This window comes from Stenotrophomonas sp. STEN225 (assembly GCF_056756445.1).
Genome location: NZ_JBRRBV010000001.1, coordinates 1 through 455934 on the forward strand (window position 1 = coordinate 1; position 455934 = coordinate 455934).

Annotated in this window: 405 protein-coding genes, 10 tRNA genes, 1 other RNA gene and 2 riboswitches (1 of these 418 only partly in view); of the genes, 260 read left to right on the top strand and 156 right to left on the bottom strand. The window is 67.5% G+C overall.

Features of this window, described 5'->3' with window-relative positions; genetic code table 11:
• Positions 1-524: 524 nt before the first annotated feature.
• Entirely contained in the window at positions 525-2588 is a 2064-nt protein-coding gene (locus ACVOJ1_RS00005; protein WP_065181805.1) for a 3-hydroxyacyl-CoA dehydrogenase NAD-binding domain-containing protein, read from the bottom strand.
• A 235-nt stretch (positions 2589-2823) separates the two neighbouring features.
• On the opposite strand from ACVOJ1_RS00005, the gene rpoE reads away from it, so the two are divergent.
• The 9 genes from rpoE (at position 2824) to recO (ending at position 11474) form a co-directional block, all read left to right on the top strand.
• A complete protein-coding gene (gene rpoE, locus ACVOJ1_RS00010) occupies positions 2824-3444 on the top strand; it encodes an RNA polymerase sigma factor RpoE (RefSeq protein WP_065174837.1) in 621 nt (206 codons plus the stop codon).
• Positions 3441-4328: a sigma-E factor negative regulatory protein gene (locus tag ACVOJ1_RS00015; protein WP_053520401.1), complete on the top strand. Its 888-nt coding sequence runs from the start codon at positions 3441-3443 to the stop codon at positions 4326-4328. The genes rpoE and ACVOJ1_RS00015 overlap by 4 nt, the downstream gene beginning before the upstream one ends.
• A gap of 74 nt (positions 4329-4402) precedes the next feature.
• Positions 4403-5935: a DegQ family serine endoprotease gene (locus ACVOJ1_RS00020; protein WP_263175256.1), complete on the top strand. Its 1533-nt coding sequence runs from the start codon at positions 4403-4405 to the stop codon at positions 5933-5935.
• A gap of 174 nt (positions 5936-6109) precedes the next feature.
• Positions 6110-7903 carry a translation elongation factor 4 gene (gene lepA / locus ACVOJ1_RS00025; protein WP_053520238.1) on the top strand — a complete coding sequence of 598 codons (1794 nt, stop codon included), beginning with the start codon at positions 6110-6112 and terminating at the stop codon, positions 7901-7903.
• A gap of 54 nt (positions 7904-7957) precedes the next feature.
• Entirely contained in the window at positions 7958-8752 is a 795-nt protein-coding gene (lepB, locus tag ACVOJ1_RS00030) for a signal peptidase I (RefSeq protein ID WP_053520237.1), read from the top strand.
• A gap of 37 nt (positions 8753-8789) precedes the next feature.
• The gene (locus ACVOJ1_RS00035; RefSeq protein ID WP_053520236.1) at positions 8790-9173 is read left to right on the top strand and encodes a DUF4845 domain-containing protein; all 384 of its coding nucleotides are present in this window, start codon (positions 8790-8792) and stop codon (positions 9171-9173) included.
• On the top strand, positions 9163-9843 hold the full coding sequence (gene rnc / locus ACVOJ1_RS00040) for a ribonuclease III (protein WP_053520235.1): 681 nt from the start codon (positions 9163-9165) through the stop codon (positions 9841-9843). Before ACVOJ1_RS00035 ends, rnc begins: the two co-directional genes overlap by 11 nt.
• Positions 9840-10736, top strand: coding sequence for a GTPase Era (gene era / locus ACVOJ1_RS00045; RefSeq protein WP_053520234.1), 897 nt, complete (start codon positions 9840-9842; stop codon positions 10734-10736). The genes rnc and era overlap by 4 nt, the downstream gene beginning before the upstream one ends.
• 18 nt (positions 10737-10754) lie before the next feature.
• Positions 10755-11474, top strand: coding sequence for a DNA repair protein RecO (gene recO, locus ACVOJ1_RS00050; RefSeq protein ID WP_346479870.1), 720 nt, complete (start codon positions 10755-10757; stop codon positions 11472-11474).
• A 99-nt stretch (positions 11475-11573) separates the two neighbouring features.
• Here recO and ACVOJ1_RS00055 read toward each other — a convergent pair whose 3' ends face one another.
• Positions 11574-12302, bottom strand: a complete 729-nt coding sequence (locus tag ACVOJ1_RS00055) for a response regulator (RefSeq protein ID WP_346479871.1) — start codon at positions 12300-12302, stop codon at positions 11574-11576.
• A gap of 129 nt (positions 12303-12431) precedes the next feature.
• On the opposite strand from ACVOJ1_RS00055, the gene rlmD reads away from it, so the two are divergent.
• The 9 genes from rlmD (at position 12432) to ACVOJ1_RS00100 (ending at position 19667) form a co-directional block, all read left to right on the top strand.
• Positions 12432-13766, top strand: coding sequence for a 23S rRNA (uracil(1939)-C(5))-methyltransferase RlmD (gene rlmD, locus ACVOJ1_RS00060; RefSeq protein ID WP_197571810.1), 1335 nt, complete (start codon positions 12432-12434; stop codon positions 13764-13766).
• 33 nt (positions 13767-13799) lie between these two features.
• Positions 13800-14285, top strand: a complete 486-nt coding sequence (locus ACVOJ1_RS00065; protein WP_197571814.1) for a CYTH domain-containing protein — start codon at positions 13800-13802, stop codon at positions 14283-14285.
• A gap of 49 nt (positions 14286-14334) precedes the next feature.
• A complete protein-coding gene (locus tag ACVOJ1_RS00070; RefSeq protein WP_346479872.1) occupies positions 14335-15027 on the top strand; it encodes a DsbA family oxidoreductase in 693 nt (230 codons plus the stop codon).
• Positions 15028-15130: 103 nt separating this feature from the next.
• Positions 15131-16138, top strand: a complete 1008-nt coding sequence (nagZ, locus tag ACVOJ1_RS00075; RefSeq protein ID WP_065181809.1) for a beta-N-acetylhexosaminidase — start codon at positions 15131-15133, stop codon at positions 16136-16138.
• Positions 16138-16692: a hypoxanthine-guanine phosphoribosyltransferase gene (locus ACVOJ1_RS00080; RefSeq protein WP_053520227.1), complete on the top strand. Its 555-nt coding sequence runs from the start codon at positions 16138-16140 to the stop codon at positions 16690-16692. The genes nagZ and ACVOJ1_RS00080 overlap by 1 nt, the downstream gene beginning before the upstream one ends.
• A gap of 82 nt (positions 16693-16774) precedes the next feature.
• A complete protein-coding gene (locus ACVOJ1_RS00085; RefSeq protein ID WP_053520226.1) occupies positions 16775-17521 on the top strand; it encodes an S-methyl-5'-thioinosine phosphorylase in 747 nt (248 codons plus the stop codon).
• Positions 17522-17609: 88 nt separating this feature from the next.
• Complete coding sequence (locus tag ACVOJ1_RS00090) at positions 17610-17816, top strand: cold-shock protein (RefSeq protein WP_005410590.1); 207 nt, start codon at positions 17610-17612, stop codon at positions 17814-17816.
• 131 nt (positions 17817-17947) lie between these two features.
• Positions 17948-19216 carry an FAD-dependent oxidoreductase gene (locus tag ACVOJ1_RS00095; protein ID WP_346479873.1) on the top strand — a complete coding sequence of 423 codons (1269 nt, stop codon included), beginning with the start codon at positions 17948-17950 and terminating at the stop codon, positions 19214-19216.
• 178 nt (positions 19217-19394) lie between these two features.
• Entirely contained in the window at positions 19395-19667 is a 273-nt protein-coding gene (locus ACVOJ1_RS00100; protein ID WP_053519542.1) for a hypothetical protein, read from the top strand.
• Between the two features lie 18 nt (positions 19668-19685).
• Here ACVOJ1_RS00100 and pdeM read toward each other — a convergent pair whose 3' ends face one another.
• From pdeM to ACVOJ1_RS00120, 4 genes are read right to left on the bottom strand one after another with little or no spacing between them, the layout of a single operon-like run.
• Positions 19686-20327 (bottom strand): ligase-associated DNA damage response endonuclease PdeM, encoded by a 642-nt coding sequence (gene pdeM / locus ACVOJ1_RS00105; RefSeq protein ID WP_263175233.1) that lies wholly within the window; start codon positions 20325-20327, stop codon positions 19686-19688.
• Positions 20317-22776: a ligase-associated DNA damage response DEXH box helicase gene (locus ACVOJ1_RS00110; RefSeq protein ID WP_346479874.1), complete on the bottom strand. Its 2460-nt coding sequence runs from the start codon at positions 22774-22776 to the stop codon at positions 20317-20319. The genes pdeM and ACVOJ1_RS00110 overlap by 11 nt, the downstream gene beginning before the upstream one ends.
• Positions 22773-24380 carry an ATP-dependent DNA ligase gene (locus tag ACVOJ1_RS00115; protein ID WP_053519545.1) on the bottom strand — a complete coding sequence of 536 codons (1608 nt, stop codon included), beginning with the start codon at positions 24378-24380 and terminating at the stop codon, positions 22773-22775. Before ACVOJ1_RS00115 ends, ACVOJ1_RS00110 begins: the two co-directional genes overlap by 4 nt.
• Positions 24377-25375 (bottom strand): ligase-associated DNA damage response exonuclease, encoded by a 999-nt coding sequence (locus ACVOJ1_RS00120; RefSeq protein WP_346479875.1) that lies wholly within the window; start codon positions 25373-25375, stop codon positions 24377-24379. The genes ACVOJ1_RS00115 and ACVOJ1_RS00120 overlap by 4 nt, the downstream gene beginning before the upstream one ends.
• A gap of 112 nt (positions 25376-25487) precedes the next feature.
• Between ACVOJ1_RS00120 and ACVOJ1_RS00125 the strand changes: the two genes are divergently transcribed.
• The gene (locus ACVOJ1_RS00125; RefSeq protein WP_346479876.1) at positions 25488-27125 is read left to right on the top strand and encodes an acyl-CoA dehydrogenase family protein; all 1638 of its coding nucleotides are present in this window, start codon (positions 25488-25490) and stop codon (positions 27123-27125) included.
• A 59-nt stretch (positions 27126-27184) separates the two neighbouring features.
• Here ACVOJ1_RS00125 and ACVOJ1_RS00130 read toward each other — a convergent pair whose 3' ends face one another.
• The 3 genes from ACVOJ1_RS00130 to ACVOJ1_RS00140 all read right to left on the bottom strand — a co-directional run bounded on the left by ACVOJ1_RS00130 (position 27185) and on the right by ACVOJ1_RS00140 (position 29381).
• Positions 27185-27595, bottom strand: a complete 411-nt coding sequence (locus tag ACVOJ1_RS00130) for a hypothetical protein (RefSeq protein ID WP_053519548.1) — start codon at positions 27593-27595, stop codon at positions 27185-27187.
• 146 nt (positions 27596-27741) lie between these two features.
• On the bottom strand, positions 27742-28083 hold the full coding sequence (locus tag ACVOJ1_RS00135; protein ID WP_053519549.1) for a hypothetical protein: 342 nt from the start codon (positions 28081-28083) through the stop codon (positions 27742-27744).
• A 122-nt stretch (positions 28084-28205) separates the two neighbouring features.
• Positions 28206-29381, bottom strand: a complete 1176-nt coding sequence (locus tag ACVOJ1_RS00140) for a thiolase family protein (RefSeq protein WP_180876121.1) — start codon at positions 29379-29381, stop codon at positions 28206-28208.
• Between the two features lie 183 nt (positions 29382-29564).
• Here ACVOJ1_RS00140 and ACVOJ1_RS00145 point away from each other — a divergent pair, with 183 nt between their 5' ends.
• Entirely contained in the window at positions 29565-32393 is a 2829-nt protein-coding gene (locus tag ACVOJ1_RS00145; RefSeq protein ID WP_346479877.1) for a S8 family serine peptidase, read from the top strand.
• A 58-nt stretch (positions 32394-32451) separates the two neighbouring features.
• Here the strand turns inward: ACVOJ1_RS00145 and ACVOJ1_RS00150 are convergent, their stop codons facing one another.
• The gene (locus tag ACVOJ1_RS00150; protein WP_053519551.1) at positions 32452-33549 is read right to left on the bottom strand and encodes a Glu/Leu/Phe/Val dehydrogenase dimerization domain-containing protein; all 1098 of its coding nucleotides are present in this window, start codon (positions 33547-33549) and stop codon (positions 32452-32454) included.
• 280 nt (positions 33550-33829) lie between these two features.
• On the opposite strand from ACVOJ1_RS00150, the gene ACVOJ1_RS00155 reads away from it, so the two are divergent.
• Positions 33830-34912: an HDOD domain-containing protein gene (locus tag ACVOJ1_RS00155; RefSeq protein ID WP_065181815.1), complete on the top strand. Its 1083-nt coding sequence runs from the start codon at positions 33830-33832 to the stop codon at positions 34910-34912.
• 3 nt (positions 34913-34915) lie between these two features.
• Here ACVOJ1_RS00155 and ACVOJ1_RS00160 read toward each other — a convergent pair whose 3' ends face one another.
• From ACVOJ1_RS00160 to ACVOJ1_RS00170, 3 genes are read right to left on the bottom strand one after another with little or no spacing between them, the layout of a single operon-like run.
• A complete protein-coding gene (locus ACVOJ1_RS00160) occupies positions 34916-36484 on the bottom strand; it encodes a phospholipase D family protein (RefSeq protein WP_164151983.1) in 1569 nt (522 codons plus the stop codon).
• A gap of 42 nt (positions 36485-36526) precedes the next feature.
• A complete protein-coding gene (locus tag ACVOJ1_RS00165; RefSeq protein WP_065181817.1) occupies positions 36527-37225 on the bottom strand; it encodes an RNA pseudouridine synthase in 699 nt (232 codons plus the stop codon).
• A 48-nt stretch (positions 37226-37273) separates the two neighbouring features.
• Positions 37274-37774, bottom strand: coding sequence for a M48 metallopeptidase family protein (locus tag ACVOJ1_RS00170; protein WP_346479878.1), 501 nt, complete (start codon positions 37772-37774; stop codon positions 37274-37276).
• A 63-nt stretch (positions 37775-37837) separates the two neighbouring features.
• On the opposite strand from ACVOJ1_RS00170, the gene ACVOJ1_RS00175 reads away from it, so the two are divergent.
• Together ACVOJ1_RS00175 and ACVOJ1_RS00180 are read left to right on the top strand one after the other, a co-directional pair.
• Positions 37838-38395 carry a DUF2058 domain-containing protein gene (locus ACVOJ1_RS00175; RefSeq protein WP_053519556.1) on the top strand — a complete coding sequence of 186 codons (558 nt, stop codon included), beginning with the start codon at positions 37838-37840 and terminating at the stop codon, positions 38393-38395.
• A gap of 125 nt (positions 38396-38520) precedes the next feature.
• Positions 38521-38787, top strand: coding sequence for a DksA/TraR family C4-type zinc finger protein (locus ACVOJ1_RS00180; protein WP_053519557.1), 267 nt, complete (start codon positions 38521-38523; stop codon positions 38785-38787).
• Between the two features lie 10 nt (positions 38788-38797).
• Here ACVOJ1_RS00180 and ACVOJ1_RS00185 read toward each other — a convergent pair whose 3' ends face one another.
• Both ACVOJ1_RS00185 and ACVOJ1_RS00190 read right to left on the bottom strand, forming a co-directional pair.
• The gene (locus ACVOJ1_RS00185) at positions 38798-39391 is read right to left on the bottom strand and encodes a mechanosensitive ion channel family protein (RefSeq protein WP_080375333.1); all 594 of its coding nucleotides are present in this window, start codon (positions 39389-39391) and stop codon (positions 38798-38800) included.
• A 35-nt stretch (positions 39392-39426) separates the two neighbouring features.
• Positions 39427-39606, bottom strand: coding sequence for a hypothetical protein (locus tag ACVOJ1_RS00190; RefSeq protein WP_053519558.1), 180 nt, complete (start codon positions 39604-39606; stop codon positions 39427-39429).
• Between the two features lie 124 nt (positions 39607-39730).
• Here ACVOJ1_RS00190 and ACVOJ1_RS00195 point away from each other — a divergent pair, with 124 nt between their 5' ends.
• Genes ACVOJ1_RS00195 through ACVOJ1_RS00205 form a run of 3 tightly spaced genes read left to right on the top strand, consistent with a single transcriptional unit; the run spans position 39731 to position 41729 of the window.
• The gene (locus ACVOJ1_RS00195; protein ID WP_065174854.1) at positions 39731-40309 is read left to right on the top strand and encodes an RNA polymerase sigma factor; all 579 of its coding nucleotides are present in this window, start codon (positions 39731-39733) and stop codon (positions 40307-40309) included.
• Entirely contained in the window at positions 40306-40839 is a 534-nt protein-coding gene (locus tag ACVOJ1_RS00200) for a hypothetical protein (RefSeq protein WP_053519560.1), read from the top strand. Before ACVOJ1_RS00195 ends, ACVOJ1_RS00200 begins: the two co-directional genes overlap by 4 nt.
• A gap of 8 nt (positions 40840-40847) precedes the next feature.
• Positions 40848-41729 (top strand): DUF4097 family beta strand repeat-containing protein, encoded by an 882-nt coding sequence (locus tag ACVOJ1_RS00205; RefSeq protein ID WP_053519561.1) that lies wholly within the window; start codon positions 40848-40850, stop codon positions 41727-41729.
• 48 nt (positions 41730-41777) lie between these two features.
• Here the strand turns inward: ACVOJ1_RS00205 and ACVOJ1_RS00210 are convergent, their stop codons facing one another.
• The 3 genes from ACVOJ1_RS00210 to ACVOJ1_RS00220 all read right to left on the bottom strand — a co-directional run bounded on the left by ACVOJ1_RS00210 (position 41778) and on the right by ACVOJ1_RS00220 (position 43856).
• Positions 41778-41960, bottom strand: coding sequence for a hypothetical protein (locus tag ACVOJ1_RS00210; RefSeq protein ID WP_053519936.1), 183 nt, complete (start codon positions 41958-41960; stop codon positions 41778-41780).
• Positions 41961-41971: 11 nt separating this feature from the next.
• Entirely contained in the window at positions 41972-42265 is a 294-nt protein-coding gene (locus ACVOJ1_RS00215) for a YkgJ family cysteine cluster protein (RefSeq protein WP_346479934.1), read from the bottom strand.
• A gap of 229 nt (positions 42266-42494) precedes the next feature.
• Positions 42495-43856 carry an Hsp70 family protein gene (locus ACVOJ1_RS00220; protein ID WP_164151987.1) on the bottom strand — a complete coding sequence of 454 codons (1362 nt, stop codon included), beginning with the start codon at positions 43854-43856 and terminating at the stop codon, positions 42495-42497.
• A 166-nt stretch (positions 43857-44022) separates the two neighbouring features.
• Between ACVOJ1_RS00220 and ACVOJ1_RS00225 the strand changes: the two genes are divergently transcribed.
• Complete coding sequence (locus ACVOJ1_RS00225; RefSeq protein ID WP_053519938.1) at positions 44023-44358, top strand: zinc ribbon domain-containing protein YjdM; 336 nt, start codon at positions 44023-44025, stop codon at positions 44356-44358.
• Positions 44359-44365: 7 nt separating this feature from the next.
• On the opposite strand, the gene ACVOJ1_RS00230 is transcribed toward ACVOJ1_RS00225, so the two are convergent.
• Positions 44366-45514 carry a tetratricopeptide repeat protein gene (locus tag ACVOJ1_RS00230; RefSeq protein WP_262218620.1) on the bottom strand — a complete coding sequence of 383 codons (1149 nt, stop codon included), beginning with the start codon at positions 45512-45514 and terminating at the stop codon, positions 44366-44368.
• A gap of 229 nt (positions 45515-45743) precedes the next feature.
• On the opposite strand from ACVOJ1_RS00230, the gene ACVOJ1_RS00235 reads away from it, so the two are divergent.
• The 4 genes from ACVOJ1_RS00235 (at position 45744) to ACVOJ1_RS00250 (ending at position 48621) form a co-directional block, all read left to right on the top strand.
• The gene (locus ACVOJ1_RS00235; protein WP_053519939.1) at positions 45744-46346 is read left to right on the top strand and encodes an HD domain-containing protein; all 603 of its coding nucleotides are present in this window, start codon (positions 45744-45746) and stop codon (positions 46344-46346) included.
• Between the two features lie 50 nt (positions 46347-46396).
• Entirely contained in the window at positions 46397-46570 is a 174-nt protein-coding gene (locus ACVOJ1_RS00240) for an oxidoreductase-like domain-containing protein (RefSeq protein ID WP_262218621.1), read from the top strand.
• On the top strand, positions 46567-47184 hold the full coding sequence (locus tag ACVOJ1_RS00245; protein WP_262218622.1) for a DUF998 domain-containing protein: 618 nt from the start codon (positions 46567-46569) through the stop codon (positions 47182-47184). The genes ACVOJ1_RS00240 and ACVOJ1_RS00245 overlap by 4 nt, the downstream gene beginning before the upstream one ends.
• Before the next feature lie 93 nt (positions 47185-47277).
• Positions 47278-48621 carry a virulence factor family protein gene (locus tag ACVOJ1_RS00250; RefSeq protein WP_253118657.1) on the top strand — a complete coding sequence of 448 codons (1344 nt, stop codon included), beginning with the start codon at positions 47278-47280 and terminating at the stop codon, positions 48619-48621.
• A gap of 52 nt (positions 48622-48673) precedes the next feature.
• Here the strand turns inward: ACVOJ1_RS00250 and mprF are convergent, their stop codons facing one another.
• Entirely contained in the window at positions 48674-51238 is a 2565-nt protein-coding gene (gene mprF, locus ACVOJ1_RS00255; RefSeq protein WP_164151994.1) for a bifunctional lysylphosphatidylglycerol flippase/synthetase MprF, read from the bottom strand.
• Between the two features lie 158 nt (positions 51239-51396).
• Between mprF and ACVOJ1_RS00260 the strand changes: the two genes are divergently transcribed.
• On the top strand, positions 51397-51744 hold the full coding sequence (locus ACVOJ1_RS00260) for a RidA family protein (protein WP_049426796.1): 348 nt from the start codon (positions 51397-51399) through the stop codon (positions 51742-51744).
• Positions 51745-51793: 49 nt separating this feature from the next.
• Here the strand turns inward: ACVOJ1_RS00260 and rnfB are convergent, their stop codons facing one another.
• From rnfB to trxA, 13 genes are all read right to left on the bottom strand, one after another.
• Entirely contained in the window at positions 51794-52207 is a 414-nt protein-coding gene (rnfB, locus tag ACVOJ1_RS00265; RefSeq protein WP_080375344.1) for an Rnf electron transport complex subunit RnfB, read from the bottom strand.
• Between the two features lie 25 nt (positions 52208-52232).
• Positions 52233-52823, bottom strand: coding sequence for an HAD family hydrolase (locus ACVOJ1_RS00270; RefSeq protein WP_065174860.1), 591 nt, complete (start codon positions 52821-52823; stop codon positions 52233-52235).
• A gap of 75 nt (positions 52824-52898) precedes the next feature.
• Positions 52899-54977, bottom strand: coding sequence for a methionine--tRNA ligase (metG, locus tag ACVOJ1_RS00275; protein ID WP_065174861.1), 2079 nt, complete (start codon positions 54975-54977; stop codon positions 52899-52901).
• 102 nt (positions 54978-55079) lie between these two features.
• Positions 55080-55523 carry a DUF2147 domain-containing protein gene (locus tag ACVOJ1_RS00280; RefSeq protein ID WP_053519945.1) on the bottom strand — a complete coding sequence of 148 codons (444 nt, stop codon included), beginning with the start codon at positions 55521-55523 and terminating at the stop codon, positions 55080-55082.
• Positions 55524-55671: 148 nt separating this feature from the next.
• Positions 55672-56076, bottom strand: a complete 405-nt coding sequence (gene gloA2, locus ACVOJ1_RS00285) for an SMU1112c/YaeR family gloxylase I-like metalloprotein (RefSeq protein ID WP_053519946.1) — start codon at positions 56074-56076, stop codon at positions 55672-55674.
• A complete protein-coding gene (locus ACVOJ1_RS00290; protein WP_065174862.1) occupies positions 56073-57143 on the bottom strand; it encodes a serine hydrolase domain-containing protein in 1071 nt (356 codons plus the stop codon). The genes gloA2 and ACVOJ1_RS00290 overlap by 4 nt, the downstream gene beginning before the upstream one ends.
• Positions 57144-57159: 16 nt before the next feature.
• The gene (locus ACVOJ1_RS00295) at positions 57160-59091 is read right to left on the bottom strand and encodes a DUF885 domain-containing protein (RefSeq protein ID WP_346479879.1); all 1932 of its coding nucleotides are present in this window, start codon (positions 59089-59091) and stop codon (positions 57160-57162) included.
• A 94-nt stretch (positions 59092-59185) separates the two neighbouring features.
• Positions 59186-59971 (bottom strand): queuosine precursor transporter, encoded by a 786-nt coding sequence (locus ACVOJ1_RS00300; protein WP_053520127.1) that lies wholly within the window; start codon positions 59969-59971, stop codon positions 59186-59188.
• Positions 59968-60651, bottom strand: coding sequence for a DUF502 domain-containing protein (locus ACVOJ1_RS00305; RefSeq protein WP_053520126.1), 684 nt, complete (start codon positions 60649-60651; stop codon positions 59968-59970). Before ACVOJ1_RS00305 ends, ACVOJ1_RS00300 begins: the two co-directional genes overlap by 4 nt.
• A gap of 54 nt (positions 60652-60705) precedes the next feature.
• Positions 60706-61158: a DUF4442 domain-containing protein gene (locus ACVOJ1_RS00310; RefSeq protein WP_065174907.1), complete on the bottom strand. Its 453-nt coding sequence runs from the start codon at positions 61156-61158 to the stop codon at positions 60706-60708.
• Between the two features lie 82 nt (positions 61159-61240).
• On the bottom strand, positions 61241-62866 hold the full coding sequence (locus tag ACVOJ1_RS00315) for a CHASE2 domain-containing protein (RefSeq protein ID WP_193396083.1): 1626 nt from the start codon (positions 62864-62866) through the stop codon (positions 61241-61243).
• Positions 62863-64527: a FecR family protein gene (locus ACVOJ1_RS00320; protein WP_253118664.1), complete on the bottom strand. Its 1665-nt coding sequence runs from the start codon at positions 64525-64527 to the stop codon at positions 62863-62865. Before ACVOJ1_RS00320 ends, ACVOJ1_RS00315 begins: the two co-directional genes overlap by 4 nt.
• Positions 64528-64680: 153 nt before the next feature.
• Positions 64681-65538 (bottom strand): thioredoxin, encoded by an 858-nt coding sequence (gene trxA, locus ACVOJ1_RS00325; RefSeq protein WP_053520124.1) that lies wholly within the window; start codon positions 65536-65538, stop codon positions 64681-64683.
• A gap of 123 nt (positions 65539-65661) precedes the next feature.
• Between trxA and ACVOJ1_RS00330 the strand changes: the two genes are divergently transcribed.
• The 8 genes from ACVOJ1_RS00330 (at position 65662) to ACVOJ1_RS00365 (ending at position 72555) form a co-directional block, all read left to right on the top strand.
• The gene (locus tag ACVOJ1_RS00330; protein WP_346479880.1) at positions 65662-66264 is read left to right on the top strand and encodes a DUF998 domain-containing protein; all 603 of its coding nucleotides are present in this window, start codon (positions 65662-65664) and stop codon (positions 66262-66264) included.
• A gap of 105 nt (positions 66265-66369) precedes the next feature.
• Entirely contained in the window at positions 66370-69012 is a 2643-nt protein-coding gene (leuS, locus tag ACVOJ1_RS00335; protein ID WP_346479881.1) for a leucine--tRNA ligase, read from the top strand.
• Positions 69013-69149: 137 nt separating this feature from the next.
• Positions 69150-69734: an LPS-assembly lipoprotein LptE gene (locus tag ACVOJ1_RS00340; protein ID WP_053520122.1), complete on the top strand. Its 585-nt coding sequence runs from the start codon at positions 69150-69152 to the stop codon at positions 69732-69734.
• A gap of 11 nt (positions 69735-69745) precedes the next feature.
• Positions 69746-70783, top strand: a complete 1038-nt coding sequence (holA, locus tag ACVOJ1_RS00345; protein ID WP_053520121.1) for a DNA polymerase III subunit delta — start codon at positions 69746-69748, stop codon at positions 70781-70783.
• Between the two features lie 3 nt (positions 70784-70786).
• Positions 70787-71452, top strand: a complete 666-nt coding sequence (gene nadD / locus ACVOJ1_RS00350; RefSeq protein WP_180876096.1) for a nicotinate-nucleotide adenylyltransferase — start codon at positions 70787-70789, stop codon at positions 71450-71452.
• 58 nt (positions 71453-71510) lie between these two features.
• The gene (gene rsfS, locus ACVOJ1_RS00355; protein ID WP_053520119.1) at positions 71511-71921 is read left to right on the top strand and encodes a ribosome silencing factor; all 411 of its coding nucleotides are present in this window, start codon (positions 71511-71513) and stop codon (positions 71919-71921) included.
• 64 nt (positions 71922-71985) lie between these two features.
• Complete coding sequence (gene rlmH, locus ACVOJ1_RS00360; protein WP_019662111.1) at positions 71986-72456, top strand: 23S rRNA (pseudouridine(1915)-N(3))-methyltransferase RlmH; 471 nt, start codon at positions 71986-71988, stop codon at positions 72454-72456.
• Between the two features lie 22 nt (positions 72457-72478).
• Positions 72479-72555: transfer RNA gene (locus tag ACVOJ1_RS00365), tRNA-Asn, on the top strand.
• A 42-nt stretch (positions 72556-72597) separates the two neighbouring features.
• Here the strand turns inward: ACVOJ1_RS00365 and ACVOJ1_RS00370 are convergent.
• From ACVOJ1_RS00370 to ACVOJ1_RS00385, 4 genes are all read right to left on the bottom strand, one after another.
• Positions 72598-74022: a basic amino acid/polyamine antiporter gene (locus ACVOJ1_RS00370; protein WP_065174868.1), complete on the bottom strand. Its 1425-nt coding sequence runs from the start codon at positions 74020-74022 to the stop codon at positions 72598-72600.
• A gap of 129 nt (positions 74023-74151) precedes the next feature.
• Positions 74152-76959: a TonB-dependent receptor gene (locus ACVOJ1_RS00375; protein WP_065174869.1), complete on the bottom strand. Its 2808-nt coding sequence runs from the start codon at positions 76957-76959 to the stop codon at positions 74152-74154.
• Positions 76960-77154: 195 nt separating this feature from the next.
• Positions 77155-77805: an energy transducer TonB gene (locus ACVOJ1_RS00380; protein WP_065174870.1), complete on the bottom strand. Its 651-nt coding sequence runs from the start codon at positions 77803-77805 to the stop codon at positions 77155-77157.
• Positions 77806-78059: 254 nt separating this feature from the next.
• Positions 78060-78794 (bottom strand): SIMPL domain-containing protein, encoded by a 735-nt coding sequence (locus ACVOJ1_RS00385; RefSeq protein WP_053516775.1) that lies wholly within the window; start codon positions 78792-78794, stop codon positions 78060-78062.
• Positions 78795-78923: 129 nt separating this feature from the next.
• On the opposite strand from ACVOJ1_RS00385, the gene ACVOJ1_RS00390 reads away from it, so the two are divergent.
• From ACVOJ1_RS00390 to tldD, 4 genes are read left to right on the top strand one after another with little or no spacing between them, the layout of a single operon-like run.
• Complete coding sequence (locus ACVOJ1_RS00390; RefSeq protein ID WP_065174871.1) at positions 78924-79532, top strand: Maf family nucleotide pyrophosphatase; 609 nt, start codon at positions 78924-78926, stop codon at positions 79530-79532.
• Complete coding sequence (gene rng, locus ACVOJ1_RS00395; protein ID WP_053516779.1) at positions 79525-81012, top strand: ribonuclease G; 1488 nt, start codon at positions 79525-79527, stop codon at positions 81010-81012. Before ACVOJ1_RS00390 ends, rng begins: the two co-directional genes overlap by 8 nt.
• A gap of 30 nt (positions 81013-81042) precedes the next feature.
• A complete protein-coding gene (locus ACVOJ1_RS00400) occupies positions 81043-84897 on the top strand; it encodes a YhdP family protein (RefSeq protein WP_053516782.1) in 3855 nt (1284 codons plus the stop codon).
• 60 nt (positions 84898-84957) lie between these two features.
• A complete protein-coding gene (gene tldD, locus ACVOJ1_RS00405) occupies positions 84958-86403 on the top strand; it encodes a metalloprotease TldD (protein ID WP_065174873.1) in 1446 nt (481 codons plus the stop codon).
• A gap of 41 nt (positions 86404-86444) precedes the next feature.
• Here the strand turns inward: tldD and yjgA are convergent, their stop codons facing one another.
• Positions 86445-87035, bottom strand: a complete 591-nt coding sequence (gene yjgA, locus ACVOJ1_RS00410; RefSeq protein ID WP_346479882.1) for a ribosome biogenesis factor YjgA — start codon at positions 87033-87035, stop codon at positions 86445-86447.
• A gap of 67 nt (positions 87036-87102) precedes the next feature.
• On the opposite strand from yjgA, the gene pmbA reads away from it, so the two are divergent.
• Together pmbA and ACVOJ1_RS00420 are read left to right on the top strand one after the other, a co-directional pair.
• Complete coding sequence (pmbA, locus tag ACVOJ1_RS00415) at positions 87103-88470, top strand: metalloprotease PmbA (RefSeq protein ID WP_065174875.1); 1368 nt, start codon at positions 87103-87105, stop codon at positions 88468-88470.
• Positions 88471-88557: 87 nt separating this feature from the next.
• A complete protein-coding gene (locus tag ACVOJ1_RS00420; RefSeq protein ID WP_053516791.1) occupies positions 88558-88932 on the top strand; it encodes a DUF4870 domain-containing protein in 375 nt (124 codons plus the stop codon).
• Positions 88933-88994: 62 nt separating this feature from the next.
• Here the strand turns inward: ACVOJ1_RS00420 and ACVOJ1_RS00425 are convergent, their stop codons facing one another.
• The 4 genes from ACVOJ1_RS00425 to ACVOJ1_RS00440 form a co-directional block, all read right to left on the bottom strand.
• Positions 88995-89873: a polyprenyl synthetase family protein gene (locus ACVOJ1_RS00425; RefSeq protein WP_111186398.1), complete on the bottom strand. Its 879-nt coding sequence runs from the start codon at positions 89871-89873 to the stop codon at positions 88995-88997.
• Positions 89863-90123: an exodeoxyribonuclease VII small subunit gene (locus ACVOJ1_RS00430; RefSeq protein ID WP_065174877.1), complete on the bottom strand. Its 261-nt coding sequence runs from the start codon at positions 90121-90123 to the stop codon at positions 89863-89865. The genes ACVOJ1_RS00425 and ACVOJ1_RS00430 overlap by 11 nt, the downstream gene beginning before the upstream one ends.
• A gap of 36 nt (positions 90124-90159) precedes the next feature.
• Positions 90160-91446: a tRNA lysidine(34) synthetase TilS gene (gene tilS / locus ACVOJ1_RS00435; protein WP_053516798.1), complete on the bottom strand. Its 1287-nt coding sequence runs from the start codon at positions 91444-91446 to the stop codon at positions 90160-90162.
• Between the two features lie 101 nt (positions 91447-91547).
• On the bottom strand, positions 91548-93254 hold the full coding sequence (locus tag ACVOJ1_RS00440; RefSeq protein ID WP_346479883.1) for an alkaline phosphatase: 1707 nt from the start codon (positions 93252-93254) through the stop codon (positions 91548-91550).
• Positions 93255-93408: 154 nt separating this feature from the next.
• On the opposite strand from ACVOJ1_RS00440, the gene ACVOJ1_RS00445 reads away from it, so the two are divergent.
• A complete protein-coding gene (locus ACVOJ1_RS00445) occupies positions 93409-94743 on the top strand; it encodes a dicarboxylate/amino acid:cation symporter (protein ID WP_065181834.1) in 1335 nt (444 codons plus the stop codon).
• A 182-nt stretch (positions 94744-94925) separates the two neighbouring features.
• On the opposite strand, the gene ACVOJ1_RS00450 is transcribed toward ACVOJ1_RS00445, so the two are convergent.
• On the bottom strand, positions 94926-95699 hold the full coding sequence (locus tag ACVOJ1_RS00450; RefSeq protein ID WP_053516803.1) for a C40 family peptidase: 774 nt from the start codon (positions 95697-95699) through the stop codon (positions 94926-94928).
• A gap of 130 nt (positions 95700-95829) precedes the next feature.
• On the bottom strand, positions 95830-96369 hold the full coding sequence (locus tag ACVOJ1_RS00455) for a C40 family peptidase (RefSeq protein WP_053516860.1): 540 nt from the start codon (positions 96367-96369) through the stop codon (positions 95830-95832).
• 111 nt (positions 96370-96480) lie between these two features.
• Here ACVOJ1_RS00455 and ACVOJ1_RS00460 point away from each other — a divergent pair, with 111 nt between their 5' ends.
• The 7 genes from ACVOJ1_RS00460 to ACVOJ1_RS00490 all read left to right on the top strand — a co-directional run bounded on the left by ACVOJ1_RS00460 (position 96481) and on the right by ACVOJ1_RS00490 (position 103024).
• A complete protein-coding gene (locus ACVOJ1_RS00460; protein WP_053516805.1) occupies positions 96481-96963 on the top strand; it encodes an FKBP-type peptidyl-prolyl cis-trans isomerase in 483 nt (160 codons plus the stop codon).
• 99 nt (positions 96964-97062) lie between these two features.
• Positions 97063-98307 carry a DUF418 domain-containing protein gene (locus ACVOJ1_RS00465; protein ID WP_346475679.1) on the top strand — a complete coding sequence of 415 codons (1245 nt, stop codon included), beginning with the start codon at positions 97063-97065 and terminating at the stop codon, positions 98305-98307.
• A gap of 3 nt (positions 98308-98310) precedes the next feature.
• Positions 98311-99561 carry an NAD(P)/FAD-dependent oxidoreductase gene (locus ACVOJ1_RS00470; RefSeq protein WP_263175210.1) on the top strand — a complete coding sequence of 417 codons (1251 nt, stop codon included), beginning with the start codon at positions 98311-98313 and terminating at the stop codon, positions 99559-99561.
• Complete coding sequence (gene gorA / locus ACVOJ1_RS00475) at positions 99558-100916, top strand: glutathione-disulfide reductase (RefSeq protein ID WP_065181838.1); 1359 nt, start codon at positions 99558-99560, stop codon at positions 100914-100916. The genes ACVOJ1_RS00470 and gorA overlap by 4 nt, the downstream gene beginning before the upstream one ends.
• Before the next feature lie 84 nt (positions 100917-101000).
• Positions 101001-101921, top strand: a complete 921-nt coding sequence (locus ACVOJ1_RS00480; protein WP_065181839.1) for a DMT family transporter — start codon at positions 101001-101003, stop codon at positions 101919-101921.
• The gene (locus tag ACVOJ1_RS00485; protein ID WP_229765798.1) at positions 101828-102256 is read left to right on the top strand and encodes an MGMT family protein; all 429 of its coding nucleotides are present in this window, start codon (positions 101828-101830) and stop codon (positions 102254-102256) included. The genes ACVOJ1_RS00480 and ACVOJ1_RS00485 overlap by 94 nt, the downstream gene beginning before the upstream one ends.
• A gap of 93 nt (positions 102257-102349) precedes the next feature.
• A complete protein-coding gene (locus ACVOJ1_RS00490; RefSeq protein WP_053516819.1) occupies positions 102350-103024 on the top strand; it encodes a rhomboid family intramembrane serine protease in 675 nt (224 codons plus the stop codon).
• Positions 103025-103073: 49 nt separating this feature from the next.
• Here ACVOJ1_RS00490 and ACVOJ1_RS00495 read toward each other — a convergent pair whose 3' ends face one another.
• The 6 genes from ACVOJ1_RS00495 to ACVOJ1_RS00520 all read right to left on the bottom strand — a co-directional run bounded on the left by ACVOJ1_RS00495 (position 103074) and on the right by ACVOJ1_RS00520 (position 114815).
• Positions 103074-104660 carry a phytoene desaturase family protein gene (locus ACVOJ1_RS00495; RefSeq protein ID WP_346479884.1) on the bottom strand — a complete coding sequence of 529 codons (1587 nt, stop codon included), beginning with the start codon at positions 104658-104660 and terminating at the stop codon, positions 103074-103076.
• On the bottom strand, positions 104657-105139 hold the full coding sequence (locus ACVOJ1_RS00500) for a VOC family protein (RefSeq protein WP_053516822.1): 483 nt from the start codon (positions 105137-105139) through the stop codon (positions 104657-104659). The genes ACVOJ1_RS00495 and ACVOJ1_RS00500 overlap by 4 nt, the downstream gene beginning before the upstream one ends.
• Before the next feature lie 121 nt (positions 105140-105260).
• Positions 105261-107267, bottom strand: a complete 2007-nt coding sequence (locus tag ACVOJ1_RS00505) for a M13 family metallopeptidase (protein WP_346479885.1) — start codon at positions 107265-107267, stop codon at positions 105261-105263.
• 166 nt (positions 107268-107433) lie between these two features.
• Entirely contained in the window at positions 107434-109536 is a 2103-nt protein-coding gene (locus tag ACVOJ1_RS00510; protein ID WP_180876129.1) for a M13 family metallopeptidase, read from the bottom strand.
• A 194-nt stretch (positions 109537-109730) separates the two neighbouring features.
• Positions 109731-112592, bottom strand: a complete 2862-nt coding sequence (locus ACVOJ1_RS00515) for a TonB-dependent receptor plug domain-containing protein (RefSeq protein WP_346479886.1) — start codon at positions 112590-112592, stop codon at positions 109731-109733.
• Between the two features lie 186 nt (positions 112593-112778).
• The gene (locus ACVOJ1_RS00520; protein ID WP_128988869.1) at positions 112779-114815 is read right to left on the bottom strand and encodes an alpha/beta hydrolase family protein; all 2037 of its coding nucleotides are present in this window, start codon (positions 114813-114815) and stop codon (positions 112779-112781) included.
• Positions 114816-115059: 244 nt separating this feature from the next.
• Between ACVOJ1_RS00520 and apbC the strand changes: the two genes are divergently transcribed.
• Complete coding sequence (gene apbC, locus ACVOJ1_RS00525; protein WP_053516830.1) at positions 115060-115914, top strand: iron-sulfur cluster carrier protein ApbC; 855 nt, start codon at positions 115060-115062, stop codon at positions 115912-115914.
• A 74-nt stretch (positions 115915-115988) separates the two neighbouring features.
• Positions 115989-116561, top strand: a complete 573-nt coding sequence (gene dcd / locus ACVOJ1_RS00530) for a dCTP deaminase (RefSeq protein ID WP_065174891.1) — start codon at positions 115989-115991, stop codon at positions 116559-116561.
• Between the two features lie 66 nt (positions 116562-116627).
• Here the strand turns inward: dcd and ACVOJ1_RS00535 are convergent, their stop codons facing one another.
• From ACVOJ1_RS00535 to ACVOJ1_RS00545, 3 genes are read right to left on the bottom strand one after another with little or no spacing between them, the layout of a single operon-like run.
• Positions 116628-116795 (bottom strand): LiaI-LiaF-like domain-containing protein, encoded by a 168-nt coding sequence (locus ACVOJ1_RS00535; RefSeq protein ID WP_005410498.1) that lies wholly within the window; start codon positions 116793-116795, stop codon positions 116628-116630.
• A gap of 15 nt (positions 116796-116810) precedes the next feature.
• On the bottom strand, positions 116811-117233 hold the full coding sequence (locus ACVOJ1_RS00540; protein ID WP_346479887.1) for an HIT domain-containing protein: 423 nt from the start codon (positions 117231-117233) through the stop codon (positions 116811-116813).
• Positions 117230-117901: a dienelactone hydrolase family protein gene (locus ACVOJ1_RS00545; protein ID WP_065174892.1), complete on the bottom strand. Its 672-nt coding sequence runs from the start codon at positions 117899-117901 to the stop codon at positions 117230-117232. The genes ACVOJ1_RS00540 and ACVOJ1_RS00545 overlap by 4 nt, the downstream gene beginning before the upstream one ends.
• A 345-nt stretch (positions 117902-118246) precedes the next feature.
• Here ACVOJ1_RS00545 and ACVOJ1_RS00550 point away from each other — a divergent pair, with 345 nt between their 5' ends.
• The 3 genes from ACVOJ1_RS00550 (at position 118247) to ACVOJ1_RS00560 (ending at position 121465) form a co-directional block, all read left to right on the top strand.
• Positions 118247-118948, top strand: coding sequence for a hypothetical protein (locus tag ACVOJ1_RS00550; RefSeq protein WP_346479888.1), 702 nt, complete (start codon positions 118247-118249; stop codon positions 118946-118948).
• A gap of 325 nt (positions 118949-119273) precedes the next feature.
• Positions 119274-120635 (top strand): 30S ribosomal protein S12 methylthiotransferase RimO, encoded by a 1362-nt coding sequence (rimO, locus tag ACVOJ1_RS00555; RefSeq protein WP_053516842.1) that lies wholly within the window; start codon positions 119274-119276, stop codon positions 120633-120635.
• Positions 120632-121465: a DUF3025 domain-containing protein gene (locus ACVOJ1_RS00560; RefSeq protein WP_429000963.1), complete on the top strand. Its 834-nt coding sequence runs from the start codon at positions 120632-120634 to the stop codon at positions 121463-121465. Before rimO ends, ACVOJ1_RS00560 begins: the two co-directional genes overlap by 4 nt.
• Before the next feature lie 52 nt (positions 121466-121517).
• Here the strand turns inward: ACVOJ1_RS00560 and greB are convergent, their stop codons facing one another.
• Together greB and ACVOJ1_RS00570 are read right to left on the bottom strand one after the other, a co-directional pair.
• On the bottom strand, positions 121518-122024 hold the full coding sequence (gene greB, locus ACVOJ1_RS00565) for a transcription elongation factor GreB (protein ID WP_053516845.1): 507 nt from the start codon (positions 122022-122024) through the stop codon (positions 121518-121520).
• Between the two features lie 35 nt (positions 122025-122059).
• Positions 122060-123565 (bottom strand): helicase HerA-like domain-containing protein, encoded by a 1506-nt coding sequence (locus ACVOJ1_RS00570; RefSeq protein WP_346479889.1) that lies wholly within the window; start codon positions 123563-123565, stop codon positions 122060-122062.
• A gap of 123 nt (positions 123566-123688) precedes the next feature.
• Between ACVOJ1_RS00570 and ACVOJ1_RS00575 the strand changes: the two genes are divergently transcribed.
• Both ACVOJ1_RS00575 and ACVOJ1_RS00580 read left to right on the top strand, forming a co-directional pair.
• Positions 123689-125299, top strand: coding sequence for a transglycosylase SLT domain-containing protein (locus tag ACVOJ1_RS00575; protein ID WP_065174896.1), 1611 nt, complete (start codon positions 123689-123691; stop codon positions 125297-125299).
• A 23-nt stretch (positions 125300-125322) separates the two neighbouring features.
• Positions 125323-125670, top strand: coding sequence for a ribonuclease E inhibitor RraB (locus tag ACVOJ1_RS00580; protein WP_053516848.1), 348 nt, complete (start codon positions 125323-125325; stop codon positions 125668-125670).
• 61 nt (positions 125671-125731) lie between these two features.
• Here the strand turns inward: ACVOJ1_RS00580 and asd are convergent, their stop codons facing one another.
• Complete coding sequence (asd, locus tag ACVOJ1_RS00585; RefSeq protein ID WP_053516850.1) at positions 125732-126574, bottom strand: archaetidylserine decarboxylase; 843 nt, start codon at positions 126572-126574, stop codon at positions 125732-125734.
• Complete coding sequence (locus tag ACVOJ1_RS00590; RefSeq protein ID WP_065174897.1) at positions 126571-127221, bottom strand: SCO family protein; 651 nt, start codon at positions 127219-127221, stop codon at positions 126571-126573. Before ACVOJ1_RS00590 ends, asd begins: the two co-directional genes overlap by 4 nt.
• 122 nt (positions 127222-127343) lie before the next feature.
• On the opposite strand from ACVOJ1_RS00590, the gene prmB reads away from it, so the two are divergent.
• From prmB to ACVOJ1_RS00630, 8 genes are all read left to right on the top strand, one after another.
• The gene (prmB, locus tag ACVOJ1_RS00595) at positions 127344-128273 is read left to right on the top strand and encodes a 50S ribosomal protein L3 N(5)-glutamine methyltransferase (protein ID WP_053516852.1); all 930 of its coding nucleotides are present in this window, start codon (positions 127344-127346) and stop codon (positions 128271-128273) included.
• Complete coding sequence (gene aroC, locus ACVOJ1_RS00600; RefSeq protein WP_053516854.1) at positions 128270-129373, top strand: chorismate synthase; 1104 nt, start codon at positions 128270-128272, stop codon at positions 129371-129373. The genes prmB and aroC overlap by 4 nt, the downstream gene beginning before the upstream one ends.
• Positions 129366-130403: a 2-hydroxyacid dehydrogenase gene (locus ACVOJ1_RS00605; protein WP_111186390.1), complete on the top strand. Its 1038-nt coding sequence runs from the start codon at positions 129366-129368 to the stop codon at positions 130401-130403. Before aroC ends, ACVOJ1_RS00605 begins: the two co-directional genes overlap by 8 nt.
• A gap of 89 nt (positions 130404-130492) precedes the next feature.
• Complete coding sequence (locus ACVOJ1_RS00610; protein WP_346479890.1) at positions 130493-131521, top strand: aspartate-semialdehyde dehydrogenase; 1029 nt, start codon at positions 130493-130495, stop codon at positions 131519-131521.
• 70 nt (positions 131522-131591) lie between these two features.
• Positions 131592-133508, top strand: a complete 1917-nt coding sequence (locus ACVOJ1_RS00615) for a motility hub landmark protein FimV (RefSeq protein WP_111186389.1) — start codon at positions 131592-131594, stop codon at positions 133506-133508.
• Between the two features lie 26 nt (positions 133509-133534).
• On the top strand, positions 133535-133894 hold the full coding sequence (locus ACVOJ1_RS00620) for a VOC family protein (RefSeq protein ID WP_074900255.1): 360 nt from the start codon (positions 133535-133537) through the stop codon (positions 133892-133894).
• Between the two features lie 32 nt (positions 133895-133926).
• Positions 133927-134697, top strand: coding sequence for a tRNA pseudouridine(38-40) synthase TruA (gene truA, locus ACVOJ1_RS00625; protein ID WP_053520070.1), 771 nt, complete (start codon positions 133927-133929; stop codon positions 134695-134697).
• Complete coding sequence (locus ACVOJ1_RS00630; RefSeq protein WP_053520071.1) at positions 134694-135350, top strand: phosphoribosylanthranilate isomerase; 657 nt, start codon at positions 134694-134696, stop codon at positions 135348-135350. Before truA ends, ACVOJ1_RS00630 begins: the two co-directional genes overlap by 4 nt.
• 23 nt (positions 135351-135373) lie before the next feature.
• Here ACVOJ1_RS00630 and ACVOJ1_RS00635 read toward each other — a convergent pair whose 3' ends face one another.
• Positions 135374-136261: a LysR family transcriptional regulator gene (locus ACVOJ1_RS00635; RefSeq protein ID WP_053520072.1), complete on the bottom strand. Its 888-nt coding sequence runs from the start codon at positions 136259-136261 to the stop codon at positions 135374-135376.
• Positions 136262-136357: 96 nt separating this feature from the next.
• Here ACVOJ1_RS00635 and trpB point away from each other — a divergent pair, with 96 nt between their 5' ends.
• The 5 genes from trpB to glmM all read left to right on the top strand — a co-directional run bounded on the left by trpB (position 136358) and on the right by glmM (position 141517).
• A complete protein-coding gene (gene trpB, locus ACVOJ1_RS00640) occupies positions 136358-137575 on the top strand; it encodes a tryptophan synthase subunit beta (RefSeq protein WP_053520073.1) in 1218 nt (405 codons plus the stop codon).
• Entirely contained in the window at positions 137572-138261 is a 690-nt protein-coding gene (locus tag ACVOJ1_RS00645) for a hypothetical protein (protein WP_346479891.1), read from the top strand. Before trpB ends, ACVOJ1_RS00645 begins: the two co-directional genes overlap by 4 nt.
• Position 138262: 1 nt before the next feature.
• Positions 138263-139072: a tryptophan synthase subunit alpha gene (gene trpA, locus ACVOJ1_RS00650; RefSeq protein ID WP_065174902.1), complete on the top strand. Its 810-nt coding sequence runs from the start codon at positions 138263-138265 to the stop codon at positions 139070-139072.
• A gap of 205 nt (positions 139073-139277) precedes the next feature.
• Positions 139278-140153, top strand: a complete 876-nt coding sequence (gene accD, locus ACVOJ1_RS00655; protein ID WP_197572496.1) for an acetyl-CoA carboxylase, carboxyltransferase subunit beta — start codon at positions 139278-139280, stop codon at positions 140151-140153.
• The gene (gene glmM / locus ACVOJ1_RS00660; RefSeq protein WP_053520077.1) at positions 140153-141517 is read left to right on the top strand and encodes a phosphoglucosamine mutase; all 1365 of its coding nucleotides are present in this window, start codon (positions 140153-140155) and stop codon (positions 141515-141517) included. The genes accD and glmM overlap by 1 nt, the downstream gene beginning before the upstream one ends.
• A gap of 85 nt (positions 141518-141602) precedes the next feature.
• Here the strand turns inward: glmM and ACVOJ1_RS00665 are convergent, their stop codons facing one another.
• The 3 genes from ACVOJ1_RS00665 to ACVOJ1_RS00675 are packed head-to-tail and all read right to left on the bottom strand — an operon-like array spanning position 141603 to position 145501.
• Positions 141603-142460 (bottom strand): polysaccharide deacetylase family protein, encoded by an 858-nt coding sequence (locus ACVOJ1_RS00665; protein WP_065181850.1) that lies wholly within the window; start codon positions 142458-142460, stop codon positions 141603-141605.
• Positions 142453-143598, bottom strand: coding sequence for a glycosyltransferase family 4 protein (locus ACVOJ1_RS00670; RefSeq protein ID WP_053520079.1), 1146 nt, complete (start codon positions 143596-143598; stop codon positions 142453-142455). Before ACVOJ1_RS00670 ends, ACVOJ1_RS00665 begins: the two co-directional genes overlap by 8 nt.
• Positions 143599-143617: 19 nt before the next feature.
• Positions 143618-145501, bottom strand: a complete 1884-nt coding sequence (locus tag ACVOJ1_RS00675; protein WP_111186386.1) for a DUF3413 domain-containing protein — start codon at positions 145499-145501, stop codon at positions 143618-143620.
• A gap of 149 nt (positions 145502-145650) precedes the next feature.
• On the opposite strand from ACVOJ1_RS00675, the gene ACVOJ1_RS00680 reads away from it, so the two are divergent.
• The 28 genes from ACVOJ1_RS00680 to ACVOJ1_RS00815 all read left to right on the top strand — a co-directional run bounded on the left by ACVOJ1_RS00680 (position 145651) and on the right by ACVOJ1_RS00815 (position 175135).
• On the top strand, positions 145651-146628 hold the full coding sequence (locus ACVOJ1_RS00680; RefSeq protein ID WP_111186385.1) for an isopenicillin N synthase family dioxygenase: 978 nt from the start codon (positions 145651-145653) through the stop codon (positions 146626-146628).
• A gap of 623 nt (positions 146629-147251) precedes the next feature.
• Positions 147252-148007, top strand: a complete 756-nt coding sequence (tpiA, locus tag ACVOJ1_RS00685) for a triose-phosphate isomerase (RefSeq protein WP_065175542.1) — start codon at positions 147252-147254, stop codon at positions 148005-148007.
• 33 nt (positions 148008-148040) lie between these two features.
• Positions 148041-148478, top strand: coding sequence for a preprotein translocase subunit SecG (gene secG, locus ACVOJ1_RS00690; protein ID WP_065175541.1), 438 nt, complete (start codon positions 148041-148043; stop codon positions 148476-148478).
• 51 nt (positions 148479-148529) lie between these two features.
• Positions 148530-148614 (top strand) — tRNA-Leu (locus tag ACVOJ1_RS00695).
• A gap of 111 nt (positions 148615-148725) precedes the next feature.
• Positions 148726-149082, top strand: a complete 357-nt coding sequence (locus ACVOJ1_RS00700; protein ID WP_053519909.1) for an NADH-quinone oxidoreductase subunit A — start codon at positions 148726-148728, stop codon at positions 149080-149082.
• Positions 149073-149627 (top strand): NuoB/complex I 20 kDa subunit family protein, encoded by a 555-nt coding sequence (locus tag ACVOJ1_RS00705; RefSeq protein WP_005410463.1) that lies wholly within the window; start codon positions 149073-149075, stop codon positions 149625-149627. Before ACVOJ1_RS00700 ends, ACVOJ1_RS00705 begins: the two co-directional genes overlap by 10 nt.
• 33 nt (positions 149628-149660) lie before the next feature.
• The gene (locus tag ACVOJ1_RS00710; protein ID WP_065181852.1) at positions 149661-150407 is read left to right on the top strand and encodes an NADH-quinone oxidoreductase subunit C; all 747 of its coding nucleotides are present in this window, start codon (positions 149661-149663) and stop codon (positions 150405-150407) included.
• A complete protein-coding gene (locus tag ACVOJ1_RS00715) occupies positions 150404-151711 on the top strand; it encodes an NADH-quinone oxidoreductase subunit D (protein ID WP_053519911.1) in 1308 nt (435 codons plus the stop codon). Before ACVOJ1_RS00710 ends, ACVOJ1_RS00715 begins: the two co-directional genes overlap by 4 nt.
• A 97-nt stretch (positions 151712-151808) precedes the next feature.
• Positions 151809-152336, top strand: coding sequence for an NADH-quinone oxidoreductase subunit NuoE (gene nuoE / locus ACVOJ1_RS00720; protein WP_006381132.1), 528 nt, complete (start codon positions 151809-151811; stop codon positions 152334-152336).
• 4 nt (positions 152337-152340) lie between these two features.
• Complete coding sequence (gene nuoF, locus ACVOJ1_RS00725) at positions 152341-153681, top strand: NADH-quinone oxidoreductase subunit NuoF (protein ID WP_065175540.1); 1341 nt, start codon at positions 152341-152343, stop codon at positions 153679-153681.
• Positions 153678-155912 carry an NADH-quinone oxidoreductase subunit NuoG gene (gene nuoG, locus ACVOJ1_RS00730; RefSeq protein ID WP_053519913.1) on the top strand — a complete coding sequence of 745 codons (2235 nt, stop codon included), beginning with the start codon at positions 153678-153680 and terminating at the stop codon, positions 155910-155912. Before nuoF ends, nuoG begins: the two co-directional genes overlap by 4 nt.
• On the top strand, positions 155909-157003 hold the full coding sequence (gene nuoH, locus ACVOJ1_RS00735) for an NADH-quinone oxidoreductase subunit NuoH (RefSeq protein ID WP_053519914.1): 1095 nt from the start codon (positions 155909-155911) through the stop codon (positions 157001-157003). Before nuoG ends, nuoH begins: the two co-directional genes overlap by 4 nt.
• 4 nt (positions 157004-157007) lie before the next feature.
• Complete coding sequence (gene nuoI, locus ACVOJ1_RS00740) at positions 157008-157496, top strand: NADH-quinone oxidoreductase subunit NuoI (RefSeq protein ID WP_053519915.1); 489 nt, start codon at positions 157008-157010, stop codon at positions 157494-157496.
• Between the two features lie 9 nt (positions 157497-157505).
• On the top strand, positions 157506-158165 hold the full coding sequence (locus ACVOJ1_RS00745) for an NADH-quinone oxidoreductase subunit J (protein WP_053519916.1): 660 nt from the start codon (positions 157506-157508) through the stop codon (positions 158163-158165).
• Entirely contained in the window at positions 158162-158467 is a 306-nt protein-coding gene (gene nuoK, locus ACVOJ1_RS00750) for an NADH-quinone oxidoreductase subunit NuoK (RefSeq protein ID WP_053519917.1), read from the top strand. Before ACVOJ1_RS00745 ends, nuoK begins: the two co-directional genes overlap by 4 nt.
• Before the next feature lie 7 nt (positions 158468-158474).
• Entirely contained in the window at positions 158475-160637 is a 2163-nt protein-coding gene (gene nuoL / locus ACVOJ1_RS00755; protein ID WP_346479892.1) for an NADH-quinone oxidoreductase subunit L, read from the top strand.
• Positions 160638-160660: 23 nt separating this feature from the next.
• Complete coding sequence (locus tag ACVOJ1_RS00760; RefSeq protein ID WP_053519919.1) at positions 160661-162169, top strand: NADH-quinone oxidoreductase subunit M; 1509 nt, start codon at positions 160661-160663, stop codon at positions 162167-162169.
• A 15-nt stretch (positions 162170-162184) separates the two neighbouring features.
• Positions 162185-163645, top strand: a complete 1461-nt coding sequence (gene nuoN / locus ACVOJ1_RS00765) for an NADH-quinone oxidoreductase subunit NuoN (RefSeq protein WP_053519920.1) — start codon at positions 162185-162187, stop codon at positions 163643-163645.
• Positions 163646-163771: 126 nt separating this feature from the next.
• Positions 163772-163848 (top strand) — tRNA-Met (locus ACVOJ1_RS00770).
• Positions 163849-163930: 82 nt separating this feature from the next.
• Positions 163931-164007, top strand: a tRNA-Met gene (locus ACVOJ1_RS00775).
• 367 nt (positions 164008-164374) lie between these two features.
• A complete protein-coding gene (rimP, locus tag ACVOJ1_RS00780; RefSeq protein ID WP_053518672.1) occupies positions 164375-164965 on the top strand; it encodes a ribosome maturation factor RimP in 591 nt (196 codons plus the stop codon).
• Positions 164966-164969: 4 nt separating this feature from the next.
• On the top strand, positions 164970-166481 hold the full coding sequence (gene nusA, locus ACVOJ1_RS00785) for a transcription termination factor NusA (protein WP_053518673.1): 1512 nt from the start codon (positions 164970-164972) through the stop codon (positions 166479-166481).
• A gap of 92 nt (positions 166482-166573) precedes the next feature.
• Positions 166574-169216, top strand: coding sequence for a translation initiation factor IF-2 (infB, locus tag ACVOJ1_RS00790; protein ID WP_053518674.1), 2643 nt, complete (start codon positions 166574-166576; stop codon positions 169214-169216).
• Between the two features lie 123 nt (positions 169217-169339).
• A complete protein-coding gene (gene rbfA, locus ACVOJ1_RS00795; protein ID WP_053518676.1) occupies positions 169340-169723 on the top strand; it encodes a 30S ribosome-binding factor RbfA in 384 nt (127 codons plus the stop codon).
• Positions 169724-169834: 111 nt separating this feature from the next.
• Positions 169835-170743: a tRNA pseudouridine(55) synthase TruB gene (truB, locus tag ACVOJ1_RS00800; RefSeq protein ID WP_065181858.1), complete on the top strand. Its 909-nt coding sequence runs from the start codon at positions 169835-169837 to the stop codon at positions 170741-170743.
• Between the two features lie 172 nt (positions 170744-170915).
• Positions 170916-171176, top strand: coding sequence for a 30S ribosomal protein S15 (gene rpsO / locus ACVOJ1_RS00805; protein ID WP_005417886.1), 261 nt, complete (start codon positions 170916-170918; stop codon positions 171174-171176).
• Positions 171177-171327: 151 nt separating this feature from the next.
• A complete protein-coding gene (gene pnp, locus ACVOJ1_RS00810) occupies positions 171328-173436 on the top strand; it encodes a polyribonucleotide nucleotidyltransferase (RefSeq protein WP_053518678.1) in 2109 nt (702 codons plus the stop codon).
• 136 nt (positions 173437-173572) lie between these two features.
• Positions 173573-175135 (top strand): winged helix-turn-helix domain-containing protein, encoded by a 1563-nt coding sequence (locus tag ACVOJ1_RS00815; RefSeq protein WP_346479893.1) that lies wholly within the window; start codon positions 173573-173575, stop codon positions 175133-175135.
• Here ACVOJ1_RS00815 and ACVOJ1_RS00820 read toward each other — a convergent pair.
• Positions 175104-176150, bottom strand: coding sequence for a serine hydrolase domain-containing protein (locus ACVOJ1_RS00820; RefSeq protein ID WP_263175194.1), 1047 nt, complete (start codon positions 176148-176150; stop codon positions 175104-175106). The two genes, ACVOJ1_RS00815 and ACVOJ1_RS00820, sit on opposite strands and share 32 nt — an antisense overlap.
• Before the next feature lie 260 nt (positions 176151-176410).
• On the opposite strand from ACVOJ1_RS00820, the gene ACVOJ1_RS00825 reads away from it, so the two are divergent.
• A complete protein-coding gene (locus tag ACVOJ1_RS00825; protein ID WP_346479894.1) occupies positions 176411-177610 on the top strand; it encodes a glycoside hydrolase family 18 protein in 1200 nt (399 codons plus the stop codon).
• Positions 177611-177647: 37 nt separating this feature from the next.
• Here the strand turns inward: ACVOJ1_RS00825 and ACVOJ1_RS00830 are convergent, their stop codons facing one another.
• Genes ACVOJ1_RS00830 through ACVOJ1_RS00840 form a run of 3 tightly spaced genes read right to left on the bottom strand, consistent with a single transcriptional unit; the run spans position 177648 to position 179777 of the window.
• Positions 177648-179207 (bottom strand): PepSY-associated TM helix domain-containing protein, encoded by a 1560-nt coding sequence (locus ACVOJ1_RS00830; RefSeq protein WP_346479895.1) that lies wholly within the window; start codon positions 179205-179207, stop codon positions 177648-177650.
• A 10-nt stretch (positions 179208-179217) separates the two neighbouring features.
• Positions 179218-179481 carry a hypothetical protein gene (locus tag ACVOJ1_RS00835; RefSeq protein WP_197571972.1) on the bottom strand — a complete coding sequence of 88 codons (264 nt, stop codon included), beginning with the start codon at positions 179479-179481 and terminating at the stop codon, positions 179218-179220.
• Positions 179481-179777 carry a hypothetical protein gene (locus tag ACVOJ1_RS00840; protein WP_197571971.1) on the bottom strand — a complete coding sequence of 99 codons (297 nt, stop codon included), beginning with the start codon at positions 179775-179777 and terminating at the stop codon, positions 179481-179483. The genes ACVOJ1_RS00835 and ACVOJ1_RS00840 overlap by 1 nt, the downstream gene beginning before the upstream one ends.
• A gap of 431 nt (positions 179778-180208) precedes the next feature.
• Between ACVOJ1_RS00840 and thrS the strand changes: the two genes are divergently transcribed.
• From thrS to ACVOJ1_RS00890, 10 genes are all read left to right on the top strand, one after another.
• The gene (gene thrS, locus ACVOJ1_RS00845) at positions 180209-182110 is read left to right on the top strand and encodes a threonine--tRNA ligase (protein ID WP_065175534.1); all 1902 of its coding nucleotides are present in this window, start codon (positions 180209-180211) and stop codon (positions 182108-182110) included.
• Between the two features lie 48 nt (positions 182111-182158).
• Positions 182159-182701 carry a translation initiation factor IF-3 gene (gene infC, locus ACVOJ1_RS00850; RefSeq protein WP_079222586.1) on the top strand — a complete coding sequence of 181 codons (543 nt, stop codon included), beginning with the start codon at positions 182159-182161 and terminating at the stop codon, positions 182699-182701.
• Positions 182702-182967: 266 nt separating this feature from the next.
• Positions 182968-183165 (top strand): 50S ribosomal protein L35, encoded by a 198-nt coding sequence (gene rpmI, locus ACVOJ1_RS00855; RefSeq protein WP_005410436.1) that lies wholly within the window; start codon positions 182968-182970, stop codon positions 183163-183165.
• 11 nt (positions 183166-183176) lie between these two features.
• Positions 183177-183536, top strand: coding sequence for a 50S ribosomal protein L20 (gene rplT, locus ACVOJ1_RS00860; protein WP_005410435.1), 360 nt, complete (start codon positions 183177-183179; stop codon positions 183534-183536).
• Between the two features lie 190 nt (positions 183537-183726).
• Complete coding sequence (locus ACVOJ1_RS00865) at positions 183727-184722, top strand: phenylalanine--tRNA ligase subunit alpha (RefSeq protein ID WP_065181862.1); 996 nt, start codon at positions 183727-183729, stop codon at positions 184720-184722.
• An 85-nt stretch (positions 184723-184807) separates the two neighbouring features.
• Positions 184808-187189: a phenylalanine--tRNA ligase subunit beta gene (gene pheT / locus ACVOJ1_RS00870; protein ID WP_193396118.1), complete on the top strand. Its 2382-nt coding sequence runs from the start codon at positions 184808-184810 to the stop codon at positions 187187-187189.
• 27 nt (positions 187190-187216) lie between these two features.
• Positions 187217-187516, top strand: a complete 300-nt coding sequence (locus ACVOJ1_RS00875; protein WP_005410432.1) for an integration host factor subunit alpha — start codon at positions 187217-187219, stop codon at positions 187514-187516.
• On the top strand, positions 187497-187853 hold the full coding sequence (locus ACVOJ1_RS00880; protein ID WP_053518690.1) for a MerR family transcriptional regulator: 357 nt from the start codon (positions 187497-187499) through the stop codon (positions 187851-187853). The genes ACVOJ1_RS00875 and ACVOJ1_RS00880 overlap by 20 nt, the downstream gene beginning before the upstream one ends.
• A 67-nt stretch (positions 187854-187920) precedes the next feature.
• Positions 187921-187997: transfer RNA gene (locus tag ACVOJ1_RS00885), tRNA-Pro, on the top strand.
• Positions 187998-188213: 216 nt separating this feature from the next.
• Complete coding sequence (locus ACVOJ1_RS00890) at positions 188214-188609, top strand: hypothetical protein (RefSeq protein ID WP_065181907.1); 396 nt, start codon at positions 188214-188216, stop codon at positions 188607-188609.
• 19 nt (positions 188610-188628) lie between these two features.
• On the opposite strand, the gene ACVOJ1_RS00895 is transcribed toward ACVOJ1_RS00890, so the two are convergent.
• Complete coding sequence (locus ACVOJ1_RS00895) at positions 188629-189324, bottom strand: aspartate/glutamate racemase family protein (protein ID WP_053518692.1); 696 nt, start codon at positions 189322-189324, stop codon at positions 188629-188631.
• A 107-nt stretch (positions 189325-189431) separates the two neighbouring features.
• Here ACVOJ1_RS00895 and ACVOJ1_RS00900 point away from each other — a divergent pair, with 107 nt between their 5' ends.
• The 3 genes from ACVOJ1_RS00900 (at position 189432) to ACVOJ1_RS00910 (ending at position 191083) form a co-directional block, all read left to right on the top strand.
• Entirely contained in the window at positions 189432-190064 is a 633-nt protein-coding gene (locus tag ACVOJ1_RS00900; RefSeq protein WP_080375309.1) for a cation efflux transmembrane domain-containing protein, read from the top strand.
• 97 nt (positions 190065-190161) lie between these two features.
• Positions 190162-190803: a LysE family translocator gene (locus tag ACVOJ1_RS00905; RefSeq protein WP_346479896.1), complete on the top strand. Its 642-nt coding sequence runs from the start codon at positions 190162-190164 to the stop codon at positions 190801-190803.
• 106 nt (positions 190804-190909) lie between these two features.
• Positions 190910-191083, top strand: coding sequence for a DUF1328 domain-containing protein (locus ACVOJ1_RS00910; protein WP_006380555.1), 174 nt, complete (start codon positions 190910-190912; stop codon positions 191081-191083).
• Positions 191084-191140: 57 nt separating this feature from the next.
• Here ACVOJ1_RS00910 and ACVOJ1_RS00915 read toward each other — a convergent pair whose 3' ends face one another.
• Positions 191141-191374 (bottom strand): DUF1653 domain-containing protein, encoded by a 234-nt coding sequence (locus ACVOJ1_RS00915; protein WP_322523006.1) that lies wholly within the window; start codon positions 191372-191374, stop codon positions 191141-191143.
• 10 nt (positions 191375-191384) lie between these two features.
• The gene (locus ACVOJ1_RS00920) at positions 191385-191660 is read right to left on the bottom strand and encodes a hypothetical protein (RefSeq protein ID WP_053518696.1); all 276 of its coding nucleotides are present in this window, start codon (positions 191658-191660) and stop codon (positions 191385-191387) included.
• Positions 191661-192065: 405 nt separating this feature from the next.
• On the opposite strand from ACVOJ1_RS00920, the gene ACVOJ1_RS00925 reads away from it, so the two are divergent.
• The 3 genes from ACVOJ1_RS00925 (at position 192066) to ACVOJ1_RS00935 (ending at position 193318) form a co-directional block, all read left to right on the top strand.
• Positions 192066-192272 carry a hypothetical protein gene (locus tag ACVOJ1_RS00925; protein WP_279942246.1) on the top strand — a complete coding sequence of 69 codons (207 nt, stop codon included), beginning with the start codon at positions 192066-192068 and terminating at the stop codon, positions 192270-192272.
• Between the two features lie 132 nt (positions 192273-192404).
• Positions 192405-192944 carry a DUF3011 domain-containing protein gene (locus ACVOJ1_RS00930; RefSeq protein ID WP_111186452.1) on the top strand — a complete coding sequence of 180 codons (540 nt, stop codon included), beginning with the start codon at positions 192405-192407 and terminating at the stop codon, positions 192942-192944.
• 170 nt (positions 192945-193114) lie between these two features.
• Positions 193115-193318, top strand: a complete 204-nt coding sequence (locus tag ACVOJ1_RS00935) for a hypothetical protein (RefSeq protein WP_053518700.1) — start codon at positions 193115-193117, stop codon at positions 193316-193318.
• Positions 193319-193387: 69 nt separating this feature from the next.
• Here ACVOJ1_RS00935 and dxs read toward each other — a convergent pair whose 3' ends face one another.
• The 7 genes from dxs to ACVOJ1_RS00970 form a co-directional block, all read right to left on the bottom strand.
• Complete coding sequence (gene dxs, locus ACVOJ1_RS00940) at positions 193388-195295, bottom strand: 1-deoxy-D-xylulose-5-phosphate synthase (protein WP_065175547.1); 1908 nt, start codon at positions 195293-195295, stop codon at positions 193388-193390.
• A gap of 105 nt (positions 195296-195400) precedes the next feature.
• Entirely contained in the window at positions 195401-196066 is a 666-nt protein-coding gene (locus ACVOJ1_RS00945) for an HNH endonuclease (RefSeq protein WP_053518701.1), read from the bottom strand.
• 246 nt (positions 196067-196312) lie between these two features.
• The gene (locus ACVOJ1_RS00950; RefSeq protein ID WP_193396123.1) at positions 196313-198103 is read right to left on the bottom strand and encodes an acyl-CoA dehydrogenase C-terminal domain-containing protein; all 1791 of its coding nucleotides are present in this window, start codon (positions 198101-198103) and stop codon (positions 196313-196315) included.
• Positions 198104-198164: 61 nt separating this feature from the next.
• Complete coding sequence (locus tag ACVOJ1_RS00955) at positions 198165-198641, bottom strand: LEA/WHy family protein (protein ID WP_065181910.1); 477 nt, start codon at positions 198639-198641, stop codon at positions 198165-198167.
• A 163-nt stretch (positions 198642-198804) separates the two neighbouring features.
• Positions 198805-199356, bottom strand: coding sequence for a lipocalin family protein (locus ACVOJ1_RS00960; protein ID WP_053518705.1), 552 nt, complete (start codon positions 199354-199356; stop codon positions 198805-198807).
• A gap of 127 nt (positions 199357-199483) precedes the next feature.
• Positions 199484-199559, bottom strand: a tRNA-Phe gene (locus ACVOJ1_RS00965).
• A 74-nt stretch (positions 199560-199633) separates the two neighbouring features.
• A tRNA-Phe gene (locus tag ACVOJ1_RS00970) sits at positions 199634-199709 on the bottom strand.
• 371 nt (positions 199710-200080) lie between these two features.
• Here ACVOJ1_RS00970 and ACVOJ1_RS00975 point away from each other — a divergent pair.
• A complete protein-coding gene (locus ACVOJ1_RS00975; protein WP_180875534.1) occupies positions 200081-201106 on the top strand; it encodes an NADP-dependent oxidoreductase in 1026 nt (341 codons plus the stop codon).
• A gap of 89 nt (positions 201107-201195) precedes the next feature.
• On the opposite strand, the gene ACVOJ1_RS00980 is transcribed toward ACVOJ1_RS00975, so the two are convergent.
• The gene (locus ACVOJ1_RS00980) at positions 201196-202035 is read right to left on the bottom strand and encodes a bifunctional transcriptional activator/DNA repair enzyme AdaA (RefSeq protein WP_180875535.1); all 840 of its coding nucleotides are present in this window, start codon (positions 202033-202035) and stop codon (positions 201196-201198) included.
• A gap of 132 nt (positions 202036-202167) precedes the next feature.
• On the opposite strand from ACVOJ1_RS00980, the gene ACVOJ1_RS00985 reads away from it, so the two are divergent.
• Complete coding sequence (locus ACVOJ1_RS00985; protein WP_346479897.1) at positions 202168-202929, top strand: SDR family oxidoreductase; 762 nt, start codon at positions 202168-202170, stop codon at positions 202927-202929.
• A gap of 109 nt (positions 202930-203038) precedes the next feature.
• Positions 203039-203212, top strand: coding sequence for a hypothetical protein (locus ACVOJ1_RS00990; RefSeq protein ID WP_164972374.1), 174 nt, complete (start codon positions 203039-203041; stop codon positions 203210-203212).
• Between the two features lie 188 nt (positions 203213-203400).
• Here ACVOJ1_RS00990 and ACVOJ1_RS00995 read toward each other — a convergent pair.
• Positions 203401-203476, bottom strand: a tRNA-Ala gene (locus ACVOJ1_RS00995).
• A gap of 252 nt (positions 203477-203728) precedes the next feature.
• On the opposite strand from ACVOJ1_RS00995, the gene ACVOJ1_RS01000 reads away from it, so the two are divergent.
• Entirely contained in the window at positions 203729-206023 is a 2295-nt protein-coding gene (locus ACVOJ1_RS01000) for a TonB-dependent receptor (RefSeq protein ID WP_346479935.1), read from the top strand.
• Between the two features lie 67 nt (positions 206024-206090).
• Here the strand turns inward: ACVOJ1_RS01000 and rnd are convergent, their stop codons facing one another.
• On the bottom strand, positions 206091-207170 hold the full coding sequence (gene rnd / locus ACVOJ1_RS01005; RefSeq protein ID WP_053520336.1) for a ribonuclease D: 1080 nt from the start codon (positions 207168-207170) through the stop codon (positions 206091-206093).
• A gap of 84 nt (positions 207171-207254) precedes the next feature.
• Here rnd and ACVOJ1_RS01010 point away from each other — a divergent pair, with 84 nt between their 5' ends.
• Together ACVOJ1_RS01010 and ACVOJ1_RS01015 are read left to right on the top strand one after the other, a co-directional pair.
• Entirely contained in the window at positions 207255-209138 is a 1884-nt protein-coding gene (locus ACVOJ1_RS01010) for a formylglycine-generating enzyme family protein (RefSeq protein WP_279942241.1), read from the top strand.
• Positions 209139-209224: 86 nt separating this feature from the next.
• Positions 209225-210121: a M48 family metallopeptidase gene (locus tag ACVOJ1_RS01015; protein WP_053520218.1), complete on the top strand. Its 897-nt coding sequence runs from the start codon at positions 209225-209227 to the stop codon at positions 210119-210121.
• Between the two features lie 34 nt (positions 210122-210155).
• Here the strand turns inward: ACVOJ1_RS01015 and xseA are convergent, their stop codons facing one another.
• Both xseA and queG read right to left on the bottom strand, forming a co-directional pair.
• Positions 210156-211496 (bottom strand): exodeoxyribonuclease VII large subunit, encoded by a 1341-nt coding sequence (gene xseA / locus ACVOJ1_RS01020; RefSeq protein WP_346479898.1) that lies wholly within the window; start codon positions 211494-211496, stop codon positions 210156-210158.
• 69 nt (positions 211497-211565) lie between these two features.
• Entirely contained in the window at positions 211566-212642 is a 1077-nt protein-coding gene (gene queG / locus ACVOJ1_RS01025; RefSeq protein ID WP_262218718.1) for a tRNA epoxyqueuosine(34) reductase QueG, read from the bottom strand.
• A gap of 23 nt (positions 212643-212665) precedes the next feature.
• Between queG and ACVOJ1_RS01030 the strand changes: the two genes are divergently transcribed.
• From ACVOJ1_RS01030 to ACVOJ1_RS01055, 6 genes are all read left to right on the top strand, one after another.
• Positions 212666-214150, top strand: a complete 1485-nt coding sequence (locus tag ACVOJ1_RS01030) for an NAD(P)H-hydrate dehydratase (RefSeq protein WP_262218719.1) — start codon at positions 212666-212668, stop codon at positions 214148-214150.
• Positions 214147-214629: a tRNA (adenosine(37)-N6)-threonylcarbamoyltransferase complex ATPase subunit type 1 TsaE gene (gene tsaE, locus ACVOJ1_RS01035; RefSeq protein WP_111186443.1), complete on the top strand. Its 483-nt coding sequence runs from the start codon at positions 214147-214149 to the stop codon at positions 214627-214629. Before ACVOJ1_RS01030 ends, tsaE begins: the two co-directional genes overlap by 4 nt.
• Before the next feature lie 82 nt (positions 214630-214711).
• Positions 214712-216256 (top strand): N-acetylmuramoyl-L-alanine amidase, encoded by a 1545-nt coding sequence (locus tag ACVOJ1_RS01040; RefSeq protein WP_111186442.1) that lies wholly within the window; start codon positions 214712-214714, stop codon positions 216254-216256.
• Positions 216257-216387: 131 nt separating this feature from the next.
• Entirely contained in the window at positions 216388-218283 is a 1896-nt protein-coding gene (gene mutL / locus ACVOJ1_RS01045; protein WP_193396132.1) for a DNA mismatch repair endonuclease MutL, read from the top strand.
• A gap of 11 nt (positions 218284-218294) precedes the next feature.
• Positions 218295-219224: a DUF1684 domain-containing protein gene (locus ACVOJ1_RS01050; RefSeq protein ID WP_193396133.1), complete on the top strand. Its 930-nt coding sequence runs from the start codon at positions 218295-218297 to the stop codon at positions 219222-219224.
• 1 nt (position 219225) lies between these two features.
• Positions 219226-220173, top strand: a complete 948-nt coding sequence (locus tag ACVOJ1_RS01055) for a TraB/GumN family protein (RefSeq protein WP_193396134.1) — start codon at positions 219226-219228, stop codon at positions 220171-220173.
• A gap of 77 nt (positions 220174-220250) precedes the next feature.
• On the opposite strand, the gene phaR is transcribed toward ACVOJ1_RS01055, so the two are convergent.
• From phaR to gluQRS, 3 genes are all read right to left on the bottom strand, one after another.
• Positions 220251-220784 (bottom strand): polyhydroxyalkanoate synthesis repressor PhaR, encoded by a 534-nt coding sequence (phaR, locus tag ACVOJ1_RS01060; RefSeq protein WP_065175511.1) that lies wholly within the window; start codon positions 220782-220784, stop codon positions 220251-220253.
• 183 nt (positions 220785-220967) lie between these two features.
• Positions 220968-221708 carry an acetoacetyl-CoA reductase gene (gene phbB, locus ACVOJ1_RS01065; RefSeq protein ID WP_180875542.1) on the bottom strand — a complete coding sequence of 247 codons (741 nt, stop codon included), beginning with the start codon at positions 221706-221708 and terminating at the stop codon, positions 220968-220970.
• A 17-nt stretch (positions 221709-221725) separates the two neighbouring features.
• Positions 221726-222646, bottom strand: a complete 921-nt coding sequence (gene gluQRS / locus ACVOJ1_RS01070; RefSeq protein WP_065181923.1) for a tRNA glutamyl-Q(34) synthetase GluQRS — start codon at positions 222644-222646, stop codon at positions 221726-221728.
• A 93-nt stretch (positions 222647-222739) separates the two neighbouring features.
• On the opposite strand from gluQRS, the gene htpX reads away from it, so the two are divergent.
• Positions 222740-223606, top strand: a complete 867-nt coding sequence (gene htpX, locus ACVOJ1_RS01075) for a protease HtpX (RefSeq protein ID WP_053520093.1) — start codon at positions 222740-222742, stop codon at positions 223604-223606.
• 470 nt (positions 223607-224076) lie between these two features.
• Here the strand turns inward: htpX and ACVOJ1_RS01080 are convergent, their stop codons facing one another.
• Positions 224077-224904: an inositol monophosphatase family protein gene (locus ACVOJ1_RS01080; RefSeq protein ID WP_346479899.1), complete on the bottom strand. Its 828-nt coding sequence runs from the start codon at positions 224902-224904 to the stop codon at positions 224077-224079.
• Between the two features lie 120 nt (positions 224905-225024).
• Here ACVOJ1_RS01080 and ACVOJ1_RS01085 point away from each other — a divergent pair, with 120 nt between their 5' ends.
• From ACVOJ1_RS01085 to ACVOJ1_RS01095, 3 genes are read left to right on the top strand one after another with little or no spacing between them, the layout of a single operon-like run.
• The gene (locus tag ACVOJ1_RS01085) at positions 225025-225795 is read left to right on the top strand and encodes an RNA methyltransferase (RefSeq protein WP_053520091.1); all 771 of its coding nucleotides are present in this window, start codon (positions 225025-225027) and stop codon (positions 225793-225795) included.
• Positions 225796-225842: 47 nt separating this feature from the next.
• Positions 225843-226775: a phosphate/phosphite/phosphonate ABC transporter substrate-binding protein gene (locus ACVOJ1_RS01090; protein ID WP_053520090.1), complete on the top strand. Its 933-nt coding sequence runs from the start codon at positions 225843-225845 to the stop codon at positions 226773-226775.
• Complete coding sequence (locus tag ACVOJ1_RS01095; protein WP_053520089.1) at positions 226772-228898, top strand: putative bifunctional diguanylate cyclase/phosphodiesterase; 2127 nt, start codon at positions 226772-226774, stop codon at positions 228896-228898. The genes ACVOJ1_RS01090 and ACVOJ1_RS01095 overlap by 4 nt, the downstream gene beginning before the upstream one ends.
• A 60-nt stretch (positions 228899-228958) precedes the next feature.
• Here ACVOJ1_RS01095 and epmB read toward each other — a convergent pair whose 3' ends face one another.
• Positions 228959-229975 (bottom strand): EF-P beta-lysylation protein EpmB, encoded by a 1017-nt coding sequence (gene epmB, locus ACVOJ1_RS01100; protein WP_065175508.1) that lies wholly within the window; start codon positions 229973-229975, stop codon positions 228959-228961.
• 121 nt (positions 229976-230096) lie between these two features.
• On the opposite strand from epmB, the gene efp reads away from it, so the two are divergent.
• The 5 genes from efp (at position 230097) to ACVOJ1_RS01125 (ending at position 234318) form a co-directional block, all read left to right on the top strand.
• Positions 230097-230663 carry an elongation factor P gene (efp, locus tag ACVOJ1_RS01105; RefSeq protein ID WP_053520087.1) on the top strand — a complete coding sequence of 189 codons (567 nt, stop codon included), beginning with the start codon at positions 230097-230099 and terminating at the stop codon, positions 230661-230663.
• A 162-nt stretch (positions 230664-230825) separates the two neighbouring features.
• Positions 230826-232169, top strand: coding sequence for a TRZ/ATZ family hydrolase (locus ACVOJ1_RS01110; RefSeq protein WP_053520086.1), 1344 nt, complete (start codon positions 230826-230828; stop codon positions 232167-232169).
• Between the two features lie 24 nt (positions 232170-232193).
• A complete protein-coding gene (gene ubiG, locus ACVOJ1_RS01115) occupies positions 232194-232910 on the top strand; it encodes a bifunctional 2-polyprenyl-6-hydroxyphenol methylase/3-demethylubiquinol 3-O-methyltransferase UbiG (RefSeq protein WP_346479900.1) in 717 nt (238 codons plus the stop codon).
• Positions 232907-233602: a phosphoglycolate phosphatase gene (locus ACVOJ1_RS01120; RefSeq protein WP_346479901.1), complete on the top strand. Its 696-nt coding sequence runs from the start codon at positions 232907-232909 to the stop codon at positions 233600-233602. The genes ubiG and ACVOJ1_RS01120 overlap by 4 nt, the downstream gene beginning before the upstream one ends.
• 11 nt (positions 233603-233613) lie before the next feature.
• Positions 233614-234318: a squalene/phytoene synthase family protein gene (locus tag ACVOJ1_RS01125; RefSeq protein ID WP_111186434.1), complete on the top strand. Its 705-nt coding sequence runs from the start codon at positions 233614-233616 to the stop codon at positions 234316-234318.
• Between the two features lie 211 nt (positions 234319-234529).
• On the opposite strand, the gene ACVOJ1_RS01130 is transcribed toward ACVOJ1_RS01125, so the two are convergent.
• Genes ACVOJ1_RS01130 through yidD form a run of 3 tightly spaced genes read right to left on the bottom strand, consistent with a single transcriptional unit; the run spans position 234530 to position 236977 of the window.
• Entirely contained in the window at positions 234530-235375 is an 846-nt protein-coding gene (locus ACVOJ1_RS01130) for a peptidoglycan DD-metalloendopeptidase family protein (RefSeq protein WP_197600318.1), read from the bottom strand.
• On the bottom strand, positions 235375-236721 hold the full coding sequence (locus tag ACVOJ1_RS01135) for a dihydroorotase (RefSeq protein ID WP_197600317.1): 1347 nt from the start codon (positions 236719-236721) through the stop codon (positions 235375-235377). The genes ACVOJ1_RS01130 and ACVOJ1_RS01135 overlap by 1 nt, the downstream gene beginning before the upstream one ends.
• A gap of 1 nt (position 236722) precedes the next feature.
• Positions 236723-236977 carry a membrane protein insertion efficiency factor YidD gene (gene yidD, locus ACVOJ1_RS01140; RefSeq protein ID WP_053519683.1) on the bottom strand — a complete coding sequence of 85 codons (255 nt, stop codon included), beginning with the start codon at positions 236975-236977 and terminating at the stop codon, positions 236723-236725.
• Between the two features lie 272 nt (positions 236978-237249).
• Here yidD and dksA point away from each other — a divergent pair, with 272 nt between their 5' ends.
• Positions 237250-238467, top strand: coding sequence for an RNA polymerase-binding protein DksA (dksA, locus tag ACVOJ1_RS01145; protein WP_346479902.1), 1218 nt, complete (start codon positions 237250-237252; stop codon positions 238465-238467).
• Between the two features lie 534 nt (positions 238468-239001).
• Here dksA and ACVOJ1_RS01150 read toward each other — a convergent pair.
• Genes ACVOJ1_RS01150 through cysS form a run of 3 tightly spaced genes read right to left on the bottom strand, consistent with a single transcriptional unit; the run spans position 239002 to position 242110 of the window.
• A complete protein-coding gene (locus tag ACVOJ1_RS01150; protein WP_180875549.1) occupies positions 239002-240249 on the bottom strand; it encodes an MFS transporter in 1248 nt (415 codons plus the stop codon).
• On the bottom strand, positions 240246-240698 hold the full coding sequence (locus tag ACVOJ1_RS01155) for a SufE family protein (protein WP_053519686.1): 453 nt from the start codon (positions 240696-240698) through the stop codon (positions 240246-240248). The genes ACVOJ1_RS01150 and ACVOJ1_RS01155 overlap by 4 nt, the downstream gene beginning before the upstream one ends.
• Before the next feature lie 35 nt (positions 240699-240733).
• A complete protein-coding gene (gene cysS / locus ACVOJ1_RS01160) occupies positions 240734-242110 on the bottom strand; it encodes a cysteine--tRNA ligase (RefSeq protein WP_065181932.1) in 1377 nt (458 codons plus the stop codon).
• A gap of 187 nt (positions 242111-242297) precedes the next feature.
• Here cysS and ACVOJ1_RS01165 point away from each other — a divergent pair, with 187 nt between their 5' ends.
• The 11 genes from ACVOJ1_RS01165 to ACVOJ1_RS01215 all read left to right on the top strand — a co-directional run bounded on the left by ACVOJ1_RS01165 (position 242298) and on the right by ACVOJ1_RS01215 (position 253602).
• Positions 242298-242867 carry a glycine zipper 2TM domain-containing protein gene (locus tag ACVOJ1_RS01165; protein ID WP_053519688.1) on the top strand — a complete coding sequence of 190 codons (570 nt, stop codon included), beginning with the start codon at positions 242298-242300 and terminating at the stop codon, positions 242865-242867.
• A gap of 319 nt (positions 242868-243186) precedes the next feature.
• The gene (locus ACVOJ1_RS01170) at positions 243187-244197 is read left to right on the top strand and encodes an N-acetylornithine carbamoyltransferase (RefSeq protein ID WP_053519689.1); all 1011 of its coding nucleotides are present in this window, start codon (positions 243187-243189) and stop codon (positions 244195-244197) included.
• A 60-nt stretch (positions 244198-244257) separates the two neighbouring features.
• A complete protein-coding gene (locus ACVOJ1_RS01175) occupies positions 244258-245454 on the top strand; it encodes an argininosuccinate synthase (protein WP_053519690.1) in 1197 nt (398 codons plus the stop codon).
• A gap of 85 nt (positions 245455-245539) precedes the next feature.
• Positions 245540-246628, top strand: coding sequence for an acetylornithine deacetylase (locus ACVOJ1_RS01180; protein ID WP_053519691.1), 1089 nt, complete (start codon positions 245540-245542; stop codon positions 246626-246628).
• 75 nt (positions 246629-246703) lie between these two features.
• Positions 246704-248032 carry an acetylglutamate kinase gene (locus ACVOJ1_RS01185; RefSeq protein ID WP_053519692.1) on the top strand — a complete coding sequence of 443 codons (1329 nt, stop codon included), beginning with the start codon at positions 246704-246706 and terminating at the stop codon, positions 248030-248032.
• A gap of 3 nt (positions 248033-248035) precedes the next feature.
• Positions 248036-248638 (top strand): GNAT family N-acetyltransferase, encoded by a 603-nt coding sequence (locus tag ACVOJ1_RS01190; protein WP_346479903.1) that lies wholly within the window; start codon positions 248036-248038, stop codon positions 248636-248638.
• Complete coding sequence (gene argC / locus ACVOJ1_RS01195) at positions 248635-249588, top strand: N-acetyl-gamma-glutamyl-phosphate reductase (protein ID WP_053519694.1); 954 nt, start codon at positions 248635-248637, stop codon at positions 249586-249588. The genes ACVOJ1_RS01190 and argC overlap by 4 nt, the downstream gene beginning before the upstream one ends.
• 19 nt (positions 249589-249607) lie before the next feature.
• Positions 249608-250903, top strand: a complete 1296-nt coding sequence (argH, locus tag ACVOJ1_RS01200) for an argininosuccinate lyase (RefSeq protein ID WP_065181935.1) — start codon at positions 249608-249610, stop codon at positions 250901-250903.
• The gene (locus tag ACVOJ1_RS01205) at positions 250903-251166 is read left to right on the top strand and encodes a YciI family protein (RefSeq protein WP_065181936.1); all 264 of its coding nucleotides are present in this window, start codon (positions 250903-250905) and stop codon (positions 251164-251166) included. Before argH ends, ACVOJ1_RS01205 begins: the two co-directional genes overlap by 1 nt.
• 10 nt (positions 251167-251176) lie before the next feature.
• Complete coding sequence (proB, locus tag ACVOJ1_RS01210) at positions 251177-252334, top strand: glutamate 5-kinase (protein WP_065175498.1); 1158 nt, start codon at positions 251177-251179, stop codon at positions 252332-252334.
• A complete protein-coding gene (locus ACVOJ1_RS01215; protein WP_346479904.1) occupies positions 252331-253602 on the top strand; it encodes a glutamate-5-semialdehyde dehydrogenase in 1272 nt (423 codons plus the stop codon). The genes proB and ACVOJ1_RS01215 overlap by 4 nt, the downstream gene beginning before the upstream one ends.
• Before the next feature lie 37 nt (positions 253603-253639).
• Here the strand turns inward: ACVOJ1_RS01215 and ACVOJ1_RS01220 are convergent, their stop codons facing one another.
• From ACVOJ1_RS01220 to ACVOJ1_RS01245, 6 genes are all read right to left on the bottom strand, one after another.
• Positions 253640-254845 (bottom strand): CynX/NimT family MFS transporter, encoded by a 1206-nt coding sequence (locus ACVOJ1_RS01220; RefSeq protein WP_053519699.1) that lies wholly within the window; start codon positions 254843-254845, stop codon positions 253640-253642.
• Between the two features lie 263 nt (positions 254846-255108).
• A tRNA-Pro gene (locus ACVOJ1_RS01225) sits at positions 255109-255185 on the bottom strand.
• 141 nt (positions 255186-255326) lie between these two features.
• Positions 255327-255403: transfer RNA gene (locus ACVOJ1_RS01230), tRNA-Pro, on the bottom strand.
• Between the two features lie 55 nt (positions 255404-255458).
• On the bottom strand, positions 255459-255575 hold the full coding sequence (gene cydX / locus ACVOJ1_RS01235; protein ID WP_053520342.1) for a cytochrome bd-I oxidase subunit CydX: 117 nt from the start codon (positions 255573-255575) through the stop codon (positions 255459-255461).
• Positions 255576-255602: 27 nt separating this feature from the next.
• Positions 255603-256754: a cytochrome d ubiquinol oxidase subunit II gene (cydB, locus tag ACVOJ1_RS01240; protein WP_053520343.1), complete on the bottom strand. Its 1152-nt coding sequence runs from the start codon at positions 256752-256754 to the stop codon at positions 255603-255605.
• A 17-nt stretch (positions 256755-256771) separates the two neighbouring features.
• Positions 256772-258361: a cytochrome ubiquinol oxidase subunit I gene (locus ACVOJ1_RS01245; protein ID WP_263175104.1), complete on the bottom strand. Its 1590-nt coding sequence runs from the start codon at positions 258359-258361 to the stop codon at positions 256772-256774.
• A gap of 228 nt (positions 258362-258589) precedes the next feature.
• Here ACVOJ1_RS01245 and cydD point away from each other — a divergent pair, with 228 nt between their 5' ends.
• Entirely contained in the window at positions 258590-260329 is a 1740-nt protein-coding gene (gene cydD / locus ACVOJ1_RS01250) for a thiol reductant ABC exporter subunit CydD (protein ID WP_263175102.1), read from the top strand.
• Positions 260326-261999 carry a thiol reductant ABC exporter subunit CydC gene (cydC, locus tag ACVOJ1_RS01255; protein ID WP_263175101.1) on the top strand — a complete coding sequence of 558 codons (1674 nt, stop codon included), beginning with the start codon at positions 260326-260328 and terminating at the stop codon, positions 261997-261999. The genes cydD and cydC overlap by 4 nt, the downstream gene beginning before the upstream one ends.
• Positions 262000-262012: 13 nt before the next feature.
• Here cydC and ACVOJ1_RS01260 read toward each other — a convergent pair whose 3' ends face one another.
• The 11 genes from ACVOJ1_RS01260 to ccmA form a co-directional block, all read right to left on the bottom strand.
• A complete protein-coding gene (locus ACVOJ1_RS01260) occupies positions 262013-262354 on the bottom strand; it encodes a DUF1294 domain-containing protein (protein WP_053520347.1) in 342 nt (113 codons plus the stop codon).
• Positions 262354-263466: a homoserine O-acetyltransferase MetX gene (metX, locus tag ACVOJ1_RS01265; protein WP_111186426.1), complete on the bottom strand. Its 1113-nt coding sequence runs from the start codon at positions 263464-263466 to the stop codon at positions 262354-262356. The genes ACVOJ1_RS01260 and metX overlap by 1 nt, the downstream gene beginning before the upstream one ends.
• A 161-nt stretch (positions 263467-263627) precedes the next feature.
• A complete protein-coding gene (locus ACVOJ1_RS01270) occupies positions 263628-264620 on the bottom strand; it encodes a tetratricopeptide repeat protein (RefSeq protein WP_414488331.1) in 993 nt (330 codons plus the stop codon).
• Positions 264614-265060 (bottom strand): cytochrome c-type biogenesis protein, encoded by a 447-nt coding sequence (locus ACVOJ1_RS01275; protein ID WP_430542986.1) that lies wholly within the window; start codon positions 265058-265060, stop codon positions 264614-264616. The genes ACVOJ1_RS01270 and ACVOJ1_RS01275 overlap by 7 nt, the downstream gene beginning before the upstream one ends.
• 4 nt (positions 265061-265064) lie before the next feature.
• A complete protein-coding gene (locus ACVOJ1_RS01280; protein ID WP_053516864.1) occupies positions 265065-265682 on the bottom strand; it encodes a DsbE family thiol:disulfide interchange protein in 618 nt (205 codons plus the stop codon).
• An 8-nt stretch (positions 265683-265690) separates the two neighbouring features.
• A complete protein-coding gene (locus ACVOJ1_RS01285; protein ID WP_262218734.1) occupies positions 265691-267610 on the bottom strand; it encodes a heme lyase CcmF/NrfE family subunit in 1920 nt (639 codons plus the stop codon).
• On the bottom strand, positions 267611-268087 hold the full coding sequence (gene ccmE / locus ACVOJ1_RS01290) for a cytochrome c maturation protein CcmE (protein ID WP_262218736.1): 477 nt from the start codon (positions 268085-268087) through the stop codon (positions 267611-267613). It abuts the gene before it with no gap.
• Entirely contained in the window at positions 268084-268272 is a 189-nt protein-coding gene (gene ccmD / locus ACVOJ1_RS01295; RefSeq protein WP_053516869.1) for a heme exporter protein CcmD, read from the bottom strand. The genes ccmE and ccmD overlap by 4 nt, the downstream gene beginning before the upstream one ends.
• On the bottom strand, positions 268269-269039 hold the full coding sequence (gene ccmC / locus ACVOJ1_RS01300; protein WP_193396145.1) for a heme ABC transporter permease CcmC: 771 nt from the start codon (positions 269037-269039) through the stop codon (positions 268269-268271). The genes ccmD and ccmC overlap by 4 nt, the downstream gene beginning before the upstream one ends.
• Positions 269040-269082: 43 nt before the next feature.
• Complete coding sequence (ccmB, locus tag ACVOJ1_RS01305) at positions 269083-269778, bottom strand: heme exporter protein CcmB (protein WP_053516872.1); 696 nt, start codon at positions 269776-269778, stop codon at positions 269083-269085.
• On the bottom strand, positions 269775-270476 hold the full coding sequence (ccmA, locus tag ACVOJ1_RS01310; protein ID WP_428992327.1) for a heme ABC exporter ATP-binding protein CcmA: 702 nt from the start codon (positions 270474-270476) through the stop codon (positions 269775-269777). The genes ccmB and ccmA overlap by 4 nt, the downstream gene beginning before the upstream one ends.
• Positions 270477-270619: 143 nt before the next feature.
• Between ccmA and ACVOJ1_RS01315 the strand changes: the two genes are divergently transcribed.
• From ACVOJ1_RS01315 to ACVOJ1_RS01325, 3 genes are all read left to right on the top strand, one after another.
• Positions 270620-271768 carry a pyridoxal phosphate-dependent aminotransferase gene (locus ACVOJ1_RS01315; protein ID WP_263175089.1) on the top strand — a complete coding sequence of 383 codons (1149 nt, stop codon included), beginning with the start codon at positions 270620-270622 and terminating at the stop codon, positions 271766-271768.
• Between the two features lie 14 nt (positions 271769-271782).
• The gene (locus ACVOJ1_RS01320) at positions 271783-272589 is read left to right on the top strand and encodes an amidohydrolase (protein WP_263175088.1); all 807 of its coding nucleotides are present in this window, start codon (positions 271783-271785) and stop codon (positions 272587-272589) included.
• Positions 272590-272694: 105 nt separating this feature from the next.
• A complete protein-coding gene (locus ACVOJ1_RS01325; protein WP_053516878.1) occupies positions 272695-273129 on the top strand; it encodes a hypothetical protein in 435 nt (144 codons plus the stop codon).
• A gap of 79 nt (positions 273130-273208) precedes the next feature.
• Here ACVOJ1_RS01325 and ACVOJ1_RS01330 read toward each other — a convergent pair whose 3' ends face one another.
• From ACVOJ1_RS01330 to ACVOJ1_RS01340, 3 genes are read right to left on the bottom strand one after another with little or no spacing between them, the layout of a single operon-like run.
• Positions 273209-274816 (bottom strand): pseudouridine synthase, encoded by a 1608-nt coding sequence (locus ACVOJ1_RS01330; protein ID WP_346479905.1) that lies wholly within the window; start codon positions 274814-274816, stop codon positions 273209-273211.
• On the bottom strand, positions 274809-275681 hold the full coding sequence (gene scpB / locus ACVOJ1_RS01335; protein WP_180875560.1) for an SMC-Scp complex subunit ScpB: 873 nt from the start codon (positions 275679-275681) through the stop codon (positions 274809-274811). Before scpB ends, ACVOJ1_RS01330 begins: the two co-directional genes overlap by 8 nt.
• Before the next feature lie 13 nt (positions 275682-275694).
• Entirely contained in the window at positions 275695-276600 is a 906-nt protein-coding gene (locus tag ACVOJ1_RS01340) for a segregation and condensation protein A (RefSeq protein ID WP_053516881.1), read from the bottom strand.
• Between the two features lie 359 nt (positions 276601-276959).
• Here ACVOJ1_RS01340 and ACVOJ1_RS01345 point away from each other — a divergent pair, with 359 nt between their 5' ends.
• From ACVOJ1_RS01345 to ACVOJ1_RS01390, 10 genes are all read left to right on the top strand, one after another.
• Positions 276960-277259 carry a YciI family protein gene (locus ACVOJ1_RS01345; RefSeq protein WP_065175545.1) on the top strand — a complete coding sequence of 100 codons (300 nt, stop codon included), beginning with the start codon at positions 276960-276962 and terminating at the stop codon, positions 277257-277259.
• A gap of 11 nt (positions 277260-277270) precedes the next feature.
• Complete coding sequence (locus ACVOJ1_RS01350) at positions 277271-277531, top strand: BolA family protein (RefSeq protein ID WP_430542985.1); 261 nt, start codon at positions 277271-277273, stop codon at positions 277529-277531.
• Positions 277532-277679: 148 nt separating this feature from the next.
• Positions 277680-278717 (top strand): LacI family DNA-binding transcriptional regulator, encoded by a 1038-nt coding sequence (locus ACVOJ1_RS01355; protein ID WP_053516884.1) that lies wholly within the window; start codon positions 277680-277682, stop codon positions 278715-278717.
• A 77-nt stretch (positions 278718-278794) separates the two neighbouring features.
• The gene (locus ACVOJ1_RS01360) at positions 278795-281851 is read left to right on the top strand and encodes a TonB-dependent receptor (RefSeq protein WP_053516885.1); all 3057 of its coding nucleotides are present in this window, start codon (positions 278795-278797) and stop codon (positions 281849-281851) included.
• A gap of 177 nt (positions 281852-282028) precedes the next feature.
• Positions 282029-283633, top strand: a complete 1605-nt coding sequence (locus tag ACVOJ1_RS01365; protein WP_053516886.1) for a glucoamylase family protein — start codon at positions 282029-282031, stop codon at positions 283631-283633.
• Positions 283634-283658: 25 nt separating this feature from the next.
• On the top strand, positions 283659-284981 hold the full coding sequence (locus ACVOJ1_RS01370; protein ID WP_481558692.1) for a sugar ABC transporter substrate-binding protein: 1323 nt from the start codon (positions 283659-283661) through the stop codon (positions 284979-284981).
• Complete coding sequence (locus ACVOJ1_RS01375) at positions 284978-285859, top strand: carbohydrate ABC transporter permease (protein ID WP_065175483.1); 882 nt, start codon at positions 284978-284980, stop codon at positions 285857-285859. Before ACVOJ1_RS01370 ends, ACVOJ1_RS01375 begins: the two co-directional genes overlap by 4 nt.
• Positions 285856-286692 carry a carbohydrate ABC transporter permease gene (locus ACVOJ1_RS01380; protein ID WP_053516890.1) on the top strand — a complete coding sequence of 279 codons (837 nt, stop codon included), beginning with the start codon at positions 285856-285858 and terminating at the stop codon, positions 286690-286692. Before ACVOJ1_RS01375 ends, ACVOJ1_RS01380 begins: the two co-directional genes overlap by 4 nt.
• Entirely contained in the window at positions 286689-289856 is a 3168-nt protein-coding gene (locus ACVOJ1_RS01385) for a discoidin domain-containing protein (protein WP_346479906.1), read from the top strand. Before ACVOJ1_RS01380 ends, ACVOJ1_RS01385 begins: the two co-directional genes overlap by 4 nt.
• Positions 289857-289858: 2 nt before the next feature.
• Complete coding sequence (locus tag ACVOJ1_RS01390) at positions 289859-290743, top strand: endonuclease/exonuclease/phosphatase family protein (RefSeq protein WP_346475864.1); 885 nt, start codon at positions 289859-289861, stop codon at positions 290741-290743.
• Between the two features lie 111 nt (positions 290744-290854).
• On the opposite strand, the gene rne is transcribed toward ACVOJ1_RS01390, so the two are convergent.
• Positions 290855-294085, bottom strand: a complete 3231-nt coding sequence (gene rne / locus ACVOJ1_RS01395) for a ribonuclease E (protein WP_346479907.1) — start codon at positions 294083-294085, stop codon at positions 290855-290857.
• Positions 294086-294493: 408 nt separating this feature from the next.
• On the opposite strand from rne, the gene ACVOJ1_RS01400 reads away from it, so the two are divergent.
• Positions 294494-295468: an RluA family pseudouridine synthase gene (locus ACVOJ1_RS01400; protein ID WP_253119536.1), complete on the top strand. Its 975-nt coding sequence runs from the start codon at positions 294494-294496 to the stop codon at positions 295466-295468.
• Between the two features lie 373 nt (positions 295469-295841).
• Here ACVOJ1_RS01400 and zupT read toward each other — a convergent pair whose 3' ends face one another.
• From zupT to ACVOJ1_RS01415, 3 genes are all read right to left on the bottom strand, one after another.
• On the bottom strand, positions 295842-296651 hold the full coding sequence (gene zupT / locus ACVOJ1_RS01405) for a zinc transporter ZupT (protein WP_074899329.1): 810 nt from the start codon (positions 296649-296651) through the stop codon (positions 295842-295844).
• Positions 296652-296747: 96 nt separating this feature from the next.
• Positions 296748-297161, bottom strand: coding sequence for an energy transducer TonB (locus ACVOJ1_RS01410; protein ID WP_053516898.1), 414 nt, complete (start codon positions 297159-297161; stop codon positions 296748-296750).
• Entirely contained in the window at positions 297158-297508 is a 351-nt protein-coding gene (locus ACVOJ1_RS01415) for a 4a-hydroxytetrahydrobiopterin dehydratase (RefSeq protein ID WP_053516899.1), read from the bottom strand. Before ACVOJ1_RS01415 ends, ACVOJ1_RS01410 begins: the two co-directional genes overlap by 4 nt.
• A 90-nt stretch (positions 297509-297598) precedes the next feature.
• On the opposite strand from ACVOJ1_RS01415, the gene ACVOJ1_RS01420 reads away from it, so the two are divergent.
• Positions 297599-298198 carry an NfuA family Fe-S biogenesis protein gene (locus ACVOJ1_RS01420; protein ID WP_065175480.1) on the top strand — a complete coding sequence of 200 codons (600 nt, stop codon included), beginning with the start codon at positions 297599-297601 and terminating at the stop codon, positions 298196-298198.
• 10 nt (positions 298199-298208) lie between these two features.
• Entirely contained in the window at positions 298209-299969 is a 1761-nt protein-coding gene (locus ACVOJ1_RS01425; protein ID WP_065175479.1) for a hypothetical protein, read from the top strand.
• Positions 299970-300090: 121 nt separating this feature from the next.
• Here the strand turns inward: ACVOJ1_RS01425 and ACVOJ1_RS01430 are convergent, their stop codons facing one another.
• Together ACVOJ1_RS01430 and ACVOJ1_RS01435 are read right to left on the bottom strand one after the other, a co-directional pair.
• Positions 300091-300504, bottom strand: coding sequence for a barstar family protein (locus tag ACVOJ1_RS01430; RefSeq protein WP_346479908.1), 414 nt, complete (start codon positions 300502-300504; stop codon positions 300091-300093).
• Complete coding sequence (locus ACVOJ1_RS01435; RefSeq protein WP_065175477.1) at positions 300501-300959, bottom strand: guanyl-specific ribonuclease; 459 nt, start codon at positions 300957-300959, stop codon at positions 300501-300503. The genes ACVOJ1_RS01430 and ACVOJ1_RS01435 overlap by 4 nt, the downstream gene beginning before the upstream one ends.
• 218 nt (positions 300960-301177) lie before the next feature.
• Between ACVOJ1_RS01435 and ACVOJ1_RS01440 the strand changes: the two genes are divergently transcribed.
• The gene (locus ACVOJ1_RS01440) at positions 301178-301789 is read left to right on the top strand and encodes a superoxide dismutase (RefSeq protein WP_049458515.1); all 612 of its coding nucleotides are present in this window, start codon (positions 301178-301180) and stop codon (positions 301787-301789) included.
• 102 nt (positions 301790-301891) lie between these two features.
• On the opposite strand, the gene ACVOJ1_RS01445 is transcribed toward ACVOJ1_RS01440, so the two are convergent.
• Entirely contained in the window at positions 301892-302740 is an 849-nt protein-coding gene (locus tag ACVOJ1_RS01445; RefSeq protein WP_053516904.1) for an endonuclease/exonuclease/phosphatase family protein, read from the bottom strand.
• Positions 302741-302904: 164 nt separating this feature from the next.
• On the opposite strand from ACVOJ1_RS01445, the gene ACVOJ1_RS01450 reads away from it, so the two are divergent.
• On the top strand, positions 302905-304470 hold the full coding sequence (locus ACVOJ1_RS01450) for a POT-type proton-dependent oligopeptide transporter (RefSeq protein ID WP_346479909.1): 1566 nt from the start codon (positions 302905-302907) through the stop codon (positions 304468-304470).
• A gap of 7 nt (positions 304471-304477) precedes the next feature.
• Complete coding sequence (locus tag ACVOJ1_RS01455; RefSeq protein WP_053516907.1) at positions 304478-305104, top strand: rhomboid family intramembrane serine protease; 627 nt, start codon at positions 304478-304480, stop codon at positions 305102-305104.
• Positions 305105-305159: 55 nt separating this feature from the next.
• Here the strand turns inward: ACVOJ1_RS01455 and ACVOJ1_RS01460 are convergent, their stop codons facing one another.
• Positions 305160-305321 carry a hypothetical protein gene (locus tag ACVOJ1_RS01460; RefSeq protein ID WP_164972342.1) on the bottom strand — a complete coding sequence of 54 codons (162 nt, stop codon included), beginning with the start codon at positions 305319-305321 and terminating at the stop codon, positions 305160-305162.
• Positions 305322-305530: 209 nt separating this feature from the next.
• Here ACVOJ1_RS01460 and ACVOJ1_RS01465 point away from each other — a divergent pair, with 209 nt between their 5' ends.
• From ACVOJ1_RS01465 to cfa, 3 genes are read left to right on the top strand one after another with little or no spacing between them, the layout of a single operon-like run.
• Positions 305531-305833 carry a GNAT family N-acetyltransferase gene (locus ACVOJ1_RS01465; protein ID WP_053516908.1) on the top strand — a complete coding sequence of 101 codons (303 nt, stop codon included), beginning with the start codon at positions 305531-305533 and terminating at the stop codon, positions 305831-305833.
• Between the two features lie 36 nt (positions 305834-305869).
• On the top strand, positions 305870-306754 hold the full coding sequence (locus tag ACVOJ1_RS01470; RefSeq protein WP_481558691.1) for a DUF3298 and DUF4163 domain-containing protein: 885 nt from the start codon (positions 305870-305872) through the stop codon (positions 306752-306754).
• Positions 306755-306773: 19 nt separating this feature from the next.
• Positions 306774-307889, top strand: coding sequence for a cyclopropane fatty acyl phospholipid synthase (gene cfa, locus ACVOJ1_RS01475; protein ID WP_346479911.1), 1116 nt, complete (start codon positions 306774-306776; stop codon positions 307887-307889).
• Between the two features lie 111 nt (positions 307890-308000).
• Here the strand turns inward: cfa and ACVOJ1_RS01480 are convergent, their stop codons facing one another.
• A complete protein-coding gene (locus ACVOJ1_RS01480; protein WP_053516910.1) occupies positions 308001-310169 on the bottom strand; it encodes a M3 family metallopeptidase in 2169 nt (722 codons plus the stop codon).
• Positions 310170-310287: 118 nt separating this feature from the next.
• Between ACVOJ1_RS01480 and ACVOJ1_RS01485 the strand changes: the two genes are divergently transcribed.
• The gene (locus tag ACVOJ1_RS01485) at positions 310288-310779 is read left to right on the top strand and encodes a glutathione peroxidase (protein WP_065181959.1); all 492 of its coding nucleotides are present in this window, start codon (positions 310288-310290) and stop codon (positions 310777-310779) included.
• A gap of 49 nt (positions 310780-310828) precedes the next feature.
• Here the strand turns inward: ACVOJ1_RS01485 and ACVOJ1_RS01490 are convergent, their stop codons facing one another.
• The 4 genes from ACVOJ1_RS01490 to ACVOJ1_RS01505 form a co-directional block, all read right to left on the bottom strand.
• A complete protein-coding gene (locus ACVOJ1_RS01490) occupies positions 310829-311608 on the bottom strand; it encodes a ferredoxin--NADP reductase (RefSeq protein WP_053516913.1) in 780 nt (259 codons plus the stop codon).
• A gap of 79 nt (positions 311609-311687) precedes the next feature.
• A complete protein-coding gene (locus ACVOJ1_RS01495) occupies positions 311688-313538 on the bottom strand; it encodes an ABC transporter ATP-binding protein (RefSeq protein ID WP_346479912.1) in 1851 nt (616 codons plus the stop codon).
• A gap of 118 nt (positions 313539-313656) precedes the next feature.
• Entirely contained in the window at positions 313657-314106 is a 450-nt protein-coding gene (locus ACVOJ1_RS01500) for a carboxymuconolactone decarboxylase family protein (protein ID WP_065181961.1), read from the bottom strand.
• Between the two features lie 36 nt (positions 314107-314142).
• On the bottom strand, positions 314143-315039 hold the full coding sequence (locus ACVOJ1_RS01505; RefSeq protein ID WP_053516916.1) for an RNA polymerase sigma-70 factor: 897 nt from the start codon (positions 315037-315039) through the stop codon (positions 314143-314145).
• A gap of 158 nt (positions 315040-315197) precedes the next feature.
• On the opposite strand from ACVOJ1_RS01505, the gene ACVOJ1_RS01510 reads away from it, so the two are divergent.
• The 3 genes from ACVOJ1_RS01510 (at position 315198) to ACVOJ1_RS01520 (ending at position 317858) form a co-directional block, all read left to right on the top strand.
• Complete coding sequence (locus tag ACVOJ1_RS01510) at positions 315198-316715, top strand: fumarate hydratase (RefSeq protein WP_065181962.1); 1518 nt, start codon at positions 315198-315200, stop codon at positions 316713-316715.
• Positions 316716-316823: 108 nt separating this feature from the next.
• On the top strand, positions 316824-317165 hold the full coding sequence (locus tag ACVOJ1_RS01515; RefSeq protein WP_065181994.1) for a hypothetical protein: 342 nt from the start codon (positions 316824-316826) through the stop codon (positions 317163-317165).
• Between the two features lie 57 nt (positions 317166-317222).
• Positions 317223-317858, top strand: coding sequence for a glutathione S-transferase family protein (locus ACVOJ1_RS01520; RefSeq protein WP_065181963.1), 636 nt, complete (start codon positions 317223-317225; stop codon positions 317856-317858).
• Between the two features lie 66 nt (positions 317859-317924).
• Here ACVOJ1_RS01520 and arsC read toward each other — a convergent pair whose 3' ends face one another.
• The 3 genes from arsC to ACVOJ1_RS01535 form a co-directional block, all read right to left on the bottom strand.
• A complete protein-coding gene (gene arsC / locus ACVOJ1_RS01525; protein WP_111187118.1) occupies positions 317925-318266 on the bottom strand; it encodes an arsenate reductase (glutaredoxin) in 342 nt (113 codons plus the stop codon).
• Positions 318266-319420, bottom strand: coding sequence for a phospholipase A (locus ACVOJ1_RS01530; protein WP_164152661.1), 1155 nt, complete (start codon positions 319418-319420; stop codon positions 318266-318268). Before ACVOJ1_RS01530 ends, arsC begins: the two co-directional genes overlap by 1 nt.
• Before the next feature lie 120 nt (positions 319421-319540).
• Positions 319541-320026 carry a DUF456 domain-containing protein gene (locus tag ACVOJ1_RS01535; RefSeq protein ID WP_065181965.1) on the bottom strand — a complete coding sequence of 162 codons (486 nt, stop codon included), beginning with the start codon at positions 320024-320026 and terminating at the stop codon, positions 319541-319543.
• 236 nt (positions 320027-320262) lie between these two features.
• Between ACVOJ1_RS01535 and ACVOJ1_RS01540 the strand changes: the two genes are divergently transcribed.
• A complete protein-coding gene (locus ACVOJ1_RS01540) occupies positions 320263-320472 on the top strand; it encodes a cold-shock protein (RefSeq protein ID WP_053516923.1) in 210 nt (69 codons plus the stop codon).
• 72 nt (positions 320473-320544) lie between these two features.
• On the opposite strand, the gene ACVOJ1_RS01545 is transcribed toward ACVOJ1_RS01540, so the two are convergent.
• Positions 320545-321039 carry a glycine zipper 2TM domain-containing protein gene (locus ACVOJ1_RS01545; RefSeq protein ID WP_053516924.1) on the bottom strand — a complete coding sequence of 165 codons (495 nt, stop codon included), beginning with the start codon at positions 321037-321039 and terminating at the stop codon, positions 320545-320547.
• 136 nt (positions 321040-321175) lie between these two features.
• On the bottom strand, positions 321176-321610 hold the full coding sequence (locus tag ACVOJ1_RS01550; RefSeq protein ID WP_065175471.1) for a hypothetical protein: 435 nt from the start codon (positions 321608-321610) through the stop codon (positions 321176-321178).
• Between the two features lie 79 nt (positions 321611-321689).
• Here ACVOJ1_RS01550 and ACVOJ1_RS01555 point away from each other — a divergent pair, with 79 nt between their 5' ends.
• Positions 321690-322505, top strand: coding sequence for a tRNA threonylcarbamoyladenosine dehydratase (locus ACVOJ1_RS01555; protein WP_053515341.1), 816 nt, complete (start codon positions 321690-321692; stop codon positions 322503-322505).
• A gap of 35 nt (positions 322506-322540) precedes the next feature.
• Here ACVOJ1_RS01555 and ACVOJ1_RS01560 read toward each other — a convergent pair whose 3' ends face one another.
• Complete coding sequence (locus ACVOJ1_RS01560; protein ID WP_065175469.1) at positions 322541-323314, bottom strand: TatD family hydrolase; 774 nt, start codon at positions 323312-323314, stop codon at positions 322541-322543.
• The gene (locus ACVOJ1_RS01565; RefSeq protein ID WP_053515346.1) at positions 323311-323526 is read right to left on the bottom strand and encodes a DUF6116 family protein; all 216 of its coding nucleotides are present in this window, start codon (positions 323524-323526) and stop codon (positions 323311-323313) included. The genes ACVOJ1_RS01560 and ACVOJ1_RS01565 overlap by 4 nt, the downstream gene beginning before the upstream one ends.
• 162 nt (positions 323527-323688) lie before the next feature.
• Between ACVOJ1_RS01565 and ACVOJ1_RS01570 the strand changes: the two genes are divergently transcribed.
• From ACVOJ1_RS01570 to ACVOJ1_RS01620, 11 genes are all read left to right on the top strand, one after another.
• Positions 323689-324531, top strand: coding sequence for a glycine zipper 2TM domain-containing protein (locus ACVOJ1_RS01570; RefSeq protein WP_053515348.1), 843 nt, complete (start codon positions 323689-323691; stop codon positions 324529-324531).
• Between the two features lie 109 nt (positions 324532-324640).
• The gene (locus ACVOJ1_RS01575) at positions 324641-325183 is read left to right on the top strand and encodes a GNAT family N-acetyltransferase (RefSeq protein ID WP_053515349.1); all 543 of its coding nucleotides are present in this window, start codon (positions 324641-324643) and stop codon (positions 325181-325183) included.
• 127 nt (positions 325184-325310) lie between these two features.
• Complete coding sequence (locus tag ACVOJ1_RS01580; RefSeq protein ID WP_053515351.1) at positions 325311-325970, top strand: glutathione S-transferase family protein; 660 nt, start codon at positions 325311-325313, stop codon at positions 325968-325970.
• A gap of 88 nt (positions 325971-326058) precedes the next feature.
• Positions 326059-328338, top strand: coding sequence for a thiamine pyrophosphate-dependent enzyme (locus tag ACVOJ1_RS01585; RefSeq protein WP_197600296.1), 2280 nt, complete (start codon positions 326059-326061; stop codon positions 328336-328338).
• Between the two features lie 3 nt (positions 328339-328341).
• Positions 328342-330282: an asparagine synthase (glutamine-hydrolyzing) gene (gene asnB, locus ACVOJ1_RS01590; protein ID WP_193396162.1), complete on the top strand. Its 1941-nt coding sequence runs from the start codon at positions 328342-328344 to the stop codon at positions 330280-330282.
• A 65-nt stretch (positions 330283-330347) separates the two neighbouring features.
• Complete coding sequence (locus ACVOJ1_RS01595) at positions 330348-330908, top strand: NADPH-dependent FMN reductase (protein WP_053515357.1); 561 nt, start codon at positions 330348-330350, stop codon at positions 330906-330908.
• Between the two features lie 348 nt (positions 330909-331256).
• Complete coding sequence (locus ACVOJ1_RS01600; RefSeq protein WP_053515359.1) at positions 331257-332681, top strand: replicative DNA helicase; 1425 nt, start codon at positions 331257-331259, stop codon at positions 332679-332681.
• A gap of 219 nt (positions 332682-332900) precedes the next feature.
• Positions 332901-335144 (top strand): TonB-dependent receptor family protein, encoded by a 2244-nt coding sequence (locus ACVOJ1_RS01605; protein WP_253119556.1) that lies wholly within the window; start codon positions 332901-332903, stop codon positions 335142-335144.
• A complete protein-coding gene (locus ACVOJ1_RS01610; RefSeq protein ID WP_346479913.1) occupies positions 335144-336733 on the top strand; it encodes an alkaline phosphatase D family protein in 1590 nt (529 codons plus the stop codon). Before ACVOJ1_RS01605 ends, ACVOJ1_RS01610 begins: the two co-directional genes overlap by 1 nt.
• A gap of 118 nt (positions 336734-336851) precedes the next feature.
• Complete coding sequence (locus ACVOJ1_RS01615) at positions 336852-337070, top strand: hypothetical protein (RefSeq protein ID WP_053515365.1); 219 nt, start codon at positions 336852-336854, stop codon at positions 337068-337070.
• A complete protein-coding gene (locus ACVOJ1_RS01620; protein WP_065175461.1) occupies positions 337070-337327 on the top strand; it encodes a hypothetical protein in 258 nt (85 codons plus the stop codon). The genes ACVOJ1_RS01615 and ACVOJ1_RS01620 overlap by 1 nt, the downstream gene beginning before the upstream one ends.
• Positions 337328-337414: 87 nt before the next feature.
• On the opposite strand, the gene lpdA is transcribed toward ACVOJ1_RS01620, so the two are convergent.
• The 5 genes from lpdA to ACVOJ1_RS01645 all read right to left on the bottom strand — a co-directional run bounded on the left by lpdA (position 337415) and on the right by ACVOJ1_RS01645 (position 345499).
• Positions 337415-338851 carry a dihydrolipoyl dehydrogenase gene (gene lpdA, locus ACVOJ1_RS01625; RefSeq protein ID WP_053515369.1) on the bottom strand — a complete coding sequence of 479 codons (1437 nt, stop codon included), beginning with the start codon at positions 338849-338851 and terminating at the stop codon, positions 337415-337417.
• A gap of 65 nt (positions 338852-338916) precedes the next feature.
• Positions 338917-340122 carry a dihydrolipoyllysine-residue succinyltransferase gene (gene sucB / locus ACVOJ1_RS01630; protein ID WP_065175459.1) on the bottom strand — a complete coding sequence of 402 codons (1206 nt, stop codon included), beginning with the start codon at positions 340120-340122 and terminating at the stop codon, positions 338917-338919.
• Positions 340123-340165: 43 nt separating this feature from the next.
• Positions 340166-342997 (bottom strand): 2-oxoglutarate dehydrogenase E1 component, encoded by a 2832-nt coding sequence (locus ACVOJ1_RS01635; RefSeq protein WP_053515372.1) that lies wholly within the window; start codon positions 342995-342997, stop codon positions 340166-340168.
• Positions 342998-343183: 186 nt separating this feature from the next.
• The gene (locus tag ACVOJ1_RS01640; RefSeq protein ID WP_346479914.1) at positions 343184-344086 is read right to left on the bottom strand and encodes a GNAT family N-acetyltransferase; all 903 of its coding nucleotides are present in this window, start codon (positions 344084-344086) and stop codon (positions 343184-343186) included.
• Between the two features lie 3 nt (positions 344087-344089).
• Positions 344090-345499 (bottom strand): ribosomal protein uL16 3-hydroxylase, encoded by a 1410-nt coding sequence (locus tag ACVOJ1_RS01645; RefSeq protein ID WP_253119561.1) that lies wholly within the window; start codon positions 345497-345499, stop codon positions 344090-344092.
• Positions 345500-346209: 710 nt separating this feature from the next.
• Here ACVOJ1_RS01645 and purL point away from each other — a divergent pair.
• The 17 genes from purL to pncB all read left to right on the top strand — a co-directional run bounded on the left by purL (position 346210) and on the right by pncB (position 373997).
• Positions 346210-350094: a phosphoribosylformylglycinamidine synthase gene (purL, locus tag ACVOJ1_RS01650; RefSeq protein WP_346479915.1), complete on the top strand. Its 3885-nt coding sequence runs from the start codon at positions 346210-346212 to the stop codon at positions 350092-350094.
• 441 nt (positions 350095-350535) lie between these two features.
• Positions 350536-358068 (top strand): ESPR-type extended signal peptide-containing protein, encoded by a 7533-nt coding sequence (locus ACVOJ1_RS01655; protein WP_346479916.1) that lies wholly within the window; start codon positions 350536-350538, stop codon positions 358066-358068.
• Between the two features lie 158 nt (positions 358069-358226).
• Positions 358227-360080: a S8 family peptidase gene (locus ACVOJ1_RS01660; protein ID WP_065182835.1), complete on the top strand. Its 1854-nt coding sequence runs from the start codon at positions 358227-358229 to the stop codon at positions 360078-360080.
• Positions 360081-360220: 140 nt separating this feature from the next.
• On the top strand, positions 360221-361942 hold the full coding sequence (gspE, locus tag ACVOJ1_RS01665) for a type II secretion system ATPase GspE (protein WP_346479917.1): 1722 nt from the start codon (positions 360221-360223) through the stop codon (positions 361940-361942).
• Between the two features lie 24 nt (positions 361943-361966).
• A complete protein-coding gene (gene xpsF, locus ACVOJ1_RS01670) occupies positions 361967-363187 on the top strand; it encodes a type II secretion system protein XpsF (protein ID WP_065175845.1) in 1221 nt (406 codons plus the stop codon).
• A gap of 48 nt (positions 363188-363235) precedes the next feature.
• Positions 363236-363679, top strand: a complete 444-nt coding sequence (gene gspG, locus ACVOJ1_RS01675) for a type II secretion system major pseudopilin GspG (protein WP_053520019.1) — start codon at positions 363236-363238, stop codon at positions 363677-363679.
• Positions 363680-363685: 6 nt separating this feature from the next.
• Positions 363686-364180, top strand: a complete 495-nt coding sequence (xpsH, locus tag ACVOJ1_RS01680; RefSeq protein ID WP_053520018.1) for a type II secretion system protein XpsH — start codon at positions 363686-363688, stop codon at positions 364178-364180.
• The gene (gene xpsI, locus ACVOJ1_RS01685; protein WP_053520017.1) at positions 364180-364596 is read left to right on the top strand and encodes a type II secretion system protein XpsI; all 417 of its coding nucleotides are present in this window, start codon (positions 364180-364182) and stop codon (positions 364594-364596) included. The genes xpsH and xpsI overlap by 1 nt, the downstream gene beginning before the upstream one ends.
• Positions 364593-365225: a type II secretion system protein J gene (locus tag ACVOJ1_RS01690; protein ID WP_346479918.1), complete on the top strand. Its 633-nt coding sequence runs from the start codon at positions 364593-364595 to the stop codon at positions 365223-365225. Before xpsI ends, ACVOJ1_RS01690 begins: the two co-directional genes overlap by 4 nt.
• The gene (locus tag ACVOJ1_RS01695) at positions 365222-366085 is read left to right on the top strand and encodes a type II secretion system minor pseudopilin (RefSeq protein ID WP_164151717.1); all 864 of its coding nucleotides are present in this window, start codon (positions 365222-365224) and stop codon (positions 366083-366085) included. The genes ACVOJ1_RS01690 and ACVOJ1_RS01695 overlap by 4 nt, the downstream gene beginning before the upstream one ends.
• Positions 366082-367239 (top strand): PilN domain-containing protein, encoded by a 1158-nt coding sequence (locus tag ACVOJ1_RS01700; RefSeq protein ID WP_253119436.1) that lies wholly within the window; start codon positions 366082-366084, stop codon positions 367237-367239. The genes ACVOJ1_RS01695 and ACVOJ1_RS01700 overlap by 4 nt, the downstream gene beginning before the upstream one ends.
• Complete coding sequence (gspM, locus tag ACVOJ1_RS01705) at positions 367220-367918, top strand: type II secretion system protein GspM (RefSeq protein WP_111186332.1); 699 nt, start codon at positions 367220-367222, stop codon at positions 367916-367918. Before ACVOJ1_RS01700 ends, gspM begins: the two co-directional genes overlap by 20 nt.
• Positions 367908-368708 carry a general secretion pathway protein GspN gene (locus ACVOJ1_RS01710; protein ID WP_164151711.1) on the top strand — a complete coding sequence of 267 codons (801 nt, stop codon included), beginning with the start codon at positions 367908-367910 and terminating at the stop codon, positions 368706-368708. Before gspM ends, ACVOJ1_RS01710 begins: the two co-directional genes overlap by 11 nt.
• A 9-nt stretch (positions 368709-368717) precedes the next feature.
• Entirely contained in the window at positions 368718-370922 is a 2205-nt protein-coding gene (gspD, locus tag ACVOJ1_RS01715) for a type II secretion system secretin GspD (protein ID WP_277381382.1), read from the top strand.
• 132 nt (positions 370923-371054) lie between these two features.
• Entirely contained in the window at positions 371055-371906 is an 852-nt protein-coding gene (locus ACVOJ1_RS01720; protein ID WP_111186329.1) for a glycosyltransferase family 2 protein, read from the top strand.
• Positions 371903-372742, top strand: coding sequence for a glycosyltransferase family 2 protein (locus ACVOJ1_RS01725; protein WP_111186328.1), 840 nt, complete (start codon positions 371903-371905; stop codon positions 372740-372742). Before ACVOJ1_RS01720 ends, ACVOJ1_RS01725 begins: the two co-directional genes overlap by 4 nt.
• Before the next feature lie 73 nt (positions 372743-372815).
• Entirely contained in the window at positions 372816-373997 is a 1182-nt protein-coding gene (gene pncB / locus ACVOJ1_RS01730; RefSeq protein WP_053518866.1) for a nicotinate phosphoribosyltransferase, read from the top strand.
• Here pncB and ACVOJ1_RS01735 read toward each other — a convergent pair.
• Positions 373994-374359, bottom strand: coding sequence for a hypothetical protein (locus ACVOJ1_RS01735; protein WP_053518868.1), 366 nt, complete (start codon positions 374357-374359; stop codon positions 373994-373996). The two genes, pncB and ACVOJ1_RS01735, sit on opposite strands and share 4 nt — an antisense overlap.
• Positions 374360-374813: 454 nt before the next feature.
• On the opposite strand from ACVOJ1_RS01735, the gene ACVOJ1_RS01740 reads away from it, so the two are divergent.
• The 13 genes from ACVOJ1_RS01740 (at position 374814) to bcsZ (ending at position 394034) form a co-directional block, all read left to right on the top strand.
• Positions 374814-375353: a fimbrial protein gene (locus ACVOJ1_RS01740; protein ID WP_053518870.1), complete on the top strand. Its 540-nt coding sequence runs from the start codon at positions 374814-374816 to the stop codon at positions 375351-375353.
• Between the two features lie 85 nt (positions 375354-375438).
• Complete coding sequence (locus ACVOJ1_RS01745; RefSeq protein ID WP_053518872.1) at positions 375439-376167, top strand: fimbrial biogenesis chaperone; 729 nt, start codon at positions 375439-375441, stop codon at positions 376165-376167.
• 91 nt (positions 376168-376258) lie between these two features.
• A complete protein-coding gene (locus ACVOJ1_RS01750) occupies positions 376259-378823 on the top strand; it encodes a fimbria/pilus outer membrane usher protein (RefSeq protein ID WP_065175834.1) in 2565 nt (854 codons plus the stop codon).
• A complete protein-coding gene (locus tag ACVOJ1_RS01755; RefSeq protein ID WP_053518876.1) occupies positions 378814-379848 on the top strand; it encodes a fimbrial protein in 1035 nt (344 codons plus the stop codon). Before ACVOJ1_RS01750 ends, ACVOJ1_RS01755 begins: the two co-directional genes overlap by 10 nt.
• 215 nt (positions 379849-380063) lie before the next feature.
• The gene (locus ACVOJ1_RS01760) at positions 380064-381602 is read left to right on the top strand and encodes a BcsE family c-di-GMP-binding protein (RefSeq protein ID WP_065175833.1); all 1539 of its coding nucleotides are present in this window, start codon (positions 380064-380066) and stop codon (positions 381600-381602) included.
• Positions 381599-381778, top strand: coding sequence for a cellulose biosynthesis protein BcsF (gene bcsF / locus ACVOJ1_RS01765; RefSeq protein ID WP_065175832.1), 180 nt, complete (start codon positions 381599-381601; stop codon positions 381776-381778). The genes ACVOJ1_RS01760 and bcsF overlap by 4 nt, the downstream gene beginning before the upstream one ends.
• Positions 381775-383412, top strand: a complete 1638-nt coding sequence (gene bcsG, locus ACVOJ1_RS01770) for a cellulose biosynthesis protein BcsG (protein WP_346479919.1) — start codon at positions 381775-381777, stop codon at positions 383410-383412. The genes bcsF and bcsG overlap by 4 nt, the downstream gene beginning before the upstream one ends.
• On the top strand, positions 383412-383588 hold the full coding sequence (gene bcsR, locus ACVOJ1_RS01775) for a cellulose biosynthesis protein BcsR (protein WP_080375313.1): 177 nt from the start codon (positions 383412-383414) through the stop codon (positions 383586-383588). Before bcsG ends, bcsR begins: the two co-directional genes overlap by 1 nt.
• Positions 383585-384340: a cellulose biosynthesis protein BcsQ gene (gene bcsQ, locus ACVOJ1_RS01780; RefSeq protein ID WP_053518884.1), complete on the top strand. Its 756-nt coding sequence runs from the start codon at positions 383585-383587 to the stop codon at positions 384338-384340. The genes bcsR and bcsQ overlap by 4 nt, the downstream gene beginning before the upstream one ends.
• Entirely contained in the window at positions 384337-386964 is a 2628-nt protein-coding gene (gene bcsA, locus ACVOJ1_RS01785; RefSeq protein ID WP_262217913.1) for a UDP-forming cellulose synthase catalytic subunit, read from the top strand. The genes bcsQ and bcsA overlap by 4 nt, the downstream gene beginning before the upstream one ends.
• Positions 386961-389336, top strand: a complete 2376-nt coding sequence (bcsB, locus tag ACVOJ1_RS01790) for a cellulose biosynthesis cyclic di-GMP-binding regulatory protein BcsB (protein ID WP_080375314.1) — start codon at positions 386961-386963, stop codon at positions 389334-389336. The genes bcsA and bcsB overlap by 4 nt, the downstream gene beginning before the upstream one ends.
• Entirely contained in the window at positions 389333-392914 is a 3582-nt protein-coding gene (gene bcsC / locus ACVOJ1_RS01795) for a cellulose synthase complex outer membrane protein BcsC (RefSeq protein WP_346479920.1), read from the top strand. Before bcsB ends, bcsC begins: the two co-directional genes overlap by 4 nt.
• A complete protein-coding gene (gene bcsZ / locus ACVOJ1_RS01800) occupies positions 392898-394034 on the top strand; it encodes a cellulose synthase complex periplasmic endoglucanase BcsZ (protein ID WP_346479921.1) in 1137 nt (378 codons plus the stop codon). The genes bcsC and bcsZ overlap by 17 nt, the downstream gene beginning before the upstream one ends.
• A gap of 41 nt (positions 394035-394075) precedes the next feature.
• Here the strand turns inward: bcsZ and ACVOJ1_RS01805 are convergent, their stop codons facing one another.
• Entirely contained in the window at positions 394076-395392 is a 1317-nt protein-coding gene (locus ACVOJ1_RS01805; protein WP_053518892.1) for an NCS2 family permease, read from the bottom strand.
• An 84-nt stretch (positions 395393-395476) separates the two neighbouring features.
• Positions 395477-397141, bottom strand: coding sequence for an energy-dependent translational throttle protein EttA (ettA, locus tag ACVOJ1_RS01810; protein WP_005415249.1), 1665 nt, complete (start codon positions 397139-397141; stop codon positions 395477-395479).
• Positions 397142-397392: 251 nt separating this feature from the next.
• Between ettA and ACVOJ1_RS01815 the strand changes: the two genes are divergently transcribed.
• The 5 genes from ACVOJ1_RS01815 (at position 397393) to ribD (ending at position 401730) form a co-directional block, all read left to right on the top strand.
• On the top strand, positions 397393-397872 hold the full coding sequence (locus tag ACVOJ1_RS01815) for an RcnB family protein (protein ID WP_065175826.1): 480 nt from the start codon (positions 397393-397395) through the stop codon (positions 397870-397872).
• 146 nt (positions 397873-398018) lie between these two features.
• A complete protein-coding gene (gene glyA, locus ACVOJ1_RS01820; RefSeq protein ID WP_053518895.1) occupies positions 398019-399272 on the top strand; it encodes a serine hydroxymethyltransferase in 1254 nt (417 codons plus the stop codon).
• 81 nt (positions 399273-399353) lie between these two features.
• A complete protein-coding gene (locus ACVOJ1_RS01825; RefSeq protein ID WP_346479922.1) occupies positions 399354-399788 on the top strand; it encodes a hypothetical protein in 435 nt (144 codons plus the stop codon).
• A gap of 215 nt (positions 399789-400003) precedes the next feature.
• Positions 400004-400525 carry a transcriptional regulator NrdR gene (gene nrdR / locus ACVOJ1_RS01830; protein WP_053518899.1) on the top strand — a complete coding sequence of 174 codons (522 nt, stop codon included), beginning with the start codon at positions 400004-400006 and terminating at the stop codon, positions 400523-400525.
• A gap of 119 nt (positions 400526-400644) precedes the next feature.
• Positions 400645-401730: a bifunctional diaminohydroxyphosphoribosylaminopyrimidine deaminase/5-amino-6-(5-phosphoribosylamino)uracil reductase RibD gene (ribD, locus tag ACVOJ1_RS01835; RefSeq protein ID WP_346479923.1), complete on the top strand. Its 1086-nt coding sequence runs from the start codon at positions 400645-400647 to the stop codon at positions 401728-401730.
• A gap of 116 nt (positions 401731-401846) precedes the next feature.
• Here ribD and ACVOJ1_RS01840 read toward each other — a convergent pair whose 3' ends face one another.
• The 3 genes from ACVOJ1_RS01840 to ACVOJ1_RS01850 form a co-directional block, all read right to left on the bottom strand.
• A complete protein-coding gene (locus ACVOJ1_RS01840; RefSeq protein ID WP_346479924.1) occupies positions 401847-402425 on the bottom strand; it encodes a hypothetical protein in 579 nt (192 codons plus the stop codon).
• A gap of 167 nt (positions 402426-402592) precedes the next feature.
• A complete protein-coding gene (locus ACVOJ1_RS01845; protein WP_263177322.1) occupies positions 402593-403477 on the bottom strand; it encodes a hypothetical protein in 885 nt (294 codons plus the stop codon).
• Between the two features lie 146 nt (positions 403478-403623).
• The gene (locus tag ACVOJ1_RS01850) at positions 403624-404247 is read right to left on the bottom strand and encodes a hypothetical protein (protein ID WP_053518907.1); all 624 of its coding nucleotides are present in this window, start codon (positions 404245-404247) and stop codon (positions 403624-403626) included.
• Positions 404248-404484: 237 nt separating this feature from the next.
• A riboswitch (FMN riboswitch) is annotated at positions 404485-404630 on the top strand.
• Positions 404631-404704: 74 nt separating this feature from the next.
• Between ACVOJ1_RS01850 and ACVOJ1_RS01855 the strand changes: the two genes are divergently transcribed.
• The 5 genes from ACVOJ1_RS01855 to thiL all read left to right on the top strand — a co-directional run bounded on the left by ACVOJ1_RS01855 (position 404705) and on the right by thiL (position 408592).
• Positions 404705-405316, top strand: coding sequence for a riboflavin synthase (locus tag ACVOJ1_RS01855; RefSeq protein ID WP_111186317.1), 612 nt, complete (start codon positions 404705-404707; stop codon positions 405314-405316).
• Complete coding sequence (ribB, locus tag ACVOJ1_RS01860) at positions 405313-406413, top strand: 3,4-dihydroxy-2-butanone-4-phosphate synthase (RefSeq protein WP_053516472.1); 1101 nt, start codon at positions 405313-405315, stop codon at positions 406411-406413. The genes ACVOJ1_RS01855 and ribB overlap by 4 nt, the downstream gene beginning before the upstream one ends.
• 146 nt (positions 406414-406559) lie before the next feature.
• Entirely contained in the window at positions 406560-407027 is a 468-nt protein-coding gene (ribH, locus tag ACVOJ1_RS01865; protein ID WP_010481977.1) for a 6,7-dimethyl-8-ribityllumazine synthase, read from the top strand.
• Entirely contained in the window at positions 407024-407503 is a 480-nt protein-coding gene (nusB, locus tag ACVOJ1_RS01870; protein WP_128989124.1) for a transcription antitermination factor NusB, read from the top strand. The genes ribH and nusB overlap by 4 nt, the downstream gene beginning before the upstream one ends.
• Positions 407504-407629: 126 nt before the next feature.
• Positions 407630-408592, top strand: coding sequence for a thiamine-phosphate kinase (gene thiL, locus ACVOJ1_RS01875; protein ID WP_111186316.1), 963 nt, complete (start codon positions 407630-407632; stop codon positions 408590-408592).
• Between the two features lie 72 nt (positions 408593-408664).
• Here the strand turns inward: thiL and ACVOJ1_RS01880 are convergent, their stop codons facing one another.
• The 3 genes from ACVOJ1_RS01880 to ACVOJ1_RS01890 form a co-directional block, all read right to left on the bottom strand.
• Positions 408665-410050 carry an FAD-binding oxidoreductase gene (locus ACVOJ1_RS01880; RefSeq protein ID WP_065182807.1) on the bottom strand — a complete coding sequence of 462 codons (1386 nt, stop codon included), beginning with the start codon at positions 410048-410050 and terminating at the stop codon, positions 408665-408667.
• A 97-nt stretch (positions 410051-410147) separates the two neighbouring features.
• Positions 410148-410516, bottom strand: a complete 369-nt coding sequence (locus ACVOJ1_RS01885) for a YraN family protein (protein ID WP_065182806.1) — start codon at positions 410514-410516, stop codon at positions 410148-410150.
• Complete coding sequence (locus ACVOJ1_RS01890; RefSeq protein ID WP_197600897.1) at positions 410506-412227, bottom strand: penicillin-binding protein activator; 1722 nt, start codon at positions 412225-412227, stop codon at positions 410506-410508. Before ACVOJ1_RS01890 ends, ACVOJ1_RS01885 begins: the two co-directional genes overlap by 11 nt.
• Positions 412228-412308: 81 nt before the next feature.
• On the opposite strand from ACVOJ1_RS01890, the gene rsmI reads away from it, so the two are divergent.
• Positions 412309-413127 (top strand): 16S rRNA (cytidine(1402)-2'-O)-methyltransferase, encoded by an 819-nt coding sequence (rsmI, locus tag ACVOJ1_RS01895; protein ID WP_053516466.1) that lies wholly within the window; start codon positions 412309-412311, stop codon positions 413125-413127.
• Between the two features lie 87 nt (positions 413128-413214).
• An RNA gene (gene rnpB, locus ACVOJ1_RS01900) (RNase P RNA component class A) lies at positions 413215-413566 on the top strand.
• A gap of 51 nt (positions 413567-413617) precedes the next feature.
• On the opposite strand, the gene ACVOJ1_RS01905 is transcribed toward rnpB, so the two are convergent.
• Complete coding sequence (locus ACVOJ1_RS01905) at positions 413618-414406, bottom strand: NRDE family protein (RefSeq protein WP_197571638.1); 789 nt, start codon at positions 414404-414406, stop codon at positions 413618-413620.
• A 324-nt stretch (positions 414407-414730) separates the two neighbouring features.
• On the opposite strand from ACVOJ1_RS01905, the gene mraZ reads away from it, so the two are divergent.
• The 15 genes from mraZ (at position 414731) to lpxC (ending at position 431538) form a co-directional block, all read left to right on the top strand.
• Positions 414731-415177: a division/cell wall cluster transcriptional repressor MraZ gene (gene mraZ, locus ACVOJ1_RS01910; RefSeq protein WP_004143635.1), complete on the top strand. Its 447-nt coding sequence runs from the start codon at positions 414731-414733 to the stop codon at positions 415175-415177.
• A gap of 14 nt (positions 415178-415191) precedes the next feature.
• Entirely contained in the window at positions 415192-416160 is a 969-nt protein-coding gene (rsmH, locus tag ACVOJ1_RS01915; protein WP_346479925.1) for a 16S rRNA (cytosine(1402)-N(4))-methyltransferase RsmH, read from the top strand.
• Entirely contained in the window at positions 416157-416420 is a 264-nt protein-coding gene (gene ftsL / locus ACVOJ1_RS01920) for a cell division protein FtsL (protein ID WP_053516463.1), read from the top strand. The genes rsmH and ftsL overlap by 4 nt, the downstream gene beginning before the upstream one ends.
• Positions 416417-418261, top strand: a complete 1845-nt coding sequence (locus ACVOJ1_RS01925) for a peptidoglycan D,D-transpeptidase FtsI family protein (RefSeq protein WP_065182805.1) — start codon at positions 416417-416419, stop codon at positions 418259-418261. Before ftsL ends, ACVOJ1_RS01925 begins: the two co-directional genes overlap by 4 nt.
• Positions 418258-419757: a UDP-N-acetylmuramoyl-L-alanyl-D-glutamate--2,6-diaminopimelate ligase gene (locus tag ACVOJ1_RS01930; RefSeq protein WP_346479926.1), complete on the top strand. Its 1500-nt coding sequence runs from the start codon at positions 418258-418260 to the stop codon at positions 419755-419757. Before ACVOJ1_RS01925 ends, ACVOJ1_RS01930 begins: the two co-directional genes overlap by 4 nt.
• A complete protein-coding gene (locus ACVOJ1_RS01935) occupies positions 419754-421148 on the top strand; it encodes a UDP-N-acetylmuramoyl-tripeptide--D-alanyl-D-alanine ligase (protein ID WP_193396214.1) in 1395 nt (464 codons plus the stop codon). The genes ACVOJ1_RS01930 and ACVOJ1_RS01935 overlap by 4 nt, the downstream gene beginning before the upstream one ends.
• On the top strand, positions 421138-422223 hold the full coding sequence (gene mraY / locus ACVOJ1_RS01940) for a phospho-N-acetylmuramoyl-pentapeptide-transferase (protein ID WP_053516457.1): 1086 nt from the start codon (positions 421138-421140) through the stop codon (positions 422221-422223). Before ACVOJ1_RS01935 ends, mraY begins: the two co-directional genes overlap by 11 nt.
• A 2-nt stretch (positions 422224-422225) precedes the next feature.
• Positions 422226-423542, top strand: a complete 1317-nt coding sequence (gene ftsW, locus ACVOJ1_RS01945) for a putative lipid II flippase FtsW (RefSeq protein ID WP_340045049.1) — start codon at positions 422226-422228, stop codon at positions 423540-423542.
• Positions 423539-424627, top strand: coding sequence for an undecaprenyldiphospho-muramoylpentapeptide beta-N-acetylglucosaminyltransferase (murG, locus tag ACVOJ1_RS01950; protein WP_065175811.1), 1089 nt, complete (start codon positions 423539-423541; stop codon positions 424625-424627). The genes ftsW and murG overlap by 4 nt, the downstream gene beginning before the upstream one ends.
• A 40-nt stretch (positions 424628-424667) precedes the next feature.
• Entirely contained in the window at positions 424668-426104 is a 1437-nt protein-coding gene (murC, locus tag ACVOJ1_RS01955; protein ID WP_053516454.1) for a UDP-N-acetylmuramate--L-alanine ligase, read from the top strand.
• Complete coding sequence (locus ACVOJ1_RS01960; RefSeq protein ID WP_253119405.1) at positions 426101-427063, top strand: D-alanine--D-alanine ligase; 963 nt, start codon at positions 426101-426103, stop codon at positions 427061-427063. Before murC ends, ACVOJ1_RS01960 begins: the two co-directional genes overlap by 4 nt.
• Positions 427060-427809, top strand: a complete 750-nt coding sequence (locus ACVOJ1_RS01965; protein WP_053516451.1) for a cell division protein FtsQ/DivIB — start codon at positions 427060-427062, stop codon at positions 427807-427809. Before ACVOJ1_RS01960 ends, ACVOJ1_RS01965 begins: the two co-directional genes overlap by 4 nt.
• Positions 427806-429041, top strand: coding sequence for a cell division protein FtsA (ftsA, locus tag ACVOJ1_RS01970; protein WP_005408083.1), 1236 nt, complete (start codon positions 427806-427808; stop codon positions 429039-429041). Before ACVOJ1_RS01965 ends, ftsA begins: the two co-directional genes overlap by 4 nt.
• 161 nt (positions 429042-429202) lie before the next feature.
• Entirely contained in the window at positions 429203-430438 is a 1236-nt protein-coding gene (ftsZ, locus tag ACVOJ1_RS01975) for a cell division protein FtsZ (RefSeq protein WP_053516450.1), read from the top strand.
• A 188-nt stretch (positions 430439-430626) separates the two neighbouring features.
• Entirely contained in the window at positions 430627-431538 is a 912-nt protein-coding gene (gene lpxC, locus ACVOJ1_RS01980) for a UDP-3-O-acyl-N-acetylglucosamine deacetylase (protein ID WP_053516449.1), read from the top strand.
• 281 nt (positions 431539-431819) lie between these two features.
• Here lpxC and ACVOJ1_RS01985 read toward each other — a convergent pair whose 3' ends face one another.
• Positions 431820-432269: a DciA family protein gene (locus tag ACVOJ1_RS01985; RefSeq protein WP_053516447.1), complete on the bottom strand. Its 450-nt coding sequence runs from the start codon at positions 432267-432269 to the stop codon at positions 431820-431822.
• Between the two features lie 12 nt (positions 432270-432281).
• Between ACVOJ1_RS01985 and ACVOJ1_RS01990 the strand changes: the two genes are divergently transcribed.
• The 3 genes from ACVOJ1_RS01990 (at position 432282) to ACVOJ1_RS02000 (ending at position 437288) form a co-directional block, all read left to right on the top strand.
• On the top strand, positions 432282-433235 hold the full coding sequence (locus ACVOJ1_RS01990) for a M23 family metallopeptidase (RefSeq protein WP_053516446.1): 954 nt from the start codon (positions 432282-432284) through the stop codon (positions 433233-433235).
• 264 nt (positions 433236-433499) lie between these two features.
• On the top strand, positions 433500-436232 hold the full coding sequence (gene secA, locus ACVOJ1_RS01995; RefSeq protein WP_053516445.1) for a preprotein translocase subunit SecA: 2733 nt from the start codon (positions 433500-433502) through the stop codon (positions 436230-436232).
• A 102-nt stretch (positions 436233-436334) separates the two neighbouring features.
• A complete protein-coding gene (locus ACVOJ1_RS02000) occupies positions 436335-437288 on the top strand; it encodes a Nudix family hydrolase (RefSeq protein ID WP_053516444.1) in 954 nt (317 codons plus the stop codon).
• Positions 437289-437359: 71 nt separating this feature from the next.
• On the opposite strand, the gene ACVOJ1_RS02005 is transcribed toward ACVOJ1_RS02000, so the two are convergent.
• Together ACVOJ1_RS02005 and metF are read right to left on the bottom strand one after the other, a co-directional pair.
• A complete protein-coding gene (locus ACVOJ1_RS02005) occupies positions 437360-437938 on the bottom strand; it encodes a DUF4124 domain-containing protein (protein WP_111186308.1) in 579 nt (192 codons plus the stop codon).
• Between the two features lie 40 nt (positions 437939-437978).
• Positions 437979-438806, bottom strand: a complete 828-nt coding sequence (metF, locus tag ACVOJ1_RS02010; protein ID WP_053516480.1) for a methylenetetrahydrofolate reductase [NAD(P)H] — start codon at positions 438804-438806, stop codon at positions 437979-437981.
• A 138-nt stretch (positions 438807-438944) separates the two neighbouring features.
• Here metF and ACVOJ1_RS02015 point away from each other — a divergent pair, with 138 nt between their 5' ends.
• The gene (locus tag ACVOJ1_RS02015) at positions 438945-439502 is read left to right on the top strand and encodes a DUF3228 family protein (protein ID WP_197572340.1); all 558 of its coding nucleotides are present in this window, start codon (positions 438945-438947) and stop codon (positions 439500-439502) included.
• A 26-nt stretch (positions 439503-439528) separates the two neighbouring features.
• On the opposite strand, the gene ACVOJ1_RS02020 is transcribed toward ACVOJ1_RS02015, so the two are convergent.
• A complete protein-coding gene (locus ACVOJ1_RS02020) occupies positions 439529-440014 on the bottom strand; it encodes a hypothetical protein (protein ID WP_065175807.1) in 486 nt (161 codons plus the stop codon).
• The gene (ybaK, locus tag ACVOJ1_RS02025) at positions 440014-440493 is read right to left on the bottom strand and encodes a Cys-tRNA(Pro) deacylase (protein ID WP_346479927.1); all 480 of its coding nucleotides are present in this window, start codon (positions 440491-440493) and stop codon (positions 440014-440016) included. The genes ACVOJ1_RS02020 and ybaK (ACVOJ1_RS02025) overlap by 1 nt, the downstream gene beginning before the upstream one ends.
• Before the next feature lie 95 nt (positions 440494-440588).
• Between ybaK (ACVOJ1_RS02025) and ACVOJ1_RS02030 the strand changes: the two genes are divergently transcribed.
• A complete protein-coding gene (locus ACVOJ1_RS02030) occupies positions 440589-441431 on the top strand; it encodes a hypothetical protein (RefSeq protein ID WP_346479928.1) in 843 nt (280 codons plus the stop codon).
• Positions 441432-441492: 61 nt separating this feature from the next.
• On the opposite strand, the gene ACVOJ1_RS02035 is transcribed toward ACVOJ1_RS02030, so the two are convergent.
• From ACVOJ1_RS02035 to ahcY, 3 genes are all read right to left on the bottom strand, one after another.
• A complete protein-coding gene (locus ACVOJ1_RS02035; protein ID WP_346479936.1) occupies positions 441493-442410 on the bottom strand; it encodes a peptidoglycan-binding protein in 918 nt (305 codons plus the stop codon).
• A gap of 510 nt (positions 442411-442920) precedes the next feature.
• Positions 442921-443394: a Cys-tRNA(Pro) deacylase gene (gene ybaK / locus ACVOJ1_RS02040; RefSeq protein ID WP_053516440.1), complete on the bottom strand. Its 474-nt coding sequence runs from the start codon at positions 443392-443394 to the stop codon at positions 442921-442923.
• Positions 443395-443680: 286 nt separating this feature from the next.
• Positions 443681-445126 carry an adenosylhomocysteinase gene (ahcY, locus tag ACVOJ1_RS02045; RefSeq protein WP_065182797.1) on the bottom strand — a complete coding sequence of 482 codons (1446 nt, stop codon included), beginning with the start codon at positions 445124-445126 and terminating at the stop codon, positions 443681-443683.
• 36 nt (positions 445127-445162) lie between these two features.
• A riboswitch (S-adenosyl-L-homocysteine riboswitch) is annotated at positions 445163-445246 on the bottom strand.
• A 118-nt stretch (positions 445247-445364) separates the two neighbouring features.
• On the opposite strand from ahcY, the gene ACVOJ1_RS02050 reads away from it, so the two are divergent.
• Both ACVOJ1_RS02050 and ppc read left to right on the top strand, forming a co-directional pair.
• Positions 445365-447881, top strand: coding sequence for a S9 family peptidase (locus tag ACVOJ1_RS02050; RefSeq protein WP_346479929.1), 2517 nt, complete (start codon positions 445365-445367; stop codon positions 447879-447881).
• Positions 447882-448050: 169 nt separating this feature from the next.
• Positions 448051-450762 carry a phosphoenolpyruvate carboxylase gene (ppc, locus tag ACVOJ1_RS02055; RefSeq protein ID WP_346479937.1) on the top strand — a complete coding sequence of 904 codons (2712 nt, stop codon included), beginning with the start codon at positions 448051-448053 and terminating at the stop codon, positions 450760-450762.
• A 67-nt stretch (positions 450763-450829) separates the two neighbouring features.
• Here ppc and ACVOJ1_RS02060 read toward each other — a convergent pair whose 3' ends face one another.
• Complete coding sequence (locus ACVOJ1_RS02060; protein WP_053516435.1) at positions 450830-451336, bottom strand: acyl-CoA thioesterase; 507 nt, start codon at positions 451334-451336, stop codon at positions 450830-450832.
• A 140-nt stretch (positions 451337-451476) separates the two neighbouring features.
• A complete protein-coding gene (gene metK, locus ACVOJ1_RS02065) occupies positions 451477-452688 on the bottom strand; it encodes a methionine adenosyltransferase (protein WP_053516433.1) in 1212 nt (403 codons plus the stop codon).
• 336 nt (positions 452689-453024) lie between these two features.
• Here metK and olsF point away from each other — a divergent pair, with 336 nt between their 5' ends.
• From olsF to ACVOJ1_RS02080, 3 genes are all read left to right on the top strand, one after another.
• A complete protein-coding gene (gene olsF / locus ACVOJ1_RS02070) occupies positions 453025-454734 on the top strand; it encodes a bifunctional ornithine lipid synthase OlsF (RefSeq protein ID WP_053516432.1) in 1710 nt (569 codons plus the stop codon).
• The gene (locus tag ACVOJ1_RS02075) at positions 454731-455534 is read left to right on the top strand and encodes a UDP-2,3-diacylglucosamine diphosphatase (RefSeq protein ID WP_074901785.1); all 804 of its coding nucleotides are present in this window, start codon (positions 454731-454733) and stop codon (positions 455532-455534) included. The genes olsF and ACVOJ1_RS02075 overlap by 4 nt, the downstream gene beginning before the upstream one ends.
• A gap of 64 nt (positions 455535-455598) precedes the next feature.
• Positions 455599-455934: the start of a metal-dependent hydrolase gene (locus tag ACVOJ1_RS02080; protein ID WP_111186304.1), read on the top strand. 741 nt of this gene lie beyond the right edge of the window; the window shows 336 of its 1077 coding nt (coding positions 1-336); its start codon is at positions 455599-455601; its stop codon lies beyond the right edge, outside the window.

Below are 455934 nucleotides of genomic sequence, written 5' to 3' on the forward strand. Positions count from 1 at the left end.
GCCCCGCCCGGGGGGGGGGGGTGGGGGGGTGGGGGGCTTGTGGTGCGTTTTGTTTGGGGGGGGGGGGGGGGGCCTGCGCAGGACGCGCCGTGAACCCATCCATGGGGGCTCGATGGCGCCATCCATGGCGCCAACGGTCCCGCGCAACCCACCCCCCCCGCCCCAGACAGTTTCCCTGTGCGTACACCCACCGAGAAGAAAAAAGAAAATCAACATCAAACGCCGGTCGCTTCGCTCCTGGTGGCGACCAAGGTCGACACCCACCAGTTCGTAATGATCCACACCGGAATCGAGATTCACCACCGTCACCGGGAAACTGTCGGGGGTGGGGCGGTGTCGGGTTGCGGGGTGTCCGCGGCATGGATGCCGCGCCCAAGCCCCCAGGGACGGGTTTACGGCGTCCCCGCAACCCGACACCGCCCCGCCCGACAAACAGAAAAGCCAGAGCCGCTTTGGCTCTGGCTTCTGCTGTGGAACTTGACGTTGCCTCTGCGGGTGCCGGGCCGCAGGCCCGGCCGATCACATCACACCACCGGTTCGCGCAGGGCAGGGTTGTCCCAGCCCGGGCGCGGGGCAAAGCGGTCACCGTGACGCTGCTGCAGCGCCTTCAGGCGCTCGACGATCACATCGGCACCCACCGCGCGGATGTGCTGGATCGGACCCCCGCGGAACGGCGCGAATCCGGTGCCGAAAATCACACCCGCATCCAGCAGGTCCGCATCGGCCACCACGCCTTCGTGCAGGCAGGCCACCGCCTCGTTGAGCAGCGGCAGGATCAGGCGATCTTCCAGGTCCGCAGGGGCCTGGTAGTCGCTGGCGACATCCGGCTTCTTCGGCTTGCCGTTCTCCCAGGTGTAGATGCCCTGGCCATCCTTCTTGCCGCGCTTGTCGGCTTCCACCGTCTGCAGTGCCGCCGGAATCTGCAGGCCGAGGAACGGCGCCAGCTCGCGGCCCACGCCGGCGGCGACATCCAGGCCGACCGTGTCGATCAACTCGATGGGGCCCATCGGCATGCCGAACTTCACCGCTGCCTTGTCGATCACCGGGCCCGGGATACCTTCGGCATAGGCGGTGGCCGCCTCCAGCATGTACGGGAACAGCACGCGGTTGACCAGGAAGCCCGGGCTGCCCGCCACCGGTACCGGGAACTTGCCCAGCGCCTTGCAGAACGCTGCCAGACGGCGCTCGGTCTCCGGCGCCATGCCGTCGTGATGGATGATTTCCACCAGCGGCATCTGTGCCACCGGATTGAAGTAGTGCAGGCCGGCGAACTGCGCCGGGCGCTGGATGTGGTCGCGCAGTTCCACCAGCGGAATCGACGAGGTATTGGTGGTCAGCAGCGCATCGGCCTTCATGCCTGGCTCCAGCGTCTGGTACAGCGCGCGCTTGGCCTCCGGGTTCTCGATGATCGCCTCGATCACCAGATCGGCGTCGGCCACGCCTTTGCCCTCCAGGTCCGCCCGCAGCCGCGCCGCCACCGCTGGACGCTTGCTCTCGTCCTTCACCTTCCTGGCGAACAGTGCCTGCGCGCGTTCCATCGCCGGATCGATGAAGCGCTGCTCGCGATCCTGCAGGGTGACCTCGAAGCCCTTGTAGGCCGCCCACGCGGCGATGTCACCGCCCATCACGCCGGCGCCGACCACGTGCACGTGGCGAATGCCGGAATCGCCGCCGCCCAGACCCTTCAGGCGCTCGGTCAGGAAGAAGATGCGGATCAGATTGCGCGCGGTCGGCGTGCTGGCCAGTTTGACCACCGCGCGGCGTTCGGCATCCAGGCGGGCCTGCACCGGCTTGCCGGCGCTGCGCTGCCAGGTGCTGATCAGTGCATAGGGCGCCGGGTACTGGTCCTTCTTCGCCTTGCGCGCGACCTGCTTGATCATCTGCGGTGCCAGTACCTTGCGCGCCAGCCAGGTGTTGCTGGCCCATGCCAGCGCACGCTGCTTGAACGGCCGCGTGGTGCCGGCCAGCGCCAGTGCGACGGCGGTGTCGAGCACCACCGCCGGTGCCACCACCTTGTCGACCAGGCCGATGCCACGCGCGGCCGAGGCCGAGAGGGTGCGGCCGGTCAGCATCATGTCCATCGCCGCCGGGGCGCCGACCAGCTGCGGCAGGCGCGCGCTGCCACCCCAGCCGGGGAAGATGCCCAACTGGGTTTCCGGCAGCCCGATGCGGGTGCTGCTGTCGTTGGAGGCCACGCGGTAACGGCAGGCCAGGGCCAGCTCGGTGCCGCCACCCAGGCAGTGGCCATGGATGGCTGCAACGGTCGGGCAGGGCAGCTCTGCCAGCTTCTGGTAGGTGGATTGGCCGCGACGGATGGCATCGTTGACGGTGCCGCGCCGGTCGAACTCCTGGAATTCCTTCAGATCGGCGCCGGCGATGAAGCCGGCCTTCTTCAGGGACTGGATCACCACGCCCTTCGGCGGATCCAGCGCGATGCGTTCGAGCAGATCGCCCAGCTCCAGCAGCACGTCCTGCGACATCGCGTTGACACTGCTGTCCTGACGATCCAGGGACAGGACCACCACGCCGTCGTCGCGGATCTCGGGGTGCCAGTGGCTGAAGCGGAGACCATCGAAGCCTGAGAGCATGGACGTTCCATCCGGTTGTGTATGGAGAAGCGGCTATGATCCAGAGGTTGTTTCCCCCGCGTCAAATCCCTATAGCAGGGGAGTGGCGGTTCCGGATCCATGGCCGTGGAACAGAACGCTAACGGAACAGTGGTTAAAAGCTGGTGCGGCGCCGGGTGATCGGCGACTGAACTTTTCCCGGGATTGGCAGTCTCATTGCCCGACGTCGGTTGGGCTGACAGGAGTGCGGCCCCCCATGGCCGAGGTTGAAACACCACAGGAGCTGGATCTGGAACTGGTCCGGCGCGTGCAGCGCGGCGAGAGCGCGGCTTTCGATGTACTGGTGCGCAAGTACCAGCATCGGGTCGTGGCCCTGGTCGGTCGCTACATCGCCGACTGGAGTGAATGTCAGGACGTCGCCCAGGACACTTTCATACGCGCCTACCGCGCGATCGGAAGCTTCCGCGGCGATGCCCAGTTCTCAACCTGGTTGCATCGGATCGCCGTGAACACCGCCAAAAACTACCTGGCTTCACACAATCGACGCCCGCCGACCGATGACATCGACATCGGCGATGCCGAACAGTTCGACAGCGGCACGCGCCTGCGCGACACCGACACGCCCGAACGCGAGTTGATGCGCCAGGAGCTGGAACAGACAGTGATGAAGGCCGTCAACGCGCTGCCGGAAGAACTCCGGTCGGCGATCACCCTGCGCGAGGTGGAAGGCCTGAGCTACGAGGAAATCGCGCAGAAGATGGGGTGCCCGATCGGCACCGTGCGTTCACGGATCTTCCGGGCGCGCGAGGCGATCGACACCGAACTCCGGCCGCTGCTGGACATCGGCAGCGCCACCCGCGAGAAGAGCCGCGTATGACCAGTCATCCATTCAACGAATCGCAGAATCATCAATCGCCGGCCGGGCTGCGGCTTGACCAGCGCCATCGGGAACAGCTGTCGGCCCTGGTCGATGGCGAGCTGGGGGCCGACGAGGCCCGCTTCCTGCTGCGCCGCATGGAGCATGACCCGGAACTGGCCGGCTGCCAGGAACGCTGGCAGCTGCTGGGCGACGTGATGCGCGGGCAGGCCTCGGTGCTTGCGCCCGCCGGCTTCAGCGCCGCGGTTGCCTCTGCCATCGCCGCCGAACCCACGCCCCGGTCCGGGCCTCAGGACCGGCAGGTGCGCCGCAGTGGCTGGCGTACCTGGGGGGGCGGTGCCGCATTGGCTGCCTCGGTCGCTGCGGTGGCCCTGTTGATCGGCGGCGAGAAGCTGAAGGAGACCCCTCCCGGAGAGCCGCTGGCCCCCCAGGTGGTCGCCAGCCAGGCCGAGCTGCCGCCGGCACCGGTATCGCCCGCGACGGTGACCGAAGCCTCGGTCGATCCGGCGGTGGTGGCGGTGGCCAGTGTTCCGGCGGCCGCATTGGCCGCCAGCCGTCGCCAGGACGCACGCCGCGCCAGCGCCAGTGCCACCCGCGGCCAGCAGGCTGCGCGGGTGGCACAGCGTGACGACGGGGCGCAGCGGGCTGTGGCCGCCGCCCAGGCGCCCTTGGTGCCGACCGTGCCGGCCGGTGCCAGCCGCAACCTGCCGTTCGGCGAGGTGGCCGGCCTGCAGGCCCGGCCGTGGCCGCGCTCCAGCCTTGCTCCGGCCGCGGGGGGCGCGCTCAACGCCAGCTTCCCGGCGCATGCCGACAGCGCCACGTTCTACCCCTTCGAGCCGCGCCTGCAGGACGACCTGCCGCCGCCGCCCCGCCCGCGCGACTGAGCCGGGTGCCGCCACGCCCCGCCGATCGCGGGGCCCTTCTTCTCCCTTCCATCCGATCCGGAGGTTGCCGTCCGATGACTCCCCGATTCCGCACGCAGGCCATCGGCCTGCTGGCCCTGACCCTGCCGCTGGTGGCCTGTGCCCAGGCGCCGTCCCCGGCTGCCCAGACCGCGCCGGCCGCGGCCGCTGCCGCGCCGCGCGCTCCTGCGCAGCCGCTGGTCACCGGCCTGCCCGATTTCACCAACCTCGTCGAGCAGGTCGGCCCGGGCGTGGTCAACGTCGACACCACCATCGTCCGCAGCAACCGCCAGGCGCGTGGGCCGATGGGGGACGACGACATGCCGGAGTTCTTCCGTCGCTTCTTCGGCCCGGACTTCCCGATGCCGGGGCAGGGGCCGGGCGGCCCCGACGGCGGTCCCAGCATCAAGGGCCGCGGCATGGGGTCGGGCTTCATCATTTCGCCCGACGGCTACGTGCTGACCAACTACCACGTGGTAGCCGACGCCAGCGAGGTGAAGGTCAAGCTGGGCGATCGCCGTGAGTTCACCGCCAAGGTGGTGGGTAGCGACCAGCAGTACGACGTCGCCCTGCTGAAGATCGAAGGCAGGAACCTGCCGACCGTCCGTGTCGGCGATTCCAACAGCCTGAAGCCGGGCCAGTGGGTTGTCGCGATCGGCTCGCCGTTCGGCCTCGACCACTCGGTCACCGCCGGCGTGGTCAGCGCCCTCGGCCGCAGCACCGGCGGCCCGGACCAGCGCTACGTGCCGTTCATCCAGACCGACGTGGCGATCAACCAGGGCAACTCCGGCGGTCCGCTGCTGAACACCCGGGGCGAAGTGGTCGGCATCAACTCGCAGATCTTCTCTGCGTCCGGTGGCTACATGGGCATCAGCTTCGCGATTCCGATCGACCTGGCGATGAGCGCGGTCGAACAGATCAAGAAGACCGGCCGGGTCACCCGCGGCCAGCTGGGCGCGGTGGTGCAGGAGATCGACGGCCTGAAGGCGCAGGCCATGGGCCTGCCGGACAGCCGGGGTGCGCTGGTCAACCAGATCGTGCCGGATTCGGCGGCCGCCCGCGCCGGTGTGAAGGTGGGGGATGTGATCCGCACCGTGAACGGCGCACCGGTCAACAGCTGGTCCGATCTGCCGCCGCTGATCGGCGCCATGGCCCCGGGCAGCCGGGTCACCCTGGGCGTGATCCGTGACGGCAAGCCGCGCGACCTGAGCGCCACCCTGACCGCGCTGGCCGAGGATGACCAGGCCAGCGCCCGCAGCCCCGCCGCCGCCAGGGCCGATGCCGCTCCGCAGAGTGGTGCCAATGCCCTGCTGGGCCTGGACGTCAGCGATCTGACCGCGCCGCAGCGCAAGCAGCTGGGCCTGGAATCGGGCGAGGGCGTGCGCATCACCGGCGTCAAGGGGCAGGGCGCCCGGGATGCCGGCCTGTCCCCGGGCATGGTGATCCTGCAGGTGGCCAGCACCCAGGTGAGCGGCGTGGAGTCGCTGAACCGCGCGCTGTCCAGCTACAAGAAGGGCGATGTGGTGATGCTGCTGGTCCGCACCGGCAACGGCAACAGCGCCTTCGTGGCGGTCAAGGCCGGCGAGTAAGGACCGGGGCTGCTCCGGCAGCCGCTGCCCCCCCGAAGCCCCGCTCAGGCGGGGCTTCGGTCGTTCCGGCCCTGGCCCGGCGAGGCGCCTTTCGCGGGCGGGCCCCGGGCGTGCGATAATCCACCGTTACCCTGACGACGCCGCGCGCCGCCGCCACCTATGTCATCTGATTCGATGCGGAACATCCGCAACTTCTCCATCATCGCCCACGTCGACCACGGCAAGTCCACGCTGGCCGACCGCATCATCCAGCTTTGTGGTGGCCTGCAGGCCCGCGAGATGGAAGCGCAGGTCCTCGACTCCAACCCGATCGAGCGCGAGCGTGGCATCACCATCAAGGCGCAGTCGGTATCGCTGCCGTACCTGGCCAAGGACGGGCAGACCTATCATCTGAACTTCATCGACACCCCGGGCCACGTCGATTTCTCGTATGAAGTCAGCCGCTCGCTGGCCGCCTGTGAAGGTGCGCTGCTGGTGGTCGATGCTGCCCAGGGCGTGGAAGCGCAGTCGGTGGCGAACTGCTACACCGCGGTGGAGCAGGGTCTGGAAGTGGTGCCGGTGATCAACAAGATCGACCTGCCTACGGCCGACATCGAGCGCGCCAAGGCCGAGATCGAGGCCGTGATCGGCATCGACGCCACCGACGCCGTGCCGGTCAGCGCCAAGACCGGCCTGAACGTGCAGGACGTGCTGGAGGCCATCGTCCACCGCATTCCGCCGCCGCAGCCGCGCGATACCGACAAGCTGCAGGCGCTGATCATCGATTCCTGGTTCGACAACTACCTCGGCGTGGTCTCGCTGGTGCGCGTCATGCAGGGCGAGATCAAGGCCGGCGACAAGCTGCAGGTGATGTCCACCGGCCGCAACCACCAGGTCGACAACGTCGGCGTGTTCACCCCCAAGCGCAAGGTGTTGCCGGCGCTGCGCGCGGGTGAGGTGGGTTGGGTCACGGCCAGCATCAAGGACGTGCATGGTGCGCCGGTGGGCGACACCCTGACCCTGGCCGGTGATCCGGCACCGAAGCCGCTGCCGGGCTTCCAGGAAATGCAGCCGCGCGTGTTCGCCGGCCTGTTCCCGGTCGACGCCGAGGACTATCCGGACCTGCGCGAGGCGCTGGACAAGCTGCGCCTGAACGATGCCGCGCTGCGCTTCGAGCCGGAAAGCTCGGAGGCGATGGGCTTCGGTTTCCGCTGCGGCTTCCTCGGCATGCTGCACATGGAGATCGTGCAGGAACGGCTGGAGCGCGAATACAACCTGGACCTGATCAGCACCGCGCCGACGGTGGTGTACGAGGTCCTGAAGACCGATGGCTCGATCATCAACATGGACAACCCGGCCAAGCTGCCGGCGGTGAACCAGGTCCAGGAGATCCGCGAGCCGATCATCCGTGCCAACGTACTCACCCCCGAGGAGTACATCGGCAACATCATCAAGCTGTGCGAGGAAAAGCGCGGCAGCCAGATCGGCATCAACTACCTGGGCAGCCAGGTGCAGATCAGCTACGAGCTGCCGATGGCCGAAGTGGTGCTGGACTTCTTCGACAAGCTGAAGTCGGTCAGCCGCGGCTACGCGTCGCTGGACTATCACTTCGTGCGCTTTGATGCCGGCCCGTTCGTGCGCGTGGACGTGCTGATCAATGGCGACAAGGTCGATGCGCTGTCGCTGATCGTCCACCGCAGCCATGCCGACCGCCGCGGCCGCGAGCTGTGCGAGAAGATGAAGGACCTGATCCCGCGGCAGATGTTCGACGTGGCGATCCAGGCGGCTGTCGGCTCGCAGATCATCGCCCGTACCACGGTCAAGGCCATGCGCAAGAACGTGCTGGCCAAGTGCTATGGTGGCGACGTTTCGCGCAAGAAGAAGCTTCTGGAAAAGCAGAAGGAAGGCAAGAAGCGCATGAAGCAGGTCGGCCGCGTGGAAATCCCGCAGGAAGCGTTCCTGGCCGTGCTGCAGATGGACAACAAGTAAGCGCGCACCGGCCCTCCGGGGCCGGTCGTCCGGTGACGTTGCAAAGGACCCTGAATGAAACTGTTTGAGATCCTCCTGGTCGTGCTGACCCTGGCCTCGGGCCTGATCCTGCTTGCGGACAAGCTGTACTTCGCCAGGCGCCGCGCCCAGCGTGCAGGCCTGCTCGACACCGAGCCGGTGCTGGTGGATTACTCGCGTGCATTCTTCCCGGTGCTGGCGATCGTGCTGGTCGTGCGCAGCTTCATCGCCGAGCCGTACAAGATCCCGTCCAGCTCGATGATGCCGAACCTGCTGATCGGTGATTTCATCCTGGTCAACAAGTTCGCCTATGGCCTGCGCCTGCCGATCACCAATACCCGCTTCGTGCCGGTGGGTGATCCCGCGCGCGGCGATGTGGTGGTGTTCCACTTCCCGGGCCACGGCGACAACGACCCGGCCAAGGGCGAGAACTTCATCAAGCGCGTGATCGGCGTGCCGGGTGACACCGTGGTGTTCGAGGGCGACAGCTTGGTGCTGAACGGCGAGCCGGTGAAGTACGACAACAAGGGCATCTACGCCGGCCACAAGGGCCAGGGCGAGGGCGCCAACCTGCTGGTCGAGCATCTCCCGGGCCGCACCCATACCGTGCTGGAGACCGACTATCCGCGTGGCCAGGGCCAGTGGACGGTGCCGGCCGGCAAGTACCTGGTGATGGGCGACAACCGTGACAACAGCGATGATGGACGCTTCTGGGGGCTGCTGCCGGAAGAGAACCTGCGGGGCAAGGCATTCCTGATCTGGCTGAACTGCCAGGGCTGGTTCTGCAAGGACGGTTTCGAGCCGTCGCGGATCGGCTCGGGCATCAACTGAGTATTTTCACATCCAACGCGTATCTGGGGAGAACGCAATGAAGACGATGAACACGCAGCGCGGCATCACCCTGACCTCGTTTCTGGTGGTCCTGGTCGTGGTTGGCTTCTTCATCTACATCGGCATGAAGCTGTTCCCGATGTACCAGGAGTATTACGCGGTACGCTCGGCGATGAAGAGCCTGGCCAGCCAGCCGGGCGTGGCTAGCATGGAGCCGGCGCGGATCCAGGATCTGTTCTTCAAGCGGCTGTACATCAACTACTCGGACAACGTGAAGCCGGGCAACGTCAAGTTCGATCGCCGCGACAATGGCTGGACCCTCAAGGTCAACTACGAAGTGCGTCGCCCGTTGATCGGCAACCTCGATGTGGTTGGCAAATTCGATTCTTCCCAGGACCTGACCCGAAGCGGTGCCCAGTAAATTCATCCAACGTGGCGACCTGATCGGCCATGCCTTCCGCGACCCGGCGCTGCTCAAGCAGGCGCTGACCCATCGCAGTGCCGGCGTGCCGCATAACGAGCGCCTGGAATTCCTCGGCGACAGCATCGTCAACATGATGGTCGCCGAGGCGCTGTACCAGCGCTGGCCCAAGGCCGACGAGGGCGCACTGACCCGCGCCCGCGCCGAGCTGGTGCGTGAAGGGGCGCTGGCAGTGATCGCCCGTACCCTGCAGCTGGGCGAACGGCTGATCCTGGGCGCGGGCGAGATGAAGTCGGGCGGGCACCGCCGCGACTCGATCCTGGCCGATGCACTGGAGGCGGTGGTGGCCGCGATCTACCTGGACGCCGGTTTTGACGCGTGCCGGGAGACCGTGCTGCCCTGGTTCACGGCCTCGATGGAGGCGCTGCCGGCCACCGGCCGCCCCGAGAAGGATCCCAAGACCCGCCTGCAGGAATGGCTGCAGGCCCGGCAGAAGGCGTTGCCCCAGTACGAACTGGTGTCAGAATCCGGTGACGACCACGCCAAACATTTCCGGGTACGCTGCAACGTGGCCGACCCGGCCGCCAGCACCGAGGGCGAAGGCGCCTCGCGGCGGCTTGCCGAACAACAGGCGGCTGCAGCCGTCCTAGAACAACTGGATTCCAAGTGAGCGAACAAACTTCCCATCATTGCGGCAGCGTGGCCGTCATCGGCCGCCCGAACGTCGGCAAGTCGACCCTGACCAATGCCCTGGTCGGGGCCAAGGTCAGCATCGTCTCCAACCGGCCGCAGACCACCCGCCACCGCCTGCTCGGCATCGCCACCTATCCGGAAGGCCAGCTGGTGCTGGTCGATACCCCGGGCCTGCACAAGGTGCAGAAGCGGGCGATGAACCGGGTGATGAACCGCGCCGCGCGCGGCTCGCTGGAAGGCGTGGATGCAGGCCTGCTGGTGATCGAGGCCGGGCGCTGGGATGACGAAGACAGCCTGGCCTTCAACGTGCTGCGCGATGCCGGCATCCCGGTGGTGCTGGTGGTCAACAAGATCGATCGCCTGAAGGACAAGGGCGCGCTGCTGCCGTTCCTGCAGGAGGTGACCGCCGGCCGTGATTTCGCCGCCGTGCATCCGATCTCGGCGCAGAAGCGCAACGGCCTGGACGCCCTGGTGCGTGACGTGCTGGAGCTGCTGCCGGAAGCCCCGCCGATGTTCGGCGAGGACGAGATCACCGACCGCAGCCAACGTTTCCTTGCCGGTGAACTGGTACGTGAGCAGCTGATGCGCCAGCTTGGCGAGGAGCTGCCCTATGCCACCACCGTGGAGATCGAGCGCTTCACCGAGGATGGCAATCTTCTGCGCATCGGCGCGGTGATCTGGGTCGAGCGGGAAGGCCAGAAGGCCATCGTGATCGGCAAGGGGGGCGCGCGCCTGAAGGAGATCGGGGCCAAGTCGCGCCTGCAGATGGAGCGTCTGTTCGGTGCCAAGGTGTTCCTGGAAACCTGGGTGCGCGTACGTGAAGGCTGGTCCGACGACGAGGCCGCGCTGAAGGCCTTCGGTTACGAGTAAGCCACGGCGATCGCTTCGGTGATCATCGAGGGCGACACGGGGTTCGTGCTGCATGCACGGGCCTATCGCGAAACCAGCCTGCTGGTGGAGGTGCTGAGCGCGGAGCATGGCCGGATCGGCCTGCTTGCGCGCGGCGTGTCCACGGCCAAGGGCCAGGTGTTGCGCGCGGCCCTGCAGCCGCTGCAGTGGATCCGCTTCAGCGCACAGCAGCGCGGCGAACTGGCGCAGCTGCGTGCCGCCGAAGCGCTGGACGCGGCGCCGCGGCTGGTCGGCCAGGCCATGCTGGCCGGCTTCTACCTGAGTGAACTGACGCTGCGGCTGGCGCCACGCCAGGATCCGTTGCCGGAGGTGTACCTGGCGTACGGCGAGGCACGCGCGCGGCTGGCAGTGGGCGCCGGACTGGCCTGGACGCTGCGCCGCTTCGAGCGCGAGCTGCTTGCCGCACTGGGGCTCGGTTTCGATCTGGAAAGCGCCAGCGATGGTCAGCCGATCGATCCGGCAGCGCGTTATGCGCTGGATCCGCAGGAAGGGCCGCAACGGCTGCTCAGCGAGCGCGGTGGAGAGCGCAGTGCGGCGGCCACCGGTTCGGCGCTGTTGGCGCTGGCGGCCGACGAGGAGCCGGGGCCTGCCGATCTGGCGAGCCTGCGGCTGCCCATGCGGCGGGTGCTGGCGCACCACCTGGGGCCACGGGGTCTGAAGTCCTGGGAGCTGCTGGAGCAGTTGGCCCCCCGGCGGTAGGCGGGCGGGGGGCAGATCCGTCTTCCGCAGGGAAAGGGATCTGACCCCGGATTGATTTCGATATCCGACGGGGCAGGGCGCACCCGTGCCGGGTAACCCTCAGTGCAGCAGTGCCGCTACCGCGGCGCGGAAGCCCGCTTGTGCCAGGTCCGACTCCGGCATGTGGTGCAGCTGGCGCACCGCGCGGCCCAGCCGTGCGGCACCGACGAAGCCGCAGCTTGCCTGCAGCCGGTGCAGCTGGCTGCGCAGCTGGCGTTCATCATGCTGGTCCACGGCCTGCTCCACCGCATCGCGGACGCCCGGCAGTTCCGCAAGGAACAGCTCGCGCAGGGCGATCAGGTGGTTGCGCTGGCCATTGAGAGCGGCCAGAGCGGCGGTCTCGTCCCAGTCCTGCCCGTTCAGCTCGACCGCAGCGGGGGCCGGAGCGACGGCGATGCCGGCCGGCGAGTTGACCAGGGCGCGGCGGACCGCCTTCAGCAACTGGTCGCGGCCGAGCGGTTTGACCAGGGTGTCGCTGAAACCGGCCTCACGCAGGCGCGCATGGATGGACGTGTCGCCGTCGGCGGTATGCGCCAGGGCAGGAGTGTCCGGATGCGAACGGCGCAGTTCGCGCAGCAGCTGCGCGCCATTGCCGTCAGGCAGGTTGACGTCGATCAGCCACAGGTCGTGGGCCCCGGGCTCGGCGCTTGCCAGGGCACTGGCAAGGGAGTCCGCGGTATCGACGTCCGCCGGCAGGGTTTCCAACGCCGCCTTGAAAAACCCGCGGCTGATGATGTCGTCCTCGACAAGCAGGAAGCGGGGCCGACTGGCCCGCGGGGTCATCTGCATCAGGGGCTGCCTCCATGTCAGCTGGTTGACATCATCAAGCACGGCGGCGGCTGGCGCAAGCGGCGGCAGGCCCCGCCGGTCAGGATCTGCGACAATACGCGCCCATTTTCGCCCGCAGCCTGTTGCCACGTGGCCCGATCCCGCTCCCGCATCGACCGTACCCCGTTCCAGACCGAGATCCTCGACCTCAGCCATGATGGTCGCGGCGTCGCCCGCCGTGAAGGCGAAGGTGGCAAGGTCACCTTCATCAGCGGCGCTCTGCCGGGCGAAGTGGTCAGGGCTGAACAGACCGCCCGCAGCCGCCATTTCGACGAAGCACGCACCGTGGAAGTGCTGCAGGCCTCGCCACAGCGGGTGACGCCGAAGTGCCCGCATTTCGGCACCTGCGCCGGCTGCGTGCTGCAGCACCTGGATGAAGACCAGCAGATCGTTGCCAAGCAGCGCGTGCTGATGGACAACCTGGAACGCATCGGTCACGTGAAGCCGGGCCGCGTGCTGCCACCGCTGGTCGGCGACAGCTGGGGTTACCGCCGCAAGGGGCGCTTCTCGGTGCGCCGCGTCGAGAAGAAGGACAAGACCCTGGTCGGCTTCCGTGAACAGGACCCGCGCTTCGTCGCCGATCTCAGCCAGTGCCTGACCGTGATCCCCGAAGTGGGCACCAAGGTGCAGGCGCTGTCGACCTTCATCGAGTCGCTCGACGGCAAGCGCGACATCCCGCAGATCGAGTTCATCGGCGGTGACCAGGCCGTCGCGCTGACCGTGCGACATCTGCAGCCGCTCAGTGATGCCGACCGGGCCGCATGGGCCAGCTTCGGCCAGCAGCACGGATTCGCCATCTACCTGCAACCCGGTGGCGTGGACACCGTCCATCCGCTGGACGGGCAGGGCGTGCCGCTGTCGTTCCGGCTGGCGCCGTGGGATGTCGAACTGGCATTCCGGCCACTGGATTTCATCCAGGTCAATGCCAAGCTCAACGAGAAGATGATCGCTCACACCCTGGATCTGCTGGAGCCGGGTGAGGACGAGCGCGTGCTGGACCTGTTCTGCGGGCTGGGCAACTTCACCCTGCCGCTGGCGCGCCGCGTGCGCGAGGTGGTGGGCGTGGAAGGCGACGCGGGCCTCGTTGCCCGCGCACGTGAGAACGCCGAGCGCAACGGGCTGGGCAACGCCCAGTTCTACAGCGCCGACCTGACCCAGGACCAGCGCGCCACGCCGTGGATGCGCCAGGGCTTCGACAAGCTGTTGCTGGACCCGCCGCGCTCGGGCGCGATCGAGGTGCTGCAGCAGCTGCCGTTGAAGCAGTTCAAGCGCATCGTGTACGTCAGCTGCCATCCGGGATCGCTGGCCCGGGACGCGGGCTACCTGGTGAACGAGCAGGGCTTCAGCCTGGTCAGTGCCGGCGCCATGGACATGTTCCCGCACACCGCGCACGTGGAAAGCATCGCGGTGTTCGAAAAGCGCTGACCCGCTGTCATGCCCATCGCGCATAATGGCGCGATGGGCATCGAGATCGAACGCAAATTCCTCGTCAGCAGCGACGGCTGGCGTGCGGCCGCACACCGGGTGATTCCGATGGCGCAGGGCTACATCAACGATCTGGGCGCGCTCGACAGCGGCCGCCAGAACGCGTCCGTGCGGGTGCGCATCGAAGGTGAGCACGCCGCGCTGAACCTGAAGTCGCGCACGATCGGCCATACCCGCCAGGAGTTTGATTACCCGATTCCGGTGGAGGATGCGCGCGCGCTGCTGGCGCTGTGCGTGGGGGGCCTGATCGACAAGCGTCGCCACCTGGTCGAGCATGCCGGCCTGACCTGGGAAGTGGATGAGTTCCTGGGTGACAACGCCGGCCTGGTGGTGGCCGAAGTCGAGCTGGAAAGCGCCGGGCAGGCCATCGCCCTGCCGGACTGGGCCGGCGCGGAGGTCACCGACGACCCGCGCTACTACAACGTCGCACTGGCCAGTCATCCCTATTCACGCTGGTGAAAGGGGCGTTCCCCCTTTTTTCGGGGCGCCCGGACCCCATGTCGGTGGGATGAGAATCGACATCTACTCCGACGTGGTCTGTCCCTGGTGCTGGATCGGCAAGCACCGTTTCCAGCAGGGGGTGCAGTTGCTGGGGGCCGATGCCCCAGTACTCGACATCCACTGGCAGCCGTTCCAGCTGGACCCGGATGCGGGCACCACGCCGGTGCCGCTGCGCGAGGCGTATGCGCGCAAATTCGGCGGTGTCGAGCGCACAGAGCAGATTCTCGGCCAGACCCAGGCCACCGCCCGTGGCGAAGGCCTGCCCATGGACTTCAGCCAGGGCCAGGTGCGGGTGACCACCCTGCCAGCGCACCGGCTGCTGTGGCTGGCCGGCCAGCACGGTGTGCAGGACGCGGTCGGAGAGGCGCTGTTCCGCGCTCATTTCGAGCACGGCCAGAATCTGGCGGACACAGAGGTGCTGACCCGGGCCGGTGTGGCAGGCGGACTGGATGCGGCAGAGATCGCCCAGATGCTGGCCTCCTCACGCGGCCTGGCCGAGGTCGAAGCGGGACTGGACCAGGCCCGTGCGCTGGGTGTTTCCTCGGTGCCGACCTTCGTCATCGACGGCCGCTGGGCGATCTCCGGCGCCCAGCCTCCGGAAGCCTTCGCCCAGGCGCTGCGGCAGATCGCGGCGGAGCAGGTCACGGCAACGGGGCGCAGTGGCGACGACGCCTGTGGCGCGGACGGCTGCAGGGTCTGATCCTTCGAGGGGGCGCGCGATGGACGCCCCCACCTGCGTCCAACGGCCGGTTCTGCGACAATGCGGCACTGCGCCATGCGGGCGCCCGTTGTGGAGAACGACCATGCTGCTGATCGGCGTTGCCGGCACTGAACTGACCCCCCAGGAACGCGACTGGCTGCAGCACGATGCCGTTGCCGGGGTGGTGCTGTTCACGCGCAACTTCGCCTCCCGCCAGCAGGTGAGCGAGCTCAGCGCCGCGATCCGCGAGGCCGCGCCGCGCCCGCAGCTGATCTGCGTCGACCAGGAAGGCGGTCGCGTGCAGCGTTTCCGCAAGGGCTACAGCGATCTGCCGCCGCTGCAGGAGATCGGTGCCGGCTATGCGAAGGATCCCGGCGCCGCGTTGGCGCTGGCCGAGCAGCACGCCTGGCTGATGGCCAGCGAAGTGCGCGCCAGTGGCGTGGACCTGAGCTTTGCCCCGGTGGTCGACCTGGGCCGTGGCAACCTTGCGATCGGCAACCGCGCTTTCAGTGAAGACCCGCAGGTCGTGGCTGCGTTCACCGAGGCCTACGTACGCGGCATGCACGCGGCCGGCATGGCGGCCACCCTCAAGCATTTTCCCGGCCATGGCACCGTGCTGGAAGACACCCATGTCGATACCGCGGTCGATCCGCGGACGCTGGACGAACTGCGCGCGCAGGACCTGGTGCCGTTCCGGGCCGGTGTTGCCGCCGGTGCCGACGCCGTGATGATGGCGCACGTGATCTACCCGCAGGTGGCGCCGGAACCGGCCGGCTATTCGCCGCGCTGGATCCAGGAGGTGCTGCGTGGCGAGCTGGCCTTCCGCGGCGTGGTGTTCTCCGACGACATCGGCATGGCCGCTTCGCACCATGCCGGTGGCGTTGCGGCACGCGTGCACGCGCACCTGGATGCGGGCTGCGACGTCGTGCTGGTCTGCCATCCGGAGCTGGTCGATGAAGCCCTGCACGCGGTGCAGGGACGCTCCCTCAATACCGCTGCGCTGCTTGGCCTGCTCGGCCGCGGCGCGCTTGGCTGGGATGGCCTGCTGGCCGATGCCCGCCATGGCGACACTCAATCCCGTCTGCTTGAAACCCTTGGAAGAACCGTCTGATGCCGAACCTCACCATTTCCCAGGCCCTGGCCCAGGCCGACCTGCTGGTTGACCGCCCCACCATCGACAAGGCCATCGCCGGTATCGCCGACGCCATCGCGCGCGATTACAAGGGCGAGGTGCCACTGTTCCTGTCGATCATGCACGGTGCGCTGCCGTTCGCCGGCCAGCTGGCGCTGGAGCTGGGTGCGCGCGGCCAGGACGTGCAGTTCGATTACCTGCACGCCACCCGCTATCGCGGTGAAACCACCGGCGGCGACCTGGTGTGGAAGCACAAGCCGGCCACCGCGCTGTTCGGCCGCCGTGTGCTGCTGGTCGATGACATCCTCGATGAGGGCTACACCCTGCAGGGCGTGCGCACCTGGTGCCTGGAACAGGGCGCGACCGACGTGCGCATCGCAGCGATGACGGTGAAGAAGCACGATCGCGGGCTGCCGGATGTGACGGCTGACTACGCCGGCATCGAACTGCCCGACCGCTACGTGTTCGGTTTCGGCATGGACGTCAACGAGACCCTGCGCTGCGTGCCGGCCATCTACGCGATGAAGGAATAACAGGCACGGCCGTCCGCGGCCGTCCTTTGCCGCCGCCGGCATCCTCGGGTGCCGGCGTTCGTCTTTCTCTGGAGTGCTTTCGATGCAACAGATCGCCCTGGCCGTGATCGGCGGTACCGGTGTCTACAACCTGGCCAAGCTCGACGATGTGCAGACCCACGAGGTCGAGACCCGCTTCGGCCGTCCCTCCGGTCCGGTGCGCGTGGGCACGCTGCTGGGCAACCGCGTGGCCTTCCTTGCGCGCCATGGCGAGGGCCACTCGCTGCCGCCGCACAAGATCAACTACCGCGCCAATCTGGCTGCGCTGCAGCAGATCGGCGCCCAGCGCGTGCTGGCGCTGAACACCGTCGGGGGCATCACCGAGCAGGTCGGGCCGCGCGTGCTGGCCTGCCCGGACCAGATCATCGACTACACCTGGGGCCGGATCAGCACGATCTGTGAAGAAGAGGGTACCGAAGTGCTGCATGTGGACTTCGGCCACCCGTACACGCCGATGCTGCGGAGCAAGATTCTGGCCGCGGCCAAAGTGACGGGTGTCACGGTCCATGACGGTGGCTGCTACGGTGCGACGCAGGGGCCGAGGCTGGAAACCATCGCGGAAATCGCCCGCATGCGGCGCGATGGCTGCGATCTGGTGGGCATGACCGGAATGCCCGAAGCCGCGCTGGCGCGGGAGTTGGGACTGGATTACGCGTGCCTGGCGATCGTGGCGAACTGGGCCGCGGGCTGTGGTGATGGCGAGGAGATCACGATGGCCGAAGTGCTGGCCAATGTGCAGGCGGCGAGCAATGGACTTCCGGAACTGATCGGCGAATTGGCACGGGGGTGATTGTCTTCGCCGAGCAAGCTTTGCATACTCAGCCGGTACGCGGGTTCAGCGTACACCACCCATTCATTGCATAAGGTCTCGCATCACCATGCCGAACGGTACCGTCAAGTGGTTCAACGACGCCAAGGGATTTGGCTTCATCTCGCCGGAGGATGGCAGCGCCGACGTGTTCGCGCACTTCTCCGCCATCAACTCCAAGGGCTTCCGCAGCCTGCAGGAAGGCCAGCGTGTCACCTATGACGTGACCCAGGGCCCGAAGGGTGCCCAGGCTTCGAACATCACGCCGGCCGAGTGATCCACTCGACAGTGCGTTGAGAACCCCGCTCCGGCGGGGTTTTTTTTTGCGCCCATCGCATGGGACCGAACCCAAGCCGCGCGCGGGCGGCCTGGAGAACGATCCGGATCCGGCTGGGGCACAATGTGCGGATGACGGAACGACTTCGCATTGCCGTGATTGGATACGGCACCGCTGGCCAGGCGATGGCCATCCTGCTGACCCGCGACGGGCACGACGTTGAGATCTTCGAGCGCGTGCCGACCCCTGGGCCGGTCGGCGCCGGTTTCCTGTTGCAGCCCAGCGGCCTGCAGGTTTTGTGGCAGATGGGACTGCTGGAGGCCGTGCGCGCGCATGCCGCGCCGGTGCATCGGCTTTATGGCGACACGCCGTGCGGACGTGCGGTGATGGACATGGGCTATGGCGGCCTCGATGTCCGCCTGCACGGTCTGGGCATGCAGCGCGGCGCCCTGTTCTCGCTGCTGGACCAGGCCCGCGATGGCGCCGGCCAACTGCATGCGGAGACCACCATCGACGCGGTCGATACCGCGCGGGGGCAACTGCGCGACAACGAAGGCCGCACGCATGGCCCGTTTGACCTGGTGGTGGCGGCCGACGGCGCAGCGTCGTCCCTGCGCGCGACCATTGCCGGCGGCGCTGGCCTCGACCGCGTCTATCCGTGGGGTGCATTGTGGTGCCTGCTGCCGGCAGGAGAGTGGCCGCACGTGCAGCAGCTGCGCCAACGCTACGTCGCCGCGCGCAAGATGATCGGCCTGTTGCCGGTGGGCACGTGTCCGGGTGATGACACGCCGCGCCTGAGTTTTTTCTGGAGCCTGCCACGCGCCGACTTCGCGCGTTGGGAAGATGAAGGCATGCAACCGTGGCTGCAGGAACTGCATGCGCTCTGGCCCGAGGCCAGCGCACGCTTCGATCACCTGCACGATGCCGGACAGCTGTCCCGGGCGGTTTACCGCGATGCGGTGATGACCCGCTGGCATCAGGGGCGCATGGTCCTGGTCGGCGATGCAGCGCACGCGATGAGCCCGCAGCTGGGGCAGGGGGTGAACATGGCGCTGCTCGATGCGCTGGCGCTGCGAGACGCGCTGCGTGTGCATGGCGCTGGTGAGACGGCACTGCAGGCCTACCAGGCGCAGCGACGTGCGCATGTGGCGGTGTACCAGCGCTGGAGCCGCTGGCTGACGCCGCTGTTCCAGTCCGATCGCGATGCGTGGGCCAAGGCGCGCGACGCGCTGCTTGGCCCGATGGGGCGGCTGCCGGGGGGACGCGGCCACATGCTGCGGGTGCTCAGTGGAACCCAGCACGGCTGGTTCGGTTCGCTTGCTCTGGATCCAGCCTTCCTCGAAGCCCTGGCCCGGCCGCCCGTTGCGCTTGCCACGCAGGCTGCCACGGCGGCTGCGTGAATCGCATCATCACGTGAATTAACGGTTACCTCACCGCGTCTGTGCGACAAGAGTGAAGCACGCCACAGCTGCGTCGCCCGTTTTCCTCTCCGTGATTCGAACATCGCGTGGCCCGGGTGGCGCCGCCGTCGCGGCCTGCTGCGGCCCGGATGTGCTGCGAGTTCACGAGGAGGACGCCATGTTGTTCGCGGTCGAAGAGCTGGAATCGGAAATCTGCAAGCTGCGGGGATTGCTGCAGATGCTGCACGAGGACCAGCCCGACGTTCTGGAGGATGTGTTCGAGTTCCATGTGGGCAGCCTGATCAGTCATGCGCTGCCGGAACACCACACGCACATCCGCGCCTGTGCGCAGGAAATGCTCTCGGCCGTCCAGGCACTGCCGCGCCGGCAAAGCAACGACACGCCCGATTTCCATCTGATGCCGGCGCTGGCGGGCGTCCGGCCGGCCTGACTGTCGCGCCCGCTGGCCTTACCGGCCAGGCATCGCCACCAGACCCTGTTCGACACAGGCGATGCGCCGTTCACCCTGCGCCGGTGCGATGACCCAGCCGCCGGTGAAGGCGGAGAATGCCGGCAGCACCGTCAATCCTTCGCGCAGCCAGAACGCCGGAAAGCGGCGGCGCAGCGCCGGCAGTGCGATCTGCGGATGGATATGGCCGGCAATGACGTGCGCTGCGGGCACGTGCCGTGGTTCATGGCACAGCAGGAACGCGCCCAGCTGCACCTCGTCATGCAGCTCCACCTGCAGCGCCGCGTGCGGCAGGTGCCGATCATGATTGCCGCGTATCACATGCACCGCCAGCGCGGAGTGCTGCTCTCGCCATCCCAGCCATTGCCGGTACCACGCCGCACGATGCGCCGGCCCATGCAGCACATCGCCCAGTATCCACAGCTCGCGGCAAGCCCTTGCCTGCACCAGCCTCTGCAGGCGCTGCAGGTCGTCGCGGGTGCCGCCGGACGGCAGCGCGATGCCGGCGCGGCGGAACAGGTCGGCCTTGCCCAGGTGCAGGTCGGCGATCAGCAAGGCCTGCCGGGCCGGCCACCACAGTGCGCGCGCACCGAGCAGCAGCATGGGTTCACCGCCCAGCGTCACGGCCAGCTCATCGGCCATGGCGTCTCTCCAGCTGCTGTGCGGCACGCAGCACGCGGGTGCGCCAGTCTTCGTTGCTGAACTGTCCGCGCAGGCGCTCGGCCCACAGCGGGAAGCCCAGCGGTGTCAGCGAGGCGGGATGCTGCAATGACAGTGACTGCGTGCCGATGCGTTCGAGCACCTGCTGCAGGCCCGGCAGATCCAGGCTGTCCTGCAGCACTTCATGCTCGGCCAATGCCAGCAGCAGATGATCGGGGTCGTGCTCGCGCAGCACGTCGTACAGCAGTCCGGCCGAGGCCTGCAGCTGGCGCAGCGAGCGCGGCGCGCCACCGGGCAGGCTGGGTACCAGCAGGCCAGCGACGCGTGCGATTCCGCGGAACTGGCGTCGCGCGAGCTCGCCCAGATTGACGGCGGCACGCAGGTCCTCAAGCAGCTGATCGGCCGCGAACAGTTCCTTCCATTGCTCCGCCTGCAGCTCGATCGGCTGCGTCGGTGCCAGCACCAGCCCGTGGTCATTGACGGCATAGCCGATGCTGTTGCGCTGCCGGCGCGTGCAGCGCAGCGCCAGCAACGCCGCCAGTGCCTCGTGGATGTGGCGTCCGGCAAAGGGATAGACGAACACGAACTGGCCTTCGCGGCGCCGGACGTCCTCCAGCAGCAGGTGCGCGGGCGATGGCCGGGCAGACAGGCGTGACTGCAGTGCCATCAGGGGGGCCAGCCAGCGCGACTCGGCGCTGTCGTCCGCACCGGACAGCACCGCTTCCAGCTCGCGCCCGAGCGGCATCGACAGGGGCAGCTGGCCGCCCTGCCAGCGCGGGACGGTGCCTTCACCGCCCTTGCGGGCCAGGCGCACATAGGCGGTCATGTCGCGCAGCTGCACCAGCTCCAGCATGCGCCCGGCGAACTGGAATCGATCGCCTCTGCGCAGGCGGCTGGCGAACTGTTCTTCCACCGAGCCGAGGCCACCGCCGCGCAGGAACTGCACACGCACGGCGCCATCGCTGCTGATGGTGCCGATCGACAAGCGATGGCGCAGGGCCTGGCGGCGGTCGTGCACGCGATGGTAGCCGTCCGCGTCGAGCACCACCTTGTGGAAGTCCGGGTACTGCGCCAGTGCCCGTCCGCCCTGCACGATGAAGTCCAGGACAGCCTGCCATTGCGCGTCGCCCAGCTGCGCGAATGCGTGCGTGCGCCTCACCTGCGCCAGCAGCGAGCGGCTGGTGAATCCCCCCGCCAACGCGCGGCTGACCGCGTGCTGGGCGAGCACGTCCAGCGACAGGGTTGGCGGTCGCCTGGCTTCAACCACGCCGTCGCGCAGCGCGCGGCGCACGGCGGCGTACTCGGCCAGTTCCAGCGCATGGCTGGGCACGCACAGGATTCTGCCGCTGGCGCCGGGGCGATGCCTGGCACGGCCGGCGCGCTGGCGCAGCCGCGCCACGCCCTTCGGACTGCCAAGCTGCAGTACCTGGTCCACTTCGGGAAAATCGACGCCCAGATCCAGGCTGGAGGTGGCAACCACGCAGCGCATCGCACCGGCGCGCAGGCCGTCTTCCACCTGCTGACGCAGTGCGGGGTCCAGCGAACCGTGGTGCAACGCCAGCGTGGCGGCATCCTCCGGCCACACCGCCGCCAGCGCCTGGTGCCACAGTTCGGCCTGCGCCCGCGTGTTGGTGAACAGCAGGCTGCTGCGCGCGGCCATCAGCGCTTCCAGCACGCGCGGAAGCTGCGCCAGGCCAAGATGTCCGGCCCAGGGAAAGCGCTCGCCCGGTGCCGGCAGCAGGCTGCTGACGGTGACCGGACGCTGGCGCGCGCCTTCGACGATGGGTGCATCCGGTCTGTCCGGCAGCAGCACGTCGCGCGCCTGCGGCAGATTGCCCAGCGTGGCCGACAATCCCCACAGCTGCAACGCAGGCGTGGTGTCGCGCAGCAGTGCAAGATTCAGCTGCAGCAGCACGCCGCGCTTGTTGCCCAGCAGTTCATGCCATTCGTCGACCACCACGCAGCGCAGCTGATGCATGCGTGGCAGGGTATCGGGGTAGGTGAGCAGCAGTGCCAGTGATTCGGGCGTGGTCACCAGCACGTCGATGCGCCCTTCGCGCGCCAGGCGCCGCTCGCGCTGGCTGGCGTCGCCGCTGCGCAGGCCCACGCGCCACCCCAGGCCCAGGCCATTGACGACCGATTGCAGTGCGCGTGCGGTGTCGCTGGCCAGGGCACGCAGCGGGGTCACCCACAGCACCTGCAATGGGCGCACCGCGCTGGGGCGGGCGGGTGCGGGTGCGGGCGCGATCATCGCCTGCAGCAGCGGTCCGCCGAACATCGCCAGCGTCTTGCCGCTGCCGGTGGGGGTATGCAGCAGGCCCGATTCGCCTGCCAGGTAGTGACGCCACATGGCGCGCTGGAAGGGCAGGGGTTTCCAGCCGCGGCTGGCAAACCAGCCGTTCAGCCGCTGCAGGGCCTCGCTCCGCGTCATCGTGCCAGGGCCTGCAGCGTCGCCAGCTGATCGGCCTCGCTGGCCGGCTTGTCGTGGCGCCAGCGCAGGATGCGCGGAAAACGCACGGCGATTCCTGATTTGTGCCGTGCACTGCGGTTGACCGCCTCGAAGCCGAGTTCGAACACCTGCTCGGCGCGGACGCTGCGTACCGGCCCGAAGCGCTCGCGGGTGTTGGCGCGGATCCAGCGATCGAGGGCGAGGATTTCCTGATCGTCCAGGCCCGAGTAGGCCTTGGCCACCGGAACCAGCGCATCGCCGTCCCATACGCCGAAGGTGTAATCGGTGTACAGCGTGCTGCGCCGGCCATGGCCGGCCTGTGCGTACAGCAGCACGGCATCGATGGTGAGTGGATCGACCTTCCACTTCCACCAGTCGCCACGGCGCCGGCCGGACTGATACGCCGAGTTGCGGCGCTTCAGCATCAGGCCCTCCACGCCGCGCTCGCGCGCCGCGTCGCGGAGCGCGGCCGCCCGTGCCCAGTCCCCGGCGGGCACCTCCGGCGACAGCTGGATGCGCGCATCGCCGAGCGTGCCGAGCAGTTCCGCCAGCTGCACGCGCCGCTGCTGAAGCGGCAATGCGCGCAGGTCGTTGCCGTCGCGTTCGAGCAGGTCGTAGGCCAGCATCCGCACCGGTGTCGTACGCAGCGTGGTGGCGCCCGGCTTGCGGCGCTGGATGCGGGTCTGCAGGGCGGTGAAGGCTTTCGGAAGATCGGCCGGCTCATCCCAGGCCAGCAGTTCGCCATCCAGCACCGATCCCTCCGGCAGCAGTGCGGCGGCCTGCTCGATCTCGGGGAACCGGCCGTCCAGGCGCTCTTCGCCACGCGACCACAGCGCCACCTCGCCGCGACGACGCAGCAGCTGCAGGCGGATGCCGTCCCATTTCCATTCCAGCAGCCAGTCGTCGATGCTGCCCAGGCGATCACCGGGCTCACCTTCCAGCGGCGAAGCGAGGAAGAACGGATATGGCTGCTGGCGGTCCAGCGGCAGTTCTTCCGGCGACAGCAACTGTGCGAGCAGGGTGGGCGAGGGCACCCAGGTGCCCAGCATGCGCTGCGCGATGCGCGCGATGTCCAGCCCGGACAGTTCGGCCAGTGCCTGCTGGACCAGCCGCTGCGACACGCCGACGCGCAGTGCACCGGTCAGCAGCTTGTTGAACACCAGGCGCTCGTTCGCGGGCAGCTGGCGCCAGCCCTCGACCACGGCTGCACGTCGCTCGGGCTCGGGCTGATTGGCCACGGCCAGCAGATGCTGTTCGATCCAGTCGGCCAGAGGGCGGTCCGGCGCCATTGCCGTTGGGTCGTCCAGCAGCAGGGTCAGTGTCTCCGCCAGATCGCCGACCTGCGCATAGCTGTCCTCGACCAGCCACGCAGGCAGTCCGGCTTCCTCGCCGATCCAGCGGCGCAGCTCGCCGCTGGCAGCGATCTTCCGGCGCGCCCCCCCGACCTTGCCACCACTGAGCAGGAACAGGGCCCAGGCCGCATCGTGCGGTCGCGCGTGACGGAAGTAATCGACCAGCGCCGCGCGCTTGTCCAGCGTGGCGGTGCTGCGATCGAGGCGTTGGTACAGCGCGGCGAAGGCCTTCATTCCTCGCTCCCGAAATCGGTGCGGAAAGCCTCCGCGGCGACACCGCGCTCGCGCAGGAACGGAATCAGCGCATCGGTGTTGCCATGGGTCGCGATGACGCGGCGTGCGCCGGTCTGCTCGATGGTACGCAGCAACGCGGGCCAGTCGGCGTGGTCGGAGATCACGAAGCCACGATCGACGTTGCGGCGCCGGCGGTTTCCGCGCAGCTGCATCCAACCGGAGGCGAAACCCAGCTGGTGGCGCCCGAAGCGGCGCAGCCAGGGCGTGCCGGCGGCCGAGGGCGGGGCGAGGATCAGCCGTCCGGCCGCATCGGCCTGGCGCCCCTGTTCGGCGACGGCGATCGTGTCCAGCATCGGGATGCCCGCAGCGCGATAGACGGCCACGCCATTGGCGATGGCACCGTGCAGCCATGCCGGCGGTTCGCCCCGTGCCAGCAGCTCGGCCAGCACGCGCTGGGCCTTGCCCAATGCGTAGCAGAGCAGGACGGCGGCTTCGCCGCGCTGCGCGCATTCCTGGCGCCAGGACGCGATCTCGGCAGCCACGGCTGCGGTGTCCGGCCAGCGGTAGATGGGCAGGGCGAAGGTCGCCTCGGTGATGAAGGTATCGCAGGGCACCACTTCGAACGGCGTACAGGTGGGGTCGGGCTGGCGCTTGTAGTCACCGGAGGCGACCCACACCTGCCGGCCATCATCGATGCGCACCTGCGAGGAGCCGAGCACATGACCGGCCGGATGCAGTGACACCTGCACCCGACCCAGCGTAAAGGATGCGCCCTCGGCATGCGCGTGCAGCGGTACGTCGCCCAGCCGCCAGCGCAGGATCGGCGCGCTGCCCGTGCTGCAGTGGTATTCGCCCATGCCCGGGCGCGCGTGGTCACCATGGCCATGGGTGATGACCGCGCGCGGCACCGGCCGCCAGGGATCGATGTGGAAATCGCCAGCAGCGCAGTACAGCCCTTCCGGGCGCAGCACCACAAGATCGTCGTTGCCTGCCATGGCTGCACTGTGGCGCGCGGCTCGTGCACGGGGTGAGAACCGGCCTGAACGCGGGCTTGGCGCAGCATGCGGCACAATCGGATCGCATACCTCTTGCCGCCGGATGGATCGCATGAGTGGACCGGGTTTCAGCAGCACTGCCCCCTTCGAGACCCATGTGGTGCTCAATCAGCCGCCACCGTTCGCCGGGCGCCAGCTGTGGACCGATGACGCAGCGTTGATGGAGGCGGTGCATCGCGAAGGCGCCGCAGCCTTCGTCCCGCGCCTGGCGCAGTACGGTGCGCTGGCCGGTGACGAGCTGTACCGGCTCGGATTCGATGCCAACCGCGACCGCCCGCGCCTGCGCACCCACGACGCGCAGGGGCATCGCATCGATACGGTGGAGTTCCATCCGGCCTACCACCAGCTGATGACCGCCGCGAAGGCGCATGGCGTGGCCGGCCTGTCCTGGCATGAGCCGCAGCCGGGTGCGCATGTTGCACGCGCGGCGCTGAGCTATCTGCACCACCAGGCCGAGGCCGGTACCAGTTGCCCGTTGACGATGACCCATGCGGCGGTAGCGGTGCTGCGGTCGCAGCCGAACCTGGCCGAATGGGCGCGCAAGGCCGCCGCACCGGTGTACGACCCGCGCGACGTACCGGTGGCCGACAAGGCCGGCATCACCCTGGGCATGGGCATGACCGAGAAGCAGGGGGGCTCGGATGTGCGCGCCAACACCACGCGAGCAGAGCCCATCGACGGCGAGCGCTATCGGCTGGTCGGCCACAAGTGGTTCTTCTCGGCACCCATGTGCGATGGCTTCCTCGTGCTGGCGCAGGCACCGGGCGGACTGACCTGTCTGCTGATGCCGCGCCGGCTTGCCGATGGCGACCGCAATGCATTCCGCCTGGTGCGGCTGAAGGACAAACTGGGCGATTGGGCCAACGCGTCCAGCGAGGTCGAGTTCTGCGGCGCGCAGGCGTGGCGGGTGGGCGAAGAGGGGCGTGGCGTGGCCACCATCATCGGCATGGTGATGATGACCCGCCTGGACTGCATGCTGGGTGCGGCAGCGGAAATGCGCATGGCGCTGGCGCAGGCGCTGCACCATGCCCGCTACCGCCGCACCTTCGGCCGGTTGCTGGTGGAGCATCCGTTGATGGCCAACGTGCTGGCCGACCTCGCACTGGAATCAGAAGCGGCGACGGTGCTGTCGATGCGCATCGCGCGTGCGGTGGAACGTGCGTCCTTCGATGCCGGCGAGGCGGCGCTGGCCAGGCTGGGCACGGCGCTGGGCAAATACTGGGTGTGCAAGCGGGCGGCGGCCTTCGTCAACGAGGCGCAGGAATGCCTGGGCGGCGCGGGCTATGTGGAGGAATCAATGCTGCCGCGCCTGTACCGGCAGGCGCCGCTGAACTCGATCTGGGAAGGCAGCGGCAACATCCAGTGCCTGGATGTGCTGCGGGCACTGGCCCGCGAACCGGAGACGCTGGCCGCACTGCAGGGCGAGCTGTCGGCGGTGGCTGATCGCGATGCGCGCTATGCCGCTGCGCTGCAGCGCTGGGTAACGGCCCCGGCACCGGAAGAGTCGCAGGCGCGGATGTTCTGCGAGCGCACCGCATTGCTGCTGCAGGCGGCACTGCTGCTACGTGCACGCAGTCCGGTGGCGGATGCGTTCATCCGCAGCCGGCTCGGCGGTGAACATGGATGGGTGTTCGGCACCCTGCCGGCCGGGTTGGACCTGTCGGAAATCCTGGCGCGCGCGCTGCCGTAGCGTGGAATTCTGTAGAGCGCCGCAGCGTGGCTGCGGCGCTCTGCAGTACCGGACGCGGCTCAGTGCTTGGCTTCTTCCTTGGCCGCGTTCGCCTTCGCGTCATTTGCGACATCACGCGCCTTGTCGGCGACCTTCTGTGCGGCGTCCGCGGTCGCATCGCTGGCGTGTGCAGCGGCGTCGGTGGCGGCGACCTTGGCCTGGTCAGCAGCATTGGCGGTAGCGTCGGCCGCCTTGTCCAGCGCCTGCTGGGTATCGGCCGCCGCCTGCTCGGATGCAGCTGCCGTCTTGTCGGCGGCCTCGCGGGTAGCTGCGGCGGCCTGGTCGACTGCGTCACGGGCGGCGGCGCCTGCGCTGTCGGCAGCCTGCCGCGCATCCTGGCGGGCCTGTTCGGCTTCCGGGCCCTTGCAGGCGGCCAGGCCGATCAGCAGCGAAGCGGCCAGCAGGGACAGGGTCAGCGAGCGGATCTTCATGGCGGTCTCCGGTAGTGCACTGCGGCAATGGATGGGGACGCCAGCCTATTCACGCCCTTGTGAAGGCGGGGTCGCGGAACGCGATGCAAAGAAAAAGCCGCTGGCGAACCAGCGGCTTTTCCAGAACAGCGTGAAGAAAGAAGTTATTACTTCTTGGCTTCTTCAGCAGCGTCCTTGGCCTGCTCGGCGGTGCCTTCGGCAGCCTTGGCAGCGTCCTTGGCCTGTTCAGCAGCAGCGTCGGTAGCGGCGCCAGCAGCCTGGGCAGCGGCGTCAGCCGAAGCGTCAGCAGCGGTGGCGGCGGTGTCGGCGGCCTGCTGGGCAGCGTCGGCGGTCTGGGCGCCAGCAGCGGCGGCCTGATCGGCAGCAGCCTGGGCTTCGGTGGCGGCTTCGTTGGCCGAAGCAGCGGCGTCCTGGGCAGCTTCCTGCTTCGAGCAGGCGGCCAGGGCCAGAGCCAGGGACATCGCGACCAGCAGCTTGTTGATGCTCATTGTGTGAATCCTCGTCGTTAGATTAGGCAACGCGCAACTGCGCGCCGACAACATGATGACAAGCCACGTTTGGCTGTCAAGCGATCCCGCATTCATTTTTGCGAAATCGCAGTTAAACCTTTTTAAATCAATTCGATGGCAATTGCGGTCGCCTCGCCACCACCGATGCACAGGGTGGCAATGCCGCGCTTGCCACCGCGCGTGCGCAGGGCGTTGACCAGGGTCACCACCAGGCGTGCCCCGGATGCGCCGATCGGATGGCCCAATGCGCAGGCCCCACCATTCACGTTGAGCTTGTCATGGGGAATGCCCAGTTCGCGCATCGGGGCCATCGCCACCACGGCGAAGGCTTCGTTGATTTCGAACAGATCCACCTGGTCCAGCGACCAGCCGGTCTTCTGCAGCAATGCGTGGATGGCGCCGATCGGTGCGGTGGTGAACCACTCCGGCTCCTGCGAATGCGTGGCGTGGCCGACGATGCGTGCCAGCGGGGTGATGCCGCGGGCCTTGGCGTCTTCCTCGGTCAGCAGCACCACGGCGGCGGCGCCGTCGGAAATGCTGGACGAGCTGGCAGCGGTCACGCTGCCGTCCTTCTTGAATGCCGGGCGCAGGGTCGGAATCTTGGCGATGTCCGAGCGGCCGGGCTGTTCATCGGTGTCGACCTCGACCTCACCCTTGCGGGTGGCCACCTTCACCGCGACGATCTCGTCGGCGAACGCACCGTTGGTCTGCGCCGCCTGCGCGCGCTTGACCGATTCGATGGCGTAGGCGTCCTGCTCCTCGCGGCTGAACTGATACTTGTCCACGGCGCATTCGGCGAATTCACCCATGGCCTTGCCGTCGTAGGCGTTGACCAGGCCATCGTGGGCCATGTGGTCCACCGCCTGGAAGTTGCCGAAACGGTTGCCGGTGCGCGAGTTGGGCAGCAGGTGCGGCGCGTTGGACATCGACTCCATGCCGCCGGCAACCACGACCTTGGCCGAACCGGCCTTGATCAGGTCATGCCCGAGCATGATGGTCTTCATGCCCGAGCCGCACACCTTGTTGAGGGTGCTGGCACCGACGGACAGCGGGATGCCGGCGGCGATCGCGGCCTGGCGGGCGGGCGCCTGGCCGAGGTTGGCCGGCAGCACGCAGCCCATCAGGACTTCGGAAACGTCGCTGGCCGGGACACCGGACTGCTCCAGCGCTGCGGCGATGGCGGCCGCGCCGAGGGTCGGGGTCGGCACACCGTTGAACTGGCCGAGGAAGGAGCCGATGGCGGTGCGTTTGGCGGCGGCGATGACGATGTTGGACATGGCAATCTCGTTGATGCGTAAGCAATGTTCGGAAAGGAGACCGGGGGGCGTTGGATGCGCTCCGGTTTCCCGGCAGACTGCGTGGGGGTCGGCCCAAGTATAGAGGGTCGGGGATGGCTGCCGCTGGATGGCGCCGCATGCCCGCCGGGATGAAGGCGGGCCAACGTTCATGGGATGGAATCGATGGAACGCACGACGATGGCACGGTCGGTCCTGGCAGCGGCGCTGGCGATGGCGCTGACGGCGTGTGGGGGCGGAGGTGGCGGTGGCAACGTGCGCGTTGACCCGCCGCCCACCACGCCGCCGCCTGCACCGCCGCCGCCGACCACGCCGCCCCCGCCCAAACCGCTGGAGCCGGCCTTCGATGCGCACCTGTCGGTCACCCATGCGGGTGCCGCGCAGGCCACCGGTGCCACCGGCAGGGGCGTGCGCATCGGCATCGTCGATTCGGGCGTGCAGCGCGCGGCCGCCGCGTTGAACGGGCGGGTAGTGGCCAACCTCACCTACATCGACCCTGCCCGCAACAATCTGGGCGTGGACGATGTGGTCGGCCATGGCACTGCCGTCGCCAGCCTGGCCGCGGGCGCAGCGGTCGGGCGCTGGCCCGGCGGCATCGCGCCCGGTGCGCAAATCGTGTCGGCGCGGATCATCTCCGACAAGCCGCCGGCAGACGACGGCAGCGGCCAGGGCAATTCGTTCAGCGGCACCCTCGGAGTGGCCCAGGTGCACCGCGACCTGATCAGCTACAACGTCAAGGTGATGAACAATTCCTGGGGCGGTCTGTACTGGACCGACCTGCCCACCACCGCCCAGGTCGCCGGCGAGTACCGGCCTTTCGTCATCAATCACGGCGGGCTGGTGGTGTTCGCCGCGGGCAACGACGCGCGCAGCGAGCCCAGCAGCCTGGCGGCGTTGCCGGGCCAGGCGGGCGTGGCAGGCTCGCGACCGGCTGCGGATCTGGAGCGCGGCTGGCTGGTGGCCACGGCCGTCGATCCCTACGCGCCGGACACGCTGGCCGGTTACGCCAATGCCTGCGGCCAGGCGGCGCGCTACTGTCTGGCGGCGCCGGGCAGCGCGGTCTATCCGGATGACGCGGGCACCAGCTACTTCTGGAACTACGGCACGTCCTTCGCCGCACCTCTGGTGTCGGGCGCGGCCGCGCTGGTGTGGGAGCGGTATCCGTACTTCGACAACAACCTGGTACGGCAGACCCTGCTCGGCACGGCCAAGGACATCGGCGCCGCCGGCGTGGACCCGGTGTTCGGCTACGGCCTGCTCGACATCGGCAGGGCCATCAACGGGCCGGGACGTTTCGACTGGGGCGACGTGATTGCCAATGTCGACGCAGCATCCACCGGTTCGGTCTGGAGCAACGACATCGTCGGCAGTGGCGGCCTGGTCAAGCAGGGCGCCGGCGTGCTGGCGTTGACCGGCAACAGCAGCTACAGCGGTGCCACCCGCATCGAAGGCGGTGTGCTGTCGCTGCGCGACGGCGGCGTGATCCGTTCCAGCGTGAGCATCCTGCCGCAGGCCGATCCATCATCCAGCGGCCTGCAGTTCAATGGCGGCACGCCCCGCGTGGTCGGCAATGTGACCAACGGCAGCAGCGTGTTCCTGACCACTGCCAACACCACGGCGACCATCGAAGGCAACTACGTGCAGCAGGCCGGCGCACAGCTGATGATCGCGCTGGGGGCCAACGCGCTGCAGGTCACCGGCAGCGCCCGTCTGGACGGTGGCGTGCACGTCCACGGATTCGTCGATGGCTACGTGCCGCAGGACGGTACCCGGCAGGATCTGATCCATGCCGCCGCCGGCGTGACCGGCACCTTCAGCACCGCAGCCACATCCAGTGGCCTGCAGGGGCTGGCCCTGCTGCAGACCAGCTATGGCTATGACAGCAACAACGCATGGTTGAACCTGACCCGGATCACTGTCACCGCCGCTGCGCGTGGGCTCGATGCCGGTGTGCAGACAACTGCGGCGCGGCTGGAAGGCGCGTTCGTCGAACTGGACGGCAACCACGCGTTGCAGGATTCGCCATTCGGTGGCGCAGCGGCCGGCCTGCAGCGCAGCACGGGCCTGGCGGCCACGCTGGAGAGCCTGTCCGGCAAGGCCCACACGCGTGCCGAGGCGGCGACCTTCGACAGCATCGACATGTCGCGACGCGCGGTGGCCGCCCGTTTCGATCGCGTGCAGGCGCTGCCTGCGCTGCGCGGTGCCTGGCAGAGCACGTTGGGTGAGGCAGGGCAGGGCAGTTTCGCCGGCAGCGCCACCGACAGCCGGGGCTGGATGGCCGGTCAGGACGTGCCGCTGGGCAGCCATGGCCTGCTGGGCATGGCGTTCGGTGAAACACGCAGCAACGGTGGCAGTGCCTTCAACGGTGACCGCGGGCAGGACCGCCAGGCGCAGGCGCAGCTGTATGCCGGCTGGAGCGTTGGGCACGGTTATGCATTGGCACAGCTCGGCACAGGGCGGTTCACCCGCGAACTGGACCGGCAGCTGCTGCTGGGTGCAGGTGCCTACGGCGTTTCCGCGCGCTACGGCGGTCGATTCAGCAGCGCCAGTGTCGAAAGCGGCTATCGCTTCGGCACCGTCGGCGCGTCGTTGACACCATATGTCGGTGCCAGTGCCACGCGGGTGGATACCGCGGCGTTCAACGAGCGCGGCGGCTTCGGTTTCGGCCTGCGGGGTGAAGCCAATCGTGCGCAGCGCAGCCAACTGCTGGCGGGGCTGCGCGGCGAGCGCGGCTGGGGACGCTGGACGCTGCGCGGGCACGCCGAATGGCAGCAGCGCCTTCAGGGCGGCGCCGGGGAGTGGCAGGCCAGCTTCGTCGGTGTCGACGCGTGGGCACCGTTGCCAGGTGCCGACTCACCGCGTGGCAGCGCCCTGCTCGGGCTTGCGCTGGAGTCGTGGTGGGGGCGGAGTGGCCGTCTGAGCCTGGGCATCGATCAGCGTGTCGGCGGTGATGACGCACGGCAAGCGGCGCTGCGTTACAGCGCCGGGTTCTGATCCATCATGGGGTTGCCGGCGCCCGGAGGGGCGCCGTGCCGAGGCCCGGCAGGGGCGGTCAACCGCCGCGCAGATTGCCCAGGCGCGGGGTGCTGCGGCCCAGCGGCATCTTCAGCTTGCCGATCGACAGGATGCGGCTCTCGGCGATTCGGTCGGCCGCACGTTGCGGCGCGATGTTCTCGCGCTGCGACAGTTCAAAGATGCGTGTCAGGTTGTGGTAGATGCTGCGGATCAGGCGCATCGCGCGCTCGCGGTTGTAGCCATCGATCTCCAGCGACACGTTCATCACGCCACCGGCATTGACCGCGTAATCGGGTGCGTACAGGATGCCGCGCGCGTGCAGTTCATCGCCGATTTCCAGGCTGGACAGCTGGTTGTTGGCGGTGCCACAGATGATCTTGGCCTTGATCCGCGGCAGGGTGTCGGCATTGATCGAGCCTTCCAGCGCGCACGGCGCGAAGACGTCGGCATTCACTTCGTGGATCTCGTCCGGCTTCACTGCTTCGGCGCCGAAATCGCTGACTGCGCGATCGACCAGAGCCGCGTCCAGGTCGGTGACATACAGCTTCGCGCCGCGGTCGCGCAGCAGCTTGACCAGTTCCATGCCGATGTGGCCCAGGCCCTGCACTGCGATGCTGGTCTTGCCCACTTCCTCGTGGCCGAACTTGAAACGCATCGACGCCATCAACGCCTGCAGCGCGCCGTAGGCGGTGAACGGTGCGGGATCTCCGGAGCCGCCATGCACCTGGTGGACGCCGGTCACGAACTGGCTTTCCAGGTAGATGTTCTCCATGTCGTTGACGTCGGTACCGACGTCTTCGGCGGTGATGTAGCGGCCACCCAGCGAATCGACATAGCGACCGAAGGCGCGGAACAGGACTTCGGTCTTGTCCGCTTTCGGATCGCCGATGATCACCGCCTTGCCGCCACCGACATTGAGGCCGGCCAGCGCATTCTTGTAGGTCATCGTCCGGCTCAGCCGCAGCACGTCGGCCAGCGCTTCGTCGGTGCTGGCATAGGGACGCATGCGCACGCCGCCCAGGGCCGGGCCCAGGGTGGTGTTGTGGATGGCGATGATCGCCTTCAGGCCGGCGTCATGGCTGTGGCAGAACACCACCTGTTCGTGGCCGGTGGTGGCGAGGGTTTCGAATAGCATGGCGTCTCCGATGGTGCGAACGGCGGCGAACTGCAGCGAACGACCAGTGAACGGTAGGGTCCCAAAACAAAAAAAGCGACGTCGTCGGTGCAGGGGGACGGGTCGCGCGGCGCCATTCTAGTCCATTCCCCGAGTGTCTGCCGTCGACGTCGATGGGCACTGCGGGTTAAAGAAGATGAAAGCGCGGCCGATGCTGCGTCGATGGCCAGTGGCCGGATCGTGTGAAGAGACAGAGACGGGCCATGGCGAGCGCAGTACGACATCGACAGGATCACGGCCGGTGACGCTGGCCTGGGCACGCAGGGTACGCGGCTGGCTTGCGTCGCTGACCGGCGCGGCGCCGTCGCGTCTGTCGGCGGGGCCGCGTCAGGCGGTGGCCGCTGCGGCTGCCCGCCTGCAGGGAGACCCAGTGCCCCCGGGAGAGATTGCCGCGCAGCTGCAGCGTGGCCTGCACGCGCTGGCGCTGTACCCGCGACTGGCGGGCGAGCCCGGCCCTGTCGATGCCGCCAGCGCCGGACTGGCACAGGCGGTGGCGGACGCGCTGCAGGATCGCGACTGGGCGACGCGGCAGCTGCCGCGCCGGCCGCAGCTGCTGCCGCAGCTGATCCAGACCGTCAACGATGATGCCGCCTCGGCACGGGTGATGGCGGCGATCATCGGCCAGGATCCGGTACTCACGGGCAACCTGCTGCGTATCGCCAACAGTCCCGCATACAAGGTGCACGAACGCCCGGTCGAGAGCCTGCAGCGGGCGGTGACCCTGGTCGGCACGGAAGGCGTGCGGCAGATCATCAGTGCGGTGCTGGTGCAGCCGGTGATGCAGGTTCAGTGCGAGCGGTTCCCGCAGTTCAGCACGATCACCTGGGAGCACGCCCTGCTGGCATCGCGTGCTGCTGCCGACCACGCACGCAGCGTGAACTCCGGCGATGCCTTCGCTGCGCAGTGGCTGGGCCTGGTGCAGGGACTCGGTGCGGCGCTGGTGATGCGCCAGCTGCTGCAGGAAGCCCAGGCGCGCGGCGAGGACGTGCAGCCGGCCCTGGCCCTGCAGCTGCTGCAGCAGTGGTCGTTGCCGCTGGCACAGCGGGTGGCCGCCGCCTGGGAGCTGCCCGACCCGGTACACCAGACCCTGGCGGCCGACGCCTCGGGCCCTCTTTCCGACAGCCTGCGGCTGGGCAGCGCAGCGGCGGCGGCGAGCCTGCTGTGCCGGCATGGCCACGCCACCCAGGGCCGCATGCTGGCCCTGCTGGAGCAGCTGCCGTCGGCTCCGCCCCATGCGCTTCGCTGGATCTGGCGGCGCCTGCATGGTCGCAGCGTGGAAACACTGGACGACGCCCCGCATGAAGGCGAGGCCAGGGCACACTGAGCGCTACAGCTGCGATTCCACCGGCAGCCAGCTGATGATCCGCGACAGCCAGCGCTGGCGCCGCGTAGCACCTGGCTCGTCCTCCACCCAGCGCGGCGGAGGCTCACGCTCCAGCCAGCGCAGCCGATCGCGGTTGTCCACTGCCAGCCACCAGCTGTGCCTGGCGTCGGCCAGGCGCAGGTATTCGTCGCGCAGCTGCGCGCCCAGCACGGGGTCGTCGAACAGCACCCCCATTTCGGTGTTGAGATAGGCCGAGCGCGGGTCGAGGTTGAAGGAACCGACAAAGCCACGGTGGTCGTCCACCAGGAAGGCCTTGGTGTGCAGGCTGGCCCCGCTGCTGCCGAACAGGCCTGCATCGCCCGCCTGGCCCTGAGCCTTCAGCTCATACAGGTGCACGCCGGCGTTCAGCAGGGGCACGCGGTAGCCCATGTAGCCGCCGTGCACGGCCGCAACGTCGTTGGCGGCAAGGGAGTTGGTCACTATGCCCACGTGCACGCCGCGCGACGCCATTGCCGAGAGCCCGTCCAGGCCCTCGTTGCCCGGCACGAAGTAGGGCGAAATCAACAAGGCCTTGCTGCGCGCGGACTCCAGTTCACCGATCAGCCCGGTAACGAGCCAGCTGCCGCGGTCGTCGTTGCGGTGTTTCATCGGCGGATCCGAGACGATGCGCACGGTGCTGCTCCAGTGCAGCGGCTCGGGGCTGGGGCGCTGCCTGTGGCGTGATTCGGCCACGCGCGCAAGATAGGGCCGGGCAGCATCGCGCTGCGCTTCATGGTCGGACTCACGCACCAGAAGGCGAAGCTGCGCGTCGGTATGGAAGGCTAGCGCGGAGACCGGAATCGCCGCCGGGCTGTTCCAGTAGTCGTCGAATATCCGGTTCGCCTGTGCAACGGCAGGGCCGGCGACCAGCAGGTCCAGGTCCTGGAAGTTCACATCCGTGCGCGCGCTGAAATACTCCTCGCCGATGTTGCGGCCACCGACGATGGCGACACGGCCATCGGCGATCCAGCTCTTGTTGTGCATGCGGTGGTTCACGCTGAAGAAGCGCTGCACCATCTCCACCATGCGCAGGATGCCGCTGCGGTTGCGGAACGGATTGTAGAGCCGGATCTCGATGTTCGGATGCCGGTCCAGCGCCATCATCAGCGCGTCCTTGTCCTTGGCATTCATGTCGTCGAGCAGGATGCGCACGCGCACCCCGCGCTCGGCGGCGTCATGCAGCGCTCTGGCCATCAGGTGACCGATCAGGTCGTCGTGCCAGATGTAGTACTGCAGGTCCAGACTGCGCCCGGCCTGCGCGGTGATCATCGCGCGCGCCGCGAATGCATCCATGCCATCGCCGAGGAAGGCCACGCCGGATTGCCCGGGGTGCGCCTCCTGCAGCGGCACGACCTGCTGGTCGATGCGGGTCTGCGCCGGTTGCAGCGGCAGTACGTGCGACGGCTCACCGTGCGCCTGTGGCGTCAGGTGGTCGGCCAGCAGCAGTCCGGACAGGACCAGCAGCAGGAGGATGGCGAAGATGATCGCAACGACGCGCAACAGGCGTCGCCACACAGGCGCAGGCGGGCTCATGGCCCCATGCTAGTGGATCGGCGTGCCGCGCGGCGGCGCGCGTCAGAACCGTTCGTCGCTGCCCACGTAGCGCCACTGTCCCGGCGGCAGCGGGCCCAGTGCCACCCGGCCGATGCGCAGGCGGCGCAGGGCGGTGACCTGCAGGCCAGCGGCAGCCACCGCGGTCTTCAGGCCCTTGGCCGTCAGCCCCTTGCCGGCGAAGCGCAGCCGCTGCTCGCTCTGCCAGCTCACCTTGGCCCCGCCCGACTCCTGCTGCAGCCGGGCCAGCAGCCAGGGGCCCCGTTCCGGCCCGCCTTCTGCCACTTCGACCAGATACTCCTGTTCGGTGCGGCCGAGATTGCGCTGCAGGTGGGCCAGCGTGGCCGGGTCCTGGCTGACCACGACCAGGCCGCTGTCTGCCGCGGGCAGGGACGCAGCCAGCTGCAACCCGTGGAAATGGCGCTGCAGTGGCCGGATGCCGCTGGCGTCCAGAGCGCTGTGGCTGTTGCTGCTGACCAGCGCACACAGGGTTTCGGCGGCAGCACCAGCCGGCTTGTGCAGCAGCATGCCCACGCGCTCGGCCTTGCTGTCATTGGCCTGTTCATCGACCACGATCACCGCAGTGTCATCGACCGGGCGCTGTGGCTGTTCGACCACCTCGCCATCGACCGTGACCCAGCCACCTTCAATGTAGCGCCGCGCTTCGCCGCGCGGGATGCCGAGCAGGGCGGACAAGCGTTTGTCGAGGCGTATCGGTTCCATGGGCGGGCAGGTCGGGCGGGGGCCGCGCAGTGTAGCCCCTGCGCGCGGTCAGCGCTGGCTGCGGTTGGCCAGCTCGGTCAGGTACAGGCGGGTGTCGAATTCCAGCTGCAGGTAATCGGGCTCCATGTGCTGGCAGAGCTGGTAGAAGGCCTTGTTGTGGTCGGCTTCCTTCAGGTGCGCCAGCTCGTGCACCACGATCATGCGCAGGAGGGCGGCCGGCGCCTGCCGGAACACCGTGGCGATGCGGATCTCACGGCTGGCCTTGAGGCGGCTGCCATGCACGCGGGAAATGGCGGTATGCGTGCCCAATGCATGCTTGATCACTTCCAGCGTGCTGTCGTAGCAGACCTTGTTGAGCGGTACCGACTTGCGCAGGTAGCGGTCTTTCAGCTCCTGGGTGTAGTCGTAGAGCTGGCGGTCGCTGCGCACCTCATGGGGCTCGGGATAGCGCTGCTGCAGCCACGGGCCGAGCCGGCCCTGCGCCAGCAGTTCGCTGACCTGGGCGACCAGGGGTTCGGGATAACCGGTGAGGTACTTCAGGACTGCCATGCAGGGGCGGCGGGGCGTCGGTAGAATGGGGGCATCCAAGATTACACGCGGTACGCACCGACCATGGCAAAGCCCAACGCGCTGCAGGAACAATTGCTCAAGGCCGGCCTGGCCAAGAAGTCGCAGGCCAGCGCCGCCGCACGCGAACAGGCCAAGGCGCGCCAGGGCAAGGCTGAATCGACGTCGGCCGAGGTCCAGCGTGAGGCTGAACGCGCCCGCGCCGAGAAGATCGAGCGTGATCGTGCCCTGGCCGCCGAGCGCAACGCACAGGCCAGGCTGGCCGAGCAGAAGGCGCAGGCAAAGCAGATCATCGCTGCCCATGCCGTGCCGCATAAGGGCGAGGACGAGTATCGCTTCAGCGATGGCAGCACGATCCGCACCCTGCTGATCGACCCCAAGCTGCGCAAGGCGCTGTCGGTGGGCGTGCTGGTCATCGTCGCCCAGGGCGAGGGTTACGCGTTGCTGCCCCGTGCTGCGGCGGAAAAGGTGCGCGAGCGCGCGCCGGAAGCCATCGTGGTCGACCACGGGCAGCCGGGCTCGACGGAGGAGATCTCCACCGGCAACGCCGAAGATGATGCCTACTACGCGCAGTTCCAGATTCCTGACGATCTGGTCTGGTAAGCCGCTGCCGCAGGCGTCCCCACGGGCAGACAGGTAGCTGAAGCACGGGCCGGGCGGGGCACTGCCCGGCCTTTTCCGTGGGTGTATCGTCCCCATATCAGGCCACACACCTGCGGAGGACGGACATGGCTACCGGTTGGGCGGGAGATGGCGCGGTCCAGGACCAGATCGACGCGACGGTAGACGATGCGATTGCCCGCGCGCGGCGCCAGCTGCGCCAGGGCCCGGGTCTGGAGCACTGCGAGGAATGCGACGCACCGATTCCGTTGGCGCGGCGCAACGCCGTGCCCGGCGTACGGCTGTGCGTGGCCTGCCAGCAGGCGCACGATGAGGAAGAGCAGGCGCACAGCAGCTACAACCGTCGCGGCAGCAAAGACAGCCAGCTGCGTTGATGTGGGCGGCTCAACCGTCGCCCTGGATGCCGCCCGGCGCCTGTGCCGGATCGCGCCAGCGGCGTACGGTGCGCTGGAAGAACAGGTTGTTCGGCAGCTGCAGCACCGTGCCTTCGTGGCCTTCGCCGGTCTCCTGCAACGTGGTGTAGATCAGGTTCACATCGATCACCCGGCCCTTCAGTCCGGGCTTCTCGCCGTTCTCCAGCACCTCGATGTAGTCATGCAGGCGGAACGGGCGGGTAGTGAAGATCAGCAGCGTGCAGAAGATGTTGGAGAGCACGCTCCAGGCCGCGAAGAAGGCCACCGCACCGACGGCTGCAAAGCCCGTGAATGCCGTCCACAGCACTGCCGGTGAGGCCCCCAGCAGGCTCAGGATGTACAGCAGTGCACTGAAATAGACCACGAAACTGGTGATGCGGCGCGCGCCCATCACCATTTCCGGCGGCAGGGTGTAGTGGTCGGCGAAGCGGCGGATCAGGCGGCGCGCCAGCAGCCGCAGCAGCCAGGCGGCCAGCAGGACGAGCGCGATCTGCAGGGCGATGCCCATGTTGTGCAGCCAGGGATGGGTCCAGGCCGGCAGGTGATCCTTCAGCGACAACATCATGGGGCGACAGCAGGTAGCGGTGGTGGTCGCCGATGTTACCCGGCACGTGCCGGCGATTCGACCATCGGCCTCCACGCCAGGCACACCAGCTCCTGGCGCTGCTGCTGCAGGCAGGCCCGGCCGCGCTCGGGGTGGAGCTGCAGCGACAGGCCAAGCACCTGCAGCGCGACGCAGGCAGCGACGGCCAGCAGGGCGGCACACGATGGGCTGGACATGGCGGGCTCCCGGACGGTATTTCACGAAGGACCCTCCATGGATGCAGCGGCCGCCGAAAAGGTTGCATCGTGCCTGGCAGGAATCCGATCTAAACCTTCTGCGGGACTGGCGCATCCAAGGACTATGCTCGACACCACCATGCCCGCACCGCCTGCTGCCTCCGACGCCGTCGACGAACCCGCCCTGGTACGGGCGGCAGCCGGTGGCGATACAGCGGCCTACGAACTGCTGTATCGACGCCATGCGCCACGGGTGTTCGCCGTGCTGTGGAGGCTGTGTGGCGGCCAGCAGGCACGTGCGGAGGATGCGCTGCAGGAAGCGTTCCTGCAGGCGTGGAAGGCACTGCCCGGGTTCCGTTTCGAAAGCAGCCTGTCGACCTGGCTGCATCGTCTCGGGGTCAATGCCGCGCTGATGGAACTGCGCGGCCGGGCGGGAGGACACGATCACGACAGCCTGGATGACGTGGACGGTGGTGTACCGGAGCTGGCCGTGCATGACCGCTGCGCCGGCACGGAGCGCGACCTGGAACGTGCGCTGGCGACGCTGCCCCCGCGGGCGCGGGCGGTGCTGGTGCTGCACGACATCGAAGGCTGGAAACACCAGGAAATCGCCGAGCAGCTGCAGATGGCTGTCGGCAGTTCCAAGGCACAGTTGCATCGTGCGCGTGGCTTGCTGCGTGCACGGCTGGGAGACATGACATGACGATGAACGACCCCGACTACGACCACGATCTGCTCGCGCGCCTGCGCGCCTTGCCCCGCGAGCGCAGCGTTCCGGAGGACGGCTGGGCGCGGCTGTCGGCCAGCCTGCCACCGCGCGGGTCCGCCCCCGGACCGCTCCCGGCAGCAGGCAAGGTGGTGGCGATGACGCCGCGTCCGCGACGGCGCTGGTGGCTGCCGGTGGGCGCGGCGCTGGCCGCCAGCCTGGCGGTCTACGCGGTGGCACCGTGGTGGCAGCCGCCGCAGGCCACGCCGGCGCCTTCCGGGCTGCAGCTGCAGGCCGCAGCGATGACCGAGCAGTACCAGCAGGCGGTGGCCTCCCTGCCGCAGGGCGGGGCAGCGGAGTGGCAACCGGCCCTGCACGAACTCGACCGCAGCGCGGAGCAGATCCGCGCGGCGATGGCGCAGGATCCACGTGCGCCGCACCTGCTTGGACAGCTCAAGCGCACCTATGCGCTGCGGCTGGAACTGACCCGGCAGGCGGCGCAGGCCGCCGCCGGACTGACAACCTGAGGAGACCCATGATGCGACCCCTTCTTTTCTGCTGCGCCGCGCTGCTGCTGGTACCGGCTGTGGCACTGGCCGACACGCGCGTCGACGAACGCCATGCACTCGCCACCGGTGGCCGGATTGAACTGAGCAACGTGGCCGGCAAGGTCACCGTGCGCGGCTGGGACCGCAACGAGGTCCAGCTCACCGGCAGCCTCAGCGACGGCCTGCAGCTGCGTCAGGAGAAGAGTGCCAACCGCGTGCGGTGGGAGGTGGAATATCCACGCCGCAGCAACAATGGCGGGGCCACCCTGGTGTTGAACGTGCCACGCTCGGCGGAACTGCTGCTCAGCACCGTCAGTGCGAGCCAGGACATCAGTGGCATCGATGTGCGTCGGCTGCAGGCCGATACGGTCAGCGGCAGCCTGTCCGCGGCAGGCCGCAGCGGCGACACCAAGCTCAACACGGTCAGCGGCAGCGTCACTGCCCGCCTGCAGACGCCGCGGCTGGACGTGAACACCGTCAGCGGCCGCATTGACGCGGGGGGAGGCGTGTCCGGCGACATCGGTGCGCAGACCGTGTCCGGACGCGTGGATGTCGATGCGGGGCGCATCCAGCGCCTGGCGGTGGAGACGGTGTCAGGCAGCATCGAACTGGCCGCTGCCGGTCTGGCGCCGGGGGGGCGCATCAACGTCGAATCGGTGAGCGCATCGGTCAATCTGCGGTTGCCGCGGACCGTATCGGCGCAGCTGTCGGTGAACAGCTTCAGCGGCTCGATCAACAGTGATGCCGGCACGGTGGAGCGGCCGCGTTATGGGCCGGGCAGCAATCTCGACACGCGGCTGGGGGGCGGTGACGGCGATATCCGCATCCAGTCGCATTCGGGCAGCGTGCGGGTCCGACTGGACCGCTGAGCATCGACCGGCAGGCCGCGGCGGCAGCGCCGCCGCGGTCAGGGAGGGTCAGCTGGCTTTCTTCAGCGCCCAGGTCGTACCTAGCACTTCGATCTTGCCACCGGCCTTGCGGAACGCGGCCAGGTCAGACGCGATCGAGTCGCTGCTGACCACAGTACTGGCGGCTGCACCCTTGCGTTCGCTACGGATGCTGTTGTTAGCCTTCGCGGGGGTCTTTGCCTTGCGGGGCATGGTTGCTCCTGTCAGGTGGAAGGGGAGGAAAGCGCACAGGCATCGGCCTGGCGCAGGTAACCCTGCCGCTCGCGGCGGCAGTCATCGCCGCCCATCGAAAACTGGCGGCAGATCGCCGGGCGCTGCGAATAGATCGTGCAGCGCAGGTGATAGGGATCGATCGCCGCGCACCAGCCTTCCTCGTTGCGCGCCATCACGGCCCGGCCGTGGGCGTCGCGCGCGAGGAACTGGCCGGGCACGTGGTCGCCGGGCTGCAGCAGTACCGGCAGCCGGCAACAGACCGCGTCACAACGGCGGCAGTCGATGGGTGCAGGTGCGGCGTCAGGTTGTAAGGCCACAGGGGCCTGGCGGGTGCCCAAAGCGGGTCTCGATGGCGGCTCGGGTGATGCGCGGCCATGAACGAGCCAGGAAGGCACGGCCGCAAGACCCGCGTGGCGGGCCGCGCTGCACCCGGAACACACACCGGCAGGGCCGATGGAAGGTACAGCTGTGGATCAAGCCTACCGAGGGTAGCAAACCCTGCGTAACGTTTTGTTAATCCCGGCTGGCTGCGGCCAGCGCCAGGCCTTGTACCACCCCGAGTGAAGGCTCCCCGTAGACCATCCGGGCACCCGGAAACGCCTCCGCCACGGCCTGGCGCAGGTAACCCGCACGGGACATGCCACCGGTCAGGAACACCGCGTCCGGGTCGCCGCCGATGTCGCTGCGCACCTGGGCGAGCAGCGTGCGGATCTGTTCCAGGTAGCCATTGGCCGCACTGGCCAGGCCCTCGGCACTGCTGTCGGCGTGCAGGTCGCGGCCGATGTAGTCCAGCGTGCTGCGGTGCGTGGCAGAACTGCTCAGGGCGATCTTGGCGCGCTCGACATCACGGTACAGGCGGGCGGTGTTGCCGGTGTCCTGCAGTGCCTGCAGGCGCGGGCCCCAGGGTGCGTCGACCGCATCGTAGTTGTGCTGGCGGAAGTCGCGCTGGCGGGTCATGTCCTGCACGGTGGCGGCTTCCACGTAGTGGTGGGCGGGCACGCGGGTGATGCCACGACCGAACAGCGGCATGTAGCTGGACAGGCTCAGGGCCAGGTCGATGTCGGTGCCGCCACGGGCGATGCCCCAGGCACGGTGGATATGCGGGGGCACTGGTCCCCCCACTTCGGCATGGGCGATGTCGGTCGTGCCACCGCCGATGTCGACGATCACGGCCTGGTGCCGTGTCGCGCTTCCGGCGTGATAGTGCATCGCCGCTGCGGCAGGTTCTTCCAGGAAATCGATGCGGTCGAAGCCGGCCTGCGCCGCCGCCTCGCGCAGGATGTCCAGTGCCTGCGCGTTGCCGGCCTCGCCGATCGAGCTGCGGAACTGCACGGGGCGGCCGAGCAGGGCGGTGCGCAGCGGCTGGCCAAGCTGCGCGCTGGCGGTCAGGCGGATGTGCTCAAGGATATGCGCGGCAATGCCGGTGATGGTCTGCTTCGCGCGCGGGTGCAGGTTGTAGCCGAGCATCGACTTGGGGCTCTGCACGAGGTTGCCTTCATGCTCCTCGAAATAGGCTTCCAGCGCGTCATCGCCGTAGATCGCGTTCTGCAGCAGGTCGCTGGCGCTGCGCGCTTCGCGGGCACGGGCTTCCATCCATTCGCGGCGCAGTGCGCGCAGTGCTTCGCGGCGCAGTGCCTGCGGCGGGCGCTCCTGGCCGGCAGCGCGGGCGGCACGCGCCGCGCTGTCGATCATCTGCTCCAGCGCATGCTGTTGGCTGGCATCGGGCTGGAAGTCGTCCGGATCGGGTACCACGCCTGGGAAGTAGACGCTGGTGCGGAACTGTTCGGCATCGCCGAAGCGGATCGGCAACAGGCGGCCCTCGTGCACGATGGCGGCGGCAGAATTGCTGGTACCGAAGTCGATGCCGAGGCGCATGCGGAATTCCAGGGACGGACAAGGGCCGCGCACTCTGCTGCAGTTTGCGGCCGCTGCAAGCGCCCGCCGGCCATCTCGGGCGGGCAGGGGGAGCGGCCGCGGGAGAACGGGTGAAAAGAGCGGGCGGTTACAATGGCGGCCGTTGATTCATTTTGAGGTACTTGCAATGTCGTCCGTTCCCGCTTGTCCGCAGTGCACCCTGGAAAACACCTATGCCGATGGCGCGCTGTGGATCTGCGCCGATTGCGGCTTCGAATGGACCGCCGAGGAGGGCGCGGGGCAGGCGCTGGTCGTGCGTGACAGCAACGGCAACACCCTGCAGGCCGGCGACACCGTGACCGTGATCAAGGACCTGAAGGTCAAGGGCTCCTCGATTCCGCTCAAGCAGGGCACGGTGATCCGCAACATCCGGCTGGTCGAGGACGATGCGGAGCACATCGAAGGCAACTCGGACAAGATCAAGGGGCTGGTGCTGAAAACCTGCTTCCTCAAGAAGGCCTGACGGGCCCTCAGCGCCTGGCCTGCTGCTGCGCCCGCCAGCGGGCCAGGCTGTCCAGCTTGGCCTGGTAGCGGGCCTGCTGCGGCGCCCCGCCGAGTTCCTGGGCCCGTGTCAGTTCCTTGTCGGCGCGGGCCAGCTGGCCGGCGAGGAAGTACACCCTCGCCAGGCCGAAATGGAACTGGTGTGCGGCATCGTACAGGCGCACCGCCCGGCGGTAGCAGCGGATGGCCTCCGCCAGGTCGCCTGCGCGTTCGGCGCGGGCCCCGAGCATGTACTGGGCAAACGGATCCTCGCGCTGTACGGCGCGCAGGCGGCGCTCCAGCTGCTGCGCTGCTGCCACCAGGCCCAACCGCCGGTAGAGCGCACTGGCGTTGTTCAGTGCCGCATCCTGACGGCCGTCCAGGCGCAGTGCCATTTCCAGCGCACGACGTGCGCCGGCGGTGTCTCCCTTCCGGTTGTCCAGCACGCCCAGGTTGTTCCAGGCCGGTGCGAATCGCGCGTCCTGCGCCACCGCTGCATCGAAGAACACCCGGGCACCATCCAGATCGTCGCTGGCCATGCGTTCGGCGCCACGATTGTTGTAGAAGTGCGCCAACGCACGGGCACGGTCGATCGGCTGGGGGCCGTGGCGGTCGTACAGCACGTTGCGGTCCAGATCGACCGTGCCGAAGCGGCCGCCGACGTCGACCCCGGCATTGACGTGGCCGACGCTGTAGACCACGCCCTGGTCCTGCTCCTGATACCAGGACACCACGCTGCCGACTTCCTGCACCCGGGCCTGGATGCCGGCCTCGCGTGCCAGCGACACGAACAGCAGCGTGAATGCCAGGCAGTTGGCGCGGCGGTACTGCCAGACTTCGCCGACGGTATAGGTCGCGTCGGCGTCGTACTGCAGATCCAGTCCCTGCCGATCGAAGATCATCTCCACCAGGGCCTGCAGGCGCTGGTCGCGCGAGTGGCTGCGCGCGATCACCTGTCGGGTCAGCATCGCGCGCAGCGCCGGCGGAATCGCCAGCACTTCGTCTGCGGTCGGCACGCTCGCTGGGGCGGGGCGGTACTGAACGGCCGGTGCGGCGGCAGGACCGTCCAGGGCGACGGCGGCCGGCGCTGCCAGCGCGAGCAGGGCGAGCAGCAGGAATCGGGTGGCAGGACGTTGCATGGCAATTCCCGGCAGCGGCGGGCGCATCCGCCTGCCGCCGAGTGTAGTCCTGCCCGTGCGCCGGTGCATCGACCGCCGGTCGGCGGCGCGGTCATCCACAGGCGATGTGGACCAGCGCTCGGCAAAGCTGTGGACAACTGTGCTCCGCCCTTGCCGGACGGCGGCTGTGAGTGCGTGGTGAATTATTGTCCAGCTTGCTGGCCGGGGCGTCTGGCAGGATCATGCCGGCATGGACTTCGCCCCGATCCCGCTCGATCCGGCGCAGTGGCAGGCGTTGCAGGACCGATATGCCACGCCGCCACGCGCGTACCATCACTTCGGCCACGTGCGCGCGGTGCTGCAGCACTGCCAGGACGTCGCCGATGGACCGGGTTGGCGGCAGCCCGCCGAGGTCTTTCTGGCCGCGCTTTACCACGATGCGGTCTACGAGGCGGGACGCAAGGACAACGAGGCACGCTCGGCGGCACTGGCCGTGCAGGCCATCGCGCAGGAGCCTGCGCTGGCGGGCATCGACGCCGCCCGCGTCGAGCAGCTGATCCTGCTGACTGCCCGTCATGGCGAACTCGGTCCTGCGGATGTCGACGCCGAAGCGGCGCTGTTCCTGGATTGCGACATGGCGATCCTGGGTGCGCCTGCACCGGTGTTCGATGCCTACGATCGTGGTGTGGCCGAGGAGTACCAGGGGGTGGTCCCGGGTTTCCTGTACCGCGCCGGCCGCCGCCGCTTCCTGCAGGGGCTGCTGCGCGCACCGCGGATCTTCCTCAGCGACTTCTTCCACCAGCGCCTGGATGCCGCGGCACGCGCGAACCTGCGCCGCCGGCTGGACACCTGAGCGGGGCAGTTACACTGGCGGCCTGCATCTGCAAGGTAGCGCCGCCCACCGTGTCCGTTCCCGATCCTGATCCCCGGCCGACCGCACCGGAAGAACCTGGTCCCAACGAGTGCTGCGGCAGCGGCTGCCCGCTGTGCGTACTCGATCTGTATGCCGAAGAGCTGCAGCGTTACCGCAAGGCATTGTCCGAATGGAAGGCGCGGCACCCGGAGGCCACGCCATGACCGGAGCGCGTCCGGCTGCGCTGCTGGCCCTGGTGGCGCTCCTGTTGTTCGTGGCGGCGGCCCTGTGGACGCAGTTCGCGCGCGCTGATCTGGATTGGATGCGCGCGACCCTGAGCCTGTACCTGCACGGTCCCTGGGGTCTGGCGCTGCGCGCCGCCTACTGCCTGCTGGCGGTGGCGATCGCCGCGCTCGGCATCGCGCTCTATCGTCACAGCGTGGGGCCCCGCCGCAGCGCGGCCGCGCCGCTGCTGTTCACCGTGTCCGCCGTGGGCCTGGCGACGGTCGCCATCGGCGACAGCTGGCTGCCGCAGGCGACGCCGCTGCTGGCGCCGCTGGTGCATGGCGTGGCTGCCAACACGGCCTTCCTGTGTGCCAGCGTCGGCATGCTGCTGCAGGCGTGGTACCTGCGTCGCGAGCCGGGCTGGCAGCGCAGTGCTGCCCTGCTGTGGGGCTGGGCCTGGCTGGCCTTCGCGTTGCTGTGGCTGCATGTGCTCTGGCGTGACGGGCCGCCGCGCGGGCTGGGGCAGAAGCTGGTGATCGCCGTGATCGTCGGCTGGCTGCTCTGGCTGGCCGTCACCCTGTACCGGCGCGGTCTGGCGCGCACGCGCGCCTGAACCCTGGCCGCGGGCCCGGCGAACGGCCGTGACCGGTACGTGTCGTGCACGCGGTGGCGGCGTATCGTGTGCGCATTCCACTGGGGTTGCGACATGACGCGTGCAGGGTTGGGCAGGGCGATGGGACTGGTGATGGCACTGGCGGCGTTGCCGGCGGTGGCCGCGGCATCCGTGCAGCAGGTCAGCCATGGCCGATTCGAGCAGGTGCCGGTGCATCTGCCGGCGGGAGTGCCGCAGCGGGTGGTGATCTGGTTCCACGAAGGTCCCTATGGCGCTGCCAGCCTGGCGCCGATCGAAGCACTGCGTGCCGACGGTGCGCTGGTGGCGGCGGTGGATGTGGCGCACCTGCGGGGCGTGCTTGAACGCGAAGGCGACAGCACCTGTTCGTTCGGTGCTGGCGACGTCGAGAATTTCTCGCGCTGGGTGCAGGCGTTCCTGCACCTGCCGGGTTATCACCTGCCGCTGGTCGGCGGCGATGGTGAGGGTGCCGAGCTGGCCTACAGCCTGGCCGCACAGGCCGACACCCAGGTGTTCGCCGGCCTGCTGACCTCCGGCTTCTGTCCCGACCATGCCCACGAACGCATGGTCTGCGGAGACGGCGTCAAGGAGGGGCGGCTGCAACCGGCCGAACTGAACTTTCCCTGGTTGAATGCCATCGGCGATATGGGCTGCAGGGGCCAGGGAGCGGGTCCGTTCGTGCAGCAGGTCGCGATGGCGCGCGGATTCAAGCGCAGCGCCCGCGGCGATGCCACGCCGGGACTGGTGGCTGCCGCGCGGGTGATCGGTGCGCAGGCCGGCATCAGCCTGGCACCGCCGCCGGCGGCGTTGAAGGGCCTGCCCGTGGTGGAAGTCCCCGCGCACGGTGACGGCGATACGCTGGCGATCTTCGTCTCCGGTGATGGCGGCTGGGCGGGACTGGACAAGGACGTGGCCTCGTCGCTGGCCGAACACGGCGTGGCCGTGGTGGGCATCGATTCGCTGCGTTATTTCTGGAGCGAACGCACGCCGGAGGGGTTTGCCGCTGACCTGCAGAAGATCATCGACCACTACCGCCAGCAATGGCGGCGCGACAAGGTGATGCTGATCGGCTTCTCGCAGGGCGCCGACGTGCTGCCGGCCACCATCAACCGGCTCGATGCCGGCAGCCGCGAAGCACTCGAGCGCATCGTGCTGCTCTCCGTGGGGCGGAAGGCCGATTTCGAGTTCCATGTCAGCAACTGGCTGGGCGGTGGCGGCGATGGCCTGCCGATCGCGCCGGAAGTGGCCAGGCTGCCGGCGGCCAAGACCCTGTGCGTCTATGGCGACAAGGATGAGGACGCGCTGTGTCCGGACCTGCCTGCGAACGAGGGCGTGCGCAGGATCCGGTTGCCTGGCGACCACCATTTCGGTGGCGACTACGATCGTCTGGCCGAGGTCATCCTCAAGGGCGGCACGTAATCAGCACACGCCTGCAGGAGCAGCGCCGGGCCATGCCCGGCGGTCGGGTGGCTCAGCCGCGGCGTGGATCCAGCGAAATCAGGCGGGTGGCGTCCAGCAGGGCTGCCGGCAGGTGCATGCCACCGGGCGCCGCCAGGTAGCGCGGGCGCCACTGCGGATCGAACTTCGACTTGAAGCGGCGCAGGCCACTGAAGCCATAGAAGCGCTCACCATGCCGTGCCAGCAGGCCGGCAAGACGATTCCAGCGGCCCGCCAGGCGATGCTGGGCCAGCCCAGACAGCGGCGCCATGCCCAGCGAGAAACGCGCATGGCCCTGCGCCCGGCCCCACAGGAACAGTTCGATGAACAGGAAATCCATCGTGCCTTTCGGCGCGTCGTTGACGTGCCGCATCAGGTCCACCGACAGCTCGGCACCGGCTGGCGCCTGCCACAGGTTGGCGAAGGCGACGATCCGACCTTCGGCCTCGACCAGCGCGACCGGGAAACGCACCAGGTAATCGGGATCGAAGCTGCCCAGCGAGAATCCTTTCTCGTCACCGGACTTGTCTTCCAGCCAGGCATTGGAGATCGCATGCAGGCGCGGCAGCAGGCTGGGGACCTCTTCCACCGGCGCCACCCGGAACGACAGGCCACTGCGCTTGCCGCGGTTCCATGCCTGGCGCAGGTCGGCGCGTTCGCGGCCTTCCAGACCGAAGTCGTGCAGCGGCACGATCGCCTCCTCGCCCAGCTTGACCAGGCCCAGGCCGAGATCCAGATAGGTCTGCCAGTAGGCTTCGCCCACCTGGTAGAACACCGGGCGCAGGCCGAGGCGGTCGGCTTCCTCACGGAAACGCCAGATCAACGCACGTGCGACCTCCGGCGGGCCGACCGGATCACCCATCGCGATCAACGAGCCGCCGTAGCGCTGCATCATCACGAAGCCCTGCCGGGCATCGTCGCGCAGCACTGCCTTGTCGGCGGTCAGCACCAGGCAGGCCTGGGTGTCGGTGGCGCTGGCCAGCACCGGTGCCAACGCCTGCAGCGTGGCTTCGTCAGCGGCCGGCAGCGGGCTGCGCGTGCTGTGCAGCAGACGGGCGAGGCCGAACATCACCAGGGCGATGGCCACCACCAGCAGCGCACGCAGCGCACGCGGCGCGTTGCCGGACAGTGCGAACTGCCACCAGAGTTCGTTCTGGTACTCGACATGGCTGTACGTGAAGAACAGCAGCCAGGTGACCGCGACCAGCACCAGCCCCAGGTTGCGCAACCATGGCCACGACCACGCCTCATCCAGCAGCGCACCCTGGCGGTAGAACTCACGGCGTGCGGCCCACAGTGCCATCGCGACCAGTACGGCCGATACCGCGATCAACGGTTGGCCGCCGCGCAGCCACAGCGGCAGCGGCGTGATCACGCAGACCGCCATCGCCAGCATCCAAGCGGCGTGGCTGCGCCGGGCCAGGCCCTGGCCGATCAGCAGCAGGGCGACACCGCCAAGACTGCCGATCAGGTGCGATGTTTCCAGGATCGGCAGCGATGCATTGAGCAGATGGCGACGCGGGGTCGGCAAGGTGCCATCGATGACCAGGGCGGCGCCGATGCTGAAAGCCGCCAGCGCGATGATCTGCGGCAGCCAGGGGCGCAGCGCGTTCCAGCCGGCGCGGGTGGCGCCGGCGCTGGCCCGCAGCGGTCGCCGCAGTGCAGGCGCAAGCGCGAGCACGGTGGCCAGCAGCAGCGGCAGGACGTAGTAGGTGACGCGGTAGATCAGCGCGGCCGCCAGCACCGCCGCCGGTGCCACCTGCGGCAGCAGCTTGAGCAGGCTCCACTCGAACACGCCCAGGCCGGCCGGAACGGTCGAGACCAGGCCTGCCAGCACCGCCACCAGGTACAGGCCGACGAAGCCGGGAAGCCCGGTGGGCGTGGAGTCCGGAAGCAGCACGTAAAACGCTGCGCTGGCCAGCACCAGTTCGATCACGCTGAGCGCGGTGACGCCGAGCATGGTCAGCCGGTCGGGCAGCCACAGGGCGTGGCCGAACACACGGAACTGGCGTCCGCTGCGGCCGACCAGCAGCACCGTGGCCAGATAGGCGAGCAGGGCGGCAATGCCGACCGCGCGCACGGCGCCGGAATCCAACGGCAGCGCCAGCGCCGCCGCTGAGGGTTCCAGGCATAACGCCAGGCCGATCAACAGCCATGCACCGAACATGAAACCGAGCGTGCTCATCAGCACGACCTGGCCGATCTGGGCCAGATCCAGCCCGGCACCGCGATAGCCCCGCAGGCGCACCGCGCCGCCGGTCAAGGCCGCAAAGCCGACGGTCTGGCCCAGGGTGTGGGCGAGAAACGCGGTGATGCCGATGCGCGCGGGATGCACGCGGATGCCGCTGCGTCGCAGGCCGATGGCATCGAAGCCGATCAGGCAGGCATAACTGGCCAGGCCCAGCGTCACGGTCAGTGCGATCTGCGTTGCGCTGAGTGCATGGAACGCCTGGCGGATGGCGCGGTAGCCATGTTCGTCGAACTCGCCGGCCAGGCCATGCAGGGCCAGGGCCAGGATCAGCAGGGGAACGAAGATGGTAAGCAGCCGCTTCCAGACCGGGATGGACGGAGCGGTTGCGGGATCGGAAGGGACGGTCATCGGCGCAAGGGTGCGGCAGGGAGGGCGAGGGCGGTGTCAACGCGGGCGTGGCGCATCGTGCGCCTCTCGAAGGCATTTGAACAGCGGTGGTGCAGGAGCCCCACCCGCCGCCGGTTTGGAGGACAATGCAGGCCTGATCACCCGCAGGAGCCACGCCCATGATGGAGCGTTACGACGTCGGACCGCGCATGTCCGAAATGACCGTGTACAACAAGGTTGCCTACCTCTCCGGCCAGATTCCGGAGGACACCAGCCAGGACATCACCGGACAGACCCGGCAGGTGCTGGCCGAGATCGACAAGCTGCTGGCACTGGTGGCCAGTGATCGCCAGCATGTGCTGCGCGCGGAAGTGTTCCTGGCCGACATGGCCGACTTCGACGGCATGAACAAGGCATGGGACGAATGGGTGGTCGAGGGTGCGACCCCGGCCCGTGCCACGGTCGAAGCCAAGCTGGCACACGCCGAGTGGAAGGTCGAGATCGTGGTGACGGCGGCCGTGCCGTAACGGCGGGCGGGTGTCAGCTCCCTTTCCTGCCGGAAGGGAGCTGGCACCGCTACCGTTCCCGCAGCACGATGCAGTCCACCGGACACGGTGGAATGCACAACTCGCAGCCCGTGCACAGGTCGGCGATCACGGTATGCATGTACTTCGCGCCGCCGACGATCGCGTCCACCGGGCAGGCCTGGATGCACTTGGTGCAGCCGATGCAGTCGGCCTCGACGATCACCGCAACCTGCGGCGCCTTGTGTTCGCCGCGCGTACGATCAAACGGCAGTGCCGGCACACCCAGTACCTGGGCCAGTGCACGCGCGCCCGCATCGCCGCCCGGCGGGCAGCGGTCCACGCCCGCCTCGCCGCGCGCCATCGCCTGCGCATAGGGGCGGCAACCGTCATAGCCGCATTGTCCGCATTGCGTCTGCGGCAACAGTCGGTCCAGGCGTTCGGTCAGCGGCGGAATCAGGCTCATGCGTGGCGAAGGCTGCGCGTATGGATCATTTCAGGGGTTTGCCACGGAACCAGCGTTCGTGGGCGAGGGCCAGCATCGGCCGGTCCTCTGCGCTGTCGCCATAAGCGTGGATGCGCGTGTAACGCGACAGATCGAAACGGCGGCGGATCTGCTCGACCTTGCGAGGACCGCAATCGCCGCCGTGGTAACGGCCGGTCAGGCGTCCGTCCCGGCTCTCAAGGCGGTTGCAGATCAGTTCAAGACCCAACGTTTCGCACCAGGGACGCAGGTACAGATCCAGCGAACCGGACACGACCACCACGGTGTGCTGCTGTTCCTTGTGCCAGCGGATCTGTTCCAGCATTTCCGGGCGCACCACCTCGGGCAGGAACTCGCGCGAGAAGCCGGTGGCCAGCGCTGCGATGTCGTCGGCGTGGCGCTCGCTGAAGGTGAGGCGGGTGACGCGGGCGCGGATGCGTTCGGCCGAGATCAGTTTCAGCCGGTACGCCGCCAGCCACGGACCCACCTTCCACCACGCCTGCGCAAGCTGCTCGGCGGTGGCCACGCGGCGCAGGAAGCGGCCATAGGTATCGCAGGTGGTGACGGTATGGTCGAAGTCGAACAGCGCCAGTTCCATTCCGATGCCTCCCGTGGTGCGTCCCGTCGTTGCCGTGACCGGCGGGAGCGGCCGTGGCCGCACCCGCGCAGTGCATCAGCGGACCGGCATGCCCGGCTGCGCGCCGCTGTCGGCGTCCAGCAGCGCCAGCGCGCCACCATCGAAACCTGCCGACAGGATCATGCCTTCACTCAGGCCGAAGCGCATCTTGCGCGGGGCCAGGTTGGCGATGAACACGACGCTGCGGCCGACCAGCGCTTCCGGCTCGCCGTAGCTGGCACGGATGCCGGAGAAGATCTGCCGTTTGCCCAGTTCGCCGGCATCCAGCTCGAAGCGCAGCAGCTTGTCCGAACCCTCCACGAACTCGCACACCAGCACCTTGCCGATGCGCAGGTCGAGCTTGGCGAAGTCGTCGATGCCGATGTAGGCCGGTGCCTCGGCGCTGGCCGTTGCGGCACTGGCCGGCACCGCAGCCGCCGGCTTGGCAGCGTCGGCCTTGGCGGCGGGGGCAGCGGCGGTCGGCTGCAGGGTGTCCTTGGAGGCGTCGATCATGGCGTCAATCTTCTTCGGGTCGATACGGGTGAACAGTGGGGTGTAGTCGGCGATTCGATGGGCCAGCAGCGGCTGCGCCAGGTCGGTCCAGTCGGCCACTGGCGCGGCCAGGAACGCCTCGGCCTGGGCGGCGGTGGAAGGCAGTACCGGCTTCAGTGCGGTGACCAGTACACGGAACAGGTTCAGGCCCTGGCTGCACACGGCCTGCAGCTGCGCGTCGGCGCCTTCCTGCTTGGCGATCACCCACGGCTTGACGTCGTCGATGTAGCGGTTGGCTTCGTCGGCCAGGGTCATGGTCAGGCGGATCGCCGCCGCCGGATCGTTGCGCTCGTAGGCTTCGCGGATCGGCGCCAGGCTGTCGATGAAGCGCTGGTACTGGGCGGCATCGGGCAGCTGCGCGGCGAGCAGGCCGTCGAAACGCTTGCTGATGAAGCCCGCGCAGCGGCTGGCCAGGTTGACGAACTTGCCGACCAGATCAGCGTTGACGCGGGCGACGAAGTCACCCAGGTTCAGGTCGAGGTCGTCGACGCCACCGCCGGACTTGGCCGCGTAGTAGTAGCGCAGCGCTTCCGGTTCCAGTCCTGCATCGAGGAAGGTGCGCGCCATCACGAAGGTGCCGCGCGACTTGCTCATCTTGGCGCCGTCAACGGTCAGATAGCCGTTGACGTGCAGGCGGGTCGGTGCGCGGTGGCCGGTGCCGTGCAGCACCGCCGGCCAGAACAGGCCATGGAAATTGACGATGTCCTTGCCGATGAAGTGGTGCAGCTCGGTGGCGGTGCCGGCGCGCAGGTGGGCCTGGAAATCCTCGCCGAGCGTGCCGCACAGGGTCTGGAAGCTGGACAGGTAGCCGATCGGCGCGTCCAGCCAGACGTAGAAGTACTTGCCCGGATGGCCCGGGATCTGGAAGCCGAAGTACGGCGCGTCACGCGAGATGTCCCACGCGCGCAGGCCGCCCTCCGCGTCCAGCCACTCCATCAGCTTGGCTTTCACCCCGGGCAGCGCGACGTCGCCGGCCAGCCATTCGCGCAGGAAGCCCTCGAAGCGGCCGACCTCGAAGAAGAAGTGCTCCGAATCCCGGATCTCGGGCGTAGCGCCGGAGATCACCGATTTCGGCTCCTTCAGATCGGTGGGGCTGTAGGTCGCGCCACAGACTTCGCAGTTGTCGCCGTACTGGTCGGCGCTGCCGCAGTTCGGGCAGATGCCCTTGATGTAGCGGTCCGGCAGGAACATGCCCTTGGCCGGGTCGTAGAACTGGGCCACCGAACGGCGGCTGATGTGGCCGGCCGCTTCCAGCTTCAGGTAGAACGCCTCGGTCAGCGCCTGGTTGGCTGCCGAATTGGTCGAATCGTAGTGGTCGAAGGCCACGCCGAATTCGGCGAAATCACGTTCATGGCTGGCCTGGATGCTGGCGATGAAGGCCTCCGGGGTTACCCCGGCCTTCTCGGCTGCGAGCATGATCGGCGTGCCATGGGTGTCATCGGCGCAGACGAACCAGGTCCTGCCGCCGCTCATTCGCCGTGCACGTACCCAGATGTCGGCCTGGATGTAGCCGACCAGATGGCCCAGATGCAGCGGGCCGTTGGCGTAGGGCAGGGCGGTGGTGACGAGCGCGGTACGGGTCATGGTCGCGGGGTGAAGCCGAGGGGAACCGCAGATTATCGCATGCCCGCAACGAGGTGACCCGGCCGGGGCCGGGTCACGGGAATGCACGGACGGGCCGGTGGCTTACTCGCGTACCCAGGTCTGCGCCCGGCAGATGAAGGCGATGCAGCCGGAGACGTCCAGCTTGTTGCCACCCGGCTGCAGTTCCATCTTCGACTTGTAGGTCTTGCCGTTGGCGGGGTCGAGGATGGTGCCGCCGGACCACTTGCTGGCGCCGTCGGCCTTCAGGTTCCAGAGGATGGTCATGCCCTTCACCGGTTTGTTCCTGTTGGCACCCTCACAGCCATCGCAGACCGGGTTCGGACCCTTGTCCGAGTGCAGGATGTCCACCACCTTGCCGGACAGCGTGCCGTTGGCGGCCTGGCTGATCTCGACGATGGACTTCACCTGGCCGGTCTTGTCGTCGATGGTCTTCCAGCGGCCGGCCGCGCCATCGGCGGCCTGCGCCGAGAGCGCCGCCAGGCACAGCGGCAGCGCCAGCAGCAGGGTCTTGAAGGTCTTGCGCATGGTCCCCTCCCAGGGTTCATTCCGGCACGGTGCCGGTACACGCCGACTGTATACCCATTCGGCGGGGTATGGGGAAGGGGGTGCCGGGTCGAGCAGGTGAGTGGGGCCAGATCCTTTCCCGATGGAAAAGGGATCTGACCCCGAGCCATCAGCCGACTTCGTAGAGTTCCAGCGGCAGGCCGTCCGGGTCGGCGAAGAAGGTGAAGCGGCGGCCGGTGTATTCGTCCACGCGGACCGGTTCGCAGTCCACGCCGCAGCTGGCCAGGCGCTGGATGAATGGCTCCAGCGCGGCCACGCGGAAGGCCAGGTGACGCAGGCCCTGTGCCTCCGGGCGGCTGGGCCGCGGCGGTGGTGACGGGAACGAGAACAGTTCCAGCTGGCCGCCATCGGGCAGTGCCAGGTCCAGCTTCCACGAATCGCGCGCGGCACGGTGGTTCTCGGCCAGTACGCGCAGGCCGAGGATGCGCACGTAGAAATCCTTCGAGCGCGCATAGTCGCTGCAGATCAGCGCGGCATGATGGATGCCCAGCAGGGCGGTCGGATCGTCGGTCATTGCAGGATGTCCAGCCAGCGCTGGGCGATCTTCAGCGCCAGCGGATAGGGTTCGGGGTCGTTGCGGTTGCTCAGCACGATCACTGTCAGATGCCGGTCCGGATAGCGCAGGATGACATTGCGGAAGCCGATGCTTTCGCCGCTGTGCCACTGCATGGGGCCGTTGAGGCGCCAGCCGAAGCCGTAATGCGGTACGTCCGGTTCGGTGGTTGCGGTGGCCGGGCTGAACATCGCCCGCCGTGATGCGGCTGACAGCAGGCGGTCGTCGTACAGTGCGGCATCCCAGCGGGCGAGGTCGTCCAGCGAGGAATAGATGCCGCCATCACCCAGCACGGCACTGGTGGTGCTCTGGTCGGTGCGCTGCCAGCGACCGTCGAGCCAGCTGTAGCCGTAGGCCCGCGCAGTGACCGTATCGACGCCGTCCTGGTGGGCGACGGTGTGGCTCATGTGCAGCGGGCCGAAGATCCGCTGCTGCAGGAAGGTGGCGAAATCCTGGCCCGACGCGCGCCCGACGATCAGCGCCAGCAGCGCATATCCGCTGTTGCTGTAGCGGTACGCAGTGCCCGGTGTGAAATCCAGCCGGTCCTCGCGTGCGAGCAGCGCCAGCACGTCCGCATCGTGCACCTGGCGGCTGTCGGCGGGGTCCATCAGGCCCTCATAGTCGGGCAGACCGCTGGTATGCGACAGCAGGTGACGGAGGGTGACGGAGGACGCCGCGGTGGGAAGTTCCGGCAGCCAGCGTCGCACTGGCTGGTCCAGGCCCAGGCGGCCCTCTTCCACCAGCAGCAGCACGGCGGCGGCGGTGAACTGCTTGCTCACCGAGGCCAGCCGGAAATTGCTGGCCGCGGTCACCGCAGTGCCATCTTCCACCACCGCCAGGCCGTACCCGCGGCGGAACACCGCCTGCCCGTCGTGCAGCACCAGTACCGCTGCTCCCGGCACCTGGCCATCGTAGGCCTGCATCAGGCCATCGATGCCCGCATCCGGCGGCATCACCGCCGGTGCGGCAGGCGCGGCCTGCGGCAGCAGGGCCAGTACGGCAGCGAACACGACGGTGGCGGGACGCATGAGGGCTCCGTGGCGATCAGGGGGTGGGCGCGGACCCCGGCGGTTGTGACAGCCATCGTTCCATCTTCCGCTCCAGCACGTCCAGCGGCATCGAGCCATCCTTCAGCAGTTCGGCATGGAAACGGCGCAGGTCGAATGCCGCACCCTGGCGTGCCTTGGCCTTGTCGCGCAGTGCCAGCAGGGTCGTCAGGCCGGCCACGTTGGACAGCGCCTGCGCGGGCTGGGCCATGATCCGCTCCACTTCGGCATTGGCATCATCGCTGCTCATGTCCACGGTCTTCTGCAGGTAGGCGACGGCCTGCTGCTTGCTCCAGCCCTGGGCATGCACGCCGGTGTCGGCGACCACGCGCGCTGCGCGCAGCAGGCGCGAGGAGAGATAGCCGATGCGGTCGTAGGGATCGGTGTAGACGCCCAGCGTTTCCCCCAGCGTTTCCGAGTACAGGCCCCAGCCTTCGATGAAGGCCAGGTCGCCGCCGGCACGCCGGAAGCGCGGCTGCTTGGCCAGCTCCTGCTGCAGGCCCAGCTGCACGTGGTGGCCGGGAATGCCTTCATGCAGGTACTGCACCGGCACGTTCCAGCGCTTGCGGCTGGGCAGGTCGCGGGTGTTCACATACAGCACCCCGGCCTCGCCGGGCTGTGTCGGCTGGTAGGAGGCCGCGGCCGCGGTGAGCGCACGCTCGGGCTCCACTGCACGGATGTCCAGGGCAGCCTTCGGCAGCGTGTCGAGCACCTGCGGCAGGCGCGTGGCGACCTGCTGCTGCACCTGGCGGTAGCGGCCGAGCAGCGCGTTGGCGTCGCCATACTGGAACTGGCGATCACTGCGCATGCTGCGCAGAAGCTTGGTCGGCGTGCCGCGCAGCTTCGCATCCTTCATCACTGCGGCGATCTGCGCCTGCAGCTCCTGCACGCGCTGTTCGCCGAGCGCATGCCATTGCGCGGGTGTCTGTTCGCTGGCCGTGGTCTGCACGATCAGGTTGGCGTACCACGCCTGGCCATTGGGCAGGGCGCCCAGACCGCTGCTGGTCCGCGTGGCCGGCAGGTACTCGGTGGCGATGAAGCCGCGCAGGGCGCGGTAGGACGGCATGATGCGCAGTTCGATCATGCGCTTGTACTCGGCACTGATGCGCGCCTTGTCCTCGGCGGAAATCGACTCCGGCATGGTCCGGATCGGCGACCAGAAGATGCTTTCCTCGGCGGTCGGCTTGATCACCGCATCCAGCTGCGGCAGCACTTTTTCCATCAGGTCGCGCGGCTGCACCACACCGGCCTTCATGCCCTGGCGCATGTTGTCGATGGCCTGGTCGAACAGCGCCGGAATGCCCAGCGAGCGGCGCGACCAGGTGTCGTAGTCCTGCACGGTATTGAACGGCTGCGCACCCGCGCCGGCACCGAGAATGGCCATGATGCTGCCGACGTTGTAGTACTGGCTGATCGGCATCATCCAGCTGGGATACGGCTCGGCGGCCAAGGTCGCGCGCGCGTCGCGCACGAAGATCTCGTAGCTCAGCAGGTCCTGGCCCTGCAGGCCGTCGCTGCCGATCTTCTCGACCTTGCCCAGCCACTCCACGGTGAAGTCATGCGACTGCTGGCGCCACGCCGCGGACAGGATGTTCGGCAGCTGGTCGTTGTAGCGGGTTTCGCCCTGGAAGGTCGCCTGCAGCGGGTTCAACCGCATCGACGCATCCCAGTATTCGTCATAGAGGCGCTCCAGCTGGACCGTTTTGGGCACAGTGCGGGCGGCGGCGACCGGGCGCGCGGGGGAGCGGGTGGCGCTGCGTGCCGGTGCGGTGGCGCGCGTGCTGGGCCGCGCGTTGGGCTTGGCCGCCGGACGGCTCTGCGTCGCAGCGGGCCGGCTGGCCTTCTTCTTCGCAGCTTCGGCCGACGGAACGGCGCTGAACAGGAACAACGCGGCAATGGCGGCGGCCAGGGCGCGGGTGGAATACGGCATCAGGAGCTTCCGTGGAACACAGACCGTGGAGCTTGCACGATCCGGCCGCGTACGGCCAGCGCGGGGGCGCAGTCAGCTGGCGCCCGCTGGGCCTTCAGTCAGCCGCGGCCGCAGCGCGAAGCGCGGCCGCGCGCTCGACACCCAGGTATCGGGTGATCGCACGGCGCATCAGGTACAGCAGGGGAATCAGGGCGATCGCAAAGCCCATCTTGTAGACGTAGTTGACGCTGCTCACCGCAAGGAACAGCGATGTCGGCCACTGCTGCGGGCCGAGCACGAAAGCGATCCAGATCACCACGAAGCTGTCCACCAGCTGCGAGACCGCGGTGGAACCGGTAGCGCGCAACCAGACGTGGCGCTCGCCGGTGGCCTGCCGGATCCTGTGGAACACGGCCACGTCGATCAGCTGGCCGAGCAGGAAGGCCACCAGCGAACCAGCAATGGTCCACATACCCTGGCCGAACACCGCGGCGAACGCGGCCTGGTAGTCGGGCACGCCATGGGCGTTCATCGAGGTGACCCACCAGCTGGCCGGCGCCAGCGAGATCGCCGCGAAAGCGAACAGGAAGCCGTAGGCGATCAGCACCACCGCCAACCACGAGATGAAACGCACCCCGCGCTTGCCGAAGAACTCGTTGATGGTGTCGGTCATGATGAACACCACCGGCCACAGCAGTGTGCCGGCGGTGAAGCTCAACGATCCGGTCTGGCCGAACAGATTCCAGTTCAGCGGGTCGATGCCGAGCGTGTCTTCCAGCGCGAAGATCTTCACTCCGATCAGCTCGGCCAGCACGGCATTGCCGCAGAAGAACGCGGCCAGCACGATGAACAGCAGGACCGCGCGGTCCTGCAGCGGGCGCTCGACCGGCGTCGTGCTCATTCGGTGCGTTCGCCCGCGCGGGTGAACGGCACGCTGGCTGGCGCCACAGCACCACCGGAAATGATGAAGCTCATCGCCTGGTCCACGGTCCAGTCGGTGGGTGTGAGCAGTTCCACCGGCACGATTTCAAGATAGCCGGAGGTCGGGTTCGGCGTGGTCGGCACGTACACCGCTGCCAGTTCGCGGTCGGTACCGTGTTCCTTGATCACCCGCGTGACCAGGCCGACCGACTTCATGTCGCGGTGCGGGAAGTCGATCAGCACGACGCGCTGCGTGCTGCCGGGTTCGGTCTGCAGCATGTCCAGCAGCTTCTTGGCGCTGTCGTAGATGATGCTGGCCAGCGGGATCCGCTTGATCACCGCGCCGATCCAGCGCAGCAGGCGCTGGCCGAGCACGCGGCGGCTGGCCACGCCCACGGCCAGGATCACCAGCAGCGTCGCCAGCAGCGCGATGGTGTTCTGGATCCACTCCGCGCGCACCCAGCCCAGGTAATGCGGGAAGCTGGTCGCGATCTGCTCCGACAGGGGCACCACCAGCGGGCTGGAGATGCCCGACAGCAGCACGAACACGAATTTGACCACGACCCAGGTGAGCCAGATCGGCAGCAGGGTCAGCAGGCCGGTCAGGAACAGGCGCTGCAGGGAGGGGCGGGGGACCAGGGAGGGGGCTTCGAGCGACATGGGCGCATTGTAGCGGCCAGCGCTTGCCGATGATGCGGGGGAATGCGGCCGGGATCAGCGTGCGTGCGGCTTCAGCCGCAGGTAGACCTGCTTGCGTACCTGGGCGACCACCTCGCCGCTTTCATCGACCACATCGTTGCTGAACCAGCGCAGCACTTTGCCGCCGCCGGCAGCGTCGGCGCGCAGTTCGTCCAGCAGCGCATCGTCGATGCGGAACGACGTGCGTACGGTGCCGCGCCCAGGCTTGAGGAAGTCGATCGCGCCGGCGCGGTCCCACACGTAGTAGTCGCGGCCGAGAATATGCAGCAGGCCCAGCATCCAGAACGGGTCGGTCATCGCAAACAGGCTGCCACCGAAGTGGGTGCCCACGTAGTTGCGGTTCCAGGGGCGCTGGCGCAGCTCGACGTCGATCTGCCGGTAGTCCGGGCTGACCCGGGTGACGTGGATGCCGGTGAACAGGAAGGGCGGCCACAGGTTGATGCCGAAACGGAACAGGCGGGCGTTCATGTGCATCGCGAGGGCGGAGGGGCGGGCCCCAAGTCTAACCATTCGCATGCGTATGTTGTAGCTGTGCGCGGCGCGGCGCGTGTCACCCTGCGGCGTCGATCACGTAGCCGTCGCGACCATTGGCCTTGGCCTGGTACAGCGCCGCGTCGGCACCTTCCACGAAATGGTGGGGTTGCAGCTCGCCATTGGGGATGCGGGTATAGACGCCGATGGTCAGGGTGATGCCGCCGCCATGGCCTTCACCCGGTGCGGGCAGGGCGCGGATGCTCTGGATGAGGCCTTCGATCACCTGCCGCGCGCCCTCGGCCGGCGTATCCGGCAGCACCAGCGCGAACTCATCGCCGCCGTAGCGTGCCGCTTTGTCGCGCGGGCGGCGCGCGTGCGCGGCGATCTGCTGCGCCACTTCGCGCAGTACGCGATCGCCGACCTGGTGACCGTGACGGTCGTTGTGGTGCTTGAAGTGATCGACGTCGATCAGCGCGAGCGTGAGCGGCTTGCCGCTGCGCCGTGCGGCATCGCATTCCTGCTGCAGCGACTGTTCGAAACGCAGCCGGTTGCCCAGGCCGGTCAGCGCATCACGGTTGGCCAGCCGGTGCCAGGCCGCGATCCGCCATATCGCCCAGGCCAGCAGCACCAGCACGATGCCCAGCATCGCGCTGGCCGGTGCCCACCACAGGTTGCCGGCGCGCAGCAGCGCCCAGCTCAGCAGCGGGGCCAGCGGCAGCGAACAGAGCGCCGTCAGCCAGGGCAGGCGCAGGCCGAGGAGGATCACGCACAGCGCCACCAGCAGGCCACCGATGGCGTCCTGGCAGAGCCGTGGCAGGACGTGGATCTGCCTGCCCTGCAGCAGCATCGAGGCGATGTTGGCCTGGTACTCGCTGCCGCTCATCCAGTACTCGCGCGTGGTCGGCGTGAGCAGGCGCGGGGCGATGCCGCTGGCGGTCATGCCGACCACGATGCGGCGCCCATGCAGCATCGCCATGTCCACGTGGCCCTCGAGCACGTCGGCATAGGACACCTGCGGCAATCGTTCCGGCGGGCCGGCGTAGCGCACCCGCACGTAATCGTCGCGGCGCCACTGATAAGGGGAATCGACCTCCGGCTCGGGATCCGGCAGGCCGTCGATCGCGCTGGCGGGCAGTCCGGCCAGGGCCAGGCCCAGCGCAGGCCAATGCGGCTGGCCGATGCCGGCGCGCAGGTACACCCCACGGGCGACGCCATCGCCATCCACTTCGACATCGCTGTGGCCGATCGCCGCAGCGCTGGCCGCGATCAGTGGAATGGGCAGCAGTTCCTCGGCCATGCGGTCGCCGGCTGCCGGCGCCGCCAGTACGGGCAGTACGACGTGGCCATTGCGCCGGATCGCGGCGGCCAGGATTTCGTCCTGGCGGCTGTCGCGGCGGTCGGGTTCTGACAGCATCAGGTCCAGTGCGATGCGTTCGGCGCCGGCGTCGGTAAGGCGATCAAGCAGGCGCGCATGGACCGAGCGCGGCCATGGCCATTGGCCGATGCGCTGCAGGCTGCCTTCGTCGATGGCGATGATCAGCACGCTGGGGTCGGGTCGATAGTCCCAGCCGCCGACCATCGCGTCGTAGGCCGCTTCATCCTGGCGCCACAGCCACTGGCCATGGCTGGCCACGGCGGTCAGCACACCGGCCAGCACGGCCAGTGCGATCCGTCGGGACCATGGAAGCGGCGAACGCCTCATAACAACAGCCAGAGCAGCAGCGCACCGCCGCCGCCGGCGCCGTAGCACAGGCGGCAGGGCAGCTTGACCTGCTGCGCGGGCGAGAAATCGCCTGCGTGCCCGTCGTCGTCGATGTACTGCACGCGCACGTGCAGGGTGCCGCTCCATGGCCGCTTGAAGCTGACCTGGGGCTGCTCGACGGTTTCATCGAGCATCGGGCTGGCGAAGTCGCCACGACGATCCACCTGCACGCGGTAGCGCTGGCCTTCGCTGCCGGCCTGCCAGCGCAGGGTCAGTTGGCCATGCGCCGCCTCGGGCGGCTGCAGGGCAGGGTCCACCGGTTCGTTGGTCAGCTGCAGTGGCAGCGCTTGTCCATAGCGCCCCTGGTGGCCGTTGTCATCGCGCGAGGCAACGCGCCAGTAGTACTGGCCCGGCGGCAGGGGCTGCGCCAGGCGCAGGTCGGTACCGGTGCTGGCCTGCTCCTGCAGCGGCTGCATGAAGGTCGGTTCTGCGGCGACCTGCAGCACGCTGCTGCTCGCGCCCGGGGCCTGCGTCCAGCGGAACCGGGGGCGATCGCTGTTGACGGTCTGGCCGTGCAGCGGAGAGACGGTCAACGGCGGCGGCGGTTGGTCGCTGAGTTCGAAGTCGGCACTGGCGTCCAGGCCCTCCACGCCCTGTGCGTCGACCGCACGCAGCAGCACACGCAGCTCGCCGGGCGGCAGATCGCCGATCGCCAGTCGCGTGTCGGCGGTGGTGGCGGCGAACAGCAGGATTTCCGGGGTGGCCGCCTGCACCACCTCCACCCGGTAGTGGTCGGCCCCGGCGACCGGGTCCCAGGCCAGCAGGCTCGGCAGCGGTGCCAGTTTCAGCTCATCCTGACGCAGCGTCGGCGCCGGCAGCAGCGCGGCCACGGCGGCGGGCGCCTTGTCGGCGCTGGCGTTGCGGCTGGCCTGACCCGGACGGACAAGGCGCTGGCCGTGGGTGTTGGCGACCTGCACCCGTCCTTCCAGCACTTCGGTGGCACCGATCCGGCCGGCCTCGCCATCGCCGGCGCTGACGCGGAAGACCGTGCCGCGCACGCTGCTGGTCGCCGTCGGTGCATCGATGATGTAGCGCGATGCCGGGCCACGTGCCGGGGTGACCCGGTTGCTGGCGCGGCCCTGCTGCAGGCGCAGGCGGGTATCGACCATGCCGGTGCGGCCGTAGCGGCTGAGCTGGTCCAGGCGCAGGCGCGAATACTCGCGCAGCTGCAACCGCGAGGCATCGGCGAATTCGAGGGTGATGCTGGAGTCGCCTTCGGTTTCCACGGTGTCGCCGATGCGCAGCTGCTCTCCGGCCCGCACCGCGCGGGTGGCGCTGCCATCGCCGCCCACCAGCCCGACCTTCCCGCGCACGGACAGGACCCGTGCCGGCGCAGGCTCGGTGCGCAGCCAGCTGATCGGGAAGCGCAGCAGCTGGCCCGGCGGCAGCTGGTAGGGATTGGCGATGCGGTTGTGCTGCTGCAGCTGCTGCCAGGGCACGGAAGGCTTCAGGTACAGGCCACCCAGGTCCCAGAGGGTGTCACCGGGACGGACCCGGTAGTTCCAGTCCTGTGCGGCGGCGATGGCCGGCAGCAGCAGGAGGGCACACAGCAGGACACGTTGGAGGCGCGTAATGAAAGGCGAAGTGCGGACGAAGGTCACAGTTTGCAGTCCCGGCAATGCGGAGGCGCAGCAGCAAGACCCAATGGCCCCGACCCTCATCCCCCCGAATGGATCGCGGCGGCCGAACGGCCGCCATCGATCACATTATCGCCCGCGTTCAGTGCAGGGATTCTGAACGGGACAGGCTTCCGTTCAGAACAGCAGCGAGGCCATCTTCCTGCGGTACTGCCCGACCAGGTCCTCGTCGGAGATCACATTGAAGGCGTCGATCAGGGTCCTGCGCGGCAATCCGTCCTCGAAACCGCGGTCGATCCGCAGCATTTCCAGGAACTGGGCCAGGGCCGCCTCGTCCTGGCCCTCCAGCAGCAGCTGCACGCCCCGCAGATGGCGCGCCTTGAGGTCGCTGCCATCGGCGGCGATGCGTGATTCGAGCACCTCGGCGGCCGGGGCGTCCTTGAGTGCGGACGCGAAGGCCAGGCGTGCACGGGCGCGCACGGCGCGGTCGTCGGTGGCCAGGTTGGCCGGCAGGCGGTCGATCAGCGTACCGGCTTCATCCACGCCGCCGATCTGCAGCAGGGCCAGGGCCAGGTCGAGCTTCAGCTCGTCCTTGTCCGGTTCGGCGGCGATCTGCGCGCGCAGCACGTCCACCTGTGCCTGTGGGTCCAGCGGTGCTTCCTCCTCGCTGACCGTATCGCCGACATCAGCGGGGACGATGCCGTGCTGGGCCAGGAACTCGCGCAGCTGGCCCTCCGGGATGGCGCCGGGGAAGCCGTCCACCAACTGCCCGTCCTTGACCAGGAACACGGTCGGCACCGAGCGGATCTGGAAGGCGGCAGCGATCTGCTGTTCCTTGTCGACATCGACCTTGGCCAGCTCAAAGGCGCCGTTGTACTCGCCGGCCAGCTTTTCCAGCATCGGTCCCAGGGTCTTGCACGGACCGCACCAGGTGGCCCAGAAATCGACCAGCACCGGCGTCTGCAGCGACTTCTGCAGGACTTCGGCCTCGAAGGTCGCAGTGGTGGCGTCGAATACGTAGGTCGTCTCGGTCATGGAGGAGGCATCGCTTGGCATCTGGAGAGGGATTCTATGGTGGCGGAACCTGTCCGTCTCAACCCGGGCCGCTGCAAATGGCCGACAATGCGGACTTCCTGTTGCCGCTGTCGTGGAGCCTGCATGTCGTCGCCGTCCCCCTTGCTGCGCCTGTCGGGCGTGATCGCCGCACTCGTCTTCGTGGCTGCGGTCATCGGCTTCGGTGCCGGCCTCGACGGCTATGCGCAGGCCCGCCATCCGGTGGCGTTGCTGGGCGCGCAGGGGATGCCGCATGCCCTGGGCTTCAATCTGCTGGGCTTCATGCTGCCGGGCCTGCTGGCGGTGGTGGTGGCCGAATGCCTGCGCCGGCAGCTGCCGGCCACCGCGGGCTGGGCCCCGCGTGTGGGCAGCCAGATGCTGCTGCTGGCCGGCCTGGCGTTCGCCGCCATGGGCGTGCTGCCGCTGGATGTGGATGACCTGCACGGGCTGGCCAGCCAGCTGCATGCCAGCGCCTGGATGGTATGGGTGCTGGGCTTCGTTGCCGGCGCCCTGCTGCTGGGCACGGCGCGCCTGCGCGACACACAGGGCCGGGCATTGGGCGGGGTGGCGCCGGCCTGTGGTGTGGTTGCCGCGTTGGCAGCCTTCGCCCTGCAGGGCGTGCTGCCGGCGCCTCTGTCGCAGCGGCTGGCCTTCGCCTGCTGGGCGGTCTGGCTGGCGTTGGCGCTGCCGCTGTCGCGGGCCCGTTGAGACGGTCGCGGGGCCGCCACCGGGCCCACAGCCGTCGGACAGGATTGGAGACGTTTGCCGCACTGCGGTACGCTGTACCGCTTTGCCGCCGCATCCGCGTGTTCCATGACCAGCGCTGAACCCAACGCCTACGACCCGCAGCAGGTTGAATCCGCCGCCCAGCAGTACTGGGACGCCACCCGCGCGTTCGAGGTCGACGAGACTTCCGACAAGCCGAAGTACTACTGCCTGTCGATGCTTCCGTACCCGTCCGGTGCGCTGCACATGGGGCACGTGCGCAATTACACGATCGGTGACGTGATCAGCCGCTACAAGCGCATGACCGGCCACAACGTGCTGCAGCCGATGGGCTGGGACGCGTTCGGCCTGCCGGCAGAAAACGCGGCGATCAAGAACAGAACCGCGCCGGCGGCGTGGACCTACAAGAACATCGACCACATGCGCAGCCAGCTGAAGTCGCTGGGCTATGCCATCGACTGGTCGCGCGAGTTCGCCACCTGCCGCCCGGACTATTACGTCCACGAGCAGCGCATGTTCACCCGTCTGATGCGCAAGGGCCTGGCCTACCGCCGCAACGCGGTGGTGAACTGGGACCCGGTCGACCAGACCGTGCTGGCCAACGAGCAGGTCATCGACGGCCGTGGCTGGCGTTCCGGTGCGCTGGTCGAGAAGCGTGAGATTCCGCAGTGGTTCCTGCGCATCACCGATTACGCCCAGGAGCTGCTGGACGGCCTGGACGAGCTGGACGGCTGGCCGGAATCGGTCAAGACCATGCAGCGCAACTGGATCGGTCGTTCCGAGGGCCTGGAGATCCAGTTCGACGTGCGCGACGTCGATGGCGGCGTGCTGGATCCGCTGCGGGTGTTCACCACCCGCCCGGACACCGTGATGGGCGTGACCTTCGTCTCGATCGCCGCCGAGCACCCGCTGGCGCTGCACGCAGCGAAGAACAATCCGGAACTGGCCGCGCTGCTGTCGGAAATGAAGCAGGGCGGCGTGTCCGAGGCCGAGCTGGAAACCCAGGAAAAGCGCGGCATGGATACCGGCCTGCGCGCCATCCATCCGGTCACCGGCGAGAAGGTGCCGGTGTGGGTCGCCAACTTCGTGCTGATGGGCTACGGCACCGGTGCGGTGATGGCCGTGCCCGGCCATGACCAGCGCGACAACGAAGTGGCCAACAAGTATGGCCTGCCGATCGTGCAGGTCATCGCGCTGAAGGATCCGCGCAATGACGACGAGCGCAATTGGGATGGCGCGCGCTGGCAGGACTGGTACAGCGACAAGAACCGTGCCTTCGAACTGATCAATTCGGCTGAGTTCGACGGGCTGGATTTCCAGGGCGCCTTTGAAGCCCTGGCCGAGCGTTTCGAGCGCAAGGCGCAGGGGCAGCGCCGCGTCAACTACCGCCTGCGCGACTGGGGCGTGAGCCGCCAGCGCTACTGGGGCTGCCCGATTCCGGTGATCTACTGCGCCAAGTGCGGCGCGGTACCGGTGCCGGAAGAGCAGCTGCCGGTGGTGCTGCCGGAGGACGTCGCGTTCTCCGGCACCGGTTCGCCGATCAAGACCGACCCGGAGTGGCGCAAGACCACCTGCCCGGAGTGCGGCGGTGCAGCCGAGCGCGAGACCGATACCTTCGACACCTTCATGGAGTCGAGCTGGTACTACGCGCGCTACACCTCGCCGGGCGCGCGTGATGCCGTGGACAAGCGCGGCAACTACTGGCTGCCGGTGGACCAGTACATCGGTGGCATCGAGCACGCGATCCTGCATCTGATGTACTTCCGCTTCTACCACAAGCTGCTGCGTGACGCGCGGATGGTGGACAGCAACGAACCGGCCCGCAATCTGCTGTGCCAGGGCATGGTGATCGCCGAGACCTATTACCGTCCGAACCCGGACGGTTCCAAGGACTGGATCAATCCCGCCGACGTGGAAGTGCAGCGTGACGAGCGCGGCCGCATCACCGGCGCGACCCTGATCGCCGACGGTCAGCCGGTGGTGGTCGGTGGCACCGAGAAGATGTCCAAGTCGAAGAACAACGGCGTGGACCCGCAGGCGATGGTCGGCAAGTATGGCGCCGACACCGTGCGCCTGTTCTCGATGTTCGCCGCACCGCCGGAACAGTCGCTGGAGTGGAACGAGGCCGGCGTGGACGGCATGGCCCGCTTCCTGCGCCGCCTGTGGGCCCAGGTGCAGAAGCATGCCGCCGAGGGTGCCGCCCCCGCGCTGGACGTGGCCGCGCTGGACGGTGGCCAGAAGGCGCTGCGCCGCAAGACCCACGAGACCATCGGCAAGGTCGGCGACGACTATGGCCGCCGCCACAGCTTCAACACCGCGATCGCTGCGGTGATGGAACTGATGAACGCGCTGGCCAAGTTCGAGGACGGCAGCGAACAGGGCCGCGCGGTGCGTCAGGAAGCACTGCAGGCCATCGTGCTGCTGCTGAATCCGATCACCCCGCATGCCAGCCACGCCCTGTGGCAGGTGCTTGGCCATGGCGAGACGCTGCTGGAGGACCAGCCGTTCCCGCAGGCCGATGCCAGCGCGCTGGTGCGCGACGCGCTGACCCTGGCCGTGCAGGTCAACGGCAAGCTGCGCGGCACCATCGAAGTGGCCGCCGATGCCGCTCGCGAGCAGGTCGAGGCGCTGGCCCTGGCCGAGCCGAATGCAGCGAAGTTCATGGAAGGCCTGACGGTGCGCAAGATCATCATCGTCCCGGGCAAGATCGTGAACATCGTCGCCGCCTGATGTACCCCGCACCGGCCGCCTCCCGGCGGCCGGTGTTCCAGCAACGCGGGGGGCATGCGGTTGATGGCCCTGCGTTCACGCGGTCTCGGGCACGCTGTCTGTTGCCGTGATCGCCCGGCTCCGCCACACTGTTCTCCATGACCCGACTCCTGCTTGCCCTCGTTCTTGTCCTCGGCCTTGCCGGCTGTGGCTTCCATCTGCGCAACAAGCTGATGTTGCCGACCGACACCGCGCCGGTGAAGGTGGTCTCCACGGCCCCGTACAGTGAACTGGTCAAGCTGCTCAACCGCAGTCTGCAGGCGTCCGGCGCCAAGCTGGCGAGCGAGGATGGCAACGAACCCAGCACCCAGCTGCAGGTGTTGTCCGAACGCTGGGGCGACCTGCCGATCGCGATCGACTCGCAGGGCCGTGCGCAGGAATACAGCCTGCGCTACGCGGTGATCTTCATCTTCCGTCGCGAGGATGGCAGCGAACTGGTGCCGCAGCAGGTGATCGAACTGTCGCGCGACTACGTGTCGCCGCCCACCGACGCGACCGGTACCACCACCGAGCGCGAGATCCTGGCCGATGAACTGCGCCGGGAAATGTCGGCCTCGATCATCCGCCGCATCGACAGCGTGGTCCGTGCCGAAGTCGCGAAGGGGGGCAGCCTGTCCGCGCCGAAGCCGGTCGATCCTGCGGTTCCGGCCGAGCCGACACCGGCACCGGCCATCAAGCCCTGACCGGGACCGGCATGGAACTGCGTCCGGAGCAGCTGGCCAGCCAGGGCGCTGATACCCCGCTGTCGCCGGTGTACCTGATCGCCGGTCCTGAGACGCTGCGCGTGCTGGAAGCCGCCGACGCGGTCCGTGCGCGGGCGCGCGCCGCCGGCATCGGTGAGCGCGAGGTGTTCGACGCCGATGGTCGCGACTTCGACTGGGGCCAGCTCGACGCCAGCTTCAACGCGCCGAGCCTGTTCAGTGCCCGTCGCCTGGTGGAAGTGCGGTTGCCCAGTGGCAAGCCGGGCAAGGACGGCGCCGAGGTGATCAGCCGGTTCTGCGCCGATCCGGCACCGGACGTCGTGCTGATGATCACCGCCAACGAATGGAGCAAGGCGCACCAGGGCAAATGGGCTGAAGCGGTGGGCCGGGTCGGCGTGCTGTCGGTGGCCTGGGCGATCAAGCCGCATGAACTGCCCGACTGGATCGAGCGTCGCCTGCGCAGCAAAGGCCTGCGCGCGGATCCGGCCGCAGTGCAGCGCCTGGCCGAGCGCGTGGAAGGCAATCTGCTTGCCGCGGCGCAGGAGATCGACAAGCTGGCGCTGCTGGCCGATGGGCACGCGCTGGACGTGGAACGGATGGAATCGCTGGTGGCCGATGCCGCCCGCTATGACGTATTCCGGCTGGTGGAAGCCACGTTCTCCGGGCAACCGGCGGCGGTGCTGCGCATGCTTGCCGGCCTGCGCGGCGAAGGCGAGGCGGTGGCCGCGCTGATGCCGATCGTGATCCGGGAACTGCTGGCAGGTGCCGGGCTGGCGCGGGTGCAGGCACGCGGTGGCAACCTTGCCGCCGAGATGAAATCGCGCGGCATCTGGGAGTCGCGGCAGGCACCGTACAAGCGTGCGCTGCAGCGGCATCCGGAAGGCAAGCGCTGGGAACGTTTCGTGGCCGAGGCCGGGCTGGTCGACCGCATCGCCAAGGGGCGCGCCGACGGCGACGCCTGGCTGGCGCTGGAGCGCCTGCTGGTGGCCGTGGCCGAGCCGCGCGCCGTGCGGCTGCTGGCCCGGGCCTGATCGATGAGCCTGCGGGTCTATTACGGGGGCACCTTCGATCCGGTGCACCTGGGGCACCTGGCGATCGCGCGCGCCGCGCGCGATGAGCTGCAGGTCGCGGTGCGGATGCTGCCGGCGGCCGATCCACCGCACCGCCCGGTTCCCGGCGCGACCGCCGAACAGCGCTGCACGATGCTGTCGCTGGCCATCGGCGACGAGCCGGGGCTGCTGCTGGACCGGCACGAACTGGATCGGGCCGCGCGCTTTCCCGGTCGCCCGTCCTACACCGTCGATACCCTGCGCGAACTGCGCGGCGAGCTCGGTCCCAGCCGGCCCCTGGCCTGGCTGGTCGGCGCCGACAGCCTGCTGGGCCTGCCCGGCTGGCATGAGTGGGAGGCGCTGTTCGGCCTGGCCCACTTCGTGGTGGCGGAGCGGCCGGGCAGTCCACTGCAGGCCTCGGTCGACGGCGAGCTCGGCCGTGTCCTGGAAGGGCGGTGGGCCAACAGCGAACAGGACCTGTTTGCCAGTCCGGCCGGCCGCATCCTGCGCCTGCACCATCCGCTGCGCGGGGAATCGGCCAGCGCCGTGCGCGCGCAGATCGCCGCGGCAGGGCCCTGGCGTGCCCTGCTGCCGCCGGCGGTGGCCGACTACGTGGCCGCGCAGCGGCTGTACCATCCGGCAACACCGTGAATGCCGCGACCGCGCCATCCCCGTATAATCGCCCCCACGTTTATCGAGTCGATCCACTTTGAGCAACCAGACCCAGCCCCAGACCATCAAGGTCGATCTGCCCAGCCCGCCGCCGTCCGTGCCGGAACTGCTGGCCAGTGTCCGTCAAGCCACCGAAGACCTGAAGGCCAAGGACCTGGTCGAGATCGACGTGCGCGGCCGGTCGAGCGTTGCCGATTACCTGGTGATCGTCTCGGGTACTTCGACCCGCCACGTCAAGTCGATCGCCGACGAGGTCGTGCGCTTCGCCAAGAAGATCGACGTGATGCCGCTCGGGGTTGAGGGCGAGCGCGAAGCCGAGTGGGTACTGGTCGATCTGGGCGACGTCATCGTCCACGTGATGCTGCCGCGCGTGCGTGAGTTCTACGCCCTCGAGCGCCTGTGGACGGTCGGTGACCAGCCGCCGTCCAGCGACGACGAAGTGGCCTGAGCCGCACGTTGATGCATCCCTTCGACGGCGCCGATGGCGCCGTCGACGTTTTCGAGGAGCGCTGATGAAAGCCCGCCTGATCGCCACCGGTGAACGCGCACCCAGTTGGGTCGCGCAGGGGTTCGCCGAGTACCAGAAGCGGCTCTCGCACTGGCTGCCGTTCGAGCTGGTCGAGATCGAGCCCGGCCTGCGCGGCAAAGGCCGCGATCCACGCCGTGCCACCGAGGACGAGGGCCGGCGGGTGATCGCCGCGCTGCCGAAGAATGCCTACGTCGTGGCGCTGGATGTGCCCGGCCGCCAGCTCAGTTCCGAACAGCTGGCGCAGCGCCTGGAGCATTGGCGGGGACAGGGCAGGGACCTGGCGTTCCTGATCGGCGGTCCCGAGGGGCATTCGCCCGAAGTTTCGGCATTGGCCGACGAGAAGTGGTCGATTGGTCCGCTCACGCTGCCGCACATGCTGGTGCGGCTGGTCGTGGCGGAACAGCTGTACCGGGCCGCCGCAATGATTGCAAATCACCCCTACCATCGCGCGTGAAGAGCCGTTATACTGTTCGTCTGCCCGAATAGCTCAGCCGGTTAGAGCACTTGACTGTTAATCAGGGGGTCGTTGGTTCGAGTCCAACTTCGGGCGCCACTTTCAGAAACCTGCATCGCGAGATGCAGGTTTTTTTTTGCTCTACAGAGTCAGCGCTCCTCGCCAGAACGCCACCAGTGTGGCGATCGCAACGGCCAGGATGGCGCCGAACAGCACCCACTCCCAAGGCGTGAACACCTGTTCGCCACGCTGGCGACGGGTCAGCGCGAACAGCGCTACGCCCGGCACATACAACAGCACCGACAGCAGCAGGTTGTGCAGGCCACCGGCATACACAAGCCACAGCGCGTACGCGCTCGCCAGCAGCGCGACGCTGAAGTCGCGCCAGCGGATTCCTGCTTCGCCGCCCGCATAGGCCTGACCACGCCAGGCCAGCTGCACGCCGAATGCCGTGGACAGGAAATAGGGCACCAGGCTCATCGATGCAGCCAGCAGTACCAGGCCGGTATAGCTGCCGGAATTCACCAGCACCAGCAGCAGGAACAACTGGATCAGGCCGTTGCTCAGCCAGAGCGCATTGGCCGGCACGCCGCGCGCATTCTCGCGGCCAAGGAACGCGGGCATGGTGCCGTCGCCGGCAGCCGCATACAGCACCTCGGCGCACAGCAGTACCCAGGCCAGCAGGGCGCCAAGCACCGAGATGATCGAACCGATGATGATCACGGTCGCGCCCCATTCGCCGACGATGGCGCGCAGCACGTAGGCCATCGATGGATTGGGCAGGGCGGCCAGCTCGGCCTGCGACAGCACGCCCATCGACAACAGGCTCACCAGGACCAGCAGCAGCCATACGCCGAGAAAGCCGATCACGGTCGCGCGCCCTACATCGGCACGACGCGCAGCGCGCCGGGAATAGATGCTGGCGCCTTCGATGCCGATGAACACCCATACGGTCACCAGCATCATGCCGCGCAGCTGCTGGCCGAGATCGCCAAGTGCGGGGGTACCCAGGAAATCGGCGCCGAACACGTCCATGCGGAACGCGCCGGCGGCCAGGATGAGGAACAACGCAATGGGCAGCAGCTTGGCCACCGTGACCAGGCCGTTGACGATGGCGGCAGTGCGCAGGCCGCGCAGCACCAGCAGGTGCACGGTCCATAGCAACAGCGACGAGGCGGCCACCGCTGCCGGCGTATTGCCTTCACCGAACACCGGCATGAAGTGGCCGAGGCCACTGAAGATCAGCACGAAGAAGCTGGCGTTGCCGAGTACCGAGGCAACCCAGTAGCCCCATGCCGCGGAGAAGCCGATGTAGTTGCCGAAGCCTTCCCGCGCATACGCGTAGATGCCGGTATCGAGGTCCGGCCGGCGGTTGGCCAGGGCCTGGAACACGAAGGCGAGCATCAGCATGCCGGCGCCACTCACCGCCCAGCCGATGATCGCGGCGGCCGGACCGGCGCTGCGCGCCACGTTCTGTGGCAGGGAAAAGATGCCGGCGCCGACCATCGAGCCGACCACCAGAGCGGTCAGTGCAGCCAGGCCCAGCCGTTGTGAGGTCGCAGCCATGAATCTCCCCTGCGGCAGCGCGGCCGCAGGGGCACAGTAGCGGCAGTGCCGTGAAGCCGCATGCAACATCTGCAACGACGGAGGCCCGGGCATGTGCCCGGGCCTCCGAAGGTGATGCTGCAGCGACGATCAGTTGAAGGTGTACTTGGCACCGACCGTGAAGTAGCGGCCGATGGCTCCGCTGAAGTGCAGCGGGTTGTAGTTCACGCCGCCATAGGTGGTCGGATCGAGCGGTGCGATGCGATCAAACACGTTCTGCACCGATGCGTTCAGTTCAAAGGCTTCGGTGATGTTCCAACGACCGGACAGGTCGAAGGTGGTGAACGAGGAGATCTTCTCGACCGGCGAGCCATCCTCGTAGAACGCCAGGTAGTCGCCGCCACGGCGGTCCTTGTTCTCCAGCTTGCTGATGTAGTTGGCGACGCCGCTGACACTCCACGGGCCCTGCCTCCAGGTGGTGCCGAAGTTGATGCGGTCCTTCGGCGTGCCGATGCAGTTGGTGACGTCGCAGTTGCCGTGGGTGCCGGCGTAGTCGACCGTCACATCGGCATCGGTGCGCTCGAACTTCAGCACATGGCTCCACTGCAGATCCATTTCCAGCTGGCCCGGACCGATATCGAAGGTCTGGCGGATATCGGTGTCGATACCGCGCACGCGGGTGGAAGCGGCGTTGATGTACTGCGTGTTGACCGCCAGGATGCTGCCGGTGCCGGCAATGCCGTTGAGCAGGTTGGTGTCGCGCAGGACGTTGCCGGCGGCAATGGCGTCGGCGGTGCTGCCCTGGGCGATTTCGTTGGTGCGCTTGATCTGCCACGCATCCACCGTCATCGAGGTGGAGGAGGTCGGCTGCAGCACGATACCCACCGAATAGCTCTTGGATTCCTCCGGCTTCAGGTCGCTGTTGGGGCGGGTGATGATCGCCACCGAGCGTGCGGTGCATTCGGCTTCACTGATGGCGCAGCGCACCGGGTCGCGGGCGTTGGAGAAGGCGGCCAGGCCACCGTCGCCGTTCTCGGCCGGGTTCGGCGCGCGGAAACCTTCGGCGTAGCTGGCGCGCAGCGCGATCCAGTCGGCCGGGGTCCACTTCACGCCCAGCTTCGGCGTCGCCTTGCCTTCACCGCTCTCGTACTTGTCGTAGCGCAGTGCACCGGACAGCTCCAGCTGTTCCAGCACCGGCGCGGACAGTTCGACGTATCCGGCATACACGTTCTGGGTACCGTCATAGGCCGAGTAGCCCAGGCCGATGATGTCGCCGGTGTCGGTGAACGTCTGCGGGGTCAGGCTGTTGCTGGTCTTGCGCCACTCGGTGCCCATCGCCAGGCCGAGCGGGCCACCCTTGAGGTCCATCAGGCTGCGCGACACGGTGAAGTCGAACATGTCCAGGCTGGACTTGGCGCGTGCACTGATCTCCGGCGAGATGAAATCGTACAGCGCCTGCGAGTTGAGGTTGGCGTTGTCGCCGATGCGCCATACGCCACCGGCACAGTTCGGGTTGGCCAGTGCACAGCGGACGTTGTCGTAGTGCAGGAAGCCGGTACGACGGTTGATCAGGTCGGTGCCGGAGTGCAGGTAGGCGGTGTCATAGTTCCAGTCGCCCCAGTTGCCCTTGACGCCCACCAGGAAGCGGTTGAACTCGTTGGTGTTGTTGGTCACGCGCGGACCAACGTCCCAGGCCGAATAGCGCAGGCGCGAGGCCTGGCCGGGAATCGGGTTGTCCGGATGATCCGGGCCGAGCACGGTGGCACCGGAACCGCTGTTGGCGTTGACCGGTCCTTCCGGGTAGCCCCAGCCGCCGGACACGCCCGAGGGCGTGTTGCTGAAGGTGGTTTCCTTCTTCGAGTAGCCGATCTCGGTGTAGATCTCGCCGCCTTCGCCGAAGGCGAAGCTGGCACGTCCGAACACGTTGATGTACTTCTCTTCCGGGCTCAGGTCACGGAACTTCTGCGCCGGATCCCACAGGCAGCCCTGCTGCTGTGCGGTCGCATCGGTCTGGCCGGGAATGCTGGTCAGATTGGCACAGCCCGGCAGAGCCACCAGGAACGCGGGATTGTCGTCGTCGACATTGCGGTCGTCGAACACCGAGCCGTTCGGGCCCACGCCACCGGCAGTACCACCGGACAGGTAGGCACCGCCCAGGAACTGCGCGTCGGCGGCGGAATAGCCCCAGCGACGGATGTCACCGGTGCCGATCCACTTGCGGTTCTTGCGATCGCCGATCTTGATCGCGTCGGTCTTGCCGACGTCCAGGCTGAAGAATGCGTTCCAGCCATCGGTGGCCAGGTCGCCGGTGCCTGCGGTCAGCGTCGCCTTCTTGGCATCGCCGTCGCCGTCGCCGGAGACGCCGTAGGAACCGCGCAGGATCGCGCCCTGGAAATCGCTGCGCAGGATGATGTTGACCACGCCGGCGATGGCGTCGGAGCCATAGATCGCCGATGCGCCGTCCTTCAGAACTTCCACGCGCTCCACCGCATCCAGCGGAATGGTGCTCAGATCGGTGAAGACCTTCTGGCCGTCGTCAGCCAGGCCGTAGGTGGCCATGCGGCGGCCATTCAACAGCACCAGCGTCGAGCCGGCGCCGAGGCCACGCAGGGAGATGCCGGCGCCGCCGCCGGCAAAGCCGTTGCCGAAGGTCTTGGGAATCGAGCCGGAACCGTCGGCGGTCAGGGTCTGCAGGTATTCGGCGACCGTGGTCTTGCCGGTGCGGTCGATCTCCTGGCGGGTCACCACCTGCACCGGGGACGGTGTCTCGGTATTGGTGCGCGGGATGTTCGAGCCGGTGACCGTGATGCGGTCGAGATTGGTGGCCTGCTCCTGGGCGAAGGCGGAGGAGGAAACCACGGCGCCGGCCAGCAGCAGGGTGCTGCCGGTAAGGATGTGAGTGATGGACGATGCCAGGGTGTCACGGCGGCTGGCGGGCCGATGGATCGGGTGTTTCACAGCTTCTCTCCTAACTGGAAAACCTTGCGTTGAGGGCTGTCGCCGGATCAGGTCCGGGACGGGCCAATCTAGGTTTCCGGCAGGTGACGGAGTCGTGAAATTTTGCTTAATCGGCAGCGCGCGGACGGGCGGTGTGCGGATTCGCAAACCCGGTCGCGGATTCCGGCCCGGCCTGAGGCCGGGCCGGTGCAGCGGTCAGTCGGGCAGCGAGAACTGCACCGGCACCATGCCGATGGCAGGCACCGCCACGCCGTCATGCTGGGCGGGCTCAAACCGCCAGTGGCGCAGCACCTGTTGGCGTGCGGCCTGGTCCAGGCTGCGCGAACCGCTGCTGCGTTCGATGCTGACCGCAACAGGCTGGCCGTTGCTGTCCACTTCCACGCGCAGCAGGACCGTGCCCTGTTCGCGGTTGCGCAGCGCGGGGATGGGATAGGCCGGGGGCGGCGCACTGCGGTACTGCAGCTGGGCTCCCGCCAGCGGCGTAGCTGCCGTCGGCGTCGGCGGCGCCATCACGGCGGTCGGTTCGGCGGCCGGCAGGACGATGCCCGGCGCGTCTTCGACCGTTGCGGTGGGGGCTGGCAGCGCCGGTGCGGTCGGCACCGCCTGGGAGCGGGGGGCGACCTTCACCTGTTCGGGTTCGGTGGGCAGGATCGGCGGAGGTTCCGGTGTCTCGACCTTTTCGATCCAGCGGACCGTGGTCGTGTCACGCGGGGCCTGTACCGCCTGGTAGGTGGCGGGGATGAGCAGCAGCAGCAACGCCAGCAGATGCAGTGCGATGGCCGCGCTCCAGGCGGCGATGCGGGCGGGGTCGAAGTGCGCGGATGCAACGGGATACGTACGAACCATGGTCCATCTCCGTGCCAGTGTCGAAAGACGTCAACGCACCAGGGCCGCCATCGGGGTTTGCCGCACGCGGCTGGCAGCCAAGCATTAGCGCGTCGTGGCCGCCATTGCCTAGAGGCATGTCAGGCGATGTTGAACTGGCCTTCATCTACGCAACGGGGCCGGAGACCTTTCCGCTGGAAAGGCATCCGGCCCCGTGGGCAGCAGATCAGGGCAGGGCGCTGTCCGGCGGACAGTGCCCCCGCCGTGCCGGGTCGTCAGCGACCCAGCTCGAACACCACGTCCAGGTTGACCGAAACGGTGGATTCGCCCGGCGCGACCGGCGTAGCCTTGTCCATGGCGGCCGAGGCCATCTGTGCCCGCATCATCGGCACCGGGCGGAAGCCGCCGTTGCTGTTTTCAGAGATGCTGACGATGCGGCGCACCTGCAGGCCCAGCGACTTGGCATAGGTCTGGGCGCGCGCCTGTGCCTTCTTCAGCGCGGCCAGGCGGGCTTCGTCATAGACCGGCTCCGGCTGGTCGATCTCGAAGCTGGGGCCGTTGATCTGGTTGGCGCCCTGGGCGGCCAGCGCATCGAGCACCCGGCCCAGCTTGGCGATGTCGCGGACCTTCAGGCTGACGGTGTTGCTGGCCTGGTAGCCGGTGATCTTCGGCGCTTCGTTGTCGGCATAGCGGTACTGCGGGTTGAGGCTGACGCCGCTGGTCTGCACATCGCGCTCGGCGATGCCGGCCGCCTTGATCGCGGCCAGCACCTTGTCCATCTGCTGCGCATTCTGGCGCATGGCGCTGTTGCCGTCGGCGGCCTGGGTGACCACGCCGGCCGACAGGGTGGCCACATCCGGCACACGGGTCGCTTCGGCGTTGGCCGAAATGTTCAGCAGGGTGCCCTCGGCCGGGGCGGCGATCGGCGGCGGCGGGGCGGCATGGGCGGACATCGAGGCTCCAAGGGCGAGGGACAGGGCAAGCAGCAGCGGGGAGGCGGTCAGGCGCATGGGATCTCCTTGTTGTGGCGTGAGGGTGGTGTCGTAGCGATGAACGCGCTGTGAGTCCGTTCGGGGTTGAAGGCACGCGGGAGCAGGTTGCCGACGATTCAGGCGGCGGCCTCAGGTTATGCTGTGCCGATGCTCTATCTTGCTTCCCGCTCCCCCCGACGCAACCAGCTGCTGGCCCGACTCGGACGCCCCTTCCAGGCGCTTGACCTGGAGGTTGTCGAGCAGCGCGCGCCCAGTGAAAGCGCCGAACAGTACGTCTGCCGGGTTGCGGCCGACAAGGCGCGCGCCGGGTTGGCCCGGGTGCTGGCCGATGACCCGGACGCACGGGTGCTGGGCTCGGATACCGAGGTCGTGCTTGATGGCGAGGTGTTCGGCAAGCCGGTCGATGCCGCCGATGCCCGGGCAATGCTGACGCGCCTGGCCGGACGCACGCACCAGGTGATGACGGCCGTGGTGGTGGTCGGCGCGGCCGGGCTGGACAGCGAACTGGTGGTGTCCGAGGTCACGTTCGCTGCGATCGGCGCCGCCGACATCGCCGCTTATGTGGCCACCGGTGAGCCGCTGGACAAGGCCGGGGCCTACGCCATCCAGGGTGGGGCCGAGCGCTGGATCGAACACCTGTCCGGCAGCTACTCCGGTGTGATGGGGCTGCCGCTGCTGCACACCGATCGTCTGCTGGCGCGCTGCGGCGTGCCGGCTCCCATTGCCAACGCCGCCAGGGAGGCTGCAGATGTCTGAGGAAATCCTGGTCAATGTGACCCCACGCGAGACCCGGGTCGCGGTGATCGAGAATGGCATGCTGCAGGAACTGCACATCGAGCGCGGCTGGCGCCGGGGTGTGGTCGGCAACATCTACAAGGGCAAGGTGCAGCGGGTGATGCCGGGCATGCAGGCCGCCTTCGTCGAGGTCGGCCTTGAGCGCGCTGCGTTCCTGCATGCCAACGACGTGGTGCGGCCAGCGCCGGTGGCCAGTGCCGACACCGAGAACACCACCCTGCCACCACCGGCCAGCGTGCCGATCGTCGAGCTGCTGCGCGACGGCCAGGACATCGTGGTGCAGGTGGTGAAGGATCCCATCGGTACCAAGGGCGCGCGGCTGACCACGCAGATCAGCATCCCGTCGCGCTACATGGTGCTGCTGCCGCAATCGAAAGTGGTGGGCGTGTCCGCGCGCATCGAGGACGAGGCCGAGCGCGCGCGCCTGAAGGCGCTGGTGACCGAGTTGTCGGCACAGCACGGCGGCTACGGCTACATCGTGCGCACCAACGCCGAAGGGCAGCCGGCCGAAGCCATCGCCGAGGACATCGCCTATCTGTCGCGGGTCTGGAACGTGGTGGAGCGCCGCGGCCGCGACGCCACCCCCTGCAGCGTGATCTACGAAGACCTGAGCCTGCCGCTGCGGTCGGTGCGCGACCTGATCCGCAAGGACGTGGACAAGGTGAAGGTCGATTCCAAGGAAACGTTCGCGCAGCTGCAGGCTTTCGTGGCCAAGTACATGCCGGTGCTGGCCGAGAAGCTGGAGCTGTACTCCGGCGATCGCCCGATCTTCGACATGTTCGGCGTGGAGGACGAGATCGGCCGCGCGCTGGACAAGCAGGTGCCGCTGAAGTCCGGTGGCTACCTGGTGATCGACCAGACCGAAGCGATGACCACCATCGACGTCAACACCGGGTCGTTCCTCGGCCAGCGCAACCTGGAGGAGACGGTGTTCCGCACCAACCTGGAGGCGGCGCAGGCCGTGGCCAGGCAGCTGCGCCTGCGCAATCTCGGCGGCATCATCATCATCGACTTCATCGACATGGACGATGCCGAGCACCGCCGCCAGGTGCTGCGGACCCTGGAAAAGGCGCTGGCGCGGGACCATGCCAAGACCACGGTCTACGACTTCTCGCCGCTGGGCCTGGTGGAGATGACCCGCAAGCGCACGGTCGAAAGCCTGGAGCGCCAGCTGTCGGAGACCTGCCCGCAGTGCAGCGGTCGCGGCACCATCAAGACCACCGAAACGGTCACCTACGAGATCTTCCGCGAGATCACCCGCGCGGTGCGCCAGTTCGATGCCGCGCGCCTGCTGGTGATCGCGTCGACCAAGGTGGTGGCGCGCATCACCGATGAGGAATCCGCGGCGGTGGCCGAGCTGGAAGAGTTCCTCGGCAAGAGCATCCGCTTCCAGGCGGATGAGCAGTACCTGCAGGAGCAGTTCGATGTTGTGCTGCTCTGATCCACGCCGGCCGAAGGTCGGCGGCGGCCGATGAGCGCGCCGCCGCGCCTGCGACTGCGAAGGATCCGCCGTCATCTCATTGCTGCCTGTGCGGTGGCCCTGGTCGGGCTGGCGCTGCTGGTGGGCACCTTCAGCCAGCTGCTGCCGCTGGCCGAGCGACACCCCGACAGGATCGCCGCCTGGTTGAGCGAGCGCGCAGGCCAGCCGGTCCGTTTCGACCAACTGGACACGGCGTGGACCCGTCGTGGCCCGCTGCTGCAGCTGAAGGGCCTGCGCATCGGCGCCGGGCAGGGCCTGGCGGTCGGCGAGGCTGAAATCCTGGTGTCGATGTACAGCGGCCTGCTGCCGGGCCGTTCGTTGACCGAGCTGCGTCTGCGCGGCCTGGCCCTGGATCTGCAGCAGAGCGAGGACGGTCGCTGGTCGGTGCGTGGCCTGCCGCAGCCCAGCAGCGGTGGTGACCCGCTGGAGGCGCTGCGCCGGCTGGGCGAGCTGCAGGTGATCGGCGGCCGGCTGGGCGTGCAGGCCCCGGCACTCGGCATCGACACCGTATTGCCGCGCGTCGATCTGCGCCTGCGCGTCAATGGCGACCGCCTGCGGGTAGGCGTGCGGGCCTGGGCCCAGACCGACGCACTGCCGCTGACCGCCGTGCTGGATGTGGACCGTGTGCGTGGCGACGGCGAGGCATGGCTGGGCGCCGATCCCATCGATTTCCGCGCCTGGTCGCCGTTGCTGGCGGCCGGCGGCGTGCGCCTGCGTGAAGGACGCGGCGAACTCAATGTGTGGCTGACCCTGCGCGATTTCGTCCCCGTGGCGCTGACCACCGATTCGGATCTGCGGGATCTGCGCATCGACGGCGCACCGATGCCGGGGCTGGCAGTGCCGCGGCTGCAGTTGCAGCGCATGCAGGCGCTGCTGCGCTGGCAGCGGCAGGCGGACGGATGGGCGATGCAGGTACCGCGCCTGCGGCTGGTGGACGACACCGGCGCGCAGCAGCTTGATGGACTGCAACTGCAGGTCGGCACGCAACTGGGCATCCGCAGCGGGGCGGTGCAGGCCGGCACCGCGCTGCGTGCGCTGGCGCTGAGTGACCGCCTGGACCCTGGCCTGCGGCGCTGGCTGTTCCTGTCAAAGCCGCAGCTGGATCTGCGGGAACTGCAGCTGGCCGGCAAGCGCAACGGTCCGCTGTGGGCCCAGGGCGAGCTGCAGTCGCTGGGTTTCGCCAGCGTCGGTGACGCACCCGGCCTGCGAGGGCTGGGCGGCCATTTCGAAGGCGACGCCGATGGCTTCCGCCTGCAGCTGCAGCCGCAGCGCGAGCTCCAGTTCGATTGGCCGACCGGCTTCGGCGTGCGCCATGACCTGCACCTGGCAGGCCAGGTGGTGGGGTGGCGCGACGAAGGCGGCGGCTGGCGCATCGGCACGGCCGCCCTGCGTGTGGAAGGCACGGATTACGCAGCCGATCTGCGCGGTGGTGTCTGGTTCCAGGGCAATGGCACGCGTCCGTGGCTGCAGCTGGCGGCCAAGCTGGACGATGTACCGATGACGGCCGCCAAGCGCTTCTGGATCCATTCCAGGATGAGCAAGGGAGCCACCGACTGGCTGGACATGGCGCTGGCCGGCGGCCAGGTGCGTGATGGTATCGGCCTGGTCACCGGTGACCTCGACGACTGGCCCTTCGACAACAACGACGGGCGGTTCGAGGCCACCGGCCATATCACCCGCGGCGACATCCGCTTCCAGCGCGACTGGCCGCTGATGAGCCAGGTTGACGCCGACATCGCCTTCATCGGTCCTGGCTTCCACATGCAGGGGCGCGGTGACCTGGCAGGCGTGCCGGTGCAGCACTTCGAGGCCGGCATCAAGGATTTCGGCCAGCAGCCGCTGTACGTGCGTGCCGATACCCGCAGCGAAGCCGGAAAGCTGCTGGCGCTGCTGCGGCAGAGCCCGTTGCACCAGGAATACGGCGAGACGCTGGACAACCTGACCGCCACCGGGCCGGCGCAGGTGACCTTCGACCTGCTGCAGCCGCTGCATGCCGACGAAGGGGGAGGTCACCTGCAGGGCACGGTCGATCTGGCCGGCGTGAAGCTGGTGGAGAAGCGCTTCGCGCTGGAATTCGACAACATGCGTGGGTTGGCCCGCTACGGCAACGGTGGTTTTGCCGCCGAGCAACTGGCGGTGCGCCATCTGGGCCAGGACGGCCAACTGAGCCTGCGCGCGGGTGGGTTCGTGCGTGACCCGAAGCTGGCCTTCGAGTCGGAGCTTTCGGCGCGCCTTGATGCAGGCGTGCTGATTGACCGCGCGCCGGAAATGGCCTGGCTCAAGCCCTACATCACCGGTACCTCGCCCTGGACCATCGCCGTCAACCTGCCGAAGGTCGCGCCAGGTGCGCCTGCTCCTCCCAGCGAACTGCGCCTGCGCTCGGATCTGGCAGGCACGCGCCTGGATCTTCCCGCCCCGCTGGACAAGCCCGCCGACGAGCCACTGGCCACCACCGTGACTGCGCAGCTGCCGATGGGGGATGGCCGCATCGACGTGGCGTTTGGCCAGCGCCTGGCCCTGGCCGCGCGCAGCCATAACAATCAGACCGGCGTGCAGGTGACCCTGGGCAGCGGCCAGGTCGACCGCGAGCCGCCTTCCAGCGGGCTGGCGGTCAACGGTCACAGCCCGACCCTGGACGCGTTGGAGTGGATCGGCCTGGCCCGCGGCGGAGACGGCGACGGCGATCCGATGCCGTTGCGGGCGATCGACGTGCAGGTCGGCCGCTTGATGCTGATCGGAGGGGTGTTCGAGCAGACCCGCCTGCAACTGCGCCCGGGCGCGCAGGCGCTGGATGTGCGCCTGGACGGCCCTTCGCTGGCTGGCCGCCTGAGCGTGCCCAATGCCGAGGGCGGCACCATCAGCGGCCAGCTCGACCGGGTGTACTGGCAGTCACCGCCGGCCGCGTCCGGTGCGCCAGCGGCACCGGCCCGGGTGCAGGCCGGCGCCAACGACATGGATCCGGCCAGACTGCCGTCGTTCGCGCTGGACATCGCCGACCTGAAGTTCGGCAAGGTGGCGCTCGGCCAGGCCGTGCTGCGCACCCGCCCGCGGGGCAACGGCCTGGAGGTGCAGACCCTGCGCTTCCGCGCGCCCGACCAGGAGATCGACATCACCGGCCGCTGGCTGGGCAGCAGCAGCGGCGCCCGCACCGAGCTGAACGCGCAGGTGCGCAGCGAGGATCTCGGCGCGCTGATGCAGAATCTCGACTACGGTGGCCAGCTGCGTGGCGGCGCCGGCCAGGCGCAGCTGCAGGCGTCGTGGAATGGCGGGCCGTCGGACTTCCAGCTGGGCAATCTGCAGGGCCAGCTGGATATCCATGCGCGCAACGGTCAGCTGCTGGAACTGGACCCCGGTGCCGGTCGCGTGCTGGGTCTGCTCAGCGTGGCCCAGCTGCCGCGGCGGCTGATGTTCGACTTCCGTGATTTCTTCTCCAAGGGCTTCGCGTTCAATCAGATCGAGGGCAGCCTGCAGTTCGGCCAGGGCGTGGCCCGCACCGACAAGGTGCTGATCGAAGGGCCTGCGGCGAACATCACCATCCGCGGTCAGGCCGACCTGCGCCAGCAGCAGTTCGACCAGACCATCGACGTCAATCCGCGTGCCGGCAATCTGCTGACCGTGGTCGGCGCAGTGGCCGGTGGCCCGGTCGGGGCTGCGCTGGGGGCGGCGACCAATGCGGTGCTGTCCAAGCCGCTGGGTGAGATCGGCGCCCGTACCTACAAGGTGACCGGTCCCTGGAAGGAGCCGAAGGTGGAGGTGATCGAACGCAGCCGCGAACGGACCCCGCCGGCTCCCGCACCTGCGCCGACCCTTCCACCGGCCGTGACGGACCTGCCGCGGTCGCGCTGAGCGCGGCCTCCCATTCCCCGGGGCTTGCCTGAGTGCCCCTGCATCCCCAGATCGAGAGCCATGACTGATATCGCCCTGACGCTTGCCCAAGACCGCCTGCTGCGCCCCGGCGGCCTGGATACCGCTGGACTGGAGCGCACCTTCGGCCAGCTGCTCGGCCCCGGTGTGGATTTCGGCGACCTCTATTTCCAGCACGCCCGGCGTGAGAGCTGGAGCGTGGAAGACGGCATCGTCAAGGACGGTGCCCACTCCATCGAGCAGGGGGTCGGTGTGCGTGCCATTGCCGGCGAGAAAACCGGCTTCGCCTATTCCGATGACATCCATGCCGATGCGCTGCTGGCGGCGGCGCAGTCGGCACGCGCGATTTCGCGCGAGGGCGGTGCCCAGGCGGGCCGCTCGCTGCTGCGCGGCAATGCACGCGCGCTGTATCCGGCGCTGGATCCGATCGATGGGCTCGGCAACGAGGCCAAGGTTGAAGTGCTCAAGCGCCTGGATGGCTATCTGCGTGCCGCCGATCCGCGGGTGAAGCAGGTGATGGTCAGCCTGTCCGGTGGCGTTGACACCGTGCTCATCGCGCGCAGCGACGGCGTTCTGGGTGCCGACGTCCGCCCCCTGGTGCGCTTGAACGTGCAGGTGATCGTCGAGCAGAACGGTCGCCGCGAGTCCGGCTATGCCGGCGGTGGTGGCCGTTATGGCTACGAAGAACTGTTCGCCGATGGCCGGCCGGAAGCGTTCGCCCGCGAGGCGCTGCGCCAGGCGCTGGTGAACCTGGACGCGGTGCCGGCGCCGGCCGGTGTGATGCCGGTGGTGCTCGGCCCGGGCTGGCCTGGCGTGCTGCTGCATGAAGCGGTCGGCCATGGGCTGGAGGGCGACTTCAACCGCAAGGGCACCAGCGTCTATGCCGGTCGCATCGGCGAGCGCGTGGCGGCCCCGGGGGTGACCATCGTCGATGACGGCACCCTGGACGGTCGTCGTGGCTCGCTGAACGTCGATGATGAAGGCCATCCGACCCAGTGCACGACCTTGATCGAGGACGGCATCCTGGTCGGCTACATGCAGGACAGCCTCAATGCACGGCTGATGGGCATGGCACCGACCGGCAATGCGCGCCGCGAGTCGTTCGCGCACCTGACCATGCCGCGGATGACCAATACCTACATGCGCGCCGGCCAGCACGATCCGCAGGAGATGATCCGCTCGGTGAAGAAGGGGCTGTACGCGGTCAACTTCGGCGGTGGCCAGGTCGACATCACCAGTGGCAAGTATGTGTTCTCGGCCACCGAGGCCTATCTGATCGAGGATGGCCGCATCACCACGCCGGTGAAGGGCGCGACCCTGATCGGCAACGGCCCGGAAACCATGCAGAAGGTGCGCATGGTCGGCAACGACCTGGCCCTGGACGAGGGCGTGGGCATCTGCGGCAAGGACGGGCAGAGCGTGCCGGTGGGTGTCGGCCAGCCCTCGCTGCTGATCGAGGGCCTGACCGTCGGCGGCACCCAGGCCTGAACATGGCAAGGGCCCCGGCCAGCGCCCCGGCCGGCGGGGACTCAGTCCTCGTCGGTCGCGTCGTCCAGATCGGCGCCGGTGTCGTCGTCGGTGGCGACCTTCAGGCCAAGCGCGGCCGGCAGCATCAGCCCGCGCAGCACCTGGTAGATCTCGCGGTAGGCGCGCGGCGGCTTGTTCTTCGCCTTCTCGGCCTGGGCGTTGCGCACCAGCGTGCGCAGCTGCTGGCGATCCGCCTGCGGATACTCGTCCAGCAGCGCGGCCAGCGCCTTGTCGCCGTCGTCCAGCAGGCGCTCGCGCCAGTCTTCCACGCGGTGCATCATCGCCACTTCGCGGCGCGAGGTTTCGCTGTTGGCGTCCAGCGCATTGCGGATCGCCTCCAGGGTTTCGTCTTCCTCGCGGCGCATGTGCTTGGCCAGGAACGCCAGCTGCCGCTTGTGGGCGATGTGGGCCGTGATGCGCTTGCACTCGGCGATATGCGGCAGCAGATCCTCCGGAATCGGCAGGCGCGCCAGCTGGGCCGGGGTCAGCGACACCAGCTTCTCACCCAGGGCCAGGACTTCCAGGGCTTCGCCGCGCTTCTGCTTGCGGCTCTTGTCAAGGAATTCACCGGTTTCTTCGTCGCGTCCGCGCATCGTCCACACCTGCTTTCAAAAAAGTCGCCCGGCGTGATGCCGGGCCCAACCTGTACAGGATAAAGCATTGAACGTGATCGCCCCTGAAGTGGTTGTCGGCGACGACAGCCCGGCCCGCCTGGAACGGCTGGCCGACCTTTCCCAGCAGCTGCTCGAGCGTGCCCGTGCGCTGGGGGCCAGCCAAGCCGAGGTCAGCTGCAGCGAGGACCGCGGCCTGGAGGTCAATGTGCGCCTGGGCGAAGTGGAAACCGTACAGTCCACCCGCGACCGCGGCATTGCCGTGACCGTGTACTTCGGCCAGCGCAAGGGCAGCGCCAGCACCGGCGACCTGAACGAGGCCAGCCTGTCGGCCACCGTGGAGCAGGCCTGCGCGATCGCCCGCCACACCGAGGATGATCCGGCCGCCGGACTGGCCGATGCCGGCCTGATGGCCAAGGACTTTCCCGACCTGGACGGCTGGCATCCCTGGGCCCTGCAGGCCGACGAGGCGGTGGACCTGGCGCTGGCCTGCGAGGCCGCCGGGCGCGAGGCCGACGCGCAGATCCGCAACTCCGATGGCGCGGCGGTGTCCACCTCGCAGAGCCTGTCGGTGTACGCCAATTCGCACGGTTTCATTGGCCGTGAGCGCGGCACCCACCATTCGATCGGTTGTGCGCTGATCGCCGGCCAGGGCGATGGCATGCAGCGCGACGGCTGGTACACCAGTGCGCTGGCCAGGCAGGACCTGGAAGATCCGGCCCAGGTCGGCCGCCAGGCCGCCGCGCGTACCGTCGCCCGCCTGCAACCGCGCTCGCTGGCTACGGGCAGCATGCCGGTGCTGTTCGCCCCGGAAGTGGCGCGCAGTCTGGTGGGCCATCTGCTGTCGGCCGTGTCCGGTGGCGCGCTTTACCGCCAGGCCAGCTTCCTGCTGGACAGCGCCGGGCAGCGACTGTTCCCGGACTGGATGCAGATCGACGAGCTGCCGCACCTGCGCCGCGGCCTGCGCTCGGCCGCCTTCGACGGCGATGGCGTGGCGACCCGCGCGTCGGCACTGGTCCGCGATGGCGTGCTGCAGCGCTACGTACTGGGCAGTTACTCGGCCCGCAAGCTGGGCCTGCAGACCACGGCCAATGCCGGCGGCGTGCACAACCTGCAGCTGGCGGCCAACGCCGGGCCGCTGGAAGACATCGCCCGGCAGATGGGCAGCGGCCTGCTGGTGACCGAGCTGATGGGGCAGGGGGTCAATGGTGTGACCGGTGACTACTCGCGGGGGGCCGGTGGCTTCCGTGTCGAGAACGGGGAGATCCAGTACCCGGTGGACGGCATCACCATTGCCGGCAACCTGCGCGAGATGTTCATGGCGATCGAAGCGGTGGGCAGCGATGTCGATCCGCGCTCGCACATCCGGACCGGTTCGATCCTGGTGGGGCGGATGACCATCGCCGGTAATGATTGATGGCGTCGATGGCGTAAGCTATGGCCGCCTGACGCAACCGGCCTGATGCCGGTGGGTCAAGACCACCCAATGAAAAGGAGTTTTGTCGTGAGTGAATTCGATAACGTCCCGCCGCCGCCGCCGGTCACCGCCGATGTCCCGGCAGACCAGCGCACCATGGCCCTGGCCGCGCACCTGCTGGGCATCTTCACCGGCTTCATCGGCGCGCTGATCATCTGGCTGATCAACAAGGACGACGCCGGCAAGTCCTTCGTCACCGACCAGGCCAAGGAAGCGCTGAACTTCCAGATCACCGTGGCCATCGCGATGGTGGTCTGCATCATCCTGACCATCGTGGTCATCGGCGCGATCCTGATGCCGATCGTCGGACTGGTCAGCCTGGTGTTCTGCATCATTGCCGCGGTCAAGGCCAACAACGGCGAAGCCTATCGCTACCCGTTCGCATTGCGCCTGATCAAGTAAGACCGGCTGCATGCGGACATGAAAACGCCCGGCATTGCCGGGCGTTTTCGTTGCGCACCACGTCAGTGATCGCGCTCCACCGCAAGCCTGGCCAGCGCGCGCAGCGCATCGGCCTCTTCGTGGTAGCCCGCCAGAGCAGCCTGCATGCGGGCCGCCAGCTCGCGCAGCTGCGCCTTCGCTCCCTCCATGCCGAGCAGGGCGGGGAAGGTACTCTTGTCCTGCGCCTGGTCCTTGCCTGCCGTCTTGCCCAGCTGCTCGGAGCTGGCTTCGACATCGAGGATGTCATCGCGGACCTGGAACGCCAGGCCGAGTGCATCGGCGAATGCGTCCAGCTGCACCCGCTGCGGCTCCGGCGCATCGCCGCACAATGCGCCCATACGTACCGCGGCACGGATCAGCGCGCCGGTCTTGAGCGCATGCATCCGGGTCAGCGCGGCCAGCGACTGCCGCTGTCCGGTGGCATCGATATCCAGCGCCTGGCCGCCGCACATGCCGGCGGCACCGGAGGCGTGTGCCAGCGCCTGCAGGCAGTCCACGCGCAGTGTTGCCGGCAGTGGTGCCTCGGCCAGCAGGCTGAAGGCGCGGGTCTGCAGGGCGTCGCCGGCCAGGATCGCGGTGGCTTCGTCGAAGGCGATGTGGGTGGTGGGTTTGCCACGGCGCAGTGCATCGTCGTCCATCGCCGGCAGGTCGTCGTGCACCAGCGAATAGGCATGGATCAGTTCCACCGCCATCGCGGCCGCGTCGAGCCTTTCCGGTTGAGCGCCGAACAACTGGCCAGTGGCATAGACCAGCAGCGGACGCATGCGCTTGCCACCGCCGAGGACGGAATGGCGCATGGCCTGGTGCAGCCGCTGCGGTGCATCGGCCGGCGAGGGCAGGGCGGCATCGAGCAGGCTTTCGATCCGGTCGCGCCAGCGCGCGAACGCCGCCTCAGCCGTCATGGCTGGGCGGATCGAAGGGTTCTGCCGTATCGGGCTGTGCCGGATCGCTGAGCAGCCGGACGCGCAGTTCGGCCTGCTCCAGCGCCTGCTGGCACTGGCGGTACAGGCCCACGCCACGTTCGTAAGCACTGAGCGACGCTTCCAGGCTCAGCTCGCCGGTTTCCATCTGCTCCACCAGCTGCTCCAGCGATTCGAGCGACTGCTCGAACTGGGCAACAGGGGAGGCGTTTTCGGGGGACTTCTTGGCCATGCGGCAAGTGTGGACGGCACGCGCGCAGGGGTCAATTCACCAGCCACCCGGCTGCCACCGCAGCTGGGCGTCGTGAGCGTGCAGCCAGGCCTGCAGCGGTGCGGCGATCACCACATCGGCGGCGGCCAGCAGGTTGCCGTCAGCAAACAGCAGCGGCAGCTGCGCGCGCCGCCAGGGGGCCAGATGTTCACGCTGCAGGCAGTCCTTCAAGGCATGTGCGTGGCTGCGTCCCGGCAGCACGATGCGCTCGCCGCCACGCCGTGCACGCACCTGCATCGGCTGCTGGAACATCGCGGCGCCCAGCAGGCGCAGCTGGCCGCCATCTGGCAAGGCCAGAGGCACCCGGCCGTCCCACTCCTCCTGCCAGTCCAGGGGCAGGGCAGGCAGCTCGGCCGGCAGCAGATAGGCATGCTCGCGCCATTGCTGGATGACGTGATCCTGCCAGCGCACCTGCGCCTGCCGGTCGCAGGCGGAGGGCAGCATTTCCTCGAGCATCTGCTGCAGCACGCGCCCCGGCAGCGGTGCCGCGCCATGGCTGGCCACCCAGGTGCGCAGGACGCGTGCGGCGCGTTCCGGCGAGACCTGCCGCAGCAGCTGCAAGGACAGCACGCGCGGGGCTGCTTCCAGGTGCGCGAGCAGCTCGGTGTCCTCTTCCTGCAGAAGGCCACGGGTGCGCGCGCAATGATCGGCACTGCCGGCCAGGGCCGCTGCGGCGTGCGGCCAGCGCTGGCGCAGCAGCGGCAGCACCTGCAGGCGCAGGAAATTGCGGTCGGCATACGCGTCGTCGTTGCTGGGGTCTTCGATCCAGTGCAGATCGTGGGCCCGCGCATAGTCATGCAGAGCGTCGCGCGGGACCTGCAGCAGCGGCCGCCACAGCCGGTGGCCGGCGAGCATGCTGTCCCCGCTCATTGCCGCCAGGCCATCAACACCGGAACCGCGCAACGCGCGCAGCAGGAAAGTTTCAGCCTGATCGTCCTGATGCTGGGCCAGGGCCAGCGTCTCTCCGTCGCGCAGAGAGGCGACGAAAGCAGCGCGACGCGCCTGCCGGGCTGCACCCTCCAGGCCCAGACCGGTGCCGGTCTCGACCTGCACGCGGTGTACGACCAGTTCGATTCCCAGGGCCGCGCACTGCTGCTGGCAATGCTGGACCCAGGCATCGGCGTCGGGCTGCAGCCCGTGATGTACGTGTACAGCGCGCAGTCCCACGCCGGCCGCCTGCGTGCAGCGCCGTAGCCAGTGCAGCAGGACGGTCGAATCCAGGCCGCCGCTGTAGCCGACCAGCAGCGGTGCATCGAGGGAAACCAGGGCGGGGAAGGCAGTCACGGGTGAAGTGTAGGGTGATCGGCGGGGTCGCGCCGCGCCTTCGACTCACGGGCGGGATGCAGCCGGGCATGGCCCGGCTGCACACTGCGTCCGCCGTGCCGTTACTTTCCGTCGGCGCTGCGTTCGAAGGCCTTGGGCGCCGGCAGCTGCACCGGCACGCCCTTGTCATCGCAGGTGCCCGCCTGACACAGGCGATCGCGCAGCGCCGGCGTTGCCTGCACGATCATGTGATAGATCGTGTTCTGCTCCAGCGTGCCGCGGATCGCCTTGCTGCCGGGACCGCGCGCCCAGATGCCGACGTCCTCGCCACCATGCGATTCGGACTTCATCGGCACCAGCGCTTCCTGCATGTAGTCCGGATGCTCGGTGTCGACATCATGCAGGTCCGGACGCCCCTTGGCCGGCTCGAAGCTGCTCGGGTTGTGCGGGTAGCGCTTGCTGCCCGCCGGCTGCTGGTTGGTGCTGCCGGTGTGGCCCGGTCCATTGGCGTAGCTCAAGGTGGTGTAAGGCTGGCCGTTGCCGTCCAGCGCGTAGTCCAGCTTGCCGGCGCCGTCCTCACCGCCCTTGTCCTTCACCTTGCCCAGGATCGGGTTGCCGCGTGCGGGGTAGCCGACGAAGTTCAGGGTGTGCGAGTGGTCGGCGGTGACGATGATCAGCGTGTCGTCGGCCGACGTCATTTCCGACGCCACCCGCACCGCATCGGACATCGCCACGGTTTCGGTCAGTGCGCGATAGGCATTGCCGCTGTGGTTGGCATGGTCGATGCGAGCGCCTTCGATCATCAGCACGTAACCTTCCTGATGGCGCGACAGATTGGTGATCGCAGCAGCGGTCAGCTCGGCCAGGCTCGGCTCACCGGCCGGATCCTGTGGGCGCTCGTACTCGTAGCGCATGTGGTCCGGCTCGAACAGGCCGAGGATGGCCGGCGCATTTGCGGCGGCGGCCAGCTGCCTGCTGTTCCACACGTAGGCACCCTGCGGATGCGCCTGCTGCCATTCCTGTACCAGGCTGCGGCCATCCAGGCGCTGGCCGACCTTGTCGTCGTATTCCGGATCGCGCTCTTCCACGGTGGTGAATTCACCGCGACCACCGCCGAGCGCGACCAGCGGGCCGCGGCCATAGCGCGACGTGGACAGCAGCTGCTGGGCGATGTCCTTGCAGCCGGCGGCCTTGGCCGCTTCGGTCAGATCGGTGTCATTCTCCCAGTTGCGCTCCGGCGAGTGCGCGTAGGTGGCCGCCGGGGTGGCGTGGGTCAGGCGCGCGGTGGACACGATGCCGGTCGCCAGGCCGGCGCTGTCGGCCAGCTGCAGCCAGGTGAGCAGGCCCTTGGACAGGCTGTCGGCACAATCGGTGCGGGCGCCTGCGCTGACACCGATCGCGCCCATGTGGGTCTTCACGCCGGTGGTGATGGCGGTCATGGTGCCCGCCGAATCAGGGGTCTGCGAGTCGGTGTTGTAGGTCTTGCTGAACGCGGTGGCGGGGAAGCGTTCCCAGGACAGCAGGTTCTCTTCACCCGATCCGCCCTTCTTCTGGCCTTCGTAGATGCGCGCAGCGGCCACGGTGGTCAGGCTCATGCCGTCGCCGAGGAACAGGATGACATTCCGGGCCTTGCCGGCCATCGCGCCATTGGCGGCGGCCTGGGCGGCGCCGCTGCGGTACCACCATTGCGGCGTCTCGCCGGCCGGGTGTGCAACCGGCTCGACGGCGACCTTCAGGCCTGCCGGCGCGGAAGCGGGGGGGGTGCTGGCGCAGGCGCCGAGCAGCAGGGTGGTGGCACACGTGGCCAACAGGGAGACGGAACGGCGCATGGACGCTGGGATCTCACAAACTGTAACGGGACGTTCATTATGCCCGCCCTCGCAAGGCACGCCGATGACACACTGATTTGCCGGGCGGACGGTCGTTCTGCGGGCCGCCTTGGGCTATCGTGCCAGCATCCCTTCCTTCCCCTCTGGATTGCCTATGACGCTGGTCTCTGCCTGGCTGCGGATTCCATTCTGGCAGCGCGTGGTCGGCGGCTTCGTGCTTGGTGCGCTGGCCGGCTGGGCGCTCGGCCCCGCTGCGGAAACGTGGTTCGGTCCGCTCGGTGAGCTGTATGTCACCCTGATCAAGATGATCGCGGTGCCGCTGGTGTTCTTCGCGGTCATCAACGCGATCTCGTCACTGCATGGCCAGAAGTCGGTTGCAGCGCTCAGTGGCCGCACCTTCCTGTGGTTCGTGATTACCGCGGCGTTGGCGGTGTGCGTGGGCCTGGGCGTGGGCACCGTGCTGCAGCCCGGTGCCGGTGGCCTGCAGCTGTCCATGGCCAGCAACTATGTACCGCGCGAGGTTCCCAGCGTGGTACAGGTGCTGCTGGATGTGGTGCCGGCCAACGTCTTCTATGCACTGTCCGGCATCGGCACCCGGGTCAATGCCGCCGGCGAGACCGTGCTGGCCGCTGGCAGGGGCTCGATCCTGCCGGTGATCTTCTTCGCCGGCCTGGTGGGCTTTGCCATCGTCAAGCTGGGCGAGAAGGTGACCGAGGCGCGGAAGCTGGTCGGCCAGATGAGCGACATCATGATCCAGGTGACCCGCTTCGTGCTGGAAGTCACCCCGATCGGTACCTTCGGCCTGATTGCCGGCCTGGTGGGCAGTTACGGTTTCGAAAAGCTGCTGCCGCTGGGGCATTTCGTGCTGGCCCTGTACGTGGCCTGTGCGTTGCACATCGTGGTCGTCTACAGCGCGCTGCTGCTGGCGCACGGCCTGAACCCGCTGAAGTTCTTCCGCGGCGCGGCGCCAGGCATGCAGGTCGCCTTCGTCAGCTCCTCCAGCTTTGCCGCGATGCCGGTGGCGCTGCGTTCGATCACCCACAACCTGGGCGTCAACAAGGACTACGGTGCATTCGCGGTGCCACTGGGTGCGAGCATCAAGATGGACGGCTGCGGCGCGATCTACCCCGCGTTGTGCGCGGTCTTCATCGCCCAGTACAGCGGCGTGCCTTTGACGCCGGAGCAGTACGTGGTGGTGCTGATCGCCTCGGTGCTGGGCAGCTTCGGTACTGCCGGTGTGCCGGGTACGGCCGTGATCATGGCCACCGTGGTGCTCAGTGCCGCCAATCTGCCGCTGGAGACCATCGGTTACCTGTATGCCATCGACCGTATCCTGGACATGATGCGCACCATGACCAACGTGACCGGTCAGATGCTGGTGCCGGTGCTGGTGGCCAAGGAGACCGGCCTGCTCGACCAGTCGGTGTACGACAATCCCTCCAGCAACGTGGGCGTGGATGACCCGGACCCTACGCCGCCACGCAGCTGAGACGCCGCGCAGCGGCCTGTCATGCGAGAGATGAAGGCCCGCCGGACTGGCGGGCCTTTTCGTTGGGGGCGTGCCCGCCGGGCCAGGGAAGGGAAGACGCATCCCAGGCATTCCGCGGGCAACGAAAAAGCCGCTGCAGGGCAGCGGCTTTCAGCTATCAGGCGGTGCCTGGAAAGGCGGCGTCAGAGCTCGACGCGGCGCGCCTGCATGAACTTGTTGCCCCAGTAGCCGCTGAGCAGGGTGTCCACCCGGACATCCTTGCCTGCGCTCGGGGCATGCAGGAAGCGGCCGTCACCCACATAGATGCCGACGTGGTCGACCCGGCCCTTGCGACCGAAGAACACCAGGTCACCCGCGGCCAGGGCGGCACGGTCGTTGATCAGCTCGGCGTTGTTGTCGTGTGCCATCTCGCGGGAGACGCGCGGCAGTTCGATGCCCAGCGCCGAACGGAAGACGTAGCCGACCAGGCCGCTGCAGTCGAAGCCGCTGTCCGGATTGCTGCCACCCCAGCGATAGGGGGTGCCGAGCAGGGTCATCGCCCGCCGCAGCAGCGACTGCACCTTGCCATTGTCGGCGGCGCTGCCGACAACGCTGCCATTGGCAGCGCTGCTGGTGTCGTAGTTGGCGAGCAGGCGGCTCAGATCGCCGGCGACCATGGCCGAGCGGTCCATCAGCGGAATGGTGTCGTTGGCGGCCAGGTGCGGCAGCAGGGCGGCCAGCGTGGCACTGGCGGCTGCATCGGTGCGGCTGCGCTGGGGGGCCGCGGCGTCGGTCTTGCCCGTCACACGTACGCCATTGTCGGTCGCCGGGACCGGAGCAGCGTCGGCGCGTGAGGGAACGGTCTGCGACCAGGCGGGGAGGCTGGTCAGGCACAGTGCCAAGCCGAGAAGAACAGGGCGGACACTACGCGGGGAAGCGGCGGTCTGGCCTTTGCACGTCAGGTCGTCAGTCGTCACGCGTCGGTCACAGAAAAAAACGATGGGGCATCATGCCCTGTAAAAGCACTGATAAGTTAAAAATTCCGTTATAAAACCGTTATTTCCACTGTGACGTATTTCTCAATTTTGAACATGTCGCCTGTTCATTTTAGCGAAGGACGCGTTTGGCCCCTGTGTAGTGGTCCTTCCAGTAGGGCCCGCTGAGCGAGTCCAGGCGCACCGTGCCGCCGGTGCTGGGGGCGTGCACGAAGCGCCCCTCGCCGACATAGATGCCGACATGGGTGACGTTGCCGCGGCTGCCGAAGAACACCAGGTCACCCGTGGCCAGACGCTTCGGATCGATCCTCGGGCCCTGTACGGCGGCCAGGTCGCGCGAGGTGCGCGGCAGCTTCAGATCCAGCATCTCGCGGTAGACATAGGCGACCAGGCCGCTGCAGTCGAAGCCCGATTCGGGGGTGTTGCCGCCGTAACGGTAGGGCGTGCCGACCAGGCTGATGGCACGCATCAGTACTGAATTGGCGGCCTCGGGATTGTCCGGGGTGGTCGCCGGCCAGTGCGCCGACGGCGGGGGCGCCGCCGTCCGGGTGGCCTTGCCGCCGCCGCAGGCGGTCAGCAGCAGGGGCAGGACCAGCAGCAGGGCGGGCACGGACAGCCGGCGCGGGCCGGACGAAACTGGCGTGATGTGCATGTTCTCCGGATAATGCGCCACCTTGGATTGGCCGTCATGATGGCGGCGTCCCCGCCGGGCGACAACCCGCCCCAACCCGTCTGCCTCCGGCAGAACCAGACAGAGTCGCGCATGAAGATCGAAAAAGACCGCGTTGTCCGCTTCCACTACACCGTTTCCGAAGTCGGCCAGGAGCCGATCGAATCGTCCAAGGACCGCGGCGAGCCGCTGGCGATCCTGATCGGTCACGGCAACATCATCCCGGGCCTGGAAAACGCCATGATGGACAAGGAAGCCGGCGCCACCTTCAGTGTCGACGTCACGGCGGCCGACGCCTACGGCGAGCGCCGCGAAGGCCTGTCCCAGCGCGTGCCGAAGAAGCACTTCGGCAATACCAAGCTGGCGCCGGGCCAGCAGGTCGTGCTGCAGACCAACTTCGGCCCGCGTGCGGTGACCGTGCAGAAGGTCGGCATGAGCGTGGTCGACGTCGATCTCAACCATCCGATGGCCGGCAAGGACCTGCACTTCGACGTGGAAATCGTCGACGTCCGCGAAGCCGGCAAGGAAGAGATCGAGCACGGCCACGTTCACGGCGACGGCGGTCACGCGCACTGATCGCCCTGCGATCGTGACGGTAGCAACGGCCCGCTTCGGCGGGCCGTTGCATGTCTGGAACACCGCGCGCTCGTCCACGGCGCGCAGGCGGGCTGCATAATGAAGGACCTGCCCGCCGGATGTCCTGTGAACAGCGCTTCGTCTTCCCTGCAGCCGGTCGCCTCCGGCGACCGCATCGCCGTGCTGGACATACTGCGCGGGGCCGCGTTGCTGGGCATCCTGCTGATGAACATGGAGGCCTTCAGCGGACCGCTGGACCTGGCATTCACCGGTATCGACGTGCGTTGGCAGGGGATCGATTACTGGGCCGACGCCTTCGTCTATGTGTTCGTGCAGGGCAAGTTCTTCACCCTGTTCTCGCTGCTGTTCGGCGCCGGATTCGCAGTGATGGCACAGCGCGCCGAGACCGCCGGCCGCGAGTTCACTCCGTTCTATCTGCGCCGCAGCGCCGGGCTCATGCTGATCGGCCTGTGCCACGCGCTGCTGGTCTGGTCCGGCGACATCCTGGTGCTCTACGCGCTGGCGTCGCTGCCCCTGCTGGCGTGCCGCGAGGCACCGCGCAGCTGGCTGCCGTGGATGGGCGTCATCGTCTACCTCGGTGGCGCGGCGATGATGATGCTGCTCGGTGCCATGGTTTCACTGGCGACGCCGCAGGACGCGCAGCAGATGCTGGTCGACGCGCAGCAGAGCATCGCCCGGGAGCGCATGGTCTACGGACACGGCAACTGGATCCAGGCCTGCATCCAGCGCCTGCATGAGTTTGGTTCGTCGATGGGGGCGCTGCTGATCACCGGCCCGGCGGTACTGGGCATGTTCCTGATCGGCAGTGGACTGGCCGGCAGTGGCGCGCTGGCCGCGCCGGAACGCCATCCGCGCCTGTTCGCGGCGCTGCGCTGGGTCGCCTTGCCGCTGGGCCTGCTGGTCACCGTGCTGGGTGTGGCCTGGAAACCCTACCTGGCACCCGGTGCCTACGACCTTGGTGTGACCTCGGCGATGGCGCTGGTGATGATCGGCGCGCTGCCGATGTGCCTGGGCTACCTCGCCTGGATCGTGCAGTGGCGCGCGCGGCTGGGCTGGCTGGCGCCGGTCGGCCGGATGGCGCTGACCCACTACCTGGGGCAGTCGCTGTTGTGCACCTGGGTGTTCTACCACCATGGCCTGGGCTATTTCGACGTGATGCCGCGCAGCGTGCAGCTGCTCTTCGCTGTGCTGCTGTTCGCCGCGCAAGTCGCGCTTTCCCATGCCTGGCTGCGCCGCTTCCGCTTCGGACCGATGGAGTGGCTGTGGCGGGCGATGACCTATCGCCAGTGGCCGCCGATGCGCCGCGAGGCTGGAAGGGGCTGACCGATGCAGGGGGCGCGCGATGACGTGATCGTGATCGGTGCCGGTGCCATCGGCCTGGCGACTGCGCTGGCGTTGTGCGGACAGGGACGGCAGGTACGGGTGATCGATCGTGGCCGCGTGGGCGCAGCGACGTCGTACGGCAACTGCGGCACCGTCACGCCCAGTCATGCACCGCCCCTGGCCGCGCCGGGTGTGCCGCTGCGTGCGTTGCGCTGGATGCTCGACCCACGCGCGCCACTGTATGTGCGCAGCCGCCTCGATCCCGCGCTGTGGCGCTGGCTGCTGCAGTTCAGCGCGCGCTGCAATGCGCGGCATTGGCTGCAGGCCACGCGCGCGCGCGCTGCGCTGTTGAATGATTCCCGTGTGCGCCTGGCCGAATGGGTGGGAACCCATGGGCTGGACTGTGAATTCGAGACGCGCGGCCTGGATTACGTGTTCGGTGATGCACGCAGCTTCGATCAGCATATCGCCCAGTGCGAGGCGCTGGATGCGCACGGCATTGCGACCCGCTGCATCGATGGCGGCCACTACGCACGCGACAATCCGGCGTTCCATGATCGGCTTGCCGGTGCGATCCATTTCCCCGGCGACGCCCAGCTGCGCCCGGACCGTTTCACTGCGGAGCTGGCGCGGGTACTGCGTGCGCAGGGCGTCGAGATCGACGAGCAGGTCGAGATGCAGGGTTTCAGCGGCGACGTACACGGGGTCCGGGTACAGGCCGGCGGACGCACGCTGCGCGCGCGCGAACTGGTGCTGGCCACCGGCCCGTGGTCGCCGCGATGGGCACGGCTGCTCGACCTGCGGGTGCCGATCCAGCCCGGCAAGGGGTACTCGCTGACCTGGTCACGCCCGCCGCTGGTGCCGGCCCGTCCGGTGGTGCTGAAAGATCACTCCGTGTTCGTGATCGCCTGGCGCGACGCGCTGCGACTGGGGGGCACGATGGAATTCGCCGGTGCCGACCCGCAGCTGCGTGCGCAGCGCCTGCAGACGTTGCAGCTGGCCGCTGATCGCCACCTGCGCATGCCTCGTGGCGCGCAGCTGCAGGAGCAGTGGTGCGGCTGGCGTCCGATGAGCGTGGACGATGTACCGTTGATCGGCCGCGCGCCTGCGCATCCTCACGTCTGGCTTGCGGCAGGGCATGGCATGCTCGGCATCAGCATGAGTGCCGGCACCGGCCAGCTGATCGCCGATCTCGTCTGTGGCCGCACGCCAGCGATCGATCCTGCCCCTTACCGACCCGAGCGATTCCGATGAACACGGCTTCACATGATTACGACCTGATCGTCCTTGGCGGCGGCTCTGCCGGCCTGGCCGGCGCCATCCGTGCCGCGCAGTACGGCAAGCGCGTAGCGCTGCTGGAACCCGGTGAACTGGGCGGGACCTGCGTCAATGTTGGCTGCGTACCGAAGAAGGCGATGTGGCTGGCCGCCGATCTGCACGAGCGTATCGGCCTGGCAAGCGCGATGGGCTTCGATGTGCCGCCACGACCGGCACTGTCGTGGAAGGAACTGGTGATCCATCGCCAGGCCTATATCAGCAACATCCATACCAGCTACCACAAGCGTCTGGATGAAACCGGCGTCGTCCGCATCCCGGCGCGCGGCCACCTGCTCGACGCGCACACGGTGGCCTGCAGCGACGGGGTGCGCTACACCGCCGACCACATCCTGATCGCCACCGGAGCGCACCCGCAGCGTCCGGACATCCCCGGCGCGGAGCTGGGCCTGGTATCCGACGACTTCTTCGAGTTGCGTGCGGCCCCGGCCGAGGTCGCGATCATCGGCGGCGGCTACATCGCGGTGGAGCTGGCCGGGCTGCTGCAGGCGCTGGGCAGCCGGGTGAGCCTGCTGGTACGCGGCAAGCGCCTGCTGGAACGCTTCGACTACGAGCTGACCGATCAGCTGGCAGAAAACCTCCGCCAGCAGGGCGTGCGCATCTACTTTGATTACCGCCTGCGCGAACTGCAGCGCGACGGTGAGCGCGTCCGCGCCTTCGGCCATGATGGCCCCATGGACAGCGTGTTCGACGCGGTGTTCTTCGCCACCGGCCGCCGTGGCAACAGCCGGGGCCTGGGCCTGGAGGCGCTGGGCATCGACATCGGCGAGCACGAGCAGGTGCAGGTGGATGAATGGCAGACCACGGCGGTACCCAGCATCCATGCCGTGGGGGATATCGCGGGCAAGGTGGGCCTGACCCCGGTGGCGGTGGCTGCATCGCGTCGGCTGATGGACCGTCTGTTCGGTGGCCGCCCACAGTCGAAGATGGACTATGAGAATGTGGCCAGCGTGGTGTTTTCGCATCCGCCGCTGGGGGCGGTTGGCATGGGTGAGGAGGAGGCGCGTGCCTGCTTCAAGCAGGTGACGGTCTATCACAGCCGTTTCCGGCCGATGCTGCAGGCACTGGCCAACGGTACCCAGCGCAGCCTGTTCAAGATGGTCTGCGCCGGGCCGGAAGAGCGCGTGGTGGGGGTGCACCTGCTGGGCGAGGCCGCGGACGAGATCCTGCAGGGCTTCGCGGTGGCGGTGAAGATGGGAGCGACCAAGGCCCAGTTCGATGACACGGTGGCGATCCACCCGACCTCCGCAGAGGAAGTGGTGCTGATGCGCTGACGCTGCGGTTGCCGCGTCGGGCCATGCGACAATGGGCGTCCACACGCACCCCCGGGCCGCCCTGCGCGGCCCGCCGCTGTTCCCATGTCAAGCTCCTCCCCGCGCATCGCCACCGCATCCCCACGCATCGCCCTGGGGGGAATCGGCCTGGCGGCGATCGGCGCCGTTGCCGCATCCGGCAAGGCGGTGATCGTCAAGCTCGGCCTGCGCCACGGTGTCGATGCGACCACGCTGCTGGCGCTGCGCATGCTGATGGCACTGCCCCTGTTCGCACTGATGGCGGTGTGGGCTTCGCGCCGTGTCGAGCCGCTGTCGTGGGCAGACCGGGCGCGCGTGCTGTGGCTGGGGTTCACCGGCTACTACCTGTCCAGCCTGCTGGATTTCCAGGGTCTGCAGTACATCAGCGTCACGCTGGAACGATTGATCCTCTACCTCAACCCGACGCTGGTGCTGCTGATCAACGTGCTGCTGGCGCGACAGCGGCCAGGGCGCTGGCAGGTCGCCGCGCTGGTGCTGAGCTACCTGGGGGTGCTGCTGGCGTTCGGCCACGATCTGCAGCGGGAGGGAGGGCAGATCATCGTCGGCAGCCTGCTGGTGCTGGGCAGCGCGCTCAGCTATGCGCTGTACCTGTTCGGCAGCGGCCAGGTGGTGGCACGGATCGGCGCGGTGCGCCTGACCGCCTATGCCAGCTGCGTGGCCAGCGGTCTGGTGCTGCTGCATTTCGCCATCACCCATCCGCTGCCACTGCTGTGGCAGGCACCTGCACCGGTGCAGTGGCTGTCGCTGGTCAACGCCACGGTCTGCACCGTGCTGCCGGTGCTGGCGATCATGCTGGCGGTGCAGCGCGTGGGTTCCTCGCTGGCAGCGCAGGTCGGTATGCTGGGGCCTGTTTCCACCATCGTGATGAGCCTATGGCTGCTCGACGAACCGATGGGGCCGGCGCAGATCGCCGGCACCGTGCTGGTCCTGCTCGGCGTGCTGCTGGTGACGCGTCTGCGCCGCTGACGCCGGACCAGGCGCGCGCGCGCATCCTGGCGGTGATCCACGCGATCCCGCCGGGACAGGTGATGGGCTATGGACAGGTAGCGATGCGCGCGGGCCTGCCGGGGCGGGCACGCCTGACGGCACGCATTCTCGGCCAGAACGATGACCCGACACTGCCCTGGCACCGCGTGCTGCGCTCTGACGGGCGCATCGCCATGGCGGAGGGGTCGGCGGGCTGGCGGGAACAGTCGCAGCGGCTGCGCGCGGAAGGCGTGGTGGTGGAGAACGGCCGGGTGCGGATGCCGGCGTCCGACCCGGCGGCGGCGCTGGATGCCGCCGTGTGGGGACCGGGCTGAGCGCGACCGGGGTCTGAACGGGCCGCACGCGGCAGTCGCCGACACGACACGACGGTGCGGCTATGATGGAGACCGTTCCATGCCGGTGTCCCCATGTTCCCGCGACTGCCAACCGTCACCAAGGCCCTGCTGATCGCCAACGCGATCCTGTTCCTGTTGCAGCAGCCGTTCCTGCTCGGCAACCAGACCTTCGAGCCGTTCATGCTGCAGCCGCTGCAGCAGGGCTTCGATGCGTTCTCCCCGGGTGGCAACTTCCAGCCGTGGCAGCTGCTGACCTACGGCTTCCTGCACGGCAGCTTCGGCCACCTGTTCTTCAACATGCTGGCCGTTTTCATGTTCGGTGCGCCGCTGGAACAGACCTGGGGCGAGAAGCGCTTCCTGCTCTACTACCTGGTATGCGTGGCCGGCGCCGGCGTCTGCCAGCTGCTGGTGGGGACGCTGCTGGAGAATCCGGCCACGGTGCTGGGCGCGTCCGGTGGTGTGTTCGGCCTGCTGCTGGCGTACGGCATGTTGTTCCCGAACCAGCGGGTGATGCTGCTGTTCCCACCGATTCCGATGAAGGCGCGCACGTTCGTGATCCTGTTCGGTGTCGGTGAACTGGTGCTGGGCATGACCGGCTGGCAGCCGGGCGTGGCGCACTTCGCGCACCTGGGTGGCATGTTGTTCGGCTGGCTGCTGATCCGCTACTGGCGCGGCCAGCCACCGTTCAACAAGCGCCGTCCCCCCGGCCCGCCGAACCGTCCGAATCATCTGCGCAGCGTCAAATGATCCGCAGGGTCATTTGATGCAGCAGGTGCCAACCGTGGTTGGCACACCCCTACAGATCCTGCAGGATCACCTGCGCGGCATTGTGGCCCGGCGCGCCGGTCACGCCGCCGCCGGGATGCGTGCCTGAACCACACAGGTAAAGCCCGGGCAGGGCACCGCGGTAGCCGGCCTGGCCGATCATCGGCCGCGCCGAGAACAGCTGGTTGGGACTGAGCGCACCGTGGAAGATGTCGCCGCCCACCAGGCCGAACGTCCGCTCCAGATCCAGCGGTGACAGCACTTGCCGACCGAGCACGCTGTCGGCGAAGCCGGGCGCATACCGATCGACGGTGGCGATCATCAGGTCGGCGACGGTATCGCGATGCGTGTCCCAATGCCTACCCCCGGGCAGGACCGGTGCCACATGCTGGCAGAACAGGCTGGCGACGTGCTGGCCCGGTGGCGCCAGCGAATCGTCGAGGGTGCTGGGAATCAGCATCTCCACGATCGGCTCGCGCGACCAGCCGTCGCGCCGCGCATCCAGCCACGCGCGGTCCATGTAGTCGAGGCTGGGCGCCATGATGATGCCGGCACTGAGGTGCTCACCGGCGCCGGGCAGGGCGTGGAAGTCCGGCAGCCGCGACAGCGCCACGTTCATCCGGAAGGTGCCCGAACCGCAGCGCCACTGCGCCATGCGTTCGCGCGTCGCCGCGGGCACCTGCTCCGGGTCCAGCAACTGCTCGTAGAGCAGTTTTGGATTGACGTTGGCCACCACCACGCGCGCGCGCAGTACGTCCCCGCCGGCCAGCTCAACGCCCACCGCGCGTCCGTGCTCGACCAGCAGCCGCTTCACGCCGGCATCCACGCGCAGTTCTGCGCCGGCCGCGCGCGCCGATGCAGCGATGGCCTGGCTGATCGCGCCCATGCCACCGATTGCATGGCCCCAGGCACCCTTCACCCCGTTGCATTGGCCGAACACGTGGTGCAGCAGGACGTAGGCACTGCCGGGCGTGTACGGACTGGCGTAGTTGCCGACGATGCCATCGAATCCGAACAGGGCCTTGATCGGCTCGCTTTCAAACCAGCGGTCCAGATAGTCGGCGGCCGACAGGGTGAACAGATCAAGCAGCTCCTGGCGCAGGGCAGGGGACAGTGCCGCCAGTTCCCGGCCGAGCCGGCCCATCCGCCACAGTGCCGGCAATGCGCGCCAGCCGCCTGCGACGCCGAGGTCCGGCGGCGCGCGCAGGGCCCAAGCGCGCAGCACGTCGGCGAAGACCTCCAGCCTCGCCTCATAGGCTGGCAGGCGCTGCGCATCCCGTTCGGAGAACTTCGCCACCTCGGCCTGGGTACGGCCGGGTGCCGACAGCAGATAGCGGCCGTCAGGCAACGGCAGGAAATTGTTGGCCGGGCGGGCGACGACGCGCAGGCCATGCGCGTGCAGCTGCAGCTCGTCGATCACCTTAGGCTGCAGCAGCGAGACGGTGTACGAGGCGACCGAGTTGCGGAAGCCCGGATGGAATTCCTCGGTGACCGCTGCGCCGCCGAGCACGCCACGGCGTTCGAGCACCAGTACTTTCCTGCCGGCACGGGCAAGATAGGCCGCGCAGACCAGGCCATTGTGGCCGCCGCCGACGATGACCGCATCCCACGCGGTCATGCGGTGCGGATCGCCGCTTCGATGGTGGCGATGTCGATCTTCTTCATCGGCATCATCGCGTTGAAGGCGCGCTTGGCCAAGGCCTTGTCCGGGCTGGTCACCGCTTCGATCAGCATGCGCGGACTGATCTGCCATGAGATGCCCCAGCGGTCCTTGCACCAGCCGCACTGGCTCTCCTGCCCGCCGTTGCCGACGATCGCGTTCCACAGGCGGTCGGTCTCGGCCTGGTCCTCGGTCTGGATCTGGAACGAGAACGCTTCGCTGTGCCTGAACGCGGTGCCGCCGTTGAGCCCGACGCAGGGAATGCCGCAGACGGTGAACTCGACCGTCAGCACGTTGCCCTCCTTGCCGTCCGGATAGTCACCCGGTGCGTGATGCACGGCCGTTACCGCGCTGTCGGGCAGGATCCCGGCGTAGAACGTGGCGGCCTCGAGTGCTTCGCTGTCGTACCAGATGCAGATCGTGTTCTTGTGGGCCATGGTCGGGTTCCGCTGCAGGACGAAGGCGCAGCGATAGCATGCCGCGTGTTAATGGCGGATCGTGCTGCATGCGCAAAAAAAAGGGCGCCCGAGGGCGCCCTTCGTGTCACGGCCGGCTGGCTCAGCGCCAGACCTTGATCTGCTCGGCATCGCTGCGCTGCATCGGCTGGCCGGCCTTGCAGCTGAAGGTGGCGCCGAACGCCGGGAGGTTGGCCAGCGTGCCGTTGGTGCGCCACATGCCCGGCGCGCGGATGTCGGCGGTCAGGCGGCGTGCGGCTTCGTTGGGCGACAGCTGCTGCGCCCACAACGCGGCCCACGCACGGAAGAAGCCCTGCTGCTGGGCCGGCTTGGCCTTCGGCTCCTGTGCGGTGTAGGCCGCCCAGGCCAGTTCCAGGCCGGCGATGTCGGCCAGGTTCTCTTCCTGGGTCAACGTGCCATTGACCTTGGCGCCCTTCACGCCCGGGAACTCATAGGCGCCGTACTGGGCGGCCACACGGCTGCCGAGCAGGGTCCAGGCCGTCTTGTCGGCCGGCGTCCACCAGCTGCGCAGTTCGCCCTTGGCATCAACCATCGCGCCCTTGGCATCGATGGCACGGGTCAGCTCGTGGCCGACCAGGCCGCCGAAGCTGCCGAACTTGTCGGCGCTGTCGGCCTTGGCGTTGAACACCGGGCCCTGCAGTATGGCCGCGGTGACGATCAGGCGGTTCTGCGCCAGGTCATAGGCCAGCGACGGCTGTTGCGGCAGCACGTCCCAGCGACGGTCGGCATTGCCCTTGCCGATGCGCTTCATCTCCTCGCGATGGCGCCAGGTCGAGGCGATCAGCATGTTGCCACCGAACGAGCCGCGGCCCATCGGCTGCACGGTGTAGTCGAGGTCGCGCAGCGGGGTGCCGATCTCGATCTTCAGCGCCGCCAGCTTGGCCTGTGCTTCAGCCTTGGCTTCGGCACTCATCCACGTGCTGTTCCTGACGGCCTCGATCTGCACCTCGCGGACCTTGTCGACGATCCATGCCGCCTGCCGGCGGTCTTCGGCCGAGAGATGGCGGGCAGCGTACTCGCGGCCGACCATCGGACCGGCCGCCACATTGATGGCATCGAGCACCGCTTCCCAGCGCTGCGGCGGCAGCGTCTGCCCGCGCAGTACGCGGCCGCGGAACTCAAACTCGGCGTCCCGGTAGGCTTTGGACAGGTACGGCGCCATCGAGTCGCCCACGCGCCAGCGCAGGTAGGCCTTCCACTGGTCCGGCTTGAGCTTGGTGACCATGCCATCCAGCTGCTGGAACAGGCCCGGGTCGGCCAGCGATACCAGATCGTCGTTCACACCCTGTACTTTCAGGAACGCCTCCAGCTGCAGGTTGCGGTAGCGGCTGTTGAGTTCCTTGGTGGAGATCGGCGCGTAGTTGTTGAACGGGTTGTTGATGCCGGCCAGCGACTGTGCATTGCGCGCCAGCTCGGTTTCCAGCGCGATCACCGCCTGCGACTCCGCATCGAGCTTGGCTGCCGGCGTACCGGTCAGCGCCAGGATCTGCTTGACGTAGGTGCGGTAGCGGCCCATCAGCGCCACGGTATCGGCATCGGTGCGGGTATAGAACGCCGGATCCGGCAGGCCCATGCCGCCCTGCATGAAGTAGCCGATATGACGGTCCAGTGCCTTCAGGTCGACGTCCGGACCGAAGTTGAAGGCGACCGGGATGCCGACCTGATGGAGTGCAGCGATCGACGCCGGCACATCCTTGGATTTCTTGATCGCATTGATGCGTGTCAGCAGCGGCGCGATCGGATTGGAGCCATCGGCTTCCACCGCCGCCTCGTCCAGGCCGCTGGCCCAGAAGTCGCCCAGCAGCTTCTGCACGTTGCCCTGCGGCGACGTCATGGCCGCATCGAGCAGTTCGCGCTGTTGCTGCCTGCTGCGCTCGACCAGCTGGCCCAGCGCGGTGGTGGCTCCTGTCTGCGGTACCGGGTTGGCCTTCAGCCAGCCAGCGTTGGTGGCGCCGTAGAAGTCGCTGCACTGGGCACTGACGGCCGGGGCGCGGGCGGCCTTTTTCTTTGCGGCGAACGCATCATGGCTCGGGACCAGGGTCGCCAGGCTGATGCCCAGGGCGATGGCAAGCGGACGGAAATTGGGCATGTAGAACGAATCCATGATGGATTGAGGGCGGGCGCACTATAGCAAGCCGCGCATGGGCGCAGCATGCACGTATCACGGTATGCCTGGCGGCCGTGGCGGGTCGCGCAAAAACAAGGGCCCGGGAGATCCCGGGCCCTTGCAGGTCTGCCTTGGCGTCAGCCGTGGCTTACCAGATCACCACCTGCTGCTCGCCGCTGCGCGCCATCGGTGCACCGGCCTTGCACTGGAACGCGGCCGCGAAGGTCGGCAGGTTCGAGGGCGCGCCCATCGCGCGGAACTGCGCCGGGGCGTGCGGATCGGTGGCCAGGCGGACCTTGGCGTTTTCCGGGGTGTACTTGGTACGCCACACGGTGGCCCAGTTGAAGAAGAAGCGCTGATCGCGGGTGAAGCCGTCGACCTTCGGATCTTCCTTGCCGGCCGAGGCCTTCTGCAGCGCATCGTAGGCCGTGGCCAGGCCACCCAGGTCGGCGATGTTCTCGCCCAGGGTCAGGTGGCCGTTCACGGCCTGGCCGTCAACCTTGTACTGGTCGAACTGCTTGACCAGCTTGCCGGTCAGGCCTTCGAAGTTCTTCTTGTCGGCCGGCGTCCACCAGTCTTCCATGTTGCCGGTCGGCCCGAAGCGCGCGCCCTGATCGTCGTAGCCATGGGTCATCTCATGGCCGATCACCGCACCGATGCCACCGTAGTTCAGCGCATCGTCTGCCTTCGGATCGAAGAACGGCGGCTGCAGGATGGCGGCCGGGAACACGATCTCGTTCTGCAGCGGGTTGTAGTAGGCGTTGACCGTCTGCGGGGTCATGCCCCACTCGGTCTTGTCCACCGGCTTGCCGATCTTGGACAGGTTGAACTTGTAGTTGAACTCGTTGGCCGCACGCACGTTGGCCAGGTAGCTGTCGCGCTGGGTCTGCAGGCCCGACCAGTCACGCCACTTGTCCGGGTAGCCGATCTTCGGAGTGAAGGTTTCCCACTTCGCGATGGCCTTGGCCTTGGTTTCCTCGCTCATCCAGCTCAGGCCCTGGATGCGTTCCTTCAGCGAGGCAGCCAGGTTCTTCACCAGTTCTTCCATCTTCGCCTTGGCTTCCGGCGAGAAGGCAACCTTCACGTACAGCTGGCCGAACGCTTCGCCGGCATCGTTCTCGATGGTGCCCAGCACGCGCTTCCAACGCGGCTTCTGTTCCTTCTGGCCGTTGAGGGTCTTGCCGTAGAACGCGTAGTTCTCCTGGACGAAGGCATCGGCCAGGTACGGCGAGGCGCCATCGACGGTGTGGAAGCGCAGGTAGGCGCGCCAGACCGACGGGTCGGTGTCGCCCAGCGCCTTGCTCACTTCCTCATGGAAGGCCGGCATCGCCAGCGAGAACTTCTCCGGCGCAGCAACGCCCTGCGACTTGAAGAACTCGGTCCAGCTGAAGTTCGGTGTCAGCTTGTCGGCGTCAGCCAGGGTGACCGGGTTGTAGTACAGCTCCACATTGCGCGACAGTTCGACGCGCGACTTGGACGCCTTGGCCAGGCGGGTCTCGAACTTGACCACGTCCTCAGCCTGCTTGGCGGCGTCGGCTGCCGGGACGCCGGACAGTTCCAGCACCTTGGCGACGTGCGCCTGGTAGGCCTTGAGCTTGTCGGCGTTCTTGGCGTCGGTGTAGTACGTGCTGTCAGGCAGGCCCAGGCCGCCCTGGCTGGCGTAGGCCAGGTTCATGGTCGAGTTCTTGAAGTCGGCCTCGGCGCCGAAGCCGAACAGCACGTTCTCGCCCTTGGCTGCGCTGGTGCGCAGGTAGTCGGCGATGGCGGCCTTGTCCTGCAGGCCGTCGATGGCGGCCAGGTCGGCCTTCAGCGGCTCGATGCCCTGGGCGTTGATCTTGGCCTCATCCATGCCGGTGGCCCACAGGTCGCCGACGATCTTCTCGATGTGGCTCGGGTTCTTGACCTGCGCGACCTGCTCGGCCAGCTGGTGCTGCACTGCCACCGAACGCTCGTCGAGGATGGTGAACGCGCCCCAGCTGGTGCGGTCGCCGGGAATCTCGTTGGCGGCCAGCCACTTGCTGTTGACGTAGTCGCCGAATGCGGTGCAGGCGTCCAGGTTGGTGTCCAGATCGCTGGGCTGGAAGGCGTTATAGGCCGGCAGCTTGCTCTCATCCAGGGTGTAGGTGGTGGCTTCGGCGGCGGCCGGGGCAGGCGCAGCGGCCTCCTTGGCCGGGGTTTCGTTCTTGCCACAGCCGGCCAGCACGGCCGACACGGCCAGGCTGAGCAGCACGATCTTGGGAGTACGCGTGATCACTATGTTTGGCCTCCAGGCCGAGTGAGTCAGGGAAGAGCCGCGGGGACGGCCGTGGGCCGAACGATACGCCGCCAGCCTACCCCGCAAGGGTGTCGAAGGTCATGGGCGGGTGCAAGGGCCTGCATCGGGCCCTGCAAAAGACAGACCCGGCAAAAGCCGGGTCTGTCGGGGTGCTGCGGACTACGGCCCTATCAGAACTTGTACTTCAAACGCACGAACGGGGTGCGGCCGTACAGGTCGTACTGGGTGGCAAAGGCAGCGGTGTTGCCGTAGCGGGTGCCGGCGCCGGTGGAGATCAGTGCCGGCTTGGTGTTGAACACGTTGGCCACGCCCACCAGGATTTCCCAGTCGGCCTGCTTGTAGCTCAACGAAGCGGTGTGATACACGCGAGCGTCGGCGACCAGGTCGCGGTACGAGTCCGGACGGCCCTGGTAGGTGAAGCGCGAGTTGAGGTTGGTGTTCTCGGTCTTGCCGATGTACTGGGTCAGCCAGTTGTATTCCCAGTCGCCGCGGGTCAGGGTCAGGCCCAGGTTGGCAACCAGGTCCGGACGGCCGATCAGGCCAAGCTGATCCGAGGAGGCCAGGCCGCTGGCCTCGGCGCTGTCGAACAGCTGTGCCACGTCTTCCACGGTGTAGGTGACCTGCGAATCCAGGGCGAACTTGCCGAAGCCGAACTCATGTTCCCAGTTCAGGGTCATGTCCCAGCCGCGGGTACGCTGCTGGTTGATGTTCAGGTACTGGGCGTAGATGTTGCGGATCGAATTCGCGTCCGGGCCGGTGGTCGGGTTGCGCTCCAGCAGGTCGCAGTAACGGTTCGGGAAGGTGTTCGAGCCGTAGCAGCCGGTGGTGATGTCCAGTGCGCCCAGCGAGGTGATCTGGCCGCGGATATCGTAGTCGAAGTAGTCGATCGCCACGCTCAGGTCAGCGAACGACGGAGTGAACACGATACCGGCGCTCTTGGCGCGGGAGGTTTCCGGAACCAGGTTGCCGGCGCCGCCGCTGGTGAACACGGTGGCACTGGAGCCTGCGCCGATGTAATCGCCCGGGATGCCGGCGGCACCGCAGTTGGCACGGATGTTGGTGTTGTCGCTCTCTTCCCAGCGGATGCAGGGATCGATCGCGGTCTGGGACTGGAAGCCGGTCTGGTTGCCCAGGTACAGCTCGTACAGGCCCGGTGCACGATAGGAGGTACCGACGGTACCGCGCAGACGCAGCGACGGGATGATCTGCCAGTTCAGGCCCGCCTTCCAGACCTTGTCGCTGCCGCTGACCGAGTCGTACTTGAAGATGCGGCCCGAAGCGTTGGCGGTGAGCGATTCGATACCGGTGACGCCCTTGATCAGCGGGATGTCGAACTCGACGAAGGCTTCCTTCACCTTGTCGTTACCCTTGGTCACGTCGGCCGTCGAGGCACCCCAGAGATCCTTGTAATTGGCGTCCGGCGTATCTTCGATGGAGTAGTAGCGGTACTCCAGGCCGAACGCAGCACCCAGCGCACCTGCGGGAAGGTCGAACAGTTCACCGGAGAAGATCGCATTGACCGTCACCGTGTCATAGGTGGTCTTGCCGGTGGCGGTGATGCCCAGGATGTCGACCAGTTCGTCAACCTTGGCGCCGCTCAGGTAGCCCGGGTCGAAGTAGTTCGCTGCCGGCGTTTCGCCAGCGTTCGGATTGGTCAGGTCGCCGGTGATCGAGTTACGGATGCCCAGCGAGCTGTACTTGCCGCTGGAGCGGCTGGCATTGGCATTGACTTCCCAGCCCCAGCTGCCGGTGAACAGGCCATCGAACTTGTTCGCCAGGTAGTAGTAGTCGACCTCGGTCTGCGAGGACGACTTGAACGGCAGGACGGGCTGGGCGTAGCCATTGGTGGTGCCCGGGGCCTCGACAGTCGGGAAGAACTGGCGCCACTGGAAGTTGTTGGTCTTGCGGTTGTTGTAGAGGAACTGGGTCTTCCAGTTGAACCCATCAAAACCGAAGTCCGAAGCGAAGTAGGCCGACTTGCGCTCCTGGCGGTTGATGATGTGAGCCTGACCCCATGCATCGAAGTTCAACGGTTCTTCGTAGTAGGCGACCGGGCTGCCGTTGGCGTAGGTGCGGTTGGCGCGCGGGCGATAGCCCGGGAACGGACCCACGGTGCTGCCGTCCGGCGAGGGAATGTAACGGATCGGCGAGTCGTACTCATCGATGACGTTGATGAGCAGGTTGTTGCAGTTCGCAAGCTTGGTCCCGGCGGTGATCGAATGATCCTGCCGGTCGATGCGGTTGCCGTTGGCGTCCTTGATCAGATCATTGCCGCAGTTCAGGAAGTCGCGGTCGCCGCGGGTCAGCTCGTTGTGGCGGTACCATTCGACGGCAGCGACGATGCTGCCCTTCTCGAAGTTCCAGCCATTGGCAAGCGAGCCCTGGAAGACTTCACCGCCACCTTCGGTCGGGATACGGCCGGTGACCGTCAGCTCCGGGCGCTCGAAATTCTTCTTGGTGATCAGGTTGACCACGCCGGCCACGGCGTCGGAACCGTAGATGGACGAGGAACCGTCCTTCACGATTTCCGCACGCTGCAGGATGGCGGTGGGAATGACGTTCAGGTCGAATGCGCCGACCGCGCCGCGGGTACCGGCCGGGCCCGGACGCTGGCCGTCCAGCAGCACCAGGGTGCGGTTGGCACCCAGGCCGCGCAGCGAGAACGTCTGCACGCCGGTACCACCGTCAACGACGAAGCCACCGAACTGGTGGGTGATCTGGGTTTCAGCAGCACCGATAGCGGACTTCTGCAGGAACTCGCCCACCGACACCTGGCCTTGGGCAGCGTTGTGCTCGGTGTCGATGGTGAACACCGGCGACGACGTTTCGTAATCCGCACGACGGATCAGCGATCCGGTGACGGTGATCTTGTCAAGGTCGGTGGCGCGCTGGTTGTGGGAGGAAGTGCTTGACGCCGCGGCTTCCTGCTGGGTGGTCTCCTGGGCCAGGGCCGGTGCGGCCTGCAGGCAGGCCAGCACAGCAAGAGTGAGCGGGACGCGGCTTGGCTTGATGTGGCGGTTGGCGTTGCGCATTTCGATGTGATCCCCACTTGTTATGCTTCGGTTAATGGAGTGTATGTGCCGCGTAAAGTAAATGCAACATGAATGGAGAATTGCTGTAACCCGTTGTTGCTAAGGGGAAATTCAGTGAACGGCGCATGAAAAAACCCCGCCGGGTTCAAGCCAGCGGGGTCCATGAACGGGCCAGCGTCCGGTTGCTTACAAGCCGCCCGGTCCGCACTCCTTGCTGAGGAAGTCCGCCATCAGCGGCAGCGTCGCGCGGTAGTGGCTGGGGTACCACGGCATGCTGTGCGGCATGTCCGGAATCAGTTCGAAGCGTGCGGGCACCTTGTCCTTGACGCCGTTGTAGAAATTCCTGGCGTGGGACGCGGGGGTGCGCACATCGCGGTCTCCCACGAAGGTCAGCAGGGGGATGGCGGCCTTGGCGGTGTTCTGCATCGGGTCCATGCCCTTCACGGTCTGTCCCTGCAGGATGCGCTGCAGACGGTTCTCGCTCCAGGAAACACCCAGGCGGGCGAGGTCGGTTACGGGGGCGCCGGCAATAGCGCATTGATAGGGCGACGGGCTGCGCACGACCGCAGCGGCCGAGGCGAAGCCGCCGTAGGAATAGCCGAAGATCGCGATGCGGTCCTTGGCCGCTATCCCCTGCTGCACAAGCCAGGCAGCCGCATCATCGTTGTCGTCCTGCATCGTCAGGCCCCACTGCTTGTCGCCGGCGATCCAGTGCTCACGCCCGAACCCGGTTGAGCCGCGGTACTGCGGCCGGATCACCGCGTACCCGCGCGAGGTGAAGAACGGTACCCAGCCGGACGCATCCCAGCCGGTGTAGTCACGGGCCCAAGGGCCGCCGTGCGGATGGACCAGCGCCGGCAACGCCGCGTCACCGTTCTTCCAGCCTGCGGGCAGGTCGACGATGGCGGGAATCTTGCGGCCGTCGCGGGCCGTGTACGTCACCCAGCGCTGCTCGCCGATCTGCTTGCCGTCCACCCAGGGGCGTTCGCTGCCGAGTGTTGTGACCTGCTTGCGATCCACCAGGATCTGGTAACTGGTGGGCGAGCTCGCGCTGTTGGTGGTGAACAGCACGCGGGACAGATCATCGTTGTAACCGGTGATGGCGATGTACTTGCCCGGATACGCCTGCTTGAGGCCGTCGTACAGGGCCTTCATCTGCGGATCGACATAGACCGCTTCACGGCGCGGGCCGTCGACATAGAAGCCCAGCACCTGGTTGAAGTTGCTGGGCTTGGTGCCCAGGATCAGGCCGCCGATCGGATACTCGGGATGAGCCGCCAGCGGTTCGTTGTCAAACGTTCTGCTGGCTGGGTCGTACAGTCGGGCCTGTACCTGGTCGGAGAACTTGTCGGTGAGGATGTACAGCTTGCCGTTCTGGTCATCGATGCCGACCACCTCCATCGTGTAGCGATCGGACAGGCGGGTGGTCAGCGTGTCGTGCTTCTCGAACTGGCCGCTGGCCTTGTTCTTGACCAGGATCTGCTGCTCGTAGTCGTTCGAGCCGGCCGGCTCGATCTGCGTACGCGTCAGCAGCTCGCCGTTGCGCGGGTGGAACAGGCCCGGGGTGGAGCGGGCGTCGCCACGGAACAGCAGCTCGGTCTGCCCGGTCTTGAGGTTGAACAGGTAATAGCTGGCCGAAAAATTGGTCTGGTTGATCTGCGAGATGATCACCTTGTCCGGATCCAGCGGAAGCGAATGCACCAGGGACGCGGTGCCGGCCAGCTCCAGGCAGCGCTGGGTCTGTTCGCTGATGCCGAGCTTGCGGGTGTTGTCCGCGAAAGCCTCGTCGAACTTTGTCTGGCTGCTGTCGGTGAGGAATGCCTTGGACAGGAACGTCTTGGTTGAGCCGACCGAGTTGCCTTCACCGCAGCCGGACAACTGCGCGGTCAGCTCCTGTCGGCCGATCACCAGGCTGCGACCCGCCTTGAGCGCGCTGGCGGCAATGAACTTCATGCGATCACCGGAAGGCGTGATCGCCACGGGCGCCGAACCGGGCACGTCCAGGTTCCAGTTGGCCAATGCGGTATCGCCATTGTTGCTGCCCGGCGCAGCAATGATTGCAACCAGCTGCTTGCCGTCAGGGCTCATGCTGACAGACTGGATGGCCGGGATCTTGGCGAAATCCTCGACCGGCAACGGTGTGGCGGAGGCGTGGATGACGTGCAGGCCAAGCAGCAGTGCGGTGGTGGCACCCAGGCGGGCACGCGTGAGGCGGGTTTCCATGATCGACAGTTCCTTGTGGCGATTCGCATCAAGATGACCGGAAGATGAACGAGTGCTGCCCTTCCGTCAACTGCACGTGAAAGTTTCCACCTGTGCACCCAGCGGGGCAGAGAGGCAACAACGCCGCCGTGGGGCGCCGACTTGAGAATCCATGCGCGGATCTGGGCAATCCTGAATCAAGTCAGCTTGCGCCCAGCTTGTATGATGTCGGGTTCTCCTTCCTGACTTTCCGCCGGAGCCCGCAGTGAACAGTCCGACCCGTCGTCCCCATGCAAGCCAGGTGCAGAAGGGGCTGGCACCGCACGCGCGCATCCGCAACGTGATCGCGGTCGGCTCGGGCAAGGGCGGTGTCGGCAAGTCCACCACGGCCGTCAATCTGGCGGTGGCGCTGCAGCAGCTGGGCGCGCGGGTGGGCGTGCTCGATGCGGACATCTATGGCCCCAGCGTTCCCGCCATGCTGGGCCTGTCCGGCCGCCCGGAAAGCCCGGACAACAAGAGCATCGAACCGCTGCGTGCCTTCGGCGTGGACACCATGTCGATCGGTTACCTGATCGAGGAAGACACGCCGATGATCTGGCGTGGGCCGATGGCGACCTCGGCAATGACCCAGCTGTTCAACGACACCCTGTGGGACGACCTCGACTTCCTGTTGATCGACCTGCCGCCCGGCACCGGTGACATCCAGCTGACGCTGACCCAGAAGATTCCGCTGGCCGGTGCGGTGATCGTCACCACGCCGCAGGACATCGCCACGCTGGATGCGAAGAAGGCACTGAAGATGTTCGAGAAGGTCGAAGTGCCGGTGCTGGGCATCGTCGAGAACATGGCGGTACATACCTGCAGCCAGTGCGGCCACGTCGAGCACCTGTTCGGCGAGGGGGGCGGGGAGCGCATGGCGGCGCAGTACGGCGTGCCGCTGCTGGGATCGCTGCCGTTGCAGATCGGCATCCGTGAGCAGGGTGACGCAGGCACACCGATCACCGCCGCGCAGCCGGATTCCCTGCCGGCCCAGGCCTATCGCCACGCTGCGCAGCGGCTCATCGAGGAAGTGGGCAAGCGCCCGCGTGCCTCGATCCCGATCCTGTCGTCGCTGCTGTAGGGACCGGCCGGGGAGGGCGGTGGCGCCCGGCCCCCTGCTAGAATCCTCGCGCCCCCTCGCACCCAGGACAAAGCATGAGCATCAAGAGTGACCGTTGGATCCGCCGCATGTCCGAACAGCACGGCATGATCGAGCCGTTCGAGGCCGGGCAGGTGAAGCAGGTCAACGGCCAGCGCATCGTCAGCTACGGTACCTCCAGCTACGGCTACGACGTGCGTTGCTCGCGCGAGTTCAAGGTGTTCACCAACATCAACTCGACCATCGTGGACCCGAAGCACTTCGATTCGGGCAGCTTCGTCGACATCACCGCCGACGAATGCATCATCCCGCCCAACAGCTTCGCGCTGGCGCGTACCGTGGAGTATTTCCGCATTCCGCGCGACACCCTCGTGGTGTGCCTGGGCAAGAGCACCTACGCGCGTTGCGGCATCATCGTCAACGTCACTCCGCTCGAGCCGGAGTGGGAAGGCCATGTGACCCTGGAGTTCAGCAACACCACGCCGCTGCCGGCGCGCATCTACGCCAACGAAGGCGTGGCCCAGATGCTGTTCTTCCAGGCGGCGGCCGATGATATCTGCGAAACGTCCTACAAGGACCGTGGTGGCAAGTACCAGGGCCAGACCGGCGTCACCCTGCCGCGCACCTGACGGACCGGTAGCGCCGGGCCATGCCCGGCGTCGCTCGATCGAAGGCGGCGCTTGCGCCGCCTTCGCTTATTTGCCGCGGCCGAACAGCATGGCGATGCCGACGCCGACCAGGGCCACCGGCCACCAGGTCAGCAGCAGCTTGGACAGGTTCAGGTGCGTCCAGCCCAGGTTGCTGGCAAGCATGAACAGGCCGATCAGGATCAGCAGGATGGCGGCGACGAGGTTGAATCGCATCGTGTCGGCACGGTCTCAGGAGTGGGCCGGATATCCTAGCCGTTCCTTCCAGTAGGCGACATGCTGCTGCAGGGCGTCCGGTTCGTAGCGGTGCGCAGGACCGCTGCCCCACACCGGTCCCGGCCACGCCGGATCGCCTTCGTGGCGGCCGATCACGTGGAAATGCAGCTGGCGCACGATGTTGCCCAATGCGCCGATGTTGATCTTCTCCACCCCGTCGGAGCCCTTCAGGGCCTTGCAGGCGCGGTTGAGTTCGGTGCGCAGCTTGTCCTGCTGGTCGCCGTCCAGTTCGATCCACTCCGTTACCCCGGCCAGACGCGGCACCAGGATCAGCCAGGGAAACCGTTCGTCGTTCATCAACCGCACTTGCGACAGCGGGCCTTGCGCCACCAGAACGCTGTCGGTGGCCAGGCGGGAATCAAGTTCGAAATCGCTCATCCAAGATGCTCCGTGAAGAAGTCCAGGGTGCGTTGCAGCGCCAGGGTGGCGCTGTCTGGATCATACGCATGTCCGACTTCGCGGTTGAAGGCATGGTCGGCCGGGTAGACATAGGTCGCCATCTGCGGCAGCTTCTGGCGATGCGCCTCCACGGCCTCCGGCGGGATGCTGCGGTCCTGCGCGCCGAAGTGGAAGATCACCGGCGCCTTCGGTGTCTCGTCCAGATACTGCACGTTGCGTGCGCCGTAATAGCTCACCGAGGGCAGGCCGAGGCGCAGCGCGGACAGCATCGCCACCGTTCCGCCCCAGCAGTAGCCGACCGTGCCGACCTTGCCGAAGGGGGCAAGCCGGGTTGCTGCGGCGCGCACCACTTCCAGTGCCCGTTCAATGCCCAGAGCACTTACCCGTTCCAGGCCCTGTTTCACCCCTTCAGGGTCATAGGGCAGGGCGTCGGGGTCGGCGTCCGGGCCATCGACCAGGTCGAAGAACGACGGCGCCAGCACGGCATAGCCTTCGGCGGCGAAGCGCTCGGCCACGCCACGGATGTGCGGATTGGCGCCGAAGATCTCCTGCACGACCACCAGGCCGCCACGCGGCGTGCCCGCCGGCAGGGCCTGCCAGGCCCGGACCGGGCCATGATGCGTATCCAGGGTGATCCATTCGGACATCGTCGGGTTCCTCGTAGCAGTGGACAGACCTGCATTGTCGGCGCTGGGCGGGTTAGCGCGGCGTCTGCGGCTGTGCGTGATCGGGCGGCTGATGCATCAAGCGACGTCGGATCGCGACTCGATCGAATGCGTCGCGGACGATCCTGCCAGGGATTCTGGCATCTGATTCGGTCTGGCTCTGACAGTAGATTCAGTAAAGCACCTGCTGAAGCCAAGAGGGCGAGCAGATAGCATTTCGTTCGCGGAACTCCAGTCTGGAGGGGCGATATGGGACTGATCATAACTCGGCATGTTTCCGGGGCGCGGCGTGAAGGCGCAGGCGCCCGATAAATGGAGTTTCATGAAATGAAAAAGGAATTTCGCCTTCTGTGTGCATTGGGGATGGCAACAATGCACACGGTGGCTATGGCCAACCAATCGTCGTACCAGGACCGCCAGATGGCGTCATCGGATGGCAGGCAGTGGGTTGAGCGGACGGTGCGCCTCTCTGATTTCGAAGGCGGCGACGTGGCTGTCCAGGTGCGCCTTTTCAAGGATGGAAAGGGCGGTTCTGTATATCGTTACGATGATCAGAATGAAGCCACAAAGCTCTACCACCAGGCCGCCTGCGAAGTCATGAACTCCAAGGCGCGCCGTGGCGAAACCGTGATATCTGGCGAGTCGGCCGTCGTTGGTTGGTCCTGTGAGGGTGATTCAGATCCGGCGGAGGATTCGAATCCAGCCTCCAGCGACATGACGCAGCCCAAGGCGGGGTACTACGTTTTTGCATTGGCGACCAGTGGGAGTGCGCCAATCGGAGTCAATTTCAATTCGGTGGGTACTGCTCGTTTCCAGAGTTCATTGGCAGGGAAATCCACAGGAACTCTCTCGCTTGATAATGGGCGCTGCATGACCTCCGCGAGCGATGAATACGCGGGCCCATTCACGGGTTCTTACACACTTCAGGTGGTGTGTATTGGTGTGAGGCGAGGCGTTATCCCAACTGCTGCGTCAGCATGCATTCCGCGGGTTTGCTCAACAAACAACGGATCAATCAACGTCTATTGATGTCGCAATCAACGCTCCGGTGCGGCCGTGGCGACGGTGGACCGTGAGACGATTGCCTCTCCGTGAGCGTCGAGCCGTCGGAGCGTGTTCCGCCGGGTCGAGCCGGAGCTCCAGCTCATGCCGCCGGGGGCCTTGACGCATTCACGAGTACCCCGCTGATGGAGATGGCACGTGGGGCAGAATCCTGGGCGCTCCCCTCAGTACACCCCGGGGCCGTTCAGAGCGCGGCCCTCAACCCCGGTATACTGGCGCCCTTTCAGGCCCCGGCCCCCAGGAACCCCTGCCACTCCGGCAGGGGCCCAGGCCCCCAGAGTCCCGCGATTCCATGTCCCAGCTGAACCCCAAAGTCGGCTTCGTCAGCCTTGGCTGCCCGAAGGCCCTTGTCGATTCCGAGCGCATCCTGACCCAGCTGCGGTCGGAGGGATACGACATCGTCCCGTCCTATGACTCGGCCGACGTGGTGGTGGTCAACACCTGCGGCTTCATCGACTCGGCGGTGACGGAGTCGCTGGACGCCATCGGCGAGGCGATGAACCAGAACGGCAAGGTCATCGTCACCGGCTGCCTGGGCAAGCGCCCCGAACAGATCCGTGAGGCGTACCCGAACGTGCTGGCGGTGTCCGGCCCGCAGGACTACCAGAGCGTGATGGAGGCGGTGCATGAGGCGCTGCCGCCCCGGCATGATCCGTTCGTGGACCTGGTGCCCGACTACGGCATCAAGCTGACCCCGCGCCACTACGCCTATCTGAAGATTTCCGAAGGCTGCAACCACGCGTGCAGTTTCTGCATCATTCCGTCGATGCGCGGCAAGCTGGTCTCGCGCCCGGTCGATGAAGTGCTGCGCGAAGCCGAGCGCCTGGTCCGGGGCGGTGTGCGTGAGCTGCTGGTGGTATCGCAGGACACCTCCGCCTACGGCGTGGACGTGAAGTACGCCGAGAAGATGTGGCGCGACAAGGCCTACCAGACCCGCCTGAAGGCGCTGTGCGAGGGCCTGTCCGAACTGGACGCGTGGGTGCGCATGCACTACGTGTACCCGTACCCGCACGTGGATGACGTGGTGCCGTTGATGGCCGAGAACCGCATCCTGCCGTACCTGGACATTCCGTTCCAGCACGCCAGCCCGCGTATCCTGCGACTGATGAAGCGCCCCGGTGCGGTGGAAAAGACGCTGGAGCGCGTGCAGAACTGGCGTCGCATCGCGCCGGACATCACCGTGCGTTCGACCTTCATCGTCGGTTTCCCGGGCGAGACCGAAGCGGAGTTCGAGGAGCTGCTGTCGTTCCTCGATGAGGCGCAGCTGGACCGCGTGGGTGCGTTCGCGTATTCGCCGGTCGAAGGTGCTACCGCCAACGCTCTTCCGGACCCTGTCCCGGAAGAGGTGAAGCAGGAGCGCCTGGCGCGCTTCATGGAAAAGCAGGCACAGATCTCGGCCGCACGTCTGGAGGCCAAGATCGGCACGGTGCAGCAGTGCCTGGTCGATGCCATCGAAGGTGACATCGCCGTGGCCCGTTCCAGGGCCGATGCACCGGAAATCGATGGACTGGTGCATATCCAGAATGCCGACCAGGTGCCGCTGCGCGTAGGCGAATTCATCAACGTGGAAATCACCGAGAGCGACGAACACGATCTGTATGGCGACGCGCTGCCGCCGACCACGCGCCCGGCCTTCGACCTGAAGGTGCTCTGATCATGGCCGAGGGTGCTGCCGGCCACGCTGGCAGCCCTCGGCGATTCGTGCCGCCGCCGCGCGCGGCGGTGGACCCGGCGGTGTTCGATCATCCGCTGTTTGCCCGGGTGCGTGCCTTCCGCGATCTTCTGTCCGGCGACCGCTGGCCGACCGTTGCCGAGCTGGATGCGCGGCTGGCGTTGCGCGGGCGGCGACTGGTCGAGCAGGATGCGGCGTTGCTGGCCGATGGCCTGCACTACGAAACGCGCATCGCGCAGGGGCGTATCGCCACCCGTGCGGCGAGCTGGCACGATCTGTTCAATGCATTGATGTGGGCGTGTCACCCGCAGCTGAAGCACGCGCTCAACAGGCGGCAATGCCTGCACGTCGCCACGATGCCAACGGGTCAACGTAATCGCGCGCAGGCGGCGCTGACCCAGTTCGACGAGACCGGCGTGATCGTGTGCGTCCAGGACGATGCGCTGATCGCTGCGTGGGACGCCCACGACTGGCCGATGCTGTTCGCGCCGCCGCACTGGCAGGCCGGTCGCATCACCATCGCCGCGGTGTTCGGCCATGCACTGATGGAACAGGCGTTGCTGCCGGGGCGCCTGCTGGTCGGCAAGTGCGTGGTGGTGCGCGGCGATGATGAGGGTGCCTGCATCGAGACCGTGGCCCGGGCGATCGAGCAGGGCGCGACGGTGACCGATCCGCTGCAGCTGCGCCCGCTGCCACTGGCCGGAATCCCCGGCTGGCACCCGCAGCAGGACGCCGCCTTCCATGGCAACGCCGACTACTTCCGCCCGCTGCGGCAGGGCCGCCTGTACCCGCCGCCGCTCTTGCCCCGGTAGCGCCGGGCCATGCCCGGCGCTGGATTGACAGCAACGCCGGGAGGGCTCGGTGTTACGAAGACGGGTACTCGACGCTGATCACCGCGAAAGTGAACCGGCCGCCCGGCAGTTCCACCGAGAATTCATCGTCCAGGCGCTTCTTCAGCACGGCCCGCGCCAGCGGCGAGTCGATGCTGATCCAGCCCAGGCCGGCGTCGGTTTCATCCGGCCCAACGATGCGGTAACGGCTGGTCTCACCACTGTCGATGTTCTCCAGTTCGATCCATGCACCGAAGAACACCGCTTGTGGATCGGTCGGCGTGGTATCGACCACACGCAGCGATTCGAGCCGCTTGGTCAGGTAGCGCACGCGGCGGTCGATTTCACCCAACTGCTTCTTGCGGTAGGTGTACTCGGCGTTCTCCGAGCGGTCGCCCTCGGCGGCGGCGGCGGCCAGCGCCTTCACCACCTCGGGCCGGCGTACCCGCCACAGGTCGTCCAGCTCGGCTTTCAGCCGGGCGTGGCCGGCGGCGGTGATCAGGGCGGTGCTTTTCTCTGCGGGCGGACGCCAACGGGACATGTAATACAGCTTCTTCTCAGGAATACGAAAGGGCCTCAGCGCTTGCCGCCGAAGATGCCGCCCAGGATGCCGCGCACGATCTGGTTGCCCAGCTTGGTCCCGACCGTGCGCGTGGTCTGCTTGGCCATGGTTTCAATCATGCCCTGGCGACGCTTGGTGCCGAAGATCGCATCCTTGATCGCCTGGCCGAATCCACCTTCCTGTGCCTCGTCCTGCTCGCGGCTGCGCGCGGCCGGGGTCTGGGCCTGCTCCACGCTCTTCTGCGCCCGCTGGGCCAGCAGCTCGGCGGCCGATTCACGGTTGACCGCCGTGTCGTAGCGGCTGCCGACCGGGCTGCCGGCACGCACCTGTGCGCGCTCGGCCTCGGTGACCGGCCCCATCCGGCAGCGGGGCGGCGCGATCATCGTCTGCTGGACCGGCATCGGCACGCCCTTGTCCTGCAACGTGGAAACCAGTGCTTCACCGGTGCCGAGCTGGCTCAGCACCTTGGCGACATCCAGCTTCGGGTTCGGCACGAAGGTTTCGGCGGCGGTCCTGACCGCCTTCTGGTCGCGCGGCGTGAAGGCCCGCAGCGCGTGCTGCACGCGGTTGCCGAGCTGGCCCAGGATGTTGGAGGGCACGTCGTCGGGGAACTGCGAGCAGAAGTACACGCCCACGCCCTTGGAGCGGATCAGCCGCACCACCTGCTCGATGCGCTGCACCAGCGAGGATGGCGCATCGTCGAACAGCAGGTGGGCCTCGTCGAAGATGAACACCAGCTTGGGCTTGTCGAGGTCGCCCACTTCCGGCAGCTGTTCGAACAGTTCCGACAGCAGCCAGAGCAGGAAGGTCGAGTACAGCTTGGGCTTGAGCACCAGCTGGTCGGCGGCGAGGATGCCGATCACACCGCGGCCGTCGTGATTGACCCGCATGATGTCGGCCAGTTCCAGTGCCGGCTCGCCGAAGAAATTCTCACCGCCGTCCTGCGCCAGCCGCAGCACGGCACGCTGGATCGCTGCGATCGACTGCGCGCTGACCAGTCCGTACTCGGTGGAAATGTCCTTGCGCTCTTCGGCGACCAGGCCGAGCAGGGCCCGCAGATCATCCATGTCCAGCAACAGCAGGCCGCGGTCGTCGGCCAGCTTGAACACGATGTCCAGCACGCCGGCCTGGGTGTCATTCAATTCGAGGATGCGCGCGAGCAGGGTCGGCCCCATCTCGCTGACGGTGGTGCGCACCGGGTGGCCGAGTTTTCCGTACAGGTCCCAGAAGATGGCCGGGCTGCCCGCCGGCGCATAGTCGGCCACGCCGATGTCCGCGGCGCGCTTCAGCAGCGCTTCGCTGTCCGTGCCGGGCACGGCCAGGCCGGACACATCGCCCTTCACATCAGCGAGGAACACCGGAACCCCGAGCCGCGAGAATCCTTCTGCCAGGGTCATCAGGGTCACGGTCTTGCCGGTGCCGGTGGCGCCCGCCACCAGCCCGTGGCGGTTGCCGAGTTTCGGCAGCAGGGTGACGGCCACATCGTCGGTGATGCCTTTGCCGAGCAGAATCGGATCCATGGTCCAGCCCTTGTGGTGAATGCGCCCAATGTTAACCGGCAGCGATGACGGCCCGAAGGTCGGCTTGCCCCGACCTTGGCGGCGCCGCTACTCTGCCTGCCTGTTTCGCACACAGTGCCAAAAATGCCCGTTCCTGTCCTGATTTCCCGCACCTGGCCGTTGCTGGCCCTGGCTGGCCTGGTTTCCCTGGCCCCCGATGCCCACGCCCAGCGGGTTTCCGCCCGGGACAAAGTGAAGGTAGATGCCCTGCAGCAGCGCATGACGGCTGCCGAGAAGCGTTACAGCGATGCGCTGCTGCTGGTGGCCAACGCCGACCCCAAGGGCAGCAACGAGGCCGACGCGGCGCTGGAGGACATGGAGGATGTCATCAGTGAGTGCGTGAAGCAGAAGGGTTGCCAGATGAGCAACATGCTGGCCACCTACAAGCGCCTGCTCAAGCGCGATGCCGATGCGGCCGCGGAAGACGAGGGCGGTGAACTGCCCGCCGAGCGGCTGGAAGCCGACCCCGACCATATCGGTCCGTTGACCGCCGACGTGCCGGAAGCCGCACGCGCAGCGGCACTGCTCAACGACAAGCGGCACGCCTTCGACAACATGGTCGAGTACAACCCGGCCGTCCAGGCCGGCATCCGCCGCTGGCTGACCGACATGCGTCCGGCGCTGCTGACCAGCTACGAGAACTACCAGAACCTGCGTGCCGTGATGTGGCCGGAGTGGGAGAAGCGCGGCCTGCCCGAAGCGCTCCTGTTCGGCATCATGGCCAAGGAATCCAATGGGCGCGTGCATGCGTCCTCGCGCGCTGGCGCCGCCGGCCTGATGCAGTTCATGCCGGCCACCGGGCGGCGTTTCGGCCTCGGTCCGGACGGCACCGGTTTCGATACCCGCTTTGATGCCCACAGCGCTGCTGAAGCCAGTGCGACCTATCTCAACGAGCGCATGCGCGAGCTCAACAACAACATCGAGTTGTCGCTGGCCGGGTACAACGGGGGTGAAGGGCGCGCCCTGCGCGTGGCGCGCGAGAATCCGGGGCAGAGCTTCTGGGTCGACCGTGTCTACAACCAGTTCCCCGGTGAAACCAAGGATTACGTGCCGATGGTGATTGCTGCGGCGTGGATCTTCCTGCACCCCCAGCAGTACGGCGTGGAGTTCCCGAAGATCAGCGCGCAGCCGGCCACCCTGCGCCTGGCGCGCTCGACCACCATCTACGAGCTGACGATCTGCCTGGGCAGCCACGGCACCCGTGATGGCTACATGCGTGCGCTGCGCAACCTCAATCCGCGTTATGAGGCTGATGGCTGGATTCCGGCCGGCACCCTGATCAACGCAACCACCCGCATCGCGAGCCTGTATCAGCGCAACTGCGTGAGCGGACCGCGTGCCGACCTGGCGCGCACCCTGATCACGGCCGACCTCAATGCCGCCATCGTGCGGCCAAGCGCTGCCAGCTACACCGGCAGCGTGGCGGTGGGCGGCGTGGTGCCGGTGGCCGATGCAGCCAGTTCGACCAGCGTACCGACCGCACCGGTGGCGGCAGTGGCCGCGCCTCGGCCGGCACCGGCCGCGCGACCGAAGCCGGCACGCAGCTACAAGGTCGGCCGCGGCGAGACGCTGGGCCGCATCGCGGCCAAGTTCCAGTGCGACGTTCCGACGCTGGCACGCGCCAACGGTCTGAAGGCACCGGCCTACAGCCTGCGCCACGGCCAGGTGCTGAAGCTGCAGGGCTGCGAAAAGTAATCTCCACGACCTCTGGAACTGCCATGGACCTTGAAGCAACCCGCAACCTGTTCGCCAATCTGCGCGAAAACACCGACTGGGACATCAGCGGCCCGCTGCTGTGGGGCTATTTCTTCGTGCATTCCACTGCCGAGCCGCTGCAGGCACTGGCCGCGCATCTGCAGGCGCAGGGCTACACCCTGGTGGAGGTGTTCGAGCAGGAGCCGGACGAGGGGGACGCGCCGTTCCACGTGCTGCATGTGGAGCGCGTGGAGGTCCACGACGAAGCGTCGCTGGATCGCCGCAACCAGGAGCTGGCAGCGCTGGCAGCGCAGATGGGTGTGGAAGACTACGACGGCATGGACGTCGGCCCGGCCCCCACCCTGCAGTAGGGGCCTGTGCGTAGTGCCGGGCGCGTGCCCGGCGCTGCGCAGCAACCCGGTGGCGGGATTGTCAGCGCAGCGTGGCCAGGGCCTGGCCCAGCTGCACCGGTGACTCCGCAGCCAGGTGTGGAGCGAACTCCGCCACGCCCGGCGGCAGCAGCACGACCACGGTCGAGCCATAGTTGAAGCGTGCCATCTCCGCGAAGCGCTCCAGGCGGATGCCCTGGCCGCGATAGTCCTTGCGGGTGATGCGGTCACCGTACTGAGGGATCTCCTCGCCGCTCCACACTGTCTCCACGCCGGAGACCAGCAGCGCGCCGACCATCACGCTCACCATCGGGCCGAAGCTGGTATCGAAATGGCAGACCAGGCGCTCGTTGCGTGCGAACAGGCGTGGCACGCCTGCCACGGCGGCCGGACCCACGCTGAAAAGGCGGCCTGGCACATGCACGGTCTCGCGCAGGGTGCCGGTCCAGGGCATGTGCACACGGTGGTAGTCGCGCGGGGACAGGTAAACGGTCGCGTACAGGCCGTCGTTGAACGGCTTGGCGTCCTCGGCGCTGCCCAGCAGCTCGGCGGCGGTGAACGACTGGCCCTTGGCCTGGAAGATGCGGCCGGCCTCGATGTTGCCGAGCTGGCTGACACGGCCGTCGGCTGGCATCACCAGGGTGCGCGGATCGGCATCGGCCACGCGTGCACCCGGTTTCAGCGCACGGGTGAAGAACTGGTTGAAGGTGGCGTAACTGCGCGGGTCGGGGTTGGCGGCTTCGTCCAGATTGACGTTGAACCTGCGGCTGACGGTGTCGATCAGCCAGCGCGACACGCGCGGGTTGTCCGAGTACGCCAGCGAGCGCGCCATCGAGGACAACAGGCGATGGGGCAGGGCGTATGTCAGGGCGGTGGTGAGGCTCATGGGGCGGTTTTCTCGGTCAGCTTCTGCAGGTCGCGGGCGATCGCCGGCGCGTTGAACGGGGGGCGCACCAGGCCGGCGAGCCGGCCCTGCGGATCGAGCACGGCCAGGCTGGCCGAGTGCTCGACGGTGTAATCCTCGGGATTCTCATCGAAATGCTTGCCCGGCACCTTCTGGAACACGAAGCCCAGTGCGGTGGCGAAGCGTTCCAGCGAAGGGACGTCGGCGGTGGCCGCCAGGGTGTCCTTGTGGAAGCCGTGCGCGTACTCGCCAAGGCGGGTGGCGCTGTCGCGCTCGGGATCGACGGAGACGAACAGCACCCGCGGACGCAGCCCGTCGGGCAGTGCTTCCCACTGCTGCTGCGCACCGGCCAGTTCGGCCAGGGTGGTCGGGCACACGTCGGGGCAGAAGGTGAACCCCAGGAACACCAGGGTCCAATGGCCCTTCAACTCGCCCGGAATGAGCCGCGTGCCATCGGACTGGGCCAGGTTGAAGTCGGGCAGCTCGCGCGGCTGCGGGTACAGGGTGATCGCTTCGGTGGCCGGCTGGCCGGCCGGGGGCTTCGGAGCAAAGACCTGCTGCGCGGCGAGCAGGCCCAGGCCCGCCGCCAGGGCGATCAGCAGGATGATGCCGACGTTGCGATTGAACATGGGAGCCCCCGCGCGAAGTGGTCCCCATCATACCGGCTGCGGCCTGATCGTTTCCGTCGCAACGGATGCCGGCGCAGGCGCCAGCCCCTATAATCGGGGGCCACTTTGCCCGCAGTACCGCCATGACCGCTGAAACGGCCGCCGAACTCCACACGATCATCGACCTGATCCGCTACGGCACCAGCCGTTTCAACGCCGCCGGGCTGACCTTCGGGCACAGCTACGACAACGCCCTGGACGAGGCGACCCAACTGGTGCTGCACAGCCTGCACCTGCCGCATGACCTGGGCCCGGCGTATGGCCAGGCGCGGTTGCTGCAGGAGGAGAAGGTGCGGGTGCTGGAGCTGTTCCAGCGCCGCATCGACGAACGTATCCCGGCCGCCTACCTGACCGGCGAGGCGTGGTTCGCCGGCCTGAGCTTCAAGAGCGACGCGCGCGCCCTGGTGCCGCGTTCGCCGATCGCCGAGCTGATCGAGTGTGGTTTCGAACCCTGGCTGGCCGGCCGCGACGTCAGCCGCGCGCTGGATCTGTGCACGGGTTCGGGCTGCATCGCCATCGCCATGGGCCACTATTACCCGAACTGGGAGGTGGACGGCGTGGACCTGAGCGACGACGCACTGTCGCTGGCCGAAGAGAACAAGGAGCGCCTGCAGGCGCACAACGTCACGCTGATCAAGTCCGACCTGTTCAGTGGCCTGACCGGCCGCCATTACGACCTGATCGTCACCAACCCGCCGTACGTCACCAACGACGAGACCGATGCCCTGCCGCAGGAATATTCCTACGAGCCGGAAATGGGCCTGCGTGCCGGCGATGACGGCCTGGACCTGGTGCTGAAGATCCTGCGCGATGCGCCGCTGCACCTGAGCGAGGACGGCCTGCTGATCTGCGAAGTGGGCGAGTCCGAGCAGCACCTGGTCAAGCTGCTGCCGGAAGTGGACTTCGCCTGGATCGAGTTCAAGGTCGGGCAGATGGGCATTTTCGCGGTCGAATGCCGCGAGCTGATCGCCCACAGCGCCCGCATCACCGAACTGGCGGCGCAACGGCCGTGAGCTCCAATTCGTTCGGCAAGTTGTTCACCGTCACCACGTTCGGCGAGTCGCACGGGCCGGCCATCGGCTGCGTGATCGATGGCTGTCCGCCCGGGCTGGCGCTGGACGCGGCCGAATTTGCCCACGATCTGCAGCGCCGTGCCACCGGCAAGAGCCGGCACACGTCGGCGCGGCGCGAGGCCGATGAGGTCGAGATCCTGTCCGGCGTGTACGAGGGCCTGACCACCGGCACGCCGATCGCGCTGCTGATCCGCAACACCGATCAGCGCAGCAAGGACTACGCGAACATCGGCCAGCAGTTCCGGCCGGGCCATGCCGACTACAGCTACTGGCACAAGTACGGCATCCGCGATCCGCGGGGCGGTGGCCGTTCCTCGGCGCGCGAGACCACCATGCGCGTGGCCGCGGGCGTGGTCGCCAAGAAGTGGCTGGCCGAGCGCTTCGGCGTCACCGTGCGCGGGTATCTGTCGCAGCTGGGCGGTATCACTCCTGCAGGTTTCGACTGGTCGGCGGTGGAAGACAATCCGTTCTTCTGGCCGCACGCCGCGCAGGTGCCGGAGCTGGAGGCGTACATGGATGCGCTGCGCAAGTCCGGCGATTCGGTCGGCGCGCGCGTGGACGTGGTTGCCGACAACGTGCCCCCGGGCTGGGGCGAACCGATCTACGGCAAGCTCGATGGCGAGCTTGCGGCGGCGCTGATGAGCATCAACGCGGTCAAGGGCGTGGAGATCGGCGACGGGTTCGCCAGCGCGGCCCAGAAGGGCACTGAACACCGTGACCTGCTGACCCCGCAGGGTTTCGCCAGCAATCACGCGGGCGGCATCCTGGGCGGCATTTCCACCGGCCAGCCGGTGGTTGCGTCGATGGTGTTGAAGCCGACCTCCAGCCTGCGCCTGCCGGGCCCATCGCTGGACACCGCCGGCAACGTGGTCGAAGTGGTCACCACTGGCCGCCATGATCCCTGCGTCGGCATCCGCGCCACGCCGATTGCCGAAGCGATGGTGGCGCTGGTGCTGATGGACCAGGCATTGCGTCACCGCGCGCAATGCGGCGATGTCGGCACCATCACGCCCCGCATTCCCGGGCAGGTCGATGGCTGAAACGCGGCCGACGGTGTGGGTGAGCCAGCCGCTGATCGAGGCGGTCATCGCGCCGCTGCGTGATCGCGTGCAGCTGCGCACCACCGACGCCGTCACCGTGTGGTCGGCTGAGCAGATCGCCGCACAACTGGCCAGCGCCGATGGCGCGATCATCACCCTCAACGAGCGTATCGGCGCGGCCGAGCTGGCCAATGCCTCGCGGCTGCAGGTCGTTGCCAACGTCGGCGTGGGCTACAACAACCTGGATGTGACCGCGCTCAGCGCGGCGGGCATCCTGGCCAGCAATACCCCCGACGTGCTTACCGAGACCACCGCCGATCTGGGCTTCGCACTGCTGATGGCCGCCGCGCGCCGGATCACCGAATCCGAGCGCTGGCTGCGTGAAGGGCACTGGCAGCAATGGTCGTTCCAGACCATGCTCGGTGCCGACATCCACGGCAGCACCCTGGGCATTCTCGGCATGGGGCGGATCGGCCAGGGCATCGCCCGTCGCGGCGCGCATGGTTTCGGCATGAAGGTGCTGTACCACAACCGCTCGCGACTGCCAGCAGATGCCGAAGCAGCAGTCGGTGCCGCTTATGTCGATCTGGATACGCTGCTGGCGCAGTCCGACCATCTGGTGCTCGTGCTGCCTTACACCCCGGCCTCGCACCACCTGATCGACGCCGCTGCGCTGGCGAAGATGAAACCGACGGCCACGCTGGTGAACATCGCGCGCGGAGGCCTGGTCGACGAAACAGCAATGGCCGATGCACTGGCCCATGGGCGCCTGGCCGCTGCCGGGCTGGACGTCTACGAAGGCGAGCCGGCCGTACGCCCGGAACTGCTGGCGCTGCGCAACGTCGTGCTGACCCCGCACATCGGCAGCGCTTCGCTGGCCACGCGTACGGCGATGGTGCAGCGGGCCGTGGACAACCTGCTGGCCGCGCTCGGCCTGGCCGGCGGGCCGGCGCACATGCCGAGCGCGATCAATGCCGACGCGGCGCTGGCCGCACGTGCCGCCCTGGGCAAAAAAAACGGGAAACGATAGGGAGCCTCCGCGCGTTCCGTCCGAGGAGGTTCCCCGAACCCAGCTGTCGTGCGTGAATTTTTCCCATCCGTTTTCTTGAGAGTTCCCCCATGAGCAATGCACAACGCCGCTTCCATGTCGCCATCGTCGGTGCCACCGGCGCCGTCGGCGAGACCATGCTGGCCATCCTGGCCGAGCGCGGTTTCCCGGTCGGAACCCTGAGCCTGCTTGCCTCCGAGCGTTCGGCCGGTGGTGAGGTCGAGTTCAACGGCGAGAAGGTCAGGATCCAGGACCTGGCGAGCTTCGATCCGAAGGGTGTGGAGATCGCCCTGTTCTCCGCAGGTGGCAGCGTCTCCAAGGAGTACGCACCGAAGTTCGCCGCCGCCGGTGCGGTGGTGATCGACAACTCCTCGGCCTTCCGTTACGACGATGACGTGCCGCTGGTGGTATCGGAGGTCAATCCGGACCAGATCGGCAATCGTCCGCGCGGCATCATCGCCAACCCCAACTGCTCGACCATGCAGATGCTGGTCGCGCTGGCGCCGCTGCATCGTCGCTATGGCATCGAGCGCATCAACGTCTCCACCTATCAATCGGTGTCCGGCGGTGGACGCTCCGCACTGGAGGAGCTGGGCAAGCAGACCGGCCAGCTGCTGAGTTTCCAGGAGATCGATCCGCAGCGTTTCCCGGTGCAGATCGCCTTCAACCTGATCCCGCACATCGACGACTTCCAGGACAACGGCTTCACCAAGGAAGAAATGAAGCTGGTGTGGGAAACCCGCAAGATCCTGGGCGACGACAGCATCCTGGTGAACCCGACCGCGGTGCGCGTGCCGGTGTTCTACGGCCATTCCGAGTCGGTGGCGATCGAGACCCGCGACAAGGTCACCGTGGCCGAGGCCCGTGCGCTTCTTGAACAGTCGCCCGGCATCGAGGTGGTCGACCGCCATGAAGCCGGCGGCTATCCGACGCCGGTCACCCACGCATCGGGCACCGATGCGGTGTACGTCGGCCGCATCCGCGAGGATCTGTCGCATCCGCGTGGCCTCAATGTGTGGATCGTGTCGGACAACGTGCGCAAGGGCGCAGCCCTGAACGCGGTGCAGCTGGCAGAGCTGGTCGCTGCCGAGCAGCGTTGATCGACAGCCCGGGCGCCCTGGGCTGCTCTGTGCGTGCGGACCCCGGTCCGCACGCTTTATAGTGTCGCCCATGAATAAACGGGCCAAGGGCGCATCGCGCCCGCTCACCTATCTGTCTGCCGCACTGCTGGCTCTGGCCAGCAGTCCGGTGTTCGCGCTGGGGCTGGGCGACATCCGCGTCCTGTCCAGACCCGGTCAGCCGCTGCTGGCGGAGATTCCGGTGGTGTCCGCCGATCCTTCGGAGCTGGAGAATCTGCGCGTGGCGCTGGCATCGCCAGCCACGTTCGAACGTGTCGGCCTGCAACAGCCGACCGGCCTGGTGGGCGAGCTCCAGTTCGAGCTGACCCGCAATGCGCAGGGGCGGGCCGTGGTGCGGGTCACCTCGCAGATGCCGGTGGAGACGCCGTCGCTGAGCTTCCTGGTCGAGGCCGACTGGGGGCAGGGGCGGTTGGTGCGCGAGTATTCGGCCCTGATCGATGCGCCCTCCAGCGCGCTGGCCGTGGCGGAACCGGAAATCGTCGCACCGGCGGGCACGCTCTCCAATACCATCGCCCGCGATCCGCCCGCCGAGGCGGCGGTACCGGCGCCTGCACAGGGCGGGACGCCGGCCAGTGCGACCACGGCGGCTGCACCGGTGCGTCCGCGCGCTGCCGCTGCACCGTCGTTGCCGCCGGCTGCCGATGGCAGCATTACCGTGCAGCGCGGGCAGACCTTGTCGCAGATCGCCAGCGCGGTCGCCCGCGGCAACCAGGTCAGCCGCGACCGGGCGATGATTGCGCTGCTGCGTGCCAATCCCGAGGCCTTCATCCGGGGCAACATCAACCTGCTCAAACAGGGTGCGGTACTGCGCATGCCCGGCAGTGACGCGCTGGCGGCTGTGGATGCGGCCGAAGCCGGTGCCCTGGTCCGCGAACACGCCGCGCAGTGGCGGCAGGCGCGTACCGTGCCGCAGCCGGCAGGCGTTCCTGCACCTGCGGTCGCTGCGCGGGCCACTTCTCCGGCCGCCGCGGCCGGGGCACGACTTGAGATCGCCCCGGCGCTGGCGTCCGACGCCGCGCACGCGGGCACAACCACCGGCACCGGAGCCGGCAGCGAGGGTGACATGCTGGGCAACGAACAACTTCGCCAGGCGCGCGAGGACATCGCCACCCGCGATGCCGAGATCGGCGAGCTGAAACAGCGTGTGGCCGAACTGGAGACGCTGAAGGCACAACAGCAGTCGCTGATCGCGATGAAGGACAACGACCTGGCGGCGGCTCAGCAACGGCTGGCACAGGCGCCGGGCGCGCGTGACGCCGGAACGCCGTGGTACTGGCTGGGACTGCCGGTGCTGCTGGTGCTGGCAGGCGCCGCATGGTTGCTGCGCCGTCGCAAGCCATCGCCGCTGCCGCCGCTGCGCGAGGAAGACGATGCCACAGCTCTGGCGGCGGCCGTGCCGGCCGGTGCCGCGCTCGATACGCTGGCCGAGCAGTCTGCGTGGTCTACCGCCGATGCCGACAGCGGGCGCCAGGAGCCGGCGATGCCGGCCTGGGCGACGATCGCCGACGCCCGATCCGAAGACGGATCGGGCGGCACGGACGGGCAGCCGTCGGGCGATGGCAAGGACGAGGCACCGTTGCCGGAACCCGTGACCGACCTGCCGCGCTGGGACGAACCGGTGGACGAGAGGGGTGTTGGCCGGCCGACGGCCCAGGAAGCCGATTCCGGGGTTTCGGTCCCGGACTACGCGCTGCATGCCGAGCAGCAGCCGCAGTTCCGCGGCGTGTTCGACCTGCCCGCCGATCTGCAGGACAACGACGCCCCGTCGGTGGAGGATGCCGGCGACACCTGGTCGCCCCGTGCTGGGCAGGAACGCCTGGAGCTGGCGATCGCCTACCTGGATCTGGGCGACGCACAGACCGCGCGTACCCTGCTGCTGGAGGTTGCCGAAGGGGGCGACCCGGACTGCCAGGCGCAGGCGCGCGAGCTGCTGGCCCGGCTGCCGTGACCGATACCTTCGACAAGGACCCTGCCATGACCCGCGAGCGTCGCATCGACTATGTTGAGTTCGCGTCCCGCGACCCGGCCGCCAGCCGTGCCTTCTTCGAGAAGGTGTTCGGCTGGTCGTTCGTCGATTACGGCAGCGACTACACCGCCTTCGACGATGGTCGCCTGCAGGGGGGCTTCTTCCGCGGCCAGCCGCAACGCGCTACTGAAGGTGCCCCGCTGCTGGTGCTGTACGCCGATCAGCTGGCCCCCGCCGAAATGGCCGTGCGCCAGGCGGGTGGTGAGGTGGTGCGGCCGGTGTTCTCCTTCCCGGGCGGCAGCCGCTTCCAGTTCGTCGAACCCGGTGGCAATGAACTGGCGGTCTGGTCGGAACGCGATCCGGCCTGAGCGTCGTCCACTCCGCAACATCGAGGTAGCACATGCGTTATGCGCTTGGCGTCGAGTACGACGGCAGCGATTTCAGAGGCTGGCAGAACCTGGGAGAGGGCGGTCCCAGCGTCCAGGCCAGTCTTGAGCAGGCCCTGTCTTCGGTGGCCGACGCGCCGCTGCAGGTGGTCTGCGCTGGCCGAACCGACGCCGGCGTGCACGGCCAGTGCCAGGTCGTGCATTTCGATACCGACGTAGTGCGCGACCCGCGCGCCTGGATGCTGGGTACCACCACCCGCCTGCCGCGCTCGATCGCGGTGCGCTGGTGCGTACCGGTGGCGGAGGATTTCCATGCGCGGTTCTCAGCGCGAGCGCGCCGCTACCGTTACCGGCTGCTCAATCGCGAAGTACGGCCGGCGCTGGACCGGCAGACGCTGAGCTGGGAGCGTCGCGCACTGGACGCGACGCTGATGCACACGGCCGGGCAGGCGCTGCTGGGTGAGAACGACTTCAGCGCGTTCCGCTCGGTCCAGTGCCAGGCCCTGCATGCGCGGCGCGAGCTGCAGTCACTGCAGGTCAGCCGCCACGGCGAGGTGATCGAGGTGGCGGTACAGGGCAATGCATTCCTTCATCACATGGTTCGCAATATCGTCGGTTCGCTGATCCTGGTCGGCAGCGGCGAGAAACCGGTGGAGTGGATCGCCGAGCTGCTGGCCGGAAGGGATCGCACCGTAGCCGGTCCCACTGCACCGCCGCAGGGCCTGGTGTTTCTTGGACCGCTGTACCCCGACAACTGGCATCTGCCCGCCGAGGTCACGCTATGAGCCGCTCCTACTACCGTACACGCATCAAGTTCTGTGGAATGACCCGTGCCGGCGACGTGCGCCTGGCCGGCGAGCTCGGCGTGGATGCGGTGGGTTTCATCTTCGCCCGCGAGAGCAGCCGCCGGGTTGCGCCCGCCGAAGCGCGTGCGATGCGCCAGGCGATCGCACCGATGGTCGACGTGGTGGCGCTGTTCCGCAACAACAGCAAGGAAGAGGTGCGCGAAGTGCTGCGCACCGTGCGGCCCACCCTGCTGCAGTTCCATGGCGAGGAGGACGAGAGCTTCTGCCGCAGCTTCAACATGCCTTACCTGAAGGCGGTCGCGATGGGGGGACGTGAGGAAGTCAACGCGCGTACCCTGCAACTGCGCTATCCGAGCGCGGCCGGCTTCCTGTTCGACAGCCACGCACCGGGTGGCGGTGGCGGTACCGGTGTTGCATTCGACTGGACCCGCATCCCGACCGGGTTGCATCGGCCATTCCTGCTGGCCGGCGGTCTGACCCCGGACAATGTGTACGACGCGGTGCTGGCGACCCTGCCGTGGGGCGTCGACGTCTCCAGCGGCATTGAACTGGAGCCGGGCATCAAGGACGGCTACAGGATGCGCACCTTCGTCGAGGAAGTGCGCCGCGCCGACTGCACCGTGCTGGAGTAGGACCGGGAGGCTGCGGCGTCACGTTACCTCAGCTGGGCCGCGACCCAGTCCGCCAGGGCGTCGACGCGTGCGTCGGCCTGGCCCTCCGGCCGCGCCAGGACCCAGAAGCCGCCCGTGGCGGCGAAACCCCATGGGGCCAGCAGCCGGCCTGCCGCGAGATCCTCAGCGACCAGCGGCTCCGGCGCGATCGCTGGACCCAGCCCTGCCACCGCCGCTTCCAGCAGGTAGTAAAGGTGTTCGAAACCCGTGCCCAGCCGCAGCCGGGCGGGGTCGAGATCGTGCGCCTGCGCCCACGTCGGCCACGCCTGTGGCCGTGAGCTGGTGTGCAGCAGCGTCTCCTGCAGCAGTGCCGAGGGCGGCACATGGCGCAGGCGCTGCGCCGCCGGATGTGACGGTGCCACCACCACGCCCACCCGCTCGGGCGCCAGCTCGCGCACCTGCCAGCCCCGTGGCCACGGCCCCTGCGCCAGCAGCAGGACCGCATCCAGTGCCGCCTGCGCCTCGGTGAAGCTGCCGTCCAGTGCCGACCACTGCAGGCGCACACCGGGCAGTGCGGCCTGCAGGGCGGGGAGGCGCGGAATCATCCAGCGCGCCAGCACGCTGCCGCTGCAGCCCAGTACCAGCGCTGGCGACGCCGCGGGCCGCCGCAGCTCGCGCACGCAGTCTTCGATGCCGGCGAAGGCTTCGCTGCAGGCCGCCTGCAACAGTGTTCCCGATGCGGTCAGGCGCAGGCCACGCCCGGCGCGCTGGAACAGGGCCAGGCCCAGATGATCCTCCAGCAGCTTCAGCTGCCGGCTGACCGCACCATGGGTCACATGCAGGTCCTGCGCGGCGCGGCCCACACCGCCCAGACGGGCGGTGGCCTCAAACGCGCGCAGGGCATTGAGTGGCGGCAGCAGGGATCGGCTCATGTGAGATTTCCTGACGATAGGTGCCAGATAATATCCATTTTCCGGTCATGACCCGTGCGCTAGAGTATCCACCTGTCTGAATCACCGGTCCCTGCCATGTCTGCCTCCCCCATTGCCGACTACCACGCCTTCCCGGATGCCCAGGGCCACTTCGGCCGCTATGGCGGCAGCTTTGTCGCCGAAACCCTGGTCGGTCCGCTGCAGGAGCTGGCCCAGGCCTATGACCAGGCCCGCCAGGACCCCGCGTTCCAGGCGGCCTACGACCGCGATCTGGCTCATTACGTGGGCCGGCCGAGCCCGATCTATCATGCCCAGCGCCTGAGCGACCACGTCGGCGGCGCACAGATCCTGCTCAAGCGCGAGGACCTGAACCACACCGGCGCGCACAAGATCAACAACACCATCGGCCAGGCGCTGCTGGCGGCGCGGATGGGCAAGACGCGCATCATCGCCGAGACCGGCGCCGGCCAGCATGGCGTCGCCAGCGCCACCGTTGCCGCACGCCTGGGCCTGGAGTGCGTGGTGTACATGGGCGCCACCGACATCGAGCGGCAGAAGATCAATGTCTACCGGATGAAGCTGCTCGGCGCGACGGTGGTGCCGGTCACCTCCGGTTCGGCGACCCTGAAGGATGCGCTCAATGAAGCGATGCGCGACTGGGTGACCAACGTGCAGGACACCTTCTACATCATCGGCACCGTGGCGGGCCCGGACCCGTATCCGCGCATGGTGCGCGATTTCAATGCCATCGTCGGCCGCGAAGCGCGCGAACAGATGCTGGCCGAGTACGGCCGGCTGCCGGATGCGATCACGGCGTGCGTGGGTGGCGGCAGCAACGCGATCGGCCTGTTCCATGCCTTCCTCAACGACCGCCAGGTCGAGATCGTCGGCGCCGAAGCGGCCGGTGACGGTATCAACACAGGCCGCCATGCCGCCTCGATCGCAGCAGGGCGTCCAGGCGTGCTGCATGGCAACCGCACCTACGTGCTGTGCGACGACGACGGCCAGATCATCGAGACCCACTCGGTGTCTGCCGGCCTGGATTATCCGGGGGTCGGCCCGGAGCACGCGTTCCTGGCCGACAGCGGGCGCGCGCGCTATCTCGGCATCACCGACGAAGAAGCGCTGCAGGCGTTCCATCTGCTGGCACACACCGAGGGCATCCTGCCGGCGCTGGAGTCCAGCCACGCGCTGGCGCAGGCGATCAAGCTGGCGCGCGAGCGTCCGCGCGACCAGATCGTGCTGTGCAATCTGTCCGGGCGTGGCGACAAGGACGTGCATACCATCGCCGCACGCGAAGGGCTGGTGCTGTGAGGCCCATGCTGCGCCATGGCGGCGCGCTGGTACTGGCGGTGGGGCTGGGCGGCTGCACGCCGCCCGATCCGCCGGTGCTGGCGCCCGCGGCGACGTCTCCGGCGGCCATCGCCCCGGCCCGCCAGGTGGCCAGCAACGACGACGATGCCGCCCATCACCCGATCGAGGATGCACCGTTGCCTGCAGCAGGGGAGGTCACGGATGACGGGGCCGCGCCGACGGTGGCTTCGGTCGCGCTGGACCATGCCGGCGAGGTGCTGATCGGCCAGCCTTTCAGCGAACTGCAGGCCGAGGCGCAGTGGCACTCGGCTGGCCTCGCCGAGGCTACGGCCGGGCGCTGCGACTATTACGAGCGCGGCACGCTGCCCGAGGGCGTGGCGATGCTGGTGCAGGACGGCAACGTGGTGCGTTTCGACCTGGCTCCGATCGACGATTCGGGCCTGGTGGTGACCCAGCCCGGGCCGTTCGGACTGCGCCTGGACATGCCGCGTGCGCAGGTGCTGCAGCAGATGCCGCAGGGCGTCATCGCAGCTGCGCTGGGCGTTGATGCCGACGCCGGCGAATCCCTGCTCTGGCAGGACCCCGGTTCCGATCTGGCGATCCGCGTGGAGATCGTGGATGGCACCGTATCCAGAATGCATTGGGGCGCCAGCGGCGCCGTTGACCTGATCGAAGGATGTATCTGACATGCCCGTATCCCGACTCGACGCCTGTTTCCAGCGCCTGCGCGAACAGCAGCGCAAGGCACTGATTCCCTTCGTCACCGCTGGCGATCCTCTGCTGGAAGCAACCGTGCCGGTCATGCATGCACTGGTTGAGGCGGGCGCCGATGTGATCGAACTGGGGGTGCCGTTCTCCGATCCGATGGCCGACGGCCCGACCATCCAGCGCAGTTCCGAACGTGCGCTGGCGCGCGGTGCAGGCAGCCGTTACGTCCTGCAGGCGGTAGCGCAGTTCCGCCAGCGCGATGCGCAGACGCCGGTGGTGCTGATGGGCTATCTCAATCCTGTGGAGATCCATGGCTACGCGGCATTCGCCAAGGCCGCGGTGAGCGCCGGCGTGGATGGCGTGCTGCTGGTCGACCTGCCGCCGGAGGAAGCCGGCGAAGCCCAGCAGGCCTTTGATGCGGAAGGCCTGGCCCTGGTCCTGCTTGCCTCCCCGACCACCAGCCCGGCACGCGCGGACAAACTGCTCGCGCTGGCGCGGGGCTACCTGTACTACGTCAGTTTTGCCGGTGTCACCGGTGCGTCCGACCGCCTCGACAGCGAGGCCGCCAGCGTACGCCTGCAGGCGCTGCGTGAACGGGCCACGGTCCCGGTGGTGGCCGGCTTCGGCATCCGCGATGCCGCCAGTGCGGCGGCCATGGCGCGCGAGGCAGACGGTGTGGTGGTGGGCAGCGCCCTGGTCGCGGCACTGGCCGAAGCGACCTCGGCCGAAGAGGCGGCCCAGCGGGCGCACGCATTCCTGGCGCCCCTGCGCCAGGCCCTGGACGCCTGACGGCAGCGCCCGGCCATGCCCGGCGGTGCGCGCTACGGCGTATCCGCCGGGCGTGGCCCGGCGCTGCCTGCGCTAAACGTACGTCCCAGCATGGTTTTTCCGCCGCCGCCCACAGGCCGGCAAGGGGTGCACGGGCGGGGAAAGCGGAGCTAGACTGTCCGCCTTTGCGGCCCCCGGGCCGCCCTGAACGGAAGTGTCCTCCCGCATGAGTTGGCTCAGCAAGTTGATGCCGTCCGGCATCCGCACCGACAACACCCCCAGCAAGAAGCGCAGCGTCCCCGAGGGCCTGTGGGAAAAGTGCAGCAACTGCGGCAGCGCGCTGTACCGGCCGGAACTGGAAGAGAACCTGGAGGTCTGCCCGAAGTGCGGTCACCACATGGCGATCCGCGCGCGCGCGCGCCTGGCCGCGCTGTTCGATGCGGACAGCACCACCGAGATCGGTGCGCGCCTGGGGCCGACCGACCTGCTGAAGTTCAAGGACCAGAAGAAGTACAGCGAGCGCATCAAGATCGCGCAGAAGAACACCGGCGAGTACGACGCGCTGATCGCCATGCGCGGCCTGCTCAAGGGCCGTCCGCTGGTCGCATCCTCGTTCGATTTCGCCTTCATGGGCGGTTCGATGGGTTCGGTGGTGGGCGAGCGCTTCTCGCTGGCGGCCGAGGCTGCCGTGGAGATCGGCGGGCCTTACGTCTGCTTCTCCGCCAGTGGCGGCGCGCGCATGCAGGAAGGCCTGTTCTCGCTGATGCAGATGGCCAAGACCTCGGCTGCGCTGGGCAAGCTGCGTGAAGCCGGCCTGCCGTACATCTCGGTGCTGACCCATCCCACCACCGGCGGCGTGTCGGCCTCGTTCGCGATGCTGGGTGACATCAACATCGCCGAGCCGCAGGCGCTGATCGGATTCGCCGGGCCGCGCGTGATCGAACAGACCGTGCGCGAAAAACTGCCGGAAGGTTTCCAGCGTTCGGAATTCCTGCTGGAGCATGGTGCCATCGACCAGATCTGCGACCGCCGCGAAATGCGTGACCGCCTGTCCGACCTGCTGGCGATGCTGGGCCGCCAGCCGGCGCCGGAGGTGGCTTGATGGGAGGCCGCAAGTACTTCGGTACTGATGGCATCCGTGGACGTGTCGGCGAGGGAGCGATCTCGGCCGACTTCGTGCTGCGCCTGGGCAATGCATTGGGCCGCGTCCTGGTGGCCCGGCACGGCCAGGACGGGCGCCGCCCGATCGTGGTGATCGGCAAGGACACCCGCATTTCCGGCTACATGTTCGAGGCGGCGCTGGAGGCGGGCCTGGTCGCCGCCGGCACCGATGTGCAGCTGCTCGGCCCGATGCCCACCCCGGCGGTGGCGTTCCTGACCCGCACCTTGGGCGTTGATGCAGGCATCGTCATCAGTGCTTCGCACAATCCGCATTACGACAACGGCATCAAGTTCTTCTCCGCACAGGGCGAGAAACTGGACGACGCCACCGAACTGGCGCTGGAAGCCGCACTGGACGTGCCGTTCACCACGGCCGAATCGGAGCGGCTGGGCAAGGCGTCGCGCGCGCGCGAGGCGGTAGGCCGCTACATCGAGTTCTGCAAGGCCAGCGTGCCGCGTGCGTTCGATCTGCGTGGCGTACGTCTGGTGCTGGACTGCGCGCATGGTGCCACCTACCAGATCGCCCCGCTGCTGTTCCGCGAGCTGGGTGCCGAGGTCATCGGCATCGGTGCCGAGCCGAACGGGGTGAACATCAATGCCGGCGTCGGTTCGACCCATATCGACAACCTCGCCGCCAAGGTCCGCGAGACCCGTGCCGATCTCGGCATCGCCTTCGACGGTGACGGTGATCGCGTGCTGATGGCTGACGACCAGGGCAATCCGGTCGACGGCGATGACCTGCTGTACATCCTGGCACGCACCTGGCAGGCGGAAGGTCGCCTGCGTGGGCCGGTGGTCGGCACGCTGATGAGCAACTATGGACTGGAGAAGGCGCTGGCCGACCTGCAGATCCCGTTCCAGCGCAGCAACGTCGGCGACCGCTACGTGCACCAGGCGCTGATCGAAGGTGACGGCGTGCTCGGTGGCGAAGCCTCGGGCCATCTGCTGTGCCTGGACCGGGCCACGACCGGTGACGGCATCGTCAGTGCGCTGCAGGTGCTGCTTGCGCTGCGCAGCAGCGGACAGACGCTGCGGCAGGCGTTGCAGCCGCTGGTGAAGGTCCCGCAGAAGACGGTGAACGTGCGCTTGGGCAATGTCTCGGCCAAGACCACCGTGCAGGCCGAAAGCGTGCAGTCGGCACTGCTGGAGGCGCAGCAGGCCGTGGCCGGCCGTGGGCGCGCATTCCTGCGCCCGTCCGGCACCGAGCCGGTGGTGCGGGTGACGGTCGAGGCCGATGACGCAACACTGATGCAGGACACGCTGGATCGCCTGTCGGCCGCAGTGAAGGCCGCCGCCGCGGCCTGAGCCCGCAGGTGGTTCCGCAACGGACAACGCCCCGGACGACCGGGGCGTTTTCTGTTCAGGGGGCCGCTGCTGGGCCGAGGCGGACTCAGGGGCCCGGCACCATCTTCTTCTGGCGGGCCTTGAAGCCGTTGAACAGCGGCGCGATCAACGGGTTGTAGCTCTGCGCGATGCGCTTGCGCAACCAGCTGGCCGGCCGGTTGCGGATCGCGAAGCGGTAGATGCGTTCGGGATCGCCGCCGATCACGTTGCGGCCGAACGGGTGGGTGGTATGCAGGTAACGGAACCCCTGCTCGCGCGCGACTTCGACATGGTCATCGTCGAAGTCACCGTACGGCCAGCACAATGTGTCCGAAACTTCGCCCAGCTTGTCCTGCAGGACCTGGCGCGAGAGGGCCAGGTCGTTGCTGATGCCGGCCCGGCGCTGCGCGCGGTCCAGGTCTTCGCGGCGCAACCAGCGTGTATGGGTGTGGGTATGGCAATGCACCTCGAAGGTGCCCGCGTCGATCGCCGCGCGCGCTTCGCTCCAGCGCATCATCACATCGTCGCTGCGCCCCTGCTCGTAGATGGCGGCCTCGCAGCCGCGATGGTCCGGCGTTGCCGGCAGTACCGCGCCGGGCAGGCCTGCATGCGGCCGCACCGGGCCTTCGCCCATCCATCCGGTGACCACGAACACCACCGCGTGCATGCCGTACTTCTGCAGGATCGGATGCGCGTAGACCCAGTTGTCCAGGTAGCCATCGTCGAAGGTGATGACGATCGACCGGCGCGGCACCGGCCTGCCGGCCAGGAACCCGGCGTACTGCTCCAGTGTCAGTGAGGTCCAGCCACTGTTGGCCAGCCAGGCAATCTGGCTTTCGAAATTCTCCGGCGACACCGTGATCATGCCGGGCGACGGACTGACGTGATGGTGCATCAGCACCGGTACGGTTCGGGCATCAGCCATGTCCCAGCTCCTTCAGCCACTGGCGGTAGTAGTGTTCGGTGGTCTCGCCGTGGCCGGTGGGTGTGAAGCGGTGCGCAGCGCGCATCCATTCCCAGCCGGCACGGCCCATCTGCCGGCGCCGTTCCGGATCGTCCACCAGCAGGCGCAGAGCGCCCGTCAGGGCAGCATTGTCGCCCAGCCGGGTGAGGATCGCATTGCTGCCGTCCACGACCATCTCCGGCACGCCACCAACCCGCGTCGCCACGATCGGCACGCCGACGTACGCCGCTTCCAGGAACACGGTGCCGGCGGCTTCCTTGTGCGAGGCGAGGGCGAAGATATCGAAGCCGGCCATCAGCCGGCAGGCGCCGTCGCGGTAGCCGAGCAGGTGGACCTGCGACTGCAGGCCGTGCTCGGCGCACATCGCCTGCAGGCGCTCCATCACCGGCTGCCCGTCGCCGATCACCACCAGGTGCAGGTTCGGATTGGCCTTGCACAGCGGCACCATTGCCTGCAGCAGATCGGCATGGCCCTTGGGCTCGCGCAGCACCGCCACGCAGCCGACCACGATGTCCTGTTCGCCGAAGCCGAGCTCGGCACGGACTTCGGCACGCACGTCCTGCAGGCACTGCCACGGATCTTCCTTGCGGATATCGGTCCAGCGCGGTGGAACCGCGATCGGCGGCACGATGCCGATGCGCTCAGCGGGAATGCCACGGTCGGCCAGCAGCTGCTTGACGAAGCTGCTGACGGTCAGCACCCGGTGCGGCAGGCCGGTATAGGTCAGCAGCGAGTTGACCGGACTCATCAGGTGGCGCGAGCGCACCACCAGCGGCGCACCGCCGAGGCGGGCGCCGGCGGCGGCAATCAAGGCGTCGCGACGGCTGGTGGTGTTCACCACGTCATAGCGTTCGCGGCGCACCAGGCGCGAAACCGACCAGATGCCGCGCAGCAGGCGCGCCAGCCCTCCCATGCGCAGCGTATGCACGGTGAAGCCGTCATCGCGCGCCAGCTGCGCCAGCCGTGCCTCGGGCTGGCACAGCAGCGAGACGTCGTGGCCGCGCGCGCGCATGGCCTGCATGTGGCGGAAGATGTAGATCTCCTGCCCGCCCATTCCCTTGGCGGCTTCGGTGTGCAGGATGCGCAGCGAACGTTTCATGCGGACTCGATCCTTGATATCAACGATTGCGGAAGCGCGTCAGCGCTTCCCAGGCGGAACGGATCGCGGCTGCGTCCGGCGCCTGTTGTGGCAGTGGGCGATAGTGCCGATCCAGCGCGGTGGCATTGCCGAACTTGTCGAACACATAGAGGGCATCGCCGTGGCGGACGGCGCGCTGCGACCAGCTCTCCACCACCAGGGCACGGAGCCCTTCCGGGGCCGCCAGCAGATCCTGGCCGGTGCTGTAGTCGGCCAGCGGGTTCTCGCAGCCCAGGGCGTGCCGCATCAGCGTGGGCACCCAGTCCTCATGCGAGCTGGTGCGCGCATCACGGCCGCTGGCCTCGCCCGGCCAGTGCAGCACGAACGGCACCTGCAACTGGTAGTCGGAGAAGTTGCCGTTGTGGCCCCAGTAGTTCAGCGCGAGGTCGTTGAACTCCTCTGCGTGATCGCCAGTGACCAGCACGATGGTGTCCTGCTCCAGGCCCTGCGCACGCAGGGTATCGAGCAGCGATCCGACCAGGCTGTCGGCGTAGTGGACGGAGGTGTGATAGCGGTTCAGTTCCGGCGTCGGATCGTGGTCCGGCCCGAACTTGAGGAAGTCGATGTCCGCGGCCATCGGCGTGGCCAGGGGCGGATAGTCGGCCGGCAGGTGGTAGGGCGCGTGGGTGGAGTCGAGGAACACGAAACCGAACCACGGGCGCTGCGCGGCCTGGCTGTTACGGATGTCCTGCTGCAGCGACGCGACGATGGCACGGTCGCGGCCATCGGGCTTCAGTGCCGACGGCCCCTGGTGCAGCTGGTCACGGACATCGGCGAACACGGTGCGGTCGAATTCAGGGCTGTACATCGGCGCGCTGCCGTACAGGTGCAGGTCATAGCCCTGCTGTCCCAGGACCTGGAACAGCTGCGAGCCACGCTGCTCGTCAAGCATGCTTGCCCAGTAGCCACCGGGAAGGCCGTAGAGCAGGCCGAACAGGCCGTAGCGGGTGGCGTTGCCGGTGCTGAAGTGATGCTCGTAGACGCGGGAGGACTGCGCCAATGCCGTGGTGTTCGGCATGATCTGTGGCGTCAGCACGTCGTGGCGGAGTGATTCGAGTACCACCATCAGCACGTTCGGCCGCCGGTGGCTCTGGCAGCGCAGCGGATGCAGCGGGTAGTGCAGCTGGGCATGGCGGGGGTCGGGCAGGCCCGCCTGCTGCTGGCTGACCACGCCCAGGCGACGCATGAAGCTCTTGGCGGTGATCGGCTGCGCCCAGGGCAGGTAGTTCCACTGGCTGATCACGTCACGCTCGCCGCGTGCATCGTAATAGGCGGTCGCCACCTGGCCACCTGCCATCAGCAGGATGACCAGTGTCCATGCCTGCAGGACGTGGCGCCGTCGGGGCAGGGCGGGCAGCAGCTTCCAGCAGGCCCACGCCAGCAGGGCTTCGGCGGCGAAGATGGCCGATACCAGGGCGATCGCCTGCAGCCAGGTCTTCCACGACAGTGCGACCTGATCGTGCAGCGCGCCGCCGAACACCATGTTCGCCACCATGGCATTGAGGTGGAAGCGGTACAGCGCGAACACCTTGGCATCGACCAGCAGCAGGCACAGCCACAGGCCCTGCAGCACCACCGCGCCGATGCTCAGAGGACGCGCGCTGCGGGCCCACAGTCCGAGCAGCAGCGGCAGCAGGCCGGCCAGCGCGCCGAACGCCAGCAGGTGGCCGGGCAGGGCAACGGCCAGATACGCCAGGCCGACGGGGCCGCCGGGGTTGTCCCGCAGCGGCACGTTGCCCAGGGTGATGACGGCTGCCAGTACGGCGTTCGCCGCCACGAACAAGGACCACCAGGCCAGCCGGCGCCAGTGCTGGGTACAACCGGGTCGGGAAGCTGGATCGGCGGCGGGTGGAGCGGAGGGCATCGTCGGTACGTGTTCAGCAGGAGCGGGACAAGGGGGCGGCGCCGCCGCGGCCGGCGGATCCGCGCGCGGGTCGCGCATTGTATCGGTTTGTTTCAACGTATCGGTGTCGACCTGCGGGCGATCTGTCACAATGTTCAGGTGGGCCCTGAATGCGGCGGCCCTCCAGACCCAATGACAAGCCAGGAACCGCTGTGAGCCAGATCCCGACCCTCGACATCACCCGTTTTGACAGCGACCGCGAGGCCTTCGTGGCCGAGCTGGGGGCGGCCTATCGCCAATGGGGATTCGCGGGCATCCGCAACCACGGCATTCCGCAGGCCGACATCGACGCGGCCTACGATGTCTTCAAGGCCTTCTTCGCCCTGCCGGAGGAGGTCAAGCGGAAGTACCACGTGGCTGGCGGCGGCGGTGCACGCGGCTACACCCCGTTCGGCGTGGAAACCGCGAAGGGGTCCAAGCACTTCGATCTGAAGGAGTTCTGGCACATCGGCCGGGAGATCGGCGACGACTCCAGGTACCGCGACGTGATGCCGCCGAACCTGTGGCCGACCGAGGTCGAGGGCTTCCGTGAGCGGGGCTACGGCCTGTACCAGGCGCTGGACAACCTCGGGTCGCGCGTGCTGTCGGCGCTGGCGCTGCACATCGGCCTGCCGGAGGATTTCTTCGCCGACAAGACCAATTTCGGCAACTCGATCCTGCGCCCGATCCATTACCCGCCGATCACCACCGACGACATTCCCAACGTGCGTGCCGGTGCGCATGGCGACATCAACTTCATCACCCTGCTGGTTGGTGCCAGTGCGGCGGGCCTGGAGGTGCAGTCGCACGATGGCAAGTGGGTGCCGTTCACGTCGGATGCGGACACCATCGTGGTCAACATCGGCGACATGCTGCAGCGCCTGACCAATCACGTGTATCCCTCCACCATCCATCGCGTGGTCAATCCCCCGGGCGAGCTGGCCCGCCAGCCGCGCTACTCGGTGCCGTTCTTCCTGCACCCGAACCCGGACTTCCTGATCGACGTGCTGCCGTCCTGCATCACCCCGGAGAACCCGAGCCGGTATCCGGAGCCGATCACCGCCCACGGCTTCCTCGAGGAACGCCTGCGCGAGATCAAGCTGAAGTAATGAAAAGGCCGCCGCGAGGCGGCCTTTCCATTACGGGTAGCGCCGGGCCGTGCCCGGCGAGCCAAAGCCAAAGCGGCTCCGGGATGTTCCGTGGGGAGGCGGGGAGGCGTCGGATGGCGGGGACGGCGTAAACCCATCCCTGGGGACTTGGCCGCGGCATCCATGCCGCGGACACCCCCCATCCGACACCTCCCCGCCTTCGACAGTTTCCCGGTGACGGGTGGATGAGATCTGTCACACCGAGGTGGGGCAGGGGGGGCAGATCCGGATCTGACCCCGGTAGTCACCTGCAATGCCGCTTTTGCCTTTGATCTTCTTTTCTCTTTCCGTGGCGGGCGGAACCGCCGGAATGTGTCAGAAGCCGGGCGGGTGGGGCTGCGCAGGGGCGTGAGCCGCATGGATGCGGCGACCGAGCTTACAGGGACGTACTTGCAGCGTCCCCTGCGCAGTCCCGCCCGCCCGGCCAGGCCGATCAACTACCCGGGGCTCCCCGCGACCAACCCCACCCCCGCCACGAGGGGCCGCGCCGTTGGCTGGAAATCCATGTAACCGCTTACACGGAAACGGATTTTTGCCGTAACGGGTATCATGACCGGCTGACTTCACACAGGAGCCACCCGCTCATGCGCCGCAAGATCGTCGCCGGAAACTGGAAGCTGCACGGCAGCCGTCAATTCGCCAATGAACTGCTGGGGCAGGTGGCTGCGGGGCTGCCGCTGGACGGGGTCGATGTCGTCATCCTGCCGCCGCTGCCGTACCTGGGCGAGCTGGTCGAGGAGTTCGGCGCGACCGGCATGACCTTCGGTGCCCAGGACGTGAGCAGCAACGAGAAGGGGGCCTACACCGGCGAAGTGTGCGCGGCCATGCTGCACGAGGTCGGTGCCCGTTACGGCCTGGTTGGACATTCCGAGCGTCGCCAGTACCACCACGAGAGCAGCGAACTGGTTGCCCGCAAGTTCGCCGCTGCCCTGCATGCCGGCCTGGTGCCGGTACTGTGCGTGGGGGAAACCCTGGAGCAGCGCGAGGCCGGACAGACCGAAGCGGTCATCGCCAGCCAGCTGGCGCCGGTGCTGGATCTCGTCGGCGCCGACGGTTTCGCCAGCGCCGTGGTCGCCTACGAGCCGGTCTGGGCGATCGGCACCGGCCGCACCGCGAGCAAGGAGCAGGCACAACAGGTGCACGCGTTCATCCGTGGCGAAGTCGCGCGCATCGATGCTAGAATTGCTGATTCACTGCCCATTCTTTACGGCGGCAGCGTGAAGCCCGACAATGCCGGGGAACTGTTCGCGCAGCCGGATGTCGATGGTGGGCTGGTCGGCGGCGCCTCCCTGGTGGCCGCGGACTTCCTGGCCATCGCGAAGGCGGCGGCCGCGAACTAAATCCTAGAAGTATTGTCCGAGGGCGGATTTCCAATGCTGATGTTGATCCTCAATGTCGTCTACGTGCTGGTTGCCGTAGCCATGATCGCGCTGATCCTGATGCAGCGTGGCTCGGGCGCAGCGGCTGGTTCGGGCTTTGGTGCCGGTGCCTCGGGAACGGTGTTCGGTGCGCGTGGCGCCTCGAACTTCCTGTCCAAGTCGACCAAGTGGCTGGCCGTGGTGTTCTTCGGCATCAGTCTCTTCATGGCCTGGTATGCCGGCCACGGCAGCCGTCCTGCCGCCGAGCAGGACCTGGGTCTGATGTCCGCCCCGGCGGCCAGCGCTCCGGCCGCCCCTGCAGGCGAACTGCCGGCCGTTCCGAAGGCCGATGAGGTCCCGGCAGCCCCGGTTCCGGCGGCGACTGTGCCGGCTCAGGCGGAATCTTCGGTTTCTGGTGAAGAAAAGCCGTCGGAAGGCTCCCAGAAAGACTGAAGCCGGTTACAATACGCGGCGCATCGGGAAAATAGTCTGATGTGATCGTTTGCCCAGGTGGCGGAATTGGTAGACGCACTACCTTGAGGTGGTAGCGACGCAAGTCGTAGGGGTTCGAGTCCCCTCTTGGGCACCATTTGTAAGTAAAGCGGGTTCACCTGGCGCGCAATGCGCCAGGGCGATTCCCGTCCACTCCCCCATGCCAAAGCGCCTGCAGGCGCAGCGGCAGAGGCAAGAGAGAATCGCTGTGCTGGCCGAATATTTGCCGTCTCTGCTGTTTCTGATCGTTGCCACCGGTATCGGCGTCGTGCTGATGCTGGTCGGCCGACTCCTCGGTCCCCGTCGCCCTGATCTGGAAAAGCTCTCGCCGTACGAGTGCGGCTTCGAGGCGTTCGAAGACGCGCGCATGAAGTTCGATGTGCGCTATTACCTGATCGCGATCCAGTTCATCGTCTTCGACCTGGAAATCATCTTCATCGTGCCGTGGACCCAGGTCTTCATGGAGCTGGGTGCCCGTTCGCTGGTCACCATGGGCCTGTTCGTCGGCATGCTGTTCCTCGGTTTCATTTACGTCTGGAAGAAGGGAGCGCTGGAATGGGAGTGATTCAGACGCTCGATGGCCTGATGAACAATCCGACCCCGGAAGGGCGGGTTGATGACATCCTGCGGCCGGAAGGCGACAATCCCCTGCTGGAAAAAGGCTTCGTCACCACCAGCGTCGACGCCCTGCTGAACTGGGCGCGTACCGGCTCGATGTGGCCGATGACCTTCGGCCTGGCCTGCTGTGCCGTGGAGATGATGCACGCCGGCGCCGCGCGCCTGGACCTGGACCGCTACGGCGTGGTGTTCCGCCCGTCGCCGCGCCAGTCCGACGTGATGATCGTCGCCGGTACGCTGGTCAACAAGATGGCCCCGGCACTGCGCAAGGTCTACGACCAGATGCCCGACCCCAAGTGGGTGATCTCCATGGGCAGCTGTGCCAATGGCGGTGGTTATTACCACTATTCCTATTCTGTCGTGCGCGGCTGTGATCGCGTGGTGCCGGTGGACGTCTACGTCCCGGGCTGCCCGCCGACCGCCGAGGCGCTGGTGTACGGGATCCTGCAGCTGCAGAAGAAGATCTGGCGTACACAGACCATCGCCCGCTGACCCCTTCACCTGACAAGAGCGCGCCAAGCCCCCATGGCAGAGCAAGCATCCTTCATCGACCGACTCTCCGCACGTTTCGCTGGTGCGAAGGTCATCGTGGTCGAACCCCGCGGCGAAGTGACGCTGGAAGTGCCTGCCGCCGAGTGGCACGCCACCGCCCTGGCGCTGCGTGACGAGTTTGGTTTCGAGCAGGCCGTGGACCTCTGCGGCGTGGACTACCTGGGCTATGGCTCCGACGAATGGGACACCGCCGACGTGTCCTCGCACGGCTTCAGCCGCGGGGTCGAGGGCAAGGCGCAGGGCCGCTTCGCGTGGGGCGAGTTCCCCAGCGAGGAGAGTGCCGAAGGCGCCCGCCCGCAGCACATGCCGACCCAGCGCTTTGCCGTGGTGGCGCAGCTGCGCTCGTACCAGCACAACCTGATGATGCACCTGCGCTGCTTCGCACCTGACGAAGCACTGCCGGTGGTGTCCTCGCTGACCGGCATCTGGCCGGGCCTGAACTGGTTCGAGCGTGAAGCGTTCGATCTGTATGGCGTGATCTTCGAAGGCCACCCGGACCTGCGCCGGATCCTGACCGACTACGGTTTCGTCGGCCATCCGTTCCGCAAGGACTTCCCGTTGATCGGCAATGTCGAAGTGCGCTACGACGAAGAAAAGAAGCGCGTGATCTACGAACCGGTCACCTCGGTTGAGCCGCGTGTCGGCGTGCCGCGCGTGATCCGCGACGACGCCCGTCTGCAGACCGCAGCCGGCGAGCGCGCGCAGGAGGCAGTGAAGTGAGCCACGTACACCAGGCCGGCGAAGCGTTCGCCAGCAATGCCGCCGAAAGCCGGCAGGAAATCCGCAACTACACCATGAACTTCGGCCCGCAGCATCCGGCCGCGCATGGCGTGCTGCGCCTGATCCTGGAGATGGACGGCGAGACCATCATGCGCGCCGACCCGCACGTCGGCCTGCTGCATCGTGGTACCGAGAAGCTGGCCGAGTCCAAGCCGTTCAACCAGTCGATCGGTTACATGGATCGACTGGATTACGTGTCGATGATGTGCAACGAGCACGCCTACGTGCGCGCGATCGAGACCCTGATGGGCATCGAAGCGCCGGAGCGTGCGCAGTACATCCGTACCATGTACGACGAGATCACCCGCATCCTCAACCACCTGATGTGGCTGGGTTCCAACGCGCTCGACCTCGGCGCGATGGCGGTGATGCTGTATGCCTTCCGCGAGCGCGAAGAGCTGATGGACTGCTACGAAGCGGTTTCCGGCGCGCGCATGCACGCGGCGTACTACCGTCCGGGCGGTGTCTACCGCGACCTGCCGGACCACATGCCGAAGTACAAGGAATCCCGTTGGCACAAGGGCAAGGCGCTGAAGCAGCTCAATGCTTCGCGCGAGGGCTCGCTGCTGGATTTCCTGGAGAACTTCACCAATGAGTTCCCGGGTCGCGTCGACGAGTACGAAACCCTGCTGACCGACAACCGCATCTGGAAGCAGCGCACCGTCGGCATCGGCGTGGTCACCCCGGAACTGGCGCACCAGTGGGGCATGACCGGCGTCATGCTGCGCGGCTCGGGCATCGCCTGGGATCTGCGCAAGAAGCGTCCGTATGCCAAGTACGATGCCGTTGATTTCGACATTCCGCTGGGCAAGGAAGGCGACTGCTACGACCGTTATCTGGTCCGCGTCGCCGAGATGCGTGAGTCCAACCGCATCATCAAGCAGTGCGTGGCATGGCTGAAGGCCAACCCCGGCCCGGTCATGGTCAAGAACTTCAAGGTCGCTCCGCCCAGCCGCGAGGACATGAAGGACGACATGGAAGCGCTGATCCACCACTTCAAGCTGTTCAGCGAAGGCTACTGCGTGCCGGCCGGCGAGACCTACTCGGCGGTGGAGGCCCCGAAGGGCGAGTTCGGCTGCTACCTGGTTTCCGACGGCGCCAACAAGCCCTTCCGCGTGCACCTGCGTGCGCCGGGCTTCGCCCACCTGTCCTCGATCGACTCGGTCGTGCGCGGCCACATGCTGGCCGACGTGGTGGCGATGATCGGTACCTACGATCTGGTGTTCGGCGAGGTTGACCGGTAATGCCGTCTGCCACGCCAACGCCTGCTGCAGGCAGCCGGCGCAAGCCGGCGCCGCAGTTCCTGGAATTTCACGTTATGCATTTCGCTGAGGTCGGCCGATGAAGGCGACAGGTAATTTCGAGGCGGCGCGCGACGTCGACCCGATGGTGGTGCTGAGCGACAAGACCCGCGCTCACATCGATCACTGGCTGTCCAAGTTCCCGCCGGACCGCAAGCGCTCTGCCGTGCTGCAGGGCCTGCATGCGGCCCAGGAGCAGAACGAGGGCTGGCTGACCGACGAGCTGATCGCCGGCGTGGCCAAGTACCTGGACCTGCCGCCGGTGTGGGCCTACGAGGTCGCCAGCTTCTACTCGATGTTCGAGACCGAGAAGGTGGGCCGCAACAACGTGGCCATCTGCACCAACATCAGCTGCTGGCTCAATGGCGCCGAGGACATCGTGCGCCACTGCGAGAAGAAGCTGGGCATCAAGCACGGCGAATCGACCCCGGACGGCCGCGTCTACCTCAAGCGCGAGGAAGAGTGCCTGGCCGGCTGCGGCGGTGCGCCGATGATGGTCATCAACGGTCACTACCATGAGCGTCTGACCCTGGAAAAGGTCGACGAGCTGCTGGACGGGCTGGAGTAAGGGCATGGCACATCACCACGAATCCAAGGGCCCGGTCGGTCCCGCGCCGCTGCCGCACCAGGTGGTCTACACCACCCTGCATTACGACACGCCGTGGTCGTACGAAAGCTACCTCAAGACCGGTGGCTACGCTGCCCTGCGCAAGATCCTCGAAGAGAAGATCCCGCCGGAGCAGGTCATCGAGATGGTCAAGGCCTCCGGCCTGCGCGGCCGCGGTGGCGCAGGCTTCCCGACCGGCCTGAAGTGGTCCTTCATGCCCAAGGGCAACATGCAGAAGTACATCCTCTGCAATTCGGATGAATCCGAGCCGGGCACCTGCAAGGATCGCGACATCCTGCGTTACAACCCGCATTCGGTGGTGGAAGGCATGGCGATCGCCTGCTACGCCACCGGTTCGACCGTGGGCTACAACTACCTGCGCGGCGAGTTCCACCACGAGCCCTTCGAGCACTTCGAACAGGCCCTGGCCGACGCCTACGCGAACGGCTGGCTGGGCAAGAACGTGCTGGGCTCAGGCGTGGACATCGACATCTACGGTGCTCTCGGTGCCGGTGCCTACATCTGCGGCGAAGAAACCGCGCTGATGGAATCGCTGGAAGGCAAGAAGGGACAGCCGCGCTACAAGCCGCCGTTCCCGGCCAACTTCGGCCTGTACGGCAAGCCGTCGACGATCAACAACACCGAGACCTACGGCTCGGTGCCGGCGATCATCCGCAACGGTCCGGAGTGGTTCAAGGGCCTGAGCCGGACCGCCAATGGCGGCCCGAAGTGCTTCTCGGTCTCCGGCTGCGTGCAGAACGGCGGCAACTTTGAAGTGCCGCTCGGCACCACCTTCGACGAGCTGCTGGAAATGGCCGGTGGCCTGCGCCCGGGCCGTACCCTGAAGGGTGCGATTCCGGGCGGCGTCTCCATGCCGGTGCTCACCGCGGCGGAGCTGAAGGGCCTGCCGATGGACTACGACACCATCCGTGCGCTGGGCTCCGGCCTGGGTTCCGGGGCGGTCGTGGTGCTGGATGACAGCGTGTGCTGCGTCAAGTTCGCCTGCCGCATCAGCCAGTTCTTCCACAAGGAATCCTGCGGCCAGTGCACGCCGTGCCGCGAAGGCACCGGCTGGATGCACCGCGTGCTCGAGCGCATCGTCGCCGGCAAGGCCACGATGGAAGACCTGCACCAGCTGAAGGCGGTGGCCGGCCAGATCGAAGGCCACACCATCTGTGCGTTCGGCGAAGCGGCGGCATGGCCCATCCAGGGCTTCCTGCGCCAGTTCTGGGACGAATTCGAGTACTACATCGTCAACGGTCATTCGATGGTTGACGGCAAGAAGGTGGAGGCAGCCGCCGCATGAGCGCGCAACCCGTAAACCCGAACGTGCCACCGGACCATGTGACCATCGAGATCGATGGCAAGTCCCTGGTCGTGCCCAAGGGTTCGATGATCATCCAGGCCGCCGACAAGGCCGGCATTCCGATTCCGCGCTTCTGCTACCACGAGAAGCTGCCGATCGCCGCCAACTGCCGCATGTGCCTGGTGGACGTGGAGAAGTCGCCGAAGCCTGCGCCGGCCTGCGCCACGCCGGTGATGGACGGCATGAAGGTCGCCACCCGCAGCGAGAAGGCGCTGAAGTTCCAGCGCTCGGTGATGGAGTTCCTGCTCATCAACCATCCGCTGGACTGCCCGATCTGCGATCAGGGCGGCGAGTGCGAGCTGCAGGACGTGTCGCTGGGCTATGGCCGTTCGGTCAGCCGCTTCAACGAGCGCAAGCGCGTGGTCCCGGACGAGGACATGGGTCCGCTGGTCGCCACCGAGATGACCCGCTGCATCCAGTGCACCCGCTGCGTCCGTTTCACCGCCGAAGTGGCGGGCACCTATGAACTGGGTGGCATGTACCGCGGCGAGAACCTGCAGATCGGTACCTACGACGGCAAGCCCCTGACCACCGAACTGTCCGGCAACGTCGTCGACGTCTGCCCGGTCGGCGCGCTGACCAACAAGGTGTTCCAGTTCCGTGCCCGTCCGTGGGAGCTGACCGCGCGCGAGTCGCTGGGTTACCACGACGCGATGGGTTCGAACCTGTTCCTGCATGTGCGCCGCGGTGAAGTGCTGCGTTCGGTGCCGCGCGACAACGAAGCGGTCAACGAATGCTGGCTGTCCGACCGCGACCGCTACTCGCACCAGGGCCTGTACAGCGAAGACCGTGCGGTCAAGCCGCTGCGCAAGGTCAACGGCGAGTGGAAGGAAGTGAGCTGGGCCGAAGGCCTGGCCGCTGCCGCCGACATCCTCAAGGCGAACCAGGGCGACACCCTGGGCGTGCTGGTGCACCCGTCGACCTCCAACGAGGAAGGCGCTCTGCTGGCGCGCCTGGCCAAGGGCCTGGGTTCGGGCAACATCGATCACCGCATCAACAACCGCGATTTCTCCGACGCCGCCACCGCCGAAGTGTTCGGCCTGCCGCTGGCGGAGATCGAAGGCGCTGACCGCATCGTGGTTCTGGGCAGCAACATCCGCCATGAACTGCCGCTGCTGCATGCCCGCCTGCGCAAGGCGCAGACCCAGAACGGCGCGAAGATCCACGTCGTCAACCCGGTCGACTTCGACTTCGCCTTCAGCATCGCCGGCAAGCAGATCGTCGCACCGTCGCAGTTCGTCGATGCCCTGGCCAACGCCGAGCTGCGTTCGGCGGTGCAGGGTGGCAGCAACACCGTGCTGATCGTCGGTGCCATCGCCGAGAACCACCCGCAGGCTGCCGCGATCCGCGCCGCCGCGCGTGATTTCGCCACCGCCACCGGTGCCCGCCTGTGCCGCATTCCGCAGGGCGCCAACGCCGTCGGCCTGACCCGTGCGGGCGTGCTGCCGGCCGGCAGGGACGTCGCCGCGATGCTGGCGCAGCCGCGCCAGGCTTACGTGGTGTACGGCCTGGAGCCGGGCCTGGACTTTGCCGATGCGCCTGCCGCGCGCAAGGCACTGGCCGGTGCCCAGGTCGTGGCGTTCAGCCACTTCGCCTGCGCCTCGACCCGCGACGTCGCCGATGTGATCCTGCCGATCGGTGCGCTGCCGGAAATCGACGCCACCCTGACCAACCTCGATGGCCGCGAACAGTCGGCCCGTGCCGGTGGCAAGCTGCCGGGCGAGGCCCGTGAAGGCTGGCGCGTCCTGCGTGCCCTGGGCGGTGAGCTGGCGGTGGCCGGTTTCGACTTCATCGATCTGGCGGGCCTGCGTGCCAGCCTGGCACCGGTATCGGTCACCGTGGCTGCGTCGGCCCAGCCGGCCGTTGCAGGCGAAGGCCTGGAAGTGGCCTCGACGGCGGCGATCTACCGCACCGATGCCGTGGTCCGCCGCGCTCCGGCGCTGCAGTCGCATCCGCTGAACAACGCCCCGCGCATCGTCCTCAACACGGAAGATGCCGCACGCCTGCAGCTGCAGGAAGGGCAGATGGCCAAGGTCGGCACCGATGCCGGTCGCGCCACCCTGCCGGTGGTGGTCGACGCCCGCGTCGCTGCGGGTTCGGTCTGGATTGAATCGGGCCACGGCGCGACCGCGCCGCTGGGTGCCGCTCGCGTAACGGTGGTGGCTGCATGAACGAATTGCTGTTGAACGCGGTCGATCCGCTGCACCAGTGGCTGCTCGGCCTCGGTGACATCGGCGCGCTGCTCTGGATCATCCTGAAGATCCTGGTGATCACCGTACCGGTGATCGTCTCGGTGGCCTTCTACGTGGTCTGGGAACGCAAGCTGATCGGCTGGATGCACGTCCGCCATGGCCCGATGTACGTGGGCATGGGCATCTTCCAGGCCTTCGCCGACGTCTTCAAGCTGCTGTTCAAGGAAGTGGTCCAGCCGAGCAACGCCAACAAGGCGATCTACCTGCTGGCACCGCTGATCACCCTGGCCCCGGCGTTCGCGGCCTGGGCGGTGATTCCGTTCGATTCGCAGATCGTGCTGTCCAACGCCAATGCCGGCCTGCTGTACTTGCTGGCGATGACCTCGCTGGGCATCTACGGCATCATCCTGGCCGGCTGGGCGTCCAACTCGAAGTATGCGTTCCTGGGTGCGATGCGTGCCTCGGCGCAGATGATCAGCTACGAAATCGCGATGGGCTTCGCCCTGGTCGGCGTCATGATCGCTTCGGGCAGCCTGAACCTGAGCAACATCGTGATGGCCCAGGCCGGCAGTTCCGGCTTCTTCGACTGGTTCCTGATTCCGCTGTTCCCGCTGTTCGTCGTGTACTGGGTGTCCGGCGTGGCCGAGACCAACCGTGCGCCGTTCGACGTGGTGGAAGGCGAGTCGGAAATCGTCGCTGGCCACATGGTCGAGTACTCGGGCGGCGCGTTCGCGCTGTTCTTCCTGGCCGAGTACGCGAACATGATACTGATCAGTTTCCTGATCTCGATCTTCTTCCTCGGTGGCTGGCTGAGCCCGATCCAGGGCTGGGTCGATCCGGGCACTGTGTCGCCGCTGGTCGACTGGATCTGGAAGGGTGGCGCGCCGTGGCTGTTCGTCAAGGTGTTCTTCTTCGCCAGTGCCTACATCTGGTTCCGTGCCAGCTTCCCGCGCTTCCGCTACGACCAGATCATGCGCCTGGGCTGGAAGGTCTTCATTCCGCTGACCATTTTCTGGATCGCGGTCACCGCCGTCATGGTGTTCTTCGGCGTGATTCAAAAGGGCGTCTAAAGTGATGAACAGGATTACCCATTACTTCAAGAGCCTGCTGCTGCTCGAACTGCTGGCCGGCCTTTGGCTGACGCTGAAGTACAGCGTCAGGCCGAAGTACACGATGATGTACCCGATGGAGAAGTTCCCGCAGTCGCCGCGCTTCCGTGGCCTGCATGCGCTGCGCCGCTATCCCAACGGTGAAGAGCGCTGCATCGCCTGCAAGCTGTGCGAGGCGGTCTGCCCGGCGCTGGCCATCACCATCGATTCGGCCAAGCGCGAGGACGGCACCCGCCGCACCACCCGCTACGACATCGACCTGTTCAAGTGCATCTTCTGCGGCTTCTGTGAGGAAAGCTGCCCGGTGGACTCGATCGTCGAAACCCACATCCTCGAGTACCACTTCGAGAATCGTGGCGAAAACATCGTTACCAAGCCGCAGCTGCTGGCCCTGGGCGACCGTCTCGAGTCCGAGATCGCCGAGCGTCGCGCCGCCGATGCCGCTTACCGCTGAGGTCGAGAGATGGATTGGGTAAATATCGCTTTCTGGGTCTTCGCCATCGTGGCCGGCATCTCCGCCGCGGCGGTGATCAGCGTGCGCAACCCCGTGCACGCCGTTCTGTGCCTGGTGCTGACCTTCTTCTCCGTTGCCTGCGTGTGGCTGCTGGTGGGCGCCGAGTTCCTCGGTGTGGCGCTGGTGCTGGTCTACGTCGGCGCGGTGATGGTGCTGTTCCTGTTCGTGGTGATGATGCTCGACATCGATCCGTCGAACCTGCGTGAGGGCTGGGTGCGTTACCTGCCGGTCGGCCTGGTCGTGGCCGTGGCGATGCTGGTGCAGATGCTGATGCTGATCGGCGTCAAGGGCAGGGCGGTCAACCCGTTCCCGGCCGACAATGCCGCCGCTCTGGCCGCTGACACGTCCAACGTCACCTGGCTGGCCCGCAGCCTGTTCACCGAGTACCTGCTGCCGTTCGAGTTCGCCGCCGTCATCCTGACCGTGGCCGTGGTGGCCGCGGTGATGCTGACCCTGCGTCGCCGCGAAGGCCTGAAGACCCAGAACCCGACGCAGCAGACCATGGTCAAGGCGCACGATCGCCTGCGCGTGGTCAAGATGAGTGCCGAGCAGCCGGTGGTGCACAGCAACAGCACGCCTGCGGCGGGCGAAGAGGAGACCAAGGCATGATCACTCTGGGCCATATCCTGGCGCTGGGCGCGGTGCTGTTCTGCATCAGCCTTGCCGGCATCTTCCTCAACCGCAAGAACATCATCGTGCTGCTGATGTCCATCGAGTTGATGCTGCTGTCGGTGAACATCAACTTCGTCGGATTCTCGCGCCAGCTGGGCGATCCATCCGGCCAGCTGTTCGTGTTCTTCATCCTGACCGTCGCCGCTGCCGAGGCCGCCATCGGCCTGGCGATCCTGGTGACCCTGTTCCGTACCCGCCGCACGATCAATGTCGGCGAAGTCGATTCGCTGAAGGGCTGATCCACAGATGGAAATCACTCTCTCCAAGAGTCTGTTGATCGCAGTGGTGCTTGCACCGCTGTTCGGCAGCATCATCGCCGGCCTGTTCGGTCGCCAGGTCAAGCGCTTCGGCGCGCAGACCATCACCATCCTCGGCGTTGCGGTTGCGTGCGGCCTGTCGATGTACACGCTCTACCAGCTGCTGTGGGGCGGGGCGCAGCCGTTCAACCAGAACGTCTACACCTTCTTCGAAGTCGGCCAGTACTCGGCCCACGTCGGTTTCATGGTCGACAAGCTGACCGCGATGATGATGGTGGTGGTGACCTTCGTGTCGCTGCTGGTCCACATCTACACGATCGGCTACATGCAGGACGATCCGGGCTACCAGCGCTTCTTCAGCTACATCTCGCTGTTCACCTTCTCGATGCTCACCCTGGTGATGAGCAACAACTTCCTGCAGCTGTTCTTCGGCTGGGAAGCGGTGGGCCTGGTGTCGTACCTGCTGATCGGCTTCTGGTTCAAGCGCCCGACCGCGATCTTCGCCAACATGAAGGCGTTCCTGGTCAACCGCGTCGGTGACTTCGGCTTCCTGCTGGGTATCGCCGGCGTGCTGTGGGTGTTCGGCACCCTGGACTACTCCGAGGTGTTCTCGCAGGCCAGCATGCTGGCCGACCCGCGCGCCCAGCTGCAGATCTGGGACGGCACCCTGTTCGGGATGCAGCTGCTGAACGAGCCGGTGATCTGGTCGATCGCCACCCTGATCTGCATCTGCCTGTTCATCGGCGCCATGGGCAAGTCGGCCCAGGTCCCGCTGCACGTGTGGCTGCCGGATTCGATGGAAGGCCCGACGCCGATCTCGGCGCTGATCCACGCCGCGACCATGGTGACCGCCGGTATCTTCATGGTCACCCGCATGTCGCCGCTGTTCGAGCTGTCGCAGACCGCGCTGGACTTCATCCTGTTCATCGGTGCCACCACGGCCTTCTTCACCGGCCTGATCGGTATCGTGCAGAACGACATCAAGCGCGTGGTCGCGTACTCGACGCTGTCGCAGCTGGGCTACATGACCGTGGCGCTGGGTGTTTCGGCCTATTCGGCTGCCGTGTTCCACCTGATGACCCACGCCTTCTTCAAGGCGCTGCTGTTCCTCGGCGCCGGTTCGGTCATCATCGCCATGCACCACGAGCAGGACATGCGCAAGATGGGCGGCCTGCGCAGGTACATGCCGATCACCTTCATCACCATGTGGATCGGGACCCTGGCCCTGGTCGGCACGCCGTTCTTCTCCGGCTTCTACTCGAAGGACACCATCATCGAGGCCGCCGAGATCCATGCCCATATCCAGGGCAGCTGGGTGGCCACCTATGGCTACTGGGCGGTGCTGGGCGGCGTGCTGGTGACCAGCTTCTACAGCTTCCGCCTGCTGTTCATGACCTTCCATGGCAAGGAGCGCTTCCGCGACGCGCATGACGATCATGGCCACGGCCATGACGATCACCATGCCGCCGATGCGCACCATGCCGACGCCCACCATGACGACCACGGTCATGGCCACGGCGCGCACGAGCCGCACGAGACCCCGTGGGTGGTGACCCTGCCGCTGATCCTGCTGGCCATCCCGTCGATCGCCATCGGCTTCTTCAGCATCGGTCCGATGCTGCACGGCACCGACTGGGCCGGCCACCACGCCCATGAGACGATCAAGGGCCAGGCGACCACGTTCTTCACCGGCATCGTCGACTTCTACGATCCGGCCAAGAACACCGTGGCCTTCCTCGGCGAGGAGTTCCATGGCCCGGTGGCGTTCGCGCTGCACGGCATGATGCTGCCGCCGTTCTGGCTGACCCTGGCGGGCTTCCTGCTGGCCGCGTTGTTCTACCTGTGGAAGCCGGACCTGTCGGGCAAGGCACGCAAGGCCTTCGCCCCGGTGGTGTCGGTGCTGGAAAACAAGTACGGCTTCGACAAGCTGTGGATCGATGGCTTTGCCGGTGGCAGCGTCAAGCTCGGCAGGGTCTCGCGCTGGATCGACAGCAACATCGTCGACGGCGTGGTCAATCTCTCGGCACGTGTTGTGGACGTCGCAGCCGGCGTGCTGCGTCGTACCCAATCCGGTTTCCTCTATCACTACGCCTTCGCGATGATCATCGGCCTGATTGCCCTGCTGGGCGTGCTGATGCATTACCTGCGTTGATGACCTGTACGGAATAAGAAGACGTGTCGAACTGGCCTCTACTCAGTGTCCTCATCTGGCTGCCGATCATCGGTGGTGCCCTGATCCTTGCGATCCGTGATGCGCAGACCGCCCGCTGGGCGTCGCTGGGCGTGGCGGTGCTGACCTTCGTGGCGAGCCTCTCGCTGCTGGGCGGCTACAACCCGGGCATCGATGGCCTGCAGTTCGTCGAGACCCATGCGTGGATCCCGGCGTACAAGATCGGCTACAACCTGGGCGTGGACGGCATCGCCGTGGCGCTGATCCTGCTGACCACCCTGGTCAGCGTGCTTGCCCTGATCGGTGCCTGGAGCGCGATCGACAAGCGCGTCAACCAGTACGTGGCGGCCTTCCTGATCCTGGAAGGCGTCACCGTCGGCATCTTCGCCGCGACGGACGCGATGCTGTTCTACGTGTTCTTCGAAGCGATGCTGATCCCGATGTTCCTCATCATCGGTGTCTGGGGTGGCCCGCGTCGCATCTACGCCGCACTGAAGTTCTTCCTCTACACCTTCCTCGGCTCCGTGCTGATGCTGGTGGCGCTGATCTACCTGTACATGAAGGGCGGCAGCTTCCAGCTGGCCGATCTGTACGCGCTGCCGCTGACGGCCAAGGAGCAGACCTGGATCTTCTTCGCCTTCCTGATCGCCTTCGCGGTCAAGGTGCCGATGTTCCCGGTGCACACCTGGCTGCCGGATGCGCACGTGGAAGCGCCGACCGCCGGTTCGGTGATCCTGGCCGCCATCGCGCTGAAGATCGGTGGTTACGGCTTCCTGCGCTTCAACCTGCCGATCGTGCCGGATGCTTCGCTGGAGTGGGCCTGGCTGGTGATCGCGCTGTCGCTGATCGCGGTGATCTACGTTGGCCTGGTCGCCCTGGTCCAGGACGACATGAAGAAGCTGATCGCGTACTCATCGATCGCGCACATGGGTTTCGTCACCCTGGGTACCTTCATTGCCCTGTGGCTGGTGCGTGAAGCCGGCAACGTCGATGCGGCCCGCCTGGGCCTGCAGGGCGCGATGGTGCAGATGATCTCGCACGGCTTCGTGTCGGGTGCGATGTTCTCCTGCGTCGGCGTGCTGTACGACCGCATGCACAGCCGCCGCATCGCCGATTACGGCGGCGTGGTCAATGTGATGCCCTGGTTCGCCACCTTCGCCATGCTGTTCTTCATGGCCAATGCGGGCCTGCCGGGCACCAGCGGTTTCGTCGGCGAGTTCATGGTCATCCTGTCCGCCTTCCAGCGTAACCCGTGGATCGCCCTGGGCGCGGCCACCACCCTGATCATCGGTGCGGCCTATACCCTGTGGCTGTACAAGCGCATCTTCTTCGGCGAAGTGGCCAACAGCCATGTCGCCGAACTGAAGGACATCAACGGCCGCGAATGGCTGGTGCTGGGCGTGTTCGCCATCGGCGTGCTTGCCCTGGGCATCTACCCCAAGCCGCTGACCGACCTGATGGAGCCCTCGATCGCGAAGCTGGCGATGCAGATCGCATCCAGCAAGCTGCTGTAATTCCAGGATTTGATGATGACCACCTCGCCGCTGCTGCCATTGACCGCTGCTGACCTGCCTCCGCTCGCCCCCGAGCTGGTGCTGATCGGCAGCGCCTTCGCCCTGATGATCCTCGACCTGTTCGTCAGCGAGCGGAACAAGATCGTCACCCACCTGTTCTCGGTTGCTGCACTGGCCGTCGTGCTGTTCATGCTGGCGACCGGCGTGGGCGGGCAGGGAGAGGTCTTCCATGGCATGTTCGTGCGCGATACCGCCGCGGACGTGATGAAGACCGGGATCGTGCTGCTCAGCGGCCTGACCCTCGTGTACGGCTGGCGCTACCTGCGCGACCGCAACCTGTTCCAGGGCGAGATCCCGGTGCTGATCCTGTTCGGCACGGCCGGCATGATGATCCTGGTCTCGGCTGGCAGCCTGCTGATGGTCTACCTGGGCCTGGAACTGCTGGCGCTGTGCTCGTATGCGCTGGTGGCCAGCAACCGCGACAGCGGCCTGGCCTCGGAAGCGGCGATGAAGTACATCGTGCTCGGTTCGCTTGCCTCCGGCCTGCTGCTGTATGGCATGTCGCTGATCTACGGCGCCACCGGCAGCCTGCACCTGGACGTGATCCGCGATGCCATCCCGCATTCCGAAGAGCGCGTGCTGCTGATCACCGGCGCGGTGTTCATGATCGCGGGCGTGGCCTTCAAGCTGGGTGCGGCACCGTTCCACATGTGGCTGCCGGACGTCTACCAGGGTGCGCCGGCGCCGATCGCGCTGTTCATCAGCTCGGCACCGAAGCTGGCTGCGTTCGGCATGGCCTACCGCCTGCTGGAAATGGGCGTGGGTCCGCTGTCGACCGAGCTGCAGCTGCTGATCGCCGGCCTGGCCGCCGTATCGCTGGTGATCGGCAACCTGATGGCGATCGCGCAGAGCAATCTCAAGCGCATGCTGGCGTTCTCCACCGTCTCGCACATCGGCTTCCTGCTGATGGGCATCGCCGGTGGTGGCTCGCAGGGCTACGCTGCCGCGCTGTTCTATGCGCTGGCCTACGCCATCATGTCCACCGCTGCCTTCGGCGCGATCATCGCGCTGTCGCGTGCCGGCTTCGAGGCCGAGAACATCGAGGACTTCAAGGGCCTGAATGCCCGCAATCCGTGGATGGCCGGCCTGGTGCTGTGCATCATGGCGTCGCTGGCGGGCATTCCGCCGTTCCTCGGCTTCTGGACCAAGCTGGCGGTGCTGGGTGCGGCCGTCAACGGCGGCCTGCTGTGGCTGGCGATCCTCGGCGTGCTGTGCGCAGTGGTCGGCTGCTTCTACTACCTGCGGGTCATCAAGGTCATGTACTTCGATGAGCCGGTGGGCGAGGCCATTCCGCGCAGCAACGACCGCGTGCTGGGCCTGGTGCTGGGCGTGAACGCGCTGGCGCTGCTGGCCTTGGGCCTGGCCTGGAACCCGATCATGGTCTGGTGCCAGCAGGCTTTTGCGCATCTTGCATAAAAGTTGACACAAAGCTGCGCGATTCGTGTAATATGCGCAGCCTGAGTTGTCACTGCAGCGGTTCAGCCAGAACATCGTTGCAATGGCCCCCTCGTCAGGGTGGGGCAGCAGTTCAAACACTTCCGGTGCGGGGTGGAGCAGTCTGGCAGCTCGTCGGGCTCATAACCCGAAGGTCGCAGGTTCAAATCCTGCCCCCGCTACCAACATCGGGCCGGCGCCATCCGGCTTGATGAATGAGGGAAAGCTTGCATTTATTGCACTTATGCCTCATGATTCCGCTTCTGATGCGGGGTGGAGCAGTCTGGCAGCTCGTCGGGCTCATAACCCGAAGGTCGCAGGTTCAAATCCTGCCCCCGCTACCAAGTAAAGAGATCGCCTTCGAAGTCCTGCTTCGAAGGCGTTTTTCTTTGAGGTCTGTGTGCTTTCCACGTGTTCGGGGTCAGATCCCTTTTTCCGTGGAAAAGGGATCTGACCCGGGTCCCTGCCTTGCACCAGCGCGGTGCAGCCGCTATCATCATCGGCCTAAGCAGTACCCCTGAAGGCGGCGCTCCCCTGGGGAGACCTCACCCGGAAGGAGGGCTCGCAACATGCCTTCGCGGCGTGCTGCAACCGGAATCCAGTCACCGGAGTCTTTCCGGAAAAAGGGGCCCTGCGGGCCCTTTGTCGTTTCCGGGGCGTCATGTTCATGCCGGCCATGGCCGGCACCCAACCAAGAGATCAAGGCAGGCTGTGAGCGACAAGGCAACCGACATCGCGAATCTGCTCGCCCCGACCGTTGTGTCGCTGGGCCTGGAGCTGCTGGGCGTTGAGTATCTGCCGGCCCCCGGCGGTGCGACCCTGCGCCTTTACATCGACGTTCCGCTGGCTGAACAGCCCGAGCGCATCATCAATGTCGACGACTGCGAGCGGGTCAGCCGCGAAGTGTCGGCGCAGCTGGACGTCGAAGACCCGATCAGCGGCAACTACACGCTGGAAGTGTCCTCGCCGGGCGTCGATCGTCCGCTGTTCAACCTGGAGCAGTTCACTCGCCACCTGGGGGAGTCGGCCAAGGTCACCCTGAAGCTGCCGCAGGACAACCGACGTCGCCTGCAGGGCCGTATCGAAGCGACCGACGAGGCTGCGGGCACCATCACCTTCATCGTCGACAAGGCCGAAGTGGTCGTGTCGGCGGACAACATCGACAAGGCACGGATCCTGCCCGACTGGGTGGCGCTGGGGCTGGCCCCGAGCAAGCCGACCGGTCCTGCACCGAAGCGTCCGAAGCCGAACAAGAATTCTTCTTCCAACGAGCCGGCGGCAAAGAAGCCGCGCGCGGAGTGAGCCAATGAGCAAGGAACTGTTGCTGGTAGTCGACGCGGTCGCCAACGAGAAGGGCGTGCCGCGTGAAGTGATCTTCGATGCCATCGAGGCCGCCCTGGCCTCGGCAGCGAAGAAGCGCTATCCCGACGAGGAAGTGCTGACCCGCGTGGTCATCGACCACAAGGATGGCAGCTACGAAACCTTCCGTCGCTGGGAAGTGGTGGCTGATGACGTGGTCATGGAGTCGCCCGACCGCCAGATCCGCCTGATGGACGCCATCGATGAAGCCGAGGGCGTGGACGTCGGCGATTACATCGAAGAGCAGATCGAGAACCCCGACTTCGGCCGCATCGCCGCCCAGGCCGCCAAGCAGGTGATCGTGCAGCGCGTTCGCGAAGCCGAGCGCCAGCAGGTCGTGGACGCATGGAAGGACCGCGTCGGCGAGCTGATCACCGGTGTGGTCAAGCGTGCCGAGCGTGGCAACATCTACGTCGACCTCGGCGGCAACGCCGAAGGCTTCATCCCGAAGGACAAGGGCATTCCGCGCGACGTGCTGCGCGCCGGTGACCGCGTCCGCGGCTACCTGGCCGAAGTGCGCTCGGAGCCGCGTGGCCCGCAGCTGTTCATCAGCCGCGCCGCGCCGGAGTTCATGATCGAGCTGTTCAAGCTGGAAGTGCCGGAAGTCGGTCAGGGCCTGGTGGAAATCAAGGCCTGTGCCCGCGATCCGGGCGACCGCGCCAAGATCGCCGTGCTGGCCCACGACCAGCGCACCGATCCGATCGGTGCCTGCATCGGCATGCGCGGTTCGCGCGTGCAGGCGGTGTCCAACGAGCTCAATGGCGAGCGCGTGGATATCGTGCTGTGGAACGACAACCCGGCCAACTTCGTCATCAATGCGATGGCGCCGGCCGAGGTGCAGTCGATCATCGTCGATGAGGACAAGCACTCGATGGATCTGGCCGTTGCCGAGGACCGCCTGGCCCAGGCGATCGGCAAGGGTGGCCAGAACGTGCGCCTGGCCAGCCGCCTGACCGGCTGGCAGCTCAACGTGATGACCCAGGACCAGGTCACCGCCAAGTCGGAGGCCGAGCAGGCTTCGGCCCGCCAGCTGTTCATGGACAAGCTGGAAGTGGACGAGGAGATCGCCGGCATCCTGGTCAGCGAAGGCTTCGGCACCGTCGAGGAAATCGCTTATGTCCCGGTCGGCGAACTGCTGGCCGTGGAAGGTTTCGACGAGGATATCGTCGAAGAGCTGCGCGCTCGTGCCCGCGATGCGCTGCTCAATGAGGCCCTGGCAGTCGAGGAAGGCCTTGAAGACGGCCAGCCGGCGCAGGACCTGCTGTCCCTGAAGGGCATGGACGAAGCCACCGCGTATGCGCTGGCCGGCCACGGCGTGCGCACCAGTGAGGATCTGTCCGACCTGGCCGCCGACGAGGTCGTGGACTTCGGCATCGAAGGGCTGGACCAGGAGCGCGCCGCCGCGCTGATCCTGGCCGCGCGTGCCGAGGAGATCGCCCGACTGGAACGCGGCGAATGAGCCGGCAATGAACAGGGCCCTGAGCCGCTCAGGGCGTAGAATCCGCGCCACCTCCAGATGCGGGGGGGCGCCCACAAGATCATAGGATCCGAATGTCGCAGCAAACCACCATCCGCAAGCTTGCCGAACTGGTCAACACACCGGTCGAAAAACTGCTTGAACAGCTGGCCGGTGCCGGCATGAAGTTCAGCGGTCCCGACCAGGTCGTGACCAGCACCGAGAAGGTGAAGCTCCTGGGCTTCCTTCGTCGTTCGCACGGCAAGCCCGAGCAGGCGCCGGAAGAGACCGATCAGTCTGCAAAGAAGATCACCCTCAACCGCCGTAAACAGCAGGAAGTGACGGTCAATTCCGGTCGCAGCAAGACGACCGTGAATGTCGAGGTGCGCCAGAAGCGTACCTACGTCAAGTCCGATGGTGGTCGTGCGATGACTCCGGACGAAGAGCGCGCCGACATCCTGCGCAAGCTGGAAGAGTCGCGCGCCCGCAACCTCGCCGAACAGCAGGCATTGGCCGAGAAGGACCGTCTGCGCGACGAGGCCATCGTCCGTGCACGCGAGGAAGAGATTGCCGCCAAGGAGCGTGCCGAAGCCGAGAAGAAGGCTGCAGAGGAAGCAGCGGTTGCCGCCAAGGCCGCCGAGGCGCTGGCCGCCAGCCAGCCGAAGACGCGCGCTCCGATCGACGAAACCGCACCGCGTCCGCCGCGTACCCCGGCCGCAGCCCCGGCTGCCCCGCGTGGCGCTCCGCCACGCAGCGATGACCGCAACAACCGCAGCGCGCCGCGCAACGAGCGTGGCCCGGGCGATCGTTTCTCCGGCCAGATGCACCTGTCGGCCGCCGACCGTGCACGTCGTGGCAACAGCAACAGCACGACCCGTGGTCGTCCGGGCGGCCGGAACCAGGCCGGCGGCCGTCGCGACATGTCGCGCGGTGGCAGCAACGCCGGTCCGCATGCCTTCGAACGTCCGACCGCACCGGTCGTGCGTGAAGTGGCGATCGGCGACACGATCACCGTGGCCGACCTGGCGCAGAAGCTCGCGCTGAAGGGCGGCGAGGTGGTCAAGGCGCTGTTCAAGATGGGCGTGATGGCCACCATCACCCAGTCCATCGACCACGACACGGCGGCGCTGGTGACCGAGGAACTCGGCCACAAGGCGATCCGTGCCAACGACAACGACGCCGAAGACGCACTGCTGGCATCGACCGGTGAAAACCAGGGCGAAGCCGTGCAGCGCCCGCCGGTGGTCACCATCATGGGCCACGTCGACCACGGCAAGACCTCGCTGCTGGATTACATCCGCCGCACCAAGGTCGCCACCGGCGAAGCCGGCGGCATCACCCAGCACATCGGTGCGTACCACGTGGATACGCCGAAGGGCGTGATCAGCTTCCTGGATACCCCGGGCCACGCAGCCTTCACTTCGATGCGTGCCCGCGGTGCCAAGCTGACCGATATCGTGGTGCTGGTGGTCGCTGCCGATGACGGCGTGATGCCGCAGACCAAGGAAGCGATCCAGCATGCCCGTTCCGCCGGCGTGCCGCTGATCGTGGCAATCAACAAGATCGACAAGTCCGACGCCGATCCGATGCGGGTCAAGAACGAACTGCTGACCGAGCAGGTCGTGGCCGAAGACTTCGGTGGCGACACCCAGATGGTGGAGATCTCGGCCAAGACCGGCCTGGGCATCGACGACCTGCTGGACGCCATCTCGATCCAGGCCGAACTGCTGGAGCTGAAGGCTGTCGATGAAGGCCGCGCGTCCGGCGTGGTGATTGAATCGTCGCTGGACAAGGGCCGCGGCCCGGTCGCCACCGTGCTCGTGCAGCAGGGCCGCCTGAAGAAGGGCGATTACCTGGTGTGCGGCATCCAGTACGGCCGCGTGCGAGCGCTGTTCGACGAAACCGGCAAGCAGCCGGAGTTCGCCGGCCCGTCCATCCCGGTGCAGGTCCTGGGCCTGTCCGGCGTGCCGGAAGCCGGTGACGACTTCGTGGTGGTCGAGGACGAGCGTCTGGCCAAGGACGTTGCCCAGCAGCGTGAGACCAAGCGCCGCGAGTCGCGCCTGGTCGCCACGGCGGGCAGCCGGATGGAAGACATCATGGCGACCCTGGGCAAGGGTGAGGGCCAGCAGGTCCTCAACCTGGTCATCAAGGCCGACGTGCAGGGTTCGGTGCAGGCGCTGAGCCAGGCCCTGGTCGCGCTGTCCAACGACGACATCCGCATCAACGTGATCCACTCCGGCGTGGGCGGCATCACCGAGTCGGACGCCAATTCGGCTGCCGCCTCCAAGGCCACCGTCATCGGCTTCAACGTGCGTGCGGATGCTTCGGCCCGTCGCATCATCGAATCCAACGGCGTGGACCTGCGTTACTTCTCGATCATCTATGACGTGATCGATCAGGTGAAGCAGGTGGCCTCCGGTCTGCTGGGCGTGGAGATCCGCGAAGAGATCATCGGTATCGCCGAGGTCCGCGATGTCTTCCGCAGCTCCAAGCTGGGCGCCGTCGCCGGCTGCATGGTCATCGAAGGCGTGGTCAAGCGCAGCAAGCCGATCCGCGTCCTGCGCGACAGCGTGGTGGTGTTCGAAGGCGAGCTGGAATCGCTGCGTCGCTTCAAGGAAAACGTCGAGGAAGTCCGCAACGGTACCGAATGCGGTATCGGCGTGAAGGCTTACAACGACGTCAAGCCGGGCGACCAGATCGAGTGCTTCGAGCGCATCGAAGTGCCGCGTACCCTGTAATGCTGCAACGGACCGGCCCTCGCGGGCGGGTCCACCCCTGGTGGCGCCCGACCCCGGTCGGGCCGTCTCTCCCGGTAGGGCCCGACCTTGGTCGGGTCACATTCAATTCAAGAGCCCGACCGCGTGCCCAAGACTTTCCATCGAACCGACCGTGTCTCCGCCCAGCTGCGCCGTGAACTCGGCACCCTGGTGCACAACGCCGTGCGCGAGCACGGGTTGCCCTCGGTGAGCGTGTCCGACGTGGAAATCACCCGCGACATGGCCCATGCCAAGGTCTTTGTCACCGCGCTGATGCCGGAACGTTCGGCCGAAGCGGTGGCCGGCCTGAAGGAACTGGGCTATCGCCTGCGCATGGACCTGGCCCGGGCGATGAAGCTGCGTCACGTGCCGGAGCTGCATTTCCATTACGACGACTCGGTTGATCGGGGCGAGCACATCGACAACATCCTGCGCGATCTGCCCGACACCGTGGCTGCCGAGAAGCGCCGCGAGAGCGACGAAGAATAACCGCGCGACGCCGGGCATGCCCGGCGTTGCTGCATTCCGGCTGCGCGATGTCTGATGCAGGCCGCGCCGCGCGCTTGCCGGGCATGGTCCGGCGCTACACCCGTATCTGTCATGACCCGAATTCAGTTCCGCCGCCTGGACGGCATCCTGCTGCTCGACAAGTCGACCGGCATGAGCTCCAACGCTGCCCTGCAGGTGGCGCGCCGCCTGTTCCGTGCCGAGAAGGGCGGGCATACCGGCAGTCTCGACCCGCTGGCCACCGGCCTGCTGCCGTTGTGCTTCGGCGAGGCGACCAAGATCGCCGGCCTGCTGCTGGGCTCGGCCAAGGCCTATGACGCTGAGATCGTGCTCGGCCAGACCACCGACACCGATGACGCCGAAGGCGAGGTGCTGCTGCAGCGCCCGGTGCCGCAGATCACTGCTGACGTCCTGCAGGCCGCGCTGGCACCGCTGACCGGCAGCATCCGCCAGCGGGCCCCGATCTATTCAGCGCTGAAGCAGGGAGGCGAGCCGCTGTACGTGAAGGCCCGCCGCGGCGACGCCATCGAGGCCCCGGAGCGGCAGGTCCAGGTGCATGCCATCGAGGTCCTGGAACAGCAGCCCGAGCGGCTGCGCCTGCGCGTCACCTGTGGCTCGGGTACCTACATCCGCAGCCTGGCGCGTGATCTCGGCGAGGCGCTGGGCTGTGGTGCGCACATCAGCGCCCTGCGCCGGCTGTGGGTGGAGCCGTTCCGCGAGCCGGCGATGGTCACCCTGGACCAGCTGCGGGCGATGGTCGAAACGGGCGACCTGGCGGCCATGGATGCGCTGCTGCTGCCGCTGGCCGACGGTCTGGCCGGGTATCCGCGGGTCGAGCTGGACGCCGGCCAGACGCAACGGTTCTGCATGGGGCAGCGGTTGCGCGATGCCGGCTGGCCGCGCGGTCTGGTGGCGGTGTTCGGTCCGGACGCCGCTGTCCAGGGCCTCGGTCAGGTCGATGACAGTGGCCTGCTGGCCCCGCAGCGCCGCTTCAACCTCTGAGCAGGGGGGGGCGGTTCAGCCCCGGTCCTTGTCCCCGGAGCCCCTGGCCGTTACAATTTCGCGGCCATTTTCTGGCAGCCTGCCCCGCGCAGGTTTCATCCCTGTAGTCCACGGCGAGCCTGGCGGTGCGCGAAGCGCGTTCCTGCCGGCCACGCATCACTGAGAAAAAGACATGTCGATCGACACCCAGAAGGTCATTGAAGACAACAAGCGCAGCGCCGCCGACACCGGCTCCCCGGAAGTCCAGGTGGCCCTGCTGACCGCCCGCATCGAACTGCTGACCGGCCACTTCAAGACCCACAAGAAGGATCACCACAGCCGCCGCGGCCTGCTGCAGATGGTCAACCGCCGTCGCAGCCTGCTCGACTACCTGAAGAAGAAGGACGTCGAGCGTTACAAGGCCCTGATCGAGAAGCTTGGCCTGCGTCGCTAAGCAACGAATCCCCCGCGGCGCAGCGATGCGCCGCGGTTTTGTTTTGTAGTACCGCAATCCCCGATTCAGGCCGGAACGATCCGGTCACCCGCTGGCGGCAAGGGTCGCCGACGGTCCAAATTCGCAGACAGCATCCCCAAGGACACCCTCCGTGGCAAAAATCACCAAAACCTTCCAGTACGGCAAGCACACCGTCACGCTTGAGACCGGCGAAGTCGCCCGTCAGGCCAGCGGCGCCGTCATCGTCAAGATGGACGACACCGTACTGCTGGTCACCGCCGTCGCCGCCAAGAGCGCGCGCGAAGGCCAGGACTTCTTCCCGCTGACCGTCGACTATCAGGAGAAGTTCTACGCCGGCGGCCGCATTCCGGGTGGTTTCTTCAAGCGCGAAGGCCGTGCGACCGAGAAGGAAACCCTGATCTCGCGTCTGATCGACCGTCCGATCCGTCCGCTGTTCCCGGAAGACTACAAGAACGAAGTGCAGATCATCGCCACGGTGATGTCGCTGAACCCGGACGTGGACGGTGACATTCCGGCCCTGATCGGTGCTTCGGCGGCCCTGGCTCTGGCCGGGACCCCGTTCATGGGTCCGATCGGCGCTGCCAAGGTCGGTTACAAGAACGGCGAGTACATCCTGAACCCGACCGTCAGTGAACTGGCTGACTCGCAGCTGGAACTGGTCGTTGCCGGTACCTCCAACGCCGTGCTGATGGTCGAATCCGAAGCCGCGCTGCTGTCGGAAGAAGTGATGCTGGGCGCCGTGACCTTCGGTCACCGCGAAATGCAGAAGGTCATCAACGCGATCAACGAGCTGACCGTCGAAGCCGGCACCAAGCCGTCGACCTGGGAAGCCCCGGCCAAGAACGAAGCGCTGATCGCCGCCCTGAAGGAAGCCATCGGCCCGCGCCTGGGCGAAGCCTTCCAGGTGCGTGACAAGCTGCAGCGTCGCGACGCCATCTCGGCGATCAAGAAGGACGTGGTCGAAGCCCTGGCCGGCCGCGTGGCTGCCGAAGGCTGGAACCCGGCCGAGCTGTCGAAGGAATTCGGCGAACTGGAATACCGCACCATGCGCGACTCGGTGCTGGACACCAAGGTCCGCATCGACGGCCGTGCGCTGGATACCGTCCGCCCGATCTCCGTGAAGACCGGCGTGCTGCCGCGTACCCACGGCTCCTCGCTGTTCACCCGCGGCGAAACCCAGGCCATCGTGACCATCACCCTGGGCACCGCCCGCGACGGTCAGGTCATCGATGCCGTTGCCGGTGAGTACAAGGAAAACTTCCTGTTCCACTACAACTTCCCTCCGTTCTCGGTGGGTGAGTGCGGCCGCATGATGGGTCCGAAGCGCCGCGAGATCGGCCACGGTCGCCTGGCCAAGCGCGGCGTGCTGGCTGTCATGCCGTCGCTGGAAGCCTTCCCGTACACCATCCGCGTCGTCTCGGAAATCACCGAGTCGAACGGTTCCTCGTCGATGGCCTCGGTCTGCGGTTCGTCGCTGGCCCTGATGGACGCCGGCGTGCCGGTGAAGGCCCCGGTGGCGGGTATCGCCATGGGTCTGGTCAAGGAAGGCGACCGCTTCGTCGTCCTGTCCGACATCCTGGGTGACGAAGATCACCTGGGCGACATGGACTTCAAGGTGGCCGGTACCGCTGAGGGCATCTCCGCCCTGCAGATGGACATCAAGATCGAAGGCATCACCGAAGAGATCATGAAGCAGGCGCTGCAGCAGGCCAAGGCTGGCCGTCTGCACATCCTGGGCGAAATGGCCCACGGCCTGACCGCTCCGCGTTCGGAACTGTCCGACTACGCGCCGCGCCTGCTGACCATCAAGATCCACCCGGACAAGATCCGCGAAGTGATCGGCAAGGGTGGCTCGACCATCCAGGCCATCACCAAGGAAACCGGCACCCAGATCGACATCCAGGATGACGGCACCATCGTCATTGCCTCGGTCAACGCGATCGCTGCTCAGGCCGCCAAGGCCCGCATCGAGCAGATCACCTCGGACGTCGAGCCGGGCCGCATCTACGAAGGCAAGGTCGCCAAGATCATGGACTTCGGCGCGTTCGTCACCATCCTGCCGGGCAAGGACGGCCTGGTCCACGTCTCGCAGATCTCCAGCGAGCGCGTCGAGAAGGTCGGCGACAAGCTGAAGGAAGGCGATGTGGTCAAGGTCAAGGTGCTGGAAGTCGACAAGCAGGGCCGTATCCGCCTGTCGATGAAGGCCGTGGAAGAAGGCGAGGGCGCCAGCGCCGAATGATCGACCCACGGTCGATCACGGCAGGTGTCAACCCGGGTTGAGCACCGCCGCTGACATCGCTGGAATGAGAAAGCGGGCTTCGGCCCGCTTTTTCTTTGTCCGGCATCCTGAGCGGGCTTGCCGCTATGCTGTTGTCATGGACCTCCTGCGCCTGCTCGACCTGGACATCGACCGCCCGGCGCAGCGCGTGAGCCGGGCCGGTGAGGCCCTGCCCATCAGTGGCCTGAGCTGGACCCTGTTCGACGTGCTGCTTGCACACGGCACCCGTGTGGTGGATTTCGACACGTTGGCGGCCCAGGTCTGGGCACCTGCGGTGGTTGGCGAGGATGCGGTCAGTCAGCGGGTGAAACTGCTGCGGCAGGCACTCGGCGATGACAGCCGTCAGCCGCGCTACATCCGTTCGGTGCGTGGGCGTGGCTATCAGCTGTGCGCCGCACCGATACCGATGGCACCGCCGCCAGTGATCCGATCGTCACGAGGGCGCTGGTGGTGGGCTGCAGCGCTGGTGGCGGTGGGCGGGTTGGCGGTGGCGGTGCTGGCGTGGCCGGACCAGGCTCCGCCCGCCGCAGCCACGTCCCTGCTGCAGCGCGCGGACTATTACGCCGGCATCGGCCAGGCGAGCAACAACGAACGCGCGATCGCCCTCTACCGCCAGGCACTCCAGGTCGATCCAGAATCCAGCGCGGCCCGGCGTGGGCTGGCACGTGCATTGTCGGCGCAGGGATGCCTGTTCAACGGTTCTCCGCAGCAGATGCGCGAAGCGCTGGCGCTGGCCGACTCCGAACGTGCACGAGCGCCGCATGACGGTGCCACGTACGCCCTGCGCGGGTATGCGCATGATTGCCTTGGGCGGATGGACGATGCGGTAGCCGACTACGCGCGCGCGATCCAGCTCGATCCTGCGGACGAGCGCACCCGCGCATCGCTGGCCTACCTGCAGCAGGAGCAGGGCCACCTGTCGCTGGCGCTGCGCGCCAACCTCGCGCTCAAGGCACCCGAACGCATCCGCTTCCGTGATGTGCAGGTGGCGCGCGAAATGGAACTGCTCGGTTTCACCCAGGCGGCAGCGCAGCGCCATGCGCGCAACTTCCAGCTTTACCCGGACAACGTGTTCGCCAACATCGCGTGGCCGCGCAGCCTGTACGTTGCCGGGGCCGCCGGGCGCGCCCGGGAGGAGCTGGCCATCGCATTGACGCGTGGCACACCACACCCCCAGCTGCTGCGCCTGCAGGGAGAACTGGCATTGCTGGCCGGTGACACCGCGGCGGCGGCCGAGGCGTTCGCGACGGCGCACCGGCTGCGGCCGCAGCAATCGTTGGGAGAGACGCTGGCGGGCCTGTACGGATCGACGGCCATCGATCCGGCATGGGCACGTGCGCGATTGCAGCGCCTGCCGGCGGGGAGTGGTGATGGTTGGGCCGATGCTGCGCTCGAGCGGGCTCTGCTGTTGCAGTCGGTGGGTGATGCGAAGGCCGCCGTGGCCGCGCTGCACCAGGCGGTGGACGATGGCTTCCGCGATGCGGCATGGCTGCGTGCCACGCCGCTGTATGCTCCGCTGCGCAGCGCGCCGGAGTGGGAGCCGCTGCTGGCGCGTATCGATGCGGATGTCGCCAGGCAGCGCGCGCAGGTCCTCGCCGCCGCATGGCGACCCTCCGATCTGTCCGGTCTCAGCGCAGTGCCGGAAGCAGGAACTCAGTGAGAATCCGCCGCGACTGCGGATGGGCGAAGCTGCGGTTGTAGGCTTGGCTGGTGACTACGGCCACGGCATTCCTGTCAGGAATCAGGAAGACATAATTGCCACCGTTGCCGGACATCGCCCACACGGTCCGCTGCCTGCCCTGCACCGTCAGCTGCAGGCCCCACCATTGGTAGCCGTACTCGCTGCCATCGCCAGTGCGGGCCTGTGGCTGGATCATTGCAGCGATGAAATCACGGGGAACCAGTTGCCGGCCATTGCCGCGCCCCTGATCCAGCACCAGCTGCCCCAGCCGCGCCAGGTCGCGGCTGCGGTAGCGCGTGCCGCCGCCTCCCATTCCGATGCCCTCCGGTGAACGGTTCCAGTGGCTCTCGGTGATGCCCAGCGGACGCTCCAGTGCCCGGGCGGCATAGTCCGACAGTGGCATGCCGGTGGCCCTCTCGAGCACGGCGCCGAGCACGAACGAGTCGGCCGTACAGTACGCGAAGGAACGGCCATGAGGGCTGTCCTCCGGTCGCTGCATCCAGGGCGCGAAGCCCTTCACCGGCAGGGACAGGGCAAAGTCCAGCCAGCGCTCGCTCACGTACATGCGCTCTTCGTGGCCGCTCGAGAACGGGTTCTCGTCGTCGCATTCCCACAGGCTGCTCATGGTCAGCAGATCCTGCAGGGTGATGGCGCGCAGGCGCGGGTCGACGACGTGGCGCGCGGTGAATCCGGGGAAGTAGTCGTAGACCCGGGCCTGCACGCCCGGCAGCGCCCCCTCGCCGATGGCGGCGCCGATCAGCAGTGCGGTCACGCTTTTGCTGGCCGAGCGCACATCGTGCAGGGTGCCCGCGTCCGCGCCGTTGAAGTAGCCCTCGTAGACGACGTTGCCGTCGACCTGCAGCAGCACGCTGCGGATCTGCTTGAGGTCATCGCGGGCGATGGCCTGCTCCAGGGCGGGCAGGCGGACGGAGGCGGGCGTTGCGGCGCCGGTGGTGTGGGGTATGAATGCCAGCAGCAGAAGGAGGAAGGACATCAACGGACGCATGGTCGGGCTCCATCGGAAAGGAGACTGGATTGAGCCCGGTCCTTCGCTGAAGTGCTGGAAGCGTGTCTGAAGAATTCTGAAGGGCCAGTACCGGCGACGGCAGCGCGCTGTCCTGCCGTGGGGCGTCAGGGACATGCCGATGTCATCCTGCGGGCGTCCGTGCCTGTCCAGTGGACGACATTCGATGAAGCCGCGCCGGGGCGTGATCGGTTTGCTACCGTGGCTGCGCCTTCGAACCGGGAGATCCCATGTTCCGCCAGACCCTGGCCGTCCTTGCCGTCCTTGCCGTACTCGTCACCGCTGCCGTGCCCGGCGCAGTGCACGCTGCGCCGGCGCAGTCGCCGATCTTCGGCGCCTACTACCCCGGTGGCTCGGCCGGGCGCTATCCGGTGTCGAGCATTCCAGCCGAGCGCCTGACGCATCTGTTCTACGCGTTCTCCACCATCGAAGACGGCCGATGCGTGATCGGTGCGGACGCATCGAAGAACGTTGCCGAGCTGGCTGACCTGAAAAAAGCGCATCCGCATCTGCGCACGCTGATCTCGATCGGCGGCTGGGGCGCCGGTGGGTTCTCCGATGCCGCGCTGACCGAAGCCAGCCGCAGGCGCCTGGTCGACTCCTGCATGGCGCTGTTCTTCGAGCGGCACGCAGGCAGCTTCGATGGCGTGGACATCGACTGGGAGTTTCCGGTCAGTGGCGGCCCGAAGGAACTGGCGCATCGTCCGCAGGACCGGGCCAACATGACGCGCCTGGCGCAGGCGTTCCGTACCGCGCTCGATACGTACGGGCGCAGGGCAGGGCAGCCGATGCTGCTGACCGCCGCGCTGGCCGCTGGCCGGCTGCAGACCGATGGCCCCTATGATCCCGCCGCCAGCTACGACCTGCCGGCGCTGGCCCGGATACTCGATTTCATCAACCTGATGAGCTACGACATGGGTACCGGTTTTTCGGCCGTGTCGACCTTCAACGCGCCATTGCATGAAGTGCCGGCCGACCCGCTGGCGCCGGAACTGCGGCGCTGGAACAACGTGGCCGGTGCGGTGCAGTACTACCGCGAACATGGCGTGCCGGCGGACAAGCTGGTGCTGGGCGTGCCGTTCTACGGGCGCGGCTTCAAGGTGACCGGGGAGAGTGCCGACGGCCTGTACCAGGCTTACAGTGCGCCGGCCGATGCCGGCGACTGGCGGGTGATCAAGGCGCGTTACCTCGATCAGCCGGGCTGGACCAGGCACTGGCACCCGCAGGCGCAGAGCCCGTGGTTGTACAACCCGCGGGAGAACGTCTTCATCAGCTATGAAGACCCGCGTTCGATCGGCCTGCGGGCGCAGTTCGCCCGCGAACAGGGGCTGGCCGGTGTCTTCATGTGGGAGCTGACCGGCGACGATGAACAGGCCAGCCTGCTCAACGCGATGCTGGCGCCCTGGCACAAGGCCCGCGTGGGCGATTGAAGGCGCCGCGCTCCGCCGGCATGGCCCGGCGGGGCGGTCAGTCGGCCCAGACGCTGTTGGGGTCGCCGTTGCGCGCCCGGCGTTGGCTGGCCAGCGCCAGGCGCGCAAAGCCGAAGGCCATCGCCAGGGCGGCGGCGTCGATCCAGAACAGCGGCCAGTGCCCGGCAGCGGCGGCACGCCACAGCCAGTCACCGTTCAATGCACCATGCAGGACCGGCACCAGCGCGGTCGCGGCCGCAGCGGCCCACAGCAGTTCCCGGGCAGCCTGTGCGGGCCTGCGCAGGAATGCCCACAGCGCGCACGCGGCCCAGCTGCTGAAACAGGCCCAACGGATGCCCGGGTCGACCGCCGCGGGTGCTGCGCGTTCGAGCACCAGCGCCACCACGAACGCCAACGAGATCGCCACGCACAGGCCGATGCAGACGCCGACGGTGGCACGCGCCATGTTGACGGCCGCACGCGACTGCTCGGGCTGGCGTCGCTTGCGTCGCGATTCGATCCACAGCAGGTTGCCGGAATAGAACAGGAAGGCGCCGCCGAGCCCCATCAGGAAGTACAACCAGACCCCCACGCCGTTGCCGAACTCACCGAAATGAAGCGCATAGGCGGCGCTCAGCGTAGCGTGATTGGCATCGCGCTGGCCCGGCAGCTGCGTGGCCAGCACGTCGCCGGTGGTCACGTCCAGGGCGACCGCGCCCAGCGGGCCCAGCGTGCCGGTGGATTCGCCGGTGATCTCGATGGTGGCCTTGGCGTCGCCACCATTGGCCAGTTTCAGATAGGCCGGTTCGAAGTTGGCCACGCCCTGGGCGCGGGCCACTTCCAGGGCGCGCGCATGCAGGACCTGCAGGCTGCCCGGCGGTGCCGGAACGCCGCTGGCCTCGCGCACCGGAGCGGTATCCATCGCGGTCGGCACGGCCTGCAGCAGTTTGCCATCGAAGATCAGCGGATTGAGCAGTGCCATCTGTACGAACGCCAGGCAGAGCAGGGCGCCGGTAACGGCGAACATCAGATGGAAGGGCAGACTGAGCACGCCGATCACGTTGTGCGCATCCTGCCACTGCTGCTTGAGGTTGCGGCCCGGGCGCAACGCGAACAGGTCACCCAGCAGTTTCGGCAGGTGGATCACCAGGCCGCTGAGCAGGGCCATGCCGTACAGCAGGCTGACGATGCCCATTACATACACGCCGGCCACCGGCAGGCCCAGGCTGTAATGCAGCTCGTTGACCAGTTCGGCCAGACCGGTCTGCGGCGGCGTCGGGCTGCCGGCGGTGTGTCCCGGCCACGCATAGCGCCAGCTGCCGTCATCGGTCTGCCAGTAGGCCAGCGGCTGCGGATGGTCGGTGCCGGGGAAGGTCATGCCGACATGGCGGCGTGCCTCCGCGTGGGCTGCCAGCACGTCCTCGAGCAGGTGCTGTGCGTCATCCAGGTCCGCGGGCAATGCCGTCGCCGCGCCCGGCGTCTGCCACAACGGCAGGTCATGGTGGAAGAGGGTCAGGGCGCCTGCATAGAAGGCCACGAACAGGCCAAAGCCGGCGACCAGGCCGACCCAGGTGTGCAGGGTGGTGAACGTTCGCAGCGTCTGCGAGGAGAACTTCATGGGGACGGTCTCATTGCACCGCACCGGCCAGGCGCAGCAGGCCGAGCACGGCGAAGCCGGCGCCAGCAGTGCCGGCCAGGGCCAGCCAGGCGTGTGCGGCGCGGCGGAAGCTGAACGCCCAGAGGGCGGCCAGCATCCACAGCGGGATGAAGGCGATCAGGGCCGGTACCAGGGCGTGCTGCCATGGGCCGGGCGGCAGCCAGGCCACCAGTCCGGTGGCGGCCGCGGCCAGCAGGAAGCCGGCGAAGATGCCGGCGAGGGCGCGGGCCCACATCAGCGCGGCTCCGTGCCGGGGCGGTGCCAGGCGGCGATGGCCGGCAGCAGCATCGCCGCCAGCATCCAGGTGCACAGCATCGCCACCAGCCCCGCGGCGAAGCCCAGTTCGGCCATCCACAGCCATAGTGCGGCCGCAGCGGCAACCAGGCCGATCTGTCGGCCAAGCCGGCCAGCCCGGCGCAGGCGCGGCCAGCGGCAATGCGGCGAGGCGGCATAGAAGGCCGTCGCCGAGAACATCGCAGACAGCACGCCCAGGCTGCAGAAGCCGAGCGTGGAAAGGCCGACAGTGATCATTGCCGGCAGCCTGCGCGGCGCGAGGGCGGCGAACGCGGGACACGGGCGGGGCCGGCGTAGGCCGGTCGGAGCGGGTGGCGCATCACGAGGTCCTGGGGGAAAGCGGGCAGGCTGGCACGGGGCGGGCTGCCTGGATATGGTAATCATTGCGATTTCAGGCTGCCAGCGACGGCCATTCAGGGGCGCGACGGGGAGTGCTTGGGCTTTCCCGCGCACTGGTCTAAAATCGCAGTCATTATCCTGACTGGAACAAGGTGGCCCGCGCCCAGCGCCGGCCGAGCGTGCGACATGAGCACTACCACCGCCCACGGTTGACCTGCCCCCGAAGGCCCTGCGTTCCAGGCGCCCTCGCGGCGCTTTTTTATTGCCCGGGCGCCTGCCCGGAGCCGCTTTCCAGCCCGCAGCGCGGGCCCCCGCACGAAGCCACTGCGATGATCAACATTACCCTTCCCGACGGCAGCCGCCGCGAGTTCGAAAACCCCGTCAGCGTCATGGACGTCGCCCAGTCGATCGGTGCCGGCCTGGCCAAGGCGACCATCGCCGGCTCGGTCGATGGCGTGCTGGTCGATGCCAGCGACGTCATCGATCACGATGCCAGCCTGCGCATCATCACCGCCAAGGACGAGGAGGGCGTGGAGATCATCCGCCACTCCTGCGCCCACCTGGTCGGCCATGCCGTCAAGCAGCTGTACCCGGACGTGAAGATGGTCATCGGCCCGGTCATCGCCGAGGGCTTCTACTACGACATCTACTCCGAGCGCCCGTTCACCCCGGACGACATGGCCGCGATCGAGAAGCGCATGGGTGAACTGATCGCCCAGGACTACGACGTCATCAAGAAGATGACGCCGCGCGCGGAAGTGATCGAGATCTTCAAGGCGCGTGGCGAGGACTACAAGCTGCGCCTGATCGAGGACATGTCCGACGACATCCAGGCCATGGGCATGTACTACCACCAGGAGTATGTGGACATGTGCCGTGGCCCGCACGTGCCGAACACGCGCTTCCTGAAGGCCTTCAAGCTGACCCGCATTTCCGGTGCGTACTGGCGTGGTGACGCGCAGAACGAGCAGCTGCAGCGCATCTACGGCACCGCCTGGGCCGACAAGAAGCAGCTCGATGCCTACATCAAGCGCATCGAGGAAGCCGAAATGCGCGACCACCGCCGCATCGGCAAGCAGCAGGACCTGTTCCACCTGCAGGAAGAGGCGCCGGGCCTGGTGTTCTGGCACCCCAAGGGCTGGGCGCTGTGGCAGGTGGTCGAGCAGTACATGCGCAAGGTCTATCGCAACAGCGGCTATGGCGAAGTGCGCTGCCCCCAGATCCTGGACGTGAGCCTGTGGAAGAAGTCCGGTCACTGGGACAACTACCAGGACAACATGTTCTTCACCGAGTCGGAGAAGCGCACCTACGCGGTCAAGCCGATGAACTGCCCGGGCCACGTCCAGGTGTTCAACCAGGGCCTGCACAGCTACCGCGACCTGCCGATCCGCTACGGTGAGTTCGGTTCCTGCCACCGCAACGAGCCCTCCGGCGCACTGCACGGCATCCTTCGCGTGCGCGGCTTCACCCAGGACGACGGCCATGTGTTCTGCACCGAGGCGCAGATCGAATCCGAGGTGACCGCCTTCCACCAGCAGGCGCTGGCGGTCTACCGGCACTTCGGCTTCGAGGAGATCCAGATCAAGATCGCGCTGCGCCCGGAATCGCGGCTGGGCGATGACGCCACCTGGGACAAGGCCGAGGGCGCACTGCGCTCGGCGCTGGCCAGCTGCGGCGTGGAGTGGCAGGAACTGCCGGGCGAGGGCGCCTTCTACGGCCCGAAGATCGAGTACCACCTGAAGGACGCCATCGGCCGTACCTGGCAGCTGGGCACGATGCAGGTCGACTTCATGATGCCCGGCCGCCTGGGCGCCGAGTACGTGGACGAGAACAGCCAGAAGAAGCACCCGGTCATGCTGCACCGGGCGATCGTCGGCTCCATGGAGCGTTTCATCGGCATCCTGATCGAGCACCATGCCGGCCAGTTCCCGGCCTGGCTGGCGCCGACCCAGGTGGTGGTGGCCAACATTACCGACGCCCAGGCCGACTACGTCTCGGGCGTGACCAAAACCCTTGCGGAGCAAGGCTTCCGCGTCAGCTCGGATTTGCGTAACGAGAAGATCGGCTATAAAATCCGCGAGCATACGTTGCAGCGCGTGCCCTACCTGCTGGTCATTGGTGACCGCGAGAAGGAAAATGGGGCTGTGGCGGTGCGTACGCGTTCTGGCGAAGACCTGGGCAGCATGAGCCTGCAGGCCTTCATCGAGCGGCTCCAGGCCGAGGGCGCGTAAGCAAAGGTCCGGTCCGGGGGCACAGGCACCCGGACCGGTTCGATACCCTTGGGAGAACGTAATATCAGCACCCCTGACAACAAACAGAACCGCAAGAATCAGGAAATCCGTGTGCCGCGCGTCCGCGTGATCGGCAGTGACGGAGAAATGATCGGCGTGTTGTCGCGCGACGAAGCGCTGTCCATGGCCGAAGATGAAGGCCTGGACCTGGTCGAAATCCAGCCGCAGGCCGATCCGCCGGTCTGCAAGATCATGGACTTCGGCAAGTTCAAGTTCGAAGCGCAGAAGAAGGCCAGCGAGGCCAAGAAGAAGACCAAGCAGGTCGAGATCAAGGAAGTGAAGTTCCGTCCGGTCACGGACGAGGGCGACTACCAGATCAAGCTGCGCAAGATGCGCGGGTTCCTTGAAGAAGGCGACAAGATCAAGGTCAACATCCGTTTCCGTGGCCGTGAAATGAGCCACCAGGAACTGGGTCGCGAAATGGCCAACCGGATCGAGACCGATCTGGGCGAGGACATCGTCATTGAATCCCGTCCGCGCCTGGAAGGGCGTCAGATGGTCATGATGATCGCGCCGAAGAAGAAGACCTGAGGCCTGACGGGCCGCCTTCCGGGGCGCCTGGCTGAATGGTTCAGGGTAAGGGGACGCCACTGGCGTCCCTTTGCTTTTGCAGGATGCCGGTGAAATGCCGGCGCAAGGAGTGCTGGGGCTGGTGGCAGGGCGGTTTTGCCTGTATCATGCCCGGCTCGACCCACCCAGGACGGGTCGTACGCCGATCATGGCAGGACGGAAAGAGCGGCCCAGGCCGCCGCCAGATCAGTCAGAAACCAGGGTCAAATCCCATCAAGGACATTGCAATGCCCAAGATCAAGACCAACCGGGCAGCGGCCAAGCGTTTCCGCAAGACCGCCTCGGGCAAGTACAAGTGCGGCCACGCCAACCGTAGCCACATCCTCACGAAGAAAGCGACCAAGCGTAAGCGTAATCTGCGTCAGACGGGCCATGTCCGTGCAGAAGACGCAGGCCGTCTGGACCGCATGCTCCCTTACCTCTGAGGAACTGAAAAATGGCACGAGTTAAGCGTGGCGTACAGGCGCGTCGCCGCCACAAGAAGATTCTGGATCTCGCCAAGGGCTATTACAACGCCCGCCGCAAGGTCTTCCGCGTTGCCAAGCAGGCGGTCATCAAGGCACAGCAGTACGCCTACATCGGCCGTAAGCAGAAGAAGCGCAACTTCCGTTCGCTGTGGATCACCCGCATCAATGCGGCTGCCCGCATCAATGGTCTGAGCTACAGCCGCTTCATGAACGGCCTGCTGAAGGCCGGCATCACCCTGGACCGTAAGGTCCTGGCTGACATCGCCGTGCACGACGCAGCCGGCTTTGCCGCGCTGGCCGAAAAGGCCAAGGGCGCGCTGGCGGCATAAGTCCTTCCCGATGCCGTTGCCGTTCATCCGGAACGGTGTCAGGTCAAGGCAATGCATGGGGAAGGGCGCAAGTCCTTCCCCATTCTTTTTTGGGTCCCGGCGTGGCCACGGCGACGCGGGGACGGCGGTGGCGACAGGGGTCGGCCCTTCGCCTGCCGCGATGGCAGATCGACTGGAGTTCCGGCCCCCCATGAGCGACATCCAATCCCTCACCACCCAGGCGCTGGCCGAGGTGGCTGCTGCACAGAGCCCCGACGTGCTGGAGCAACTGCGCGTGGCCCTGCTCGGCAAGAGCGGCAGCATCACTGCGCAGCTCAAGCAGCTCGGCGCCCTGCCGGCCGACGAGCGCAAGGCCGCCGGTGAAGCGATCAACCAGGCCCGCGACGCACTGACCCGCGCGCTGGGCGAGCGCAAGGCGCTGCTGGAGGATGCGGCACTGGATGCGCGCCTGGCCGCCGAAGCCATCGACATCACCCTGCCGGGCCGCAATGGCGAACGCGCCGGCCTGCACCCGATCACCCGTACCCTGGAGCGCATCACCGGCATCTTCGGCCGACTGGGCTACGAGTTGTCGGAAGGGCCGGAGATCGAGGATGACTGGCACAACTTCGAGGCGCTGAATTTCCCGCCGCACCACCCGGCGCGCGCCATGCATGACACCTTCTACTTCGGTGACGGCCGCCTGCTGCGCACTCATACCTCCGGTGTGCAGGTGCGCTACATGGGCGACCATGCGCCGCCGTTGCGCATGATCGCCGCCGGCAAGGTGTACCGCAGCGACAGCGACCAGACCCACTCGCCGATGTTCCATCAGGTCGAAGGCCTGCTGGTGGACGAGCACTCGACCTTCGCCGACCTGAAGGGCACGCTTGCCGAATTCGTCCGTGCCTTCTTCGAGCGCGACTTCGAGATGCGCTTCCGTCCCAGCTACTTCCCGTTCGTCGAGCCCGGTGCGGAAGTGGACATCGCCTGGCAGCAGCCCGATGGCAGCACCCGCTGGCTGGAAGTGCTCGGCTGCGGCATGGTCCATCCGAACGTGCTGCGCAGCGTCGGCATCGATCCTGAGCGCTACACCGGTTTCGCCTTCGGCATGGGCGTGGAGCGTTTCGCGATGCTGCGCTACGGCGTCAACGATCTGCGCGCGTTCTTCGAGAACGATGTGCGCTTCCTGAAGCAGTTCGCGTAACGCATTCGGCAACGCCGGGCCCAGCCTGGCGGACTCAAACATTCGACGGCCCAGGCGCCTGCGCCGGGTCCACCAGGGTGACAACATGAAATTCTCCGAAAACTGGCTGCGCAGCCACGTCCCCACCCGCGCGTCGCGCGATGAGCTGAGTGCGGTGCTGACCGCGATCGGCTTGGAAGTGGAAGACGTGACCGCGTTGGGCGAGGGCCTGCAGCACGTGGTGGTGGCGCGCATCGTCGAGGCCGTGCGCCATCCCGAAGCGGACCGCCTGCAGGTCTGCCGGGTCGATGCCGGGCAGGGCGAGCTGCTGCAGATCGTCTGCGGCGCACCGAACGCGCGTCCGGGCCTGGTCGCGCCGCTGGCGATGGTCGGTGCGCAGATCGGCGAACTGAAGATCAAGCCGGCCAAGCTGCGGGGTGTCGAGTCCAACGGCATGCTGTGCTCGGCGAAGGAGCTGGGCCTGGACAACGATGCTTCCGGCCTGCTGGAACTGCCCGCGGATGCCCCGGTCGGCCAGACCCTGGTCGACTACCTGGGCCTGCCCGATGCCAGCATCGAGATCAAGCTGACCCCGAACCGTGCCGACTGTTTCAGCGTGCGCGGCATCGCCTACGACGTAGCGGCCGCCACCCGCAGCCAGGTGCTGGACTTCGCTGCAGCACCGGTCGCCGCCGTCGGCAGCCGCGAGCTGTCGATCCGGCTCGACGCCGGCGCCGAGGCGCCGCGTTACCTGGGGCGCGTCATCGAGGGCCTGAACCCTGCGGCGAAGACCCCGCTGTGGATGGCCGAGCGCCTGCGCCGCAGTGGCGTGCGTCCGGTGTCGCTGCTGGTCGACATCACCCAGTACGTGATGCTGGAACTGGGTCAGCCGATGCATGCCTATGACCTGGGCACCCTGCAGGGCAGCATCGCCGTGCGGCGCGCACGCGCAGGCGAGAACCTGAAGCTGCTCGATGGCCGCGATGCCGTGCTGGACGACAGTTTCCTGGTCGTGACCGATGCTGATCGAGCGGTGGGCCTGGCGGGTCTGATGGGGGGCTTCGATTCCCGTGTGACCGACGCGACCACCAGCGTGTTCCTGGAGGCTGCGCACTTCGCGCCGGCAGCGATCATGGGCCGTGGCCGCAAGCTGGGCCTGCACACCGATGCCGGCCACCGCTTCGAGCGCGGCGTCGATCCGGCGCTGCCGCGCACCGCCATCGAGTACGCCACCCGCCTGGTGCTGGACCTGGCCGGCGGCACCCCGGCACCGGTCACCGAGGCCGTGCGCGAGGCTGACCTGCCCCGGCCGGCCACCATCGCGCTGCGCCGCGCGCGCATTACCCGCGTGCTCGGCATCACCATCGAGGATGCCGAAGTGGAGCGCATCCTGCGCGCGCTGGGCATGGAGGTGGTCGCCACGGCCGACGGCTGGCAGGTCACCGCACCGAGCCGCCGTTTCGATATCGCCATCGAAGAGGACCTGATCGAAGAGCTGGCCCGCATCCATGGCTACGAGCAGATTCCCACCACCCTGCCGGGCGGTGCCGCGCGCGTGGCGATGCCGAGCGAGACCCAGCTCGACACCCTCAGCGTGCGTCGCCAGCTGATCGCGCGCGACCTGCAGGAAACCCTCAATTTCGCCTTCGTCGACGATGCGCTGCTGACCCAGTGGCAACTGCGCGACGATCTGGTGCCGCTGGCCAATCCACTGTCGGCCGAACTGGCGGTGATGCGCCCGTCGCTGCTGCCGGGCCTGGTGGCCACGCTGGGCCGCAACGCCGCGCGCCAGTTGGGCCGGGTGCGCCTGTTCGAGATCGGCCGCGTGTTCGCCCGCCAGGCGGGGGAGGGCCAGCCGGCGCCGCTGGAAACTCCGCGTGTTGCTGCCGCGGTGTGCGGCGATGCGCAGGCGGTGCAGTGGGGTCTGCCTTCCCGCAAGGTCGATTTCCATGACCTGAAGGGTGATCTGGAGTCCCTGGCTGCTGCCAGTGGTGCCTCGCTGGAGTTCCGCCCGTCGAGCCGTGCGCATGGCCACCCGGCGCGCTCGGCCGAGGTGTTCCGCGACGGGGTTGCGATCGGCTGGATCGGCCAGATCCACCCGCGCCTGGCCAAGGCGATGGACATCGAGGCCGACGTCTACGCCTTCGAGCTGGACCTGGAGCCGCTGTCGGCGCGCCGCCTGCCGCGTGCCGGCGAGCTGTCGCGCTTCCCGGCGGTGCGCCGCGACCTGGCGTTCCTGGTGCCGGAGCAGGTGGCCTGGAGCGATCTGGCCGCCACGGTCCGCCAGGCCGCCGGCCCGCTCCTGCGCGAGCTGAACCTGTTCGACCGCTATGTGGGCCAAGGGGTCGAGCCGGGATTCAAGAGTCTCGCTATGGGCTTGATTTTGCAGGACAAGTCGCGCACTCTGACGGACCGCGACGTGGATGCGGTGGTGGCCGAGGCGGTCACCGCCATCGAGCGTGAACACCACGCCCGGATCCGCGGCTGAGCGGGCAGCACTCGGGGGTAGCAGGCAATGGCATTGACCAAGGCGGAGATGGCGGAAAAGCTGTTCGACGAAGTCGGTCTGAACAAGCGTGAAGCCAAGGAATTCGTCGACGCGTTTTTCGATGTGCTGCGTGAAGCATTGGAACAGGGACGTCAGGTGAAGCTGTCGGGCTTCGGCAATTTCGACCTGCGGCGCAAGAACCAGCGTCCGGGCCGCAATCCGAAGACCGGCGAGGAAATTCCGATTTCCGCCCGTACGGTGGTCACCTTCCGTCCGGGCCAGAAGCTCAAGGAAAGGGTGGAAGCTTATGCTGGATCCGGGCAGTAACCGCGAACTACCGCCGATCCCGGCCAAGCGCTACTTCACCATCGGTGAGGTGAGCGAGCTGTGCGACGTCAAGCCGCACGTGCTGCGCTACTGGGAAACCGAGTTTCCCAGCCTTGAGCCGGCCAAGCGCCGCGGCAACCGCCGCTACTACCAGCGCCATGACGTGCTGATGGTGCGGCAGATCCGCAGCCTGCTGTACGAACAGGGCTACACGATCGGCGGTGCCCGCCTGCGTCTGGAGGGCCCCGATGCCCGCGAGGAATCGGCGCTGAGCAACCAGATCATCAAGCAGGTGCGGATGGAGCTGGAAGAAGTGCTGCAATTGCTTCGCCGGTGACCCAAATCCCGCGTGATCCGCTATACTTCACGCCCCGCCGCACTGGCGGGAACATCGCAGCATCAGTCGGGGCGTAGCGCAGCCTGGTAGCGCATCTGCCTGGGGGGCAGAGGGTCGTCGGTTCGAATCCGGCCGTCCCGACCACTGTGATGGAACAGAAGGCCCGCGCAGCGATGCGTGGGCTTTTTTGTGGGTGAACCGATGGGCGATGCGGCCGCGTACGCCGGCCCATGCGTGACCGACATCCCGTATCATCGCTGCACATCCGATCGCATCGGTTTCTCCTTCCGTCTCTCTTCCGCGTCCGCTGGCGCAGCATGTGGCTGCGGTCATGGGCGTGCAGCGGGTCCGTGGAGGTGGATGCGCGGACCACGACGACCACAGGGGGTTGCGTTGATCAGCAGTACCGTCATTCATCGCTCGGCTGAGGCAGGTGCCGCCGAGGTGCAGGTCCTGGACACCACGTTCAAGGGCAAGCACGTCTTTGTCAGCTGGGGCCTGCGTGGGCCCGAGTTGACCCGCAGTGCCGACCCGGCCGCAACGGTGGCCGCGCGCCGCGCATTGCAGACCGTTTCCCGGCACAACGAGGGGCCGCGCAGCCCCGAGGTGTTCATCGCCAACCAGTCGGCGGTGGCGATCACGGTCTATCGCTTGTTGACCGAGGCCCGGTCCGGCGATGCGATCTTCTTTCTGTGCGACTCGCAGGCGGTGGTGGATTGGCTGGTCACGGCGCTGGAAGTGCAGGGGGCGGAGTGATCGCGTCCATGCCGGCCGTCTATCCCGCCAGCGCGGCGTCAACCGCTGCCTGGGCGTGCAGGCTGGTGGTGTCGAACAGCGGCACCGCACTGTCCTGCGGACGTACCAGCAGCATGATTTCGGTACAGCCGAGAATGATCGCTTCGGCACCACGCGCCACCAGCCGCGCGATCACGTCTGCGTAGACCTGTCGCGAGCGCTCGCTGACCACGCCGGCGATCAGCTCCTGGTAGATGATGTCGTGGACCTGCTGGCGATCTTCGGCGTCGGGTACCAGCACTTCCAGCCCGAAGCGACCGGCCAGGCGTCCCCGGTAGAAGTCCTGTTCCATTGTGAAAGCAGTACCGAGCAGGCCCACCCTGCGCCAACCGGCCGCCACGATGGCGGTGGCGGTCGGGTCGGCGATGTGCAGCAGCGGCAGCGGGCAGGCTGCTTCGATCTGTGCGGTCAGCGCGTGCATCGTGTTGGTGCAGATCAGCAGTACATCGGCGCCGCCCGCCTGCAACCGCTCTGCCGCATCCACCATGTGCCGCGCAAGCGCATCCCAGTCGCCGTCGTGCTGCAACTGCTTGATCGGAGCGAAATCCACCGACCACATCAGCAGCTGCGCCGAGTGCGCGGCCCCCAGGCGACGGCGCACCTCTTCGTTGATGAGGCGGTAGTACTGCGCCGAACTCTCCCAGCTCATGCCGCCGATCAGGCCCAGGGTCTTCATGTGCCGCTCCAGGTGGGGAGGCGCCATTGCAGCACAGGCGGGCGGCGATGTCGCCGCGACCGCTGACAGGCGCGATAATGCGGCCATCGATGATCGAGGGCAGGGTGATGGGCGAATGCTGTGGCTGCGGCAGGACGATGGACCTGGCGGCGATGCAGGCGCGTCACCGCCGCGTGCTGCGGATCGTGCTGCTGGTCAACCTTGCCACGTTCGCGATGATGGTGCTGGCCGCCTGGTACAGCCATTCTTCGTCACTGCTGTCCGGTGCGCTGGATAATCTGGGCGACGCGGCCACCTATGCGCTCAGCCTCGCGGTGGTGGGTGCGGGCATCGTCGCCAAGGCACGTGTGGCGCTGTTCAAGGGGCTGCTGATCCTTGCCGCAGCGGTGGCCGTGGCGGTGCAGATCGGTTGGCGCCTGCTGCATCCGGAGGTGCCGCTGTTCGCCAGCATGGGCTTGGCCGCCCTGCTCAATCTGGCAGCCAATGCACTGTGCCTGTGGCTGCTCACACCCTATCGCAACGATGACGTCAACCTGGCGTCCGCCTGGGAGTGCTCGCGCAACGATCTGTACGAGGGCTCGGCGGTGCTGCTGGCTGCAGGGCTGGTGGCGCTGTTCGGTGCGGGCTGGCCCGATCTGCTGGTGGCGGCCGCACTGCTGGTGCTGTTTCTGCGGTCGGCGATGCGCGTGCTGGGTACGGCGTGGTCGGAGCTGCGCGCGGCACGGCAGGTTCATGCGTGAGTGGCCGCCTGTAACCGTCGCATCGGCATCGCGCTGTATGTGACGTCGCGGTGAGCCACCGCCTATGCTGGGACGGTTCTCTTTCGTGGATGGCCGAATGTCCCTGCAGACCTGGTGGTGGTTCCTGGCTACGGTGTTCGTGCTGTGTGGCACCCCTGGACCGAACATGCTGCATATCCTCGGACGCAGCGTCGGCCTGGGATTCCGCGCCAGCCTCCCGGCCATGGCCGGCTGCCTGCTGGCCATGCTGGCGGTACTGGCGGCCTCCGCCGCCGGGTTGAGCGCACTGCTGCACTCCTCACCCATGCTGTTTGAAGTGCTGCGCTATCTGGGCGTGGCCTACCTGGCCTGGCTGGGCCTGAAAGCGTGGCGCGACAGCAGCCGGCCGGCAGCGCCGGTGGACGTTGAGGCCCCGGCGACGGTGCTGTCAGCGGACGGCACCTGGGCGGTATTCCGCGGCGGCCTGCTGGTGGGCCTGAGCAATCCCAAGCTGCTGCTGTTCGCCACGGCGTTCCTGCCGCAGTTCGTCGATCCCGCGCGGGGTCAGGCCGTGCAGTACAGCGTCCTGGTGGCAACCTTCGCCAGCTGCGAGCTGTTCTGGTACGTGATGTATGCCGCCGGTGGCCATGGCCTGCGCCGTTGGCTCGGCCGGCCGTTCGCCCGGCGCTGGTTCGAGCGGCTGGTGGGCAGCGTATTCCTGGCGTTCGCGGTGGCCCTGCTGCGCTTCCGGCCCCGTTGATCCGTATGCGGCTTCACGCCGCACGCGCGGCTCCCTCACGAGGCTGGCATCGGCTGCGGCCTAGGCTGATCGCACTGTTTTCAGTCCCTGTGGGGAAAGGATCGACATGATCAAGTGGGCCATCATCTTCGCCATCATCGGTGTGATCGCCGGCGTGCTCGGCTTCGGCGGCATCGCGGGTGCCGCGGTGGGTATCGCCAAGTTCCTGTTCTGGGCCGGCATCATCATTGCCGTGGTGCTGTTCCTGCTGGGCATGACCGTCGCGAAGAAGGTCAGCTAGCGGCTGACCGCGTGGCAGCGCGCGCAGGTGTGCGCTGCCACGCGAGACGCACAGCCGTCAGTCGTCGATACGTGCAAAACGAGGTTGCGGGCCAAGTGCGCCCGGTACCTGTTCGACGAACATGGCGTAGGGCCGCACCCACAATCCGCCTTCGCCATACAGGGCGCGGTACAGCACCATCGGCTGCAGGGTCTCGCTGCTGCGCACGATGTCGATCACCTCGTACTCGCCACCCTTGAAATGACGATAGCGGCCGCGCGCCAGCGTCGGCAGGGGACTGAGCGCCGTCATGGGGCCGCACTCATCTGCGCGCCGGCTGTGCCGGCATCGCGCAGTAGGCGTCGATCGCCTCGGCGGTGTTGGCCAGGCCCTGCGCCTGGGCCAGTTCCCAGGGACGCTCGCAGCGCTGGCTGCGCTCGCACCACTGGTAGCCAGCCGAGCCGATGCAGCCATGGGCATCGCGATCACCGCCGACTACGGGTGCGGAAGTGGCTGCCGCTTCGCGCACGGGCGTCTGTTGCGGTGCCGCGCAGGCGGCCAGGGCCAGCAGCATCGGCGCCAGCATGAGGGCTTTCATCGAGGACACTCCGTGGCCTAAACCATCAGTGTGCGGCGGGCCAGCAGCAGCGGCAAGCGCTCAACTCATCGACGCGCGGATCAGTTCCTCGATCAGGACCAGGTAGCAGGCTGCGAAGTAGAACTTCAGCAGCGTCGAGCGCTGCGGCGGTTGGAAGGTGCGCATGTGGAAGGGGCCCCTGTTGGTGACGATAGTGTGAAGCCAAGCTGACTTCGTGACAAGAATCACGAAAGTCATGGGGTGAACGGGCTCAGGGATGTGACGAAGCGCGAATTCCGATCCGCCGGCGGGGATTTTTCGGACAAATCTGATAGGCCCTGCCTGAAGCGCTCGCTAGCCTGAACAGGTATCGGCGCTCTCACCTCATCCCCGGCGCCGCGTCCATTCCCTCCGTTGGAGTCGATCATGGTGTTTACCGTCCACTGCAATGCCCAGCACTGGTTCGTGCTGGACCCCGAGGCGCGCACCACCGCCTCGTTCGCCCGCGGCGCCGACGCGTTCGATGTCGCCACCGAACTGGCCCAGGAACATCACCGCCGCACGGGCCAGCACTGCATCGTGCGTGTGGAGGCACTGGGGGGTGCCGTAGATGTACTGCGGATCGGTACCTAGCGGCCGACCCTGCGGCGCAGTCAGCCGCGGTTGAGCTGTTTGAATGGGGAAAGAACCGACGGTACGTTGCCCTCTGTGCGCCGCGCCGCGAATCCCGGATGCTTGCCGCCACGCATTCATCTGGAGATCTCGATGGGCAACGCACTCACCTGGCGCACCCTGGCCTGCGCACTGCTGCCGATGCTGGCCGCCGCCGGGGGCGCGCAGGCGCAGAACTATGGTTATGACGACGATCGCCATGGCGGCCGCGACGGCAGCGGCATCGTGCGATGCGAATCGGTCAAGAACCGCAGCAATGAGTGCCGCCTTGAAGGGCGGCCCCGGCTGATCCGCCAGTTGTCCGGCTCGCCGTGCGTGGAGGGCGAGACCTGGGGCCAGTCGCGCTCCGGCGTGTGGGTGACCCGGGGCTGCCGGGCCGAGTTCGTCGGCGAGTCGCGTCGTGGCGGCGGCTGGGGTGGTGGATGGGGCAACGGCAATGGCCGCGGTGGCGAAGTGATCGCCTGTCATTCCAATGGCCATCGACAGGAATACTGTGACACCCGCGTCCGCCGCAGCGTACGCCTGATCCGGCAGGACTCCCGCAGTGCCTGTATCGAGGGCCGGACCTGGGGCTGGGACCGCCGCGGCATCTGGGTCAGCGATGGGTGCCGCGCCCAGTTCCAGGTGAACTGAGTCCTTCCGGCCATCTGCGTCAAAATCAGAAAAATCTGATATTGCTCACAGTTTGAACGCCGTATCGTCTGCAATCAGGGCACGGGTGCCCTGCTTGCATCGGCAGTCCGTGCCGGCACCGATGCACGTCTTCCGCCATCATCGATACGCTGCCTCAAGGAGTGAGCTGCATGTTGATCCGCCTTCAGTGCGAACAGCGCCAATGGCGTGTTCTGCATCCGGATAGACCGGAGCCGATCGAGTTCCGCGACGGCGCCCGCGCCTTCGATTTCGCCCAGGCCCTGGCCAGGCTGCACTTCGTGGACACCGGGCAGCGCGCCGCCGTGCGCGTGGAAGCCAGCGGCGCGTTCGTGGAAGCGATCAGCTACGGTTGAACAGGGACCGGGCGTCGTTCCGCAGCAGGCGTGGGAAACCGGGCGCCTGCCCGGTTCCACCCGGGGCGGTCAGCCCGCCGCGCTCAGCGGCGGAGTGGTGGCAGCCAGCTGCGGCCAGCGCTTGAGCACGGCCGCGCGGATCCCGGCGGCATCGATGCCGGCTTCAGCCAGCAGGTCCTCGCGGCTGGCATGATGCTGGTAGGCATCGGGCAGGCCGAGATGCAGGATCGGTCGCAGCACCGCTTCGGCGTTGAGCAGCTCGGCCACGCCGGAACCGGCGCCACCGGCCACCACGTTGTCTTCGATGGTCACCAGGCCTTCGTGCTGGGCGGCCATTGCCAGCACCAGGTCGCGGTCCAGCGGCTTGATGAAGCGCATGTTGACCACGCTCAGGCCCAACTCGCGGCCCACCTGTTCGGCGGCGGCAACGGTGCTGCCGAACGCCAGCAGGGCGATGTGGCTGCCCTGCACGCGCAGCTCGCCCTTGCCGATCGGCAGCGTGGACAGGTCGCTGCCGGCGGCGACGCCGGTACCGCTGCCACGCGGGTAACGCACCGCAGCCGGACCAGCGTACTGCAGGCCGGTGCTGAGCATCTGCCTGCACTCTGCCTCGTTCGACGGGGCCATCACCACCATGTTCGGCACGCAGCGCAGGAAGCTCAGGTCGAGGTTGCCGGCATGCGTCGCTCCATCCGGTCCGACCACGCCGGCGCGATCAATCGCGAACAGCACGTCGAGGTCCTGGATGGCCACGTCATGCACCAGCTGGTCGTACGCGCGCTGCAGGAAGGTGGAATAGATCGCCACCACCGGCTTGCCGCCCTGGGTGGCCATGCCGGCGGCCAGGGTGACCGCGTGCTGCTCGGCGATCGCCACGTCGAAGTAGCGCTGCGGGTATTCCCTGCTGAAGCGCACCAGGCCGGAGCCTTCGCGCATCGCCGGGGTGATGCCGTACAGGCGTGGCTCCGCGGCGGCAGCGTCGCACAGCCAGTCGCCGAACACGTCGGTGTAGGTCGGCTTCTTGGCGCCGGTCTTGGCCACCAGGCCCTTGTCGGGATCGAACGGGCCCACTGCGTGATAACCGATCTGGTCGCCTTCGGCAGGCTCGTAGCCCTTGCCCTTGGTGGTCATCACGTGCAGCAGCTTGGGGCCCTTGGAGGCGCGCAGCGTCTTCAGCGTGGACAGCAGGGCGGGCAGGTCATGGCCGTCGATCGGGCCGGTGTAGTGGAAGCCCATCTCCTCGAACATCGTGGAGGGCACGAACATGCCTTTCCAGTGCTCTTCCCAGCGCTTCACGAAGCGCGCCGGATTGTTCTTCTTGTCGCCCAGGATCTTCTTGCCGCCTTCGCGCAGTGCATTGAGCGTGCGGCTGCCGGTGGCGCGGCCGAGCATCTTGGTCAGCCCGCCGACGGCCTCGGAGATCGACATGTTGTTGTCGTTGAGGATCACCAGCAGATTCGGCTCCGGCTCCATGCCGCCCGCGTGCATCAGCGCCTCGAAGGCCATGCCGGCGGTCATCGCGCCGTCACCGATCACTGCCACGATCTTGCGGTCGTCACCCTGTGACTGGCGGGCGATGGCCATGCCCAGTGCGGCGGAGATCGAGGTCGAGGAATGACCGACCCCAAAGGTGTCGAACTCGCTTTCCTCGCGCTTGGGGAACGGCGCCACGCCGTCCTTCTGCTTGACAGTGTGGATCTCGTCACGGCGGCCGGTGAGGATCTTGTGCGGGTAGGTCTGATGGCCCACATCCCAGACCAGCTGGTCATGCGGGGTCTGGTACAGGTAGTGAAGGGCGACGGTGAGTTCGATCACGCCCAGGCCGGCGGCGAAATGTCCGCCGCTCTTGCCCACCGATTCGATGAGGTAGGCGCGCAGTTCGTCGGCGACCGCCCTCAGCTCGGATTCGTCGAACGTGCGCAGGTCATCCGGCGTCTGGATGTGCGCGAGGCGGGGATAGCGGGCAGAGTCGATCATCATGTTCGCACGTGTTCTGAACGACCATTTTCGCCCTCAAACGGGGGTGGGGCAAGCAAACGCCGCCGTCCGTGACAGGACGGTGAGGGTTGCCGGCCGGCAGGTTCAGGTGCTGAGCTTGGAACGCTTGGGCAGCTGCGCTTTCAGGAACGCCATCTGGTCGGCCAGGATGTTGCGGTTGGACAGGATCAGGTGCTCGATCCAGCTGGGCCGGTAGGGCACCGCCAGCAGCGGCATGCCGGCCTGCTGGGGGGTACGGTCACTCTTGCGCGAGTTGCAGTGGAAGCATGCGGTGACTACGTTTTCCCAGCAGTCCAGCCCGCCCTTGGACAGCGGCATGACGTGGTCGCGGGTCAGCGAGGGACGGTTGAACTGCTGGCCGCAATACAGGCACAGGTGCGAATCGCGGGCGAACAGGGCCGGGTTGGTCAGGTTCGGGGTAGGGTCGATGGCACGGGATCGCGCGTGGCCGCGCGCGGCGATGATCGGATGCAGGTCCAGGCCACTCTGCAGGCCGCTGAACCGGTTGGTTCCGCCGTGGATGTGCAGGCAGGGGTCGCCAAGGGTCCAGGCGACGGCCTCGCGGGCGTAGAGGCAGGCGGCATCCTGCCAGGTGATCCAGTCCAGTACGCGTCCGTGGGCGTCGAGCGAGAGCAGCCGGACCGAACCGGGGCGGTGCAACGTCGTGACGTTGGGCGATGCTTCGACGCCCGGAGCAGAAAGCGGGGCTCCGGCTTCGATCAGACCCAAGCGTGTAGTGTCTGTCTCCATCGGGAGAACAGCTTATACCTGAATGTTGACGATTTGTGTATCGCCCGTCGGCGATACGCAAATCGCAAGATTCAGGTCCGCGGATTCCTCCTGTCCCCCGCGCCGTTGGCGCGCCCCCCTTAACAAAGGGGGGCTTTTCTCCAGAGGGATGATCAAGGGCGGTCAGGCCGGGGTCGGATCCCTTTCCGAGGGAAAGGGCTCTGACCCCTCATCCACGCATGGCGTGGATCTACCGGCGGGATGGGCTCAGGCGCCGAAGCGCTCGTCGTCCATCGCCATCAGCGGCGCGGCACCGGCCTGGATCGCGGCAGCATGGCTGAGCGTACGCGGCAGCACACGGGCGAAGTAGAAGCGCGCGGTCTCGCGCTTGCCCTGCGCGAATGCCGCGCCGTGCACACTGGCGTCGGCGGCGGCGACACTGCGTGCCCACCAGTACGCCAGCACCACGTAGCCGGAATAGAACAGGTAGTCGTAGCTGGCCGCACCCAGCTCGTCCGGGTTGCCGGCGGCGCGCTGCAGCACGTCCATGGTCAGCTTGCCCCATTCGGCAGCCTTGGCGCGCAGTGGGCCGATGAACTCGGCCAGCGCTTCGTTGCCCTCGTGTTCCCTGGCGAAGGCCTCGATCTCGGCCAGCATCAGCTTGAGGCCGGCCCCCTGGCTGGAGGCGGTCTTGCGGCCGATCAGGTCCAGCGCCTGGATGCCGGTGGTGCCTTCATACAGCGTGGTGATGCGTGCATCGCGCGCCAGCTGCTCCATGCCGTGTTCGCGGATGTAGCCGTGGCCACCGAAGCACTGCAGGGCGTTGTAGGTGTTCTCGATGCCCCATTCGGTCTGGCAGGCCTTGGAGATCGGGGTCAGGAAGCTCACCAGGGTGTCGGCGCGCTCGCGCTCGGCAGCGTCGTCGGCGCGGTGGGCGATGTCGATCAGGGTGGCCGCGTGCAGGGCCAGCAGGCGGCTGCCTTCCACCAGTGACTTCACCGTCAGCAGCATGCGACGCACGTCCGGATGGACCAGGATCGGGTCGGCCGGCCTGTCCGGGAACTTCGCGCCGCTCAGGGCGCGCGACTGCAGGCGCTCACGGCTGTACTTGAGCGCGTTCTGATAGGCGCGTTCGGACAGGCCGATGCCCTGCAGGCCGACGCCCAGGCGCGCAGTGTTCATCATGGTGAACATTGCCTGCAGGCCCTTGTGCGGCTGGCCGACCAGATAGCCCTGCGCGCCGTCGAAGTTCATCACGCAGGTGACCGAGCCCTTGATGCCCATCTTGTGCTCGATGGAGCCGCAGCGCAGCGCGTTGCGCTCGCCGACGTTGCCCTCGCGGTCGACCTTGAACTTCGGGGTGACGAACAGCGAGATTCCCTTTGCACCCGGCGGCGCGTCGGGCAGCTTGGCCAGCACCAGGTGCACGATGTTGCCGGTCAGGTCGTGCTCGCCGGCAGTGATGAAGATCTTGGTGCCGGTGATCGCGTAGCTGCCATCGGCGTTCGGCTCGGCCTTGGTCTTGAGCAGGCCCAGGTCGGTACCGCAGTGGGGTTCGGTCAGGCACATGGTGCCGGTCCAGCGGCCTTCGATCAGGGGCTTCAGGAAGGCGTCGTGCTGCCACGCTTCGCCGTGCTGCTTGAGCGCTTCAATGGCGCCGTGCGAGAGCAGCGGGAAATTGCCCCACGCCAGATTGGCAGCGTTGATCATTTCATTCAGCGGCACGCCCAGGGTGTGCGGCAGTCCCTGGCCGCCCAGCTCGGGTGCGGCGGTCAGGCCGGTCCAGCCGCCGTCGACGAACTGGTCATAGGCCTGCTTGAAGCCAGGCGGGGTGGTGACTTCGCCGGTGGCCTGGTCGAGCACGCAGCCGATTTCATCGCCCACGCTGTTGAGCGGGGCCAGCACGCTCGCGCTGAAACGGCCGGCTTCCTCCAGCACGGCATCGACCACGTCGGCGGTGGCGTCGGTGAAGCCCAGGCGGGCGAACAGCGGTTCGACCTTGAGCACGTCGTGCAGGGCGAAACGGAGGTCGGAAAGCGGGGCGGTGTAGCTGCTCATCGGATACGTCTCGATCAGGGACAGGGAGAACGGCGCGGTGCGCCGCGATGGAAAGCGGTGTTCAGCGCAGCACGCCCGGCAGGCCCGGCGCCTGGTTCAACGTGCTGCGGCTGCTGACGTCGAAGCTGCGCTGCTTCTTTTCCTGCGGCGTGGCTGTCACCGAACCTTTCAGGCCATAGGCCAGGGTGCGGTTGCCGGCCAGCGCATCGGCCACCACCAGGCGTGCGGCCGAGCTGGGCACCAGGTCGACCGTGATGACGTCGGCGGAGGTGCCGCCGATGGAGATGCCGGGACGGGCCTGCAGGGTGCCGGCTTCGCTGTCGCCGACGCTCAGCGCCAGGGACACATCGTCGAACGTCATCGGCATCGAGCTGTAGTTCTGCAGGCGCAGCGCCACGGTCCAGTTGCCGTCGGCGCGGACGGTCAGCTGCTGCAGGCTGGCGGCCGGTTCCGAGACGCGCTTGACGATGCCGTCGCTGCAGGCGGCGAGGGCGAGGGTGCACAGGACGATCAAGACGGTACGGAAACGGTGCAACATGGGCGCAAGTCCTCTGAAGGGGGTGCGTTGGCGTAAGCATACTACGGCGTATGGTTCAGTGGATCGCCTGTGGCGACCCGCCGCAGAGGGTAGCGCGTGAAGATGGCGGCCGGACACGCACAGCGCCGGAGCGGGCGCGTTGCGCGCAGCCGCGCGGGGCGGCTCAGTCGGCCGGTGCGTCGCGTATCGGCGCCATCAGGCGCAGCGGCGCCAGGTCGTAGCCCATCGCCTCGGCCTTGGCCTTCAGCTGTTCGAACCGTGCGCGGTCCATCTCCGGCAGGCGCGACAGGATCCACAGATACTTGCGGTCAGGGCCGCCGACCATCGCCCACTGGTAGTCCGGATCCAGCGCCAGCACCCAGTAGTCGGCCCAGACCAGCGGCACCCAGCTCAGCCAGTCGGGGACGAAGCGCACCTGCAACTGGCCGGGATGTCCGGCCACGGGCCGGGCCACGCCTTCAGCCACCACGCGTTCGCCGTCGCCATTGCGGCAGGCATTGGTGACGCTGATGCGGCCATCGCGGCGCAGTGCATAGTGCGCGGTGATGTCGCCAACGCAGCGCTTCTGGAACGACACGGGCAGGTGGGCGATCTCGTGCCACTGGCCGGCATAGCGGTCGATGTCCAGCGCATCGACGGCGCGCACGGGTTCGCTGGCGGTCGCGGACAGCGACGCCAGCAGCAGGCAGGCGAACAGGGCAGGGCGCAGATGCATCGGCAGACTCCGGGCAGGACACTGGAGCGTAGGGGGCGTGCTGCGTGCCGGTGTGAATGTTTCGTCAACCGCCTGCATGGCGCGCCGGAAACAAAAAAAGACCCGCATTTCTGCAGGTCTTCAAGCATGGTGGCCGAGGACGGAATCGAACCGCCGACACGGGGATTTTCAATCCCCTGCTCTACCAACTGAGCTACTCGGCCAGATTGTGCGGCAGACCGCGATCGACAGCGGTGGCCGGAAAAAAAAGACCTGCATTTCTGCAGGCCTTCAAACGTGGTGGCCGAGGACGGAATCGAACCGCCGACACGGGGATTTTCAATCCCCTGCTCTACCAACTGAGCTACTCGGCCACGTGTTTCGTTGCAGCGACGTCGCTGCCAAGGACGCGCATATTACGGAGGTCGGCTGTCTTCGGCAAGCATTTTGGAAAAAAACCTTCACATTGCCGTCTGCGCGGGCGCAAGTGGTTGATCCTGCGTCGTGCCGAGGTGGCGGCGCAGGTCGATGGCGGACGAGGCGGGTGGTCGCGGCGGCGGCGAGGATCGTCGCCTGCAGCGGAAATCAGCGGGCCGCCCGCATCGGCAAACACGCAGGGGCAAGGCATGCGGCCGCGGTTGCATCAGGCAGGCGATGGAACGCTGTTTTCGCCGCCGCACGCGCCGATCGTCGCGGCGTATTGTCGCCCCTCCTGTCCAATGCTGTCCGCAGCAGAGTCCATCCCATGGCTGATCAACCGACCACCACCCGCATCGTGCTCGCCTCGCGGCCGCAGGGTGCGCCGATCGCTGCCAATTTCCGCCTGGAGCAGTCGCCGCTGCCGGCGCCGGCAGCAGGACAGGTGCTGCTGCGCAACCGCTATCTGTCGCTGGATCCGTATATGCGCGGGCGCATGGACGAGGGGCCTTCCTATGCGCCTCCCGTTGCCGTGGGTGCGGTGATGGAAGGGCAGACCGTCGCCGAAGTGCTGCAGTCGAATGCGGCGGGAATCGCGGTGGGCGAGTTGTTCCTGGCGCCGGGTGGATGGCAGACCCATGCGGTGCTGGATGCGCAGGTGCTGGGGCGTCGGCTGGACCCGGCGGGCCTGCCGCTGAGCACGGCACTCGGCGTGTATGGCATGCCGGGATTCACCGCGTATTCCAGCCTGCATGAAATCGCCCGGCTGCAGCCGGGCGAGACGCTGGTGGTCGCCGCTGCGACCGGGCCGGTGGGGGCAACCGTCGCCCAGCTGGCCAAACTGCAGGGCGCCCGCGTGGTCGCTATTGCCGGTGGCGATGGCAAGCGTGCCTACCTGCAATCGCTTGGCGTGGATGTGGCGCTGGACCATCGCGCGGCTGATTTCGCCGCGCAGCTGCGCGCCGCCGTGCCGGACGGCATCGACGTCTACTTCGAGAATGTCGGCGGCCACGTACTCGACGCGGTGCTGCCACTGCTCAACGATTTCGCCCGCATTCCGGTCTGCGGCACCATCGCCACCTACAACGCGCGCGGCGTCGAGCATCCCGGGCCCGATCGCCTGCCGGCATTGTTCAGCCAGATCCTGCGGCAGCGGCTGACGGTTCGCGGCTTCATCGTGCACGACTTCAACCACCTGTGGCCGCAGTTCGAGCGCGAGATGGCGCACTGGCTGCGGGAAGGGCGCATCCAGTACCGCGAGGACGTGGTCGAAGGGCTGCAGAGCGCACCGGATGCCTTCTTCGGGCTGCTGCAGGGGCGCAACTTCGGCAAGCTGGTGGTGAAGCTGGACTGAGCTCTCGCCGGTGTCCGCCGGGCATGGCCCGGCGCTGCCACGGCGCGAGCCGGCCACGGTCGGCATCCACCGGTCCTGATGCGGCGGCATCAGCCGTTGGCGGCTTTCTCCCGGCGCAGCAGTTCGCGCTTGCGGGCCACACCCCAGGCATAGCCGGACAGATCGCCATCGCGGCGCACCACGCGATGGCATGGCACCGCCACCGCCAGTGGATTGCTGGCGCAGGCACGCGCGACCGCGCGGCTGGAACGCGGCGCGCCGATGCGCGCGGCAATGTCGGCATACGATGCGGTCTGCCCCTGGGGAATCTGCTGCAGCGCCTGCCAGACGCGCTGCTGGAAGGCGGTGCCGCGGATGTCCAGTGGCAGTGTCGCGCCACGTGCCGGATCCTCGACCAGGCCGATCACCTGCGCCACCAGCTGCTCGTAGCCGCTGTCGGCGCCGACCAGCTCGGCCTGGCGGAAGCGTTGCTGCAACGACTGCAGCAGCGCTTCCGGATCGTCGCCGAGCAGGATCGCCACCACGCCGATGCTGCTGCTGGCCACCAGTACGCTGCCCAACGAGCTTTCGGCGATGGCGAAATGGATCACCTCACCGCGTCCACCGCTGCGCCATTGCCGGGGCGTCATTCCCAGCAGGCGCGGCGCGTTCTCGTAGAAGCGGCCGCTGGAGCCGAAGCCGGCGTCGTGGAAAGCATCGGTGATGCGCGCCTGCTGTTGCAGTCCTGTGCGCAGCCGATCGGCGCGCAGGGCCGCCGCATACTGCTTCGGGGTCAGTCCGGTGGCCTGCTTGAACAGGCGATGCAGCCGGGTCGGGCTGCAGCCCGCCAGTTCGGCAAGCTCCTGCAGTGAGGGTTCGTCGAGACGGGCCTGCAGGTGGCGGCAGACGCGTTCGACGCGGGCATCGGTGGTTGCGATGGCAGTGTCCATGCGTCGATTCTGGCACGTGCCCCGCTGGCGGAAACTCCGTTTCCTGCACGCGCCGGCAGGGCCTGGAAACGGAGTGTCAACGGGGCAGGGGCGCGACATCGTAGGGTCCACTTCACTGCCTGGACCCCGAACATGCGCCTGCACGACAAGATCGCCCTCATCACCGGTGCCAGCGCCGGCATCGGCCGCGCCTGCGCGCTGCGTTTCGCCGCCGAGGGCGCAAGGCTGGTGCTCAACGCGCGGCAGCCGGAGCCGTTGCAGGCGCTGGCCGATCAGATCCGTGCTGCCGGCGGCGAGGCGGTGGTGCATGCCGCCGATGTCGCCGGGCCGGACACTGCACAGGTGCTGGTCGACCTGGCGCAGCGGGCCTTCGGAGGCCTGGACATCGCGATCAACAATGCCGGGATGCTGGGGCCGGGCGTGCCCGCTGCGGAGTTTCCGGTGGACGCCTGGAGGCAGGTGATGGCCACCAACCTCGATGCAGCCTTCCACGCCGCGCGTGCGCAGTTGCCAGCCCTGCTGGCGCGGGGCGGCGGCTCGCTGGTGTTCGTCGGCACCATCGTCGGCCATACCGTCGGCTTGCCCGGCATGGCCGCCTACGCCTCGAGCAAGGCCGGGCTGATCGGCCTGAGCCAGGTGATCGCCGCCGAGTACGGCGCACGGGGCGTGCGTTGCAACGTGCTGCTGCCCGGCGGCACCGACACCGAGATGGGCCGGCAGGCTGCGCCAGACGAGGATGCGCTGGACTTCGTACGGTCGCTGCATGCGCTCAAGCGCCTGGCCGGGCCGGAAGAGATCGCCAACGCTGCGCTGTTCCTGGCCAGCGATGAAGGCAGCTTCGTGACCGGTAGTGCGATGCGCGTGGACGGCGGGATATCCACCAATCGCACCTGAGGGGACGGCCGGCGGCTGCACATGGCGTTCGCGCCGGACTGACCCGTCCGTTACCCGGCGACCTCTAGCGTGGCTCCAGCGCCGGCCTCCGCCGGCGGCGGAGCCACGCATGAGCAGACACGAAAAGGACACGCCCGATCCACGCCAGGGGGTGCAGGAAAGCCGCCAGGACCGGAAGCAGGACGACGTCGCCAAGCAGCGTCCGGGACAGCGCGACCAGCAGGTACGTGACACCCACTCGCGCAGTCCACGGCGCAAGGATGGTGGGCAGGAGCCTGCCTGACGCGTCATTGCTGCAAGCGCCCTCGGCCCGAGCCAGCGGCTGCCCGATGCTGGGTTTGTCGCCACCGGGCTCGGTCATGCGCAGGTCGCGCGTCTCATCGGCCCGTTAGCCCGGGGCGCGCAACGAAAAAGGCCGGACCCTGGGTGTCAGGAGTTCCGGCCTTTTTCATGCCCTGGTGGGCATGTGGATGGTGGAGCCAAGGAGGATCGAACTCCTGACCTCGTCATTGCGAACGACGCGCTCTCCCAGCTGAGCTATGGCCCCGTAGTGCGCTGTCATTGTATCGCTGGCGGTCGGCCTTGCCAAGCGACGCGCGGCCGTGGCCAGAGGCGACTGTGCCGAGTCCGCCGGCTTTCGTGCGATGCCGTTGCGCGAAACGAAATCGTAACAATTTGGAGGATAATCCCCAGTCTGCGCAGCAGTTCCCCTTCTCGCCGCCCGGCCCGCGCAGGCCGCCCGGACGTCTCCTCAGAGCTTTCGATGCCTTCCCATACCGATTCCCGCCGTCTGTCGGGCATGTCGTCTTCCCTCGTTTCCTTCCGTCGCCATCCGCTCGCGCTGGCCTGTGCAGGCCTGGCGCTGGTCGGCAGCTTCGGCGCCGCGGCGCAGGACAGTGCGCCGACCCCCACCGGGCTGGATACCATCACCGTGACCGCCGAACACCGTGAGCAGAACCTGCAGGAGGTGCCGGTGTCGGTGGGCGTCGTGCAGGGCGAGCGCATGCGCGACTTCACCGCCGGCGGCGACGACACCCTGCTGGCGCTGTCCGGCCGCGTGCCGAGCCTGTATGCGGAAACCACCACCGGTCGCATCTTCCCGCGCTTCTACATCCGCGGGCTGGGCAACATCGATTTCTATCTGGGTGCTTCCCAGCCGGTGTCGATCATCCAGGATGACGTGGTGCTGGAGCACGTGGTGCTCAAGTCCAATCCGGTCTACGACGTGGACCAGGTGGAAGTGCTGCGCGGCCCGCAGGGTTCGCTGTTCGGCCGCAACACCACGGCCGGCATCGTCAAGTTCGACACGCTCAAGCCGACGCAGGACTACACCGGCCGCGTCAGCGCCAGCTACGCCAGTTACAACAGCGTGTCGATCGATGGCGGCTTTGGCGGTCCGATCAACGAAATCGCCTCGTTCCGCGTGTCGGCCCTGTACCAGCATCGCGACGACTATGTCGACAACACCTACAGCGGCCCGAGTGCGGATGGCACCGTCAGCCCGAAGAAGAACGCCATGGGCGGTTTCGATGACCGCAACGTCCGCGCCCAGCTGCTGCTGACGCCGAGCGAGCAGTTCTCGATCCTGGCCTCGGCACACGCGCGCGATTACGAAGGCACCTCGACCCTGTTCCTGCGCGGTGCGCTGACCAAGGGTTCCAACCGCACCGACGTGCCGCGCGACCAGGTCGCCTACGACGAAGCCGACAACAACCCGCAGGCCTACAAGACCTACGGTGGCTCGGTGAAGGCGCGCTATGATTTCGGCGCGATCGACTTCACTTCGATCACCGCGTATGAAACCACCTCCGGTTACAGCCGTGGCGATACCGATGGCGGTGCTGCGGTGAACTATCCGGTCAACGGCGTGCCCAACGGCTACGGCCAGTCGATGGGCCGGATCCGCGACCTGGACCAGTGGACCCAGGAATTCCGTCTGGCCAGCCATGACGACAGCGCGTTGCAGTGGCAGGCCGGCGCGTTCTATTTCAACGGCAGCGACACCACCGACTTCTACCAGCGTGCCTGGTTCCTGCAGGGCGCTGCGCGCAATCTGAACAACTGGGTACGCCTGCGCAACAAGAACACCTCCTGGGCCGGTTTCGGCCAGCTCAGCTACGCCTTCACCGACAGGTTCACGGTCACCGCTGGCCTGCGCCAGACCCGCGACGAGAAGCACACCCGGCTGCTGAAGACCGCCGACACCGCTGCCGGGGTGGTGACCTACAAGGGCCGCACCGACGTCAGGATGTCCGATACCACGCCCAGCTGGGACCTGAGTGCGATGTACCAGATCACGCCGGACGTCAGCGTCTATGCGAAGGTGGCGCGCGGCTTCCGTGGGCCCACCATCCAGGGCCGTTCGGCGGTGTTCAATGCCGACTTCACCACCGCCGACTCGGAGACCATCCTGTCCTGGGAGGCCGGCGTGAAGAGCAGCCTGTGGGACAACCGCCTGCGCCTGAACGCCACCGCGTTCACCTACACCGTCAACGATATCCAGCTCAACGGTAACGATTCGGACGGCAACGGCGTGCTGTTCAACGCAGACAAGGCCAAGGCGTATGGTTTCGAAGCAGATATGGAACTGCGTCCGGTTCCCAACCTGACCCTGAGCGCCGGTGTCAGCCTGCTGCACAGCGAAATCAAGGACAAGCGCGTGTATGCGCAGGTCTGCGGCCTGAATGGCCAGGTGGTGTGCACGGTGGATGATCCGACCATCAAGGTGGGTGCGAACACCTTCGCGCAGATCGACGGCAACCCGTTGCCGAACGCACCGAAGTACAACGTCAACCTGGCCGCACGCTACGATTTCCCGGTCAGCGACGCGGCCACGATGTTCGTGTCCACCGACTGGAACAAGCAGGGCTATACCAGCTTCGTGCTGTATGACAGCAAGGAGTTCAACTCCAAGGGGGACTTCGAGGGCGGCCTGAAGATCGGTTACTCCGGCAACTACGGTGCCTATGAAGTCGCGCTGTTCGCACGCAACATCACCAACGAGAAGAATCTCAAGGGCGTGATCGAGAACTACATGGCCGCGGTGTACAACGAGCCGCGTACCGTGGGTGTGTCGCTGAACATGAACTGGTAATCGAACGGTTGCGGGAAGGGGCGGCCCGGTGATCCTGGCCGCCCCTTTCCGTTGCTGCAGCGGGTTGTCAGCGCACCGGCAACAATGGCTGCAGGCGCGATTCCAGCGCCTGCTGGCGCCATCCGGCCAGCGCCGACGGCCACTGGCGGTGCTCCAGGTAGCTTTCCAGGTGCTTGCGCGAGGCCAGTACGCCGTCCGCCAGGCCCAGCTCGCGGCTGCATTCGGCCACGGCGTCCTGCATTTTCTTCAGCGTCTTCTTGCTGCTGTCGGTGGGCTGGGTGGCCAGCGGCGCGTCCTGCTCATCGGCCAGCGGAGTGTCCAGGGCCTGCCACACGGCGGCTGTCAGCTTGCGCGGCGCCTTCGGGAACGGCTCGAACAGCTTGGCGAGCGCGTCGACATCGGCCGGTGGCGAGCGCGCCAGCAGGGCGGCAAGTTCGTTGTCCAGGATCCAGCTGCGCGGCCGGTCGCTCTGGCGTGCCTGCACATCGCGCCAGCGCAGCAGGCGCAGCAGGCGTCGCTGTGCCTCGGCATCGAGGAACTGGGCCGAGCGCATGGACAGGTGCGGCCAGCGGTCCTCATCGTTGGCGACGCTGGCCAACAGGCGTTCAGCGTCGTCGTGCAGCCACTGCTGGCGTCCCATCGCCTGCAGTCTCGCGTCGATCGCGTCATGCAGCGCGAACAGGTGCTCGACGTCATCGGCGGCATACTGCAGCTGCGACTCGGAGAGCGGGCGGCGCATCCAGTCCGAGCGGGTCTCGCCCTTGGCCAGGGTCACGCCGGTGATCTCCTGCACCAGCTTCTGGTAGCCCATGCCGGCACCGATGCCGGCCAGCGCCGCGCCGATCTGGGTATCGAACAGCGGTCGTGGCAGCACGCCGCAGGTCCATTTGAAGGCCACCAGATCCTCGCTGGCGCTGTGCATCACCTTGATGATCGACGTATCGGTCAGCCAGGGGGCCAGTGCTTCGGGCATGCCGGGAATCAGCGGATCGATCAGCAGGATGTCCTCGCCGACCGCCATCTGCACCAGCGCCAGTTGCGGCCAGAAGGTGCGTTCACGGATGAATTCGGTGTCCAGACCGATGCGGGTGGGACGCTGCTGGTAGTACGCATCCAGCTCGGCGGGGGTGGTGATCCAGATTGCCACGGGTCAGGGCCTGCTACTCGGGTTTGCTCAGGCAGGGGAGAATAGCCTAACGTCGGTCCGCGTCCGTGCCGAAGGAGGCTCTGCTTGCGTTTTCCGCTGTCGTCCGCGCTGTGCGCCAGCCTGGCCCTGGCTCTGGTCGCCTGCACCCCGTCACCGCCGATACCGGCAGGCAAGGCCGGCGAGGGTTCCGGCCAGGCGGCATCGCCGCCGGCGCCGGAGGATCGGCCGGCGGTGCAGGGCAGCGTGACCATCGCCGGTCAGGATGCGGCCGAAGACGTGCAGCAGTGGACGCCGCCCCGTGTCGATCGGGAGGGGCGCAGCCTGGCGCAGCTGCGCAGGGCCGCCGAGCAGGCGTTTGCCCAGGATCGGCTGTACGAGGATGGCGATGCCGCCATCCCGCTGTGGCTGGCGGTGCAGGAGGAGGTGCCTGACGACCGCCAGGCCCGTGCTGGTCTGCAGCGTGCCCGCCAGCGCCTGCTGCAGCAGACCGATGCCTTGCTGGTGCGGCCGCTGCAGCAGCGCGAGGCGCTGGCCGAAGCGGGACGCCAGGCGCTGGTGTTGCTGACCCTGGCCCCTGACGATGAAAAGGTGCGTGCCCTGCAGGCGCGGGTGGAGATCGCGCAACGCGTGGTGGCCTACAACCGGGCCGGCGAGGAGGACCTGCGCGCGGACCGGATCGGCGAGGACGGTGACGGCGCGATCGGCAGTTTCCGCGAGGCGTTGGCGCTTGACGAGGGCAACCGCCGCGCACGCCAGGGCCTTGCTGCGGCGGAGAGCGGCCTGATCCGGCGTGCCGAGGAGGCCGCCCGCCGCCGTGACTTCGCCAGTGCCGGCACCTGGCTGGCCGAAGCCAGCAAGGTCCGTGATTCCTCTCCGACCATCGCCGACGCCTTCGAGCGCATCGAGCAGATCCGGGCCAACACCCTGGCGCAGCTGCGCGACGAGGGCCTGCGCGACCTGGCGACGCCGCAGGGCCTGAAACCTGCGCGCGAGAAGCTGGCCGAAGCACTGCGCATCGCGCTGCCCGGCGACGCGGTCGTGGCGCAGCTGCGCGAGCGCATCGATCTGGCAACCCATTACGGCAGCTTCCGTCCCGGCCAGGTGTTCAGCGACGCGATGCGCGATGGCGGGCGTGGCCCGCAGATGGTGGTGGTGCCGCATGGCGGCTTCCAGATGGGCGCAGGGGATGCCGAGCCCGGCGCCACCGATGCCGAGCGCCCTTCGCATTACGTGCGGTTTGACCGCGGTTTCGCGATGGCCATCACCGAGGTGACCGTCAGCGATTTCGAGCGCTACGTCAAAGCCACCAATGCCCGCCCACGCGCGACCCGTCGCGGTCATTCGGTGGTCTATGACGAGCGCAGCGGCAACTTCATCCGCCGCAGCGGTGTCGACTGGCGCTCGGATTACGACGGCGCGCGCGCGCTGGGCAACGCGCCTGTGATGCATGTGAGCGTGCGCGACGCGGAAAACTATGCCGCGTGGCTGTCCGAGCAGACCGGCTACAGCTACCGGCTGCCCAGCGAGGCCGAGTTCGAGTATGCGCTGCGCGCCGGCAGCAGCGGCCGTTATCCCTGGGGGGATACAGGCACGCCCCCGCCGGGCAGCGGCAACTTCACCGGCAGCAAGGATGTCTCGCCGTCTGGCCGGCATTGGCACAACGCGTTCATCGGCTATGGCGATGGCTGGTGGGGCCCGGCGCCGGTGGCGAACTTCCGGGCCAACGCGTTCGGCCTGCACGACATGGCCGGCAATCTCAGCGAATGGGTGGCCGACTGCTGGCATTCCAGCTACCGGCGTGCGCCCTCCGACGGCGTGGCCTGGTTCAACCCGGGTTGCCGGGCGCGGGTGATCCGCGGAGGCAACTGGGCGAACTCTCCCGAGCAGACCCGGGCGGCCTGGCGGCAGTCGCAGGACTCGGACACCACCAACGCCCGCATCGGGTTCCGCCTGGTACGCGGCATCTGAGCGGCCGGCTTCACCCGGCGCGGGCTCCGGCACACTAAGATTGCGCCGTGCCCGCCGGCCGGCGGGGCCAGCCGGAAGACCACCGCATGCGCAACGACCCATTTTCCCGCTCGCCGCAGGGCCCGCAGCGGCGTGGCCTGTTCGGCAACATCCGCTGGTGGGTACTGCTGCTGGCGGCGGGTTACGCGGCCTTTTACTGGTTTTCGAACCGGACGGTCGATCCCTATACCGGCGAGAAGGTCATGATCGACAGCAGCCTGGATGCCCAGCAGGAAACCGCGCTGGGCCTGCAGGCCTACCAGCAGATCCTGGCGCAGGAGCGGCCACTGGACCCGAACGCGCAGATCTCGCGTGACGTGCGTGCGATTGCCGAGCGGTTGATCGCCAAGGTCGATGTGGTGGAGACCGCATTGGCGCGGGAGCATGGCGTGGAGCCGGCCCATTTCGCGCGCAGCTTCCAGTGGGAGGTGAACGTGATCCCCTCCGAGCAGGCCAACGCCTTCTGCCTGCCGGGCGGGAAGATGGCGGTCTATACCGGTCTGGTGCCGGTGGCGCGGACCAAGGATGCGATGGCGGTGGTGATGGGGCATGAGATCGCCCATGCGCTGCTGCGCCATGGAGCGCAGCGCATGGCACAGCAGAAGCTGACCCAGATCGGGCAGATGGCCGGGGCTGCCAGTGGCATGGATGCGCAGCAGCAGCAGATGGTGATGTCGGCGATGGGTTATGGCTATCTGCTGCCCTACGCACGCAGCCACGAGACCCAGGCCGATGAGGTGGGGCTGATGCTGGCTGCGGCTGCCTGTTTCGATCCGCGCGAAGCGGTGCCGCTGTGGCAGCGGATGGGCCAGGCCAGTGGTGGTCAGTCGCCGCCGGAGTTTGCCTCCACCCATCCCAACCCGGGAACCCGGATCCAGAATCTGCAGGCCCTGATGCCGAAGGCGCTGGAGTACCGGAAGCAGTTCTGCGAGGCGGCCAGGTAGGAAGGCGCACGCCGGGCTGCGCCTTGGCCCCCGCTTATCTGACCGAGGTGACCTGCACGTCGATGACGCCGTCGCCCACGCGTGCCTGCAGTGCGTCGCCGGGCTGGACCTGTTCAACCTGTCGTACCAGTGCACCATCATCGGCACGGGTCACGATGCTGTAACCGCGTGCCACCGTGGCCAATGGACTGACCGCTTCCAGGGACCGGGCCAGGCCGCGCAGGCGCAGCGCATCGCGTTGCAGCAGCCGCTGCATCGCTGCATGGGGGCGTCCGCGCAGGGCCGACAGGCGACGCTGCATCGCGTCCAGCTGGCGCTGCGGATGATGGCCACGCAGCACCGCGGCGGCATGGCGCAGGCGCGCGGCACGGCGCTCCTGCTGCTGGTTGAAGGCCGCGTACAGGCGCCGGCCCAGCTCCAGCTGACGGCGCCGCAACAGGTCCAGCCGGGCCTGCGGGCTCTGCGCATTCAATCGCAACAGGGCACGGTCGGCGCGCTGCATGGCCTGTCCTACGGCATGGCGCTGCAGCTGTACCAGCCGCGCGGCATTGCGGCGCAGGCGCAGGGCCAGGTCACGCTGGTCGGGGACCAGCAGCTCGGCCGCCACCGAAGGTGTCGGCGCGCGCAGGTCGGCGGCAAAATCACTCAGGCTGAAGTCGGTCTCGTGGCCGACGGCCGACACGACCGGCGTATCGCTGGCGGCGATCGCGCGCGCCAGCGCTTCGTCGTTGAACGCCCATAGATCTTCCAGTGAACCGCCGCCGCGGGTCAGCAGGATCACGTCGTAGCGACCACTGGCATCGGCTGCCTGCAGCAGGCGGGTGATCTGCGCGGCGGCGCTGGAGCCCTGCACCAGGGTCGGCAGCAGGTCCACCTCCAGCAGCGGGAAACGACGGCCCAGTACGCTCAGCACATCGCGCACGGCGGCGCCGGTCGGCGAGGTGATCACCGCCAGCCGCCGCACATGCGCGGGCAGCGCCCGCTTGCGTGCAGGATCGAACAGGCCTTCGGCGTCCAAGCGCGCCTTCAGCTCCTCGAACGCCCGCCGCAGCGCGCCTTCACCGGCTTCCTCCATGTGGTCGAGCACCATCTGGTACTCGCCGCGTGCGTCGTACAGGGTCACCCGGCCACGCACCAGCACGCGCATGCCCTCGCGCGGTACGAACTTCAGGTACTGCGCCTTCATCCGGAACATCGCCGCACGCAGCTGTGCCCGTGCGTCCTTCAGGGTGAAGTACAGGTGCCCGGACGCAGGGCGGGCCACGCTGCCCAGTTCGGCTTCGACCCAGATCGCCGGGAAGCTGCCTTCCAGCAGATCGCGTGCCAGCGTGTTGAGCTGGCTGGGAGTGAGAATGTCGTTGTTGCGTGGCTGCATGGGTACGGCGCGCTGCGGGTGGAGCGGGCACTCAGGATCGCACGTTGGCGCGCGCCGGGCACGCCCGGCTCAGGTCGTGCGGTGCTGTGCCAGCGCCCACTGCACGTGCTCGCGCACCAGCGGCGAGGGATCATCGATGCGGGTCTGCAGTGCGGCCAGGGTCTGCGGTGCTGTCGGCGCGTTGCCCAGTGCCACGGCGATGTTGCGCAGCCAGCGCTCATGGCCGCTGCGACGGATCGGGCTGCCTTCGGTGCGGCGCAGGAATTCCACCTCGTCCCAGGCGAACAGCTGATCCAGGCGCGCGGTGTCCAGGTTGTTGCGTGCGCGGAAATCGGCTTCATCGGTGCGCTTGGCAAACTTGTTCCACGGGCAGACCAGCTGGCAGTCGTCGCAGCCGTAGATGCGATTGCCGATCAGCGGCCGCATGTCCTCGGGGATCGCGCCGTCATGCTCGATGGTCAGATAGGAAATGCAGCGGCGCGCATCCAGCCGCTGCGGGGCGGTGATGGCGCGCGTGGGGCAGATGTCGATGCAGCGCGTGCAGGTGCCGCAGTGCGCAGTGGCGGGCGCGTCGACCGGCAACGGCAGGTCGATGTAGATCTCGCCGATGAAGAACCATGAGCCTCCCTGGCGATCGATCAGGCAGGTGTGCTTGCCGATCCAACCGAGCCCGGCGTTGCGGGCCAGGGCCCGTTCCAGCACCGGTGCCGAATCGACGAAAACGCGGTAGCCCAGTGGCGCGACTTCATCGTTGATCCGCGCAGCGAGCTTCTGCAGGCGGTTGCGCATCAGCTTGTGGTAGTCGCGCCCCAGCGCGTAGCGCGCCACGTAGGCGCGGCCGGGATCGGCCAGGGTCGCCCAGGCTTCGGTATCGTCGCGGTGGCTGTAGTCCATGCCCACGGAAATGACCCGCACCGTGCCCGGCAGCAGTTCGGCCGGGCGTGCGCGCAGCGTGCCGTGGCGTGCCATCCAGTCCATGGTCCCGTACAGGCCCTGGCCCAGCCAGTCGGCCAGGTGTGCCTCGTCCTCGCCCAGCTCGATGCCGGCAATGCCGCAGCGCTGGAAACCGTGTGCACGGGCCAGTTCGCGGATGCGCTGCACGGCCTGGACCGGGTCGGCTGGGGCAGGGGCGGGGACGGAGGACATGTGCACCAGTATAAAATCCCGGCATGCCCGATCTCTCTCTTCTGTTCGACACCGCTGCTGCGCGCGCGCTGGATGCCCGCGCGTCGGCGCTTGCCGGTGATGGTGGCTGGAGCCTGATGGCGCAGGCTGGCCTGGCGGGCTGGCAGTGCCTGCTGCAGCAATGGCCGGATGCCCGCAGTCTCTATGTGGTGGCTGGCGCCGGTAACAACGGCGGCGATGGCTACGTACTGGCGACCCATGCGCTGCAGGCGGGTCGCCAGGTGCAGGTGATCACCCTGCCGGGCAGGCTGCCCGCCACGCCGCTGGCGCAGCAGGCGGCGGCCGCATTCGCTGCCGCCGGCGGCAGCAGCATCGAGTTCGACGGCCAGCTGCCGGTCGCCGACGTCGGCGTGGATGCGCTGTTCGGTCTCGGCCTGGATCGGGCCCCGGCCGGCATGGCGCAGGCGCTGATCGAAGCACTCAACGCCTCTCCGGCGCCGGTGCTGGCACTGGATGTACCCAGCGGTGTCGATGCCGATCAGGGCGGCGTGCCCGGCGTTGCGGTGCGCGCGGCGGTCACCCTGCAGTTCATTGTCTGCCACCGGGGCCTGTACACCGGCGACGCGCTGGATCATGTCGGCCAGCGTCGGCTGGCGCCGTTGGACCTGCCGGAGGCGGCGCGGGAAGGCATCGCGGCCAGCGCGGAGCGCTGGGTCGGCGACCGTCTGCGGGCGCTGCTGCCGCCGCGCCGGGCCAATACCCACAAGGGCGAGTCCGGGCATGTGCTGTGTGTGGGCGGCAACCACGGCAGTGGCGGTGCAGCGGTGATGGCGGCCGAGGCCGCACTGCGTGCCGGTGCCGGACTGCTCAGTGTCGGCACCCGTCGTGAGCATGTGGGGGCGATGCTTGCGCGCCTGCCCGAGGCGATGGCGCATGCGCTGGAAGATGGCGCGGCGTTGCCTGCGCTGCTGGACCGCGCACGGGTCGTTGCGATCGGGCCGGGCCTTGGCCAGGACGACTGGGCGCGTGCGCTGCATGCCAGCGTGCTCGCCTGCGGGCGTCCACTGGTGATCGACGCCGATGCCCTGAATCTGCTGGCGCAGAATCCGCACGCGGTGCCTGATGCCATCCTGACGCCGCATCCGGGAGAGGCTGCACGCCTGCTGGGCTGCAGTACCGCCGAGGTGCAGGCCGATCGCTTCGGCAGCGCGCAGGCGCTGGCCGAGCGCTATCACGCCACGGTGGTGCTGAAGGGTGCCGGCAGTGTAGTCGCGGCACCTGCGCGGCTGCCGCGGCTGATCGCGGCCGGCAATCCGGGCATGGCGGTCGGTGGCATGGGAGATCTGCTGACCGGCGTCATTGCTGGACTGCGCGCGCAGGGATTGGACGCATTCGATGCCGCAGCAGGCGGCGCCCTGCTGCACGCGCTTGCCGGCGACGCCGCTGCCATCGACGGCGCGCGTGGTCTGCTTCCCACCGACCTGCTGGCGCCCCTGCGGCGGCTGGCCAATCCGGAACGCTCCCCATGAACGAATTCTTCCTTGCCGACAGCGATGCCACCGAACGTCTCGGGCAGTGGCTGGCGGCCACGCGACCGCCGCAGGCGTTGATCGAGCTGCGCGGCGACCTCGGCGCCGGCAAATCCACCACCGCGCGTGCGCTGCTGCGTGCGCTGGGCGTGCAGGGTGCGATCCGCAGCCCGACCTACACCCTGGTCGAGCGCTATCCGCTGGCCAGTGGCGGCGAGGCGTGGCATCTGGACCTGTACCGCATCGGCCAGGCCGGGGAACTGGATTTCCTGGGCCTGGACGAGGGCAGTGCGGTGCTGTGGCTGGTCGAGTGGCCGGAACGGGGGGCGGGCGCATTGCCGCCGACGGACCTGGTCGTGGCGCTGGAGATCGAGGGCCAGGGGCGCCGGGCGCGTCTCAGTGGGCTCAGCGACGCTGGCCGGGAATGGCTGCAGCGGCTGGCCGAAGGTGGAGACTTGCGGCCTGTTTCTGTCGCCTGACGAGAACAAAGATCGGCAGGTTACGGATTATTAAGGAAAAAGGTATTGCATTCCGTTCAGCGCGGTGATTGAATCCTGAGCCATGCGCCTGGGGAACCGTCTCATCGCCATCTGTGCCGCCGTCGGACTGGGTCTGGCGAGCCTCAGCGCGTGGGCGGGTGAAGTCCGCCAGGTACAGCTGAATACAGGCTCCACCGGCACCCGCGCGGAAATCTCGCTGGTCGGCAGTGGCGGCTACAAGACGCTGTCACTGGCCAACCCGAACCGGCTGGTGGTCGATTTCCCGGATTCCACTGCCGTGCGCAACCTGAAGATGCCGGCTGCGCAGGGCGTGGTGACGGCAGTGCGCACCGGACAACCGGTTCCGGGCACCTTCCGTGTTGTTTTCGATCTTGCGGAATCCGTGGCGCCGTTCCGCCCGCAGATGCAGCGCGAAGGAGAGGCGTCGAAGCTGGTGATCGAATGGCCGGGTGACAGCCCGGGCGTGGCCGCTGCGGCGCCGGCGCCGGCTCCGGTTGCCACGACCACGCAGACGACGGCACCCAGCATGCAGACGCGCAGCGACGCCGCCCGCGCTACCGCGTTGTTGACCGCGCAGGTGCAGCAGCAGGCCAGTGCCACGGCTGCCGCCCCGGCCGCGCCCACGCCGGCGCCGTCCACCGCGCCCGTGCAGGTGGCCGCTGCGGGCACCAGCGCCAGCAGCACCCCGCCGGCATCGTCGCCCGCGGCGATCCTGGCCGGCCAGCGCACCGCTGCGGTGGTGAGCAATCCGCCAGCCCCGGCACCGGTACCGGCATCGCCGCCGCCCGAACCGCCGCGTCCGGCGATGCCCAGCGACGCTTCGCGCATCCGTATGCAGCCTGGCATGCGGCACCTGGTGGTGGCGATCGATCCCGGCCACGGCGGACAGGATCCGGGCGCGATCGGACCCACCGGCAAGCGCGAGAAAGACGTTACCCTGGCGGTGGCGCGTGAGCTGGCCCGTCAGGTCAATGCCACGCCGGGCCTGAAAGCCTATCTGACCCGCGACAGCGACGTGTTCATCCCGCTGCCGATGCGCGCACAGAAGGCCCGCGCGAACAAGGCTGACATCTTCATCTCGATTCATGCGGACGCCGCCGAGAACCGCTCGGCGACCGGTTCATCGGTGTACGTGCTGTCCACCAAGGGTGCCTCGTCGCAGCGTGCGCGCTGGCTGGCGGACAAGGAAAACGCCGCCGATCTGGTCGGTGGTGTGCGCCTGCAGCAGACCGAAGGCACGCTGGCCAACGTTCTGCTCGATCTGGCGCAGAGCGGTTACATGAAGGCGTCCGAAGATGCGGCCGGTCATGTGCTGGGTGGACTGAAGCGGATCGGCAACAACCACAAGCCAAACATCGAGCGCGCCAACTTCGCGGTGCTACGCACCTCGGACATGCCGGCGATGCTGGTGGAAACCGCCTTCATCTCCAATCCGGACGAGGAGCGCCGCCTGATCGACCCGGGCTACCAGCGCAAGATCGCCGGTGCGGTGCTCGATGGCGTGCACACGTTCTTCAGCCGGCAGCCGCCGCCGGGGACGCTCTATGCGGCCCGCGCACAGGCCGAGATCGACGCGGCCGCCACCATGGCCGGCGGCAGCAAGTAGGCCGCACCCTGTTGGACCGGCCATGCCTGGGGCGTGGCGCATCATCGGCATCGCACAGGTGATCCGGCTCGACTCTCCACGCGGTACCTCCGCTATCATCGGCGCATGAAGTCTGCTGCCTACCTTGCCCCATGAGCGCGCCCGGCCCGCGCCCGATCCGGCCCTTGCCGGACATCCTGATCAACCAGATCGCCGCCGGCGAGGTGGTCGAGCGCCCCGCGTCAGTGGTCAAGGAACTGGTCGAGAATGCGATCGATGCCGGCGCCAGCCGTGTCGACATCGACCTGGAAGAAGGTGGCGTGCGCCTGATCCGCATCCGCGACAACGGCAGTGGCATCGCAGCGGAGCAGCTGCCATTGGCCGTCTCGCGGCATGCCACCAGCAAGATCGCCAACCTGGACGATCTGGAGTCGGTGGCCACGCTCGGGTTCCGCGGCGAAGCGCTGCCATCGATCGCGTCGGTCAGTCGTTTCACCCTGGCGTCGCGCCGCGCAGATGACGAGCACGGTTCCGCGCTGCAGATCGATGGCGGCAAGATCGGCGAGGTCACGCCGCGCGCGCACGCACCGGGTACCACGGTGGAAGTGCGCGAGCTGTTCTACAACGTGCCCGCGCGACGCAAGTTCCTGCGCGCCGAGCGCACCGAACTGGGGCACATCGAAGAATGGCTGCGCTCGCTGGCGCTGGCGCGGCCGGACGTCGAGCTGCGGGTCTCGCACAATGGCAAGGCATCACGCCGCTACAAGCCGGGTGACCTGTATTCGGACGCGCGCCTGTCCGAGACACTGGGCGATGATTTCGCGCTGCAGGCGGTGCGCGTGGACCACAGCGGCGCGGGCCTGCGCCTGCACGGCTGGATCGCGCAGCCGCATTATTCGCGGGCCAGTACCGACCAGCAGTACCTGTACGTCAACGGCCGTTCGGTGCGCGACCGCAGCGTTGCCCATGCGGTGAAGATGGCCTACGGCGATGTGCTGTTCCATGGCCGGCAGCCGGCCTACGTGCTGTTCCTGGAACTCGACCCCACGCGCGTTGACGTCAACGTGCATCCGGCCAAGCACGAAGTGCGTTTCCGTGATGCGCGGCTGGTCCATGATTTCGTCTACCGCACGCTGAAGGACGCGCTGGCCGATACCCGAGCCGGCGTGTCGGCGCAGGAGATCGGTGCAGGTGCCGGGCAGGCAGCGGACGCCGGGGCAGCAGCGGCGGCATCGACCGTGGGCGCGTCCGGATTCGGTCTGGTCCGTGGTCCTGCTCCGGGGGCGGGCGGCGGTGGCGGATATCAGGGATGGCGCCCGCAGCAGCCGCTGGGCCTGCAGGTTGCCGATGCGCCGGCAGCCTACGCTGCGCTCTATGCCACGCCTGCTGCAGGCGAAGGCGGCACCGCGCAGCCTGCGATGCCGAGCGGAAACGGCCTGCCGGACACCCGTGCAGACGCGGGCGTGCCGCCCCTGGGGTATGCGATCGCGCAGCTGCATGGCATCTACATCCTGGCCGAGAATGCCGAAGGCCTGATCGTGGTCGACATGCACGCGGCGCACGAACGCATCGGCTACGAGCGGCTGAAGAACGCGCACGATGGTATCGGCCTGCAGTCGCAGCCGTTGCTCGTGCCGATCACGCTGGCGGTGGGCGAACGCGAAGCGGATACCGCAGAGAGCGAGGCCGCGACGCTGGCCTCGCTTGGTTTCGAGGTGACGCGGGCCGGCCCGGGCTCGCTGCATGTGCGCAGCATTCCCGCGCTGCTGGCCCACGCCGAGCCGGAGGGGTTGCTGCGCGATGTGCTGACCGACCTGCGTGAGCACGGCCAGAGCCGCCGCGTAGCGAGCGCGCGCGATGAACTGCTGTCGACCATGGCCTGCCATGGCGCTGTGCGAGCCAATCGCCGGCTGACGGTGCCGGAAATGAACGCCCTGCTGCGCGACATGGAGATCACCGAGCGATCCGGCCAGTGCAACCACGGCCGGCCGACCTGGGCCCGTTTTTCGCTGGCGGAGATCGACCGCTGGTTCCTGCGCGGACGTTGAGGGGAGCATCGATGGCGTATCGGGGAATGGGCGGCCTGCTGGCTGTCTTGTTGCTGGCAGCCTGCAGCCCGGCGCCGCCGCCGGCGCCGGCGGTGGTGGAAGATCCGGCATACGCCGCCGCGCAGCAGCAATGGCGCGTGGCGCGTTATCAGGACCTGACACGGCCTGATGGCTGGACGGCGCTGGTCGGTCTGCACTGGCTGCAGAACAGCTCGCACTTCGTTGGCAGCGGTGCCACCAATGGCATCCGCCTGGCAGTGGGGCCGGACAAGCTCGGCCTGCTGCGGCGCGAGGGCCGGCAATGGTGGTTCACGCCGGAAGCCGGGGCGGAGCTCACTCACAATGGCCAGCCGGTGAAGGGGCGCATCCGCATGGATACCGACAAGGATCCGCAGCCTACCCTGCTTGCCTTCGACGGTGGCAAGGGCCAGCTCAGCCTGATCCGGCGTGGTCCGCGCGATGCGCTGAGGGTCAAGCATGCCGACGCGCCTGCACGCCGGGATTTCGCCGGCCTGCAGTACTGGCCGGGAGGTCCCGACTGGCAGGTGCAGGCGCGCTTCGTTGCGCACGCACCGGGCAAGACCTTGCCGATCGTCGACATCACCGGACTGACCACCGACATGCCCAATGCCGGTGCCGTCGAGTTCGAGCGTGATGGCCGGACCTGGCGGCTGGAGGCGATCGGTGCCCCCGGCGAGCCCCTGTTCCTGATTTTCGCGGACCGCACCAGCGGCCGCGGCAGCTATCCCGCTGGCCGCTATCTGGATACCGGCGCCCCCGGCGCCGATGGCCGCGTGCTCATCGATTTCAACCACGCCTACAACCCGCCCTGCGCGTTCACGCCCTACGCGACCTGTCCGTTGGCACCGCCGGAGAACCGGCTGGACCTTCGCGTGGACGCGGGCGAAAAGGCCTACCACCTGCCTGAAGGAGAAGGCTGACATGCTGATCAGACACCTGTTACACGCCGCCCTGTTGCTGCTGGCCTGCGCGGTGGCGCCACTGGCGCAGGCCCGCAATGCGCCGGCCGCTGAAGGTGCGTCGGTCAAGCCGCCGGTACCGCTGCTGTGGAAGGTCACCGGCCCCGGCGATTCACGGCTGTATCTGCTGGGCTCGTTCCATCTGTTGAAGCCGCAGGACTATCCGCTGTCGGCCGACGTGGAGCAGGCCTTCGGGGCCTCGCAGCGCGTGTTGTTCGAACTCTCACCGGAAGACATGCAGTCGCCGCAGCTGGCCAGCCGCATGGTGCAGGCCGCCGTGCGCACCGACGGCAGCGAACTGAAGCGTGATCTCGATGCAGCGACCTGGCAGAAGCTGCAGGCCTTCGCCACCGCGAACAAGCTGCCGCTGGCGCAGATGCAGGGCATGAAACCCTGGTTTGTCGGTCTGAGCATTTCAGTGGGGCAGATGCAGAAGATGGGCCTGGACCCGGCCCTCGGTCTGGACCGTCACTTCATGGAGCGCGCACAGGCGACCGGGCGCAGCACCGGTGGTCTGGAGGACATCGATACGCAGATCGGCATGCTTGATGGGATGTCGGTGCAGGAGCAGCGGCAGATGCTGTCCGAAGCCCTCGATCAGGCCGACAAGGGTGATGAACAGGCGCGCATGCTGCACGACGCATGGCGCCGCGGTGACGAGCGCCTGCTGTGGACGAAAATGGCTGCCGAGATGCGCCAGCAGTATCCGCAGCTGTATCAGCGCATCAATACCGGCCGCAATGATGCCTGGGTGCCGAAGCTGGTGCCCTATCTGCAGGCGGGGCAGGGTGGCACGCTGGTGGTGGTTGGCACGCTGCATCTGCTCGGCAGCGATGGCGTGGTCGAGAAGCTCAGGGCGAAGGGCTACAAGGTCGAGCGCGTCTGCACGGCGTGCAAGGCGAAGCGCTGACGTCTGCCTGCGGATGACCCGCAGACGAAAACGGCGCGCCAGTGGCGCGCCGTTTTCATGTCAGTCCCTGCCGTGGCTCAGCGGCGGGTCTTGCCGCCGGTGCCGGTGCCCGGTTCGTTCGGCTTGCTGCCGGTTCCGGTTCCCGGGCCGGTTCCGCCGGGGCGGGGGCCGCCGAAGCCGGTGCCCATGCTGCGCTGAAATTCCTGCCACAGCTCCAGGTTGCGTTCGGTCAGCTGGTTCATCATCGCCCACGGCGTCTGGCCCAGCAGGTTGCCCATCTGCTGGCGGAACTGCTGCTGCTGGTCCAGGAACACCTGCATGCTGCGTTCCAGGTAGTTGCCCATGAATCCCTGCAGGGAGTCGCCGTAGAAGCGGATCAGCTGGCTCAGCAACTGGGTGGAGAGCATCGGCTCGCCGTCCTGCTCCTGGTCGGCGATGATCTGCAGCAGGACCGAACGGGTAAGGTCGTCACCGCTCTTGGCGTCGCGGACCTCGAAGTCTTCACCGTCCAGTATCAGCTGGCGGACGTCCTCGATGGTGATATAGCTGGAAATCTCGGTGTCGTAGAGACGGCGGTTCGGATACTTCTTGATGATGCGGGTCGCAGCCATGAAGCGGTCACTCGTCACAGTAGACGCGCAGCATGGCGCAGTGCAGCAGCCGTTGCAACCGCCCCAGCCCCCGCCAGGCTTGGCTTTCACGGCGGATCATGTTGCGCAACAAGGGTTTGCGTGCTGCGCAGCATGACCGCAGGCAGGTGCGGTCCGGCACACGACCGGCCGCGCCCGCGCGGATCACCAGCCCATGTGGTGGCCGCCGTTGATGTCCAGGTTGCTGCCGGTGATCCACGAGGCCTCCTCGGCCACCAGGAAGGACACGCCGTAGGCGATCTCCTCCGGCTTGCCCAGGCGCCCGGTCGGAATGTCGGCGATGATCTTGGCCCGCACTTCCTCCGGCACGGCCATGACCATGTCCGTGGCGACATAGCCCGGCGAAATGGTGTTGACGGTGATGCCGAAGCCCGCGTTCTCGCGCGCCAGTGAGATGGTGAAGCCGTGCATGCCGGCCTTGGCGGCGGCGTAGTTGGCCTGGCCATACTGGCCCTTCAGACCGTTGATCGAGCTGATCTGGATGACCCGGCCCCAGCCGCGGCGACGCATGCCTTCGATGACCGGGCGGGTGACGTTGAACACCGAATTGAGGTTGGTGTTGATCACGTCATGCCACTGGTCCGCACGCATCCGGTGAAAGGTCGTATCGCGGGTGATGCCGGCGTTGTTGACCAGGATCTCGACCGGGCCCAGTTCGTTTTCGACGGCGCGCACCATCGCTTCGGCACTGTCCGGATCGGACACGTCGCCGGCGAAGATGGACACGCTGTAGCCGCGTTCGGTCATCGCCTGCTGCCAGGCGCGGGCCTTGGTTTCATCGCGATAGTTGGTGGCGACCCGGTGGCCCTGGTCGGCCAGGCGTTGGCAGATGGCGGTACCGATGCCGCCGGTTCCGCCGGTGACCAGTGCGACGCGAGATGTCATGGAATGCAGTCCGGGTTTCAGGTGGGGGAAGGGGGATTCTGCAACATCGGCGCGGAAAGTGCGCCCGTCGGCAACAGGATGTCCGTGCGTGGCAGGCGGGCCGGATCGAATGCCTGCCGGGCCGCCGCGAGCAGGTCGTGCAGATCGTCGTGACCCTCGAGTGCGGCGGGCGACTGGCCGAGCAGGCCCCACAACTGACGCAGCACCGGCACCGGGCGGGCGCTGTCGACCGGCAGCGCGGCCAGCGACTTGGACAGCTTGTGCCCGGGCGCGTCCAGCAGCAGGGGCAGGTGCCAGTATCGCGGCACTGCCAGTCCGAGTGCCTGCTGCAGCAGGATCTGCCGCGCGGTGGAGTCGAGCAGGTCGGCGCCGCGCACCACGTCGGTGACGCCCTGCGCGGCATCGTCGACCACCACCGCCAGCTGGTAGGCCCAGCACCCGTCGGCGCGGCGCAGCACGAAATCACCCACCTCGGCGTGGACGTCCTGCACCTGACGGCCGCGCAGGCCGTCGTCGAACTGCACCACGCTGCCGGCCGGTACGCGGAAGCGGACGGCAGGGTCCGGTCGGGGCTGCCGCGCGACGCAGCGATGGTGGATGCCCCCCCGGGCTGCCAGTTCGCTGCGGCTGCAGTGGCAGATGAAGGCCAGCCCGCTGGCCAGCAGCCTGTCCAGAGCCTGCTGGTAAGCATCGCCACGTTCGCTCTGCCACAGCACCGGACCATCGTGGGCCAGGCCGAATGCCGCCAGTGCCTGCAACTGCGCGTGCGCAGCCCCGGGCACGGTGCGTGGGGGATCGATGTCCTCGATGCGCAGCCGCCACAGGCCATGGTGATGGCGTGCGAGCAGCCAGCTGCCGAATGCAGCCAGCAGGGAGCCGGGGTGCAGCAGGCCGGTAGGCGAGGGCGCGAAGCGGCCGCAGGAAAGGGGGGAGGTCATGCTGGCTGAATCGTCGGTCAGGTTGGTGCTTGAATTCAAGCTGACCGCACCGCAAATTGACGGATATCGACCCCTTCCGAGCCGGAATTTCCCATGTTTACCCGCATCGCACTCTTTCTAGCCACCAACTTTGCAGTGCTGATCCTGGCCGGCATCGTGATGTCGCTGCTGGGGGTCAATCCGAACCAGATGAGCGGCCTGCTGGTGATGGCTGCGATTTTCGGCTTCGGCGGTTCCTTCATCTCGCTGCTGTTGTCCAAGTGGATGGCCAAGCGCTCCACCGGCGCGGTGGTGATCACCGAGCCACGCAACCAGACCGAGCGCTGGCTGCTGGCCACCGTCGAGCGCCAGGCCAAGGCGGCCGGCATCGGCATGCCCGAAGTGGCGGTCTACGATGGCCCGGAGATCAACGCATTCGCCACCGGCGCCAACCGCAACAACGCGCTGGTGGCGGTGTCCACCGGTCTGCTGCAGAACATGAGCGAAGATGAGGCCGAAGCCGTACTGGGCCACGAGATCGCCCACGTGGCGAATGGAGACATGATCACCATGGCGCTGCTGCAGGGTGTGCTGAACACCTTCGTGATCGTGCTGGCGCGCGTGGTCGGCGGCGTCATCGACAGCGCGCTGTCGGGCAACCGCGAAGGCGGCGGCCGCGGGTTCGCCTACTACATCATCGTGTTCGTGCTGGAGATGGTGTTCGGCCTGTTCGCGACCATGATCTCGATGTGGTTCTCGCGCCATCGTGAGTTCCGCGCCGATGCCGGTGGTGCCTCGCTGGCAGGTCGTCAGAAGATGATCGCCGCGCTGGAGCGCCTGCAGCTCAACCACGGCCAGAGCACGCTGCCGACTCAGATCGCCGCCTTCGGCATCGCCGGTTCGACCGCGAAGAAGCTGTTCATGAGCCATCCGCCGCTGGAAGAGCGCATCGCCGCGCTGCGGGCCTCGACGGTGGTGTAAGCCTCCGGTTGCAACGCACTGCTACAGGAACGCCCGGCCCCGTGCCGGGCGTTTCTGTTTGCGCGTCGGCAGCATCGACGCGTGCCTGCAGGATCGTTTCCGCGACTGCGGAGGGGTGTCACTTTCAAGGTCGAAGGCGAAGCGGCCGCTTCGCTCGCCGGGCATGGCCCGGCGCTACCCGTCATCGTCGTGCAGCTGTGGTTCTTGACCTTGGGTCCGCCTTGAGCGAGCCGAGCACCGCAGGTCCGGCGAGGGCGAAGAGGTGCGGGTGTCTGAGCGCAGCGAGTTCCCGCACCGTCCCTCGACGGACCGAGGAGCGCAGGGAACCGGCGTGCACAGCACGTCGGCTCGCGTCCTGGCGGCGTGTTTCTTTCTTTGCACGAGCTAAGAAAGTGACAAGCACGATCACTGCGGATACGAAAACGGCACCTTCACAGGTGCCGTCTCCATGAACCGCTTTACAGGGAAGCTCAGAACTTCGCGTCGAACTCGGCCGCATAGCCCGTGTTGACCAGCACCTTCTGCAGCGACTCGGACACCTTCAGGTTGCCCGCCACCACCTGCTGGGTTTCCGGACCGCGGTTGTCCATGCGTGCAAGCGGTGCTCCCTTGAAATCGCACACCTTGCCACCGGCCTCACGCACCAGCAGCACGCCGGCCGCGATGTCCCAGGCCTTGACCCCGGCCTCGAAGTAGGCGTCGGCGCGACCGCAGGCGACATAGGCCAGGTCCAGCGCAGCGGAACCGGTACGGCGGATGTCCTCGGCCTGCACCAGCAGAGCATCGACCGCCTTCAACTGGGCGCCGGCACGGGCGCGCTCGCGCGGAGCGAAGCCGGTCTGGATCATGGTGCCGCCCAGGTCCTTGCGATCCGCCACGCGGATGCGACGGTCGTTCAGCACGGCGCCCGCGCCACGGCTGGCGGTGAACAGCTCGTTGCGCAGCGGATCGAAGATGACCGCGTCGGTCGGCTCGCCGTTCTCGACCAGGGCGATCGATACACAGTAGTGGGGCACGCCGCGCAGGTAGTTGCTGGTGCCGTCCAGCGGATCGATGACCCACATGTGGCGATGTTCGCCCTGCACGCCGCCTTCCTCGCCAAACACGCCGTACTCGGGATACGCGCGCTTGAGCTCCTTGACGATGACCTTTTCCGCGTCCGCATCGACTTCGCTGGCGTAGTCCATCCGCCCCTTCTGCACCACGTTCAGTGCCTCGAGCTTGTTGATGTTGCGCAACAGGACGTTGCCGGCGAGGCGGGCGGCCTTGACCATGACGGTGACGGCGGGTTTCTGCATGGCGTGGGCTCCCGGAAAGGCAGAAGGGTAGGACTGGCGGGGGAAAAGAGCGGGTCCGGCGCAGTGGCCGGCCGCACAGTTTACCATTGGTCATCGTCCAGCTCGACCTTTTCCCTGTTCATGTCCCAGTTCCCCGCCGCCACCCGCCTCCGATTCGTCCTGGTCGGAACCCAGCATCCCGGCAACATGGGCGCCGCCGCCCGCGCCCTGAAGACCATGGGCCTGGCCCGCCTGGTACTGGTGGCCCCGGAAAAACCGCTGGACGAGGAGGCATTCCGCCGCTCGGCCGGCGCCGAGGACGTGCTCGGCGATGCGCCCGTGGTGGCCACCCTGGCCGAGGCCGTCGCCGACTGCCGTCTGGTATTGGGGTGTACGGCCCGCGCACGCCGGGTCCAGCTGGAGGAGTACCTGCCCGCCGACGCAGCGGCCCGTGCGGTCGCCAAGGCCGGTGAGGGTGCCGAGGTGGCGCTGGTGTTTGGCCGGGAACGGACCGGCCTGACCAACGAGGAGCTGCAGCTGTGCCACGCGGCGGTGCACATTCCGTCCGATCCGGCGTTCAGTTCGCTCAACCTCGCCGCCGCCGTGCAGGTGTTGGCCTACGAGGTGCGCATGCAGCTGCTCGGCGCCCAGCCTGCCGTTGGCGCCGAACCGGGCTTTCGTGAGCAGGTGGCCAGCCACGAACAGATGGAGAGCTTCTTCGCCCAGCTTGGCGACACCCTGGACGAGATCGATTTCCACAAGGGCCGTGCGCCGGAGTCGGCGATGCGCAAGCTGCGCCGCCTGTTCCTGCGCAGCGAGCCGAGCGAGCAGGAAGTGCGGTTGCTGCGCGGCATCCTGGCCGATGCCCAGCGCATGGCGCGTCTGGCCAAGCCGGGCAGTCACAACGGCTGACGACGTTCTCATTTTTTCGGGTAGTCTGTCCGGATACCCAGGGGGGGATGAAACCGGTGTCGGGTCTGCGAACGGCAATGCAGGGGGCGCTGCTGAGCCTGGCCATGGTCCTGCTGGCCGGAACGGTGCGCGCTGCGCCGGATCCGGTGCTGGTGCTGGGCCGGATCAGCGACGATCCCAAGGCCCATTACCAGCAGCTGCAGCCGCTGCTGGACTACGTGGTGGCACGCATGCACGACGTCGGCATCCAGGAGGGGAGGATACTGATGGCGCGTGATCCGCAGCAGATGGCCAGCTATCTGCGGCGGGGGCAGGTCGACTGGGTCACGGAAACCGCCGGAACCGCAGTGGCGCTGGGTCAGCGCAGCGGTGCGCGGCCGTTGCTGCTGACCGAGCGCAATGGCGTGCGTGAGTACCAGACCGTATTCTTCGTGCGCCGCGACAGCCCGTTCCAGCGGCTGGAGGACCTGCGGGGCCACCGCCTTGCGCTGCAGAACACCGCATCCACCAGCGCCTACCTGGTGCCGGTGATGACGTTGCTGGGCCACGGGTTGTCCCCACAGATCCTCGCGGGTACGTGGGACGCTCCGGGCACGGACAGCGTCGGCTATGTGTTCGCCCGCAGCGAGCTGAACATCGCCACCTACGTGCACAAGGGCGTGGCCGATGGGGGTGCGGTGAGCAGCGTGGACTGGAACGATGAACGGCGCATGCCGCGGGCGTTCCGGCGCGACTTCCGCGAACTGTTGCGCACGGAGCCCTATCCTCGCGCCGTGGAGGTGGTGCGCGCCGACCTGGATGCACGCGTCCGTGACCGCCTGCAGGAGGTCCTGCTGCAGGCGGCCAGTGATCCACAGGCACAGGCGGCGCTTCACCGTTTTTTTGGTACTTCCGGTTTCCACCGCGTCGACGCGCATGCGCAGCAGCGGCTGGATGAATTGAAACAAGGATTGACGCGCGTGCGGATGGAAGTGGAATGAAGTGGCTCGGCTCGGGAATGCAGGCGCGGTTCCTGCTCGCGATGGGCGGGGCGATGCTTGTGGTGGTGGCGATCCTGGCGGTGCTGCTGGGGCGGCAGGCGGCGATGCAGAGCGAGGTGCGCAACCTCAGCGGCGGCGTCATCCATGAACTGTTCGACCGCAGCGTGCGCAGCCGCGGCGAAGCGATCGCCCGTGAGCTTTCCGATGCGCTGGCCAACCCGCTGTACTACCACGATCTGGACCAGGTCGGCGCACTGGTGCGCAGCACGTCGCGGCAGCCCGTGGTGCGCTATGTGCTGGTGTTCGACGAACGTGGCCGGCTGGTGCACGACGGTTCGGTGGAGGTCGCCGCCTTCGGTCAGCCCATGGGAGATCCCCTTGCGCCGGGCGCGATCGCCGCGCGGACGCTGGTGGTGCAGCAGTCGCCAAAGGTGCTCGACAACACGATGCCGATCATGGTCGGCAACCAGCGCATCGGCGGCGTCCGCGTCGGCATGGCGCTGGACGAAGTGCAGCAGCGCGAGCAGGCCGCCAACGCAACGCTGGGCGAGCGCCTGCAGCAGGTCGGCAGCCGTCATCTGGGCTGGCTGCTGCTGATGCTCGGCCTGCTGGTGGTGATCGGCGTGGCGGTGATCTTCTACGTGCAGCGCACCCTGGTCGCGCCGATCCGCGACCTGGCGGTGGCGGCCCGTCGCATCGAAGCCGGCGACTACCAGGCGCCGCTGCTGGAGAATACCCGCGACGACGAGGTCGGCGAGCTGGTGCGGGGATTCGCCCGCATGCGTGATGCCATCGCCCGCCACGACCGCGAGGTACGGCACATGGCCTACACCGACGCACTGACCGGCCTGACCAACCGCTTGGCGTTCCGCGAAGCTCTGGACCACCGGCTGATGGCCGCGCGTGCGTCCAAGCAGCGGTTGGGCCTGTTGTTTGCGGACATCGACGATTTCAAGCGGGTCAACGATACCCTCGGGCATGAAGCGGGCGACGAAGCACTGCTGCAGTTTGCCCAGCGGATCGGCCGCGCCGTCGCCGAGGCCGGGGGCGATGAGGCGCTGCTGGCCCGTTTTGGCGGCGACGAGTTCGTGATCCTGGTCGGCGACGGCGATGTCGCTGCCAATGCGCGGCTGCTGGCCGAGGTGCTGGTGCGCGAACTGGGCAAGCCGCTGGTGGTGCAGGGCAGGGAGCTGTTCCTGGGCACCTCCATCGGCGTGACTCTGTTCCCGGACGATGCCGCAGACGCGACCACACTGCTGAAGAACGGCGACATCGCCATGTACCAGGCGAAGATGGCCGGCAAGAATTGCTACCGGTATTACAGCCGGGCGATGGACCATGCTGTCGAGCGCCGCGTGCACATGGAACAGGAACTGCGCGGCGCCTGGGAGCGCGGCGAGCTGCGCCTGGCCTACCAGCCGATCTTCCGCACCCGCGACCGGCGGATGGTCGGCGTCGAGGTGCTGCTGCGCTGGCAGCACCCCACTCTGGGCACGATCCCGCCGTCGGTGTTCATCGAAGTGGCCGAGCAGAGCGGGCTGATCGAGGTGATCGGGCCGAAGGTGCTGCGCGCGGCCTGCATGGAAGCGTCGCAGTGGCCGCGCAGTGCGGGCGGCGATGATCTGTTCGTGTCGGTGAACGTGTCGCCCCGGCAGCTGCGTGGCGGCGAGCTGCCGTCACTGGTCGCACAGTGCCTGCATGAGTCGGGGCTGCCGGCTTCGCGCCTGCATCTGGAACTGACCGAGACCGCCGTGATCGGTGATGAGATGGTGGCCGCGCAGTTGCTGGACAAGCTGCATCGCACCGGCGTCAAGGTGTGGCTGGACGACTTCGGCACCGGCTTCTCGGGCTTGAGCCACCTGCGCCAGGTGCCCGTGGACGGCGTGAAGATCGACAAGAGTTTCATTGCCGACATGCAGCGTGATCCGGACGACCTGGCGCTGACCACGGCGATCATCGCCATGGCCCACGCGCTGGGCATCACGGTGGTTGCCGAGGGCATCGAGCAGCAGGCGCAATTCGAGCTGCTGGCCCAGCGCGGCTGCGATCTTGGCCAGGGCTACTGGCTGAGCCACCCGGTCACCGCGACCGAAGTGGTGCGGATGATCGAGTCCGGCGTCTGAATCCTGGTCCAGGGGGCAGCTCCCTCTCCGCAGGAAACGGCTCTGACCCGGGCGGGATCGTTACAGCGGGCGCTTGCTCGGGTCGCCGGGCAGTTCCCGCACCAGCTTGGGAACCAGGTAGCCGGACAGGCGCGCGGTCAGGCCGGCAATCAGCTCCCTGGCGCGGGTGTCATCCACCTCGAAGTGGGCCACGCCCTCGACCCGGTCCAGCTGGTGCAGGTAATAGGGCAGCACGCCGGCGGCAAAGCTGCGTTCGCTCAGTTCCTGCAGCGCCTGCACGCTGTCGTTGACGCCACGCAGCAGCACTGCCTGGTTCAGGAGCTGGGCGCCGGTGCCACGCAGGCGCGCCATTGCCGCGTCCACACTGGCATCGAACTCATTGCGATGGTTGGCATGGACCACGATCGCCAGCGGCCACGGCAGGCTGCCCAGCCAGGCCAGCAGCTCGTCGTCGACCCGTTCCGGCAGCACGATCGGCAGCCGGGTGTGGATGCGCAGGCGACGGATGTGCGGAATCCGCCGCAGCGCGTCGGTCAGTTCGACCAGCTTGTGGGTGGCCAGCGACAGCGGATCCCCCCCGGACAGGATCACTTCGTCGATATCCGGATCGGCGGCGATGGCGTCCACCGCTTCCCACCAGCCGCCCTTGGCGGCATTCTCAGCGGCGTAGTCGAAGTGCCGGCGGAAACAGTAGCGGCAATTGATTGCACAGCTGCCGGTGGCGATCAGCAGCGCCCGGCCCCGGTACTTCTGGATGACCCCGGTCGCCTTCCTGGCCGCACCATCGCCCACCGCGTCGAAGCTGAACCCGGGAACGACCTGCATCTCGTCATTGACCGGCAGCACCTGGCGCAGCAGCGGGTCGGCCGCATCGCCCTTGCGCATGCGGGCCACGAACCCGTCCGGTACGCGCAGCGCGAACTGGGCCATGGCCGCCTCGGACACGCCCAGTGCGACCGGATCCAGCTCCAGCCGCGCCAGCAGTGCGTGCGGGTCGCGCAGCGCCTGGCGCCAGAGTTCCTGCCAGCGTGCGGGTGCACCCGGCGACGACGGGCGGGGAAAGGCGGAAAGCTGCATGGAGAGGGGGCCTGCGGTTATCATGGGGGCAGAAAAACAGTCGCCCACCGGCATCCGGTGGGCTTTCCATTCTACCGGCTCGCCGCACCCGCGGCGGTTTTGCCATTTGAGGAGCTTGAGCATGGCCACTGTGGGCATGAATGACGTCAAGAACGGGATGAAGATCCTGGTCAACAATGAACCGGCGGTCATCACCGATACCGAATACGTCAAGCCGGGCAAGGGCCAGGCGTTCACCCGCGTCAAGTACCGCTTCATCCGTTCGGGCCGCGTGGTCGAACTGACCATGAAGGCGACCGACGACCTGGAAGTGGCCGACGTGGTCGACACCGACATGAACTACATGTACAGCGATGGCGAGTACTGGCACTTCATGGATCCGGAGACCTTCGAGCAGGTCCAGGCCGACAAGGCCGGCATGGGCGGCGCCGAAAAGTGGCTGAAGGGCGAGGAAGCCTGCATCGTGACCCTGTTCAACGGTGCGCCGATCTTCGTGCAGCCGCCGAACTTCGTCGAGCTGAAGATCACCGAAACCGATCCGGGCGTCCGCGGTGACACCTCCGGCGGTGGCGGCAAGCCGGCCACGCTGGAAACCGGTGCCGTGGTCCGCGTGCCGCTGTTCGTCAACCAGGATGAAGTCATCCGGGTCGACACCCGTTCGGGCGAGTACTCCTCGCGCGTGAAGTAATCCGGCGCAGCCGGATGACCTGTGAGCCGGGCCCAGGCCCGGCTTTCCGGGCATCGCCCGGAACCCGTTGCCGGCGTCCACGGCGCCGCAACGGACAGCCGCCGGGCATGGCCCGGCGCTACCGCCTCCCGTGAGGTTCTCCCCCCAGCCAAGTGAGCCTGCATGAGCGACAGCCCGCACCTCCCCGAAGCCTGCGACCTGCTCATCGAAGCCGGCTACGTCGTTCCGATCGAACCGCATGCCGTGGTGCTGGAAGACCATGCCGTAGCCGTGCGTGGCGGCGAGATCGTGGCCGTGCTGCCGCGTGCCGAAGCGCGGGCGCGCTTCCGTGCCGCGCAGGTGGTCAGCCGTCCGGACGCCGCGCTGATGCCGGGCCTGGTCAACGCGCACACGCACAACCCGATGACCCTGCTGCGCGGCGTTGCGGATGACCTGCCGCTGATGACCTGGCTGCAGGAGCACATCTGGCCGGTGGAAGCGGCGGTGATCGGCCCCGAGTTCGTCGCCGACGGTACCACGCTGGCGATTGCCGAGATGCTGCGCGGCGGCACCACCTGCGCCAACGAGAACTACTTCTTCGGCGACGTGCAGGCGGCGGTCTACAAGAAGCATGGTTTCCGCGCGCTGGTGGGGGCGGTCATCATCGATTTCCCGACCGCCTGGGCGAAGAGCGACGACGAGTACTTCGCCAAGGCCGGGGAACTGCACGACCAGTGGCGCAACGACAGTCTGATCGGCGTCGCGTTCGCACCACATGCGCCCTACACGGTCAGCGATGCCAATTTCGAGCGGGTGCGGATGCTGTCCGACCAGCTCGACATGCAGGTGCACCTGCATACCCATGAGACCGCGCAGGAAGTCAGCGATTCGATCAGGCTGCATGGCCAGCGTCCGCTGGCGCGACTCGATCGCCTCGGCCTGGTCAATGACCGGTTGATCGCGGTGCACATGACCCAACTGACCGACGCGGAGATCCACCTGTGCGCCGAGCGTGGCGTCAGCGTGGTGCACTGCCCGGAATCGAACCTGAAACTGGCCTCCGGCTTCTGCCCCGCCTGCGCCCTGCAGCGCGCAGGCGTGAACCTGGCCATCGGTACCGATGGCTGTGCCAGCAACAACGACCTGGACATGTTCAGCGAGAACCGCACCGCGGCGATCCTGGCCAAGGCTGTCGCCAACGACGCCACTGCGCTGGACGCGGCCACCACGTTGCGCGCTTCCACGCTCGGTGGTGCCCGTGCGCTGGGCTTCGGCGAGCGGATCGGCTCGATCGAGGTGGGCAAGCAGGCCGATCTGGTCTGCGTGGACCTGTCCGCGCTGGAAACCCAGCCGCTGCACAACGTGCTTTCGCAACTGGTGTACGCCACCGGCCGGCAGCAGGTGAGCGACGTCTGGATTGCCGGCAAGCCCAAGCTGGTGCAGCGCGAGCTGGTCGGCATGGACCTGCCGGGCATCATCGCCAACGCGCGCCAGTGGCGCGAGCGCATCCGCCATATCCGCGCCTGAACCCTGGCGCTGCAAGGATTCCCCATGACTGTCCCCCATGCTTCCTCCAATTTCGATCAGGCCGAGCTGGACAAGTTCGCCGCACTGGCCAACCGCTGGTGGGACGCCGATGGTCCGCAGAAGCCGCTGCATGCGCTGAACCCGGTGCGCCTGAAGTACGTGGCCGACCGCGTGCCGCTGCGCGGCGCACGCGTGCTCGACATCGGCTGCGGTGGCGGCCTGCTGAGCGAAGCACTGGCCCAGGCCGGCGCCGATGTCACCGCCATCGATCTGGCCCCGGAGCTGGTCAAGGTCGCGCGGCTGCACGCACTGGAAAGTGGTGCCAAGGTCGACTACCGGGTGCAGGCCGCCGAGGACCTGGCCGCTGAACAGCCGGGCAGCTTCGATGTGGTGACCTGCATGGAGATGCTCGAGCACGTGCCGGACCCCGGCGCGGTCATCGAGGCCTGCAGGCGGCTGCTGAAGCCGGGGGGGCACCTGTTCCTGTCGACCATCAACCGCACGGCCGCCGCATTCGCGGTGGCCATTGTCGGTGCCGAATACGTGGCGCGCCTGTTGCCGAAGGGCACCCACCACTACCAGGAATTCATCAGGCCGGCCGAACTGGCACGCTGGTTGCGCGAGGCTGATCTGCAGCTGGCCGATGTCAGCGGCATGGCATACGAGCCGTGGCGCAACCGTGCCCGCCTCAGCACCCGCACCGACATCAACTACCTGGCCTACGCGGTCAAGCCGGCATGACCGCCACGCACTTCCCGCGCGCGGTGCTGTTCGACCTGGACGGCACCCTGCTGGACAGTGCGCCGGACTTCGTTGCCACCTGCGACGCCATGCTGGCCGAGCGTGGACGCGCGCCGATCGATCTGGCGCAGCTGCGCCCGGTGGTGTCCAAGGGCTCGCGGGCGATGATCGCGGCGGCCTTCCCGGACCTGGATGCGCATGCGCGCGACGCGCTGATCCCGGAGTTCCTGCAGCGCTATGAAGCGTTGATCGGCCAGCACGCGGTGCTGTTCGATGGCGTCGCCGGCATGCTCGCCGCGCTCGATGCTGCTGGAACGATATGGGGCATCGTTACCAACAAGCCCGAGTACCTGGCGCGGTTGATCCTGCCGCAGCACGGTTGGCAGCAGCGCTGCGCCGTGCTGGTCGGCGGCGACAGCCTGGCCGAGCGCAAGCCGCACCCGCTGCCTCTCCTGCACGCTGCGCAGGCGATCGGTGTCGCGGCAAGCGACTGCGTGTATGTCGGCGACGACGAGCGCGACATCATCGCGGCGCGCGCCGCGGCCATGCCATCCGTGGCAGCGCTGTGGGGCTACCGCCTGCACAGCGACGACCCGTTGGCCTGGCAGGCCGATGTACTGGTCGAGAACGCTGCACTTCTGCAACTGGCCAGCCTGTGGCCAACCCGGCCGGCACGCCCGGCCCACCCGTAAGGACGATCGTAGTGAGCAGCACCGCGCTGGAAAGCTTCCTCGACAAATGGCGCAGCCGTTGGCCGGAATGGTCGGTGGCCGCGCCGTTCGTGGCCGAATCGCACCGTGAGTTGGCCGTAGCGTGGTTCGCGCTGCTGCAGGAATTCGACGACATGCTCAATACCAGCGGCGATCCGTTGCCGGCCGATGCCAAGCTGGCATGGTGGGGCGAGGAGCTGCGCAGCTGGGAAGGACAGCGTTCGCGCCATCCGTTGGGTCGTGTGCTGGAACCGGTGCGTGCGCCGTGGGCGCGGTTGGCGGAAACGCTGCCGGATCTGGTGGAGGCACGCACCGTCGCGCCGGATGCGGCCAGTGCCGAAGCCGCGCTGGCCCGCTACGCTGAAGCGGTCGCGGCCGTGGAAGTGGTGTTGTTCGATGACAGGCCGCGGACCGGTGCGGGCCGGGCCGTGCAGTTGCAGACGCTGGCCCAGCGCCTGCAGGACGCAGGCGTGGCCGGCGTGCCGCGCAGCCTGCTGGACGAGGACACCCGCTCCGCCGCGCAGCGCTGGGCGCAGCACCTGTTGAAGGGGTGGGGCACGCGCGTGCCAGGCCCGCGCCCGCGCCGCGTGTGGTCCAGCCTGGCCCGTGCACGCCTGACGGCCCAGGCGGCCGGCAAGCCGATCGAGGCGACCCCGCTGCGCACCCTGCTGCGGGTGTGGTGGGCCGCACGCGGCTGATTCCGTTGCCGCTGCGCTCGCGGGGCATGGCCCGGCGCTACCGGGTTGCAGGTTGTTGATTCCGTTGCCGCTGCGCTCGCCGGGCGTGGCCCGGCGCTACCGGGTCGCGTGTCGCTGATTCCGTCGCCGCTGCGCTCGCCGGGCATGGCCCGGCGCTACCGTTTGGTGGCTCTGGTAGCGCCGGGCCATGCCCGGCGAGGGTGCACGCGGGTTACTTCCGCTCCAGCACCAGTAGCGGATCGATGCGGGTGTCGAACCAGTTCATGCCCCAGTGCAGGTGTGGGCCGGTGGCACGGCCGGTGGCGCCGACTGCGGCGATCACCTGGCCTTGTTCCACACGGTCGCCAACTTTTACGTCGATGCGCGACAGATGCAGGAAGTTCGAGCTGACGCCGTAGCCGTGGTCGATCAGCAGCGTGCCACCGGTCAGGTACAGGTCGGGGCCGGCAAAGGTGACCACCCCGGCGGCGGGTGCCTTCACCGGCGTGCCGGTCGGTACCGCGATGTCCATGCCGGAATGGCCGGCACCGGGCTGGCCGTTGTAGACGCGGGCATTGCCGAAGCGGCCGCTGATGCGGCCCTGCACCGGCCAGATGAAGGTCTGGGTGAAGTCGGTGCGGTCATCGTCGCGGGCACGCGCGGCGGTTACCTGTGCCTGCTCGCGCTTGATCCGTTCGGCAATGGCGGTCGGAGGATTGACCGTCTTCGGCGGTACACCGTTGACCCGTTCGGTCGGCCAGTCGCGCGGCGTCACCGAGATGGTGGCCGTTTCGCTGCCGCCGTCCGGGCGCTGCACCTGCACGCGCAGCGGCCCCTTTTCATCGCGGCCGATACCGAACACCACGCTGCCGTAACCGCTCACGCGCAGCGAGCGGCCGGCATACTGCACCCGGCTGCCGGCGGGAACCTTGCCGATCACCAGCGCGCCTTGCGACGCACTGGCAGGAAACACCACGCGGCTGTCGATCAGGCTGCCGATGCCATCCTGGGCCTGTGCCGCAGATACGGCCCAGAGGGGGGCGGCAACCAGCACCCCCAGCATGAGGAACCCACGCATCAGCGGTCGTAGGTCAAGCGCTGGCCGGCCGGCTCGCCCACCAGCATGCTGCCGTCCCACACCCGCTGGCCGTTGACCCAGGTGGAGGCGATGCGCGACCGGAAGGTCGTGCCTTCAAACGGCGACCAGCCGCACTTGGAGAGCACGTCCTCGCGCTTGACCGTGAACGGCACGTCTTCCACCAGCACGAGATCGGCGAAATAGCCTTCGCGCAGGAAGCCGCGCTGCTCCACGTCGAACAGCTGGGCCGGGGCATGCGCGAATTTCTGCACCACCTGCTCACGGGTCAGTTTGCCCTCGTGCACGCGCTCCAGTGCGGCCACCAGCGCGTACTGCACCAGCGGCAGGCCAGACGGCGCCTGCGCATAGGGCTTCTGCTTCTCCTCCCAGGTGTGCGGGGCATGGTCGGTGGCCAGCACGTCCAGCACGTCGTCGGCCAGCGCGGCGGTGATCGCCTCGCGGTCGGCCACGTCCTTGATGGCCGGATTGCACTTGATCAGGTTGCCCTTGGTGGCGTAATCCGGGCGGGCGAAGTGCAGGAAGTGCACGCAGGTTTCGGCGGTGATCTGCTTGCGGCTGCCATCGGCCCGGATCAGCGGGCCCTTCTCGAACAGTGCCAGTTCGTCGGCGGTGGAGATATGCAGGACGTGCAGGCGGGTGCCGTGCTTGCGTGCCAGCGACAGCGCCAGCCGCGTCGACTTGATGCACGCTTCGCGCGAACGGATGTCCGGGTGCATGTCCGGGGTCAGCGCGTCGCCGTATTTTTCCTGGAAGGCTTTCAGGTTGGCATCGATCATCGGCGTGTCTTCACAGTGCGTGATGATCGGGGTCGGACACTCGCGGAAGATCGCGTCCAGTGTTTCCGGGTTGTCCACCAGCATGTTGCCGGTGGACGCGCCCATGAACACTTTCACGCCCGGCGCCTTCTTCGGATCGAGCTGGCGGATGGCCTCAAGATTGTCGTTGCTGGCCCCGTGGTAGAAGCCGTAGTTGGCCCAGGCGCGGCCACGCGCCAGTTCGTACTTGGCTTCCAGGATGGTGGAGTCCAGCGTCGGCGGATTGGTGTTGGGCATGTCCATGAAGCTGGTCAGGCCACCGGCCACGGCCGCTGCCGATTCACTGGCGATATCGCCCTTGTGGGTCAGGCCCGGCTCGCGGAAGTGCACCTGGTCGTCGATCATGCCGGGCAACAGCCAGCGGCCGGCGGCGTCCACCACCTGCTCGCCCTCGCGCGGCGCCAGCCCGGTGCCGATCTGCGCGATGCGACCGTTCTCGATGCGCAGGTCGCCGTCGAAGGTGCGGCCTTCATTGACCATGCGGGCATTGGTGATGAGCGTGGAGGACATGTCAGTGTTTTCCTGTGCAACGGCATGAAGGGGTGTCGGTGCGTTCGGGCACGAGGTCGACACCGCCGGGGTGGAAGGGGTGGCAGCGGCCGAGCCGGCGCGCGGCCAGCCAGCTGCCGCGCAGCGGGCCATGCAGGGAGATGGCTTCCATCGCGTATTCAGAACAGCTGGGCACGAAACGGCAGCGTGGCCCCAGCAGGGGGCTGATGAAGCGCTTGTAGAAGCGCAGCAGGGCAATGAGCAGGCGCGAGATCACCCAGTCATCTTATGCCAGTTGGCATGAAGGCCGCATTTGTGCAGGATGGGCCGTTGGTCGCATGTCGCCGATGGCCTGCGACCGGTACCGGCACCTTCGGGTGCCGGCCAGGTTCCGTACCGCGCGAGGCGGTCCGTGTTCGTCGGACTGCCCCTTGGGGGCCTTGACTCCAGGACTGAATGGAGCGGGGCTGTCGAGGTTGCTGCTGCGGGTCGGGTAGGCTATAAAGGCCCGCTTTCCCGGGCCCCGGGGAATCCAAGGAAGAGCGTTTCGTGGCTGCTAAAAAAACTGCAAAGAAGGCCGCAAAGGCCGCCAAGAAAACCGCCAAGCCTGTTGTGAAGAAGTTGGCGGCAAAGCCCGTTGTCAAGAAGCCGGCGGCCAAGCCGGCGACCAAGGCAGCGTCCTCGCAACCGGCGGCCAGGAAGGCCACCGCGAAAAAAACGCCGGCCAAGGCAAGCAAAGCGGCCGTCAAGAAGGCCGCTGCGCCGGTCAAGGCCAAACCTGCTGCTGCCAGCAAGAAGGCGCCGGCAGTGAAAAAGGCCGCCAGCAAGGCGGTGCCGGTCAAGAAGGCTGCTGCCAAACCGGCTGCGAAGAAGCCGGCAGCCAAGCCGGCGCCGAAGGCGGCGGTGAAAAAGCCGGTTGCACCGCCAGCGGCAAAGAAGGCCGCGGCACTCAAGCCGGCGGACAAGCCTGCCGCTGTAAAGAAGGTCACCAAGAATATCGCCACGCCGGCTGCCAAGCCGGCACCGGCCCCCGTAGTGAAGTCCGCACCGAAGCCTGCCGCAACGCAGGCTCCGGCCAAGCCTGTCCCGGCCAAGACCGCGGCAGGTGCTGCAGCCAAACCGGCATCCAAGCCGGCCTCGGCCGCTGCACCTTCCGCGTCGACCGCCCCGCAATCCAAGAATCCCGTGCCCGTTTCGAAATCGCCTGCCAAAACCGCCGTGAAATCCGATCCCGCTCCGAAGACCGTGTCGCGCCCTGTCGGCAAGGTCGCCGTGGCCGTCGCCGCCCGCTCGGCCGCCCCGGCCCCGCGCAGCAAGTACAAGGTCGTCGAGTACAAGACCGACGAGGCCACCGGCCGCCCTATCCTGCCGGCCGGTTACAAGCCGTCGTCGGAAGAGGAATACATGAGCCCGCTGCAGCAGGAGTACTTCCGCCAGCGCCTGCAGAACTGGCGCGCGGACCTGGTGGAGGAGTCCAAGCAGACCATCGAGAATCTGCGCGAGGAAGTGCGTGACATCGGCGACGAGGCCGAGCGTGCGACCCGTGAGACCGAGAACTCGCTGGAGCTGCGCACCCGCGACCGCTACCGCAAGCTGATCGGCAAGATCGACAGCACGCTCAAGCGCCTGGAAGCCGGTGATTACGGCTACTGCGTGGACACGGGTGAAGAGATCGGTCTGGAGCGCCTGGAAGCCCGTCTCACGGCCGAGCGCACCATCGACGCCCAGGAGCGTTGGGAACACCTGCAGAAGCAGCAGGGCGACTGATTCCCGGTCGTTGTCTCGTCATGCAGAAAACCCGGCCTTGGCCGGGTTTTTTGTTGGGTTCACGTTGGCTGTGTAGAGCAGCGCCTTCCGGGTATCGGTGGAGCCCGCGGGTGTAAGCTCGGCCGCGGCATCCATGCCGCGGACGGTTCTGCCCGGCCCCACCCACAGGCTCTCGACGCATCCCTGCGTGCGCGGCCGATGTAGAGCCGAGCCCACGCTCGGCTCAGGCCGAAGCCGGAGGGCAAGGAATAGCAAAAGCAAAAGCAGCCAAGCATGGCTTGGCTCTACCAGGAGCGGTCATGCGTGCGCTCGCGGCTGTTGGGTCCGCCTTGTAGCGAGCCGAGCACCGCAGGGCACTGGCGCGCAGCGCCGGCTCGCGGATGGCGGCGTGTTTCTTTGGTGACTTTCTTTGCACGAGCAAAGAAAGTTACACCCCGCCGCGGTCGCGGAAGAAGCCCGCCGGGCGCGGCCCGGCGCAACCGCTGCGTGGGCGCACGGAAATGCGCAGCCGAGCATGGGCTCGGCTCTACAGGCTCACTGCAGGTCGCGAAGATTCAACTTCCGCAGCGTCGGGTTCTTCCATGCCGTGATGCCGGCCACGCTCAGCACCGCGAAGCCCCCCAGCACCACTGCCGGTACCAGGCCCAGCAGCCGTGCCATCGTGCCGGCATAGAACGCGCCCAGTTCGTTGGACGAACTGATGAAGATGCCGTTGATCGACGATACCCGCCCACGCATTTCCTCGGGCGTCGCCAGCTGCAGGATGGTCGAGCGGACCACCACCGACACGCCATCGAAGGCGCCGTAGAACAGCAGGATCAGCGCCGACAGCCAGAAGTGCTGCGACAGCCCGAAACCGATCACGCACAGCCCGAAGCCCGCGACCGCAGACAACAGCACCCGGCCAGCGTTGCGGTGCAGGGGGTGCCGGGCAAGCCACAGGCCCACGCCGATCGAGCCCAGAGCGGGCGCAGCGCGCAGGATGCCCAGCCCTTCGGGTCCATGGTGCAGGATCTCATGCAGGAAGGCGGGCAGCATTGCCACCACACCGCCCAGCAGCACCGAGAACATGTCCAGCGCCATCGCGCCGACCATGATGCGGTTGCCGACCACGAAGCGCGCACCTTCGGCGATGCTCTGGAAGATCGGTGCTGCGGGGCCGCTGTGCACCGGTTCCTCCACCTTCAGCGTGGCCAGGCAGGCCACTGCCACCAGCGCGAAGGCCGTCGCCACGCCATAGGACAGCCCCTTGCCTCCCAGGCCGACCAGTACGCCGCCCAGCGCCGGACCCACCACCATGCCGGCCTGGAACACCACGGCGCCCAGTCCCGCACCGCGTGCGAACTGCTCGCGCGCCAGCACGCGGGCGAACAATGCATTGTAGATCGGCGAAAGAAAGGCACGGACCATGCCGGTCAGTGCGATCGCCGCATAGATCGGCCATACGCCGTGGAACGGCAGCCAGCCCATGGCGACGCTGGTCAGTACCAGTGCGGTGGCGATCAGGCCGGAGCAGGCGACCATTCCCAGCTTGCGCCGCGGTAGATGGTCGACCAGATAGCCGGCGAACGGGGCCACGCAGAAGAACGGCAGCACTTCGGCCAGACCGATCAGGCCCAGCGAGAACGGATTGCGGGTAACTTCGTAGATGTGCCAGCCGACGGTGACGGCCACCACCTGGTAGGACAACATGGCGAAGATGCGGTAGGCCAGCAGCTTGGCGAAGCCCGGCCGGGCCAGCAGGCCCAGCGCCGTGTCTTCGGCCGGGGCGGTCCCGCTCACGGGTGTCCGCGCTGCAGCTGGGCCTGCGCCGTCTCGCGGATGAAGGCCAGCATCGCTGCGACGCCGTTGCTGCGGGTCGGCGAAAGATGGCGGGCCAGGCCGATGTCCTGGATGTAGCTCGGCTGCGTGTCCAGGATTTCCTGTGCCGAGCGCCCGGAATAGACACGCAGGGCCAGGAAGATCAGGCCGGAGACGATCGCCGAATCACTGATGGCGTGGAAGCGCAGCGACTGCGCATTGCCTTCCGGAACGATCCAGACCATCGACTGGCAGCCGAGCAGGCGGTGTTCTTCGGTCTTCCACTCTTCGGGGAAGGCCGGCAGCTTGCGGCCGAGGTCGATCAGGTACTGGTAGCGCTCGGACCAGTCGCCGAAGAAGCCGAATTCCTCGGCGATGGCGGCCTGGGCCTCGGCGGTGGTGGGTTCAAGCGGGAACGGGGAGTCGATCACTGCAATCTCTTGGGTGGGGGCGTGGCGGGCGCGGATCAGCCGCGCTTGCGCGACCAGCGCACGCCCTGCGGGGTGTCTTCCAGCACGATGCCTTCGGCGGCCAGCTGGTCGCGGATGGCGTCGGAGCGGGCGAAGTCACGCGCCTTCTTGGCGGCGGCGCGTTCATCGATGAGGCCCTGGATGCGCGCATCCTCGCCATCATCGTGGGCAACGGTGCCGAACCACTGCGCCGGGTCGGCCTGCAGCAGGCCCAGCGCCAGACCCGCACCGAGCAGCTCGCCTTTCAGGCGCGCCTGTTCGGCGGGCTCGATGGCGCGGCGTGCTTCGGCGGCGATGCGCGCCAGTTCGGCCAGTGCCTGCGGCGTGTTGAGGTCGTCATCCAGGGTTGCCTCGATCGTGGCCGGGATCACCGCCACGGCCGGAACCGCGGCGAGCTCGCGCAGGGTGCCGTAGAGGCGGTCCAGCGTGCGCACCGACTGTTCGATCAGCGCGTCGGACCAGTCCAGCGGCTGCCGGTAGTGGGCCGACAGCAGGGCCAGGCGCAGCGCTTCCGGCGGGTGCTGGCGCACCAGGTCGTGCACGCGTTCGATGTTGCCCAGCGACTTGCTCATCTTGGCACCGCCGAAATTGAGCATGCCGTTGTGCAGCCAGAAGCGGGCGAAGATCTTTCCGCCATGGGCGCATTCGCTCTGCGCGATTTCGTTCTCGTGGTGCGGGAACTGCAGGTCGACACCACCGGCATGGATGTCGATGGTCTCGCCCAGATGGGCGGCAGCCATCGCCGAGCATTCGATGTGCCAGCCGGGGCGGCCACGGCCCCACGGCGAGGCCCAGCCCGGCAGGTCGTCGGTGGACGGCTTCCACAGCACGAAATCGCCTGGATCGCGCTTGTACGGCGCGACATCGACGCGGGCGCCGGCCAGCATTTCTTCCGGGTCGCGGCGGGAGAGCTTGCCGTAGCCATCGAAGCTGGCAACGGCGAACAGCACGTGGCCCTCGGCGGCATAGGCATGACCGTTGGCGATGAGCTGCTCGATCATGGTGATGATCTGCGGCATGTGCGCGGTCACTTCCGGTTCGATGTCCGGCGGCACCACGCCCAGCGCGGCCATGTCCTCGCGGTAGGCGGCGGCGAAACGGTCGGTGATGGTGCTGATCGGCACCCCCTGTTCGCGCGCGGCCGTGTTGATCTTGTCATCCACGTCAGTGATGTTGCGGGCGTAGCGCAGGGCGCCGAAACGCCGCCGCAGCAGGTCGGCCAGCACGCCGAACACCACCGGACCACGGGCGTTGCCGATGTGCACGTAGTTGTAGACCGTCGGGCCGCACACATACAGGGTCGGACAGGCCGGGTCGAGCGGAATGAACGGTTCGAGCTGGCGTGTCAGGTTGTTGTGCAGGCGCAGGGTCATGGGGGTGTGGCTGGGGGACAAGCCTGCGATTTTAGAACGTGTCGGCCCCCTTTGGGGCGACCGCCTGCCACCGGTGGACCCGCGGGCCACCCAGGTGGGGTGGGCAGGAGCGGCGCGGACGGGTAATGTTCAGCCCCTTGCGCTCGTCACTGCCTACACTATTGCCGTGTCCTTGCTCCCGTCGCCAATGAAATCCACCGCGTTGCTGACCCTGGCCTGGCTGTCGGCGTTGCCGGCCGTGGCTCTGGCCCAGGAGGGGGAGCCCCGCAACCGGGTGGTGATCGTGGAGAACGTGAAGTTCGACTACGCCCAGGTGCTGAACGTCGAGCCGGTGTTCCAGACCCTGCGCGCGACCCGGACCGAGGAGCACTGCGAGCCGGTGTCGACCCGGACCCTGGCCCCGGTGAATGTCACCGGCGAGGAGCCGACGGAGGACAAGGGCCGGATCAGCCGCTTCTGGGACTCGGTGCGCTCGATGTTCAAGCGCAGCGACGAGGAGGCGGTGGACGAGACCGCAGCCGAGACGCCGGCCGCGCCCACCGGTCCCACCAACAACGGGCCGATGCTGACCCGCGACTGCCGGATCGTTCCCGTCGGGCGCGAGTTCCGTCGGCCCATCGCCTACGACGTGGATTACGTCTACAGGGGCACCAAGTACCGCTCGCGCCTGCCGGAAGACCCTGGCAACCGGCTCAAGGTCCGGGTCTCGATCACGCCCTGGGTCGGCCCGGAGCAGGGCACCGCCAGCAATCCCTGATTCTGGGACCCCGGCCCCTTGCGCCGGCGCCGGCCGCGTGCAAAGATGCCCGGCCATGAAGCTCACCGACTTCCAGCACGACAGCAGCGCAGCCCGACAGGCGTCGGGCATGACCTCGCGTGCCCGTCGACCGGAACCCCACATTCTCGCTGGGTAACCGGAGCTTTTTGCTGTTCGTCCGATAGAAACCCAGCCCGCCGGCTGGGTTTTTTCGTTTCCGCTTCCTGAAAGCTTCAACTGCAACGATTTCACCCCACCTTTGGTTTCCGCATTTCCCTTCCACCGCGTCGAACCTGACGCCGCCACGCAAGGAAAGATGATGTCCCCCAAGCACTTCCTGAACACCCAGGACTGGAGCCGCAGCGAGCTTGATGCGCTGCTGACCCAGGCAGCGCTGTTCAAGCGCAACAAGCTCGGCGACCAGCTCAAGGGCAAGTCGATCGCGCTGGTGTTCTTCAATCCGTCGATGCGCACCCGCACCAGCTTCGAGCTGGGCGCGTTCCAGCTGGGTGCGCACGCGGTGGTGCTGCAACCGGGCAAGGATGCGTGGCCGATCGAGTTCAACCTCGGTACGGTGATGGACGGCGATACCGAAGAACATATCGCCGAAGTGGCCAAGGTGCTGGGCCGCTACTGCGACATCATCGCCGTGCGCGCGTTCCCGAAGTTCGTGGACTGGGCCTATGACCGCCAGGACATCGTGCTCAACAGCTTCGCCAGGTATTCGCCGGTGCCGGTGATCAACATGGAGACCATCACCCACCCGTGCCAGGAACTGGCTCACGTGATGGCGCTGCAGGAGCACTTCGGCACCCAGGACCTGCGCGGCAAGAAGTACGTGCTGACCTGGACCTATCATCCCAAGCCGCTGAATACCGCCGTGGCCAACTCGGCGCTGACCATCGCCACCCGCATGGGCATGGACGTGACCCTGCTGTGCCCGACCGCCGACTACATTCTCGACGACCGCTACATGGGCTGGGCCGAGCAGAACGTGGCCGAGAGCGGCGGTTCGCTGAAGATCAGCCATGACATCGACAGCGCCTACGCCGGTGCCGATGTGGTCTACGCCAAGAGCTGGGGCGCGCTGCCGTTCTTCGGCAACTGGGAGCCGGAAAAGCCGATCCGCGACCAGTTCAAGCACTTCATCGTCGACGAACGCAAGATGGCACTGACCAACAACGGTGTCTTCAGCCACTGCCTGCCGCTGCGTCGCAACGTGAAGGCGACCGACGCGGTGATGGACTCGCCGCAGTGCATCGCCATCAACGAGGCCGAGAACCGCCTGCACGTACAGAAGGCGATCATGGCGGCGGTTGCCGGGCGCTGATTCTTTCCCATACAAAAACCCCGCCGGGCATGGCCCGGCGCTACCAGGACATTACCCCCCATGAGCAACAAAGACGTCGTCCTCGCCTTCTCCGGTGGCCTCGATACCAGCTTCTGCGTGCCGTACCTGCAGGAGCGCGGCTACAACGTGCATACCGTGTTCGCCGACACCGGCGGCGTGGATGATGAAGAGCGTGATTTCATCGAGAAGCGTGCCGCCGAGCTGGGCGTGACCAGCCATGTCACCGTCAACGGTGGCCCGGCCATCTGGGAGGGCTTCGTCAAGCCGTTCGTGTGGGCGGGCGAGGGCTACCAGGGCCAGTACCCGCTGCTGGTCTCGGACCGCTACCTGATCGTCGATGCCGCGCTGAAGCGTGCCGCCGAGCTGGGCACCAACATCATCGCCCACGGCTGCACCGGCATGGGCAACGACCAGGTCCGCTTCGATCTGGCGGTGAAGGCGCTGGGCGACTACCAGATCATCGCGCCGATCCGCGAGATCCAGAAGGAGCACACCCAGACCCGCGCCTACGAACAGAAGTACCTGGAAGAGCGTGGTTTCGGCGTGCGCGCCAAGCAGCAGGCCTACACCATCAATGAGAACCTGCTGGGCGTGACCATGTCCGGTGGCGAGATCGACCGCTGGGAAGCTCCGGGCGAGGGCGCACGTGGCTGGTGCTCGCCGCGCAGTGAATGGCCGGAACAGGCGCTGACCGTCACCCTGAAGTTCGTCGAGGGCGAAGCGGTCGAGCTCGACGGCAAGGCATTGCCGGGCGACCAGATCCTGGCACAGCTCAACAAGCTGTTCGCTCCCTACGGCGTGGGCCGTGGCGTGTACACCGGCGACACCGTGATCGGCCTGAAGGGCCGCATCGTGTTCGAGGCCCCTGGCCTGGTTTCGCTGCTGGCCGCCCACCGCGCGCTGGAAGACGCGGTGTTGACCAAGCAGCAGAACCGCTTCAAGCCGGACGTGGCGCGCAAGTGGGTGGAGCTGGTCTACGAAGGCTTCTATCACGACCCGCTGAAGACCGACATCGAAGCGTTCCTGAAGTCCTCGCAGGCCAAGGTCAACGGCGAAGTGGTACTGGAGACCCGTGGCGGGCGCGTGGACGCGGTGGCGGTGAAGTCGCCGCATCTGCTCAACACCAAGGGCGCCACCTATGCGCAGTCGGCCGACTGGGGCGTGGAAGAGGCGGAAGGCTTCATCAAGCTGTTCGGCATGAGCTCCACGCTGTACGCGCAGGTCAATCGCGGTTGACCGCGATTGCGCTGGGGCGCTCCAGCAGAGGCGATACGGTAGCGCCGGGCCATGCCCGGCGGAATTTCACAGGAACTGTTGATTCATGCTTGAACAGACACTCGATCACCTGCAGGCCCTGGTGTCCTTCGACACCCGCAACCCGCCGCGCGCGATCAGCACCGCGGGCATCTTCGATTACCTGCGCGCCAACCTGCCGGGTTTCACCGTTGAAGTGATCGATCACGGGGCCGGTGCGGTCAGCCTGTATGCCGTGCGCGGCACACCGAAGTACCTGTTCAACGTGCATCTGGACACGGTGCCGGATTCGCCACACTGGACTGCCGACCCGCACGTGATGCGCCGCCTGGACGATCGTGTGGTCGGCCTGGGCGTGTGTGACATCAAGGGCGCTGCGGCGGCGCTGGTGGCTGCGGCCAATGCCAGTGACGGCGACGCCGCGTTCCTGTTCTCCAGCGACGAGGAAGCCAACGATCCACGCTGCATCGCCGCGTTCCTGGCCCGTGGCATTGCCTATGACGCGGTGCTGGTGGCCGAGCCGACCATGAGCGAGGCCGTGCTCGCGCACCGTGGCATCAGCTCGGTGCTGATGCAGTTCGCCGGCCGTGCGGGCCATGCGTCCGGCAGGCAGGATGCCGCCGCCAGTGCGCTGCACCAGGCGATGCGCTGGGGCAATCGGGCCCTGGATCACGTGGATTCCCTTGCATCTGCACGCTTCGGTGGCCTGACCGGCCTGCGTTTCAACATCGGGCGCGTCGAAGGCGGGATCAAGGCCAACATGATCGCACCGGCAGCCGAAGTGCGTTTCGGCTTCCGCCCCCTGCCCTCGATGGACATCGATGCGCTGCTGGCGACCTTCGCGGGTCTTGCCGAACCGGAAGCCGCGCTGTTCACCGAAACCTTCCGTGGCCCCAGCCTCCCGGCCGGTGACATCGCCGAAGCCGAGAACCGCCGTCTGCTGGCGCGTGACGTGGCCGATGCACTGGAGCTGCCGATCGGCAACGCGGTGGACTTCTGGACCGAGGCATCGCTGTTCTCCGCGGCAGGCTATACCACGCTGGTGTTCGGCCCCGGCGACATTGCCCAGGCCCACACGGCCGATGAGTTCGTGACGCTGGAGCAGCTGCAACGCTATACCGACGCCGTGCACCGCATCATCGGCGCCGGCGCCTGATCAACCCCACAACGCCGCCATGCCCCGGCATGGTGGAACTGCAACGCGGCGACCGCCGCCCGTGACGAAACCGAAATGTCTCCTGCCCTCCAGCCCCACCGCCAGACCCGCCAGACCATCGTGCGCCTGCTGTCCAGCATGGCCAGCGCGAAGGAGATCAGCCAGTACCTCAAGCGCTTCTCGCAGCTGGACGCCAAGCGCTTCGCCGTGGTCAAGGTCGGTGGCGCCGTGCTGCGCGACGATCTTGAAGCGCTGACTTCCTCGCTGTCCTTCCTGCAGGAAGTCGGGCTGACCCCGATCGTGCTGCACGGTGCCGGCCCTCAGCTGGATGCCGAGCTGTCCGCTGCCGGCATCGAGAAGCAGACCGTCAACGGCCTGCGCGTGACCTCGCCGGAAGCATTGGCGATCGTGCGCCGGGTGTTCCAGCAATCCAACCTGCGCCTTGTCGAAGCCCTGCAGCAGAATGGAGCGCGTGCCACCTCGATCACCGGTGGCGTGTTCGAGGCCGAGTACCTGGACGTGGACACCTACGGCCTGGTCGGTGAAGTGAAGAAGGTCAACCTGGCGCCGATCGAAGCCAGCCTGCGCGCCGGATCGATCCCGGTCATCACCAGCCTGGGTGAGACCGCCGGCGGACAGATCCTGAACGTCAATGCCGACTTTGCCGCCAACGAACTGGTGCAGGAACTGCAGCCGTACAAGATCATCTTCCTGACCGGTACCGGTGGCCTGCTGGACGAGGCGGGCAACGTCATCGATTCGATCAACCTGTCCACCGAGTACGACCACCTGATCGCACAGCCGTGGATCCACGGCGGCATGAAGGTCAAGATCGAACAGATCAAGGATCTGCTCGATCGCTTGCCGCTGGAATCGTCGGTGTCGATCACCCGCCCGGCCGATCTGGCCAAGGAACTGTTCACCCACAAGGGCTCAGGCACGCTGGTGCGCAAGGGCGAGAAGGTGCTGCGCGCGGCCACGTGGGACGAGTTGGATCTGCCACGCCTGAAGGGCCTGATCGAATCCAGCTTCGGCCGCACCCTGGTGCCGGACTACTTCCAGAAGACCAGGCTGCTGCGCGCGTACGTCAGCGAGAACTATCGGACGGCCGTCATCCTGACCAACGAGGCCGAAGGTGTCTATCTGGACAAGTTCGCCGTGCTCGATGATGCGCAGGGCGAGGGCCTGGGGCGTGCGGTCTGGAACGTGATGCTGGAGGAAACGCCTCAGCTGTTCTGGCGCTCGCGTCACGGCAATCCGATCAACCACTTCTACTACGCCGAATCCGACGGCTGCTACAAGCAGGACCAGTGGAAGGTGTTCTGGTTCGGTGCCGATGGCATCGACCGCATCCGCACCTATGTCGATCACTGCGCTGCACGCGCACCGAGCCTGCAGGGCTGAACGATGACCGTCACCGACACCTGGGCGACGGTGCCGACCCTGCGCGGCCAGCATGTGACGCTGCAGCCCTTGCAGCAGGGACACGTGGACGGCCTGCGTGCCGCGCTGGAGGGCAGCGGACTGGACCGGCTCTGGTACACCCAGGTGCCGGCGCCGGCACAGGCAGGCGCCTACGTACAGGCCGCACTGCAGGCGCAGGCGGAGGGCAGGGTGCTGCCCTTCGTCATCCGTGATGCCGCTGGCGACATCGTCGGCAGCACCCGCTTCTATGACCTGGATGCCGCCGTGCCCAGGCTCAGTCTCGGCTATACCTGGTATGCACCGCGCGCGCAGCGTACCGGTGCCAATACCGAGGCCAAGCTGTTGCTGCTGCAGCATGCCTTCGAAGTCATGGGCTGCATCAGCGTGGTGCTGGAAACCAGCTGGTTCAACACCACCTCGCGCACCGCCATCGCCCGCCTGGGGGCCAAGCAGGATGGCGTGCTGCGCAACCACAAGCGGCATGCCGACGGCACGCCGCGCGACACCGTCATCTTTTCCATCATCGATGCGGAATGGCAGGGCGTGAAGCGCCACCTGCGGTACCGTCTGGACAGCCACGCATGAACGATTCGATTTTCTCCCTGGGCATCATCGGTGCCCGCGGCCATACCGGTGCCGAACTGATCAAGCTCGTTGCCGCGCATCCGCGCCTGCGCCTGGCGTTCGTATCCTCGCGCGAACGTGCAGGGCAGCGCCTGTCTGACCATCACCCGGAAGTGCAGGGTGATCTGCGCTACGAGAACCTCGACGCAGACGCGGTGGCGGCCAAGGGCGTGGACGCGGTGATCCTGGCGCTGCCCAATGGCCTGGCCGCACCGTTCGTGGCCGCGCTTGAAAGCGCCCGGCCCGATACGGTGATCGTGGACCTGTCGGCCGATTACCGCTTCGACCACAGCTGGTACTACGGTCTGCCGGAGCTGACCCGGGGTCGCTACACCGGGCAGAAGCACATCAGCAATCCTGGCTGCTACGCCACCGCGATGCAGCTGGCGATCCATCCGCTGCTGGACCTGCTGGCCGGGCCCCCGCAGTGCTTCGGCGTGTCCGGCTACTCCGGTGCGGGCACCACGCCCTCCGACAAGAACAACGTCGAGCTGCTGGCCGACAACCTGATGCCGTACGCGCTGACCAACCACGTGCACGAGCGCGAGGTGTCGGTGCAGCTGGGGGTGGCAGTGGAGTTCATGCCGCATGTGGCGCCCCATTTCCGCGGCATCACCCTGACCGCCAATCTGTGGTTGAACCGCGCACAGACGCGCGAGCAGATCGTCGAGCGCTTCCAGCAGGCCTATGCCGGCGAAGCACTCATCGAGGTGGTGGATGACGCGCCGTGGGTCAGCCGCATCGCCGGCCGCCACGGTGCCCAGATCGGTGGCTTCACCCTGGCCCCGGGTGGCAAGCGGGTGGTGGTGGTGGCGACGCTGGACAACCTGCTGAAGGGCGCGGCCACCCAGGCCATGCAGAATCTCAACCTTGCGCTGGGCATCGACGAACTGACGTCGATCCCGCACTGAACCCGCATCCGGAGCCCCCATGGCAGACCTTCTTTGGCAGAAACCCGGCGTCGCTGTCGACGCCCAGATCCAGACCTTCCTCGCCGGCGATGACGTGATCCTCGACCGTGAGTTCTTCCTGCATGACATCGCGGCCAGCGCCGCGCATGCACAGGGCCTGCAGCACATCGGCATCCTCGCCGCCAGCGAGCTGGAGGGCCTGCTGCGCGAGCTGGAGGTGCTGGCAGACGACTTCCGCGCAGGCCGTTTCGTGCTGGATACGCGCTATGAAGACGGTCACTCGGCGATCGAAGCGCGCCTGACCGAGCGGTTGGGTGATGCCGGCCGCAAGATCCACACCGGTCGCAGCCGCAATGACCAGATCCTGGTCGCCACGCGCCTGTGGCTGAAGGAAAAGCTGCAGCGCGTCGCCCAGCTCAGCGCCGAGGTGGCCAAGGTCGCGCTCGACCGCGCTCAGGCGGAAAAGGACCTGCCGGTGCCGGGCTATACTCACATCCAGCGAGCCGTCGTGTCCTCGGCGGGCATGTGGTGGGCCGGCTGGGCGGAAGCCTTCATCGACAATGCCATCCGTGCACGTGACACCCATGCGCTGGTCGATGCCAACCCGCTGGGTACCGCCGCCGGGTATGGCGTGAACCTGCCGCTGGACCGTGAACACACCACGGCCGCGCTTGGTTTCGCGCGCATGCAGGTATCACCGATCTATGCACAGCTGTCGCGCGGCAAGTTCGAGCTGGCCGCCCTGGAGGCGCTGGGTGGCGCTACCCTGGACCTGCGTCGCATCGCCTGGGACCTGTCGCTGTTCACCAGCGCCGAATTCGGCTTCGTCGCACTGCCGGCGCAGTACACCACCGGCAGCTCGATCATGCCGAACAAGCGCAACCCCGATGTGATCGAACTGATGCGTGCCACCCACGCCAGCGTTGCTGCGGCGCGCACCGAAATCGAACAGCTGCTGTCGCTGCCGTCCGGCTACCATCGTGATCTGCAGTCGTCCAAGGGGGCCATCTTCCACGGCTTCGGTCGCGGCCTGGCCGCGCTGGAACTGCTGCCGGCGCTGCTGGCCAATCTGGAATGGCGCGAGGACAGGCTGCGCGCGGCGATCGACTCCGGCATGTATGCCACCGACGTCGCGGTCGAGGCCGCCGTGGCCGGCGTGCCGTTCCGCGACGCCTACAAGGCCGCCGCGGCAGGTGCCGACAGCGCAGGGCAGGGACGCACGCCGGAGGGCAGCCTGGCCGCGCGTGTCTCGCCGGGTTCGGCATCGGACCTGCGCCTGGATGAGCTGCGCGCGCGCTGGCAGGCGCTGTCCTGATGGCGGGCACCGTCTATCTGGTCCTGGCCATGCGCCGGCCTGGCTTCAGTGCCGCCGCTGTGCAGCCGCATCTGGATTTCCTCGATGGACTGCGTGCGCAGGGCCAACTGCAGCTCACCGGTGGTTTCGCCGACGGCAGCGGCGGTGCCTACGTGCTGTGCAACGTGGAGAGCCTCGCACAGGCGCAGGCCATCGTCGCCACGGATCCGCTGGTGACGATGCAGGCCTCCGAGCTGACCGTGCACGAATGGAATACCCGCTGAGAGCCCGGCCATGACCCCGCACGCCGCCCCCGTCGCTTCGCCGTTTCCCGAACAGGCGCTGCCGCCATGGCGACGTGCCGTCCTGAAGGTGGGCAGCAGCCTGCTCGCTGCCGATGGAGGCGGCCTGTCACCGCGCCATGCGCTGGGCCTGGCCCAGTTCGTCTCGGCCAATGTGCTGGCTGGCCGCGAAGTGGTGATCGTCTCGTCGGGCGCGGTCGCCGCCGGCCGCGCGATCCTGCCGCGTGCCGATGCGCCGGGCGCTGCGATGGCTGCGCGGCAGGCACTGGCTGCGCTTGGCCAGGCGCAGCTGATCGGCCTGTGGCAACGCTTCTTCGAGCGCCCGGTCGCGCAGGTGCTGCTGACCCACGACGACCTGCGCAACCGCCGCCGCTACCTCAACGCCCGCGCCACCCTCACCGAACTGCTGCGGCTGGGTGCGCTGCCGGTGGTGAACGAGAACGACACCGTCTCGGTGGATGAACTCAAGCTCGGCGACAACGACAACCTGGCCGCGACCGTGGCGGCGCTGGTCGATGCCGACGCATTGTTCATCGCCACCGACATCGATGGCCTGTACAGCGCCGATCCGCGCACCGTGGCCGATGCACGGCCGCTGCACGATGTGCTGGAACTGGGCCCGGACGTGCTGGCGATGGCCGGCGGCGCCGGCTCGCGCGCGGGCACCGGGGGCATGCGTACCAAGCTGGAGGCCGCAGCCAAGGCCGGCCGGCTGGGTATCGAAACCTATCTGTTCAACGGCCGTAGCGGCGAGGTGGTGCGCGCGCTGGCGCAGGATCGCCTGTTCGGCACCCGGATCCATGCCGCACGCAGCCGTGAGGCGGCGCGCAAGCACTGGCTGCGCCATGCCCCCCTGGCCGATGGCGCGATCGTGATCGACGCGGGCGCGGCGCAGGCGATGCGTGAGAAGGGCGCCTCGCTGCTGCCCGGTGGCATCACCGGTGCCGACGGTGATTTCCGCCGGGGCGACATGGTGCAGGTGTGCTGGAACACCGCCGAAGGGCGGGTCTGCGTTGCCCGTGGTGTCAGCCAGTACGCGGCTGACGACGTGCGCCGCATCGCTGGCCGCCATTCGCGCGACATCCAGGCCGTACTGGGCTACAACTATGGGGGCAGCGTCGTCCATCGTGACGATCTGGTGCTGCCATGACCGGACCGCAGGACACCTCGATGAGTGACATCCAAGCACAGGCACGCGCCTGCCGTGACGCGGCCCAGGCGGTTGCAGGCCTCGACAGCGAAGCGCGGCGCGCGCTGCTGCAGGCCATGGCACAGGCACTGGAAGTGAATGCCGGCCAGATCCTGGCCGGCAATGCGCGCGACCTGGCCGCCGCGCGCGACAAGGGCGTCGGCAGTGCCATGCTGGACCGGCTGGCACTGGACCCGCCGCGTCTGCTGGCGATGGCCGACGCGGTGCGTGAGGTTGCCGCGTTGCCCGATCCAGTCGGGCAGGTGACCCGCGACGACGTCCGCCCCAACGGCATCCGCGTGCAGAAAGTGCGGGTGCCGCTGGGCGTGATCGCGATGATCTACGAGGCGCGCCCGAACGTGACCGCCGAAGCGGCCGCACTGTGCCTGAAGGCGGGCAATGGCGTGATCCTGCGTGGGGGCTCCGAGGCGATCCATTCCAATACCGCCATTGCCCAGGCATTGGCCGGTGCGTTGCAGGCCAACGGTGTTCCCCCCGCAGCGGTGACTGTACTGACCGACCTGCGGCGTGAGGCGATGCTGGAGCTGCTGCAGCTGCACGAGCTGATCGACCTGGCGATTCCGCGGGGCGGCGAAGGCCTGATCCGCTTTGTCGCCGAACACGCGCGCGTGCCGGTGATCAAGCACTACAAGGGCGTCTGCCATCTGTTCGTGGACGCCAGCGCCGATCTCGACCAGGCCATCGGTCTGCTGGTCGATGGCAAGTGCAGCCGGCCGGCCGCATGCAATTCACTGGAGACGCTGCTGGTGCATCAGCGCGTGGCGGCGGAGTTCCTGCCACGCGTGGCGCAGTCGCTTGGCGAACGGGGCGTACAACTGCGCGCGGATGCCCATGCGCGTCCGTTGCTGCCGGGCAGCACCGAGGCGACCGACGAGGACTACGCAGCCGAATTCCTCGATCTGGTGTTGGCCGTGCGTGTCGTCGATGATCTCGATGGGGCAATCGCGCATATCCGCCGCTACACCTCCGATCACACCGAAGTGATCGCGACCACCGATGCCGTCAATGCCGAGCGGTTCGTCAATGCGCTGCGCTCGGCGGTGGTGATGGTCAACGCGTCCTCGCGCTTTTCGGACGGCGGCCAGCTTGGGCTGGGCAGCGAGATCGGCATCTCCACCACGCGCCTGCATGCCTATGGTCCGATGGGGCTGGAGGCACTGACGGTCGAGCGCTTCGTGGTCCGCGGCGAGGGTCAGACGCGGGTCTGACCCGGCAGCCGCCAGGCCTGCGCCGGCGGCGAGCCGTTTACCAGAGGTCTTCCAGCTTTCGCGGCTTGCAGGCCACCCACGATGCGCACAGCATCAGCGTGGCGCAGCCGAACAGGAAGCCGAACGGCAGCGTCCAGCCGTTGCTGACGGTATGCAGCCAACCGACCAGGAACGGACCCAGGCAGCTGAAGCTGTAACCCACGCCCTGCATGAAGCCGGACAGCGCGGCGGAACCGGTCGGGGTACGCGTGCGCAGGTTGATCAGGGTCAGCGCCAGCGGGAAGGTCGAGGGGCCCACGCCGAGCAGGCAGGCCCACAGCAGCGGCGCCTTCATGGGGGCCAGCAGCAGGCCGGCAAAGGCGATCACGAATGACGAATAGCCGATCAGGACCAGCGGGAACGGATTCTGCAGGCGCACCGCCATCGACGGAATGACCAGCGACGGCAACAGGCCCAGCGCCGAGAACACCGCCACCATCACCCCGCCGAACGCAGGTGTGGCGCCAGCTTCGACCACGATGCGCGGCAGCCAGGTGAACATCGAATAGGTCATCAACGATGTCATGCCGAACATCAGCGTCATGCTCCAGCCCAACGAGGTGCGCCAGACCTTGCCGTGAGGCTGCGCGGTGGGATCGGCAGCGTCGGCCTGCGGCTTCGGCGCGCGCCTGGCCAGTACCAGCCACGGCAGCGCGGCGGCCAATGCCAGCAATGCCCACATGCCCAGCGATACGCGCCAGCCGGCCGCGCTGGCCACCGGCACCGCCAGCAGTGCCGGCAGCATGGTGCCCAGCTGCAGCACGCTGATGTAGAGCGTGCTCATGGTGCCGACCTTGTTGGCGAAGTAGCGCTTCACCAGCGGCGGCACCACCACGTTGCCGATGCCCATTCCAGCCAGCGCGACGACCGCGCCCAGCAGCAGGGTGCCGACGTTGCCGGCGCTGGAGCGCAGCAGCAGGCCTGCCGTGGCCAGGATCATCGCCAGCAGGGTGGTGCGCTCCAGGCCCAGGCGCCGGGCCACGGCCGGCGTGGCCACGCCGAACAGCGCGAACGAGGCGGTCGGCAGCATGCCCAGTACGCCGGTCATGGTGGTGCCGAATCCGAACTGCTGGCCCAGTACGTCCAGCAGCGGGGTGATCGAGGTGACGGCAGTGCGCAGGTTGACCGCCGCCAGCAGGATGGCGGCGAATGCCAGAACGCGGCCGTGCAGCAGCGACGGCGATTCGGATGAGGAGGAGCTCATGGTGGTCCTTGCAGGTGTCGCACGCCGCCACAGTGGCGTGCAGCGCCGGCATCGGTCTACGCCGACGCGGCAGGTGGGGGAGTGGACATCATTGTACGTGGCTGGCGGCGCGAGGTCCCGTCGGCGCAATCTGTCGCTATCGGCACTTTCCGGCGCGCTGCGGCGCGCCTCTCCGGCGTCGCGTCCGGCGGGTCGCTGGACGGCAGACACAAAAAAACCCGGAGGACGATGGCGTCTTCCAGGCTTCTTGGTGACCACCGGAATGGTCGGGGAGACAGGATTCGAACCTGCGACCTCTACGTCCCGAACGTAGCGCTCTACCAGACTGAGCTACACCCCGAAGGGAGCCGCCTATTCTAGCCATTCACCCCGATGGCGGCAAGGGGTGAACGCCGTTTCCTTCACGCTGCCGGGGGCAGCGGCTCTTCAGGGAACAAAAAAGCCTGGACGACTTCACCAGGCTTCAATGCGACCACCGAAGTGGTCGGGGAGACAGGATTCGAACCTGCGACCTCTACGTCCCGAACGTAGCGCTCTACCAGACTGAGCTACACCCCGAAGGAGCCGCCTAAGATACCGTGTGAAGGCCTGGGCGGCAAGGTTTTTTTACATTTCAGCGACGATTCTCTGTGTCGATGCGGTTCTGTTCGCGGGCTTCGAACCACATGCCGTTGAGGATGGCGACCGTCGAGGCGAGGCCGGCGCCGAGGATCCAGGCGAAATACCACATGTTCGGTTCTCCTTGGGAGGCAGGGGATCAGTAGGCGTTGGGGTTGCTGCCCATTTCATCGCTGGTGGTCTTGCCCTTGAGCACGCGGTACACCCAGGTGGTGTAAGCGAGGATGATCGGCAGGAACACCACCGTGGCCAGCAGCATGATCCACAGGGTCAGATGGCTGGACGAGGCATCCCACACGGTCAGGCTGGAGGTGGGCTGGCTGGAGGACGGCAGCAGGAACGGGAAGATCGCGAAGCCGACGGTCAGGATGATGCCGGCGATGGCTGCGCCGGAGGCGATGAAGGCCAGGCCGCCGCGACGGGCACGCAGCAGCACCGCGCTGGCGAGCAGGCCAAGCAGGCCGACCAGCGGCGCCAGCAGGGTCGCCGGCATGGTGCTGTAGTTGCGCATCCAGCCGCCGGCCGCGCCCAGCTCGGCGCTCTTCAGCAGCGGGTTGGTGGCGCCGTCGGTGATCACCTGCGAGGTGATCTGGTAGCCCGGCAGGCCGAAGGCCACCCAGGCTCCCCCCACCGCGAACAGTGCGAAGGCGATCAGCGCGGCAATGCTGCCAAAGCGTGCCGAGCGTTCAGCCACCGGGCCATCGGTCTTGATCACCAGCATCGCGGCACCGTGGGCCACCAGCATGGAAACGCTGAGCAGGCCGGCCAGCAGCGCGAACGGCATCAGCAGCCCGAAGAACGAGCCGGTGTAGAAGATGCGCATGCTGTCATCGAAGTGGAACGGCACGCCCAGCAGGACGTTGCCCACCGCCACGCCCATGATCAGCGCAGGGATGAAGCCGCCGATGAACAGCGCCCAGTCCCAGGTGTTGCGCCAGCGCTCGCCCGGCATCTTGCTGCGGAACTTGAAGCCGACCGGGCGCAGGATCAGGGCAAACAGGATGACGAACATCGCCAGGTAGAAGCCTGAGAAGCTGACCGCGTACAGCGGCGGCCAGGCGGCGAAGATCGCACCACCACCCAGGATCAGCCACACCTGGTTGCCTTCCCATACCGGGCCGATGGTGTTGATCACCAGCCGGCGCTCGGCGTCGGTGCGGGCCACGAAAGGCAGCAGCGTGCCCACTCCCAGGTCGAAACCATCCATCACCGCGAAGCCGATCAGCAGGATGCCGAGCAGCAGCCACCAGATCACGCGCAGCGTGGTGTAGTCCAGAAGAATGAAATCCATCTTGGTTTTCTCCTGCCTCAGGCCTGGCCGGCGGCCGGCGCTGCGGCATTGTGGGAAGCATTCGGGCGGGGCGACTGCAGCGACGGCAGCACCTCGTCCGGACCCTTGCGGATCGCCTTGAGCATCAGCTTGATCTCGACCACGATCAGTGCGGTGTAGATCGCGGTGAAGCCGGCCAGGGTCAGCACGATCTGGTGCAGGGCCAGGCCCGATGCCGCGTAGAACGTCGGCAGCACGCCATCAACCGCCCAGGGCTGACGGCCGTACTCGGCCACGAACCAGCCGCATTCGATCGCGATCCACGGTGCCGGCAGCGTCCACAGGGCCAGCGTGAGGAACCAGCGCTTGTCCTGGAAGTTGTTGCGGCACGAGTAGTAGAAGGCCAATGCGAAGAAGGCGATCAGGTAGAAGCCCAGGCCTGCCATCACGCGGAAGGTCCAGAACAGCGGCATCACGCGCGGCACGGTATCCATTGCCGCCTGCGAGATCTGCTCGGGGGTGGCGTTGAGGATGTCCTCGCGGTAGCGCTTGAGCAGCAGCCCATGGCCCAGATCCTGCCAGTGGCGGTCGAACATCTCACGGGCTTCGACGTCGTTCTTGTTGGCGCGCAGGCGCTCCAGCGCACCGTAGGCGAGCTGGCCGCCGCGTACGCGGTGCTCGGCGCGCTCCACCAGTTCCAGGATGCCCGGGATCGGCTGGTCCAGCGAACGGGTGGCGATCAGGCCCATCAGGTATGGGATCTTCACCGCATAGTCGTTCTGGTGCGTCTGCTGGTTGGGAATGCCGAAGGCGGTGAAGTCCGCCGGGGCACGCTCGGTCTCCCACATCGCCTCGATCGCGGCCAGCTTCATCTTCTGGTGCTCGCTGGCGGCGTAGCCACTCTCATCGCCCAGCACCACCACCGACAGCGATGACAGCAGGCCGAACGCAGCGGCCACCGCGAACGAACGGCGGGCCAGGTCCTTGTGCTTGTTGCGCAGCAGGAACAGGGCACTGATCGACATCACGAACACCGCGCCGGTCACGTAGCCGGCGCTGACGGTATGCACGAACTTGGCCTGCGCCACCGGGTTGAACACCACGGCCATGAAATCGACCACTTCCATGCGCATGGTTTCCGGGTTGAACACCGCGCCGGTGGGGTTCTGCATCCAGCCGTTGGCGATCAGGATCCACACCGCCGACAGGTTGGTGCCCAGCGCCATCAGCCAGGTGACCGTCAGGTGCTTGACCTTGCTCAGGCGGTTCCAGCCGAAGAAGAACAGGCCGACGAAGGTGGCTTCCAGGAAGAAGGCCATCAGCCCTTCGATCGCCAGCGGCGCACCGAAGATGTCACCCACATAATGGCTGTAGTACGACCAGTTCATGCCGAACTGGAATTCCATGACGATGCCGGTGGCCACGCCCATGGCGAAGTTGATGCCGAAAAGCACGCCCCAGAACAGGGTCATCCGGCGCCAGATCTCCTTGCCGGTCATCACGTAGACACTCTCCATGATGGCGACCATGAACGACAGGCCCAGGGTGAGTGGTACGAATAGGAAGTGGTACATCGCGGTCAGCGCGAATTGCAGCCGCGACAGTTCTACGACTGTCTGATCAATCATGGCCTGGCTACCTCGTTGGATAGTGCCGTTGCAGGTGGCGGGAAGGGTGGTCTACGACGTGAATGATGTGACCGACTACTTCAGACAGCCTTGATCCAGATCAATGTATGAACAGGTACGCGAAGAGATCGTATGCGGGCCCTGTGAAAACTGCGACCCCTGGCCGCAGGGGGAGGCTGTTGCCTATGCCTACAATGCCATCCATCCTCCACTCCCTGTGAAGACCCTTTGAGCGCTGCCGAACCGACCGTCCTTTCGCCGGAAGCCGAGACGAACCGGCAGCGGCGTGCCCGCACCGCGTGGCTGGCAGACCTTGCGCGGGGGGCACGGGGCCGCCAGCGCCTGGCGGCCGTATGCATCAGCCTGTCCGGCGCGCTGCTGATCGGCCAGGCCGCCGCCATCGCCTGGCTGGTGCAGCAGGTGCTGGTGGAGCAGGCGCCGCTGTCCTCGGGCCTGCCGGTGCTGGCCGCACTGGCGCTGATCCTCCTGCTGCGCACGGCATTGGGCAGCGCGACCCAGGCTGCCGCCGGCGATGTTGCCGACACTGCCCGCCTGGCCCTGCGCGAGCGCGTGTTCGCGCGCCTGCTCGGCCACGGGCCGCTGTGGCTGCGGCAGCGCCGCACCGGCGAGCTGGGCGAGCTGCTGCTGCATCATGGTGATGCGATCGAGAATTATTACAGTGGTTTCCTGCCGGTGCGCACTGAGGTGGTGGTGGTGCCCGTGCTGATCCTGGCCGCGGTGGCCTGGGTGGATTGGGTGGTGGCGCTGATCCTGCTGTTCACGGCGCCGCTGGTGCCGTTCTTCATGATGCTGGTGGGGTGGGGCGCCGAAGCGGCAGGTCGCGCGCAGCTGGGTGAGCTGGCGCGCATGAGCGGCCATTTCGCCGACCGCATCAAGGGCCTGGGCCTGCTGCGCGTGTACGGACGGGGCGAGGCCGAGCTGGCGGGCATAGAAGCCGCTGCCGAGGGCGTGCGGCTGCGCACGATGAAAGTGCTGCGGATCGCGTTCCTGTCGTCCACGGTGCTGGAGTTCTTCGCTTCCGTCAGCGTGGCGATGGTCGCGCTGTACCTGGGCTTGAGCTATCTGGGCATGATGTCGCTGCATGCGGCCGTGCCGACGTTGGGCGCAGGCCTGTTCTGCCTGCTGCTGGCACCGGAATTCTATGCACCGCTGCGACGACTGGCCGCCCATTATCACGATCGTGCCAACGCGCTGGCCGCGGCAGCCGAAGTGGAGCGCCTGCTGCAGTCGTTGCCGGATGAGCAGGGATTGATCGAGAACGAGGTCGTGCCGCTGGCAGTGGAGCCGGCCGAGGCCGCACTGCCGCCGCTGCAGGCACAGGGCCTGGTGCTGCGCCCGCTGGGCGCGTCGCAGGATGTGCTGCGGGGCGTGGATGTGCTGCTGGAACCAGGCCAGCGGCTGGCACTGGTAGGTGCCAGCGGCAGCGGCAAGAGCACGCTGCTGGAGGCACTGGCCGGCTGGCTGCCGCCGCGCGAGGGCAGGCTGATGCTGCGCCCCGGCGTGCAGGTGGCCTATGCCAGCCAGCGCCCCTATCTGTTCCACGGCAGCATCGCCGACAACCTGCGGCTGGCCGATCCTGGCGCCAGTGATGCACGATTGCGCGCGGTGGCCGAGGCAGCGCAGGTGCTCACGTTCGCGCAGGGGTTGCCGCAGGGGCTGGACACGATCATCGGTGAACGCGGCTTCGGCCTGTCCGGGGGCGAGGCACGACGCATCGGCCTGGCCCGCCTGCTGCTGCGCGATCCGCAGGTGCTGTTGCTGGATGAGCCGACCGCCTTCCTCGATGCAGATACCGAAGCAGCGCTGCTGCGCAGTCTTGCCGCCTACGCGCGTGGCCGCAGCGTGGTGGTTGCCACCCACAGCCCGGCCGTGATCGCCTGGGCTGATCGCTGCCTGCTGCTGCCGGAAGGACGTCTGGTCGAGCCGGCGCAGGCGGTGCACGCATGAGCCGCTCGCCCGATACGCTGCGTGCGGTGTTCCTGCAGCAGCGGCCGCGTCTGCTGCTGACCATGCTGCTGCTGTGGACCACGATGCTGGCAGGTACCGCCCTGCTTGGCCTGTCCGGTGGCTTCCTCACCGCAGCGGCGCTGGCCGGTGCCGCCGGTCTCGGCCAGGGCTTCAACTTCTTTTCACCTTCGGCCGGCATCCGTGGCCTGACCATGGCACGCATCGTTTCCCGCTATTTCGAGAAGCTGGTTGGCCACGATGCCACGTTGCGCATCGCCCGCGACCTGCGGGTATGGTTCTTCCGGCGCGCCCTGCCACTGGCGCCCGCGCGGCTGGGTGCCACCCGCACCGGCGAGCTGCTCGCGCGCCTGCTCGGTGATATCGGTGAAGTGGACGGCCTGCTGGTCCGCGCGCTGGGCCCGCTGGTCGCGCTGGGTGCCCTGTCGATGGTGGCCGTGCTGTCGGCGGCGATGATCCTGCCGTCCGCAGCGGTGCTGCTGGCGGTGCTGGCCGCGCTGATTGCCTTCGGTGTGCCGTGGCTGGGCGTGCGTGGCCGCGATGGCGAGGAAGCGGATCGCGCCGCGCATCGAGCCGCACTGCGCACTGCCGCGTTTGAAGGATTGGAAGGCGCGGGCGATCTGGCGGCGCTGCATGCCGATGCGGCGTGGCAGCTGAAGGTGCGGGTGGCCGCCAAGCAGTTGGCCGCGCGTGATCGCCGTCGCCGCTGGCGCCTGATCGCCGCGTCGACACTGCACGGCAGCGTGGCCGGACTTGGCCTGGTGGCCATGCTGGCACTGGCCCTGCATGCGGCCGAGCAGCAGCGCATCGCCGCTGAAATGGCAGCCGGACTGGTGTTCCTGACGGTGGCGCTGATCGAGCTGTGGGCGGGGATGGGCCTGGCATGGCAGTCGTTGCAGTCCGGTCGCATCTCGGTCGATCGCCTGCAGTCCATCGTCGAGCAGCCGCCGGCCGTGGACGAACCGCTGGCACCGCAGCCGGTTCCGGTGCACGCACGCGTGCACTGGGATGACGTCCACTTCCAGTGGCCGGGGGCGGTACGCCCGGTGCTGCGCGGGCTGCAGCTGACGTTGGCGCCCGGCGAGCGCATCGCGATCCGTGGCGATAGTGGCTGCGGCAAGACCACGTTGTCCAGCCTGCTGCTGCGCCTGTGGGATCCGCAGCAGGGCCGGCTGACCTATGGCGGGCGGGACCTGCGTGATTTCGCCCAGGCCGATTGGCATCGGCAGCTGGCCTGGCTGCCGCAGAACGCCCCGGTGTTCGCCGGCAGCGTGGCGGAGAACCTGCGCCTGGGGGATCCTGATGCCGACGATGCTGCACTGTGGGCGGTGTTGCACAGGGTGCGGCTGGGCGAGTGGGCCGAGCGCAATGGTGGCCTGCTGGCCTGGGTTGGCGAGAACGGTGCGACGATGTCCGCGGGTCAGGCGCGACGCCTGGCGCTGGCCCGCGCGCTGTTGCGCAACGCGCCGATCCTGTTGCTGGACGAACCGACCGAAGGCCTGGACGTGGACACGGCCCATGCCCTGCTGCAGGATCTGGCTGGCCTGCTGGACGGTCGCAGCCTGTTGATGATCACCCATGACGACCTGCCCGATGGCGTGGTCGACGCGCAGTACCGGTTGCGCGATGGCGCGCTGATCCGCGAGGCGTGAGCGGCGCGCCTCATCAGGAAAATTCGCGCAGCATCACGGCGATCGAGGCCACATTGGCCAGCACGCACAACCCGAATACCCACTGGAATGCGGCTTTGCGATGCTTGTGGCGGAACGTCGCCTGGCCCAGCAATGCGCCAGGCCAGCCGCCGGCGAAGGCCAGCAGTTGGAGTGTCCGTTCCGGAATGCGCCGGTGGTTGCGTTGTGCGGCGCGCTTGTCATGGCCATACAGGCCAAACGACACGGCACTGGCCAGCAGGCACCAGCCGCCCAGCCACAGGGGCAGAACGCCGCTGATCGTCAGTGCGATCAGCGCGCCGAAGGCGGCCAGCGCGAGATGACGCCGCCATCCCACTAGAGCGTGTCGAGGAAGCTGCGAACAGCCGGGCCGAACCGATCGAAATCGACCAGGAAGGCATCATGGCCCTGCGGCGAGTCCAGTCCGATGAAGCGTGCATCGGCGCCGCCGGCGCGCAGGCCGTCGGCCACCTGCTGCTGCTGCTGCACCGGGAACAGGATGTCGGTGTTGGCACCGATGGCCAGCGCCTTGTCCACACGGATCCTGGCCAGTCCAGCCATGACATCGCCATCGGCATATTCGGCCAGGTCGAACCAGTCCATCGAGCGGCTCAGGTACAGATAGCAGTTCGGATCGAAGAAGCGCACGAAGCGGCGCGCGTGGCCTTCGAGATAACTTTCGACCTGGAACTCCAGGCCGAACGGATCGTCGTCGGCCTGGTCCGAATCCAGGCGCACGCGACCGAAGCGGCCGTCCCATTCCAGCGCCGAGCGGTAGGTGATCACCCCCAGCTTGCGCGCCATGCGCATGCCGGATTCAGGGTACTGGGTGTCGTCGTAGCGGCCACTGTTCCAGCGTGGATCGAGACGGATCGCTTCCCGCTGCAGCGATCGGATGGCGATGGAGAACGGCAGCGCCTGCGCACTGCCGGAAATGTTGATGTGGCTGCGCGCGATTCCCGGATGCAGCATCAGCACCGCCAGCGCGGTCATGCCGCCCATCGAGTTGCCGATCACGCAGGCCAGCCGTTCGATACCCAGCGCACGCACCACCTCGACGGCGGCGCGTGCGCCGTCTTCGATCGACAGTTCGGGAAAGTCGAGCCGGTACGGTTCGCCGGTCGCCGGATTGATCGATGCCGGTCCTGTCGAGCCCTTGCAGCTGCCCAGCGAGTTCACGCAGACCACGAACCAGCGGTCGGTATCGATCGGCTTGCCCGGCCCGAGCATCGCCTCCCACCAGCCCGGTGCGGGATTGCCTGCGTTGCCGGCGGCATGTGCGTCCGGCGACAGGCCGGTGACGATCAGGATCGCGTTGCCCCCATCGGCAGCCAGCGTGCCCCAGGTCTCGTAGGCCACGCGCGCACCGTGCAGGGCGCCGCCGCGCTTGAACGGGAAGGGCGAAGGCAGGGCATGGAAGCGGGTGCCGGGCGGAATGAATTCGGTCATGCGGGCATTCTAGCGGGGCCACATGTGGAGCTGGCGACACGCTGGTTTCCATCAGCGGGCGAATGTCGCACGCCAACCCTCTGTCGGGCATGGCCCGGCGCTACCGATGGCAAGCGCACAGGTAGCGCCGGGCCGTGCCCGGCGAGCGCAGCGGTGCGGTGTTACGGAAACCGCAGTTCCACCACATCCTCATGCGGCAGGGTCACCTTTACCGGCAGGCTCTGCAGGTCACCGTCGCCGCGATTGGCACTGCCACTGCGCGAGATCCGCGCCAGTACTTCCACCTCGCGATGCGCTGACAGGGGAGCGGTGGGCATTGGACTGTCGCCGTCGCCAAGTCCGACCGTGCCGGGAAAACCGGCCAGGGGCAGCTTGCGCACCGCGACCGGCATCGGCGGGCCGCCGACCGCACGTGCCAGCACGAAGATCTGCGCGCCCGCCGGCCATTGCGCATGCTGCACGGAGGTGGGCAGCTGCACACGCACCTGCAGCAGTGCAGGCGAGGTCGCCGGGGCCGGATCATGCGCCTGTGCGGCCGCTTCGCGGGCAATGGCGATCTGTGCCTGCAGCGCCTGCGCGGCACCCGGTTCCAGGTGCGGCAGCAGGCCACTCCAGACATCGGCGGCTTCGCTGTTGCGGCCGCGCTGGCGCAGGGCGATGCCGAGCAGCCAGCTGGCCCGTTCGGCTTCGGGCGCCAGCGTGCGCGCCCGCTGCAGCCACGATACGGCGGTGTCGTCGAACTGCTTTCCGGCATCGGCCTGGGCGCGCGCCTGTGCCGCTTCCACCAGCACGCCCGGGTCGTCCGGTGCCAGTGCCACCGCGCGTGCGAAGGCTTCGGCAGCCGCGGCGGCGTTGCCCAGTTCGCTCTGCGAGCGGCCGAGCAGGGCCCAGCCATCGGCACGTTGTGGATCGCGCTGCAGCGCGCCCTGCAGGGCCTGCACGCCCTCGCGCAGGGTCGCCACCGATGGCGCCGGCTGCACCCGTGCCGCCTGCGGGTTCCCCACCAGCTGGTACAGGCAGGCGCCGGCGATGCCCACGGCAGCCACGGCGACGAGGAAGCCGGTGCGGCCTTGCCGCCGCAGCGGCCACAACACCAGCAGCGCAGTGAGCGCAGCGCTGGCGGCAGCCGCGAAAAGCAGCCAATCGTTCACCAGTCCTCTCCCTCGTCGGCCGATGTCGGCGGTGCGGCGGCCACGGTACGGGCACGACGGCGGACGATGCCCACCACCACCAGCGCGCCGGCGCCCAGTACCAGCAGCGGACCACCCCACAGCAACCAGGTGCCCGGCTGCAGTGGGGGCTGGTAAAGCACGAAGTCGCCATAGCGGGCGACGAGGAAGCGCTTGATCTGCGTATCGTCATGGTCCTGCTGCATCAGCTGCAGTACCTCCCGGCGCAGGTCCTGGGCGATCTGGGCGTTGGAATCGGCCAGCGACTGGTTCTGGCACTGCACGCAGCGCAGCTGCGCGGCGAGGTCGTGGAAACGACGCTCCTCCGCTGCATCACGGAACTGCAGCGGCTTTGGGTCATGCAGTGGTTGCTGCGCCAGGCCGGGCAACGACCCGGCCAGCAGCAGTACCAGCAGCCCGCGCAGGCCGCTACGGAGCAACGCGCTGCGAACCGGCCGCATCGTTCTGAGCCTTCTCGATCTTCTCCAGCGCCGGGATCAGCTTCTCGTCGACCACCTTCTGCGTCATCGCTCCGCTGTACTTCCAGCGCACGATGCCGCTGCCGTCGACGAGGAAGGTCTCCGGCGCGGCCGTTACGCCCCAGTCGATCGCGGTACGGCCTTCGATGTCGCTGAGCACGACCATGAACGGATTGCCCAGCTGTTCCAGCCAGTGCAGGGCATCGGTGGGGTCGTCTTTCCAGTTGTAGCCGATCACGCGCACGCGCTTGCTCTCGGCGAAACGGGTCAGTACCGGGTGTTCCTCGCGGCAGGCCGCGCACCAGCTGCCCCAGACGTTCAGCAGATAGGGCGCACCGCGCAGTTCTTCGCTGCGCACGATCATCTGCGGATCGTGCAGCACCGGCAGCGCGAAGGCGGGGGCGGGCTTGTCGATGAGGGCCGAAGGCAGCACGTCGCGCTGCGGGTCGCCCGACTTCATCACGCCGTAGATCATCAACCCGAGCAGGCCGAAGAAGAACAGCACGCCGATAACGATGGCGACCGGCGGCAGCGGGCGGGAGGGGCGCGGGGCGGGGGACTCGGACATGGAAACTCCTACGGACGACGGAAGCGGCGGTCAGCGGCGGTGATGAATCCACCCAGGGCCATCAGCAGCGCGCCCAGCCAGATCCAGCGCACGAACGGTTTGATGTGGACGCGGACCGCCCATGCATTGTTGCCCAGCGGCTCACCCAATGCCACGTAGACATCACCGCCGATGCGCGCATCGATGCCGGCCTCGGTCATCACTTGGCCACCGCTGGCGTACTGCCGCTTCTCCGGATGCAGCAGGGCCAGTTCGCGGCCGTCGCGGAACACCCGCAGATGACCGCGGTCGGCAATGAAGTTGGGGCCCTCGCGGTGATCCACGCCTTCGAAGCGCACTTCGTGACCGCCGACCACGATCTGCTGGCCCGGTGCCAGCGCCACTTCGCGCTGCACGTTCAGCGCTTCCACCAGCAACGCGCCCGCCAGAAACACGGCGACGCCGGCATGGGCAACGATCATGCCGAGCATTTCGGCAGTAAAGCGGCCATTGCCACGCAACCGCTGCCAGACGAAGCGGGCGGTGCCCAGCGCGACCCAGGCCGCCGCGGCGACGCCGATGCCGGCTTTCCATCCGTTCTGCGGCGCCTGCCACCAGGCCAGCGCACCGAGCAGTACCGCCAGGCCGAGCCAGGGGGCGAGCAGGGCCATGGCGCGCGAAGGCTGGTCGCGCTGCCATTTCACCAGCGGGCCGAAGGGCAGCAGCAGCACCAACGGCGCCATCAACAGCAGGAACAGGCTGCCGAAGTAGGGTGGGCCGACCGAAATCTTGCCCAGCGCCAGCGCATCGGCCAGCAGCGGGTACAGCGTGCCGAGCAGGACCATCGCGCAGGCGGTGGCCAGCAGCAGGTTGTTGGCCAGCAGCAGCGTTTCGCGCGAGGTTGCGGTGAAGCCGCGGCGGGCATCATCGGCGTCGATGCTCAGCTGGCCAGCGCGCAGCGCGTACAGCAGCAGGCTTCCACCCACCAGCAGTGACAGGAACACGAGGATGAACAGGCCCCGCGAAGGATCGGCGGCGAACGAGTGCACGCTGGTCAGCACGCCGGAGCGCACCAGGAACGTGCCCAGCAGCGACAGCGCGAATGCGGCGATCGCCAGCAGCAGGGTCCAGCTGCCGAAGGTGCCGCGCTTCTCGGTGACCGCTTGGGAGTGGATCAGTGCGGCGCCGACCAGCCATGGCATGAAGCTGGCGTTCTCGACCGGATCCCAGAACCACCAGCCGCCCCAGCCCAGTTCGTAGTAGGCCCACCAGCTGCCCAGGGCGATGCCCAGGGTCAGGAACGCCCAGGCGACATTGGTCCATGGCCGCGTCCAGCGCAGCCAGCGTGCGTCCACGCGTCCCTCCAGCAGCGCGGCCACGGCGAAGGCGAACGGCACCGCGAAACCCACGTAGCCCAGGTACAGCATCGGCGGGTGGATGATCAGTCCCGGATCCTGCAGCAGCGGATTGAGGTCACGGCCCTCCAGCGGGGCCGGGTTCAAGCGCAGGAACGGGTTGGAGGTGAAGATCAGGAAGGCGAGGAAGCCCACGCTGACGATGCCCATCACCGCCAGCACGCGCGCCTGCACGTGTCGGGGCAGGTGCCGTGAGAACAGCGCGACCGCTCCAGTCCACAGCGCCAGCACCAGCGCCCACATCAGCAGCGAGCCTTCGTGCGCGCCCCACACCGCCGAGTAGCGGTAGATGAGTGGCAGCAGTGAGTTGGAGTTCTCGGCCACGTAGCGCACCGAGAAGTCCTGCTGCACGAAGGTGGCGGTCAGCACCGCGAATGCACCGGCCACCAGCAGCAGCTGCGCGTAAGCGGCCGGCCGTGCCACCGCCATCCACGCCGCGTTGCCGCGATGGGCGCCGGCCAGCGGCAGGCCGGCCAGCAGCAGCGACGCCAGCAGTGCGCACAGCAGCAGGATCTGACCCAGTTCGGGCAGCACTCAGCGGACCTCGGGTGCCGTCACCGGCACGTCGTGCTTGAGATGGGCCTGGCCCATCTTGTCGGCCACTTCCTTCGGCACGTACTGCTCGTCATGCTTGGCCAGCACTTCGTCGGCGATGAACACGGCATTCTGCAGCGCGCCCTCCTGCAGGCGGCCGCTGGCGACCACGGCCGTGCCTTCGGCGAACATGTCCGGCAGGATGCGCGAGGTCGTCACCGCCAGCTGGGCATCGCCATCGGTGACCAGGAAGTGGGCATCCAGCGAGCCGGGCGGGCGGTTGAAGGAACCCTTCACCACCATGCCGCCGAGGCGGAACCGCGATTGCGGCTCGACGTCGCCACGCAGCACTTCGGAGGGCGTGTACAGGTAGGCAATGTTGCGCTCCAGTGCCATCGCCACCAGCGCGGTGGCCAGGCCGGAAGCGAGCAGGGCCAGCAGGACCCAGGCCAGGCGGCGGCGTTGGACCGGTGTCATCGTTCCAGCTCCGTGGACAGCGACGGTGGGACATCCTGAGCGCTGGCACGTGCCTGCTGCCGCTGCTGCCGGGCCTGTGCCATGCGCCGGGCGGCGCGCAGGCGCAGCCAGGAACCGAGCGCGTCGGCGCAGAGCACCAGCACGAACACCGCGTACGCACCGATCACGTAGGGCAGGTGGCTCATTGCGGGTTCTCCGCAGCAGCCTGCGCGGTGTCGATGCGGCCGCCGACCCAGGCCTTGCCGGCCTCGCGGTCGAGATTGTCGGCACGCGCCTTGGCCAGCACCGAACCGGCGAACCAGAACTTGGTACCGATCACCATCCACCACAGCGGGGCGATCATCGCACTGTCGATGGCCGATTCACCGAACACGTTGATCGACTGGCGCTGGTGCAACCCACCCCACCAGTCCACGGAATAGCGGATCACCGGTAGCAGGCTGACGCCGACGATGGCCAGCAGACCGGCCGCACGGGCGGCACTGCGGCGGTCCTCGATGGCGTGGTACAGGCCGATCACGCCCAGATACAGGAACAGCAGCACCAGTTCGCTGGTCATGCGCGGGTCCCAGTCCCACCAGGTCCCCCACGTGCCCTTGCCCCAGATGCTGCCGGTGAGCAGGGTGATCAGCGTGAACCCCGCGCCCATCGGCGCGCACGCCATGGCCAGGATCTCGCAGACCTTGATCCGCCAGATCAGGGCAATGGCGGCGTACAGCGCCATCAGCGCGAATACGAACAGGCTCATCCAGGCGCTGGGCACATGGATGTAGAGGATGCGGAAACTGTCCAGCTGCCGGGCTTCCGGCGGCACCACCAGCAATGCCTGCCAGATTCCGACAAGCAGGACCGGCACGGCCGCGAGGTAGAACACCCGCGACCAGCGGGCGGCGAAACGATCGAACGTGGGCGGAGAACCGAGTTGGTGGAACCAGCGGACAATCGGATTCATGCGTGACGGCTATCCAGCAGGGGTGGATTGGCTCTCAGCTCGATCAACTCAGAGAAATACGAATCGCAGCGGCAGTCGCCAGCGGTGCCAGCACCAGTGCCACCAGCAGGCCGGCACCCAGCATCAGCAGCGCGCCGACCGGATCCTGTCCACGGCTGGCTGCAGCCAGGCTGCCTGCACCGAAGACCAGCACCGGCACGTACAACGGCAACGACAGCAACGCCACGAGAATACCAGAGCGCCGGATGCCCACGGTCAGTGCAGCGACCACACCACCGATCAGGCTCAGCAACGGTGTTCCCAGCAGCAACGATGCCAGCAACATCGGCAGCTGGTCATGCGGCAGATGCAGCATTTCCGCCAGCAGCGGGCTCAGTACGATCAGTGGCAGGGCCGTGGTGGCCCAGTGCAGCAGCACCCGCACCAGCACCAGCCACGCCAGTGGCACCGGTGCCAGCAGCCATTGCTCCAGCGAGCCATCCTCCGCGTCGGAGCGGAACAGCGAATCCAGCGCAAGCTGCCCGGCCAGCAGCACCGCCAGCCACAGCACCGCACCAGCGGTCGCCGCCAGCGGTTGTGGATCGCGTCCCTGTGCCAGTGCGAACAGCACCACCACCAGCAGGGCGAACAGCAGCGGCTGCAACGCATCGCCGCGGCGGCGCCAGAGCAGGCGCAGGTCACGCCTGACCAGGGCGCGCGCGGTCTGCCACAGGCCAGGTTCGGTACCCGGGGCGATCATGCGGCACCGCCGAGGTCGAGCTGGCGGGTACGCACCGGTGGTGCGGCGTAGGCCCCATGGGTGGTGACCAGGGCGGCGCCACCGGCACGCAGGTGTGCCGAAATCATCCGGTTGACCAGGGTGATGCCCTCCAGGTCGAGGTTGGCGTAGGGCTCGTCGAGCAGCCACAGCGGGGCGGGCGAGAGCCAGATGCGGGCCAGCGCCAGCCGCCGCTTCTGTCCGGCCGACAGGTGCCGCACCAGGGTGTCCTCATACCCGGCCAGGCCGACGATGGCCAGCGCATTGCCCGGCATCTGCCGCGCCCGGCGCCCGTGCAGGCCGCACAGGAAGTGCAGGTTCTCCAGTGTGTCCAGGTCCGGCTTCAGCGCGGGAAGATGGCTGAGATAGGCGACGTAGCGCGCCCGTTCGGCGTTGCTGGCGGGCCTGCCGTCGATCCGCACCTGGCCGGCGCCGGGTCGCGCAAGGCCGGCGAGCACGCGCAGCAGGGTGGTCTTGCCGGCACCGTTGCCGCCCTGCACGAGCAGCGCCTCGCCAGCATCCACGTGGAAGTCCAGCGGGCCGAACACGGGCGCGTCATTGCGCGAGAAGCTCAGGCCGCTGGCGGCCAGCAATGCAGGGGTGTCCAAGGGGCAGGGATCTTCATGCCGGAGTGCGGCGGCAATTGTAGCGATGAAATCCGCCCGGTAGCGCCGGGCCACGCCCGGCGAGCGTCAAGCGCGGTATCCCGCTGAAAGGGCATGTGCAAACAGCCGCCCGGCATGACCCGTCACGACCGGCCCGCGCCGCAGGCCGGGTCCGGATTTCGTACACTTCCAGCCCTTGTTCCCATTAGCCCAGGCCGATGCAACCCACCACCAAGCTGCCCAAGGTCGGTACCACCATCTTCACCGTCATGTCCCAGCTCGCTGCCGAGCACGGTGCAGTCAATCTGGGCCAGGGGTTTCCGGATTTTTCCGCGCCGCAGCGCCTGATCGACGAAACCGCCAGGGCGATGGCGGCCGGCCTGAACCAGTATCCGCCGATGACCGGTGTGGCGCCGCTGCGCCAGGCCATCGCGCAGAAGTCACTGGACCTGTATGGCGCCCAGGTCGACCCGGACACCGAAATCACCGTCACCAGCGGCGCGACCGAGGCCATCTTCAACGCCATCCACGCCGTGGTGCGTGCCGGCGAGGAGGTGATCGTGCTGGACCCCGCATATGACTGCTACGAGCCGGCCATCGAGCTGGCCGGCGCCACCACCGTGCACGTGCCGCTGGACCCGCAGACGTTCGCCGTGGACTGGGACCGCGTGCGTGCGGCCATCACGCCGCGCACCCGCATGCTGATGGTCAACACCCCGCACAACCCCTCCGGTGCGATGCTGGACGAGGCCGACATGCAGGCGCTGGCCGACGTGCTGCGTGGCACGCAGATCTACCTGATTTCCGATGAGGTGTACGAGCACATCATCTACGATGGCCGCCGCCACGAATCGGTGCTGCGCTACCCGGAACTGCGCGAGCGGACCTTCGTCATCTCCAGCTTCGGCAAGACCTACCACTGCACCGGCTGGAAGATCGGTTATGCGGTGGCGCCGCCGCTGCTGACCGCGGAATTCCGCAAGGTGCACCAGTACAACACCTTCACCAGCTTCGGCCCGGCCCAGTATGGCTTTGCCGCGATGATCCGCGACGAACCGGAGCACCACCTGGAACTGGGCGCGTTCTACCAGGCCAAGCGTGACCGCTTCCGCGAGCAGCTGGCCGGTACGCGGCTGAAGCCGCTGCCGGTGCCGGGCGGCTACTTCCAGCTGGTCGATTACTCGGCCATCAGCGATCTGCCCGACCACGAATTCGTGAAGTGGCTGACCATCGAGAAGGGCGTCACCGCCATCCCGCTGTCGCCGTTCTACGAAACCGCACCGGCCGGCCAGCGCCTGGTACGGCTGTGCTTCGCCAAGAACGAGGCGACCCTGGACGCGGCGATCGAACGCCTGCGCCTGCTGTGAGCGGAGTGACGACCATGCAGGATCTGCGCATTTCCCTCGTCCAGGGCGACACCCGCTGGCACGACCCGGCCGGCAACCGCACCTACTATGGCGCGCTGCTGGCGCCGCTCGCCGGCACCACAGATCTGGTCATCCTGCCCGAGACCTTCACCAGTGGCTTCTCCAACGAGGCCATCGCACAGGCTGAAGGCATGGATGGCCCCACCGTCGCCTGGGTGCGCGAACAGGCCAGAACCTTGAACGCGGCAGTGGTCGGCAGTGTGCAGCTGCGCGACGGCGCGGGCGTGTACAACCGGCTGCTGTTCGCGACCCCCGACGGTGGACTGCAGTACTACGACAAGCGCCACCTGTTCCGCTATGGCGGCGAGCACGAGCGCTATGCCGCCGGCCGCGACCGCCTCTGCGTGGAATGGAAGGGCTGGCGCATCAATCCGCAGGTCTGCTACGACCTGCGGTTCCCGGTGTTCTGCCGCAACCGCTACAACGTGGAACGGCCCGAACAGCTGGATTTCGATCTGCAGATCTTCGTTGCCAACTGGCCCTCGGCGCGTGCCTACGCGTGGAAGACGCTGCTGCGCGCACGCGCCATCGAGAACCTGTGCTTCGTCGCTGCGGTCAACCGTGTCGGCGTGGACGGCAACCAGCTGCACTATGCCGGCGACAGCGCCGTGCTGGATTTCCTCGGCCAGCCGCAGGTGGAGATCCGCGAGCGCGAGCAGGTGGTGACCACCACCATTTCGGCCGACGCGCTGGCGCTGCACCGTGCGCGCTTCCCGGCGATGCTCGATGCCGATGCTTTCCATCTGGACGTGCAGGCCTGAACGAAGGGCTGAACGCTGCCCGCATCACCGTGCGCGCCTGCATTCACCCTGCACGCGCGCGCTGCTAGATTCGCCGGCAGTCCGAACGCTGTGGAAGTCCTGCCGATGAACAAGTCCCTTGCCCTGCTGCTGGCGCTGGCCGCCACCTCCCTGGCTCCGGCCGCGCATGCCGGTGGCAACCTCGACTGCCACCTGCGCTACAACCTGTCCGGCTGGTCGCTGATCTACAAGACGGCCTCGGGCACCGGCACCGTCAGCTGCAGCAACGGTGCCAGTCTGCCGGTGCGCATCCAGATGAAGGGCGGTGGCCTGACCGTGGGCAAATCGAAGATCACCGACGGGCGCGGCAGCTTCACCGGCGCCGTCAGCGTGGATGAACTGCTCGGTACCTACGCGTCGGTCGGGGCTCATGCCGGTGCGGTGAAATCCAGCAATGCGCAGGTGATGACCAAGGGCGACATCTCGCTGGCGCTGTCCGGTACCGGCAAGGGCTGGGACCTGGGTGTGGACGGCACAGCCTTCACCATCAGCCGACGTTGACCGGTTCCCGTCGCAGCGGCACCCGATAACGAAAAACCCCGGCCAATGCCGGGGTTTTTCATGTCAGGCGTGCCGCCGATCAGCCGCCGCGCGGACCGCCGCGACGGGGGCCACCCGGGCCACGATTGCCGCCGGGGCCGCCTGCACCGCGGTTGCCCCCCGGACCGCCGGGGCCGCGATTGCCACCGGGGCCACCCGGGCCACGGTTGCCGCCGCCGGGACCGCGGCCGCCCGGACGGGCACCCTGCGCCGGCTTCGGGCTGCCATACGGATTGAAGCCCGGGTTGGCGTGGTCGGACGGGAAGCTCGGGGCGTTGCCCGGGTGCCCGTACGGATGCTTGTTGCCCTGCGCGCCCTGGCTGCGGTTGCCCGCGCCGGGACGGCCCTGGCCACCGGCGCCACCGCGACCCTGGCCGCCTGCGGCGCCCGGACCCTTCGGCTTGCCATAAGGACGGCCCTGGCCGCCGCCCGGACCACGTGCGCCCGGACCGGCGTTGCGGTGGCCGCTCGGGCCGGTGCTGACGCCATCGGGCACGTACCAGGTGCGGAACGCAGCCGGATTGCCTTCCGGCAGCGAACGGTCATTCTTCGGCTTGCGCTGCTTGAACGGCTTCTGCGACTGCTTGGCCGCGGCCTCGCCGCTGACCGTGAGGCCGCCCTTGAAGCCGCCCCCCTTGCCGCCGCGGCCACGGCCACGGTCTTCGCGCAGGGTGTCGAAACGGCGCAGTTCGCGCCCTTCGTCGGCCGTGCTGTGGCCATTGACGTAAGCGTTGCCACGGCCGCCTTCGCGCACGCGCACGGTGGTCTTGGCGGCGCGGCGCTGGCCGATCACCGGCTGCAGGGTGAGGGCCGACGGAGCGCCTTCTTCCAGCTTCAGTTCAGCACGCAGCGCTTCGACCTGGGCGCTCGGCAGCTCGACCGACTGGCCACGGGCCAGTTCGCGCGGCAGGCTGACCCGGCCGTAGCGGGTGCGCTTGAGGCGACTGACCTGGCAGCCCTGCGATTCCCACAGGCGGCGCACTTCGCGGTTGCGGCCTTCCTTGACCACGACGCGGAACCAGTCGTGCGAATCGGTACCGCCGATGCGTTCGATCTCGTCGAACTTGGCCGGGCCGTCTTCCAGCGCGACGCCACGGGCAAGGCGGTCGACGATGGCATCGGCCACCTTTTCCTGGCCTTCCGGTGCACGCACGCGGACCACGTACTCGCGCTCGACCTCGAAAGACGGGTGCATCATCGCGTTGGCCAGTTCACCGTCGGTGGTCGCCAGCAGCAGGCCGGTGGTGTTGATGTCGAGGCGACCGATCGCGATCCAGCGCGCGCCCTTCAGCGGCGGCAGCGATTCGAACACGGTCGGACGGCCTTCGGGGTCTTCGCGGGTGGTCACTTCGCCTTCCGGCTTGTTGTAGACCAGCACGCGCGAGGGTTCGGACAGCGCCGTGGCGACGAAGCCGCGGCCGTCCAGTTCGATCTTGTCGCCGCTCTTGACCGACATGCCGGTCTGCGCAACTTCACCGTTGACCTTGACCAGGCCTTCGGCGATGCGCTGTTCCAGCGCGCGGCGCGAGCCAAGGCCAGCCTGGGCCAGGACCTTGTGCAGGCGTTCTTCCAACTTGAACTGTTCGGAGGTGGCTTCGCGCTTGAGCGAGAGCTTGTTCAACGACAGCTTGCGAGGGGTGTCACTCATCAGTTTTGCTCCGGCCGACGGTTTCGAGGTCGGCCTCTGGTTCGGAATCGGCTTGGTCAACAGCCACGGTCGTCGTCGCGACGGCGTTGTCTTCGCGTTCGTTCACTGGCACCGCGCGCTCGCCCGGCGCGGAATCGGGGTGCCCATCATCGAGGGGCGAAGGTGCTTGCTCATCGGTGGCCGCCGCAGGGACTGCGTCGGCGGAATGCGGGGTGTTGCCACCGGCCAGGCCGGCATCATCATTGGCGGCCCCGTCCGGCTCGGCCGAAACGTCGGGGCCGTCGGCGCTGGCGGCAGCCGGTGCATCGCGGTCCAGGGCCAGCTGTGGTTCCAGCTCGCCCAGGTCCTTCAACTCCGACAGCGGCGGCAGCTCATCCAGGCGCTTGAGGCCGAAGTAATCCAGGAAGCCCTTGGTGGTGCCGAACAGTGCCGGCTTGCCGGGCACGTCGCGGTGGCCGACGACGCGGATCCATTCGCGTTCTTCCAGTGCCTGGATGATGTTGCTGCTGACAGCGACGCCGCGCACCTGCTCGATCTCGCCGCGGGTGATCGGTTGCCGGTAGGCGATCAGCGCCAGCGTTTCCAGGGTGGCACGGGTGTAGCGGGTCTTGCGTTCGGTCCACAGCCGGCTGATCCAGCCATGCACCTCGCCGGTGACCTGGTAGCGGAAGCCCGAGGCGACCTCGACCAGTTCCACGCCGCGGCCTTCGCAGCCTTCGCGCAGGTGCTCCAGCGCACGTTCGATGCTGCCCGGCGGTGCTGGTTCCTCTTCCGGGAACAGGTCTTTCAGCTGGGCCAGGGTCAGCGGCTGGCTGGAGGCCAGCAGGGCACCTTCGACAATGCGGTTGATCAGCGGTTGATCCATCGGCAGGCAGCGCTCACTCGTTCTCGTTGGCGGCGTCGTTGTCGTCGAACTCGCTGCTGAACTGCAGCGGGGCATTGGTGTTGCCGGCCGCCAGCGACTTCACGTAGATCGCCGCCAGCGGTTCCTCCTGGACGATGTCCAGCAGTTGCTCCTTGGCCAGTTCCAGCACGGCCAGGAAGGTGACCAGCACGCCCAGCTTGCCTTCTTCAGCAGTGAACAGGCTTTCAAAACGGTAGAACCTGCCGTCTTCCATGCGGCCGAGCACTTCGCCCATGCGCTGCCTCACGCTCAGCGCCTCGCGCTTGATCGCGTGGCCGCTGAACAGCTCGGCGCGCTTGAGCACATCGTGCAGCGCCAGCAGCATCTCCTTCAGGTCCACCGGCGGCGGCAGTTTCACCGTCGCGCGTTCGGGCATGAAGGCATGGGCCACCGTGGTGTCCCGGTCCTGGCGGGGCAGGGCATCGATGTCCTCAGCCGCCTGCTTGAAACGTTCGTACTCCTGCAGCCGGCGCACCAGTTCGGCGCGCGGATCGGCTTCATCGCCTTCGTCGCTGACCGGGCGCGGCAGCAGCATGCGCGACTTCACCTCGGCCAGGATCGCTGCCATCACCAGATACTCGGCCGCCAGTTCGAAGCGCAGCTCGCGCATCACGGTGATGTACTCCACGTACTGCCGGGTGATCTCGGCCACGGGGATGTCCAGCACGTCCAGGTTCTGCCGGCGGATCAGGTACAGCAGCAGATCCAGCGGACCTTCGAAGGCATCCAGGATGACTTCCAGCGCATCCGGCGGGATGTACAGGTCCTGCGGGATCTGCAGGACCGGTTGCCCATGCACGACGGCCAGCGGCATTTCCTGCTGCTGGGGGGCGGGCGGCCGGGTTGGCGGGTTCGCGTCGAGCGCGAGTTCGGAAGTCATCTAATGGACATCAGGATTGCAACGGACCAGTCGCGGCACCCGGCGCCGCGCGTGCACCGCGGGCCCCAAGGCACCAGGCGCGCCTGTCTCGGCGCGATTCCACACATATCAAACAGCAGGACGCGCCGCAGGAGACGGCAGCGACGGGACTACGGGGAGGTCGTCTACGTGGCCTGCCCGGAAGCGGCAGGTCGGTCGTCGGGGGCTGCGTTGGCCGCAAAAACCGACGGGTTGCTGCATCCAGCCACGTGCAATGGACTCTAGGGTAAGCCTTTGCCGCGCCAGTGTCCAGCCGCGGCCAGGGCGAGGGGGCTTTGGCTAGAATCGGCGGACCCGACAACGCGAGCGAGGAAATGCCGGTGTGGTATGTGATTGAAGGCTATGACGGCCAGGACGTGCTGACGCAACGGCTGCAGGCCCGGCCGGAACACCTGGCGCGGCTGCACGCGCTGCGTGATGAAGGGAGACTGCTGCTGGCCGGCCCTTGTCCGGCGATCGACAGCGAAGATCCAGGCCCGGCGGGGTTCAGTGGTTCGGTGGTGATCGCCCGCTTCGGGTCGCTGCCGGAGGCGCAGGCCTGGGCCGATGCGGACCCCTATGTGGCCGCAGGTGTCTACGTAAGGGTGCAGGTGCGGCCCTTCCGCCAGGTGCTGCCGTGAACGCGGACCGGATGGAGCGGATCCGTGATGCGCTGCAGCAGGCGCTGGCCCCGAGCGTGCTCGAGATCGAGGACGACAGTCATCGTCATGCCGGCCACGCTGGCGCGCGCGATGGCCGTGGCCATTTCAACGTGCATGTGGTCAGCGAGCGCTTTACCGGCCTCGGCCCGCTGGCCCGCCACCGCGCGGTATACGCGGCGTTGGGCGCGATGATGGAGACCGACATCCACGCGCTGTCCATCCGCGCGCTGGCACCGTCAGAACAGGGCTGAGCCCTTGTCCCGCACTGTCATTGCCGGTCCGTGCGTGGACCGTCAGGGACAGATTTCCATGTCCATTTCAGGACATTCGTCTAACGGACAGTTTACAAGCCCAGATGGAAACGCTTACATTCCGCGCCAATGCTGGTAGGTCCAAGCCGTGGAGGGCGGCTTCGTGAACAAGGCAGCCATTACAATCAAGGATGTCGCACGCGAAGCCCGGGTCTCCGTGGCTACGGTTTCCCGCGCGCTCAACGGGCATGAAAATGTCGCCGAACCGGTCCGCCAGCTTGTGCTGGAGGTGGCCGCACGGCTGCGTTACACCCCGCACGCCGCCGCACGCAGCCTGAGCAGCCGCCGCACCAACACGGTCGGCGTGGTGCTGCCGGACCTGTACGGCGAGTTCTTCTCCGAGCTGATGCGCGGCATCGACGGCGTTGCCCGCAGTCGCCGCCAGCATCTGCTGGTGTCCAGCTACCACGGCGACCAGGAGCAGCAGGGTGCTGCCCTGCGCGCCATGCGCGGGCGTGTCGATGGCCTGCTGGTGCTCTCGCCCTATGCGGAGAGCCCCGGCTTCCTGACCGACAACCTGCCGCAGTCGCTGCCCACCGTACTGATCAACACCTACCTGCCTGGGCAGGATCATCCGGTGTTGAGCATCGACGACCACGCGGGCGCAATGGCGATGACCCGTCATCTGCTCGATGCCGGTCACCGGCGCATCGCCTTCATTTCTGGCCCGGACCTCAACTTCGACGCGCGCGAGCGCCTGCGCGGCTTCCGTGACGCGCTGGCGGCTGCCGGCGGCAGCGCCGAAGGCATCGAGCTGCCCGGTGATTTCGACGAAGCTTCCGGCCATCGCGCCGGTCAGGAGTTGTTGGCAGCCGGCACGCTGCCCGATGCCGTGTTCGCCGCCAACGACATGATGGCACTTGGCTGCCTGTACGCCTTCGCGCAGGCAGGCGTCCATGTTCCGTCCGATGTCGCCCTGGCGGGTTTTGATGACATTCCGCTGGCACGTTTCGTTCACCCGTCGCTGACCACCATGCAGGTCAGCATCGCCGAGCTCGGCGATCGGGCGATGACGCGCCTGATGCAGTTGATGGACGGCACCTCCACGGAAGGGGCCGGGGACAAGCAGACCCTGGTACCCCGTCTCGTTGTTCGCGATTCCACCACTCCGCCATCCGGCCGTTGAAGCCGGAGGCGTTCCTTCTTTTTTGATTGATCGCAGGGGACCGCACACGCGGTCGCCGCCACCCGGAGATTGAGTTGATGATGCATTCCACTATCCGCACGCCGGCGCGCCGGCTGCTGAGCACCGCACTGGTCAGCTGCCTGATGCTGGCCGCCGCCCCGAACGCCCTGGCGCAGTCGGCCAACGCCAGCCTGCGCGGCCAGGTTGCCGGCGCACAAGCCGGTTCGGAGGTCACCGCCACCAACGTTGCGACCGGCACCGTGCGCCGCGGCACCGTCCGCGCCGACGGCAGCTACTCGCTGATGGGCCTGGACCCGGGCACCTATGACGTGGTGGCCAACGGCCAGACCCAGAAGGTCACCGTGACCGTGGCCTCCACCGCCACCCTGAACTTCGCCGGCGCTGCCAGCAGCACCCCGGGTTCGACCGCGGCCACCAACCTGGACACCGTCAACGTCGTCGCGCCGACCCTGCTGCAGGAAGTGCGCACGTCCGAAGTCGGCAAGACCGTCAGCCTGCAGCAGATCCAGACCACCCCGCAGGTGTCGCGCAACTTCCTGGAGTTCGCCGACGCGGTGCCGGGCCTGATCTTCACCCGTGATGCCAAGGGCAACACCTCGCTGCGCGGCGGCGCCACCAATGCCGATGGCACCAACGTGTACATCGATGGCGTGGGCCAGAAGAGCTACGTCAAGGGCGGCGGTGTGGCCGGCCAGTCCGGCAGCGCCGGCAACCCCTTCCCGCAGCTGGCCATTGGCGAATACAAGGTCATCAGCGGCAACTACAAGGCCGAGTACGGCCAGGTCTCGAGCGCTGCGGTGACCGCCGCGACCAAGTCCGGCACCAACGAATTCAAGGGTGAGGCGTTCTATCGCTACACCGACGAGGACATGCGCGCCAAGACCCCGGCCGAACGCCAGGGCGGCAAGGACAAGCAGGTGTCGGCCGAGAAGGAATACGGCTTCGCGCTGGGCGGCCCGATCATCCAGGACAAGGCCCACTTCTTCGTGACCTACGAAGCCAAGCGCTTCGACCTGCCGGTCACCATCGCACCGGACGGTGCGGTCACCGGTGCCGCCGGTCTGCTGCCGCCCGCCGGCGCCGCCGGTCTCGGCCCGGCCAGCCAGCCGTTCCAGCAGGACCTGATCTTCGGCAAGATCGACTTCGAGCCGACCGACAACGATCGCATCGAGCTGACCTTCCAGGACCGCGACGAAACGCAGTCGCAGTTCAGTGGCCAGACCTCGCCGGAAGCCGGCCGTGAAGTGGTCAATACCGACCGTCGTTACGCGCTGCGCTGGAACCACAGCGGCGAGCGCTACTACAACGAATTGATGGTCACCCACGAAGATTCGTTCAACAACCCGACCCCGCTGACCCTGGCCAACGGCATCACCTACACCGCGCCGGACGGTCCTGAAGACCGCACGATCGTGAAGATCGGTGGCGCCTCGGCACTGGACTCGCAGGTGAAGGGCCAGAAGGGCTGGTCGATCGAAGACAACCTGACCCTGGATGGCATCCAGTGGGCGGGCGACCACACCATCAAGATGGGCGTGAAGTACAAGCAGATCGACCTGTACGCTTCCGATGCGGCGCAGATCAACCCGACCTTCACCTACACCTTGGGTGATCCGGACTTCCCGGACTCGATTCCGTACAAGGCGCAGTTCGTCAAGCCGGTGACCGGCGTGTCGGGCGTGTCCGGCGAAGTACGCTCCAAGTCCAAGCAGTACGGCGTGTTCATCCAGGACGACTGGCAGGTCAATGACCACCTGCAGCTGAACATCGGCCTGCGCTGGGACTACGAGAAGACCCCGTCCTACCTGGACTTCGTGACCCCGCAGCAGGTGGTCGATGCCATCTATTCGCAGGATCCGCGCGCACCCGCCGGCCAGACCTACGCCGATTCGCTGGCGCTGGGCGGCCTGGACATCAGCGACTACATCAGCAACGGTCACAACCGCAAGGCATTCAAGGATGCCTGGCAGCCGCGCCTGGGCTTCTCGTATGACATCAACGCCGACGAGCAGCATGTGATCCACGGTGGTGCCGGCCGTTCCTACGACCGCGACCTGTTCGACAACCTGCAGCTGGAGACCACCAAGCTGGCCCTGCCGCAGCCGACCATCTACTTCCGCAACCCGGCCACCGGGACCTGCATCAACGGTCAGGCCGCCTGCTACGACTGGAATCCGAACCTGCTCAACGGCATCGGCAACCTGCAGGCGCTGGTGGGATCGACCAGCAACGCCGGCCTGGAGGTCGACCTGCTGAACAACAAGCTGAAGGCACCGTACTCGGATCAGTTCAGCCTGGGCATGAGCAACCAGATCGGTGACTGGCTGACCGATGCCACCATCGCCCGCACCCTGAGCTACGACGGTTTCGCCTTCACCCTGGGCAACCGTTACCCGACCGGCCAGTTCTTCGATGATCCGCGCCTGTGCGGCGGTACCGAGCCGGGCCTGAGCCAGGCCTGGAGCTGCAACGTGCCGGGCTTCGGCAGCCTGATCATCGGCCAGCAGGGCATCAAGACCCGCGCCACCCAGGTCCTGCTGTCGGCGCAGAAGCCGTTCACCAAGGAAAGCGGCTGGGGCACCTCGATCGCCTACACCTGGACCACCGCACGCCACAACCGCGACATCAACGAGAAGTACGCGTTCGACCGCGGCCTGATCGGCGATTACCCGACCATCCGTTCCAACGGTGCCCCTCGTCACCGCCTGGTGGTGACCGGTTCGTACGCAGGCTTCTGGGGCATCACCTTCGGCGGCAAGATCACCTTGGCAACGCCGACGGCCGTCAACGACTGGTACCCCGTGCCGCAGGCCAGCGGCTACACCCTGCCGACCCCGCAGGCGGCCGTGCCCAACGCCAACGGCAAGTTCCTGGTGGGTGGCAAGATCTTCGGCTACCGCTCGGTCGACCTGCAGGCGACGAAGACGTTCAAGATGCCGGGTGATACCGAGCTGTACGCTCGTCTGGACATCATCAACGTGTTCGATTTCGACAACTTCTCCACCTACAACTACGTCAAGACCAACGGCAAGCTGCAGGCCAGCTACAACGAGACCGGTGACATCATCGGTACGCCCCGCCAGATCAAGGCGGAAGTGGGCTTCCGCTTCTAAGCGGGTATGCCTGCTGCAGGAGTCGATGCCGCCGGTTCGCCGGCGGCATCGGCAACTGCGATGATCGCGCTGTCAGGCCACGTTCCCGTGGCTTTTTTAAATGTGTGGTTTGTAAACGATTTCAGATCATTGGACGTTATGCTTTCCCATCGATCAGTCCACCGGAGGAACCGCGCCATGCAGGCACGCCACCTGTTGTCCGCCGCAGCGATGACCCTGGCCATCGCCGCCTGCAAGCCGGCCCAGCAGGAGCCCGCCAAACCCCGGCCGCCGGTGATCCTGATCGAGGCCGATGCACCGCCGCGGCCGATGAAGCCGGAACTGCCGCCGCTGTTCGATGACATTGAACGCCGCACCTTCCAGTTTTTCTGGGACACCACCAATGAAGTGAACGGCCTGACACCGGACCGTTATCCGTCACGCCCGTTCGCCAGCATCGCCTCGGTCGGCTTCGCGCTCACCGCCTATCCGATCGGCATCGAGAATGGCTGGGTCAGCCGCAACCAGGCGATCGACCGCACGCTGACGACGCTGAAGTTCTTCCGTGACGTGCCGATGGGCCCGCAGCGCACCGGCAAGGCCGGCTACAAGGGCTTCTACTATCACTTCCTGGACATGCAGGAAGGCCGCCGCTACGACAGCTGGGTCGAACTGTCGTCGGTGGATACCGCGCTGCTGATGATGGGCGTGCTGTTCGCGCAGTCCTATTACGACGGCGATGATCCGCGCGAGAAGGAGATCCGGCAGATTGCCGATACCCTGTACAGGAAGATCGACTGGCCGTGGCTGCAGCAGCGCGCGCCGCTGATCTCGATGGGCTGGTTCCCCGAAAGCGGCTTCATCGACCACGACTGGATGGGCTACAACGAGGCGATGATGGTGTACATCCTTGCCCTCGGCTCGCCCACGCATCCGGTCAGCCCCGACGCATGGACGGTGTGGACCCGGACCTACGACAACGACTGGGGCGTCTACCAGGGCCAGGAATACCTGTCCTTCGGGCCACTGTTCGGCCACCAGTACAGCCATGTCTGGATCGATTTCCGCGATATCCAGGATGCCTACATGCGCGAGCGCGGCAGCACCTACTTCCTCAACAGCCGCTCGGCCGCGCTGGCCCAGCGCGAGTACGCCATCGCCAACCCGATGCAGTGGAAGGAGTACGGCGAGAACGTGTGGGGACTGACCGCCAGCGATGGTCCGCAGAACACCACCCAGGAATATCGCGGCGAGCAGCGCCAGTTCCGCCACTACTCCTCGCGCGGCGCCGGCCTGCGCGAGAACTTCGACGACGGCACCATCGCGCCGACCGCGGCGGTGGCCTCGATCGTGTTCGCCCCGGAGCAGGTCATTCCGGCCACGCTGGAGATGCACAAGCGCTTCGGCGATTACATCTATTCCAGCTACGGCTTCCTGGATTCGTTCAATCCCAGCTTCAGCTACGACATTCCGATCAAGACCGGGCGCCTGGTGCCGGATCGTGGCTGGGTCGCCAGCGACTACATCGCCATCGACCAGGGCCCGATCCTGACCATGATCGCCAATTACCGCAACGACTTCGTGTGGGAAGTCATGAAGAAGAACCCCTACATCCGCAAGGGGCTGGAGCGCGCCGGATTCAGCGGCGGCTGGCTGGCCCCCGAGGGCTCGTTCCAGCCGCTGGAACTGCAGAAGGACGAGAAGGCTGCATCGGCGCGCGCGGTCGGCATCGCCGAGTCACGCGCGGCCGCCGCACAGGAACAGAAGAACAATGCCAACCGCACCACAGGCCAGGGAAAGTAACGCTGTGCAGAACTGGCTCCATCGCATGCGCCGCTGGGCGCTGCCGGCCCTGGCCGCGCTGGTCGTGGCGGGCTGCGCCCGTACCGAACCGGGCACCACCACCGTGCGCTTCTGGGCGATGGGGCGCGAAGCGGAAGTGGTCAGCGAGCTGATCCACGAATTCGAGGCCGAGAATCCCGGCATCAAGGTGGATGTGCAGAACATCCCATGGACCGCGGCGCACGAGAAGCTGCTCACCGCGTTCGCCGCCGATGGCCTGCCCGATGTCTGCCAGCTGGGCAACACCTGGGTTCCCGAATTCGCCGAGCTCGATGCGCTGACGCCACTGCAACCGTTCGTGCAGCGCTCGGCGGTGGTCGACCCGAAGGATTACTTCCAGGGCATCTGGGACACCAACGTGATCCATGGCGAGCTGGTGGGCGTGCCGTGGTACGTCGATACCCGCCTGATCTATTACCGCAAGGACCTGCTGGCCAAGGCCGGTTACGACCACCCGCCACGGACCTGGCAGGAGTGGAACGAACAGATGGCGGCGATCAAGCGGATGCAGGGGCCGAACCGCTATGCCGTGCTGATGCCGATCAACGAGTTCGAGCAGCAGCTGTCGCTGGCGCTGCAGCAACCCGATCCGCTGCTGCGCGACGACGATACCCGTGGCAACTTCTCCAGCCCGGGCTTCCGCCGCACGCTGGCCTTCTACGCCAACATGTTCGAGAAGGGCTGGGCGCCGAAGATGTCCGAGACGCAGATCTCCAATGTCTGGGATGAATTCTTCCGCGGCTTCAACGTGTTCTACATCTCCGGCCCCTGGAACATCCGCGAGTTCAAGAAGCTGCAGCCGAAGGCGCTGGAGGGGCAGTGGGGCACCGCGGCGTTGCCGGGCCCGGATGGCCCCGGTGCGGGCATCGCCGGCGGTACCAGCCTGGTGATCTTCCGCAAATCGCAGCAGAAGCAAGCCTCCTGGAAGCTGATCGAGTTCCTGTCGCGCCCGGAAATCCAGGCCCGTTTCCATTCGATCATCGGTGATCTGCCGCCGCGTCGCAGTGCCTGGGATGCACCGTCCCTGGCCGGTGATCCGCTGGCGGCGGCGTTCCGCGACCAGCTGGAGCGGGTCAGGCCGACGCCGAAGGTGCTTGAGTGGGAGCGCATCGTGCAGGAAATGCGCATCGTCACCGAAAAGGTGGTGCGCGGCGGGATGCCTCAGGACGACGCCGTGGCCGAGCTGGACCAGCGCGTGGACAAGGTGCTGGCCAAGCGTCGCTGGATGCATGAACAACAACGCCTGCAGGAGCGCGCGCCTTCGCCGACGCGTTCAAGCAGCACCCTGGCCGATGGGAGCGCGCAATGAAACGAACTTCGCTGGCCGGATGGATCTTCGCAGGCCCATCGCTGATCGTGCTGGGGGTGTTCTTCGGCCTGCCGGTCGCCTCGGCGCTGGCGCTCAGTGTCACCGACTTCGACCTGTACGCATTGGCCGACAGCAGCAACCTGCGTTTCGTCGGCCTCGGCAACTACATCGACCTGCTGCAGACGCCGATGTTCTGGAAGTCGCTGTGGAACACCAGCTACTTCGTGCTGATCGGTGTGCCGCTGTCGATCGGTGTGTCACTGGGCGCGGCGATGCTGCTGAACGCGCCTGCCGCGCGTTTCAAGGCGCTGTTCCGCACCGCGCTGTTCGCGCCGGTGGTGACCACGCTGGTGGCGGTGGCGGTGATCTGGCGCTACCTGTTCCATACCAGCTACGGCCTGGTCAACTACGGCCTGGGCCATCTGGGCATCAGCCCGATCGACTGGCTGGGCGATCCGAACTGGGCGATGCCCACCATCATGCTGTTCGCGGTGTGGAAGAACTTCGGCTACAACATGGTGATCTTCCTGGCCGGCCTGCAGGCGATCCCGCATGATCTGTACGAGGCGGCGCGGATCGACGGTGCCTCGCGCTGGAAGCAGTTCCTGCACATCACCCTGCCCATGCTCGGCCCGGTGCTGCTCGTGGTCGGAGTGATCACCGTCTCCGGCTACTTCCAGCTGTTCGCCGAGCCTTACGTGATGACGCGTGGCGACCCGCTGCAGAGCACGGTCAGCGTGCTGTATTTCATGTTCGAGGAAGGCTTCAAGTGGTGGAACCTGGGACGCGCCTCCGCGGTGGCATTCCTGCTGTTCCTGATCATCCTGGCGGTGACCACCGTGATGCTGCGCTTTGGCCGCAGGAGGCAGTTGGTATGAGTCGTGAAATCGGCCAGTCGCGCTGGCATCCGTGGTGGATCAACGGCGCGTTGCTGGTGCTGGCCCTGGTCAGCCTGGCGCCGCTGCTGTGGATGGTCTCGGTCTCGTTCATGCCGCAGGGCGAGGCCAGCCATTTCCCGCCTCCGCTGTTGCCCTCGCAGGTGACCACCCACAACTACCACGAGCTGTTCGCGCGTACCGGCATGGGCGGCAATTTCGCCAACAGCCTGCTGGTGTCGCTGGCGATCACGCTGGGCTCGCTGCTGCTCAATACGATGGCCGGCTATGCGTTCGCCAAGCTGAATTTCGTTGGCCGTGAGCGCCTGTTCCAGGTGTTGATGGCGGCGCTGGTCATTCCCGCCCAGGTGGCGATGCTGCCGCTGTTCCTGCTGATGAAGCAGCTGGGGCTGGTCAACAGCTTCGGTGGCGTGATCGTGCCGGCGCTGGCGAGCGTGTTCGGCATCTTCCTGGTGCGGCAGTACGCGCGGTCGATCCCGGACGAACTGCTGGAGGCCGCGCGCATCGACGGGGCAGGGGAGCTGCGCATCTTCTTCCAGATCGTGCTGCCGATGCTCAAGCCGGTGCTGGTGACCCTGGCGATCTTCACCTTCATGGGCGCATGGAACGATTTCATGTGGCCGCTGATCGTGTTGACCGATCAGGAGCACTACACTTTGCCGGTGGCCCTGGCCACCCTCTCGCGCGAACACATCATGGACGTGGAAATGATGATGGCCGGCGCGGTGGTTACCGTGGTTCCGGTGCTGGCACTGTTCCTGGTGCTGCAGCGGTACTACATCCAAGGATTGTTGCTGGGGAGCGTGAAGGGATGAAGGGTGCGATCGCCGTTGGACTGGGCCTGTTGTGGACCTCCCTGGCGATCGCCGCCCCTCCGGCGCTGCCGGCGCCGAAGGTGCTGGACGACTTCGACGATGTCAGTGCCTGGAAGCTGGTGCTGTCCGACCAGGTCAGCGGCTCGCTGCGCCCGGTCAGCGGCGCGGGTGGCGGCCGCGCGCTGTGCCTGGATTACGACTTCCACAACGTATCGGGCTACGTCGGCATCCGTCGCGCGCTGGCGGTCGAGTATCCGGTCAACTACCGCTTCGGCTTCCAGCTGCGCGGTGATTCACCGGCCAATGATCTGCAGTTCAAGCTGATCGACGCCAGCGGTGACAACGTGTGGTGGGTCAACCGCCCCGGTTACAGTTTTCCCAGGTCGTGGACGCCGGTCGAGTACCGGCGTCGGCAGATCGACAAGGCGTGGGGGCCGTCGCCGGAGAAGGAAATGGCGCGCAGCGCCGCAGTCGAGTTCACGATCTACAGCAAGGTCGGCGGACGCGGCACGGTGTGCTTCGACAGACTGACCCTGCAGGGCCTGCCCGCACGGGACGAATCGCCGCTGCGGCCGGAGGTGATTGCCGACACCGCGACGGCGCTGCAGGACCGGATGGTGGACGGCAAGAGCGATACCTTCTGGATCAGCGGTGGGGTGAAGCAGCAGACCATCAGCCTGGACCTGCACAAGAGCCGCGAGATCGGCGGCGCGGTGATCGACTGGCTGCCGGACCTGCAGGCGACCCGCTACACCGTGCGCACGTCCGTGGACGGACGCGACTGGCGCACGGCACGCGAAGTGACCGCCGGTGGCGGTGGCCGTGACTGGCTGGCGCTGCCGGATACCGATGCGCGCTATGTGCGCTTCGACCTGCAGGGAGGTCCGAACTGGCGCTATGGCATCCGTGACATCACGCTCAAGCCACTGGACTTCGCAGCCACGCCCAATGCATTCCTGTCGTCGGTTGCCGCTGATCTCCCACGCGGTGCGGTACCGCGCGCGTTCGTGGGCGAACAGCCGTACTGGACCCTGCTGGGTCTGGATGGCGGCCAGCAACAGGCGCTGATCAGCGAAGACGGTGCGCTGGAGCCTGCCAAGGCCAGCTTCAGCATCGAGCCGTTCGTCCGCCTGGATGGCAAGCTGATCGCCTGGAGCGATGTGGCCATCACCCAGTCGCTGCAGGATCGCTACCTGCCCATCGCCAATGTCGACTGGGTGCATGAGAAGGTGGGGCTGGCGGTCACCGGATTCGTGCAGGGCACGCCCGAGCGTGCGCAGCTGATCGGTCGCTACCGCCTGAGCAATCCGGACAAGGTGGCCCACGAGTACACGCTGGCGTTGGCCATCCGCCCCTGGCAGGTCAATCCGCCAACCCAGTTCCTCAACACCACCGGCGGCTTCAGCCGCATCGACAGCCTCGACGTCGGCGAGCAGCTGGTCCGCATCAATGGCGAGCCACGCATCTACCCGCTGCAGGTACCTGATGCGCGTTTTGCCACCTCTTTCGATGGCAAGCTCGATGCCATGCACCTCGCCTCGGGCAAGCTGCCGGCGACGACCACGGTGAAGGACAGCACCGGCATGGCGTCGGGCGCGCTGCTGTACACGATCACCCTGGAACCCGGGCAAAGCCGCGAAGTGGCGGTGGTGCTGCCGCAGACCGGTGGCTGGGCGCCGCAGGCCGTGGACGTGGCAAAGGCGCAGCAGCAGGTTGCCGACATGTGGCGTGCCAAGCTCGGCGTGGTATCGCTGCAGGTTCCGAAGGCGGGCCAGCCGATGGTCGACACGCTGCGCACCGCGGTAGCGCACATGCTGATCTCGCGCGTCGGGCCAAGCCTGCAGCCGGGCACGCGCTCGTATGCGCGCAGCTGGATCCGCGACGGCGCGATGATCTCCGAAGGGTTGCTGCGCATGGGCCGCAGCGACGCGGTGCGTGACTACCTCAACTGGTATGCGCCGTTCCAGTTCGAGAATGGCAAGGTGCCGTGCTGCGTCGACGCACGTGGCAGCGACCCGGTGCCGGAGAACGACAGCCATGGTGAGTTGATCTACAACATCGCCGAGTATGGCCGCTACACCGGCGACAGCACGTTCATGGAACTGATGTGGCCGCATGTGCAGGGGGCCTATCAGTACATGGAGCAGCTGCGTGCCAGCGAGCGCACCGAGGAGAACCGTGCACGCAACCCGGCCTTCTACGGGATGATGCCGGCCTCGATCAGCCACGAAGGTTACTCGGCCAAGCCGATGCATTCGTACTGGGACAACTTCTGGGCGCTGCGTGGCTACAAGGACGCTGCGCTGCTGGCGACGCAACTGGGCAAGGTGGAGGCGATGCAGATCGCCGAGTCACGCGATCAGTTCCGCGACGACCTGCAGGCATCGCTGCTGTCGGCCATGCAGCAGCACAACATCGATTACCTGCCGGGCTCGGCCGAGCTGGGCGATTTCGATGCGACATCGACGACCATCGCGCTGGCGCCCGGGGGTGAGCAGGGCCGGCTGCCGCAGCAGGCCCTGGAAGCAACCTTCGAGCGTTACTGGAAGGAATTCGTCGCGCGTCGCGATGGCAAGCGCGAATGGAAGGACTACACGCCGTATGAGTGGCGCAACGTCGCCGCCTTCGTGCGCCTGGGCTGGCGCGACCGCGCCTGGCAGGCGACCGAGTTCTTCTTCAAGGACCGTGCCCCGCAGGCATGGAACCAATGGGCGGAAGTGGTCTCGCGGACACCGCGCAAGCCGTTCTTCGTCGGCGACCTGCCGCATGCATGGGTCGCGTCGGATTTCGTGCGCTCGGCGCTGGACATGTTCGCCTACAACCGCGACATGGATGAGTCACTGGTGCTGGCCGGCGGCGTTCCAACGGCCTGGCTGCAGGGTGAGGGCATCGCGGTGCAGGGCCTGCGTACGCCGCAGGGGCAGTTGAACTACCGGTTGCGGCGCAGTGACAAGCTGCTGGTGCTGGAGGTGCAGCCCGGCCTGGTGCCACCGGCTGGAGGCGTCGTGCTTCCGTGGCCCTATGCGGGCGAACCGGGTGACGCCACCATCAATGGCGCGCCGGGTGAATGGATCGACCGCGAACTGCATGTGCACGAACTGCCGGCCCGCGTCGAGATCGAAGTGCCGGCGGCAGTGCGTCGCTCCGAGCGCAAGGGACAGTAAGCATGGGTAGGAAGGCATGGCGTGCGCGCGCGGCAGCGTGCGCACTGGGCATGGCGATCGCGCTGGCGCTGCCTGCCGCGGCGGTGGCGGACGTGCCACGGGCGGACGATGTGGACGCAGCCGCCCGCGCGCCTGGCATGGGCATGGTCACCTTCAACCTGCACCACGACCGCGAGGACTGGCCCAGCCGGCGTCGTACCATCCTGGCAGAACTCAAGCGCCTGCAACCTGATGCGATCGCGCTGCAGGAAGTGATCCAGCGGCGCAACGTGCGCAACCAGGCGCAATGGCTCGCCAGCCAGCTGGGCTACCGATACGTGTTCGTGTCCACCGATCCGGTCGGCGCGCCCAAGCGCTACGGCAACGCACTGTTGACGCGACAGCCGATCCTCGCCCAGGGCGAGCACCTGCTGCTGCCGCTGGACGACTACCGCACCGTGGCGCACCTGCGCATCGAGGTGGAGGGCCGGCCAGTCAACCTCTATGCAACCCATCTCAATGAGCGCAGCGATGAAAGCGGCAAGCGCATCCGGCGGACGCAGGTGGAAGATCTGCTGCGCTTCATCGCCGCAACGTCGGATGGCGCGCCGGTGGTGATCGCAGGCGACTTCAACGCACTGGTCGATGCGGGTGACCTGAGCGAGCTGCGCAGCCACTATGGCGACAGCTATGGCAGCGTGCATGTGAACACCGACCTGGCGGCTGTCAGCACCCTCAACCGGCATTACTACCCGGCGCCCTCGCGGATCGATCACATCTTCTTCCAGCAGGATCAGCTGGTTGCACGGGAGGCCAGGCTTCTGTTCGACCAGCCGGATGACAGCGGGCGCTGGGCTTCGGATCATTACGGCGTCTGGACGCGATTGCAGTTCGCGCCGAAACCCTGAACAACGACCCAGCGGCCTATCCCCGGTCGGCACGATACAGCCCGATGCACAAACAGAAACGGCGGGGATCATCGATCCCCGCCGTTCTGCTGTCACCCGATCAACGAGCGGTCAGTTGGCCGGCGGCGTGCGCTTGGCGGCCTCGTCGTCCTCTTCGTCAGCCTTGGCTTCGGCCGCCTGGGCGGCAGCATCGGCATGGCCATCCGCGACCGGGTCGAGGGTCGGCGTCACGACGGCATCGGCGACCGGTGCAGGGGCCTCCACCGACGGGGCTTCCACGGCCACCGGTGCGACCGGGGCTTCGGCAACCACAACAGGTTCGACGACCGGCTTCACTTGAACCACCGGGGCCGCCTCAACAGCCACCGGTGCGGTCTCAGGCACGGGCGCTGCCTCAACAGCCGCCGGCTTCGATTCCACGACGGGTGCAGGCTCGACCACGACCGGCTTCACGTCCACCACAGGGGCCGCTTCGGCCACTACCGGCGTTGCTTCGATCACCGGTGCGGCGTCCGCCGACGGGGTTGCCGCCGCCACGGGCTGTGCGGGTGTCGCGGCGTCGATGGCGTCGAGCATGCTGGTCTGCACCGGCGAGGGCGCCGGTTCTGCCTTGGCAGCGGTCTCGACCGGTGCCGGAGGCGCGGCGGTCACCGGCGCGGCGGCTTCAACCACGGCGCTGCTGACCACGGCGGCCGGTGCGGCGGCGACAGCGGCCGCAACGCGGGCCGGCTTCTCGCCTTCGACGATGGACGGCTCGACGTCATCATCGAAGTCGAACTCCGGCTGCGAGCGGGCGGGCTGCGTGGCTGCAACCGGTGCTGACCCGGCAGCGTGGTCGACACGCGGCTCGGCGCTGTCGGTGCTGTCGGCGTCATCGCCTTCGTCACCGTCATCCTGGTCTTCGCCCAGCGGATCGGTGCCGGCCGCATTCTCGGCGCCACCACGGCGGCGGCGGCGGCCACCACGACGACCGCGACGACGGCGGGTCGCGCCTTCGCCGGCCTGCTCGCCCGTGGTGTCGGCAGGTGCCTCTTCGCCCGTCACGGCAGTGGCGTCACCTTCAACGGCGGTGACAGGCGCGACTTCGGCCGGCGCCGCGGTTTCGACCGGCGGCTGTGCGACCACCGCCGCGACCGGCGCCGTAGCCTCCCGCGCGGTCACCGCAGCAGCGGTGATGGCACTGGCCGCCACCGCAGCGGACGCCGTCGCCGTGTCGGTCTGGGCTTCTGCGGCACCACGCTGCGGCTTCTCGGCCGGCTTGTCGCCGTCCTGCTGCGGACGCGGCTGCTTCGGCTGCTTGAGCTTCGGCTGCTGCTGCGGGTTCTGGCCCTGCTGCTCGTTGCGCGGCTTGTTCTGCTGCTGCGGCTGCTGGCCGTCCTTCTGCTTGCCCTGCGGCTGGCCGTTGCCGTTCGGGTTGCCATTGCCGCCCTGACGACCGTCCTTGCGCTGTTCGCCGCGATCCTTGCGGTTGCCGCCCTCCTTCTGCTGCTGCGCATTGCCGTTGCCGCGATTGTCGTCGCGACGGTCCTTGCGGTCCTTGTTGCGATCCTTGTTGCGCTCCCTGCGGCCACCGTCCTGCTGCGGCTGGCGGGCGGCCGGCGGCGCCGGGGCGGGTGCCGGCTCACCACCGAACACGCGCTTGATCCAACCGATCACGCCACCGCCGGTCGACGGGGCGGCGGGCGCAGCCACCACCGGCGCGGGTGCCGCTGCAGCCGGCTCCAGTTCCTCACGCACCGGGGCGGGGGAGGTGTGCTTGACCTGGGTCACCACCGGCGGCGGGATGTTCAGCTGGCCCTTGGTGAGGGCGTGCACAGGCAGCTTGCGCGGAGTGCCACGCTGGTAGCTCGGACGGCTGCTTTCCTCGCCCAGTTCGTTCTCACGCAGGCGGGTGACCGTGTAGTGCGGGGTATGCAGCTGCTCGTCGGCGACGATCACGATCGGCGCTTCATGGCGCTGTTCGATTTCGCGCAGCGCGCTGCGCTTCTCGTTCAGCAGGTAATTGGCGATCTCCACCGGCGCCTGCACCAGCACCTGCCCGGTGTTCTCCTTCATCGCGTGCTCTTCGGCCACGCGGATGATCGACAGCGACAGCGACTCGACGCTGCGCATGCGGCCGTGGCCATCACAGCGCGGGCAGACGATCTGGCTCGATTCGCCCAGGCTCGGGCGCAGGCGCTGGCGGCTCATTTCCAGCAGGCCGAAGCGCGAGATGCGGCCGACCTGCACGCGTGCGCGGTCGTACTTCAGCGCGTTGGCCAGGCGGTTCTCGACCTCGCGCTGATGCTTGTTGGAGGACATGTCGATGAAGTCGATCACCACCAGGCCGCCCAGATCGCGCAGGCGCAGCTGGCGGGCCACTTCCTCGGCCGCTTCCAGATTGGTCTGGAAGGCGGTGTCCTCGATGTCGCTGCCCTTGGTCGCGCGCGAGGAGTTCACGTCGACGGCGGTCAGTGCTTCGGTCTGGTCGACCACGATCGAGCCGCCCGACGGCAGGCGCACGTTGCGCTCGTAGGCGCCTTCGATCTGCGATTCGATCTGGAAGCGGTTGAACAGCGGGATGTCGTCCTTGTAATGCTTGAGCTTGCGCAGGGTCTGCGGCATCACCTGCTGCATGAACTCCCTGGCGTGCTCGTACATCTCCTCGGTGTCCACCAGGATCTCGCCGATGTCGGCGCGCAGGTAGTCACGCAGGGCGCGCACGATCAGGCGCGATTCCTGGTAGATCAGGAACGGGGCCGGCTTGCTCAGCGCCGCCTCGGCGATCGCCCGCCAGACGCTGAGCAGGTAGTCCAGATCCCACTGCAGCTCTTCCGCATCGCGGCCGACGCCGGCGGTACGGATGATCACGCCCATGTCGTCGGGAATGTTCAGCTTGTCCAGTGCGTCCTTCAGGGCAGCCCGGTCTTCGCCCTCGATGCGGCGGGAGACGCCGCCGGCACTTGGCGAGTTCGGCATCAGCACCATGTAGCGGCCGGCCAGGGAGATGAACGTGGTCAGGGCGGCGCCCTTGTTGCCACGCTCTTCCTTGTCGACCTGGACCACCACTTCCTGGCCTTCCTTGAGCAGCTCGCGGATGCCGGCCTTGTTGTGGTCGACACCGGCCTGGAAGTAGTCGCGGGAGATTTCCTTCAGCGGCAGGAAGCCATGGCGGCCACCGCCATATTCGACGAAGGCGGCTTCCAGCGAGGGCTCGATGCGGAAGATCCGGCCCTTGTAGATGTTGGACTTCTTCTGTTCCTTCGACGGCTGCTCGATGTCGATGTCATACAACGACTGGCCATCCACGATGGCAACACGCAGCTCTTCAGCCTGCGTGGCGTTGATCAGCATTCGCTTCATTGTTGCGTTCCTCGCAAGCGGCTACCGCGCGGAACGCCATGGGGTTTCGCCTCTGGATACGGCTCGCCCCCCATTCGCGCAAGCGCGGGGAGGGGGGCTTGGGTTTCCAGCGCTACGACACCACGGCAGGCCGCGGGAGCGCTTCACTCATATGGTTTTTGGGGTGTTGCAGGGCCGCAGGCAGCTGTCAGCCAGGCTGGAGCGCCACGCGGGACATGTTCAGCACGGTTGCGTGTCAGGCATCCGGCGATGGCCGGGAAGGCCGGTGAGCCGCTAACATGGCCGCCCCGCGGGCGGTGGTCGCGCACTGTGCCGGATTCGTCGGAAGCTGGGCTTCTGGCCCTGAGTAACTTCCAACGAAATCAATCCCTTATCTCGCCCCCCGAGTGTAACAGAATAAACAGCCTGATGACCGCCCAAGACCCCACCAAGCCAGCTGGCGACAAGCCATCCGTGCGCATGATCACCGTTCCCGCCGACCGCGCCGGCCAGCGCCTGGATAATTTCCTGCTCGGCCAGCTGAAAGGGGCCCCGCGCAGCCTGGTCTACAAGCTGGTGCGCAGCGGGCAGGTGCGGGTCAATGGCGGCCGCGCCAAGGCCGAGCGCAAGCTGGAGGCGGGCGACGAGGTGCGGGTGCCGCCGGTTCGTCTCACCGAGGAGGGAGACAAGGCTGGCCCTCCCGAGTCGTTCATGCGTCGTCTGGAACAGGCCATCGTCTTCGAGGACGCACGGCTGCTGGCGCTGAACAAACCCTCGGGCGTGGCCAGTCATGGCGGCAGCGGGATCAGCTTCGGCGCCATCGAGACCCTGCGCGCCCTGCGCCCGGGCCAGACGCTGGAACTGGTGCACCGTCTCGACCGCGATACGTCGGGCCTGCTGGTGGTGGCCAAGAAGCGCTCGGCGCTGAGCGAGCTGCAGGCGCTGCTGCGTGAAGACCATGGCGCCGGCATCCGCAAGCGTTACCTGACCCTGCTGACCGGACGCATGCCCGACGGGGTGATGACGGTGGACGCGCCGCTGCACGTGGGCCTGCGCCAGGGCGGTGAGCGACATGTCCAGGTCAATGCGATCGGCAAGGAATCGATCAGTCATTTCCGCGTGCTGGAGCGGCGTGGGGGCCATTCCTATTGCGAGGTGCGCATCGAGACCGGCCGGACCCATCAGATCCGGGTGCACGCCCAGCATCTGGGGCATCCGGTGGCCGGTGACGACAAGTACGGCGATCCTGCGGTGAACAAGCGGCTTCGTGAGCAGATCGGCCTGAAGCGGTTGTTCCTGCACGCGGCCTCGCTGGAGTTCGCGCTGGACGACGGCAAGACCCCCTACGTGCTGAACGCTCCGCTGGCGGATGAGTTGGTCGAGGCGCTGGACCGCCTGCGCTGACGGCGGTTCGGCGGCGCCGGGCGCTTGGTCGGCACCGTCGCTTCCCTGCGATGAGTGGGCTTGTCACTTTCTTTGCTCGTGCAAAGAAAGTAGCCAAAGAAACACGCCGCCATCCGCGCCGGCGCTGCGCGCCGGTGCCCTGCGCTCCTCGGCTCGCTACAAGGCGGACCTGACAGCCGCAGCGTAGACCCATACCCGCACGCAGCCCTTGTAGAGTCGAGCCACGCTCGACTGACGCGCGCAGCGCGGGCTTCGCTTTTTCATTCTTTCATCGCGCGGCTGGCACGCGCCTATAGCCTGTCAGAGCCCGGCCCAACCCCGGGATCTCGCTCCGCCAGCCGCGAGGGGGCTCAGCCCGTTGGCCGCAACCCTCTCACCACTTGAACAGCACCAGGCTGATCGCCAGCGTTCCCATGCCTGCAACCAGGCCGTACACCGTTTCGTGACCCTTGGCGTAGCGCTTGGCCGCCGGCAGCAGTTCATCCAGGGCCAGGAACACCATCACGCCGGCGATCAGGCCGAACACCCAGCCGAACGTGGCGTGCGACAGCGATCCGGACAGCAGCCAGTAGCCCAGCATGGCCCCCACCGGCTCGGCCAGGCCCGACAGCAGGCTGGCGCCGAACGCATAGAACTTGTTCTGGGTGGCGAAGTACACCGGCACCGCGATTGCGATGCCCTCGGGAATGTTGTGGATGGCGATGGCGAAGGCCAGCGGCATGCCCACCGACGGGCTTTCCAGCGTAGCGAAGAAGGTCGCCAGCCCTTCCGGGAAATTGTGTGCGGTGATCGCCACCGAGGTCAGCAGCGCGACCCGCTTCAGGTACTCGCGGCTGTTCTCGCGGAACGCAGGGTCCTGCTTGTCCAGGCTGTCGTGCGGATTGGGAATGAAGTGATCGATCAGCACGATCACGATCACACCGGCCAGGAACGCCAGCGTGCCGTAGGTGAAGCCGGTGCGCTCGCCATAGGCCAGGGCGAACGACGCAATGGACTTGTTGAGGATCTCCGACAGCGATACGTAGACCATCGCGCCGCCGGCGAAGGCCAGGCCGAACGCCAGCAGTCGCGGGTTGGGGCGGCGCGAGAACAGCACCAGCAGGCTGCCGATGGCGGTCGCGAGGCCGGCCGCGAGGGTGACCGCCAGCGCGATCCAGATGTTTTCGGGGGGGATCTGCAGCATGTACCGACGCGGTCCTGGTCAACAGACAACCGCCCCGGGCACTGCCGGGGCGGCAAGGGCGAGGCGGGCGTCGGCTGGCCTCGTCATGGTGTGCGGTCAGCCGCCGCGGCGCAGGCGCTCTTCCACCGCGAAACACTGGTCCGGCTTTGGCTGCGGCGGGTTGAAGCTGACCGGCACCTGGATGGTGGCGGGCACGGCCTGGCCGTTGCGGGTGGCGGCCTTGAACTGCCAGCCCTGCACGGCATTCCTGGCCAGCTCATCCAGCTGCGGGTTGCCCGCGCCGCTCAGCAGGGTCACTTCGCTGGGCTTGCCGTCGGTGCCGATGGTCACCTTGAAGGTGCTGGTGCCGCCCGTACCGGTACAGGCCAGCTCGAGCGGGTACTGCGGCGGCGGCGTCTTCACCGCAGCCACCTCGGTCGGCGGCGGCACGGGCGGCGACGGCTCGGAGGCGCCACAGCCGGCGAGGCCGGTCACGGCGATCAGGGACAGGCTCAGCACTCGCACATTCATGGCAGTTGCTCCGTGAGGGCCGATGTCTTGGCCGCGCAGATGAAGTCGTTCTCGCTCAGGCCGCCGACGTCGTGGGTCGAATAGCGCACCACGGCGCGGTCGTAGTGCACGCCCAGGTCCGGGTGGTGATCCTCGTGGTGGGCGATCCAGGCCAGTGCATTCACAAAGGCCATGGTGGCGTAGTAGTCCTTGAAGCGGAAGGTGCGCAGCAGCGCCTGGCCGCCCTCGGCCAGTTCCCAGCCGGGAATCTGCGGCAGCAGCTCGGCCAGCCGGGCCTCGCCCAGCTTGTGGTCGCTGCCTTTGCGCGGTACGCAACGGGCCTGGGCCAGTGGAATCAGGTCGGCCATGGGAATCTCCACCTCGTGTTGACTGAACAATGCGCCGGACGGTGTATAAACCGAATGAGCGGTTGACACTTACTTGGCTAGAATAGCCTGATGATCCAGATCTCCGACACTGCCCAGACCCATTTCCGCAAGCTGATCGAACGCGAGGGCGCGCCCGGCATGGGCGTACGCCTGAGCGCGGTCGATCCCGGCACTCCGCGTGCCGATGCGCGGCTGGAATTCGCCGAACCCTCGGACCTGCACGGCGACGAGTGGGCCGTGGACTGCGACGGGTTCACCCTGTATGTCGACGCCGGCAGCGTCGGCTGGCTCGATGGCGCGGAGATCGACATCGTGGCTGGCGCGGCAGGTGCCCAGCAGTTGACCATCAAGGCGCCGCGCATCAAGGGCGAAGCGCCCGGGGAGGCCGCTTCGCTGGTCGAGCGTGTGCACTGGGTGGTGGAAAATGAAATCAATCCACAGCTCGCCTCCCATGGCGGCAAGGTCGCAGTGCAGGAAGTCTCGGCCGAGGGCGTGGTGCTGCTGCGTTTCGGTGGTGGCTGCCAGGGCTGTGGCATGGCCGATGTGACCCTCAAGCAGGGCATCGAAAAGACCTTGATGGGCCGGGTGCCCGGCGTGACCGCAGTGCGCGACGCGACCGACCACGACAGCGGCCACGCACCGTACATCCCGCGCGGCAACGCCGCCTGATCGCCGACGCGTGCCGCTGCCCAGAGCCGAGCAACTCATCGACCTGCTGCTGGCGCGCCAGCAGCAACCGATCATCCTGGAGAAGAACACGCGCCTGCCTTATGGCTGGGCGCTGTGGCTGCGCTCGCTGAGCCCGTTGCCACGCCCGTTCCATGCCCGCGAGGTGATCGCGGTGCTGCTGCCCAGGCCTCTGCCGGGACGCCCCGGGACGCTGCCGGCGCTGCCCCGCTGGCAGGCGCTGCGGCGCCTGTTGTGGCAGGACTGGGAGCCGGCGCCGCGTGACCAGCGCTGGATGCGCTGGACGTCGGCCGTCGCCAGTGCATTGCTGCACCTGCTGTTCTTCCTGCTGCTGCTGTGGGTGGCGGTGATCCGCACCTCGGTGCCCGCCGAGCAGGGATCCGACGGTGAGCGCGTGCAGATCGAGTTTGTCGGCCGCGCCAGCCAGGAGGGCGGAGGCGACCAGCCCGGCGCCGAATCGGCTGCAGCAGCTGCAGCCGGCCGCACGGCTGCAGGAGACGCGGCAGGATCGGCAACTGCGCCGCAGCCGCGACCGGTCGCGGCGCGCCCGCAGCCATCCCCTGCTGCGGCCCCCGCTGCCGCCAGTACGCCTCCGCAAGCCATGCCGACCGAGCCGGCCCCACCGGCCACGCCGCCGCCTTCGCCGGTCCAGGCGACCGACGTGGCGCAGGCCACGACCGATTTCGTGGTGCCGCCGGTCAGCGTGCCGCGCACCGAAGTGAGCATCGTGCCGCGCGACACAACGCCCAGCGTACGCGAGCGCAGCGTGCAGCCGCTGGAGGCGCCGCCCACACCGCAAGCGCTGCGCACACCGGATGTGCAGGTGAGGGTGCCGCAGATCCGCCAGCCGCAGGTGCAGGAACGTGAGGTGGCCATCGTGGAGACACCCGTCGTGGCTCCGGCGGTGCGCGCAGCGGAAGTACCGATCCGCGTTCCGCAGCAGGATGTGCAGGTGCGCGAACGCGAAGTGCAGGCGGTTGTCGATCCGCAGGTGCGGATGGCGCCGATCGCAGGCCGTGAGCCTGCAGTACGGGCGCCCGCGGGCCGCGACGTGCAGGTGCGCGAACGTGAGGTGGCGTCTGCACCGGTCGCTTCGCCTGCGCCTTCCAGTGGCAGTGCCGCAACCTCCGCCCCCGCAGCCCAGGGCAGCGCGGCTGCGGTGAGCAGTCCCGCGGCGCGCCCATCAGCCGCCGCCACGACACCGGCACAGGCCGGTGCCCGCCCGACGCCGACCCCGGGCAACTGGGCTACGCCGGCCCGGGGCGACGACTGGGGGGCCTCGGATCGCACTCGTGATGGCGCCCGCAGCGGCGCCGCGCAGGCGAGCAGCGCGGGCCGGGGCAACGGCCTGTTCAACGCCGACGGCAGCGTGCGTGTACCGGGGCAGGACGGCCCCGGCAATGCGGAGCGTGGCGCTCCCGGGGGGGACAACGACGGCTGGAGCAAGGAACGCATCGCCCAGTCGGGGACATGGCTGAAGCGACCGCCCTACGACTACACGCCCACCTCGTTCGACAAATACTGGGTGCCGCAGGAGTCGCTGCTGGCCGAGTGGGTGCGCAAGGGCGTCAAGGCGATGGAGATTCCGCTTCCCGGCACCAGCACCCGGATTTCCTGCGTCATCTCCATTCTGCAGGCGGGTGGCGGCTGCGGCCTGACCGACCCGAACATGCAGGACCAGCCGGCCGTGGCCCGGCCGCCGCCGGATATCCCGTTCAAGAAGGAACTGCAGGAAGACAATGGGAGCCGCTAGCGGCTCCCATTGTCCACGCATGTTTCCTTATCCCCGCGCCGTTGGCGCGCCCCCTTTGAACAACAAGGGGGCTCTTCGCCGGAACCATTGCGGGCGGCCGGCCTTGGTCGGCGTCGCCCCTTTACTCGCTCTGTGACAGGAACACCCAGAACGGCACGTCGCGGCCGACCCAATCCCGGCTGGCTTCGTCCAGCACGTCGAGCAGGGTGTCGAAATCCTTGGCTGCGCCAGCGCGCAGCGCGTCGACATCCGCCAGGAACAGCGCATAACCGCTGGCCGGCAGCCACTGCAGGTCGCGAAGATTGTCCGACAGGGCATCCCAGTTGCCGCCGAAACCGGCCGGGAAGTCCAGCTGCGCGGACAGCCGCGCCAGCAGGGTGCGCTTGTCGGTCACGCCCTCCAGATCGATGCGGATCACCTTCAGGCCGGCATTGCGCATGGCCGCGGCAAGCGCGCCGATGTCCGCGCTGTCGATGGCATACACGCCGGCGTTGTTGATGTCGTGCAGGCCGAGGCCGAAATCATCGTGGCTCATCGAGCGTCTCCGGGGGATGGAACGGTGAAGCTGCGGAATGAGCCGTAATGGTCATCGGTGTAGTACCACGCCTCTGCTGGATCGCCGCCCGTGACGATGCGGCGTGCCCCCCGGTTGCCCGCACCGGGGGTGTCGACCGTGTACTCGCGGTAGTAGCCACGCGGCCGCTGCGGCAGGCGCTGCTCGCGGTTGCCGAAGGTGCTGCCATCCTGGCGGTGCGGGAAGGGCCCGCCCCGCTGGATCAGGGTGATGGTCTGGCGTGCTTCGGCGGGAAGGAAGGCGGGCAGGCCGCTGCGTGCGCCATCGCCGTGTGCCGGGGTGGGGGCAGTCCGGGTCGGGGCGCCCTGCAGGTCCGGCGCGAACTGCGGTGCCGGCGGCCGCTGCATGACGTGGTTGACGACCAGGCCGAGCAGCAGCAGGGCGATGGCAGTGATCAGCAGCCGGGGGTTGCGCATGGGCACGAACGGGTGAGGGTGGTGCATGCACTGTAGCGCCTGTGCGCTGCACGCTGCATGAGGAACCGCCGCGTCACCGCTGCGTAACAATTGCCGGCATGCTCACCGGCAGGACGCAATTTCCTTTACATCCCCCTTGGTAATCTAGTGGTCTGTCCCCATCATTCACCGCGCTACACCCGACACCGTCGGGTGCCCTCGCAATCAGGAGATGCATCATGGCCTATACCCTGCCCAAGCTGTCCTACGCCTACGACGCGCTGGAGCCGCATATCGACGCGGCGACGATGGAGATCCATCACACCAAGCATCACCAGACCTACATCAACAACGTCAACGCGGCGCTGGAAGGTACCGAGTACGCTGACCTGCCGGTGGAAGAGCTGGTGAAGAAGCTGAAGTCGCTGCCGGAGAACCTGCAGGGCCCGGTGCGCAACAACGGCGGTGGCCATGCCAACCACTCGCTGTTCTGGACGGTGATGGCGCCGAACGCGGGCGGCAACCCGGTGGGCGACGTGGCCAAGGCCATCGACAAGGACCTGGGCGGTTTCGACAAGTTCAAGGACGCCTTCACCAAGGCGGCGCTGACCCGCTTCGGCAGCGGCTGGGCATGGTTGAGCGTCACCCCCGACAAGAAGGTCGTGGTGGAAAGCACCGGCAACCAGGACAGCCCGCTGATGGAAGGCAACACGCCCATCCTCGGTCTGGACGTGTGGGAGCACGCGTACTACCTGAAGTACCAGAACCGTCGTCCGGAATACATCGGCGCGTTCTTCAACGTCATCGACTGGAACGAAGTCGAGCGCCGTTACCAGGACGCGATCGCCTGAAGGCGGTGACGGGATGACATGAGAAGGCCGGGGGAGACCCCGGCCTTTTTGTTTGCCAGCTTCTGGACGTCGGGCGGGACCTGGTGGGTGCCGAGGGCGGGCCTATTCCGCGGTGGCCGTATCGCCCTGCAGGCGCAGGGTGGCCATCATCCCCAGGCGCAGTCCAGGCAGCTCGCCGTCGGCCGGCAGCAGGATGGGCTGCTGGCGGATGCCGCCGAAATGCTTGACCTGGAACAGCACATCCAGACCGTGACCGCTGGCGCCGCCGGCACCGGAGGCTGACGCTTCCGCCCGGCCGCCCGGGCTGCGCCGGGCCGGCTGGAAGCCCGGCGTAGCGCGCACCAGTTCCACCGTGCCGGCGGAAAAATCGCCTGCGATCACACTGGGCAGGCCTTCGGCGGTCGCGCTGATCCAGGCCATGAGATCGCTGGTCTGGTGCTGGCGGGCCGCCGCTTCATCCGGCTCCGGGCGCAGGCGTGTCACGTAGACATTGACCAGGGCCTCGCCCAGCCGCAGCCGCATCATGCCCGCCGCGCTGAACGTACCGGGCGGGTGCAGCAGGGTCACGCCATCCTCGCTGACCGGCAGCCGCGTCAGCATCGCATTGCCGTGCCGCAGCGGCTGGCTGGGCGGGTCGGCCGTGACGAAGTCGCAGCTGTAGCGCAGCCGGTTGGCCAGCCAGCAGGCCGGGTTGCGCCCCTGCTGCTGCCGTACCTGCTGCACCGAGATGACGTCCGGCTGCAGCTCGGTCAACAGCTGCGCCACCTGTTCGCGGCGTTGCTTCCATTGCGCATCGTCCCGCCCGGGCAGTTCCAGGGCCGCCACGGTCAGCTGCCGGGCCTGCGCGTCGAGGGTCGCGGTGTCCGCGGCCTGCGGCCGCGCCGGTGCCGGCAATGCAAGCAGCAACAGGCAGCAGCCGAGCAGGGGGCGGACGAGGACGAGGGCGCGCATAACGATAAGTTTACGCTTTTGTCGTGCAGGTGCCGTGACTTCCGGCAGGGCACCGGTACCGCCTGCCATGGATCGGCGGCGCTGTCATGCAGCCCCGCAGCGTGCTTCCAGCCCGCAGGTTCCGGTAACCTTGCGGCTTTCGCTTTGCAGGAATGCCTTACAGGATGAGCCACGACGCAGTCGCCCCCATCGCCGGCCAGGGAAAGATGCCGCGCCAGATCCCGTACATCATCGGCAATGAGGCCTGCGAACGGTTCAGCTTCTACGGGATGCGCAACATCCTGGTGCAGTTCCTGATCACCTCGCTGCTGCTGCAGGAAATCACTGCGGAAGGCCGTGCCGGTGAAGCCAAGGACATCATGCACAGCTTCATGATCGGCGTGTACTTCTTCCCGCTGCTGGGCGGCTGGCTGGCCGACAGGTTCTTCGGCAAGTACCACACGATCCTCTGGTTCAGCCTGGTCTACTGCGCCGGCCACCTGTGCCTGGCGCTGTTCGAGAACAGCCGCCAGGGCTTCTTCCTCGGCCTGGGCCTGATCGCGCTGGGTGCCGGTGGCATCAAGCCGCTGGTGGCCTCGTTCATGGGTGACCAGTTCGACCAGAGCAACAAGCACCTGGCCAAGCTGGTGTTCGATGCCTTCTACTGGATCATCAACTTCGGCTCGCTGTTTGCGTCGCTGCTGATTCCGCTGGTGCTGAAGAACTGGGGCCCGCAGTGGGCGTTCGGCATTCCGGGCATCCTGATGTTCGTGGCGACCTTCGTGTTCTGGCTTGGCCGCAAGCGCTACGTACTGGTGCCGCTGCCGCCGAAGGACCCGCATTCGTTCGCCAACGTGGCGCGCACGGCGCTGACCGCGCGGGTGGCGGGCCAGGGCCGTCCGGGCCTGGCGATCGCCGTGGCCGGCCTGGTGCTGGCGGTGGCATCGTTCGGCCTGGTCGGCTCGTTGGGCATCGTGATCTGCCTGTGCCTTGCGCTGGTGGCGATTCTGGCCGGTGTTGGTGGCGGCACCTGGCTGCAGCTGGACCGCGCCCGCGCGCAGCATCCGGCCGAAGCCGTGGAGGGCGTGCGTTCGGTGCTGCGCGTGCTGGTGATCTTCGCGTTGACCACGCCGTTCTTCTCGCTGTTCGACCAGAAGGCCTCGACCTGGGTGCTGCAGGGACAGCAGATGCAGATGCCGAGCTGGTTCACCGCCTCGCAGATGCAGGCGCTGAACCCGCTGCTGGTGATGATCCTCATCCCGTTCAACAACCTGGTGCTGTACCCGGCCCTGCGCCGCTTCGGCTTCGAGCCGACCGCGCTGCGCCGGATGACCGCCGGCATCGCCTTCAGCGGCCTGGCCTGGATCGTCGTCGGCAGCATCCAGGTGGTGATGGATGGCGGCAATGCCATGTCGATCTTCTGGCAGATCCTGCCGTACGCGCTGCTGACCTTCGGTGAGGTCCTGGTGTCCGCGACCGGCCTGGAGTTCGCCTACAGCCAGGCGCCCCAGGCGATGAAGGGGGTGGTGATGAGCTTCTGGAACCTGACCACCACCATCGGCAACCTGTGGGTGCTGCTGTCCAATGCGGCCGTACGCAACGAAACGGTGACCCACCAGATCGCCGGCACCGGCTTGAGCGAGGCGGCGTTCCTGATGTTCTTCTTCGCCGGCTTCGCCTTCATCGCGGCGTTGGCCTTCGGTTGGTACGCGAAACGCTATCGTATGGTCGACAACTACCGCGCTGCCTGAGCCTGACATGACCCCCGTCAATCTGCTGTTGATCGCCATCACCGCCATCCTGTCATGGAGGGCGTTCAACCACCGCGCGCTGGCCGACCGCCTGATCCTGTGGCCACCGGCCATCGACCGCCACCGCCAGTACGACCGGCTGGTGACCTATGGATTCATCCACGCGGACTGGTCGCACCTGATCTTCAACATGATCACCCTGTTCTTCTTCGGGGGATTCATCGAGAGCGTGATGGTGCAGCTGACCGGCAGCTACCTGACCTATCCGGCGTTCTACATCGGCGCGCTGGTGGTCTCGATCCTGCCGAGCTACCTGAAGAACCAGAAGAATCCGAACTACCTCAGCCTGGGGGCTTCGGGTGCGGTGTCGGCGGTGCTGTTCGCCTTCATCCTGATCAAGCCGTGGTCGATCATCCTGGTGTTCTTCATCCCCGCACCGGCCATCGTGTACGCCGCGTTCTATGTCGGCTACAGCATCTGGATGGACAAGCGCGGCGGCGACCGCATCAACCACAGCGCGCACCTGGCCGGCGCGGCATTCGGCGTGATCTTCATGCTGGCCATGCAGCCGAGCATCTTCACCCACTTCCTGCGCGAACTGTCCAACCCGACCTTCCGCCTGGGCGGCGGTTGAGGGGCTGGGGCCGGATCTGCTGGATCCGACCCCGGGGCAGGGCCCCCGCTCGTGGTCAGGCCCGGGTCTGCTGGCCGTAGGTGTCCAGCAGGCGGGCGAAGACTTCCTCGCCGATACGCTGGAAGGCCTGCTCGTCGGTCTGGCCTTCCACGGCGAGCTGGAGCAGGCCCTCCAGCAGGGCGCGGTCGGTATCGGAATGGGAATCGCTGGGGTGCATCGGGGGCCTCCACGGCAGTCGCACGGTCTACGGTCGCAAGGGCCGTGCCAGCGTGGCCGGACCCCTCCGCAGGCGATAGCGGCCGCGGGCGCTCCAGCTTTAGGGTCGCAAACTGACGTGGAGGGCCTGGACTTGCCCCTGTTCAGGCTTCACGCGATCATGGCGCCCGGCTGCGCACCATCCACGCAGTCGCCGCAGGAGACAGTCCCATGGCTTCGGTCACGCCCCCCGGTCTGGCCTACGAGGTCGATCACGACCAGGCCAACCATCGCTTCACTGCCCGTGTGCGTGGACAGGTGGCGGTGCTCGATTACCAGATCAAGCGCAGACGCATGGTCATCACCCACACCGAGGTGCCCGAGCCGATCGCCGGCCGGGGCATCGCCGGCGAGTTGACCCGCGTGGCGCTGCGGTTCGCGCGGGAGCAGAAGTACAAGGTCGTGCCGGCGTGTGCCTACGCCGAGGCATTCCTGCAGCGGCATGAGGAGTATCACGACCTTCTGGCGGGATGACGCCAGCGGGCTACGCTTAAGCCAGGGCGGGCGATGATGGATGAACATGAACAGGGGATCCCGATGAAGATTGGAAACAACCGGCTGCTGCGCGGAAGCGTGCTGGCCGGTGTGGCAGGCGTGCTGTTGCTGGCGGGCTGCCAGCGTGAAGCCGAAACCCCGGCACCGGTGGCCGACGCGGCGCCGGCGGTCGATGCCTCCGCCACGGGCGAGGCGCCCGCTGCGGAAGCACCGCTCGACCTGCGCGACGTGATCGAGAACAACGAACGCGAGGTGGTGGGCATCAGCTATCCGGCAGGCATCGACCGTTATCCGGGCCTGGCGCGTGCGCTGCAGGACTACGCCACCACGGCCCGCAGCGAGCTGCAGCAGGCGCTCGATGGGCTGGGCAACGACAAGCCGACCATGCCCTACGAACTCTCGCTGAGCTTCGAGAAGGTGCTGGAGACGCCGCAGCTGGTGGTGTTGAGTGCCGATGGCAGCCGTTACACCGGCGGCGCCCACGGCGAACCCCTGGTGGCACGTTTCGTCTGGCTGCCGGAGCAACAGCAGATGCTCAGCGCCGACAAGCTGGTGACCGACAGCAAGGGCTGGAAGGCGATCAGCGATTTCGTCGCGGACCAGCTGCGCGAGCGCGTGGCGACACGCCTCAGCGGCGAGGACATGGAGCCGGCCGAGCTGCAGGAGTCGCTGCGCAATGCATCGCGCATGATCGCCGATGGCACCGGCCCGCAGCCCGACAATTTCAGCCAGTTCCAGCCGCTGACCGACGACAAGGGGCAGATCACCGCGCTGCGCTTTGTTTTCCCGCCCTACCAGGTGGGTCCATACTCGGATGGAACGCAGACCGCCGATGTGCCGGCGGCGGTGCTGTTGCCGCACGTGGCCAAGGATTACGTGGAGCTGTTCGCACGCGGTTGAGCGCAGACGAGGAGGGGGCGTGGATACAGGGTTGCAGGAGCGGGTCAGCGGCCTGCTCCAGGAAGCCGGGGTCCGCATTGGCGGCTCCCGGCCACAGGACATCCAGGTACATGATCCGAGGTTCTTCGCACGGGTCATGGCGCACGGTTCGCTCGGCCTGGGCGAGAGCTACATGGATGGCTGGTGGGACGCCAACGTCCTGGACGAATTCCTGGTCCACCTCATGCAGGCGCATCTGGACGAACGGGTGCACGGCTGGCGGGAAGTGGCCGACGCGCTGAAGGCGCGCCTGTTCAACCTGCAGGCCGGGCAGGGAAGCTACGAAGTCGGCCGTCGCCACTACGATCTGGGCAACGATCTGTACCAGGCGATGCTGGGCCGGCGCCTGGTGTACAGCTGTGGCTACTGGCGGCAGGCCGATGATCTGGACGCCGCACAGGAAGCCAAGCTGGACCTGGTCTGCCGCAAGCTGGGATTGCGCCCGGGCCAGCGGGTGCTGGATATCGGCTGTGGCTGGGGCGAGGCCCTGAAGTTCGCTGCCGAACGCTATGGAGTCAGCGGGGTCGGTGTAACGATCTCGCAGGAGCAGGCGGAATTCGCGCGCGAGCTGTGCGCCGGTCTGCCGATCGAGATCCGCCTGCAGGACTACCGCGCGCTGGACGAACCCTTCGATGCGATCTTCTCGATCGGCATGTTCGAGCACGTCGGTGACAAGAACTACCGCAGTTTCTTCGAGGTGGCGCGGCGCTGCCTGTCGCCACGTGGCCTGCTGCTGCTGCACAGCATCGGGACCAACGTGTCGCGGCATCGTACCGATCCGTGGATCGCGCGCTACATCTTTCCCAACTCGATGCTGCCCTCCGCGGCGCAGATCAGCAGGGCGTTCGAGGGGCGGTTCGTGTTGGAGGACTGGCACAATTTCGGCACCGACTACGACCTGACCCTGCAGGCGTGGCGGCGCAACGTGGAAGCGGCGTGGCCCCGGCTGGATGCGCGCTATGACGAGCATTTCCGGCGGATGTGGCGCTTCTATCTGGCCGGTTCGATGGCGACCTTCCGTTGCCGGCACGCGCAGTTGTGGCAGCTGGTGCTTTCGCCGGAAGGTGTGCCGGGAGGCTATGTGGCGCCGCGATGAAGCCAGAGCGGGGTCAGATCCCTTTCGCAGAAAAGGGCTCTGACCCCAACCACAACGAAAAAACCGCCCGGTTTCCCGGGCGGTTCTGTTTTCAGCTCAGCGTACCGGCGATCAGTTGCCGGTGCCGGTCAGGCCACGCTTCTCCAGCAGCGGTTCGATCTGCGGCTCGTGGCCGGCGAAATCGCGGAACAGCTGCATCGCGTCGACGCTGCCGCCACGCGACAGCAGGGTAGCGCGGAAGTGGTCGCCGTTCTTGCGGCTCAGGCCACCGTTCTCGCGGAACCACTTCTGGGTGTTGGCGTCCAGCACTTCCGACCAGATGTAGGCGTAGTAGCCGGCCGAGTAGCCGCCCATGATGTGGCTGAAGTACGGGGTCTTGTAACGCGGCGGAACCGGTGCGTAGTAGATGCCGTCCTTCTCCAGCGCGGCGCGCTCGAAGGCCATCACGTCCTTGGCGGCCGGCACCTGGTCCGGGCCGATCTGGTGCCAGCGCTGGTCCAGCATGGCCGCACCCAGGTACTCGGTGGTGGCGAAGCCCTGGTTGAACTTGGCCGCGGCGATCACCTTGTCCAGCAGTGCCTGCGGCATCGCCGTGCCGTTCTGGTAGTGCTTGGCGTAGTTCTTCAGGATGGCGCTGTCATCGGCCCACATCTCGTTGACCTGCGAGGGGAACTCGACGAAGTCACGCGGCACCGAGGTGCCCGAGAAGTACGGGTACTTCACGTTCGAGAACATGCCGTGCAGGGCGTGGCCGAATTCGTGGAAGGTGGTCGTCACCTCATCCCAGGTCAGCAGGGTCGGCTGGCCGGCCGGCGGCTTGGGGATGTTGAGGTGGTTGGCCACCACCGGCTTGAAGCCGGTCAGCTTCGACTGCGAGACATACGAGTTCATCCATGCGCCGCCGCGCTTGGAGGCACGGGCGTACGGGTCGAACAGGAAAATCGCCAGCTGGCTGCCGTCGGCGTCGAACACGTCGTAGACGGTGACATCATCGTGATAGACCGGCAGGTCGGTGCGCTGCTTGAAGGTCAGGCCGAATTCCTGGTTGGCGGCGAAGAACACGCCGTTCTCCAGCACGTTCTTCAGTTCGAAGTACGGCTTCAGCTGCGACTCGTCGAAGTTGTACTTGGCCTGGCGCACCTTCTCGCTGTAGAAGGCCCAGTCCCACGGCTCCAGCGCGAACGTCGGCTTGCCCGCGGCCTTCTGCTCCTGGTCGATCATTGCCTGCAGGTCGGCCGCTTCGCGCTTGGCGTTGGCCACTGCGGCCGGGGCCAGCTTGCCCAGCATTGCGTTGACCGCCTCAGGGGTCTTGGCGGTCTGGTTGGTCAGGTTGTACGCGGCGAAGTTGGCAAAGCCCATCAGCTTGGCCTTGTCGGCACGCAGCTGCATGATGCGCGAGACAATGGCGGTGTTGTCGAACTCGCCGCCGCGGCTGCCACGGCTGACCGACGCTTCATAGATCTTCTGGCGCAGGGCGCGGTTGGCCAGGTTGGTCAGGGGCGGCTGGCCGGTGGTGTTGAGCAGGGTGATCACATACTTGCCATCCAGGCCACGGGCCTTGGCGGCTTCGGCGGCGGCGGCGATCTGCTCCCTGGACAGACCATCCAGTTCCTTCACGTCATCAACGGTGATCGCCGAAGCGTTCACTTCCGACTGCACGTTCTGGCTGAAGCGGGTACCGAGGTTGGCCAGCTCGGCGTTCATTTCCTTCAGCTTCGCCTTGTCCGCGTCAGACAGCTTGGCGCCGGCGCGCACGTAGTTGTCATAGTACTTCTCGACCAGGCGCACGCCTTCGGCGTCCAGACCCAGCTGCGTGCGGGTGTCATACAGCGCCTGGATGCGCGCGAACAGCTTGCTGTTCAGGGCGATCGCATCGCTGTGCGCGGCGAACCTGGCCGAGTAGTCGGCCTGCAGCTTCTTGCGGGTGTCGTTGGTGTCCGCGCCGACCAGGGCGAAGAACACGGTGGTCGCGCGGTCAAGGATGTCACCGCTCTTTTCCAGGGCGATGATGGTGTTGTCGAAGGTCGGCTTGGCCTTGTTGTTGGCGATGGCCTCGATTTCCTTCAGCTGCTGCGCCATGCCGGCATCGAAGGCCGGAGCGAAGTCGCTGTCCTTGATCTTGTCGAACTGCGGATAGTGCAGTGCCAGCGGGCTTTCGGCGAAGAACGGGTTGGCCTGCTGTGCGGTGGTGCTGGCAGCCGGGGTGGCGGCGCCGGCGGAATAGGCGGGCAGGGCAAGGCCGAGGGTCATGGCCACGGCAAGGGCAAGGCGGGTGGTCAAGGCGGTACTCCGGTAAGGCAGACAAGTGCCCGAGGTTAACCCGGGGTAATGGGATCGGGCTTGTGTCGAAAGGCATGGGCGGGGATACCATCGGAACCCCCCATTGCGGAGATCTGCCATGACCACTGCGTTCGATTTCGGTTTCACCGACCTGGACGGCCAGCCGCAGGCCCTGGAGCAGTACCGCGGCAAGGCGCTGCTGCTGGTCAACGTGGCCAGCAAGTGCGGTTTCACCCCGCAGTACGAGGGACTGGAGGCGCTGTGGCGCGAGTACGGCCCGAAGGGCCTGGTGGTGATCGGCTTCCCCTGCGACCAGTTCGGCCACCAGGAACCGGGCAATGCCGAGGAGATCCGCAGCTTCTGTGCGCTGACCTATGCAGTGGACTTCCCGCTGTCGGAGAAGATCCAGGTCAACGGCGACGGTGCACACCCGCTGTGGAAGTGGCTGAAGTCCGAGAAGACCGGCCTGCTGGGGCTGAGCGCGATCAAATGGAACTTCAGCAAGTTCCTGGTCGGACGCGACGGGCAGGTGCTGAAACGCTACGCGCCGACCGACAAGCCGGAAAGCCTTCGCGGGGACATCGAGAAAGCGTTGCAGTCCCGGCAGTAAGGGCTGCCGCTTCCCGCAGCAGCGCCGGACGCAGGCCCGGCGCTACGGGTCACTTCTCGACGAAGGCGCGCTCGAACACGTAGTGACCCGGCTGGCCGATGCGCGGGGAGACCTGGAAGCCACGGGCGTCGAGCACCGTGCGCAGGTCGGCCAGCATCTGCGGGCTGCCGCAGATCATCGCGCGGTCATTCTCCGGGCTCAGTTCCGGCAGGCCCAGGGTGCGCTGCATTTCCCCGCTTTCCATCAGCGAGGTCAGGCGCCCCTGGTTGGCGAACGGTTCGCGGGTGACGGCCGGGTAGTACAACAGCTTGTCGCCGATCATCTCGCCGAGGAACTCGTGCTCACGCAGGTCCTTCTCGAAATAGTCGCGGTACGCCAGGTCCTTCTCGTAGCGCACGCCGTGGCACAGGATCACCTTCTCGAAACGCTCGTAGGTCTCCGGGTCCTTGATGATCGACAGCCAGGGCGCCAGGCCGGTGCCCGTGCCCAGCAGGTACAGGTTCCTGCCGGGATGCAGATCGCTGATCAGCAGGGTGCCGGTGGGCTTCTTGCCTACCAGAACCTTGTCGCCGGGCTTGATGTGCTGCAGGCGCGAGGTCAGGGGGCCGTCCTGCACCTTGATGCTGAAGAACTCCAGCTGCTCTTCCCAGTTCGCGCTGGCGATGGAGTAGGCGCGCAGCAGCGGCCGGGCGTCGGTTTCCAGGCCGATCATCACGAACTGGCCGTTCTCGAAGCGGAAACCGCTGTCGCGGGTGAGGGTGAAGCTGAAGTAGGCATCGGTCCAGTGGCGGACCTCAAGCACCGTTTCGGCGCCGAAAGCGGAAGACATGGGCGTATCTGTTGGAAGTCGTCGGGGTAATTCTATCTCAAATGAGACAGGTTCTCATTAGGCGGAACGAGAGGCGTTCTCAGCGGTAGCCGGCGGCCTGCAGCTCGAACAGCTCGGCGTAGCGGCCGCCCTGGGCCATCAGCTGCTCGTGGGTGCCGCTGGCCTCGATCCGGCCATCGGCCAGCACCAGGATGCGGTCGGCCATGCGCACCGACGAGAAGCGATGGGAGATGAGTACGGCAGTGCGATTGTCCGCCAGTTCCCTGAACCGCTGGAATACCTCGAACTCGCTGCGCGCATCCAGCGCTGCGGTCGGCTCGTCCAGGATCATCACCTGCGCATTGCGCATCCACGCGCGGGCGATGGCGATCTTCTGCCACTGCCCGCCGGAGAGGTCCACGCCCTCCTTGAAGCGACGCCCGATCAGCTGGTCGTAGCCGCGTGGCAGCGACTCGATCACTTCCTGGGCCATGCCCCGGCGCGCGGCATCGGCAACCCGTTCCCGGTCCGCCATCGCCTCGACCTGGCCAACGCCGATGTTCTCGCCGGCGCTCAGGTTGTAGCGCACGAAGTCCTGGAAGATCACCCCGAGATTGGCGCGCAGGTCATCCAGGTCATAGTCGCGCAGGTCCCGGCCGTCGAGCAGGATGCGCCCCTCGTCGGGCTCGTACAGCCGTGCCAGCAGTTTGACCAGCGTGGTCTTGCCGGCACCGTTCTCGCCGACCAGTGCCAGCACTTCGCCGGCATGCAGCTGGAAATCGAGGTGGCGGACGGCCCATTGCTCGGCATCGGGATAGCGGAAGCCGACGTTCTCGAACACGAAGCCCTGGCGGATGGGCTGCGGCACGGCTGCGGCGCCCTCGCGCGAATGGATCTCCGGCTGGATCTGGAAAAACGAGAACAGATCGTCCAGGTACAGGGCCTGGCTGGCCACCTGCGAGAAGCCGATCAGCAGGCCCTCCAGCAGCTGGCGCAGGCGCAGGAAGCTGCCGGCGAGGAAGGTCAGGTCGCCGATCGAGAAATCGCCGCGCACCGTGCGCCAGGCGATGTAGGCGTAGGCGGTGTAATAACCCAGCGTGCCCAGCGCGGCCAGCAGGGTGCCCCACAAGGCACGGCGCCGGGCCAACGCCCGGTTGGCCCTGAACAGCGCCACCGACAGGCTCCTGTAACGCTCCACCAGGAAGCGGTGCAGGTTGTAGATCTTCACTTCCTTGGCCGTCTCCACGCTGGCGCCGAGCTGGCGCAGGTAGTCGAGCTGGCGGCGCTCGGGCGTCCATTGGAAATTCAGGCTGTAGCCGGCGGCGTTGAAGTGCGATTCGCCGATGAAGGCAGGCACCAGGGCCAGCGCCAGCAGCAGGATCAGCCACGGCGCGTAGACCAGCAGGCCCACCGCCAGGCTGACCACCGTGATGGCGTCCTGCACCTGGCCGAACAGCTGGCTCATCAGGTTCATCCGGCCCATCGTCTGGCGTCGTGCGCGGTCCAGCTTGTCCTGCAGGTCCGGATCCTCGAAGTCCTCCAGATCCAGCGTTGCGGCGTGCTCCATCAGCCGGATGCTGGTGGCGTTGGCGAACAGCTCCGACAGCAGGGCATCGGCGTAGGCCACCATCCGGCCCAGCAGGTCGGAGACGATGGCCAGGCCCAGCTCCAGGGCCAGCAACCCGAGCAGCGGATTGAGCAGGCCGCTGGCCAGGGCCTCGCCCAGCGGCGGAAAGCCGGCGTCGTGCCGGCTCAGCTGCAGCGCGCTGTCGATGATCAGCTTGCCCACATACAGCATGGCGACCGGCAGCAGGGCACGGATCAGGCGCAGCCCCAGGCTGACCAGGGTCAGTGCGGGGCTGGTCTTCCACACCAGCCGCAGGAACGGTGGCACGTTGCGCATCGCATTGAAGCGCTGGCGCAGGCTGGGTTTCTTTTCGGCTGAAGGCATGTCGCCATTGTGCGCGCCGGAGCCGTGGCGAAGGCATGAATGCGACGCCCGCAGGGAGCGCGCGTCAGCGCGCCACCGGTGCGGAGCCGCGCTGGGCGAGGCCCCGCACTCTTGTGGATCAGGGCAGCGGCGGCAGCAGGCCGGCGCCGAGGCGGTTCCAGGCGTTGATCACCGCGATGCCCATGCTCAGGTCGCTGATGCCCTTCTCATCGAAGTGCGGTGCCAGCGCATCGAACGCTGCCTGCGATGGCGCGGCGTCGGTGAGCCGGGTCAGGGCCTCGGCCCAGCCCAGCGCTGCGCGCTCACGCGCATCGAAGAAGCGGCTTTCGTGCCAGGCGGGCAGGGTGTCCAGCTTGCGCGGCTCGATGCCACTCTTGCGCAGCGCCGTCCCGTGCATGTCCATGCAGTAGCCGCAGCCGTTGAGCTGCGACACGCGCAGGAACACCAGTTCCATCAGGGTCGGATCGATCGAACTGTCATGCACTGCCTGGCTGGTATCGAGCAGGCCCTTGAAAGCCTTGGCGGCCAAGCGGGTATAGGGAACGCGGGGTGAGGCGGGGTTGGACATCGTGGGCTCCACGGCGGCCCCGATGGCCGCCTTCCCTTACCAGGACGCCGCCGCGTCTGCGTGCGTGACAACCGCTGGCAGTTTTTCCGGATTGAGCACGCTGTACAGGCGCGCGATGCGGCCATCGATCACCTCGATGGTGGTGACCGAATGCAGGCGATCGCCGTCGAAGCCCAGGATCGCCGGCTCGCCGTTGACGTAGCCCAGCCGGGCCGGGTGCGTGCCGCCGCGGCGGGCAATGGCCCAGAACAGGCGGCCGATGCGTTCGGCACCCCGCAGCGGGCGCACCGCTGCGGTGACCACGCCGCCTCCATCGGAGACCATCAGCGCGTTGGCATGCAGCAGGGCCTGGATCGCCTCGCTGTCGCCACGCTGCGACGCATCCATGAAGCGTGCCAGCAACTGCCGGTGCTGGCCGGCGTCGGCATTGAAGCGCGGCCGGCCGGCTTGCAGCCGCTGCCGGGCCCGGTGCACCAGTTGCCGGCAGTTGGCCTCGCTGTGGCCGATCAGGTCGGCGATCTCGCGATAGTCGTGGTCGAACGCTTCCTTCAGCAGGAACGCGGCGCGTTCCTCCGGGCCGAGCTGTTCAAGCAGGGTCAGGAAAGCCACCGATACATCATCAGCCAGGGCATGCAACTGGGCCGGGCCGGGCGCCGGGTCCGGCTCCAGGGTGACCGCCATCGGTTCAGCCAGCCACGGGCCCACGTAATGCGCGCGCTCGCGCTTGGCCGCACGCAGACGGTCCAGTCCCAGGCGCGTGGTGGTGGTGACCAGCCATGCCTCGGCATCGCGGACGCTGGCCGGGTCGGCGCCGGACCAGCGCAGCCAGGCGTCCTGGACGACGTCCTCGGCGTCGGCGCGGCTGCCCAGCAGGCGGTAGGCGAGGGCCATCAGGCGCGGACGGTGGGTCTGGAAGGCGGTTTCGGCGTTCATGCGGGCAAGGACGCCGCAGCGGGCAGGGGCGTGACAAGGGCTTGGGGTCAGAACCCTTTCCCCGGGAAAGGGTTCTGACCCCATAGACTCTACCCGCAGCCGGGGAGGGGGTAAAATGGGCGGATTACCCCCGCCAGCCTCGAGCAAGCGAGCAAGCCGTGACATCGATCAAGCAGGAAGACCTCATCCAGTCCATCGCCGACGCGCTGCAGTACATCTCGTACTACCACCCGGTCGACTACATCAAGAATCTCGCCGCTGCCTACGAGCGCGAGGAGTCGCCGGCCGCGAAGGAGGCGATGGCCCAGATCCTGATCAATTCGCGGATGTGCGCCGAAGGCCATCGTCCGATCTGCCAGGACACCGGCATCGTCACCGTGTTCCTGGAAATCGGCATGGATGTGCGCTGGGACGACGCCACCATGGGCGTGGAAGACATGGCCAATGAAGGCGTGCGCCGCGCCTATCTGCATCCGGACAACAAGCTGCGTGCTTCGGTGCTGGCGGATCCGGCCGGCAAGCGCATCAACACGAAGGACAACACCCCGGGCGTGGTCAACGTCAAGGTCGTGCCGGGCAACAAGGTGGATGTGATCGTGGCCGCAAAGGGTGGCGGCTCGGAAGCCAAGACCAAGTTCGCCATGCTCAATCCGTCCGACTCCATCGTCGACTGGGTGCTCAAGACCGTGCCGACCATGGGGGCCGGCTGGTGCCCGCCGGGCATGCTGGGCATCGGCATCGGCGGCACTGCGGAGAAGGCCATGCTGCTGGCCAAGGAAGCGCTGATGGAGCCGATCGACATCACCGAGCTGCAGGCCCGTGGAGCGTCCAACCGGATCGAAGAGCTGCGCCTGGAGCTGTACGAGAAGGTCAATGCGCTGGGCATCGGCGCCCAGGGCCTGGGTGGCCTGACCACGGTGCTGGACATCAAGATCAACGATTACCCGACCCACGCGGCCAACCTGCCGGTGGCGATGATCCCGAACTGCGCCGCGACCCGCCACGCGCACTTCACCCTGGATGGCAGCGGTCCGGTGATGCTGGATCCGCCGTCGCTGGAGGACTGGCCGAAGCTGACCTACGACGCCTCCAAGGGCACCCGGGTGGACCTGGATACGATCACCCCGGAGGAGGTGGCCAGCTGGAAGCCGGGCCAGACGCTTCTGCTCAACGGCAAGCTGCTGACCGGCCGCGACGCCGCGCACAAGCGCATGGTTGACATGCTCAACAAGGGCGAGGAACTGCCGGTCGATCTGAAGGGACGCTTCATCTACTACGTCGGCCCGGTCGATCCGGTGCGCGATGAAGTGGTCGGTCCGGCCGGGCCGACCACGGCAACGCGCATGGACAAGTTCACCCGCCAGGTGCTGGAACAGACCGGTCTGCTGGGCATGGTCGGCAAGGCCGAGCGCGGCCCGGCTGCGATCGAGGCGATCCGTGACAACAAGTCGGCGTACCTGATGGCGGTCGGTGGCTCGGCCTACCTGGTGTCCAAGGCGATCAAGGCGGCCAAGGTGGTCGGGTTCGCCGATCTCGGCATGGAAGCGATCTACGAGTTCACCGTGCAGGACATGCCGGTGACAGTGGCGGTCGACTCCACCGGCGAATCGGTGCACAAGACCGGCCCGCGCGAATGGCAGGCCCGCATCGGCAAGATTCCGGTGGTGGTGGAGTAAGCGCGGCACACGTTTGGTGGCAAACGGCGCCTGTTGGCGCCGTTTGTCGTTTAACGAGCCGGCACGGAACATCTGCTAGTTTCCATGCGACTCGAACCGGGAACGTTCATGCCGCTGTTACGGAACTTCGCGCTTGCCGGGCTGTTCGCACTGGTCGGCTGCAGCAGCACCTCCTCCTCGTATGAAGGAGCGGATTTCAGCGCATCGGCGCAATGCCGCATGCAGTGCCAGGCCAGCCATCGCAGCTGCATGGCGCAGGCGGACAGCCTGGGCAGTCGGCAGAGCAGCTGCGAACAGCAGATGGCTCCGGCTGCCGACAAGCGCTGCAAGGACATCGCCAATGCCGATCTGCGCCGCTCGTGCGAACTGAAGGCGCATGACTGCACGCTGCGGCAGCCGATGATGAGCTGCGGCGAACGTCGCGACACCTGCATGAGCAGCTGCGGTTGAGCAGTGGCCGCCGGGCGGGCGCATAATCGCTGGCTCCACCCGCAACGGATCCCGCGCATGAGCACCACCCTGTATGGTTCGTCGAGTACCGCTTCGCTGGTCGTGCACTGGCTGCTGATCGAACTGGGCATCGAGCACGAACTGGTGCTGCTGGATTTCGACAGGCGCGAGCACAAGGCGGCGGACTACCTGGCGTTGAATCCGGCCGGGAGGGTGCCGACCCTGAGGATCGATGGCCTGCTGTTGACCGAGGCGGCGGCCATCGCACTGTACCTGGCCGACCGCCATCCCGAAGCGGGGTTGCTGCCGGCCGTGGGCACGCCCGCGCGGGGCGAGGCCTATCGCTGGATGTTCTGGTGCGCCAACACCCTGCAGCCTGCCTATCGTGCATGGTTCTATCCGCACGAAGCGGCGGGCGAGGCCTGCGTGGAGGCAACGCGTGCGATGGCCCGGCAGCAGCTGGAGGCGGCCTGGCAGCATGTGGCGGCGCACCTGCAGGCGCACGGGCCTTACCTGCTGGGCGACGCGCCCAGCGTGGTCGATTTCATGCTGGTGATGCTGATGCGCTGGTCGCGCAACATGCCCCGACCCACTGACACCTGGCCGGTGCTGAAGGCGCACGCAACCGCGCTGAAGGCGCGCCCCGCCTTCGCGGAAGTCTATCGACGCGAAGGCATCAGCGACTGGCGGTGATCGCCGGCGTTGAGCCGAGCGCGTGCCGCCGGGCATGGCCCGGCGCTGCCGGGTGGTGCGTCCGGGCTACAGGATCTCCAGCACCGTTTCCGGCGGGCGGCACAGGCGCGTGCCCTTGGCCGTGCGCACCACGGGCCGGTTGATCAGGCGCGGGTGCGTCGCCATCGCCGCCAGCAGGGTCGCCTCATCGGCCCCGGCCAGCGCAAGACCGGCAAACTCCGGTTCCTTGCTGCGCACCAGGTCGGCGGCGGCCAGCCCGGATTCGGCAAGCAGCTGGCGCAGGGTCGCCACGTCGGGCGGTGCCTGCAGGTACTCGATCACCTCCGGCTCGATGCCGGCGTCGCGGATGAGCTTCAGTGCGCCGCGCGAATTGCTGCACGCCGGGTTGTGCCAGATCGTCACGCCCATCAGAACCATTCCAGCAGCGACACGCCCACGCCCACGTAGGTGGCCTTGTGGTTGTAGTCGATCAGGCTTTCGCCGTATCCGTCGAAGACCTGGATGTGGCCGCGCAGCAGGTTGCTGATCGGGAAACCGTAGTCGAGCTGCAGGGCGCCATGCGAACGGTCGCCGGTACGCAGCGAATGGCGCGCCATCAGGGACACTTCGTGGCCATTGCGGTTCCAGATCAGGGTCGCGTCGCCGCGGCCCATGTAATCCTCGATGTCCGGGTTGTTGTCATCGCTGCGCGTTTCGGGAATGCGGTACCAGGGCCGCAGCACCAGCGCCCAGTTCTCGCGGTCCAGCCCGACGTTGAGCATCACCCGGTTCCAGCTGCGCGAAAGGGGATCGGCACGGCCGTTGGACTGATGGTTGAGGCTGATGCCGGTCATGCGTCCGCGCCAGCCACCAATCGAGTAGCCGTTGCGGAACACCATCATCACTTCCGGCTCGTAATTGGTCTCGCGGAACGGGCGCGAATTCTCGGCGTTGTAGGCCTGCCAGCGCGAGCTCTGGGTATAGCCGGCCCAGATGTCGCCGTTGTCGCCGAACAGGTTCTCGGCGATCTTGGTCTTGAAGCTGATCTGGAACTTCAGCTCGGCACTGTCCAGCGCCTGCGGCTCGGTCACGCTGTTGGCCGGATTCGGCGACTGCGGCATCTGGTTCTTGTCGCTGGTCCAGAACGCCGGCAGCAGGTACACCGGCTTGTAGGCCCGCAGCTGGAACGGTCCCAGCTTCGAGTCTTCCGCCAGTTCCCAGCGGCTGTCCAGCAGGGAACCGCGGCCTGCATTGGCCAGGGCGCTGTCGTCGGGGGCGGGGCGCAGCACATCGCCGACCCGCGCCCGCAGGTTCTCTTCGCCCTGGCTCAGGCGGGCGGCGCGACGCTGTTCGCGCAGCGCCTGCGCAGCCTGCTGCGCGGCGGCATCGGCTTCGGCAGTGGCCGGAGCGTTACGGCCGAACAGGCGGTCGTAGCACGACAGCCGGGCGGCGTCGGTTTCAATGGCCGCGCAACCGGCCGGCGTGGTGGTCGTGGCAGGCGCGATTTCCTGCGCGGCCAGCGGCGCGCTGGCCAGGGCAAGCGCCAACGGCGCCAGACGGGGGAACAACGGCGGGAGGGTCATTGCAGCAGGCCCTTCGGGATGACTACGGGAAGACGCACAGTGTGGCGGCTGCCCGCAGCAACGGCCAGCCCCATGGAGTTATGCCCGGCGCAGGTGTGCGCGTGGCGTGAAGATCGTGCGTTACAGGAACCAGGCGAACGCGAACAGGCCCAGCATCGCGATGACCATCGCCAGTTTCAGCGCCAGGCCCAGCAGGATGCCCAGCCAGGTGGCGAGGCCAACCTTGGTCGAGCGGCCCAGCTCGCGCGTGTGCCAGTACTCGCCCAGCAGAGCGCCGACCAGCGGGCCGGCGAACAGGCCGATGGGCATGAAGAACAGACCGGCGATGCTGCCGATGAAGGTGCCCCACAGCGCCTTGCGGCTGGCCCCGACACGCTGGGCCCCGACCACCGTGGCCAGTACATCGGCCAGCAGCGAAAGCAGGGTCAGCACGCCCAGTACCAGCAGGGTTGGCCAGCCGACATGGGTGAAGCCGTCGGCCCACGCTGCCAGCAGCAGGCCGACGAACACCAGCGGGACGCCGGGAAGTGCCGGCAGGACGATGCCGGCAATACCAACGAGGACAAAAATGACCGCTAGCAGATACAAGATGAATGAGAGGCCCATGCTGTCCCGTATGGTTGTCTTTTTGGGGTTGACAGTGAAAGATTTTGCCAGTTGCTTTTTCGTTTTGGCCGGGTTAAGTTGCAGTCGCTGAGCTTGGCAAGGTCACCGTGGATCGTGGCCTGATGAAGCAAGATCTTCCCGATCCGCTGCATCGATGCACCTCGCTTCCCCCTTGCTTGTCAGCCGCCCACAAGGCGTTTCCAACAACAAGAGAGAGTCATCAGGGAGTTAGTGAGATGTCCGAACGCGAGAACGGTACTGTCAAGTGGTTCAACGATGCAAAGGGCTTCGGCTTCATCAGCCGTGAAAACGGCGAAGACGTGTTCGTGCACTTCCGCGCCATCCAGACCCAAGGCTTCAAGAGCCTGAAGGAAGGCCAGAAGGTCACCTTCACCGTCGTGCAGGGCCAGAAGGGCCTGCAGGCCGACGCCGTGCAGCCGATCTGACCGGTCTGCAGCCGTCACATGAAAAAGGCCCGCGCAAGCGGGCCTTTTTCTTTGTCCGGGGCCGGCAGCGGATCAGCGCAGGATCACCCGGCCGTTGACCACGCGAACGTAGGTGTTTTCGCGGATGCCGCCCAGATCACGCTGGTTGACGACGATGGTGCGTCCGTCATCCATGCGCACGCTGATGTCATACGTATCGCTGGTCACGTTCTTCTGGATCTGGTTGCCGGCCAGCGCGCCACCCACGGCACCCGCCGCTGCGGCGATGTTCTTGTTGCCGCGGCTGCCGCCGGTGTGGTCGGAGATCTCATGGCCGGCAACCGCACCCACAATGCCGCCGAGGATCGCGCCGGTCGCGCTGGGCGCAGTGCGGCCGGACTGCACGGTGTTGATGCGGGTGACGATGCCGCAGTCGGCGCAACGGCCCTGGTTGTAGCCGGAGTTGTTGCCGTAGCCGCCGTTGTTGTACCCATTGTTGTAGCCGCCGCCGCCGTAACCCGGCGAGGTGGCGCAGCCGGCCAGGGCGAGGGTGGCGATGGCACTGGCGGCGATGAGCTGGATCTTCATGGGGCGTCTCCTGGCCGTGAAGGCGGATGTGTTGGGTGGTACTGCGTCATGCAGCAGGGTGCGCGAATCGTCTCCTTTCCAACGTGAACAAGACGCCAATCAACGCCGCCATGACCGGCTGCGGGATGAACGCTGTTCAACGGAAATCCTGATGGCAGGCGCGGCAGTCCGCCTGCAGCGTCTGCACCACCTGGGCCAGCGCGGTGCAGTCTGCCGGTGGCGTCGCCAGGGCGGCATTGAGGCCGGCCCGGTACTGGCTGGCATGCTGCTGGAACTGCGCGCTGTCCTTCAGGCCGGGGAAGGCCAGGTCCAGGTCGTTGGAGAGCAGGCGCAGCGTCTGCAGGCGCGGCACGCTGTCGGCCAGGCTGCAGCGGTTCTGCTGTTGAGCCTGCTGCAGCAACTGGGATTGCCGCTGCATCACCTGCATCAGGCTGTCCGGGAAGGGGTCACGGCGGGCCTGCAGGGCGCGGCCGACCATCACCGTGGCGATCAGGCCGATCAGCAGACCCAGCGCGAGCACGAACAGGTAGCGATAGGCGGAAGACGGCGGGCGAGGGGGGCTGGCGTTCATGGCGGGCTCTCCGGGTGTGCAACGGTAGGTTCGACCCGGCGTGCTGTGGACGCCGGCCGCTGCACGTTAAAATAGACCGATGAACGAACAGGTCAAACAACGCTTCGCCGGCATCGAACGGCTGTATGGCGTGGGTGCGCTCGAGCGCCTGCAGGGCAGCCGCGTAGCGGTGGTCGGCATGGGCGGGGTCGGCTCGTGGGTGGTCGAGGCGCTGGCGCGCTCGGCGGTCGGCCATCTCACCCTGATCGATGCGGACGACATCTGCGTGTCCAACACCAACCGGCAGCTGCCGGCGATGGAGGGCAATTACGGGCGCAACAAGGCCGACGCCATGGCCGAGCGCTGCCGGGCGATCAACCCGGAACTCGATGTCGACGCGGTGCAGGCGTTCCTGACCACCGCCAACATGGCGGAACTGCTTGATCGTCGCTTCGATCTGGTGATCGATGCCTGCGACAGCTTCCGGGTCAAGGTGGAGACCATCGCCTGGTGCCGCCGCCGCAAGCTGCCACTGCTGACGGTCGGCGCCGCGGGTGGCCGCACCGATCCGACCCTGGTACGCATCCGCGATGTCTCGCGCACCGAGCACGACGCGATGCTGGCGCTGATCCGCAAGAAGCTGCGCAGCGAGTTCAACTTCCCCAAGAACGCCAAGCGTTACTTCGGCGTGCCGGCGGTGTACTCGCTGGAGAATGTGAAGTATCCGCAGGCCGATGGCAGTGTCTGCGGCCTCCGTCCCAACCTGGGGGCGGACGCTGCGCTCAAGCTTGATTGCGGCGCAGGGCTGGGGGCAGCCACCCATATCACCGGTGCCTTCGCCTTTGCCGCCGTCGGCAAGGCGCTGGAAATGCTGCTGGAGCCGAAGAGGGTCAAGTCCGAATCCGTTGAGGCTTGACCGGTAGCGCCGGGCCATGCCCGGCGAAACGGCGATCAGGCGGCCGGCAGCGCGAACAGCCGCCGCGCGTTGTCGGTCGTGGTCCTCGCTACCGTCTCCAGGTCGGTCTGCCGCAACGCCGCGACGTGGCGCGCGATGATCGAGAGGCGTGCCGGCTCATTGCGCTGCCCACGGATGGCCGCGTCGGGCTGATCGGGCGCGTCCGTTTCCAGCAGCAGCTGCTCCAGCGGCATCTCCCGGACCAGCCGTTGCAGGCGCTGTGCCCGTTCGTAGGTCAGGGGGCCGCCCAGACCCAGCAGGAAGCCCTGCCGATGCAGCTGTGCCGCCTGCTCCGGGCTGCCGGAGAAACTGTGCACCACGCCGCGCAGGCCACCGATGCGGCGGATCGCTGCGATCACCGCATCCACGGCCCGACGCGCATGCACGATCACCGGCAGGTCGAAGTCGCGCGCCAAGCGCAGCTGGCCGGTGAAATAGGTCTGCTGCGCCTCCGCATCCAGGCCTTCCACGAAATAATCCAGGCCGCATTCGCCGATCGCCCGCGGACGCTCACGCTCGATCCATTCCCGCAGCAGCGGAAGGTGCCCGGCGCGATGCTCGGCAAGAAACATCGGATGCAGCCCGTACGCGGGGTACAGGCCGGGTGCCTGCTGGCAGACCTCGCGCAGCTTCGGCCAGCTGGCGGCGGTGACGGCCGGCACGACCTGGAACTGCACCCCGGCCGCGCGCGCGCGCTCGATCACGGCGGCACGGTCGGGGTCGAACTCGCCTGCATCGAGATGGCAATGGCTGTCGACCAGCACGCTCAGCGCTGCTCCAGCGGTGGCGGCGTGCGGGTGCCGCGGCTCTTCCAGTTGGCCAGCAGCAGTGTGCCCAGGCCCAGCACCAGCTCATCGACGAAGGGAAGCGGATCGGGAATGAACAGGGTCAGCGCGAACAGCCCTGCCGTGAGCTTGAACAGCGTGGGGTAGCGCAGCCGGCGCGCCCATTGCAGTACCGGCAGCAGCATCGGGTTGGCCATGGCGGGATCCTCCTGGTGAATATGCAAACGCTACCACGGGCCCAGCATTTCCCGATGCTGAATGGGTTACGGCGACGAGCAGGAAATGTGGAGATTCCGTTCAGGGAGGCCGTGCTGCAATCTGTGCCGAGAACGTTGCGGACGGTCCGCAAGGAGCAGGTCATGAAAAGCACAACTACAACTGTCCTGGTCGCAGCGGGCGCGCTGCTGGTGGGTGGTATCGCCACGGCCGCCTTCATGAAGAGCGGCAACCCTTCGCCGGATTCCATCAGCGCCGGCGCCCCCAACGGCGAATCGCGCCTGGCCGATGGCAGCGGCACCGACGATGGTGCGCGTGGCAACCAGCTCGATGCCACCGCGCCGCGCGGCCTGGAGTATGCCGATGTGCTGAAGGTCGACCCGATCACCGAAAAGCAGAAGGCGTACGCCACGGTCATCGGCACCGACGCGGTGCGCGAGACCTCCACCACCCAGACGCCGCACGAGGTCTGCCAGGATGTGGTCGTGCAGGAACGCCTGCCCGAGCGTGATGGCAACGTCGGTGGCACCGTCGCCGGCGCGGTGATCGGTGGCCTGCTGGGTAATCAGGTTGGCGGCGGCAATGGCAGGAAGGCGGCGACCGCAGCCGGTGCCGTGGCCGGCGGCCTGATCGGCAACCAGGTGGACAAGCGCCACGTCGGTGGCCGTGTGGTCAACCGCACCGAGCGCCAGTGCCACACCGAGACCGCCACCTCCGAGTCGAGCCGTGTCACCGGCTACAACGTCACCTATCGCAACGAGGACGGCACCACCGGCACCATGCGCATGGCCAGCAAGCCCGGCAACCGCATCGCCATGGGCACCAACGACGTGGTCAAGGGTTACAACGTGACCTACCGCTATGATGGTGCCGAGAAGACCGTGCGCATGGACAACAAGCCAGCCAGCGATCGCCTGCCGGTGGTCGATGGCCAGCTGGTCACGCAGACAGCGGCAGCCGGCGCCACGGCACCGACCCGCCAGTAATCCTGCCGCTGCAGCGGACAGGCGACAGGCCGGCTTCTGCCGGCCTGTATGTTTTTGTGGCCGGGTGACATTTGCAATGATGGCGCTCCGTCATCGCCCTGGAGTCGGCATGAGCATCTTCGACCTGCGCCTGGAAACCGAGCGCCTGATCCTGCGCCCACCGCATCGCGAGGATTTCGAGCCCTATCTGGCGTTCTGCGCGGATGAAGAGGTGATGCGCACGCTGGGCGGAGTACAGCCACCGTCAGTGGCATGGCGTGGATTCTGCAGCCTGGCTGGCGCGTGGCAGTTGTTCGGCTTTTCGATGTTCAGCGTGATCGAGAAATCCAGTGGTGAGTGGGTCGGTCGCATGGGGCCCTGGCAGCCACAGGACTGGCCGGGCACCGAGGTCGGCTGGAGCATCCGGCGTGCCAGCTGGGGCAAGGGCTACGCGCCGGAGGCGGCGACCGCTGCGATCGACTGGGCCTTCAACGCACTCGGGTGGGAGGAGGTGATCCATACCATTGCCGAGGACAACGAGAATTCCCGTGTCGTGGCCCGCAAGCTGGGCAGTACGCTGCTGCGCATGGGCGAGCTGCCGCCGCCGTACCAGGGCAAACCGATGCAGATCTGGGGGCAGTCGCGCCAGCAGTGGCAGCAGCGCGTGCGCTGAGGGGCCCGACGGGCTGCATCCAGCGGCGGGCTGCGCGGTGGGCATGCTGCACCCGCGCTTGGCATCGGCGGGCGCGCTTGCCAGACTGCGCGCAACCGGTCGTTGGCCGGGTCTCCTGGAGCAGGCAATGGTGGAAGAACGCGTTCCGTTGACGGTGCATGGCATGTCCGTTTCAGGCAATTGCCACAAGGTGCGCATGCTGCTGGAACACCTCGGCAGCCGCTATCGCTGGGTGGAGGTGGACAGCGCCCATGGCCAGACCCACACGCCGGAGTTCCTGGCATTGAATCCCAATGCGAAGGTGCCGTTGATCGTGCGCGAGGACGGCCGCGTGTTGACCGAATCGAACGCGATCCTGTTCTGGCTGGCCGAGGGCACGCCCTACCTGCCCGGCGATGGCTGGGAGCGGGCGCAGGCGTTGAGCTGGATGTTCTTCGAGCAGTACACGCATGAACCCTGCGTGGCGGTGGCCCGTTTCATCCGTGGCTGGACGCCGGCCGACTCCCCGCGGCGCGCCGAACTGCCGCGCCTGCAGGAGCGCGCCAGCACCGCACTGGCGGTGATGGAACAGCACCTGCGGCAGTCGCCCTGGTTCACCGGCCGCAGTTATGGCATCGCCGATATCGCGCTGTTTGCCTACACCGACGTTGCCAGCGATGGTGGCATCCGCCTTGATCCGTTCCCGCAGGTGCAGGCCTGGCTGCAGCGGGTCCGGGCACAGCCGCGGTTCGTGCCGATGCCGGCCGTGGGCGCGGAGGTGCTGGCGCGATTCAACGCGGTGGCCTGATTCCGGGGGGAGCGTCGGGCAGGCCGGCTGCGAGGAAGCCGGGCGGGCCCCGCGCCACGCTACGCAACAACGACACGGAGGGTGTTCGATGTTCGCTGTGGTTCCAGATCCCATTCCCGCGCGCATGCGCGGGCTCAACCGCGCCGAAGTGTGCGACGTCAATTTCCTGGAGGCGGTGCGCGGCTGGCGGGGCACGCCACGGCCACGGCCCGCGCCGCACGCGCCGATCCTGCCAGGCAGCACGCTCAGCGCGGCGGCCTTTGCCGACCTGTTCGATTCGCAGCTGGCCAGCCGCCAGCTGGACCTGATGGCACGCGTGCTGCGCGTGCAGAACAAGGTCTTCTACACCATCGGCTCGTCCGGACACGAGGGCAATGCGCTGTTGGCGCGGGCCTGCCGGCACACCGATCCTGCGTTCCTGCACTACCGCTCCGGCGCCTTCATGGCCGAGCGCGCGCGGCAGGTGCCGGGCATGGATCCAGTGCGCGACGCGGCACTGTCGTTCGCCGCCAGCGCCGACGATCCTGCCAGCGGAGGCCGGCACAAGGTGTGGGGCAGCCGGCCGTTGTGGGTGTTGCCACAGACCTCGACGATCGCCTCGCACCTGCCCAAGGCGCTGGGCACTGCGTTGGCCATCGAGAGCGGCAAGCGCCTGGGCCAGCCGTTGCCGATTCCGGCCGACAGCATCGTGGTCTGTTCCTTCGGCGACGCCTCGGCCAATCACGCCACCGCACAGACGGCGTTCAACACCGCCATGTGGTCGGCCTACCAGAAACTGCCGGCGCCCATCCTGTTCGTCTGCGAGGACAATGGCCTGGGCATTTCGGTGAAAACACCAGAAGGATGGATCGCCGAGCGCTTTGGCGGCCAGCCGGGACTGGACTACTTCTTCGCTGACGGGCTGGATCTGGCCAGCGGCCATGCGCAGGTGCAGGCCGCGGTCGAGCATTGCCGGACAACCCGCAGGCCGACCTTCCTGCACCTGCGTACCACGCGGCTGATGGGGCATGCCGGTACCGATTTCGAGGTGGAGTGGCGCGCGTTGCCGGAGTTGTGTGCGGCGGAGGCGCAGGATCCGCTGCTGCGCTCGGCGCAGATCGCGATGGAGTCGGGCTGGATGGATGCCGCGGCCGTCGAGGCGGCCTATGAAGCGATGCGTGTGCGCTGCATGGCGGCCGCCGCCGACGCCGAGCGCCAGCCGAAGCTGCAGTCCCTTGAGCAGGTGATGGCACCGCTGGCGCCCTATACACCTGCAGCGGTGCACGCCGAGGCCCGGCGCGCGGTCGCGGACGAGGCGCGACTGTCGCTGTATGGCGGCGCCGACGCATTGCCGGAGCGACAACCGCCGCGTCATCTGGCCATCCAGATCAATCACGGACTGCAGGAACTGCTGTGCAAGTATCCGCAAAGCCTGTTGTTCGGCGAGGATGTGGCGCAGAAGGGAGGCGTGTACACCTTGACCCGCGACCTGCTGCGTCGTTTCGGCCCGCGTCGGGTGTTCAACACGCTGCTGGACGAGACCATGATCCTGGGCATGGCGCAGGGGCTGGCCAACATGGGCATGCTGCCGATCCCCGAGATCCAGTACCTGGCCTACCTGCACAATGCCATCGACCAGATACGTGGCGAGGCGTGTTCGCTGCAGTTCTTCTCCAATGACCAGTTCCGCAACCCGATGCTGGTGCGGGTGGCAGGGCTGGGCTACCAGAAGGGATTCGGTGGCCATTTCCACAACGACAATTCGATCACCGCCCTGCGCGACATTCCCGGCCTGGTGGTGGGCTGTCCCTCGCGTGGCGACGATGCCGTGATGATGCTGCGCACGTTGGCGGCGCTGGCCCGGGTGGATGGCCGCGTGGCGGTGTTCCTGGAGCCGATCGCGCTGTACATGAGCAAGGACCTGCACGAGCCGGGTGACGGCCAGTGGCTGTTCGACTACCCGCAACAGGGCCAGGCGCTGCTGCCGGGGGAGGGCCGGGTGTATGCCCCCGAGGCGCAGGATCTGGTGATCTACACCTATGGCAATGGCGTGCCGATGGCGCTGCGTGCCGCGCGGGTGATCGACCAGCAGCTCGGGTGGCAGGTGAGGGTGGTCGATCTGCGCTGGCTGGTGCCGCTGGACGGCGGATTCATTGCCACCCAGGCGGCCACGGCGCGGCGCGTGCTGGTGCTGGACGAGGGGCGTCACAGCGGTGGCGTGGGCGAGGGGGTGGTCACGGCCCTGGTCGAGGCCGGCTTCGGTCACCTGCCGCTGCGTCGGGTCTGCGGCGCCGATACCTATACGCCGCTGGCGGGGGCAGCAATGTTCGGCCTTCCAAGCGACAATGCGGTGATTGGCGCCGCCCTCGACCTGGCGCAGGAACCCTGATGCATGTGTGGATTGGCGGGAATGCTGTTGCCGGCACCGATGGTGCCGGCCGAGGAACTGCAGGCACAGGCCCTGGCCATGGGCCAGGCGCTGCACCATCGCGGGCCGGATGATGGTGGCACCTGGGTCGATGCCGCTGCCGGGATCGCACTGGCGCACCGCCGGCTGAGCATCCTCGATCTGTCCCCGCTGGGCCACCAGCCGATGGCATCGTCCGACGGCCGCTATGTGATGGCCTACAACGGCGAGGTCTACAACTTCGCGGCCCTGCGCGCCGAACTGGAGCCGCTGGGCCATGCGTTCCGTGGCCACTCCGATACCGAGGTGCTGCTGGCTGCGATCCTGCAGTGGGGCCTGGAAGACACCCTGCAGCGCTGCAACGGCATGTTCGCCATCGCTCTGTGGGACCGCAGCGAGCAGTGCCTCTGGCTGGCCCGCGACCGGGTCGGCAAGAAGCCGCTGTACTACGGCTGGGCCGGTGACGCGCTGGTGTTCGGTTCCGAGCTGAAGGCACTGTGGCAGCATCCAGCGTTCGACAACGATATCGATCGGGATGCGTTGACGCTGCTGTTGCGGCTGGATTACATCCCGGCGCCGCACAGCATCCATCAGCGCTGCTACAAGCTGATGCCCGGCCGGGTGCTGCGGGTGGATGCGGCGATGGTTGCCGCCGGAGCCGGCGCGCACCGGCCGGAGCAGGCGCAGCGTCCGTACTGGGACGCGCGTGCGCGCATGCAGGCCGCACTGGCCGCACCCTTCCAGGGCCGCATCGAGGAGGCCGAGGAGCAGCTTGATGCCCTGCTGCGCGACGCCGTGGCGTTGCGCATGGTCGCGGACGTGCCCGTCGGCGTGTTCCTGTCCGGGGGGACCGATTCGTCGCTGGTGGCGGCGCTGATGCAGGCGCAGAGCAGGCAGCCGGTGCACAGCTTCAGCATCGGCTTCCAGGATTCAAGCCACGATGAGGCACCGCTGGCCAGGGAACTGGCCGCGCATCTGGGCTGCGACCACACCGAGCTCTACGTCAGCGGGGCCGACGCACTGGCGGTGGTGCCGCAGTTGCCGACGATGTTCGACGAGCCTTTTGCCGATGCCTCGCAGGTGCCGACCGCGCTGGTGGCCCGGCTGGCAAGGCAGGGGGTGACCGTGGCCTTGTCCGGCGATGGTGGCGATGAGCTGTTCTTCGGCTACACCCGCTACGTGCGCGCGCTGCGCAACTGGCAGATGCTGGGTCGCGTGCCGGGCCCGCTGCGGCGCTGGATGGGTGCCCGCGCGCAGCAGCAGGGCGAGGCATCGCGCACGGGAGGCCTGGCGGCGCTGCTGGCCGAAACCGGCGCCCGCGGCATCGGCGATGTATACCGCAACCGCATTTCGCGCTGGCGTGACCCGGCGGCGGTGGTGCCCGGTGCGCAGCCGGCTGGCAGCTTCTATGACCTGGCCGATCCGCTGCACGGCGCGGGCACGCCGGCAGACGCGATGATGCTGGCCGATTTCGTGACCTACCTGCCTGATGACCTGCTGTGCAAGGTCGACCGCACTTCGATGGCGGTCAGCTTGGAGGCGCGTGCGCCGTTGCTGGACTGGCGGGTGGCCGAGTTCGCCTGGTCGCTGCCGCTGGGCTTCAAGCGCAGTGAAACGACCAGCAAGGTCCTGCTCAAGCGCGTGCTGGGCCGATACGTCCCGCACGCGATGGTGCACCGGCCCAAGCGTGGTTTCGGTGCGCCTGTCAGCGACTGGCTGAAGGGCGACCTGCGGCCGTGGGCCGACGATCTGCTGCAGCCTTCGCGGCTGGAACGCGAAGGCGTGCTGTCGGCGGCCGCGGTGCAGCCGCTGTGGCAGCAGTTCCTTGGCGGCCAGCGCAAGTGGCACACGCATCTGTGGAACGTGCTGATGTTCCAGGCATGGCAGGCCCACTGGCGCCAGGTCCGGGCCAGCATCAGCGGCTGACCTTCACTGCCTGGAAAGGGGACGGTGAATAGGATGGGTTTCCCGCACCATGAGGAGTCCGTCCGATGTCCGTTCCCACCATCGCCGTGTTCGTCGGAAGCCTGCGCCGCGAGTCATGCAACCGCCGGCTGGCCCATGCACTTGAAAAGCTTGCCGGCGACCGGGCCCGGTTCCAGTACGTGCAGATCCGCGACCTTCCCCTGTATGACCAGGATTTCGACGCCGATTACCCGCCATCGTGTGTCCGCCTGAAGGAGCAGGTGCGTGCCGCCGACGCCGTGCTGTTCGTGACACCCGAATACAACCGTTCGGTGCCGGGCGTGCTGAAGAACGCCATCGACATCGGCTCGCGCCCCTATGGCGACAGCGCATTCGCAGGCAAGCCGGCTGCGGTGATCGGTGCGTCCATCGGCCAGATCGGCACCGCGGTGGCCCAGCAGCACCTGCGCAACAGCCTGGCCTTCCTCGACATGCATGTGCTCGGCCAGCCGGAGGCGTTCATTCATTTCAAGGACGGCCTGATCGACGCCGACGGTACGATCCACAACGACGCCACGCGGGAATTCCTGCAGGGGTATGTGGACCGGTTCCTGGCGCTGATCGCGGTGCACGTGAAGGGCGATTGAGACGTATGGGGTCAGAGCCCTCTGCGTTGCAGAGGGATCCGACCCCAGCCACATCCGGGGTCGGATCCCGGCGCGCAGCGGCGGGCTCTGACCCCACTTGCAGCTGAGCGGGCCAGAGCCCGTACGCTGCACGGAATCCGATCCTGGCCGGCTGATCTGCGATAATGACGCACTCGGGCGTCGCACGGGCGCCCGTCGCAGGCAGTGCGACGCCTCCGCGCCATTCTGGCCAGGCTCCGGCGGATATCCCCCGTTCTTCCACGGCTTATCCACAGGCTTGTCCATGGCCGCCAGGGTCGGCGCATGCCTACACTCGTCTGGCCCCACTTTTGCAGGAAACACCGCCGCATGTCCGCCCGTCCCGGCTTCCGTTCCAACCGCAGAGACCGCGGTGATGGCTTCGAACGCGATGATTCGCGCATCGACCAGCTGCGGGTGCCACCGCATTCGGTGGAGGCCGAGCAGGCGGTGCTGGGTGGCCTGATGCTGGCACCCGAAGCGTTCGACCGGGTCAACGACCAGCTGACCGAGACCGACTTCTATCGCCGCGATCATCAGATGATCTACCGCGCGATCCGCGAGTTGTCCGAGCGTGACCGACCCTTCGATGCGGTGACGCTGGGCGAATGGTTCGAATCGCAGGGCAAGCTGGAGCTGGTAGGGGATGGCGCTTATCTGATCGAACTGGCCAGCACCACGCCGTCGGCGGCGAACATCGCTGCCTACGCCGAGATCGTACGTGACAAGGCGGTGCTGCGGCAGCTGATCCAGGTCGGTACCGACATCGTCAACGATGGTTTCCAGCCGGAAGGCCGCGACAGCAGCGAGCTGCTGGCGTCGGCGGAAAAGAGCGTGTTCGCCATTGCCGAGCAGGGCGCACGCGGGCGTACGGATTTCGTCGCCATGCCCGGCGCGCTGAAGGATGCCTTCGAGGAACTGCGCAACCGCTTCGAGAACGGCGGCAACATCACCGGCCTGCCAACCGGCTACAACGATTTCGACGCGATGACGGCCGGCCTGCAGCCGACCGACCTGATCATCCTGGCCGCGCGCCCGGCGATGGGCAAGACCACCTTCGCGCTGAACATCGCCGAGTATGCGGCGATCAAGTCGAAGAAGGGCGTGGCGGTGTTCTCGATGGAAATGTCCGCATCACAGCTGGCGATGCGACTGATCTCCTCCAATGGCCGGATCAACGCGCAGCGCCTGCGTACGGGCCAGCTGGAAGATGAGGACTGGAGCCGCGTCACCAGCGCGATCAAGATGCTGAAGGAAACCAAGATCTTCATCGACGACACGCCGGGCGTATCGCCGGAAGTGCTGCGCTCCAAGTGCCGCCGCCTCAAGCGCGAGCACGACCTGGGCCTGATCGTGATCGATTACCTGCAGCTGATGAGCGTGCCCGGCAACAGCGAGAACCGCGCGACAGAAATCTCGGAGATCTCGCGTTCGCTGAAGGGCTTGGCCAAGGAGCTGAACGTGCCGGTGATCGCACTTTCCCAGCTCAACCGCTCGCTGGAAACGCGTACCGACAAGCGCCCGGTGATGGCTGACCTGCGCGAATCGGGCGCCATCGAGCAGGACGCGGACATGATCGTGTTCATCTACCGCGACGACTACTACAACAAGGAAAACTCACCGGACAAGGGCCTGGCCGAAATCATCATCGGCAAGCACCGTGGTGGCCCGACCGGTTCGTGCAAACTGAAGTTCTTCGGCGAGTACACGCGTTTCGACAATCTGGCCCACGATTCGGTCGGTTCGTTCGAGTAGGGCTGCCGGCCGCGGGCCGGCGATCTCCTTCTGTTCTGCAAGAGCCGGGCGCGTGCCCGGCTCTTTGCGTTGGTGCGCGCGCAAGGCGCGTACCTTGCCGGGCGATGGTCACATGACGTGTAACTGACATGTAACTGGGCCTTCCTACCATGCCGCCGCTGTCCTCCCACTTCCGACGCCCGTCGCTGGCGTCCAGCGCGTCCAAGGAATCCGCCTCCCATGCCGTCCCACGCTCCGCTCCGCCGCAATCTGCTGGCTCTGCTGGTCTGTGCCTCGCTGCCGTCGCTGGCGGCCGCTGAAACCGCCCCCACCTCCGATACACAGTCGGCGACCACCCTCGATTCGATCTCGGTGATCGGCCGCGGCGAAGCGCGCCAGGTGCAGCGTGTCACCGCCGAGGACATGAAGGTGCTGCCGCCGGGCGCGAATCCGCTCAAGCTGCTGGCCAGCAAGCCGGGCGTGCATTTCGAGTCGGGTGACGCCACCGGTGCCTACGAGTGGTCAACCAGCATCAGCCTGCGCGGCTTCAACCAGAACCGGCTTGGCTACACGCTGGACGGCATTCCGCTGGGCAACATGAGCTACGGCAACAGCAACGGCCTTCATGTCAGCCGCGCGGTCATCAGCGAGAACCTGGGCGGTGCGGAAGTCTCCACCGGCATCGGCGCGCTGGGGACGCCGTCCACCAGCAACCTGGGGGGCGTGTTCCAGTTCTATTCGATCGATCCTTCCACCGAGTACGGCGTGGTGCTGGCGCAGGGCTTCGGCAGCGACAACGCGCGGCGCAGCTATGCGCGCCTGGAGACCGGCGAGCACCAAGGGTTCGCCGCGTACCTGTCCGGCGTGTACTCCGAAGGCGACAAGTGGAAGGGGAAGGGCTCGCAGGAGCTCAAGCAGTTCAACGGCAAGGCGGTTTACAACTTCGGCGTGGACAGCAGGATCACCGCGCTGTTCAACGCATCACGCCGCGTCGAGGCGGACTACCAGGATCTGTCGCTGGAGATGATCGACCGCCTGGGCTGGAACTGGGACAACTACGCGCCGGACTGGGACCGCGCGCTGGCCGCGGCACGCGGGCAGTTCAGTGGCGGCGTCAACAGCCCCTGGGATGCGTACTACTCCGGTCATGGCCTGCGCAACGACGATATCTCCAGCGTCGCCGGCGACTTCGGCCTCAACGAAGCGATGCGCCTGAAGGTCAATGTCTACAATCACAGCAACCGCGGGCAGGGCCACTGGTTCAGTCCGTCCAATCCTTCCAATCCGGGCACCGCGCGCGAGATCCCGATCTCGATCCGCACCACCGAGTACGCGATCGACCGTACCGGCGTGACCTCCGCGTTCACCTGGAACGTCGGCGGGCACGAGCTGGAAGCCGGCCTGTGGTACGAGGACAACGGCCACAGCGTGCAGCGCAACTTCTACTACATCGATGGCCCGATCACCGATGACTTCTTCCTGCGCAATCCGGACCAGCGCGTGTGGCGCCAGCTCTACACCACCATCACCCGCCAGTTCTATGTGCAGGACCGCTTCCGCCTGTTCGACGACCGCCTGACGGTGGACATCGGCGCGAAGTCGCCGCACACCCGCACCCGCGTCCGCACGCCGCTGGGCAGCTATGCCAACAACAGCAGCCTGACCTCCAGCAAGGGACTGCTGCCGCAGGCCGGCTTCAACTTCAAGCTCAACGAAGGCAATGAAATCTTCGGTTCGTTCGCCAGGAACATCGCCGCCTATGCGCTGGGCGTGGGCAGTCCGTTCAACGTGCCGCAGCAGGCCTTCGATGCCAGTGCACGCAACCTCAAGCCGGAGCAGTCGCGCACGATCGAACTGGGCTGGCGCGGGTACGGGCAGGGGTATGAGGCGTCGGTCGCCGTGTACGACGTGAAGTTCGACAACCGCCTGCTTGCGATCGCCCAGTGCGTGGGCATCCTCGGCTGCCCTGCGTTGTTCTCCAACGTCGGCTCGGTGACCAGCCGCGGTGCCGAGGCGACCCTGCAGCTGAAGCCGGTGCAGGACGTGACCTGGTCCAACGCGCTGTCGTGGAACGACAGCACCTACGACGACGACTACGTCAACAACGGGGTGGTACCGACCCGCGGCAGGAAGACCGTGGATACGCCGGAATGGATGTTCGCCAGCACCCTGGCCTGGACGCCGGGCCCGTGGGACATGCGCCTGTCCGCCAACCATGTCGGCAAGCGTTACGTGACCTATACCAATGACCTGTCGGTTCCCAGTTACTGGCTGGTCAACGCCTCGGTGGCTTACGATTTCGGCTCCCTGGGGCCCGCGCAGAACCTGACAGTGGCAGTGAACCTGACCAACCTGGCGGACAAGCGTTACCTGTCTTCGATCAACACCAACGGCACCTATGCCGCAGATCCCACGCGCAGCCTGGCGACCATGCAGGTGGGTGCGCCGCGGCAGGTGATGGCGACGGCGACCGTGCGCTTCTGATGCAGCGGCCCATGGATCCGGAGCACCGTCGTCGCCTGCTGCGCATGGCGTGGCAGGGTACGGGGGCGGCGATCGCACTGGCGGCGATGCCGGGGCTGGCTGCGGCAGGCCCACGGCCACGTCTGGGCCGCGATCCGTTCACCCTCGGCGTCGCCGCCGGCGATCCGGATCCGCAGGGGGCGGTGCTGTGGACACGGCTCGCCCCCGATCCGCTCAACGGCGGTGGCATGCCGTCGCGGGCGGTGCCGGTGCGCTGGTTCGTGGCTGAAGATCCCGGCATGCGCCGTCCGGTGCAGCGTGGCGTCGCCGCAGCGGTGCCCGAGCTGGCGCATTCGGTGCACGTGGAGATCAATGGCCTTCGTCCCGGCCGTGACTATTACTACCGTTTTGCCTGCGACGCTGATGAGGAAAGCACGGTCGGCCACTTCCGCACCGCGCCGCTGCCGGACGCGCAGCTGCAGCAGCTGCGCCTGGCCCTGTGCACCTGCCAGGCCTGGAACAGCGGCTACTACCCGGTACTGCGTGATATCGCGCGGAGCGATGTCGACCTGGTGCTGCATGCCGGCGACTATCTGTACGAGTACAGTCCACTGCAGAACGTACGCGGCCGCACACTGGATGCGGAGCGATTCAGCGGCGAGACCGTCAGTCTGCAGCGTTATCGCGACCAGTACGCGCTGTACAAGCTCGATCCGGACCTTCAGGCAGCGCACGCCGCGCACGCCTTTGCGGTGATCTGGGATGACCATGAGGTGCAGAACGACTATTCCGGCGTCCATCCTGAAAAGGACAGCGTGCCGGTGGAGGACTTCATCGTCCGGCGGGCCGCTGCCTATCGCGCCTTCTACGAGCACCTGCCCATGCGCAGCGCTCCGGCCGGCAATGGTGGCCTGCGGGTGCACCGGCGCCTGCGCTACGGCGACCTCGCGCAGCTGAGCCTGCTCGATTGCCGCCAGTTCCGTCCGGCCAACCCCTGCGGCGTGGGCGAGTCACCGCGCTGCGAGGCGGCACTGGACCCGCGCATGAGCATGCTCGGGTCCGGCCAGGAGGCGTGGTTCGCACAGTCGATGGCGGCCGCGCGGGGCACGCGCTGGAATGTGGTGGTGCAGCAGCTGCTGATGGCGCAGCTGCGGCTGGACGGCGGCACCCCGCGCGAGCGGTTCTGGAACGATGCCTGGGATGGGTATCCTGCCGCGCGCAACCGGTTGCTGCAGGCGCTGCAGGCGGGCGGGCAGGGCAATGCGATCGTGCTGGGAGGCGACTGGCATTCCACCTTCGTCAACGATCTGAAGCTGGACTTCGATGCGGCTGATGCTCCCGTGGTGGCCACCGAGTTCATCGCCCCCGCCATCAGCAGTGGCGGAGACGACACACCGTATGGCCCTTACTACGGACCGTCGATTCCCCTGAATCCGCACATCCGCTATTTCGACGGCGATCGCCGTGGCTGGTGGAGGCTGCAGCTCAACCGGCAGGCCGTGGATGCGGAACTGCGCTTGGCCGACAGCGTGCTGCGTACCGATGCCGCGGTGCGGACCGCCGCGCGTTTCCAGGTCGCCCACGGCCGCCCGGGGGCGGTGCAGGTATAGCGGCTGCGTTCCGGGTTTCATCGCGCCCTGCCGGGTTTCGTCGCAAACCGTTTGCTCCCTCCGGGGCAGGGCGGCACTGTGGTCGCAGGCGGCAAGGGGCCGCTGCAAGGAGACCGTGATGAAGACCCTGTTCGCGCTGGGCGTGTGGTGCCTGCTGTTCGTGCTGTGCTGGCCGTTGGCGATCCTTGCCCTGATCGCCTGGCCGTTCGTGTGGCTGCTGAGCCTGCCGTTCCGCCTGGTCGGCATCACGTTCTCGGCGCTGTTCGCGTTCCTGCGCGCGCTGTTCATGCTGCCGGCACGCCTGCTGGGTGGCGGCCGCGGTCCGGTGGCTGCGTGATGACGCCGGCCATCGCGGTACTGGTATTGGCGCTCGCGGCGCCGGCCCCTGCCACGCCCGCGACACCACCGTCCGCCTGGCTGGAACGCCAGCAGACCGCCGCTGCCGACGAAGCGGATGCTGCGGCGGCCAAGCTCGCCAAGCCTGACAGGCCCAAGGAACGCTGCAGGGTGGTAAAGGAATGGAAGGTGGGTGAAACCGTGGTGCAGCATCGCATCTGTGACGATGCACCGGAGCCGCCTGCTGGAAAGGTGTAGCGCCGGGCCCATGCTCGGCTCCACATCAGAAGGCCAAACAAAAAAACCCCGCCGAGGCGGGGTTTTCCTGTCATGCCACCGGGCCGATCAATTGGCCTTGTGGATGGCGCGCTTGCTGACCGCCATCGCCGCGTCGTGGACCACTTCCGACAGCGACGGGTGGGCGTGGCAGATGCGGGCCAGGTCATCGGCCGAACCGCTGAACTCCATGGTCAGCACGCCTTCGTGCACCAGCTCGGACACGTTGGCGCCGACCAGGTGCATGCCGAGGATGCGATCGGTCTCGGCATGGGCCAGGATCTTCACGAAACCTGCCGGCTCGATCATCGCCACGGCACGGCCATTGGCGGCGAACGGGAAGCTGCCGGCCTTGTACGGGATGCCTTCGGCCTTCAGCTGTGCTTCGGTCTTGCCGACCCAGGCCAGTTCCGGCTCGGTGTAGATGACCCACGGAATCGTGTCGAAGTTGACGTGACCCGGCAGGCCGGCGATCAGTTCGGCCACGGCGATGCCTTCCTCGAAGCCCTTGTGCGCCAGCATCGGGCCGCGCACGCAGTCGCCCACCGCCCAGACGCCATCGACGCCGGTGTGGCAATGCGCATCGACTTCGATCTGGCCACGCTCGTTGACCTTCACGCCGGTGCCTTCGGCCAGCAGGCCCTTGGTGGCAGCGCGACGGCCGACGGCCACCAGCAGCTTGTCCACGGTCAGGGTCTTCTCGCCTTCGCTGTCGGTGTAGGTGACAACGACTTCCTTCTTCTTGCCCTTGCCGGTGATCTCGGTCTTGGAGACCTTGGCGCCCAGGCGGATGTCCAGGCCCTGCTTCTTGAATTCCTTGGCCGCGGTCTTGGCGACTTCGGCGTCGGCGACGGCCAGGAACTCCGGCAGCGCCTCGAGGATGGTGACTTCAGCGCCCAGGCGCTTCCACACGCTGCCCAGCTCCAGGCCGATCACGCCGGCGCCGATCACCGCCAGGCGGTTCGGCACTTCGGTGAAGTCCAGGCCGCCGACGTTGTCGACGATGGTCTCGCCGTCGAACTTGGCGAACGGCAGTTCGATCGAATCCGAACCGGCGGCGATGATGACGTTGGTGCCCTTCAGCTCGACTTCCGAGCCGTCGTGCTGCTTCACCTTGACCACGTTGCCCGGCTGCAGTTCGCCGAAGCCGTAGTAGGTGGCGACCTTGTTGGCCTTGAACAGCATGGCGATGCCGCCGGTGAACTGCTTGACGATCTTGTCCTTGCGGCCAACCATCGCCTCGACGTCCATCTTGGCGTCCTTGAAGCTGATGCCGTGGTCGCCAAAGATGTGGCTCATGTTCCAGAACTGGCGCGAGGAATCCAGCAGCGCCTTGGACGGGATGCAGCCCACGCGCAGGCAGGTGCCGCCCAGCGCCGGCTTGCCATCCTTGCCCAGCGCTGCGTCGATGCAGGCGGTCTTCAGGCCCAGCTGGGCCGCGCGGATGGCAGCGTGGTAACCGGCCGGGCCCGCACCGATGACGACGACGTCGAATTGTTCAGCCATTGAATTAGTCCTTGATGCTTTACCGGAACCCCCTTCCGCGCGGGCGCGGAAGAGGGCGGGAGGTCTTACAGGCCGAACAGCATGCGGCCCGGGTTTTCCAGCTGGTTCTTGATGTCCACCAGGAACTGCACCGAGTCCTTGCCGTCGATGATGCGGTGGTCGTAGGACAGCGCCAGGTACATCATCGGCGCGATCACGACCTGGCCGTTCTGGGCGATCGGACGCTCCTTGATGGCGTGCATGCCCAGGATGGCGCTCTGCGGCGGGTTGATGATCGGCGTGGACAGCAGCGAGCCGAAGGTGCCGCCGTTGGTCACGGTGAAGGTGCCGCCCTGCAGTTCTTCCAGGCTCAGCTTGCCGTCACGGGCCTTCTTGGCGTAGTCGGCGATGGTCTTCTCGATGTCGGCGAACGACATGCGCTCGACGTTGCGCAGCACCGGGGTCACCAGGCCCTTCTCGGTCGACACGGCGATGGAGATGTCCGAGTAGCCGTGGTAGATGATGTCGTCACCATCGATCGACGCGTTGACCAGCGGGAAGCGCTGCAGCGCGTTGGCGGCGGCCTTCACGAAGAAGCTCATGAAGCCCAGCTTGATGCCGTGGGCCTTGACGAACTCGTCCTGCAGTTCCTTGCGCGCGGCCGACACCTTGGACAGGTCGACTTCGTTGAAGGTGGTCAGCATGGCGGTGGAGTTCTTGGACTCCATCAGGCGTTCGGCGATGCGCTTGCGGATGCGGGTCATCGGCACGCGTTCTTCCGGACGTGCGCCACCGGCCTTGCCGGCGCCGCCGTTGCGGGCGAAGTTGACGATGTCTTCCTTGGTCACCGCGCCGCGACGGCCGGTGCCGTCCACGTCGGCCGGGTTCACGCCCTCGGTGATGGCGGTGAAGCGGGCACCCGGCGGCAGCGCATCGGCGGCCGACTTGGCTGCCGGGGCCGGAGCCGCGGCGGGAGCCGGAGCAGCGGCTGCGGCCGGAGCCGGGGCATCGGCCTTCTTCTCTTCAGCGGCCGGAGCCGGGGCAGCCGCCACGGCGCCTTCCTCGATGATCGCCACGACCTGGCTGGAGGTCACGGTGGCGCCCACGTCGAACTTGATCTCCTTCAGCACGCCATCGACCGGCGACGGCACTTCCAGGACGACCTTGTCGGTTTCCAGGTCAAGCAGGTTTTCGTCGCGCTTGACGGCGTCGCCCACCTTCTTGTGCCAGGTGGCGATGGTGCCGTCGGCGACGGATTCGGGCAGTACCGGGGCTTTGACTTCGGTGGCCATGCGGGAGCTTCCTGGTTTGTCTTCTAAATAAGGGGGAGGAGAGTTATTCAGCGACCTGGTCGTTGAACGGGTTGACCAGTGCGTCGGCAATCAGCTGCTGCTGCTCGCGGACATGGTCAGCCATGTGACCGGCAGCCGGCGACGCCGAACGTGCGCGACCGGCGTAATGCAGGTTCTGGCCCTCGGCCAGGCAGAACTGCAGGTGGTGGCGGATCTGGTACCACGCGCCCTGGTTCTGCGGTTCTTCCTGCGTCCACACCACGTCGGTGGCCTTGCCATACTTCTTCAGTTCGGCAGCCAGCAGGGCACGCGGGAACGGATACAGCTGCTCCACGCGGATGATCGCCACGTCGTCCTGGCCACGCTTGGTCTGGTCTTCCAGCAGGTCGTAGTAGACCTTGCCCGAGCACAGCACCACGCGCTTGACCTTCTTGGCGTCGGCATTGGCATCGCCGATCAGGTGCTGGAACTCGCCGTTGGCCAGCTCGTCCAGGGTCGACACCGCCAGCTTGTGGCGCAGCAGCGACTTCGGCGACATCACCACCAGCGGCTTGCGGGTGGTCATGTGCAGCTGGCGACGCAGCATGTGGAAGGCCTGGGCCGGGGTCGACGGCACGACCACCAGCATGTTCTCCAGCGCGCACAGCTGCAGGAAGCGCTCCAGGCGCGCCGAGCTGTGCTCCGGGCCTTGCCCTTCATAGCCATGCGGCAGCAGCAGGGTCAGGCCGGAAATGCGGCCCCACTTGGCTTCACCGGCGGCGATGAACTGATCGATCACCACCTGGGCGCCGTTGGCGAAGTCGCCGAACTGGCCTTCCCAGATGCACAGCGTGTTCGGATCGGTGGTGGAGAAGCCGTACTCGTAGGCCATCACCGCTTCTTCGCTCAGCAGCGAATCGATGACGGTGGCCTTCTCCGGCGAATCCACCAGCTGCCGCAGCGGCATGTAGTAGTTGTCGGTCTTCTGGTCGTGCAGGATCGCATGGCGGTGCGTGAACGTACCGCGGCCGACGTCCTGTCCGACCAGGCGCAGTGCATGGCCTTCGTCCAGCAGGGTGGCGTAGGCCAGGTTTTCGGCAAAGCCCCAGTCGCCCGGAATCTCGCCAGCGGCCATCTTGCGGCGGTCGTCGTAGACCTTGGCCACGCGCGAGTGCAGCTGCACTTCGTCCGGGATGGTGTTGATCAGCTTGGCCAGCTCGACCAGCTTGTTCTTCTCGACCTTGGTCGAGACCGGGTCGGACAGCTTGCCTTCCAGCAGCTTCGGCCAATCAACGAACAGCGGGCTGCTCGGCGGAGTCTTCTCGACCTTGGCCAGTTCGGTGGTCACTTCGCCGGCGTCCAGCTTCTCGCGGTAGGCATCGACCATCGCCTTGCCGGCGCCGGCGGCGATCACGCCCGCCTTTTCCAGCTGCTCGGCATACATCTCGCGGGTGGTCGGGTGCTTGCGGATCACCTGGTACATCAGCGGCTGGGTGATCGCCGGCTCGTCGGCCTCGTTGTGGCCCCAACGGCGGTAGCACATCAGGTCGATGACCACGTCCTTGGCAAACTTCTGGCGGAACTCGAACGCCAGCTGCGCGGCGAACACCACCGCTTCCGGGTCATCTCCGTTCACGTGCAGCACCGGTGCGGCAATCATCTTCGCCACGTCGGTGGCATAGCGCGTGGAGCGCGTATCCAGCGGATTGGAGGTGGTGAAGCCGACCTGGTTGTTGACCACGATGTGCACGGTGCCGCCGACGGCGAAGCCGCGGGCCTGCGACATCTGGAACAGTTCCATGACCACGCCCTGGCCGGAGAAGGCCGCGTCGCCGTGGATCAGGATCGGCATGACCTGCTTGCGGGCGGTGTCCTTGCGGCGCTCCTGGCGCGAACGCACGGAACCGGCCACGACCGGGTCGGCGATTTCAAGGTGCGACGGGTTGAACGCCAGCGCCAGGTGGACCGGGCCACCCTCGGTGGCCACGTCGGCGGAGAAGCCCATGTGGTACTTCACGTCGCCGGCCGAGGCGTGCTCGTCGTGCTCGAACTTGCCTTCGAACTCGTCGAACAGCTTGCGCGGGTTCTTGCCCAGGGTGTTGACCAGCACGTTCAGGCGGCCGCGGTGGGCCATGCCGATCACCACGTCCTTGACGCCGTCCTTGCCGGCGCTGCGGATGATGGTGTCCATCATCGGGATCAGCGCATCGCCGCCTTCCAGCGAGAAGCGCTTCTGGCCGACGTACTTGGTGTGCAGGTAGCGCTCCAGGCCTTCGGCCGCGGTCAGGCGCTCCAGGGTGCGGCGCTGGGTGTCAGCGTCCAGCTGGTAGTTGCCGCCGGCCAGTTCCAGCTTCTTGTAGATCCACTGGCGCTGCTCGACCTCGGCGATGTGCATGAACTCCGCACCGATCGAACCGGTGTAGGTCGCCTTAAGGCGCGCCAGCAGATCGCGCAGCTTCATGCGCGGCTGGCCGCCGACGCCACCGGTGCTGAACTCGCTGTTGAGGTCGGCATCGGACAGGCTGTGGAACGGCAGGCCCAGGTCCGGCGTATTGACCGGCGCAGCCAGGCCCAGCGGGTCCAGGCGGGCGTCCAGGTGGCCGCGCGAACGGTAGGCGGTGATCAGACGACCGACATTGCGCTCACGCTCGTCGCCCGCACCTGCGCCGGTGCCGGCCTTCAGCGCATCCTTGGCCGCGTCCGCGATGTGGGAAATGACGGCCGAGTGCGGAATGTCACCTGCTTCGCGGCCCTTGAAGCCGTCGAAGTAGGTCTTCCATTTGGGATCGACACTGTCCGGGGAGACGAGGTACTGCTCGTACAGATCCTCGACATAGGAGGCGTTGCCGCCGGCGAGTTGCGAAGATTGCGCAAACTGCTTCAGTAGATTGTCCACGATGGAGGGTGTTGATTCGCTTTGTGGGGTATGGCTTAAGAAGGACCCGGCAGGAAGATGAATAGCCCTGCGCAGGCGCGTTCAAACAGCCAAATTGTACCTCCATCCGGACACGAAGGGGCATCGCGGAGGCCATCGTGCGTCCCCCGGTGCCGCTTCCAGACAGGTTGAACCCGACCGTCGCGCTCAGAGGCCGAGCGCGCGGAGTTCGCTGCAATCGCGCGAACGGTCCCAGACGCGCTGCAATTGCTGCTCGAACTGCCGCGAACGTGCCGGCAGCGCGATGCCGGCCTCGCCGTCGAGGCGATGGCCGATCAGACGAAAGTAGAAGTCGCCCCTGTCATTGATCAGGCAGGCGGACGCCAGTGCCCGGTCGACCGGATCGGCCACCTCGCGGAACAGGATCACGCTGGGCAGCCGCTGTGCCATCGCCAGCAGCGGCGCGCCGGCACGGCCAATGGCTGCCGCGTCATGCACGATCACCCGCAGCTGCTTGTCGTGGCGGGCACTGGCGAAGCGGCGCAGGGCGGCCTGTACCGGGCCGGCAGCGAGCAGGCCCGGGTCCAGCAGGTGGCTGTGCAGCCACACCTGGCGACGGGCACGGTGGAGGATGGCGGTGGTGGCGGCCACGGCCTCGGCGCGGCTGTTGATCGCGCTGGCCGCGTCCAGCCGGCGGCGCATCTGCTGGTGCCCCAGGCCGGCCTCCTCGAAGACCTCGCCCTCAGGCAGGAAGCCCTGCCGCGCGTAGAAGTCGCGGGCGGGCAGCTGTGCGTGCAGATGCAGCTCGGCCAGGTCGAGGCCACGGCCGGCCTCGACCAGGGCCTCGAGCAGGGCTTCACCGATGCCCTGGCTGCGGTGGCTCGCCAGCACCGCCATGCGGCCGACGCGGCCATCAGGTGTGAGCCGACCAGTGCCGACCGGCGTGCCGTCGGCATCCAGCGCCAGTACATGGGCGCTGACCGGGTCCATCGCGTCGCGCTCCAGGTCGCTGGCAATGCCCTGCTCCTGCACGAACACCTGCTGGCGCACAGCGTGGATGGCGCCATGCGCATCGGCATGACCTACCTGATGGACGCGGATCGAGGGCATGACTCAGGCGCGACCGGCGTCGCTGTCGTCTTCTTCGTCGTCTTCGAAGTTGACGATGACCTCGATGCCATCGTCATGCACGGTCACCACGTGGACATCGTCGGACACGGCGTCGTCATCGATCACCTCCACCTGGTCGCGGCCTTCGACCACCTCACCGAGGACGCCTTCATCCTCGCCCTCGTCGTCGGCGCCATACAGCTCGCTGGGGTTGATCAGCTGGAACACGCCGCCGACCAGCAGCTGCTGGACCACCGCGCGGCCCTTGTCCGACAGTCCGCGATAGGCGGCCGCGTCGAGCTGCTCGGCACCGGCCAGGCGCTGCGCATCCTTCACCGGCAGCGCGAAGTCCTGGCCGCTGACGTACAGGCTGGCGCCCCGCTTGGCCCGCCGCCAGGCCAGGCGGGCCCAGGGGTGGCGTTGCAGCAGAAGGCCGGACTGCAGGGCGGCGACCACCTCTTCCTGTTCCGGCGCGGCCTGGTGGGCCATCACTTCGCCGGCGGCGCGGTAGGTGGTGATGAAGCGGCCGAACCAGTCGCCCAGCTTGTCCGGGTCGTTCATGCGGATGGCGTTGAGGGCGGTGATCACCCGTGCCATCGCCACCGTGTCGATCTCGTTCGGATCGGCCGGCAGCTTCAGGTCGGGGTCCTGATAGCGGATGTTCTCGTCGGCATCGGCGATCAGGGTGTCCAGGTAGTCACTGATGAGTTCGGCCGAGGACGGCGCGCGCATGCCGAAGGAGAACGTCAGGCAGGGGTCTTCGGCGACGCCATGGTGCGGCACGTTCGGCGGCAGGTACAGCATGTCGCCCGGCGCCAGCACCCAGTCGTGGGTGGGCTTGAACACCTCCAGCAGCTTCAGTTCCACGTCCGGACGGAACCCCAGTGGCGGCCGCCGGCCCTTGATCGACTCGCTGGCATCGATCTGCCAGCGACGATGGCCCTGGGCCTGCAGCAGGAACACGTCGTACTGGTCGACGTGGGCACCGACCGAGCCGCCGGTGGCGGCGAAGCTGATCATGACGTCGTCCATGCGCCAGCGCGGGAGGAAGCGGAAGTGCTCGATCAGCGCGCGCACGTCCGGGTCCCACTTGTCCACGTCCTGCACCAGCAGGGTCCAGTCGTGGTCGGGCAGGGCGGGGAATACGTCTTCCTGGAACGGGCCGGTACGTACGCGCCAGCCGTCCTGGCGCTTGTCGTGCTCGATCAGGCGTGCCAGCACGCCTTCTTCGCAGGCCAGCCCGGCCAGGTCTTCCGGCTGCACCGGAGACTGGAAATCAGCGAAGGCGTTGCGGATCAGCAGCGGACGCTTCTGCCAGAAATCGCGCAGGAACACGGCCGGGGACATGCCCAGCGGCTGGCCGGGACGGGCGGTGACTTCGATGAGCGGGGCGGAGGACTTGCGGGCGGCCATGGGGGAATCCTTGCAGCGGAAAGCGGGAGGGCGGCGCGGCGTGCCGCCAAGGCGTCCATTGTCCGACGTTCGTTGGGATTGCGCACGTGCGGTGGTTTGTCGCGGGGTGTCCGGCCAACGGCGGAGCCCCTCGTGGCGGGTGCTTGGTCGCGTGAAGGCAAAAAGCCGTGCCTGGCCGGGCGGGTGGGCTGCGCGGGGGACGCTGCAAGTACGTCCCTGTAAGCTTGGCCGCCGCATCCATGCGGCGGACACCCCCGCGCAGCCCACCCGCCCGGCCCCTGACAGTTTCCTGCGGGGTCCGCCACGGAATGGAAAAAGAAAATCAAAGGCAACAGCGGCTCGCGCGCTGCGCTTGCCCGGCCCTGCAGAATCCAAAAAACCAAAGAGGGACGCGGCAAAGCCGCGTCCCTCCTTCACATTCCGTCCCGACAACAAATGCGCTTCGATCCGTCACCGGGATGCTGTCAGAGGTGGGGCGGATTGGGTTCGCGGGGGTGTCCGCGGCATGGATGCCGCGGCCAAGCCCCCAGGGACGGGTTCACGGCGTCCCCCGCCACCGGACCCACCCCGCCAACCTGCAGGAAACCGGTTTTTGACGTTGCAGTTGCTTCGGCTGTTGCTTCGGCGGGTGCCGGGCGCAGCCCGGCCCAAGCCCATCCCCCGCTTCCGGTACAATATCGGGCCCGTTTCCCAACTACGGTTCCCCGGACATGATGGTCCTCGAGGGCGCGCCCGCCCTGTCGCCGTTCCGCCGCGAACGTCTTGAATCCCGCCTGCAGTCCATCGCTCCCTCCCTGCGCATCAGTAGTGCCTGGCACGTCTACTTCGTGCAGCCGGAAGGCTCGGCCGTGCCCGATCAGGCCACCCTGTGCCGCATCCTGGAAGCACAGCCGCAGGCCGGGAAGGTCGCCGAAGGGGCCGTCAGCCGCATCGTGGTGCCGCGTCTGGGTACGTTGTCGCCGTGGTCGAGCAAGGCCACCGAACTGGTCCGCGGGGCCGGTCAGCCGGTCAGCCGGGTCGAGCGCGGCTTGCGTATCGACGTGCTGGGCTGGCCGGACGATGCCGCCACCCAGCAGTCGCTGGTGAAGGTGCTGCACGACCCGATGACGCAGTCGGTGCTGGACCACGTCGAGCAGGGCCAGGCCCTGTTCTCGGCGCCGGCCCGCGGTGAACTGGAGCGCGTTCCGGTGGCGCAGCTGGAAGCCGCCAACCAGCGCCTTGGCCTGGCCATGGCCCAGGACGAGATCGACTACCTGCGCGAGCGCTTCACCGCGCTGGGGCGCTCCCCGTCTGACGTGGAACTGATGATGTTCGCGCAGGCCAATTCCGAACACTGCCGGCACAAGATTTTCAACGCCAGCTGGACCATCGACGGGCAGGCGCAGGAACGCTCGCTGTTCCGCATGATCAAGAACACCCACCAGCAGACGCCGCAGCACACCCTGAGCGCGTACAGCGACAACGCTGCGGTGATCGAAGGCCATCCGGCGTCGCGTTACCGTCCGGATCCGGCCAGTGGCGAGTACCGCCGCGAGCCGCAGGTGCCCAGCGCCTTCCAGATCAAGGTTGAAACCCACAATCACCCGACCGCGATCGCGCCGTTCCCGGGGGCGTCCACCGGTGCCGGTGGCGAAATCCGCGACGAAGGCGCAACCGGCCGCGGCGGCAAGCCGAAGGCCGGCCTGACCGGCTTCTCGGTCTCGCACCTGCGCATCCCCGAGCTGCCGCAGCCGTGGGAAGCGCCGCGCGCGCTGAACCCGCGCATGGCCCCGGCGCTGGAGATCATGACCGACGGCCCGCTCGGCGGCGCTGCGTTCAACAATGAGTTCGGCCGCCCGAACCTGCTCGGTTACTTCCGCAGCTTCGAGCTGCCTGAAGGCGCTGACCTGGTCCGTGCGTACGACAAGCCGATCATGCTGGCCGGCGGCCTCGGTGCGATCGACCGTATCCAGGTCGACAAGATCCCGCTGCAGGCCGGTGATGCGGTCATCGTGCTCGGCGGTCCGGCGATGCTGATCGGCCTGGGTGGCGGTGCGGCCAGCTCGGTGGCCTCCGGTGAAAGCGCCGAAGACCTGGATTTCGCCAGCGTGCAGCGCGACAACCCGGAGATGGAGCGCCGCTGCCAGGAAGTCATCGACCGCTGCGTGGCGATGGGTGCCGACAACCCGATCAAGTTCTTCCATGACGTCGGTGCCGGTGGTCTGTCCAACGCGATTCCCGAGCTGCTGCACGATTCGAACGTGGGCGGCATCATCGACCTGGGCAAGGTGCCCACCGACGATCCGTCGTTGTCGCCGATGCAGCTGTGGTGCAACGAATCGCAGGAGCGCTACGTGCTTGGCGTCGCGCAGGAGCGACTGGCCGAGTTTGCCGCGCTGTGCGCGCGCGAGCGCTGCCCGTTCGCCGCCGTGGGCGTGGCGACCGCCGAGGAGCATCTGGTGGTGGCGTACGGCGCGGTGCCGGGCCATGTTCCCGCCGACGCACCGATCGACCTGCCGATGGACGTGCTGTTCGGCAAGCCGCCGAAAATGCACCGCGACACGGCGCACCCGCCGGCACCGCGCTGGCCGGCGCTGAAGACCGGTGGCCTGGATCTGCAGGAAGCCGGCCTGCGCGTGCTGGCGCACCCGACCGTTGCCTCGAAGAACTTCCTGGTCACCATCGGTGACCGCAGCGTCGGCGGCCTGACCGCCCGCGAGCAGATGGTCGGCCCGTGGCAGCTGCCGGTGGCCGACGTGGCCATCACCCTGGCTGATTTCGATGGCGTGGCCGGTGAGGCGATGTCGATCGGCGAGCGCACGCCGCTGGCCCTGCTCGACGCCGCGGCGTCGGCGCGCATGGCCGTGGGCGAAGCGCTGACCAACCTGTGCGCGGCCCCGGTGGATGCGCTGGATGGCATCAAGCTGTCGGCGAACTGGATGGCTGCTGCCGGCCATCCGGGCGAAGACGCGCTGCTGTACGACGCAGTGAAGGCCGTGGGCATGGAACTGTGCCCGCAGCTGGACATCAGCATCCCGGTCGGCAAGGACTCGCTGTCCATGCAGGCGCAGTGGCATGACCAGGGCGAGGCACACAAGAGCGTGTCGCCGGTGTCGCTGGTGATCTCGGCGTTCGCGCCGGTTGCCGATGTGCGCCAGCAGCTGACGCCTCTGCTTGATCGCGACGTCGACAGCGAGCTGTGGCTGATCGGTCTCGGTGCCGGCAAGCAGCGCCTGGGCGGCTCGATCCTGGCGCAGGTGCACGCCGACCACGGCGAGCTGCCGGCCTTCGCCGGTGCCGCGCCGGACCTGGACGACCCGCAGCGCCTGCGTGCCTTCTTCGAACTGATCCGGGATGCGCGCCAGTCCGGCCTGCTGCGTGCGTACCATGACCGCAGCGACGGCGGCGCGTTCGCCGCGCTGTGCGAAATGGCGTTCACCTCGCGCCTGGGCCTGGATATCGCCCTCGACGCGTGGGGCGATGACCCGTTCCGCAGCCTGTTCAATGAGGAACTGGGTGCGGTGGTGCAGATCGCCCGCGAAGATCGCGCCGCTTTTGCCGACCTGGTCGAGCGCCACGCCCTTACCGAATGCGCGCAGCGCATCGCCAGGCCGACCACCGCACCGGTGGTGCGCGTATCGCTGGCAGGCGAGAACCTGGCCGAGTGGCGCTGGGAGCAGCTGTTCGATGCGTGGTGGTCGGTCACCCATGCCATGCAGAAGCGTCGCGACAATCCGGCCAGCGCCGATGCCGAGCGCGATGTCGCCCGCGCGTTCAACGCACCGGGCCTGAAGCCGAAGCTGAGCTTCGACCTCAACGAGGATGTGGCGGCGCCGTTCATCAGCACCGGTGCGCGTCCGCGCGTGGCGGTACTGCGCGAACAGGGCGTCAACGGCCAGATCGAGATGGCCAACGCCTTCGAACGTGCAGGCTTCCGCGCGTTCGACGTGCACATGAGCGACCTGATCGAGGGGCGCGTGGCCCTGCAGGACTTCACCGGCCTGGTCGCCTGTGGCGGCTTCAGCTACGGCGATGTGCTGGGTGCCGGCCGTGGCTGGGCGACCTCGATCCTGGAACGCAGCGCGCTGCGCGATGCCTTTGCGGCGTTCTTCGAGCGCCAGGACAGCTTTGCCCTCGGCGTATGCAACGGTTGCCAGATGATGAGCCAGCTGAAGGACATCATCCCCGGCGCCGAACACTGGCCGCAGTTCCGCCGCAATGCCAGCGAGCAGTTCGAGGCCCGCACCGCACTGCTGGAAGTAGTGGAATCGCCGTCGATCCTGCTGCGTGGCATGGCCGGTTCCCGCCTGCAGGTGGCGGTGGCGCACGGCGAAGGCCAGGCGGTGTTCGACAACGCCGTCGACCAGGCCGCTGCGCGCGTGTCGCTGCGCTACATCGATGGCAACGGTGCCATTGCCCAGCAGTATCCGCTCAATCCGAACGGCTCACCGGATGGCATCACTGGCCTGACCAGCACGGACGGGCGCGTCACCATCATGATGCCGCATCCGGAGCGCACCCCGCGCGCACTCAATCTGAGCTGGGCGCCGGCCGAGTGGCAGGGTGATTCACCGTGGATGCGGATGTTCCGCAATGCCCGGGTGTGGTGCGGCTGATCGCGCACCGCTTCGCGCAGGCGTCGATGCCGATGCGTATGGAAAAACCCGCCGCATTGCCGGCGGGTTTTTCTTTGCGCGGATGAAACTCCTGTCGCCACCATGAGTTACATGCATTTCCATGCGCCAGACAATCGTCACGTGCAACTAACAAAATGGATTGATAAACGCGTGAAAAAGTGAACTGCTTCACGGCAATGTGATTTGCTGTGTCAAAGTCTTGACGATATGGAAAGTTGCCGTTAACACTTGAACCCCGTTTCAGAACCATTCATCCCGCAGTAACCGCTTGGCGCACGCGCTCGGTTTTCTGTCGCTGCGCGCCGTTCGGCAATACCCCGCAGTAAATCACGCGAATAAACGCCCCCAGGGGACGTTGGACCAGAAGGTCCGGCGGTGGCGTTGCTTTGCCCAAAACCAGTCCAATCAGGAGCCGTACCGATGAATCGGATTTATCGCAAGGTCTGGAACAAAGCACTGGGTCAGTTGGTCGTGGCCTCGGAACTGGCCTCGTCCGACAGTTGCGGCGGGGTCGTCGACCAACGCCGCGATGCGACACAGGCCAGGCCCTTTGTACTGGCTGCCGCACTGGCGCTGGCACTGGGATTGGGCATGACCGGCGTCGCCTCTGCACAGTCGGTGGAGATCGGCGGCAACGCCAACTGCGTGGTGCTCAACAGCTCGATCGTCGACAAGTGCCTGGTGGATGGCAGCGCCTCGGCCACCGGCACCAATGCGGTCGCCGTGGGCACCGGCAGCCGTGCAACCGGTGCCAACAGCGTGGCGCTGGGCGCCGGCTCGAAAGCAACGCGTGCCAATACCGTTGCCGTCGGTGATGCGGGCAAGGAACGGCAGGTGACCCACGTCGCCGCCGGCACCGAGGCAACCGATGCGGTGAACAAGGCGCAGCTGGATGCACAGGCGCGGGCCACGCAGGCGGCGTTGGCCGAAGCGACAGCCCAGAGCAGTCGCTACTTCAAGGCCGACGGCGCCGGTGATGACAGCGACGCGGCGAAGATCGAAGGGCAGGGCGCGATTGCGGTCGGCAGCGGCAGCCAGTCGCTGGCCAACGCCACTACGGCCGTCGGCACACAGGCCGTGGCCGCAGGTCTGGGCGCCAGTGCGTTCGGCCAGAACGCGTTGGCCATCGGTGATGCCAGCGTCGTCGTCGGCCAGAGTGCCGTTGCGCTCGGACTGGGAGATACCGCCGTAGGTGCCAGCGCTGTTGCGGCCAGCGAGAACGGCGCAGCGACCGCACTGGGCGCGTTGTCCGAGGCCAGTGCGGACGGCGCAACGGCGGTCGGTGGCGGAGCCGTGGCCATGGGCCCGGGCAGTACCGCCGTGGGTCGTGGCGCAACGGCCGCCAATGAAGCATCGATCGCGGTCGGTGCGTTCAGCACCGCCGTGGGTGAATACAGCACCGCGCTGGGTTCGAACTCGGCAGCGGTTGCCACCGGCAGTGTGGCGCTGGGCGCCGGCTCGCTGGCCGACCGGGTCGATACGGTATCGGTGGGCGCAGCCGAGTACGGTCTGACCCGGCAGATCACCAGTGTCGCGGCGGGTACCGAAGACACCGATGCGGCCAATGTCGGCCAACTCCGGGACGTCGCGGCCGTGGCCGATGCCACGGCCAAGCGTTTCCAGGCCACCGGCAGCAGCAACAGCGACGCCGGTGCGCTGGCCGCAGGCGATGACGCGCTGGCTGCCGGTGAAGCGGCCAACGCGCTCGGCGATGGCACCACCGCAGTCGGCGCCGGCGCCACCGCGGTCGCGCAGAACGCCACGGCGGTCGGCAACAACGCCCTGGCCGCCGGACAGAACAGCGCCGCGTTCGGCAACAACGCGCAGGCTGCAGGACCTGGCAGCGTCGCGGTGGGTGGCGCCGCCGTGGACGAGAACGGCAATCCGCTCATCACCAACGGCGGCGTGCCGGTGGAGACCGGTGCGACCAGTGCCGGTGTCGGCGGCACTGCGGTCGGTGCCAGCGCAGAGGCGGCTGGCTTCGCTGCGTCCGCCTATGGCGTGGGTGCCTATGCGGCCGGCGCGCAGTCCTCCGCATTCGGCGCGGTGGCCAACGCCATCGGCGACTACGCCACCGCAGTCGGCACCCAGAGCAACGCGACCGGCACCAGCAGCGTGGCCGTGGGTGGCCCGGCTGACCTGATTCCCGGCCTGGGCTTCTTCGTGCAGACCCAGGCCAGCGGCGAAGCCGCCACCGCTGTGGGTGCCGGCGCGATCGCCAGCGGTGACCGGACCGTGGCCAACGGCAGCCTGACCGAAGCCTCCGGCGCCGAAGCCACGGCCATCGGCTACTTCGCCTACGCACCCGGAGAAGGGGCCAGCGCGCTGGGCGCGCAGACCTGGGCCAGCGGCGCGCAGAGCACGGCGGTCGGCTACTACGCCACGGCGCGCGGCGCCAACAGTGTCGCCTTGGGCGCGAACTCTGAAGCCATCCGTGACAACAGCGTCGCCGTGGGCAGTGCCGGCAACGAGCGGCAGATCACCGGCGTCGCTGCCGGCAGTGAAGCCACCGATGCAGTGAACAAGGCGCAGCTGGACGCCGTGGCCAGCACCGCGGATACCACCGCCCATTACTTCCAGGCCCAGCCGGAAGCCGGCAGCGATGCCGGTGCGTTTGCCGAGGGAGAGGGTGCGGTGGCCGCCGGTTCGTCCAGCAACGCGATCGGCGCCGGTGCCGTCGCCCAGGGCGCGGGTGCTTCCGCCGTGGGCGATGACAGCGTCGCCATCGGTCGCAACAGTAGTGCCAGTGGCAACGGCGGGGTCGCCATCGGTGGACTGGGCCAGGCCTACGACCAGTACAACCAGCCGATCATCGGCGATGACGGTCAACCAGAACGTGTCGGCACCACCGCCGGCGCCGATGCCACCGCCGTCGGCAATGGTGCGCAGGCAACGGGTGCGTCGGGCAATGCGTTCGGCAGCGCGGCCAAAGCCACCGGCGACAACAGCGTGGCTGCCGGTGGCAAGTCGCGGGCGACCGGCAGCTACGCGGTCGCCGTGGGCGACAGTGCGTTCGCCAGCAGCGACGACAGCACCGCCGTCGGCGGCTACAGCTGGGCCACCGCCAGTGGCGCCAGCGCATTCGGTTCGGGCGCATGGGCCACCGCCACCAACGCATCCGCCTTCGGCAATGCAGCATGGGCCAGCGGCAGTGGCGCCACCTCCATCGGCTACAACAGCTGGGCCAACGGCACCAGCGCCACCGCCGTCGGCCGCGGTGCCTTCGGCTACGGCGACTACAGCGTGGCGTTGGGCTACCAGGCGCTGGGCAACACGGTCAACAGCATCGCCATCGGCACCAATACGGTGGCCGGCGGTGAAAGCGCGATCGCGCTGGGTGCCGGCAGCAACGCCAGCGGCAGCAACGCGGTCGCGTTGGGTGCAGGCTCGGTGGCTGATCGTGACCGCAGCGTGGCGGTTGGCGCTGCCGGCAACGAGCGCCAGGTGACCCACGTGGCCGCAGGTACGCAGGCCACCGATGCGGTGAACAAGGCACAGCTGGATGCCGTCGCGGCGGAAGCATCCACCACCGGCAAGTACTTCCAGGCCAGCGGCAGTGCCGACAGCGATGCTGGCGCTTACGTGGAAGGGGACAACGCACTGGCTGCCGGCGAGGCATCCAACGCCATCGGCGACGGCGCCATCGCCCTGGGCAGCGGCGCCAACGCACTGGCCAGCAACGCGCAGGCGCTGGGCTTCAATGCCGTGGCCACCGCAGCCAACGCCAGCGCGATCGGTGCCAACGCACAGGCGACCGGCGAGTACGCCACCGCGCATGGCGCGGAAAGCGAAGCCAGCGGTGAACAGAGCGCGGCCTTCGGTGCTGCCTCGATCGCCAGTGGCGCCGGCAGCACCGCCAGCGGCGTGCTGTCCGAAGCCTCCGCAGAAGAGGCGACGGCAGTGGGCTACTTCAGCACCGCCAGTGGTGAAGCGGCCACGGCGGTCGGCAGCGAGAGCGTGGCCAGCGGCACGGCCTCGGCTGCATTCGGCATCGGTGCGGAAGCCACGGGTGGCTACAGCACCGCCATCGGCGGTTTCGCCAGCGCCTCGGCGTTCAACGCCACCGCGTTCGGCAATTTTGCCAATGCCTCCGGCTCCAACAGCGTGGCGCTGGGCGGCGACTCGGAAGCCTCCGGCGACTACAGCACGGCCACCGGTCAGGGCAGCTTGGCCACCGGTACGAACAGTGTCGCTGTCGGCGGCTCGTTGTTCGGCATTCTCGCCACCGAGGCATCCGGCAACTACTCCACGGCCGTCGGTGGTGGCGCATGGTCGCCGGGCATCAACAGCACCGCGCTCGGCAATGCGGCCGAGTCGCGCGGCGCCAACAGCGTCGCGCTGGGCGCCGATTCGATTGCAGACCGTGACAACACGGTATCGGTCGGTGGTGGTGGCAACACCCGCCAGGTGACCAACGTGGCGGCAGGTACCGAAGGCACCGATGCGGTCAACAAGAACCAGCTGGACGCCGTGGCGTCGGTGGCCGAGAGCACCAGCCGCTACTTCCAGGCCAGTGGCAGTGCCGACAGCGATGCCGGCGCCTACGTGGAAGGTGACAACGCGCTGGCGGCCGGCGAAGCGGCCAACGCGATCGGCAACGGTGCCACCGCACTGGGCAGTGGCGCGACGGCGGTCGCCGCCAGTGCCACCGCGGTGGGCCTGGACAGCCTGGCCAGCGGCAGCAATGCCGCAGCGGTGGGCAGCAACGCACAGGCCACGGGTGAAAACAGTGCGGCACTGGGCAACGGTGCGGTTGCCAGCGAGATCGGCAGCACGGCGACCGGCGCGGGCGCACAGGCCACGGCGGTGTACAGCACCGCCAACGGCTCGGAAGCGCTGGCCAGCGGTGCGCAGTCGCTGGCCAGCGGCTTCCGCAGCGCGGCGTCGGCCGATGGCACCACGGCGGTCGGTGGTTACAGCGAGGCAACGGGTCGCCTCGGCACCGCGCTCGGCTATGGCACCGCCGCGACCGGCGCCAACACCACGGCCGTCGGCTTCGGTGCGGCCGCGGCCGGTACCGGAGCCGTGGCGGTGGGCCAGTCCAGTGAAGCCAGCGGCGATGAAAGCGTCGCCATCGGTGGCAGCACCTTCTTTGGTCTGATCCCGGCCCGCGCCAGCGGCTACGGCGCCGCGGCGTTCGGTGCGGGTGCATGGGCCACCGACGACTACGCCACCGCCATCGGCTGGAACTCGTGGGCCGACGCAGCTGATTCCACCGCACTGGGCGCCAATGCCACCGCCAACGGCAGCAACAGCGTCGCCCTCGGTGCTGCCTCGAAGGCAGACCGCGACAACACGGTGGCGGTTGGCAGCACGGGCAGCGAACGCCAGGTCACCCATGTCGCCGCGGGTACCGAAGGCACCGATGCGGTCAACAAGAACCAGCTGGACGCCGTGGCGTCGGTGGCTGAGAACACCAGCCGCTACTTCCAGGCCAGTGGCAGTGCCGACAGCGATGCCGGCGCCTACGTGGAAGGTGACAACGCGCTGGCCGCCGGCGAAGCGGCCAACGCGATCGGCAACGGTGCCACCGCACTGGGCAGTGGCGCGACGGCGGTCGCCGCCAATGCCGCTGCCGTGGGCTTCAACGCGGTGGCGACGGGTGAGGATGGCGTGGCCATCGGCAACAGCGCCAGCAGTACCGCTGGCGGCGCGATCGCCCTCGGTGCGCAGAGCAGCAGCGCCGGGCCGGCCAGCGTCGCCCTGGGCGCGCAGTCGGAAGCGGAGGGCATCGGTGCCGTTGCAGTAGGTGGCATCGCCCAGGCCACTGGCCTGGCCGCTACCGCCGTCGGCTACGGGGCCACGGCCGACGGTCGCGAAGCGACTGCGGTCGGCAACTTCGCCTATGCCAATGGCTGGCAGTCCACAGCCTACGGTGCGGGTGCCACGTCCAGCTTCTTCGGCACGGCCCTGGGCAGTGGCGCGCAGGCGGCCGACGTCGCCACGGCGGTCGGCCAGGGCACCACCGCGCAGATCGCCGGTGCGGGTTTCGGCGTACAGGCACGCGCCGGCGAGTACGGTACCGCGCTCGGCAACAACGCGGCCACCGGCCTCAATGGCGTGGCGGTGGGCTTCAACGCACTGGCCGGGCAGGATGCCAACAGCGTCGGCAGCGGTCAGCACACTACCGCCATCGGCAGCGAGGCGTGGGCGACCGAGGACGGGGCCACCGTGGTCGGCTACAACAGCTACGCGCAGGCAACCAATGCCACGGTGCTGGGCAGCAACACCTGGACGACCAAGGCCGCCGACAACAGCGTCGCGCTGGGTGCCGGATCGCTGGCGGATCGTGCCAACGCGGTATCGGTCGGTGCGGCGCAGGACTGGGTTGATGCGGCGGGTGTTACCCACAGCGCGATCAACCGCCAGGTCACCAATGTCGCGGCCGGTACCCAGGCGACCGATGCGGTGAACAAGGGCCAGCTGGATGTGGTGGCGGCTACCGCCGACGCCACCGGCCGCCACTTCCGTGCGACCGGGACCGGGACCGCCAGCGCCACGGGCAGCAACGCGGTCGCCGTCGGTTCCGGTGCCAGTGCCAGCGGCAACCGCAGCAATGCGCTGGGCAGCAGTGCCAGCGCCATCGGCAATGCGGCGCTGGCCGTCGGCGCCAACGCCGGCGCGACCGGTGCGAACTCGGTGGCGCTGGGCAGTGGCGCGCGCGCGCTGGACGCCAATGTGGTGTCCGTCGGCGGTGGCAACGGTACCGATGGTCCGGCGACGCGCCGCATCGTCAACGTCGCCGACGGTCGCATCGCCGCAGGCAGCAGCGACGCGGTCACCGGTTCGCAGCTCAACGTCACCAACCAGCGCGTCGGTGCGGTGGAAACCCGGGTCGGCGATTTCGATTCGCGTATCGCGACCGTGGAAACGTCCACTGCCAATGCGGTCGGTTATGACGACGCCAGCCGCGACCGGCTGACCCTGGCCGGCATCGAGGGCACCACGATCGACAATGTCGGCGCCGGCAGCATCGCCGCAGGCAGTCGCCAGGCGATCAATGGCGGCCAGCTGTTCCAGTCGCTCAGCGATGCCGCCAGCTTCCTCGGCGGTGGCGCCAGTGTCGGCATGCAGGGTGTGTTCGTCGCGCCGAACTACGTGATCCAGGGCGCCAGCTACAGCAATGTCGGCGATGCGCTCGGCGCACTGGACCGCAAGGTCAGCGAGATCGACCAGCGCACCGGGGGGGCGAACCGCTCCCGCACCGCCAGCCTGCGTTCGACCAGCACGCCGCTGGAGGGGGGCGCCGGCAGCCTGGCCGCGGAGACGGCCAGCGCCGATGCCGTCCCCACCGTGGCCACTGCCAGCAGCGCCCGGGTACAGGGCGCGCCGACCGCCGCCGCAGCGGGCTCGGGCATCCCGGTCGCCACACCGGCAGCGGGTTTCAACGCGGTCACCGTGGGAGAGGGCGCCGTTGCCAGCGGCGCATCGTCCACGGCCATCGGCCAGGGGGCCAGTGCGACGGCCGCCAACGCCGTGGCGCTGGGCCAGGGCTCGGTTGCCGATCGTGCCAACACCGTCTCTGTCGGCAGCGAAGGCAACGAGCGCCAGGTCACCAATGTCGCGGCCGGCAGCGCTGCCACCGACGCGGTCAACAAGGGTCAGCTGGACCGTGGTGTCGCCACGGCCAACAGCTACACCGATGGCCAGGTGAAGGCCGTGACCGACAGCTTCGATGTGTTCAAGGGCGAAGTCGATGGCCGCCTGCGTCATATGGACCGTCGCATCGATCGCCAGGGCGCGATGAGCGCGGCGATGCTCAACATGGCCACCAGCGCCGCCGGCATCCGTACCCAGAACCGGGTCGGCGTCGGTGTCGGCTTCCAGGGCGGCGAGTCGGCGTTGTCGCTGGGTTACCAGCGTGCAATCAGCGACCGCGCCACGGTCACCTTCGGCGGAGCCTTCAGCAGCGACGACAGCTCGGTCGGCGTTGGTGCCGGCTTCGGCTGGTAAGCCACTCCATCGCGCCGGCGGCCACCCACGCCGGCGCCACACCCGCAACGAGGGCCTGGGGGGAGGTCACGGCAATCCCGGCTGGGCCGGCCGGGAGTCGTCAAGGAATGATGGCCGCAGTGTTGGTTCGATCCATGACCCAGAAGAGGAATTTCGACGTGATCAAGAAGCAGAACCTTCGCATCAACGTGCTTGCCGCCGCCGTGCTGTCGATGACCGCCGTCGGTGCCGTCCATGCCGCCGGGTTGCCGACGCAGGAACCGGCGCGCCAGGCGCGCACCGCACAGCCGGGCACCGACCGCATCATCGTCAAGTACCGCGCCGGCACGGCCGCTGCGCTGGATCGTTCGGCCAAGCTGTCCACGGTGCAGTCGGCGCTGACCCGCGCCAGCCTGTCCGGCGGCACTGCGCGCGCCAGTACCCTGGGCCCGCAGGTCGTGCGCAAGCTCGGCGTCGGCGCCGATGTGATCCGCCTGCAGGGCCGTCTGGCCCCGGCTGAACTGCAGCGCGTGCTGAAGGAGCTGAAGGCTGATCCGGCGGTGCAGTACGCCGAGGCCGACGTGAAGCTGCGCCGCAGCGAACTGCGTGCGGGCGATGTGCAGCCGGCGCTGGTGCCGAACGACCAGTACTACCAGCAGTACCAGTGGCACCTGCACAACGCGACCGGCGGCATCAACGCGCCGGCGGCCTGGGATGTTTCGCAGGGCGAGGGCGTGGTGGTGGCGGTGCTCGACACCGGCATCCTGCCGCAGCACCCGGATCTGGTCGGCAACCTGCTGGAGGGCTACGACTTCATCAGCGATGCCGAGACCTCACGTCGCGCTACCGACGACCGTGTACCGGGCGCACAGGACTATGGCGACTGGGTCGAGAACGACAACGAGTGCTACACCGGTTCGCTGGCTGAAGACAGCTCCTGGCACGGCACGCACGTCGCCGGCACCGTGGCCGAGCAGACCAACAACGGTGTCGGCATGGCCGGCGTCGCGCACAAGGCCAAGGTGCTGCCGGTCCGCGTACTCGGCAAGTGTGGCGGCTACCTCTCCGACATCGCCGACGCCATCACCTGGGCCTCCGGTGGCACCGTGACCGGCATTCCGGCCAATACCAATCCGGCCGAAGTCATCAACATGAGCCTGGGTGGCAGCGGCAGCTGCGATGGCACCTACCAGGATGCGATCAATGGCGCGATCTCGCGCGGCACCACGGTCGTGGTGGCCGCCGGCAACGAGACCGACAACGCGTCCAATTACCGTCCTGCCAGCTGCGCTGGTGTGGTGACGGTGGGGGCCACCCGCATCACCGGCGGCATCACCTACTACTCCAACTACGGCACCCGCGTCGATCTTTCCGGCCCCGGTGGTGGTGGCAGCGTGGACGGGAATCCGGGTGGCTATGTCTGGCAGGCAGGTTCCGACGCGGCGACCACGCCGGATTCGGGCAGCTACAGCTACATGGGCATGGGCGGTACCTCGATGGCCTCGCCGCACGTCGCGGCGGTGGCGGCACTGGTGCAGAGCGCGTTGATCGCCGATGGCAAGGAGCCGCTGGCTCCGGCAGCCATGCGTACCCTGCTCAAGGAAACCGCACGCCCGTTCCCGGTGGCCATCCCGTCGGCGACCCCGATCGGTACCGGCATCGTCGACGCCAAGGCCGCACTGGCCAAGGCGCTGGAGGAACCGTGCACCGAGGACTGCGGCCCGGTAGCCACGCCGCTGACCAACAAGGTCGCTGTCGGCGGCCTGTCCGGTGCGACCGGCGGCAGTGCCCTGTACAGCTTCGAAGCGGTGGCGGGCAAATCGCTGAGCGTGATCACCTACGGTGGCAGTGGCAACGTGTCGGTGTACCTGGCCCAGGGCCGCGAGCCCAGCGCGAGCGACAACGATGCCAAGTCCACACGTGCGGGCAACGCCGAAACCGTGCGCGTCAACAAGCCGGTGGCCGGCACGTACTACGTCAAGGTGGTGGGTGAAGCCGCCTACAGCGGGGTGACCATCCTCGCCACGCAGTAACGCCATCACACTGTCGTAGATGAACTGGCGACGCCCGTCACCCCGCGGTGGCGGGCGTTGTCATTTTTCGAAAGGCGGCGCGATGGCGGCGGAAACCACGGCTTAACTGCTAAAGTCGGGCCGATCGACAGGAGAGTCACGTGAACGCGCTCGCTGCAACCACTGCCGACGACGCCGAGAGCCGCATCCTGGATGCGCTGCTGGCGCGTGGGCGGCTCAAGGAAGGAGACCTGGCCCGGGCGCGGCCGCTGCATGCCGAGGCCGGCGGCAGCCTGCTCGGCCTGCTGGTGCGCCTGGGGCTGGTGTCCGAGCGGGACCAGGCGCAGGCCAGCGCGGATGTGCTGGGCCTGCCACTGCTGGAAGGCAAGCAGGTGCCCGAGACGCCGCCGCAGCCCCTCGCCGAAGGCCTGCCGCTGTCGCTGCGCTTCCTCAAGCAGTTCCACGTCTGCCCGCTGGCGCTGGATGAACACGGCGTACGGCTGTGGTTGGCCGATGCCCACGATGTCTACCCGCAGCAGGCCGTGCAGCTGGCCCTGGGCGTGCCGGTCACGCCGGTGCTGGGCATGCGGGCGGAGATCGACGATCTGGTCGAGCGCTGGTTCGGCCAGGGCCGCAGCGCCATGGGGGCGATCGTGGAAACCGCCGATGGTGAAGGCGGCGCGGTGGACGACATCGAGCATCTGCGTGACCTGGCCTCGGAAGCGCCGGTAATCCGCCTGGTCAACCTGGTGATCCAGCGCGCGGTGGAACTGCGTGCCTCGGACATCCATGTCGAACCCTTCGAAAGCCGTTTGAAAGTCCGTTACCGCGTCGATGGCGTGCTGGTGGAGGGCGAGAGCCCACCCGCCAACCTGACCGCCGCGGTCATCAGCCGCATCAAGATCATGGCCCGGCTCAACATCGCCGAGCGCCGCCTGCCGCAGGACGGCCGCATCATGCTGCGCGTGCAGGGCAAGGAGCTGGACCTTCGCGTCAGCACGGTGCCGACCGCACACGGCGAGAGTGTGGTGATGCGCCTGCTTGACCGCGAAACCGTGGTGTTCGATTTCCATCGGCTTGGCTTCACCGATGCATTCCTGCCGCAGTTCCGCAAGGTCCTGGAGCAGCCGCACGGCATCCTGCTGGTGACCGGCCCGACCGGTTCGGGCAAGACCACGACGCTGTACACCGCGTTGAGCCAGCTCAATACCGCCGACGTCAAGATCATCACGGTCGAAGACCCGGTCGAGTACCAGATCGAAGGCATCAACCAGATCCAGGCCAAGCCGCAGATCGGCCTGGACTTCGCCAATGCGCTGCGCAGCATCGTGCGCCAGGATCCGGACATCATCATGATCGGCGAAATGCGCGATCTGGAGACCGCGCGCATCGCGATCCAGTCGGCGCTGACCGGCCATCTGGTGCTGTCCACCCTGCACACCAACAATGCCGCCGGTGGCATCACCCGGCTGCTCGACATGGGTGTGGAGGACTATCTGCTGACCTCCACCATCAACGGCATCCTCGCGCAGCGTCTGGTGCGCCGCCTGGAACCGACCCACGCCGAGCGCTACCCGGCGTCACCGGAAGAGATCGATCGTTTCGAGCTGCGCCGCCTGCAGCCGGAGGGGGCGATTCACCTGTACCGGCCGCGCCCCTCGGCACTGGCACCGACCGGCTACCTGGGCCGCACCACCATCATGGAATTCCTGGTGATGAACGACGCGCTGCGGCGCGCGGTGATGCGCCGCGATGGCATGGGCGAGCTGGAGCGCATCGCGCGCGAAGGCGGCATGCGCACCATGTACGAGGATGGCCTGGCCAAGGCTCTTGCCGGGCAGACGACCATCGAGGAAGTCCTGCGTGTGACGGAGGAGAGCTGATGCGCGCCGGAGCCCGGGGCTGACATGCCGAACTACCGCTACAAGGCCCTCAATCCGCATGGCGAGATCTTCGACGGGCAGATGGAAGCGGCCAGCGAGGCCGACCTGATCGCGCGCCTGCAGGACCAGGGGCATCTGCCGATGGAAACCCAGCTGGCCGATGCGGGGTCCATCGGCGGGGGCAGCTGGCGCAACCTGTTCCACCAGCGCCCGCTGCAGGGCCCGGCGCTGCTGCAGTTCACCCAGCAGCTGGCGACCCTGCTCGGTGCCGGCCAACCGCTGGATCGCGCGCTGTCGATCCTCCTGGGCCTGCCCGAGGACGAGCGCTCGCGTCGTGCGATCACCGACATCCGCGACGTGGTGCGCGGTGGTGCGCCGCTGTCGACCGCGCTGGAGCGCCAGCATGGCCTGTTCTCGCGCCTGTACGTGAACATGGTGCGTGCCGGCGAGGCCGGCGGCAGCCTGCATGAGACACTGCAGCGGCTGGCCGATTACCTTGAGCGCGCGCGTGCGCTGCAGGGCAAGGTGATCAATGCGCTGGTCTACCCGGCCATCCTGCTGGTGGTGGTGGGCGGCGCGCTGCTGTTCCTGCTGGGTTACGTCGTGCCGCAGTTCGCGCAGATGTACGAGAGCCTGGACGTGGCGCTGCCGTGGTTCACCAATGCCGTGCTGCAGCTGGGCCTGTTCGTGCGCGACTGGTGGATCCTGCTGCTGGTGGTACCGGGCGTGCTGGCCCTGCTGTTCGAGCGCAAGCTGCGGCAGCCGGCCTTCCGCCTGGCCCTCGACGGCTGGCTGCTGCAACGGCGCAGCATCGGCCGCCTGCTCGGCGAGCTGGAAACCGCACGGCTGGCGCGCACGCTGGGGACGCTGCTGCGTAACGGTGTGCCGCTGCTGGGTGCGCTGGGCATCGCCCGCAACGTACTGGGCAATCGCGCGCTGGCAGCCGACGTGGATACCGCCGCCGACGAGGTCAAGAACGGTGCGGGCCTGTCGCTGGCACTGTCGCGCGGCAAGCGCTTTCCGCGGCTTGCCCTGCAGATGATCCAGGTCGGCGAGGAATCCGGCGCGCTGGACACCATGCTGCTGAAGGCGGCGGATACCTTCGAGCAGGACAGCGCCCGGCGCATCGATCGCCTGCTGGCGGCGATGGTCCCGGCGATCACCCTGGTGCTGGCTTCGGTGGTCGGTGCGGTCATCGTCGCCGTGCTGGTCCCGCTGTACGACCTGACCAATGCCATCGGTTGACGATGGACTCTTCCGCACTTCGACCCAACGCAACCGAAAGGACCGATCATGATCGCTAACCGTCGACCCATCCGCCTGTCCTTCACCGCCGCGCGGCACCAGTCGGGCATGAGCCTGCTGGAGATCATCATCGTCATCGTGTTGATCGGCGCGGTGCTGACCCTGGTGGCCAGCCGCGTGCTGGGCGGTGCCGACCGGGGCAAGGCCAACATCGCCAAGGCGCAGGTGCAGACCGTGGCATCCAAGATCGACAACTACCAGATCGATACCGGCAAGCTGCCGGGCGCGCTCACCGATCTGGTGACCGCACCGGCCGGCGTTGGCGGTTGGCTCGGCCCGTACGCCAAGCCGGCCGACCTCAACGATCCGTGGGGGCACGCGCTGGAGTACCGCGCACCCGGCGAAGGCCAGCCGTATGAGCTGATCAGCCTGGGCAAGGACGGCAAGGCCGGTGGTAGCAGCGTCGATGCCGACATCCGCTACCAGCCGTAATCCCGCATGACGTATTTCCTGCCGCGCCGGTTGCCCCGACCGCGCCTGCACGGCAGGCGCCCGGCGGGGCTGTCGCTGCTGGAGATGCTGCTGGTGATCGCGCTGATCGCGGCCATCGGCCTGATCACCGCGGCGGGACTGTCGCGTGGCTTCGCCGGCATGCAGCTGCGCAGCGCCGGCAAGGACATCGCCAACCAGCTGCGCATGGTGCGTGCACAGGCGATCGCGCGCGGCGAACCGCAGCGGTTCGTGATCGAGCCGGCACGGCATCGCTGGCAGGGGGCGAACCAGCGCCAGGGTGAAGTGCCGGCACAGCTGACGGTGCGTTTCGAAGGTGCGGCGCAGCTGGCCACTGCACCGGGGCAGGGCGTGATCGAGTTCCATCCCGATGGCGGTTCCAGTGGCGGCCGCATCCGCCTGCAGCGTGATGCCGCCGAATGGCGCATCGATGTCGGCTGGTTGACCGGTGAAGTCCGCTCCGGCCCATGGCAGGCGCAGTGATGCGGCGGGCGCGCGGTTTCACGCTGCTGGAGGTGATCGTGGCCTTCGCTCTGCTCGGGCTGGCGCTGACCCTGCTGTTGGGCAGCCTGTCCGGCGGTGCCAGGCAGGTGCGCGAGGCCGAACTGCGCACGCGCGCCGTCCTGCATGCGCAATCGCTGCTGGCTGCGGCGGGCGTGGATGCGCCGCTGCAGGTGGGGCAGCAGCAGGGCGACTGGGAAAACGGGCGCTATCGCTGGGAGCTGCAGGTGCAGCCCTGGACCGAGCCACGCGCCGGCAACGCCGCGGCCACGCAGTCGCCGGGTGCACCGTGGCTGGCCGAACTGCAGTTGCAGGTGCGGTGGGGCGATGGCGAGCGCGAACAGCTGCGCTGGCGCAGCCTGCGCCTGCTGCCGCCGGACCTGGAGCGCGCGCGATGAAGCGGAGCGCTGCGGGATTCACTCTGGTTGAGGTGATGCTGGCGACCGTGCTGCTTGCCGGTGGCCTGGCGCTGGCGTTCGCCAGCGTGCGCTCGGCGATGGCGGTCAGCCAGCGGGGTGAACAGATCGCCGCCGAAAGCGAGCGGATGCGCGCGGTGCAGGCCCTGCTGCGGCGACAGCTGGCCGGGGCGATGCGCAGCCCGCTGGAAGTGCCAGACCCGACCCGCGAGCCGGTGTTCTTCCTGGGCGAAGAGCAACGGATGCTGTTCGTCGCCGATCTGCCAGGCTACCTCGGACGCGGCGGGCCCTATCTGCATGCGCTGCAGGTGGATGGCAAGGCCGGCCAGCAGCGTCTGCTGCTGGACCTGGTCCCGCTGCAGGAGGGCGAGCGCATCGCCGAAACGCCGCCACGCCCGCCCGAGGTGCTGGTGGATGGCCTGCAGGCTGTGGAGATGCGCTATCGCGGCATCGATGCCGGCAGCGGGCAGATGACCGAGTGGCTGCCGCGCTGGGAAGACACCCGTCGCCTGCCTCTGCTGGTGGAACTGCGGATCGTGCCGGTCCGCGGTGCCGCATGGCCGCCCCTGGTGGTGGCCCCCCGCCTGGGCGGCGGTGGAGGGGGGCGTTGATGCGGTCGCGCGGGGCCGCACTGGTGCTGGTGCTGTGGTTGATCGCGCTGATGACCGCACTGGTCGGCGCGTTCGCGCTCAGCGCCCGCGTCGAGCATCTGCAGGAGCGCGTGCTCGACGACGATGCACGTGGCCAGGAGCGTGCTCGTGCGGGACTTGAGTACGCACTGATGCGGCTGTCACCGGATCCGCTGCGCGCGCCGTGGCAGGCCGATGGTCGCACCTATCGCTGGCAGTTCGACGGTGCCCGCATCGAGATCCAGGTGCTGGACGAGAACGGCAAGATCAACCTGAACCTGGCCGACGTGGCGCTGCTGACCGCATTTCTGCAGGCACTTGGCGAACCGGTGGACAACGCGCGCCAGCTGGCAGGCGCGATCGTCGACTGGCGTGACGAGGACAGCCTGCTGCAGCCCGGCGGCGGTGCCGAGGCACAGGATTACGCTGCGGCCGGGCTGCCGTATGGGCCCCGCAACAAGCGCTTCGAGACGCTCGGCGAGCTGCAGCGGGTGCTGGGCATGAACGGGCCGCTGTACCGGAAGATGCTGCCGCACCTGACCCTCTACAGCCGCCAGGCACGACCGGATCCGCGATTCGCCAGCGCTCCCGTGCTGACCGCGCTGGGCCTGGATGCCGACCTCGTGCTGGCGCAGCGGAACCAGCCGGAGCGTGACGGCGATCCGGCGGATGGATCTTCAGCGCTTGCCAGCAGCAGCGGCACCTATAGTATCGAGTCCCGTGTCATCGACGGCAGTGGACGCAGGTCGGTGTTGCAGGCAGTGGTTCGCAATGGCTCCGGGGGGATTCCCGGGCGGTCCTACACAGTGCTTCGCTGGGAGCAGGGAATGACGGCAAGATGACGGCTTGGCAGGACAGTCTGCGGCAGGTGCAGGGCCAGATCGGTCCTGGCGCCGGCCGTTTCCTGCGCTGGTGGCGGCACTCGTTGCTGGCGTGGGTGCCGGCGCGCTGGCAATGGGCGCTGGGCTGGGCCCAGGCACGGTTGCTGCTGCAGCGCGAGGGTGACCAGCTGCAGGTCTGGCGCGAAGCGGGCGAGCGCCGCGAGGCGGTGGTCACCCTGCCGTGGCCCTCGTCTCCGGTCGCACTGGATCGCGTGCTGGAGCCGCGCCTGCGCAGCCTGCCGCGATTCTGGCTGCTGCCGGTGGAACGGGTCCTGCGTCGCACCCTGCGGCTGCCGGCGGCGGCCGGCGACCGGCTGCACGCGGTGGTCGGTTATGAGATCGACCGGCAGACCCCGTTCGAGGCCAGCCAGGTCAGCTATGACGTGCGTGAACTGGGCGCGGCAGGGGAAGGCCAGCTGCAGGTCGAACTGGTGGCCTGGCCGCTGCGCCAGATGGAGGCCTGGCGTGCCAGCGTGGGCGAGTGGGGCGACGCCCTGGCCGGCGTCGACGCGATCGATGCACAGGCTGGCACGCTGCAGGTCAACCTGTTGCCGCCGGCCCAGCGCCAGTCGCGGCCCGATCCGATGCGGCGCTGGAACCTGCTGCTGGCCCTGGCCGCGCTGGTGATGCTGGTACTGGCTGGACTGCAGCTGCTGGACAACCGCCGCGCCGCCGCCGACGCACTGCGTGCGGACGTCGAACGCAGCGCGCGCAGCGCCCGGGGTGTCGCCAGTGAACGCGCCCAGCTGCAGGCACTGATCGACGGCGCGGCCTTCCTGGAGTCGCAGCGCCGCCAGCATGCCGGCACGGTGGAAATCTGGAACGAGCTGACCCGCCGTCTGCCTGAAGGCACCTATCTGGAGAAGCTGGCCATCGAGAACAACGGCCTGCAGCTGATCGGGCTCAGCCGCGAAGCCTCGCAGCTGGTGCAGCTGCTGCAGGATGCTCCGCAATGGCGCAAGGTCAACCTGACTGGCGTGCTGCAGGCGGACGGCGCCGGCAGCGGCCGGGACCGCTTCACCATGACCGCCGAACTGCAGCCGTTGCCCGCGGCGGCACCGGCAACGCCGACAGCAGCGACTCCGGAGGCGGCCGATGCCAAGCGCACGCCGTGACCGCTGGCTGGCGCTGGCGCTGCTGCTGGCGGTGCTGGGCCTGGCTTACCTGTTGCTGGTGCACCCTTGGTTCACCCAGCCGCTGCGCGAGATCGATGCCGATGTCGCGGCCCTGCGCGAGCGCCAGCAGCGCGTGCAGGCGCAGCTGCAGCAGCAGCCCCAGATCGAACAGCGGCTGCGCGCCACCCGTGAAGCCTTGCAACGGCAACCCGGCTTCCTGCAGGAGGCCACCGCCGAAGCCGCGGCCGCCGCGCTCGGCGCGCGCCTGCAGGATGCGGTGGCCACTGCAAGCCCCGGCAACCGCAGCTGCACCATCAGCAACCGCACGCCGCTGACCGACAATCGCCGTGATGCCGAGTTCGTCCGTGTCGCCATGCAGGTACGCCTGCGCTGCGGCGTGGCGGAACTGGCGACCGTGCTGCACAGCCTGGAAACCGGCAGCCCGCGGTTGTTCGTGGACAACCTCAATCTCATCGCGCAGCGCTTCCAGCAGTCGCCGAACGAATCCGGGCTGGGCCTGGACGTCTCCTTCGAACTGGCCGGCTACCTGCTGCCCGGTGCCGCCAGTGGCGCTGCGGCAGTCCCTCCCGCAGCGGAGCCCGCCGCGGCCGTCCCGGCCCCGGTCGAGCCGCCGCCACCGGCGGCCGCCGAGGGAGAGGAGGTCGCCGATGAAACGTGAGCCCCTCAGCCTGCGCACCGCTTTCCTGCTGGCTCTGGCCGGCTGGTCCGCGGCGGTATGGCTGGCCACCGGTTTCGGACTGGGCAGTCGCCTGCCGGCCGGCGGGGCCGACGCCGACCCCGCAGCAGCACTGCCGGTGCTGCCGGCGTTCGCTCCGGAACGGATGGCCAGTGCGGACAGCTACAGCGCCATCGCCGCGCGTCCGCTGTTCGCCGAAGACCGCAGGCCGCGCCCTTACCTGCTGGGCGGCAGTGAGCCCAGCGCCAGTGCCGCTTTGCGCCTGACCGGTGTGCTGCTCACGGACGACTTCGGCCTGGCCACGTTCAGTACGGAGCAGAACCGCTCGCTGCGCCTGCGCCTCAATGGTGACGCGGTCGACGGTTGGCAGCTGGTCGCGCTGCAGCCCCGCCAGGCGACGGTGATCGGCCCGGGCGGCAGCCAGGTGCTGGAACTTGCCGTGTTCAACGGGCAGGGCGGGGAGCCACCGACGGTCCTGCGCGGCAGTGCCGGTGCACCCGCACCGGGTGTGCCGGTGCCACCGCCGGTAGTGCCGCTGCCGGCGCAGGCCGCGCCGGCACAGGCGGCGACCGCACCGCAACGTGCAGCCGACGCCACACCCGCGCCGGCGTCTGCTGCCGCACCCCCGCCGCCGGCCAACAGCAACGGGCCCAGCGAAGCGCAGATGCAGGCCATCCGCGAGCGCATCCAGGCCCGCCGCCGCCAGCTGCAACAACAACAGCAACAGCAACAACAGTCGCCGCCGCCTTCGGGCAATGGCGCCAACCGGTAGAGTGAGAGCATGAGCCTGCGTTTTCTTCCTTGGTCCTTCGTGCTCGCGCTGCTGGTGGGCTGCGGTACCGTCTCCAGCCCCCATGTGCAGCGCAAGGGCGCCCTGCAACCTGCGGCCAGCGCCGGCCAGGCCGCAGCGGACGTCCAGGCCGATGCGGCGGCCGACAGCCAGGGGGCACCGCAGGCGGTCATCCGCCGTGGCACCGGCACGATGATCAACCGCGAGGCCGCGCGCGCACCGTCGCCGGCATTGCATGCGGCCGGCACCGGCAGCGCCACGTTCAACTTCGAGGGCGAATCGCTGCATGCCGTGGTCAAGGCGATCCTCGGTGACATGCTGGGCCAGAACTATGTGATCGCGCCGGGGGTGCAGGGCACGGTCACGTTGGCCACGCCCAAGCCGGTCTCGCCGGCACAGGCGCTGAACCTGCTGGAGATGGTGCTGGGCTGGAACAACGCGCGCATGGTGTACAGCGGTGGGCGCTACAACATCGTTGCCGCCGACCAGGCGCTGGCCGGCACTGTCGCGCCGAGCACCGCACCGGCCTCCAGCGCGCGCGGCTTCGAGGTCCGGGTGGTGCCGCTGCAGTTCATCTCCGCCACCGAGATGAAGAAGGTACTTGAGCCGTACGCGCGGCCCAACGCCATCGTCAACGTCGACAGCGGCCGCAACGTGATCACCCTCGGCGGCACCCGTGCCGAGCTGGAGAACTACCTGCGCACGGTCGAGATCTTCGATGTGGACTGGCTGTCGGGCATGTCGGTGGGCGTGTTCCCGATCACGTCCGGCAAAGCCGAGCAGGTCGCCAGCGACCTGGAGAAGGTGTTCGGCGAGGAGAGCAAGACGCCCAGCGCCGGCATGTTCCGTTTCCTGCCGCTGGAGAACGCCAACGCGGTCCTGGTGATCACCCCGCAGGTGCGCTACCTGGACCAGATCCAGCAATGGCTGGACCGCATCGATACCGCGGGTGGCAGTGCCCGCCTGTTCTCCCATGAGCTGCGCTACATCAAGGCGCGCGATCTTGCCGAGCGGCTCAGCGAGGCGTTCGCCAGCAGCGGCAAGCGGGGCGGCTCAAGCCCTGCATCGCTGGCCCCGGGTGCCATTCCGTCGCAGCTGGACAGCGACAGCGACCGTGGCATGGACAACAACAACAACAGCAGCAGCTTCGGCTCGACCCTGGGCAGCAGTTCCAGTGGCGGCAATGGCAGCTTGAACCTGCCGCAGCGCCAGTCCGGCAACGTCAGCGTCAGCCTGGAAGTGGAAGGCGACCGGGTCGGCGTGTCGGCAGTGGAGGAAACCAATACGCTGCTGGTGCGCGCGACGCCGCAGGCCTGGCGCTCGATCCGCGAAGTGATCGAGAAGCTGGACGTGATGCCACTGCAGGTACACATCGAAGCCCAGGTGGCCGAGGTCGCTCTGGATGGCGACCTGAAGTACGGCGTGAACTGGTTCTTCGACAACGCCGTGGCCGGGCGTGCACTGACGGGAGCCTTGAGCGGTGTGACCCTGCCTGCCGCGGCGGGTGGCTCCTGGAGCAGCTTCGCCGGTGCCGCGACCGGCGGCGAAGGCCTGGGCTGGGCGTTCACCGGCCACAATGGTGCAGCGGTGGTGAGCGCGCTGGACAAGGTCACCGATGTGCGACTGCTGCAGACCCCGTCGGTGTTCGTGCGCAACAACGCCGAGGCCACGCTCAACGTGGGTGACAAGGTGCCGATCAGCACCACCACGGTGAACACCGGCGTCGGCACCAGCAGCTACAGCTCGGTGCAGTACATCGATACCGGCGTGATCCTGAAGGTGCGCCCGCGCGTGACCCGAGACGGCACGGTGTTCCTGGACATCGTGCAGGAAGTCAGCAGCGCGTCGGACGTGCCGGAGAACTGCAATCCGCAGGAGCGCAACTGCAACCCGCGCATTTCCACCAAGAAGCTGGCTACCGAGGCCGCCGTGCAGAGCGGCGACACCATCATGCTGGCCGGCCTCATCACCGACTCGGCCACCGATGGCAGCAGCGGCATTCCCGGCCTGAGCCGCATTCCGGTGATCGGCGCGCTGTTCGGGCAGAAGAGCCGCACCAGCCGTCGCTCGGAGGTGATCGTGCTGCTGACGCCCAGCATCGTTCGCAATGGGCAGGAAGCGCGCACGCTGACCGACGAGTACAGCCAGCGTTTCCGGGCGATGGAGCCGCTGAACCAGCCGCGCGCAAAGAAGTAGGGGGTTACGGCGGGGCGACCCCCGCCGTTCCCATGAACCCCGCTTCGGCTCCGGCCTCTGCACGTGCCGGGTGCAACCCGGCCGACACCCTCCCGGTGCTACGCTGTGGCCACCGACAACCACGGAGGCGGGATGGGGGCGATCGTGTTGTTGCCGCTGTGCGTGGACGATGCGGCGCTGGACCGGTGTCTGGCTGCGCTTGATGCCGGTACGGCACCGGGTACCGCGGTCTGGTTGGCCGATGATGCCCAGACCGGACCACGCGCTCAGGCGGTCGTCGAGCACTGGCTGGCGAACACGCCACTGCAGGCCGAGTACACCCGCCGCGCCCGGCCGCTGGGCGAGGTGGCTCATCTGGATGAAATGTTGCGTGCCTGCGAGGGGCTCGATGTGGCCGTGCTGGCACCGGACAGCGTACCGGCGCCGGGATGGCTGCAGCAGCTGCAGGACGCCTTCGCCCGCGATGCGGCCATTGCCACCGCCACGCCCTGGTGCAATGCAGGCGAGACCGCGGCCTGGCCCCGGCTGGGCGAGATCAATGCCGAGCCCACCGATACTGCGCTGCTGGCGCAGACCTGCGCCGCACTGCCGACCCTGCACCCGGAGCTGCCATCGGCGGTCACGCATGCGGTACTGGTGCGCGGCAATGCACGTCGCCGTGCCGGCGGACTGGACGTGGAAAGCTACGCCGGCTGGAACGCTGCGCTGGTCGATCTGAGCCTGCGCATGGCGGGCCTGGGCTGGCGCAACGTGCTGTGCGAGAACGCGTTCGTCAGCCGCGCCGGCGAAGCGGTCAGCCGCGATGGCGATCTGGAGGCGTTGGCCGCGCGGTGGCCTGGCTGGGTGCCACGCCTGGCCGACTTCCTGATGCACGATCCGCTGCACGAACTGCGCGCGGACCTGCAGCAGCGGATGCAGCAGGCGATAATGCCGCGCGAACAGGGCGATCTGTTCGTCCCGTCCGCGTCGGAGCCAACCGCTTGAATGCCGCCATTGCCGCCATCGTCGTTACCTACCAGAGCGGCAGCACCATCGATGCCTGCCTGTCGCGGCTGCGCCAGTCGCAGGATGTGGCGGAAATCCGGGTGATCGACAACGGTTCGGTGGATGGCACGCTGGACATCGTGCAGCGGCACGCCAGCCACGACCCGCGCGTGCGCTTCATCGGCAACCCGGACAATCCGGGCTTCGCCGCCGCCAACAACCAGGGCGCGGCCGATTCGCACAGCCCGTGGCTGGCGTTCATCAACCCGGACCTGATGGTCGAGCCGGAAACCCTGGCCAGGCTGCGCGACCGCGCGCACGTGCTCGGTGACTGTCTGCTCGGGGTCGAGCAGGTGGATGAGCACGGCCATGCCGATGAGGCGGTGCGCCGCCGTGATCCGGATTTCCTGGCCATGCTGCGCTCGCCGGGCAGCGGCTCGAAACTGGCGATTCCGCGCGATCCGGCACAGACGCTGCAGCCGGTGCCGGCGCTGTCCGGCGCGCTGCTGCTGATGCCGCGGACGCTGTTTGATCGTCTCGGTGGCTGGGACGCCGGTTACCGGTTGCACGCCGAGGACCTGGACCTGTGCCGGCGCGCGCGTGAGGCGGGCGCGGTGGTGGCGATCGCCAACGACCTGCAGGTCACCCATGTCCGCGGCGTGTCCAGCCGTTCGCGGCCCTTCTTCGTCGAGTGGCACAAGCACCGCGGATTGTGGCGTTACTTCCGCAGGTTCGAGGCGCCACAGCGCTCGTTGCTGGTGCAGGTGGCGGTCTGGGGGGCGATCTGGGCGCACGCGCTGCTGCTGGTGCCGAGACTGCTGCGCAGATCCCTGTAGTGTCGAGCGTGTCCGGCGGCGGCGCGCATGGGCGGGCCCCCCGGTTCACCCCGCCGGGCGCATAATCCGCCTCATGCCTATCATCCAGTCCCTGCTCGACACCGATCTGTACAAGTTCACCATGATGCAGGCGGTGCTGCACCAGCACCCCGGCGCCCAGGTGCAGTACCGGTTCAAATGCCGCACGCCCGGCATCGACCTGGCCCGCTTCATCGACCAGATCGATGAAGAGATCGACCACCTGTGCAGCCTGCGCTTCAGCGACGCCGAGCTGGATTACATGCGTGGCCTGCGCTTCGTGAAGCCCGATTTCGCCGATTTCCTCGGCCTGTTCCACCTGGACCGCAAGTACATCCAGCTGCGTGCCTCGACCCGGGTGCCCGGCGAGATCGAACTGGACATCACCGGGCCCTGGCTGCATACGATCCTGTTTGAAGTGCCGCTGCTGGCCATCATCAACGAAGTCTGGTTCCGCAACACCACCACGCCCGACTTCGCCGAGGGCGAGCGCCGCCTGCAGGCCAAGGCCGCGCTGCTGCGCGACACCCCCGGCTTCGAGCAATGCCGCATTGCCGACTATGGCAGCCGCCGTCGCTACTCGCGCGACTGGCATGCGCGCCTGCTGCCGCTGCTGCGCGATGCGCTCGGCCCGCAGCTGGTCGGCACCAGCAACGTGCATTTCGCCCGGCTGTACGGCATGACCCCGCACGGCACCATGGCGCACGAGTACCTGCAGGCATTCCAGGCGCTGGGGCCACGGCTGCGCGATTCGCAGGTGGCGGCATTGGAGTCATGGGCACGCGAGTACCGCGGTGACCTGGGCATCGCGCTGTCCGACGTGGTCGGCCTGGACGCCTTCCTGCGCGACTTCGACATGTATTTCTGCAAGCTGTTCGACGGCGTGCGCCATGACTCGGGCGATCCGTTCGACTGGGGCGACCGCATGCTGGCGCATTTCCAGCAGCGCCGGGTCGATCCGCGCAGCAAGGTGCTGGTGTTCAGCGATGGGCTCGACATCGCCAAGGTGATGCGCCTGTACGACTATTTCCGCGGTCGCTGCCAGGTGGCCTTCGGCGTCGGCACCCACCTGACCAACGATCTGGGCCCGACGCCATTGAACATCGTCATCAAGATGGTCCGCTGCAACGGCCAGCCGGTGGCCAAGCTCAGCGATTCGCCGGGCAAGAGCATGTGCGACGACCCCGGCTACCTGGCCTACCTGCGTCAGGTCTTTGAACTGCCGGACCCGGCTTAAAGGTAGTCGACCACCACCAGGTAGGCGCCCCGCAGCGGTTGCTGCTGCGGCGCTTCCACGCGGTAGCGCTCGGAGAAGGCGATGTCGCCGACGCGCATGGCGCTGGCCGACACGGCCAGCTGCTGGCCATGGCGCTTGCCATCGCGCAGCGTCGCGGCCTGGCTGTCGCCCACCGCGGTCACCGCCACCGTCGAGCCCTTGGCCGACGGCGGGCAGGCCGCCAGGCTCAGCTCGCCCTGGGACAGGGCCGTCGTGCAACCCGGCTCGGCGATGCGGCCGCTGAACCGGATGCTGCCACTGCTGGCCTGGGCCAGCGCACTGACGGACATCAGGGCCACGCACAGCAGAAGGGAAGTCCTCATGACACGTTCTCTGGTTCGGTGTGTCCTAGTTAGCGACAGCTCCGGACGGCCTTTAATAGGCAAAATCCGAATCTGCTAGGGCCATCACCAACAAAGAGTGATGCGCATCAAATAAGGCGCTGGCCGCCTGAAAACAGCCTCTTTCAGGCGCGCCCGCCACCGGGTCGAAGACGTCATCTGCTGTCGTTCCCCCACCTTTGCCGGTCCGCGCCAACTCCCCATCGGCCGCCAAGCCAAAAGTGCCTATCACGTCACATTTGTGGCGTCAATAAACCATCGTTCAGAAAAATAATGGGACTTTCATCACATTTCTGCATATACTTGCGTCACGGATTCAGGGGTAGGTATGTCCGAATCCGGCCACAGGTGAGACGCAAGGATGGGTCTTGAAGCCCGGCAGTGCTCCTTGCTTCCTCCTCTACTTCCATCTCTTCAGTAGGGTTAGGTAAAAGCAATGCACAAGATCAACATCATCGCGGCTCTCATGCTGGCCGCTGCTCCGCTGGCCGCCAACGCTGCCGACGGCACCATCACCTTCAATGGCAAGGTGACCGACAAGACCTGCACCATCTCGACCCCGGGCGGCAAGGACTTCGCCGTTACCCTGCCGACCGTGTCCAAGAACACCCTGGCCACCGCCGGTGCCGTCGCGGGCCGCACCCCGTTCGCCATCAACCTGACCAAGTGCAGCGCCGGCAACGTCGCCACCTACTTCGAGCCGGGTTCGACCGTTGACTTCAACAGCGGCCGCCTGATCAACCAGGCTTCGGCCAACGCTGCCGGCAACGTGCAGCTGCAGCTGCTGGGCTCGAACAACCAGTTCCTGCCGGTGAAGGCCGCAGGCACCGGTCTGGCCCAGGACAACTCGCAGTGGGTGACCGTTGCCACCGACGGCACCGCCAACCTGAACTACTACGCCGAGTACTACGCCACTGCCGCCGCCACCCCGGGCGACGTCACCAGCAGCGTCAAGTACACGATCATCTACAACTGATCATCGCCGTACCCGCACTGGCCGGCGTACGCGCCGGCCAGCGCTCCGCGGCCCCTGGCCACACACCTCGAGCGTAGTACTTCCGATGAAAGCTCTCTTTCCCCGGGCGCTGCTGCTGGCAGCGTCGACGCTGCTCTTCTGCCAGGAAGCCATGGCAGGCGTGGTGGTCAATGGCACGCGTGTGATCTATCCGGCGCAGTCGCGCGAAGTCACCGTGCAGGTCGACAACGTGGGCGACTCGCCCGCGCTGGTGCAGGCCTGGATCGACAGTGGCGACGCCAACCAGACGGCCGACACCAGTGATGCCCCGTTCGTGCTGACGCCGCCGATCAGCCGCGTCGAGCCGGGCCGCAGCCAGGCGCTGCGCCTGATCTTCTCCGGCGCGCAGCTGCCGACCGATCGCGAGTCGGTGTTCTGGCTGAACGTGCTGGACGTGCCGCCGTCGCCGGACAACGCCGAGAACGGTGAGCAGAACTACCTGCAGGTCGCGTTCCGTTCGCGCCTGAAGCTTTTCTATCGGCCGCAGGGCCTGAAGGGCGTCGCCAACGACGCACCGGCAGCCCTGCGCTGGACCCGCAGCGGTGACCGCCTGCGGGTGGAGAACCCGAGCCCCTTCCACGTGACCCTGGCCGAAGTGCATGCCGTGACCGGCAGCAGCGAAAAGGCGGTCGAGGACAAGGGAACGATGGTCGCACCGAAGCAGAACCTGGAGTTCGCCGCACCGGCGGGCACCACCGAGGTGCGCTTCATCACCATCAACGATTACGGCGGTCGGGTGGAGCACAAGGTCCGCCTCGACAGCACCGGGGGCTGAACGCGCCGCGCTGGCCAGGGCCTGCGCATCCCGCCACCGCCGCCGTGCGGCGAATTGAAGGAATGTCAGTGTGATCGGAAACAGATTGACATTGTCGATCCATCAGGCGCTTTGCCTGTTGGCTGCCGGCGTGGCCTGCCCAGGATGGGCGCTGGCTGCCCCGGCCAATCTCGGCGAACAGGCGCTGATGGCGCAGACTGGGGCGGCGACCGCGCGTGCGCCGGAGTCGGCGCAGTTCAACTCCAGCTTCCTCTCCGGCCAGGCCAAGCAGGTCGATCTGGCGGCCTTCAGCAACGGCAACCCGATGGTCGCCGGCACCTATCGCGTGGACGTCTACGTCAATGGCGCCTGGCAGGGCCGCCGCGACGTGCAGTTCAAGGCGGATGCACAGGGGCGCGTCGATGCCTGCCTGGCGCTGCCGATGCTCGAGGAAATGGGCGTGGACAGCGAGGCGGTGCTGCTGCAGCAGGATCCTTCGGTGCCGACCGACACCTCCACGTGCGTGCCGGTGCAGCAGCGCATGGCCAATGCCTATGGCGTCTATGACAGCGGCAACCTGCGTTACGACCTGAGCATCCCGCAGGTGTTCCTGCGCCGCGAAGCGCGTGGCTACGTCAACCCCGCGCTGTGGGACCGTGGCATCAACGCCGGCTTCGTCGGTTACAGCTTCAATGCCATCGACAGCGACAGCCGCGTCGAAGGCGGACAGCGCAACCGCAGCGCCTATCTGGGCCTGAATGCCGGCCTGAACCTGGGTGGCTGGCAGTTCCGCCACGATTCCAACCTGACCTGGACCGAGGGCGACGGCCGCCACTGGCAGAGCATCGCCACCTACGCCCAGCGCGGCATCCCGAAGATCCGCGGCATGCTCACTGTGGGCGAGGCCTACACCACCGGCGAACTGTTCGAGTCGATCGGATACCGGGGTGCCAGCCTGGCCAGTGACGACCGCATGCTGCCCGATTCGCTGCGCGGCTACGCGCCGGTGGTGCGCGGCATCGCCGAGACCAATGCGCGGGTGGAAGTCCGGCAGAACCAGCAGCTGATCTATTCCTCCACCGTATCGCCGGGCAGCTTCGTCATCGACGATCTGTACCCGACCGGTTACGGCGGTGACCTGGAAGTGAGCGTGATCGAGGCCGATGGCCGCCGCCGCGAGTTCAAGGTGCCGTTCGGTTCGGTGCCGCAGATGCTGCGCGAAGGCGTCTCCCGCTACTCGGTGACCGCCGGCCAGGTCCGCAACGAGCTGCTGCGCGATGAACCCTGGCTGGCGCAGGGTACCTACCAGCGCGGCATCGGCAACCAGCTGACCCTGTACGGCGGCAGCGCGCTGAGCGAAGGCTACGTTTCACTGCTGTACGGCATTGGCCTGTCCACCCGGATCGGTGCGTTCGCGGCCGATGTCACCCACGCCCGCACGTCGTTCAACCACTACGGCGACCACACCGGCGCCAGCGTGCGCCTGAGCTACAGCAACATGATCGGCGAAACCGGGACCAACCTGACCCTGGCCGCCTATCGCTATTCGACCGAAGGCTACTACAGCCTGCAGGACGCCCTGTACGGACGCGACGCGGATGATCGCGGCATCGACCCGACCACCCGTGGCCGCCAGCGCAGCCAGTTCCAGCTGACCCTGAACCAGCCGCTGGGCCGCCGTGCCGGTGCGCTGTACGTCACCGGTTCGGTGCGTGACTTCTACGACCGTTCCGGCACCTCCAAGCAGTACCAGGTGGGCTACAACAACGCCTGGCGCTCGGTGAACTACGGTTTCTCGGCACTGCGCACCGAAGAAGGCATCCTCGGCCGGGCCGACACCCAGTACCTGTTCTCGATGAGCGTTCCGCTGGGCCGCGGGACCCATCCGGTGTCGTTCAGCGCCGACCTGGGCGCGCGTGACCGTGGTGGCTACGACAACAGCCGCGTGGGCATCACCGGTTCGGCCGGCGTCGACAACAACTTCAGCTACGGCGTGGCCCTGTCCGATTCCCGCGAGGGCAACACCACTGCGGTCGGCAACGCCGAGTACCGCAGCCGCTACACCGCGTTGAACGCGACCTACAGCCATTCCAGCGATTTCCGCCAGGCATCGGTGGGCGCCAACGGCAGCGTGGTCATGCATCCGGGTGGCGTCACCTTCACTCCGCAGCGTGGCGATACCATGGTGCTGGTCGAGGCCCCAGGCGCGCGCGACGCGCAGGTGACCAACGCACCGGGCCTGCGCATCGATGGTCGCGGCTACGCCGTGGTGCCGTACGTATCGCCGTACCGCCTGAACACCGTGACCCTGGATCCGCAGGGCATGGCGCATGACGTCGAGCTGGAAAGCAGCAGCCAGTCGGTTGCACCGTTTGCCGGTGCCATCAGCTACCTGCGCTTCGATACCCGCAAGGGCAACGCGCTGCTGATCCAGGTGCGCAATCCCGATGGCCGCACCCTGCCGTTCGGCGCACAGGTCAAGGACGAGCAGGGCCAGCCGGTGGGCATGGTCAGCCAGGGTGGCCGCCTGTATGTGCGCAGCGAGCAGGATCACGGCCGCCTGCAGGTGGAGTGGGGCGCCGGCGCCGACCAGCGCTGCACCGTCGATTACCAGGTTCCGGCGGGCGCCGATGCGTCCAAGACCGGCTTCATCCCGCTGGAGGCAGCATGCCGATGATTCTTTCCCGTGGCCGCAAGGCGCTGGCCGCACTGGCCGTGCTCACGGGCGCCCTCGTGGCGGCGCCTGCGTTTGCCAGTTGCTACATCACCCAGTCCGGGTTCCAACCCCAAGACGTGACCATGGACATGGGCCAGATCGTGATTCTTCCCAGCACCCCGGTCGGCGGCGTGATCAAGGAACTCATTGTCAACATCAATCAACGCAACAGCGTCGCTTACTGCGATAGCCGGGGCGGCAACGCCAGCGGTCGCTTCGTCAATGCGGCACAGCAGACGCCGGTACCAGGATTCAGCAACGTATACGCAACCGACGTGGCAGGTGTTGGCATTCGCGTCTATCGCGATTCCGGTGATATCCAGACCTACTATCCTCACACGCTGATCCTGCGAAGCAATACCAACCTCTCGTTGAGCGGAGGCCGCTTCCGTGTCGAACTGATCAAGACAGCAGCTCAGACAGGATCGGGCGTTATCGCGCCGAATGGACGTTTCACCACCTATTACTACGATGGCGATGGTGCCAGCCGGCCGGTGCTGACCTCCACCTTCAAGGGATCGGGCACGACCGTGGTCAGCCCGACCTGCGAGGTGGACGCCGGCAGCCGCAACATCGCGGTGGACTTCGGCAGTGTCCCCAACACCTCGTTCACCGGCGTCGGTTCGCGCGCGGTCAACCGTGACTTCGACATCCGCCTGAACTGCCAGGGCAGCAATGTTGCTGCCTACCAGAGCAAGATCGGCATCCGCCTGGATGCCGACCAGGACAGCTCCAACATGCCGGGCGTGCTGAAGCTCAGCGCGGCTGCCAACAGCGCGACCCGCATCGGCATCCAGATGGTCCAGCGCGATGGCACCACCGAGCGCGAAGTGCGCTTCGGCCAGGCGATCAATGTCGGCACCACCATACCGGGCACCAGCACCATGACCCTGCCGCTGCGCGCCCGCTATGTACAGACCCAGGCCGGTACCGTCGGTGCCGGTGTCGCGAACGGACAGGCGACTTTCACCATCCAGTACGAGTAGCGGCCAACGGCCGTTCCACCGCTGCGCTGTGCCCCAACGTTGCCTGTTCCGCAGGCGACGTTGACTGCGTCTTGATCCCGGAAATACCAAGATCGGAGCTGCCATGAACGTATCGCAGCACGAGTGTGATGCGCGTCATGAAATTCGAGTCACCCAACACAGCACCTCCGCTGCCGCAGCGTCGGCTCGGCTGAGGTCCGCTGAAAGGACCCGGCATGACAGCGCCCCATCTTGCCATCGCCGGATTGCCGCCCGAGTTCGTCGAGATGCACGGCGGTGGGCTGTACTGGGTCGTCGCGGCCGGAAGCGCGCCGGCCGACCTGGTTGGCGCAGGTGTGCTGGGTTCGGCCAGCGACGTGCAGGACGCCGTGCTGGCGACGCTGGGGCGCGGCGCCGATGCGATGCTGGCCGAGCTGCCGCCGGGGGAGGGGCCGGCGCGGTTGCGTCTGTTCCGTTCCTCGGCCGCTGCCATGCAGCGGACCCTGCGCGGTCTGGCGGTTGATCTTCCCCGCGCGGCCACCGCCGCGACCCGCCTGTGCATGGTGCAGTTTCCGCTGGCGGCGCTGGAAGGCTGGAGCGATGCCCGGCTGGCGGCATGGAACCGGCAGCTGCAAGCCTGGGCGGAGCAGGCCGGCACGGTGCTGCTGCTGCTTTGCCACGGTGAAGTGGCCACCCTGGCGCCGCGCCTGCTGGCCTTGAACCGGACCTGTTCCGGCGTCGCCCAGCTGCATCCGCACCGCGGTGCGCTGCAGCTGCTGCTGCATTACTGGGCCAACGCCCATGGTGTGGTGGCCCGCCGTGCCTTCGCGATCGAAGCGGCAGAAGGCGGGTTGCGCCGCGTGCCAGAAGAGGCGGACAGCGTGCTCTCTGCGGTCGAGGCCAGCGGCGGCGATCGTGATCTGTACCTGGCCGAGGCCGACGTGCTGGAAGGCGCTCCGCCGCTGTCGCCCGCCTGGCGGCTCCACGATGGCTGGGCGGACCTGCTGCCTTCGGCGCTGCAGGCGCGCGAGGCCACCGTGGTGCTGGCGATCCGCAGCAACGACCAGGTGGACACACTGGCACGCCTGCTGCATCGGCTGCGCCGCGAGCGCGGCGACCTGCTGAAGCTGGTGGTGCGCGAGGTGCAACCGTGCCTGCGCTACGCCGACGAGCGCCTGCTGCTGCAGTGCGGCGGCAACATGGTGGTGCCGGCGGCGACTCCGCTGCCGCGGCTGCTGACGCTGCTGGAGACGGTGCAGCGGCAGCGTTGGCAGGGGCAGCTGGCGGCCGACCCCGAACCGTTGATCCGTGCCCACCGGCCACCGGAAGTGAATGGAATCGTGGCGGCCGACCGCTTCCGGCAGATCGTCGGCGAACGCATCGATCAGGACGGCAGCGCGGTGGAAAGCGCCGTGCTGGCGCTGCAGCCGGTGGCCGGGCTGCGCGCGGAACAGACCCTGCAGCAGTTGAACATCCGCAGGCAGGGGGATGTGGCCTGCGTGTACCGCGGCCAGGTCCGCCTGTTCCTGTTCGGCTGCCGCCGCGATGCGGTCGAACAGGCGCTCTCCAACCTGTACCGGCTGCCCTGGCGCGAGCTGTTCGATGGCTACCAGCGCCTGGCCGAGTACGACATCGCAGCGATGAATGCCCGCGGCAGCGACTCCGAATCCGAGACGCTGCCCGCCCCTGCCGTTCCGTTGCCGCAACCCGCGGCCCCGGTCAACGAGGTCGCATTCAACGCCCCCATCCCGTTCCGGTTGGGAGATTCCGCATGACCACCGACCAGCAGCTGTGGACGCTGATCGCGGCCTGTGCGCTGGTGATGATTCCGTTCGGCGTGATGCTGGGCGCGCTGTGGCGCGCGATGCGTCGCCGCGCAGCGTCCTGGCTGCCCCCACGGCACCTGCGGCGGGCGGGCGTGCGGGTGCGCGATGCGCGGAGGCCGCAATGAGCGCACAGCTGACGCCCGCATCGCGGTTCGTGTGGTCGGACCTGCGCGGCTGGAACCTGTATTTCCTGTCCAAGGTGGTGCTGGCCTGGATGGGCGCGCTGGACCTGAAGATCCTGCCCAACCTGTTGTTCCTGGCCGCCCTGCTGGTGCCACTGCCGTGGCGATGGGCACGCATCACACGCACGGTCGTCGCCGTGCCGGTGGCCGTGGTGCTCTACTACCAGGACACCTGGTGGCCGCCCTTCCAGCGTCTTCTCGCACAGCCGGGCGTGCTCGATTTCTCCGCCGACTACTGGCTGGAGCTGGCGCAGCGCTTCATCAACTGGCAGATGGTCGCGGTGCTGGTGCTGCTGGTGGTTGCCTACCTGCTGCTGAAACCGTGGCTGCGCATCACGACGCTGAGCGTGCTGGGCATGCTGGGCATGGCGGTGGTGGCACTGCCATTGCCGGCGGGCCTGAACTGGGGAACGTCGCAGGCCACCGCAGCGACCGGCGGTGCTGACGCCGCTGCCGGCGCTGCCGGTGCACTTGCGCCGGCCAGCAACGAGACACTCAATGCCTGGCTGGCGGCCTTCTACCAGCAGCAGTCGGGCCTGAAGACGGTGTTCCCGGCGCCGGCCAGCGCTGCGCCGTTCGACGTCATCATCCTCAACATCTGTTCGCTGGCATGGAGTGATCTGGACGAAGTCGGCATGCGCCAGAACACGCTGCTGGACCACATGGACCTGATCTTCGACGATTTCAACTCGGCCACCGCCTACAGCGGACCGGCGGCGATCCGCCTGCTGCGCGCCAGCTGCGGACAGACCTCGCACACCGCATTGTTCGACCCGGTGCCAGCCGAATGCCAGTTGTTCTCCAACCTGCAGCGCCTGGGTTTCCAGAGCGAGCTGGCGATGAACCACGATGGGCACTTCGACAACTTCATCGGCGAACTGAGCCAGTACGGTGGGTTGCAGGCACGGCCGATGGACATCAGCGCGTTTCCCCGGGCGCTGGTCGCGTTCGACAAGTCGCCGCTGCGCCGCGATGGTGACGTGCTGAACGCCTGGTGGAAGCAGCGCCAGGCCGAACAGGCGCAGCAGGTCGCGCTGTTCTACAACACGATCTCCCTGCACGACGGCAACCGCATCGTCGGCGCCGACGGTCGTGCCAACGCGGCTGACTACAAGGCCCGCGCGCAGATGGTGCTGGGTGACATGGCAGGCTTCGTCGAGGCGGTGGAGCGCAGTGGCCGTCGCGCCATGATCGTCGTGGTGCCCGAGCATGGCGCGGCGCTGCATGGCGACCGCATGCAGATTCCCGGCATGCGGGAGATTCCGAGCCCTTCGATCACCCATGTGCCGGTCGGCATCAAGCTGGTCGGGATGGGCACGCCGGCCAGCGGAGGGCCGCGTCATGTGCCCGAGCCCAGCAGCTATCTGGCCCTCTCCGAACTGGTGTCGCGGGTGTATGCGCTGAACGCGCAGTCGCCGCCGGGAGCGCGCGACTGGGACAGCCTGCTGCAGGGGCTGCCACGTACGCCCTCGGTGTCGGAGAACGAAGGCGCCAAGGTCATCGATTACGGTGGCAAGCCCTGGCTGCAGCTGCAGGGAAGCAAGGCCTGGAACCCGTACCCGGAGGACAAACGCTGATGGCCGACATCCTGGCCGTTGCCAGTACGCTTTCGGTGGAGGAGGACGACATCGATCTACTGCGTCGCAGCCTGGGCATGCCCGGGTTGCCCTACGTGGACTTCTCGGCGCAGAACGAACGTGCCCGGGCACTGGCACGCTGGCCGTTGCTGGCCGAGCTGGAGCGGCAGCCATGAGCGTACTGCTGTCCCTGCAGGGCGTGCACGGCGGCACAGGCGTCACCACGGTGCTGGCCGCACTGGGACAGGCGCTGCATGCGCAGGGCCAGCGCGTGCTGCTGGTCGAGTGCAGTCCGGATCAGATGCTGGGCCTGCATGTCGGGTTGGCCGCACGGGAGGCCGATGGCTGGGCGCGGGCGATGCTGGACGGCCGCGATTGGCGTGATGCGGCCTTCGCCTGCGCGCCGGGCCTGGCGGTGCTGCCGTACGGCCGTGTCAGCGCGGCCGAAGCCCTGCAGATCGAGCAGGCGCTGAGTCTGGCACCCGACACCTGGAATGATCGCGTGCCAGTGCTGTCGGCGCAGTTCGACTGGCTGCTGTTCGACCTGCCGCAGCGGCTGCCGGCACACGCGGCGGCGGTCAACCGATATGCGCGCTGTACGCTGCCGTTGCGCTTGGCGTGCGTCGATCCGGCAAGCCACGTCTTCCTGCAGCGGCAGCACGACGATCCGCGCCGTCTGCTGGCCAACCGGTATGACCCGGCGGTTCCGGTGCAGCGCGATCTGATGCAGCTGTGGCTGCATGCGCACGCGTCGATGCTGGTGCCTCAGCCTCTGCATGAAGATGCGCGGGTGCCGGCCGCGTTGGCCAGCAAGCAGCCGCTGGGGCAGCATGCGGCCGATGCGCTGGCGGCTGCCGACGTCGCCGGCCTGGCATTGTGGTGCCTGGCCGAGGCGGCGCGGCGGCAGGATCGGGAGAGCGGGCGATGAAGGGCGCACGCATCCACTATCTGCACTGGAACCGGCTGCGTGAGCGCGTGTACGCCGCATGGCCACTGTGCGCGCTGCTGTGGTCGCTGCAGGCGCTGGGCTGGGCGCTGTTGAGGCTGGAAGGACCTGCGTGGCAGGCGCTGGCGCCGCGGCTGCGGCGTGCGTTCCCGCAGTTGCAGGGTGATCGCCGCTGGCGCCCCGGAGATCCACTGCGGCTGCTGATCCAGGCCGCATGGCTGTCGCTGGTGCGGCTGGTTCCGCATACCTCGCTGCGCCGCCAGCGCCTGGCCCAGGCCCGGCGCCAGCGCATCGCCGAGCTGCGCGGAGCGGCAGGACGCGGTCGCCTGCGCTACCTGCGGGCGATGCGTGATGCACCTGCCGATGTCGGCAACAGTCGCCTCGCGGCGTGGCTCGCACAGCGCCTGGAGCACCTGCCACCGCGCGCGCGGCACGCGCTGACCGCCATCACCGGCCTGGCTACGCTGGCTCTGGCCGCGCTGTGCATTACCCAGCCCTTCAGCTACCTGGCGCAGTTCGTGTTCGTGCTGCTGCTATGGGTCATCGCGCTGCTGGTACGGCGCATGCCCGGCCGCTATGCGACGCTGGTACTGGTGGTGCTGTCGATCACCGTGTCCTGCCGCTATCTCTGGTGGCGCTATACCGCCACCCTGAACTGGAGCAGCACCTTCGACCTGGTCTGCGGCCTGGTGCTGCTGGTGGCCGAGACGTATTCCTGGCTGGTGCTGATGCTGGGCTACGTACAGGTTGCCTGGCCGCTGCGGCGGCGTCCGGCACCCTTGCCGGCCGACATCCGGCAGTGGCCCACGGTGGATGTGCTGATTCCCACCTACAACGAAGACCTGTCACTGGTGCGGCATACCGTCCATGCCGCCATGGGGCTGGACTGGCCGGCCGACAGACTGCGCATCCACCTGCTCGATGACGGCAAGCGCGAGGCGTTCCGTGCCTTCGCCGAGCAGACCGGCGTCAACTACATCACCCGCAGCGACAACCGGCACGCCAAGGCCGGCAACCTCAACCACGCCCTGACCCTGATCGACGGTGAGCTGGTGGCGATCTTCGACAGCGATCACCTCCCGGTGCGCTCGTTCCTGCAGATCACCTGTGGTTGGTTCCTGCGCGATCCGAAGCTGGCACTGGTGCAGACCCCGCACCATTTCTTCTCGGCCGATCCCTTCGAGCGCAACCTGCAGGTGTTCCGCAGTGATCCCAACGAGGGCGAGCTGTTCTACGGGCTGGTGCAGGACGGCAACGACCTGTGGAATGCCGCGTTCTTCTGTGGTTCCTGCGCGGTGCTGCGGCGTGAGGCCATCGATGCCATCGGCGGCTTCGCCACCGAGACCGTCACCGAGGATGCGCATACCGCCCTGCGCCTGCATCGCCAGGGCTGGAACTCGGCCTACCTTCGCATTCCGCAGGCGGCCGGCCTGGCCACCGACAGCCTGGGCGCGCATGTCAACCAGCGCATCCGCTGGGCGCGCGGCATGGTGCAGATCTTCCGCATCGACAATCCGCTGCTTGGCAAGGGCCTGAGCCTGTTCCAGCGCTTCTGCTACGCCAACGCGATGCTGCACTTTCTCGCGGGCATCCCGCGGCTGGTGTTCCTCACCGCGCCGCTGGCCTTCCTCCTGCTGCATGTCTACATCATCTACGCCCCCGCGCTGGCGATCCTGCTGTTTGTCGTTCCACACATGGCCCACGCCAGCCTGACCAACGCGCGCATCCAGGGCCGGTACCGCCGCCCGTTCTGGGGTGAGGTCTATGAAACCGTGCTGGCCTGGTACATCGCGCGGCCGACCACCGTGGCCCTGTTCAGTCCCGGCCGCGGCAAGTTCAATGTCACCGACAAGGGCGGCACGCAGGCGGGTGACCGCTTCGACTGGCGGGTGGCGCGCCCCTACCTGGTACTGGCGCTGCTGAACGTGCTGGGGCTGTGCTTCGCCGTGTGGCGTTTCATCGAGGGGCCTGCCGATGAGCGCGGCACGGTGGTCGTGAGTTCGTTGTGGGTGCTGTACAACCTGCTGATCATCGGCGGCGCGCTGGCGGTGGCGGCGGAGGTACAGCAGGTGCGGCGCACCCACCGGGTCACCACGCGCCTGCCGATGGCGCTGCAGATACCCGATGGGCGTCGACTGCGGGGCGTGCTGCAGGACTATTCCAACGATGGCGTCGGCCTGGAGTTGGGACTGGATCCGCAACTGGCCGAAGGCACGCGCGTACACCTGCTGCTCGGGCGTGGCCGGCGCGAGTTCGCCTTCCCGGCGCGGGTACAGCGCAGCGTCGGCCATCGCCTCGGCCTGCTGCTGCAGTTCGACAACGAGCGCCAGCGCGTGGAGTTCGCGCAATGCACATTCGCCCGCGCCGATGCGTGGCTGGACTGGCATGCCGGTTACCAGCCCAAGAGCCTGCCACGCAGCCTGTGGAGCGTGCTGGTGCTGGGCTGGAAAGGCTATCGGCGGATGGGCGACTTCACGCCGTTCGATCTCGACCGCCCCGTGCACTGGAGCGGTCGCCTGCTGCGCTGGCTGGCCAGTTTCGCACCACAACGTCCGCTTCCCTCCCACCCGGCTGACCCAGCCGCTGACCCAGGGCTTCGTCCATGAGCATCCCGACCTCTCTGCGCTGGCTGCTGCTGCCGTTGCTGGTACTGCCAGTGGTGTCCGGCAATGGCGCTCCAGCACCCGTGCCGGCGCCTGCCACCGGTTCAACGCCGGATGCCCCGGCCGCGCAGGTTGCGGTACCGACCCCGACCACAGCGGCATCGGTGCCCGCGCCGCGCGGCGAACCGGCCTTGCCCGATACCTGGGCCGGCAGCGCTTGGCCCTGGCAACGGCACAGCACCTTCGCACAGCTTGGCCGCCGCCAGGACACGCTGCTGTCCGGCGTCCGCAACAGCACCACGTTCGAATTCCAGGTGCGCCGCGATCGCCTCGCGCGCGAAGCGGAACTGGATCTGAGCTTCACACCCTCGCCGTCGCTGTTGCCGACGCTGTCGCACCTGCGGGTCTATCTGAATGACGCGATGATGGGCGTGGTACCGATCAGCAACGACCAGCTGGGGCGCCCCGTGCAGGCCAAGCTGCCGCTGGACGCGCGCCTGATCGCTGATTTCAACCAGGTTCGCCTGGAATTCGTCGGCCATTACACCGATATCTGCGAAGAACCCACGCACAGTTCGCTGTGGGTCAACCTCTCCAGCAACAGCACGCTGAGGCTGGGCGGCCAGCCGCTGGACATGCAGGATGATCTGGCCAATTTCCCTCTGCCCTTCTTCGATCCGCGCGACACCGCGCGGCTGGAACTGCCGGTGGTGTTTGCAGCGGCGCCCACGCTGGCGCAGCAGCGGGCTGCGGCGGTCATGGCGTCCTATTTCGGCAGCCTGGCGGGATGGTGGCGGCAGGCCCGTTTTCCGGTGAGCTTCGGCACGCTGCCCGAGCAGGGCCACGCGGTGGTGCTGGCGGTGAATGGCCGCTTCCCGCCGGTGATCGCCAACCACGCGCCTGTGCAGGGGCCGGTGATCGAGCTGATGGCCCTGCCCGAGGATCCGCAGCGCAAGCTGCTGCTGGTGCTGGGCCGCAACGACGATGACCTGCAGAAGGCCGTTTCGGCGATGGCGGCCGGCAATGTCCTGTTCCGCGGCCGCCAGGTCGCGATCGACGAAATGAAGCCGTTGGCGCCACGCAGGCCGTACGACGCGCCGAACTGGGTGCGTACCGATCGCGCGGTGCGCCTGGCCGAGCTGCTGGACTATCCGCAGCAGCTGCATGCCAACGGGGTATCGCCGCAGCCGATCACGGTCAATCTCAACCTGCCACCGGACCTCTTCATCTGGCGCAACCAGGGCATTCCACTGAACCTGCGTTACCGCTACACGCCGCCGTTTGGCAGTGATGAGTCGCGGCTGGGCGTGGCGATCAACGACCAGTTCATTTCAAGCTTCCCGCTGGTGCGCCGCACCGGCAAGCAGGGTGTGGCGGAAATCCGCCTGCCTGTGCTCGCTGGCGATGCCGGCGCCGACGATGGCCGCCTGTTGATTCCGGCGCTGAAGCTGGGTGACCGCAACCAGCTGCGGTTCGACTTCAACTTTGCCAGCGTGATGGGCAGTGCCCAGCGCGACCACTGCCAGACCGTGCTGCCGCCCAACCTGCAGGCGGCCATCGAGGAGGATTCGACCATCGACTTCTCCGGTTTCCATCACTACATGGGGTTGCCGGACCTGTCCGCGTTCGCGCTCAGCGGCTTCCCGTTCACACGCATGGCGGACCTGTCTGAAACCGTGGTGCTGGTGCCGCCGTCCGCCAGCGAGGCCCAGGTCAGCCTGCTGCTCAACCTGATCGGAGGCCTGGGCGTGCAGAGTGGGTACCCGGCCTACGGGTTGCGCCTGTCCGCGGACTGGAAACAGGCCAGTGCGCTGGATGCGGACCTGCTGGTCCTGGGCGCGTTGCCGGATGAGCTGCGCGGCAGCCAGCAGCTGTCACTGCTGATCGACGACCAACGCACGCGCCTGCTCAATGGCCAGTGGTCATCGCCGGAGCTGGCGGTGCAGCAGGCCCGTCGCGGCAGCCGCGCGGGCGATCCTGCGGTCACCCGCGTGGCGGTCACCGCACAGGCGCCCTTCGCGGCCATCGTCGGCCTGCAGTCGCCCCGCCATGCACAGCGCAGCATCGTCTCGCTGGCGGCCAGCCATCCGGCCGACTATCAGCTGCTCGATGATGCACTCAGCGACACCGGCAAGCGCGAAGCCATTGCGGGATCGGTGGCGATCCTGCGCAGTTCCGGCATCAACAGCCAGTTCGTGGGCGAACACTACTACGTGGGCGCGCTGCCGTGGTGGCTGCTGCTGTGGTACCACCTGGCCGATCATCCGGCATTGCTGGCCGTGCTGGCCACGCTGGTGGTGCTGATGGTCTCCTTCCTGCTCTGGCGTGCACTGCGCTGGGTCGCCGCGCGGCGCCTGGATGCGGGCAAGGAATGAGCCGGACCTCGCCGCCGCTGCTGATGGCGTCTCGGCTGGTGCTGCTGGGTCTGGCCGGGACCGGCGCATGCGCGGCACAGGCGCTGCCGCAAATGCCCGGCGGCACTGCGGCCGAGCAGCGGCAGTGGTTGTTGCAGCAGGTACGCATCGGCGAGGCGACCGGGCGCCAGAGTCTGATCGAAGATGCGTTGGCCCGGCTGCGCATGCTGGCACCGGATGATCGTGGCACCCTGCTGGCGATCCTGGAGGTGCAGTTGTCGCAGCAGAAGGTGGAGGATGCGACCGCGACGCTGCAACGATTGCGGCAGGTCGGTGCGGGCAGTCGCGAACTCGCTGCGGGTGATCGCCTCTGGCAGGCCTACCAGGGCGATCTGCAGCAGGAGCTGCAGCAGGCACGCCTGTTCGCAGCCGGTGGCCGCAGTGCCGATGCGCTGGCGATCTACCGCCGCCTGTTCAATGACGCGCCTCCGGGGTTGCAGCTGGGGCTGGAGTACTGGCGTCTGCGTGGCGCGCAGGCGGATGGCCGCGCGCTGGCGATCCGGGAGCTGACCGCATTGGACCAGGCGTATCCAGGCAACACCGGGCTGCTGCAGACGCTGTCGCAGCTGCTGTTCGCGGCCGGTCGTGACGATGAAGCGCTCGACGCGCTGCGGCGCATGGGCCGCAACCCCGACGCCCGCGGGCTGGCTGCCGATGCCGAGTGGGCGTACCTGCAGGACCAGCCCGCCGATGAGCGCGGCGTGCGTCGCCTGCAGGCGTTCATCACCCGCAATCCCACCTTCAATGACATCGCCCTGGTGCGCGAGCGCTATGCCGAGCAGCACAGGCAGGTCAGTGATCCGGCCTGGCGCGCGGGTCTGCGTGGCCAGCAACTGCTTGAACGCGGGCGCGATGCCGAGGCCGAACGTGCCTTCCAGCAGGCGTTGCGGGCCTATCCGCGCGAAGCCGCCTTCCTGGGCGGATTGGGCATGGCGCAGATGCGGCAGGGCCGTCGTGCGTCGGCGATCAGCCTGTTCGAACGCGCGATCCAGGCCACGCCCGTCGGCGAGAGCAGCGACAAATGGCGCGACCTCATTGCCAGTACGCGCTACTGGCTGCTGCTGGACCAGGCCGATGCCGCACTCGGTGCCGGTCGGCTGGACGAGGCGGATGCGTTGTACGCGCAGGCGCGGCGGCAGCAGCCACGCGAGGTCAACGCACGGCTGGGGCAGGTGGATGTTGCCGTGGCCCGTGGCGACGACGCCTCGGCCGAACGCCAGCTGCAGGCCGCGAGGCGGATGGCGCCGAACGATGCCAACGTGATCCGCAGGTTGGTGCAGCTGTATGGGAGGACCGATCCGCAGCGTCTGGAGACCTTCATCGATGCGTTGCCGGCCGCGCAGCGCCGGTTGTACGCCGAGGATCTGCGTCAGCTGCGGATCAGTCGCCTGCGCGAACGACGTGAGCAGGCCTTGGCGGCCGGCGATGCGGAGGCCGCCCTTGCGCTCGGGCATGAGCTGCGCGTGGAGCTGCCCGCCGATGCGTGGCTCGCCCGTGCCCTGGCCGTTGAGCTGCAGGCCGCGGGTCGGCCTGCCGAGGCCGATGCGGTGGTCGCGGACATGGTGGCGCGCAATGACAGCGCTGAAGCACGCTACGCGCAGGCGTTGTATCTGTCCGGCACCGATCGCCTGCCGCAGGCACTGGCAGTGCTGGACGCGGTGCCGCTGGCGGAATGGGATGACGATATCCGCGCACTGTCCGCACGGCTGCGCCGGCAGCAGCTCATCGATCATCTCTGGTCGCTGCGTGCGCAGGGACGCGAGCCGGAAGCCATCGCTCTGTTGCAACAGCAACCGGCCAGTGCCGAGAACAACCTGCTGCTGGCCGACTGGGCGCGCCTGCGCGGCGACCACCCGCAGGCCCTGCAGTATTACCAGCGGGTACTTGCGGAGCAGCCGGACAACGTCGATGCACAGCTTGGCCAGGTGCAGGCCTGGATCGGTGCCGGCGATCTGGACAACGCGCGGCGGCAGATGCGGCTGTCGCCCCCGGTGGTCGCCGAAGATGCGCTCGGCCAGCAGCGCCAGCTGGCCGGCATCTGGACCGACCTGCACGAGGACGCCAAGGCATTGGCGATCCTGCGCGCGCTGCTGGCCCGCAGGGACGGTCCGGATCCACAGTCCTGGCGCGACGCAGCGCGACTGGTGCGCCGCGAGGATCCGCAGCAGGCGCTGGACATGTACGCGCAGGCGATGGCCGACAACGGCCTGCTGGCCGCAACGCAGGCACAGCCGCGCGACAACCGCGCGCTGACCCTGGCCAGCCGCGAGACCGCGGGGGACGACTGGCTGCGGCGCAGCCTGCGCAGCGACGTGGAAACGCTGTACCAGCAGGAAAATCCCACGCTGACGGTGATGCAGGATACCGGTCGTCGCAGCGACGGAACGCCCGGCATTTCCCGCCTCGGGCGCGACACCCGCATCGCGCATCTGGATGCGCCGTTTGCAGGCGGGCTCGGCTGGGCGCGCATCGAACAGGTGCACTTCGACGCAGGGCGGTTCCGCACCGGCGCCGACGGCACTTACGACGAGGATTTCGGCAGCTGCGACCTGTCGCTGCTGCGTGCCGACGGCTCCCGGCTGCAGGCCCCGGGATGTACCCGCTTCGTGCATCAGCGGCGCAGTTCCGGCGCAGGTTTCGCGGCCGGCTGGCGCACGCTGGACGATCGCTGGAATGTCGACCTTGGCCATACGCCGTCCCACTATGTGATCGGCAACTGGCTGGGAGGCATCACCGCCAATGGCGATCTGGGCCGTCTCGGCTGGGGGGCGACGCTGTCGCGGCGGCCGATGACCAACTCCCTGCTGTCACAGGCCGGTGCCCGTGATCCTCGCAGCGGAATTGCCTGGGGTGGGGTGACCGCCAATGGCATCACCTTCAGCCTGGGCTTCGATGAGGGCGGACGCAATGGTGTCTGGTCGAACTGGAGCTGGCACCGGTTGACCGGTCACAACGTCGCGGACAACACGCGTGCGCGTGCGATGGTCGGCTGGTACCACAAGCTGATCCAGCGTACGGACATGCGCCTGGACGTCGGCACCACGGCCATGTACTGGCGTTACCAGAAGGATCTGGGCGGCTACTCGCTGGGCCAGGGCGGCTACTACAGCCCGCAGCGCTATGCCTCGTTGAGCCTGCCGGCCAGCTTTGCCTGGCGCAATGATCTGTGGTCGCTGCGGGTGGATGGGTCGGTCAGTGTTTCCAGCGCGCGTACGGCGTCGATCAGCCGCTTCCCGGACCAGGCGCTGATCGAGCGCGTGGTGGCACAGCTGGAGCCGCAGTACGGTGCTCTCGCGCTGGACGAGGCTGGCCTGTACACCGGCGACAGCCGCAGCACCGGCACCGGCTATCGGCTCTACGCGGCCGTGGAGCGGCGGCTGGGCGATCACATCGTCCTGGGTGCGGCGGGAACCCTGCAGCGCAGCCGTGACTTCTCGCCGAACACATTCCAGCTCTATCTGCGCTATACCTTCAAGCCCTGGCAGGGCAACCTGCCGCTGCCCGTGTCGCCGCTGGTGCCTTATGGCGAGTTCCGCTGATCCGCAACGCCGCCGACTGCTGCAGGCGACGGCCGCCTTGCCGTTGCTGGCCATGGGCGCAGGGCGTGCGCTCGCAGCGCCGCGCTGGCCGGCCTGGCAGGTGCTGCTGGACAGCAGCCTCAGCAACGACGGACGCATGATCGATCGCAGCCAGGACGACCAGCGCAGTACGTCGGAAGGGCAGTCGTATGCGTTGTTCTTCGCGCTGGTCGACAACGATCAGGCGCTGTTTGATCGCGTTCTGGGCTGGACCCAGGACAACCTGGCCGGGGGCGATATGCGGCAGCGGTTGCCGGCCTGGCTGTGGGGCCGCGATGACAAGGGCGGCTGGCGCGTACTGGACGACAATCCGGCGTCCGATTCCGATCTGTGGCTGGCCTACGCCCTGCTCGAAGCGGGGCGGCTCTGGCACCGTCCTGCGTTGCAGGCCATCGCCGGGGGCATGCTGGGGCAGGTGCGGGAAAGGGAAGTCGTGCAGCTGCCCGGTCTCGGCCCGATGCTGCTGCCGGCACCGCAGGGATTCGTCGAAGGCGATGCGACCCGGGTCAATCCCAGCTATCTGCCGCTGCCGCTGCTGCGGCGCTTTGCCGCGGCCGATCGCAGTGGGCCCTGGGCGGAACTGGCGGACAACGCGACCACGCTGCTGGAGCAGACCAGCCCGCATGGCTATGCACCGGACTGGGCGGCGTGGCAGCAGGGGCGCTTCGTGGTCGATCCGGTGAACGGAGCGGTGGGCGGCTACGATGCGATCCGCTGCTACACGTGGGCAGGCATGACGGCCCCGCGCGATCCGTTGTTCCGGCGGCAGCTGGCGGCGTTGTCCGGTCCGCTGCAGCGCCTGCGCAGCGGTGCGGCACTCTGGGAAAAGGTCGATACCCGCAGCGGGCAGGGGCAGGGCGAAGGCAACTATGGTTTCCGCGCGGCTGTACTGCCCTGTGTGCTGGCACAGCGCGAGCAGGGGCTGGCGAAGTCGCTGCTGGCCAGCCTGCCCAGCCCGGAACAGCAGCGTGCCGAGGCACCGGCCTACTATTCGCAGATGCTGGCCCTGTTCGGCCGGGGCTGGGCCGAGGGCCGCTGGCGTTTCGGCGTGGATGGCCAGCTGCGACCGGCATGGCGATGAGTACACCACCAGCCCGCCGTGACAGCGGGCCCCTGCCCTGATTACTCCAGCGCGAAGCGCAGCACGAACAGCACGGCCACCAGCCACACCGCCGGATGCACCTCGCGCCAGCGGCCAGTGCCGGCCTTCAGCGCGGCGTAGGCGATGAAGCCGAAAGCCAGTCCATTGGCGATGGAGTAGGTGAACGGCATCGCCAGCGCGCACAGGGCCGCCGGCACCGATTCGGTGAGGTCGCTCCAGTCCACTTCCACCAGCTCGCGCAGCATCAACCCGGCAACGAACAGCAGGGCCGGTGCGGTGGCGTAGCTTGGCACCATCGAGGCCAGCGGCGAGAACAGCAGGGCGGCCAGGAACAGCGCGGCAACCACCAGGGCGGTGAGGCCGGTACGGCCGCCCACCTGCACGCCCGAGGCGCTTTCGGCGAATGCCGTGGTGCTGCTGGTGCCCAGCATGGAGCCGGCGACGATTGCCGTGCTGTCGGCCAGCAGTGCACGGCCGAAACGCTTCTGCGCACCTGGCAGCTTCAGCAGGCCGGCGCGGCCGACCACCCCGTACAGCGTGCCGGTGGCATCGAACACCTCCACCAGCACGAACACCAGCACCACCTGCAGCAGTACCGCGATGGGGGCACCGCCGTCGTGGTGCAGCAGGCCCGGCAGGTCCAGCTGCAGGAAGGTCGGCGCCAGGCTTGGCGGCAGGGACACCAGTCCCTGGTACTGCACGTCGCCCAGCGCCCAGCCGGCCCCAGTGACCGCCAGGATGCCGATCAGGATCGCACCACGGATGCGGCGCGCCTCCAGCACGGCGATCAGCAGGAAGCCGGCCAGTGCCAGCAGCGGAGGGGCGGTGTTGAGCGGGCCCAGCGCCACCAGCGTGTCCTCGTTGCCGATGATCACCCCGGACTTCTGCAGGGCGATGATGGCCAGGAACAGGCCGATGCCGGCGACGATGGCCGAGCGCAGTGACGAAGGAATGCCGGATACCAGCCAGGCACGCACGCCGGTCAGCGACAGCACCAGGAACACCAGGCCGGAGATGAACACTGCCGCCAGCGCCTGCTGCCAGGGCAGGCCGGCGGCGCCGACCACGGTGAAGGCAAAGAACGCGTTCAGGCCCATGCCCGGAGCCATGCCGACCGGGAAATTGGCTGCCAGCGCCATCACCGTGGAGCCCAGCGCGGCCGCCAGGCAGGTGGCGACAAATACCGCACCCGCATCCATGCCGGTGGTGCCGAGGATTTCGGGGTTGACGAAGACGATGTAGGACATCGTCAGGAAGGTGGTGACACCGGCCAGCAGCTCGGTGCGCACGGTGGTGCCGTGCTGCTGCAGCTGGAACAGGCGTTCGAACAGGGACATGGGGCTTCTCGTGAAGGTGTCTCCCGGCAAGCGGGCGACCCACAGAAGGAGAAAGGCCGCGCGAGCGCGGCCTTTCCTGTTGCGTTACTTCAGTGCCTTGAAGCGCAGGCGCTTCGGCGCAGCGTCATCGCCCATGCGGCGCTTCTTGTCTTCCTCGTACTCGCGGTAGTTGCCCTGGAAGAACTCCACGTGCGAGTCGCCTTCGAAAGCGATGATGTGCGTGGCGATGCGGTCCAGGAACCAGCGGTCGTGCGAGATCACGAAGGTGTTGCCCGGGAACTCCAGCAGCGCGTCTTCCAGCGCACGCAGCGTTTCGATGTCCAGGTCGTTGGACGGTTCGTCGAGCAGCAGCACGTTGCCACCCTGCAGCAGGGTCTTGGCCATGTGCAGGCGGCCACGCTCACCACCGGACAGCGAGCCGACCATCTTCTGCTGGTCCTGGCCCTTGAAGTTGAAGCGGCCGATGTAGGCGCGCGACTGGATCTCGATGCCGTTGATGTTGAGGATGTCCAGGCCACCGGCGATTTCCTGGAAGACGTTGTGGTTGCCTTCCAGCTTGTCGCGGCTCTGGTCCACGTAGGACAGCTGCACGGTCGGGCCGATCACGATCTCGCCCGAATCCGGCTTCTCCTGGCCGGTGATCATCTTGAACAGCGTCGACTTGCCGGCGCCGTTCGGGCCGATGATGCCGACGATCGCGCCCGGCGGAATCAGCATCGACAGGTTGTCGATCAGCAGGCGGTCGCCGAACTTCTTGGACACATTCTTGAACTCCATCACCATGTTGCCCAGGCGCTCGCCCGGCGGGATGAAGATTTCGTTGGTCTCGTTGCGCTTCTGGTAATCCTGCGACTGCAGCTCTTCCAGGCGGGCCAGACGGGCCTTGCCCTTGGAACGGCCGCCCTTGGCGTTCTGGCGCGACCACTCCAGTTCCTTCTGGATCGCCTTCTGGCGGGCCTTTTCCTGGTTTTCTTCCTGCTTCAGGCGCTCATCCTTCTGCACCAGCCATTCGGTGTAGTTGCCCTTCCACGGAATGCCGCGGCCGCGGTCCAGTTCCAGGATCCACTCGGCGGCGTTGTCCAGGAAGTAGCGATCGTGGGTAACGGCCACCACGGTGCCGGTGTAGCGCGCCAGGAACTGTTCCAGCCATTCCACCGACTCGGCGTCGAGGTGGTTGGTCGGTTCGTCCAGCAGCAGCATGTCCGGCTTCTGCAGCAGCAGGCGGCACAGCGCGACGCGGCGCTTTTCACCGCCGGACAGGTTGGCGATCTTGGCATCCCACGGCGGCAGGCGCAGCGCATCGGCAGCCACGTCCAGCTGGTTTTCCAGGGTGTGCGCGTCGCCGGCGGCCAGGATCGCCTCCAGGCGCTCCTGTTCCTTGGCCAGCGCGTCGAAGTCGGCGCCTTCCTCGGCGTAGGCGGCGTACACCGCCTCCAGCGCAGCCTGGGCCTGCAGCACTTCGCCCACGCCTTCCTCGACCGACTCGCGCACGGTCTTGTTCGGGTCCAGTTCCGGTTCCTGCGCCAGGTAGCCGACCTTGATGCCCGGCTGCGGGCGTGCCTCGCCCTCGAAATCGGTATCCACGCCGGCCATGATCTTCAGCACGGTCGACTTGCCAGCGCCGTTCAGGCCCAGCAGGCCGATCTTCGCGCCCGGGAAGAAGGACAGCGAGATGTCCTTGATGATCTGCCGCTTGGGCGGGACCACCTTGGACACGCGGTTCATGGTGTAGATGTATTGCGAGGACATGAGGTCTCCGTAGGCGCGACCCTGCGCCCGACCGTCACGGGAGGTTTCCCGGTGCGGCAGCGGGCACAGACTTGAATGGAATACCGCCAATTATAGCCGGAACCGGTTACCCGCCGCGCCACCGGGAGCCGGCCGGGCTGGCCGCGGCCTGAATCGCCGTCACAGTCCTGAAGCGGGAAGCGTTTCCAGCCGGAAACGGTTCAGATCCGGTGCGCAATATGGGGTCACCACCACCCAAGCAGAGGTCTGACATGCGCATCAATCGAGTAATGGCCGGAGCCGTGGCCTCTGTGCTGGCGCTCGGCGCGGTTGCCCCGGCATTTGCCGACGACGACCATCGCGGCCGCGGTCACGACCGCCGCGAGTGGCGGGAGGATCGTCGCGAGTGGCGACAGGACCGTCGTGACTGGGAGCGCGACCGCCGTGAGGCCCGGCGCGATTACCGGCAGGACCGCCGCGAGTGGCACCGTGACCATGACCGCTACTACCGCCCGGCACCGCCGCCGCGTGTGGTCTACCGCCCTGCCTACGGCCCCGGCTATGGCTGGAAGGTGGGGCACCGCTACCGCGACTACTATCGCGGCCCGATCTACGTGGTGAACGACTATCCGCGCTACCACCTGCGCCGTCCGCCGCATGGCCACCACTGGATCCGCGATGACCGCGGCAACATGCTGCTGGTGGCCATCGCCACCGGCGTGATCGCCCAGTACGTGCTCAGCAGCCGCTGAGGACCCCGCAACATCACTCGGAACCATACGGGGCCGGATTCCTTCGAGGGATCCGGCCCCGTCCGTTTCGGCCCCAGCCGGCCGGTGCGGGGCTACAATCAGGGGCTGAGCCGTACACCCCCTTTCCCTGCCTGCTGGAGTACCCGATGTTCCCGCGTGACGTCCGCATCGAATCCTACGATCCCGAACTGGCCAAGGCCATCGCCGCTGAGACCCAGCGCCAGGAAGACCATGTCGAGCTGATCGCCAGCGAGAACTACACCAGCCCGGCAGTGATGGAAGCGCAGGGCAGCCAGCTGACCAACAAGTACGCCGAAGGCTATCCGGGCAAGCGCTACTACGGTGGTTGCGAATACGTGGACATCGCCGAGCAGCTGGCGATCGACCGCCTCAAGCAGCTGTTCGGCGCCGACTATGCCAACGTGCAGCCACACAGCGGCTCGCAGGCCAACCAGGCCGTGTACTTCGCGCTGCTGCAGCCCGGCGACACCATCCTCGGCATGAGCCTGGCCCACGGCGGCCACCTCACCCATGGCGCCAAGGTGAACGCCTCGGGCAAGCTGTTCAACGCCGTGCAGTACGGCGTGAACGACCAGGGCCTGATCGACTACGACGAAGTCGAGCGCCTGGCCCTGGAGCACAAGCCGAAGATGGTCGTGGCCGGCTTCTCGGCCTACTCGCAGGTGATCGACTGGGCACGCTTCCGCGCCATCGCCGACAAGGTCGGCGCCTACCTGTTCGTCGACATGGCCCATGTCGCCGGTCTGGTCGCCGCCGGCGTCTATCCGAGCCCGCTGGACCACGCCCACGTCGTCACCTCCACCACCCACAAGACCCTGCGCGGCCCGCGCGGCGGCATCATCGTCGCCAAGGGTGCCGATGAGGACCTGGTCAAGAAGCTGCAGTCGATCGTGTTCCCGGGTATCCAGGGCGGTCCGCTGATGCACGTCATCGCCGGCAAGGCGGTGGCCTTCAAGGAAGCGCTGGAACCGGCCTTCAAGACCTATCAGCAGCAGGTGGTGAAGAACGCCCAGGCGATGGCCAACACGCTCATCGCGCGCGGCTACAAGATCGTCTCCGGCGGCACCCAGAACCACCTGATGCTGGTGGACATGATCGGCAAGGACGTGTCCGGCAAGGACGCGGAAGCGGCACTGGGCAAGGCGCACATCACCGTCAACAAGAACTCGGTGCCGAACGACCCGCGTTCGCCGTTCGTGACCTCGGGCCTGCGCCTGGGTACGCCGGCGGTGACCACCCGTGGCTACACCGAGCAGGACTGCGTGGATCTGGCCAACTGGATCGCCGATGTCCTCGATGCGCCGAACGATGACGCCGTGATCGCCCGCGTGCGCGACGCCGTCAGCGCGCAGTGCCGCAAGTACCCGGTCTACGGTTGATCGGGTAATGGAGTCGGATCCCTTCCCGCAGGGAAGGGCTCTGACCCCGGGCCAAGTAGATCAACGCACATGGATGAGCGTATGGATGAACGTCTGCACAAGCGCCTGCAGCTCGTGCAGGCCCTGCTGTTCGGGCTGCCAGGCGTGCTGCTGGGAGGCACCGTGGCCTTGGTGGGCGTGTATTCCGGCCTGATGCAGGAAACCCGCCTGCCGAGCCGGCTGCTGCTGGTGTGCTGGGGCACCGCCGGGGCGCTGGGCATTGTTGCCTGGTTGTACATCGGCGCCGGTTTCCTGCTGCAGGGCCGGTCTGGCCTGCAGGCAGTGGGCCGGGTGTGGTGGGCGTTGCTGGCGCTGGGCGCGCTGGCAGCAGTGCCCGCCGTCGTGCTGGGGCTGGTGGTCGGCCTGACCGAACGCATGGACGGCTTCAGCCTGTTGCTGTTCGGCCCGCCGCTGTTGCTGCCCGCGGCGCATCTGGCCTGGCTGCGCTGGCGGCCTGCTCACCTTCCGGGCGCCTGACTTTTCAGGCAAGTCGCATGGTGGTGTAGGGATGGCATGTCCAGCCTCACGCATCAGGGTGTTTCTGAGTATCTGGGTGCATCTGGGACGGCTGCAGGGTTGCCCTTGACGAGGGACCGTACAGCACATGAAATTTGCCGGAAAGCCCCTTCTCAGGTACCTTTGCGACGCTGCCATGACCGTGGCATTAGGTTGTCCCCTGAGCCAGGCGTTCCATGTATTGCCCCTTCTGCCAACATGCCGATACCCGGGTCATCGACTCGCGCGTCTCTGAAGACGGCGCGACGATCCGCCGTCGGCGTGAGTGCGAGGCCTGCAACGAGCGCTTCAGCACCCTGGAAACCGTCGAACTGAAGCTGCCGGCCATCGTCAAGAGCGATGGCACCCGCGAGGCCTTCGACCAGCGCAAGGTACGCGCCGGCTTTGATCGCGCGCTGCAGAAGCGTGCCGTGCCGGAAGACAAGATCGAAGCGGCGGTGCGTGCGGTGGTCCATCAGTTGCGCCTCAGTGGCGAGCGTGAAGTGCCTTCGATCAAGGTGGGCGAGTTCGTGATGAACGAGCTGCGCAAGCTCGATCACGTGGGGTACGTGCGATTCGCTTCGGTCTACCGCAGCTTCGAGGATGTGGCCGATTTCCGCGAGGAAATCGAAAAACTGGAACGCGAGCTGCCGGCCAGCACCGAACAGCTGCAGCTGTTGGGCGATGTGATCGCCCTGGCCAAGAAGAAGAAGGGCTGACCGCCTCTGCGGTGGCCTGTGCCAACCTCGGTTGGCACTGATGGCGCATCCACTGGTGGGTGCCAACCTTGGTTGGCACCGATGGCATGGATCAACACCGGCAGCGTTACCATGGCCAGATGACCACCCCATTCTCCGTACTCGACCATCTGCACATGGCCAGCGCGCTGCGTCTGGCCGAGCGCGCCGCCTACACCACCCGCCCCAATCCGATGGTCGGCTGCGTGATCGCCCATGGTGAACGTGTGGTCGGGCAGGGCTGGCACCAGCGTGCCGGTGGCCCGCATGCCGAAGTGTTCGCGTTGCGCGAGGCCGGTGGTGAGGCGCGCGGTGCCACTGCCTACGTCACCCTTGAGCCCTGCGCGCATTACGGGCGCACACCCCCCTGCGCACTGGCACTGATCGAGGCCGGTGTATCGCGTGTGGTCGCTGCGCTGCGTGATCCCTTCCCGCAGGTCGATGGCGGCGGATTCGACCTGCTGCGCGGCGCCGGCATCGAGGTCGCCGAAGGGCTGATGGCAGCGCAGGCCCGCGAGCTCAACAAGGGCTTCCTGTCACGCGTGGAGCGCAATCGCCCGTGGCTGCGGGTGAAGCTGGCCGCCAGCCTGGACGGGCGTACGGCGATGGCCGACGGCACGTCCAAATGGATCACCGGAGCAGCGGCGCGCGAAGACGTGCAGCACTGGCGTGCACGCGCCGGCGCGATCCTGACCGGTGCCGATACCGTGCTGGCCGACGATCCGATGCTGACCGTGCGCCTGGCCGATGCCGAGGTGATGCCGCCACTGCGCGTCGTGCTCGATTCGCGCCTGCGTTCGCTGGAATGCAGCCGCGTGCGCGAGGGTGGGGCACCGACGCTGTACCTGCATGATGCGGCGGTCAGTGCACCCGATGCAGCCGATGCCGAATTCGCCAGCGTGCCCAGTACCGACGGCCGTCTCGATCTTGGCGCGATGCTGATGCTGCTGGCCGGGCGCGGCATCAACGAAGTGCACACCGAAGCCGGCGCTACGCTGGCCGGTGCGCTGCTGCGCGGCGGTTGGGTGGATGAGCTGCTGCTGTACCAGGCGCCCACCCTGCTGGGGGACCGCGCCCGCCCGCTGCTGGCCGGACTGGGCATCGAGGCGATGCAGCAGCAACGCCGGCTGCGCGTGGTCGAGCAATGCCAGGTGGGTGAGGACCTGCGCCTGCTGCTGCGACCGTAGCATTGGCAGGCGGCGGACGAGACGGACGCGCGGTAGCCGGGGTGCTCAGTCGTGGAGCAGGCTTGGGGGAACATCCCCCGAGATACGCCGGTCCCATGCCTCGAACGGCAGCAATGTCAGCAGAATGGCCTGGTACAGCTGGTCTGAACGTGCCTCATGCACGTCGCCATGGCGATAAGAGGACCACCCCACCACATGGGGGCGATGCAATGCCGCCGGCGCACTGCGAAGGTGGACGGCGTAGGCGCTGAAGAACACATCGCTGTGCTGCGCCTGCCGCCGGGCCCGGCCTGGCGCAATGCCCGGTAAAGCGCGAACGTGGGCGCCGGGTCGGGCAACGCGCAGGCGAGCGTGAATCGACCAATCTCGGGACTGCCCAGCGGCAGGAACGCCTCGGCGCAGGTGGCCGTCGACAGTCGCGCCAGCAGTGCATCGGTGACATCCTGCATCTCCGCCGCCGAGGGCGGCACGATCTGCTGCTGCCGCAGCCAGGTGGGCAGATCATCGAGGCTGCGCTGCCAATCGATTCCGTTGCGAGGAACAGCGGCAGCGTCCCACAGGGCCAGCTGGTCGCGCGCAGCCGGATCGTGCTGAAGAACAACACGCGCCTGCAGCGTGTACTCCTGTTCCGGCGTGTGTGGCGCGGCAATGCACACGCCGGTGAACAGACAGGACAGAGCGGCGAGCAGGCGCATGTCAGGGGCCGGGAAGGTGCTGCAGGATCGGCCCCGGCATCCTGTGAAGCAATGCAACAAGTTGCAAACGGGGTCATGCAGCGCATGTCCCCGCTGCGATGCCATCATCACGCGATCAGGTGCATTCGAGTGTCGCCGGGTATGGCCCAGCGCTACCACTTAGCGGCTCAGGTGCATTCGTCGGTCCACATCATCTCGGCCAGCGGGCGCAGTGCCTTGCACTCCTGCGTCATCTCCTCGACCGACTGCACCTGCGCTTTGGCCTTCAGCTCTTCGGCCATCGCGTCCACGCCGCTGATCTGGTCGGGCGCGATCTTCGCCACGCAGCTGCGGTGCTGCTGCAGCAGCAGGTCGCAGCCGGGTATGCCGGTCACTTTCGGCGCGTTGGCCGCCTGCGCGTCCTGCATCCAGTCCTCGAACGGAGCCAGCGCACCGGCCACGGTGCCCACCAGATCATCGAAGTTGCCGCTGTACCAGTAGCCGTTGTCCTTGGCCGGGTAGAGGGTGAAGGTGCCGCTGACCGGCACGCGTGCACCACTCTGCAGCGCCTGGGTGTAGGCGTCGGTGAACTGCTTGCGCGAGGCCGGGCTGGCATGGTCGGCCAGGCTGGCGGCGAACAGCGGGCGGACCTTGCCCAGGTCGGGCACCTGGCAGGTGTAGGTGATCCGCGCCAGCTTCTGGTCTTCAACGTATTCGTTGTCTTCGATCACGCTCTGGGTTGCGCGGCACTTCGAATCACGCAGCGCCTTGGCGTACAGCGCTTCGGTGGCCGCAGCGTCGATCGAAGCGCCGGTGCTGGCCAGTACCGTCTGCCAGGGTTCGGCCAATGCCTTGGCCAGCGCGCCCGGGTTTGGGGTCACGGCGTCCTGGCCCTCGAACGCCGGCTTCAGCGCGTCGTTGAGCGTGCGCGTGGCGGTCGCGTCGTCTTCCAGCAGTACGCGGGAATAGAGATCGAACGTCTGTTCGGGGCTCAGCTGCGTCGAGGCGGCGCTGGCGAACAGGGGAGCGCACAACAGTGCAGTGGCCAGCAGGGAGCGCAGGGGGGTCTTCATGACAGTGATTCCGGGTCCAGAGGCGGGCAAGCCTAGCGCATCTGCCCACGCTTTCGATGGCGCGATGCAGCCAGGTAACGGTGTGCAGCGGAAAAAAAACGGGCCCCTTGCGGGGCCCGTTCGATCGCACGACGAGGATCGGGCAATCAGAAGCTGGCGCGGACGCCGGCCGAGAACTGGGTGACATCGCGCTGGCCGGAGACTTCTCCCACCAGGCCCCAGGTCGGGGTGAAATTGATCTGGCCACCGACGGTGCCGACCCAGGTGCCCTTGAAGTCGTTGCCGCCATCCATGTAGCCGGCCTTGGCCCACGCTTCGGTCTTCGGCGAAGGCTTGCCACGCACGCCCATGGTGGCGCGGGCCAGGTTGGTGTGATCCTTCAGGTGTTCGCGGCCGAACAGATCCGATTTCACGGTCAGCTCGGCGTTCTGGCGCACCCAGGCGATGTCGGCGGTGTAGTCCAGGCGGTCCGTCCACGGCATGTGGTAGCCGATGCCCAGCTCAGGCTGGTCCAGTTCGAACTTGGCCGACGCACCGGTGAAGTGGTAGCTCTTGCTGGTACGCGACCAGCTGCCGAACACGTGCACCTGCTCGGCCAGCGCGAACGAACCGCGCACGTAGCCGCCGTCAAGCTTCGGGTCGTTGAAATCGCTGTCGTCGGTCTTGACCTGGGTCCAGCCACCTTCGACGTAGGTGTAGCTCAGCCCTTCGGCGGCCGAGGCCAGCGGAGCGACGGCCAGCAGGCTGGCGATGATCAGGAGCTTGCGCATGGGAATTCCTGTGAATTGCAGTCCATTGGCGGGCGCGCCGGAGGCGCAGCCCGTGGCGACCTCATGTCGTCCGCGGCGAATTTTAATGAAAGTTTTACAAAATGCGAGAGACAGCCGTCACAGGCTGGGCAGGCTTGGGGTCAGATCCGTTTCCCGCCGGGAAACGGCTGCGGCGCCGGGCATCCCACCCCGTTCAGCCCGGGCTGGTACACTTGCTGCGCCGGTTCGCCGGTACACAAACGTCTTCAGGGCGGGGTGCAACTCCCCACCGGCGGTAGGTGCGCAAGCACGAGCCCGCGAGCGCCCCGGCCCACGGCCGGGGGTCAGCAGATCCGGTTCAAGGCCGGAGCCGACGGTCATAGTCCGGATGAAAGAAGACGGTGCCACAGGGCTCATGCCCTGCGCGTGCCTGTTTGCCTTGCGGCGTTTTTCGCTCACATCCTGCGGAGAACGTTACTTGTTTACTGGAATCATCGAAGGCGTCGGCCGTCTGGCCGCACGCGAGTCCATCGGCGGCGATGTCCGCTTCACCTTCAATGTCGGCAACCTGCCGTTCGACCACGTGCAGATGGGCGAAAGCATCGCCATCAACGGTGTCTGCCTGACGGTCATCGCATTCGACGCCAACAGCTTCCAGGCCGATGCCTCCACCGAGACGCTGGGCCTGACCACGCTGGGCCAACTCGAGCAGGGCGCGGTCATCAACCTCGAGCGTGCCATGCGCCCGACCGATCGTCTGGGTGGGCATCTGGTCAGCGGCCACGTTGATGGCCTGGGCCAGGTGCTGTCCATCCACGATGACGCGCGCGCCCAGCGCTGGCGCTTCGCCGCGCCGGCCTCGCTGTTGCGCTACATCGCCAAGAAAGGCTCGATCTGCGTGGACGGCGTCAGCCTCACCGTCAACGAAGTGGACGAGGAAGGCTTCGAGGTCGCGCTGATCCCGCATACCGTGGCCAACACCGCCTTCTCCGCCTCCGGCGTGGGCAGTGCGGTGAACCTGGAAATCGACCTGGTCGCCCGTTATGTCGAACGTCTTGTCGGCGGGCACCTGCAGGGAGGCGCCGCATGAACTTCGCGCCGATCCCCGAGATCCTGGAAGACATCCGCCAGGGCCGCATGGTCGTCATCGTCGATGACGAGGACCGCGAGAACGAAGGCGACCTGATCATGGCTGCCGAGCTGGTCAAGGCCAGCGACATCAACTTCATGGTCACCCACGGCCGAGGCCTGGTGTGTCTGCCGTTGACCCGCACCCGCGCCGCCGACCTGGGCCTGGCGCCGATGGTGCAGGCCAACACCGCGCAGTTCCAGACCAATTTCACCGTCAGCATCGAAGCGGCCGAGGGCGTGACCACCGGCATCTCCGCCCATGACCGCGCGCATACCATCCGCACCGCGGTGAAGCCCAACGCGCGGCCGTCGGACCTGCACCAGCCCGGCCACATCTTCCCGCTGATCGCCCAGCCGGGCGGCGTGCTGACCCGCGCCGGCCACACCGAAGCGGGTGTGGACCTGGCCATGCTGGCCGGGCTGGAACCGGCCGGCGTGCTGGTGGAGATCCTCAACCCGGACGGCAGCATGGCGCGTCGCCCGGAGCTGGAAGTGTTCGCCCGCGAGCACGGCCTGAAGATGGGCTCCATCGCCGACCTGATCGCCTACCGCCTGGCCACCGAGAAGACTGTCGAACGCGTCGATGAGCGCGACATCGATACCGAGTTCGGCCCGTTCAGGCTGGTGACCTACCGCGACCGCATCGCCCACGACCTGCACTTCGCCCTGGTCCGCGGCACTCCCGACGCTGGCACGCCTACCCTGGTGCGCGTGCAGGTGGAGAATCCGCTGGCTGACCTGCTGCACTGGCGTCGTGACGATTTCGGCGTGGCCGCCACCGACGCGCTGCGTGCGATCGCCGCCGAAGGTGCCGGCGTGATGGTGGTGCTGTCGGCGCCGCGCGATGGCGAGGCGCTGCTCGCCCGCCTGCGCCAGCAGCCCGCACCGGTGGTGCCGGGCAAGGACAAGGATGTGGGCCAGTGGCGCCGCAATGGCGCCGGTGCGCAGATCCTGTCCGATCTGGGGCTGGGCAAGCTGCGCGTGCTGGGCACGCCGCGCCGGCAGATCGGCCTGGCCGGCTATGGCCTGGAAGTGGTGGAGACGGTGGCCCTGTAACGGTCGCCCCGTGGGGTCGGAGGCCGCGGTGCGGGATCCGACCCCGGTAGCGCCGGGCCATGCCCGGCGGATGCCAGGCCCCCGCCAACCACGGCCGGGGCCCATCCACGCTAGAATTACCCCTTATCGAGTCCCCCAAGCCGCATATGAGCCACTACGAAGGCGATCTTCGCACTCCCGAGTCGGCGCGCTTTGCCATCCTGGCCAGCCGCTGGAACGCCCGCATCACCGATACGCTGGTGGCCGGCGCGCGCCAGAGCCTGGCCGGCAACGGCATCACCGAAGCCAACATCGACGTGATCCGGGTGCCGGGCGCCTGGGAACTGCCGCTGGTCGCCGCACGCCTGGCCGCCGCCCATGAACACGCCGCCATCCTCACCCTCGGCTGTGTGATCCGCGGCGACACCCGTCATTACGAACACGTGGCCGACCGCTGCGCCGAAGGCCTGATGCGCGTGCAGCTGGATTTCGGCGTGCCGGTACTGAACGGCGTGCTGGCGGTGGAACGCGTGGAAGATGCCGAGGCCCGCGCCGGCGGCAGCCACGGCAACAAGGGCGAGGAGGTCGCACTCGCCGCATTGGAAATGGTCAATCTTCTGGAGCAGCTGCCATGAACAAGAACACCCAGGGCAAGCCCTCCGGTAAACCCGTCCGCCGCGATGGCATTGATCCGGTGCTGCGCTCGCGCGCGCGCCGTCGTGCCGTGCAGGCCGTCTATGCGTGGCAGATCTCCGGCGGCAACGCACAGTCGCTGATCGCCCAGTTCGCGCATGAGCAGGCCCGCGAGATCGCCGATCTGGCGTACTTCGAGGCGCTGATGCACGGCGTGCTCGACAACCGCACCGACATCGACGAAGCGCTGGCCCCGTATCTGGACCGTGGCATCGAGGAAGTCGATGCCATCGAACGCGCTGTGCTGCGCCTGGCGGCGTACGAGCTGCGCTACCGCCTGGACGTGCCGTACCGCGTGGTGATCAACGAGGCCATCGAATCGGCCAAGCGCTTCGGCTCCGAACACGGCCACACCTACGTCAACGGTGTGCTGGACCGCGCCGCCGTGGAATGGCGCAAGGTCGAATCGGGCCACTGACCCGATCGCTGTAGAGCCGTGCCCTGCTTGGCTCACCGCGCAGGCCACGGTTGCGTCCGGCAGTGCGGCGCGTGATCGAACTGCAGCCGAGCATGGCCCGGCTGCTACATAAGAGCAGAACGCCCCATGTCCCTGGCCGAATTCGCCCTCATCGACCGTATCCGCGCCCGTACCGCCGAGCGCGATGACGTGCTGCTCGGCATCGGTGACGATGCCGCGCTGCTGCAGCCGCGCGCGAACGAACAGCTGGTGGTGACCGCCGATACACTCAACAGTGGCGTGCACTTCCCGGTGGAGACGCCGGCCTTCGATATCGGCTGGAAGACGCTGGCGGTCAATCTGTCCGATCTTGCGTCGATGGGCGCGCGACCGGCCTGGTGCACCCTGGCGCTGTCATTGCCGGAAACGTCCGAAGACTGGATCGAGGCATTCGCCGATGGCTTCTTCGCATTGGCCGACCAGCATGACGTCGCGCTGATCGGGGGTGACACCACGCGCGGACCGCTGTCGTTGTCTGTCACCGCAATGGGCCAGGTGGGCCGTGGTCAGGCCCTGCGCCGCGACCGTGCACAGGCCGGCGATGACATCTGGGTCAGTGGCACGCTGGGGGATGCGGCAGGTGCGCTGCGCCTGTGGCAACAGGGGGCGCTGAACGTGGCCACGGCCACGTTGCTGGCCGATTACGAAAGCCTCCGCCTGCGCCTGCTGCGGCCGACGCCACGCGTGACCCTCGGCCTGCGCCTGCGTGCCTTCGCGCATGCGGCAGTGGATGTGTCCGACGGACTGCTGGCCGATCTGGGCCACATCGCCCGCCTCAGTGACGTGGCAGCGCATGTCGATACCGATGCGTTGCCGATCTCGCACGCGCTGCGTGAGCTGCTCGGCCGCGATGGCGCGCGCGACTGTGCATTGCGTGGCGGAGACGACTACGAGTTGTGCTTCACCGCGGCCGCCGATCAGCGCGACGCACTGCATTACCTCGCCGAATCGCTGGACCTGCCGCTCACCCGCATTGGCCGCATCGCCGAAGGGCAGGGCGTGCACGTGGATGGCGAAGTGGCCGACGGTGGTTATCAGCACTTCGCCTGACGAATGAGAACGCCGGGCATGGCCCGGCGCTACCGTCCTGACACGGACGGCGTTCATGCACAGGGCGGCGCCTCATGCAGGAGGCAGCACCTTGCCCGGGTTGAGGATGCCATCCGGGTCCAGCGTGGCCTTGATCGCGCGCATGGTCGCCAGCGTGGCGGGAGTGAACGCCTGCGCCATGAAATCGCGCTTGGCCAGGCCAATGCCATGTTCACCGGACAGTGTGCCGCCCAGCGCCAGCGTCAGCGCGAAGATCTTCGGCAGCGCCGCATGCGCTCGCGCGCTCTCATCGGCATCGTCCGGGTGGTACAGGATGTTGACGTGCAGGTTGCCGTTGCCGGCATGGCCGAAGGTGACGATGGTCAGGCTGTACTGGCCTGCCAGCGCCTGTACCCCGGCAACCAGGTCGGGAATGCGCGATACCGGCACCACCACGTCTTCGTTGATCTTGCCGGGCGCAACGCTGCGCAGTGCGGGCGACAGTGCCTTGCGCGCCGCCCACAGCTGGTCGCGTGCGCGGCCCTCCATCGCTACGTCCAGTTCCATCATGCCGTCGCCTTCGGCAGCGCTGGCCAGCGCCTGCAGCAGGTAGGGCAGGGTGTCGTGGTCGCCATCGGCCTCGACCAGCAGCATCGCGCCGGCCTCCGGTACGTCGGCGCCATTGAGGCGCAGCAGTTCCAGGCTGCGCGCGTCCATGAACTCCAGGCGGGTGGGTACCACCGGCTGCGACATCAGCCGCGATACCGCGGCGGCGGCGGCATCGGCATCGCGGTACAGCACGCGCAGTCCGGCCTGCGCGACCGGCAGCGGCGTCAGCTTCAAGGTAGCTTCCACGATCAGCGCCAGGGTGCCCTCGCTACCCACCAGCAGGTGGGTCAGGTCGTAGCCGGTTGCATCCTTGGTATAGGCACCACCGCAGCGGATCACCTCGCCGGTGCCGGTGACCGCGACCAGCCCCAGTACGTTGTCTCGGCTGGTGCCGTACTTCACCGCGCGTGGGCCACCGGCATTGCAGGCGAGGTTGCCGCCGACGCTGCAGATCTCCGCGCTGGACGGGTCCGGCGCCCAGAACAGCCCATGCGGTGTCAGCGCCTGCTGCAGGGCGCCGTTGAGCACGCCAGGCTGCACCACCGCGCAACGATCACCGGCACGGATCTCGACGATGCGATCCATGCGGGTGAACGACAGCACGATGCTGCCCGGCAGGGGCACCGCCGCCCCGGTGGTGCCGGTGCCCGCGCCACGCGCGACCAGGGCCACGCCGTGCACACGGCAGGCGCGGACCAGCGCCTGCACCTGTTCGGTGTCGGCCGGCAGCGCGACGGCGGCGGGGCGTTGACGGCGCCATGAGTTGTCCTGCGCGTTCGCCTCCAGCGCGGTGTCATCCATGCGCCAGCCCTCCGTGCCCAGCAGGGCGGACAGTTCGGCAACCAGGGCAGCGGGCAGGGCAGGGCTCATGTTGGATCTCGTGGAACAACCGGTACGGAGTGGATGGCCTTGCAGGCGGCTTCTGCGCCGGGCATCGGCACGGCAGCGTGGGTGATGATCGAGGGCATCAGCAGTCGTCCAGCCGGAATGCGTCGCGCAGCCAGTGCAGCTGTGGCGGTTCGCCGCTGGCCTCGACCACGTCGAAGCGGCAGGGCGCATCGGCCAGTGCAGGATGCGCCTGCAGGTACAACTGTGCGGCCTGTACCAGGCGCCGGCATTTGCGGGGGTCGACCGAGGCGGCAGCGCCGCCGAAGTCGCTGCGCGCGCGGTACCGGACCTCCACGAAAACCACTGTACCGGCGTCGTCCATCACCAGGTCCAGTTCACCGCTTCGATAACGGACATTGCGCGCGCGTGGCTGCAGCCCGGCCTGTTGCAGGTGCAGCTCGGCGGCGGTTTCCACCGCCGAGCCCCGCTGCGTGCGCTCAGCGACCACCGACGATCGGCATCGGCCGGCCGCCGCTGAAGGTCGACCACGCCGGCTGGCGCAGGATGTTGCCATTGCCATCGAGGAACAGGGTGCCGGTGGCGCCTTCCAGGCCGCCTTCGTTGGCCAGCTTGTCCAGATAGCTGCTGATCTTCCACGCGTCGGCGCCGAAGGCGAACAGGCGGCCGGCGGCACCGCGCGCGCTGGGCAGCGTGCTGGCGACCTGGCTGGCCGACGGCAGGCCGGAGACACTGCGCACGTTCCAAGCTTCATTCGGGTAGACGATGCCGTCCAGTGCCACGTCTTCCTCCACCTTGCCGCTGCCGATGGTCAGCTGGGACGTGCCGACGCGGGTGGCGCCGCCGACACCGGCCAGCGCCAGCTGCGGCGCGAGCAGCCGCGCCTGCGGAGCGCGCACGGCGAGAAACACAGCGTCGACCTGGCCGGCATTGCGCACCTGGGCGCCGACATCGCCCACCGCTTCAGGGACCGATACCGTGGCGGCCACCTGGCCACCGCGCTGGGTGAAACGCTGGGAGAAGGCCGCGGCGGCGCGGCGGCCGGTATCGTCGCTGCTGCTGATGACCAGGGCGCGATTGCGCTCACGGCCGCGCAGGTATTCGGCGGCGACGATGCCGTCGTCTTCCGGGGCGAGCGAGAAGCCGGCGCTGCCGGCCGGCGGTGAATCCTTGCCACGGTTCAGCGCCAGCACCGGCACCTGCAGCGGCTGGCGGCCGTATACCGCATCCACTTCATCGCGGCCCAGCGGGCCGACGACGAAGTCGGCACCGGAGGCCACTGCCTTGTCGTAAGCAGCCAATGCACCGGCCGGCGTGCCGGCGGTATCGAAGAAATTGATGTCCGGGCGGCGGCGCGATTCGCCGTAATAGGCGGCGAGCAGGCCATCGCGCACCGGCTGTGCCGCAGTGGCAAGGCGGCCACTGAGTGGCAGCAGCACGGCCAGCTTCGCCGGCGGGCGGTAGCCATCGCTCATTGCCGGCGGGCGCTTGCTGGTGTCGAACTGGGCGGCACCGTCGCGGTCGAACGGACGCGGAAGCGGCAGGCCGCGGGCGATCAACGCACGGCCGGCGAAGTTGTACAGCGGATCGTTGGCCGGCAGCGCGGCGGCACGGCTGCGCAGGGTGGCATCGTCGAGGGTGCCAAGCAGGCCTGAAATGGCCGCCTGGTTCTCGTTGCGCGCGCTGCCGGTGAGGCCGGCCTGCGCGCGTGCGCGGTCGCTGGCGGCGCCGAAGGCATCGCCAGTGGCCTGCAGGGCCTGGGCACGGGCGAGCAGCCAGCGCGTGCGCAGGCCGGGTGCGACGTTGTCGCCAGTGTCCTTGAGCAGGGCCAGCGCCTGTGCGGGTTGCTTGTCAGCCAGTGCCAGCTCGGCGCCGGTCAGCTGGTAGCGCTGCAGGCTGGCACCGGACAGCTGGCGGGCGCTGAGCTGTCCCAGCAGGCTGCGCGCGCGGGTGCTGTCGCCGGCCAGGTGCCACGCCCAGGCGGCATCGGCCAGGGCATTGCTGCGCGCACTGCCGCGCAGGGTGGCCGCCAGGCCCTCCAGCTGCATCGCGGCGTCGCGCGGCTTGCCCTGTTCGATCAGCGCAAGGGCCTGGCTCTGGGCCGGCGATTCGGGCGCGCTGGTGAAGCTGGTGGTGGCACAGCCGGCCAGGAGCATCAGCGACAACGAAAGGGCGGAGATGCGTGCGGCGGGCTTGTTCATGATCGGGTCCATGCGATGAGGGCAGCGGCCTTGGCCAGGTACACGCTAGGATTCTACCCTTGCCCCGTGAGTACCGCTGAAATGAGTGTCCCCACCCTGTATGTCGTCGCCACGCCGATCGGCAACCTGGCCGATCTGAGTCCGCGCGCACAGGAGGTGCTGCGTTCGGTAGCGGCGATCTGTGCCGAAGACACGCGGCGCAGCGGCCAGCTGTTGTCCCATTTCGGCATCCAGCAGCCGCTGGTGGCGCTGCACGAGCACAACGAAGACGCCCTGGCGCAGCGACTGGTCTCGCGCCTGCAGGCGGGCGAATCGCTGGCGCTGGTCAGCGATGCCGGCACGCCGCTGGTCAGCGATCCCGGCTTCCGCCTGGTACGGGCCGCGCGTGCGGCGGGCATCCGGGTCAGCCCGGTTCCGGGTGCCTGTGCCGCCATTGCCGCGCTCAGCGTGGCCGGCCTGCCCAGCGATCGCTTCAGTTTCGAGGGATTCCTGCCGGCCAAGGCCAGCGGGCGCCGCGACCGGCTGCAGGCGCTCGCCGGCGAGGTGCGCACGATGGTGTTCTACGAATCCTCGCACCGGATCGCCGAGTCCCTGGCGGACATGGCTGCAATCTTCGGTGGTGAGCGGCCTGCGGTGCTGGCGCGGGAGCTGACCAAGTTGTTCGAGACCGTGCTGGATGGCGATCTGGCGGCCTTGCTGGCAACGGTCGAGGCCGACGAGAACCAACGCAAGGGTGAGTTCGTGGTGATGGTGCAGGGGGCCGGTGACGATGAGGAAGCGCAGTTGGCCCATGGCCGTCGCGTCTACGCCACATTGAGCGAGCACCTGCCGCCGTCGACCGCCGCCAAGCTGGCCGCCGAGCTGACCGGCGCACCGCGCAAGGCGTTGTACGGCCGGTAGCGCCGGGCCATGCCCGGCGTGCGCGTCGCGCGGCATCGAACAGCCACCGGGCAGGAACCACCCGCGTACGGTAGAATGCGCGCTGGCGGAGCCGGCCAGACAGTCGCGTCATCCCTTGCGGGGTGCCGAGGAAAGTCCGGGCTCCACAGGGCAAGGTGCCAGGTAACGCCTGGGCGGCGCAAGCCGACGGAAAGTGCAACAGAAAGATACCGCCTACGTCTTCTTCGGAAGGCCGGTAAGGGTGAAATGGTGCGGTAAGAGCGCACCGCGAGTCTGGTAACAGACCGGCACGGCAAACCCCACCTGGAGCAAGACCAAATAGGGATCCTTTGGCGCGGCCCGCGTTGGATCCGGGTAGGTTGCTTGAGCGTTGCGGTGACGTAACGCCTAGAGGAATGACTGTCCACGACAGAACCCGGCTTATCGGCCGGCTCCGCCTCCATTCACTTCTGCAGCGCCAGGCCACGCCCGGCGGCATCCGGCCGGGCGCTCAGAAGTCGATGCGGCTTCCGGCAACGAATACGCCCTGCGGCCCGAAGCGGCGTTCATGGATCTGCCCGTGGCCGTTGCCATCGATCAGCAGCACGGTGCTGGCACGGGTGCCGTAGTCGTCGCCGCGGATGAAGGCCGGGCTCAACCAGCGCTCGCGTTCCAGCCCGATGCCGGTGTCCGGCAGGTCACTGTCGGCAGGCCGGTGTTCGTCGGCCAGCGCGGTCCATAGCGGGGTCAGGTCCGGGGTCAGATCCCTTTCGCTTTGCGAAGGAGATCTGACCCCGTCTTCTTCCAGCCAGGCCGTCAGCGCCGCCATCAGCCGCTGTGTCTTCGGCCAGGGGGCATCCAGTGCACCGTTGGACATGCCATGCACGCCCGGCCCCAGGCGCTGCCGTTCGGCAGGGTGGTTGCCCAGATACTCCAGGCTGTCGCTATCGGCCAGCAGCAGGTTGAACGGGGCGTAGGCGCCGGCCACGGCCGCCAAGCGGTCGATATGCACTGCGGCCGGGTCGCGGCCACGCAGGAAGTCGGCCACCAGCGCGCCACGCGAGGGACCGGTCTGGGCGGCCAGCGGATCGCGCACATTGGTGACCACCGCCATCCGGCCGCCGGCACCGACGCCGGCCCAGCCTCCTCCGGAGCGGAGGTCGCGCCCGCCAATGACGGAGGTCTCATCCTGCCAGCGGGCCAGCGCCGCAGTGGGGCGGGCGTGGAACTCATCACGGTTGCCGGTCATCACCAGCCGCCAGCGCGGATGGTGCATCCAGCCAAGAGCAAGCAGGCACATGACGTCATTGTGCCCGGTTTGCGCAGTCTGGCGCCGCTTTCAGCCAGTTCCCGATGAATGCGGGGGCGATGTTTCACGCCCCCTGCACAGGCCTGAACTTCCGTTCAATCTCAAAAATTGAGACGGATCAGCAACTTGTGGATAAGCCTTGAACAATTCTCTAAAGGTTGCTGCAAGCCATTGATGTGGCTGGCGATTTCCCTGCGGAAAAGTTGTTGACAACCCTTCGCTCGCTGCTAAGGTGGGCATCAGAGGGAAATCCGGGTGTTTTGTGGGTTTTCGTGGTTCAATGTTTCACCGGGCGAAGGACAAGGTGCAGGCGTCGTGTTTCAGGGCGAGACGGCCATCACAGTTGACGACAAGGGGCGCATGGCGGTTCCCACCGCTTACCGCGACCTCGTCGCGCGCGCCAGCAACAACCGTCTCGTGTTGACCTACAACCCGTTCGAAGCCGGCTGCCTGTGGCTGTATGCCGAGTCCGAATGGGAGCGGGTCCGCGACGATGTCATGTCCAAGCCCAATACCCAGCGCGTCGTGCGCCTGTTGCAGCAGAAGCTGGTCGGCTCGGCCGCCCACCTGGAGCTGGACGGCAACGGTCGTATCAGCATTCCCGCCAGCCACCGCGGTGCGGTGGGCATAGAAAAGAAGGCGGTATTGCTCGGTATGGGCGACAAGTTCGAATTGTGGAGCGAGCAGGCGCATCGTGCCCTGATCCAGCAGACGTTGTCTGACGAGGATCTGGGCGATGGGTTGCTCGACCTGAAGTTGTGAGCCGGGGTGCCCGGATGCGCCCAGAAGCGCAGGCCGGTCACCTTCCGGTGTCGCAGTCGCCGGCGGTGCACCTGCCGGTCCTGTACACCCAGGTCCTGGACGGCCTGAGGGTGATCGAAAACGGACGTTATCTGGATGGCACGTTCGGTCGTGGCGGTCACGCACGTGGCGTGCTCACCCAGTTGGGGCCGGGGGGACGCCTGCTGGTCATGGACAAGGATCCGGAAGCCATCGCTGTGGCCGAGCGCGACTTCGCGCCGGACCCGCGCGTGTCGATTTTCCGTGGCAGCTTCGCCCAGCTGCTGCAGTGGAACGAGACGGCCGAAGGCCTGGATGGCGTGCTGTTCGATCTCGGCGTGTCCTCGCCGCAGCTGGACGTGGCCGAACGTGGTTTCAGCTTCGGCAAGGACGGCCCGCTGGACATGCGCATGGATCCGGACAGCGGCGAAAGTGCCGCGCAGTGGATCAACCGCGTCGAAGAGCGCGAGATCGCCGACGTGCTGTGGACCTACGGCGAAGAGCGGCAGAGCCGGCGCATCGCCCGCGCCATCGTTGCCCGCCGCGAGAAGCAGCCGTTCTCCCGCACCGCCGAACTGGCCGAACTGATCGCGTCGGTGATGCCCCGTGGCAAGGACAAGATCCATCCGGCCACCCGCAGTTTCCAGGCCATCCGCATCCACATCAACCGCGAGCTGGCCGATCTGGAGGCCGGGCTCGACGCGGCGGTGGAGCGGCTCAAGCCCGGCGGCCGGCTGGCGGTCATCAGCTTCCATTCGCTGGAAGACCGTATCGTCAAGCAGTACATGAACCGTCTGGCCAAGGCGCCGCCTGCCAACCGCCGCCTGCCTGAAGCGGTCGCGTTCGTGCCGACCCTGGACCTGATCGGCGGGGCCATCAAGGCCACGGACGACGAACTGGCCGCCAACCCGCGCGCGCGCAGCGCCGTGCTGCGCGTGGCCCAGAAGCGGGAGGCCGACGCATGAGCCGCCTGCTGCTGATCATTCTGCTGGCCTCCACCGTGGCCTCGGCGATCGGCGTGGTGTTCGTGCGCCACCGCCACCGGCAGACGTTCATCGAGCTGTCGCGCGCCGAGCGTGCGCGCGATGACCTGAACATCGAGTTCGGCCGCCTGCAGCTGGAACAGGCCACCCTGGCCGAAGCCAACCGCGTCGACCGCATCGCCCGCGAGAAGTTGGGCATGAAGTTCCCCGAAGCCGCCGACGTAGTGGTGGTGCGCCCATGAGCAAGACCGGCCGCAACCGTCCACGCAACGCCTTCAACCTGCGCCAGCGCCTGCGCTGGGTGGCGCTGGCGCTTGGCCTGTGTTCGGTGTCGTTGGTCGGCCGCGCGGCCTACGTGCAGATCATCAACAGCGATTTCTACCAGCGCCAGGGCGAGGCCCGCTACCTGCGCGAGCTGCCGATCAAAACCTCGCGCGGCATGATCACCGACCGCAACGGCGAACCGCTGGCGGTCTCCACCCCGGTGGCCTCGATCTGGGTGAACCCGCAGGACCTGCTGCGCGCGCCTGACCGCATTCCCGAACTGGCGCAGGCCGTGGGCATGTCGGTGGACGAGCTGAGCAGCCGCCTGTCGCAGAAGTCGGACAAGGAATTCATGTACCTGCGTCGCCGGATCAATCCGGACGAGGCAGAAAAGGTGGTCGCGCTGAAGATTCCAGGCGTGGCCGCGCAGCGCGAGTTCCGCCGCTTCTACCCGCAGGGCGAAGCGATGGCGCATGTGCTGGGTTTCACCAACATCGACGACCGCGGCCAGGAAGGCCTGGAACTGGCGTTCGACGAATGGCTGCGCGGCAAGCCGGGCGCGAAGCGGGTGATCCGCAACCGCAAGGGCGAGACCGTCGAGAGCGATCTGCTGCGTGCCGCCGAACCGGGCAAGGACCTGACCCTCAGCATCGATCGCCGCATCCAGTACCTGGCCTTCAAGGAACTGCGCAATGCGCTGGTGGCCAACAAGGCGGCCGGCGGTTCGATGGTCATCATGGACGTGACCACAGGCGAGATCCTGGCCATGGTCAACCTGCCGACCTACAACCCGAACTCGCTGACCGGTGCGTTGCCCGATTCGCGCCGCAATCGCGCGGTGACCGATCTGGTCGAACCGGGCTCGACGATGAAGCCGTTGACCATCGCCACCGCGCTGCAGGCAGGCGTGGTGACCAAGGACACCATCGTCGACACCAATCCGGGTTACATGACCCTGGGCCGCTTCACCATCCGCGACGTGCCGCGCAACAACGGGGTACTGAACGTGACCGGCGTGATCACCCGCAGCTCCAACGTGGGTGCCGCCAAGGTCGCGGCGAAGATGCCCGACCAGACCTTCTATGACGGTGTGCGGCGCTTCGGCTACGGCTCGGTACCGCACAGCGGTTTCCCGGGTGAGTCCGGAGGTGTGGTGATGCGTCCGGGCCGTTGGTCGGGAACCACCAAGACCACCATGTCCTATGGCTACGGCCTGTCGGTCACGCCGTTGCAGATCGCCACCGCGTACTCGGCGCTGGCCAACGGTGGTCGCCTGATCGCACCGACCTTCGTCAAGGGGCAGCGCAACGAAGGCCAGCAGATCATCGACGAGAACGTCGCCAAGCAGGTGGTGGCGATGATGGAAACGGTGGTCACCCAGGGCGGCGCCAAGCAGGCGGCGGTCCTGGGCTACCACGTCGCCGGCAAGACCGGTACTGCGCGCAAGGCCGGCCCCGGCGGCTACGAGCGCGGTCACTACAACGCGCTGTTCGCCGGCGTGGTGCCCGCCACCAACCCGCGCTTCGCCACTGTCATCGTCATCAATGATCCGCAGGCCGGCAAGTTCTACGGCGGCCTGGTGTCGGCGCCGGTCTATCACAATGTGATGGAAGGCACTCTGCGCCTGATGGATGTGCCGCTGGACGACCTGCAGTCGTGGCTGGCCGCGCAGCAGTCCGGAAAGATGGGGCACTCGGCCTCGATCCTGCCGGCCCCGCCGGCCGAGACCGCGCTGCCGGTCGATGCCGCCGCCGAATTCGATGCCGCGCTGCCCAGCGCGCAGGTCCAGACGCCGCCCGCCACGGGAGGCACGCAATGAGCCCTTCGATGTTGCTTTCGCAGTTGCTTCCGGACGTGGCCCTGGCGGGCCATGATCCCGTTCTGACCGGCCTGGTGCTGGACAGCCGTGCCGTACGCCCCGGCAATGCCTTCGTGGCCATCGCCGGCTTCGGCGCACATGGCCTGGGCTTCGTCGATCAGGCGCGCGCGGCGGGCGCCGGCGCGATCCTGTTCGAGCCACCGGCACCGGACGATCTGCCCGCACCGGCCGATGCCATCGCGGTGCCGGGCCTGCGCGCACGCATGGGCGCAATGGCTGACCAGTTCCACGGTGCACCGTCGCGGGCAATGGCGATGGTGGGTGTCACCGGTACCAACGGCAAAACCTCCACCGTGCAGCTGCTGGCCCAGGCCTGGCATCTGCTGGGAACGCCCAGTGGCAGTATCGGCACGCTGGGTGCTGGACTTTACGGCGCGGTCGAGCCGACCGGTTTCACCACGCCGCTGGTGCTGCAGATGCATGCCCTGCTGGCACAGCTGCGCGACCAGGGCGCGCGTGCGGTGGCGATGGAAGTCAGTTCACATGCGCTGGACCAGGGTCGCGTCGATGCCGTGCATTACGACGTGGCCGTGTTCACCAACCTCACCCGCGATCATCTCGATTACCACGGCGACATGGCCAGCTACGGCGCGGCCAAGGCCCGCCTGTTCCATCGTCCTGGCCTGAAGGCCGCGGTGATCAACCTCGACGACGCGTTCGGTCGCCAGCTGTTCGCCGACCTGCCGGCCGGCGTGCTGCCGATCGGCTTGAGTTCGCGCGGTGCGGCCGATGCCAACGTGCGCGCCGAAGCGCTGCAGCTGGACGGCCGTGGCATCGCCTTCGAACTGCTCATCGACGGCCAGCGTGCTGCCGTGCAGTCGCCGCTGCTGGGCCGCTTCAACGTCGACAACCTGCTGGCCGTGGCCGGCACCCTGCACGCACAGGGCCAGTCACTGCCGCGTATCGCCGAGGTACTGTCGGCGCTGCAGCCGATCCGCGGCCGCATGAACCGCCTTGGCGGCGAGCAGGGCCTGCCGACCGTGGTCATCGACTACGCGCACACGCCGGATGCACTGGAACAGGCACTGGACAGCCTGCACGGGCATCTGCAGGGCACGCTGTACTGTGTGTTCGGCTGTGGCGGCGAACGTGACACCGGCAAGCGCCCGCAGATGGCGGCCATCGCCGAGCGGCTGGCCAACCAGGTCATCGTGACCGACGACAACCCGCGCGGCGAGGACGGTGACCGCATCGTCGCCGACATCCTTGCAGGATTTACCGATGCCGGCGCGGTGACGGTGCAGCGCAACCGTGCGCGCGCGATCGGCCTGGCCGTGAAGCGCGCCGGTGCCGGCGACATCATCCTGATCGCCGGCAAGGGCCATGAGCCCTACCAGGAGATCAAGGGCGTACGCCACGACTTCGACGACACCGAAGTGGCGGCCGCTGCACTGGCTGCCAAGGCCGGTGTGCTGGCGGCGGAGGGTGCACGATGAAGCGCACCCTGCTGTCGCTGATCGCGCACTGGGCCGGCGGCGAGATCCACGGCGACGATGTCGCCATCGATGCCATCAGCAACGATACCCGCAGTCTTGGCCCGGGCAGCCTGTACGTGGCCCTGCGTGGCGAGCGCTTCGATGGCCATGACTTCGCCGCCGACGCGCAGGCCCGTGGCGCCAGCGCGCTGCTGGTCGAGCGCCTGCTGCCGGTCGAGCTGCCGCAGGTGCTGGTCGCCGACAGCGAACTGGCGCTGGCGAAGATCGCCACGGGCATGCAGCGCGACCGCAGCACCGAGGTCTTCGCGATCACCGGCAGCAACGGCAAGACCAGCGTGAAGAGCCTGCTGCTGGCCATCCTGCACCAGGTGGCACAGCACGCGCACAAGGTGGTCTATGCCAACCCGGGCAACCGCAACAACGAGATCGGCCTGCCACTGGCGGTGATCGATGCGCCGGAAGATGCCGACTACGCCGTCTACGAGATGGGCGCCGGCAAGCCGGGCGACATCGCCTACCTGACCGATATCGCCCGCCCGCGCTATGCGCTGGTCAACAACATCGCGCCTGCGCATCTTGAGCGGATGGGCAGTCTGCTCGGCGTGGCCACCACCAAAGGCGCCATCTACGCCGCACTGCCGGCCGACGGCGTGGCGGTGATCAATGCCGATGATGCCTACGGACGCTGGTTCGAGCAGCACTTCGTCGGCGTTCCGCCGCGCTGCCGCGTGCTGCGTTACGGCCTGGAACACACTGCCGACATCACCGCGCGTGACATCCGCGCCGGTGCGCAGGGCAGCCAGTTCACGCTGGTCTCGCCGATGGGCGAAGCACGCGTGGTGCTGGGCCTGCCGGGCCGCCACAACGTCAGCAACGCGCTTGCTGCCGCCAGCCTGGCGCTGGCCGCCGGCATCGACCTGGCATGGGTCGCCGCCGGCCTGGCCGACGCACAGCCGGTGCCCGGACGCCAGATCGCCCACCAGCTGCGCAATGGTGCGGTGCTGGTGGACGACAGCTACAACGCCAATCCCGGTTCGCTGGCCGCCGCCATCGATGCGCTGGCGGCCGCCCCGGAAGAGGGCTGGCTGGTGCTGGGTGACATGCGTGAGCTTGGCCCGGATGCGCAGTCACTGCATGCGCAGGCCGGCGTCCGCGCGCGCGCCGCAGGCCTGAAGCGCCTGTACGCGCTCGGTCCGCTCAGTGCCGCCGCCGCCGCCGCGTTCGGCGAAGGCGGCCGCCAATTCGCCACCCATGACGCGCTGTCGCAGGCGTTGAAGGACGAGCTGCACGCCGGCGTGCGCTGCCTGGTCAAGGGTTCCCGTGGCAGCGCCATGGACACGATCGTCAAAGCGCTGCTGGCGCAAGGAGAGGAATCCCCGCATGTTGTATGAACTGGCTCGATGGTTGCAGCAGTTGGAGAGCCTGTTCGGGCTGTTCAACTACCAGACGTTCCGCGCCATCCTTGCCGCGTTGACGGCCCTGTTCCTGTCGCTGTGGCTCGGTCCGGCGATGATCCGCAAGCTTGCCCAGTTCAAGGGCGGCCAGCCGATCCGCAAGGACGGCCCGCAGACCCATTTCTCCAAGGCCGGCACGCCGACCATGGGCGGTTCGCTGATCCTGCTGACCGTCACCCTGTCGGTGCTGATGTGGGCCGACCTGCGCAACCGCTACGTCTGGCTGGTGCTGGCGGTGATGCTGTGCTTCGGCGCGATCGGCTGGTACGACGACTGGATCAAGATCGTCCGCCGCGACCCGAACGGCCTGAAGTCGCGCTGGAAGTACCTGCTGCAGTCGATCTTCGGACTGGCCGCCGGCCTGTTCCTGTTCTATACCGCCGATGTGCCTGCCGCACTGACCTTCTACATTCCGATGTTCAAGTCGGTGGCGCTGCCGCTGGCCGGCATCGGCTTCGTGACCATCGCCTACTTCTGGATCGTCGGCTTCTCCAACGCGGTCAACCTGACCGATGGCCTGGACGGCCTGGCGATCATGCCGACCGTGCTGGTCGCCTGTGCGCTGGGCGTGTTCGCCTATGCCTCCGGCAACGTGGTGTTCGCCAACTACCTGCAGATCCCGCAGATTCCCGGTGCCGGTGAGCTGGTCATCATCTGCGCCGCCATCGCGGGCGCCGGGCTGGGCTTCCTGTGGTTCAACACCTATCCGGCGATGGTCTTCATGGGTGACATCGGCGCGCTGGCGCTGGGCGCGGTGCTGGGCACGATCGCGGTGATCACCCGCCAGGAACTGGTGCTGGTGATCATGGGTGGCGTATTCGTCATCGAGACCCTGTCGGTGATGATCCAGGTCGCCTCGTTCAAGCTGACCGGCAAGCGCGTGTTCCGCATGGCGCCGATCCACCACCATTTCGAACTGAAGGGCTGGCCGGAGCCGCGCGTGATCGTGCGCTTCTGGATCATCTCCGTCGTGCTCGTGCTGATCGGCCTGGCCACGTTGAAGGTGCGCTGACGATGAACGACCTGTCCCGCCAGGCAACACGCCTCGAAGCCATCGAAGGCAGCTACGACAAGTGGCTGCTGGGTGCGATGCTCGCGCTCACCGGGCTGGGCGTGGTGATGGTGGCGTCGAGCTCGATCGCGTTGATGAGCAGCCCGTTCTACTACCTCAACCGCCACCTGGTGTTCCTGGCGATCGGCATCGTGCTGGCGGCCATTGCCGCGCGTACCGAGCTGAAGTCCATCGAGCAGTACAACCAGGTGCTGCTGCTGGGCTGCTTCGCACTGCTGCTGGTGGTGTTCATTCCCGGTCTGGGCAGCAGCGTCAATGGTGCCCGCCGCTGGATCAACCTGGGGGTCTCCAAGTTCCAGACCGTGGAAGCGGTGAAGGTGCTGTACATCGTCTGGCTGTCCAGCTACCTGGTGCGCTTCCGCGACGAGGTCAACGCGACCTGGCCGGCGATGCTCAAGCCGCTGGGCGTGGCCGGTGCGCTGGTGGTGCTGCTGCTGCTGCAGCCCGACTTCGGTTCGTCGACCCTGCTGCTGGCGATCACGGCCGGCATGCTGGTGCTGGGCGGAGTCAACATGCCGCGCATGTCGATGCCGGTGATCATCGGCCTGGTCGGCATGAGCGCGCTGGCGATCATCGAGCCGTACCGCATGCGCCGCATCACCTCGTTCCTGGACCCGTGGGCCGACCAGCAGGGCGACGGCTACCAGCTGTCCAACGCGCTGATGGCGGTGGGGCGCGGCGAGTGGACCGGCGTCGGTCTCGGCAATTCGGTACAGAAGCTGTACTACCTGCCCGAAGCACATACCGACTTCATCTTCTCGGTGACCGCCGAGGAATTCGGCTTCATGGGCACCTGCGTCATCATCGCCCTGTTCGCGCTGCTGGTCGGCCGCACCTTCTGGCTGGGCATGCGCTGCGTGGAAATGAAGCGCCACTTCTCCGGCTACATCGCCTTCGGCATCGGCCTGTGGATCAGCATGCAGACCTTCGTTTCGATCGGCGTGAACCTGGGCATCCTGCCGACCAAGGGCCTGACCCTGCCGCTGATCTCCTCGGGCGGTTCGTCGGTCCTGATGACCTGCGTGGCGATGGGCCTGCTGCTGCGCGTGTCCTACGAGCTGAAGCGTGCCGAGCGCCGCCAGGCCGTGCGCATCGGCGGCGGCGACGATGCTGCCACCGCACCGGCCGAAGAGCCGTCCGCCCCGTCCGCGGGGTCGCTGCCGATGGGCGCGGACGCGCCTGCCGGCGCGGGCCCTGCCGTGCGTGGCACCAGCCGCCTGCAGTCCCGCATCGAACCGACTTTCGGGAGGCTCGGATGAGCGCTGCCGACCATAACGTTCGCCCGGTGATGATCCTGGCCGGTGGTACCGGCGGGCATATCTTCCCGGGGCTGGCCGTGGCCCGCGTGCTGCGCGAGCGTGGCGTGCCGGTCACCTGGATGGGCGCCGAAGGCGCGATGGAAACCCGGTTGGTGCCGCAGCACGACATTCCGATCGACACGCTGTCCATCACCGGCCTGCGTGGCAAGGGCAAGCTGGCACTGCTGGGCGCACCGTGGCGGCTGATGCGCGCGTTGCGTGCGGCCGGCATGATCATCCGCCGTCGCCAGCCGCGTGCGGTGATTGCCTTCGGCGGATTCGCCTCGGGACCCGGTGGCATGGCCACCCGCCTGCATGGGCTGCCACTGCTGGTGCACGAGCAGAACCGCGCACCCGGCATGACCAACCGCATCCTGTCGCGCTACTCGCGCCGCCTGCTGACCGGGTTCCCGGGCACCTTCGCCAAGGGTGAAGAAGCGGTGGGCAATCCAGTGCGCGCGGAGATCGCCGCGATCGCGCCGCCGGAACAGCGTTTCGCCGATCGCCACGGTCCGTTGCGCGTGCTGGTGGTGGGTGGCAGCCAGGGTGCGCGCGCACTCAACAGCGGCGTGCCGCAGGCCATCGCAGCGCTCGGTGCGGAAGTGCCGGTGCAGGTGCGCCATCAGAGCGGCGAGAAGCTGCACGCCGAAGCGGTCGAGGCCTATGCCAAGGCGGGCGTGCAGGCGCAGATCACGCCGTTCATCGCGGACATGGCCGAGGCATTCGCGTGGGCCGACCTGGTCGTGTGCCGTGCCGGGGCATCCACCCTGGCCGAGCTGTGCGCGGTCGGTGTCGGCAGCGTGCTGGTGCCATTCCCCGCCGCCGTCGACGATCACCAGACCCGCAACGCGGAGTATCTGGTCGAGCGCGGCGCGGCGGTTTTGCTGAAGCAGGACGGAACGCTGGCAGACGGCATTGCCGCACTGCTGCGCGATCTGTCCGAAAATCCCGGCCGCCGCATGCAGATGGCGCAAGCCGCGCGTGCCCTGGCCAAGGTCGATGCCGCCGAGCGCATCGCCGATATCATTCTCGAGGAAGCTGTATGAAGAAGGCATGCCAGCGCGCCTGCCCTGCGCGAGGCCGCGCATGATCCGTCGCCTGCACGACACCAACGACCTGGTGCGCGCCTTCCCGCGCGTGCACTTCGTCGGCATCGGCGGCACCGGCATGAGCGGCATCGCCGAAGTGATGCTGACGCTGGGTTATGAAGTGTCCGGTTCGGACAATGCCGACAATGCGGCCACCCGCCGCCTGGCCGGCCTGGGCGCACGCATCATGCGTGGCCATTCGGCGGCCAATGTGCTGGGCACCGACTGCGTGGTGGTGTCCAGCGCGATCCGCGAAGACAACCCGGAGCTGATGGAGGCGCGCAGCCAGCGCATTCCGATCATGCCGCGTGCGGCGATGCTGGCCGAGCTGATGCGCTTCCGGCGTGGCATCGCCGTGGCCGGCACCCATGGCAAGACCACCACCACCAGCCTGACGGCAGCGGTACTGAGCGAGGGCGGCCTGGACCCGACCTTCGTGATCGGTGGCCAGCTGCTGGCCGCCGGCGCCAACGCCAAGCTGGGCGGTGGGCAGTGGCTGGTGGCAGAGGCCGATGAGAGCGATGGCAGTTTCCTGCGCCTGAATCCGCTGATGTCGATCATCACCAACATCGATGCGGACCACCTGGAGAACTACGGCAACGACTTCGCCCGGGTGCAGGCCGCATTCGCCGAATTCCTGCAGCGCCTTCCGTTCTACGGGCTGGCGGTGCTGTGCATCGACGATCCGGAAGTGGCTGCACTGGCCGCCAGGACGCCGCGCCACGTCATGAGCTACGGCATGAGCCCGCAGGCCGACGTGCGCGCCGAGAACGTGGTGCAGGAGGGCTCGCGCATGCGCTTCACCCTGCGCCTGCCGCAGGGCACCAGCCAGGAAGTGGTGCTGGCACTGCCGGGCAGGCACAACGTGCTCAACGCGCTGGCCGCCGCTGCGGTCGGTTGGCAGCTGGGCGTGGCGCCGGATGCAATTGCCCGTGCGCTGGAGGCCTTCGCCGGCGTCGGCCGTCGCTTCAATGACCTGGGCGAAGTCACCACCGCCAGCGGTGCCAGGGTGCGGATCATCGATGATTACGGTCATCACCCGAGCGAACTGGAGGCGGTGTTCGCCGCTGCCCGCGGCGGCTGGGCCGACAAGCGCCTGGTGGTCGCGTTCCAGCCCCACCGCTACAGCCGCACCCGCGACCAGTTCGACAAGTTCGCTGCAGTGCTGTCCAGCGTCGACGCGCTGGTACTGAGCGAGGTCTACCCGGCCGGCGAGGAGCCGATCGCAGGTGCCGATTCGCATGCGCTGGCACGCGCCATCCGCGCCCGCGGCCGCAGCGAGCCGGTGGTGGTGGGCAAGGCCGCCGAGCTGGCGAGCGTGCTGCCGGACGTGCTGCAGGATGGTGACCTGCTGCTGATGATGGGGGCCGGCGATATCGGCGCCGTCGCCACCCACATCGCAGTGGAAGGCTTCAAGGCGGAGGGCGAGGCGTGAGCACGCTGACCTTCCCGCCGCTGCGCAGTACCGACCCGGCCGCGTTCGGTCGCGTCGCCGTGCTGCTCGGCGGTACCTCCAGCGAGCGCGAGGTGTCGCTGGACTCCGGCCGCAACGTGCTGGAGGCGCTGCAGTCGCGCGGCGTCAATGCGTTCGCCGTGGACGGCATTCCGGCCCTGGCCCGGGCATTGGCGGGCGGCGGCATCGATCGCGTGTTCAACATCCTGCACGGCCACAACGGTGGCGGAGAGGATGGCATCGTGCAGGGCCTGATGGACGCCTTCGGCGTGCCGTACACCGGCTCGGACGTGCTGGGTTCGGCATTGAGCATGGACAAGATCCGCACCAAGCAGGTGTGGCTCTCGGTCGGTTTACCCACCCCGCAGTACCGGAAGGTCACTGCCGAGACCGTCCACGCACAGGCGCGCGAGCTGGGCCTGCCGGTGGTGGTCAAGCCGGCCAACGAAGGCTCCAGCGTGGGCATCAGCCGTGTGACCGACGAAGCAGGCCTGGACGAGGCGGTGGCGTTGGCTGCGCGCTACGACGGCCAGCTGCTGATGGAGCAGATGGTGGTCGGCGACGAGCTGACCGTCGCCATCCTTGGCGACGTCGCACTGCCGTCGATCCGCATCGTGCCCAAAGGCCAGTGGTACGACTACAACGCCAAGTACATCGCAGAAGATACCCAGTACCTGTGCCCGGGCCTGGACGGCGAGGCCGAGGACGAGATCCGTCGCATCGCGCTGGCCGCGTTCCGCGCCGCCGGCTGCCGTGGCTGGGGGCGCGTGGACGTGATGCGTGACCGGGCCAGTGGCCGCTTCTTCCTGCTGGAAGTGAACACCGCGCCCGGCATGACCAGCCACTCGCTGGTGCCCAAGGCGGCCCGCCAGGCCGGCATCGGCTTCGAGGAGCTGGTGTGGCGCGTGCTTGAACAGACCCTGGAGGCTGGCCACGCATGAACGCGGTGCTGCGCATCTTCGTCTGGCTTCTGGCGCTGTCGGTGGTGGCACTGCCGGTGGTGGCCGTGGTCAATGGCTGGGTCGGCGCCGAGCGCTGGCCGCTGGCGAAGCTGCGCGTGCACGGTGAATTCAAGCGCGTGCCGGCCGAGCAGCTGCAGCAGGTGCTGTTGCCGTATGCGCGTGCCGGGTTCTTCGCGGTCAAGCTGCAGGATGCGCAGGACGCACTGGAGAAGCTGCCGTGGGTGGAAAGCGCGCAGGTGCGCAAGCAGTGGCCTGACGTGCTGGAAGTGACCCTGGTCGAGCACAAGCCTTTCGCCCGCTGGGGCGAGGGTCGCCTGCTGTCCGAGCAGGGCAAGCTGTTCCCCACGCCGAAGAAGCTGGCCGACCTGCAGCTGCCCGAGCTGGATGGCCCCGACAGCCAGACCGAGGAAGTGGTCAAGCTGTACAACGATTCACGCGCGCTGTTCGCGCCTGCCGGCGTCGACGTGCGCCGCCTGACCATGGATGCGCGCGGCAGCTGGTCGCTGGTGCTGAGCAACGGCACCGAAGTGGTGGTCGGGCGCGATGACGCCCGTTCGCGCCTGCAGCGCTTCGTGCGCGTGCTGCCACAACTGGCCAACCAGGCTGCGCCGATCGAGCGCGCCGATCTCCGCTACACCAATGGTTTCACGCTGAGCTGGGGCACCCCGGCCGCGCCGGCTGACGCGCCGGCGACCCCGGCAAGAAGGACGCAGGAAAGGACATGAATCGCAAGGGTGACAAATCGCTGATCGTCGGCCTGGATATCGGCACCTCCAAGGTGGTGGCGCTGGTGGGCGAGTATTCGCCGGGCAATCCGATCGAAGTGATCGGCATCGGATCGCACGAGTCGCGCGGCCTCAAGCGCGGCGTGGTGGTGGACATCGAATCGACCGTGCAGTCGATCCAGCGTGCGGTCGAAGAGGCCGAGCTGATGGCCGGCTGCGAGATCCGTTCGGTCTACGCCTCGATCTCCGGCAACCACGTGCAGTGCAAGAACTCGCCGGGAATCGTGCCGATCCGCGATGGCGAGGTGACCTGGGGCGACCTGGACCGCGTGCTCGACGCTGCCAAGGCGGTGGCGATACCGGCTGACCAGAAGATCCTGCATGCGATCCCGCGCGAGTACGTGCTGGATGATTCGCAGGAAGGCATCCGCAACCCGGTGGGCATGACCGGTGTGCGCCTGGAAGTGCATGCACACCTGGTGGTGTGCGCGCAGTCCGCCGCCGCCAACATCAGCAAGTGCGTGCAGCGCTGCGGCCTGCAGGTGGATGATCTGGTGCTGTCCTCGCTGGCCTCCAGCGTGGCGGTGCTGACCGCCGACGAACGCGAGCTGGGCGTGGTGCTGGTCGACATGGGCGCAGGCACCACCGACATCGCGGTGTTCGTGCAGGGCGCGATCTGCCACACCGCATCGCTGCCGATTGCCGGCGACCACGTCACCAACGACATCGCGCACATGCTGCGCACGCCGACCCCGGAAGCCGAGCAGATCAAGGTGCGCTACGCCTGCGCCCTGGCCCAGCTGGCCACTGCCGAGGAGAGCATCCAGGTGCCGTCGGTGGGTGATCGCCCGCCGCGGCGCATGCCGCGCCATTCGCTGGCGCAGGCAGTGCAGGGCCGCTACGAGGAAATCTTCGAGATGGTGCAGGCCGAACTGCGTCGCTCCGGCTTCGAAGAGCTGGTGCGCGCGGGCATGGTGCTCACCGGCGGTGCATCGAAGATGGAAGGCGTGGTCGAGCTGGCTGAAGAGATGCTGCAGATGCCGGTGCGCGTGGGCATTCCGCAGCACGTCACCGGCCTGGGCGAAGTGGTCGGCAACCCGGTGCACGCCACCGGCGTGGGCCTGCTGCTGATGGGCAGCCAGATCGAGCATCCGCGCCGGCCATCGCTGCCGACCGGGCGCGCCGGCAGCATGTTCAAGAAACTCAAGACCTGGTTCCGCGGCGAGTTCTGACGCGGAACCCGTAACGCCGGGCATCGCCCGGATGCAACACCCGCAACACAACGCAACACCGGCAACACACAACCCACACAGCCGCAACGGCGGCATGCAGCAGGACGGCAGGACGCCCGAATGCCCATGCCATCGAAAGCGGATACAACGAGGACACGGACATGGCGCATTTTGAACTGATCGAAAAGATGGCACCCAATGCGGTGATCAAGGTGGTTGGCGTGGGCGGCGGCGGCGGCAATGCCGTGGCGCACATGGTCAACTCGGCGGTGGACGGCGTGGAGTTCATCACCGCCAACACCGACTCGCAGGCCATCAAGAATTGCGGTGCGAAGCTGCAGCTGCAGCTGGGCACCAACGTGACCAAGGGCCTGGGCGCAGGCGCGAACCCGGAAGTGGGCCGCCAGGCCGCCCTGGAAGACCGTGAGCGCATCATGGACGCCCTGCAGGGCGCCGACATGGTGTTCATCACCGCCGGCATGGGCGGCGGCACCGGCACCGGTGCGGCGCCGGTGGTGGCGCAGCTGGCCAAGGAAATGGGCATCCTGACCGTGGCCGTGGTCACCAAGCCGTTCCCGTTCGAAGGCCGTCGCCGCATGCAGGTTGCGCTGAAGGGCATCGAGGAACTGAGCCAGCACTGCGACTCGTTGATCACGATTCCGAACGAGAAGCTGATCACCGTGCTGGGCCGCAACGCGACCATGATCCAGGCGTTCCGTGCCGCCAATGACGTGCTGCAGGGCGCCGTGCAGGGCATCGCTGACCTGATCGTGCGTCCGGGCCTGATCAACGTCGACTTCGCCGACGTGCGCACCGTCATGTCCGAAATGGGCCTGGCGATGATGGGTACCGGCACCGCCCGTGGCGATGACCGTGCCCAGGCTGCCGCCGAAGCGGCGATCCAGAACCCGCTGCTGGACGATGTGAACCTGGCCGGTGCCAACGGCATCCTGGTCAACATCACCGCCGGCGCCGACTTCACCATGGCCGAGTTCGACGAGATCGGCCGCACCATCGATGGCTTCGCGTCCGAAGATGCCACCGTGGTGGTCGGTACCGTGCTGGATCCGGACATGCAGGACGAAGTGCGCGTGACGGTGGTCGCTACCGGCCTGAACCGCGTGTCGGCCAGCAAGAGCCAGCGTCCGGGCGAGCGTGCGCCGATCAAGCTGGTGCGCAATGCCACCACCGGCCAGCCGGAGTTCGGCGAGTTCGACACGGGTGGCGATGCGGTCTCCAAGGCCGTGGGCGGCATGGGCCTGGGCCTGCGTCGTGCCAGCAGCGATACCGCGGCAGCCTCCACCGCGTCGGCCCCGGCCTCTTCGGCCCCGGCGGCGGCGGAACTGCCGAACGATTACCTGGACATCCCGGCGTTCCTGCGCCGCCAGGCGGACTGAGCGGAGCTGCCCGGGGCTTGTCCTCCCCGGGTCGCGCCACCATGTCCTGAAGTGCGGGCGCCGGGCCAGGATAGGCCCGGCGGCCCTTCACGCGTGTCCCACCCGCGCGCCGGTGTGTCCTGCCGCCGTTTCAGCCGGGGTAGGGGAGTGCGCGTGTTAATCTAAGGTGTCACTTCCGGTCTGCCCCCATGATCCAGCAACGCACCCTCAAGAACACGATCCGCGCTACCGGCGTTGGCCTGCACAGCGGTGACAAGGTCTACATGACCCTGCGCCCGGCACCGGTCAACCACGGCATCGTGTTCCGCCGCGTGGATCTGGATCCGGTGGTGGAAGTGCCGGCCAAGGCGGAGCTGGTCACCGAAGTGACCCTGTGCACCGGCCTGACCTGCAACGACGCCAAGGTCCAGACCGTTGAACACCTGATGTCGGCTCTGGCCGGCCTGGGTGTGGACAACATCATCGTCGAGCTGTCCTCGGCCGAGCTGCCGATCATGGACGGTTCGGCCGGCCCGTTCGTGTTCCTGCTGCAGTCGGCAGGCATCGTGGAACAGGATGCGCCCAAGCGCTTCATCCGCGTGCTCAAGACCGTGGAAGTGACCGAGGGTGACAAGGTGGCCCGCTTCACGCCCTACGAGGGGTACAAGCTGGGCTTCACCATCCAGTTCGACCACCCGATGATCCCGGCCAAGCAGTCACGCCAGGAAATCGAATTCTCCACGCTGGCGTACACCAAGGAAATCTCCCGCGCGCGCACCTTCGGCTTCATGCGGGACCTGGAGTACATGCGTGAACGCAATCTGGGCCTGGGCGGGTCGATGGACAACGCCATCGTGCTTGACGAGTTCCGCGTGCTCAACGAAGACGGGCTGCGCTACGCCGACGAATTCGTGCGCCACAAGATCCTTGATGCGATCGGCGACCTCTACCTCGCCGGTGGCCAGGTGCTGGGCGCCTACGAGGGCTTCAAGTCCGGTCACGCGCTCAACAACAAGCTGGTGCGCGCGCTGATGGCCGATGCCAGCGCGTGGGAGTGGGTCAGCTATGACTCGCCGGCGGTACCGGATCCGGTCGAGTACGCCACCCCGGCCTACGCCTGATCCACATAACGTTTTGAATTGAAAGGAAAAAACGCCGCCTCTCAGGGCGGCGTCCGCATTTCTGGAGGCTGCGATGGATACGACGCAGCAGGTGACGCGACTGTCGGTCTGTCGTCACGGTTTCGTGAACCTGTTGGATCGGAAGCCTGAATTTAACATTGTTTTAACAACAATCTAACGACAGGTCCACCGGGGACCGCTAGGATGCGACCCGGCCCCCGAAATGTTTCACGCTGCGGTGACACGCGCGACGGGGAGCGGAGCAGGAGGCTCCGTTGTCCTCAGGACCGCTTCTTCGGCTTCGAAGGAACATCCTGCAGGGCTGCCAAGGCGTCGCGTAGCCCTTTGTGCGTGGCGGCTGAAACTGCGTGGGGGCCATTCCGGTTGTCGATCGCTGGGGAGCGTGAGGGAGTGGTGGACGCAGTCTTGATGGTCACCCTGGTGGCCTTCAGCCCGATGGACCGGGCCGCGTCGAGAAGCTGGGCCTCGGCAAGCCGGAACTTGGCATGCCAGACCGGGGACTCGACGAGAAAAACGAGGTGTTCCCCGTCCACATTGGCCAGCCGGCAACGGCTGCGCAGAGGTGGCGGCAACTGGGGGCGCAACTGACGGTCCAGCGCGTCGAGCCACAAGGCACGCCGCAGCGGGTTCCCGCTTTTGTCCGCCATCACCGCATCCAGTGCCGGTTTCGGTACGGAAGCGGGGCGAACGCTGGATTTCGGCTCAGACATGAAAACTCACTGATGGCATTCAAAAAGATCGTAATCAAAACGCGTGAAGGTCAGGCCAAATCGGCGCTCACGCGTTTGCGGTTCTATTTCGAGGACCGCCCCCGTGCCCTGCTGGGCAGCGTGCTCGGGGTAGGCTGCATTATCGGCTTTGCAGGCGGAATCGGCGCCAACGCGTTCAACGATTCGCGGCTGCAGGCCAAGGTCGACCGCCAGGAGGCTGAACTGGCCAAGGTCCAGCGCGATGCGCAGACCCAGGTCAACGCGCTGGCGGCCCGCCTCGGCGAGCTGCAGGCGCAGGCCACCCGCCTCAACGCCCTGGGCGAACGGCTGACCCAGATGGGCAAGCTGGAAGATGGCGAGTTCGACTTCAACGAAACTCCCGGCCTGGGTGACGGCGATGCCGGCGGCCCGACCTCGGACATCCCGGTCAAGGATGTCAACGCCGACTTACAGGTGCTGGAGCAGCGTTTTGCTGCTTCAGGCCGCCAGCTGTCGGTGATGGAATCGTTGATGTTCGATCACCAGCTGCAGCAGAACGCCGTGCCTTCGCGCATGCCGATCCGCAACAGCTATGTCACGTCCGGCTTCGGCACCCGTGCCGACCCCTTCGGCCGCGGTGCCGCCACCCACAAGGGCATGGACTTCCACGCCCGGGTCGGCGATCCGGTCATGGCCGTGGCCGATGGCGTGGTCAGCTTCTCCGGCGTCAAGGGCGGCTACGGCAACGTCGTCGATGTCGACCATGGCAACGGCTACGTCACCCGCTACGCGCACAATTCGCGCCTGGTGGTGAAGGTCGGCGATCTGGTCCGTGCCGGCCAGGAAGTGGCCAAGGCCGGTTCCACCGGTCGCTCCACCGGCGCCCACGTGCACTTCGAGGTGTGGGAAAACGGCAACGTGGTCAACCCGCGCAAGTTCCTCGGCGACGGCGGCAACACGCCGGTCGGCCGTATCAGCCGCGGCTGATTCCAGCGCCGGGCATGGCCCGGCGCCACCCTCCTTGGGGTCGGATCCTTTCGCCACGGCGAAAGGGATCTGACCCCTTTGCTCAACCCCGGTTTGCCGGATCCGGGCCGATCACGCCGCACGGGACGCTTGAAACCCCTCCCGGCCGTCCCAAGCTACAATGGGTGTTGCCATCGACAGGGCGCCAAGCGCCCTGTTTCGTTTGCGGCGGACGGATTCCCCAGGGAAGGCCGGGCGTCGTGTCCATCCAACCCGGTTCCTTCAATGATCAACAGCCTGCTTACCCGCGTATTTGGCAGTCGTAACGAACGACAGCTGCGCCAGCTCAACCGCATCGTCGCCAAGATCAATGCGCTGGAGCCGGAGATCGAGAAGCTTTCCGACGAGCAGCTGCAGGCCAAGACGCCGGAGTTCAAGCAGCGCATCGCCGGCGGTGAGGCCCTGGACAAGGTCCTGCCGGAAGCATTCGCGGTCTGCCGCGAAGCCGGTCGCCGCGTGCTCGGCATGCGCCACTACGACGTGCAGCTGATCGGCGGCATGGTCCTGCACCTGGGCAAGATCGCCGAAATGCGTACCGGTGAAGGCAAGACCCTGGTGGCCACGCTGCCGGTGTACCTCAACGCGCTGGAAGGCAAGGGCGTGCACGTGGTCACCGTGAACGACTACCTGGCCCGCCGCGATGCCGCGCAGATGGGCAAGCTGTACAACTGGCTGGGCCTGAGCGTGGGCGTGGTGTATCCGGGCATGCCGCACAGCGACAAGCGCGAAGCCTATTCCGCCGACATCACCTACGGCACCAACAACGAATTCGGTTTCGACTACCTGCGCGACAACATGGCGCTGTCCAAGGCCGATCGCTATCAGCGCGGCCTGCACTACGCCATCGTCGACGAAGTCGACTCCATCCTGATCGACGAAGCACGCACCCCGCTGATCATCTCCGGCCCGGCCGACGATTCCCCGGAGCTGTACATCCGCGTCAACCGCATCGTGCCGAACCTGGTCAAGCAGGAAGTGGAAGACGGCGAGGGCGACTTCTGGGTCGACGAGAAGGGCAAGCAGGTGCACCTGTCCGAAGCGGGCATGGAGCACGCCGAACAGCTGCTGGTCGAGGCCGGCATCCTCAACGGCGACACCGAAGGCCTGTACGCGGCGCAGAACCTGACCGTGGTCCACCACCTCAACGCCGCCCTCCGCGCGCACGCCATCTACCAGCGTGACGTGGACTACATCGTGCGCGATGGTGAAGTGGTGATCGTGGACGAGTTCACCGGCCGTACCCTGGCCGGTCGCCGCTGGTCGGACGGCCTGCACCAGGCGGTGGAGGCGAAGGAAGGCGTGCCGGTGCAGCGTGAGAACCAGACGCTGGCCAGCATTACCTTCCAGAACCTGTTCCGCATGTACAAGAAGCTGTCCGGCATGACCGGTACGGCCGATACCGAAGCATTCGAGTTCCAGAGCATCTACGGCCTGGAAGTGGTGGTGATCCCGACCAACCGCCCGACCATCCGCAAGGACAGCCCGGACCAGGTGTTCCTCAACCGCAAGGGCAAGTTCAACGCGGTGCTGGCCGACATCGAGGAATGCGCCAAGCGCGGCCAGCCGGTGCTGGTCGGTACCACCTCGATCGAAACCTCGGAAATGCTGTCCGAGCACCTGCGCAAGGCGGGCGTGAAGCACGAAGTGCTCAACGCCAAGCAGCACGACCGCGAAGCGACCATCGTCGCCAATGCCGGTCGTCCCGGCGCGGTGACCATCGCCACCAACATGGCCGGTCGTGGTACCGACATCGTGCTCGGTGGTTCGCTGGAAGCCGAGCTGCATGCGCTGGGCGAAGATGCCACCGATGAACAGAAGGCGGCGATCAAGGCCGACTGGCAGCAGCGCCACGAAGCAGTGAAGGCGGCAGGCGGCCTGCACATCGTCGGCACCGAGCGCCATGAATCGCGTCGTATCGACAACCAGCTGCGTGGCCGTTCGGGCCGCCAGGGCGACCCGGGTTCGTCCCGCTTCTACCTGTCGCTGGAAGACAACCTGATGCGCATCTTCGCCTCCGACTGGGTGCAGAAGGCCATGCGCATGATGGGCATGAAGGAAGACGACGTCATCGAAGACCGCCTGGTCAGCCGCCAGATCGAGAAGGCGCAGCGCAAGGTCGAGGCCCACAACTTCGACATCCGCAAGAACCTGCTGGACTTCGACGACGTCAACAACGACCAGCGCAAGGTCATCTACGCCCAGCGCGATGAACTGCTCGACGCCGAATCGGTGAAGGAGAACGTCGATGGCATCCGCGACGACGTCGTCTTCGACATCGTTGCGCGCTTCGTGCCGCCGAACTCGGTGGACGAGCAGTGGGACCTGCGTGGCCTGGAAGCGACCCTGGAGTCGGAGTTCGGCCTGCAGATGTCGCTGACCGACCTGGTCAAGTCGCACGAGGAACTGGACGCCGAAACCATCGCCGCCAAGGTGCAGGAGCGCGTCAACCAGCACTTCGCCGAGAAGGAAGCCAGCGTCGGCGACGAGACCATGCGCGCGCTGGAAAAGCATGTGATGCTGACCGTGCTGGACCAGAGCTGGAAGGAGCACCTGGCACGCATGGACTACCTGCGCCAGGGCATCTACCTGCGGGGTTACGCGCAGAAGCAGCCGAAGCAGGAGTACAAGAAGGAAGCCTTCGAGCTGTTCTCGGACATGCTGGAGAACGTCAAGCGCGAAGTGGTGACCCTGCTCGCCCGCGTGCGCATCCGCAGCGACGAGGAAGTGCAGGCACTGGAAGCGGCCGAGCGCCAGCAGGTCGAGGCACGCCTGCGCCAGTCGCAGTTCCAGCACCAGGACGCCGGCGGCTACAGCGCCGACGAGGAAGCGGCGCAGGTGCAGGCCGCGCAGCAGGGCGTGGCCCAGGTGCAGCGCGAAGAAGCCAAGATCGGCCGCAACGATCCGTGCCCGTGCGGCAGTGGCAAGAAGTACAAGCACTGCCACGGCCAGCTGAGCTGACCGGCCAGAGAGCCCCGCGAAAGCGGGGCTCTCCCGTTCTGGGGCAGGAAAGTACGCGATCCGCGATTGCGCCGGTCCCCCTGTTGTAGGCATGCTCCCTGCATGCCTTCCCCCACCCGATCGATCCATGTCGTGGCGGCCGTCATCACCGACGCCCGTGGCCGCGTGCTGCTCAACCGTCGTACCGAGAACCGCGACATGGCCGGCCTGTGGGAGTTCCCCGGCGGCAAGCGCGAAGCGGGCGAAACCTCCGCGCAGGCCCTGGTGCGTGAACTGCGCGAGGAACTGGGCATCGAAGCCGAGGTTGGCGACTGGATCATGGACGTGCCGCAGCGGTACCCGGACAAGCACCTGACGCTGGAAGTGCGGCACGTCCGCAGCTGGAAGGGCACACCGCGCGGTCGCGAAGGCCAGGCCATCACCTGGGTCGCGCAGGACAAGCTCGGACGCTACTCGATGCCGCCGGCCGACCTGCCGGTGGTGGCGGCACTGCGCGAGCCCGACTGCTACCTGGTCACTCCTGCACCGGGTGAGGACGAGGCCGGTCAACGGCAGTGGCAGGAACGGCTGCAGCGCGCGGTCAGTGGCGGCCAGCAGCGCATCCAGCTGCGCCTGCCGCTGCAGCATCCTCGCCGTCAGGCCCTGATCGAGCAGGCGCTGCGTGCGCACCGGCGCGGGGTGCAGTGGCTGCTGAACCGCGATATCGAACTGGCGCGCTCGCTGGGTGTCGGCGTGCATCTGGGCAGCGAACAGCTGTTGTCCCTGCAGGCGCGACCGTTGCCGGATGGGCAGCTGGTGGGAGCCTCCTGCCACGATCTTGAGCAGCTGCAGGCCGCACAACGGCTGGGATGCGACTTCGCCGTGCTTGGGCCGGTGCAGGCGACCGCCAGCCATCCCGAGGCAACGCCGCTGGGCTGGGATGCGTTTGCCGCCTTGCGTGCACAGGTATCGCTGCCCATCTACGCACTGGGTGGGATGGCACGCGGCCAGGTCGCTGAGGCGCGCCGCCATGGTGGGCAGGGCATCGCCGCCATCCGCAGCCTGTGGCCGGAGTAGAGCACGCTCGCGGGGTCAGATCCCCGCGCAGCCGGGCTCTGACCCCATTGCCGGGATCGGACCCCTAGCGATCACAATGTGATCCAGAAACAGCCGTACTGACGCCGCAGTCCCAGCACGGTCGCGGCGCGGGTGGCGCTGCCAGGCAGCGTCTGCTCAAGCCGCAGGCCTACGGGATGGCGCGACGTGGAGGGCTCGGTCGCGGATCCGGCCAGTGCAGGATCCTCGTCCTGGAGAAGGGCCTGTGCCTGCTGCGGATAGACCGGCACGACGTCCACCAGTGGCCGCCGCGCCAGCGACTCCAGCTGGCCGAGGATGCGCTGCGCGCCCGCGTCGGACACCGCCCCCCAGAGATAGAGTGAGGACAAGCGGTTCACGTCGTTGCCGGTGATGCCGGTGCGCAGGGCCTGTACCAGCTCGCTCAGGCGGCGCGGGCAGCGCGCCCCCAGCGAGTCCTGCGGCAGGTGGTTGCCGGCAGGAGCGGGAGGTGGCAGCCGTGATCGCGCGCCGATGCTGTCGCAGGGCCGGTCGGTGTAGACGCTCTGGCCTTGTGCATCGGTGCAGCGGTTCAGGCGCGAGGCCTGGCCGTGGGCAACGCCGGGCGCAGCGGACAGCAGCAGCGGCAGCAGCAGGAGTGAAATGGATCTCATCGACGCAGGGTAGCGCCGAATGCACGCGTGCAGCGTGCTTTCAGCCCTGCAGCAGTTTCAACACGGCCGTTGTCGGCTTGGCCAGGTTCAGGGTGTAGAAGTGCAGGCCCGGCGCGCCGCCTTCGATCAGGCGCTGGCACAGCTTGGCCACCACTTCGGCGCCGAATGCACGCACCGATGCCGCGTCATCGCCGTAGGCCTGCATCTTGCGGCCGATCCAGCGCGGGATCTCGGCGCCGCACTGCTCGGAGAAGCGGCGCAGCTGGCTGAAGTTGGCGATCGGCATGATGCCGGGCGTGATCGGCACGTCCACGCCAAGCCGGCGCACTTCATCCACGAAGTGGAAGTAGGCGTCGGGGTTGAAGAAGTACTGGGTGATCGCCGCGTCGGCGCCGGCATCGATCTTGGCCTTGAAGTGCTTCAGGTCGGCCAGGGCATCGGAGGCCTGCGGATGTGTTTCGGGGTAGGCACCGACCTCGATGCGGAAGGCATTGCCATGTTCGGCACGGATGAAGGCGATCAGTTCGGCGGCGTAGCGCAGGTCGCCAGGAAAGCCCATGCCCGAGGGCAGGTCACCGCGCAGTGCGACCAGCCGGCGGCAGCCGATCGCGCGGTACAGCTTGAGCAGCTCGCGGATTTCCTGGCGGGTGCCGCCGACACAGGAGAGATGAGGCGCCGCCTCGAAGCCGTGGTGCTGGTTGAGATGGCGCACGGTCTCGGAGGTGTAGCTCAGGGTCGAGCCACCGGCGCCGAACGTACAGGACACGTACTCGGGCGCGTAGTCCTTCAGCTTCGCCGCGGCACGGTCGAGCTGGCTGCGCTGTTCGTCGGTCTTGGGCGGATAGAACTCGAAGCTGATGGCGGTCATGGCACGGGCGATGGCGGCGGGTGCGAACCAGTATATCGCTTCATCAAGATGGATGTGCAATGAATGTGTGAAGCGCCTGCCGCGAAGGGGGAAGGGCGGGTACCCTGTGCCACTGAATTCCTGATCACGCCGCACACCATGTCCATCGTCCTTACCGATTTCGCCCGTCCCCGCCTGTTCCCGCGCGTGCCGCGCGGCAACACCATCCAGGACTGCACTGCCGAGCAGTTCGAGGCGTATCTCAACGCACACGCACCGCTGAAGGTGCTCGACGGCTACGCGCCGTTCTGCAAGCTGTTCGTCTACGAGAACTGGACCAGCACGCGCTGCCTGACCGTGCCGGTCACCGACGCCAACCGCCACCTGCTGCGCAGCGGCTACGAAGCGCGCAACCGCGATGAGCTGCCGGTGCTGGTGCGTTGGTTCGAAGGCGTCGAATCGCCGCGTGCGAACTACCTGGTGGTGATCCTGTACAGCGCCGAGCAGCTGGCCAAAGAGGGCTCACCGATCGATGCGGACTGGGGCATCGTCGGCTGCATCTACACTGCCGAACCGGAGGAGGTGCCGATGGCGCCGATCACGATGATGCGCAATGCGCTCGGTGTGGAGGAGGGCGGTTCCGGCGTGCCGCTGGACCGAGAGGCCTACCAGCGCGCCGTGCAGTTCTGGGAGAACAACGCCAACTGGCGGCCGTAGGCCCGGTCAGGTGCGTCCGGCCGCGCTCAGCCGGAAAGCCATTCCCACCACGGGTAATGGTATTCGCGGTCGATTGCCTGCCAGTGCTGGCCGCAGTGTGCACAGGCGACCGTGTGGCAATCGCCCCACCCATCCTCGGCCTCCTGCAACGAGAGCAGCTGCATGTGGCCCTGTTCGATCAGGCGCCGGGGATCGAAGAACGGGTAGGTGGGGTGGAGCGCGCACAGGCAACCCTCGCGCGCCTGCCAGTAGCGCAATCGCCGCAGCGCCGCCTTCAGGTGCGCCTGGTTGCTGACCAGCATGCCGCCGAGTTCGATGGGCTGGCAGCGTCGCTCGATCAGGTCGGCGTGCGATGCCAGGGCCTCCAGCGAGGAGGGGGTGAACAACCGTGCAACCGTACGCGCGGCGTCGGTGATGCGGCTGGCGTCGCGCGACAGCAGATCCTGCAGCAGCACGTCGGCCTGTGCATCGTCGAGCCGGGGTATCGGCGCTGAGGACCACGGCCAGCGCATCAGCGGGCCTTGCCGATGGCGGCGTAATGGCCGGCCGTAAGGCGCAGCAGGTCGGCCGGCGCCAGTTCCACTTCCAGTCCACGACGCCCGGCGCTGACATGCAGGCTGGGCAATACCTGCGCACTGGCATCCAGGAACGTGCGCAGGCGCTTCTTCTGCCCGAGCGGGCTGATGCCACCGACCACGTAGCCGGTGGCGCGCTGGGCGGCGTCGGCAGCGGCCATCTCACACTTCCGGCAGCCGGCTGCTTCCGCCAACGCCTTCAGGTCCAACTGGCCGGCCACCGGCACGATCGCCACCAGCAGCTCGTGGGTTTCGGTGCTGGCCAGCAGGGTCTTGAACACCTGGGCCGGGTCCAGGCCCAGGCCCAGCTTCTCCACGGCTTCGCCACCGTAAGACTCGGCGTGTGCGTCGTGCACGTAGCTGCGCACGGTGTGGGCGATCTTCTCGCGCTTGAGCAGATTGATGGCGGGGGTCATGCGCGCATCGTAGCGCGCAGGCAGGGGCTTGCCTTGACCCAGGCTACTGGCGGCCGGTGCGATAATGCGCGCTGTACACCGTCTGGAATCGCATCATGCGCGCACCGCACCTGTTTCATGGCCTGACCCTGGATAGCGAACCGTGCGCGGGCCCGTACCCACCGCAGGGCTTCTGGCCGATCGCCGAAGGTGCACTGGGCAACGGTGATCAGTTCGGTCTGTACTGGCCGCTGGGTCGCGAGGCTGAGCCACCCGTGGTCTGCGAAATGTTCCATGACGAAGGGCGCATGGTCTTCCGCCATTCCTCATTGGATGTCTTCGCGCAGTGGCTGGATGCCGGTGGCGCGGAACAGGACGACGATGACGGCTGTGAGCCGCGTGAGCACGCGGTACCGGATGCGGGATCGCCGTTGCCCTTGATCGAGCGCGCGCAGCGGCATGTACAGTCCGCTGAACCGGTCCAGGCAATCGCGTTGCTGGAGGATGCCTGCAGCCGCTTTCCGGAACTGCCGCGCGCGTGGGCCATGCTGGCAGGGCAGCAGATGCGCCTGGGCCAGCATGCGGCGGCCGTGGCGGCGGCACGTGCGGCGATCCTGGCCAACTGGGCTTTCGGCAGTCCCGAGCCCGGCGTGCTGCGCATGCTGCGGGCCACCGATGCGGCCGGTGATCCTGTGCTGGCGATGGCGCAGCAGATGGAGTTTGCCTTCGGCGGCGCCAAGACTAACCCGGACTATGCGCTGATGCAGGCGTGCATCGATCAGTGCTGGGATGCGGGAGATACGCAGGCGGCACTGCGCGTGAGCCAGAACCGCTGCTACGTGTTGAGCAGCGAGACAGTTTCCTTCCAGCAGCGCGAAGGCTTTGATCTGGAGGCTTGGCGGCGCGACTTCGCCACACGGTGCCAGCGTGCGCTGCGCGACGACCGGCAGCGCATGTAGATCTACGCGGTGGGGCCGGAACCCTGTCCCGTGGAAAGGGATCCGGCTCCGCGACGCGGGATCAGCGCGACATCGATTGCTGCGTCTGTATCTGTTCCTGGCTCTGCCGCTGCGACAGCTCGTTGTCCAGCGCCTGGCTCTGCCGCGTGCTGTCCCGCAGGTTCTGGGTCACCGCCTGCGACAGGTCGACGTAGGTGCGGTGCATGGCCGGATCGCCGAGCTGGCCCTGCACCGCGAACACGCCCTGGTTGTCCGGCCGCGCCAGCACGGTATCGACGTGGCTCAGGCCGGCCACCTTGGAGTCGTAAGCCACCTGGCCTGCGGCGTTCTCGAGCTGGCTGCGGTCATTGAACAGCGGCGACAGGCCGCCCTGGCGACGCTGTTCTTCCAGGGCTTCCAGCTTGCCCACGACCTGCTGGTAGCGTGGATGGTCGGCGTGGCCCGGGGTGGCCATGGTCGGCTCGGCCGCCTGTGCACGTTGCTGGGTGGCCGCCTCCAGCGCGCCCAGAGTTGCGCCGCCGGCCTTGCCGTCGACGGTGAGCTGGTGGTCACGCTGGAACTGCTTGACCGCTTCCAGGGTGCCGGGGCCGAAATCGCCATCGGCCACCAGCGGCTTGCCGTCCTTGCCCAGGTAGCTCAGGTCGGAGAGTTTCTGCTGCATGGCCTGCACCTCATCGCCCTTGCTGCCGTTGACCAGGACGCCGTTGCCCGCAGGCGTGCCGGGCGAACCGTGCGAGGGGGCATGGGTGGGGGTGATGCCGATCTGGGTCATGGCCCGGTCGAAGCGCTCATCGCGGCTGGTCACGGCGCCCGGGGACTGGATGCCGTACTTGGTGGCATCGACGAAGTTCTGCACGTCGGCGCGGGTTGGTGGATTGCCGGCCTGGATGGTACCGCCCTGCAGCTTTTCCGCGTTGCCGGCCAGGTAGTTGATGAACTGCGGGCCCATGCTGCCGAACTGGTTGTCATAGTCGGCCATGGCCAGCTGCAGTTCCGGGTTGGCCGCGACGGCATCGGCGGCCGCCGGGTTGGTCGCACGCACCTTGGCGATGGCTTCATCGACACGCTCGATGGCGCTGTCCAGCTTCGCGTTGGTGAGCTGGTCGATGTTGGCCTGCGGAATGGCCTGCAGCTTGGCGTCCAGCGCGGCCAGCTGCGGGCTGCTCAGCCCGCCCTGCTGGGACAGAAGTTCGATGTCGCCGTTGGTGAAGCCGTTGTCGCGCAGGAAGCGCCTGGCCTGCGGATTGCCGCCGACGTCGACTGCACCAAGCCGAACGAGTAGGTGCTCGAGCCCCTCTGGGCATAGGAGAAGTGATCCAGGTGGCGGGTGTTGCCAGGGCCTCCAGCGAGGAGGGGGTGAACAACCGCGCGACCGTACGCGCGGCGTCGGTGATGCGGCTGGCGTCGCGCGACAGCAGATCCTGCAGCAGCACGTCGGCCTGTGCATCGTCGAGCCGGGGTATCGGCGCTGAGGACCACGGCCAGCGCATCAGCGGGCCTTGCCGATGGCGGCGTAATGGCCGGCCGTAAGGCGCAGCAGGTCGGCCGGCGCCAGTTCCACTTCCAGTCCACGACGCCCGGCGCTGACATGCAGGCTGGGCAATACCTGCGCACTGGCATCCAGGAACGTGCGCAGGCGCTTCTTCTGCCCGAGCGGGCTGATGCCACCGACCACGTAGCCGGTGGCGCGCTGGGCGGCGTCGGCAGCGGCCATCTCACACTTCCGGCAGCCGGCTGCTTCCGCCAACGCCTTCAGGTCCAACTGGCCGGCCACCGGCACGATCGCCACCAGCAGCTCGTGGGTTTCGGTGCTGGCCAGCAGGGTCTTGAATACCTGTGCCGGATCGAGGCCCAGCTTGTCGACGGCCTCGCCACCATACGACTCGGCGTGGGCATCGTGCACGTAGCTGCGTACGGTGTGGGCGATCTTCTCGCGCTTGAGCAGGGTAATGGCCGGAGTCATGGGCGCATCGTAGCGTGGGGCGACGCGGCTGCCTTGACCGAGGCTGTTGCCATGATCTGGTAGCGCCGGACCATGCCCGGTGGCGTGGAGATCGTATTGCCTGCGTGTCGATGAGCAGGCGCCTTGTACCCGCCGGGCATGGCCCGGCGCTACCGGGATGCTCGTGGGCTGGCGCTAGCGGCGTGCCTGACGCAGAACGGGCGCCCGAAGGCGCCCGTTCTTTCTGTTTCCGTTGCTGGGGCTGGGGCCCTTTCCTGCGGAAAGGGAACCGACCCCGGGCGCGGCATCAGTAGCGGTAGTGGTCCGGCTTGAACGGGCCTTCCACCGGCACGCCGATGTAGTCGGCCTGTTCCTGGGTCAGGGTGGTCAGCTTCACGCCGATCTTCTCCAGGTGCAGGCGTGCCACTTCCTCGTCCAGCTTCTTCGGCAGCAGGTAGACCTTCTTCTCGTAGCTGTCCTTGTTCGCCCACAGGTCGATCTGTGCCAGGGTCTGGTTGGCGAAGCTGTTGGACATCACGAAGCTCGGGTGGCCGGTGGCACAGCCCAGGTTCACCAGGCGGCCCTCGGCCAGCAGGAAGATCGCATTGCCGTTCGGGAAGACGTACTTGTCGACCTGCGGCTTGATGTTCACGTGCTTGATGCCCGGGTAGGACACCAGCGCATCGACCTGGATCTCGTTGTCGAAGTGGCCGATGTTGCAGACGATCGCCTGGTCCTTCATCGCGCTCAGGTGCTCGATGCGGATGATGTCCTTGTTGCCGGTGGTGGTGACGTACAGGTCGGCACGGCCCAGGGTCGATTCGATGGTGTTGACTTCGTAGCCTTCCATCGCTGCCTGCAGGGCGCAGATCGGATCGATTTCGGTCACGACCACGCGTGCGCCGTAGGCACGCAGCGAGGCGGCGCAGCCCTTGCCGACGTCACCGTAACCGCAGACCACGGCCAGCTTGCCGGCCAGCATCACGTCCATGGCACGCTTCAGGCCATCGGCCAGCGACTCGCGGCAGCCGTACAGGTTGTCGAACTTGCTCTTGGTGACCGAATCGTTGACGTTGATCGCCGGAATCAGCAGGGTGCCGGCCTGGGCCAGCTGGTACAGGCGGTGCACGCCGGTGGTGGTCTCTTCGGAGACGCCCTTCCAGTCCTTGACCACGCGGCCCCAGTAACCCGGGCGCTCCTTGGCCACGCGCTTGAGCAGGTTCTTGATGACCTGTTCCTCGTGCGAGGAGGAGGCGGTGTTGACCCAGTCACTGCCGTTTTCCAGCTCGTAGCCCTTGTGGATCAGCAGGGTGACGTCGCCACCGTCATCGACCACCAGCTCCGGACCGGTCAGGGTGCCGTCGGCCAGAGTGAAGGTCAGCGCGTCCAGGGTGCAGTCCCAGTACTCTTCCAGGGTCTCGCCCTTCCAGGCGAACACCGGGGTGCCGGTGGCGGCGATGGCCGCAGCCGCATGGTCCTGGGTCGAGAAGATGTTGCACGAGGCCCAGCGCACGTCGGCGCCGATGTCCTTCAGCGTTTCGATCAGCACCGCGGTCTGGATGGTCATGTGCAGCGAGCCGGTCACTCGCACGCCCTTCAGCGGCAGCTCGGCCTGGTACTTGCGGCGGATCGACATCAGGCCCGGCATTTCATGCTCGGCGATGTCCAGTTCCTTGCGGCCCCAGTCGGCCAGGGTGATGTCGCGGATCTTGTAATCGCCTTCGGTGGAGAAGGTCTTGGCAACAGCGTTCATGCAGTAGCTCCGGTTGTGGGCGAGCGGGTGCTCGCATCTAGCCGGGCGCCGTTGTTACAGAGCCACCTCACCGAGCCTGGCCGGCCTCATGGGGGTCCGGTCGCAGCGCCCCTCGGGAGGGGAGAACGGCCATTATATCGCGCGCCCGGTGTTTCATCGGCGTGACCCAACCATCGGCAGATGGGCGCCTGTGCACGGACTGTTAAGGTCGGGTTTTAACGCACCCTCAGGTGGAACGATGAGCATGCATGTACGCCGCAACCGGCGCTTGACCGGCCTGGTCCTGTCCATGGCCCTGTTGGCGGTGGCCCCGCTGGCCTGGGCGGCAGCGCCGCAGCCTGCGGCGGCCCAGGCCCAGGGGGCAAACGGCTACGAGCTGCCCTCGGCCGCGCTGCAGGCGGTGGTCGACGCCCCGCGTGCGCCCTCGCTGTACCTGTCGCCGCGCCGCGATGTGGCCGCGCTGATGCAGATGCCGTCGCTGCCGTCGATCCAGGTGGTGGCCCAGCCGGAACTGAAGCTGGCAGGCCTGCGCATCAACCCGCGCACGTTCTCCGACAGCCGTTTCAGCTTCGGCGAGAAGCTGTGGCTGATGAGCGTGGCCGACGGCAGGGAGCGGCAGATCAGCGGCCTGCCGGGCACGCTGTCGATTGCCAGCCTGGCATGGTCGCCGGACCAGAAGTGGCTGGCCTTCAATCAGGTCGACGCCGCCAGTGGCGCCAATGAACTGTGGCTGGTGGATGTGGCCGCCGGCAGCGCCCGTCGCCTGGTCGCCGGCCTGAACACGGTGATCGGCAGCGGCTACCAGTGGCTGCCGGACAGCCGTGGTCTGGTGGTGTTCACCCGCCCGGCCAACCTCGGCGCCGCCCCGGCCGCCGACGGCATTCCCACCGGCCCCGCCGTGCAGCAGACCAGCCAAGGCGGCGGCGTGGTGTCGATCCGTACCTATCAGGACCTGCTGAAGAACGAGGCCGACGCGCGCCAGTTCGACTACTACGCCACCACCCAGCCGATGGAAGTCAGCCTGGATGGCCGCACCCGCGCGATCGGCGCGGCGGGCATCTTCATGGGCTTCTCGGTATCGCCGGATGGCCGCTTCGTGCTGCGCCAGCCGGTGCAGCGGCCTTACTCCTATGTGGTGCCGGTCAGCAGCTTCCCGCGCCGCATTGAAGTGATCGACCGTGCCAGCGGCCAACTGGTGCACACCGTGGCCGTGCGCCCGCTGGTGGAAGGCCTGCCGACCGGCAACGACGCCGAAGTGACCGGCGTACGCGACATCATCTGGCGCGGCGATGCCGATGCCACGCTGGTCTGGGCCGAGGCCCAGGACGGTGGTGATCCGAACCGCGACGCCAAGGTGCGCGACGCCGTGCTGATGCAGGCCGCCCCGTTCGACAGGCCGCCGGTGACGCTGGCCCAGCTAGGCAGCCGTCTGGCCGGCATCAGCTGGGGCCGTGGCGACCTGGCCCTGCTCACCGAGTCGTGGTGGAAGACCCGCAGGACCAAGACCTGGTTGATTGCCCCGGACAACGCCGGTACCGAGCCGCGCCTGCTGTGGGATCGTGATGCGCAGGACCGCTATTCCGATCCGGGCCGGCCCCAGCTGTCCAGCGACGATCGCGGCCGCTCGCTGCTGCAGACCAGCCCCGATGGTGGCAGCCTGTATCTGGTTGGTGCCGGTGCTTCGCCGGAAGGTGACCGTCCGTTCGTGGACCGCTTCGACATCGCCAGCGGAAAGGCCTCCCGCCTGTTCCACTCGCAGGCGCCGAACTATTCGGTGCCGGTGGCATTGCTGGACAATCAGGGCAGCTCGCTGCTGCTGAGCCGTGAAAGCCCGGACGAGCCGACCAACTTCCATGTGCAGTCGCTCACCGATGCCGGCGCGGCACCGCGCGCGCTGACCCACTTCCCGCATCCGCTGCCGCAGCTCAAGGGCGTGCAGAAGGAGCAGATCCGCTACAAGCGTGCCGACGGCGTGGACCTCACGGCCACGCTGCTGCTGCCGCCGGGCTACGATCCCACGCGCGACGGCCCGCGCCCGCTGCTGATGTGGGCCTACCCGGGCGAGTTCAAGAGCGCCGCGGCCGCCAGCCAGGTCACCGATTCGCCGTACCGTTTCAACGCGATCAGCTACTGGGGCCCGCAGGCCTTCCTGGCCAAGGGCTATGTGGTGCTGGCAAGTCCTTCGATGCCGATCATCGGCGAGGGCGACAAGGAACCCAACGACACCTATATCGAACAGCTGGTGGCCAATGCCCAGGCTGCGGTGGACGAAGTGGTGCGCCGTGGCGTGACCGACCGCGACCATATCGCCATCGGCGGCCATTCCTACGGTGCGTTCATGACCGCGAACCTGCTTGCGCATACGCGCCTGTTCAAGGCCGGCATCGCCCGCAGTGGTGCCTACAACCGTACGCTGACGCCGTTCGGCTTCCAGGCCGAAGAGCGCAACTACTGGCAGGCGCAGGACGTGTATCAGAAGATGGCGCCGTTCAACTATGCGGACCGGATCAAGGATCCGATCCTGTTCATTCACGGCGTGGATGACAACAATTCCGGCACCTTCCCGATGCAGAGCGAGCGCATGTTCGCCGCGGTGAAGGGACTCGGAGGGACGGCGCGCCTGGTGATGCTGCCGAACGAATCGCACGCCTATCGTGCACGCGAATCGATCATGACCATGCTGGCCGAGAGCGAGCGCTGGCTGGAGCAGACCATCGGCCCGGCAGCCTCGGGCAAGGCGAAGAAGAAGCGCTGACACGTGCATGCCGGCGGCCCCTGCGAGGGGGCCGCCCCGACGCGGTTGCATTCCACATCGGCAGCGCTGGCGTTGCATGCAGATGAAACCATTTCTGCATCGCAGCACAGCCCCCGATCTGGGATAGGCTTGGATCCAGGATCCGTTGACCGAGGCCCGTGCGTCGCCGATGAACGAGTACCGCAGCAGCATCGAGTTTGCTTCTCCCGATCTTCCGCTCCGCGATGACGTGCGCCGGCTCGGCGCGCTGGTCGGCGACCTGCTGGTCGAGCAGGTTTCGGCAACCTTCCTCGACGACGTCGAGGATGTGCGCACGCGGGCCATCGCCCGCCGCGAAAACCAGGCGCCGCTGTCGGAGCTGGCCGATGGCCTGGCCGGTCGTACGCCGCAGCAGGCCGAGACGATGGTGCGGGCATTCAGCACCTACTTCCAGGTGGTCAACATTGCCGAGCGCGTGCACCGCATCCGCCGCCGCCGCGACTACCAGCGCGCCGGTACTGCCGCGCCGCAGCCGGATGGCCTGCAGGATGCGCTGCAGCACCTGAAGGCGCAGGGCGTGACGCTGGATGAGTTGGCGCAGTGGCTGCCGCGCATCGATATCGAACCGGTGTTCACTGCGCATCCGACCGAAGCCGTGCGCCGCGCACTGCTGGAGAAGGAGCAGCTGATGGTGGCCAGCCTGGTCGACAACCTCGACGGCCAGCGCACGCCGGGCGAGGCGGCAGCGGATGCTGCACGCTTCCGCATGGCGCTGACCGCTTCCTGGCAGACCACCGACTCCTCGCCGGTGCGGCCGACGGTCGATGACGAGCGCGAGCATGTCGGCTTCTATCTGGTGCAGGTGCTGTACCGGGTGATACCCGTGCTGTACGAATCCCTGCAGCAGGCGCTGCGTGATACCTATGGCGAAGAACTGGCGCTGCCGCGCCTGCTGCGTTTCGGCACATGGGTGGGCGGCGACATGGACGGCAACCCGAACGTGGACGCCCGCACCATCCGCAGCACGCTCGATGCCCAGCGACAGGCAGTGCTGGGGCGCTACCAGAAGGAACTGCTGCAGCTGGCCAGCCTGCTCAGCCAGTCCACCGAGCGGGTGGGCGTGAGCGATGCGCTGCAGGCGCGCGTGTCGCACTACCAGCAGCTGTTGCCGCAGGTGCAGTCGCGCCCGCGGCACGCCGACATGCCGTACCGGCTGCTCAACGACCGCATGCGTGCGCGCCTGCAGGCCACCCTGGACGATGCAGAGGGAGCCTATGCAGGCCCGGACGAGCTGATCGACGATCTGCAGCTGATCCTCGACAGCCTTCGTGCCAACCGTGGCGAGCATGCCGGCGGATTCGCCGTGCAGCGACTGTTGTGGCGGGTGAAGACGTTCGGCTTCCATCTGGCGCGGCTGGACGTGCGGCAGGAGTCGAGCGTGCATGCGCGCGCGCTGGCGGCAGTGCTGGGCGGTGAAGCGGCCTGGGAAGGAATGGATACATTGGCGCGCGCCGGCCTGCTCGGCCCACACGCCAGCGGCGAGCAGCCGCTGCCGGTGGGCGACGACGAAGGCAACCAGCGATTGGATGCGGTGTTCGCGGCGCTGGCCGACGCGCGCGCGCGGCATGGCAGCGAGGCGCTGGGCAGCTACATCATCTCGATGGCACATGATCGCAGCGATGTGCTGGCCGTGCTGGCGCTGGCGCGCCGTGGCGGATTGGCTGACGAGGACGGCGCGGTGCCGCTGGACATCGCACCGCTGTTCGAGACGGTGGACGATCTCAAGCGCGGTACTGCGACGCTGCGTGACCTGCTGGCCGATCCGGTCTATCGCGCTCATCTGCGGGCACGCGGTGATGTGCAGATGGTGATGCTGGGTTACTCCGACAGCAGCAAGGACGGCGGCATCGCCGCCTCGCGCTGGGGCCTGCAGCGTGCGCAGGTGGAACTGCTGGACGTGGCGGCCGAGGCCGGCATCCGCCTGACCTTCTTCCACGGCCGTGGTGGTTCGATCAGCCGGGGCGGTGGCAAGACCACGCACGCGGTGGACGCGTCGCCACGTGGCAGCATCGATGGTCGCCTGCGCGTGACCGAGCAGGGCGAGGTGATCCACCGCAAGTACGGCATCCGCGCGCTGGCGCTGCGATCGCTCGAGCAGGCCACCGGTGCGGTGCTGCGGGCCAGTCTGCGTCCGCGTGCCGCGGAACCTCGCGAGGAGGGCTGGCGACCGGTGATGGACGTGGTCGCCGCCGCCAGCAGCGAGGTCTATCGCGCCTTCGTCGGCCAGGCCGGTTTCATGGATTACTTCCGAACGGCGACGCCGATCGATGTGATCGAGCGGATGACGCTGGGTTCACGGCCGTCGCGTCGTCTCGGCCAGGATGCGGCACTGGGCAACCTGCGTGCGATCCCGTGGGTATTCGCCTGGAGCCAGGCCCGCGCGGTGATTCCCGGCTGGTATGGCGTGGGCAGCGGCCTGCAGGCGGCGGTGGATGCCGGCCATGAACCTGTCCTGCGCGACATGGCGCGCGACTGGCCGTTCTTCCGCACCTTCCTGGACGACATCGCAATGGTGCTGTCCAAGGGCGATATCACCATCGCCGAACAGTTCTCGCGTCTCTCCGGTGACCTGCACGGGCGCTTTTTCCCGCAGATCCAGCACGAACTGGCGCTTACCCGCCGCTGGCTGCTGGCACTGATGGACCAGCAGACCTTGCTGGAGCACGATGCGCGGCTGGCGCTGTCGATCCGCCTGCGCAATCCCTACGTCGATCCGATCAGCGTGCTGCAGGTGGACCTGCTGCAGCGCTGGCGCGAAAGCGGGCGGGAGGACGAAGAACTGCTGCGCGCGCTGGTGGCCTGCGTGAATGGTGTTTCGCAGGGCGTGCAGAACACCGGGTGATCCGCATCCGCCGGGCATGGCCCGGCGCTACCCGCCTCGGTGGGTGCGGAGCTTGCCCCGCACGCTCTCACTCTTCAGGCGAAGGCGGATTGGACGCCAGCAGTTCCAGGTGCCGTTGCTCCATTTCCTGCCGCAGCTGGCGCCGGATCAGCGCGGCGGCCTGCCGGCGCTTTTCGTCCGAACTGGCGGGCTGCAGCGGGGGGACAGGCGTTGGCCGCCCCTCTTCGTCCACCGCCACCATGGTGAAGAAACAACTGTTGGCGTGGCGCACGCTGCGCTTGAGGATGTCCTCGGCCACCACCTTGATGCCGATCTCCATCGACGAGGTGCCGGTGTAGTTCACCGAGGCCAGGAACGTCACCAGTTCGCCCACCGCGATCGGCTGCCGGAACATCACCTGGTCCACCGACAGGGTGACCACGTAGCTGCCGGCGTAGCGGCTGGCGCAGGCATAGGCGACCTGGTCGAGCAGGCGCAGGATGGCGCCGCCGTGGACCTTGCCGGAGAAGTTGGCCATCTCCGGCGACATCAGCACGGTCATGGACAGCTGGTGGGTTTTGAGTTCGGTCGACATGCACCGATTGTATCGGCGTGGCGCAGCTCGTGTAGAGCCGAGCCCGTGCTCGGCTGCTCTCGGCGCAGGCAAAAGAAAGCCGAGCATGGGCTCGGCTCTACAGAAAGCAGAAGGGCCGCTTGCGCGGCCCTTCGTCTGTCTTACTTCAGCTTCGCATCGGCGCGCAGGGCGGCGGCACGATCGGTCTTCTCCCAGGAGAAGGCCGTGGCGTTGACCGTCTCGCCGGCACCGTTGAGGTAGCTGAACTCCTTCGGCTTGCGGCCGAAGTGGCCGTAGGCCGCAGTCTGCTGGTACATCGGGTGGATCAGGTCCAGCATCTTGATGATGCCGTACGGGCGCAGGTCGAAGTGCTTGCGGATCAGCTTCTCGATCTTGTCGTCGCTGATTTTGCCGGTGCCGAAGGTGGTGACCGAGATCGAAGTCGGCTCGGCCACGCCGATGGCGTAGGAGACCTGCACTTCGCAGCGGTCGGCCAGGCCGGCGGCAACCACGTTCTTGGCGACGTAGCGGGCAGCGTAGGCGGCCGAGCGGTCAACCTTGGACGGATCCTTGCCGGAGAACGCGCCGCCACCGTGACGGGCCCAGCCGCCGTAGGTGTCGACGATGATCTTGCGGCCGGTCAGGCCGCAGTCGCCCACCGGGCCGCCGATCTCGAACTTGCCGGTCGGGTTGATGTGGAACTTGGTGCCCTTGTGCAGCCACTTGGCCGGCAGCACCGGCTTGATGATCTCTTCGCGGACGGCCTCGATCAGGTCCTTCTGCTTGATGCCCGGGGCGTGCTGGGTGGACAGCACCACCGCGTCGATGGCGGCCACTTCGCCGTTCTCGTAGCGCAGGGTGACCTGGCTCTTGGCGTCCGGGCGCAGCCACGACAGCGGCGAGTTCTTCTTCTTGCGGATCTTGGCCTGCTGCTCGACCAGGCGGTGCGACAGGTGGATCGCGGCCGGCATGTAGCTGTCGGTCTCGTTGGTGGCGTAGCCGAACATCAGGCCCTGGTCGCCCGCGCCCATTTCTTCCGGCTTCTTGCGGTCCACGCCCTGGGCGATGTGCGGCGACTGCTTGCCGATCAGGTTCAGCACGCCGCAGGTGGCGCCGTCGAAGCCGACGTCGGAGCTGTCATAGCCGATGTCCAGGATGACCTTGCGGGTCAGCGCTTCGAGGTCGATCCAGGCGCTGGTGGTGATCTCACCGGCAACAATGGCCACACCGGTCTTGACCATGGTCTCGCAGGCCACTCGGGCGCGCTGGTCCTGGGTCAGGATCGCGTCCAGCACCGCGTCGGAGATCTGGTCGGCAATCTTGTCCGGATGGCCTTCGGAGACCGATTCGGAGGTGAACAGGTAGCTGGACATCAGGCTTAATATCCCTTGATTCGGATGGAAAGATGGGCGCGCATCATACACGGGGTGCGCCGCCTGTGCATTGTGAACCCGTACGGGTTGCCGGTGGTTAAGGTGACGTGCCCTCTGGCACAAGGCCTGGCGGGCGTCTGCAGGACACGGTGCGCAGGCAGTGTTCCACTGGCGTGACCATTGCCGCAAGGCCGTGTTGCGGGGGGGAAGGGGCGGTTCCGGCGTTGCCGGAGCGGGACCGGCCGTCATCGTTCTGCCCCGAAACCGCCATCTGCCTGCCGCGTGCCAGGCGCAGGCTGTCGGCCAATCCGGCCGACGGGTATCAGTGAGCACGCCATGCAGGAACTCGAACAGCGTCTGCAGCAACGCTTTCCGGAGTGGTTCCACGGCCGCCGCGGCCAGCTCGCGCGGCCACTGCTGCGCAGTGTGGGTCGCTGGTCGCGGCTGGACCGGGTGGAGGACTTCCTGCGGCGCAACGCTGACGTGCGCGGATTCGGCTTCGTGGCCGCCGGACTGGAGTTCCTGGACGGCCAGTACCAGGTGGATCCGGCCGCCCTGGCCCGCATTCCGGCCACGGGCCGTCTGCTGATCGTGGCCAATCATCCTTCCGGTGCACTCGACGCGCTGGCGCTGCTGGACGCGGTCGGCCGCATCCGCCGCGATGTGCGGATCGTGGCCAACGATCTGCTGGGCGCCATCGGCCCCCTGCAGGACCTGCTGCTGCCGGTCCGCATCCTCGGCGGCAAGGTCCAGCGCGGCAGCCTGCAGGCGGTGGAGCAGGCGCTGGCCGCCGAGCAGTGCGTGATCGTGTTTCCGGCCGGCGAGGTATCCCGGCTGTCGTTGCGCGGCATCCGTGATGGTCGCTGGCAGCGCGGGTTCGTCAGGTTCGCCCGGGCCGCCGGCGCCCCGGTGTTGCCGGTGAGGGTGGAGGCACGCAATTCGGCCCTGTTCTACGGCGCCTCGACCCTGTTCAAGCCAGCCGGCACCGCGCTGCTGGCGCGTGAGATGTTCGCGCGGCGTGGTCGGCCGCTGCGGTTGCGCGTCGGTGAACCGATGCAGCTGGGACAGGGCGACCCGGGCGAGCAGCTGCTGGCGGTACGGCGCGCGGTGTATGCGCTGGGCCGCGACCTGCGCCCCGGCGAGACTGCCAGCGCCGGCCCCGAACCACTGGCCGCACCGGTGCCGCCGTCGCAGGTGGCGGCCGCCATCGCTGGCGCTGTCCGGCTCGGACAGACCGCCGACGGCAAGCAGATCCTGCTGGCCAGCTGCAGCGCCGACTCGCCGCTGCTGCTGGAACTGGGACGCCTGCGCGAGCTGACGTTCCGCCAGGTGGGCGAGGGTACCGGCCACAGCCGCGACCTGGACGCCTTCGATCCGCAGTACGAGCACATCGTGATCTGGGACGCTGCCGCGCAGCGCATCGCGGGCGCGTACCGCATCATGCGGGGCGCGCACGCGCTGGCCCGGCGCGGACTGGCAGGGCTCTACAGCGCGTCGCTGTTTCGCTATTCCGACGATGCCATCACCCATATCGCCGAGGGGCTGGAGCTGGGCCGCAGCTTCGTGGTGCCCGATTACTGGGGCAGCCGCAGCCTGGACTACCTGTGGCAGGGAATCGGCGCCTACCTGCAGTGCCGGCCCGGCATCCGCTACCTGTTCGGTGCGGTATCGATCAGTGCGGCGCTGCCGCGCGATGCGCGCGAGCAACTGGTGGCCTACTACCAGCGCTACTACGGCGGCATCGCCGGCCTGGCCGAGTCGAACCGGCCCTTCCAGTACTTCGCGGCACCGCCCAGTTTCGGCGAACTGGATGCGGGCGCAGCCTTCGATGTCCTGAAGGCCAACCTGGCCGCACTCGGGACCGGCGTGCCGACCCTGTACCGCCAGTACACCGACCTGTGCGAGCCCGGTGGCGCGCGCTTCCTTGCGTTCGGTGTCGACCCGGCGTTCAGCGACTCGATCGACGGTCTGATCGAGGTGGACCTGTGCGCGATCCGACCGCACAAGCGCAAGCGCTACCTGCGCGATGCCGGAGCGCAGGCATGAGCGCGCTGGCGACGTTGTCGCCACACCGTCGCGCCGTGTTCGTCTCCGACGTGCATCTGGGGTCGCGCCATTGCCATGCGGCCGAACTGGCCGTGTTTCTCGCCCAGCTGCGCTGTGAACGGTTGTACCTGGTCGGTGACATCATCGACCTGTGGTGGATGGCGCATCACCGCGCCAACTGGCGGCAGTCGCACAGCGACGTCATCCAGGCGCTGCATGCACTGCGTCGCAACGGTACCGAGATCATCTACATCCCCGGCAATCACGATGCCTCGCTGCGCCATGTCTGCGGGTTGATGCTGCCGGCGATGCAGGTGCGTCGTCGTGCGATCCATGTGACCGCCGATGGGCGACGGTTGCTGGTCGCCCATGGCGACGACTACGACGGTGTCACCCATTTCGGCGGCCTGCAGGAAAAGTTCGGCGACTGGCTGTACTACCGCATCCTGACCGGCAACCAGGCGCTCAACGCGGTACGCCGCCGGCTGGGCATGCGCTACTGGTCGCTGTCGGAATTCCTCAAGAAGCGCAGTGGTGCGGCCGAGCGCTACATCGAGCGCTTCGTGCAGGCCGGGCTGGACGACGTGCGCCGGCGCGGCCTGGACGGCATCATCTGCGGGCACATCCACCGTGCGGCGCTGGTCGAGCGCGATGGCCTGGTCTACGCCAACGACGGCGACTGGGTGGAGAGCCTGACCGCGCTGGCCGAAGATCATGACGGCGCGCTGCGCCTGCTCGATCACCATGGGCGGACGCTGGTGGAGCTGCCCGGCGCAGCCCGGCGCGCGGCGGCTGCCTGAGCCCAGCGACACCGGCCGCCGTCCTGGCTCTTCCGTCGCCCTGCAAAGCCGTTAGCATCGGGCCATGGATTCCTTGACCCAGATCGTTCTCGGCGGCGCCGTTGCCGCCGTCATCGCCCCGCCCGGACATCGCCGCGCGGCCCTGCTGGCCGGTGCCGCACTGGGCACCTTGCCGGATCTGGATGCCTTGTGGCTGGGCTTCACTGCCGAGGATCCCGTAGCGGTGATGGTCGACCACCGCAGCTTCAGCCATTCGCTGCTGGTGTTGCCCTGGGTGGCGGCGTTGATCTGGTGGCTGTTCAAGCGCTACGGGCGGGGGCGGGTGGCGCAGTCGCCGCTGCGCTGGTTCTGGGCCATCCAGCTGGCGCTGGTCACCCATCCGCTGCTGGATGCGCTCACC

Coding starts and splice junctions, on each gene's coding strand:
- ACVOJ1_RS01535 (WP_065181965.1), bottom strand. CDS start 320,026: ATGGGCCTCTCATTCATCTTGTATCTGCTAGCGGTCATTTTTGTCCTC.
- ACVOJ1_RS00465 (WP_346475679.1), top strand. CDS start 97,063: ATGAAGGACCTGCCCGCCGGATGTCCTGTGAACAGCGCTTCGTCTTCC.
- ACVOJ1_RS00590 (WP_065174897.1), bottom strand. CDS start 127,221: ATGTTCAATCGCAACGTCGGCATCATCCTGCTGATCGCCCTGGCGGCG.
- ACVOJ1_RS00310 (WP_065174907.1), bottom strand. CDS start 61,158: ATGAACGCCCGCCTGTTCCGTTTCGGCATCAACCTGTGGCCGCCCTTC.
- ACVOJ1_RS00250 (WP_253118657.1), top strand. CDS start 47,278: ATGACGCGTGCAGGGTTGGGCAGGGCGATGGGACTGGTGATGGCACTG.
- bcsC (WP_346479920.1), top strand. CDS start 389,333: ATGAGCCGGACCTCGCCGCCGCTGCTGATGGCGTCTCGGCTGGTGCTG.
- cysS (WP_065181932.1), bottom strand. CDS start 242,110: ATGACCCTGCGCCTGCACAACAACCTGACACGCCAGCTCGAACCGTTC.
- ACVOJ1_RS01905 (WP_197571638.1), bottom strand. CDS start 414,406: ATGTGCCTGCTTGCTCTTGGCTGGATGCACCATCCGCGCTGGCGGCTG.
- ACVOJ1_RS00535 (WP_005410498.1), bottom strand. CDS start 116,795: ATGCGATTCAACCTCGTCGCCGCCATCCTGCTGATCCTGATCGGCCTG.
- ACVOJ1_RS01470 (WP_481558691.1), top strand. CDS start 305,870: ATGGATGAACATGAACAGGGGATCCCGATGAAGATTGGAAACAACCGG.
- ACVOJ1_RS00090 (WP_005410590.1), top strand. CDS start 17,610: ATGCCGAACGGTACCGTCAAGTGGTTCAACGACGCCAAGGGATTTGGC.
- ACVOJ1_RS02035 (WP_346479936.1), bottom strand. CDS start 442,410: ATGGCCGACTATGACAACCAGTTCGGCAGCATGGGCCCGCAGTTCATC.
- ACVOJ1_RS01375 (WP_065175483.1), top strand. CDS start 284,978: ATGAAACGAACTTCGCTGGCCGGATGGATCTTCGCAGGCCCATCGCTG.
- proB (WP_065175498.1), top strand. CDS start 251,177: ATGACCCCGCACGCCGCCCCCGTCGCTTCGCCGTTTCCCGAACAGGCG.
- thrS (WP_065175534.1), top strand. CDS start 180,209: ATGATCAACATTACCCTTCCCGACGGCAGCCGCCGCGAGTTCGAAAAC.
- ACVOJ1_RS00380 (WP_065174870.1), bottom strand. CDS start 77,805: ATGGTTCGTACGTATCCCGTTGCATCCGCGCACTTCGACCCCGCCCGC.
- ACVOJ1_RS01350 (WP_430542985.1), top strand. CDS start 277,271: ATGGAGCGGATCCGTGATGCGCTGCAGCAGGCGCTGGCCCCGAGCGTG.
- ACVOJ1_RS01640 (WP_346479914.1), bottom strand. CDS start 344,086: ATGCCCTCGATCCGCGTCCATCAGGTAGGTCATGCCGATGCGCATGGC.
- ACVOJ1_RS00670 (WP_053520079.1), bottom strand. CDS start 143,598: ATGAAACGTTCGCTGCGCATCCTGCACACCGAAGCCGCCAAGGGAATG.
- rne (WP_346479907.1), bottom strand. CDS start 294,085: ATGAAGCGAATGCTGATCAACGCCACGCAGGCTGAAGAGCTGCGTGTT.
- ACVOJ1_RS00520 (WP_128988869.1), bottom strand. CDS start 114,815: ATGGAAACCCGCCTCACGCGTGCCCGCCTGGGTGCCACCACCGCACTG.
- ACVOJ1_RS00705 (WP_005410463.1), top strand. CDS start 149,073: ATGGGAGTGATTCAGACGCTCGATGGCCTGATGAACAATCCGACCCCG.
- rpoE (WP_065174837.1), top strand. CDS start 2,824: ATGGCCGAGGTTGAAACACCACAGGAGCTGGATCTGGAACTGGTCCGG.
- ACVOJ1_RS00005 (WP_065181805.1), bottom strand. CDS start 2,588: ATGCTCTCAGGCTTCGATGGTCTCCGCTTCAGCCACTGGCACCCCGAG.
- ACVOJ1_RS01190 (WP_346479903.1), top strand. CDS start 248,036: ATGACCGTCACCGACACCTGGGCGACGGTGCCGACCCTGCGCGGCCAG.
- ACVOJ1_RS00130 (WP_053519548.1), bottom strand. CDS start 27,595: ATGAAGATCCGCTCGCTGACCCTGTCCCTGCTGGCCGCTTCGCTGCTG.
- ppc (WP_346479937.1), top strand. CDS start 448,051: ATGAACGAGTACCGCAGCAGCATCGAGTTTGCTTCTCCCGATCTTCCG.
- ACVOJ1_RS00330 (WP_346479880.1), top strand. CDS start 65,662: ATGTCGTCGCCGTCCCCCTTGCTGCGCCTGTCGGGCGTGATCGCCGCA.
- htpX (WP_053520093.1), top strand. CDS start 222,740: ATGTTTACCCGCATCGCACTCTTTCTAGCCACCAACTTTGCAGTGCTG.
- ACVOJ1_RS01845 (WP_263177322.1), bottom strand. CDS start 403,477: ATGAAGACCCCCCTGCGCTCCCTGCTGGCCACTGCACTGTTGTGCGCT.
- ACVOJ1_RS01880 (WP_065182807.1), bottom strand. CDS start 410,050: ATGAGCCCTGCCCTGCCCGCTGCCCTGGTTGCCGAACTGTCCGCCCTG.
- ACVOJ1_RS00305 (WP_053520126.1), bottom strand. CDS start 60,651: ATGTCGCTCGAAGCCCCCTCCCTGGTCCCCCGCCCCTCCCTGCAGCGC.
- rng (WP_053516779.1), top strand. CDS start 79,525: ATGTCTGAGGAAATCCTGGTCAATGTGACCCCACGCGAGACCCGGGTC.
- ACVOJ1_RS01760 (WP_065175833.1), top strand. CDS start 380,064: ATGACAGCGCCCCATCTTGCCATCGCCGGATTGCCGCCCGAGTTCGTC.
- xpsI (WP_053520017.1), top strand. CDS start 364,180: ATGCGGCGGGCGCGCGGTTTCACGCTGCTGGAGGTGATCGTGGCCTTC.
- ACVOJ1_RS01840 (WP_346479924.1), bottom strand. CDS start 402,425: ATGCGCCTGCTCGCCGCTCTGTCCTGTCTGTTCACCGGCGTGTGCATT.
- ACVOJ1_RS02015 (WP_197572340.1), top strand. CDS start 438,945: ATGTCCATCGTCCTTACCGATTTCGCCCGTCCCCGCCTGTTCCCGCGC.
- ACVOJ1_RS01985 (WP_053516447.1), bottom strand. CDS start 432,269: ATGTCTGAGCCGAAATCCAGCGTTCGCCCCGCTTCCGTACCGAAACCG.
- ACVOJ1_RS01040 (WP_111186442.1), top strand. CDS start 214,712: ATGCGCCTGGGGAACCGTCTCATCGCCATCTGTGCCGCCGTCGGACTG.
- ACVOJ1_RS01720 (WP_111186329.1), top strand. CDS start 371,055: ATGGGGGCGATCGTGTTGTTGCCGCTGTGCGTGGACGATGCGGCGCTG.
- ACVOJ1_RS01120 (WP_346479901.1), top strand. CDS start 232,907: ATGACCGCCACGCACTTCCCGCGCGCGGTGCTGTTCGACCTGGACGGC.
- ACVOJ1_RS00610 (WP_346479890.1), top strand. CDS start 130,493: ATGAGCAATGCACAACGCCGCTTCCATGTCGCCATCGTCGGTGCCACC.
- ACVOJ1_RS00580 (WP_053516848.1), top strand. CDS start 125,323: ATGGACCTTGAAGCAACCCGCAACCTGTTCGCCAATCTGCGCGAAAAC.
- ACVOJ1_RS01055 (WP_193396134.1), top strand. CDS start 219,226: ATGCTGATCAGACACCTGTTACACGCCGCCCTGTTGCTGCTGGCCTGC.
- rplT (WP_005410435.1), top strand. CDS start 183,177: ATGGCACGAGTTAAGCGTGGCGTACAGGCGCGTCGCCGCCACAAGAAG.
- ACVOJ1_RS01370 (WP_481558692.1), top strand. CDS start 283,659: ATGCGCCGCTGGGCGCTGCCGGCCCTGGCCGCGCTGGTCGTGGCGGGC.
- gspG (WP_053520019.1), top strand. CDS start 363,236: ATGATCGCTAACCGTCGACCCATCCGCCTGTCCTTCACCGCCGCGCGG.
- ACVOJ1_RS00225 (WP_053519938.1), top strand. CDS start 44,023: ATGTCGTCCGTTCCCGCTTGTCCGCAGTGCACCCTGGAAAACACCTAT.
- ACVOJ1_RS01460 (WP_164972342.1), bottom strand. CDS start 305,321: ATGCACCCCAGCGATTCCCATTCCGATACCGACCGCGCCCTGCTGGAG.
- ACVOJ1_RS00990 (WP_164972374.1), top strand. CDS start 203,039: ATGAGCAGACACGAAAAGGACACGCCCGATCCACGCCAGGGGGTGCAG.
- asd (WP_053516850.1), bottom strand. CDS start 126,574: ATGAGCCTCACCACCGCCCTGACATACGCCCTGCCCCATCGCCTGTTG.
- cydC (WP_263175101.1), top strand. CDS start 260,326: ATGAGCCGCTCGCCCGATACGCTGCGTGCGGTGTTCCTGCAGCAGCGG.
- ACVOJ1_RS00620 (WP_074900255.1), top strand. CDS start 133,535: ATGACCCGCGAGCGTCGCATCGACTATGTTGAGTTCGCGTCCCGCGAC.
- ACVOJ1_RS01495 (WP_346479912.1), bottom strand. CDS start 313,538: ATGCCTTCAGCCGAAAAGAAACCCAGCCTGCGCCAGCGCTTCAATGCG.
- nuoF (WP_065175540.1), top strand. CDS start 152,341: ATGGCACATCACCACGAATCCAAGGGCCCGGTCGGTCCCGCGCCGCTG.
- ACVOJ1_RS01890 (WP_197600897.1), bottom strand. CDS start 412,227: ATGAACAAGCCCGCCGCACGCATCTCCGCCCTTTCGTTGTCGCTGATG.
- ftsA (WP_005408083.1), top strand. CDS start 427,806: ATGAATCGCAAGGGTGACAAATCGCTGATCGTCGGCCTGGATATCGGC.
- ACVOJ1_RS01110 (WP_053520086.1), top strand. CDS start 230,826: ATGAGCGACAGCCCGCACCTCCCCGAAGCCTGCGACCTGCTCATCGAA.
- ybaK (WP_053516440.1), bottom strand. CDS start 443,394: ATGACTCCGGCCATTACCCTGCTCAAGCGCGAGAAGATCGCCCACACC.
- ACVOJ1_RS00260 (WP_049426796.1), top strand. CDS start 51,397: ATGATGGAGCGTTACGACGTCGGACCGCGCATGTCCGAAATGACCGTG.
- ACVOJ1_RS01330 (WP_346479905.1), bottom strand. CDS start 274,816: ATGAGTGACACCCCTCGCAAGCTGTCGTTGAACAAGCTCTCGCTCAAG.
- ACVOJ1_RS01245 (WP_263175104.1), bottom strand. CDS start 258,361: ATGATTGATCAGACAGTCGTAGAACTGTCGCGGCTGCAATTCGCGCTG.
- ACVOJ1_RS00230 (WP_262218620.1), bottom strand. CDS start 45,514: ATGCAACGTCCTGCCACCCGATTCCTGCTGCTCGCCCTGCTCGCGCTG.
- rsmH (WP_346479925.1), top strand. CDS start 415,192: ATGCGCCCAGAAGCGCAGGCCGGTCACCTTCCGGTGTCGCAGTCGCCG.
- ACVOJ1_RS00490 (WP_053516819.1), top strand. CDS start 102,350: ATGTTCCCGCGACTGCCAACCGTCACCAAGGCCCTGCTGATCGCCAAC.
- metF (WP_053516480.1), bottom strand. CDS start 438,806: ATGACCGCCATCAGCTTCGAGTTCTATCCGCCCAAGACCGACGAACAG.
- ACVOJ1_RS00120 (WP_346479875.1), bottom strand. CDS start 25,375: ATGGCAGGCAACGACGATCTTGTGGTGCTGCGCCCGGAAGGGCTGTAC.
- ACVOJ1_RS00440 (WP_346479883.1), bottom strand. CDS start 93,254: ATGCGCCGTTCCGTCTCCCTGTTGGCCACGTGTGCCACCACCCTGCTG.
- ACVOJ1_RS01440 (WP_049458515.1), top strand. CDS start 301,178: ATGGCCTATACCCTGCCCAAGCTGTCCTACGCCTACGACGCGCTGGAG.
- ACVOJ1_RS00925 (WP_279942246.1), top strand. CDS start 192,066: ATGGTGTTTACCGTCCACTGCAATGCCCAGCACTGGTTCGTGCTGGAC.
- ACVOJ1_RS00540 (WP_346479887.1), bottom strand. CDS start 117,233: ATGAGCGATTTCGAACTTGATTCCCGCCTGGCCACCGACAGCGTTCTG.
- tldD (WP_065174873.1), top strand. CDS start 84,958: ATGACTGATATCGCCCTGACGCTTGCCCAAGACCGCCTGCTGCGCCCC.
- ftsZ (WP_053516450.1), top strand. CDS start 429,203: ATGGCGCATTTTGAACTGATCGAAAAGATGGCACCCAATGCGGTGATC.
- ACVOJ1_RS01435 (WP_065175477.1), bottom strand. CDS start 300,959: ATGCGCAACCCCCGGCTGCTGATCACTGCCATCGCCCTGCTGCTGCTC.
- mprF (WP_164151994.1), bottom strand. CDS start 51,238: ATGACCGTCCCTTCCGATCCCGCAACCGCTCCGTCCATCCCGGTCTGG.
- ACVOJ1_RS00340 (WP_053520122.1), top strand. CDS start 69,150: ATGACCCGACTCCTGCTTGCCCTCGTTCTTGTCCTCGGCCTTGCCGGC.
- metK (WP_053516433.1), bottom strand. CDS start 452,688: ATGTCCAGCTACCTGTTCACCTCCGAATCGGTCTCCGAAGGCCATCCG.
- murC (WP_053516454.1), top strand. CDS start 424,668: ATGATCCGTCGCCTGCACGACACCAACGACCTGGTGCGCGCCTTCCCG.
- ACVOJ1_RS02000 (WP_053516444.1), top strand. CDS start 436,335: ATGCCTTCCCCCACCCGATCGATCCATGTCGTGGCGGCCGTCATCACC.
- ACVOJ1_RS00920 (WP_053518696.1), bottom strand. CDS start 191,660: ATGAAAGCCCTCATGCTGGCGCCGATGCTGCTGGCCCTGGCCGCCTGC.
- accD (WP_197572496.1), top strand. CDS start 139,278: ATGAGTTGGCTCAGCAAGTTGATGCCGTCCGGCATCCGCACCGACAAC.
- ACVOJ1_RS01605 (WP_253119556.1), top strand. CDS start 332,901: ATGCCGTCCCACGCTCCGCTCCGCCGCAATCTGCTGGCTCTGCTGGTC.
- ACVOJ1_RS01185 (WP_053519692.1), top strand. CDS start 246,704: ATGTCTCCTGCCCTCCAGCCCCACCGCCAGACCCGCCAGACCATCGTG.
- ACVOJ1_RS00500 (WP_053516822.1), bottom strand. CDS start 105,139: ATGGCCCACAAGAACACGATCTGCATCTGGTACGACAGCGAAGCACTC.
- ACVOJ1_RS00945 (WP_053518701.1), bottom strand. CDS start 196,066: ATGGAGACAGACACTACACGCTTGGGTCTGATCGAAGCCGGAGCCCCG.
- ACVOJ1_RS00085 (WP_053520226.1), top strand. CDS start 16,775: ATGCAACAGATCGCCCTGGCCGTGATCGGCGGTACCGGTGTCTACAAC.
- gluQRS (WP_065181923.1), bottom strand. CDS start 222,646: ATGACCTCCCCCCTTTCCTGCGGCCGCTTCGCGCCCTCGCCTACCGGC.
- ribH (WP_010481977.1), top strand. CDS start 406,560: ATGAGCCACTACGAAGGCGATCTTCGCACTCCCGAGTCGGCGCGCTTT.
- ACVOJ1_RS01485 (WP_065181959.1), top strand. CDS start 310,288: ATGACCACTGCGTTCGATTTCGGTTTCACCGACCTGGACGGCCAGCCG.
- ACVOJ1_RS00035 (WP_053520236.1), top strand. CDS start 8,790: ATGAAGACGATGAACACGCAGCGCGGCATCACCCTGACCTCGTTTCTG.
- asnB (WP_193396162.1), top strand. CDS start 328,342: ATGTGTGGATTGGCGGGAATGCTGTTGCCGGCACCGATGGTGCCGGCC.
- ACVOJ1_RS00955 (WP_065181910.1), bottom strand. CDS start 198,641: ATGTTGCACCGTTTCCGTACCGTCTTGATCGTCCTGTGCACCCTCGCC.
- ccmE (WP_262218736.1), bottom strand. CDS start 268,087: ATGACACCGGTCCAACGCCGCCGCCTGGCCTGGGTCCTGCTGGCCCTG.
- ACVOJ1_RS01540 (WP_053516923.1), top strand. CDS start 320,263: ATGTCCGAACGCGAGAACGGTACTGTCAAGTGGTTCAACGATGCAAAG.
- ACVOJ1_RS01740 (WP_053518870.1), top strand. CDS start 374,814: ATGCACAAGATCAACATCATCGCGGCTCTCATGCTGGCCGCTGCTCCG.
- ACVOJ1_RS00080 (WP_053520227.1), top strand. CDS start 16,138: ATGCCGAACCTCACCATTTCCCAGGCCCTGGCCCAGGCCGACCTGCTG.
- ACVOJ1_RS01215 (WP_346479904.1), top strand. CDS start 252,331: ATGACCGGACCGCAGGACACCTCGATGAGTGACATCCAAGCACAGGCA.
- lepA (WP_053520238.1), top strand. CDS start 6,110: ATGCGGAACATCCGCAACTTCTCCATCATCGCCCACGTCGACCACGGC.
- ACVOJ1_RS01645 (WP_253119561.1), bottom strand. CDS start 345,499: ATGGCCGCCCGCAAGTCCTCCGCCCCGCTCATCGAAGTCACCGCCCGT.
- nuoH (WP_053519914.1), top strand. CDS start 155,909: ATGAACGAATTGCTGTTGAACGCGGTCGATCCGCTGCACCAGTGGCTG.
- rnfB (WP_080375344.1), bottom strand. CDS start 52,207: ATGAGCCTGATTCCGCCGCTGACCGAACGCCTGGACCGACTGTTGCCG.
- pdeM (WP_263175233.1), bottom strand. CDS start 20,327: ATGGCCGATGAGCTGGCCGTGACGCTGGGCGGTGAACCCATGCTGCTG.
- ubiG (WP_346479900.1), top strand. CDS start 232,194: ATGACTGTCCCCCATGCTTCCTCCAATTTCGATCAGGCCGAGCTGGAC.
- ACVOJ1_RS00135 (WP_053519549.1), bottom strand. CDS start 28,083: ATGAGCATCAACAAGCTGCTGGTCGCGATGTCCCTGGCTCTGGCCCTG.
- ACVOJ1_RS00890 (WP_065181907.1), top strand. CDS start 188,214: ATGCGCGGACCACGACGACCACAGGGGGTTGCGTTGATCAGCAGTACC.
- dcd (WP_065174891.1), top strand. CDS start 115,989: ATGAGCATCAAGAGTGACCGTTGGATCCGCCGCATGTCCGAACAGCAC.
- ACVOJ1_RS01455 (WP_053516907.1), top strand. CDS start 304,478: ATGACCCCCGTCAATCTGCTGTTGATCGCCATCACCGCCATCCTGTCA.
- ACVOJ1_RS01565 (WP_053515346.1), bottom strand. CDS start 323,526: ATGGCCAACCCGATGCTGCTGCCGGTACTGCAATGGGCGCGCCGGCTG.
- ACVOJ1_RS01710 (WP_164151711.1), top strand. CDS start 367,908: ATGAAACGTGAGCCCCTCAGCCTGCGCACCGCTTTCCTGCTGGCTCTG.
- ACVOJ1_RS00190 (WP_053519558.1), bottom strand. CDS start 39,606: ATGTCCAGCCCATCGTGTGCCGCCCTGCTGGCCGTCGCTGCCTGCGTC.
- ACVOJ1_RS01505 (WP_053516916.1), bottom strand. CDS start 315,039: ATGAACGCCGAAACCGCCTTCCAGACCCACCGTCCGCGCCTGATGGCC.
- ACVOJ1_RS01090 (WP_053520090.1), top strand. CDS start 225,843: ATGAAACCGGTGTCGGGTCTGCGAACGGCAATGCAGGGGGCGCTGCTG.
- ACVOJ1_RS00390 (WP_065174871.1), top strand. CDS start 78,924: ATGCTCTATCTTGCTTCCCGCTCCCCCCGACGCAACCAGCTGCTGGCC.
- queG (WP_262218718.1), bottom strand. CDS start 212,642: ATGTCCTCCGTCCCCGCCCCTGCCCCAGCCGACCCGGTCCAGGCCGTG.
- ACVOJ1_RS00880 (WP_053518690.1), top strand. CDS start 187,497: ATGCTGGATCCGGGCAGTAACCGCGAACTACCGCCGATCCCGGCCAAG.
- ACVOJ1_RS01390 (WP_346475864.1), top strand. CDS start 289,859: ATGGGTAGGAAGGCATGGCGTGCGCGCGCGGCAGCGTGCGCACTGGGC.
- ACVOJ1_RS00665 (WP_065181850.1), bottom strand. CDS start 142,460: ATGGCTGATGCCCGAACCGTACCGGTGCTGATGCACCATCACGTCAGT.
- ACVOJ1_RS01450 (WP_346479909.1), top strand. CDS start 302,905: ATGAGCCACGACGCAGTCGCCCCCATCGCCGGCCAGGGAAAGATGCCG.
- ACVOJ1_RS01850 (WP_053518907.1), bottom strand. CDS start 404,247: ATGCGCAAGCTCCTGATCATCGCCAGCCTGCTGGCCGTCGCTCCGCTG.
- bcsZ (WP_346479921.1), top strand. CDS start 392,898: ATGGCGAGTTCCGCTGATCCGCAACGCCGCCGACTGCTGCAGGCGACG.
- ACVOJ1_RS01400 (WP_253119536.1), top strand. CDS start 294,494: ATGACCGCCCAAGACCCCACCAAGCCAGCTGGCGACAAGCCATCCGTG.
- ACVOJ1_RS02075 (WP_074901785.1), top strand. CDS start 454,731: ATGAGCGCGCTGGCGACGTTGTCGCCACACCGTCGCGCCGTGTTCGTC.
- argC (WP_053519694.1), top strand. CDS start 248,635: ATGAACGATTCGATTTTCTCCCTGGGCATCATCGGTGCCCGCGGCCAT.
- ftsW (WP_340045049.1), top strand. CDS start 422,226: ATGAACGACCTGTCCCGCCAGGCAACACGCCTCGAAGCCATCGAAGGC.
- ACVOJ1_RS00145 (WP_346479877.1), top strand. CDS start 29,565: ATGGAACGCACGACGATGGCACGGTCGGTCCTGGCAGCGGCGCTGGCG.
- ACVOJ1_RS01415 (WP_053516899.1), bottom strand. CDS start 297,508: ATGGCCGACCTGATTCCACTGGCCCAGGCCCGTTGCGTACCGCGCAAA.
- ACVOJ1_RS00180 (WP_053519557.1), top strand. CDS start 38,521: ATGGCTACCGGTTGGGCGGGAGATGGCGCGGTCCAGGACCAGATCGAC.
- ACVOJ1_RS00900 (WP_080375309.1), top strand. CDS start 189,432: ATGGGCGAATGCTGTGGCTGCGGCAGGACGATGGACCTGGCGGCGATG.
- ACVOJ1_RS01130 (WP_197600318.1), bottom strand. CDS start 235,375: ATGCGTGGGTTCCTCATGCTGGGGGTGCTGGTTGCCGCCCCCCTCTGG.
- ACVOJ1_RS01515 (WP_065181994.1), top strand. CDS start 316,824: ATGCCGCTGTTACGGAACTTCGCGCTTGCCGGGCTGTTCGCACTGGTC.
- scpB (WP_180875560.1), bottom strand. CDS start 275,681: ATGGATCAACCGCTGATCAACCGCATTGTCGAAGGTGCCCTGCTGGCC.
- ACVOJ1_RS00675 (WP_111186386.1), bottom strand. CDS start 145,501: ATGCCCTCCGCTCCACCCGCCGCCGATCCAGCTTCCCGACCCGGTTGT.
- pheT (WP_193396118.1), top strand. CDS start 184,808: ATGAAATTCTCCGAAAACTGGCTGCGCAGCCACGTCCCCACCCGCGCG.
- ACVOJ1_RS01500 (WP_065181961.1), bottom strand. CDS start 314,106: ATGTCCAACCCCGCCTCACCCCGCGTTCCCTATACCCGCTTGGCCGCC.
- leuS (WP_346479881.1), top strand. CDS start 66,370: ATGACCAGCGCTGAACCCAACGCCTACGACCCGCAGCAGGTTGAATCC.
- ACVOJ1_RS00445 (WP_065181834.1), top strand. CDS start 93,409: ATGACGCTGGTCTCTGCCTGGCTGCGGATTCCATTCTGGCAGCGCGTG.
- ACVOJ1_RS01610 (WP_346479913.1), top strand. CDS start 335,144: ATGCAGCGGCCCATGGATCCGGAGCACCGTCGTCGCCTGCTGCGCATG.
- ACVOJ1_RS00425 (WP_111186398.1), bottom strand. CDS start 89,873: ATGACGGCTGAGGCGGCGTTCGCGCGCTGGCGCGACCGGATCGAAAGC.
- ACVOJ1_RS01615 (WP_053515365.1), top strand. CDS start 336,852: ATGAAGACCCTGTTCGCGCTGGGCGTGTGGTGCCTGCTGTTCGTGCTG.
- ACVOJ1_RS01815 (WP_065175826.1), top strand. CDS start 397,393: ATGCGCATCAATCGAGTAATGGCCGGAGCCGTGGCCTCTGTGCTGGCG.
- metX (WP_111186426.1), bottom strand. CDS start 263,466: ATGACCGAATTCATTCCGCCCGGCACCCGCTTCCATGCCCTGCCTTCG.
- ACVOJ1_RS00930 (WP_111186452.1), top strand. CDS start 192,405: ATGGGCAACGCACTCACCTGGCGCACCCTGGCCTGCGCACTGCTGCCG.
- ACVOJ1_RS00160 (WP_164151983.1), bottom strand. CDS start 36,484: ATGAGCCCGCCTGCGCCTGTGTGGCGACGCCTGTTGCGCGTCGTTGCG.
- glmM (WP_053520077.1), top strand. CDS start 140,153: ATGGGAGGCCGCAAGTACTTCGGTACTGATGGCATCCGTGGACGTGTC.
- gspD (WP_277381382.1), top strand. CDS start 368,718: ATGAGCCTGCGTTTTCTTCCTTGGTCCTTCGTGCTCGCGCTGCTGGTG.
- ACVOJ1_RS01365 (WP_053516886.1), top strand. CDS start 282,029: ATGCAGGCACGCCACCTGTTGTCCGCCGCAGCGATGACCCTGGCCATC.
- ahcY (WP_065182797.1), bottom strand. CDS start 445,126: ATGAACGCTGTTGCCAAGACCTTCTCCACCGAAGGCGATTACAAGATC.
- efp (WP_053520087.1), top strand. CDS start 230,097: ATGGCCACTGTGGGCATGAATGACGTCAAGAACGGGATGAAGATCCTG.
- ACVOJ1_RS02020 (WP_065175807.1), bottom strand. CDS start 440,014: ATGCGCTGGCCGTGGTCCTCAGCGCCGATACCCCGGCTCGACGATGCA.
- ACVOJ1_RS00370 (WP_065174868.1), bottom strand. CDS start 74,022: ATGGCTGCGACCTCACAACGGCTGGGCCTGGCTGCACTGACCGCTCTG.
- ACVOJ1_RS00175 (WP_053519556.1), top strand. CDS start 37,838: ATGGCAAAGCCCAACGCGCTGCAGGAACAATTGCTCAAGGCCGGCCTG.
- ACVOJ1_RS01925 (WP_065182805.1), top strand. CDS start 416,417: ATGAGCAAGACCGGCCGCAACCGTCCACGCAACGCCTTCAACCTGCGC.
- nuoG (WP_053519913.1), top strand. CDS start 153,678: ATGAGCGCGCAACCCGTAAACCCGAACGTGCCACCGGACCATGTGACC.
- ACVOJ1_RS00070 (WP_346479872.1), top strand. CDS start 14,335: ATGAGAATCGACATCTACTCCGACGTGGTCTGTCCCTGGTGCTGGATC.
- ACVOJ1_RS01170 (WP_053519689.1), top strand. CDS start 243,187: ATGTCCCCCAAGCACTTCCTGAACACCCAGGACTGGAGCCGCAGCGAG.
- bcsF (WP_065175832.1), top strand. CDS start 381,599: ATGACCACCGACCAGCAGCTGTGGACGCTGATCGCGGCCTGTGCGCTG.
- ettA (WP_005415249.1), bottom strand. CDS start 397,141: ATGTCCTCGCAATACATCTACACCATGAACCGCGTGTCCAAGGTGGTC.
- greB (WP_053516845.1), bottom strand. CDS start 122,024: ATGTCCCGTTGGCGTCCGCCCGCAGAGAAAAGCACCGCCCTGATCACC.
- lpxC (WP_053516449.1), top strand. CDS start 430,627: ATGATCCAGCAACGCACCCTCAAGAACACGATCCGCGCTACCGGCGTT.
- pncB (WP_053518866.1), top strand. CDS start 372,816: ATGCCTATCATCCAGTCCCTGCTCGACACCGATCTGTACAAGTTCACC.
- phaR (WP_065175511.1), bottom strand. CDS start 220,784: ATGGCTGCGACCCGCATCATCAAGAAGTATCCGAACCGCCGTCTCTAC.
- rsmI (WP_053516466.1), top strand. CDS start 412,309: ATGAGTGTCCCCACCCTGTATGTCGTCGCCACGCCGATCGGCAACCTG.
- ACVOJ1_RS00315 (WP_193396083.1), bottom strand. CDS start 62,866: ATGAGGCGTTCGCCGCTTCCATGGTCCCGACGGATCGCACTGGCCGTG.
- ACVOJ1_RS00680 (WP_111186385.1), top strand. CDS start 145,651: ATGCGGCGGCCCTCCAGACCCAATGACAAGCCAGGAACCGCTGTGAGC.
- nusA (WP_053518673.1), top strand. CDS start 164,970: ATGAGCAAGGAACTGTTGCTGGTAGTCGACGCGGTCGCCAACGAGAAG.
- ACVOJ1_RS01580 (WP_053515351.1), top strand. CDS start 325,311: ATGGTGGAAGAACGCGTTCCGTTGACGGTGCATGGCATGTCCGTTTCA.
- ACVOJ1_RS00575 (WP_065174896.1), top strand. CDS start 123,689: ATGCCCGTTCCTGTCCTGATTTCCCGCACCTGGCCGTTGCTGGCCCTG.
- ACVOJ1_RS00605 (WP_111186390.1), top strand. CDS start 129,366: ATGGCTGAAACGCGGCCGACGGTGTGGGTGAGCCAGCCGCTGATCGAG.
- ACVOJ1_RS01530 (WP_164152661.1), bottom strand. CDS start 319,420: ATGACCCTCCCGCCGTTGTTCCCCCGTCTGGCGCCGTTGGCGCTTGCC.
- ACVOJ1_RS00515 (WP_346479886.1), bottom strand. CDS start 112,592: ATGCGCAACGCCAACCGCCACATCAAGCCAAGCCGCGTCCCGCTCACT.
- ACVOJ1_RS01550 (WP_065175471.1), bottom strand. CDS start 321,610: ATGAACGCCAGCCCCCCTCGCCCGCCGTCTTCCGCCTATCGCTACCTG.
- nuoE (WP_006381132.1), top strand. CDS start 151,809: ATGAAGGCGACAGGTAATTTCGAGGCGGCGCGCGACGTCGACCCGATG.
- yjgA (WP_346479882.1), bottom strand. CDS start 87,035: ATGCGCGGACGCGACGAAGAAACCGGTGAATTCCTTGACAAGAGCCGC.
- ACVOJ1_RS00245 (WP_262218622.1), top strand. CDS start 46,567: ATGACCGGAGCGCGTCCGGCTGCGCTGCTGGCCCTGGTGGCGCTCCTG.
- ACVOJ1_RS00485 (WP_229765798.1), top strand. CDS start 101,828: ATGGCTGCTCGACGAACCGATGGGGCCGGCGCAGATCGCCGGCACCGT.
- ribB (WP_053516472.1), top strand. CDS start 405,313: ATGAACTTCGCGCCGATCCCCGAGATCCTGGAAGACATCCGCCAGGGC.
- nuoI (WP_053519915.1), top strand. CDS start 157,008: ATGAACAGGATTACCCATTACTTCAAGAGCCTGCTGCTGCTCGAACTG.
- cydB (WP_053520343.1), bottom strand. CDS start 256,754: ATGGATTTCATTCTTCTGGACTACACCACGCTGCGCGTGATCTGGTGG.
- ACVOJ1_RS01410 (WP_053516898.1), bottom strand. CDS start 297,161: ATGAATGTGCGAGTGCTGAGCCTGTCCCTGATCGCCGTGACCGGCCTC.
- ACVOJ1_RS01935 (WP_193396214.1), top strand. CDS start 419,754: ATGAAGCGCACCCTGCTGTCGCTGATCGCGCACTGGGCCGGCGGCGAG.
- ACVOJ1_RS01520 (WP_065181963.1), top strand. CDS start 317,223: ATGAGCACCACCCTGTATGGTTCGTCGAGTACCGCTTCGCTGGTCGTG.
- infB (WP_053518674.1), top strand. CDS start 166,574: ATGTCGCAGCAAACCACCATCCGCAAGCTTGCCGAACTGGTCAACACA.
- ACVOJ1_RS01015 (WP_053520218.1), top strand. CDS start 209,225: ATGCGCAACGACCCATTTTCCCGCTCGCCGCAGGGCCCGCAGCGGCGT.
- ACVOJ1_RS00980 (WP_180875535.1), bottom strand. CDS start 202,035: ATGGACACTGCCATCGCAACCACCGATGCCCGCGTCGAACGCGTCTGC.
- ACVOJ1_RS00495 (WP_346479884.1), bottom strand. CDS start 104,660: ATGACCGCGTGGGATGCGGTCATCGTCGGCGGCGGCCACAATGGCCTG.
- ACVOJ1_RS01080 (WP_346479899.1), bottom strand. CDS start 224,904: ATGCAGAAACCCGCCGTCACCGTCATGGTCAAGGCCGCCCGCCTCGCC.
- dxs (WP_065175547.1), bottom strand. CDS start 195,295: ATGATCGACTCTGCCCGCTATCCCCGCCTCGCGCACATCCAGACGCCG.
- ACVOJ1_RS00095 (WP_346479873.1), top strand. CDS start 17,948: ATGACGGAACGACTTCGCATTGCCGTGATTGGATACGGCACCGCTGGC.
- ACVOJ1_RS01325 (WP_053516878.1), top strand. CDS start 272,695: ATGAACAAGTCCCTTGCCCTGCTGCTGGCGCTGGCCGCCACCTCCCTG.
- ACVOJ1_RS00100 (WP_053519542.1), top strand. CDS start 19,395: ATGTTGTTCGCGGTCGAAGAGCTGGAATCGGAAATCTGCAAGCTGCGG.
- ACVOJ1_RS00065 (WP_197571814.1), top strand. CDS start 13,800: ATGGGCATCGAGATCGAACGCAAATTCCTCGTCAGCAGCGACGGCTGG.
- ybaK (WP_346479927.1), bottom strand. CDS start 440,493: ATGACCCCCGCCATCAATCTGCTCAAGCGCGAGAAGATCGCCCACACC.
- ACVOJ1_RS00840 (WP_197571971.1), bottom strand. CDS start 179,777: ATGATCACTGTCGGCCTTTCCACGCTCGGCTTCTGCAGCCTGGGCGTG.
- ftsL (WP_053516463.1), top strand. CDS start 416,157: ATGAGCCGCCTGCTGCTGATCATTCTGCTGGCCTCCACCGTGGCCTCG.
- ACVOJ1_RS00125 (WP_346479876.1), top strand. CDS start 25,488: ATGAGTGGACCGGGTTTCAGCAGCACTGCCCCCTTCGAGACCCATGTG.
- ACVOJ1_RS01465 (WP_053516908.1), top strand. CDS start 305,531: ATGGCTTCGGTCACGCCCCCCGGTCTGGCCTACGAGGTCGATCACGAC.
- ACVOJ1_RS00825 (WP_346479894.1), top strand. CDS start 176,411: ATGTTCCGCCAGACCCTGGCCGTCCTTGCCGTCCTTGCCGTACTCGTC.
- ACVOJ1_RS01135 (WP_197600317.1), bottom strand. CDS start 236,721: ATGTCCTCCACGCTCATCACCAATGCCCGCATGGTCAATGAAGGCCGC.
- secG (WP_065175541.1), top strand. CDS start 148,041: ATGCTGATGTTGATCCTCAATGTCGTCTACGTGCTGGTTGCCGTAGCC.
- purL (WP_346479915.1), top strand. CDS start 346,210: ATGATGGTCCTCGAGGGCGCGCCCGCCCTGTCGCCGTTCCGCCGCGAA.
- ACVOJ1_RS00200 (WP_053519560.1), top strand. CDS start 40,306: ATGACGATGAACGACCCCGACTACGACCACGATCTGCTCGCGCGCCTG.
- ACVOJ1_RS01205 (WP_065181936.1), top strand. CDS start 250,903: ATGGCGGGCACCGTCTATCTGGTCCTGGCCATGCGCCGGCCTGGCTTC.
- ccmC (WP_193396145.1), bottom strand. CDS start 269,039: ATGAATCCGATTGTCCGCTGGTTCCACCAACTCGGTTCTCCGCCCACG.
- ACVOJ1_RS01745 (WP_053518872.1), top strand. CDS start 375,439: ATGAAAGCTCTCTTTCCCCGGGCGCTGCTGCTGGCAGCGTCGACGCTG.
- ACVOJ1_RS01570 (WP_053515348.1), top strand. CDS start 323,689: ATGAAAAGCACAACTACAACTGTCCTGGTCGCAGCGGGCGCGCTGCTG.
- ACVOJ1_RS00480 (WP_065181839.1), top strand. CDS start 101,001: ATGTCAAGCTCCTCCCCGCGCATCGCCACCGCATCCCCACGCATCGCC.
- ACVOJ1_RS00140 (WP_180876121.1), bottom strand. CDS start 29,381: ATGTCCAACATCGTCATCGCCGCCGCCAAACGCACCGCCATCGGCTCC.
- ACVOJ1_RS01595 (WP_053515357.1), top strand. CDS start 330,348: ATGTCCGTTCCCACCATCGCCGTGTTCGTCGGAAGCCTGCGCCGCGAG.
- ACVOJ1_RS00960 (WP_053518705.1), bottom strand. CDS start 199,356: ATGCATCTGCGCCCTGCCCTGTTCGCCTGCCTGCTGCTGGCGTCGCTG.
- argH (WP_065181935.1), top strand. CDS start 249,608: ATGGCAGACCTTCTTTGGCAGAAACCCGGCGTCGCTGTCGACGCCCAG.
- ACVOJ1_RS01735 (WP_053518868.1), bottom strand. CDS start 374,359: ATGAGGACTTCCCTTCTGCTGTGCGTGGCCCTGATGTCCGTCAGTGCG.
- bcsQ (WP_053518884.1), top strand. CDS start 383,585: ATGAGCGTACTGCTGTCCCTGCAGGGCGTGCACGGCGGCACAGGCGTC.
- ACVOJ1_RS01930 (WP_346479926.1), top strand. CDS start 418,258: ATGAGCCCTTCGATGTTGCTTTCGCAGTTGCTTCCGGACGTGGCCCTG.
- ACVOJ1_RS00205 (WP_053519561.1), top strand. CDS start 40,848: ATGATGCGACCCCTTCTTTTCTGCTGCGCCGCGCTGCTGCTGGTACCG.
- ACVOJ1_RS00635 (WP_053520072.1), bottom strand. CDS start 136,261: ATGAGCCGATCCCTGCTGCCGCCACTCAATGCCCTGCGCGCGTTTGAG.
- ACVOJ1_RS00915 (WP_322523006.1), bottom strand. CDS start 191,374: ATGACGGCGCTCAGTCCCCTGCCGACGCTGGCGCGCGGCCGCTATCGT.
- tpiA (WP_065175542.1), top strand. CDS start 147,252: ATGCGCCGCAAGATCGTCGCCGGAAACTGGAAGCTGCACGGCAGCCGT.
- ACVOJ1_RS02005 (WP_111186308.1), bottom strand. CDS start 437,938: ATGAGATCCATTTCACTCCTGCTGCTGCCGCTGCTGCTGTCCGCTGCG.
- nadD (WP_180876096.1), top strand. CDS start 70,787: ATGAGCCTGCGGGTCTATTACGGGGGCACCTTCGATCCGGTGCACCTG.
- ACVOJ1_RS01165 (WP_053519688.1), top strand. CDS start 242,298: ATGAAATCCACCGCGTTGCTGACCCTGGCCTGGCTGTCGGCGTTGCCG.
- nuoN (WP_053519920.1), top strand. CDS start 162,185: ATGACCACCTCGCCGCTGCTGCCATTGACCGCTGCTGACCTGCCTCCG.
- ACVOJ1_RS00400 (WP_053516782.1), top strand. CDS start 81,043: ATGAGCGCGCCGCCGCGCCTGCGACTGCGAAGGATCCGCCGTCATCTC.
- ACVOJ1_RS00910 (WP_006380555.1), top strand. CDS start 190,910: ATGATCAAGTGGGCCATCATCTTCGCCATCATCGGTGTGATCGCCGGC.
- ACVOJ1_RS00830 (WP_346479895.1), bottom strand. CDS start 179,207: ATGAAGTTCTCCTCGCAGACGCTGCGAACGTTCACCACCCTGCACACC.
- ACVOJ1_RS01700 (WP_253119436.1), top strand. CDS start 366,082: ATGACGGCTTGGCAGGACAGTCTGCGGCAGGTGCAGGGCCAGATCGGT.
- ACVOJ1_RS00115 (WP_053519545.1), bottom strand. CDS start 24,380: ATGAAGGCCTTCGCCGCGCTGTACCAACGCCTCGATCGCAGCACCGCC.
- ACVOJ1_RS01655 (WP_346479916.1), top strand. CDS start 350,536: ATGAATCGGATTTATCGCAAGGTCTGGAACAAAGCACTGGGTCAGTTG.
- ACVOJ1_RS01050 (WP_193396133.1), top strand. CDS start 218,295: ATGGCGTATCGGGGAATGGGCGGCCTGCTGGCTGTCTTGTTGCTGGCA.
- bcsR (WP_080375313.1), top strand. CDS start 383,412: ATGGCCGACATCCTGGCCGTTGCCAGTACGCTTTCGGTGGAGGAGGAC.
- ACVOJ1_RS01825 (WP_346479922.1), top strand. CDS start 399,354: ATGGATGAACGTCTGCACAAGCGCCTGCAGCTCGTGCAGGCCCTGCTG.
- glyA (WP_053518895.1), top strand. CDS start 398,019: ATGTTCCCGCGTGACGTCCGCATCGAATCCTACGATCCCGAACTGGCC.
- ACVOJ1_RS00195 (WP_065174854.1), top strand. CDS start 39,731: ATGCTCGACACCACCATGCCCGCACCGCCTGCTGCCTCCGACGCCGTC.
- ACVOJ1_RS00150 (WP_053519551.1), bottom strand. CDS start 33,549: ATGCTATTCGAAACCCTCGCCACCACCGGCCACGAACAGGTGGTGTTC.
- murG (WP_065175811.1), top strand. CDS start 423,539: ATGAGCGCTGCCGACCATAACGTTCGCCCGGTGATGATCCTGGCCGGT.
- ACVOJ1_RS02060 (WP_053516435.1), bottom strand. CDS start 451,336: ATGTCGACCGAACTCAAAACCCACCAGCTGTCCATGACCGTGCTGATG.
- ACVOJ1_RS01690 (WP_346479918.1), top strand. CDS start 364,593: ATGAAGCGGAGCGCTGCGGGATTCACTCTGGTTGAGGTGATGCTGGCG.
- ACVOJ1_RS01420 (WP_065175480.1), top strand. CDS start 297,599: ATGATCCAGATCTCCGACACTGCCCAGACCCATTTCCGCAAGCTGATC.
- prmB (WP_053516852.1), top strand. CDS start 127,344: ATGACCGCTGAAACGGCCGCCGAACTCCACACGATCATCGACCTGATC.
- bcsG (WP_346479919.1), top strand. CDS start 381,775: ATGAGCGCACAGCTGACGCCCGCATCGCGGTTCGTGTGGTCGGACCTG.
- ACVOJ1_RS00505 (WP_346479885.1), bottom strand. CDS start 107,267: ATGCCCAATTTCCGTCCGCTTGCCATCGCCCTGGGCATCAGCCTGGCG.
- ACVOJ1_RS01180 (WP_053519691.1), top strand. CDS start 245,540: ATGCTTGAACAGACACTCGATCACCTGCAGGCCCTGGTGTCCTTCGAC.
- ACVOJ1_RS00430 (WP_065174877.1), bottom strand. CDS start 90,123: ATGGCCAAGAAGTCCCCCGAAAACGCCTCCCCTGTTGCCCAGTTCGAG.
- ACVOJ1_RS00630 (WP_053520071.1), top strand. CDS start 134,694: ATGAGCCGCTCCTACTACCGTACACGCATCAAGTTCTGTGGAATGACC.
- secA (WP_053516445.1), top strand. CDS start 433,500: ATGATCAACAGCCTGCTTACCCGCGTATTTGGCAGTCGTAACGAACGA.
- bcsA (WP_262217913.1), top strand. CDS start 384,337: ATGAAGGGCGCACGCATCCACTATCTGCACTGGAACCGGCTGCGTGAG.
- ACVOJ1_RS00895 (WP_053518692.1), bottom strand. CDS start 189,324: ATGAAGACCCTGGGCCTGATCGGCGGCATGAGCTGGGAGAGTTCGGCG.
- gloA2 (WP_053519946.1), bottom strand. CDS start 56,076: ATGACCGACGATCCGACCGCCCTGCTGGGCATCCATCATGCCGCGCTG.
- ACVOJ1_RS01965 (WP_053516451.1), top strand. CDS start 427,060: ATGAACGCGGTGCTGCGCATCTTCGTCTGGCTTCTGGCGCTGTCGGTG.
- ACVOJ1_RS01490 (WP_053516913.1), bottom strand. CDS start 311,608: ATGTCTTCCGCTTTCGGCGCCGAAACGGTGCTTGAGGTCCGCCACTGG.
- epmB (WP_065175508.1), bottom strand. CDS start 229,975: ATGCAGCTTTCCGCCTTTCCCCGCCCGTCGTCGCCGGGTGCACCCGCA.
- thiL (WP_111186316.1), top strand. CDS start 407,630: ATGTCCCTGGCCGAATTCGCCCTCATCGACCGTATCCGCGCCCGTACC.
- ACVOJ1_RS00170 (WP_346479878.1), bottom strand. CDS start 37,774: ATGGCAGTCCTGAAGTACCTCACCGGTTATCCCGAACCCCTGGTCGCC.
- ACVOJ1_RS00815 (WP_346479893.1), top strand. CDS start 173,573: ATGGACCTCCTGCGCCTGCTCGACCTGGACATCGACCGCCCGGCGCAG.
- metG (WP_065174861.1), bottom strand. CDS start 54,977: ATGACCCGTACCGCGCTCGTCACCACCGCCCTGCCCTACGCCAACGGC.
- ACVOJ1_RS00935 (WP_053518700.1), top strand. CDS start 193,115: ATGTTGATCCGCCTTCAGTGCGAACAGCGCCAATGGCGTGTTCTGCAT.
- ACVOJ1_RS01600 (WP_053515359.1), top strand. CDS start 331,257: ATGTCCGCCCGTCCCGGCTTCCGTTCCAACCGCAGAGACCGCGGTGAT.
- ACVOJ1_RS00470 (WP_263175210.1), top strand. CDS start 98,311: ATGCAGGGGGCGCGCGATGACGTGATCGTGATCGGTGCCGGTGCCATC.
- ACVOJ1_RS00220 (WP_164151987.1), bottom strand. CDS start 43,856: ATGCGCCTCGGCATCGACTTCGGTACCAGCAATTCTGCCGCCGCCATC.
- ACVOJ1_RS00985 (WP_346479897.1), top strand. CDS start 202,168: ATGCGCCTGCACGACAAGATCGCCCTCATCACCGGTGCCAGCGCCGGC.
- ACVOJ1_RS00280 (WP_053519945.1), bottom strand. CDS start 55,523: ATGCGCAAGACCTTCAAGACCCTGCTGCTGGCGCTGCCGCTGTGCCTG.
- mraY (WP_053516457.1), top strand. CDS start 421,138: ATGTTGTATGAACTGGCTCGATGGTTGCAGCAGTTGGAGAGCCTGTTC.
- lpdA (WP_053515369.1), bottom strand. CDS start 338,851: ATGGCTGAACAATTCGACGTCGTCGTCATCGGTGCGGGCCCGGCCGGT.
- ACVOJ1_RS02030 (WP_346479928.1), top strand. CDS start 440,589: ATGCGCGCACCGCACCTGTTTCATGGCCTGACCCTGGATAGCGAACCG.
- ACVOJ1_RS00210 (WP_053519936.1), bottom strand. CDS start 41,960: ATGCCCCGCAAGGCAAAGACCCCCGCGAAGGCTAACAACAGCATCCGT.
- ACVOJ1_RS00865 (WP_065181862.1), top strand. CDS start 183,727: ATGAGCGACATCCAATCCCTCACCACCCAGGCGCTGGCCGAGGTGGCT.
- xpsF (WP_065175845.1), top strand. CDS start 361,967: ATGCCGAACTACCGCTACAAGGCCCTCAATCCGCATGGCGAGATCTTC.
- ACVOJ1_RS00300 (WP_053520127.1), bottom strand. CDS start 59,971: ATGAGCACGACGCCGGTCGAGCGCCCGCTGCAGGACCGCGCGGTCCTG.
- ACVOJ1_RS01095 (WP_053520089.1), top strand. CDS start 226,772: ATGAAGTGGCTCGGCTCGGGAATGCAGGCGCGGTTCCTGCTCGCGATG.
- rlmH (WP_019662111.1), top strand. CDS start 71,986: ATGAAAGCCCGCCTGATCGCCACCGGTGAACGCGCACCCAGTTGGGTC.
- ACVOJ1_RS01320 (WP_263175088.1), top strand. CDS start 271,783: ATGCAGGATCTGCGCATTTCCCTCGTCCAGGGCGACACCCGCTGGCAC.
- ACVOJ1_RS01620 (WP_065175461.1), top strand. CDS start 337,070: ATGACGCCGGCCATCGCGGTACTGGTATTGGCGCTCGCGGCGCCGGCC.
- ACVOJ1_RS01990 (WP_053516446.1), top strand. CDS start 432,282: ATGGCATTCAAAAAGATCGTAATCAAAACGCGTGAAGGTCAGGCCAAA.
- ribD (WP_346479923.1), top strand. CDS start 400,645: ATGACCACCCCATTCTCCGTACTCGACCATCTGCACATGGCCAGCGCG.
- ACVOJ1_RS01430 (WP_346479908.1), bottom strand. CDS start 300,504: ATGAGCCACGATGATTTCGGCCTCGGCCTGCACGACATCAACAACGCC.
- ACVOJ1_RS00545 (WP_065174892.1), bottom strand. CDS start 117,901: ATGTCCGAATGGATCACCCTGGATACGCATCATGGCCCGGTCCGGGCC.
- rpsO (WP_005417886.1), top strand. CDS start 170,916: ATGTCGATCGACACCCAGAAGGTCATTGAAGACAACAAGCGCAGCGCC.
- ACVOJ1_RS00615 (WP_111186389.1), top strand. CDS start 131,592: ATGAATAAACGGGCCAAGGGCGCATCGCGCCCGCTCACCTATCTGTCT.
- ACVOJ1_RS00295 (WP_346479879.1), bottom strand. CDS start 59,091: ATGCCGTATTCCACCCGCGCCCTGGCCGCCGCCATTGCCGCGTTGTTC.
- ACVOJ1_RS02050 (WP_346479929.1), top strand. CDS start 445,365: ATGAGCATGCATGTACGCCGCAACCGGCGCTTGACCGGCCTGGTCCTG.
- trxA (WP_053520124.1), bottom strand. CDS start 65,538: ATGACCGAGACGACCTACGTATTCGACGCCACCACTGCGACCTTCGAG.
- ACVOJ1_RS01755 (WP_053518876.1), top strand. CDS start 378,814: ATGCCGATGATTCTTTCCCGTGGCCGCAAGGCGCTGGCCGCACTGGCC.
- ACVOJ1_RS00235 (WP_053519939.1), top strand. CDS start 45,744: ATGGACTTCGCCCCGATCCCGCTCGATCCGGCGCAGTGGCAGGCGTTG.
- ACVOJ1_RS01545 (WP_053516924.1), bottom strand. CDS start 321,039: ATGAAGATCCAGCTCATCGCCGCCAGTGCCATCGCCACCCTCGCCCTG.
- tsaE (WP_111186443.1), top strand. CDS start 214,147: ATGAACGAATTCTTCCTTGCCGACAGCGATGCCACCGAACGTCTCGGG.
- ccmD (WP_053516869.1), bottom strand. CDS start 268,272: ATGAGCCACCTGCCCTACGTGATCGGTGCGTACGCGGTGTTCGTGCTG.
- ACVOJ1_RS00950 (WP_193396123.1), bottom strand. CDS start 198,103: ATGAGCAGCTACACCGCCCCGCTTTCCGACCTCCGTTTCGCCCTGCAC.
- ACVOJ1_RS01340 (WP_053516881.1), bottom strand. CDS start 276,600: ATGACTTCCGAACTCGCGCTCGACGCGAACCCGCCAACCCGGCCGCCC.
- xpsH (WP_053520018.1), top strand. CDS start 363,686: ATGACGTATTTCCTGCCGCGCCGGTTGCCCCGACCGCGCCTGCACGGC.
- ACVOJ1_RS01385 (WP_346479906.1), top strand. CDS start 286,689: ATGAAGGGTGCGATCGCCGTTGGACTGGGCCTGTTGTGGACCTCCCTG.
- zupT (WP_074899329.1), bottom strand. CDS start 296,651: ATGCTGCAGATCCCCCCCGAAAACATCTGGATCGCGCTGGCGGTCACC.
- ACVOJ1_RS00875 (WP_005410432.1), top strand. CDS start 187,217: ATGGCATTGACCAAGGCGGAGATGGCGGAAAAGCTGTTCGACGAAGTC.
- ACVOJ1_RS00110 (WP_346479874.1), bottom strand. CDS start 22,776: ATGACGCGGAGCGAGGCCCTGCAGCGGCTGAACGGCTGGTTTGCCAGC.
- ACVOJ1_RS00015 (WP_053520401.1), top strand. CDS start 3,441: ATGACCAGTCATCCATTCAACGAATCGCAGAATCATCAATCGCCGGCC.
- ACVOJ1_RS01380 (WP_053516890.1), top strand. CDS start 285,856: ATGAGTCGTGAAATCGGCCAGTCGCGCTGGCATCCGTGGTGGATCAAC.
- olsF (WP_053516432.1), top strand. CDS start 453,025: ATGCAGGAACTCGAACAGCGTCTGCAGCAACGCTTTCCGGAGTGGTTC.
- ACVOJ1_RS00975 (WP_180875534.1), top strand. CDS start 200,081: ATGGCTGATCAACCGACCACCACCCGCATCGTGCTCGCCTCGCGGCCG.
- ACVOJ1_RS00835 (WP_197571972.1), bottom strand. CDS start 179,481: ATGTGGGCCCGCGCCCTCGCCGGCATCTTCGCCGGCTTCCTGCTGGCC.
- ACVOJ1_RS01575 (WP_053515349.1), top strand. CDS start 324,641: ATGAGCATCTTCGACCTGCGCCTGGAAACCGAGCGCCTGATCCTGCGC.
- holA (WP_053520121.1), top strand. CDS start 69,746: ATGGAACTGCGTCCGGAGCAGCTGGCCAGCCAGGGCGCTGATACCCCG.
- ACVOJ1_RS00055 (WP_346479871.1), bottom strand. CDS start 12,302: ATGCAGATGACCCCGCGGGCCAGTCGGCCCCGCTTCCTGCTTGTCGAG.
- ACVOJ1_RS00165 (WP_065181817.1), bottom strand. CDS start 37,225: ATGGAACCGATACGCCTCGACAAACGCTTGTCCGCCCTGCTCGGCATC.
- ACVOJ1_RS01030 (WP_262218719.1), top strand. CDS start 212,666: ATGCCCGATCTCTCTCTTCTGTTCGACACCGCTGCTGCGCGCGCGCTG.
- ACVOJ1_RS00905 (WP_346479896.1), top strand. CDS start 190,162: ATGTCCCTGCAGACCTGGTGGTGGTTCCTGGCTACGGTGTTCGTGCTG.
- ACVOJ1_RS01000 (WP_346479935.1), top strand. CDS start 203,729: ATGTCGTCTTCCCTCGTTTCCTTCCGTCGCCATCCGCTCGCGCTGGCC.
- phbB (WP_180875542.1), bottom strand. CDS start 221,708: ATGACATCTCGCGTCGCACTGGTCACCGGCGGAACCGGCGGCATCGGT.
- ACVOJ1_RS00020 (WP_263175256.1), top strand. CDS start 4,403: ATGACTCCCCGATTCCGCACGCAGGCCATCGGCCTGCTGGCCCTGACC.
- ACVOJ1_RS00550 (WP_346479888.1), top strand. CDS start 118,247: ATGAAAAAGGAATTTCGCCTTCTGTGTGCATTGGGGATGGCAACAATG.
- cydX (WP_053520342.1), bottom strand. CDS start 255,575: ATGTGGTATTTCGCCTGGATCCTCGGCGCCGGCCTCGCCTCGACGGTC.
- nrdR (WP_053518899.1), top strand. CDS start 400,004: ATGTATTGCCCCTTCTGCCAACATGCCGATACCCGGGTCATCGACTCG.
- bcsB (WP_080375314.1), top strand. CDS start 386,961: ATGAGCATCCCGACCTCTCTGCGCTGGCTGCTGCTGCCGTTGCTGGTA.
- lepB (WP_053520237.1), top strand. CDS start 7,958: ATGAAACTGTTTGAGATCCTCCTGGTCGTGCTGACCCTGGCCTCGGGC.
- ACVOJ1_RS00460 (WP_053516805.1), top strand. CDS start 96,481: ATGAAGATCGAAAAAGACCGCGTTGTCCGCTTCCACTACACCGTTTCC.
- nuoL (WP_346479892.1), top strand. CDS start 158,475: ATGGAAATCACTCTCTCCAAGAGTCTGTTGATCGCAGTGGTGCTTGCA.
- rpmI (WP_005410436.1), top strand. CDS start 182,968: ATGCCCAAGATCAAGACCAACCGGGCAGCGGCCAAGCGTTTCCGCAAG.
- gspM (WP_111186332.1), top strand. CDS start 367,220: ATGCCAAGCGCACGCCGTGACCGCTGGCTGGCGCTGGCGCTGCTGCTG.
- ACVOJ1_RS01555 (WP_053515341.1), top strand. CDS start 321,690: ATGAACGAACAGGTCAAACAACGCTTCGCCGGCATCGAACGGCTGTAT.
- gorA (WP_065181838.1), top strand. CDS start 99,558: ATGAACACGGCTTCACATGATTACGACCTGATCGTCCTTGGCGGCGGC.
- arsC (WP_111187118.1), bottom strand. CDS start 318,266: ATGGGCGTGACGATCTGGCACAACCCGGCGTGCAGCAATTCGCGCGGC.
- ACVOJ1_RS00185 (WP_080375333.1), bottom strand. CDS start 39,391: ATGATGTTGTCGCTGAAGGATCACCTGCCGGCCTGGACCCATCCCTGG.
- ACVOJ1_RS00820 (WP_263175194.1), bottom strand. CDS start 176,150: ATGTCCTTCCTCCTTCTGCTGCTGGCATTCATACCCCACACCACCGGC.
- ACVOJ1_RS00270 (WP_065174860.1), bottom strand. CDS start 52,823: ATGGAACTGGCGCTGTTCGACTTCGACCATACCGTCACCACCTGCGAT.
- trpB (WP_053520073.1), top strand. CDS start 136,358: ATGTCTGCCTCCCCCATTGCCGACTACCACGCCTTCCCGGATGCCCAG.
- mutL (WP_193396132.1), top strand. CDS start 216,388: ATGAGCGCGCCCGGCCCGCGCCCGATCCGGCCCTTGCCGGACATCCTG.
- ACVOJ1_RS00570 (WP_346479889.1), bottom strand. CDS start 123,565: ATGGATCCGATTCTGCTCGGCAAAGGCATCACCGACGATGTGGCCGTC.
- nuoK (WP_053519917.1), top strand. CDS start 158,162: ATGATCACTCTGGGCCATATCCTGGCGCTGGGCGCGGTGCTGTTCTGC.
- ACVOJ1_RS01085 (WP_053520091.1), top strand. CDS start 225,025: ATGTCCCAGTTCCCCGCCGCCACCCGCCTCCGATTCGTCCTGGTCGGA.
- sucB (WP_065175459.1), bottom strand. CDS start 340,122: ATGGCCACCGAAGTCAAAGCCCCGGTACTGCCCGAATCCGTCGCCGAC.
- ACVOJ1_RS01360 (WP_053516885.1), top strand. CDS start 278,795: ATGATGCATTCCACTATCCGCACGCCGGCGCGCCGGCTGCTGAGCACC.
- ACVOJ1_RS01175 (WP_053519690.1), top strand. CDS start 244,258: ATGAGCAACAAAGACGTCGTCCTCGCCTTCTCCGGTGGCCTCGATACC.
- rimO (WP_053516842.1), top strand. CDS start 119,274: ATGTCCCAGCTGAACCCCAAAGTCGGCTTCGTCAGCCTTGGCTGCCCG.
- ACVOJ1_RS01315 (WP_263175089.1), top strand. CDS start 270,620: ATGCAACCCACCACCAAGCTGCCCAAGGTCGGTACCACCATCTTCACC.
- ACVOJ1_RS01585 (WP_197600296.1), top strand. CDS start 326,059: ATGTTCGCTGTGGTTCCAGATCCCATTCCCGCGCGCATGCGCGGGCTC.
- ACVOJ1_RS00455 (WP_053516860.1), bottom strand. CDS start 96,369: ATGCACATCACGCCAGTTTCGTCCGGCCCGCGCCGGCTGTCCGTGCCC.
- ACVOJ1_RS01805 (WP_053518892.1), bottom strand. CDS start 395,392: ATGTCCCTGTTCGAACGCCTGTTCCAGCTGCAGCAGCACGGCACCACC.
- nusB (WP_128989124.1), top strand. CDS start 407,024: ATGAACAAGAACACCCAGGGCAAGCCCTCCGGTAAACCCGTCCGCCGC.
- truB (WP_065181858.1), top strand. CDS start 169,835: ATGACCCGAATTCAGTTCCGCCGCCTGGACGGCATCCTGCTGCTCGAC.
- ACVOJ1_RS00745 (WP_053519916.1), top strand. CDS start 157,506: ATGGATTGGGTAAATATCGCTTTCTGGGTCTTCGCCATCGTGGCCGGC.
- ACVOJ1_RS01280 (WP_053516864.1), bottom strand. CDS start 265,682: ATGTCCGAGTCCCCCGCCCCGCGCCCCTCCCGCCCGCTGCCGCCGGTC.
- ACVOJ1_RS00385 (WP_053516775.1), bottom strand. CDS start 78,794: ATGCGCCTGACCGCCTCCCCGCTGCTGCTTGCCCTGTCCCTCGCCCTT.
- truA (WP_053520070.1), top strand. CDS start 133,927: ATGCGTTATGCGCTTGGCGTCGAGTACGACGGCAGCGATTTCAGAGGC.
- ACVOJ1_RS01445 (WP_053516904.1), bottom strand. CDS start 302,740: ATGCGCGCCCTCGTCCTCGTCCGCCCCCTGCTCGGCTGCTGCCTGTTG.
- ACVOJ1_RS00710 (WP_065181852.1), top strand. CDS start 149,661: ATGGCAGAGCAAGCATCCTTCATCGACCGACTCTCCGCACGTTTCGCT.
- ACVOJ1_RS00290 (WP_065174862.1), bottom strand. CDS start 57,143: ATGCGTCCCGCCACCGTCGTGTTCGCTGCCGTACTGGCCCTGCTGCCG.
- ccmB (WP_053516872.1), bottom strand. CDS start 269,778: ATGATCGCCCCGGGTACCGAACCTGGCCTGTGGCAGACCGCGCGCGCC.
- nagZ (WP_065181809.1), top strand. CDS start 15,131: ATGCTGCTGATCGGCGTTGCCGGCACTGAACTGACCCCCCAGGAACGC.
- xseA (WP_346479898.1), bottom strand. CDS start 211,496: ATGCAGCCACGCAACAACGACATTCTCACTCCCAGCCAGCTCAACACG.
- ACVOJ1_RS01220 (WP_053519699.1), bottom strand. CDS start 254,845: ATGAGCTCCTCCTCATCCGAATCGCCGTCGCTGCTGCACGGCCGCGTT.
- trpA (WP_065174902.1), top strand. CDS start 138,263: ATGCCCGTATCCCGACTCGACGCCTGTTTCCAGCGCCTGCGCGAACAG.